The 449,688-nt window shown below is 67.2% G+C and carries 437 protein-coding genes, 6 tRNA genes, 3 other RNA genes and 1 pseudogene (2 of these 447 running past the window's edge); 261 read left to right on the top strand and 186 right to left on the bottom strand.

Translation table 11 applies throughout. From position 1 onward, the window contains the following. The 11 genes from tgt to IFT87_RS02680 all read right to left on the bottom strand — a co-directional run. Nucleotides 1-268: the 5' end (the start) of a tRNA guanosine(34) transglycosylase Tgt gene (gene tgt, locus IFT87_RS02730; RefSeq protein ID WP_192007374.1), read on the bottom strand. It extends 878 nt beyond the left edge of the window; only the first 268 of its 1,146 coding nucleotides appear in the window; the start codon lies at nt 266-268; the stop codon falls past the left edge of the window. After that, on the bottom strand, nt 268-711 hold the full coding sequence (locus IFT87_RS02725) for a calcium-binding protein (protein ID WP_037529892.1): 444 nt from the start codon (nt 709-711) through the stop codon (nt 268-270). The genes tgt and IFT87_RS02725 overlap by 1 nt, the downstream gene beginning before the upstream one ends. A gap of 7 nt (nt 712-718) precedes the next feature. After that, nucleotides 719-1,774: a tRNA preQ1(34) S-adenosylmethionine ribosyltransferase-isomerase QueA gene (gene queA / locus IFT87_RS02720; protein WP_031439971.1), complete on the bottom strand. Its 1,056-nt coding sequence runs from the start codon at nt 1,772-1,774 to the stop codon at nt 719-721. Between the two features lie 7 nt (nt 1,775-1,781). Beyond that, complete coding sequence (locus IFT87_RS02715; RefSeq protein ID WP_031439972.1) at nt 1,782-2,504, bottom strand: peptidylprolyl isomerase; 723 nt, start codon at nt 2,502-2,504, stop codon at nt 1,782-1,784. A 116-nt stretch (nt 2,505-2,620) separates the two neighbouring features. Continuing rightward, the gene (gene coaD / locus IFT87_RS02710; protein ID WP_031439973.1) at nt 2,621-3,142 is read right to left on the bottom strand and encodes a pantetheine-phosphate adenylyltransferase; all 522 of its coding nucleotides are present in this window, start codon (nt 3,140-3,142) and stop codon (nt 2,621-2,623) included. 21 nt (nt 3,143-3,163) lie between these two features. Beyond that, nucleotides 3,164-4,063 (bottom strand): polyprenyl synthetase family protein, encoded by a 900-nt coding sequence (locus IFT87_RS02705; RefSeq protein ID WP_031439974.1) that lies wholly within the window; start codon nt 4,061-4,063, stop codon nt 3,164-3,166. Between the two features lie 7 nt (nt 4,064-4,070). Next, on the bottom strand, nt 4,071-4,310 hold the full coding sequence (locus tag IFT87_RS02700; protein WP_031394986.1) for an exodeoxyribonuclease VII small subunit: 240 nt from the start codon (nt 4,308-4,310) through the stop codon (nt 4,071-4,073). A 96-nt stretch (nt 4,311-4,406) separates the two neighbouring features. Then, nucleotides 4,407-4,604: a hypothetical protein gene (locus IFT87_RS02695; protein WP_031439975.1), complete on the bottom strand. Its 198-nt coding sequence runs from the start codon at nt 4,602-4,604 to the stop codon at nt 4,407-4,409. A gap of 75 nt (nt 4,605-4,679) precedes the next feature. Then, nucleotides 4,680-6,326, bottom strand: coding sequence for a GGDEF domain-containing protein (locus tag IFT87_RS02690; protein ID WP_031439976.1), 1,647 nt, complete (start codon nt 6,324-6,326; stop codon nt 4,680-4,682). Nucleotides 6,327-6,477: 151 nt separating this feature from the next. After that, a complete protein-coding gene (gene clpA, locus IFT87_RS02685; protein WP_031394983.1) occupies nt 6,478-8,796 on the bottom strand; it encodes an ATP-dependent Clp protease ATP-binding subunit ClpA in 2,319 nt (772 codons plus the stop codon). 143 nt (nt 8,797-8,939) lie between these two features. Next, complete coding sequence (locus IFT87_RS02680) at nt 8,940-9,134, bottom strand: DUF1192 domain-containing protein (RefSeq protein ID WP_031394982.1); 195 nt, start codon at nt 9,132-9,134, stop codon at nt 8,940-8,942. A 118-nt stretch (nt 9,135-9,252) separates the two neighbouring features. Between IFT87_RS02680 and IFT87_RS02675 the strand changes: the two genes are divergently transcribed. The 7 genes from IFT87_RS02675 to IFT87_RS02645 all read left to right on the top strand — a co-directional run bounded on the left by IFT87_RS02675 (nt 9,253) and on the right by IFT87_RS02645 (nt 16,024). After that, complete coding sequence (locus IFT87_RS02675) at nt 9,253-10,233, top strand: NAD(P)H-quinone oxidoreductase (protein ID WP_031394981.1); 981 nt, start codon at nt 9,253-9,255, stop codon at nt 10,231-10,233. Between the two features lie 158 nt (nt 10,234-10,391). Continuing rightward, nucleotides 10,392-11,273: a UDP-2,3-diacylglucosamine diphosphatase gene (locus IFT87_RS02670; RefSeq protein WP_031439977.1), complete on the top strand. Its 882-nt coding sequence runs from the start codon at nt 10,392-10,394 to the stop codon at nt 11,271-11,273. Nucleotides 11,274-11,318: 45 nt separating this feature from the next. Continuing rightward, entirely contained in the window at nt 11,319-12,353 is a 1,035-nt protein-coding gene (locus IFT87_RS02665; RefSeq protein ID WP_031439978.1) for a glycosyltransferase family 4 protein, read from the top strand. Nucleotides 12,354-12,464: 111 nt separating this feature from the next. After that, nucleotides 12,465-13,142, top strand: coding sequence for a DUF1013 domain-containing protein (locus IFT87_RS02660; protein WP_081874195.1), 678 nt, complete (start codon nt 12,465-12,467; stop codon nt 13,140-13,142). A gap of 177 nt (nt 13,143-13,319) precedes the next feature. Next, complete coding sequence (locus IFT87_RS02655) at nt 13,320-14,384, top strand: MBL fold metallo-hydrolase (RefSeq protein ID WP_031439980.1); 1,065 nt, start codon at nt 13,320-13,322, stop codon at nt 14,382-14,384. 35 nt (nt 14,385-14,419) lie between these two features. Next, nucleotides 14,420-15,289, top strand: coding sequence for a dienelactone hydrolase family protein (locus IFT87_RS02650; protein WP_031439981.1), 870 nt, complete (start codon nt 14,420-14,422; stop codon nt 15,287-15,289). Between the two features lie 117 nt (nt 15,290-15,406). Beyond that, nucleotides 15,407-16,024 carry a glutathione S-transferase family protein gene (locus IFT87_RS02645; RefSeq protein WP_031439982.1) on the top strand — a complete coding sequence of 206 codons (618 nt, stop codon included), beginning with the start codon at nt 15,407-15,409 and terminating at the stop codon, nt 16,022-16,024. A 210-nt stretch (nt 16,025-16,234) separates the two neighbouring features. Here the strand turns inward: IFT87_RS02645 and IFT87_RS02640 are convergent, their stop codons facing one another. Both IFT87_RS02640 and IFT87_RS02635 read right to left on the bottom strand, forming a co-directional pair. Further along, nucleotides 16,235-17,824: a DEAD/DEAH box helicase gene (locus IFT87_RS02640; RefSeq protein ID WP_031439983.1), complete on the bottom strand. Its 1,590-nt coding sequence runs from the start codon at nt 17,822-17,824 to the stop codon at nt 16,235-16,237. Between the two features lie 130 nt (nt 17,825-17,954). After that, entirely contained in the window at nt 17,955-18,428 is a 474-nt protein-coding gene (locus IFT87_RS02635; RefSeq protein WP_197975094.1) for a hypothetical protein, read from the bottom strand. A gap of 66 nt (nt 18,429-18,494) precedes the next feature. Here IFT87_RS02635 and IFT87_RS02630 point away from each other — a divergent pair, with 66 nt between their 5' ends. Both IFT87_RS02630 and IFT87_RS02625 read left to right on the top strand, forming a co-directional pair. Next, nucleotides 18,495-19,943 carry an FAD-binding oxidoreductase gene (locus IFT87_RS02630; protein WP_192007373.1) on the top strand — a complete coding sequence of 483 codons (1,449 nt, stop codon included), beginning with the start codon at nt 18,495-18,497 and terminating at the stop codon, nt 19,941-19,943. A gap of 64 nt (nt 19,944-20,007) precedes the next feature. Further along, on the top strand, nt 20,008-20,775 hold the full coding sequence (locus tag IFT87_RS02625; protein WP_031394972.1) for a SapC family protein: 768 nt from the start codon (nt 20,008-20,010) through the stop codon (nt 20,773-20,775). Nucleotides 20,776-21,080: 305 nt separating this feature from the next. Here the strand turns inward: IFT87_RS02625 and IFT87_RS02620 are convergent, their stop codons facing one another. After that, entirely contained in the window at nt 21,081-21,959 is an 879-nt protein-coding gene (locus IFT87_RS02620) for an N-formylglutamate amidohydrolase (RefSeq protein ID WP_037529902.1), read from the bottom strand. Nucleotides 21,960-22,056: 97 nt separating this feature from the next. Here IFT87_RS02620 and cpdR point away from each other — a divergent pair, with 97 nt between their 5' ends. After that, nucleotides 22,057-22,434 carry a cell cycle two-component system response regulator CpdR gene (gene cpdR, locus IFT87_RS02615; RefSeq protein WP_031394969.1) on the top strand — a complete coding sequence of 126 codons (378 nt, stop codon included), beginning with the start codon at nt 22,057-22,059 and terminating at the stop codon, nt 22,432-22,434. A 44-nt stretch (nt 22,435-22,478) separates the two neighbouring features. Further along, a tRNA-Val gene (locus IFT87_RS02610) sits at nt 22,479-22,553 on the top strand. Between the two features lie 189 nt (nt 22,554-22,742). On the opposite strand, the gene IFT87_RS02605 is transcribed toward IFT87_RS02610, so the two are convergent. Continuing rightward, a complete protein-coding gene (locus tag IFT87_RS02605) occupies nt 22,743-23,492 on the bottom strand; it encodes a TorF family putative porin (RefSeq protein WP_192007372.1) in 750 nt (249 codons plus the stop codon). Then, entirely contained in the window at nt 23,489-23,938 is a 450-nt protein-coding gene (locus IFT87_RS02600; protein ID WP_236559145.1) for a hypothetical protein, read from the bottom strand. Before IFT87_RS02600 ends, IFT87_RS02605 begins: the two co-directional genes overlap by 4 nt. A gap of 336 nt (nt 23,939-24,274) precedes the next feature. On the opposite strand from IFT87_RS02600, the gene IFT87_RS02595 reads away from it, so the two are divergent. From IFT87_RS02595 to alr, 3 genes are all read left to right on the top strand, one after another. Continuing rightward, entirely contained in the window at nt 24,275-25,459 is a 1,185-nt protein-coding gene (locus IFT87_RS02595; RefSeq protein WP_037529897.1) for an acetyl-CoA C-acyltransferase, read from the top strand. An 81-nt stretch (nt 25,460-25,540) separates the two neighbouring features. Then, nucleotides 25,541-27,610, top strand: a complete 2,070-nt coding sequence (locus IFT87_RS02590) for a TonB-dependent receptor (RefSeq protein WP_192007371.1) — start codon at nt 25,541-25,543, stop codon at nt 27,608-27,610. A gap of 88 nt (nt 27,611-27,698) precedes the next feature. Continuing rightward, nucleotides 27,699-28,742 carry an alanine racemase gene (alr, locus tag IFT87_RS02585; protein ID WP_320481742.1) on the top strand — a complete coding sequence of 348 codons (1,044 nt, stop codon included), beginning with the start codon at nt 27,699-27,701 and terminating at the stop codon, nt 28,740-28,742. Nucleotides 28,743-28,882: 140 nt separating this feature from the next. Here the strand turns inward: alr and IFT87_RS02580 are convergent, their stop codons facing one another. Then, nucleotides 28,883-32,140, bottom strand: coding sequence for a TonB-dependent receptor domain-containing protein (locus IFT87_RS02580; protein WP_192007367.1), 3,258 nt, complete (start codon nt 32,138-32,140; stop codon nt 28,883-28,885). A gap of 469 nt (nt 32,141-32,609) precedes the next feature. Here IFT87_RS02580 and IFT87_RS02575 point away from each other — a divergent pair, with 469 nt between their 5' ends. Next, nucleotides 32,610-35,813, top strand: a complete 3,204-nt coding sequence (locus tag IFT87_RS02575) for a TonB-dependent receptor domain-containing protein (protein ID WP_192007365.1) — start codon at nt 32,610-32,612, stop codon at nt 35,811-35,813. Between the two features lie 89 nt (nt 35,814-35,902). Here the strand turns inward: IFT87_RS02575 and IFT87_RS02570 are convergent, their stop codons facing one another. Beyond that, the gene (locus tag IFT87_RS02570) at nt 35,903-37,090 is read right to left on the bottom strand and encodes an acetyl-CoA C-acetyltransferase (RefSeq protein WP_037529898.1); all 1,188 of its coding nucleotides are present in this window, start codon (nt 37,088-37,090) and stop codon (nt 35,903-35,905) included. 32 nt (nt 37,091-37,122) lie between these two features. Beyond that, entirely contained in the window at nt 37,123-38,118 is a 996-nt protein-coding gene (locus tag IFT87_RS02565; RefSeq protein ID WP_192007364.1) for an alpha/beta fold hydrolase, read from the bottom strand. Between the two features lie 90 nt (nt 38,119-38,208). Between IFT87_RS02565 and phaR the strand changes: the two genes are divergently transcribed. From phaR to IFT87_RS02535, 6 genes are all read left to right on the top strand, one after another. Beyond that, nucleotides 38,209-38,781 carry a polyhydroxyalkanoate synthesis repressor PhaR gene (gene phaR / locus IFT87_RS02560; RefSeq protein ID WP_031439998.1) on the top strand — a complete coding sequence of 191 codons (573 nt, stop codon included), beginning with the start codon at nt 38,209-38,211 and terminating at the stop codon, nt 38,779-38,781. A gap of 1 nt (nt 38,782) precedes the next feature. Continuing rightward, a complete protein-coding gene (locus IFT87_RS02555) occupies nt 38,783-38,968 on the top strand; it encodes a hypothetical protein (protein WP_031439999.1) in 186 nt (61 codons plus the stop codon). Between the two features lie 84 nt (nt 38,969-39,052). After that, nucleotides 39,053-39,913: a sulfurtransferase gene (locus IFT87_RS02550; protein WP_192007361.1), complete on the top strand. Its 861-nt coding sequence runs from the start codon at nt 39,053-39,055 to the stop codon at nt 39,911-39,913. After that, nucleotides 39,910-41,121 (top strand): cystathionine beta-lyase, encoded by a 1,212-nt coding sequence (gene metC, locus IFT87_RS02545; RefSeq protein ID WP_037530281.1) that lies wholly within the window; start codon nt 39,910-39,912, stop codon nt 41,119-41,121. The genes IFT87_RS02550 and metC overlap by 4 nt, the downstream gene beginning before the upstream one ends. Before the next feature lie 42 nt (nt 41,122-41,163). Beyond that, a complete protein-coding gene (gene bluB, locus IFT87_RS02540; protein WP_037530275.1) occupies nt 41,164-41,817 on the top strand; it encodes a 5,6-dimethylbenzimidazole synthase in 654 nt (217 codons plus the stop codon). Nucleotides 41,818-42,039: 222 nt separating this feature from the next. Beyond that, nucleotides 42,040-42,888, top strand: coding sequence for a TorF family putative porin (locus IFT87_RS02535; protein WP_031395899.1), 849 nt, complete (start codon nt 42,040-42,042; stop codon nt 42,886-42,888). Nucleotides 42,889-43,104: 216 nt separating this feature from the next. On the opposite strand, the gene IFT87_RS02530 is transcribed toward IFT87_RS02535, so the two are convergent. From IFT87_RS02530 to IFT87_RS02500, 7 genes are all read right to left on the bottom strand, one after another. Then, entirely contained in the window at nt 43,105-43,518 is a 414-nt protein-coding gene (locus IFT87_RS02530) for a DUF3035 domain-containing protein (RefSeq protein WP_031440002.1), read from the bottom strand. Next, on the bottom strand, nt 43,511-44,014 hold the full coding sequence (lspA, locus tag IFT87_RS02525; RefSeq protein WP_031395901.1) for a signal peptidase II: 504 nt from the start codon (nt 44,012-44,014) through the stop codon (nt 43,511-43,513). The genes IFT87_RS02530 and lspA overlap by 8 nt, the downstream gene beginning before the upstream one ends. Beyond that, nucleotides 44,007-46,934 (bottom strand): isoleucine--tRNA ligase, encoded by a 2,928-nt coding sequence (gene ileS, locus IFT87_RS02520; RefSeq protein WP_192007359.1) that lies wholly within the window; start codon nt 46,932-46,934, stop codon nt 44,007-44,009. Before ileS ends, lspA begins: the two co-directional genes overlap by 8 nt. A 73-nt stretch (nt 46,935-47,007) precedes the next feature. Beyond that, on the bottom strand, nt 47,008-47,931 hold the full coding sequence (locus tag IFT87_RS02515; protein ID WP_192007357.1) for a bifunctional riboflavin kinase/FAD synthetase: 924 nt from the start codon (nt 47,929-47,931) through the stop codon (nt 47,008-47,010). 128 nt (nt 47,932-48,059) lie between these two features. Then, entirely contained in the window at nt 48,060-48,524 is a 465-nt protein-coding gene (locus IFT87_RS02510; RefSeq protein WP_192007355.1) for a dihydrofolate reductase, read from the bottom strand. A gap of 165 nt (nt 48,525-48,689) precedes the next feature. Continuing rightward, nucleotides 48,690-49,208: a hemerythrin domain-containing protein gene (locus IFT87_RS02505; protein WP_031395906.1), complete on the bottom strand. Its 519-nt coding sequence runs from the start codon at nt 49,206-49,208 to the stop codon at nt 48,690-48,692. Nucleotides 49,209-49,295: 87 nt separating this feature from the next. Further along, the gene (locus IFT87_RS02500; RefSeq protein ID WP_192007353.1) at nt 49,296-50,090 is read right to left on the bottom strand and encodes a thymidylate synthase; all 795 of its coding nucleotides are present in this window, start codon (nt 50,088-50,090) and stop codon (nt 49,296-49,298) included. An 85-nt stretch (nt 50,091-50,175) separates the two neighbouring features. Between IFT87_RS02500 and IFT87_RS02495 the strand changes: the two genes are divergently transcribed. Then, the gene (locus IFT87_RS02495) at nt 50,176-50,568 is read left to right on the top strand and encodes a JAB domain-containing protein (RefSeq protein WP_342211119.1); all 393 of its coding nucleotides are present in this window, start codon (nt 50,176-50,178) and stop codon (nt 50,566-50,568) included. 34 nt (nt 50,569-50,602) lie between these two features. Here IFT87_RS02495 and IFT87_RS02490 read toward each other — a convergent pair whose 3' ends face one another. The 3 genes from IFT87_RS02490 to IFT87_RS02480 are packed head-to-tail and all read right to left on the bottom strand — an operon-like array spanning nt 50,603 to nt 55,029. Continuing rightward, nucleotides 50,603-51,322 carry a class I SAM-dependent methyltransferase gene (locus IFT87_RS02490; protein WP_192007351.1) on the bottom strand — a complete coding sequence of 240 codons (720 nt, stop codon included), beginning with the start codon at nt 51,320-51,322 and terminating at the stop codon, nt 50,603-50,605. Nucleotides 51,323-51,324: 2 nt separating this feature from the next. Further along, nucleotides 51,325-52,452: a peptide chain release factor 2 gene (prfB, locus tag IFT87_RS02485; protein WP_031394840.1), complete on the bottom strand. Its 1,128-nt coding sequence runs from the start codon at nt 52,450-52,452 to the stop codon at nt 51,325-51,327. 57 nt (nt 52,453-52,509) lie between these two features. After that, nucleotides 52,510-55,029, bottom strand: a complete 2,520-nt coding sequence (locus IFT87_RS02480) for a penicillin-binding protein 1A (protein ID WP_031440010.1) — start codon at nt 55,027-55,029, stop codon at nt 52,510-52,512. 140 nt (nt 55,030-55,169) lie between these two features. Here IFT87_RS02480 and hrpB point away from each other — a divergent pair, with 140 nt between their 5' ends. Next, nucleotides 55,170-57,626 carry an ATP-dependent helicase HrpB gene (hrpB, locus tag IFT87_RS02475; protein WP_192007717.1) on the top strand — a complete coding sequence of 819 codons (2,457 nt, stop codon included), beginning with the start codon at nt 55,170-55,172 and terminating at the stop codon, nt 57,624-57,626. Between the two features lie 9 nt (nt 57,627-57,635). After that, nucleotides 57,636-57,917, top strand: coding sequence for an ETC complex I subunit (locus IFT87_RS02470; protein ID WP_031440756.1), 282 nt, complete (start codon nt 57,636-57,638; stop codon nt 57,915-57,917). A 57-nt stretch (nt 57,918-57,974) separates the two neighbouring features. Here IFT87_RS02470 and IFT87_RS02465 read toward each other — a convergent pair whose 3' ends face one another. From IFT87_RS02465 to IFT87_RS02450, 4 genes are read right to left on the bottom strand one after another with little or no spacing between them, the layout of a single operon-like run. Then, on the bottom strand, nt 57,975-58,478 hold the full coding sequence (locus IFT87_RS02465) for an NUDIX hydrolase (protein ID WP_197975093.1): 504 nt from the start codon (nt 58,476-58,478) through the stop codon (nt 57,975-57,977). After that, nucleotides 58,475-59,146, bottom strand: coding sequence for a TPM domain-containing protein (locus IFT87_RS02460; protein ID WP_037530049.1), 672 nt, complete (start codon nt 59,144-59,146; stop codon nt 58,475-58,477). Before IFT87_RS02460 ends, IFT87_RS02465 begins: the two co-directional genes overlap by 4 nt. Nucleotide 59,147: 1 nt before the next feature. Continuing rightward, entirely contained in the window at nt 59,148-59,999 is an 852-nt protein-coding gene (locus IFT87_RS02455; RefSeq protein ID WP_056679953.1) for a TPM domain-containing protein, read from the bottom strand. A 16-nt stretch (nt 60,000-60,015) separates the two neighbouring features. Beyond that, nucleotides 60,016-60,615 (bottom strand): LemA family protein, encoded by a 600-nt coding sequence (locus tag IFT87_RS02450; protein ID WP_031394860.1) that lies wholly within the window; start codon nt 60,613-60,615, stop codon nt 60,016-60,018. Nucleotides 60,616-60,719: 104 nt separating this feature from the next. On the opposite strand from IFT87_RS02450, the gene mscL reads away from it, so the two are divergent. Next, nucleotides 60,720-61,190, top strand: a complete 471-nt coding sequence (gene mscL, locus IFT87_RS02445) for a large conductance mechanosensitive channel protein MscL (RefSeq protein WP_031394859.1) — start codon at nt 60,720-60,722, stop codon at nt 61,188-61,190. Nucleotides 61,191-61,225: 35 nt separating this feature from the next. On the opposite strand, the gene IFT87_RS02440 is transcribed toward mscL, so the two are convergent. Continuing rightward, nucleotides 61,226-61,657: an RrF2 family transcriptional regulator gene (locus tag IFT87_RS02440; RefSeq protein ID WP_031394858.1), complete on the bottom strand. Its 432-nt coding sequence runs from the start codon at nt 61,655-61,657 to the stop codon at nt 61,226-61,228. 60 nt (nt 61,658-61,717) lie between these two features. Here IFT87_RS02440 and ssrA point away from each other — a divergent pair. Continuing rightward, nucleotides 61,718-62,073: a transfer-messenger RNA gene (ssrA, locus tag IFT87_RS02435) on the top strand. Nucleotides 62,074-62,140: 67 nt separating this feature from the next. Here ssrA and IFT87_RS02430 read toward each other — a convergent pair. From IFT87_RS02430 to rimP, 11 genes are all read right to left on the bottom strand, one after another. Next, complete coding sequence (locus tag IFT87_RS02430; protein ID WP_192007349.1) at nt 62,141-62,857, bottom strand: hypothetical protein; 717 nt, start codon at nt 62,855-62,857, stop codon at nt 62,141-62,143. A gap of 214 nt (nt 62,858-63,071) precedes the next feature. After that, nucleotides 63,072-65,492: a polyribonucleotide nucleotidyltransferase gene (gene pnp / locus IFT87_RS02425; RefSeq protein ID WP_192007347.1), complete on the bottom strand. Its 2,421-nt coding sequence runs from the start codon at nt 65,490-65,492 to the stop codon at nt 63,072-63,074. A 194-nt stretch (nt 65,493-65,686) separates the two neighbouring features. Next, the gene (gene rpsO / locus IFT87_RS02420) at nt 65,687-65,956 is read right to left on the bottom strand and encodes a 30S ribosomal protein S15 (RefSeq protein WP_031394369.1); all 270 of its coding nucleotides are present in this window, start codon (nt 65,954-65,956) and stop codon (nt 65,687-65,689) included. 20 nt (nt 65,957-65,976) lie between these two features. Beyond that, on the bottom strand, nt 65,977-66,885 hold the full coding sequence (gene truB, locus IFT87_RS02415) for a tRNA pseudouridine(55) synthase TruB (RefSeq protein WP_192007345.1): 909 nt from the start codon (nt 66,883-66,885) through the stop codon (nt 65,977-65,979). A 150-nt stretch (nt 66,886-67,035) separates the two neighbouring features. Beyond that, on the bottom strand, nt 67,036-67,611 hold the full coding sequence (locus tag IFT87_RS02410; RefSeq protein WP_192007343.1) for a thymidine kinase: 576 nt from the start codon (nt 67,609-67,611) through the stop codon (nt 67,036-67,038). A gap of 33 nt (nt 67,612-67,644) precedes the next feature. Then, nucleotides 67,645-68,034, bottom strand: coding sequence for a 30S ribosome-binding factor RbfA (rbfA, locus tag IFT87_RS02405; RefSeq protein WP_031396110.1), 390 nt, complete (start codon nt 68,032-68,034; stop codon nt 67,645-67,647). A gap of 116 nt (nt 68,035-68,150) precedes the next feature. Then, nucleotides 68,151-71,000 carry a translation initiation factor IF-2 gene (infB, locus tag IFT87_RS02400; protein ID WP_192007342.1) on the bottom strand — a complete coding sequence of 950 codons (2,850 nt, stop codon included), beginning with the start codon at nt 70,998-71,000 and terminating at the stop codon, nt 68,151-68,153. Next, on the bottom strand, nt 70,997-71,755 hold the full coding sequence (locus tag IFT87_RS02395; RefSeq protein WP_037529482.1) for a DUF448 domain-containing protein: 759 nt from the start codon (nt 71,753-71,755) through the stop codon (nt 70,997-70,999). Before IFT87_RS02395 ends, infB begins: the two co-directional genes overlap by 4 nt. A gap of 124 nt (nt 71,756-71,879) precedes the next feature. Then, entirely contained in the window at nt 71,880-72,119 is a 240-nt protein-coding gene (locus IFT87_RS02390) for a tautomerase family protein (RefSeq protein WP_031392998.1), read from the bottom strand. After that, nucleotides 72,119-73,849 carry a transcription termination factor NusA gene (gene nusA, locus IFT87_RS02385; protein WP_192007341.1) on the bottom strand — a complete coding sequence of 577 codons (1,731 nt, stop codon included), beginning with the start codon at nt 73,847-73,849 and terminating at the stop codon, nt 72,119-72,121. Before nusA ends, IFT87_RS02390 begins: the two co-directional genes overlap by 1 nt. After that, nucleotides 73,849-74,442 (bottom strand): ribosome maturation protein RimP, encoded by a 594-nt coding sequence (rimP, locus tag IFT87_RS02380; RefSeq protein WP_037529486.1) that lies wholly within the window; start codon nt 74,440-74,442, stop codon nt 73,849-73,851. The genes nusA and rimP overlap by 1 nt, the downstream gene beginning before the upstream one ends. A 179-nt stretch (nt 74,443-74,621) precedes the next feature. On the opposite strand from rimP, the gene IFT87_RS02375 reads away from it, so the two are divergent. Then, complete coding sequence (locus tag IFT87_RS02375) at nt 74,622-75,746, top strand: PQQ-dependent sugar dehydrogenase (RefSeq protein WP_037529539.1); 1,125 nt, start codon at nt 74,622-74,624, stop codon at nt 75,744-75,746. Nucleotides 75,747-75,783: 37 nt separating this feature from the next. Here IFT87_RS02375 and IFT87_RS02370 read toward each other — a convergent pair whose 3' ends face one another. Further along, entirely contained in the window at nt 75,784-76,185 is a 402-nt protein-coding gene (locus tag IFT87_RS02370; protein WP_031440033.1) for a PaaI family thioesterase, read from the bottom strand. Further along, nucleotides 76,179-76,601: a PaaI family thioesterase gene (locus IFT87_RS02365; protein WP_031440034.1), complete on the bottom strand. Its 423-nt coding sequence runs from the start codon at nt 76,599-76,601 to the stop codon at nt 76,179-76,181. The genes IFT87_RS02370 and IFT87_RS02365 overlap by 7 nt, the downstream gene beginning before the upstream one ends. Before the next feature lie 98 nt (nt 76,602-76,699). Between IFT87_RS02365 and IFT87_RS02360 the strand changes: the two genes are divergently transcribed. Beyond that, nucleotides 76,700-77,482, top strand: a complete 783-nt coding sequence (locus IFT87_RS02360; RefSeq protein WP_192007340.1) for a crotonase/enoyl-CoA hydratase family protein — start codon at nt 76,700-76,702, stop codon at nt 77,480-77,482. 3 nt (nt 77,483-77,485) lie between these two features. On the opposite strand, the gene gorA is transcribed toward IFT87_RS02360, so the two are convergent. The 3 genes from gorA to pgi all read right to left on the bottom strand — a co-directional run bounded on the left by gorA (nt 77,486) and on the right by pgi (nt 80,911). Continuing rightward, the gene (gorA, locus tag IFT87_RS02355) at nt 77,486-78,841 is read right to left on the bottom strand and encodes a glutathione-disulfide reductase (RefSeq protein ID WP_031440036.1); all 1,356 of its coding nucleotides are present in this window, start codon (nt 78,839-78,841) and stop codon (nt 77,486-77,488) included. 99 nt (nt 78,842-78,940) lie between these two features. After that, nucleotides 78,941-79,318: a DUF4174 domain-containing protein gene (locus tag IFT87_RS02350; protein WP_031440037.1), complete on the bottom strand. Its 378-nt coding sequence runs from the start codon at nt 79,316-79,318 to the stop codon at nt 78,941-78,943. 102 nt (nt 79,319-79,420) lie between these two features. Next, nucleotides 79,421-80,911 carry a glucose-6-phosphate isomerase gene (gene pgi, locus IFT87_RS02345; RefSeq protein ID WP_037529495.1) on the bottom strand — a complete coding sequence of 497 codons (1,491 nt, stop codon included), beginning with the start codon at nt 80,909-80,911 and terminating at the stop codon, nt 79,421-79,423. 128 nt (nt 80,912-81,039) lie between these two features. Here pgi and lepB point away from each other — a divergent pair, with 128 nt between their 5' ends. From lepB to lgt, 4 genes are all read left to right on the top strand, one after another. After that, a complete protein-coding gene (gene lepB / locus IFT87_RS02340; RefSeq protein WP_446740627.1) occupies nt 81,040-81,888 on the top strand; it encodes a signal peptidase I in 849 nt (282 codons plus the stop codon). Further along, the gene (gene rnc, locus IFT87_RS02335) at nt 81,885-82,547 is read left to right on the top strand and encodes a ribonuclease III (protein WP_031440039.1); all 663 of its coding nucleotides are present in this window, start codon (nt 81,885-81,887) and stop codon (nt 82,545-82,547) included. The genes lepB and rnc overlap by 4 nt, the downstream gene beginning before the upstream one ends. A gap of 243 nt (nt 82,548-82,790) precedes the next feature. Continuing rightward, entirely contained in the window at nt 82,791-83,708 is a 918-nt protein-coding gene (era, locus tag IFT87_RS02330) for a GTPase Era (RefSeq protein WP_031395173.1), read from the top strand. Between the two features lie 261 nt (nt 83,709-83,969). After that, a complete protein-coding gene (lgt, locus tag IFT87_RS02325) occupies nt 83,970-84,812 on the top strand; it encodes a prolipoprotein diacylglyceryl transferase (protein WP_192007338.1) in 843 nt (280 codons plus the stop codon). Here the strand turns inward: lgt and IFT87_RS02320 are convergent, their stop codons facing one another. After that, nucleotides 84,813-85,514, bottom strand: a complete 702-nt coding sequence (locus IFT87_RS02320) for an NAD-dependent deacylase (protein ID WP_192007336.1) — start codon at nt 85,512-85,514, stop codon at nt 84,813-84,815. Nucleotides 85,515-85,719: 205 nt separating this feature from the next. Here IFT87_RS02320 and IFT87_RS02315 point away from each other — a divergent pair, with 205 nt between their 5' ends. The 3 genes from IFT87_RS02315 (at nt 85,720) to IFT87_RS02305 (ending at nt 88,808) form a co-directional block, all read left to right on the top strand. Continuing rightward, entirely contained in the window at nt 85,720-86,469 is a 750-nt protein-coding gene (locus tag IFT87_RS02315) for a hypothetical protein (protein ID WP_031440043.1), read from the top strand. Between the two features lie 207 nt (nt 86,470-86,676). Then, the gene (locus IFT87_RS02310; RefSeq protein WP_037531977.1) at nt 86,677-88,194 is read left to right on the top strand and encodes a fumarate hydratase; all 1,518 of its coding nucleotides are present in this window, start codon (nt 86,677-86,679) and stop codon (nt 88,192-88,194) included. A gap of 71 nt (nt 88,195-88,265) precedes the next feature. Beyond that, a complete protein-coding gene (locus IFT87_RS02305; protein WP_192007334.1) occupies nt 88,266-88,808 on the top strand; it encodes a DUF2501 domain-containing protein in 543 nt (180 codons plus the stop codon). 562 nt (nt 88,809-89,370) lie between these two features. Here IFT87_RS02305 and IFT87_RS02300 read toward each other — a convergent pair. Next, complete coding sequence (locus IFT87_RS02300) at nt 89,371-89,919, bottom strand: hypothetical protein (protein WP_192007332.1); 549 nt, start codon at nt 89,917-89,919, stop codon at nt 89,371-89,373. Between the two features lie 117 nt (nt 89,920-90,036). Here IFT87_RS02300 and IFT87_RS02295 point away from each other — a divergent pair, with 117 nt between their 5' ends. Next, the gene (locus tag IFT87_RS02295) at nt 90,037-90,414 is read left to right on the top strand and encodes a PRC-barrel domain-containing protein (protein WP_192007331.1); all 378 of its coding nucleotides are present in this window, start codon (nt 90,037-90,039) and stop codon (nt 90,412-90,414) included. A 161-nt stretch (nt 90,415-90,575) separates the two neighbouring features. Here the strand turns inward: IFT87_RS02295 and uvrB are convergent, their stop codons facing one another. Next, nucleotides 90,576-92,774: an excinuclease ABC subunit UvrB gene (gene uvrB / locus IFT87_RS02290; protein ID WP_192007330.1), complete on the bottom strand. Its 2,199-nt coding sequence runs from the start codon at nt 92,772-92,774 to the stop codon at nt 90,576-90,578. Nucleotides 92,775-93,080: 306 nt separating this feature from the next. Between uvrB and IFT87_RS02285 the strand changes: the two genes are divergently transcribed. Both IFT87_RS02285 and IFT87_RS02280 read left to right on the top strand, forming a co-directional pair. Next, the gene (locus IFT87_RS02285) at nt 93,081-93,908 is read left to right on the top strand and encodes a ferredoxin--NADP reductase (protein ID WP_037530558.1); all 828 of its coding nucleotides are present in this window, start codon (nt 93,081-93,083) and stop codon (nt 93,906-93,908) included. A gap of 64 nt (nt 93,909-93,972) precedes the next feature. Then, nucleotides 93,973-95,556: an amidase gene (locus IFT87_RS02280; protein ID WP_192007329.1), complete on the top strand. Its 1,584-nt coding sequence runs from the start codon at nt 93,973-93,975 to the stop codon at nt 95,554-95,556. Here IFT87_RS02280 and IFT87_RS02275 read toward each other — a convergent pair. The 4 genes from IFT87_RS02275 to IFT87_RS02260 all read right to left on the bottom strand — a co-directional run bounded on the left by IFT87_RS02275 (nt 95,508) and on the right by IFT87_RS02260 (nt 101,476). Next, nucleotides 95,508-97,034 carry a hypothetical protein gene (locus IFT87_RS02275; RefSeq protein ID WP_249403161.1) on the bottom strand — a complete coding sequence of 509 codons (1,527 nt, stop codon included), beginning with the start codon at nt 97,032-97,034 and terminating at the stop codon, nt 95,508-95,510. The two genes, IFT87_RS02280 and IFT87_RS02275, sit on opposite strands and share 49 nt — an antisense overlap. Continuing rightward, entirely contained in the window at nt 97,034-98,281 is a 1,248-nt protein-coding gene (locus IFT87_RS02270) for a PDZ domain-containing protein (RefSeq protein ID WP_249403160.1), read from the bottom strand. Before IFT87_RS02270 ends, IFT87_RS02275 begins: the two co-directional genes overlap by 1 nt. 268 nt (nt 98,282-98,549) lie before the next feature. Beyond that, nucleotides 98,550-99,263: a hypothetical protein gene (locus tag IFT87_RS02265; RefSeq protein WP_192007327.1), complete on the bottom strand. Its 714-nt coding sequence runs from the start codon at nt 99,261-99,263 to the stop codon at nt 98,550-98,552. A gap of 686 nt (nt 99,264-99,949) precedes the next feature. After that, nucleotides 99,950-101,476: a CpaF family protein gene (locus IFT87_RS02260; protein ID WP_166746812.1), complete on the bottom strand. Its 1,527-nt coding sequence runs from the start codon at nt 101,474-101,476 to the stop codon at nt 99,950-99,952. Between the two features lie 131 nt (nt 101,477-101,607). Between IFT87_RS02260 and IFT87_RS02255 the strand changes: the two genes are divergently transcribed. Both IFT87_RS02255 and IFT87_RS02250 read left to right on the top strand, forming a co-directional pair. Further along, nucleotides 101,608-103,125, top strand: coding sequence for a S1C family serine protease (locus IFT87_RS02255; protein WP_192007325.1), 1,518 nt, complete (start codon nt 101,608-101,610; stop codon nt 103,123-103,125). 79 nt (nt 103,126-103,204) lie between these two features. Continuing rightward, nucleotides 103,205-104,791, top strand: a complete 1,587-nt coding sequence (locus tag IFT87_RS02250; protein ID WP_249403159.1) for a hypothetical protein — start codon at nt 103,205-103,207, stop codon at nt 104,789-104,791. A gap of 27 nt (nt 104,792-104,818) precedes the next feature. Here IFT87_RS02250 and ada read toward each other — a convergent pair whose 3' ends face one another. Both ada and IFT87_RS02240 read right to left on the bottom strand, forming a co-directional pair. Continuing rightward, nucleotides 104,819-105,904 carry a bifunctional DNA-binding transcriptional regulator/O6-methylguanine-DNA methyltransferase Ada gene (gene ada / locus IFT87_RS02245; RefSeq protein WP_192007323.1) on the bottom strand — a complete coding sequence of 362 codons (1,086 nt, stop codon included), beginning with the start codon at nt 105,902-105,904 and terminating at the stop codon, nt 104,819-104,821. 78 nt (nt 105,905-105,982) lie between these two features. Then, nucleotides 105,983-106,660, bottom strand: a complete 678-nt coding sequence (locus tag IFT87_RS02240) for a dienelactone hydrolase family protein (protein WP_192007321.1) — start codon at nt 106,658-106,660, stop codon at nt 105,983-105,985. Between the two features lie 326 nt (nt 106,661-106,986). On the opposite strand from IFT87_RS02240, the gene IFT87_RS02235 reads away from it, so the two are divergent. From IFT87_RS02235 to IFT87_RS02215, 5 genes are all read left to right on the top strand, one after another. After that, nucleotides 106,987-107,556 (top strand): F0F1 ATP synthase subunit delta, encoded by a 570-nt coding sequence (locus IFT87_RS02235; protein WP_037530469.1) that lies wholly within the window; start codon nt 106,987-106,989, stop codon nt 107,554-107,556. A gap of 2 nt (nt 107,557-107,558) precedes the next feature. Then, on the top strand, nt 107,559-109,088 hold the full coding sequence (gene atpA, locus IFT87_RS02230; protein WP_031394432.1) for a F0F1 ATP synthase subunit alpha: 1,530 nt from the start codon (nt 107,559-107,561) through the stop codon (nt 109,086-109,088). A 70-nt stretch (nt 109,089-109,158) separates the two neighbouring features. Continuing rightward, the gene (locus IFT87_RS02225; protein ID WP_031441854.1) at nt 109,159-110,052 is read left to right on the top strand and encodes a F0F1 ATP synthase subunit gamma; all 894 of its coding nucleotides are present in this window, start codon (nt 109,159-109,161) and stop codon (nt 110,050-110,052) included. Between the two features lie 17 nt (nt 110,053-110,069). Next, nucleotides 110,070-111,542, top strand: a complete 1,473-nt coding sequence (gene atpD, locus IFT87_RS02220) for a F0F1 ATP synthase subunit beta (RefSeq protein ID WP_037530472.1) — start codon at nt 110,070-110,072, stop codon at nt 111,540-111,542. A gap of 134 nt (nt 111,543-111,676) precedes the next feature. Further along, nucleotides 111,677-111,931 carry an ATP synthase F1 subunit epsilon gene (locus tag IFT87_RS02215; RefSeq protein WP_037530474.1) on the top strand — a complete coding sequence of 85 codons (255 nt, stop codon included), beginning with the start codon at nt 111,677-111,679 and terminating at the stop codon, nt 111,929-111,931. Nucleotides 111,932-111,937: 6 nt separating this feature from the next. On the opposite strand, the gene IFT87_RS02210 is transcribed toward IFT87_RS02215, so the two are convergent. The 3 genes from IFT87_RS02210 to IFT87_RS02200 form a co-directional block, all read right to left on the bottom strand. Then, entirely contained in the window at nt 111,938-113,026 is a 1,089-nt protein-coding gene (locus IFT87_RS02210) for an acyltransferase family protein (RefSeq protein WP_037530475.1), read from the bottom strand. Nucleotides 113,027-113,072: 46 nt separating this feature from the next. After that, on the bottom strand, nt 113,073-115,244 hold the full coding sequence (locus IFT87_RS02205; protein WP_192007319.1) for a primosomal protein N': 2,172 nt from the start codon (nt 115,242-115,244) through the stop codon (nt 113,073-113,075). A gap of 88 nt (nt 115,245-115,332) precedes the next feature. Further along, entirely contained in the window at nt 115,333-116,739 is a 1,407-nt protein-coding gene (locus IFT87_RS02200) for a sensor domain-containing diguanylate cyclase (protein WP_342211118.1), read from the bottom strand. 140 nt (nt 116,740-116,879) lie between these two features. Between IFT87_RS02200 and IFT87_RS02195 the strand changes: the two genes are divergently transcribed. Next, the gene (locus IFT87_RS02195; protein ID WP_249403158.1) at nt 116,880-117,779 is read left to right on the top strand and encodes a tyrosine recombinase XerC; all 900 of its coding nucleotides are present in this window, start codon (nt 116,880-116,882) and stop codon (nt 117,777-117,779) included. A gap of 7 nt (nt 117,780-117,786) precedes the next feature. Here IFT87_RS02195 and IFT87_RS02190 read toward each other — a convergent pair whose 3' ends face one another. The 4 genes from IFT87_RS02190 to rsmI all read right to left on the bottom strand — a co-directional run bounded on the left by IFT87_RS02190 (nt 117,787) and on the right by rsmI (nt 120,731). Further along, entirely contained in the window at nt 117,787-118,386 is a 600-nt protein-coding gene (locus IFT87_RS02190; RefSeq protein ID WP_037531890.1) for a DedA family protein, read from the bottom strand. A gap of 86 nt (nt 118,387-118,472) precedes the next feature. Continuing rightward, nucleotides 118,473-119,426, bottom strand: a complete 954-nt coding sequence (gshB, locus tag IFT87_RS02185) for a glutathione synthase (RefSeq protein ID WP_166747544.1) — start codon at nt 119,424-119,426, stop codon at nt 118,473-118,475. A gap of 64 nt (nt 119,427-119,490) precedes the next feature. Beyond that, nucleotides 119,491-119,889: a YraN family protein gene (locus IFT87_RS02180; RefSeq protein WP_052149316.1), complete on the bottom strand. Its 399-nt coding sequence runs from the start codon at nt 119,887-119,889 to the stop codon at nt 119,491-119,493. Continuing rightward, complete coding sequence (rsmI, locus tag IFT87_RS02175) at nt 119,886-120,731, bottom strand: 16S rRNA (cytidine(1402)-2'-O)-methyltransferase (RefSeq protein ID WP_249403157.1); 846 nt, start codon at nt 120,729-120,731, stop codon at nt 119,886-119,888. The genes IFT87_RS02180 and rsmI overlap by 4 nt, the downstream gene beginning before the upstream one ends. Nucleotides 120,732-120,741: 10 nt before the next feature. Here rsmI and IFT87_RS02170 point away from each other — a divergent pair, with 10 nt between their 5' ends. Next, entirely contained in the window at nt 120,742-121,956 is a 1,215-nt protein-coding gene (locus IFT87_RS02170; protein WP_037531892.1) for a penicillin-binding protein activator, read from the top strand. Between the two features lie 47 nt (nt 121,957-122,003). Here the strand turns inward: IFT87_RS02170 and hemW are convergent, their stop codons facing one another. Further along, a complete protein-coding gene (gene hemW / locus IFT87_RS02165) occupies nt 122,004-123,176 on the bottom strand; it encodes a radical SAM family heme chaperone HemW (RefSeq protein ID WP_192007317.1) in 1,173 nt (390 codons plus the stop codon). Nucleotides 123,177-123,219: 43 nt separating this feature from the next. Here hemW and IFT87_RS02160 point away from each other — a divergent pair, with 43 nt between their 5' ends. After that, on the top strand, nt 123,220-123,777 hold the full coding sequence (locus IFT87_RS02160; protein WP_037531893.1) for a CAP domain-containing protein: 558 nt from the start codon (nt 123,220-123,222) through the stop codon (nt 123,775-123,777). Nucleotides 123,778-123,826: 49 nt separating this feature from the next. Here IFT87_RS02160 and rdgB read toward each other — a convergent pair whose 3' ends face one another. Both rdgB and rph read right to left on the bottom strand, forming a co-directional pair. After that, a complete protein-coding gene (gene rdgB / locus IFT87_RS02155; protein ID WP_037531894.1) occupies nt 123,827-124,462 on the bottom strand; it encodes an RdgB/HAM1 family non-canonical purine NTP pyrophosphatase in 636 nt (211 codons plus the stop codon). Continuing rightward, on the bottom strand, nt 124,459-125,175 hold the full coding sequence (gene rph, locus IFT87_RS02150) for a ribonuclease PH (protein WP_031441505.1): 717 nt from the start codon (nt 125,173-125,175) through the stop codon (nt 124,459-124,461). Before rph ends, rdgB begins: the two co-directional genes overlap by 4 nt. Nucleotides 125,176-125,377: 202 nt before the next feature. On the opposite strand from rph, the gene hrcA reads away from it, so the two are divergent. From hrcA to IFT87_RS02130, 4 genes are all read left to right on the top strand, one after another. Then, a complete protein-coding gene (gene hrcA / locus IFT87_RS02145) occupies nt 125,378-126,421 on the top strand; it encodes a heat-inducible transcriptional repressor HrcA (RefSeq protein ID WP_192007316.1) in 1,044 nt (347 codons plus the stop codon). 25 nt (nt 126,422-126,446) lie between these two features. Continuing rightward, complete coding sequence (gene grpE / locus IFT87_RS02140) at nt 126,447-126,986, top strand: nucleotide exchange factor GrpE (RefSeq protein WP_031394645.1); 540 nt, start codon at nt 126,447-126,449, stop codon at nt 126,984-126,986. A 137-nt stretch (nt 126,987-127,123) separates the two neighbouring features. Then, complete coding sequence (locus tag IFT87_RS02135) at nt 127,124-128,347, top strand: threonine synthase (protein WP_037531898.1); 1,224 nt, start codon at nt 127,124-127,126, stop codon at nt 128,345-128,347. A 95-nt stretch (nt 128,348-128,442) separates the two neighbouring features. Then, complete coding sequence (locus IFT87_RS02130) at nt 128,443-128,682, top strand: hypothetical protein (RefSeq protein ID WP_031394647.1); 240 nt, start codon at nt 128,443-128,445, stop codon at nt 128,680-128,682. Nucleotides 128,683-128,742: 60 nt separating this feature from the next. Here the strand turns inward: IFT87_RS02130 and IFT87_RS02125 are convergent, their stop codons facing one another. Together IFT87_RS02125 and IFT87_RS02120 are read right to left on the bottom strand one after the other, a co-directional pair. Continuing rightward, nucleotides 128,743-129,225 carry a hypothetical protein gene (locus IFT87_RS02125; protein WP_037531902.1) on the bottom strand — a complete coding sequence of 161 codons (483 nt, stop codon included), beginning with the start codon at nt 129,223-129,225 and terminating at the stop codon, nt 128,743-128,745. After that, on the bottom strand, nt 129,222-129,668 hold the full coding sequence (locus IFT87_RS02120) for a copper chaperone PCu(A)C (RefSeq protein ID WP_031441500.1): 447 nt from the start codon (nt 129,666-129,668) through the stop codon (nt 129,222-129,224). Before IFT87_RS02120 ends, IFT87_RS02125 begins: the two co-directional genes overlap by 4 nt. Nucleotides 129,669-129,824: 156 nt before the next feature. On the opposite strand from IFT87_RS02120, the gene dnaK reads away from it, so the two are divergent. From dnaK to IFT87_RS02105, 3 genes are all read left to right on the top strand, one after another. Beyond that, nucleotides 129,825-131,732: a molecular chaperone DnaK gene (gene dnaK, locus IFT87_RS02115; protein WP_031441499.1), complete on the top strand. Its 1,908-nt coding sequence runs from the start codon at nt 129,825-129,827 to the stop codon at nt 131,730-131,732. A 157-nt stretch (nt 131,733-131,889) separates the two neighbouring features. Further along, complete coding sequence (gene dnaJ / locus IFT87_RS02110; protein ID WP_031394651.1) at nt 131,890-133,026, top strand: molecular chaperone DnaJ; 1,137 nt, start codon at nt 131,890-131,892, stop codon at nt 133,024-133,026. 125 nt (nt 133,027-133,151) lie between these two features. Continuing rightward, nucleotides 133,152-133,529: a hypothetical protein gene (locus tag IFT87_RS02105; protein ID WP_128082302.1), complete on the top strand. Its 378-nt coding sequence runs from the start codon at nt 133,152-133,154 to the stop codon at nt 133,527-133,529. Between the two features lie 382 nt (nt 133,530-133,911). Here IFT87_RS02105 and purB read toward each other — a convergent pair whose 3' ends face one another. Beyond that, nucleotides 133,912-135,210, bottom strand: a complete 1,299-nt coding sequence (purB, locus tag IFT87_RS02100; RefSeq protein ID WP_031441496.1) for an adenylosuccinate lyase — start codon at nt 135,208-135,210, stop codon at nt 133,912-133,914. Nucleotides 135,211-135,443: 233 nt separating this feature from the next. Between purB and IFT87_RS02095 the strand changes: the two genes are divergently transcribed. Next, the gene (locus tag IFT87_RS02095) at nt 135,444-135,881 is read left to right on the top strand and encodes an EF-hand domain-containing protein (protein WP_192007312.1); all 438 of its coding nucleotides are present in this window, start codon (nt 135,444-135,446) and stop codon (nt 135,879-135,881) included. 76 nt (nt 135,882-135,957) lie between these two features. On the opposite strand, the gene radC is transcribed toward IFT87_RS02095, so the two are convergent. Continuing rightward, nucleotides 135,958-136,650, bottom strand: a complete 693-nt coding sequence (gene radC, locus IFT87_RS02090) for a RadC family protein (RefSeq protein WP_031441495.1) — start codon at nt 136,648-136,650, stop codon at nt 135,958-135,960. A 173-nt stretch (nt 136,651-136,823) separates the two neighbouring features. On the opposite strand from radC, the gene IFT87_RS02085 reads away from it, so the two are divergent. The 20 genes from IFT87_RS02085 (at nt 136,824) to alaS (ending at nt 156,872) form a co-directional block, all read left to right on the top strand. Continuing rightward, nucleotides 136,824-139,955 carry an intermembrane phospholipid transport protein YdbH family protein gene (locus IFT87_RS02085; protein ID WP_342211117.1) on the top strand — a complete coding sequence of 1,044 codons (3,132 nt, stop codon included), beginning with the start codon at nt 136,824-136,826 and terminating at the stop codon, nt 139,953-139,955. 47 nt (nt 139,956-140,002) lie between these two features. After that, a complete protein-coding gene (locus IFT87_RS02080; RefSeq protein ID WP_081874129.1) occupies nt 140,003-140,179 on the top strand; it encodes a YnbE family lipoprotein in 177 nt (58 codons plus the stop codon). Between the two features lies 1 nt (nt 140,180). After that, complete coding sequence (locus IFT87_RS02075) at nt 140,181-140,561, top strand: YdbL family protein (protein ID WP_031439562.1); 381 nt, start codon at nt 140,181-140,183, stop codon at nt 140,559-140,561. A gap of 264 nt (nt 140,562-140,825) precedes the next feature. Continuing rightward, the gene (locus IFT87_RS02070) at nt 140,826-141,146 is read left to right on the top strand and encodes an AtpZ/AtpI family protein (protein WP_192007310.1); all 321 of its coding nucleotides are present in this window, start codon (nt 140,826-140,828) and stop codon (nt 141,144-141,146) included. A 70-nt stretch (nt 141,147-141,216) separates the two neighbouring features. Further along, nucleotides 141,217-141,975: a F0F1 ATP synthase subunit A gene (locus IFT87_RS02065; RefSeq protein ID WP_037529996.1), complete on the top strand. Its 759-nt coding sequence runs from the start codon at nt 141,217-141,219 to the stop codon at nt 141,973-141,975. Between the two features lie 43 nt (nt 141,976-142,018). After that, nucleotides 142,019-142,246, top strand: a complete 228-nt coding sequence (locus IFT87_RS02060; RefSeq protein ID WP_031394300.1) for a F0F1 ATP synthase subunit C — start codon at nt 142,019-142,021, stop codon at nt 142,244-142,246. A 55-nt stretch (nt 142,247-142,301) separates the two neighbouring features. After that, on the top strand, nt 142,302-142,796 hold the full coding sequence (locus IFT87_RS02055) for a F0F1 ATP synthase subunit B family protein (RefSeq protein ID WP_056680109.1): 495 nt from the start codon (nt 142,302-142,304) through the stop codon (nt 142,794-142,796). Beyond that, nucleotides 142,789-143,421, top strand: a complete 633-nt coding sequence (locus IFT87_RS02050; RefSeq protein WP_037529993.1) for a F0F1 ATP synthase subunit B family protein — start codon at nt 142,789-142,791, stop codon at nt 143,419-143,421. The genes IFT87_RS02055 and IFT87_RS02050 overlap by 8 nt, the downstream gene beginning before the upstream one ends. A gap of 182 nt (nt 143,422-143,603) precedes the next feature. Continuing rightward, nucleotides 143,604-143,924, top strand: coding sequence for a DMT family transporter (locus IFT87_RS02045; protein ID WP_031394303.1), 321 nt, complete (start codon nt 143,604-143,606; stop codon nt 143,922-143,924). A gap of 314 nt (nt 143,925-144,238) precedes the next feature. Next, a complete protein-coding gene (gene uvrC, locus IFT87_RS02040) occupies nt 144,239-146,164 on the top strand; it encodes an excinuclease ABC subunit UvrC (protein WP_192007308.1) in 1,926 nt (641 codons plus the stop codon). A 116-nt stretch (nt 146,165-146,280) separates the two neighbouring features. Continuing rightward, entirely contained in the window at nt 146,281-147,234 is a 954-nt protein-coding gene (locus tag IFT87_RS02035) for a polysaccharide deacetylase family protein (RefSeq protein ID WP_192007306.1), read from the top strand. Continuing rightward, nucleotides 147,234-148,136, top strand: a complete 903-nt coding sequence (locus tag IFT87_RS02030; RefSeq protein ID WP_037529991.1) for a GNAT family N-acetyltransferase — start codon at nt 147,234-147,236, stop codon at nt 148,134-148,136. Before IFT87_RS02035 ends, IFT87_RS02030 begins: the two co-directional genes overlap by 1 nt. A gap of 79 nt (nt 148,137-148,215) precedes the next feature. Further along, nucleotides 148,216-148,947, top strand: coding sequence for a DNA repair protein RecO (gene recO / locus IFT87_RS02025; protein ID WP_192007304.1), 732 nt, complete (start codon nt 148,216-148,218; stop codon nt 148,945-148,947). 40 nt (nt 148,948-148,987) lie between these two features. After that, nucleotides 148,988-150,034, top strand: a complete 1,047-nt coding sequence (leuB, locus tag IFT87_RS02020; protein ID WP_192007303.1) for a 3-isopropylmalate dehydrogenase — start codon at nt 148,988-148,990, stop codon at nt 150,032-150,034. Then, nucleotides 150,031-151,164 (top strand): glycosyltransferase family 2 protein, encoded by a 1,134-nt coding sequence (locus IFT87_RS02015; protein WP_342211116.1) that lies wholly within the window; start codon nt 150,031-150,033, stop codon nt 151,162-151,164. The genes leuB and IFT87_RS02015 overlap by 4 nt, the downstream gene beginning before the upstream one ends. Before the next feature lie 57 nt (nt 151,165-151,221). Next, nucleotides 151,222-152,427 carry a trans-sulfuration enzyme family protein gene (locus tag IFT87_RS02010; RefSeq protein WP_107932226.1) on the top strand — a complete coding sequence of 402 codons (1,206 nt, stop codon included), beginning with the start codon at nt 151,222-151,224 and terminating at the stop codon, nt 152,425-152,427. Continuing rightward, the gene (gene apaG, locus IFT87_RS02005) at nt 152,424-152,822 is read left to right on the top strand and encodes a Co2+/Mg2+ efflux protein ApaG (protein WP_037528435.1); all 399 of its coding nucleotides are present in this window, start codon (nt 152,424-152,426) and stop codon (nt 152,820-152,822) included. The genes IFT87_RS02010 and apaG overlap by 4 nt, the downstream gene beginning before the upstream one ends. Further along, nucleotides 152,819-153,625, top strand: coding sequence for a LysR family transcriptional regulator (locus IFT87_RS02000; RefSeq protein ID WP_192007302.1), 807 nt, complete (start codon nt 152,819-152,821; stop codon nt 153,623-153,625). Before apaG ends, IFT87_RS02000 begins: the two co-directional genes overlap by 4 nt. A gap of 29 nt (nt 153,626-153,654) precedes the next feature. Continuing rightward, entirely contained in the window at nt 153,655-154,185 is a 531-nt protein-coding gene (locus IFT87_RS01995; protein WP_235516276.1) for a GNAT family N-acetyltransferase, read from the top strand. 44 nt (nt 154,186-154,229) lie between these two features. Continuing rightward, on the top strand, nt 154,230-156,872 hold the full coding sequence (alaS, locus tag IFT87_RS01990; protein WP_192007301.1) for an alanine--tRNA ligase: 2,643 nt from the start codon (nt 154,230-154,232) through the stop codon (nt 156,870-156,872). A gap of 271 nt (nt 156,873-157,143) precedes the next feature. On the opposite strand, the gene IFT87_RS01985 is transcribed toward alaS, so the two are convergent. Beyond that, nucleotides 157,144-158,787, bottom strand: a complete 1,644-nt coding sequence (locus IFT87_RS01985; RefSeq protein ID WP_037528149.1) for a thiamine pyrophosphate-binding protein — start codon at nt 158,785-158,787, stop codon at nt 157,144-157,146. Nucleotides 158,788-158,903: 116 nt separating this feature from the next. On the opposite strand from IFT87_RS01985, the gene IFT87_RS01980 reads away from it, so the two are divergent. Genes IFT87_RS01980 through IFT87_RS01955 form a run of 6 tightly spaced genes read left to right on the top strand, consistent with a single transcriptional unit; the run spans nt 158,904 to nt 163,014 of the window. Continuing rightward, nucleotides 158,904-159,614 carry a CoA transferase subunit A gene (locus IFT87_RS01980; protein ID WP_031440773.1) on the top strand — a complete coding sequence of 237 codons (711 nt, stop codon included), beginning with the start codon at nt 158,904-158,906 and terminating at the stop codon, nt 159,612-159,614. A 14-nt stretch (nt 159,615-159,628) separates the two neighbouring features. After that, on the top strand, nt 159,629-160,510 hold the full coding sequence (locus IFT87_RS01975) for a 5'-nucleotidase, lipoprotein e(P4) family (protein WP_042467132.1): 882 nt from the start codon (nt 159,629-159,631) through the stop codon (nt 160,508-160,510). Continuing rightward, nucleotides 160,510-160,821 carry a DUF5076 domain-containing protein gene (locus IFT87_RS01970; protein WP_192007300.1) on the top strand — a complete coding sequence of 104 codons (312 nt, stop codon included), beginning with the start codon at nt 160,510-160,512 and terminating at the stop codon, nt 160,819-160,821. Before IFT87_RS01975 ends, IFT87_RS01970 begins: the two co-directional genes overlap by 1 nt. Further along, nucleotides 160,821-161,456, top strand: coding sequence for a 3-oxoacid CoA-transferase subunit B (locus IFT87_RS01965; protein WP_031440775.1), 636 nt, complete (start codon nt 160,821-160,823; stop codon nt 161,454-161,456). Before IFT87_RS01970 ends, IFT87_RS01965 begins: the two co-directional genes overlap by 1 nt. Beyond that, nucleotides 161,456-162,139, top strand: a complete 684-nt coding sequence (locus IFT87_RS01960) for a glutathione S-transferase family protein (protein ID WP_031440776.1) — start codon at nt 161,456-161,458, stop codon at nt 162,137-162,139. Before IFT87_RS01965 ends, IFT87_RS01960 begins: the two co-directional genes overlap by 1 nt. After that, entirely contained in the window at nt 162,139-163,014 is an 876-nt protein-coding gene (locus IFT87_RS01955) for an alpha/beta hydrolase (protein ID WP_031440777.1), read from the top strand. The genes IFT87_RS01960 and IFT87_RS01955 overlap by 1 nt, the downstream gene beginning before the upstream one ends. A 145-nt stretch (nt 163,015-163,159) precedes the next feature. On the opposite strand, the gene IFT87_RS01950 is transcribed toward IFT87_RS01955, so the two are convergent. Continuing rightward, nucleotides 163,160-165,280 (bottom strand): M13 family metallopeptidase, encoded by a 2,121-nt coding sequence (locus IFT87_RS01950; RefSeq protein ID WP_056405373.1) that lies wholly within the window; start codon nt 165,278-165,280, stop codon nt 163,160-163,162. 179 nt (nt 165,281-165,459) lie between these two features. Between IFT87_RS01950 and IFT87_RS01945 the strand changes: the two genes are divergently transcribed. After that, on the top strand, nt 165,460-166,833 hold the full coding sequence (locus tag IFT87_RS01945; RefSeq protein WP_037528144.1) for an FAD/NAD(P)-binding protein: 1,374 nt from the start codon (nt 165,460-165,462) through the stop codon (nt 166,831-166,833). Between the two features lie 54 nt (nt 166,834-166,887). Here IFT87_RS01945 and IFT87_RS01940 read toward each other — a convergent pair whose 3' ends face one another. From IFT87_RS01940 to IFT87_RS01920, 5 genes are all read right to left on the bottom strand, one after another. After that, on the bottom strand, nt 166,888-167,757 hold the full coding sequence (locus IFT87_RS01940; protein WP_042467135.1) for an outer membrane protein: 870 nt from the start codon (nt 167,755-167,757) through the stop codon (nt 166,888-166,890). Nucleotides 167,758-167,838: 81 nt separating this feature from the next. Continuing rightward, nucleotides 167,839-168,882, bottom strand: a complete 1,044-nt coding sequence (locus tag IFT87_RS01935) for a ferritin-like domain-containing protein (RefSeq protein ID WP_031440781.1) — start codon at nt 168,880-168,882, stop codon at nt 167,839-167,841. A 51-nt stretch (nt 168,883-168,933) separates the two neighbouring features. Then, nucleotides 168,934-169,953, bottom strand: a complete 1,020-nt coding sequence (locus IFT87_RS01930) for a ferritin-like domain-containing protein (RefSeq protein WP_031440782.1) — start codon at nt 169,951-169,953, stop codon at nt 168,934-168,936. Nucleotides 169,954-170,159: 206 nt separating this feature from the next. After that, nucleotides 170,160-171,035 carry a glutathione-dependent disulfide-bond oxidoreductase gene (gene yghU / locus IFT87_RS01925; protein WP_192007299.1) on the bottom strand — a complete coding sequence of 292 codons (876 nt, stop codon included), beginning with the start codon at nt 171,033-171,035 and terminating at the stop codon, nt 170,160-170,162. Nucleotides 171,036-171,094: 59 nt separating this feature from the next. Next, the gene (locus IFT87_RS01920; protein WP_192007297.1) at nt 171,095-172,093 is read right to left on the bottom strand and encodes an NAD-dependent epimerase/dehydratase family protein; all 999 of its coding nucleotides are present in this window, start codon (nt 172,091-172,093) and stop codon (nt 171,095-171,097) included. A 488-nt stretch (nt 172,094-172,581) separates the two neighbouring features. On the opposite strand from IFT87_RS01920, the gene IFT87_RS01915 reads away from it, so the two are divergent. Together IFT87_RS01915 and IFT87_RS01910 are read left to right on the top strand one after the other, a co-directional pair. Next, nucleotides 172,582-173,388, top strand: coding sequence for a helix-turn-helix domain-containing protein (locus IFT87_RS01915; protein WP_192007296.1), 807 nt, complete (start codon nt 172,582-172,584; stop codon nt 173,386-173,388). A 78-nt stretch (nt 173,389-173,466) separates the two neighbouring features. Next, complete coding sequence (locus IFT87_RS01910) at nt 173,467-174,930, top strand: CYTH and CHAD domain-containing protein (RefSeq protein WP_192007294.1); 1,464 nt, start codon at nt 173,467-173,469, stop codon at nt 174,928-174,930. Between the two features lie 144 nt (nt 174,931-175,074). Here IFT87_RS01910 and IFT87_RS01905 read toward each other — a convergent pair whose 3' ends face one another. Both IFT87_RS01905 and IFT87_RS01900 read right to left on the bottom strand, forming a co-directional pair. Continuing rightward, on the bottom strand, nt 175,075-177,399 hold the full coding sequence (locus IFT87_RS01905) for a putative bifunctional diguanylate cyclase/phosphodiesterase (protein WP_249403156.1): 2,325 nt from the start codon (nt 177,397-177,399) through the stop codon (nt 175,075-175,077). Between the two features lie 209 nt (nt 177,400-177,608). Further along, nucleotides 177,609-179,339 carry a fatty acyl-AMP ligase gene (locus IFT87_RS01900; protein ID WP_037528158.1) on the bottom strand — a complete coding sequence of 577 codons (1,731 nt, stop codon included), beginning with the start codon at nt 179,337-179,339 and terminating at the stop codon, nt 177,609-177,611. Between the two features lie 178 nt (nt 179,340-179,517). On the opposite strand from IFT87_RS01900, the gene IFT87_RS01895 reads away from it, so the two are divergent. The 5 genes and pseudogenes from IFT87_RS01895 to IFT87_RS20815 all read left to right on the top strand — a co-directional run. Then, nucleotides 179,518-180,132, top strand: a complete 615-nt coding sequence (locus tag IFT87_RS01895; protein WP_342211115.1) for a regulatory protein RecX — start codon at nt 179,518-179,520, stop codon at nt 180,130-180,132. Between the two features lie 142 nt (nt 180,133-180,274). Continuing rightward, nucleotides 180,275-180,865, top strand: a complete 591-nt coding sequence (locus IFT87_RS01890) for a cold shock domain-containing protein (RefSeq protein ID WP_426290910.1) — start codon at nt 180,275-180,277, stop codon at nt 180,863-180,865. A gap of 29 nt (nt 180,866-180,894) precedes the next feature. Then, a complete protein-coding gene (locus tag IFT87_RS01885) occupies nt 180,895-181,425 on the top strand; it encodes a DUF192 domain-containing protein (protein WP_037528134.1) in 531 nt (176 codons plus the stop codon). 92 nt (nt 181,426-181,517) lie between these two features. Continuing rightward, complete coding sequence (locus IFT87_RS01880; protein ID WP_192007292.1) at nt 181,518-181,907, top strand: NADH:ubiquinone oxidoreductase subunit NDUFA12; 390 nt, start codon at nt 181,518-181,520, stop codon at nt 181,905-181,907. Then, a pseudogene (locus tag IFT87_RS20815) lies at nt 181,907-182,341 on the top strand (DUF2155 domain-containing protein); the annotation flags it as partial. The gene IFT87_RS01880 and the pseudogene IFT87_RS20815, both read left to right, overlap by 1 nt. 35 nt (nt 182,342-182,376) lie before the next feature. Here IFT87_RS20815 and aat read toward each other — a convergent pair. The 3 genes from aat to IFT87_RS01860 form a co-directional block, all read right to left on the bottom strand. After that, entirely contained in the window at nt 182,377-183,111 is a 735-nt protein-coding gene (gene aat, locus IFT87_RS01870) for a leucyl/phenylalanyl-tRNA--protein transferase (RefSeq protein ID WP_031440792.1), read from the bottom strand. Between the two features lie 10 nt (nt 183,112-183,121). Continuing rightward, a complete protein-coding gene (locus IFT87_RS01865; protein WP_031440793.1) occupies nt 183,122-183,847 on the bottom strand; it encodes a ParA family protein in 726 nt (241 codons plus the stop codon). A gap of 118 nt (nt 183,848-183,965) precedes the next feature. Beyond that, nucleotides 183,966-184,352: a hypothetical protein gene (locus IFT87_RS01860; RefSeq protein ID WP_031395590.1), complete on the bottom strand. Its 387-nt coding sequence runs from the start codon at nt 184,350-184,352 to the stop codon at nt 183,966-183,968. Between the two features lie 233 nt (nt 184,353-184,585). On the opposite strand from IFT87_RS01860, the gene IFT87_RS01855 reads away from it, so the two are divergent. The 21 genes from IFT87_RS01855 (at nt 184,586) to IFT87_RS01755 (ending at nt 208,679) form a co-directional block, all read left to right on the top strand. After that, complete coding sequence (locus tag IFT87_RS01855) at nt 184,586-184,756, top strand: hypothetical protein (protein ID WP_157840482.1); 171 nt, start codon at nt 184,586-184,588, stop codon at nt 184,754-184,756. A 100-nt stretch (nt 184,757-184,856) separates the two neighbouring features. Beyond that, nucleotides 184,857-185,837 (top strand): cysteine synthase A, encoded by a 981-nt coding sequence (locus IFT87_RS01850; protein ID WP_031440794.1) that lies wholly within the window; start codon nt 184,857-184,859, stop codon nt 185,835-185,837. A 41-nt stretch (nt 185,838-185,878) separates the two neighbouring features. Further along, nucleotides 185,879-186,190 (top strand): hypothetical protein, encoded by a 312-nt coding sequence (locus tag IFT87_RS01845; RefSeq protein WP_342211114.1) that lies wholly within the window; start codon nt 185,879-185,881, stop codon nt 186,188-186,190. Nucleotides 186,191-186,603: 413 nt separating this feature from the next. Further along, nucleotides 186,604-187,014 carry an MraZ C-terminal domain-containing protein gene (locus IFT87_RS01840; RefSeq protein WP_320481608.1) on the top strand — a complete coding sequence of 137 codons (411 nt, stop codon included), beginning with the start codon at nt 186,604-186,606 and terminating at the stop codon, nt 187,012-187,014. After that, nucleotides 187,011-187,967, top strand: coding sequence for a 16S rRNA (cytosine(1402)-N(4))-methyltransferase RsmH (gene rsmH, locus IFT87_RS01835; RefSeq protein ID WP_031440796.1), 957 nt, complete (start codon nt 187,011-187,013; stop codon nt 187,965-187,967). Before IFT87_RS01840 ends, rsmH begins: the two co-directional genes overlap by 4 nt. Next, nucleotides 187,964-188,596, top strand: a complete 633-nt coding sequence (locus tag IFT87_RS01830; RefSeq protein WP_031440797.1) for a hypothetical protein — start codon at nt 187,964-187,966, stop codon at nt 188,594-188,596. Before rsmH ends, IFT87_RS01830 begins: the two co-directional genes overlap by 4 nt. Further along, nucleotides 188,593-190,332, top strand: coding sequence for a peptidoglycan D,D-transpeptidase FtsI family protein (locus IFT87_RS01825; RefSeq protein ID WP_037528403.1), 1,740 nt, complete (start codon nt 188,593-188,595; stop codon nt 190,330-190,332). The genes IFT87_RS01830 and IFT87_RS01825 overlap by 4 nt, the downstream gene beginning before the upstream one ends. Before the next feature lie 24 nt (nt 190,333-190,356). Continuing rightward, on the top strand, nt 190,357-191,823 hold the full coding sequence (locus IFT87_RS01820) for a UDP-N-acetylmuramoyl-L-alanyl-D-glutamate--2,6-diaminopimelate ligase (protein ID WP_192007290.1): 1,467 nt from the start codon (nt 190,357-190,359) through the stop codon (nt 191,821-191,823). After that, entirely contained in the window at nt 191,820-193,202 is a 1,383-nt protein-coding gene (locus IFT87_RS01815; RefSeq protein ID WP_192007288.1) for a UDP-N-acetylmuramoyl-tripeptide--D-alanyl-D-alanine ligase, read from the top strand. Before IFT87_RS01820 ends, IFT87_RS01815 begins: the two co-directional genes overlap by 4 nt. Then, a complete protein-coding gene (mraY, locus tag IFT87_RS01810) occupies nt 193,203-194,273 on the top strand; it encodes a phospho-N-acetylmuramoyl-pentapeptide-transferase (protein ID WP_031395401.1) in 1,071 nt (356 codons plus the stop codon). It abuts the gene before it with no gap. Continuing rightward, entirely contained in the window at nt 194,270-195,583 is a 1,314-nt protein-coding gene (gene murD / locus IFT87_RS01805; RefSeq protein ID WP_031439536.1) for a UDP-N-acetylmuramoyl-L-alanine--D-glutamate ligase, read from the top strand. Before mraY ends, murD begins: the two co-directional genes overlap by 4 nt. A 5-nt stretch (nt 195,584-195,588) precedes the next feature. Continuing rightward, nucleotides 195,589-196,821 (top strand): FtsW/RodA/SpoVE family cell cycle protein, encoded by a 1,233-nt coding sequence (locus IFT87_RS01800; protein ID WP_234387761.1) that lies wholly within the window; start codon nt 195,589-195,591, stop codon nt 196,819-196,821. Further along, on the top strand, nt 196,818-197,975 hold the full coding sequence (murG, locus tag IFT87_RS01795; protein WP_192007287.1) for an undecaprenyldiphospho-muramoylpentapeptide beta-N-acetylglucosaminyltransferase: 1,158 nt from the start codon (nt 196,818-196,820) through the stop codon (nt 197,973-197,975). The genes IFT87_RS01800 and murG overlap by 4 nt, the downstream gene beginning before the upstream one ends. Beyond that, complete coding sequence (gene murC / locus IFT87_RS01790) at nt 197,972-199,402, top strand: UDP-N-acetylmuramate--L-alanine ligase (RefSeq protein ID WP_037528407.1); 1,431 nt, start codon at nt 197,972-197,974, stop codon at nt 199,400-199,402. Before murG ends, murC begins: the two co-directional genes overlap by 4 nt. Continuing rightward, nucleotides 199,345-200,340, top strand: coding sequence for a UDP-N-acetylmuramate dehydrogenase (murB, locus tag IFT87_RS01785; protein WP_084215038.1), 996 nt, complete (start codon nt 199,345-199,347; stop codon nt 200,338-200,340). The genes murC and murB overlap by 58 nt, the downstream gene beginning before the upstream one ends. Next, nucleotides 200,337-201,290: a D-alanine--D-alanine ligase gene (locus tag IFT87_RS01780; RefSeq protein ID WP_192007286.1), complete on the top strand. Its 954-nt coding sequence runs from the start codon at nt 200,337-200,339 to the stop codon at nt 201,288-201,290. Before murB ends, IFT87_RS01780 begins: the two co-directional genes overlap by 4 nt. Continuing rightward, nucleotides 201,287-202,234, top strand: coding sequence for a cell division protein FtsQ/DivIB (locus IFT87_RS01775; RefSeq protein ID WP_192007284.1), 948 nt, complete (start codon nt 201,287-201,289; stop codon nt 202,232-202,234). The genes IFT87_RS01780 and IFT87_RS01775 overlap by 4 nt, the downstream gene beginning before the upstream one ends. Before the next feature lies 1 nt (nt 202,235). Further along, a complete protein-coding gene (gene ftsA, locus IFT87_RS01770) occupies nt 202,236-203,498 on the top strand; it encodes a cell division protein FtsA (protein WP_031393123.1) in 1,263 nt (420 codons plus the stop codon). Nucleotides 203,499-203,612: 114 nt separating this feature from the next. Beyond that, on the top strand, nt 203,613-205,211 hold the full coding sequence (gene ftsZ / locus IFT87_RS01765; protein ID WP_037528396.1) for a cell division protein FtsZ: 1,599 nt from the start codon (nt 203,613-203,615) through the stop codon (nt 205,209-205,211). 112 nt (nt 205,212-205,323) lie between these two features. Further along, a complete protein-coding gene (locus IFT87_RS20265) occupies nt 205,324-207,516 on the top strand; it encodes an SPOR domain-containing protein (RefSeq protein WP_192007283.1) in 2,193 nt (730 codons plus the stop codon). Beyond that, nucleotides 207,513-208,679, top strand: coding sequence for a deoxyguanosinetriphosphate triphosphohydrolase (locus IFT87_RS01755; RefSeq protein ID WP_192007281.1), 1,167 nt, complete (start codon nt 207,513-207,515; stop codon nt 208,677-208,679). The genes IFT87_RS20265 and IFT87_RS01755 overlap by 4 nt, the downstream gene beginning before the upstream one ends. A gap of 58 nt (nt 208,680-208,737) precedes the next feature. On the opposite strand, the gene IFT87_RS01750 is transcribed toward IFT87_RS01755, so the two are convergent. Then, the gene (locus IFT87_RS01750; RefSeq protein WP_037531548.1) at nt 208,738-209,031 is read right to left on the bottom strand and encodes a hypothetical protein; all 294 of its coding nucleotides are present in this window, start codon (nt 209,029-209,031) and stop codon (nt 208,738-208,740) included. A gap of 204 nt (nt 209,032-209,235) precedes the next feature. On the opposite strand from IFT87_RS01750, the gene IFT87_RS01745 reads away from it, so the two are divergent. The 10 genes from IFT87_RS01745 (at nt 209,236) to tatC (ending at nt 218,497) form a co-directional block, all read left to right on the top strand. After that, nucleotides 209,236-210,666, top strand: a complete 1,431-nt coding sequence (locus tag IFT87_RS01745) for a DUF1800 domain-containing protein (protein ID WP_192007279.1) — start codon at nt 209,236-209,238, stop codon at nt 210,664-210,666. Nucleotides 210,667-210,669: 3 nt separating this feature from the next. Next, nucleotides 210,670-211,824 carry a DUF1501 domain-containing protein gene (locus IFT87_RS01740; protein WP_192007278.1) on the top strand — a complete coding sequence of 385 codons (1,155 nt, stop codon included), beginning with the start codon at nt 210,670-210,672 and terminating at the stop codon, nt 211,822-211,824. Nucleotides 211,825-211,902: 78 nt separating this feature from the next. Further along, complete coding sequence (gene argS, locus IFT87_RS01735) at nt 211,903-213,627, top strand: arginine--tRNA ligase (protein WP_037530972.1); 1,725 nt, start codon at nt 211,903-211,905, stop codon at nt 213,625-213,627. Continuing rightward, nucleotides 213,627-214,352 carry an SPOR domain-containing protein gene (locus IFT87_RS01730; RefSeq protein ID WP_107045989.1) on the top strand — a complete coding sequence of 242 codons (726 nt, stop codon included), beginning with the start codon at nt 213,627-213,629 and terminating at the stop codon, nt 214,350-214,352. The genes argS and IFT87_RS01730 overlap by 1 nt, the downstream gene beginning before the upstream one ends. A gap of 59 nt (nt 214,353-214,411) precedes the next feature. Next, nucleotides 214,412-215,434 carry a glycoside hydrolase family 3 protein gene (locus IFT87_RS01725; protein WP_192007276.1) on the top strand — a complete coding sequence of 341 codons (1,023 nt, stop codon included), beginning with the start codon at nt 214,412-214,414 and terminating at the stop codon, nt 215,432-215,434. Between the two features lie 43 nt (nt 215,435-215,477). Next, entirely contained in the window at nt 215,478-216,236 is a 759-nt protein-coding gene (locus IFT87_RS01720) for a segregation and condensation protein A (protein ID WP_249403155.1), read from the top strand. Further along, the gene (gene scpB / locus IFT87_RS01715; protein ID WP_166747588.1) at nt 216,233-216,844 is read left to right on the top strand and encodes an SMC-Scp complex subunit ScpB; all 612 of its coding nucleotides are present in this window, start codon (nt 216,233-216,235) and stop codon (nt 216,842-216,844) included. Before IFT87_RS01720 ends, scpB begins: the two co-directional genes overlap by 4 nt. 28 nt (nt 216,845-216,872) lie before the next feature. Beyond that, entirely contained in the window at nt 216,873-217,112 is a 240-nt protein-coding gene (locus tag IFT87_RS01710; protein WP_031394888.1) for a twin-arginine translocase TatA/TatE family subunit, read from the top strand. A 49-nt stretch (nt 217,113-217,161) separates the two neighbouring features. Beyond that, entirely contained in the window at nt 217,162-217,674 is a 513-nt protein-coding gene (gene tatB / locus IFT87_RS01705) for a Sec-independent protein translocase protein TatB (protein WP_084215130.1), read from the top strand. 31 nt (nt 217,675-217,705) lie between these two features. After that, nucleotides 217,706-218,497: a twin-arginine translocase subunit TatC gene (tatC, locus tag IFT87_RS01700; protein WP_031394886.1), complete on the top strand. Its 792-nt coding sequence runs from the start codon at nt 217,706-217,708 to the stop codon at nt 218,495-218,497. 77 nt (nt 218,498-218,574) lie between these two features. Here the strand turns inward: tatC and IFT87_RS01695 are convergent, their stop codons facing one another. From IFT87_RS01695 to IFT87_RS20260, 3 genes are all read right to left on the bottom strand, one after another. Continuing rightward, nucleotides 218,575-218,709, bottom strand: a complete 135-nt coding sequence (locus IFT87_RS01695; RefSeq protein WP_031394885.1) for an entericidin A/B family lipoprotein — start codon at nt 218,707-218,709, stop codon at nt 218,575-218,577. A gap of 272 nt (nt 218,710-218,981) precedes the next feature. Then, nucleotides 218,982-220,523: a histidine kinase dimerization/phosphoacceptor domain -containing protein gene (locus IFT87_RS01690; RefSeq protein WP_052149095.1), complete on the bottom strand. Its 1,542-nt coding sequence runs from the start codon at nt 220,521-220,523 to the stop codon at nt 218,982-218,984. A 140-nt stretch (nt 220,524-220,663) separates the two neighbouring features. After that, on the bottom strand, nt 220,664-220,906 hold the full coding sequence (locus tag IFT87_RS20260; RefSeq protein ID WP_128082163.1) for a NepR family anti-sigma factor: 243 nt from the start codon (nt 220,904-220,906) through the stop codon (nt 220,664-220,666). Between the two features lie 211 nt (nt 220,907-221,117). Here IFT87_RS20260 and IFT87_RS01680 point away from each other — a divergent pair, with 211 nt between their 5' ends. After that, nucleotides 221,118-221,921: a response regulator gene (locus IFT87_RS01680; RefSeq protein WP_037529646.1), complete on the top strand. Its 804-nt coding sequence runs from the start codon at nt 221,118-221,120 to the stop codon at nt 221,919-221,921. A 343-nt stretch (nt 221,922-222,264) separates the two neighbouring features. After that, nucleotides 222,265-222,918 carry a sigma-70 family RNA polymerase sigma factor gene (locus IFT87_RS01675; protein ID WP_031439350.1) on the top strand — a complete coding sequence of 218 codons (654 nt, stop codon included), beginning with the start codon at nt 222,265-222,267 and terminating at the stop codon, nt 222,916-222,918. A gap of 30 nt (nt 222,919-222,948) precedes the next feature. Here IFT87_RS01675 and IFT87_RS01670 read toward each other — a convergent pair whose 3' ends face one another. After that, a complete protein-coding gene (locus IFT87_RS01670; protein WP_037529643.1) occupies nt 222,949-223,131 on the bottom strand; it encodes a hypothetical protein in 183 nt (60 codons plus the stop codon). Nucleotides 223,132-223,279: 148 nt separating this feature from the next. Here IFT87_RS01670 and IFT87_RS01665 point away from each other — a divergent pair, with 148 nt between their 5' ends. The 7 genes from IFT87_RS01665 (at nt 223,280) to IFT87_RS01635 (ending at nt 230,180) form a co-directional block, all read left to right on the top strand. After that, nucleotides 223,280-225,889, top strand: a complete 2,610-nt coding sequence (locus IFT87_RS01665; protein ID WP_192007700.1) for a bifunctional [glutamine synthetase] adenylyltransferase/[glutamine synthetase]-adenylyl-L-tyrosine phosphorylase — start codon at nt 223,280-223,282, stop codon at nt 225,887-225,889. After that, nucleotides 225,882-226,346, top strand: coding sequence for a peroxiredoxin (locus tag IFT87_RS01660; protein WP_192007274.1), 465 nt, complete (start codon nt 225,882-225,884; stop codon nt 226,344-226,346). The genes IFT87_RS01665 and IFT87_RS01660 overlap by 8 nt, the downstream gene beginning before the upstream one ends. A gap of 249 nt (nt 226,347-226,595) precedes the next feature. Continuing rightward, nucleotides 226,596-227,819, top strand: coding sequence for a M23 family metallopeptidase (locus tag IFT87_RS01655; protein WP_192007272.1), 1,224 nt, complete (start codon nt 226,596-226,598; stop codon nt 227,817-227,819). Nucleotides 227,820-227,907: 88 nt separating this feature from the next. Continuing rightward, nucleotides 227,908-228,246 (top strand): iron-sulfur cluster insertion protein ErpA, encoded by a 339-nt coding sequence (gene erpA / locus IFT87_RS01650; protein WP_031394554.1) that lies wholly within the window; start codon nt 227,908-227,910, stop codon nt 228,244-228,246. 6 nt (nt 228,247-228,252) lie between these two features. After that, entirely contained in the window at nt 228,253-229,023 is a 771-nt protein-coding gene (xth, locus tag IFT87_RS01645; RefSeq protein ID WP_166747595.1) for an exodeoxyribonuclease III, read from the top strand. Next, nucleotides 229,020-229,841: a transporter gene (locus IFT87_RS01640; RefSeq protein WP_056405429.1), complete on the top strand. Its 822-nt coding sequence runs from the start codon at nt 229,020-229,022 to the stop codon at nt 229,839-229,841. Before xth ends, IFT87_RS01640 begins: the two co-directional genes overlap by 4 nt. Next, a complete protein-coding gene (locus IFT87_RS01635) occupies nt 229,842-230,180 on the top strand; it encodes a hypothetical protein (protein WP_031395551.1) in 339 nt (112 codons plus the stop codon). It abuts the gene before it with no gap. 2 nt (nt 230,181-230,182) lie between these two features. Here the strand turns inward: IFT87_RS01635 and IFT87_RS01630 are convergent, their stop codons facing one another. After that, on the bottom strand, nt 230,183-231,055 hold the full coding sequence (locus IFT87_RS01630) for a class I SAM-dependent methyltransferase (RefSeq protein ID WP_052148978.1): 873 nt from the start codon (nt 231,053-231,055) through the stop codon (nt 230,183-230,185). A gap of 41 nt (nt 231,056-231,096) precedes the next feature. Here IFT87_RS01630 and IFT87_RS20255 point away from each other — a divergent pair, with 41 nt between their 5' ends. Genes IFT87_RS20255 through IFT87_RS01610 form a run of 4 tightly spaced genes read left to right on the top strand, consistent with a single transcriptional unit; the run spans nt 231,097 to nt 233,366 of the window. Continuing rightward, complete coding sequence (locus IFT87_RS20255) at nt 231,097-231,825, top strand: ComF family protein (RefSeq protein ID WP_249403154.1); 729 nt, start codon at nt 231,097-231,099, stop codon at nt 231,823-231,825. A 31-nt stretch (nt 231,826-231,856) separates the two neighbouring features. Further along, on the top strand, nt 231,857-232,111 hold the full coding sequence (grxC, locus tag IFT87_RS01620; protein WP_031396302.1) for a glutaredoxin 3: 255 nt from the start codon (nt 231,857-231,859) through the stop codon (nt 232,109-232,111). After that, nucleotides 232,111-232,938, top strand: a complete 828-nt coding sequence (locus IFT87_RS01615) for a carbon-nitrogen hydrolase family protein (protein WP_037530197.1) — start codon at nt 232,111-232,113, stop codon at nt 232,936-232,938. Before grxC ends, IFT87_RS01615 begins: the two co-directional genes overlap by 1 nt. Beyond that, the gene (locus IFT87_RS01610) at nt 232,935-233,366 is read left to right on the top strand and encodes a DUF1178 family protein (RefSeq protein ID WP_037530195.1); all 432 of its coding nucleotides are present in this window, start codon (nt 232,935-232,937) and stop codon (nt 233,364-233,366) included. The genes IFT87_RS01615 and IFT87_RS01610 overlap by 4 nt, the downstream gene beginning before the upstream one ends. Nucleotides 233,367-233,384: 18 nt before the next feature. On the opposite strand, the gene IFT87_RS01605 is transcribed toward IFT87_RS01610, so the two are convergent. The 3 genes from IFT87_RS01605 to IFT87_RS01595 form a co-directional block, all read right to left on the bottom strand. Further along, entirely contained in the window at nt 233,385-234,824 is a 1,440-nt protein-coding gene (locus tag IFT87_RS01605) for an oligosaccharide flippase family protein (RefSeq protein ID WP_274602512.1), read from the bottom strand. A gap of 82 nt (nt 234,825-234,906) precedes the next feature. After that, on the bottom strand, nt 234,907-235,839 hold the full coding sequence (locus IFT87_RS01600) for a glycosyltransferase family 2 protein (protein ID WP_192007264.1): 933 nt from the start codon (nt 235,837-235,839) through the stop codon (nt 234,907-234,909). A gap of 236 nt (nt 235,840-236,075) precedes the next feature. After that, nucleotides 236,076-236,771, bottom strand: coding sequence for a hypothetical protein (locus IFT87_RS01595; protein ID WP_037530188.1), 696 nt, complete (start codon nt 236,769-236,771; stop codon nt 236,076-236,078). 241 nt (nt 236,772-237,012) lie between these two features. Between IFT87_RS01595 and IFT87_RS01590 the strand changes: the two genes are divergently transcribed. Then, nucleotides 237,013-237,089, top strand: a tRNA-Arg gene (locus tag IFT87_RS01590). Nucleotides 237,090-237,267: 178 nt separating this feature from the next. On the opposite strand, the gene IFT87_RS01585 is transcribed toward IFT87_RS01590, so the two are convergent. Beyond that, nucleotides 237,268-237,528, bottom strand: a complete 261-nt coding sequence (locus tag IFT87_RS01585; protein WP_031394799.1) for an SWIB/MDM2 domain-containing protein — start codon at nt 237,526-237,528, stop codon at nt 237,268-237,270. Nucleotides 237,529-237,576: 48 nt separating this feature from the next. Beyond that, a complete protein-coding gene (locus IFT87_RS01580) occupies nt 237,577-237,780 on the bottom strand; it encodes a DUF2945 domain-containing protein (protein WP_031394798.1) in 204 nt (67 codons plus the stop codon). Between the two features lie 118 nt (nt 237,781-237,898). Between IFT87_RS01580 and IFT87_RS01575 the strand changes: the two genes are divergently transcribed. From IFT87_RS01575 to IFT87_RS01545, 7 genes are all read left to right on the top strand, one after another. Then, the gene (locus tag IFT87_RS01575; protein WP_031439099.1) at nt 237,899-239,005 is read left to right on the top strand and encodes an S-(hydroxymethyl)glutathione dehydrogenase/class III alcohol dehydrogenase; all 1,107 of its coding nucleotides are present in this window, start codon (nt 237,899-237,901) and stop codon (nt 239,003-239,005) included. A gap of 9 nt (nt 239,006-239,014) precedes the next feature. Next, a complete protein-coding gene (locus IFT87_RS01570; protein WP_031439100.1) occupies nt 239,015-239,398 on the top strand; it encodes a VOC family protein in 384 nt (127 codons plus the stop codon). Beyond that, complete coding sequence (fghA, locus tag IFT87_RS01565; RefSeq protein WP_192007262.1) at nt 239,398-240,237, top strand: S-formylglutathione hydrolase; 840 nt, start codon at nt 239,398-239,400, stop codon at nt 240,235-240,237. Before IFT87_RS01570 ends, fghA begins: the two co-directional genes overlap by 1 nt. A gap of 173 nt (nt 240,238-240,410) precedes the next feature. Beyond that, nucleotides 240,411-241,037, top strand: coding sequence for a GTP cyclohydrolase I FolE (gene folE, locus IFT87_RS01560; RefSeq protein WP_081874053.1), 627 nt, complete (start codon nt 240,411-240,413; stop codon nt 241,035-241,037). Then, nucleotides 241,034-241,807, top strand: coding sequence for an SDR family NAD(P)-dependent oxidoreductase (locus IFT87_RS01555; RefSeq protein ID WP_037530184.1), 774 nt, complete (start codon nt 241,034-241,036; stop codon nt 241,805-241,807). Before folE ends, IFT87_RS01555 begins: the two co-directional genes overlap by 4 nt. Further along, nucleotides 241,800-242,156, top strand: coding sequence for a dihydroneopterin aldolase (locus IFT87_RS01550; RefSeq protein WP_037530181.1), 357 nt, complete (start codon nt 241,800-241,802; stop codon nt 242,154-242,156). Before IFT87_RS01555 ends, IFT87_RS01550 begins: the two co-directional genes overlap by 8 nt. A gap of 105 nt (nt 242,157-242,261) precedes the next feature. Beyond that, on the top strand, nt 242,262-242,939 hold the full coding sequence (locus tag IFT87_RS01545) for a type 1 glutamine amidotransferase domain-containing protein (RefSeq protein WP_084215186.1): 678 nt from the start codon (nt 242,262-242,264) through the stop codon (nt 242,937-242,939). A gap of 42 nt (nt 242,940-242,981) precedes the next feature. Here IFT87_RS01545 and leuA read toward each other — a convergent pair whose 3' ends face one another. From leuA to miaA, 6 genes are all read right to left on the bottom strand, one after another. Beyond that, nucleotides 242,982-244,640, bottom strand: a complete 1,659-nt coding sequence (leuA, locus tag IFT87_RS01540; RefSeq protein WP_192007260.1) for a 2-isopropylmalate synthase — start codon at nt 244,638-244,640, stop codon at nt 242,982-242,984. Between the two features lie 193 nt (nt 244,641-244,833). Further along, nucleotides 244,834-245,439 carry a YceI family protein gene (locus IFT87_RS01535; RefSeq protein WP_056405452.1) on the bottom strand — a complete coding sequence of 202 codons (606 nt, stop codon included), beginning with the start codon at nt 245,437-245,439 and terminating at the stop codon, nt 244,834-244,836. Between the two features lie 491 nt (nt 245,440-245,930). Then, nucleotides 245,931-246,950, bottom strand: a complete 1,020-nt coding sequence (gene ilvC / locus IFT87_RS01530) for a ketol-acid reductoisomerase (protein WP_031439771.1) — start codon at nt 246,948-246,950, stop codon at nt 245,931-245,933. A 106-nt stretch (nt 246,951-247,056) separates the two neighbouring features. After that, nucleotides 247,057-247,572, bottom strand: a complete 516-nt coding sequence (gene ilvN, locus IFT87_RS01525; RefSeq protein WP_031395186.1) for an acetolactate synthase small subunit — start codon at nt 247,570-247,572, stop codon at nt 247,057-247,059. Next, on the bottom strand, nt 247,572-249,320 hold the full coding sequence (locus IFT87_RS01520; protein WP_037530175.1) for an acetolactate synthase 3 large subunit: 1,749 nt from the start codon (nt 249,318-249,320) through the stop codon (nt 247,572-247,574). The genes ilvN and IFT87_RS01520 overlap by 1 nt, the downstream gene beginning before the upstream one ends. A gap of 82 nt (nt 249,321-249,402) precedes the next feature. Beyond that, nucleotides 249,403-250,332, bottom strand: coding sequence for a tRNA (adenosine(37)-N6)-dimethylallyltransferase MiaA (gene miaA, locus IFT87_RS01515; RefSeq protein ID WP_192007258.1), 930 nt, complete (start codon nt 250,330-250,332; stop codon nt 249,403-249,405). Between miaA and serB the strand changes: the two genes are divergently transcribed. Continuing rightward, entirely contained in the window at nt 250,325-251,206 is an 882-nt protein-coding gene (serB, locus tag IFT87_RS01510; RefSeq protein ID WP_037530201.1) for a phosphoserine phosphatase SerB, read from the top strand. The genes miaA and serB overlap by 8 nt on opposite strands. Before the next feature lie 140 nt (nt 251,207-251,346). Then, a complete protein-coding gene (locus IFT87_RS01505; RefSeq protein ID WP_192007256.1) occupies nt 251,347-252,081 on the top strand; it encodes a Crp/Fnr family transcriptional regulator in 735 nt (244 codons plus the stop codon). A 22-nt stretch (nt 252,082-252,103) separates the two neighbouring features. Here IFT87_RS01505 and IFT87_RS01500 read toward each other — a convergent pair whose 3' ends face one another. After that, nucleotides 252,104-253,171 carry an SPOR domain-containing protein gene (locus tag IFT87_RS01500; protein WP_192007254.1) on the bottom strand — a complete coding sequence of 356 codons (1,068 nt, stop codon included), beginning with the start codon at nt 253,169-253,171 and terminating at the stop codon, nt 252,104-252,106. Nucleotides 253,172-253,367: 196 nt separating this feature from the next. Between IFT87_RS01500 and IFT87_RS01495 the strand changes: the two genes are divergently transcribed. Genes IFT87_RS01495 through IFT87_RS01485 form a run of 3 tightly spaced genes read left to right on the top strand, consistent with a single transcriptional unit; the run spans nt 253,368 to nt 255,818 of the window. Next, complete coding sequence (locus IFT87_RS01495) at nt 253,368-254,081, top strand: ParA family protein (protein ID WP_031441008.1); 714 nt, start codon at nt 253,368-253,370, stop codon at nt 254,079-254,081. Next, nucleotides 254,078-254,503: a hypothetical protein gene (locus IFT87_RS01490; protein WP_414712109.1), complete on the top strand. Its 426-nt coding sequence runs from the start codon at nt 254,078-254,080 to the stop codon at nt 254,501-254,503. Before IFT87_RS01495 ends, IFT87_RS01490 begins: the two co-directional genes overlap by 4 nt. Nucleotides 254,504-254,522: 19 nt before the next feature. Then, nucleotides 254,523-255,818, top strand: a complete 1,296-nt coding sequence (locus IFT87_RS01485; RefSeq protein ID WP_192007253.1) for an SPOR domain-containing protein — start codon at nt 254,523-254,525, stop codon at nt 255,816-255,818. 31 nt (nt 255,819-255,849) lie between these two features. Here IFT87_RS01485 and IFT87_RS01480 read toward each other — a convergent pair whose 3' ends face one another. Both IFT87_RS01480 and IFT87_RS01475 read right to left on the bottom strand, forming a co-directional pair. Next, a complete protein-coding gene (locus IFT87_RS01480; RefSeq protein ID WP_192007251.1) occupies nt 255,850-257,067 on the bottom strand; it encodes a dihydroorotase in 1,218 nt (405 codons plus the stop codon). Continuing rightward, nucleotides 257,064-258,050 carry an aspartate carbamoyltransferase catalytic subunit gene (locus IFT87_RS01475; RefSeq protein ID WP_031438980.1) on the bottom strand — a complete coding sequence of 329 codons (987 nt, stop codon included), beginning with the start codon at nt 258,048-258,050 and terminating at the stop codon, nt 257,064-257,066. Before IFT87_RS01475 ends, IFT87_RS01480 begins: the two co-directional genes overlap by 4 nt. 127 nt (nt 258,051-258,177) lie before the next feature. Here IFT87_RS01475 and IFT87_RS01470 point away from each other — a divergent pair, with 127 nt between their 5' ends. Continuing rightward, nucleotides 258,178-259,719 (top strand): hypothetical protein, encoded by a 1,542-nt coding sequence (locus IFT87_RS01470; RefSeq protein ID WP_152555335.1) that lies wholly within the window; start codon nt 258,178-258,180, stop codon nt 259,717-259,719. Here the strand turns inward: IFT87_RS01470 and ruvX are convergent. Together ruvX and IFT87_RS01460 are read right to left on the bottom strand one after the other, a co-directional pair. Beyond that, on the bottom strand, nt 259,716-260,183 hold the full coding sequence (ruvX, locus tag IFT87_RS01465) for a Holliday junction resolvase RuvX (RefSeq protein WP_031438978.1): 468 nt from the start codon (nt 260,181-260,183) through the stop codon (nt 259,716-259,718). The genes IFT87_RS01470 and ruvX overlap by 4 nt on opposite strands. Continuing rightward, on the bottom strand, nt 260,180-261,289 hold the full coding sequence (locus IFT87_RS01460) for a DUF3089 domain-containing protein (RefSeq protein ID WP_031438977.1): 1,110 nt from the start codon (nt 261,287-261,289) through the stop codon (nt 260,180-260,182). Before IFT87_RS01460 ends, ruvX begins: the two co-directional genes overlap by 4 nt. Before the next feature lie 127 nt (nt 261,290-261,416). On the opposite strand from IFT87_RS01460, the gene gatC reads away from it, so the two are divergent. The 4 genes from gatC to gatB are packed head-to-tail and all read left to right on the top strand — an operon-like array spanning nt 261,417 to nt 265,091. Continuing rightward, on the top strand, nt 261,417-261,719 hold the full coding sequence (gene gatC, locus IFT87_RS01455) for an Asp-tRNA(Asn)/Glu-tRNA(Gln) amidotransferase subunit GatC (RefSeq protein ID WP_192007249.1): 303 nt from the start codon (nt 261,417-261,419) through the stop codon (nt 261,717-261,719). Continuing rightward, nucleotides 261,719-263,203: an Asp-tRNA(Asn)/Glu-tRNA(Gln) amidotransferase subunit GatA gene (gene gatA / locus IFT87_RS01450; RefSeq protein ID WP_031438975.1), complete on the top strand. Its 1,485-nt coding sequence runs from the start codon at nt 261,719-261,721 to the stop codon at nt 263,201-263,203. The genes gatC and gatA overlap by 1 nt, the downstream gene beginning before the upstream one ends. Further along, nucleotides 263,197-263,613 carry a hypothetical protein gene (locus IFT87_RS01445; protein ID WP_235188237.1) on the top strand — a complete coding sequence of 139 codons (417 nt, stop codon included), beginning with the start codon at nt 263,197-263,199 and terminating at the stop codon, nt 263,611-263,613. The genes gatA and IFT87_RS01445 overlap by 7 nt, the downstream gene beginning before the upstream one ends. After that, a complete protein-coding gene (gatB, locus tag IFT87_RS01440) occupies nt 263,610-265,091 on the top strand; it encodes an Asp-tRNA(Asn)/Glu-tRNA(Gln) amidotransferase subunit GatB (RefSeq protein WP_037529668.1) in 1,482 nt (493 codons plus the stop codon). The genes IFT87_RS01445 and gatB overlap by 4 nt, the downstream gene beginning before the upstream one ends. A 251-nt stretch (nt 265,092-265,342) precedes the next feature. Here gatB and IFT87_RS01435 read toward each other — a convergent pair whose 3' ends face one another. The 3 genes from IFT87_RS01435 to IFT87_RS01425 are packed head-to-tail and all read right to left on the bottom strand — an operon-like array spanning nt 265,343 to nt 266,448. After that, entirely contained in the window at nt 265,343-266,011 is a 669-nt protein-coding gene (locus IFT87_RS01435) for a retropepsin-like aspartic protease family protein (protein ID WP_235188236.1), read from the bottom strand. Nucleotides 266,012-266,071: 60 nt separating this feature from the next. Then, nucleotides 266,072-266,290 carry a hypothetical protein gene (locus IFT87_RS01430; RefSeq protein ID WP_031438971.1) on the bottom strand — a complete coding sequence of 73 codons (219 nt, stop codon included), beginning with the start codon at nt 266,288-266,290 and terminating at the stop codon, nt 266,072-266,074. A 2-nt stretch (nt 266,291-266,292) separates the two neighbouring features. Next, entirely contained in the window at nt 266,293-266,448 is a 156-nt protein-coding gene (locus IFT87_RS01425; protein ID WP_166747620.1) for a hypothetical protein, read from the bottom strand. Nucleotides 266,449-266,571: 123 nt separating this feature from the next. Between IFT87_RS01425 and IFT87_RS01420 the strand changes: the two genes are divergently transcribed. The 7 genes from IFT87_RS01420 (at nt 266,572) to IFT87_RS01390 (ending at nt 273,785) form a co-directional block, all read left to right on the top strand. Next, nucleotides 266,572-266,656, top strand: a tRNA-Leu gene (locus IFT87_RS01420). Nucleotides 266,657-266,725: 69 nt separating this feature from the next. After that, complete coding sequence (gene tig / locus IFT87_RS01415; protein WP_031438970.1) at nt 266,726-268,369, top strand: trigger factor; 1,644 nt, start codon at nt 266,726-266,728, stop codon at nt 268,367-268,369. Between the two features lie 211 nt (nt 268,370-268,580). Continuing rightward, nucleotides 268,581-269,507: a glycosyltransferase family 2 protein gene (locus IFT87_RS01410; RefSeq protein WP_031438969.1), complete on the top strand. Its 927-nt coding sequence runs from the start codon at nt 268,581-268,583 to the stop codon at nt 269,505-269,507. A 114-nt stretch (nt 269,508-269,621) separates the two neighbouring features. After that, nucleotides 269,622-270,311, top strand: a complete 690-nt coding sequence (locus tag IFT87_RS01405; protein WP_031396413.1) for an ATP-dependent Clp protease proteolytic subunit — start codon at nt 269,622-269,624, stop codon at nt 270,309-270,311. A 108-nt stretch (nt 270,312-270,419) separates the two neighbouring features. Beyond that, nucleotides 270,420-271,685, top strand: coding sequence for an ATP-dependent Clp protease ATP-binding subunit ClpX (clpX, locus tag IFT87_RS01400; RefSeq protein ID WP_031396414.1), 1,266 nt, complete (start codon nt 270,420-270,422; stop codon nt 271,683-271,685). A 206-nt stretch (nt 271,686-271,891) separates the two neighbouring features. Further along, the gene (locus tag IFT87_RS01395) at nt 271,892-273,022 is read left to right on the top strand and encodes a calcium:proton antiporter (RefSeq protein ID WP_197975092.1); all 1,131 of its coding nucleotides are present in this window, start codon (nt 271,892-271,894) and stop codon (nt 273,020-273,022) included. A gap of 127 nt (nt 273,023-273,149) precedes the next feature. After that, nucleotides 273,150-273,785, top strand: coding sequence for a DUF4198 domain-containing protein (locus IFT87_RS01390; protein WP_306286327.1), 636 nt, complete (start codon nt 273,150-273,152; stop codon nt 273,783-273,785). 30 nt (nt 273,786-273,815) lie between these two features. Here IFT87_RS01390 and IFT87_RS20250 read toward each other — a convergent pair whose 3' ends face one another. Both IFT87_RS20250 and IFT87_RS01380 read right to left on the bottom strand, forming a co-directional pair. Continuing rightward, nucleotides 273,816-274,136 carry a hypothetical protein gene (locus IFT87_RS20250; RefSeq protein ID WP_249403153.1) on the bottom strand — a complete coding sequence of 107 codons (321 nt, stop codon included), beginning with the start codon at nt 274,134-274,136 and terminating at the stop codon, nt 273,816-273,818. Continuing rightward, nucleotides 274,133-275,869 carry a M1 family metallopeptidase gene (locus IFT87_RS01380; protein WP_192007248.1) on the bottom strand — a complete coding sequence of 579 codons (1,737 nt, stop codon included), beginning with the start codon at nt 275,867-275,869 and terminating at the stop codon, nt 274,133-274,135. The genes IFT87_RS20250 and IFT87_RS01380 overlap by 4 nt, the downstream gene beginning before the upstream one ends. A gap of 198 nt (nt 275,870-276,067) precedes the next feature. On the opposite strand from IFT87_RS01380, the gene lon reads away from it, so the two are divergent. The 5 genes from lon (at nt 276,068) to ahpF (ending at nt 281,599) form a co-directional block, all read left to right on the top strand. Then, complete coding sequence (lon, locus tag IFT87_RS01375) at nt 276,068-278,461, top strand: endopeptidase La (RefSeq protein WP_037529948.1); 2,394 nt, start codon at nt 276,068-276,070, stop codon at nt 278,459-278,461. A gap of 173 nt (nt 278,462-278,634) precedes the next feature. Beyond that, nucleotides 278,635-278,907, top strand: coding sequence for an HU family DNA-binding protein (locus IFT87_RS01370; protein WP_031438963.1), 273 nt, complete (start codon nt 278,635-278,637; stop codon nt 278,905-278,907). 73 nt (nt 278,908-278,980) lie between these two features. Then, nucleotides 278,981-279,055, top strand: a tRNA-Val gene (locus IFT87_RS01365). A 188-nt stretch (nt 279,056-279,243) separates the two neighbouring features. Continuing rightward, on the top strand, nt 279,244-279,807 hold the full coding sequence (ahpC, locus tag IFT87_RS01360; RefSeq protein ID WP_031396422.1) for an alkyl hydroperoxide reductase subunit C: 564 nt from the start codon (nt 279,244-279,246) through the stop codon (nt 279,805-279,807). A 208-nt stretch (nt 279,808-280,015) separates the two neighbouring features. Beyond that, a complete protein-coding gene (gene ahpF, locus IFT87_RS01355; RefSeq protein ID WP_107932362.1) occupies nt 280,016-281,599 on the top strand; it encodes an alkyl hydroperoxide reductase subunit F in 1,584 nt (527 codons plus the stop codon). A 279-nt stretch (nt 281,600-281,878) separates the two neighbouring features. Here the strand turns inward: ahpF and IFT87_RS01350 are convergent, their stop codons facing one another. Then, on the bottom strand, nt 281,879-282,214 hold the full coding sequence (locus IFT87_RS01350) for a DUF6481 family protein (protein ID WP_031396424.1): 336 nt from the start codon (nt 282,212-282,214) through the stop codon (nt 281,879-281,881). Nucleotides 282,215-282,542: 328 nt separating this feature from the next. Between IFT87_RS01350 and IFT87_RS01345 the strand changes: the two genes are divergently transcribed. Both IFT87_RS01345 and IFT87_RS01340 read left to right on the top strand, forming a co-directional pair. After that, on the top strand, nt 282,543-284,162 hold the full coding sequence (locus IFT87_RS01345) for a hypothetical protein (protein ID WP_037529946.1): 1,620 nt from the start codon (nt 282,543-282,545) through the stop codon (nt 284,160-284,162). 95 nt (nt 284,163-284,257) lie between these two features. Beyond that, nucleotides 284,258-287,074 (top strand): TonB-dependent receptor domain-containing protein, encoded by a 2,817-nt coding sequence (locus IFT87_RS01340; RefSeq protein ID WP_056680319.1) that lies wholly within the window; start codon nt 284,258-284,260, stop codon nt 287,072-287,074. Nucleotides 287,075-287,326: 252 nt separating this feature from the next. Here the strand turns inward: IFT87_RS01340 and IFT87_RS01335 are convergent, their stop codons facing one another. Next, nucleotides 287,327-288,013, bottom strand: a complete 687-nt coding sequence (locus IFT87_RS01335) for a prolyl hydroxylase family protein (protein WP_107046004.1) — start codon at nt 288,011-288,013, stop codon at nt 287,327-287,329. 142 nt (nt 288,014-288,155) lie between these two features. Here IFT87_RS01335 and IFT87_RS01330 point away from each other — a divergent pair, with 142 nt between their 5' ends. From IFT87_RS01330 to IFT87_RS01235, 20 genes are all read left to right on the top strand, one after another. Then, nucleotides 288,156-288,983, top strand: coding sequence for a type II secretion system protein N (locus tag IFT87_RS01330; protein WP_192007247.1), 828 nt, complete (start codon nt 288,156-288,158; stop codon nt 288,981-288,983). 50 nt (nt 288,984-289,033) lie between these two features. Next, nucleotides 289,034-291,277: a type II secretion system secretin GspD gene (gspD, locus tag IFT87_RS01325; protein ID WP_192007245.1), complete on the top strand. Its 2,244-nt coding sequence runs from the start codon at nt 289,034-289,036 to the stop codon at nt 291,275-291,277. Further along, on the top strand, nt 291,274-292,917 hold the full coding sequence (locus tag IFT87_RS01320; protein ID WP_446740625.1) for a GspE/PulE family protein: 1,644 nt from the start codon (nt 291,274-291,276) through the stop codon (nt 292,915-292,917). The genes gspD and IFT87_RS01320 overlap by 4 nt, the downstream gene beginning before the upstream one ends. Nucleotides 292,918-293,037: 120 nt before the next feature. Continuing rightward, nucleotides 293,038-294,264 (top strand): type II secretion system inner membrane protein GspF, encoded by a 1,227-nt coding sequence (gene gspF / locus IFT87_RS01315; RefSeq protein ID WP_056405499.1) that lies wholly within the window; start codon nt 293,038-293,040, stop codon nt 294,262-294,264. Nucleotides 294,265-294,272: 8 nt separating this feature from the next. Then, the gene (gene gspG, locus IFT87_RS01310; protein WP_192007241.1) at nt 294,273-294,746 is read left to right on the top strand and encodes a type II secretion system major pseudopilin GspG; all 474 of its coding nucleotides are present in this window, start codon (nt 294,273-294,275) and stop codon (nt 294,744-294,746) included. Continuing rightward, nucleotides 294,721-295,236 carry a GspH/FimT family pseudopilin gene (locus IFT87_RS01305; RefSeq protein ID WP_192007239.1) on the top strand — a complete coding sequence of 172 codons (516 nt, stop codon included), beginning with the start codon at nt 294,721-294,723 and terminating at the stop codon, nt 295,234-295,236. Before gspG ends, IFT87_RS01305 begins: the two co-directional genes overlap by 26 nt. A gap of 19 nt (nt 295,237-295,255) precedes the next feature. Beyond that, on the top strand, nt 295,256-295,678 hold the full coding sequence (gspI, locus tag IFT87_RS01300; protein ID WP_249403152.1) for a type II secretion system minor pseudopilin GspI: 423 nt from the start codon (nt 295,256-295,258) through the stop codon (nt 295,676-295,678). Further along, complete coding sequence (gene gspJ / locus IFT87_RS01295; protein WP_192007237.1) at nt 295,675-296,388, top strand: type II secretion system minor pseudopilin GspJ; 714 nt, start codon at nt 295,675-295,677, stop codon at nt 296,386-296,388. The genes gspI and gspJ overlap by 4 nt, the downstream gene beginning before the upstream one ends. Then, entirely contained in the window at nt 296,375-297,355 is a 981-nt protein-coding gene (gene gspK, locus IFT87_RS01290; protein ID WP_037532276.1) for a type II secretion system minor pseudopilin GspK, read from the top strand. Before gspJ ends, gspK begins: the two co-directional genes overlap by 14 nt. After that, nucleotides 297,352-298,473: a type II secretion system protein GspL gene (gene gspL / locus IFT87_RS01285; RefSeq protein WP_192007235.1), complete on the top strand. Its 1,122-nt coding sequence runs from the start codon at nt 297,352-297,354 to the stop codon at nt 298,471-298,473. The genes gspK and gspL overlap by 4 nt, the downstream gene beginning before the upstream one ends. Further along, on the top strand, nt 298,470-298,946 hold the full coding sequence (gspM, locus tag IFT87_RS01280) for a type II secretion system protein GspM (RefSeq protein ID WP_037532937.1): 477 nt from the start codon (nt 298,470-298,472) through the stop codon (nt 298,944-298,946). The genes gspL and gspM overlap by 4 nt, the downstream gene beginning before the upstream one ends. Next, nucleotides 298,943-299,707: a type II secretion system protein N gene (gene gspN, locus IFT87_RS01275; RefSeq protein ID WP_052149383.1), complete on the top strand. Its 765-nt coding sequence runs from the start codon at nt 298,943-298,945 to the stop codon at nt 299,705-299,707. Before gspM ends, gspN begins: the two co-directional genes overlap by 4 nt. Before the next feature lie 74 nt (nt 299,708-299,781). Then, a tRNA-His gene (locus IFT87_RS01270) sits at nt 299,782-299,858 on the top strand. A 105-nt stretch (nt 299,859-299,963) separates the two neighbouring features. Further along, a complete protein-coding gene (locus tag IFT87_RS01265; protein WP_192007233.1) occupies nt 299,964-301,013 on the top strand; it encodes a Leu/Phe/Val dehydrogenase in 1,050 nt (349 codons plus the stop codon). 149 nt (nt 301,014-301,162) lie between these two features. Next, entirely contained in the window at nt 301,163-301,888 is a 726-nt protein-coding gene (gene ccmC, locus IFT87_RS01260) for a heme ABC transporter permease CcmC (protein WP_107932387.1), read from the top strand. Between the two features lie 111 nt (nt 301,889-301,999). Beyond that, nucleotides 302,000-302,446: a cytochrome c maturation protein CcmE gene (gene ccmE, locus IFT87_RS01255; protein WP_031395338.1), complete on the top strand. Its 447-nt coding sequence runs from the start codon at nt 302,000-302,002 to the stop codon at nt 302,444-302,446. Then, entirely contained in the window at nt 302,443-304,356 is a 1,914-nt protein-coding gene (locus IFT87_RS01250) for a heme lyase CcmF/NrfE family subunit (protein WP_192007231.1), read from the top strand. The genes ccmE and IFT87_RS01250 overlap by 4 nt, the downstream gene beginning before the upstream one ends. Then, complete coding sequence (locus tag IFT87_RS01245) at nt 304,353-304,880, top strand: redoxin family protein (protein WP_031440727.1); 528 nt, start codon at nt 304,353-304,355, stop codon at nt 304,878-304,880. The genes IFT87_RS01250 and IFT87_RS01245 overlap by 4 nt, the downstream gene beginning before the upstream one ends. Next, nucleotides 304,877-305,311: a cytochrome c-type biogenesis protein gene (locus IFT87_RS01240; protein WP_037532295.1), complete on the top strand. Its 435-nt coding sequence runs from the start codon at nt 304,877-304,879 to the stop codon at nt 305,309-305,311. The genes IFT87_RS01245 and IFT87_RS01240 overlap by 4 nt, the downstream gene beginning before the upstream one ends. Beyond that, nucleotides 305,311-305,949: a tetratricopeptide repeat protein gene (locus IFT87_RS01235; protein WP_037532310.1), complete on the top strand. Its 639-nt coding sequence runs from the start codon at nt 305,311-305,313 to the stop codon at nt 305,947-305,949. Before IFT87_RS01240 ends, IFT87_RS01235 begins: the two co-directional genes overlap by 1 nt. A 78-nt stretch (nt 305,950-306,027) precedes the next feature. Here IFT87_RS01235 and IFT87_RS01230 read toward each other — a convergent pair whose 3' ends face one another. Both IFT87_RS01230 and ald read right to left on the bottom strand, forming a co-directional pair. After that, a complete protein-coding gene (locus IFT87_RS01230; protein WP_031440730.1) occupies nt 306,028-306,246 on the bottom strand; it encodes a DUF3072 domain-containing protein in 219 nt (72 codons plus the stop codon). A gap of 52 nt (nt 306,247-306,298) precedes the next feature. Beyond that, complete coding sequence (gene ald / locus IFT87_RS01225) at nt 306,299-307,405, bottom strand: alanine dehydrogenase (protein WP_192007694.1); 1,107 nt, start codon at nt 307,403-307,405, stop codon at nt 306,299-306,301. Between the two features lie 127 nt (nt 307,406-307,532). On the opposite strand from ald, the gene IFT87_RS01220 reads away from it, so the two are divergent. From IFT87_RS01220 to IFT87_RS01205, 4 genes are all read left to right on the top strand, one after another. Continuing rightward, entirely contained in the window at nt 307,533-307,973 is a 441-nt protein-coding gene (locus tag IFT87_RS01220) for an Lrp/AsnC family transcriptional regulator (RefSeq protein ID WP_037532292.1), read from the top strand. Nucleotides 307,974-308,284: 311 nt separating this feature from the next. Continuing rightward, nucleotides 308,285-310,132, top strand: a complete 1,848-nt coding sequence (locus tag IFT87_RS01215) for a potassium transporter Kup (protein WP_107932838.1) — start codon at nt 308,285-308,287, stop codon at nt 310,130-310,132. Nucleotides 310,133-310,268: 136 nt separating this feature from the next. Next, complete coding sequence (locus tag IFT87_RS01210) at nt 310,269-310,787, top strand: 2'-5' RNA ligase family protein (RefSeq protein ID WP_192007693.1); 519 nt, start codon at nt 310,269-310,271, stop codon at nt 310,785-310,787. Nucleotides 310,788-310,852: 65 nt separating this feature from the next. Further along, nucleotides 310,853-310,929: transfer RNA gene (locus IFT87_RS01205), tRNA-Met, on the top strand. Here the strand turns inward: IFT87_RS01205 and fdhD are convergent. The 3 genes from fdhD to IFT87_RS01190 are packed head-to-tail and all read right to left on the bottom strand — an operon-like array spanning nt 310,908 to nt 314,517. Continuing rightward, nucleotides 310,908-311,720 (bottom strand): formate dehydrogenase accessory sulfurtransferase FdhD, encoded by an 813-nt coding sequence (gene fdhD, locus IFT87_RS01200; protein ID WP_192007229.1) that lies wholly within the window; start codon nt 311,718-311,720, stop codon nt 310,908-310,910. The genes IFT87_RS01205 and fdhD overlap by 22 nt on opposite strands. Then, nucleotides 311,717-312,322 carry a molybdenum cofactor guanylyltransferase gene (mobA, locus tag IFT87_RS01195; protein WP_342211113.1) on the bottom strand — a complete coding sequence of 202 codons (606 nt, stop codon included), beginning with the start codon at nt 312,320-312,322 and terminating at the stop codon, nt 311,717-311,719. Before mobA ends, fdhD begins: the two co-directional genes overlap by 4 nt. After that, nucleotides 312,229-314,517 carry an FdhF/YdeP family oxidoreductase gene (locus tag IFT87_RS01190; protein WP_192007227.1) on the bottom strand — a complete coding sequence of 763 codons (2,289 nt, stop codon included), beginning with the start codon at nt 314,515-314,517 and terminating at the stop codon, nt 312,229-312,231. Before IFT87_RS01190 ends, mobA begins: the two co-directional genes overlap by 94 nt. 125 nt (nt 314,518-314,642) lie before the next feature. On the opposite strand from IFT87_RS01190, the gene trxB reads away from it, so the two are divergent. Then, nucleotides 314,643-315,611: a thioredoxin-disulfide reductase gene (trxB, locus tag IFT87_RS01185; protein WP_037530751.1), complete on the top strand. Its 969-nt coding sequence runs from the start codon at nt 314,643-314,645 to the stop codon at nt 315,609-315,611. A 112-nt stretch (nt 315,612-315,723) separates the two neighbouring features. Here the strand turns inward: trxB and IFT87_RS01180 are convergent, their stop codons facing one another. The 3 genes from IFT87_RS01180 to IFT87_RS01170 are packed head-to-tail and all read right to left on the bottom strand — an operon-like array spanning nt 315,724 to nt 317,479. Further along, nucleotides 315,724-316,539 carry a hydrolase 1, exosortase A system-associated gene (locus IFT87_RS01180; RefSeq protein WP_192007226.1) on the bottom strand — a complete coding sequence of 272 codons (816 nt, stop codon included), beginning with the start codon at nt 316,537-316,539 and terminating at the stop codon, nt 315,724-315,726. After that, nucleotides 316,527-317,189: a hypothetical protein gene (locus tag IFT87_RS01175; protein ID WP_037532900.1), complete on the bottom strand. Its 663-nt coding sequence runs from the start codon at nt 317,187-317,189 to the stop codon at nt 316,527-316,529. The genes IFT87_RS01180 and IFT87_RS01175 overlap by 13 nt, the downstream gene beginning before the upstream one ends. 11 nt (nt 317,190-317,200) lie before the next feature. After that, nucleotides 317,201-317,479: an acyl carrier protein gene (locus IFT87_RS01170; protein WP_031441379.1), complete on the bottom strand. Its 279-nt coding sequence runs from the start codon at nt 317,477-317,479 to the stop codon at nt 317,201-317,203. A gap of 77 nt (nt 317,480-317,556) precedes the next feature. Here IFT87_RS01170 and IFT87_RS01165 point away from each other — a divergent pair, with 77 nt between their 5' ends. The 12 genes from IFT87_RS01165 (at nt 317,557) to IFT87_RS01110 (ending at nt 333,220) form a co-directional block, all read left to right on the top strand. After that, nucleotides 317,557-319,083, top strand: a complete 1,527-nt coding sequence (locus IFT87_RS01165; protein WP_192007225.1) for an acyl-CoA ligase (AMP-forming), exosortase A system-associated — start codon at nt 317,557-317,559, stop codon at nt 319,081-319,083. Next, the gene (locus IFT87_RS01160; protein WP_192007691.1) at nt 319,083-320,324 is read left to right on the top strand and encodes a pyridoxal-dependent decarboxylase, exosortase A system-associated; all 1,242 of its coding nucleotides are present in this window, start codon (nt 319,083-319,085) and stop codon (nt 320,322-320,324) included. Before IFT87_RS01165 ends, IFT87_RS01160 begins: the two co-directional genes overlap by 1 nt. A gap of 128 nt (nt 320,325-320,452) precedes the next feature. Then, complete coding sequence (locus IFT87_RS01155) at nt 320,453-321,097, top strand: XrtA/PEP-CTERM system exopolysaccharide export protein (RefSeq protein WP_031393819.1); 645 nt, start codon at nt 320,453-320,455, stop codon at nt 321,095-321,097. Between the two features lie 11 nt (nt 321,098-321,108). Further along, entirely contained in the window at nt 321,109-322,632 is a 1,524-nt protein-coding gene (locus IFT87_RS01150; RefSeq protein ID WP_192007224.1) for an XrtA system polysaccharide chain length determinant, read from the top strand. A 10-nt stretch (nt 322,633-322,642) separates the two neighbouring features. Continuing rightward, complete coding sequence (locus tag IFT87_RS01145) at nt 322,643-323,674, top strand: AAA family ATPase (protein WP_192007223.1); 1,032 nt, start codon at nt 322,643-322,645, stop codon at nt 323,672-323,674. Next, nucleotides 323,671-325,329: a hypothetical protein gene (locus IFT87_RS01140; protein WP_192007221.1), complete on the top strand. Its 1,659-nt coding sequence runs from the start codon at nt 323,671-323,673 to the stop codon at nt 325,327-325,329. The genes IFT87_RS01145 and IFT87_RS01140 overlap by 4 nt, the downstream gene beginning before the upstream one ends. Nucleotides 325,330-325,341: 12 nt before the next feature. Then, on the top strand, nt 325,342-326,415 hold the full coding sequence (locus tag IFT87_RS01135; RefSeq protein WP_037532541.1) for an ExeA family protein: 1,074 nt from the start codon (nt 325,342-325,344) through the stop codon (nt 326,413-326,415). 43 nt (nt 326,416-326,458) lie between these two features. Beyond that, nucleotides 326,459-327,286, top strand: coding sequence for an XrtA system polysaccharide deacetylase (locus tag IFT87_RS01130; RefSeq protein ID WP_192007689.1), 828 nt, complete (start codon nt 326,459-326,461; stop codon nt 327,284-327,286). Continuing rightward, nucleotides 327,283-328,314, top strand: a complete 1,032-nt coding sequence (locus IFT87_RS01125) for a FemAB family XrtA/PEP-CTERM system-associated protein (protein ID WP_192007219.1) — start codon at nt 327,283-327,285, stop codon at nt 328,312-328,314. The genes IFT87_RS01130 and IFT87_RS01125 overlap by 4 nt, the downstream gene beginning before the upstream one ends. Continuing rightward, nucleotides 328,311-329,831, top strand: coding sequence for a glycosyltransferase (locus IFT87_RS20245; RefSeq protein WP_342211112.1), 1,521 nt, complete (start codon nt 328,311-328,313; stop codon nt 329,829-329,831). The genes IFT87_RS01125 and IFT87_RS20245 overlap by 4 nt, the downstream gene beginning before the upstream one ends. After that, nucleotides 329,828-331,333 (top strand): exosortase A, encoded by a 1,506-nt coding sequence (gene xrtA / locus IFT87_RS01115; RefSeq protein WP_342211111.1) that lies wholly within the window; start codon nt 329,828-329,830, stop codon nt 331,331-331,333. The genes IFT87_RS20245 and xrtA overlap by 4 nt, the downstream gene beginning before the upstream one ends. Further along, nucleotides 331,334-333,220, top strand: a complete 1,887-nt coding sequence (locus IFT87_RS01110; RefSeq protein WP_192007217.1) for an XrtA/PEP-CTERM system amidotransferase — start codon at nt 331,334-331,336, stop codon at nt 333,218-333,220. 73 nt (nt 333,221-333,293) lie between these two features. Here the strand turns inward: IFT87_RS01110 and IFT87_RS01105 are convergent, their stop codons facing one another. The 4 genes from IFT87_RS01105 to IFT87_RS01090 form a co-directional block, all read right to left on the bottom strand. Then, nucleotides 333,294-334,328, bottom strand: a complete 1,035-nt coding sequence (locus tag IFT87_RS01105; protein ID WP_192007215.1) for an alpha/beta hydrolase — start codon at nt 334,326-334,328, stop codon at nt 333,294-333,296. A 72-nt stretch (nt 334,329-334,400) separates the two neighbouring features. Beyond that, the gene (locus IFT87_RS01100) at nt 334,401-334,826 is read right to left on the bottom strand and encodes an MAPEG family protein (RefSeq protein ID WP_192007684.1); all 426 of its coding nucleotides are present in this window, start codon (nt 334,824-334,826) and stop codon (nt 334,401-334,403) included. Between the two features lie 116 nt (nt 334,827-334,942). Continuing rightward, complete coding sequence (locus IFT87_RS01095; RefSeq protein WP_031396469.1) at nt 334,943-336,004, bottom strand: 1,9-bis(guanidino)-5-aza-nonane synthase; 1,062 nt, start codon at nt 336,002-336,004, stop codon at nt 334,943-334,945. 133 nt (nt 336,005-336,137) lie between these two features. Next, nucleotides 336,138-337,373 (bottom strand): type III PLP-dependent enzyme, encoded by a 1,236-nt coding sequence (locus IFT87_RS01090; RefSeq protein ID WP_037531086.1) that lies wholly within the window; start codon nt 337,371-337,373, stop codon nt 336,138-336,140. Nucleotides 337,374-337,510: 137 nt separating this feature from the next. Between IFT87_RS01090 and IFT87_RS01085 the strand changes: the two genes are divergently transcribed. Further along, nucleotides 337,511-338,473, top strand: coding sequence for a threonine ammonia-lyase (locus IFT87_RS01085; protein WP_037531084.1), 963 nt, complete (start codon nt 337,511-337,513; stop codon nt 338,471-338,473). Between the two features lie 2 nt (nt 338,474-338,475). On the opposite strand, the gene IFT87_RS01080 is transcribed toward IFT87_RS01085, so the two are convergent. Further along, nucleotides 338,476-339,075 carry a hypothetical protein gene (locus tag IFT87_RS01080; RefSeq protein ID WP_197975088.1) on the bottom strand — a complete coding sequence of 200 codons (600 nt, stop codon included), beginning with the start codon at nt 339,073-339,075 and terminating at the stop codon, nt 338,476-338,478. A 110-nt stretch (nt 339,076-339,185) separates the two neighbouring features. Here IFT87_RS01080 and IFT87_RS01075 point away from each other — a divergent pair, with 110 nt between their 5' ends. Continuing rightward, complete coding sequence (locus IFT87_RS01075; protein WP_037531082.1) at nt 339,186-339,365, top strand: hypothetical protein; 180 nt, start codon at nt 339,186-339,188, stop codon at nt 339,363-339,365. 143 nt (nt 339,366-339,508) lie between these two features. On the opposite strand, the gene IFT87_RS01070 is transcribed toward IFT87_RS01075, so the two are convergent. Next, nucleotides 339,509-340,165: an alpha/beta hydrolase gene (locus tag IFT87_RS01070; RefSeq protein ID WP_031395613.1), complete on the bottom strand. Its 657-nt coding sequence runs from the start codon at nt 340,163-340,165 to the stop codon at nt 339,509-339,511. A 63-nt stretch (nt 340,166-340,228) separates the two neighbouring features. Between IFT87_RS01070 and IFT87_RS01065 the strand changes: the two genes are divergently transcribed. From IFT87_RS01065 to IFT87_RS01030, 8 genes are all read left to right on the top strand, one after another. Then, nucleotides 340,229-341,275, top strand: coding sequence for a cysteine desulfurase family protein (locus IFT87_RS01065; protein WP_192007213.1), 1,047 nt, complete (start codon nt 340,229-340,231; stop codon nt 341,273-341,275). Beyond that, nucleotides 341,272-342,339, top strand: coding sequence for a cysteine desulfurase family protein (locus IFT87_RS01060; protein WP_192007211.1), 1,068 nt, complete (start codon nt 341,272-341,274; stop codon nt 342,337-342,339). The genes IFT87_RS01065 and IFT87_RS01060 overlap by 4 nt, the downstream gene beginning before the upstream one ends. Nucleotides 342,340-342,352: 13 nt before the next feature. Further along, nucleotides 342,353-342,658, top strand: coding sequence for a 2Fe-2S iron-sulfur cluster-binding protein (locus IFT87_RS01055; protein WP_031441521.1), 306 nt, complete (start codon nt 342,353-342,355; stop codon nt 342,656-342,658). Between the two features lie 139 nt (nt 342,659-342,797). Further along, nucleotides 342,798-343,148: a hypothetical protein gene (locus tag IFT87_RS01050; protein WP_052380984.1), complete on the top strand. Its 351-nt coding sequence runs from the start codon at nt 342,798-342,800 to the stop codon at nt 343,146-343,148. A gap of 83 nt (nt 343,149-343,231) precedes the next feature. Continuing rightward, the gene (locus tag IFT87_RS01045) at nt 343,232-343,468 is read left to right on the top strand and encodes a hypothetical protein (protein ID WP_031441523.1); all 237 of its coding nucleotides are present in this window, start codon (nt 343,232-343,234) and stop codon (nt 343,466-343,468) included. Nucleotides 343,469-343,538: 70 nt separating this feature from the next. Further along, an RNA gene (gene ffs / locus IFT87_RS01040) (signal recognition particle sRNA small type) lies at nt 343,539-343,632 on the top strand. A gap of 381 nt (nt 343,633-344,013) precedes the next feature. Next, nucleotides 344,014-345,717 (top strand): DNA polymerase III subunit gamma/tau, encoded by a 1,704-nt coding sequence (locus IFT87_RS01035; protein WP_192007210.1) that lies wholly within the window; start codon nt 344,014-344,016, stop codon nt 345,715-345,717. Beyond that, nucleotides 345,714-346,037 carry a YbaB/EbfC family nucleoid-associated protein gene (locus IFT87_RS01030; RefSeq protein ID WP_031395321.1) on the top strand — a complete coding sequence of 108 codons (324 nt, stop codon included), beginning with the start codon at nt 345,714-345,716 and terminating at the stop codon, nt 346,035-346,037. Before IFT87_RS01035 ends, IFT87_RS01030 begins: the two co-directional genes overlap by 4 nt. Before the next feature lie 27 nt (nt 346,038-346,064). Here IFT87_RS01030 and mtgA read toward each other — a convergent pair whose 3' ends face one another. The 4 genes from mtgA to IFT87_RS01010 are packed head-to-tail and all read right to left on the bottom strand — an operon-like array spanning nt 346,065 to nt 349,921. Then, on the bottom strand, nt 346,065-346,736 hold the full coding sequence (mtgA, locus tag IFT87_RS01025) for a monofunctional biosynthetic peptidoglycan transglycosylase (RefSeq protein ID WP_192007209.1): 672 nt from the start codon (nt 346,734-346,736) through the stop codon (nt 346,065-346,067). Between the two features lie 9 nt (nt 346,737-346,745). Further along, a complete protein-coding gene (locus IFT87_RS01020; protein WP_037528542.1) occupies nt 346,746-348,014 on the bottom strand; it encodes a flavin monoamine oxidase family protein in 1,269 nt (422 codons plus the stop codon). Nucleotides 348,015-348,018: 4 nt separating this feature from the next. Continuing rightward, nucleotides 348,019-348,921, bottom strand: a complete 903-nt coding sequence (rpoH, locus tag IFT87_RS01015) for an RNA polymerase sigma factor RpoH (RefSeq protein WP_031396358.1) — start codon at nt 348,919-348,921, stop codon at nt 348,019-348,021. 52 nt (nt 348,922-348,973) lie between these two features. Continuing rightward, on the bottom strand, nt 348,974-349,921 hold the full coding sequence (locus IFT87_RS01010) for an RluA family pseudouridine synthase (RefSeq protein WP_031439679.1): 948 nt from the start codon (nt 349,919-349,921) through the stop codon (nt 348,974-348,976). Nucleotides 349,922-349,938: 17 nt separating this feature from the next. Between IFT87_RS01010 and IFT87_RS01005 the strand changes: the two genes are divergently transcribed. From IFT87_RS01005 to IFT87_RS00955, 11 genes are all read left to right on the top strand, one after another. Then, on the top strand, nt 349,939-350,331 hold the full coding sequence (locus tag IFT87_RS01005; protein WP_037528540.1) for a Mov34/MPN/PAD-1 family protein: 393 nt from the start codon (nt 349,939-349,941) through the stop codon (nt 350,329-350,331). 104 nt (nt 350,332-350,435) lie between these two features. Then, the gene (locus IFT87_RS01000; protein WP_037528527.1) at nt 350,436-351,080 is read left to right on the top strand and encodes a histidine phosphotransferase family protein; all 645 of its coding nucleotides are present in this window, start codon (nt 350,436-350,438) and stop codon (nt 351,078-351,080) included. 100 nt (nt 351,081-351,180) lie between these two features. Further along, nucleotides 351,181-353,535, top strand: a complete 2,355-nt coding sequence (locus IFT87_RS00995; protein WP_084215045.1) for a chemotaxis protein CheA — start codon at nt 351,181-351,183, stop codon at nt 353,533-353,535. Continuing rightward, nucleotides 353,535-353,966 carry a chemotaxis protein CheW gene (locus IFT87_RS00990; protein WP_031396353.1) on the top strand — a complete coding sequence of 144 codons (432 nt, stop codon included), beginning with the start codon at nt 353,535-353,537 and terminating at the stop codon, nt 353,964-353,966. The genes IFT87_RS00995 and IFT87_RS00990 overlap by 1 nt, the downstream gene beginning before the upstream one ends. Before the next feature lie 85 nt (nt 353,967-354,051). Beyond that, nucleotides 354,052-354,417 (top strand): response regulator, encoded by a 366-nt coding sequence (locus IFT87_RS00985; RefSeq protein ID WP_031396352.1) that lies wholly within the window; start codon nt 354,052-354,054, stop codon nt 354,415-354,417. 17 nt (nt 354,418-354,434) lie between these two features. Beyond that, complete coding sequence (gene cheB / locus IFT87_RS00980) at nt 354,435-355,574, top strand: chemotaxis-specific protein-glutamate methyltransferase CheB (protein WP_342211110.1); 1,140 nt, start codon at nt 354,435-354,437, stop codon at nt 355,572-355,574. Nucleotides 355,575-355,603: 29 nt separating this feature from the next. Further along, a complete protein-coding gene (locus IFT87_RS00975; RefSeq protein ID WP_235188288.1) occupies nt 355,604-356,482 on the top strand; it encodes a CheR family methyltransferase in 879 nt (292 codons plus the stop codon). A gap of 60 nt (nt 356,483-356,542) precedes the next feature. Continuing rightward, nucleotides 356,543-357,457 (top strand): DMT family transporter, encoded by a 915-nt coding sequence (locus tag IFT87_RS00970; RefSeq protein WP_031439674.1) that lies wholly within the window; start codon nt 356,543-356,545, stop codon nt 357,455-357,457. A 53-nt stretch (nt 357,458-357,510) separates the two neighbouring features. Then, a complete protein-coding gene (locus tag IFT87_RS00965; protein WP_081874152.1) occupies nt 357,511-358,143 on the top strand; it encodes an N-acetylmuramoyl-L-alanine amidase in 633 nt (210 codons plus the stop codon). An 11-nt stretch (nt 358,144-358,154) separates the two neighbouring features. Next, nucleotides 358,155-358,543, top strand: an RNA gene (rnpB, locus tag IFT87_RS00960) — RNase P RNA component class A. 45 nt (nt 358,544-358,588) lie between these two features. Next, on the top strand, nt 358,589-360,556 hold the full coding sequence (locus tag IFT87_RS00955; RefSeq protein ID WP_192007208.1) for a hypothetical protein: 1,968 nt from the start codon (nt 358,589-358,591) through the stop codon (nt 360,554-360,556). Between the two features lie 32 nt (nt 360,557-360,588). On the opposite strand, the gene IFT87_RS00950 is transcribed toward IFT87_RS00955, so the two are convergent. Further along, nucleotides 360,589-361,227 carry a carbonic anhydrase gene (locus tag IFT87_RS00950; RefSeq protein WP_031439672.1) on the bottom strand — a complete coding sequence of 213 codons (639 nt, stop codon included), beginning with the start codon at nt 361,225-361,227 and terminating at the stop codon, nt 360,589-360,591. Beyond that, nucleotides 361,224-362,804 carry a SulP family inorganic anion transporter gene (locus tag IFT87_RS00945; RefSeq protein WP_051916675.1) on the bottom strand — a complete coding sequence of 527 codons (1,581 nt, stop codon included), beginning with the start codon at nt 362,802-362,804 and terminating at the stop codon, nt 361,224-361,226. Before IFT87_RS00945 ends, IFT87_RS00950 begins: the two co-directional genes overlap by 4 nt. A gap of 216 nt (nt 362,805-363,020) precedes the next feature. On the opposite strand from IFT87_RS00945, the gene IFT87_RS00940 reads away from it, so the two are divergent. Beyond that, the gene (locus tag IFT87_RS00940; protein ID WP_031439670.1) at nt 363,021-363,560 is read left to right on the top strand and encodes a J domain-containing protein; all 540 of its coding nucleotides are present in this window, start codon (nt 363,021-363,023) and stop codon (nt 363,558-363,560) included. Then, complete coding sequence (locus IFT87_RS00935) at nt 363,545-363,907, top strand: (2Fe-2S) ferredoxin domain-containing protein (RefSeq protein WP_342211109.1); 363 nt, start codon at nt 363,545-363,547, stop codon at nt 363,905-363,907. The genes IFT87_RS00940 and IFT87_RS00935 overlap by 16 nt, the downstream gene beginning before the upstream one ends. Here the strand turns inward: IFT87_RS00935 and IFT87_RS00930 are convergent. The 9 genes from IFT87_RS00930 to IFT87_RS20670 all read right to left on the bottom strand — a co-directional run bounded on the left by IFT87_RS00930 (nt 363,904) and on the right by IFT87_RS20670 (nt 367,039). Beyond that, the gene (locus IFT87_RS00930; RefSeq protein WP_081874150.1) at nt 363,904-364,311 is read right to left on the bottom strand and encodes a SufE family protein; all 408 of its coding nucleotides are present in this window, start codon (nt 364,309-364,311) and stop codon (nt 363,904-363,906) included. The two genes, IFT87_RS00935 and IFT87_RS00930, sit on opposite strands and share 4 nt — an antisense overlap. 68 nt (nt 364,312-364,379) lie before the next feature. Beyond that, entirely contained in the window at nt 364,380-364,619 is a 240-nt protein-coding gene (locus IFT87_RS00925) for a hypothetical protein (RefSeq protein WP_031396340.1), read from the bottom strand. Nucleotides 364,620-364,631: 12 nt separating this feature from the next. Then, a complete protein-coding gene (locus IFT87_RS00920; RefSeq protein WP_031439668.1) occupies nt 364,632-364,871 on the bottom strand; it encodes a hypothetical protein in 240 nt (79 codons plus the stop codon). A gap of 21 nt (nt 364,872-364,892) precedes the next feature. Next, on the bottom strand, nt 364,893-365,162 hold the full coding sequence (locus IFT87_RS00915) for a hypothetical protein (RefSeq protein ID WP_031396338.1): 270 nt from the start codon (nt 365,160-365,162) through the stop codon (nt 364,893-364,895). A gap of 11 nt (nt 365,163-365,173) precedes the next feature. Continuing rightward, on the bottom strand, nt 365,174-365,476 hold the full coding sequence (locus IFT87_RS00910) for a hypothetical protein (protein WP_031439667.1): 303 nt from the start codon (nt 365,474-365,476) through the stop codon (nt 365,174-365,176). Between the two features lie 27 nt (nt 365,477-365,503). Then, nucleotides 365,504-365,887: an envelope stress response membrane protein PspC gene (gene pspC / locus IFT87_RS00905; protein ID WP_031396336.1), complete on the bottom strand. Its 384-nt coding sequence runs from the start codon at nt 365,885-365,887 to the stop codon at nt 365,504-365,506. A gap of 1 nt (nt 365,888) precedes the next feature. Then, nucleotides 365,889-366,197 (bottom strand): envelope stress response membrane protein PspB, encoded by a 309-nt coding sequence (pspB, locus tag IFT87_RS00900; RefSeq protein WP_037528521.1) that lies wholly within the window; start codon nt 366,195-366,197, stop codon nt 365,889-365,891. A gap of 1 nt (nt 366,198) precedes the next feature. After that, nucleotides 366,199-366,864, bottom strand: coding sequence for a phage shock protein PspA (gene pspA, locus IFT87_RS00895; protein ID WP_031439666.1), 666 nt, complete (start codon nt 366,862-366,864; stop codon nt 366,199-366,201). Nucleotides 366,865-366,904: 40 nt separating this feature from the next. Beyond that, on the bottom strand, nt 366,905-367,039 hold the full coding sequence (locus tag IFT87_RS20670; RefSeq protein WP_260171278.1) for a hypothetical protein: 135 nt from the start codon (nt 367,037-367,039) through the stop codon (nt 366,905-366,907). 174 nt (nt 367,040-367,213) lie between these two features. Here IFT87_RS20670 and pspF point away from each other — a divergent pair, with 174 nt between their 5' ends. Next, the gene (pspF, locus tag IFT87_RS00890; protein ID WP_031439665.1) at nt 367,214-368,275 is read left to right on the top strand and encodes a phage shock protein operon transcriptional activator; all 1,062 of its coding nucleotides are present in this window, start codon (nt 367,214-367,216) and stop codon (nt 368,273-368,275) included. A gap of 104 nt (nt 368,276-368,379) precedes the next feature. Then, nucleotides 368,380-368,994 carry a superoxide dismutase gene (locus IFT87_RS00885; RefSeq protein ID WP_031439664.1) on the top strand — a complete coding sequence of 205 codons (615 nt, stop codon included), beginning with the start codon at nt 368,380-368,382 and terminating at the stop codon, nt 368,992-368,994. A gap of 49 nt (nt 368,995-369,043) precedes the next feature. On the opposite strand, the gene IFT87_RS00880 is transcribed toward IFT87_RS00885, so the two are convergent. From IFT87_RS00880 to IFT87_RS00865, 4 genes are all read right to left on the bottom strand, one after another. Then, entirely contained in the window at nt 369,044-369,655 is a 612-nt protein-coding gene (locus IFT87_RS00880; RefSeq protein WP_268745756.1) for a septation protein A, read from the bottom strand. 46 nt (nt 369,656-369,701) lie between these two features. Then, nucleotides 369,702-370,637, bottom strand: a complete 936-nt coding sequence (ftsY, locus tag IFT87_RS00875) for a signal recognition particle-docking protein FtsY (protein ID WP_031396330.1) — start codon at nt 370,635-370,637, stop codon at nt 369,702-369,704. Then, nucleotides 370,634-371,881 carry a tRNA (N(6)-L-threonylcarbamoyladenosine(37)-C(2))-methylthiotransferase MtaB gene (gene mtaB / locus IFT87_RS00870; RefSeq protein WP_031439662.1) on the bottom strand — a complete coding sequence of 416 codons (1,248 nt, stop codon included), beginning with the start codon at nt 371,879-371,881 and terminating at the stop codon, nt 370,634-370,636. The genes ftsY and mtaB overlap by 4 nt, the downstream gene beginning before the upstream one ends. A 116-nt stretch (nt 371,882-371,997) precedes the next feature. Beyond that, entirely contained in the window at nt 371,998-373,623 is a 1,626-nt protein-coding gene (locus tag IFT87_RS00865; protein WP_042466603.1) for a putative bifunctional diguanylate cyclase/phosphodiesterase, read from the bottom strand. 306 nt (nt 373,624-373,929) lie between these two features. Between IFT87_RS00865 and ffh the strand changes: the two genes are divergently transcribed. The 3 genes from ffh to rimM all read left to right on the top strand — a co-directional run bounded on the left by ffh (nt 373,930) and on the right by rimM (nt 376,724). After that, entirely contained in the window at nt 373,930-375,459 is a 1,530-nt protein-coding gene (gene ffh, locus IFT87_RS00860; RefSeq protein WP_031439661.1) for a signal recognition particle protein, read from the top strand. A gap of 65 nt (nt 375,460-375,524) precedes the next feature. Beyond that, complete coding sequence (rpsP, locus tag IFT87_RS00855) at nt 375,525-375,947, top strand: 30S ribosomal protein S16 (RefSeq protein ID WP_031439660.1); 423 nt, start codon at nt 375,525-375,527, stop codon at nt 375,945-375,947. Between the two features lie 234 nt (nt 375,948-376,181). After that, nucleotides 376,182-376,724: a ribosome maturation factor RimM gene (rimM, locus tag IFT87_RS00850; protein ID WP_037528514.1), complete on the top strand. Its 543-nt coding sequence runs from the start codon at nt 376,182-376,184 to the stop codon at nt 376,722-376,724. 63 nt (nt 376,725-376,787) lie between these two features. On the opposite strand, the gene IFT87_RS00845 is transcribed toward rimM, so the two are convergent. Beyond that, nucleotides 376,788-377,693 carry an NAD(P)/FAD-dependent oxidoreductase gene (locus tag IFT87_RS00845; protein ID WP_037528512.1) on the bottom strand — a complete coding sequence of 302 codons (906 nt, stop codon included), beginning with the start codon at nt 377,691-377,693 and terminating at the stop codon, nt 376,788-376,790. Between the two features lie 363 nt (nt 377,694-378,056). Between IFT87_RS00845 and trmD the strand changes: the two genes are divergently transcribed. Both trmD and rplS read left to right on the top strand, forming a co-directional pair. Continuing rightward, complete coding sequence (gene trmD / locus IFT87_RS00840; protein WP_192007682.1) at nt 378,057-378,782, top strand: tRNA (guanosine(37)-N1)-methyltransferase TrmD; 726 nt, start codon at nt 378,057-378,059, stop codon at nt 378,780-378,782. Nucleotides 378,783-378,784: 2 nt separating this feature from the next. Beyond that, nucleotides 378,785-379,177, top strand: a complete 393-nt coding sequence (gene rplS / locus IFT87_RS00835) for a 50S ribosomal protein L19 (RefSeq protein ID WP_031395442.1) — start codon at nt 378,785-378,787, stop codon at nt 379,175-379,177. A gap of 480 nt (nt 379,178-379,657) precedes the next feature. On the opposite strand, the gene IFT87_RS00830 is transcribed toward rplS, so the two are convergent. After that, complete coding sequence (locus tag IFT87_RS00830) at nt 379,658-380,200, bottom strand: pseudouridine synthase (protein ID WP_192007207.1); 543 nt, start codon at nt 380,198-380,200, stop codon at nt 379,658-379,660. A 313-nt stretch (nt 380,201-380,513) separates the two neighbouring features. Between IFT87_RS00830 and IFT87_RS00825 the strand changes: the two genes are divergently transcribed. Continuing rightward, on the top strand, nt 380,514-381,365 hold the full coding sequence (locus IFT87_RS00825) for a hypothetical protein (RefSeq protein WP_082451685.1): 852 nt from the start codon (nt 380,514-380,516) through the stop codon (nt 381,363-381,365). 80 nt (nt 381,366-381,445) lie between these two features. Here IFT87_RS00825 and rpoD read toward each other — a convergent pair whose 3' ends face one another. The 3 genes from rpoD to IFT87_RS00810 form a co-directional block, all read right to left on the bottom strand. Beyond that, nucleotides 381,446-383,473, bottom strand: coding sequence for an RNA polymerase sigma factor RpoD (gene rpoD / locus IFT87_RS00820; RefSeq protein ID WP_031393714.1), 2,028 nt, complete (start codon nt 383,471-383,473; stop codon nt 381,446-381,448). Further along, on the bottom strand, nt 383,473-385,335 hold the full coding sequence (gene dnaG / locus IFT87_RS00815; RefSeq protein WP_192007205.1) for a DNA primase: 1,863 nt from the start codon (nt 385,333-385,335) through the stop codon (nt 383,473-383,475). The genes rpoD and dnaG overlap by 1 nt, the downstream gene beginning before the upstream one ends. A gap of 229 nt (nt 385,336-385,564) precedes the next feature. Further along, nucleotides 385,565-386,017, bottom strand: coding sequence for a GatB/YqeY domain-containing protein (locus tag IFT87_RS00810; protein WP_031440182.1), 453 nt, complete (start codon nt 386,015-386,017; stop codon nt 385,565-385,567). Nucleotides 386,018-386,157: 140 nt separating this feature from the next. On the opposite strand from IFT87_RS00810, the gene carA reads away from it, so the two are divergent. The 5 genes from carA to IFT87_RS00785 all read left to right on the top strand — a co-directional run bounded on the left by carA (nt 386,158) and on the right by IFT87_RS00785 (nt 392,207). After that, nucleotides 386,158-387,423, top strand: a complete 1,266-nt coding sequence (carA, locus tag IFT87_RS00805; protein ID WP_192007204.1) for a glutamine-hydrolyzing carbamoyl-phosphate synthase small subunit — start codon at nt 386,158-386,160, stop codon at nt 387,421-387,423. Further along, nucleotides 387,420-387,668, top strand: a complete 249-nt coding sequence (locus tag IFT87_RS00800; RefSeq protein ID WP_037532155.1) for a hypothetical protein — start codon at nt 387,420-387,422, stop codon at nt 387,666-387,668. The genes carA and IFT87_RS00800 overlap by 4 nt, the downstream gene beginning before the upstream one ends. Beyond that, complete coding sequence (carB, locus tag IFT87_RS00795; RefSeq protein ID WP_192007202.1) at nt 387,669-391,001, top strand: carbamoyl-phosphate synthase large subunit; 3,333 nt, start codon at nt 387,669-387,671, stop codon at nt 390,999-391,001. A 73-nt stretch (nt 391,002-391,074) separates the two neighbouring features. Continuing rightward, nucleotides 391,075-391,551, top strand: coding sequence for a transcription elongation factor GreA (gene greA / locus IFT87_RS00790; RefSeq protein WP_031394601.1), 477 nt, complete (start codon nt 391,075-391,077; stop codon nt 391,549-391,551). Between the two features lie 5 nt (nt 391,552-391,556). Further along, nucleotides 391,557-392,207, top strand: a complete 651-nt coding sequence (locus tag IFT87_RS00785) for a rhomboid family intramembrane serine protease (RefSeq protein ID WP_031440186.1) — start codon at nt 391,557-391,559, stop codon at nt 392,205-392,207. 312 nt (nt 392,208-392,519) lie between these two features. On the opposite strand, the gene IFT87_RS00780 is transcribed toward IFT87_RS00785, so the two are convergent. The 5 genes from IFT87_RS00780 to IFT87_RS00760 form a co-directional block, all read right to left on the bottom strand. Further along, on the bottom strand, nt 392,520-392,750 hold the full coding sequence (locus IFT87_RS00780) for a DUF4170 domain-containing protein (protein WP_031440187.1): 231 nt from the start codon (nt 392,748-392,750) through the stop codon (nt 392,520-392,522). 80 nt (nt 392,751-392,830) lie between these two features. After that, the gene (locus IFT87_RS00775) at nt 392,831-393,298 is read right to left on the bottom strand and encodes a hypothetical protein (protein ID WP_192007198.1); all 468 of its coding nucleotides are present in this window, start codon (nt 393,296-393,298) and stop codon (nt 392,831-392,833) included. Nucleotides 393,299-393,365: 67 nt separating this feature from the next. Beyond that, on the bottom strand, nt 393,366-393,638 hold the full coding sequence (locus tag IFT87_RS00770) for a hypothetical protein (protein WP_052149343.1): 273 nt from the start codon (nt 393,636-393,638) through the stop codon (nt 393,366-393,368). Further along, nucleotides 393,635-393,988, bottom strand: a complete 354-nt coding sequence (locus tag IFT87_RS00765) for a phage holin family protein (RefSeq protein WP_249403150.1) — start codon at nt 393,986-393,988, stop codon at nt 393,635-393,637. Before IFT87_RS00765 ends, IFT87_RS00770 begins: the two co-directional genes overlap by 4 nt. 4 nt (nt 393,989-393,992) lie before the next feature. Beyond that, the gene (locus tag IFT87_RS00760; RefSeq protein ID WP_037532160.1) at nt 393,993-394,502 is read right to left on the bottom strand and encodes a hypothetical protein; all 510 of its coding nucleotides are present in this window, start codon (nt 394,500-394,502) and stop codon (nt 393,993-393,995) included. Nucleotides 394,503-394,655: 153 nt separating this feature from the next. On the opposite strand from IFT87_RS00760, the gene eno reads away from it, so the two are divergent. Together eno and IFT87_RS00750 are read left to right on the top strand one after the other, a co-directional pair. Further along, nucleotides 394,656-395,936 (top strand): phosphopyruvate hydratase, encoded by a 1,281-nt coding sequence (eno, locus tag IFT87_RS00755; protein WP_031393148.1) that lies wholly within the window; start codon nt 394,656-394,658, stop codon nt 395,934-395,936. Nucleotides 395,937-395,959: 23 nt separating this feature from the next. After that, nucleotides 395,960-396,292: an FtsB family cell division protein gene (locus IFT87_RS00750; protein WP_042466854.1), complete on the top strand. Its 333-nt coding sequence runs from the start codon at nt 395,960-395,962 to the stop codon at nt 396,290-396,292. 42 nt (nt 396,293-396,334) lie between these two features. On the opposite strand, the gene IFT87_RS00745 is transcribed toward IFT87_RS00750, so the two are convergent. After that, entirely contained in the window at nt 396,335-397,159 is an 825-nt protein-coding gene (locus tag IFT87_RS00745; protein ID WP_031440190.1) for an alpha/beta fold hydrolase, read from the bottom strand. A gap of 128 nt (nt 397,160-397,287) precedes the next feature. Here IFT87_RS00745 and IFT87_RS00740 point away from each other — a divergent pair, with 128 nt between their 5' ends. Further along, on the top strand, nt 397,288-399,048 hold the full coding sequence (locus IFT87_RS00740) for a DUF885 domain-containing protein (protein WP_192007197.1): 1,761 nt from the start codon (nt 397,288-397,290) through the stop codon (nt 399,046-399,048). A gap of 14 nt (nt 399,049-399,062) precedes the next feature. Here the strand turns inward: IFT87_RS00740 and IFT87_RS00735 are convergent, their stop codons facing one another. Then, nucleotides 399,063-400,478: an MFS transporter gene (locus IFT87_RS00735; protein WP_192007196.1), complete on the bottom strand. Its 1,416-nt coding sequence runs from the start codon at nt 400,476-400,478 to the stop codon at nt 399,063-399,065. Nucleotides 400,479-400,535: 57 nt separating this feature from the next. Here IFT87_RS00735 and IFT87_RS00730 point away from each other — a divergent pair, with 57 nt between their 5' ends. Next, a complete protein-coding gene (locus IFT87_RS00730) occupies nt 400,536-402,737 on the top strand; it encodes a prolyl oligopeptidase family serine peptidase (protein WP_249403149.1) in 2,202 nt (733 codons plus the stop codon). 160 nt (nt 402,738-402,897) lie between these two features. On the opposite strand, the gene IFT87_RS00725 is transcribed toward IFT87_RS00730, so the two are convergent. The 3 genes from IFT87_RS00725 to IFT87_RS00715 all read right to left on the bottom strand — a co-directional run bounded on the left by IFT87_RS00725 (nt 402,898) and on the right by IFT87_RS00715 (nt 406,205). Beyond that, the gene (locus IFT87_RS00725) at nt 402,898-403,452 is read right to left on the bottom strand and encodes a glycine zipper 2TM domain-containing protein (protein ID WP_031440853.1); all 555 of its coding nucleotides are present in this window, start codon (nt 403,450-403,452) and stop codon (nt 402,898-402,900) included. Nucleotides 403,453-403,521: 69 nt separating this feature from the next. Further along, the gene (locus IFT87_RS00720; protein WP_037530826.1) at nt 403,522-403,812 is read right to left on the bottom strand and encodes a hypothetical protein; all 291 of its coding nucleotides are present in this window, start codon (nt 403,810-403,812) and stop codon (nt 403,522-403,524) included. A 110-nt stretch (nt 403,813-403,922) separates the two neighbouring features. After that, nucleotides 403,923-406,205: an ATP-dependent helicase gene (locus IFT87_RS00715; protein WP_056680943.1), complete on the bottom strand. Its 2,283-nt coding sequence runs from the start codon at nt 406,203-406,205 to the stop codon at nt 403,923-403,925. 110 nt (nt 406,206-406,315) lie between these two features. Here IFT87_RS00715 and IFT87_RS00710 point away from each other — a divergent pair, with 110 nt between their 5' ends. The 4 genes from IFT87_RS00710 (at nt 406,316) to IFT87_RS00695 (ending at nt 410,440) form a co-directional block, all read left to right on the top strand. Next, nucleotides 406,316-406,711, top strand: coding sequence for a GFA family protein (locus tag IFT87_RS00710; RefSeq protein WP_037530697.1), 396 nt, complete (start codon nt 406,316-406,318; stop codon nt 406,709-406,711). 225 nt (nt 406,712-406,936) lie between these two features. After that, the gene (locus IFT87_RS00705; RefSeq protein ID WP_037530699.1) at nt 406,937-407,263 is read left to right on the top strand and encodes a UrcA family protein; all 327 of its coding nucleotides are present in this window, start codon (nt 406,937-406,939) and stop codon (nt 407,261-407,263) included. Nucleotides 407,264-407,484: 221 nt separating this feature from the next. Then, nucleotides 407,485-409,131, top strand: coding sequence for an inorganic phosphate transporter (locus IFT87_RS00700; protein ID WP_192007195.1), 1,647 nt, complete (start codon nt 407,485-407,487; stop codon nt 409,129-409,131). Between the two features lie 49 nt (nt 409,132-409,180). Continuing rightward, nucleotides 409,181-410,440 carry an MFS transporter gene (locus IFT87_RS00695; RefSeq protein WP_037530703.1) on the top strand — a complete coding sequence of 420 codons (1,260 nt, stop codon included), beginning with the start codon at nt 409,181-409,183 and terminating at the stop codon, nt 410,438-410,440. A gap of 49 nt (nt 410,441-410,489) precedes the next feature. Here the strand turns inward: IFT87_RS00695 and rsmD are convergent, their stop codons facing one another. Beyond that, entirely contained in the window at nt 410,490-411,026 is a 537-nt protein-coding gene (gene rsmD, locus IFT87_RS00690; RefSeq protein ID WP_037530705.1) for a 16S rRNA (guanine(966)-N(2))-methyltransferase RsmD, read from the bottom strand. Beyond that, nucleotides 411,026-412,615: a pseudouridine synthase gene (locus tag IFT87_RS00685; RefSeq protein ID WP_192007193.1), complete on the bottom strand. Its 1,590-nt coding sequence runs from the start codon at nt 412,613-412,615 to the stop codon at nt 411,026-411,028. Before IFT87_RS00685 ends, rsmD begins: the two co-directional genes overlap by 1 nt. A 119-nt stretch (nt 412,616-412,734) precedes the next feature. Here IFT87_RS00685 and IFT87_RS00680 point away from each other — a divergent pair, with 119 nt between their 5' ends. Both IFT87_RS00680 and IFT87_RS00675 read left to right on the top strand, forming a co-directional pair. Beyond that, nucleotides 412,735-413,166, top strand: coding sequence for a response regulator (locus tag IFT87_RS00680; protein ID WP_107932863.1), 432 nt, complete (start codon nt 412,735-412,737; stop codon nt 413,164-413,166). An 87-nt stretch (nt 413,167-413,253) separates the two neighbouring features. Next, entirely contained in the window at nt 413,254-414,594 is a 1,341-nt protein-coding gene (locus tag IFT87_RS00675) for an AmpG family muropeptide MFS transporter (protein WP_192007191.1), read from the top strand. A gap of 19 nt (nt 414,595-414,613) precedes the next feature. Here the strand turns inward: IFT87_RS00675 and IFT87_RS00670 are convergent, their stop codons facing one another. From IFT87_RS00670 to IFT87_RS00625, 10 genes are all read right to left on the bottom strand, one after another. After that, nucleotides 414,614-415,066, bottom strand: coding sequence for a DUF6628 family protein (locus tag IFT87_RS00670; RefSeq protein ID WP_192007190.1), 453 nt, complete (start codon nt 415,064-415,066; stop codon nt 414,614-414,616). Nucleotides 415,067-415,134: 68 nt separating this feature from the next. Next, on the bottom strand, nt 415,135-416,454 hold the full coding sequence (locus IFT87_RS00665) for a bifunctional folylpolyglutamate synthase/dihydrofolate synthase (protein WP_192007189.1): 1,320 nt from the start codon (nt 416,452-416,454) through the stop codon (nt 415,135-415,137). A gap of 115 nt (nt 416,455-416,569) precedes the next feature. Then, on the bottom strand, nt 416,570-417,421 hold the full coding sequence (accD, locus tag IFT87_RS00660) for an acetyl-CoA carboxylase, carboxyltransferase subunit beta (protein ID WP_192007187.1): 852 nt from the start codon (nt 417,419-417,421) through the stop codon (nt 416,570-416,572). Continuing rightward, entirely contained in the window at nt 417,418-418,245 is an 828-nt protein-coding gene (gene trpA, locus IFT87_RS00655; RefSeq protein ID WP_192007185.1) for a tryptophan synthase subunit alpha, read from the bottom strand. Before trpA ends, accD begins: the two co-directional genes overlap by 4 nt. After that, a complete protein-coding gene (gene trpB / locus IFT87_RS00650; RefSeq protein WP_037529061.1) occupies nt 418,242-419,495 on the bottom strand; it encodes a tryptophan synthase subunit beta in 1,254 nt (417 codons plus the stop codon). Before trpB ends, trpA begins: the two co-directional genes overlap by 4 nt. 97 nt (nt 419,496-419,592) lie before the next feature. Continuing rightward, a complete protein-coding gene (locus IFT87_RS00645; protein WP_037529059.1) occupies nt 419,593-420,225 on the bottom strand; it encodes a phosphoribosylanthranilate isomerase in 633 nt (210 codons plus the stop codon). Between the two features lie 92 nt (nt 420,226-420,317). After that, complete coding sequence (pyrF, locus tag IFT87_RS00640) at nt 420,318-420,992, bottom strand: orotidine-5'-phosphate decarboxylase (RefSeq protein WP_031441226.1); 675 nt, start codon at nt 420,990-420,992, stop codon at nt 420,318-420,320. Further along, nucleotides 420,992-421,372: a LapA family protein gene (locus tag IFT87_RS00635; RefSeq protein WP_037529057.1), complete on the bottom strand. Its 381-nt coding sequence runs from the start codon at nt 421,370-421,372 to the stop codon at nt 420,992-420,994. The genes pyrF and IFT87_RS00635 overlap by 1 nt, the downstream gene beginning before the upstream one ends. A gap of 110 nt (nt 421,373-421,482) precedes the next feature. Beyond that, nucleotides 421,483-423,771, bottom strand: coding sequence for a patatin-like protein (locus IFT87_RS00630; protein WP_037529055.1), 2,289 nt, complete (start codon nt 423,769-423,771; stop codon nt 421,483-421,485). A 51-nt stretch (nt 423,772-423,822) separates the two neighbouring features. After that, entirely contained in the window at nt 423,823-424,518 is a 696-nt protein-coding gene (locus IFT87_RS00625; RefSeq protein WP_031441229.1) for an endonuclease/exonuclease/phosphatase family protein, read from the bottom strand. Between the two features lie 381 nt (nt 424,519-424,899). On the opposite strand from IFT87_RS00625, the gene IFT87_RS00620 reads away from it, so the two are divergent. Genes IFT87_RS00620 through IFT87_RS00610 form a run of 3 tightly spaced genes read left to right on the top strand, consistent with a single transcriptional unit; the run spans nt 424,900 to nt 427,663 of the window. After that, on the top strand, nt 424,900-426,501 hold the full coding sequence (locus tag IFT87_RS00620; protein ID WP_037529053.1) for a flavin monoamine oxidase family protein: 1,602 nt from the start codon (nt 424,900-424,902) through the stop codon (nt 426,499-426,501). 5 nt (nt 426,502-426,506) lie between these two features. After that, nucleotides 426,507-427,079, top strand: a complete 573-nt coding sequence (locus tag IFT87_RS00615; RefSeq protein ID WP_249403177.1) for a GNAT family N-acetyltransferase — start codon at nt 426,507-426,509, stop codon at nt 427,077-427,079. 35 nt (nt 427,080-427,114) lie between these two features. Further along, a complete protein-coding gene (locus tag IFT87_RS00610) occupies nt 427,115-427,663 on the top strand; it encodes a RidA family protein (protein ID WP_192007183.1) in 549 nt (182 codons plus the stop codon). Nucleotides 427,664-427,679: 16 nt separating this feature from the next. Here IFT87_RS00610 and IFT87_RS00605 read toward each other — a convergent pair whose 3' ends face one another. Further along, a complete protein-coding gene (locus tag IFT87_RS00605; RefSeq protein WP_037529049.1) occupies nt 427,680-428,252 on the bottom strand; it encodes a cytochrome b in 573 nt (190 codons plus the stop codon). Between the two features lie 132 nt (nt 428,253-428,384). On the opposite strand from IFT87_RS00605, the gene IFT87_RS00600 reads away from it, so the two are divergent. Further along, on the top strand, nt 428,385-428,867 hold the full coding sequence (locus IFT87_RS00600) for a potassium channel family protein (protein ID WP_052149048.1): 483 nt from the start codon (nt 428,385-428,387) through the stop codon (nt 428,865-428,867). Between the two features lie 56 nt (nt 428,868-428,923). Continuing rightward, entirely contained in the window at nt 428,924-429,730 is an 807-nt protein-coding gene (locus IFT87_RS00595) for a universal stress protein (RefSeq protein WP_192007181.1), read from the top strand. Between the two features lie 24 nt (nt 429,731-429,754). On the opposite strand, the gene IFT87_RS00590 is transcribed toward IFT87_RS00595, so the two are convergent. Genes IFT87_RS00590 through IFT87_RS00580 form a run of 3 tightly spaced genes read right to left on the bottom strand, consistent with a single transcriptional unit; the run spans nt 429,755 to nt 431,789 of the window. After that, complete coding sequence (locus IFT87_RS00590) at nt 429,755-430,669, bottom strand: hypothetical protein (protein ID WP_037529045.1); 915 nt, start codon at nt 430,667-430,669, stop codon at nt 429,755-429,757. Nucleotides 430,670-430,707: 38 nt separating this feature from the next. Then, entirely contained in the window at nt 430,708-430,920 is a 213-nt protein-coding gene (locus IFT87_RS00585; protein WP_037529043.1) for a hypothetical protein, read from the bottom strand. Then, complete coding sequence (locus tag IFT87_RS00580; protein WP_037529041.1) at nt 430,917-431,789, bottom strand: SDR family oxidoreductase; 873 nt, start codon at nt 431,787-431,789, stop codon at nt 430,917-430,919. The genes IFT87_RS00585 and IFT87_RS00580 overlap by 4 nt, the downstream gene beginning before the upstream one ends. Nucleotides 431,790-431,915: 126 nt before the next feature. On the opposite strand from IFT87_RS00580, the gene IFT87_RS00575 reads away from it, so the two are divergent. Beyond that, entirely contained in the window at nt 431,916-432,350 is a 435-nt protein-coding gene (locus IFT87_RS00575; protein ID WP_037529063.1) for a DUF3291 domain-containing protein, read from the top strand. Nucleotides 432,351-432,367: 17 nt separating this feature from the next. On the opposite strand, the gene IFT87_RS00570 is transcribed toward IFT87_RS00575, so the two are convergent. From IFT87_RS00570 to IFT87_RS00540, 7 genes are all read right to left on the bottom strand, one after another. Then, nucleotides 432,368-433,375: a zinc-dependent alcohol dehydrogenase family protein gene (locus IFT87_RS00570; RefSeq protein ID WP_037529039.1), complete on the bottom strand. Its 1,008-nt coding sequence runs from the start codon at nt 433,373-433,375 to the stop codon at nt 432,368-432,370. Between the two features lie 97 nt (nt 433,376-433,472). Then, the gene (locus IFT87_RS00565; RefSeq protein ID WP_192007179.1) at nt 433,473-434,345 is read right to left on the bottom strand and encodes an exonuclease domain-containing protein; all 873 of its coding nucleotides are present in this window, start codon (nt 434,343-434,345) and stop codon (nt 433,473-433,475) included. A 55-nt stretch (nt 434,346-434,400) separates the two neighbouring features. Continuing rightward, the gene (locus IFT87_RS00560) at nt 434,401-434,661 is read right to left on the bottom strand and encodes a DksA/TraR family C4-type zinc finger protein (protein ID WP_031439716.1); all 261 of its coding nucleotides are present in this window, start codon (nt 434,659-434,661) and stop codon (nt 434,401-434,403) included. 96 nt (nt 434,662-434,757) lie between these two features. Continuing rightward, the gene (locus IFT87_RS00555) at nt 434,758-435,237 is read right to left on the bottom strand and encodes a MarR family winged helix-turn-helix transcriptional regulator (RefSeq protein WP_037530285.1); all 480 of its coding nucleotides are present in this window, start codon (nt 435,235-435,237) and stop codon (nt 434,758-434,760) included. A 98-nt stretch (nt 435,238-435,335) separates the two neighbouring features. Further along, entirely contained in the window at nt 435,336-436,136 is an 801-nt protein-coding gene (locus tag IFT87_RS00550; RefSeq protein ID WP_037530287.1) for an SDR family NAD(P)-dependent oxidoreductase, read from the bottom strand. 14 nt (nt 436,137-436,150) lie between these two features. Further along, entirely contained in the window at nt 436,151-437,329 is a 1,179-nt protein-coding gene (locus tag IFT87_RS00545; RefSeq protein WP_037530290.1) for a zinc-dependent alcohol dehydrogenase, read from the bottom strand. Next, nucleotides 437,329-437,910: an SRPBCC family protein gene (locus tag IFT87_RS00540; protein ID WP_031439712.1), complete on the bottom strand. Its 582-nt coding sequence runs from the start codon at nt 437,908-437,910 to the stop codon at nt 437,329-437,331. The genes IFT87_RS00545 and IFT87_RS00540 overlap by 1 nt, the downstream gene beginning before the upstream one ends. Nucleotides 437,911-438,303: 393 nt before the next feature. Between IFT87_RS00540 and IFT87_RS00535 the strand changes: the two genes are divergently transcribed. Further along, complete coding sequence (locus IFT87_RS00535) at nt 438,304-438,786, top strand: hypothetical protein (RefSeq protein ID WP_249403148.1); 483 nt, start codon at nt 438,304-438,306, stop codon at nt 438,784-438,786. A 95-nt stretch (nt 438,787-438,881) separates the two neighbouring features. Further along, entirely contained in the window at nt 438,882-440,675 is a 1,794-nt protein-coding gene (locus tag IFT87_RS00530) for an autotransporter domain-containing protein (RefSeq protein WP_192007177.1), read from the top strand. 49 nt (nt 440,676-440,724) lie between these two features. On the opposite strand, the gene IFT87_RS00525 is transcribed toward IFT87_RS00530, so the two are convergent. After that, on the bottom strand, nt 440,725-443,091 hold the full coding sequence (locus tag IFT87_RS00525) for a TonB-dependent receptor (RefSeq protein WP_192007174.1): 2,367 nt from the start codon (nt 443,089-443,091) through the stop codon (nt 440,725-440,727). Nucleotides 443,092-443,341: 250 nt separating this feature from the next. Between IFT87_RS00525 and IFT87_RS00520 the strand changes: the two genes are divergently transcribed. The 4 genes from IFT87_RS00520 to IFT87_RS00505 all read left to right on the top strand — a co-directional run. Continuing rightward, nucleotides 443,342-445,792, top strand: a complete 2,451-nt coding sequence (locus tag IFT87_RS00520; RefSeq protein WP_192007172.1) for a TonB-dependent receptor plug domain-containing protein — start codon at nt 443,342-443,344, stop codon at nt 445,790-445,792. Then, nucleotides 445,793-446,965: an endonuclease/exonuclease/phosphatase family protein gene (locus IFT87_RS00515; protein WP_157840540.1), complete on the top strand. Its 1,173-nt coding sequence runs from the start codon at nt 445,793-445,795 to the stop codon at nt 446,963-446,965. A 9-nt stretch (nt 446,966-446,974) separates the two neighbouring features. Next, a complete protein-coding gene (locus tag IFT87_RS00510; RefSeq protein WP_052149211.1) occupies nt 446,975-447,400 on the top strand; it encodes a DUF2946 family protein in 426 nt (141 codons plus the stop codon). A gap of 169 nt (nt 447,401-447,569) precedes the next feature. Further along, nucleotides 447,570-449,688, top strand: partial view of a TonB-dependent receptor family protein gene (locus IFT87_RS00505; RefSeq protein WP_249403147.1) — the 5' portion only. Its footprint extends 245 nt past the window's final position; only the first 2,119 of its 2,364 coding nucleotides appear in the window; it begins with the start codon at nt 447,570-447,572; the stop codon falls past the right edge of the window.

Below are 449,688 nucleotides of genomic sequence, written 5' to 3'. Positions count from 1 at the left end.
AGCCCATGAAGCCGTGAAGCCCGCCCAGTCGCGCGACGCGTTCCGCGCCCGGACGCAGCATGAGATGATAGGTATTGCCAAGGATGATGTCGGCCCCGGCGGCCGCCACGTCGTCGGGCTTCATCGCCTTGACCGTCGCGGCGGTGCCGACCGGCATGAAGGCGGGGGTACGGATCACGCCGCGCTGCATCGCGATCTGGCCCGTGCGTGCTGCGCCATCGGTGGCGGAAATCGTGAAGTCGAAACGTGGGGACACGGGATGATCCATTAACGGCGCTTGCCGCGCGGTGGGGCGTTGGGGGCGAAGCTCCTGATCGTCAGCAGTTCCTCGCGTACGAGTACGCCGTCGCGGTTGCGGTCGAAGCGGAGAAAGAACTGCGCAAATCGGGCCTGAAGTTCGGCAAGGGTGATCGCGTTGTCGCCGTCGCGATCGACTTCGAAGGGGCTGGGCAGGGCGTTGCGATCGCCAAGCCATTTCAGCGACCAGTCGGCATAGGCGATATAGCCGATCTTACCCGTCGTGCTGCCCTCGGCACCCGCAAAGCTCCGCGCGAGGCAAGCGTCGAGTTCGGGCCTGGTCACCCGCGCGTCGCGATCCGCATCGCAGGCGGCGATCAGCATTGCGGCCGGTTCGGCAAAGATCGTTGCGGGCGGTTGCGCGATCCCAGCGGAAGGCACGACCTGCAAGGCCAGAATCAACGGGATCAACATGGGCCGGTCATGGCAGCAGCAGGCTGGCATCGCCATAGCTGTAGAAGCGATACTTGGCCGCAATTGCATGCGCATAGCCGGCCTGCATCCGCTCGCGTCCCATCAGCGCCGATACCAGCATGAACAACGTCGATCGCGGAAGGTGGAAATTGGTCATCAGGCCATCGATCCCCTTGAAGCGGTAGCCCGGCGTGATGAAGATCGCCGTGTCGCCCTCAAACGGGCGGATGATGCCGTCGTCACCGGTCGCGCTCTCGATCAGTCGCAGCGATGTCGTGCCGACCGCGATCACCCGGCCGCCGGCGGCGCGCACCGCATTCAGCTGGTCCGCCGTGGTGGCATCGATCCGGCCCCATTCGGCATGCATCTGGTGATCGTCGGTATCGTCCACCTTCATCGGCAGGAACGTGCCCGCACCGACGTGCAGCGTCAGCGTTGCCTTCCCGATGCCCGCAGCCTCGAGCGCCGCCATCACCGATGGGGTGAAGTGCAGCGCCGCGGTCGGCGCCGCGACCGCGCCGGGCTCGGCGGCGAACATTGTCTGGTAATCCTCGGCGTCGCGCGCGTCCGTCGGGCGCTTCGCCGCGATATAGGGAGGCAAGGGCATTCGCCCCGCGCGATCGAGCAGCAGTTCGATCGGTTCGTCGCCTGCGAATTCGAGCGCGTAGCTGCCGTCTTCTGCCCGGTCGACCGCCCGGGCGACGACGCCGTTGCCAAAATCGATCGGATCCCCATCGCGCAGACGGCGCGCATTTCGAATGAAGGCGCGCCAGCGCCGCGGCCCCTCGCGCTTGTGCAGCGTCGCCCCGATCTTCGCCCCGGACGAGAGCTGCCCGTCCTGCTCGATCCCAGCACGACGCCCTTCGAGCTGCGCCGGAATGACCCGCGTGTCGTTGAACACCAGCAGGTCGCCGCGACGCAGCTGTCCAGCCAGATCCGTGACGCGCAGGTCGCGTGTTGCATCCCCGTCTAAGACCAACAGCCGTGCGGCATCGCGCGGCGTTTCGGGCCGGAGTGCGATACGGTCGGTCGGCAGGTCGAAGTCGAAAAGGTCGACGTTCAACGGATTCTCACTTCTTCGCGGGGGCCTTCTTGGCAAGCTTGGGCTTTGCAACGACCGCCGGTGCTGGCCTCGACTTGCTGCTGCCGGTCCCCGGCAGGGTTACAGGCACGCCCAGTGCCGGTGGCGGGGTAACGGGCGCGGCGACATAGGCCGGTGGGCTGTCCGCAGCGATATAGGCGTGCAGGATACGCGAGGGGTTTGCCGGCGGCTCGCCGCGCTCAATGGCGTCGACATATTGCATGCCGTCGATCACCCGGCCGAACACGGTATATTTCTTGTCGAGGCTGAGGCGCGGCTGAAAGACGATGAAGAACTGGCTGTTCGCGCTGTCTTCCTTTTCCGAACGCGCCGCGGACACCGCGCCGCGAACGTGCGGCAGATAATTGAACTCGGCCTTCACGTCGGGCAGGGGTGAGCCACCGGTACCGTCACCCTTTGGATCGCCGCCCTGTGCCATGAACCCGTCGATCACCCGGTGAAACGCCAGGCCGTCGTAGAAATGCTGCCGGGTCAGGGTTTTGATGCGCTCGACCATCAAAGGGGCGACGTCGGGACGAAGCCAGATCGTGACCCGGCCCCCCGTCGACAGGTCAAGCAGCAGCAGGTTCTGCGTGTCCGTCGTCAACGGCGGGGTAGCGCGTCCGGCAACGGCGGGATCGATGATCTGGGCGGACGCAGGCGCCGCGACGAGGCACCCGAGGATCGCAAACATACCGGCGAAAAAGCGCATCAAATCCCTACTCGCATTGGCCATGAGGCCGGGGCCGACCTTGAAGCCCGCCGCTTAGAACAAATCCGTGCTTGCGCCAAACTGAACATCGTCTGCCGACTGGCGTCCCGCGCGCGTCAACTTCCCTTGCGGCCGATCTGATTGACGCGGGCAATGACCTCTTCACTGACGGCAGGCGGCACGAATTTGGCTATGTCCCCGCCGAAGAGCGCGATTTCCTTGACCAGCTTGCTCGCAATCGGCTGCAGCGCGACATCCGCCATCAGGAACACCGTCTCGACCCGCGGATTGATCTGCTGGTTCATCCCCGCCATCTGATATTCATATTCGAAGTCGGCGACGGCACGCAGACCGCGGACGATGACCTTTGCCCCTTCGCGCTCGGCAAAATCCATCAACAATGAGTCGAACGCGACCACGTGGATCTCGCCGGCCACGCCGTCTACCTCACGCCTCACCATCGCCATGCGTTCCTCGATCGTGAACATCGGCGATTTGGAGGCGTTCGTCGTGACGCCGACGACCAGCCGGTCGACGAGCTTCGCGCCACGCCGGATGATGTCCATATGGCCTAGCGTGATCGGGTCGAACGTACCCGGGTAAACACCGACCCTTACGGTCTCTTGGCTTGCCGTCATGGTCGGTGTCTCCGGAAGAGGTCAGCGGTCGCGATCAAGCACGAAGCGTGCGATCTCGCGGAGCAGATCGGCCTCGCGGCCATAGCTGTGCAGATGCGCGATCGCCTGCTCGACAAGCATGCGGGCCTGTTCACGCGCGCGCTCCGCGCCGAGCAGCGACAGGAATGTCTCCTTGCCCGCACCGGCATCCTTGCGGAGACGTTTGCCCGCCGCCGTCTCATCGCCTTCGGCATCGAGCAGATCGTCAGCAATTTGAAAGGCAAGTCCCAGGTCGTGCGCATAGCCGCGCAGGCCAACCCGGCCCTCGGGCGCAATCCTGCCAAGAATGGCGCCTGCTTCGACGGACGCCAAAATCAGCGCACCGGTCTTCATCTGCTGAAGCCGGGTGACAGTGTTGAGATCAAACCGGGCATTCTCCGCCTCGAGATCCATCATCTGGCCGCCGGCCATGCCAGTCGGGCCGGACGCCTTGGCAAGGTCGAGCACCAGATCGGCGCGCACGAACGGATCGGGGTGCGTTGACGGGTCGGCGAGGATCTCGAACGCCAGCGCGTGAAGGCAGTCACCTGCGAGGATCGCGCATGCTTCGCTGAACATCTTGTGGACGGTCGGCTTGCCACGACGCATGTCGTCGTCGTCCATGGCCGGGAGATCGTCATGGATCAGCGAATAGACATGGATCGCCTCGATGGCCGTGGCCACCCGCGCCGCACAAGCACGGTCGACCCCAAACAGACTGGCGGTCGCGAAAACGAGCAACGGGCGTAGCCGCTTGCCGCCGCCGATCGCGGCATGACGCATCGCGCGATACAGGTCCGCACGCGGATCTTTGGGGATCGCCAGAAGGACGTCGAACTGCGCGTCGATCTCTGCGGAAACCTCCGCGAGCGCTTCTGCCAGCGATTGCGGCAAGGTCGTCATGCGCGGCTCAACCTGCCGCAAAGGGGCGAACCCCAGCCGGCTTACCCTCGGCATCGAGCCGGATCGCTTCGATCCGCGCCTGCGCAGCGTCGAGCCGATCGGCACAACGCTGGCGCAGCTTGTTGCCGCGTTCGTAAAGCTCGATCGCCTGCTGCAGCGGCGTATCGCCACGCTCGAGCTGCCCCACGATCGTCTCCAGCTCTTTCAATGCCTCTTCGAATGAGAGGTCTTCGGTCGGCGTTTCCATGCGTGCTGCTATGGAGCAGGCGCGCGACGGGGGTCAAGGACGCGTCGACGGCGGAGGCTATGCCGTGACCGGCACGCGCCGAGTTTGCCGCGAATTCTAGCGCAACCGGTCGACGGTCCAGGTGTAAAGCACCGATATGCCGATCAGCCCCAGGTCGACGGCAGCCTGCATCCTGTGCGGCGCGGGGTCGGACGGGTCATGCGTGATGAGGCGGATATCCGCCGTCGGTCGCGGCATTACTGCGAGCGTCAGCACCAGCGCTGCGACAGCGAGGCCAGCCTTACGATTACGCATCGTCATTCCCCCGGCGGAAGCTGCATCCTGACGTCGTCAATCCGCTTTGACAAGCCGCGGCACCAGGCACCGCATTCAGGCAGCCGAGACGAGGCTGACCGCGCTTCGCGATCGATCGCGCCCCGCCGCTTTGGCCTCGAACAAGGCGCGGTCGGCGTCGCGGTAGAGCGTCTTCCAGTCGGCGTCGTGCAACAGGGGGCCGGTGCATGTACCGATGCTGGCGGTGACGGTGATATCGTACGGCATCGACTGGCCGCGGACACGGTCGCGGATTGCGCAGGGCGAAACCGATGTCGAGGCATCGACGAGGATAGCAAACTCCTCGCCACCAATTCGCGCGATGAGCGTATCGGTTGGCAGTGCGCTGCGGAGCGCACGGGCGAAGGCCCGCAACACCTCGTCGCCGCCATCATGACCGATCGTCTCGTTGACCCGCTTGAAATGGTCGATGTCGGCGATCAGCAGCGTCTGCTCGCCGGGGCGGCCAATCGCGCGTGCCAGGAAGGCGCGACGATTAAGCAGGCCGGTCAGCGGGTCAGTATCGGCGAGCAGGCGCGCCGCGATCTCCTGTTCCCGCGCAGCGTCGCGTTCGCGGCTCAGCAACAGGATGCGATAGGCAATCGCCGTGCTCGACAGAAGCGCCTCGATCGCCATCGCGATGACCGTCGAATTGTCGACCAGCAGGCTCGGCTCGACCATCCCGAAGCTGCTGGCGATGCGAAGCCCGGACATGACGATCGGTGCACCCCACGCAAGCGCAAACAACCACAGATAATTGCTGCGGACGCGCCACGCGCGCCACAGGATGATCGCCACAACCCCGATGAACCCCAGATATGCGATCGACATGCCGGTATCGAGGACATGGATCGCGCGGGGGGCGAGCATAACCCAGAGCCCCGCCATGCCGACCAGCCCGACCATCACCGCACTGCTGAGCGGCCGTACCCAACCCGAAAACACGGCGCGTTCGAAAAAGCTGCGGGCGAAAAGGAGTGCTGTGCTGGCGGATGCGGCCAGGAACAGTATGTTGAGCCGCTGGCGGTCGTTATTGTCGAGGCCCGTAAAGACTTGGCCCGCAGCACCTGATGACGTCGATACATAGGCCAGAAGGCACAGGACGAGCAGGCAGTAAATTGGCTGGAAGGACTGGCGAAGCGCTCCCCAGAGCGCCAGATTGTAGACGATCAGCGCGATCGCCATGCCGGCAAACGCGCCGTAAAGTGCGCCGCGCACGATCTCGGTCGTCGCCGCCTCGCCATGATCCGCCAGTGCCGGCTGCAGGATGACGCCGCGAAGGTTCGTGGCGCCTTCGACATGCCACAGGAGACGTACCGGTGGCGCGTCATGGCGCGGCAGCGGTTGCGAGAGGACGGCGCCGAGGTTCAGGATCTCATGGGCGGTTTTTGGCGTGACGCCGACATGGCGAATCGCACCATCGGCATAGCGGACATAGAGCGTGATGCGCGTCATCCAGATACTGCCGATACGCACGCTGGTGCCGCGTAGCTGAGCGGCGGGAAGCGGCTGTGACAGGACCCAGAAATCACCCGGGCCGAATCGGCGCTGTGGGGTGGTGCAGTCGAATCGTTCCGGCGTCTTGAACAGGGACGGCGCCGTCATGCCGGGTGCTGCGCGGACGAGACAGGTCGCCAGAGGGAAGGCGGTCGCGGCGGCGGGCGGTGCAGTCACCAGGCTGAGCGTCCACAGCAGCAAGACCATGACCCACCGCATATATGCCCGTATCCCCATGACATGCCTCGTAAAGCGCGTTCGGCAAAGAACGGTAAACGTGGCTGGCTATGGCACAAAAAAACCCGGCGGCAAGCGCTGCCGCCGGGTCTTATAAACACGGCTTGACGCCGTCTCGCTGCTACTTCGCAGAGACGGGTTCAGCCTTCCCCTTCTTCTTGGGCTTTTTCGGCGCTGCACTTTCAATCGCGAACGATAGCGCACCATCCTTCATCTTCACCGTCACCTCGCCGCCATGGACCAGTTTCCCGAACAGCAGCTCCTCGGCAAGTGGCTGCTTGATCTTTTCCTGGATCAAACGGCCCATCGGACGCGCTCCGTAGAGCTTGTCATAGCCCTTCTCGGTGAGCCACGCCTTCGACTCGTCATCGAGCTGGATATGGACGCCGCGGTCCGCCAGCTGAAGCTCGAGCTGAAGAATGAACTTGTCCACGACCCGGGCGACCACAGTCGTCGGCAGATAGCCGAACGGCACGATCGCATCGAGGCGATTGCGGAACTCCGGCGTGAACATCTTCTGCACCGCCTGTTCGTCCTCGCCTTCACGCGTAAGGTTACCGAAGCCCACCGTCTCGCGCGCCATGTCGCTGGCCCCCGCATTGGTCGTCATGATCAGGATGACGTTGCGGAAATCGACCGACTTGCCGTGCTGGTCGGTAAGGCGCCCGTTGTCCATTACCTGCAACAGGATGTTGAACAGGTCTGGATGCGCCTTCTCGATCTCGTCGAGCAGCAGCACGCAATGCGGATTTTGGTCGACCGCATCGGTCAGCAGACCACCCTGATCGAACCCGACATAGCCCGGGGGCGCACCGATCAGACGGCTGACCGAGTGCCGCTCCATATATTCGGACATGTCGAACCGCTGGAGCGGGATGCCCAGGATCGAAGACAGCTGCTTGGCCACCTCCGTCTTGCCGACGCCGGTGGGGCCGGTGAACAGATAGTTGCCGATCGGCTTCTCTGGCTCGCGTAGACCCGCTCGCGCCAGCTTGATCGCCGAACTGAGCTTCTCGATCGCCGCATTCTGCCCGAACACCACGCGCTTTAGATCTGTTTCGAGCGTGGCGAGCGCGAGCTTGTCGTCGGTCGAAACCGATTTCGGCGGGATGCGCGCCATGGTCGCGATGACCTGTTCGATCTCCTTGGGGGTGATCGTCTTCTTGCGCTTGTTCGGCGGCACCAGCATCTGCATCGCACCCACCTCGTCGATCACGTCGATCGCCTTGTCGGGCAGTTTGCGGTCGTTGATGTAGCGCGCGCTGAGCTCCACCGCCGACTTGATCGCGTCGGGGGTGTATTTGACGTTGTGGTGATCCTCGAACGCCGAGCGCAGGCCCGCCAGAATCTTGATCGTGTCCTCGATCGTCGGCTCGTTCACATCAATCTTCTGGAAGCGCCGCAGTAGGGCGCGATCCTTCTCGAAATGATTGCGGAATTCCTTGTACGTCGTTGAGCCGATGCAGCGGATCGTGCCGCCCGAGAGCGCCGGCTTGAGCAGATTTGACGCATCCATCGCACCGCCGCTCGTCGCGCCTGCACCGATGACTGTGTGGATCTCGTCGATGAACAACACCGCGTCCGGCATCTTCTCCAACTCGTTGACGACTGCCTTCAGGCGTTCCTCGAAATCACCACGATACCGGGTGCCTGCCAGCAATGCGCCCATGTCGAGCGAATAGATTACCGCCGGCTTGAGCACGTCGGGGACCTCGCCCTCGACGATCTTGCGCGCGAGGCCTTCCGCAATCGCGGTTTTTCCGACGCCGGGATCGCCGACATAAAGCGGGTTGTTCTTCGACCGGCGGCACAGGATCTGGATCGTGCGATCCACCTCCGGCCCGCGCCCAATCAGGGGATCGACCTTCCCGTTCTTGGCTTTCTCATTCAGGTCGACCGTGAATTGTTTGAGCGCGCTTTCCGTCTTGCCCTTCTCCTGTCCCTTGGTCGGCTTCTCGTCGTCGGCACCCTTGGGCGTCGAAGCTTCGGTCGGCTGCTGTCCGCCCTTGCCGACGCCGTGGCTGATGAAGCTGACCGCATCGAGGCGGCTCATGTCCTGCTGTTGCAGGAAATAGACGGCATAGCTTTCCCGCTCGCTAAACAAGGCAACGAGCACATTGGCACCCGTCACTTCGTCGCGGCCCGAAGACTGGACATGAAGGATGGCGCGCTGGACGACGCGCTGGAAGCCGCTCGTCGGCGAAGGATCGGTCGCGGCATCGACCTTGAGCGCATCGAGCTCGGTGTCGAGATAATGCGCGACCGTGGTTTTCAGTTCGCCCAGATCGACGTTGCAGGCGCCCATGACCTTCGATCCGTGCTCGTCGTCGATCAACGCCAGCAAGAGATGCTCGAGCGTCGCATATTCGTGGCGTCGGGACGATGCAGCCTCGAGTGCCTTGTGCAGGGTGGTCTCGAGGGCGGGTGCAAATGACGGCATTTACATTACTCCTGTCGGGCCACGCAGACGCAGGCCCTTTGGCACTATGTCGGAACGGTAATCGATCGCATCAAGCACTTGACCCCGCCGGCCTGCGTTCCTGCACCGTCCAAATGCGGACCGCCGAGACGAGGTCGAGGACATCACCGTCTAAATAGGTCGTCGGCGCTGGCGCGGTGGCTGATCGCTCGATCTTTTTTCAACTGGCAGCGCGCAATCTCGCCTTGCAGCACGGTGATCCGCGCATCGAGCTCGGCGACCGAGAGCGAGTCGATGTCCTGACGCACGAGCGCATCGAGGAAATCGTCGGGACGAGAGGGGGCGTCATCCGGATCCATTGCGCCTGTAACGTTGACCCGCACCGGAGTGATGTCAATAAGGCACGGGAATCCAATGGGGCGTCTCGATCACATGACTGCAAAAACCGTGACTCCGCGTTACATCGTCCCTGACGTCATGAAGGCAATCGATCCCGAAGCCCCGGGAGGCCCTGAAGTGCTCGTCCTTGTGGAGCGCGCCGTGCCGCATCCCGGAGCCGGCGAGGTCCTCGTCAAGGTTGCGGCGGCGGGCGTCAATCGTCCCGAGGTGATGCAACGGCAGGGTAAATATCCGCCGCCGCCCGGTGCCCCGTCGATCTTGGGCATGGAGATTGCCGGGACGATCGTCGCGGTCGGCGACGGGGTCGGCGAGGAACAGATCGGGCAGCGGGTCTGTGCGTTGATCACGGGCGGTGCCTATGCCGAATATGCGGTTGCGCCGTTCGGCCAGTGCCTCTCCGTGCCCGAAGCGCTGACGATGGTCGAAGCCGCGGCGATGCCCGAGACGTTGTTCACGGTGTGGACCAACCTGTTCGAGCGTGCCTATGCGACCGAAGGCGATACGGTACTCGTCCATGGCGGCACGAGCGGGATCGGCACGATGGCGATCGGCTTGTGTGCCATCTTCGGGATCGACATCATCGTCACCGCGGGCTCGAAGGCGAAATGCCAAGCCGCGCTCAGCCTCGGCGCGACGCACGCGATCGACTACAAGACCGAGGACTTCGTCGAACGGGTCAAGCAGATCACCGGCGGCAAGGGTGTTGCGGCCGTACTCGATATGGTGGGTGGCGACTATGTCGCGCGTAATCTGCAATGTCTGGCCGAAGACGGGCGGCACGTATCGATCGCGGTTCAGGGTGGGGCGAATGCGACAGTGCCGCTGTTCGAGATCATGCGCCGTCGTCTGACCTTGACGGGATCGACGCTGCGCCCGCGTGATACCGCGTTCAAGTCGCTCGTGGCCGATGAACTGGCACGGACGGTCTGGCCGCATGTCGAGGCCGGCAAGCTCAAGCCAGTGATCGATCGCGTCTTTGCCTTTGCCGACGCCCCGGCGGCGCATGCGCGGATGGAGGCGGGCGATCACGTCGGGAAGATCGTGCTGTCCATGACGTGACGCGGACATGCCTGACCAGGCTGTCCCCGAGCCGCCTCTGTATTCGTGACGGAGGCTGTGCGTCGTCCGATGACTTAGAATAGTCACCGGACTGCGACTGCCATGTCATATTGCGCCGCTAGACAGGACCGCAACGAACAGATTTGCGGGGCAGGCCGATGGACATCGTCACGTTTCCAACCGACGCGTTGCCGATAGCCGATGTGGCGGACATCGCGGACTTCATCCATTCGCGACCCGTTGTGCCCGAACGCGTGGTCGACCGGCGGCAATATCGCACGATCTGGATTTCCGACGTCCATCTCGGCACGCGTGGCTGCAACGCGGCGATGCTCAACGACTTTCTCGACCATGTCGACAGCGAGACGATGTTCCTGGTCGGCGACATGATCGATGGCTGGCGATTGAAGAAGAAATTCTACTGGCCGGCGGCGCATAACGACGTGCTGTGGCGGCTGCTCAAGCGCGCGAAGCGCGGTACGCGGGTCGTCTATATTCCGGGCAACCATGACGAGGTGTTCCGGCAATATTCGGGGCTCGACTTCGGTGGGATCTCGATCCGGCGCAAGGCGATCCACGAGACCGCCGACGGCCGCCGCCTGCTGGTTCTGCACGGTGACGAGTTCGACGCTATCACGCTGGCGCATCGCTGGGTCGCGCATATTGGGGATGCGGCGTACACATTGCTCATGGGGCTCAACCGGTGGGTGAATGGCGCGCGCCGACGCCTCGGCATGCCCTATTGGTCGCTCTCGAAACACGCCAAGGCCAAGGTCAAGAACGCGGTCGCCTTCATATCGCATTTCGAAGAAGTCGTCGCGCACGCGGCCGGCGTGCGGGGGGTCGACGGCGTCGTGTGTGGACACATCCATACCGCGGAAATGCGCGATATTGCCGGCGTTGCCTATTATAACGACGGCGACTGGGTCGAAGGCTGCACGGCACTTGTCGAGCATTTCGACGGGCGAATGGAACTGCTTCACTGGGCAGACGAGATCGCCGCACGCGAAATCGACAACGTCGTCACGCTGGCCGCCTGACCCACGTCAATTCGGCTCATGCCGCGATTACCCAAGGAGACCCCGATGCGTATCGCGATCGTCACCGATGCCTGGAGCCCGCAAGTCAACGGCGTGGTTCGCACCCTGCAGTCCGTCCGACGGGAACTCGAAGCGGTGGGTCATCAAGTGCTGATCATATCCCCCGCGCAGTTCGCCTCGATGCCGTGTCCGACCTATCCCGAGATTCGGCTGGCCTTTGCACGGTCGGGCGCGGTCGGACGATTGCTCGAAAGCTTTGGCGCCGATGCGATACACCTCGCGACGGAAGGTCCGGTCTGCCTCGCTGCACGAGCCTGGTGCCTGGCCCGAGATCTGCCGTTCACGACCGCCTATCATACCCAGTTTCCCGATTACATCGCGGCACGGACGGGCGCGAACCCCGCCTGGATATGGCGCTATATTCGCTGGTTCCATCGTCCCGCCGAGTCGATCCTGGTCTCCACGCCGTCCGTCGCGGCAACACTTACCGCACAGGGGCTGCATCAGGTTCGCGAATGGGGGCGAGGCGTCGATTTTGCACAATTCGGGCTGGACGGCGCCCGCGATCCGGAGATGGCGGCGCTGCCCGGCCCGATCCTGCTCTATGTCGGGCGCGTCGCCGTCGAGAAGAATGTCGAGGCCTTCCTGTCGTCCGCGCATCGGGGAACGAAGGTCGTCGTCGGCGACGGACCCGGGCGCGCCACGCTTGCACGTCGCTTCCCCGATGCCGTGTTTCTTGGCCAGCGTGACGGACAAGGGCTGGCGGCGGCCTATCGTACCGCGGACGTCCTCGTCTTTCCCAGCCGGACCGACACCTTCGGGCTGGTCATGATCGAGGCGCTCGCGTGCGGGACTCCCGTTGCAGCCTATCCCGTCGCAGGCCCGATCGACGTACTCGACCCGCGCGTTGGCGTGATGCATGAGGATCTCGACGAAGCGATCGCGGCGGCACTGACCCGCGATCCTGTCGCCTGCGCCGCCTATGCTGCCCGGTACAGCTGGCCCGCAAGTGCGCGCCAGTTTCTGCGTGCCCTTGTTCCGCTTGCCCGTCCACTCGATCGACCGCGCATGGCGGCATGATGCGACGCGACGATCGCGCGCTTGCCTGTTAGTCATGGGCGCACTAAGTCGTGTGTCATGTCAGGCCGCTCCGAAAGGGGCGGCCCTTTCTATTTTTACGGAGTTTCCGCCGTGGCCCAGCCGCTCATGCCCCATGCGACCGCCGCCTGGATGGTCGACAATACTGCGCTCAGTTTCGAACAGATCGCAGACTTTTGCGGTCTGCACATTCTCGAGATCCAGGCGATCGCCGACGACACCACGTCGACCAAGCTGACGGGGCGCGATCCCGTCCGCGCGCATGAGGTCACGCAGGACGAGATCGACAAGGGCGCGGCCGATCCCGATTATCAGCTCAAGATGATCAAGGGTCCCGAGCAGGTCCGCCGGACCAAGGGCCCGCGTTACACGCCGGTGTCCAAGCGCCAGGACAAGCCCGATGGCATTGCCTGGATTATCCGTAATCATCCCGAGATCACCGATGGCGCGATCTCGCTGCTGATCGGCACGACGCGCACGACGATCGCTGCGATCCGTGACCGTAGCCACTGGAACATCGCCAACATCACGCCAAAGGATCCGGTCACGCTCGGCCTGACGTCGCAGCGCGAACTCGACGCCGCGGTTGCCAAGGCCGCCAAGGCGGCAGGTATGGAAGCACCGACCGACACGCGTCTCGAAGGTGATCGTGAGGCGCTGCTCGAGCAGCTTCGTAACGAGCGTACGCAGGCAGCGGCGGACGCGCAGTTCGTCGCAGAGGGCGGTGTCCTGCCGGTCAAGCCGCTGTTCGACGACCCCTTCAAGCGCTGAACGTTCCCGGTCCCCGCGTGGCGCGGTGCGGGGGCGGTACGGGCTATCGGATAGGTTTGCGGTCCTGACGGCGCGGGGATGGCCGGCGGCACAGGGCGTTGAGGGCATGCGGCATGGCTGATGCGCGTGTCGGCCCGGGGACTATCTCTGGCGCCTGGTGGTTGCTACCTGCGGCACATGACGTCGCCGCCGGCTCCACAGGATGAACCGCTAACACACAAGGGGCTGGTCTACCCCTTAGGCCACCGCGAGCCCGAACCCGGTAACGTATTTCGCATCGCTCCCGGCGTTGACTGGGTACGCCTCAAAATTCCCGGTCCGCTGCGCCACGTGAACTGCTGGATGCTCGCCGACGGCGACGGCGACGCGCTCGTTGATACGGGCATGAATACGCCGGAAGCTCGCGACGCGTGGACCGCAATCCTGGCAGGGCCGAAGTCGGGCGTCCGCATCACCCGCGTGATCGGCACGCATTTTCATCCTGATCATATCGGCCTTGCTGGTTGGCTGTGCGAGGCGCACGACGCGGCCCTCGTCATGACCCGGGGCGAATGGTTGACCGCACGAATGCTGGCCGCTGATGCCCGGGATGCCGTTCCTGCCGAAATGCTGGCATTCTGGCGCGGTGCGGGCTGGGACAATACGCAGATCGCGCATGCCAGTGCGAAGGGGTGGGCGGGATTCCGCAAGATCATCACGCCGCTTCCCTTGGGTTACACGCGGATCACCGACGGTGACGTGTTGACGGTAGGCCGCGATGACTGGCAGGTCGTGATCGGGTCGGGCCACAGCCCAGAGCATGCATGCCTTCTCAACGAAGCATCGGGCATCCTGATTGCCGGGGATCAGGTTCTGCCCCGTATCAGCCCGAATATCTCTTTGGGCATCACCGAGCCGCATGCGGATCCGCTGGGCGAATGGTTTGCCGCGATCGCCCGGCTCAAGACATTGCCCGCAGATTTGCTGGTCCTGCCGGGGCATGGCGATCCGTTTACTGGTCTTCATACCAGGCTTGGCGCGATGGATCGTGAGCACCGCGAACGGCTCGACGAACTCGCTGCCTTTCTCGCCGAGCCGCGTCGTGCGGTTGAGTGTTTCGGACGGCTGTTCCGGCGCGCAATCGGCCCCGATCTGCTCGGCATGGCGACGGGTGAAGCGCTCGCGCATCTGCGTCGGCTCGAGGTCGAGGGTCGCGCCGTTCGGGACAGTGTCGATGGCGTGTGGTGGTGGCGCGCAACGTGAGCTAGCATCGGATCAAAGCCGGCAGGAGAGGCCCCATGTGCGACGAGCATACCGCAGACGATAACGAACACTATCTCGCCGCGATGTCGCGGCGCCAGTTCGGCGTGATGACCGGGGCCGCAGGTCTTGCGATGCTGTTGCCCGTGCCGGCCGATGCGAAGCCGATCAGCGGACGCGACGTGTCGATCAAGACGCCCGATGGTCAGGCTGACGCCTATTTCGTCGCGCCGGCCACCGGGGCTTATCCGGGCGTGCTTGTCTGGCCAGACATCATGGGCCTGCGTCCGGCGTTCCGTCAGATGGCCGATCGGCTCGCGCAGTCGGGTTATGCCGTCCTGGTCGTCAATCAATTCTATCGGTCGACCAAGGCACCGTTCCTTAGCCCCGGTGAATCCTACGACCAGCCGGCCGTCCGCGCGCGAATTGCACCCTTTCGTGACGCGCTTACGCCCGAGGCTACGGTCCGTGACGCCAAGTCCTTCACCGCCTTCCTGGATGCGCAACCGCAGGTGGATCACAAGCGTGGTCTGGCGACCACCGGCTATTGCATGGGTGGGCCGATGGTGATCCGCACTGCGGCTGCGGTCTCGGGGCGCATTCGTGCGGGGGCGACGTTTCACGGCGGTGGGTTCGTGACCGACACACCCGATAGCCCGCACCGCCTGATCCCCGCATTAAAAGGCGGCTATCTGATCGCAATAGCGGCGAACGACGATGCGCGCGCGCCGACCGAGAAGGATGTGCTGCGGGCAGCCTTCGCGGCAGCAATGCGTCCGGCGGAAATCGAGGTCTATCCGGAAACGATGCACGGATGGTGCCCGCCCGACAGCAAGGTCTATAATCCGGTGCAGGCGGACCGTGCGTGGGGCCGTATGCTCGCGCTGTTCGCCACGGCGCTGGCGTAGGACACATCGCCGCTTCGTTCGACGGCACAACCCGCTGGGTGCGATCCGCGATCGCATCTTGACGGGACGGCATCGCCATGAGACCATCGTTCACTCTATGTTCTTGAGGGGCGGGCCATGACGTTGACGCTGTATTCGAATCCGATGTCGCGGGGGCGTATTGCTCGCTGGATGCTCGAGGAGACCGGGGTCGCTTACGATACGGTAATGCTCGATTATGCGACGACGATGAAGGCGGCGCCGTATCTTTCGGTCAATCCGATGGGCAAGGTGCCGGCTATCGTCCATGACGGCCACGTCGTTACCGAATGCGGCGCGATCTGCGCCTATCTGGCCGACGCCGTGCCCGAGGCGCAATTGGCGCCGACGGCCGACGAGCGGGCCGACTATTATCGATGGCTATTTTACGCGGCCGGGCCTCTGGAGGCCGCGATTACCAACCGATCGCTCGGCGTGGTCCCGACCGAGACGCAGCAGCGGATGGTCGGTTATGGAAGTTTCGAGGCCGCGATCGCGGGACTTGAGCATGCCGTTGCGGCGCATCCCTATATCGCGGGCGAACGCTTCACGGCAGCCGATGTCTATGTGGGTGCCCAGGTCATATGGGGATTACAGTTCGGCACGATGCCGAAGCTTGCAGCATTCGAGGCCTATGCCGCCCGCCTGACCGGACGCGCGGCCTATCGGCGGGCAGCAGCGCTGGATGATGACGCTATGGCTAAGATGGCGTCATGAGGTTGCGCTATGAGGTCGAATGCCCGATCAGGCGGCCCAGACGCAACCCCCGGCAGCGCCTGTGACCCCATAGCGCGGGCATTCGTCGACTCGGCCACGTACCTCCGCACTCCCAAGGCGATCGCTCCGTGGATCAACGATCAAAACGGCAAGCGCGCTTGTGTCGCTATCGCTCCTATAGTGGGCAAGCCTGAAGCTAAGCTCTCGGCATCACTCGTATCCGCCAATCACGGCATTCAGGAAGCTGGGGAAGGGGCCGTTCCACCCGTCAACCGGCGCGTCGGGCACGGTACTGCGGCGGGTGGCCCGCACGGGATCGACCTTTGGCTCGCGTGCCTGCTCGGGCATGGCGGTCGACGGTGCTGGCGGCACTGTCGGCACCGGGGCCGCGGCAGGACGTTCCGCGACCGGCGCGATGGGCATTGCCGGAGCAACACGGGGAAGCGCAGGCTGTGCGGCTGGGACCGGTTCGTCAATCGGCGTCCGAGCCCAGCGCGATGGTTTCGGCGTGGCAGCGGCCATGGGCGCTGCGATTTCGGCAGCTGCCATCACTTCGTCCTCGACGGCATGGGCAACGACATCGGCACGCGGCACCCGCCGCGTCCGCGACCGCTCGCGCCGCGGTGGCAGCTCTTCATTGCTATCGGACGGCGCGGTAGCCGCCGGAGCCAGCGCTCTCGGCTCGGACAGCTTGAGCCGCTCGATCGTCTGGCCCGTCAGCTTTTCGATATTCTGGATATTCTCGGAATCGTCGGGTGCGACGAAGGTATAAGCGGTGCCCGTCGCGCCCGCACGGCCCGTGCGGCCGATCCGGTGGACATAATCGTCGGGATGCCAAGGCGCGTCATAGTTGAAGACGGTCGACACGCCCTTGATGTCCAGACCACGCGCAGCGACGTCCGAGGCGACGAGGATCGTCACCGCACCGTTCTTGAACAGGTCCAGTTCGGCGAGGCGCTGGGGCTGCTCCATGTCGCCATGGATTTCGCCGGATTTGTAACCCGCCTGCTTCAACACCTTGTTGAGGTCGCGCACGGTCGTCTTGCGATTGCAGAAGATGATCGCGTTGGTGACCTCGTCCTGCGCTAGGATCCGGCGCAGTGTCTCGCGTTTCGCGGTCTGGCTGGCGACCGGGACCAGATACTGCTTGATGTTGAGGTTGGTCGATGCAGGGCGCGAGACCTCGATCGTCTTGGGGTTCGAGAGAAACTTGTCCGCCAACTTCTTGATCGGCGGCGGCATCGTTGCCGAGAATAGCAGCGTCTGGCGCGACTTGGGCAGCTTGGTGCAGATTTCCTCGATGTCGGGGATGAACCCCATGTCGAGCATCCGGTCCGCCTCGTCGATGACCAGCAGCGAACAGCCGTTGAGCATGATCTTGCCGCGGCCGAACAGGTCCATCAGCCGGCCCGGCGTCGCGATCAGGACGTCGACGCCCTTTTCGAGCGCGGCGAGCTGGTCGCCCATCGACACGCCGCCGATAAGCAGCGCCATCGAGAGATGCGAATTGACGCCGTATTTCTCGAAGTTTTCGGCAACCTGCGCGGCCAGTTCGCGGGTCGGCTCAAGGATCAGCGAGCGCGGCATCCTGGCGCGGCTTCGGCCATGGGCAAGAATGTCGATCATCGGCAGCACGAACGACGCGGTCTTGCCGGTGCCCGTCTGGGCGATGCCGATGATGTCACGCATCATCAGAACCGAAGGGATCGCGCCGGCCTGGATCGGCGTCGGCTCGGTATAGCCGGCGTCAGTGACCGCCTTCAGGAGTTCTTCGGAAAGGCCGAGATCGGCAAAGCTCATTTATATGTCCGGGAAAAGGAGGGCGCGCATTATTCCCTCAAGCGCCCCGCCGCTCGCGGATTTCCAGCAAAATGTCAAGGAAAGCGGGTGGCGGCACGACGAAAGTCGCACATCACCCGTACGGTCTTGTCTATTGCTTGAGCTTCAGCGTCTTGAAGTCATCGATTTCGCAGCGCGCGCCGGACCGCATGCGAATCGCGTCGCGATCGCGACATATCAGACCGTCACCGCTCGGCCGCAGGTAGAAGCCCGGATAATAGTCGAGTGGTTTGCAGTCGCCATCAAGCTTCGCGCGCAACCGCGTGCCGTCCTGCATGACGAGATCGACCGAGCCCGGCTGGCCGAGAAAGGCGCCCGCTATCTCCGCGACGGCGACGCATTTGGGCCCCTTGCGCTCCTTCCACTCGCGCGGCTTCGACAAGGGCGCGCTACCGACGGGTTGGGCCGATCGCCTGAACATGCGGGGGACGCGGATGATGATCCGCTCGTGGATCGAGACCTGCGTGATCTCGACGCGCGCGTGCGTCGGCACGGCGGGGTTCGCCACGGCCGCGAGGGGGGCGGTGAGGGCGAGGAGGGAGGCGGGAAGCGCAGGGTGAATCATGATGTCGCTAAGCAGCGTTAACCGCGATCGTTGAACGGGAGGTGAATTGCGCTTAGCGGCGCAGTCATGACGCCCGAACAGATACAGATGCTCGACGCGCTTGCCCCGCAGCTCGAGCGCAAGTCCATCGTCACCGATGCCACAGATATCGCCCCCTGGCTCGAGGACTGGCGCGGCCGGTTCCATGGTGCAGCCCCGCTGATGCTCGCCCCGTCGTCGGTTGCCGAGGTATCGGCGATCGCCCAGGCCGCGCTGGCGTTCCGCGTCCCGCTGGTACCGCAGGGCGGCAACACGTCGATGGTCGGAGGGGCAACGCCGCCCGCCGACGGCCGTGCCGCCCTGCTGTCGCTGCGCCGTCTCAACCGCATCCGGTCGATCGATGCCGAGGCCGGCCTCGCGGTGGTGGAGGCAGGCGCTATCCTCGCCGATCTCGACGACGCTGCGCAGGCGGTCGGCCAGCGCTTCCCGCTGACGCTCGGCGCACGCGGCAGCGCGACGATCGGCGGCCTGGTCTCGACCAATGCCGGCGGCACGCAGGTGCTGCGGTTCGGGACGATGCGCGGGCTGGTTGCAGGCGTCGAGGCGGTGCTGCTCGACGGCAGCGTCCATGACGGCCTGTCCGCGCTGAAGAAGGACAATCGCGGCTACGACATCGATCAGCTGCTCGTCGGATCCGAGGGAACGCTGGCGATCGTCACCGCAGCCACATTGCGGCTGGTGCCAGCCGTGGCCGCACGCGCGGTCGCCTGGGTCGGGGTCTCCGGACCCGACAGCGCGCTCCGGCTGCTGCGCGGCCTGCAGGCGGCGACCGACCGTGTCGAAAGCTTCGAGATCCTGCCGCGTGAAACGCTAGCGGCAGCGGTCGCGCATCTCCCCGGAACGCGTGCGCCGCTCGACGGCGACCATGCCTGGCATGTCCTGATCGAGGCAACCGCACCGTCCATGGACGGCGAAACCCCCGCGGCGCTGCTCGAACGGCTGCTGGGCGCCGCGCTGGAGGCAGGGCAGGCTGAGGATGCCGTGATCGCCGCCAGCGAGGCGCAGGCCGCGGCATTCTGGCGGATCCGTGATTCCCTGTCCGCGGCCGAACGTGCGCTCGGCCCCGCCACCCAGCATGACATCTCGGTCCCGGTCGAGACGATGCCGCGCTTCATGATCGATGCCGCGCGGGCCTGCAACGCGCGGTTTCCCGGTACGCATGCCAGCGGGTTCGGCCATCTGGGCGACGGCAATGTCCATTTTCACGTCCGCGCCCCGCAGGGCACCGATCCCTCGCGCTGGTATGCCGAGGATGCGCCGGTCGTGACGCGCTTCGTCGACGATCTGGTCGTCGCGGCCGGAGGATCGATCTCCGCAGAGCACGGGATCGGCCAGATGAAGATTGGCGAGCTGGAGCGGTTGTCGTCGCCCGCACGGCTGACGATCCTGCGCGCGGTGAAGACCGCATTCGATCCGCACGGGCTGCTGAACCCCGGCAAGCTCGTCACGCTTGCACGGGCAGGCGTCACGCCATAGAGCCTCGCGCCAATCGCCGGCGTCCTGCCGCCCAGATCCTCTGACGAAACACTGGAGATACATGATGGCCAGCGCACCGCAGCTTCCGCTCTTCTACAACGGCCTGGAGCCGCTTTCGAGCGACACGCACGCCGATTACAAGGTCCGCCCGCAGGAGAGCGCGCCGTTCCTCGTCGGCCAGCATGCGATCCCGATCACCGTCGACGAATTCCCGCTGGTGCAGCGTCACATGCCGATCGTCTTCTCGGTCGGCGACGATGCGATCCCGCTGGCGCTGATGGGCCTCAACGAGGGCGTCAACGTCTTCATCGGCGACGACGGCAAGCTGACCGAGAACACCTTCTACGTTCCCGCCTATATCCGCCGCTATCCGTACATGCTCGCGCGGCTGCATCCCGATGCGCAGGAGCTGTCGCTCTGCTTCGATCCGACCTCCGATGCGCTCGGTGCGTTCGACGAGGGCGACGCGCTGTTCGCGGATGGCGCGCCGACCGAGGTCACCAAGTCGATCCTGGCGTTCAATGAATCGTTCGAACAGGCCGGCGCGCGCACGCAGAACTTCATGAAGGAGCTGCGCGAACTCGGCCTGCTGATGGACGGCGAAGTCTCGATCCAGCCCGACGGTGCCGAGCAGCCCTTCGTCTATCGCGGGTTCCAGATGGTCAACGAGGAGAAGCTGATCGACCTGCGCGGCGATGCGCTGCGCAAGATCAGCAAGTCGGGCATGCTGCCGCTGCTGTACGCCCACCTGTTCTCACTTGCGCTGATGCGCGACATCTTTGCGCGCCAGGTTCAGCTCGGCAAGACGCCGCTGCCGCAGCTCGGCGGCTGATCCGTCCGCGCCGACCGATCGCAGCGCGGTCGGTCGGCGCACCAGATACCGCGCGCTCGCGCCGGGATCCCGAGCTGCGATCGTTGCGGCGCAGAATTTTTCGCGTCGGGGTTGAACCAAAATCCCGCTCGCCCATTTTAGACCTGTACGGCACCGTGTCCCCCCCTTTCGCGGCGTCGTACGGCACGCTTCTAGCGTGCCTCCTCCCTGAACCTTGGCCACCTCGTGCTTCGCGCACGGGGTGGTTTTTTTATGTGCCAAGCTGGGGTCCCGCTGCGGGTGATCGGTGTCGCTAGCGCTGGCCCTTATTCGGCCGCTGCGGCCCGGGTGGTGGCCGATGCGCCCATGGCCAGCGCCTCGTTCGTCAAGGCTGTGAGAAGGGCCTTGAGCAGCCGCACCGTCGCATCCACGCCGGTGCCCAGCCCGTCGAACTGGCGATCCAAGTAGAGCAACCGATCGAATTCGAGCTGGATCGCGTGGATCCCCGCGGTGGGACGCGCGTGTCGTTCGAGGATATGCCCCCCGGCATAGGGCGCGTTGCGGGCAAAGGGGAGGCCTGTGTCCGCGATCTCGGTCTCGAGGCGGGCGAGGAAGCGCGGATCGGCGCTGCGGCCGAAACGGTCCCCCAGGACGATCCGGGGCGGGCTGCCGCCCGGTACGCCCGCCGCCGAGAGCGGCGGCATCGAATGGACGTCGAGGAGGATCGCGATCCCGAACCGCGCCTGCGCTGCGGCCAACGCGTCGCGCACCGCGTCATGATAGGGGCGGTGGTCGTTGGCGATCCGGCTGGAGATGTCCGCGTCTGTAAACCGGCGCCGCCAGAGGTCGGGCGCGGCGGCTGCCCGACGCGGCACCAGGCCGAGGCCGCTTCGCAGCTTGGCGGAGGGTTGAGGCTGCGCCATCGGGTTCGCCCCCTCGTCCACGCGGGGATCGCGTTCGGCCTCGCTGCGGTTCAGGTCGATCCAGGCGCGTGCCCGGGTCTGCACGATCATCGTCTCGACCGTCCGTGCCCGGGTGGCAACGATGTCGATATGACGGTCCTCGAGCGCCACGACGGTGTCGAACGGGACGCGTAACGCCTCGCGCAAGGCGGGCGGATAGTCGCGACCGGCATGCGGTACCGACATCACCACCGGGCTGGCAGGCGGCAGGTCGCCGAAGCGCGTGAACGAAGGAGACTGCATGCGGAAAAGCGTAGGGCGCATTGCATGAACGGGCAAACGATCTGGAAATCTTAACTGCTTATGGAGTAACGGACCGCTAAATCACGGGAATATATCGATGTTGCGAATCCTGCTGGCCGAGGATGATCAGGTCATGCGCGAATATCTTACCCGCGCCTTGCAGCGATCGGGGTATGCGGTGACCGCGGTCGACCGTGGCACCGCGGCGATTCCGCTGCTCGAGACCGAGACGTTCGACCTGCTGCTGACCGATATCGTGATGCCCGAGATGGACGGCATCGAGCTGGCGCAGCGTGCCGGCGAGCTCTGCAAGAACCTCCGCGTCATGTTCATCACCGGCTTTGCGGCGGTCACGCTGAAGGCGGGCAAGACGATGCCGCAGGCGCGCGTGCTGTCCAAACCCTTCCATCTCCGCGACCTCGTGGCCGAGGTCGATCGGCTGTTCGAGATGGATAATGCAACAAGCTTCAATTGAGTGCTTGCGCCCCGCGATAAGCGCGGCTAGTGGAGCGCTCCGGCGGGCGTGTAGCTCAGTGGTAGAGCACTGTGTTGACATCGCAGGGGTCGCAAGTTCAATCCTTGCCACGCCCACCATGGAATTGACCCTACCCGGTCTTTCTCGTCTTTGCAGACAGAAAGCCGGGTAGGGATAATTCGAAGCAGAGGATGTCCTCAGGGACTTCCGGGCTTCCCAAACCCCATCATGTCATTTCTGGATCTTCGTGAGCACGGCCCTTTAAGGGGGCCGGACTCGGGAGCGCGGATCACTGCGCTCCTGCGGGATCAGAAGCCCAGCCGCGCGCGGGCGACGATACGGTCGCCGCTGTGTCGCGCATCCGCAAACGGGCCGGTCGCATCGGCGCGTGCGATGTCGGTGCCGATATAATCGACCCCGAGCGTCAGCGACCCCTGCTGGCGTTCCACGCCCAATCGCCAATCGGTATAGCTGCCACCGGGACGCAGCCGCTGTATGCGCAGCGGATCCGTCGTGGTGCCCGAGGAGTGCCCGATACCTGCGAGCAGCGTGTAGGGCGTCCCGGGGATCCCGGCATCGGCATTCGCATAAAGATAGACGTTGCTGCCCCCCAGCGCATCCTGCGACGGGGCGAACTCGATCCCGCCGACCAGACGGGCGGGACCATAGCTGTACCGCGCGGACGCGCCGATCTCGGCATAGTCCATCCCGGTGCGCGCGCCGGCGAACAGATGCCCGGTCGCGGACGTCCGGAGCGTGACCGCGCCCAGATCCCACCCCGTCGCCAGCATGACGTCGACGACCGCGTCGGCGCCCGCGTGGCGGTCGGCGTTGCGGAGCGTCGTCACGCGCGCTGTCGCGTCGATCCTGCCGAGCGAGGCCGCCGCATCCGCGGACAACACCGCGCGGCCCTCGCTCCAACTGAGCCCGCGGCGTGCCTCGTCGGTGGCGACCTCGATCCCGCCGGAGGGCGCGACCTGTGCCCGCACGGACGTTGGGAGAAAGGCTGCCGTGCTGCACAGGGTCAGCGCGAGTGTGTGCGTGAAGGGGCGCGTCATCCTGCGGCCAACGCTCCGTGGATCTGATCAAGTTCGGCGCGGAGTACGTCATGGTCTTCTTGCGCCATGGCGGTCACGTCGTGATGCAGGTCGCGCGTCTTCGCGGCGACCTCGCGTGCGATCGCGGCGCGGCTGCTGCTGCACCATCCCGGCTGGTGGCCCGCCGCTACGCCATCGCGTGCGAAGTTGCGCGTCATCAGCGTTCCCGACGACGCCTTGGCATGGCGGTCGACGATCATGTTGGCGGTCCAGGCACAACGCAGCGTCGAGGATTGTCCGGCTGGTGCGACCGCGCCGATCTGGCGGTGTTCGACGACGACCGCGCCGCGATAACGGACCTCCACGGGGCCGCTGTGATGATCGACCCGCGTGGTGTGTTCGATGGTCGGTGCGGCCATGGTGGCGGCGGTCGCGAGCGCGAGGCCGGCGAGCAACATATGGGTCATGTTCGTCTCCTTTCAGGTCCCGGCTTATGCTGGCCGGTGACGCTTCCAAGTCTGGGCACGGTCGATTGACCATGGCCTGTGAACGCGCGCGTCTGGCGGTTCGTTGCGCGGGTACCGCGTCGGGCCGGGGGTGCGACGTGCTGCGTCCGGCAATTCGGGGCAGCGCGCCACGGCGGCGCGGTGGTGTTGACACGCCATTTGCGGCGGGTATGGCAGGGCGCTCAGAGCGTCGGTTGCAGCGACTTTGGATGATCCGGTATGGTCCGCGCCCGTGCGCGGCAACGCCGGCCCAGGTCCACTGGCGCACGCCGCATGCCGTTTACAGGAACGATCACCATGACCGACGATCCGATCATCATCGCCAGCTATGCCCGTACGCCGATGGGTGGATTCCAGGGGGCCCTGTCAGGGGTCACCGCGACCGAACTCGGCGCGACCGCGGTCAAGGCGGCGGTCGAGCGCGCACGCGTCGACCCGGCGGTGATCGACCGCATCTATATGGGCTGCGTCCTGCCCGCCGGGCTAGGACAAGCGCCCGCGCGGCAGGCGGCGCTCGGCGCGGGGCTGCCCGACTCGGTCGAGGCCACCACGATCAACAAGATGTGCGGATCCGGAATGCAGGCCGCGATCATGGGGTTCGAGGCACTTGCCGCCGGGACCGTCGACGTGGTGGTCGCGGGCGGAATGGAGAGCATGACGAATGCGCCCTTCCTGCTCGCCAAGCATCGCGGCGGCGCGCGGATCGGCCATGACGTCGTCTCCGATTCGATGATGCTGGACGGTCTCGAGGATGCCTATGAAAAGGGCAAGCCGATGGGCGCGTTCGCCGAGGACACGGCGGGGGCCTATCAGTTCACGCGGGCGGATCAGGACGCGTTCGCGCTCGAAAGCCTCGCGCGGGCGAGTGCGGCGGTCACCGGGGGGCATTTCCGCGACGAGGTCGTGCCGGTGACGGTCAAGACGCGCGGCGGTGACGTCGCGGTCGTCGAGGACGAGCAGCCGGGCAAGGCAAAGCCCGAGAAGATCTCGGGCCTGCGCCCCGCCTTTGCCAAGGACGGCACGATCACCGCGGCGACCTCGGCGTCGATCTCGGACGGTGCCGCGGCGCTGGTCCTGACGCGGGCGAGCGTCGCCGCGCGGCTGGGGCTGGCGCAGGAGGCGCGGATCGTCGCGACCGCCGCGCATGCGCACGCCCCCGCGCAGTTCACGACCGCACCCGTCTCGGCGATCCGCAAGGTGCTTGACCGCGCGGGCTGGTCGGTCGGGGACGTCGACCTGTTCGAGGTGAACGAGGCGTTCGCGACGGTGGCGATGATCGCGATGCGCGACCTCGCAATCCCGCGTGACCGGCTGAACGTCAATGGCGGCGCAACCGCGCTCGGCCATCCGATCGGTGCAAGCGGCGCGCGGATCATCGCCACGCTGGTTGCCGCACTCAAGGCGCGCGGTCTGCGCAAGGGCGTGGCGGCGTTGTGCATTGGTGGCGGCGAGGCAACGGCGGTCGCGGTCGAACTCGTCTGACGCAGCCCGCCTTTGCCCTGGCGTCAGGTCTTTGGCGAAAGAGGCTTTTCGCCGGCGGTGCAATGCTGGCATGAGCCCGCGATGACCATTATCGCGCGATCGCGTCGCCTGTCCGCCGTCCTTCTCCTTCCGCTCGCGCTCCTGACGCCAGGCATCGCGCAGAGCGTCGCCCCATCGCCCGTCGCCGAGACGCCGCCGGTGATCGTCGTCACCGGCCGCGGCTTGGCGGATGCACCAGGTGACCGGGCCTATGATATTGTCACGATCGAGCGCGACCGCATCCAGTCGAGCGCGAGCAACCGGCTGGAAACCGTGCTCGCCGATGTCGCGGGGCTGCAGCAGTTCCGCCGCTCGGATTCACGCAGCGCCAACCCGACCAGCCAGGGCATTTCGCTGCGCGGCATCGGTGGCAATGCGTCGAGCCGCGCGCTGCTGCTGTTCGACGGCGTCCCACAGGCTGACCCGTTCGGCGGCTGGGTCGCGTTTCCCGCCTATGCGACGGGCCGGCTCGGCCGGATCCGCGTCACGCGTGGCGGCGGCAGCGGCTATCAGGGGCCGGGCGCACTTGCCGGCACCGTCGAGCTTGAAAGCGCCAGTCCTGGCCAGCTGACCCCGTTCCAGGCGGGCATCGCCTATGGCAGCCGCGATTCGGTCGACGCGCAGGCCTCCGCGGCGCTGGTCCGCGACGGCGGTTTCGCGGTCGTGTCGGGCGCTTATACGCGCGGCGACGGCTTCACGCCGACGGTCGCGGGGTCGCGCGGCGCGGTCGATCGCCCGGCGCCGTATGAACAGGCGTCGGGCGCCGTGCGCACGGTGATCGCCGTCGACGCGACCACCGAGCTGCAGCTGAACGCGAGCGCCTTCACCGACACGCGCGACCGCGGCAGCGATTTCACCGCCAATCGCAGCGAGGGCGCGGATGCCAGCCTGCGACTGGTCGGGCGGGGACGCTGGGGCTATTCGCTGCTCGGTTATCTTCAGACCCGCGCCTTTGCCTCGAGCTTCGGCAGCATCAACGCGGCACGCAGCACGACCACCCAGTCGCTCGACCAGTATAATACGCCCGCGACGGGGCTCGGTGCGCGGTTCGAACTCCTGCCGCCGCTTGGTGAGGCGATCACGCTGCGGCTCGGTGCGGACATTCGCGACGTGAGCGGCAAGACGCAGGAGCTGTTCTTTTTTGCCGGCGGCAATCCGACCCGGCGACGCGAGGCGGGCGGCAGCTCGACCACGTCGGGGCTGTTCGCGGACGGCAGCCTCGTCGCGGGCGATGTGACGTTCAGCCTTGGCGGGCGGATCGACCGCTGGACGATCGACCAGGGGTATCTGTCGGAACGACCGCTTGCCGGGGGGCTGCCGGTCACCGACCTGCGCTATGCCGATCGGGAGGGCACCGAAACGACGGGCCGCGCGGGGATCGCCTATCGTCCCGTCGACGCGGTTACGTTCCGCGTCGCGGGCTATCGCGGTTGGCGGCTGCCGACGCTCAACGAACTCTATCGCCCGTTCCGCGTCGGCAACGACACGACCGCGGCCAATGCGCTGCTGTCGCCAGAGCGGCTGACCGGGGTCGAGGGTGGGGTCACGCTGGCGCCCGCGCCGGGGGTCAGCATCGCCGCGACCTATTTCTACAACAGGCTGAAGGACGCGATCGCCAACGTCACGCTGTCGTCGACCGCCACCAGCGCGTCGCGCGTCCGCCGCAACCTCGACGCGATCCGCGCGCATGGGTTCGAGATCGATGCCGCGTATCGCCCCGGCCCGGTCGGCGTCCAGGCCTCGTGGTCGCACGTCAATTCGACCGTGGACGCCTCGGCCGCCGCGATCGCGCTCGACGGGCTGCGTCCGGCCCAGACGCCGCGCGACCAGGTATCGGCGACGATCGACTGGCGACGCGATGCCGCCGCCGCATCGCTGACGGTGCGCCATGTCGCGCGCCAGTTCGACGACGATCAGAACAGCCGCAGCCTCGATCCCGCGACCACGCTCGACGCCTATGCGGCCTATCCGATTACCCGCGCGCTGGTCGTCGAGGCGCGCGCGGAAAACCTGTTCGATGAAACGGTCGAGGCGGGGATCAGCAGCGGTACGATTGTCGAGCGTGCAACGCCGCGCACGCTCTGGATCGGGCTGCGCTACGCCATGCGGTAACGGACGGATCGGGGCCGGGCGAGGGCGGGGAGACGGGAAGGTCATCGACGATGCCGCGCGAGCGCTCTATCCCGCGCGGGTGATCGATATTCCCGCCCCGCTCCGCCTGCGCCTCGACGGCGACGCTCTTGTCCGCAACTGGCAGACGCTCGACCGCATGAGTGGCCGCGCCGCGTGTGGGGCGGCGGTCAAGGCGAACGGCTATGGTCTGGGCGCGGTCGAGGTCGCGCAGCGTCTCGCGGGGGCGGGGTGTCGCGACTTCTTCGTCTCCAACTGGCGCGAGGCGGTCGAGCTGGCACCGCTCGGCCTCGCGGTGTCCGTCCTGCACGGCGTCCGTGACGAAGACATGGCGGCTGCCCGCGCCGGGGTCGGGCGTCCGGTGCTGAACACGCCCGCACAGGTCGCGCGCTGGAAGGCCGGGGGCGGGGGCGCGTGCGACGTCATGGTCGACACGGGGATGAACCGCCTCGGCGTGTCCGCGCAGGATATCGCCGACGGACTGCTCGACGGACTGACGATCGAGACGCTGATGAGCCATCTCGCCTGCGCCGATGAGGACGCGGCGATGAACGCGCTGCAGCGCGATCGGTTCGCGGCGTTGCAGGGCATGACGGGCGCGCGGCGGATGAGTCTCGCCAATTCCGCAGGGATCGCGCTGGGGCACGATTATGCGTTTGATCTGACACGGCCGGGATTGGCGGTGTATGGCGGGGTGCCGCGAGGGGAACTGGGCGAAGTGATCACGCCGGTGGTTTATCCCGAGGCGGAGATCCTGCAGGTCCGGCGGGTGCGCGCAGGCGACGCGGTCGGGTATAATGCGACATGGACCGCGAAGGCCGACACCGATGTCGCGGTTGTCAATCTTGGATATGCCGACGGGTATTTCCGGGGATTTTCCAATTGCGGCACCGCATGGCATGGCCAGGACCGGCTCGCAGTGATCGGCCGGGTCTCGATGGATCTCGTCGCGATCGACGTGACCTCGGCGACTGCTAGCGAGGGGGACTGGATCGCCTTTGACCCAGCCTTGCCGGATGCGGCCGTCGTGTCGGGAATGTCGCAATATGAACTGCTGACCGCGATGGGCACCAGGTTCCAGCGCGTTTGGGACGCGCCGCGTATATCTGCGTGACGCCCCGCGCGGGCAAGGCGCGGCACTAGGTCACGGCAAGCACCGCATAGGTGTCCGCGGACCGGCGGGTTACAAAAAAAGGGGCGGTGGAAATCACCGCCCCCCAAGGGATAGCGTTTGTCGCGAAAATCGCGATCAGGTCAGAACTTCGCCTGGAACCCGGCGTAGAATTTGCGGCCCAGCGGCTCGAAGATCGCGGTGCCGGCGCCGATGCCCGTCGAGCCCAGTGGCGGGAGGCGGTCGGTCAGGTTGTCGATGCCGAAGTAGAAGTTCGTTTCGCGCGTGACGTTCACGCCGAACTTCACGTCCATGTAGAACACGTCGGGGTAGTAGGGGATGTCGAAATCGTCGAGGTTCTGCGGGACGCGGCCTTGGAACGACTGACGGTTCTCGGCGGCCCCGACCGACTGCTTCGTGATGTAACGCATCTGCAGGTTGCCGAAGACCGAGCCGAAATCAGCGCCAAGGTTCCAGTTGACCTGATCCTTGGGCGTTCCAACTTCGCCGACCGTCGTGTCAGCAAAGCCCGGCTGCGTCGGGTCGGTGAACGAGCTGTTGGTCAGCACGTGCGTGTAGATGATGTGGCTGTTCAGGCGAACATCGCCAAAGGTGTGCGTGTAGTTCAGGTCGACGTCGATACCGCGAACCTGCAGCTTTGCATAGTTGAGCAAGGTCTGCTGAAGGCTGCCCTCGACGATGCGATACTGCTCTTCACCGACAGCACCGGTCTGACCCGCGGGAACGCGAGTGAAGAGCGAGCAGAACTGGTTGCCGGTCGTTGGCGAATCGTAGCAGCTGTTGATGATGCCCTGCGCCGATGGCGCGGTGATCACATTGTTGACCTTGATGTTGTAGTAATCGACCGACAGCGTCAGGCCCGGGATAAACCTGGGCTGGAGCAGCACGCCATAGGTGTAGGAATCCGACTTTTCGACGTCGAGTTGCGGATTGCCGCCGCTGACAATCTCCAGCGTCTGTGCGTAGACATAGTCGTAGGTGGTCGGAATGCCCGCCGCGGCGCAATTGCCGGCCCGGAACTGCGTGCCCCCCGCGACGTTTCGCGCCGAGCACGGATCTGTGACGGTGGCGAAGTTCTGCGATTGCGGCGAGTAGAGATCGGACAGGTTGGGCGCACGGACCGAGCGAGAATAGTTTCCGCGGAAACGGATCCCATCGATCGGCGTATAGGTCGCGTTGCCGCTATATGCGTAAACCGTGCCCGCCGAGCCCTTGTAATCCGACACGCGGCCCGAACCGCTCAGTGTCAGCTCGCGGATGAGCGTGATGTCCTTCAACAGCGGTATGCGGATTTCGCCATACGCTTCCTTGACCTCGAACGAGGTCGGGTCGAACTTTCCGATCGCGTTGTAAAAGGTATAGCCTGACGAGACCAAGGGATCCTGCTCGTAGAAGGCCGTCTCGCGCCGGTATTCGCCGCCGACCGAGAAGCCGATGTCGCCGCCGGGCAGGCTGAACAGCTGGCTCAGATCGCCGGAGACGAAGCCGTTGATGTCAAGCTGCGTGATCTTGCCACTCGAGACCGTGTCCTGAAGGACGTAGTTCTTGGCCGCCTGCGAGATATTCCCGGTGCCGAACGGATTGAGCGGCTGGCAGGCGGCGATATCCGCCGCCTGGACGGCTGCGTTTCCGGCGATGTCGCCGCCGAAGGACGCATCGGCGCGCGCCTGACCCGTACCCGGCAGCTGCGATCCGCAGATGATCTGGCCGTTTGCCGGATTGGTGACGGCGTCGAGGGCAAGCACCATGCGCTGCTGGTTCAGATTGCCCATGACCTTCGTCTTTTCGCGGAACTCGCCATAGTTCCCCGCAAGCTCATAGTGCCAGTCGTCGTTGAACGTGCCCCGGACACCGCCGACAAGACGGTAGGTTTCGCGCCGCGCGGCTTCGGTGCGGACGCCCAGATCGGTGAGGTTCTTGCGCAGGATGAAGCGGAAGGACCCGTTGTTGATCGCGGTGATGTTCGCGGCCGTGAGCGGTGCGTTGGTGGTCGGATTGATACCGCTTGCGAGGATCTGCGCAGCGATGGTGTTGCGCGCATCGGCCGACAGATAGGGGTTGTCAAGTCGCGGCCGCTCGTAAAGAAGGTCCAGCGTTTGGCCGGTGAAGAAGGCCGGTCCCGAGCTCCCCTGTCCGACCGAATCGGTGCGCGAATATTTGGCCTCGATGAACGGGACGAAGGCGTCCGATACCTCGAAATGGCCGATGAGATTGGCGGAATACCGGTTGAGTTCTGGCAGGATCTGAATCAGCTGCCCTTCACGGCGCGTGTCGCCATTGCCGCTCAGATAGGATCCGGCCGGTACCGCGCTGGCGCGGAACGGGTTGGTGGCACTGCCCGTGCCGGCCGTTGCGGCAAGGCCGACACGCGAGCCGGTTTGCTGCGCCAGGGCGCCGGACGACTGGAACAGGAAGTTGCACGAGAAGGGGCGTCCGGCATTGTTGAACGTCGCCGTCGGCGTGTTGTCGCGCCCGCACGCGCCGGTCGGGCTTGCAAAGGCGACAAGACCGCCGGCCGAGATCGTTGCCGACCGGATATCGCGGAAGAACACCGAATCCGGAATGCCGTCATAGTTCAGGTTCGTCTGACCGGTAGCGACGCCCGCGGAGTCGGAATCGGTTGCGATGAAGCCGTTGGCCTGGCGCAGATAGTCGCGCTGCGACGCGTAGAGCGCATTCTGCCGCGAATATTCCAGATTGACCGCGATGTTACCGCGGCCGTCGGCGAAATTCTTGCCCGCCAGGACGCTGCCGAAATAGGACCCGGCATCGCCACGCTCGCTGATCGCACCCTGGCCGCGGACCTGCAGACCCTCGTAATTGTCCTTCAGGATGAAGTTGACGACGCCGGCCAGCGCGTCCGATCCGTAGACGCCCGAATTACCGCCCGTCACAAGATCGACGGACTGGATCAGGTCAGTCGGGATCGTGTTGGTGTCGACCGATACGGCGTTGTTGAGGATGTCGGACCCGACATGCCGGCGACCGTTGACGAGCACGAGCGTGCGCTGCGTTCCAAGGCCGCGCAAGTCGAGCAGGTTGAGGCCGGCCGTGCCGAGGAAGCGGGTCGAGTTCGCCTGGCTATAGGTGCTCTGGAGCTGCGGCAGATCGTTCAGGACGTCGCCGATCGACGTCTTGGCGGTCGTCGTCAGTTCGACCGCACTGATCGTGCTGACGGGAACCGCGGATTCGCCGTTCGGGCTGGCGATGCGCGACCCGGTGACGAGGATCTCGTCGTTCGCGGGCTGTGACGCTTCGCGCTGGGGTGCTTCCGCAACAGGTGCGACCTGATCCGGTGCGGTTTGTGCCAGCGCAGTGCCGGGCAGTGCCGCAAGCGCGCCGACGATCGCCGTCGCGCCCAGAAAGCGAGACAATTTCATAAAACCCCTTTGCGTTGGCATTTATGCCCTATTCGATGGCGAGAGGGTGACGCCATGCGATTGGCCGCGCAATTGGTTTATTGCTGCAGCATGAACGGAAGTCCGAGTTTTCACAAAACTGTAGCGTTCACGCAACAATTCGACACATCCTCTTCCATATTCCATGTTGTGAACTCGAAGAGGCGAGGTGGCGTTATCACCGCAGCGGGGCGATAGCGGCCGCGTCGTTGTCAACGAGGCTCACAGCTTCCGCCGTGCGATCGCAAACCATAGGGTTTAAACCAAAATACACCTAAGCGGCCTTGCAGGGGTTTTTAACAACAAACATAGATTATAAATCGACATATTGTGTCAGATATGTTGCATTCTTACAACGCGTGCGGCGCCAAATGACACTTCCGTCATGTAAGGGTCGATCTTCGTCCGATGTCTCCCTAGAAAATCACGTGTTCACAGGGGGATATAACTAATGCGATGCAATCTGCTCGTTCGCGTATCCGCGCTTGCCGTCTTGGCCGCGGGATTTTGCGGCACCGCCTATTCACAAACCTCGACCACCCCTGAATGCACGCCCGGCCAGGAGCGTCTCGCCGATGGGTCGCTGTGCGCGCCGGTCGCGGGCGAGCCGGCGGTGGGCGCCGATGGCGCAACGCGGCGCGAGTCCGCCCCCGAAGAGATCACCGTCACCGGATCGCGTATCCGGCTGCCGAATGTCGAAGGCACCGTGCCGATCACGGTGATCAACAATCAGTATCTGTCCAATCGCGGCCTGACCAATGCCGCCGATGCGCTGAACGAGACGCCGGGCATTCGCGGCAACATCACGCCCGCGGGCGCGCAGGGTTCGTTTGGCCAAGGCGTCAATTTCATCAACGGACTTGGCCTGGGTTCGAACCGGACGCTGACGCTGATCAACGGCCGCCGCTCGGTATCGTCCAACGTGACGACGATCTTCAACCAGGGCGGCGCGGGGACGCAGGTCGACGTCAACGTCATTCCGACGCTGTTGCTCGACCGTATCGAACAGATCTCAACGGTCGGGGCGACCACCTATGGTTCAGACGCGATTGCCTCGACGGTCAATTTCATTCTCGACACCCGCCTGAAGGGCGTCCGCTACACCGCATTGAGCGGTATCACGGAAGAAGGGGACGCATTCCGTTACAACCTAGCGCTGGCGGGCGGCTTCGACTTTGACGATGGCCGCGGTAACATCACGCTGGCCTATACGCGCGACTATCAAAAGGGCTTGCTGTACAATTCGCGTGGTTTTCTTCGCGACAATATCGGATCGGCCGACAATCCCTCGACAGCGCAGTCCGCGCAGCTCGGCCGCCCTGCTGGTACGACCGCCGCAAATGACGGCCGGGTGAATACGGGAATCGGTTTCAATGATTCCGGAACTGACGGATTTCCCGGATCGATCCTGGTACGCGACCGGACGTTGCCGTTGCTGACCGGTGGAGGTCTGATCACGTCGGCCTTCGCCAACGCGAACGGGACCGGCTCAGTCGCGGCGGCAGTGCAGAATTATCAGTTCGACCGCAGCGGCAATCTCGTGCCCTTCAACCGGGGTATCCGGTTCGTGAGCGTCCAGCAGGGCAGCGGCGGCGACGGGTTCCGCTTCAACGATTATTCGCAGATCACCAGCGATCTGCGGCGCAACGTGTTTAACGGCTTTGCCGGTTACGACTTTTCCGATGCGTTCAAGGTCTTCATCGAGGCAACCTATTTCCAGTCGCGCGGTGACGAACTGGTTCAGCAGCCGACCTTCAACAGCAGCCTGTTCGGCGGTCTCAGCGGCGCGCTGACGTTCACGAGCGCAAGCCCGTTCCTGACGGATCAGGCGCGCGCGCAGCTGACGGCGCTCGGCGTCCAGCGGTTCCAGGTCTCGCGTGCGTCGCTCGATCTGGCTGACCTGACGGGCTTCTCGACCAACAAGCAATATCGTGCCGTCGCCGGCGTCCGCGGCGATTTCAATATTGGTGGTCGTCGTTTCAACTATGAAGCCAGCAGCAACATCGGTCGGGTCGATATTCGCGATACCCGACAGGACATCAACGCCCAGCGGTTCATCAATGCGGTGAACGTCACGCGGAACGCTGCGGGGCAGATCGTGTGCACGGCAACCCCGTTGGTGCAGGCCGCACCTGGCGGTACGCCAGTCGCAGACGCCGCCTGCGTGCCGCTCAACCTGTTGGGTGAAGGTCTTTCGAGCCCGGAGGCACGGTCGTACATCGTATCCGAGAACATCACGAGGAGCCGGCTCGAACAGATCGTTTACAACGTCAATGTCGGCGGCAGCCCGTTCGACCTGTTCGGCAACGAGACCGGCTTGAACCTGGGCTATGAGCATCGCGAGGAGCGCGGCAGCTTCACCCCCAGCACCTTCGAACAACTGGGGCAGGGGCGTGCTGTCGCCATTCTTCCGGTCGCGGGACGATACAATGTCGACGAGGTGTTCGGCGAAGTCATCCTTCCGATCGTCACGGCGCAGAACGGGTTGTCGTTCCTGCATTCGCTTCAGCTGAATGCCAGCGGCCGTCACGTCAACAACACCGTCAATGGCGGTTTCACGGCCTATGCAGGCGGCGTGTCGTTCGCGCCGATCCGGGATATCGCGCTGCGCGGCAATTATACGAAGTCGTTCCGCGCACCTGCCATCACCGAGCTGTTCTCCCCCGTTGCGAACGTGTTCACCACGGTTCCCGACCTGTGTTCGCCTGCCAACATCAATGCCGGTGCCGCGCCCGAAAACCGTGCCCGCAACTGCGCGGCCTTCCTGTCGGCATTCCCGAATGCCACGCCACTGGATGCCGCAGCCGCCACCGTCCCGGGACGCAACGGGGGCAATGTCGGGCTTGCGAATGAAGTGGCGAAGAGCTTCACCTACGGTGTCGTTCTACAGCCGCGTTTCATTCCTAACCTGACGCTGACGGTCGATTATGTGAACATCAAGATCTCGGATCCGATTGCCAGCCTGACGGTCGCGCAGATCGCATCGGCGTGTTTCGACAATTCGACGTTCAACGCCGCCGATCCGGCGAACGGCAATGCGTTCTGCTCACAGATCCGACGCTATGCACAGGGACAAGGCGGCGCATCGGCGAACGGTGGCAACAATGGCGGCCAGGTGGTCAACGACCCCCTAAACCCAGGTGTCGGAAGTGGTTTCGTCAACGGAAACAAGATCAAGTTTGAAGGGATCCAGTCCGAACTCACCTATAATCGTTCGCTGTCGGGTCTGGGCATTCCTGGCTCGGTCGGGATGCGGGGAAATCTTTTCGTCTCGCTCAAGCGCGTCAACGACATCACCGGCGTTGCCCCCGTGCGGACCGACGGAACGCTGGGCGATCCGACGTTTCAAGGCCAGTACAACCTCTCCTATTTTCATGACGACTTCGGCATCTCGACTTCGTTCAACTATACGGGCGAAGCGCTTTTCTCTCGTGTCAGCCGTGGTGCCGATCTTCGCGAAATCGACAAGCTCAAGGATTTCGTGACGGTCAATCCGAGCGTCTACATAAACGCAAGCGATCGTTTCCGGGTTACCTTTGCCGTGACCAACCTGTTCAACAGGGTCGGCGAAGAGTATAACGGCATCATCATCCCGGCGAGCTATAGTGATCTGATCGGTCGTCGATTCGCAGTGAGCGTTGCCGGCAAGTTCTGAGCCGGCTATAATTTGATAAAGGGGGCCGCTCGTCTTACAGAGCGGCCCCCTTTATTCGTTTGAGGCTTATAAGTGCGGCAACGGCAGTCTCACCGTTCGAGGCACATAGCAATCCCCATGCCGCCGCCGATGCACAGCGTGGCAAGACCCTTGCTCGCGTCACGCTTCTGCATTTCGTAGATCAGCGTCGTCAGCACACGCGCGCCGCTGGCGCCGATGGGGTGGCCGATCGCGATCGCGCCGCCATTGACGTTGACCTTGTCGGCATCCCAGCCGAGCTCCTTGCCGACCGACAGAGCCTGGGCGGCAAACGCCTCGTTCGCCTCGATCAGGTCGAGATCGGCGATCGTCCAGCCGGCCTTCTCCAGCGCGCGGCGCGTGGCGGGGACGGGGCCGATGCCCATGATCGACGGGTCGACGCCGGCGGAGGCCCAGCTGCGGATGGTTGCGAGCACCGGACTGCCGCGGCGCTCGGCCTCGTCGCGGCGCATCAGCACCAGCGCGGCGGCGCCGTCGTTGAGGCCGCTCGCGTTCGCCGCGGTGACGGTGCCGTCCTTCTTGAACGCCGGCCGCACGCCCGACACGCTCTCGATCGTCGCGCCCGCGCGGATATATTCGTCGTCGCTGACGATCGCGTCGCCCTTGCGGCCCTTGATCGTTACCACGGCGATCTCGTCCTTGAACCGGCCCGATCCGCGGGCCGCCTCCGCCTTGTTCTGCGAGCTGACCGAGAAGGCGTCCTGTTCGCCGCGCGTCACCTGATATTGCTCGGCGAGATTTTCGGCGGTGATGCCCATGTGATAACCGTTGAACACGTCGGTCAGGCCATCGCTGACCATCGTGTCGACAAGGCTGAGAGTGCCCATCTTCTGCCCGCCGCGGATCGACTGGGCGTGCGCGGACAGCGACATGGATTCCTGCCCACCAGCGACGACGATCGTCGCATCGCCGGTCTGGATCGCCTGGCAGGCAAGCGCGACCGCGCGCAGCCCCGAGCCGCAGACCTGGTTGACGCCCCAGGCGGGGACTTCCTTCGGAACGCCCGCCGCCATCGACGCCTGACGCGCGGGATTCTGCCCCTGCGCTGCGGTCAGCACCTGGCCGAGGATCACTTCGGAGACATCGGCGCCGTCGACACCCGCCTGCGCGAGTGCCGCCTCGATCGCAGTGCGGCCGAGCTCATGCGCGGGGACGGTGGCGAAGGCGCCGAGGAAGCTGCCGACCGGCGTACGCTTGGCGGCGGTGATGACAATGTCGCTGGGGTGGGTGGCGGTCATGACGGGTCCTCTCGTTTCGAGAATGCAATACGCTAGCCGAGCGAATCTATCCAGTTCGCGAGCGGCTCCCAGAGCTGGGCGCGGGCACGGCGGCCGACGATCATGCCGACATGGCCGGCATCGACGTCGCGCCGGTCCGCCAGTCCGATCGCAGTCGCGGCCGGCACGATCCGGTCGTTGCGCGCGACGAACTCGACCGCGGGGCAGGACAGCGCCCGCGGGGCGATCGAGCGACCGGCAATCCGCCACAGACCGCGTCCGGGGAGGTCCAGGGCGATCATGTCCCCGAACAGTCCGGCGGCGGCGGCGGCGGGGAGCGGCGCACCCGCATTCGCCCAGTCCTCCAGCCTGACGAACGCGCGCGCGCCGGGGCTGGTCGGATCGCGGTCGGCAAACCCCTCGTATTTCGCGATCGTCTGCGCGGGCGCGAGCTGCCAGAACCCGCTTTGCAGCACTTCCATCGGCAACAGCCCCGTCTGGCGCGCAAACGGCGCACCGGCGCGCCAAAGTCGCGCCATCTCGGCACGCGCGGTCTCGCCATAGCCGGCGAAATGCCAAGGCGCCGCGATCGTCGCCAGCCCCGCGACCCGCGTCAAGGCGGCAGCGGCGACGGCGAGGGTGCCGCCCAGGCAATAGCCCACCAGGATCGGCGGGGTGGCAAACCCTTGCAGCAGGGGCAGGAGGATGCGCGCGACATGCGCGTCGAGGTCGAGGTCCCGATCCTCGGGCCCCGGCGTTCCCCAGTCGAGCAGGTGCGCATGATAGCCCCGCGTGGCCAGCCACTGCATCAGCGACGTGTCCGCGGAAAGATCGAGGATCGCCGCCGGGTTGATCAGCGAGGGTATAACGATGACCGCCGGCTTGCCCGTAGTGCCACCGCCATAGTCGCGCAGGACCGCCCGGCCGGCCGACGCGCGGATCGGGCGGGGCGGCAAAGGCAGATCCCGGGGCGCGGCCTGATAGCGGTCGAGCCCGGCCAGCGCCCGCGCGCGGCGGTCGGGCGATGCTGCGGTTTCGTTGCGCAACATGGCGAGGAACAGCGGCAATGGCCGTGGACCATGTTGCGGCGCAATGTCAAAGCGCGTAGCGTTTGCCCCGGTCACGTGGAGGGGCTGCATATGAAGAAGCAAAGCACGGTCGACGGGCTTGTCATCATCAAGAAGTACGCCAACAGGCGGCTTTATAATACCGAAACATCATCCTACATCACGCTCGATCATCTCGCGACGATGACTCGCGAGGGCCGTGACTTCAAGGTCGTCGATGCGAAGACCGAAGAGGATATCACGCACAACGTCCTCACCCAGATCATCATGGAGGAGGAAAGCCGCGGCGAGACGATGCTGCCGGTCAATTTCCTGCGCCAGCTGATCTCGATGTATGGCGATTCGATGCAGAAGATGGTGCCCGGCTATCTCGAGGCATCGATGGATAGCTTCCGCCGCAATCAGGAACAGTTCAAGACCGCGGTCGAAGGGGCGTTTGCCCATTCGCCTTTCGCCGACATTGCCAAGCGTAATCTGGCGATGTTCGACGTTGCAGCGCAGGCCTTTGCCCCCGGCAATGCTGCGGCTGCAGCATCCCCCGCACCAGCAGCCGCCAGGCCGGCGGCAACGAAGGACGAGGAGATCGCTGCCCTGCGCACCGAACTCGCCAGTCTTCAGGACAAGGTGGAAAAGCTCGGGAGCTGACATGGCACCGTTGCTGTGGACGGTGAGCGGCGGCTTTGCGGCGCTCGCGATCGCATCGGGTCTGGGCGCCCGCCGTCGCCATCGGCGGCGCGATCCCGACGCGGTCGGCTGGGTCGACTGGCCGACCGTCCAGATGCTTTCGCTCATCGGGCTGGCGGTAACGATCGGGCTGGCGTTCAAGACCTAGCTGGCGGGGCGGCGGCCGAGCCGCGGCCTCGACGTTCGGGCGTGCGCCGGTTACTATTCGCGCCAACCGTCAGGAGGGCAGGTCATGGACACGCTGGTGAGCACCGAATGGTTGGCGAACGCGCTCGAGACCAGCGTCCCGGGCGCTGGCGATCTCAGGGTCGTCGACGCAACCTATGCCGAGGGTCGCGACGCTGCGGCGGACTATGCGGCGGCGCATATTCCCGGCGCGGTGTTCTTGAACCTCGCCGAGCTTCGCGACACCGACAGCGACCTGCCCAACATGCTGCCGTCGCCCGCCAAGTTCGCCAGCCGGATGCAGTCGCTCGGGCTCGGCGACGGCAGCCGCATCGTGCTGTACGACAGCTCGCCTTGGCGCACGGCGGCGCGCGCCTGGTGGATGCTGCGAACCTTTGGTGCGCACAATGTCGCGATCCTCGACGGCGGTCTGGCGAAATGGCAGGCCGAAGGGCGCGAGACGGAGTCGGGCAAGCAGGCGGTGCGGCATCGCCACTTCACCATCTGGGCCGACGACAAGGCTGTTCGCACGAAGGACCAGATGACCGCGAACCTGTCGAGCGGCGCCGAGCACGTCGTCGATGCACGCTCCGCCGCCCGGTTCACCGGTGCCGAGGCGGACCCGCGACCTGGCACCGCATCGGGGCATATCCCCGGATCCAAATCACTGCCCTATGCCACGCTGTTCAACGCGGACGGCACGTGGAAGACGGGCGACGCGCTGCGATCGGCATTCGAGGGCGCGGGCATCGATCTGGCAAGGCCGATCGTGACGACCTGTGGATCGGGAATCACCGCGGCGGTGCTGGCGTTCGGCGCACATCTGCTTGGCAACGAAGCCGCGCTGTACGACGGCAGCTGGTCGGAATGGGGCGGCGATCCGTCGACGCCGAAGGCAATGGGCGCGAAGGCGACAGGAACGCAATGACCGAAACGACAAGGCCGGTCGGCGACGCCACCAAGGTGGTGCTCGCCGGACGTCGCGCGGAATGGACTCGTGGTGTCGGGGAAGGGGCGATCGTCAGTCCGCCGGTCTGGCGGGCGTCGACGATCCTGTATGATTCCGTTGGCCATCTTCGCGACAGCGCGACCCGCGATACGCATCATCGGTTGTTCTACGGTCGCAAGGGCACGCCGACGCAGTGGAGCCTTGCGGATGCGCTGACCACGCTCGAACCCGGGGCGGAAGGCACGTTCCTCTATGGATCGGGGGTCGCGGCGATCGCCGCGGCTTTGCTCTCGGTGTTGTCGCCGGGCGACGAACTGCTGCTGGTCGACAGCGCCTATGACCCGACGCGCGGGATGGCGAACGGCCTGCTCAAGCGGTTCGGCATCACGACCCGCTTCTACGACCCGCTGATCGGTGCGGGCATCGCCGACCTGATCGGCGAGAAGACCCGCGCGATCTTCATGGAAAGTCCCGGCTCGCTCAGTTTCGAGGTGCAGGACATCCCCGCCATTGTCGCGGCCGCGCGCGCGCGCGGCGTGACGACCCTGCTCGACAATACCTGGGCCACGCCGCTGTTCTTTCCGGCGATCGGCCACGGCGTCGATCTGACGATCCTGGCGTGCACCAAATATGTCGTCGGCCATTCGGACGCGATGCTCGGATCGGTGACGGCAGGGCCCGGCCATTTCAAGGCGCTGCGCGAGACGAGCTTTCAGCTGGGGCAGATCGCCAGTCCCGACGATTGCTGGCTCGGCAGTCGCGGGCTGCGAACGATGGCGGTCCGGCTGGCCCAGCATCAATCGAGCGCGCTGGCGATCGCGCAGTGGCTGGAGGCGCGTCCGGAGGTGGCGCAGGTGCTGCATCCGGCCCTGCCTGGCTGCCCGGGGCACGACCTGTTCGTGCGCGATTTCAAGGGATCGAGCGGGCTGTTCTCGTTCGTGCTGGACGGCGGTGACGAGGCGTCGCGGGCCGCGCTGATCGACACGCTCGAGCTGTTCGGGATCGGCTATAGCTGGGGCGGGTTCGAAAGCCTGGCGCTGCCGGTCGATCCGCACCGCTATCGCAGCGTCACCCGCCGCGAGGTCGCCGGGCCGATGATCCGCCTTCAGATCGGGCTCGAGGACCCGGCGGACCTGATCGCCGATCTCGACGCGGGGCTCGCCGCCTTTCGGGCGGTGCGCGGCTAGCGACCTTGCTCGCCGGACTTGATCGGGTACAGCGTGCCAGCCATGCACACAGAACCGCCCGACGCTGGAGGCCCGGTCTTCGATACGGCGTTTCAGGCCAGGCTCGACCTGCTGTTCCGCTGGCGCCGTGACGTCCGCCGGTTCCGGCGCGATCCGCTGCCCGCGGGCGCAGTCGACGCGCTGCTCGCGGTCGCCGACGCCGCGCCGTCGGTTGGGCTCAGCCAGCCCTGGCGGTTCGTCACGATCGACGACTCCGCCCGACGCGACGCGATCCGCGCGGACTTTGCCGCCTGCAACGCCGCCGCGCTGGCCGGGCAAGACGAGACGCGTGCCGCGCTCTACGCCCGGTTGAAGCTCGCCGGGCTCGAGCAGGCGCCCGTTCACATCGCGGTGTTCGTCGAACCCGATCCTAGTCAGGGCCATGGTCTGGGGCGTCAGACCATGCCGGAAAGCGTCGCCTATTCCGCCGTGATCGCGATCCACACATTGTGGCTGGCGGCGCGCGCCCAGGGGATCGGGCTCGGCTGGGTCTCGATCCTAGACCCCGCGCGGATCGCGCACATTGCGGGCGTGCCGGAGGGATGGCGGTTCGTCGGCTATCTCTGCCTCGGTTATCCCGAACGCGAGGCGGACATGCCCGAATTGGCGCGCGAGGGCTGGGAAGCGCCGCGTCGCACGCCGATCCTGCGTCGATAGGCCGGCGCGCACTCGCGCGTTGCAACCGAGACGGTGTGGCCGGTGCGCAACATCCATGGCGTCAACACCGCGCCTGGCGCAATAATCGCTTGTGCAGTGCATCAACGACTGTCATTCATTTGTCACCGCAGGAAAGACCGCGCTCGGAGGCCATGCCTCGATAGATGCGGCGTCCGCGGGTGCAGGCGGGGACATCGAATTTCCAGTTTCGAAAGGGAAACGATGCGCTTCTCCACTATCCTCTTCGGCGGCCTCGCGCTGGCTGCCGCACCCCCTGCGTTCGCGCAGGATACGGCGCCACCCAAGGACGTCACGGTCAGCGGATCGGTCGGACTTGTCAGCGACTATCGCTTTCGCGGCGTGTCGCAGTCGGACGAAAATCTCGCGGTTCAGGGCGGCATCACGATCGCGCACAAGAGCGGCGTCTATATCGGCACCTGGGGATCGAACCTCGCCGGCTGGGGCACGTTCGGCGGCGCCAACATGGAGCTCGACCTGATCGCCGGGTACAAGCTTCCCGTCGGTGGCGGCACGCTCGACGTCGGCGCGACGTGGTACATGTACCCGTCGGGCTTCGACAATACCGACTTCATCGAGCCCTATGCCAAGCTGTCGGGCACCGCCGGCCCGGTCGCGCTGACCGCGGGCGTCGCCTATGCGCCCAAGCAGCAGGCGCTGGGGCCCTGGTATTCGAACGGCACCTCGGCCGCCAATGGGGTCTATGACCGCGTCAACGCCAAGGATTCGAACCTGTACCTGTGGGGCGATGTCAGCAGCGGCATTCCTGATACCGGCCTGACCGTGAAGGCGCATGTCGGCTATTCGAACGGCAACAAGGGGCTCGGGCCATTCGCCACCAGCGTGTCGCCGACCGGCGAATATTTCGACTGGCTGGTGGGTGCCGATTACGTGATTCCGGGCACGCCGCTGACCTTGGGCGTCGCCTATGTCGATACCGACATCAGCAAGGCGGAGTCGGCGTATCTCCAGCCGAGCTTCAGCCGTGGGCAGGACGGCGTCGGTTCGATCGCCAACGGGAAGGTGCTGGCGTCGCTGACCGCCGCATTCTGACGTAACGCGGGCGCTGTCGTCGTCTTGGCGCTTGGCCGGGATGGCGGGAGCGCGCGGTTGCGGCATTTTGCACCGTCGCTTCATGCCCCATCTCGTTACCCCAGCGGAAGCTGAGGTATCCTACGGATCAGGGCGGGCGGGGTGGCCATCGACCGAACACGAAAAAGGGCGGCCCCCCTGCGGGAGCCGCCCTTTTTCGCGTCTTGCAGCAACCGATCAGTTGGCGGTGGCGCGCGCATCCTGGCCGTCGCCTTCGGGGGCGGCAACGATGTCGCGCGTGGTCGAGCCCTTGTCGATCACGGTCGTGCCGGGATCGCCCGCGCTGGACCGGATGCCGGGGTCGGCCGCGCTGGGGCCAGCTTCGCTCAGCACGCCGGCTTCGGCAGGGCTGCGCGCAGCGGTGCCGCCGAACAGCGCGTCGAGCGTCTGGGCGTTCGCGGCGGTATCCTGCGGCCGTGCGGCACCCGGCTGCGGCGGCACCAGCGCGAAATCGGGCGGGATGACCAAAGGAGCCTGGCGGGCGACGGCGAACTCGTCCGGTCGCGCACGATCGAGGCTCTTGCCGGCGCCACAGCCGGACAGCAACGCGACGCTCGCCAGACCGGCAGCCAGGGGCACAAACTTACGCATGGGAATTCTCCACAGGGGGCTTCTCGCGCACGAGCAGCGCCCGGACAAGCAGGACGAGCACGCCGACAGTAATCGCTGCATCCGCGACATTGAAGACCAAAAACGGGCGCCACTCGCCGATATGCAGGTCGGCGAAATCGACGACATAACCGAGCCGGATCCGGTCGAGGATATTGCCGACCGCACCGCCGAGCACGAAGCCCAGCGCGATCTGATCCGCCCTGTTCTTTTCGCGCGTCATCCAGATTGCGACCCCGACCGAGATCGCGCCCGTCAGAAGCACCAGCGCCCAGCGCGTCAGATGGCCATCGGCGGGCAGCAACCCGAGCGAAATGCCGATATTGGGCACGAAGCGCAGGTCAAAGAACGACGTGATCGTCTGCGCATCGCCGAGCGAATCGATCCCGAGCGGACGCGTCACCGCCCATTTGCTGAGCTGGTCGGCGAGGAACAGCGCGATCGCCGCCCCGAAGCCGGCCTTTGGCAGGTTACGCATGCGCCACCACCTCTTCGCACCGGTTGCAGAGCTCGCCGTCGGTGGTCACCTCGGGGAGGTGGCGCCAGCAGCGGCCGCATTTGTGGAAGTCGGTGCGCGTCACGGTGACCGCATCGCCCGGCGTGACCTTGGCGACGATGAACGCCTCGGCCAGCGCGTTGGCGTCGAGCAGCATCGATGGGACGGTGATCTCGGCCTCGAGGCTGGACCGCACGGTCTTCTCGCGGCGCAACGGCTCGATCGCCTCGGTGACGGCGACGCGCAGCGCGCGGATTTCCTGCCACTTGGCGCCGACGACGTCGTCCGCGTCGAGCGATGGGAGCGACGGCCATTCGAGATAATGGACCGAGCTGTCCTCGCTCGGGAAGCGCGACTGCCAGACTTCCTCCGCGGTGAAGCACAGCACCGGCGCGGCGTAGCGGACCAGCGCGTGGAACAGCACGTCGAGGACCGTGCGATACGCGCGGCGCTTCACGTCGCCGGGCGCGTCGCAGTAGAGCGAGTCCTTGCGGATATCGAAGAAGAACGCGGACAGGTCCTCGTTCGCGAAGTCGGTCAGCAGCCGCGTGTAGCGGTTGAACTCATAGCCTTCCGCCGCCTGGCGCAGTTCGGTGTCGATCATGCCCAGGCGGTGGAGCACGTAGCGCTCAAGTTCGGGCATGTCGGACACCGCGACGCGTTCCGACTCGTCGAAGCCCTCGAGCGCGCCGAGCATGTAGCGGAACGTGTTGCGCAGCTTGCGGTAGGAATCCGACGCGGTGGCGAGCACCTCCTTGCCGATCTTCACATCGTCGAAATAGTCGGTCGAGGCGACCCACATGCGCAGGATGTCCGCGCCGCTCTCGCCGATGATCTTCAGCGGATCGACGACGTTGCCGAGGCTCTTCGACATCTTGCGGCCCTGGCCGTCGAGCGCGAAGCCGTGGGTGAGGACCGCATCATAGGGTGCGCGACCGCGCGTGCCGCAGCTTTCGAGCAAGCTCGACTGGAACCAGCCGCGATGCTGGTCCGACCCTTCGAGGTACAGGTTGGCGCGTGTGCCTTCCCCGTAGCGCGCTTCGACCGTGAAGACGTGGGTGCAGCCCGAATCGAACCAGACGTCGAGGATGTCCTTCACGACCTCATAGTTGGCGAGGTCGTAATCGGGGCCGAGCAGCGCCTGGTGGCCGTCGGCGTACCACGCATCCGCGCCGTTCTGGCGGAAGGCTTCGACGATGCGCGCGTTGACGGCGGGGTCGTTGAGGTACTGGCCGGTGGCGCGGTCGACGAACAGCGCGATCGGCACGCCCCAGGCGCGCTGGCGCGAGATGACCCAGTCGGGGCGGCCCTGCACCATCGACGTGATCCGGTTTTCCGAGCGTGCGGGGATCCAGGTGGTCGCGGCGATCGCATCGAGCGCGATCTCGCGGAGGGTTGCGCCGTTGCTCGATCCAGGCCCTTCGACTTCGCTCAGGGCGAACGGTGTGGGTGCGTCGATGGCCCCGGGCGTCGGCGTGCCCTCAACCCCTACCGTGGGTGAGTCCGCATCCCCAACCCCGTTCGTGCTGAGCGAAGTCGAAGCACCCTGGATCCCGACCGACGTCGCCGCATCCATCGGGATGAACCATTGCGGCGTAGCGCGGAAGATCACCTTGGCCTTGGAACGCCACGAATGCGGGTAGCTGTGCTTGAAGTCGTCGCTCGCCGCGAGCAGCGCGCCGGTCGCGCGCAGGTCGGTGCAGATCGGGCCGTCGGCGGCCACGAACTTCTTGTTGATGACGGACCCTTGCCCGCCGAGCCAGGCCCAGTCGGTGCGGTACATGCCCGCACCGTCGACCGCGAAGACGGGGTCGATGCCGTACTGCTTGCAGAGCTCGAAATCGTCCTCGCCGTGATCCGGCGCCATGTGGACGAGCCCGGTGCCCGCGTCGGTGGTGACGAAGCTGCCGGGGAGGAACGGGCGGGGCTTCGCGAAGAACCCGCCGAGGGTGTGCATCGGGTGGCGTGCGGTCGCGCCTTCCAGTTGCGAACCCTTACCGCGCCACTTGATGTTCTCCGACCAAAGATCGAAGCCAATGCGCGTGCGAACGCTATCAAGCAGATGCTCGGCGATCACGACATAGCGATCGTCCGCAAGCACGCAGACATACTCGATCTCGGCTCCATAGCTCAGCGCCTGGTTCACCGGGATCGTCCACGGCGTCGTCGTCCAGATCACCGCATGCGCGCCGACCAGTTCGGGCGCGTTCGGCGCGTCGACGATCTCGAAGGCAACGTCGATCTGCGTCGAGACGATGTCCTCATATTCGACCTCGGCCTCGGCGAGCGCGGTCTTTTCGACCGGCGACCACATCACGGGCTTCGCACCGCGGTACAGCTGGCCACTCTCGGCGAATTTGAGCAGTTCGCCGACGATCGTCGCCTCGGCGTCGTACTTCATCGTGAGGTACGGATCGGCCCAGTCGCCCATCACGCCGAGCCGCTCGAACTCGCCCTTCTGCACGGCGACCCATTTTTCGGCATAGGCGCGGCATTCGGCGCGGAACTGGTCGACGGGGACGTCGTCCTTGTTCAGCTTCTTCGCGCGATACGCTTCCTCGACCTTCCACTCGATCGGCAGGCCGTGACAGTCCCAGCCGGGGACGTAGGGCGCGTCCTTGCCCATCAGCGATTGCGAGCGGACGATGATATCCTTCAGGACCTTGTTCATCGCATGGCCCATGTGGATGTCGCCGTTCGCGTACGGGGGGCCGTCGTGCAGGATGAACCGCTCGCGCCCGAGCCGCTGTTCGCGCAGCCGGTCGTAGATGCCGAGCTTTGCCCAGCGCTCGAGGATCGCCGGCTCCTTGGCGGCGAGACCGGCCTTCATCGGGAAGTCGGTCTTCGGCAGGAAGACGGTGTCGCGATAATCGCGCGCGGCGGGGGCGGGTGCGTCGGTCATAGGTGGGGCGGGCTGTAGCCGAGCCGGGGGCCCGTTGCCATCCCCCCTCCCGCACGCACCAGCAGTGGCGCAGTCAGCCGAGGATGGTGCGCGCGCGGTCGCAGTCGATGTCCATCTGCGCGATCAGCGCGTCGAGGTTGTCGAACTTCGCCTCGGGGCGCAGATAGTCGATCAGCGCGACCTCGATCGTCTGCCCGTACAGGTTCTCGGCAAAATCGAAGAAATGCGGCTCGAGCAGTTCCTTCGGCGGATCGAAGCTCGGGCGGATGCCGAGGTTCGCCGCGCCCTTAAGCACGCGGCCGTCCTCCAGCCGGCCGGTCACCGCGTAAATCCCGTAGGCGGGGCGCAGATAGTTGCCCATGTCTAGATTGGCGGTCGGATAGCCGATCGTGCGGCCGAGCTTGTCGCCATGCTGCACCACGCCCTCGATCGCGAACGGGCGCGTCAGCAGCCGGGTCGCGGTCGCCATGTCGCCGGCACGCAGCGCCTCGCGGATCCGGGTCGAGGACACCGTCTCGCCATCCAGCGCGACCGCGCGGACGGTTTCCGCCCGGAAGCCGTGGACCGGGCCGCGCGCGGCGAGCGTGTGGACCGTGCCGCTCTTGGCATGGCCGAAGGTGAAGTCCTCGCCCGTCACAACGCCGCCGATCCGAAGATTGCGTTCGAGCCGGTCGGCGACGAACTGCTCGGCGGTCAGCGCGGCGAGATCGCCGTCGAAGTGGAACACCACCATCGCATCGGCGTCAGCGTCTGCGAACAGCCGCTCGCGCTGGTCGAGCGTCGTGAGGCGGAAGGGGGGCGTATCGGGGCGGAAATGGCGGACCGGATGCGGATCGAACGTCGCCACCAGCGCGGGGCGACCCTCCGCCTTGGCCCACGCGATCGCGCGCGCGACCACCGCCTGGTGACCGAGATGGAATCCGTCGAAATTACCCAGCGCCACGATCCCGTCCGCCAGATGCGAAGGGATGGATGCGCCACCGTCGAGCCGTTGCATGCACGGGTCAGTACCCAGACGCCGCGGATGACGATAGTCCTTCCGTGTCGTTGTCTCCCGCGCCTCCTTGTTCTTCCGCGGAGGCGGGAGCCGGGTCCGAGCCCCCGCCTCCGCGCGGGGAACGGTCTTTACCGGCGGGTGAGGGTGACGAAGCTGTAGGGTGGACGCTGCTTTTCGCCCGGGTGGTCTTCGCGGGCAATCTCGTGCCAGCCGTCAAACGCGGGGACGATGGCGTCGCCTTCGGGTTCGTCATGGACTTCGGTGAGCTCGATCCGGTCTGCATGGGGGAGCAGTTGCGCATAGATCTGCGCGCCGCCGATCACCGCGACGTCTTCGCCGGCCATCGCGAGTGCCTCGTCGATCGAATGCGCCACTTCCGCGCCGTCGGCGTGCCAGTGACCGCGGGTGAGGACGATGTGGCGGCGGCCGGGAAGGGGGCTTCGGAAGCTCTCGAACGTTTTTCGGCCCATCACCATCGGCTTGCCCATCGTCAACGCCTTGAAGCGCTTGAGATCAGCAGGGAGGCGCCAGGGGAGCTGGCCGTCGCGACCGATGACGCCGTTGCTGGCACGGGCTAGGTAGAAGGTGATCATCGGCGCATCATGCCGGATATGGGGGCGGGGGGCTATGCTTGTATCACCACCCCGGCGAAGGCCGGGGCCCAGTTGGGGGACGTCGGTGGTGAAAGACGGCGCTCCGTTACGACCACCTTTCCACCTGGACCCCGGCCTTCGCCGGGGTGGTAAGAAGCGGGTGGATCAGTTCGGGGCGTGTTCCTTGACGTACGCCTCGGGATCCTTCTCGACGACCTTCACGCCGTTCAGGTGGTTCGCCTCGAACGCCGCGAACCGGACGCCCAGCTCGTGCCGCTCTTCCAGCGTCGCATGCTTGCGGAAATCGGTCAGGCCCTGGCGCTCTTCCTCGGCGAGGTGATCGCTGTTCGCCTTGTTGCATTCGCCGACCGCCTCGAACCACGCGTCCGAGCCGACCGGGTGCTTGTCGACCGCTTCGCCGGTTTCGCGGATGTCGTTGTGATCCTCGATCGCGTCCTCGGTCTCCTCGGCGGCCGAGTCGGCGTCGTTGCCGCCGGTGCCTATCTTCATCAGCCGCGGGTAGAAGAAGCGCTCCTCCGCCTCGGCATGCGCGTCGAGCAGGTTCTTGAGGCGGGTCCACAGTGCCGAAAGCGCCTCGGTGTCCTTGGCGTCGATGCTGTCGATCTGTGCGAACAGCGCGCGCTGCTGGGCGTGTTCGTCGAGGATGAGCTGGGTGATGTCCATGATGGCCTTCCGAATGGGTTCGGACGGTCAACCGCGCGCGCCGTCACGGGTTCCTATTGCGATTCGCTCTCTGTTCGGGCGGCGGGTTCACACCGCGACGGGTGCCTTGATGTGCGGCTGCGCGACGTAATCGTGGAGTACGAAATCCTCATACTCATACGCGTCGATCGAGTCGGGCGTGCGCACGATCTCGAGCCGCGGGAGCGGGCCGGGGGTGCGGCCGAGTTGCAGTCGCGCCTGCTCGAGATGATTCGAATAGAGGTGGCAGTCGCCGCCGGTCCAGATGAACTCGCCGACCTCGAGTCCGCATTGCTGCGCGAGCATGTGCGTCAGCAGTGCGTAGCTGGCGATGTTGAACGGCACGCCGAGGAAGATGTCGCCGGAGCGCTGGTAGAGCTGGAGCGAGAGCTTGCCGTTCGCGACATGCGTCTGGAACAGGCAGTGGCAGGGGGCCAGCGCCATCGCGTGCAGATCGCCCGGGTTCCACGCGCAGACGATCTGGCGGCGCGAGGCGGGGTTGGTCTTGATCTGGTCGACCAGCTCGGCGATCTGATCGATATGGCGACCGTCGCCGGCCACCCAGTCGCGCCATTGCTTGCCATAGATGGGGCCGAGATCGCCGCTCTCGTCCGCCCATTCGTCCCAGATCGCGACCTTGCGGTCCTGCAGCCAGCGGACATTGGTGTCGCCGCGCAGGAACCACAGGAGTTCGACGATGATCGAGCGAAGGTGGAGCTTCTTCGTTGTCAGCACGGGAAAGCCCTGTGCGAGATCGAAGCGCATCTGCGCGCCGAAGACGCTGAGCGTGCCCGTGCCGGTGCGGTCCATCGTCTCGACTCCGGTCGAGAGCACGCGGTCCATGAGGTCTAGATATTGGCGCATCGCGACGGCCTAGCGGTGCGGGACGGATCGCTCAAGCGGATGCAGTTGTGGATGCGACAGGGGCGGCTATGCGGCAGTCGAGGTGGTGCCCACGTTGCCCGCCTCCGGTCTGATCATTGCCGACCTCGCAGCGGCGTGCGCGCTGTTCGCAAGACTTGGGCATGCCGCGACCGAGGCTGTGGCGGTCGCCTATCTTGATCCGAATCGGAGGCTTTTGGGCATGCGGCATGTGGCGGGCGGGCGCGATCAGGTGCGGATCGCAGTGCGCATCATCGTGGCCGATGCGCTGGCGTTCGCGGCGCAGGGGGTGGTGATCGCGCACAATCATCCGAGCGGGGACGTGACCCCGAGTATGCGCGACGTGGCGTTTACCCGTACGCTGGCGGCCGGGTTGCGGACCGTGGAGGTCGTGCTGTTCGATCACGTGGTGATCGCTGGCGACCGGGTGGCGAGCCTGCGCGCGATGGGGGTGGTCTGACGGTCCGGAGCAACAGTTGCTCCACCCGGTGGCGCTATTTCGTCCGGCAGGCGCGGATCGCCTCGGGCGCGGGGCGCGGGCCGGTCGCGCGGAACATGGCCATATAGCCGCCTGCCGACGGCATCTCGTCCCTGTCGACCTGCGTATAGCCGACCGCCGCGAACTCGCATTTGAGCAATGCGGGCGGCGTACCGTGGTTGCGCGTCTCGCGATCGGCATCGACGACGACGACCAGTCCGGCGGGTTTCAGCGAAGGGCGAAGCCGCCACAGGAACTCATAGGGCTGCTCGATCTCGTGATACATGTGCACCATCAGCACGCGGTCGAAACTCGCCGGGGGGAGCTTTGGATCATTGGCTTCGCCGAGTCGCACGCTGACATTGGCGAGGTCCTCACGCGCGACGCGCTCCGCCAGCTGGTCGCGCACGCTCGCGACGATGTCCTCTGCGAGAACGCGACCATCCTTGCCGACGCGGGCGGCGGCGCGGATGGTGTAATAGCCCTCGCCTGCGCCAATATCGGCGACCGTCATGCCCTTGCGGATATCCGCCTTGGTCATGACCTCGCCCGCCTCGTTCAGCCGGTCGCGCGCCTCCTCGTTCGACCAGCGCGCGGAAACGATCGACGCGACCGGCCGGTCGGCGGCGGGGAAGGGGCCCGCATCCTTGGGTTCACGCTGGATCAGCGGTTTGCTGCCATCGCATGCCGCTAGCAGCCAGATCGGGGACAGCAGCAGGGCCAGGACGCGCGTCATCTTCAATCGACGTCCTCCACCTCGACCGCCTCGCCGGTCACACGCTGCGACAGCGCGGCGGCCATGAACGCCTCGAGATCGCCGTCGAGCACGTCCGACGGACTGGTCGAGACCACGCCGGTCCGCAGGTCCTTCACCATCTGGTACGGCTGCAGCACATAGGACCGGATCTGGTGGCCCCAGCCGATATCGGTCTTCGATGCATTCTCGGCATTGGCCGCCTGCTCCCGGATCGCGAGCTCGCGTTCATAGAGCCGCGCGCGGAGCTGGTTATAGGCCTCGGCCTTGTTCTTGTGCTGCGATCGCTGGTTCTGACACTGCACGACGATGCCAGTCGGGACGTGCGTGATGCGCACGGCCGAGTCGGTCGTGTTGATGTGCTGGCCGCCTGCGCCTGATGCGCGATACGTATCGATACGCAGGTCGCTCTCGTTATACTCGACCTCGATATTGTCATCGACGACCGGATAGACCCAGACGCTGGCGAACGACGTGTGACGACGCGCCGCGGAATCATACGGGCTGATCCGCACCAGCCGGTGAACGCCGCTCTCGGTCTTGGCATAGCCATAGGCGTTCTCGCCCTTCAGCAGCAGCGTCGCGGACTTGATCCCCGCCTGCTCGCCCGAATGCTGGTCGACCAGCTCGACCTTCAGCCCGTGGCGTTCGCCCCAGCGCGAATACATCCGGCTGAGCATGCCCGCCCAGTCCTGGCTCTCGGTCCCGCCGGCGCCGGCATTGACCTCGATATAGGTGTCGTTGGCATCGGCCTCGCCCGCAAGCAGCGCCTTGATCTTGTCCTTGTCCGCGCGGGCGGCGAGTTCGGCGAGCGCGGCGACGCCGTCCGCTTCCATCGCGGTGTCGCCCTCGGCCTCGGCCATTTCGATCAGCTCGGACGTGTCGCTGAGCTCGCTTTCGATCGCGCGCGTCGCACTGATCGCCTCGTCGAGACGACGACGCTCGCGCATCACCTCCTGCGCAGCCTTGGGGTCCGACCAGAGCGCCTGATCCTCGACGCGCGCGTTCAGCTCGTCGAGACGACGCAGTGCGCGGTCCCAGTCGAGAAAACGGCGCAACAGCGCCAGCGCGTCCTTGATGGTGTCAACGTGAGCCTGCGCTTCGGCGCGCATGGGTATTCTCCAGTGTTGGGGTCGGCATGAACAGCCAACCCCGGAATATGGGGACGGCTAGTAGATTCCGCCCTGTCTTTGCAAGAAATCGCTGTCGCGCGGAGCCTCTGCCTTAGGGGCGGCGGTCGGCGCGGTGGTGGTGGTGGGAGCGGGGCCCGCACGGCGCGCGGCACGCCGCGGCTCGCTTTCGGGCTTGAACGCTTCCCAGATGACGCCCGGCTTGGGATCGTCGGTGTTCGGCCATGTCCCATAGACCGGGCGGCCACTCCCCCGGTCGATCCGGACCATCCGGATGCCCGCGGGTGCGCGGAATGGCAGCTTGGGCAGATCGGCATAGGCCTTGACCGCGAATTGCTTGAAGATCGGCGCCGCCAGCGTGCCGCCCTGCGCCGCGCTGCCAAGGTTCCGCGGCGTATCGAAGCCGATATACAGCCCGCCGACATATTGCGGGGTTCCGCCGATGAACCAGACGTCGGTCGGGCCATTGTTCGTGCCCGTCTTGCCGAACATTGGCCGATCGAGATCACGCAGCGTCACCGCGGTACCGCGCTGCACCACGCCTTCGGTGATGTGGACCATCTGATAGGCGGTCATCGCGTCGAGCACCTGGCGCTGGCGCGCGACCGGACGCGGCATCGGCTTGCCGTCCCAATCGGGGGCGTTGCACCGGTCGCAGGCCCGCCAGTTCTCGGGCCAGATTACCTTGCCGTGCCGATCCTGGACGAAGTCGATAAGCGACGGCGGCCCGCCCTTGCCGTTGTTCGCGAGGATCGAATAGGCGTTGACCATCCGCCCCACGGTCGTCTCGCCGGCACCCAGCGCGAAGGAGAGATAGGGCGCGTAATCGCCGACGCCCATCTTCTTGATGGTGGCCACGACCTTGGGCATGCCGGTCTGCGCGGCGGCGCGGACCGTCATCAGGTTGCGCGACTGTTCGATGCCCCAACGCATCGTGTGCGGCCCGGCGCCGCGCGAATTGCCGAAGTTGCGGAAGCATTTCTGTCCCAGCCGCGCACCCTGATAGACACAGAACGGCCCGTCGACGATGATCGAGGCGGGCGTCATCCCGTTGTCGAGCGCGGCGGAATAGACGATCGGCTTGATCGTCGATCCAGGCTGGCGCATCGCCTGGGTGGCGCGGTTGAACGCCTGGAGCCGGTCGTCGAAGCCGCCCTGCATCGCAAGCACGCGGCCGCTGGCAGGCTCCTCGACGACGAACGCACCTGAGACCTTGGGGATCGCCCGGAGCGCGAACTCGCCGCCTTCGGGCGCGACCGCGATGATGTCGCCGGTCTTGATCGCCCCGAACGCATTGCCGCCCTTGCCGCGCACCGCCATCTGCGCGGCATATCGTGGCAGCGTGCCGGTCTTGCCGGTGCGGAAGCCGAGGCTCCAGCTATTGCCGTCCTTGCCGGTCACGATCGCCGCCACCCAGTTGCGGTAATCGAGTGCGATGTTGCTGTTGAGCAACGGCTGGAGCCAGTTGTCGTCCTCGATCTCGACATGGCGGATCGGCCCGTTCCAGCCGCGCCCGCTGTCGAAGCGGACCAGACCATCACGCAAGGCCTGCTGCGCCAGATCCTGCAACCGCGTGTCGAACGAGGTCCGCACCCAGAGGCCGCCCGAGTAGACGCTGTAAGGGCCGTCCTTCGCGCTTTCGCCGAACTTGGCCATCAGCTGGCGGCGGACTTCCTCGACGAAATAGCCGCCGACGCTTTCAAACCGGGGCGTGCGTCGCAGCACGACGCCCAGCGGTTCGGCGTTCGCCGCGTCGAATTGCGCGCGGGTGATGAACCCGTTCTCGAGCATCCGGTCGAGCACATAGTTGCGCCGCGTCATTGCGCGGTCGTGATAGCGCACCGGATCGTAATTCGACGGACCCTTGGGCAGGATCGCGAGATAGGCGATCTGTGCGAGATCGAGCTGGTCGAGGTCCTTGTCGAAATAGGCGTGGCTGGCGGCTTCGACGCCGAACGCGTTCCGGCCAAGCGCGATCTGGTTCAGATAGAGTTCGAGAATCTGCGGCTTGGTCAGCGTATCCTCGATCTTATACGCCAGCACCGCTTCGCGCAGCTTGCGCGTCGGCGAATATTCGTTGCCGATCAGAAGGTTCTTGGCGACCTGCTGCGTGATCGTCGATCCGCCGCGGGCGCGTCGGCCGCTGCCGATCTTCGAGACATAGTCGAAGACCGCGCCGGCGAGCCCCGGAAAGTCGACGCCGTGATGCTCGAAGAACGACTTGTCCTCCGCGGCCAGGAACGCATTGATCAGCATCGGCGGATATTCGGCGAAGCTGAGCTCGACGCGACGTTCGCGCGCATAGCTGTGGATCGGTGCCCCATCGATCCCGCGCACATTGGTCGGCAAGGGCGGTTCGTAGGTGCGCAGCGTATCGACCGAGGGAAGGTCGCGGACGACGATCAGCCAGAAGCCGAACAGCGCGATCAGCCCGAGGCCGAACAGCGCGAGCGCCGCCTTGGTCCAGCGGCTCGCCCAGACGCGCGCGATACTGCCGCGCAGTCTGTCGGTGGTCCGGCGGGTCGCCGTCGAAGAGTTTGGGGAAGGATCGGACGCCATATTCGTGCCCCGCGTCTAGCAGGTTCGCGCGTCCTTGCCAGCCGCGTTCGGCGGGGTGGGGGCTGGGCACGACGGTCGCGGTGGTGCGCGACCCCCGGAAAAGCGGTTGCGCCACGACCGATCTGTGGCAGCAGGCGGCGATGACTCCGCCGCCGCTACCGATCCTTGCCGTCCTGCCCGAACTGCTTACCGCGCTGCGTACGCGGTCCTCCGCCGTGCTCGTCGCGCCGCCGGGCGCGGGCAAGACGACCGCGGTCGCGCCTGCGCTGCTCGAGCAAGCCTGGTGCACCGGCGAGATCCTGCTGCTCTCACCCCGGCGCCTCGCCGCGCGCGCCGCGGCGGAACGCATGGCGGCGACGGCGGGCGAGCCGGTCGGGCGGACCTATGGCTATGCGACGCGGATGGACAGCAAGCGATCCGCGGCGACGCGCGTCACGGTCGTCACCGAGGGCATCTTCGTCGCGCGGATCCAGTCCGACCCGGAACTGGCGGGGGTGTCCGCGGTGCTGTTCGACGAGGTGCATGAACGCAGTCTCGATGGCGATTTCGGGCTCGCACTCGCCCTCGACGTGCAGGCGGGCTTCCGTCCCGACCTGCGGCTCGTCGCGATGTCGGCCACGCTCGACGGCGCGCGGTTCGCGGCGGTGATGGACGACGCGCCGGTGATCGAGAGCGAGGGGCGGAGCTATCCGCTGACGCTGCGGCATATCGGTCGCCCGGGGGAGGCGCGGATCGAGGATGGCATGGCGGCGGCGATCCGCCGTGCACTCGTAGAGGAGCAGGGCGGCGTGCTCGCCTTCCTGCCGGGCGTCGCGGAGATCGAACGGACCGCGGACCGGCTCGCGAACCTGCCCGACGACATCGTCGTGCACGAACTTCATGGCAGCCTCGATCCGGCGGCGCAGCGCGCGGCGATCCTTCCCGAACCCGATGGCCGTCGCAAGGTCGTGCTGGCGACCAGCATCGCCGAGACCAGCCTGACGCTCGACGGGATCCGGATCGTCGTCGATTCCGGTCTCGCGCGGCGTCCGCGTTACGATCGCGCGGCGGGCATGACCCGCCTCGTCACCGAACGCGCGAGCCAGGCCGCGGTCACGCAGCGCGCCGGGCGTGCCGCGCGTCTGGGCCCAGGCACCGCCTACCGGTTGTGGGAAGAGCCCGCGACCGCGGGACTGCCGCGATACGATCCGCCCGAAATCCTCGAGGCTGATCTGTCCGCGCTGGTGCTCGCCTGTGCCTTGTGGGGTGTCGCCGACCCCCGTGACCTGCGCTGGATCGATGCGCCGCCCGCTGCGGCGATCGACGAGGCGCTGCGCCGGCTGGCGACGCTCGAGGCGATCGACGAGGACGGTCGTCCGACGGCGCATGGCCGTGCGATCGCAAAGCTGCCGATGCCGCCGCGGCTTTCCCATATGCTGTTGCGCGCCGGAGAGCGGGGGCTGGCCGAGGTCGCCGCGCAGGTCGCGGTGCTGCTCGGCGAGCGTGGCATCGGTGGGCAGGACGTAGATGTCGAAACCCGCTTGCGCCGCTGGAAGACCGAACGCGGCGCGAAGGCGCAGGCCGCGCGCGGGATGGCCGAGCGGTGGGCCCGCCTCGCACCGTCGCGCGGGTCTCTCTCGCCGGCAGACGGGGGCGTCGCCACGTGCATCGCGCTTGGCTATCCCGACCGCGTCGCCCGGCGGCGTGATCCGTCCGGCGAAACCTGGGCATCGGTCGGCGGACGCGGGTTCCGGCTCGATCCGACGTCGCCGCTGGCGCGTGCGGAATGGCTTGCGGTCGCCGATACGCAAGGGTCCGCGGCGGGCGCGCGGATCCTGTCCGCGGCGGTGATCGATCAGCCGACGGTCGAGGCGCTGTTCGCCGATCGGATCGAATCGCGCCGCACGGTCAGCTTCGACCCAGCGACCGGCGGCATCCAGGCGCTCCGCGAACGCCGGCTCGGCGCGATCCGGCTGTCGAGCGGACCCGACAGCGGCGCCGATTCCGACGCGATCCTCGCCGCGCTGCTGGAGGCGGCTTGCGAGCACGGTCTTTCGCTGCTGCCGTGGAGCGACGGCGGGCAGGCGTTGCGCGACCGCGCCGCTTATGCGGGGGTGCCGCTCGACGATGCGGCGTTGCTCGACCGCCTGGACGAATGGCTCGCGCCTCTGCTCGTCGGAAAGCGCCGACTCGATGCGATCGCCCCGGGGGCACTCGTCGAGGCGTTGCGCAACCTCCTCGGCTGGGATGCAATGCAGATGATCAACCGCCTCGCGCCGCCCGATTTCACGAGTCCGGCGGGCAGCACGCACGCGATTGACTATGCCGCCGAGGGAGGGCCGCGCGTCGAACTGCGCGTCCAGGCGCTGTTCGGGCTCGGCGTGCATCCGACCATCGGCGAAGCACGTGTCCCGCTGGTGCTGAGCCTCACGTCACCGGCGGGACGCCCGATCCAGACGACGCGCGATCTGCCCGGTTTCTGGGCGGGAAGCTGGGTCGCGGTCGCCAAGGAAATGCGCGGTCGCTACCCCAAGCATCCCTGGCCCGACGATCCCGCCGCGGCATCGGCGACGCTGCGCACGAAAAAGGCGGATGCAAGGGGCGCAACTTCGCGATAAGGGGAGCCCATGCCAACCGCCCGTATCTTCCAGCGCCCCAAGAACGCCATGCAGTCCGGCAAGCACCGGACCGACAGCTGGCAGCTCGAATTCGAACCCTCGGAGCCCAAGCGCCCCGACCCGCTGACCGGCTGGGCCGGCAGCGGCGACACGCGAGACCAGCTCCGCCTGTTCTTCCCGACCGCCGAGGCCGCGATCGCGCATTGCGAGCGTGAGGGGTTCGGCTACACGGTCGTGCCGGCGCCGCAGAAGACGCTGAAGCTGCAGAGCTACGCGGACAACTTCAAATAAGCGACTACCCGACGCCGTTCCGGCGACGGGGTTGAAAACGGCTCAGCGCGCGCGTCGCTAGAGGATCGATCCCGCGAGGATCAGCAGCATCTTCGCGTCGATCGCGACGCCCGCCTCGCGCTTCGCCGCGACAAAGGCGGGAATGTCGGTGAGTGGTACGCGGTGGACGGTGATGTTCTCGTCACCATCGCCGCCGCCGTCGCCGACCCTGGTCAGCCCGGTCGCACGGACCAGCGTGAAGCATTCGGACGTCATCCCCGGCGACGAATAGAACAGCCCCAGATCCTCGATCGCAGCCGCGCGGTAGCCGGTTTCCTCCTCGAGCTCGCGCCCGGCGGCGACCGCGACGCTCTCGCCCGCGGTCTCGTCACCCACCAACCCGGCGGGCAGTTCGAGGCAGGCGCGGCCCAGCGGTACGCGAAACTGTTCGACCAGGATGACGTTGCCGGCGTCGATCGCGACGATCACGGCCGCGGCGATCTGCCCGCGACGTTCCGCATATTCCCAGGTGCCTTCAGTCTGCACGGTCAGGAACTTGCCCGCCCATACGGTCGTGCTCATAATTCGATCAGCCTGTCGGGAAGTTCGTTGATCGCCGCACCGGTTCGCGGGAAATGCTCGGCGAGTACCGTGCCGATCTGCGCGACGGCATCGGCCATGCCGTCTGCCGGCCGGTCGTCGCGCACCGCGGTGAGCACGGCCGCCATCGCCGCGCCCCAGATCTCGTTCGGCACGCGCGAATGGATGCCCGAGTCCGCGACGATCTCCGCGCGGTGTTCGGCAAGCGACAGGTACAGCAACACGCCGGTCGCGCCGCGCGTGCGCTTTTCCGCGCCCGCCCGGAACAGCATCACTGCACGCCGGCGCACCCTGCGCGATTTCGTTGCGCCTGGCGTCAGCGCGAGCCGTAGCGCGGGGATGGTGAGCAGCAGGCGCATGCCCAGGAACACCAGCGTCATCAGGACGAGCGCGATCGCGAACAACGCGCCCTGTGGTGCCGACTGCGCCCACGGGTCGACGAGCCGCGCATAGATCTGGTCGGCCGCCAGCGGGTGCAGCGCGAGCACCGCAAGGCTCAGCAGCATGGCAAGCACGGACCATTGCAGCGAGACGTCGTGATAGGCGTCGGACTGGCGCGCGACGATCGTGACGATCTCGCCCGTCGTCGTGGTTTCGGCCTGCGTAACGGCGGCGGTGACGCGGCCGTGATCGGCTTCGCTCAATCGCATGTCACCAACTCCCCGATGCGCCGCCGCCGCCGGCAGAGCCGCCGCCGCCGCCGCCAAAACCGCCGCCCATCCAGCCACCGCCGCCGCTGTCGCCGCCACCGCCGCCCCAGCTGCTGCCACCGCCGCCGCCGCGCCGTGACATCTCGTTGGCGATGCTCCACAACACGATCGGCAGTGTCCCGTTGCCGCCGCCACCGCTTGAATAGCGGGTGCCACCGGCACGCCGCGAGATCATCGGAATGACGATCGCGGCGGCCACGATCCCGAAGATGATCAGCCCGATCGGCACGCCGCCACCGTTGCCGGACGGCGCGCGGCGATGCGTCTTGTCATATTCGGCCGCCGCCGCGCCGACTTTCGTGCGGGCCTCTGCGTCGGGCAAAGCGAGCTGGTCCGCGACCGCATTCGTGCCCGCGACGATCCCGCCGGTCATGTCGCCGGCCTTGAAGCGCGGCAGGATCTGCTGGTTGATCACGACGCTCGAAAACGCATCGGTCAGGACCGGTTCCAGCCCATAGCCGACCTCGATCCGCACCTTGCGGTCGTTCGGCGCGACGAGCAGGATCGCACCGTTATTGGCGTCCTTCAGCCCGACCCCCCAGTTCCGCAGCAGGCGATAGCCATAATCCTCGATCGGATAGCCCTGCAGATCGGCGATGGTCGCGACGACCAGCTGGTTGCCGGTCGCTTTTTGGAGATCGTCGAGTCGTTTCGTGAGCGCCGCTTCCTGCTCGGGCGGGATCACGTTTGCCGCGTCGACGACGAAGCCGGTAAATTTCGGGAAAGTCTGGGCGCCTGCGGTGCCGCTGCCGAGCAGCACCGCGAAGAGGAGCGCCGCGAGGACGCGGATCATGCCGCCGGCCCCGCGATCAGCTCGCGTTGCCGAAATTCACCGTCGGCGCCGTCTCGGCCCCCGGCGTGGTCGCGGCAAATGGCACCATCGGCTTTGCGCCATAGAAGATCTTCGCGCCGACCGCGTCGGGGAAGGTGCGGATCTTGGTGTTATAAGCCTGGACCGCGCCGTTATAGTCGCGCCGTGCGATCGTGATGCGGTTCTCGGTGCCTTCGAGCTGGCTCATCAGCGTGGTGTAATTGGCCTGGCTCTTGAGCTCGGGATAGGCTTCCTGCAGTCGCTGCAGCGACAACCCGACGGCACCCTGCACGCGCGAGAATTGCTCGATCTTCGCAGGGTCGGTCAGGTCGTCGCCAGAGACCTGCACCGTGCTCGCCGCGGCGCGCGCCTGCGTCACCTCGACCAGAATGCTCTTTTCCTGCGCGCCGGCCGCCTTGACCGTCGCGACGAGGTTGGGGATCAGATCGGCGCGACGCTGATAGTCGTTTTGCACATCGGCCCAGCGCGCCTTCACATTTTCCTCGGCGGTCGGGATGCTGTTGATCCCGCAGCCGCCAAGCGTCGCCGCGAGCGCAACGACGGCGGATCCGCGAAGAATCTGGGCATAGGACGACATCGGGGCTCTCCTGCTGGTCTGTATCACCCCCATAGGACAGCGGACCGGCTTGGCGAAACCGAAATCGATGGCTAGCGTGCGGGGGACTGGAAAAGGGGGCGCAAATGCTCAAGGAATTCAAAGCGTTCATCATGCGCGGCAACGTGCTTGATCTGGCTATTGCGGTGATCATCGGGGCGGCGTTCAGCAAGATCGTCACCTCGCTGACCGACGACGTGCTGATGCCGGTGATCGGCAAGATTTTCGGCGGGCTCGACTTTTCGAGCTATTTCTGGCGGATGGGGCCTGTCCCCGCAAACTATGCCGGTTCGCTCAGCGACTATGCGGCGCTGAAGAAGGCGGGGGTGCCGTTGCTCGGCTATGGCGCGTTCGCGACGCAGCTCGTCAACTTCGTGATCGTCGCCTTCATCATCTTCATGATCCTGCGCGTCGTGAACCGCGCGGCGGCGCTGATCGAGCGTGAAACCGCGCGGCTTAAGCGTGAGGAAGAAGCGACTCCGGTCGCGCCCGCGCCCGAGCCGGTCGAGATCGCGCTGCTGCGGGAGATCCGCGACGAGCTCAAGGCGCGGGGTTGATCGTCCTGGCCCTCTCCCTGCGGGGGAGGGCGGGATCAGGCTGCGGCCAAATCCTCGGCGTTGGCATCCGCCAGGCTCGTGCCGTCGAGGATCCGCGCAGTCTCGTCGCGGACGCGCATCATCGCAAAGCGGATCGCGCAGTCTGCCTCGCTCTTGCAGTCGAGGCAGGGCCGATAGGCCGTGCGGCTGACGCAGGGCACCAGCGCGAGCGGGCCCTCGATGATCCGGATGATCTCGCCGAGCGAGATCAGGTGGCTGGGGCGCGACAGGCGATAGCCGCCCATCTTGCCGCGATGGCTGTGCAGCAAGCCGGACTCGCGCAGGTCCGCAAGGATCAGCTCGAGAAACTTGCGCGGGACATTGGCCTCCGCCGCGATGCGGGTCATCGGGATCGGTGGACCACCGACCGGGGCGCCGCCAAGGAAGATCATCGCGCGAAGCGCGTAGCGAGAGCGCTGCGTCAACATAATACAGATTTCTATGCACGCGGTTTGTGGCGAGCGAAAGGCCGCAAAGGGCAAAATCACGGGCTTTTAATCGGCCGACCGCCACTCTATATCACAAGCGTCGTCGGGGGAATTCTCCTCTGGTGACTATGGCGATAAACCGTGGCGTGTCATAGACACAGCGGACCCGGGGGCAGTACCCGGCGACTCCACCACCGCCCTCTTCGCAAGAGGGGGACGATGACGGGGTCGAACTAGGATCGACGTGTGTTCAACGACGCTATGTTTCGCTCGGAATGGGACCACCGCAACGGCCCATACACAAGTGCCAACGATAACGAAGCACTCGCAATTGCCGCATAACTGACGGTCTAACGACCTAAGTTATACGGACGAAAGCGCGGTTCGGGCCACACCGGGCAACAGAAGTGGAAACCGGCGGTACGGGGGGCACCGAGCAACAGAAGCTCCCCACTCAAATCCTACTCAAGCGCGTGCCCGCCGTCAGGCGGCGAGTTGGGCGACCAGCTTGTCGAGCTGCGGGCTGAACCCGACGATGCCGATCAGCAGCTGGACGAGGGTCAGCATTGCCGCGCCCCACCAATAGGCCAGGTGCACCCGCCCGCGCAGTTGCGCATCGAACAGCATCGCGGCCCCTAGATAGGCCATGGTCGCGATGAATATCGCCCAGGTCCCGGACGGACCCATGAGCGGCATCGGCAGGATGCGCCCCAGCGCCGGCGACATGATCAGGATCGTCGCGGACAGCATCAGGCGCTTGTGCCAGTCGGACCGGTGTCTCAGCTGGATCGCCCAGCCCGCCAGGATCGCAAAGCCAATGATCTGTAGGTCGAGCGCGAGAAAAAGGCCCGGCGTGAAGAAGGGCGGGACACGGTTTAGCCGGACGGCCATGACCGTCGTCGCGACGCCCACCACGACCATGACCGGGACCAGACACGCGGTTGCGACGCCCAGTCGCCGGTGCATCGCGATCGACCCCCGGTCGACCAGCCAGTTCTGCGCAACGTAGAGGATGATCCAGCCGAAGAAGACGGCAGCGTGCAGATGGACCTGGGCGGGAAGCCCGACGATGTTCCAGTCTGTCCGCTGCAGGTCCAGCCCGAACCCCGCGAAGACGGTGACCGCGATGATCGCAGCCAGCATGAGATAGAAACGCCGCTCGGCGGTGATCGCCGACACGCTGGTCGCCAAGGTTGCCATGATGCCCCCGCATCTCTGCTGCCTTGGCCGAGAATGCGCATGCACGCTGGACCCTGCAAGTCGGTAGCAGCGTGTCCGACCGTCATTCTCGTACAAATTGCCGAGCGCGGATCCCGTGGCATCGCGCCGCCGGCTCCCGCAATCGTGATCGCCCCGAAAAAGGGGACCCGGTTGCCCGGATCCCCTCTCGCTGGTTGCCAGTCGGCAAGATCGCTTAGTCGCGATCGCCCGTCAGGAACGCCGGAGCGAACTCGGGGGCCTTGTCGCCGTCCGAACGCTCGGCGCGGGGAGCGCGCTCGCCGCCCTGGCCACCACCGTCGCGACGCGGGCCACGGCCACCGCCGTTGCCGCCATCACGACCGCCATCACCATCACGACGCGGGCCACGGGGACCACGATCACCGCCGCCGCCTTCGCCGCGCGGGCCACGACCGCCACCGCCGTTACCGGCGTCACGACCACCATCGCCATCGCGACGCGGACCGCGCGGACCACGGTCACCGCCTTCGCGCGGCTCACGGGCAGGACGCGTGTCCTCCAGCTCTTCGCCGGTCGTCTGGTCGACGACGCGCATCGACAGGCGAACCTTGCCGCGCGGATCGATCTCGAGGACCTTGACCTTGACTTCCTGGCCTTCGCTCAGCGCATCGGAGACCTTCTCGACGCGCTCGTTCTTGATTTCGGACACGTGGACGAGACCGTCCTTGCCACCCATGAAGTTCACGAACGCCCCGAAGTCCACCAGGTTGACGACCTTGCCGTCATAGACCTTGCCGACTTCGGCTTCCTCGACGAGGCCCTTGATCCACTTGATCGCGGCTTCGATCTGCGCGGGTTCGGACGACGACACCTTGATCACGCCCTCGTCGTCGATGTCGACCTTGGCGCCGGTCTGCGCGACGATCTCGCGGATCACCTTGCCGCCGGTGCCGATGACTTCACGGATCTTCGACTTCTCGATCGTGAAGGTCTCGATACGCGGTGCGTGGGCCGACAGCTCCTCACGCGTGTGGTCGAGCGCCTTGGCCATTTCGCCCAGGATGTGCGCGCGGCCTTCCTTGGCCTGTGCCAGCGCCTTGCCCATGATCTCTTCGGTGATGCCGGCGATCTTGATGTCCATCTGCATCGTGGTGATGCCCTCGGACGTGCCAGCAACCTTAAAGTCCATGTCGCCGAGGTGATCCTCGTCGCCCAGGATGTCCGACAGAACCGCGAAGTTCTTGCCCTCGAGGATCAGGCCCATTGCGATGCCCGACACCGGACGCTTGAGCGGAACGCCTGCATCCATCATCGACAGCGACCCGCCGCAGACCGTCGCCATCGACGACGAGCCGTTGCTCTCCGTGATGTCCGACAATACGCGGATCGTATACGGGAACTCTTCCTTCGACGGCAGCACCGGGTGCAGCGCGCGCCAGGCGAGCTTGCCGTGGCCGACTTCGCGACGACCCGGCGCACCGAAGCGACCGACTTCACCGACCGAGTAGGGCGGGAAGTTGTAGTGCAGCATGAAGTTTTCGTACGACAGGCCGTTGAGGCCGTCGATCATCTGCTCTGCGTCTCGCGTGCCGAGCGTGGTGGTGCAGATCGACTGAGTCTCGCCGCGCGTGAACAGGGCCGAGCCGTGCGTCCGCGGGAGGAAGTGGACCATCGCTTCGATCGGACGGATCTGCGTGGTGGTGCGGCCGTCGATGCGGGTGCCGTCCTTGAGGATGGCACCGCGGACGATCTCGGCCTCCAGCTTCTTCATCAGCTTGCCGGCCGCCATCTGGTCCTGCGGGGTCGCATCGGCAAAGGCGGTCTTGCCCTTGGCGCGTGCGGCGTTCAGCAGGTCCGAACGCTTGGACTTGTCGGTCACCTTGTAGGCGGCCGCAATGTCCTTGCCGATCAGTTTCTTCAGCTTGTCCTTGGCGGTCGACAGGTCGGCCTGCTCAGCCATTTCCCAAGGATCCTTGGCAGCCTGCTCGGCAAGATCGATGATCAGGTTGGCGGCTTCGCGGCAAGCCTTGTGCGCGAACTGGACCGCGCCGAGCATGATCTCTTCCGAAAGCTCCTTGGCTTCCGACTCGACCATCATCACGGCTTGGCCGGTGGCGGCGACGACGAGGTCGAGATCACCCGCCTTGGCTTCGTCGAGCGTCGGGTTGAGGATGTAGGCGCCATCGACATAGCCGACGCGTGCTGCGCCGATCGGGCCCATGAACGGCACGCCCGAGATCGTCAGCGCCGCCGACGCCGCGACCATCGCGAGGATGTCCGGCTCGTTCTCGCCGTCATACGACAGAACCTGGCAGATCACGTTGATCTCGTTGTAGAAACCCTCTGGGAAGAGGGGGCGGATCGGGCGATCGATGAGACGGCTGGTCAGCGTCTCCTTCTCGGTCGCACCGCGCTCACGCTTGAAGAAGCCGCCGGGGATGCGGCCGCTTGCGGAGAACTTCTCCTGGTAATGGACGGTAAGCGGGAAGAAATCCTGCCCTTCCTTGACGGTCCGTGCAGCCGTCACGGCGCACAGAACGACGGTCTCGCCGAGGGTGGCGAGCACGGCGCCGTTTGCCTGACGGGCCACACGGCCGGTCTCGAGCGTCAGCGTCTTGCCGCCCCACTGGGCGCTTACGGTTTTGGTATCGAACATTTCGTTTCCTTCACTCCGGCGGCCAGATGCCGACCGGGGCCTATGTGCGAGCTAAGCCGGCTCGCGGCGGTGTGGAGCGAGTTGTCGCTCCTTGCCAGTCCACCGAATTGCGTCCTGGCGTTTGCCTCCGCGCGCGATGGCGCGGAATCAAAGTCGTATATACAAAAACGGCCCCCCGAAGGGAGCCGTTCGTTTTACTTGCGGAGACCGAGCTTCGCGATCAGATCCAGATAGCGCTGGCCGTCCTTGTGACGGAGATAGTCCAGCAGCGACCGGCGCTTGTTGACCATCATCAGGAGACCACGACGCGAGTGGTTGTCCTTCTTGTGGCCCTTGAAGTGCTCGGTCAGGTTCTTGATCCGCTCGGTCAGGATCGCGACCTGGACTTCGGGCGAACCCGTGTCGCCGTCCTGGCGTGCGTGGATCTTGACCAGCTCGGTCTTGCGTTCAGCAGTAATCGTCATGAATTCTCAGTCCTTCGACATCACAGATTGAAACCGCGAACGACCCGGACGTCTCCGTCCTCGACCTCGACCAGCGCGACCGGGACAGCGTCCAGCTCGGCGAAGTATTGGCCATCGTCTGCGGCGATCCCGGCCAAGATACGCCCCTGTCGGAGCGCCCCTGCCTGGTCGGGGGTGAGGGAGAGAGCCGGGATGTCGTCCAGCGCCACCCTCAAGGGCAGTAGTACATCTTCAAGCGCGGAGGCCTTAGCGAGTTCGTCCAGTTTGTCCAGCGATATCGCCGATAAGAGGTCGAACGGGCCGGCCTTTACGCGGCGTAGCATGGTGACGTGGCCGACGGTTCCGAGCGCCAGCGCGATGTCGCGCGCGAGGGAACGGATATAGGTGCCCTTGGAGACATGCGCGGTGAGGGTGACTGCCTCCAGTCCCGCCCCGACCCCGTCATGCAAAAGACGGGTGGGGTGGGGGGTGAGTGCGTGGATCGTCACGTTCCGGCTGGCGAGCACCACGTCCTGCCCAGCGCGGGCAAGGTCGTAGGCGCGCTCGCCATCAATCTTGAGTGCGGAATAGGCGGGGGGCACCTGCGCGATCGGGCCGGTGAACTGCGCCAGCACCGCCTGGACCGCTGCCATCGTCGGGCGCACGTTGGAGGTGGCGATGCTTACGCCCTCGGCGTCGAGCGTGTCGGTCTGGACCCCGAACATGATGGTGAAATCATAGATCTTGTCGCTGTCGAGCATCCGCCCGGCGAGCTTGGTCGCTTCGCCGACCGCGATCGGCAGCACGCCGGTCGCGAGCGGATCGAGCGTGCCGCCGTGGCCGACCTTGAACTTGCCATAGCCGCCGTTGCGCAGCGCGCGCTTCACCGCGGACACGCCCTGCGTCGAGCCCAATCCCAGCGGCTTGTCGAGAATGATCCAGCCATGCATGTCGTAGGATCCTTGAATATCGGGGCAGGGCGAGCCCCACCCACTCCGTCATCCTGACGAAAGTCAGGACCCAGAGCCACGAGAGACGGTGTTTGGTACTCTGGGTCCTGACTTTCGTCAGGATGACGGGAAGGGGCGAAGGGAAGGGAGCTACCCCAAAGCCTCGGTAAAATGCCGGCGGCACAGTGCGACATAGCGGTCGTTGCCGCCGATCTCGGTCTGCTGCCCCTCGGCGATCGCGCGGCCGTTCGCGTCGACGCGCAGGTTCATCGTCGCCTTGCGCCCGCACATGCACACCGACTTGATCTCGACCAGCGAGTCCGCCAGCGCGAGCAGTCGCGCGGAGCCGGGGAACAGCGCGCCCTGGAAATCGGTGCGCAAGCCGTAGGCGAGCACCGGGATGCCGGTGACGTCGCAGATCTGCGCCAGCTGGTCGACCTGGGATGCGGTGAGGAACTGTGCCTCGTCCACCAGCACGCAGGAGATCGCATCCTCGGCGTGCTGCCGGGCGATGCACGCGCCGATATCCGTATCCGCGTCGAACGCGATCGCCAGTGCCTCGAGCCCGATCCGCGACGTGATCGTGCCCGCCGCAAAGCGATCGTCGATCGCGGCGGTGAACAGCATCGTCCGCATCCCACGCTCGCGGTAGTTGAAGTCCGCCTGAAGCAGGTTGGCCGACTTGCCCGCGTTCATCGACGCATAATAGAAATACAGCTTGGCCATCGGCTCAACCCAAAGACGCGTCGCGCGGTGGCGTCAATCCTCGGACAGGTCGCGCGCGATATGCGGATCGCGCAATAGCGTGTCGATATGCGTGCCCTCGTCGAAGCTCTCGTCGGCGACGAACTTCAGCTTGGCGGCATAGCGCGTCTGCACGCGAGTCGCGACTTCGCGCTGGAGATAGGCGGTGTTCGTCCGCAGCGCCTTCAGCACTTTTTCCTCGTCCTTGCCGAGCAGCGGCTTCACGAAGACGGTGGCGTGGCGCAGGTCGGGGGACATGCGGACCTCGGTGATCGTGACGAGGTGCTTTTCGAGCACCGGATCATGCACGTCGCCGCGTGCGAGGATGTCGCTGAGCGCGTGACGCGCCTGTTCGCCCACGCGCAGCGCGCGGACGGTTTTGATCTCTGGGGTATCGGTCTTCATTCTTCTAACTCCCTCGCCCCTCCGGGGAGAGGTGGGGGTGAGGGGCGGCCGCAAGCGTTACCGCCCGGTACTGCCCCTCACCCAACCCTCTCCCCGAGGGGGAGAGGGCTTCAGTATTACAGCGTGCGGTCGCGCATCTCGACTTCGAACGTCTCGAGGACGTCGCCGGCCTTGATGTCGACGAAGTTCGACGTGAACGTCACGCCACACTCCAGCCCGGCGCGGACTTCGGCGACATCATCCTTGAAGCGACGCAGCGATGCGATTTCGCCCTGGTAGATGATGACGTCGTTGCGCGTGATACGTGCCTTGAGCGCCTTGCGGATATTGCCCTCGGTAACGAGCAGACCCGCCGCCTTGCCATGCTTGCCCGCCGAGAAGACCTCGCGGATATCGGCACGACCGACGACCGTCTCGAACGCTTCCGGCCCAAGCTCGCCGGCCATGCCCGCCCGGATCTCGTCGATCAGGTCGTAGATCACGTCATAATATTTGAACGCGACCTTCTGGCGCTCGGCGATCTCGCGTGCCTTGGCATTCGGACGAACGTTGAAGCCGATGATCGGTGCACCCGATGCCGCCGCCAACGTGACGTCGGATTCGGTGATGCCACCGACGCCCGAGCTCAGCACGCGCGCCTTGATCAGATCGGTGGAGATCTTGTTGATCGCCCCGACGATCGCCTCGACGGTACCCTGCGTATCGGCCTTCACGACCAGCGGATATTCGATCGCCTGCTTTTCCTTCAGCGCCGAGAACATGCTCTCGAGGCTGGCCGGAACCGATGCCGTCCGCTTGTCGGTCTTCACGCTGCGACGATATTCCGCGACTTCGCGGGCCCGTGCCTCGTTCTCGACGACCTGGAACGGATCGCCTGCTGACGGCACGCCCGACAGACCGAGGACCTCGACCGGCATCGCCGGACCCGCTTCCTTGATCTGCTTGCCCTTGTCGTCGACCAGCGCACGAACCTTGCCGCTCTCGCCGCCGACCACGAAGATGTCGCCCACCTTGAGCGTACCACGATTGACGAGGATCGTCGCAACCGGACCACGACCCTTGTCGAGCTTGGCCTCGATCACCGTACCCTCGGCCGCGCGATCCGGATTGGCGCGCAGTTCGAGCAGTTCGGCCTGGAGCTGGATCTTCTCGATCAGCGTGTCGAGACCGATCTTCTTGGTCGCGGAGACTTCGACGTCCTGGACGTCGCCGCCCATGTCCTCGACCACGATCTCCTCGCTCAGCAGGCGCTCGCGCACCTTCTGGGCATTGGCGCCTTCCTTGTCGATCTTGTTGATCGCGACGATCATCGGCACGCCAGCCGCCTTGGTGTGGGCGATCGCCTCCACCGTCTGCGGCATCAGGCCGTCGTCCGCCGCCACCACCAGGATGACGATGTCGGTGACGTCCGCGCCGCGCGCACGCATCTGCGTGAACGCTTCATGGCCCGGCGTGTCGAGGAAGGTGATCTTCGACTTGTCCTTCAGCGTGACCTGATACGCGCCGATATGCTGGGTGATGCCACCCGCTTCGCCGCGCACCACGTCGGTGCCGCGCAAGGCATCGAGCAGCGACGTCTTGCCGTGATCGACGTGACCCATGATCGTGACGACCGGGGCACGCGGACGCAGAGTCTCCTCGGCATCGTCGATCGTGTCGTTCGCCAGATCCTGGTCGACATCGCTGACGCGCGTCAGGTTGTGACCGAATTCGGTGACGAGCAGTTCGGCCGTATCCTGGTCGATCGTCTGCGTCATCGTGACGGGCATGCCCATCTTGAACAGCGCCTTGACGAGGTCTGCACCCTTCTCGGCCATACGGATGGCGAGTTCCTGCACGGTGATCGCCTCGGGGACGACCACGTCGCGGACCTGCTTGGCCTGCGGCTCGCGCGGACCACCGGTGCCACGACGCTCCTTCTCACGCGCACGCTTGAGTGCGGCGAGCGAGCGGGCGCGGGCGCCATCCCCATCGCCGAGGGCGCGGTTGACGGTCAGCTTGCCCGAGGTGCGACGATCGTCGCCCTTGCGGTCACGCTGCTGCGGCCGTGCCGGGGGTGCGTCGCGACGGACGCCACCAGCCGGCGCGTTGGCACCGGTTGCACCAGGGCGCGCTGCGGTCGTGCCGGCATTGGCCGTCGTCGCCGGCGCTGCAGGCGCAGGTGCCGGGACGGGCTTCGGCGGCGGCGGAGGACGCTCGGGACGGGCGACTGGCGAGAACCGGCGGGGTGCCGGCATCGACGGATCGCGCGACAATTCGAGAATCGGCGGCGGGGCCGGCGGTGCGACAGGCGCGGGCGCCGGCTTGGGAGCCGGTGCTGGCGCCGCTACCGGAGCTGGCGTCGGAGTCGGCGCGGGTGCCGGGGCCGCAGCGGGGGCAGGGGCCACCGCAACGGGGGCTTCAACCGGCGCGGCAGCAGGCGTCGGCGCTACGATCGGCGCTGCTTCGACGACGGGTGCCGGTGCAGGTGCGGGTGCAGGCGCCTCGACGGGCTTCGGCGCAGGTGCAGCCTTGGCTTCCGCCTCGGCACGCGCGCGTTCGGCGATGCGGTTGCGCTCGTCCTCGGCGGCCTTGGCGCGCTCGGCTTCCTGACGGCGACGCCCCTCTTCGAGCGTGTTCATCCGCTGCTCTTCCGCCTCGCGGAGAAGCTTGGCCTGCCGCTCCTGCGGCGACAGGTTGCTCGGTGCCTGCTGGCGTACCGGTGCGGGGGCGGGCTGCGGCGCACGCGCCTGCGGAGCCGGTGCGGGGGCCGCAACCGGCGCGGGCGCGGCAACCGGCGCATCGGCGATCGGACCGTCGGGCTCGCCCGGACGGCGCAGGACGCGCGCACGCTTGGTTTCCACGATCACCGTATTCGATCGGCCGTGGCTGAAGCTCTGCTTCACCTGGCCGGTCTCGACCGTGCGCTTCACACCCAAAGGTGCGCGCATGCCAAGTTTCGGCTTCTCGTTGTCCGTGTCGCTCACTCAAATTCCTCAGTCATGTCCACGGCCGGGCTGTGTCCGGTCGATCCGGACGCCCCTGTTATGGGTGACGTCCCGTTTTGTTGAGACGCCGATGCGCCCTGCGAGGCCGTTTCGCAAGACACGGGAGAAGGTTCGGGGCCGATAAAATGCAGCCAACGGTCGAGCGCTTCGCTCACCCGCTTTGCTGCAGCGCGGTCAGTCAGGCCAATGTGTACCACATTCTCCCGCCCCAGCGCCAATGCCAATATGGTACGTGACGCAGGCAGTGCCAACCCCCGCAGGCCCGAGCCTTCGACATCGTTGCCGATGCGCCACGCCTGGTCGAGCTTGCGGTTGCCGTCCTCGGCCGCGTCGGACGCATGATACAGCGCCTTCAGCTTGCCCTGGCGCGCATTCTGCTCGATCCGGTCCGAACCGATCAGCACGGTGCCCGAGCGCGATTCGAGCCCGAGCCGGTCGAGTGCGTTGCGCTCAAGCGCGGCTTCGATCACCGCGGGAAGCTCGGGTGCGATGGTAAATTCGCCAGTCTTGAACGCCCGAGCGAGCGCGCCCTTGAGCTTGCCCTTCTTGATCGCCGCTTCGAGTTCGATTCGCGTCACCCCGATCCACGCGCCACGGCCAGGAGCCTTGGCGCGCACGTCGGGATGAATCTGGCCATCGGGGGCCAGCGCGAGTCGTACGAGATGTGGCCGAACATCGCGCTCGCCCGATAGGATGCACTTGCGAATGGGGGCGTCTTCATCCCCCTCGCGCATGCGGGATGGGTTGGGCTCGCGCCCACTTGCACCCTTGTTCTTAGCCGAGGACGGGCGCCCACCCTTCGGTCCTCTCCCGCTTGCGGGAGGGGAGGAAGGAAGGTCGTCGGTAGCGCCTAGCGCCTCATCGGGAGGGTTCCGCATGTGCGTCCTCCTGCGCCGGAGTCGTCTTCGGGGCGTCGCGGTCGACCAGCAGCTGGCCGCCCGCGCCGTAATTCTCGGTCGACACCTCTTCGATCACGATCTGCACCGCAGCCGGGTTCTTTCCCAGCCGCTCGACGAGCGACTGGGTGACGTCGGCGACGATGCCGGCCTTCTGGTCCTTGGTGGCGGACCCCGAAATGCGGATGCTGACAAACGGCATCAGGCCTTGTCGTCCTCGCTCTTCGCGTCGGTCGTGTCCGTAGCGTCATCCGCTACGACGGCATCCGCCGCGCCGTCATCTGCCGCGGTGTCCTCGACCGCAGTGTCCTCGGCCGAAGCCGCTTCCACCGGAGCCTCTTCCGTGTCCGCCTCGGGGGCTTCGTCCTCGAACCAGTGCGCGCGCGCGGCCATGATGATCTCGTTGCCCTGTTCGTCGCTGAGACCATATTCGGCGAGGATGCCGCCCTTGGGCTCGGGACGCTTGGGCGCATCGTCGTTGCGACGGCGCGGTTCGGCGCGCTTCTTCTCGACCAGCTCGTCGGTCGCAAGATCCGCAAGATCGTCGAGCGTCTTGATGCCCGCCTTGCCGAGCGTGACGAGCATCGCCTCGTTCAGATACGGCATGTCGATCAGCGCGTCCTCTACGCCGAGCGCGGTACGCTCTTCGCGGCTGGCCGCGTCGCGACGCTCGAGCGCCTCGGTCGCGCGGTTCTGCAACTCGCCCGCCAGATCCTCGTCGAAGCCCTCGATGCCGGCGATCTCCTCGACCTCGACATAGGCGACCTCCTCGAGGCTGGTGAACCCTTCGGCGACCAGCAGCTGCGCGAGCGTCTCGTCGACGTCGAGCTCCTTCTCGAACATTGCCGAACGCTCGACAAAGTCCTTCTGGCGCTTCTCGGAGGCATCGGCCTCGGTGAGGATGTCGATCGCCTTGCCAGTCAGCTGCGACGCGAGGCGGACGTTCTGGCCACGACGGCCGATCGCCAGCGAAAGCTGGTCATCGGGAACGACGACCTCGATGCGCTCTTCCTCCTCGTCGATCACGACGCGGCTGACCGAAGCCGGCTGCAGTGCGTTGACGACGAAGGTCGCGATGTCGGGCGACCAGGGGATGATGTCGATCTTCTCGCCCTGCATTTCCTGCACGACGGCCTGAACTCGCGACCCCTTCATGCCGACGCAGGCGCCGACCGGATCGATCGACGAATCATGGCTGATGACGCCGATCTTGGCGCGCGACCCGGGATCGCGGGCCGCAGCCTTGATCTCGATGATGCCGTCGTAGATTTCGGGGACTTCCTGCGCGAACAGCTTCTTCATGAAGTCGGGGTGCGCTCGGCTGAGGAAGATCTGCGGCCCGCGGTTCTCGCGGCGGACGTTCAGGATCAGCGAGCGGATGCGGTCGTTGACGCGCACGACTTCGCGCGGGATCTGCGCGTCGCGGCGGATGACGCCTTCCGCGCGGCCCAGGTCGACGACGACATGGCCGAACTCGACGCGCTTGACGACGCCGGTGATGATCTCGCCCGCGCGGTCCTTATATTCTTCGAACTGGCGCTCGCGCTCGGCGTCGCGGACCTTTTGGAAGATGACCTGCTTGGCGGCCTGCGCGGCGATACGGCCGAACTCGATCGGGGGCAGCGGGTCGACGATGAAGTCGCCGAGCGCCGCGTCCTTCTGGAGCTTCTGCGCGCCCTTGACGTCGACCTGCTTGAAATAGTCGTCGACCGCCTCGACCACTTCGACGACGCGCCACAAGCGCAGATCGCCGGTGTTCGGGTCGAGCTTGGCGCGGATGTCGTTCTCGGCGCCGTAGCGCGAGCGGGCGGCGCGCTGGATCGCGTCCTCCATCGCCTCGATCACGATCGCCTTGTCGATCATTTTCTCCGACGCGACCGAATTCGCGATCGCGATCAGTTCCGCGCGGTTTGCGGTGACTGCCGTGGCCATCAATGCTGTCCTTCTTCGGTCTCGACGCCGCGAGCATCAGGCTCATCGGACGTATCTTGATAGAAAACCTCGTCCGCGCCTTCGGTCGAAAGCGGCGCGGTCGCGGCGATGAGTCGGTCGGTCATGACGAGCTTGGCGTCGGCCACCTGGGCGAAGTCGATCGTCATGATCTTGTGCTTGTTCACGTCGACGGTGATCTTGGTGCCCTCGACGCCCATCAGGTTGCCCGAGATCTGCTTGCGATCCTCGAACGGCTCGACGAGGCGGATGCGCGCCTCCTGGCCTTCCCAATCGGCAAAGTCCTGGAGCCGGGTCAGCGGGCGGTCGATACCGGGGCTCGACACCTCGAGACGATAGGCGTCCTCGCCGACCGGGTCCTTGCCTTCGGCTTCGAGCGCATCGAACTTGTCCGAGATGCGGCGCGACAGCTCGGCGCAATCCTCGATCACGAGCTGGCGGGTGTCGGGCCGCTCGGCCATCACCTGCAGCGTCGGATCGGACTTGCCGCCCTGCATGCGCACGCGCACGAGGCTGAGGCCGAGCGCCTTGGCTTCGGGTTCGATCAATTCGGTCAACAGGGCGATATTCGCCATCGCAATTCCAAACAGGGCCAAAGCACAGGTGATCAGCGCCGCGGAGCGAACCCCGCAGCCTCTTCATCTGGCGATGTAGAGAAAGTAGGATCTCCATACCCGCGATGGCAACGCTTCGCAAGCGGGAGCAACCTTCGTTCGTCACGCCGCGTTGGCGCAGGGATTTCCGGGAGAAGATCATGATCCGTCGCACATTGGCCGCCACCGGCCTGATATCCGCCACTTTGCTCGCCGCCGCTGCCTGTTCCGCACAGCCCGCGCCGGGGGAAAAGCCGTTCGGCGAAACGGTCGTCGCCGATTTCGAGTCACCCTGGGCGATGACGGTGCTGCCCGACGGGCGGATGCTGGTGACGGAGAAGGCCGGTGAAATGCTCCTCGTTTCGGCCGATGGGAAGCAGCGTCAGACGGTCGCGACGATCACGGTCGATTCGGCAGGGCAGGGCGGGTTGATGGACGTCGTCCTCGCGCCCGACTTCGCGACGAGCAAGCGCGTGTATTTCAGCTATTCCTCGGCGGGTGCGGGCGGCAAGGGGGTAGTCCTCGCGCGAGGTCGGTTGCGGCCTAACGGTGGTGGGGGCGAGCGGCTCGGCGAGATCGAGGTGATCTTCAGTGCGCGGCCGTTCGTCGAGGGCAATGGCCATTATTCGGGCCGCATCGCGTTTTCGCCAGACGGCAAAGATCTGTTCTTCACCAATGGCGACCGCCAGAAATTTACCCCGGCGCAGGATCCCAAGGTCACGCTCGGCAAGGTGTTGCGCCTGACGCTCGACGGCAAGCCCGCGCCCGGCAATCCGCTCGCGGGCAAGGGCTTTGCACCCGAGATCTGGAGCTACGGCCACCGCAACCTGCTCGGCATCGCATTCGACGCGCAGGGCAATCTCTGGGAGCAGGAGATGGGGCCGAAGGGCGGCGACGAGGTCAATCTGATCACGCCCGGCCAGAATTACGGCTGGCCCAACGCGTCGAACGGCAGCCATTATGACGGGCGCGACATTCCCGACCACAAGCCCGGCGACGGCTATGCGGCGCCCAAGGTCTCGTGGAACCCGGTGATCTCACCCGGCGGGCTGATGATCTATTCTGGCAGCATGTTCCCGCAGTGGAAGGGCGATGCGTTCATCGGCGGGCTGTCGTCGAAATCACTCGTCCGCGTCGACCTGAACGGCACCAATGCCGCCAAGGGCGACCAGTGGGACATGGGGGCGCGTATCCGCGAGGTGGAACAGGGTCCCGACGGCGCGATCTGGGTGCTGGAGGACGGTGGCGAATCGCAGGGACGGCTGATCAAGCTGACGGCGCGGTAAAACCCTGCTGCCTCCCGCCTGCGGGCGGGGGGCGGGGTCAGTCGCGGACGATCAGGTAATTCATCCTCGCGGCCGCGATCGGCTTGTCGCGGTCGTCCTGCCAGGCGGTCGCCTCGACATTGGCGACGCGCGTGCCGAGCCGGGTGACTACGCCCGCCGCGCGCGTCGGCTTGTCGCGGCCGCCCCGCATGAAATCGACGGTGACGGTTACGGGCTTGATCCGCACGCTGGCGTCCTCGGGCCCCTCGGTCTCGATCGCATGGTAGAGCGCGGCGATCGCCGCGACCTCGAGCAACCCCGAGATCGCGCCGCCGTGGAGGAATCCCGGGCGGCCGATCACGTCGTCGCCGAACGGCATCAGCAGCACCGGCCGACCCTCCGCGTCGCGTTCGATCTCGACGCCCAGCGTTGCGGCATAGGGTGGCAGCGTGCTCACCATGATCCGAGCACCATGAACGTGCCCGCGACATGGGCAAGCGGATCGGCGGGATCGCCGTCATGCGCCTGGCCGCGGACGAACGCGATCGACCGGGTGATCCGGTAGCATTCGCCGCGTCCGATCACCGTCTTGCCGGGCGTCGCCGGGCGCAGATAATCGACGCGCAGGTCGAGCGTCGCATGCGGCACGAACGCCGCGCGGCGGATCCAGATCGCGATGCTGGCGGCCATGTCCATCATCGTGATGATCGGCCCCGACGCGATCACGCCGCTGGCCGGATCGCCGATCAGCTTTTCGTCATAGGGCAGCGCAAGCTCCGCCCAGTCCGCGCCATGCGCATGATAGCGCATCCCGAGCGCGGCGCCGTGCCCGCCGAACCCGTGTCGTGTAAACCGCTCTGCGTCGAAGCCATCCATACCCCGACCTCTACACGCCAGCGACCGCCACGCAACATTGCCGCACATGCGGGGCGGGGCTAGCATCGGGCGCAACGAGATCAGGAGAGAGGATCGCCATGAACGACCGGGTCACCATCGCCGTCGCGGACGGGATCGCCGATGTCCGCCTCAACCGCGCGGACAAGATGAACGCGATCGACCCGGCGATGTTCGAGGGGATCGCCGCAGCGATCGACCGGCTGGCGGGGATGGCCGAGGTGCGCGTCGTCGTGCTGTCGGGCGAGGGTCGTGCGTTCTGCGCGGGGCTCGACATGGCGTCGATGGCGGGCGGCGGGTCGGGGCTGTCACTCGACGATCGGACGTATGGCGATGCGAATCTGGTGCAGCAGGTCGCCTGGGGCTGGCGGACGTTGCCGATGCCGGTGATCGCCGCGGTCCACGGCGTCGCGTTCGGTGGCGGGTTCCAGATCATGTCGGGCGCCGACATCCGCATCGCCCACCCGCACGCGCGGTTCGCGATCCGCGAGACGCATTGGGGGCTGGTACCCGACATGGCGGGGATAGCGCTCTGGCGGACGCTGGCGCGCGACGACGTGCTGCGTGAGCTGACCTATACCGCGCGGGAGTTCGACGGGGCGGAGGCGCTGCACCACGGCTTCGTCACGCGGCTGGACGAGGATCCCCGCGCCGCCGCGATGACGATGGCCCGCGAGATCACCGCGAAGAATCCGCAGGCGATCCGGGGCTCGAAGGCACTCTATGGCATAGCCGCGGATGCCGACGCCGCGGCGATCCTGCGCGCCGAAAGCGACGCGCAGGGACGGGTCATGCGCAAGCCCAACCAGGTCGAACAGGTCCGCGCCAATCTCGAAAAGCGCGCGGCGGTGTTCGTCGACTAGGCGCTATTTCATCAGGACGAGCTCTTCCGCCATCGTCGGATGCAGCGCGACGGTCGCGTCGAAATCGGCCTTGCTGAGCCCCGCCTTCACCGCCACCGCGGCGGACTGGAGGATCTCGGGGCAGTCGGGGCCGATCATGTGGATGCCGACGACGCGGTCGGTCTCGCCGTCGCAGATCATCTTGTAGAGCGAGCGCTCGTTGCGCCCCGCCAGTACGTTCTTCATCGGCCGGAAGTCCGAAGTGTAGACCTTCACCGACCCCAGTGCCTGCTTGGCCTGCGATTCGGTCATGCCGACGCCGGCCATCGGCGGGTGGCTGAACACCGCGGCGGGGACGTTGGCGTAATCGACGCGGGTCGGCTTGTTGCCGAAGAACGTGTCGGCGAACGCCTGCCCCTCGCGGATCGCGACCGGGGTCAGCTGGATGCGGTTGGTGACGTCGCCGACCGCGAAGATGCTGTCGCAGCTCGACCGGTTGTCCTCGTCGACGACGACCGCGCCGGCCGCGTCGAGTTCGACGCCGGCCGTCTCGAGCCCGAGGCCCTTGGTGTTCGGCACGCGGCCTGTCGCGAACAGGACGAGATCGACGACGATCGGCTCGTGCCCGCTGGTATGCACGGTCAGGCAACCGTCCTCGCCCTTGTCGATTCCCTGGAACGCCGCGTTGAAGCGAAAGTCGATGCCCTTGCTCATCGAGATCTGGAGCAGCCGGTCGCGGATCGATTCGTCATAGCCGCGCAGGATCACGTCGGTGCGGTTGATCAGCGTGACGTGCGCGCCGAACTGATGGAAGATGCCGGCGAATTCGTTGGCGATATAGCCCGCACCCGCGATCAGCACGCGCTTCGGCACATCGTCGAGATGGAACACCTCGTTCGAGGTGATGCCGTGCTCGGCACCGGGGCAGTCCGGCACCAGCGGGTGCGCGCCGACCGCGATCAGGATCTTCGCCGCGGTCTTCTTGCTGCCGTCGGCGAGCGTGACTTCGTTGGGGCCAGAGACGACCGCGCGCTGGTGGATGATGTCGACATGGTTGTTCTCGAGCGTCTGGGTGTAGGCGCCGTTGATCCGGTCGACCTCCTCCATCACGTTGTCGCGCAGCGTGGGCCAGCTGAACGCGCAATCGTCGGGCACCTGCCAGCCGAAGCGCTTGGCGTCCTTCAGATCCTCGGCGAAATGCGCACCGTAGATCAGCAGCTTCTTCGGCACGCAGCCGCGGATGACGCAGGTGCCGCCGACGCGATATTCCTCGGCGACCGCGACGCGCGCGCCATGCGCGGCGGCAACGCGCGATGCACGCGTGCCGCCCGAGCCGGCGCCGATGACGAAGAGGTCATAGTCGAATTGGGTATCGGTCACGGGCTATCCTTGTACGTCGCGCTGCGGCTTTGGATGCCATCTGGGGCAGGGGGGATGCGCGGACAAGACCGGTGCGGCGATCAGGGTGATCGGCTGGCTCTATCGCCGACCCGCCCTGCGCATCGGCATCGCGTCGATCGTCCGCTCGAGCACGGCGGCGGCGAAGGGGTGTGCGCTGCGCAGTTTCTCGCCGCCATCCTTGCCGATGAGGATCGCGGTGAAGGTGGCGGGGAGGCGAAATTTGCGGCGCAGCGCGGGGGCGCTGTCCCCGGCACCGCGGACCTGATCGCCGACGATTTCGACGACGGTGAGGTCGCGCTCGTCGCGTTTGGCAGTCCAATTGTCGAGGATGCGGCGCTGCTCGGCGAGTTCCGGGTCCTGCGAGGAGGGGGCCGCGACGATCAACACGCGGCGATCCCATCGTATTTGCGCAAGGGTGGGAGAGGCGGCGAGCGCTACGGCGAGGAGGATGGGCATGAAGATGTAACGCGGGAGGTTCGCTCGCGCTCCCTGTTCTACCACCCCGGCGAAGGCCGGGGAAGTGCAGGTGTAAGAGAAGCGGAGGGCGCGAGGCCCGGCTTACCCGAACGCGCGCTTGATCAGGTCGTCGGTCGAAGGATCGAACGTCTGCCCGCCCTTCTCCGCCGCCTTCGCCATTTCCTTGCCCAGCTCGACCCCGAACTGGTCGAACGAGTTGATCCCCAGCAGCACGCCGTTCACGAACACGCGGTGCTCGTAGAACGCGATCAGCGCGCCGAGCGTGCGCGCGTCGAGATCGTCGAGCAGCAACGTCGACGACGGCCGGTCGCCCAAATAGCTGCGCGCCGGATCCTCGACCTGCTTGCCCGCCATCAACGCCGCACCCTGCGCAAAGGCGTTGAGCAACAGCGCCTTGTGATGCTCCTCGGGCAGCGTGTCGCCGGCCTCGATCGACGCGACGAACTCGACCGGCACCAAGTGCGTGCCCTGGTGGAGCAGCTGGAACACCGCATGCTGCGCCTCGGTGCCGACCCCGCCCCAGGTGATCGCCGCCGACGGCCGCCCGAGCGGCTGGCCGTCCGCGGTCACCGACTTGCCGTTCGACTCCATCTCCAGCTGCTGGAGATAGCTCGGCAGGAGCCGCAACCGCTCGTCATAGGCAAAGGTCGCGCGCGTCTCGGCATGGCGGATCTGCGTGTAATAGAGGTCGGCAAACGCCGCGAGCGCCGGCGCATTCTCGTGCAGCGCGGCGAGGCGGAAGTGGCGATCCATCTCGGCCGCCCCCTCGAGCAGCTCCTCGAACCGGTCCCAGCCGAGCGCGATCGCGGCCGGGAAACCGATCGTCGACCAGAGCGAGTAGCGCCCGCCGACGCTCTCGGCGAACGGCAGGATCCGCGTCTCGTCGACGCCCCATTCCATCGCCTTTTCGGGCGCGGCGGTCAGCGCGATCACGCGGCCGTAAGGATCCTCGACATTATGCTCGTTCATCCACTGAAGCACCGCTTCGGCGTTCATCAGCGTTTCGGTCGTGGTGAAGGTCTTCGACGCGACCACCAGCAACGTCGCGGCCGGATCGAAGCGCTCGAACACGTCCTCCAGCGCGACGCCGTCGACATTGGCAACGATCCCGACATCATAACGCTTGTCGTCGCGCCCGAGCGAGTCGACCAGCAATTGCGGCCCCAGCGCGGACCCGCCGATGCCGACATGCAGGATATGCCGCACGGGACCGAGCGCATCCGCCTCGATCGCGTCGATCAGCGTGCGCATCCGTGAATGGCTGGCCTGTGCGATCGCGACGCTCTCGGGCTTGCCCTCACCGCGCTCGGCGGTGTGCTCGACCGCGCGGCCTTCGGTGACGTTGACGATCTCGCCCGCGAACATCGCCTGGCGCTTGCCCGACAGGTCCTGCGCCTTGGCCATCTCCTCGAACGCGCTGACCATGTCCGTGGTCAGGTGCGTCTTCGACCAGTCGAAGTGGATGCCTGCGACGTCGAGGCTCAGCTTGGACAACCGCTCAGAGTCGGCGGCGAACAGGTCGGTGAGTTTGGCGGCGGGCAGGGCTTCGAGTTTGGACCAGTCGGCGGTCATGCAAAGTCTCCGATTTGGAATTCGTGCGCACCGATACGGCGACGCGAGCAAGAACACCATAACGTCCCGGGAGGCGATTGGGTCTCCGGGGGTGTCCGGATCGTATCCGGACATGGCGGATGCTGCATATGCTTGACGGCGCGCGCCGGTTGAGCAAACCCGCGGCCATGGCGAAAGACGCGAAGACCAAACCGGCCCGATCCGAAACTGCAGAGACGTTCCGCTTCCTGCTGAAGCTGGCGGTGGTCGTATTGATCCTGCGCAGCTTCATCTTCGCGCCGTTCAGCATTCCATCCGAATCGATGCTGCCCCGGCTGCTGATCGGTGATTATCTGTTCGTGTCGAAGTGGAGCTACGGCTATTCGCGCTGGTCGCTGCCGGGTGGCGTGCCGTTGATCCCCGGACGGATTTTCGCCAGCACGCCGACGCGCGGCGATGTCGTCGTCTTCCGCGCGCCCGAAGTGCTCGACCATGACGTCATCAAGCGCGTGATCGGCCTGCCCGGCGAGACCGTCCAGATGCGGCAGGGGACGCTGTACCTGAACGGCACCGCGATCCCCAGGGCGCGGACCGCCGACTTCACGATCCCGCTGACCGCCAATTTCGATGCGGAGAAATGCGGCGCGCCGTTCGTCGATGTCGCCGACGGCGTCCAGATTTGCCGCTATCCGCGCTACCGCGAGACGCTGCCCGGCGGCCGCAGCTATACCGTGCTCGACCAGGCGCAGCTGCCCGATCGCGACGACACGGGCGTCTATACGGTACCCGCCGGCCATATCTTCGTGATGGGCGACAACCGCGACGACAGCGGGGACAGCCGGTTCCCCGCACCAAGCGGGATGGGCTATGTCCCGCTCGAGAATGTCGAGGGCAAGGCGGTCGTCAGCTTCTTCTCGACCGACGGCAATGCCGAATGGCTTAAACCCTGGACCTGGGTCAGCGCCGCGCGCTGGGAGCGGATCGGGGAAGGCTTTTGAGCGATCTCGGCGACTGGCTGGCGGGCGTGTTCGGTCGCCGGCCGCGCGATCTGGCACCCTATGAGCGCGCATTGACGCATGGCAGCCAGGCGAAGGCGAACTACGAGCGGCTGGAATTTCTCGGCGACCGCGTCCTGGGGCTGATCGTCGCCGAATGGTTGTACGAGCTGTTCGCGACCGATCCCGAGGGGTCGCTGTCGAAACGGCTGAACGCGCTCGTCACGGGCCCGGTCTGTGCCGAGGTCGCGCGCGAACTGGGGGTGCGCGCGCATCTGAAGCTCGGCAAGCAGGCGCGCGACGATGGCGCCAGCGACAGCGACAATGTGCTGGGCGACGTGATGGAGGCACTGATCGGCGCCTGGTACCAGGAGGCCGGGCTCGACGCCGCGCGTGCGTTCGTCCGCGGCGCATGGGGTGACCGCGTCCAGGCCGGTGCCAAGGCGCCGCAGCACCCCAAGTCCGCGCTTCAGGAATGGGCAGCCGCGCATAACCGCAAGCCGCCAGAATATACGATCGTCGAGCGTACCGGCCCCGGCCACGCGCCCAAATTCACGATGCTGGTCTCGATCGGCAAACTCGCCGAGGCGACGGCGACCGGTTCGAGCAAGCAGGAGGCCGAAACCGCGGCGGCAAAGGCGTTGCTGGAGAAGCTGGGCTAAGAAGGCTTTTGTTCGAGCGGAGGCGCGGAGGACGCGGAGGGGGGCAGCGATTGGAACTCCGGTCCTGCCCCGAACGACTTCGAGTTGATCGACGGCGCATGATCGCAGACGGCGCGAGCCCCATCCACACCATCTCTGCGCCTCCGCGCCTCCGCGTGAACCAAACTGCCTTGTCGCGACGCGATGACGGATAGCCGTTTTCCCTGTACAGGTGCCCGCAACACCAGTTCGAAAAGAGCATATGTGACTGAAACGAATACCAAGCCCGACCCGAAGCATTGCGGCCTAGTCGCCATCGTCGGCGCCCCGAACGCGGGCAAGTCGACGCTCGTCAACGCGCTCGTCGGCCAGAAGGTCGCGATCGTCAGCCCCAAGGCGCAGACCACGCGCGCCAAGCTGATGGGCGTCGCGATCGAAGGCGACACGCAGATCCTGCTCGTCGACACGCCCGGTATCTTCGAGCCCAAGCGCCGGTTCGACCGCGCGATGGTCGCCGCCGCCTGGGGCGGCGCGGAAGGCTCGGACATCATCGCGCTGGTGGTCGACGCCAAGGGCGGGATCGGCGGCAAGGTCACGACGATCGTCGAGTCGCTGGTCGGCCGACCTGAGCCGATCTGGCTGATCCTCAACAAGGTCGATCTCGCCGACAAGACCAAGCTGCTGATCCACGCGGAAAAGCTGAACGCGCTGCTTCCCTTCGCCGAGACGTTCTTCATCAGTGCAGGCACCGGCGACGGCCTTGCGCACTTCAAGACCCAGCTCGCCAAGGCGATGCCCGAAGGTCCGTGGCATTATCCCGAAGACCAGGTGTCCGACTCGACCGAACGCGCGCTCGCTTCCGAGGTGACTCGCGAGCAGCTCTATCTCCAGTTGCACGCTGAACTGCCCTATGCGAGCACGATCGAGACCGAGCAGTATATCGAGCGCCAGGACGGGTCGTTGGAGATCCACCAGCAGATCCTTGTCGAACGCCCGACGCAGCGCGCGATCGTGCTCGGCAAGGGCGGTGTGCGGATCAAGGAAATCGGCGCCCGCTCGCGCATCGAACTCGCCTCGATCACGGGCAAGCCGGTGCATCTGTATTTGCACGTGAAGGTGAAGCCGGGCTGGGATGAAGACCGCGAAGTGTACCGCGATATCGGGCTAGACTGGGTCGACTGACCCGCGACCACAACCGCCACACTCCACCCCGGCGGAGGCCGGGGCCCAGTTGGGGGGCGGTGGTCACCACGGAGAGCGCTCCGTTACTCAGGCCTTCCCAACTGGGCCCCGGCCTCCGCCGGGGTGGTAGCGTTCGGGCGGATGACAGAGTTCGGCTCGGCAATGCGTCACGCCCACGCCCATTGTACCAAACCCGCGACCTCCTGAAATCTATTGATGCTACCGTAAACCTCACCGGCTGACCCGGACGAGGACCACGCGATGCTAACCCTGATCGATGCGACGTCCGCGATCCGCTACGACCAGTTGCATCTGTCCCCGGTGGCGCTGGATTTCGGCCTGTTCCAGCTCCGATGGTACGCGCTCAGCTATATCGCGATGATCGCGCTGGGCTGGTGGTATCTGCGGAGGATGCTCCGCCGGTCCGGTGCGCCGATGGCGGCGGGGCATGTCGACGATCTCGTCTTCTACCTGGCGCTTGGCATCATCATCGGCGGTCGCCTCGGCTATTGCATATTCTACCGCCCCGAGATCTGGCGCGCACCGCTCGACGTGCTGAAGCTCTGGCAGGGCGGCATGTCGCTGCATGGCGGGTTCCTGGGGGTGATCGTCAGCCTGGTCCTGTTCACGCGGCGCCACCGGCTGTCGCTGCTCCGGGTGTGCGATTACGTGGCGTGTGCGACCCCGTTCGGCCTCGTGCTGGTGCGGATCGCCAATTTCGTGAACGGGGAGTTGTGGGGTCGGCCAAGCTCGCTTCCCTGGGCGGTGATCTTTCCCGGCACGCAGGACGGCATACCCCGCCACCCGAGCCAGCTCTACGAAGCCGCGCTGGAGGGCGGACTCAGCATGATCGTGCTGGTCTATCTGTTCTGGCGCACCGACGCGCGGCTTCGCCCCGGACACCTGCTCGGGGTGGGGTTGATCCTGTACGGTACCGCGCGGTTCCTGCTCGAATTCGTCCGCCAGCCCGATGCCGGGCTCGACCATCTGTGGTGGGGGCTGACGATGGGGCAGACGCTGAGCGTGCCGATGATCGGCGCGGGCATCTGGTTTTACGTCCGGTCGCTCAAGCGCGCGCGCGTCGCGGCCGTCCTTACCCCTTGACTATCGCCCCAGGACCTCATCGACCCAGGCCGGTACCAGCATTCCGGCCGCGCCGATCCGCGTCTCCTCGAAAAACACGCTCCCCATCGAGGGGTCGAGGTTCAGCTCCAAGGTAGCGGCGCCGTGATAGGCCGCGGTCTGCACAAAGCCGGCCGCCGGATAGACCGCCCCCGACGTCCCGATCGACACGAACAGATCGGCCTGCGCCAGCGCCGCCTCGATCCGCTCCATCTGGTACGGCATCTCGCCAAAGAACACGATGTCGGGCCGCAGCGCCGCCGACCCGCAGGCGCCGCATATCGCCCCCTCCGGCAAGCTGCCGGCCCAGGGTTCGCGCGCGCCGCAAACGGCACATAGCGCGGACAGCAGTTCGCCATGCATGTGCAGCATCCGCGTCGCGCCCGCCCGCTCATGCAGGTCGTCGACATTCTGCGTGACGATCAGCAATCCGCCGCCCCATGCTTCGTCCAGCCGCGCCAGCGCACGGTGCGCGGCATTGGGCTCGACCGTCGCCAGCGCCGCCCGACGGAGATCGTAGAAGCGGTGCACCAGCTCCGGATCCGCGGCGAGGGCCTCGGGGGTGCAGACATCCTCGACCCGGTGACCTTCCCATAGGCCGCCCGGGCCGCGGAACGTCGCGATGCCGCTTTCGGCGGAGATGCCCGCGCCCGTCAGAATGACGATGTTTCGTAGATCCTGCATCGTCACCCTCTACGTATGGCGCTGTCGCCGGGATAGTCGAAGTCGCGCCGATATCTCGCGTCTCCGAGCATCGGGTCGGCGGGATGCGCCCGGTTGCTCGTTTACGGCGTTGAACCGAACCGACCATGTCTTTGTGGCCGGCCGCACACCGTTCGCCGATGCCGTCATGGCACCGCGCGCCATGATATTCGAAGGATCCAATGCGATGGTGACCAAAAAACTGATGCTGTTGAGCGGCGTGATCGCGGTCCTCGGCGGCTGTGGCGACACGACATCGACCGGCACCAACACTGCCACCGTCAATACCAGCGCGGCGGCAAGCGCAGCGTCCGACGTTACCCGCGTTCGCGGCGTGATCACCGCGGTCGGCGCCGACGCGCTGACCGTCCAGACCTATGACGGCAAGTCGGTCAGCGTGCCGCTCGATGCAAAGACCAAGGTCGCCTGGGTGGTGAAGTCCGATCTGTCGACGCTGAAGGACGGGGACTTCATCGGCACGGCTACGACCGGTCCCGATGACGCACTGCGCGCGGTCGAGCTCGTCATCTTCCCCGAGGCGATGCGCGGGACCGGCGAGGGCCATTATCCCTGGGACGTTCCCGGCGTGGTCGCGGCTGCCGGCGGCGGCGCGGCCGATGGGCAGAGCGCGATGACCAACGGCACCGTCGACGGGCAGACCGCGATGACCAATGGCACGGTCGATCAGCAGAGCGGGATGACCAACGGCACGGTGACCGGCGGGGCGGGCAAGCCCGGCGAAACCAAGCTCAGCATCTCGTACAAGGGCGGCAAGGCGCAGGTCGTCGTGCCCGTCGGCACGCCGATCGTCCGGTTCGAGCCGGCCGAGCGATCGGTCCTTGCAAAGGGCCAGAAGCTGTTCGCGATCACCTTGGCCGGCGCGTCGGGGGCGAGGTCCGTCGCGGTCGGCAAGGATGGCCTGACGCCGCCGATGTAAGACTGCTGCACGTAATCACAGCCTGAGGGGCTGGAGTGGTGATGTGTCCACTCCAGCCCCTTTTGTTTGGAGAACCTTACACGTCGGATCTCGTGCAGGCGCGGACGTCGTGGCGGGTCGCGCGGCGATCCCCCGACCGACCCTATCTTCATAAATCACCCGATCGCCGCTAAGACGCCTGCAAACCCGTATCCGTAAAGGCGCTGCATGACCGTCATCACCGAAGCCGACCTGATCGAAAGCGTCGCCGACGCGCTCCAGTTCATCAGCTACTACCATCCGATGGACTACATCCGTGCGCTGGGCGTCGCGTACGAAGCCGAGCAGAGCCCCGCCGCCAAGGATGCGATCGCGCAGATCCTGACGAACAGCCGGATGTGCGCAGAAGGCCACCGCCCGATCTGCCAGGATACCGGCATCGTCACGATCTTCGTGAAATGGGGCCAGGACTGCCGTCTCGATTCGACCCGCTCCTTGCAGGAGGTGATCGATGAAGGCGTCCGCAAGGCGTATCTCAACCCCGAGAACAAGCTGCGCGCCTCGATCCTCGCCGATCCCGCCTTCACGCGCCGCAACACCAAGGACAACACGCCCAGCGTGATGCATGTCGAGATGGTGCCCGGCAACACCGTCTCGATCGACGTCGCTGCCAAGGGCGGCGGCAGTGAGAACAAGTCGAAGTTCAAGATGATGAACCCGAGCGATTCGATCGTCGACTGGGTGCTCGAGATGATCCCGCAGATGGGCGCGGGCTGGTGCCCGCCGGGGATGCTCGGCATCGGCATCGGCGGCACCGCGGAAAAGTCGATGATCCTCGCCAAGCAGTCGCTGATGGGCGCGATCGACATGGCGCAGCTGAAGGAACGCGGTCCGAAGAACGACATCGAGGCGCTGCGGATCGAGATCTACGACAAGGTCAACGCGCTCGGCATCGGCGCGCAAGGGCTGGGCGGGCTCTCCACCATCCTCGACGTCAAGATTTTCGACTGGCCGACGCATGCCGCGTCGAAGCCGGTCGCGATGATCCCGAACTGCGCCGCCACGCGCCATGCGCATTTCGTGCTCGACGGGTCGGGGCCGGTGTATCTGGAGGCACCGAAGCTCGAGGAATGGCCTGACGTCAACTGGACGCCCGACAAGGCCGCGATCCGGGTCGACCTCGACACGCTGACTCCCGAGGTCGTGCAGACGTGGAAGCATGGCGACCGGCTGCTGCTGAACGGCAAGATGCTGACCGGGCGCGACGCCGCGCACAAGCGGATCGCCGACATGCTGGCCAGGGGCGAGGAGCTGCCCGTCGATTTCCGTGGTCGCGTGATCTATTATGTCGGGCCGGTCGATCCGGTCGGCGACGAGGTGGTCGGGCCCGCGGGCCCCACCACAGCGACGCGGATGGACAAGTTCACGCGCATGATGCTCGACCAGGGCCTGCTCGCGATGGTCGGCAAGGCCGAGCGCGGCGGCGATGCGACCAAGGCGATCGCCGAGGCCAAGTCGGCCTATTTGATGGCGGTCGGCGGTGCGGCCTATCTCGTCGCGCGCGCGATCAAGGGATCGAAGGTCGTCGGCTTCGAGGATCTGGGTATGGAAGCGATCTACGAATTCGAGGTCGCCGATTTCCCGGTGACCGTCGCGGTCGATTCGGCGGGAGAGAACGTCCACCAGCTGGCGCCGCTCGTCTGGCGCGAGAAGATCGCACGGGAGGGGCTGCTCGCGCCGGCGTGACCGCTCGTCCTGATGACGTGGAACGGGGAGGGCGGCCCTTCCGTTGAGCTTGCGAACCAGAGGAGTTTCGTATGTTCAAGCCCGCCAACCCCGTCGTCGCGATCGCGGTCGCAACATTGATGACGACGAGTGCCGTTGCCCAGAGCGGGGCACCTGCGCCCGCGCCCCGTACGTCCAGCGGGGGCCTCGGCAGCTTGGGCGACAGTCTTGTCGGGCTCGGCGGCGGACTGGGTGGCGGATTGGGCGGCCTGCTTGGCGGTGGCGCGTCGGGCATCGGTTCGATCGGTGCGGGCAATGCGGCAGGTCTGCTAGGCTACTGCCTCAAGAACAACCTGCTCGGTCAGGGCGGCGCACTTGGCGCGTTAACCGGGCGGCAAACGGCGCCCCAGTCCCGGACGCAGGCTCCTGTGACGGGCCAGGCGGCGGGCGCGCAGTCGATCTTTCAGCGGTTGACCGGGCGGCAGGGCGTGCAGACGTCGCCCGGCTTTGCAGCGGGACAGGCGGGGGAGCTTCAGGCGCCGAACGGTCAGGGGTTGTCGCTCGACAATCTCGGCGGACAGGTGAAGACGAAGATGTGCAGCCTCGTGCTCAACCGGGCCAAGGCGTTTCTGTAACCGGCGCGTGCGCTAGGGCGGCTAGCCGTCGCCCGTCCCGTCATCCTGACGAAAGTCACGATCCAGGATAATTAGGGGCAACCTGCGTGGCTCTGGATCCTGACTTTCGTCAGGATGACGGCGTGGGTGGAGCTAGGGCGGTTCATCTCGCCGATGCGGGGCGACGCCCGCATTCCCAAACCAAAAGCACCCAGAAATGAAAAGAGGTTGCCGGGGCGTCTCACGACGACCCGACAACCTCCTGACATGGTCAGCGGCCGGAGAGCTCCAGCCCGGAGGACCATGCGTACCACCTCATCCTGTGCCATGTGCGTTGATTGGAGGGCGATACCTCCCGCACATGCCGTCGGATATCAGTAGCGCGTCCCCCGAACGAACCGAACCGAACTCACTGCTGAACCATGAGACATCGGATCACCTCCTTTCGCTTGTTGAAAAAACGCGGCCAAGCCTGACCGCAACCGCAATGTGTGCCGGGCGCCCTGTTGATACAAGTCTTGTTTTGCAGAAGATTTCGCGCAATCTTCAAAGGCTGTGCGACACGCTGGGCGAATGCCCGCCCTTACCCGCGACAATCCTCGGTCACGCGTTCGATCTCCGCCCATGAGGGGATGACGAGCGCCGGTTGGCCCTGCTGGTCGATCACGAACCGACCGCGGCTGAACCCCATCGCCTCGAGCAGCGGATCGCTGGCCGGCAGCGTCGCCGTCACGGTGCCGGGCGTATTGCCGGGCTGGACCGACAGCGCGCGCGTGACGCTCGACGTGCGGATCGTCATCGGCGTGGCCGCCGCCGCAGTACGCGACAGATGGATTTGCCGCGTGCTGGTATCGCACTGCAGTGTCAGCGCGGGCAGCGCCGCCTGCGTTCCGAAGCTCGCCACCGATCCGCGCGGATCGCGGCGATAGGTCCAGGTTCCCGGCGTATAGGGCCAGTCGCGCCAATCCGCCGCGAGCGGGGCGGGGCGTGGGGCGGGGGCGGGCGCCTCCACGCGCGGTGGCGGCGGCGGCGGTTCGGCGCGCGGCGGCGCGACGCAACCGGCGATCAGCGTCAGCGTGGCGAGGCCGGCGGCGATGGGCCAGCCGGCGGCGATAGGGGTGTGGGCGCGCATAACCCGCTATGCGGCACGCCCGGCGGCCGCTCAAGGCGCGAGGACGGCGATCGCGTGGGAACCGGCGCACGCTGCTACCGGTTCAGCGACGGAACACTGTAAATCAGGAGACGATCCATGTCCGATACCGCTGCCCAGACCCCCACCCAGTTGCTCGTCCAGGCCAATATTTCGGGGACGATGAAGGTCGAGAGCCGCGATGGCGACGCGGTCGGGACGGTTTATGCGTTCATGGTGCACAAGGGTACCGGGCGCGCGACGCATGCCGTGCTGAGCCTCGGTGGGTTCCTGGGCATGGGCAAGAGCTTCTACCCGCTGCCGTTCGCGTTGCTTCAGTTCGACGCGGTGCGTGATCTGTATGTGGTGACGATCGACAAGCGCGTGCTCGAGGGCGGCCCGAGCTGGTCGAACAACGCACCGGTCTTCGACCAGGCCTATGCCGACCGGGTAGCGAGCTATTACGGGTCGAGCAGCGAGGATCTCGTCGTCGGGTAACGCTGATGCGGGGAAGGGGCGGTTTGTGTGGCTCTGGATCCTGACTTTCGTCAGGATGACGGAGTGCTTTAAATCCGCCGTCCCTCTCCCCTGTCATCCTGACGAAAGTCAGGATCCAGAGTTATCGGCCCCAACCCTCACGACCAAAGCCATGAGCGGGCTCAGCGAGACCGAGAGCCACCCATCCGCATTTTCTGGCTCTTCCCGAAGCGCGTTTTCCGCGTGCCTGGCTTACCCTCGTTCGAACGGCCCATGACCGGCGCCTTCTGCTGGTCAACCGGCAGGCCGAGCTCCTCGTTCTCCAGCTGCCGGATCTCGTCTCGCAGCCGCCCGGCGGTCTCGAATTCCAGATCCGACGCGGCCTTGCGCATCTGCTTTTCCAGATCCTCGATATACGCACGCAGGTTGTGGCCGACCATGTGCGGGCGGTCTTCGTCGATCGGGACCGTCACCTGATCCTGGCTTGCAACATGCGCGATGATGTCGCCGATGTTGCGGCGGATCGTCGTCGGCGTGATGCCATGTTCGGTGTTGTACGCAACCTGCTTCTCGCGGCGCCGCGCCGTCTCGTTCATCGCGCGCTCCATAGAGCCCGTGACGCGGTCGGCGTACAGGATCACGCGGCCGTCGACGTTACGCGCCGCACGACCGATCGTCTGGATCAGCGATGTTTCGGACCGAAGGAAGCCCTCCTTGTCCGCATCGAGGATCGCGACCAGCCCGCATTCGGGAATGTCCAACCCCTCGCGCAATAGGTTGATGCCGATCAGCACGTCGTACACGCCCAGCCGCAGGTCGCGGATCAGCTCGATACGCTCGAGCGTCTCGACGTCGCTGTGCATGTAGCGGACCTTGATCCCCGCCTCGTGCATATACTCGGTCAGATCCTCCGCCATCCGCTTCGTCAGCGTGGTGACGAGCGTACGGTATCCAAGCGCGGTGGTCTTCCCGACCTCGACGATCAGGTCCTGCACCTGCTCCTCGACCGGCTTGATCTCGATGGGCGGATCGATCAGCCCGGTCGGGCGGATGACCTGTTCGGCGAACACGCCGCCGGTCTGCTCCATTTCCCAGCTGCCCGGCGTCGCCGAGACATAGGTCGTTGGCGGGCGCATCGCGTCCCATTCGTTGAACCTCAGCGGCCGGTTGTCGATCGCCGAGGGAAGGCGGAAGCCATATTCGGCCAGCGTCAGCTTGCGACGGTGATCGCCGCGCGACATGCCGTTGATCTGGCCGATCGTGACGTGGCTCTCATCGACGAACAGCAGCGCATTGTCGGGCAGATATTCGAACAAAGTGGGCGGCGGCTCGCCCGGCATGCGGCCGGTGAGGAAGCGGCTGTAATTCTCGATCCCCGCGCAGCTGCCGGTCGCCGCGATCATCTCGAGATCGAAGTTCGTGCGCTGCTCGAGCCGCTGCGCCTCGAGCAGCTTGCCCTCGAGCACCAGTTCCTTCAGCCGCTCGGCCAGCTCGTGCTTGATCGCCTCGCCCGCCTGTTTCAGCGTCGGGCCGGGCGTCACGTAATGCGAGTTCGCATAGACGCGCACCGAGTTGAGCGACGCGACCTTCTTGCCGGTCAGCGGGTCGAACTCGGTGATCTCCTCGATATCGTCGCCAAAGAACGAGATGCGCCACGCGCTGTCTTCGTAATGCGACGGGAAGATCTCGAGCGTGTCGCCCTTCACACGGAAATTGCCGCGCTGGAACGCCGCGTCGTTGCGCTTGTACTGGAGCGCGACGAGCTTGCGCACGATCTCGCGCTGGTCGACCGTCGTGCCCTTTTTCAAGTCGAAGATCATCGCCGAATAGGTCTCGACCGAGCCGATGCCGTACAGGCACGAGACCGACGCGACGATGATCACATCGTCGCGTTCGAGCAGCGCGCGAGTCGCCGAATGCCGCATCCGGTCGATCGACTCGTTGGTCGAGGATTCTTTCTCGATATACGTGTCCGACCGCGCGACATACGCCTCGGGTTGGTAATAATCGTAATAGCTGACGAAATATTCGACGGCGTTGTCAGGGAAGAACGACTTCATCTCGCCGTAGAGCTGCGCCGCGAGGATCTTGTTCGGCGCGAGGATCAGCGCAGGCCGCTGCACGCGTTCGATCACGCTCGCCATCGTGAAGGTCTTGCCCGAACCGGTGACGCCGAGCAGCACCTGATCCTTCTCGCCCTCGCCGATCGCCGAGACGAGTTCGGCGATCGCGGTCGGCTGGTCGCCCGCAGGCGCATAGTCGCTGACGAGCTTGAACCGCTTGCCGCCCTCGACCTTTGCAGGGCGCGCGGTCGGGCGGTGCGGGACGAAGGTGTCGCCGGTTTCGGGTTCGGCGAGGCTGGTGCGGATCTGGATGGCCATCGAGGGGGAATATGGGGAACAGGTGGCACGACGACAACGCCGCCATTGGCGGCATTCGTCAATCCGCAAACCACCCGCCATCCCCGCGCAGGCGGGGATCTATAGCCTAGGCCGTCAGCATTTTAAGGGAGAGCGTTGTCAGTATGGATTCCCGCCTGCGCGGGAATGACGGACGTTCTAATGCGGCGAGCATTGTGCGGCCCCAAGCTTTGCTAATGTTGACCCACCGCACGCGCATCCATAATGCGACCGTTTCGCAAGCCATCGACCCGCCGGCGCGACTCCGCGCGGCCAAGGAATAGACGCATGACCGCCGAAACCCTCGAAACCCGCGCGCCCGTGCTCATCCCGGAGACCCCCGCGTTCCTCAACGCCAAGGTTCTGTGGGTGCGCCACTGGAACGAGCATCTGTTCAGTTTCGCGATCGAGCGCCCGTCGACCTTCCGCTTCCGCTCGGGCGAATTCGTGATGATCGGCCTTCCGCAGGAGGGCGGCAAGCCGATCATGCGCGCCTATTCGATCGCGAGCCCGCATTATTCGGAAGAGCTCGAATTCCTGTCGATCAAGGTCGAGGACGGTCCGCTGACGTCGAAGCTCCAGCTGATCCAGCCGGGTGACGAGGTGTATCTGGGCAAGAAGCCGACCGGCACTTTGGTGCTCGACGCGCTGCTCCCGGGCAAGCGGCTGTTCATGTTCTCGACCGGCACCGGCCTTGCCCCCTTCCTCAGCCTGATGCGCGATCCCGATGTCTATTCGGCGTATGAGCAGGTCATCGTCGTGCACAGCGTGCGCCGCGTCAGCGACCTTGCCTATCACGACGAGATGGTCGCCTTGCTCGCCGAGGATCCGCTGATCGCCGAGGAGGCGGCCACGCAGTTCCACTACATCCCGACCGTCACGCGCGAGCCGTTCCGCACCACGCGGCGGATCGGTGCGCTGATCGAGGACGCGTCGCTGTTCGGCCATCCGGTGCGCGGCGACCAGAAGCTGAACCCCGAGACCGACCGCGCGATGCTGTGCGGATCGACCGAGATGATCAAGGAGTTCGCGGTGATGCTCGAGGCGCAGGGCTTTGAAGAGGGCGCGAATTCCAAGCCCGGTACGTTCGTGATCGAGCGCGCCTTCGTCGGCTGACCCGCCAGGGCGCTTGGCGCGCCGTCCGATCCCCGATAGCGTCCAGGCCAAAGGGGGACTGAAAATGCGCCAGATTATCACGGGTATCCTGCTTGCCACCGCCGCCATGCCAACGGCGGCGGTGGCAAAGACCGTCGCGGTCGAGGAACGCTCGATCGATCAGCTTCAGGCGAGCATGACGGCGGGGATGGCAAGCAGTGTCGATCTGGTCCGGGCGTATCTCGCGCGGATCGCGGCGATGGACCGCAAGGGGCCGACGCTGCGCAGCGTGATCGCGCTCAATCCCGACGCGCTGGCCCAGGCCAAGGCGCTCGACGCGGAGCGTCGGGCAGGGCGGGTGCGCGGACCGCTGCACGGCGTGCCGGTGCTGATCAAGGACAATGTCGAGACCGCCGACGCGATGCCGACCACCGCGGGCAGCCTGGCGCTCAAGGACAATATGACGCGCCGCGACGCGCCGGTGGTCGCGCAGCTGCGCGCGGCGGGGGCGGTGATCCTCGGCAAGACCAACCTCAGCGAATGGGCGAACATCCGCTCGACCCGGTCGATGAGCGGGTGGAGTGCGGTCGGCGGGCTGGTCCGCAATCCCTATGCGCTCGATCGGACCGCATGCGGATCGTCGAGCGGGTCGGGCGCGGCGATCGCGGCGAGCTTTGCTGCGGCCGCGATCGGCACCGAAACCGATGGCTCGGTCGTGTGCCCGTCATCGATCAACGGGCTGGTCGGGCTGAAGCCAACGATCGGGCTGGTCAGTCGCACGCATGTCGTGCCGATCAGCCATAGCCAGGACACGCCCGGGCCGATGGCGCGCAGCGTGCGCGACGTGGCGACGATGTTCTCGGCGATGATCGCAGCGGATCCGGCGGATGCCGCGACCGCGGGGGCAGGCGCGTACAAGCGCGACTATGCCGCCGCCCTGTCGACCAGCGCACTCTCGGGGTTGCGGATCGGGGTCGTCCGGCCCGAGATGACCGCGGACGTCGCGGCGCGCTACGAGGTCGCGCTGGGCGTGCTCAAGGCGGCGGGCGCGGTGCTCGTCGAGGTCAAGCAGCCCAAGCTCGACGGGATCGGCGAGGCGGAGCTGCTGGTACTCCAGACCGAGCTGAAGGCGGATCTCGACACCTATCTGGCGACCACCCCCGCAGCGGTGCGGACCCGGACGCTCGACCAGGTGATCGCGTTCAACCGCGCCAATGCAGCAGCGGAGATGCCGTTCTTCGCGCAGGAGACGTTCGAGGCGGCGGCCAAGACCAAGGGGCTCGACGACCCGGCCTACAAGGCAGCACGCGCGAAATCACTGCGGCTGGCGGGCACGGAGGGGGTCGACGCGATGCTGAAGACCGCGCGGGCGACGGTGCTGGTCGAGCCGACCTATGGTCCCGCCTGGCTCAGCGAGCCGGTGTATGGCGACCAATATGGCGGGCCGAGCGCGAGCGAACTGCCCGCGGTCGCCGGCTATCCGAACCTGACCGTGCCGATGGGGCTGGTCCGCGGACTGCCGGTCGGGCTGTCGTTCGTCGCGACGCGCTACGGCGACGGCACGGTGCTGAACGCAGGCTATGCCTATGAACAGCGGGCCAAGGCGCGGACCGCGCCGCGTTACCTGCCGTCGGCGGCGGTGGGCACGGGGCTCGACGGAGCCCGCTGACCGGGGGCGATGAACATGCGGTCGTTGCGCAGATAGACGGCGCTGCGATCCTTCAACCTGCGCGTGGTGAAGACGAGGCGATAGTCGCTCGCGAGCGTCGCCTTCAGTGCGCGCAGGCTGCCGACGTTCCAGATCGACAGGCGGCGCGTCGAGGTGACGATCACCGGCGGACGGTTGGCGAGGATGCGGCGGACCTCGGCCGCCTCGTCGATCCCGGTCGCACCCTGTTCGGTCGACAGGCTGAGCAGGTTGGGAAAGGCGTAGGGCGTCGGCACGCAGGTCCGCGCGAGCAGATAGGTGACGGTGTCGCCGCGGAACACATAGGGGCATTCGTCGCCACTGTTCGCGCGGACGATGCGGGCCAGCGCATAGGCGCCGGGGGCGTCGTCGCGGCGGACGATGCGTTCGACCGCGAGGATCGTGAAGGGGACGATCAGCGCGATGGCGAGCAGCTTGGCATGGCGTGACAGCGCGGGCGCGGCGGCGATCGCCAGCGGGGCGACCAGCGGCAGGCCGTAATGATCGAAGAAGGTGCCGATCGCGAGGAAGCCGAGCGACGCCGCGATCAGCCAGCCAAAGGCGAGCCGCGCGACCGCACGGTCGATCCCGAGATGCGCGCGGCGATGCCAGGTGATCGCGGCGGCGGCGATCAGCGGGAGCAGCTGGACGAGGATGCCGAGCAGCCGCATCACCACCTGCTCGAGCGGATAGCCGGGGCGCAGGAAGATCGAGGTGACGTTGGCGAACCAGAAGGTCGCGAACAGGTCGTGCGCGGTGTACCAGCCGAGCGCGGCGAGCGACGGCGCGAGCCCGACGGCGATCCAAAGCAGCGCCGCGCCCAGCGTCGCTGAGACCGGCGCGCCGGTGCGGCGGTGGAACCAGAGATGCGCCAGCCCGAAGAACGCGCCCTCGAAGGCGGGCGTGTATTTCATCTGGATAGCGATCCCTGCGAGCAGGCAGGCCAGCGCGCCGCCACGCACGATCGCGCGGCGGTCGTTCGCCGCTGCGAGTGCGGGCAGGCGGAAGGTCAGCAGCGCGGCGATGGCGATCGGCAGATTGTAGAAGACCGGCGCCTGCCCGCCGCCGCCGCTGAGCAGCGACAGCCCGGCCAGATAGGTCGCTCCCGCCGCCAGCGCACCACGCCGCGTCGCGCCGATCCGCATCGCGCCGTGATGAACGAGGACCGCAGTCAGCCAGGCGCAGCCGGTCGCGACGAGCTGATAGGCGAGGATCCCGTCGCCGGGGAGCAGGCGGATCGCCGCGAACAGCAGGAACAGCCCGATCGGCTTGCGATCCCAGATGTCGACAAAGGGGATCGCGCCGTGCAGCATCCGGTCGCCGACCAGCAGGTAATATTGCTCGTCGACGGCAATCACCGGATTGCCGAAATCCCAGGCGCGGATCGCCAGCGCGATCAGCAGCAGGATCAGCGCGGGGGTCCAGCGGGATCCGGACGGTGCGGTCATGGCCGATGTCATCAGTAAAAATTCCTGAGCGTCAGCGCGCGCGTCGTCCCGTCGCACAGCCCGAGTCGGACGACGCTGCCGGGCGGGCGGATGGTCCAGTCCGCCAGCGGGCTGGTTGAATAGTCGCGGGGGATGGGCTGGCCGTCGATCGAACAGATCAGGTCGCCCACCTGCCACCCGCTCGCCTCGGCCGGGCCGCCGCGCATCACGTGCAGAACCTTCAGCCGGTTGCTTTCGACCCCCATCAGCAGGCCGCTGGTCGACCGGATCGGGCGGGGATCGGCGACGTCACCGCGGTGCAGGACCATCCGCGCTGCGCTCGGGTCGAGCAGCACGCGATAATGCTGGAGAAACCCCGAGCCGAGCCGCCCGGCGGCGCCGATCGACTGCGAAAAGCCCGCCTCGGGTTCGATCCGCACCTCGGTGTCGCGCGCGACGAGCGTGCCGACGCGGATCTCGGGGGCGATCGCGAGGCCGCTAATGACCGAGCCGCCGAGCCCATAGGCGATCGCGGTGGTGGTCGGCAGCCCCGGCGGCGCGGCACGGCGCCAGCCCGCCGCGGTCACGGTGATCGCCGATCCGTCGCCGGTATCGACGACGATCGGCGCCAGCGCGTGCGTGCCGATCCGGATCGCGCTTTCATAGACGCGTCGATCGGACGAGATCGTCAGCGGCGCGGTCTCGCCCGCAAAGGGCAGCCGCCCGGTCGGGATCAGCCGGAAGCGGCGCGCGGCATAATCGATGTCGAGCGCGTGCGCGGCGAGCAGGTCGCGCCCGACCAGCAGGTCGACCGCGGTCGCGCTGCCGGTCGCGAGCGCGGGGAGGGCGGCAACACTGACGCCGCCGCCGCTGCGCGTCAGGCCGCCGAGCGTGATCGACCGCGTCGGCATCCAGCGCAGCGCGACCGACCCGCCGATCGCGCTCGCCCGCCCGCCGGGCTTCAGCGCGCGGCGGACGACCGCGGGGGAGGTGTCTGCGAGCAACGTATAACTGACGCCGGTGTCGAGGATCGCGGTGATGCTGCGCCCGTCGATCTGCATCGCGAACCGGATCTGGTTGCCCGGCGTCAGGTCGAACGGCACCCAGCGTGTCTCGGTATCGGCGGCGAGCCGGGCGACGCCCTGGTCGCGGTCGGCGGGGGAGGTGCTTGGGGTAGAGCTCGCCTGGATGGGCGCGGCCGCGGCCTGCGATGCCGGCTGCCGCGTCGTGATGCTTAGGGCCGCCAACAGCGGGACGATGGCGAGGGTAAGCATACGCATGTGCAACCGTCCCTAGCGCGTTGGCGGGGCCTTACAAGCTAGGCACGCGGACGGTGGGGCAGATGGATTTGAAGGGAAGGAAAGCGGACTCACGGCTTTCGCGGCTGCGTTGTGGGAGACCCACCGCCGAACGAGCCCGCCAATGCATCAACTTTTTGCATCGGTGAGCGCCTACGTTTCCTGCCATTCCTTGGCTGATGCGAAATCTTTGATCGTTTACGTGGGGGTGTAGGCTTAGGATCGTTAGCGGCACCCGTATATCGACGGGTTAGGGCCAGACTAGTCTTATCCAAGCTACTTTTTGACCAAGCTTGCCTTCACCGATCAGCGTTAGAAAATAGGCTTGAGAATGAAGGTCGGACAGTTTGGAAATAGCTCCTAACCGGACGGGCAATGTTGCAAGGATAAGGAACCGTTTGCCGTCGAAGGCGACGACCCGCGACCGCTCTGCCAAGCCTTTGGCGTTCCATACCCCAATCCAAGTGTAGCTGTCCCTATGAACGTTGTCATCGGCTGCGACGAAACTGTATCCAACGATATCGGGGGTCACGGCAGGCCGCGCCGGGACAAAACCATCCACATAACCGCTCCTTCCGATGCCAGCGTTGGAAATGCCTGCAATACCGCTCTTCCCTTGGATGCTGGTCCATGAAAACCAGCATCCCGATGTTCGCGAGTGCACTGTGCCAGGAGAGAGGTCAAAGTCGGTGAAGCGTGGGTCATCCGAGCGCAGCATCACCGCCGAGCTATAGCGAAGCTGATCCACGCGTGCCTCACCGGGATGTGGCCAGCCGGGATGTGCCCGATAGCTGCCCCCCAGCATCTCGACTGTTAGGGGAGCGGCGGTGATCGCAACAGATTCCCCAAGGTGACCCGAGCACACCGGCTTTGGCATGATCGCGGTGGTGGAATCGGAGGTTTGTGCGGTCGCAGAGGCCCCGATCAGCCCGGCAACGATTATCAGTATAGCGCGAACAAGCATCGCAGTAGCCTAACACGCGTAGGCTCGTGCGCTAGAGGGTGTCACTCGCTCACTTACCATTGCTGTTTGAATGCAGAACTTTTGATTTTTTCATCAGGAATGTCCGGGACGGAAAGGGACGCGGAAATGAAGCCTACGGCACTAACCGCGAATTACGCCTTTGATTTCAACGTGTGGCTTGCTTCCCATTGAGGGCGAAGGAGCCGCATCACATATCCGCTTCCCGTCTATAACGACTGTCACCGCGCCCTGCATTTTGAGCTCAACCGAAACGTTGTGAAGGGCCTCAAACGCAACCTGCCAGCCGTCACGATCGGCTCCCGGTTGAAAGCATAGTACAAAGGCAGATAAATTCGGTCCGGCCCAAGACGCTGTAGCATTGGCAATCACCCCCGGATCATCGAGCTCGCCTTTCCGGCCTATTCGAGCCAAAAACGGACCGGATATAGGGTCGTATTCAGCCGGGGGCGCAGGCGGCACCGATCTTTGGTCAAAATTTGGAAGTCGGGCGTCCGAGGGCACGCTTGATAGGAACAACCAAGCCGTGGCGATCGCGGCAACGCATCTTTTGGTTCGTACCATACCAGAGATGATAGATTTGATCCGAATGTCCGCAAATAGGCGTGAGCAGAATGGGAAGTTTTAGCACGGTCTCGACCACCTGCCGTTAGTGCAGTCGACGGGGGTCAGAGGCACGCCTCCAGATAGGCCTGGTCGAATCCGAACTGCTTGGCCTTGTCGAGCGTGTAGGGGCGCAGGCCCATCGAGCGGTATTCGCCGAGGATCTTGCCGTCCGCGCTCTCGTCGAGATATTCGAACTTGAACAGCTCCTGCGTGACGATCACGGGGCCCTCCATGCCGATCACTTCGGTGATGTTGGTGACGCGGCGCGAGCCGTCGCGCAGGCGCTTTACCTGGATGATCAGCTCGACCGAATCGGCGATCTGACGCGAGATCGCCTCCTTGGGTACCTTGATGTCTGACATCATCACCATGTTCTCCATGCGCGCGAGCGCCTCGCGCGGGGAGTTGGCGTGGAGCGTGCACATCGAGCCGTCGTGACCGGTGTTCATCGCCGCGAGCATGTCGAAACACTCGGAGCCACGGATTTCGCCCAGGATGATTCGGTCGGGGCGCATACGCAGCGCGTTCTTGACGAGATCGCGGATGCTGATCTCGCCCTGGCCCTCCAGATTGGCGGGGCGGGTTTCGAGCGGCAGCCAGTGCGGCTGCTGCAGGCGAAGCTCGGCGGCGTCCTCGATCGTCAGCACGCGCTCGCCCGGGTCGATCATCTTCGACAGCGCGTTGAGCATCGTCGTCTTACCCGAGCCGGTACCGCCCGAAATGACGACGTTGAACCGCGAGGCACCGGCGATCTTCAGCGCGGTCGCCATCTTGGGGCTCATGCTGCCGAACCCGGCCATCATGTCGAGCGTGATCGGCTTGGCCGAAAACTTACGAATCGAGATCGCGGTGCCGCGCAAGCTCAGCGGCGGCACGATCACGTTGACGCGGCTGCCGTCCTTGAGGCGGGCGTCGGCGAGCGGTGTGGTCTGGTCGACGCGGCGGCCGACCGAGTTCACGATCCGCTGCGCGATCTGGAACAGATGCTCCTCGTCGCGGAACTGGATGGGGGCGAGCTCAAGCTTGCCCTTGCGCTCGACATAGGTCTGTTCGGGGCCGTTCACCATGATGTCGGTGATGTTCGGATCCGCGAGCAATTCCTCGAGCGGCCCGAGCCCGAGCAGCTCGTCGACCAGCACCTTTTCCAGCGCGAACTGTTCGCGGCGGTTGAGCGTCAGTTTCAGCTCGGCGAGCACCTCGCCGATGATCGGGCGGAATTCCTCGGCCAGCTCGTCCTTGCCGAGCGTTGCCGCAGCCTCGGGATCGACGCGTTCGAGCAGGCGGGGAAGCACCTGTTCCTTGATCTTGTGGATCGACTGTTCGAAGCCCTCGACCTTGCTCGCGCCCGCATCGCCCGACGCGGCCTGGCGATCGGCGAGTCGCTGCATCGCGTCGACCTGACCGATCGGCACGCCGCCCTCGGTCTCGCCGGGCATCGGCAGGAGGGTGTCGAGCGCAGGGAATTGCGCGCCGCCCTCGGGATCGGGTCGCGGGGCGGGGCCGCCGCCCTGCATCGGTCGCGCGACGCCGAACGCGGGCCGCGCTGCCGTTCCGCCACTCATCCCACTGCGTCGTCCGAACGCGCTCATGCACCAGTCCCTCGATCGTTAATGCCGGGGTTACCGGCGAAGCCTTGCCAATTCGCTAACCAATCGGTCGGCGACCGCGCGGCGTCCGGAAACGGGTTCTGCCGCGGCGCGCGGGCGGATAAGGGAGGCGCATGCTGATCCGCCTGCTATCCCTGCTCGTCCTTCCGCTCGCCGCGCTCATCGGCATCGCCGCCCCCGCCAGCGCTGACGACATCAGCGCGACCGGGCGAGGGGTCGTGCGAGTCGTCACGATCGCGGTCGTCGACGACCAGGTCGTCGGCTTCGGCCATGGCAGCGGCTTTGCGGTCGCGCCCAACCGGATCGTCACCAACGCGCATGTCGTCGAGCTGGCGGAACGCTATCCCGACAATGTCGTGGTCGGCGTGGTGCCGACCGAGGGCGACAAATCCTATCAGGGCAAGGTGATCGCCTATGACGTGCAGCGCGATCTGGCGCTGATCGAGTTCACCGGCGCGCGCCTTCCGCAGACCGCGCTGTATACGGGACCGATCGATGAGGGCGGGGCGGTGGTGTCGCTGGGCTTTCCCGGCAATGTCGACCTCGCCACCGCGCGCTCGGCCGCGGACTATATCCGGCCGACCAGCCCGGTGCGGTCGGAGGGCGTGTTCTCGGGCCGACGCAGTCTGAGCGATGTCGAGGTGCTGTTGCACACCGCCAATATCGCGCGCGGCAATTCGGGCGGGCCGCTGCTCGACCGGTGCGGGCGGGTGATCGGCGTCAATTCGGCGATCACGCGCGGCGAGGAGGGTGATTCGACGTTCGGTTTCGCGATCGCGGATACCGAGCTCGCCGCGTTCCTGCGCGAGGCGAAGCAGCCCTATAGCGCGGTCGGAACGCCGTGCACCTCGATCGAGGAGCGGCTGCGGCAGGACAGCGACGCAGACGTGCGCGCGGCGGCCGATGCGGCGGCGGCGCGGCGTGATGTGGCGACGCAGGCGGCGCTATCGCGCGAACGCGCGCTGGAACAGGCGCGTATCGAGGCGGAGCGCCGGCGCGAGAACGTCATGGCGATCGCGGGGCTGCTGCTGGTCGCAGGCGCGCTCGGGATCGGGGCGGCGGGGCTGCTCGAATCGCGCGGCCGGCGGCGTGCGGCGATTTGGACGGCAGCAGGCGGTGGCGTCGCGGTAGTCGCGGCGGTCGTCGTGTTCGTGGCCAGGCCGTCGGGCGCGGTCGACCTTCCCGCGGCGTCGGTCGCGCGCTCGGGGCCGGTGGTCGAGGACAAGGCGCTCGGCCGGCTCATGTGCCGGCTGATCCCCGAACGGAGCCGGATCACGATCTCGTCGAGCGAAGACGTGCCGCTCAGCTGGGGCGCGGGTGGCTGCGTCAACGGCAAGACCCAATATGTCGCGGGCAATGGCCGGTGGGAACGCGTGCTGGTGCCCGAGGCAGAGCAGACGGTGTCGCTACTATCGTTCGACCCGGCGACGCGCACCTACGCCAATACGCGCTATCTGATGTCGGCGGCGGGGATGACCGCGGCGCGGGCGGCGCGTGGCGACACGCCGGGGCAGTGCACGACCGATCCGGCGGCGATCACGCGGGTGGTCGGCCAGCAGTCTGCAGTCCGGGCCACGTTGCCGCCGCTGCCCAACGAGAAGCTCGTCTATTCCTGCACGTCGGCAGACTGATCGAGTCTCGTTTACCCCCTCGGCACGCGTCGATCCGCATGGCAGGATGGCGGTGTTGAGGGGGATGGCGATGCGGGTAATGCACAGAGTTAGGCATGGGGTGGCGTGGAGCGTCACGATCATGGCGGGACTGGTCGGTGCCTGGACGCCGGCAGCGGCGAAATGGGCGCGCGCGACCTCCGATCATTTCGAGATCTATGCCGACATGCCGCCCGCCGCGCTCACGACGATGGCGACCCGGCTCGAGCAGTTCGACGGGGCGATCCGGCATCTCCACCGCACGCCGGAGGGCACCGGCGCGAAGGGCGCGAACCGCGTCACCGTCTATGTCGCGAACGACGTCGCTGCGATCCGCCGATTGTCGGGTGATCGCGGCATCGCTGGATTCTACCTGCCGCGCGCAAGCGGGTCGGTCGCCTTCACCCCGCGGATCGACGAGGGCGGGGACGGCAGCCGTTCGACGCGCGGCGGCGGAATTCCGCAGATCGTCCTGTTCCACGAATATGCGCATCACTTCCTGCTGGGCAATTACGCCGCCGCCTATCCGGCGTGGTTTTCCGAGGGCTATGCCGAGTTCGTCTCGACCGCCGCGTTCGAGAAGGAGTATGTCCAGCTCGGCGGCGCGGCGCAGCACCGGGCGTACAGCCTGCTCGCGGCCAAGCCGGTGCCCGCGGCGACCCTGTTCGCGACCGGGCAGAAGCTGACCGACGAGCAGCGCGGGGTGATGTACGGGCGCGGATGGCTGCTGACGCATTACCTGATGTTCGACGCGGCGCGCGGCCGGCAGCTCCAGCAGTATCTGACCGCGCTGAACGCGGGAACGCCGAGCGTAACCGCGGCCACCGCGGCGTTCGGCGACCTGCGCGCGCTCGACAAGGCGCTCGATGCGTATCTTCGCCAGTCGCGCATCCCGGGGCTGCGGATCGCGTACGATAAGCTGCCCGTCGCGCCGGTGGTCGTGACGCCGTTGTCGCCGGGCGCCGCTGCAATGGTCGAGCTGCGGATGCAGTCGGAGCGCGGCGTCAACCGTGCCACCGCCGCACCGATCTTCGCGCGCGCCGCCCGGATCGCGGCGGCCTATCCCGACGATGCGCTGGCGCAGGGCTGGCTTGCCGAGATGGCGTATGATGCGGGGCAGGACGATGCGGCGCTGGCTGCTGCCGACCGCGCGCTCGCCGCCGATCCGACGTCGCGCCAGGCGATGCTGTACAAGGCGCAGGTGTTGATGCGGCGCGCCGCTGCGGCGACAGTCCGCGATGCCGCAGCATGGGGTGCGGCGCGGCGCTGGATCGTCACGGCCAATCGCCAGGCGCCCGACGATGCCGAGGCGCTGTCGCTCTATTATGACAGCTTCGCCGCGGCGGGCGAGGCTCCCAGCGCGGCCGCGATCCTGGGGATCGGTCGCGCGCTCGAGCTGGTGCCGCAGGACCCGGCGCTGCGGTTCAAGGTCGCGGCGCAGGCGATCATGGATGGTCAGACCGATGCCGCCAGACGCGCGCTGCGCCCGCTCGCCTATGATCCGCACCAGTCGGCGGACAACCCGGCGGCGCGGCTGATCGCGATCCTCGATACCGGCGTGACGGGGCCCGCGGCGATGCTCGCGCTTGCGAAAGCACGGGGGGAGACGGTGGCGGCGACGCCGTCTGGGCCGACACCGGCGAATTAGCGGCGAGGGCGCGGACCCCGACCCTCGTCACGATGTCGACGGTCGGGGATCGCCTGAATGTGCGGGCGACAGGGCGGGTTCGCGCGGCGCCTCTTTCGCCAGCAGCGCACGTTTGCGGTCGAGCCCATAGGCGTAGCCGCCGAGTGTCCCGTCGGTGCGAAGCGCGCGGTGGCAGGGGATGAGGATGGCGATCGGGTTGGCGCCGCACGCGCTGCCGACCGCACGGACCGCGGCCGGGGTGCCGGCGGCGGCGGCGAGCTGCGTGTAGGTGCGCGTCTCGCCCGCGGGGATGCGAGCGAGTGCCTGCCAGACCGCCTCCTGGAACGCGGTGCCGCGGACGTCGAGCGGAAGGTCGTGCTGGCGGTCGGGTGATTCGACGCTGGCGACGACGCGCGCCGCGAGATCGGCGAGTGCCGCGTCGCCGGGCGTGACGATCGCGCGGGGGAAGCGCGCGACGAGGTCGGCCGCGTCCTCGTCGAACGCCACGCGGCACAGCCCCGTATCGGTCGCGGCGATCAGTAGCGGCCCGAGGCTGGTCGCGACGACCGTCCAGCGGATCCGGACCCCGTCGCCGCCGCGCGCCCAGACGCTCGGCGGCATCCCCATGCGCGACGCGGCGCCGGCATAGAAGCGACTCGGTGCGGCATAGCCCGCATCGTAGATCGCGGCGGCGACGTGGGCCTCCCGGGTCAGCGCGTCGGCGGCGCGTGCGCTGCGCAGGCCGCGGGCATAGGCGGCCGGCGTGACCCCGGTCGCGCGCTTGAACAGCCGGTGGAAATGATGCGGCGCATAGCCCGCCTGCGCCGCGAGCTGGTCGAGCGAGAGGCGGTCGTCCGTGGCTTCGAGCAGCGCGACGGCGGCGGCGACCGCGATCCGGTCACGGCCCACGGAGTCCGGGGTACAGCGAAGGCAGGCCCGGAACCCGGCCGCACGGGCGCTGGCCGGGTCATCATGGAAGACGACATTCTCGCGTCTGGGGTGGCGGGCCGGGCAGCTCGGCTTGCAATAGATGCCGGTCGTCTTCACCGCTACGATGAACCGACCGTCCCACGCCCGGTCCCGGTTGGCAAAGGCGGTCCAGGCGGTGTCCGGATCTGGGGCGATGTGCGTCATGGACAGCGTGTAGCGCGTCGGTCGGGGTGCTGCATCCCGCGGCTTGCGGTCAAACCGGGGAGCAGACGCCCGCGCTTCTCAGCCGCCATTCGCGTGGAACAGCGCAAGCGTGCGCGCCTTCGCAAGATCGGCGCTCGGCTCGTGATAACCCTTGCGGCGATCCGAGTTGAAGCCGTGGCCCGCCTCGTAGACATGGACCGTTGCGTTCGGCCAGTCCTTGGCGATCACCTGCTCGACGCCCTCCATCGGGATGCCGTGATCATGGCGACCGAAATGGAGGATGACGGGAACCTTGGGCTCTTCGTCCGCCGCCGCCGGGATCATGCTGCCATAATAGCCGCTCGCGGCGGCCACCCCGGTGAGGCGGGTCGCTGCGAACCACGCGACCGAACCCCCATAGCAATAGCCGACGACGAACACCGGCCCGGCGGGGGCGAGCGAGTCGATGCAGGTCTGGACGTCGGTCAGCGACAGTTCGAACGGATGAAGCTGCCGCGCAAGCTCGATCCCGCGGGCGAGGCCGTCACCCGAATAGTCCGCCTCGAAGCCTGGATGCTCCCGGTCGAACAGGGCGGGTGCCAGCACTTCATAGCCATCGGCGGCATAGTCGTCGCACAGATCGCGGATATGGTCGGTGACGCCGAAGATCTCCTGCACGAGGACGAGGCCGCCGCGACGGTCTCCCGTCGGCTGCGCATGATAGACCGCGATCGTCGCGCCGTCGGACATCGTCATGCTTTCCATCGTGCCGGTCATTCCGATTCCTCGTCGTGTGATCCTGTTCCGACCATTATCGTCATTCCCGCAGAGGCGGGAACCCATAGTGGCAGGCCGTGCGATGAATGCGCTGGGTCCGGAAGATATGGATCCCCGCCTGCGCGGGGATGACGAAGAGGGTAAGGTGGGCCTTCCAACCATCTGCCGATGACAAAACAGTCACAAACCAGTCGTCTCGGCCGCCCGCCCGGCTTGCCATTGGTGGAACCCGATGCTACCCGCGCCGCGTCCCGGTAGAGGTGCTTTCGCGCCCTCTTCCCTTGTGGGACGGCGACATTCGGTTTCAGACGAGGATTGACAGGTCCGTGGAGACACTTCCCGGTAACGGCGGCGGCGCTATCCAGGCGAGCTTAGGTGGGCGTTATGCGCTCGCCCTGTTCGAACTGGCGCGTGACGCCAAGACGATCGACGCGGTCGAGCAGAGCCTGTCGACCGTGCGCGACGCGCTGGCGCAGTCCGACACGCTCCGCGACCTCACGACGAGCCCGATGGTATCGCGCGGGGCGGCGGTGAAGGCGATCTCCGCCGTCGCCGACGAACTCGGCGTCGATGCGACCACGAAGAATTTCCTGGGCGTGCTGGCCGAGAACCACCGGCTCGGCGCGCTGGTCAAGATCATCAAGGCGTATCGCACGCTTGCTGCGCAGCATCGCGGCGAGATCGCAGCCGAAGTGACATCAGCGCATCCGCTGTCCGAAGAGCAGGTGATCGAGCTGAAGCATCAGCTCCGCCAGCGGGTCGGCCGTGAAGTTTCCGTCGACCTCAACGTCGACCCATCGCTGCTGGGCGGACTTGTCGTCCGCGTCGGCAGCCAGATGATCGATTCGTCGATCCGCACCCGTTTGAACACGCTCGCGCAGGCGATGAAAGGCTGACCATGGATATCCGCGCCGCAGAAATCTCGAAGATCATCAAGGATCAGATCGCCAATTTCGGTACCGAGGCCCAGGTCAGCGAGACCGGCCAAGTGCTGAGCGTCGGCGACGGCATCGCGCGCATCTTCGGCCTCGACAACGTTCAGGCCGGCGAGATGGTCGAATTCTCGAACGGCGTGCAGGGCATGGCGCTCAACCTCGAGGCCGACAATGTCGGCGTCGTGATCTTCGGGTCTGACTCGGAGATCAAGGAAGGCGACATCGTCAAGCGCACCGGCACGATCGTCGACGTGCCGATCGGCAAGGAGCTGCTCGGCCGCGTGGTCGACGGTCTCGGCAACCCGATCGACGGCAAGGGCCCGATCCACACGACCGAGCGCAGCCGCGTCGAGGTCAAGGCGCCGGGCATCATCCCGCGCCAGTCGGTCAGCGAGCCGGTCCAGACCGGTCTCAAGGCGATCGACGCACTCGTTCCCGTCGGCCGTGGCCAGCGCGAGCTGATCATCGGCGATCGCCAGACCGGCAAGTCGGCGGTCGCGATCGACGCGTTCATCAACCAGAAGACCGCGAACGCGGGCGACGACGAGTCGAAGAAGCTGTATTGCGTCTATGTCGCGATCGGCCAGAAGCGCTCGACCGTTGCGCAGCTCGTCAAGACGCTCGAAGAGAATGGCGCGATGGAATATTCCATCGTCGTTGCAGCCACCGCGTCGGACCCCGCACCGCTCCAGTATCTCGCGCCCTATACCGGCGTCGCGATGGGCGAGTATTTCCGCGATCGCGGCATGCACGCGCTGATCTGCTACGACGATCTGTCGAAGCAGGCCGTCGCCTACCGCCAGATGTCGCTGCTGCTGCGTCGTCCGCCGGGCCGTGAAGCCTATCCCGGCGACGTGTTCTATCTCCACAGCCGTCTGCTCGAGCGTGCGGCCAAGATGTCGGACGCGAACGGCGGCGGCTCGCTGACCGCGCTGCCGATCATCGAGACCCAGGCGGGCGACGTTTCGGCGTACATCCCGACCAACGTGATCTCGATCACCGACGGCCAGATCTTCCTCGAAACCGACCTGTTCTTCTCGGGCGTGCGCCCGGCGATCAACGTCGGTCTCTCGGTCAGCCGCGTCGGCTCGGCCGCACAGACCAAGGCGATGAAGAAGGTGTCGGGCTCGATCAAGCTCGAGCTCGCGCAGTATCGCGAGATGGCGGCGTTCGCGCAGTTCGGGTCGGATCTCGATGCGTCGACGCAGAAGCTGCTCAACCGCGGTGCGCGTCTGACCGAGCTGCTCAAGCAGGCGCAGTTCTCGCCGCTGCCGTTCGAGGAGCAGACCGTTTCGATCTTCGCCGGCACCAGCGGTTTCCTCGACAAGGTGCCCGTCGCCGACGTGACCCGTTACGAGCAGGCACTGCTGGCCGACATGCGCGCGAACCATGCCGATGTGCTCAAGCTGATCCGCGATACCCGCGATCTGGGTAACGAGGCGAAGGACAAGCTGAAGGCAGCGCTCGAGGCGTTCGCCAAGACGTTTGCATAAGTAGAACATGCCCCCGCTGATGCGGGGGCAGGCTGGGCCTCCGCCGTCGCGGGGGAACAAAGGGACGTAGATGGCGAGCCTCAAGGCACTCAAGATCCGTATCGGCTCGGTGAAGTCGACGCAGAAGATCACCAAGGCGATGAAGATGGTCGCCGCTGCGAAACTGCGCCGTGCGCAGGACGCAGCGGTCGCCGGCCGGCCCTATGCCGAGCGGCTCGAAGCGGTGATGGCGAGCCTTGCCGGGCGCGTCGGCATCGCGCCGGGCGCATCGCCGCTGCTGGCCGGGACCGGCAGGGACCAGGTCCATCTGATCGTCATCGCGACGTCGGAGCGTGGTCTGGCGGGTGCGTTCAACACCAACATCGTCCGCGCGGCACGCCGCAAGGCCGAGGAGTTGATCGCGGCCGGCAAGACCGTGAAGTTCTATGTCGCCGGCAAGAAGGGGCGCGTGATCAAGCGTTTCTTCCCGAACGACATTCTCGCCGATCACGAGATGGGCGGGATCAAGAAGCTCGCGTTCAGCGACGCGCAGGCGATCTCCGAAGACCTGATCAAGCGCTTCGGCGAGGGTCAGTTCGACGTCGCGCATCTGTTCTACGCCAAGTTCGTCTCGGCGCTGGTCCAGGTGCCGACCGGCATCCAGATCGTTCCCGTGCCGCTCTCGACCATCCCCGGCGCAGAGGCAAAACCCAACGCACCGGCGGAAGCCGTGGTCGAGTATGAGCCCGACGAGGAAGCGATCCTCGCCGACCTGCTGCCGCGCAACGTCGCGATCCAGATCTTCCGCGCGCTGCTCGAAAACGCGGCGTCGGAGCAGGGCAGCCGCATGAACGCGATGGACAACGCCACGCGCAACGCGGGCGACATGATCACGCGCCTCTCGATCCAGTATAACCGTACACGCCAAGCCGCGATCACGACCGAGCTGGTCGAAATCATCTCGGGCGCCGAAGCGCTCAAGTAAGCCCAAGGAAGCAGATAATGGCAACCGCCCCAGAGACCATCGCCCCAGTGGCGGCAACGAACAACACGGGTCGCATCTCGCAGGTGATCGGCGCGGTCGTCGACGTGCATTTCCCCGACAACCTGCCCGCGATTCTGTCGGCGCTCGAAACCGATAACAACGGCAACCGGCTCGTCCTCGAAGTCGCGCAGCATCTCGGCGAGAACACCGTCCGCACGATCGCGATGGACGCGACCGAGGGTCTGACCCGCGGCCAGACCGTCACCGACACCGGCTCGCAGATCCGCGTGCCCGTCGGCCCGAAGACGCTTGGCCGCATCCTCAACGTCATCGGCGAGCCGATCGACGAGCGTGGCCCCGTCGGCGCAGAGCAGACCGCCCCGATCCACGCATCGGCACCGCTGTTCGTCGACCAGTCGACCGAGAGCGCGATCCTGGTCACCGGCATCAAGGTCATCGATCTGCTCGCACCCTATGCAAAGGGCGGCAAGATCGGCCTGTTCGGCGGCGCCGGCGTCGGCAAGACAGTGCTGATCCAGGAACTGATCAACAACATCGCCAAGGGCCACGGCGGCACCTCGGTGTTCGCGGGCGTCGGCGAGCGCACCCGCGAGGGTAACGATCTGTACCACGAGTTCCTCGACGCGGGCGTCATCGCCAAGGATGCCGACGGCAATCCGCAGTCGGAAGGCTCGAAGGTGGCACTCGTGTTCGGCCAGATGAACGAGCCGCCAGGCGCACGCGCACGCGTCGCGCTGTCGGGTCTGACGATCGCCGAATATTTCCGCGACGTCGAAGGCCAGGACGTGCTGTTCTTCGTCGACAACATCTTCCGCTTCACGCAGGCGGGCGCAGAGGTTTCGGCACTGCTCGGCCGCATTCCGTCGGCCGTGGGCTATCAGCCGACGCTGTCGACCGACATGGGCGCGCTGCAGGAGCGCATCACCTCGACCAACAAGGGGTCGATCACCTCGGTGCAGGCCGTGTACGTTCCCGCGGACGATCTTACCGATCCGGCACCGGCAACGTCGTTCGCGCATCTCGATGCGACGACCAACCTCAACCGTGCGATCTCGGAGCTGGGCATCTACCCGGCAGTCGATCCGCTCGACTCGACCTCGCGTCTGCTCGAGCCACGCGTCGTCGGCCAAGAGCATTACGACACCGCCCGTGCGGTTCAGTCGACGCTGCAGAAGTACAAGTCGCTGCAGGATATCATCGCGATTCTCGGCATGGACGAGCTGTCCGAGGAGGATAAGCTCACCGTGCAGCGTGCGCGCAAGATCCAGAAGTTCCTGAGCCAGCCGTTCCACGTCGCCGAGGTCTTCACCGGCATCAGCGGCAAGTTCGTCCAGCTCGAGGACACTGTCCGTTCGTTCAAGGCGGTGGTCGAGGGTGAGTATGATCACCTGCCCGAGAGCGCCTTCTACATGGTCGGCGGCATCGACGAAGCGGTCGCCAAGGCCGAGAAGATGGCTGCGGAGGCGTAAGCCAACCTGACTCCCCCTCCCGCAAGCGGGAGGGGGCTGGGGGGTGGGCACCCGCTCTCCACGTCGCGCGAGGCCGATAGCGCGAGCCCACCCCCGGCCCCTCCCGCATGCGGGAGGGGAGTGAGAAGATAGACATGCTGCATTTCGAACTCGTCACGCCAGAAAAGCTCGTCCGGTCGGAGGAGGTCTATATGGTCGTCGTCCCCGGCACCGAAGGCGATTTCGGCGTGCTGGAAGGCCATGCGCCGTTCATGTCGACCGTCCGCGACGGGAGCGTGCAGGTGCATCGGACGCAGAACGGCACGCCTGAGACGATCGCGATCCGCGGTGGTTTCGCCGAGGTCAACGCCAAGGGCCTGACCATCCTCGCCGAGCAGGCGGGCGAGTAAACCGCCTCAGGCGAGCGCCGCGTCGGTAGCGACCGGCGCCGCCGCTGGGGCCTTGCGCTGCCGGGCAAGGATCCGCAGCAGCGGCCGTTCGATCCAGCGGTGGACGATGAGCCCCGCGACCGTCGACAGCATCACGAAGAGCGCGACGAAGACACTCGCCGGACAGTCCGGCAACACCCCGCCGATGCGCCACAGCAGCGCGATCAGGCAGGGGTGGACGAGGTAGGTCGAATAGGAGGCGTCGCCGATCCGCGCGACGATCCGGTCGAACCGGCCGCCACCCGGCGTGTCGATCACCCCGAGCAGGACGAGCGCCCAGGGCAGCCCCCAGGTCCAGCTGCGTGCGAGACCGGAGGTGCCGGCGACCGCCGCCTGGACATCGCCCGAGACCGCAGGACCTAGCCCGAAGGCGATGCCGATGGCGAGCAGCGCGATCCCCGAGACCATGGCGATGGCCGCGACCGGTGTGGCGATCCCGCGTCGCCAGGCGATCCAGACGAGCAGGCCAAACGCGAATTCCAGCTGCATCGGGTTGAAGAGCAACCGCACCGGCGCCCAGCCGGGCTGGACGATGCAGCCGATCAGCGCAACGGTGAACGTCGCGACCAGCAGCCACCGGGTCCTGTGGTGGCGGGCGGTCATCGCGAGCGCGACGAGCGCGTAGAAGGCGAATTCGAACCCCAGCGTCCAGCCGACATAGAGCGAAGGCTGATGATAACTAGCGCCATCAAGCAGCGGGAGGACGGTGATCGACATCAGCATCGCCTCGACCGGCTGCGGCTCGGTCGCGACGAGGATATAGGCGATGCTGGCGAGCGCGAAGAGCGGGACGATGCGGCGCCAGCGCTGGACGAGAAAGCCCCAGGGATCGCGTGGTGTGGTCGCGAGCGACTGTGCCATGACGAAGCCGCTGATGACGAAGAAGAGATCGACGCCGCTGATGCCGACCACGGCGAGATTGGGCACCGACGGGATGAACGCGCCGGTGATCCGGACCGGACCCGCATCGACCAGGTTCGCTGCATGCGCGGCAACGACGATCGTCGCAGCGAGCGCGCGCAGCCATTGGACCGGGGTGACACGCTGCGCCGACATCCAGCCTGGATAGCGTGCTAGCGGTTAAGCGTCGGTTGCTGCCGGATCAGAGAAAATTATAGGGATCGACGTCGACGGTGACGCGTACCTTGGACGGCCAGTCGAGCGTGCCGAGCCATGCACGGATGACGTCCTGTACGTCGAGCGCGCGCTTCGCGTGGACGAGCAGGCGGTAGCGGTGCCGGCCGCGCAGCATTGCGAGCGGTGCGGGCGCGGGGCCGTAGACATGCATCCCCTCGACCTGCGGCGCGCTTCGCCCGACGAGATTGGCGGTGTCGTGCGCACAACGCTGATCCTCCGAAGACACGACGATCGCGGCATAACGGCCAAAGGGCGGCGCGCCCGCATCCTTGCGCGCCTCGGTTTCCGCCGCATAAAACGCGTCGGCGTCGCCGGTGATCAGCGCCTGCATCACCTGCGCGGCGGGGCTGTGCGTCTGGATGAAGACATGGCCGGGCTTCTCGCCACGACCGGCACGCCCCGACACCTGGCGAATCTGCTGGAAAGTGCGTTCGGCCGCGCGCAGGTCGCCGCCGTCGAGCCCCAGATCCGCATCGACCACGCCGACCAGCGTCAGATTGGGGAAGTGATAGCCCTTGGTCACCAGCTGCGTGCCGACGACGATGTCGATATCGCCCGCCTCCATCCGGTCGACGAATTCGGCTGCCTTGGCGGGCGACCAGATGGTGTCGGAGGTGACGACCGCGGTCTTCGCCTCGGGAAACAGCGCGGCGACCTCGTCCGCGATCCGCTCGACACCGGGACCGCAGGCGACGAGCGTATCCTCGCCCTGGCATTCGGGACAGACGCGCGGCGTCGGCTCGGCATGGCCGCAATGATGGCAGGCAAGACGCCGCGTCAGCCGGTGCTCGACCATCCACGCGGTGCAGTTCGGACACTGGAACCGGTGCCCGCAGGTGCGGCACAGCGTCAACGGCGCATAGCCGCGGCGGTTGAGGAACAGCAGCGCCTGTTCGCGCTTCTCCAGGGTCGCCTGCATCGCCTGGACCAGCCGCGGGGCGAGCCAGCGACCGCGCTCGGGCGGCTCCCTGATCAGGTCGATCGGCTCGATCGTTGGCATTTCCGCCACGCCGAACCGGCCGGGCAGCTTCAGCTCGGCATAGCGGCCGGTCGCGACCTGCTGGCGGGTCTCGATCGCGGGCGTAGCGGAGGCGAGGATGACCGGGCATCCCTCAAACTTGCCGCGCATCACCGCGACGTCGCGCGCATGATAATGCACGCCTTCCTCCTGCTTGAAGCTGGTCTCGTGCGCCTCGTCGACGACGATCAGGCCGAGATCGCGATAGGGCAGGAACAGCGCGGAGCGTGCACCGACCGTCACCAGCGCCTCGCCGCTCGCGATCGCACGCCAGGCGCGGCGTCGTTGGGTGGACCGCAGCCCCGAATGCCACGCGATCGGCTCGCAGCCGAAGCGGTCGTGGAAGCGCTTGAGGAAGGGCTCGGTCAATGCGATCTCGGGCAGCAGCACCAGAGTCTGGCGGCCGTCGCGGATCGCCTGCGCGACCGCCTCGAAATAGACCTCTGTCTTGCCCGAACCGGTCACGCCGTCGAGCAATGTCGGCGTGAAGATGTGGTCGGCGACGCCTTTGACGAGCGAGTCCGCCGCTGCGCGCTGATCGGGCGACAGCACGGGGACGTGATGCAGCGGGTCGGGGACAGGGTAAGGGCTGTCGATATCCACCTCGACCGCCTCGATCCCGCCGACCTTGACGAGGCCGCGAATGACCGCGTCGCTCACCTCGGCGAGCTGCGCCAGTTCACGGATCAGGCCCTGGCGATCGCCGATCCGTTCGAGCGCCTGTTCGCGTTGCGGCGTCAGGCGCGGGGGGATCGTGCCGGTCGCGCGATATTCGGTCGCGGTGCGCGCGCCCTCGAGCGCGGAAGTCGAGGCGAGCGACATCCGCAGCACCGAGGCGGGGGGCGCCAGATAATAATCGGCGGTCCATTCGATCAGCCGGCGAAGCGCCGCACCGAGCGGCGGTACGTCCGCACCCGCGAGCAGATTGCGCAGGCGGTTGTCGCCGACCTCCGCATCGGACGGCATCCGCTCCGCCTCCCATACCACGCCGAGCAGCTGGCGCGGGCCGAGCGGCGCGACGACGATCGAGCCGGGCGCGACGTCCATGCCCGCGGGCACGCGGTAGTCGAGCGGCCCGAGGGCGGCGTTGAGGATCAGGACACGGGCGCGCGACGACATGGCCGACGCATATGGGGGCAGATCGACTCGACGGAAACCTTTTAGCGGCGTGTGGTCGTCGTCGCGGCGCGCATCGCGGTGAACCCGATCAGGCGGCGCGGCGCCGTTCGCCGATCCGTTCGCGTTTGGCGCGGTAGAGGACGATGTCGACGCGGTGGACGAAATCGCGGACCGTCTGGCAATCGGGTTCGAGCGCGGCGATGCCGACGGTGCCCGCGCTGATCATTGCCAGGCCGTCGACCGAGACCGGCACCTGCAACGCCTCCTGCAGCCGACTGACAATCTCTTCGGGCGCACTGACCAGCGCGGGGTCGTCGACGATCACTGCGAATTCGTCACCGCCAAGCCGCGCGGCGAGGCTGCCGCGAAGCCATGGCGCCTGCAGGATCTGGCCAACGCCGCGCAGCACGTCGTCGCCCGCGTTGTGGCCGAGCGTGTCGTTGATCGCCTTGAACCCGTCGAGATCGACCAGCGCGAGCAGCAACGGCGATGCCGCTGTACGCGCGCGCGTGATTGCCGCGTCGAGCGCCCGGTCAAACGCGGCCCGGTTGGCGAGGCCGGTGAGCGCATCGGTTTCGGCCGTGCGTCGCAGCGTGAGTTCGAGCGCGTGACGCTCTGTCACGTCCTGGAAGATGCCGACGATCGCGACGGGACCGTCCACGTTGCGCTGGGCCTCATGTTCCAGCTCGCCCTGCACGCGCACGCGTCGTGAATTGCCCAGCGCAGTGGTGAAGTCGAGTTCGAGATCGATCGGGACGCCGGTGCGGATGACGTCGGTGAGCGCCTGCGCGATCTGTTCGCGGGCATGGGGGGGATAGTGATCGATCGCCTTCGACGGGTCGGGTTGCGCGCCCAGCGGCAGCTCGTGGATCCGGAAGACGCCGTCGGACCATTCGAGCGGACCGTCGGGCCACAGCACCCGCCACGATCCGATCGCCGCCATCCGCTCGGCTTGGCGGAAGATGCGGTCCTGGCGAGCGAGAACGGACGACTGGCGATCCGCGGTCACCGCGATCGCGAGCGCCTGGAGCGCTGCGGTCCGCGCGGCGATCGCCGCCTCGGCAAGCGTGGCGAGATGCACGAGTGCTTTCCGCCCTGCCGCGTTCAGGCTGCGCGGATGGGTGTCGAGCACGCACAGCGCGCCGATCGGATGACGTCGTCCGTCGTCGTCGATCGCATGGATCGGGGCACCGGCATAGAATCGCACCCCGTCGGATGCGGCAACCAGGGGGTTGGCAGCGAATCGCGAATCACCCGACAAATCCTCCATGACCAGCGGCGCCGAGCCCTGAATGGTGACGTTGCACATGGTCACGTCGCGCGCGATCTCGCCGCGTTCGCCGTCATTGGCCGCCTTGATCCACAACCGGTCGCGATCGATCAGCGTCATCATCGCGCTGGGGCAGTCGAGCATTTCGGCTGCCAGCGCGACGAGCGCGTCGAATTCGCGCTCCGGTTCGGTATCGAGAAGCGCGAGCGCGTTGAGCGTCGCCACCCGGCGTTCCTCATCGGCCGAGGCAAAACGCGATGGTGATCCGGGCATTTCGCGAGGGGCGGACTCGGGGAGCGACATGTCTTCGAATAGGCCTGCGTTAGTTAATTTTCTTTGTCGTTCAAACGCTCTAGCATGCCGGAATGACCTCACCCGACACGCTTCCCCCGTCGATGCTCTGGGCGACGCATCTGGCGCGGGACCGGATGCGGTCGGTGCACACGGTGCGCGCCTATCGCGCGGTCGCCGAGCGGTTGACGGCGTTCCTCGTCGGGCATTGGGCGGGGGCGGTCGACCGCGCGGCGCTGGGCCGGACGAGCACGGCGGATCTGCGCGCCTATCTGGCCTATCGACGCGGGCAGGGGCTGGGGAATGCGTCGGCGGCGCGCGAGCTGTCCGCGGTGCGCGGTTTCCTCGCCTGGGCGAATGCGGATGCCGAACCGCCGCGGCTGAAGGGGCCGCGGGTCCAGCGCGGCGTGCCGCGGCCGATCTCGCCAGCCGAGGCGGTGGCGCTGGCCGGGGAGGTCGCCGACGACGCTGCCGAGCCGTGGATCGGCGCGCGCGACTGGGCGGTGCTGATGCTGCTGTACGGCGCGGGGCTGCGAATTGGCGAGGCGCTCCTGCTGACGCCGGCGATCCTGCCGCTCGGCGAGGCGCTGTCGGTAACCGGCAAGCGCGCCAAGACGCGGATCGTGCCGCTGTTGCCGCAGGTCCGGACCGCGATCGAGGCCTATGTCGCGTCGTGCCCTTGGGCGCTGGTGCCGGGGGAGCCGCTGTTCCGGGGCGCGAAGGGTGGCCCGCTCGCCCCCGCGATCGTGCGCCGCGCGGTCCGCGGGGCCCGCGAGCGGCTCGGGCTTGGCGAGCGGACGACCCCGCACGCGCTGCGCCACAGTTTTGCGACGCATCTGCTGGGACGCGGGGCGGACCTGCGCGCGTTGCAGGAGCTGCTCGGCCATGCGAGCCTCAGCTCGACGCAGATCTATACGCAGGTCGATGCGGCGCATCTGATGGACGTGTACCGCAACGCGCATCCGCGGGCGTAGCGCAGGGTCAGCCTTTCGGCTTCCATGTCAGCACGCGCCAGCCATAGGCGAGTGCGATGATGACGAACGTCGCGACCGACACCGGGCCGATATAGCGGTCGAGCTGCTGGAAGCGCGAGCCGAGCAGGATGCCTGCATAGGCGAGCACGGTGTTCCAGATCGCGCTGCCCGCAGCGGTCCAGATCACGAACTTCCACAACGGCATGTACGTCATGCCGGCCGGGAGCGAGATGATCGTCCGGAAGGTCGGCATGAAGCGGAAGACGAATATCACCCAGCCGCCGCGCTTCACGAAGAACCGGTGGACCTTCTCGATATCCGACCATTCGATCGTCAGCCAGCGGCCATGCCGCTCGACGAACGGACGGAAGCGCTCGTAGCCGATGTTCCGGCCGATATAATACCAGAAGTAATTGCCCGCGACCGACCCGATCGTACCCGCGACGATCAGCGGCACGACCGCCATATGGCCGCGCGCGACGGCAATGCCGCCGAGCCCCATGATCACCTCGGACGGCACGGGCGGGACGATATTCTCGAGCGCCATCAGCAAAAAGATGCCGAAATAGCCGCCCCAGGCGATCAGGTTGATGATAAATTCGGTCATGGCTAACCGATACTTCCGGGAGGCCGCATGTGTTCCCTCGACAGCGCGGTCGCACCATCCCGGCCTGAACCGGGATGGTGGTTTTCCTACCGCGCCGCGACCTTCGCCTCGATCGCGTCCCAGATCATCGCGGAGACGTCAGTGCCGTCGAATCGTTCGATCGCGACGATGCCGGTGGGCGAGGTCACGTTGATCTCGGTCAGCCACTTGCCGCCGATCACGTCGATGCCGACGAACAGCAGCCCGCGCTTCCTGAGTTCAGGCCCGAGGACCGCGCAGATCTCGCGCTCGGTCGGGGTCAGCTCGGTCTTTTCCGCCGAGCCGCCGACCGCGAGGTTGGAGCGGATCTCGCCCTCGCCCGGCAGGCGGTTGATCGCGCCGGCGACTTCGCCGTCGACCAGCACGATGCGCTTGTCGCCCTTGGCCACGTCGGGAAGGAACGCCTGGACCATGTGCGGCTCGCGCCACGTCATGTTGAACACCTCGATCAGCGCGGACAGGTTGGCACCGTCCGATTCGACCTTGAAGATCGCCTTGCCGCCATTGCCGTGCAGCGGCTTGATCACGATCGCGCCGTGCTCGGCCAGGAAGGCGCGCGCCTCGTCGAGGCTGCGCGTGACGAGCGTCGGCGGCATGAACTGCGGATAGTCGAGCACGAACACCTTTTCGGGTGCGTTGCGGACCTGTGCCGGGTCGTTGACGACCAGCGTCTTGCCGGCGATCCGCTCGAGCAGATGCGTCGCGGTGATGTAGCCGAGATCGAAGGGCGGGTCCTGCCGCATGAGCACGACGTCGGCCTCGTCGCCGAGATCGAGGTTTACCGGCTCGCCGACGCTGAAATGATCGCCGGTCACGCGCTGCACGGTGACGGGGTGCGCCTTCGCCCAGACCCGGCCGTCGCGGTAGTTGAGATCCTCCGCGGCATAATGGAACAGCCGGTGCCCGCGCTTTTGTGCGGAGAGCATCAGCGCGAAGGTCGAATCGCCCGCGATATTGATGCTGTCGAGCGGGTCCATCTGGACGGCGACGGTGAGGCTCATGCGTCTTCCTTCTATGCGGTCGAGCGCATGTAGGTGCGCGCGGGCCGCAAGTCACCCGACCCGCTCAGCCGATCCATGCATTCTCGATATGGCGGGGGCGCGTGCCGGGCGCGAGCAGGATGACGTCGACGCGGATGTCGTCGCCGGGCCCGGCATAGCGCGGCATCAAAAACTCTGCCGCCGCGGCGACCCGCGCGAGCCGCCGCTCGTCGATCGCGAAGTCGAGTTCGGCGGCGGTCGCGCGCGTCTTCACCTCGACGAACGCGACCAGCGTCCCCTTGCGCGCGACGATGTCGACCTCGCCCGCAGGCGTCCGCACGCGGCGGTCGAGGATGCTCCAGCCCTTTAGTCGCAGCCACCAGCCGGCCAGCCGCTCCCCGCGCCGCCCCGCAGCTTCCGCGACCTGTCGATCGGCGGTGCTCGCCGTCCGCCTGCGGGAGGGGCGCGGGGCGGGGAGGGTCACCCCTTCGCCTTCAATTCGAGCGCGCGGGCGTAGAGCGTCTTGCGGTCGAGCCCGAGTACCTTCGCAACCTCGCTCGCGGCCTGGCCGGTGGAGAGGCGGGTGAGGGCATCGGCCAGCGCCGTGTCGGCATCCGCCGCGCTGGCCGGGGGGGCGTCGCCGGGGGGGGCGATGACGATGACGATCTCGCCACGCGGCGGGGCGTCGGCGTAGCGAGTGGCGAGGTTCGTCAGCGTGCCGGTCACCGCCTCCTCGAACCGCTTGGTGATCTCACGTGTGACCGCCGCCTCACGGTCGCCGAGTCCTTCGGCGAGCGCGGCAAGGCTGGCACCGAGACGCGGACCCGATTCGTAGAGCACCAGCGTCGCGCGGATCGTCGCGATCTCGGCGATCGCCTCCGACCGGGCATGCGCCTTGGACGGCAGGAAGCCGACGAACAGGAAGCGATCGGTCGGCAGGCCCGCCAGCGTGAGCGCGGCGACCGCGGCGCAGGGGCCGGGGATCGTCACCACGAGATGCCCCGCCGCGCGCGCGTCGCGCACCAGCTTGAATCCGGGATCGGAAATCAGCGGCGTGCCCGCGTCGGACACCAGCGCCACCGCCTCGGTCGCCATCCGCGCGATCAGCGCGGGGCGGACGCCCTCGGCGCTGTGATCATGATAGGGGACCATCGGCGTCTTGGTCCCGACATGGCGGAGCAGACCGGCGGTGACGCGGCTGTCCTCGACCGCGACGACGTCGGCACGCGCGAGGATATCGGCGGCACGCGGCGACAGATCACCGAGATTGCCGATCGGCGTCGCGACGATGTAAAGGCCGGGGTTCAGTGGAGTTTCAGGGTTCATGGGGATTGTCATGGCAGACGCAGCGACGATAGGGCAATCGGCCCGGCACCGGATGCGCGCGTTTGGGCGCTCGGCGGCACTCACGATGGCCTGCCTGCTGGGCGCGTGCCAGACGATCGTCCCGCGCGGTCCCGTCGAGCCGTCGCAGCAGCGCCCGACCACCCGTCCTGCCGACACGCCCACGATCGGGGTCGAGACCGGCATCCCGCGCGATGCCGAGCGCAACCGCGTCGCGCTGCTCGTGCCGCTGTCGGGAAGCAATGCGGGGGTCGGCACGTCGATCGCCAATGCGACGATGATGGCGCTGCTCGACACGCAGAACCAGCGCGTGCGGATCACCAATTACGATACCGCGACGGGTGCCGCGGCTGCGGCCCAGCGCGCGATCGCAGAGGGTGCGCAGCTGATCCTGGGGCCGCTGTTGTCCGAGGACGTGCGCACGGTCGCGCCGATCGCGCGCGCGGCGGGCGTGCCGGTGCTGAGCTTCTCGAACGATCTCGGGGTGGCCGGCAACGGCGCCTATCTGATGGGCTATGTGCCGACCCAGTCGATTTCGCGCGTCGTCGATTTCGCGCGCGAGCGCGGCGTGTCGAACTTTGCCGGGCTGGTCCCGAACGGACTGTATGGCGAGCGCGCCTCGACTGCATTCCTCCGCGCGGTCGAGGGGGCGGGCGGCCAGGTCGTGTCGCTCCAGACCTATGGCCGGACGGCCGGTGGCGTGTCGGGCGCGGTCACGCGGCTCGCCGCAAAGGCACCCTATGATGCCGTGCTGATCGCCGACAGCGGTTCGACCGCGGCGTCGGCGGCGGCGCTGGTGAAGCGCGGCGCGGGCGCATCGACCCGGATCCTCGGCACCGAGCTGTGGAATTCCGAATCGAGCGTCGCCGCCAAGCCGGCGTTGAACGGCGCCTGGTATGCGAGCGTGTCGGATACGTTGTACCGGCAATATGCCGCCAAATACCGCGCACGCTTCGGCAGCGGACCGTACCGCCTGTCGAGCCTCGGCTATGATTCGGTGCTGCTGACGGTGCGGATCGCGCGAGACTGGAAGCCGGGGACGGCGTTCCCCGTGTCGCGGCTGCGCGATGGCGACGGCTTTTCGGGCATCGACGGTGCGTTTCGCTTCGGCCGCGACAATGTCGCCGAGCGCGCGCTGGAGGTGAAGGAAATCCGCGGCGGCACGACGAGCGTGGTGTCGCCGGCGCCGACCGGCTTCGGGAAATAAGCCAGCGCCTTACCGGCCTTCCCGCCTGCGCGGGGAGGCCGGCAGGGTTACGCCGTCACGATCTCGGGCAGGATCGCGTCGAGCAGCAGCGCCCCCGCTTCGGTGACGCGCAGCCGGCCCGGTGAGCGGGCGACGAGGCCGAGATCCTCGAGCCGTGCGACGGCGGCGAGATCCACCGGCACCACGCCGGCGTTGAGCTGCGTGATCCGGTCGAGATCGACTCCCTCGGCCAGGCGCAGCCCCATCAGCAGCGCCTCGGTCGCGCGCGTCGAGGGGGTGAGGGGCTCCTCGACCTCCATCCCGTGGCCGTTGCGCTCGATCGCCGCGAGCCAGTTTTCGGGCTTCTTGCGGCGCACTGTCGCCAGGCCGTCGCGGCGACCATGCGCCCCTGGGCCGATCCCGGCATAATCCTGGTAGCGCCAATAGGCGAGATTGTGGCGGCTCTCCGACCCCGGCCGCGCGTGGTTCGAGGTTTCATAGGCGGGGAGCCCGGCGGCTTTGGTGTCGGCGCGTGTCGCCTCGAACAGGTCCGCCGCGCTGTCGCCGTCGGGAATGACGATGCGGCCTGCCAGCGCCTCCGTCGCGAACCGCGTGCCGGGCTCGATCGTCAGCTGATAGAGCGACAGATGCTCGGTCCCGAAGCTCAGCGCGCGCGCGAGTTCGGCGCGCCAGTCGGTAAGACGCTGGCCGGGGAGCGCATAGATCAGGTCGAAACTCACGCGCGGAAAGACGCTCTGCGCGGTTGCCAGCGCGGCCTGCCCCTCGTTCACGTCATGCGCGCGGCCGAGGAATTTCAGCGCCTGATCGTCGAGCGACTGCAATCCCAGCGACACGCGGTTGACGCCTGCGCTCGCGAGGTCGGCAAAGCGCGCGGCCTCGACCGAGGAGGGGTTGGCCTCGAGCGTGATCTCGATCCCCTCGGCAAATCCCCAGGCGCGTTCGGCGGCGTCGAGGATCGCGGCGACCGTTGCGGGTGGCATCAGCGAGGGCGTGCCGCCGCCGAAGAAGATCGACTGGAGCTTGCGTCCCGGCAGCACCGACGCTTCGTGCGCGAGGTCGGTGAGCAGCGCCGCGCGCCATGCCGCCTGATCGACGCCCTCGCGGACATGGCTGTTGAAGTCGCAATAGGGGCATTTCGACACGCAGAACGGCCAATGGACGTAGAGCGCGAGGTCCCCCGAAGGCGGCGGGGCGGGGCTTGGCGTTTCGATCGGGGGCATTATCTCGCGCATATGGTCGCACGGAGCGACAGAAGGAAGCGCAATGACGGTTCGGTTGGGTCTGGCAGTTGCGGCGGCGTTGTTCGCCGGCGCTTGCGCGCAGGGGCCAGAACGCGTCGTGGAGCGGCGCGAGACGCAGGCGCCGGCACCGCGCGGGCCTGCGCTACTCAAGGCGGCGATGATGGACGGGCACAATACCGCGCGGGCGGCCGTGGGTGTCCCGCCGCTGGTGTGGAGCGATACGCTCGCGACCACCGCGCGCGCCTATGCCGAGGAAATGGCCAATACGCGCAAATTTGCGCATGCGCATCAGGTTCAGGGGCCGGGCCGCGAGGGCGAGAATCTGTGGACCGGCACGCGCTATGCCTATGCCTATCCCGAGATGATCGGCCACTGGGTCGCCGAACGGAAGGATTTCGTCAACGGCGTGACGCCCGCGTTCAGCCGGACCGGCAAATATGAGGATGTCGCGCACTACACGCAGATCGTCTGGCGCAATTCGACCGCGGTCGGATGCGCGATGGCGAGCAACGAACGCGACGATTATCTGGTGTGCCGCTATTCGCCGCCGGGCAATGTGGTGGGCGAGCGTAGCTACTAGGCACCCGAGATCGCCGGACCGTCACCGGGGGTGACGGTCCGGCGGCGTTTCAGAACACGGCGGCCTTCAGCAGTTCGAACGCGACGTTCCTGTGGCTGATCGCGTTCTTCGTCTCGTGCGGCAGCTCCGCATAGGTCTGGTCATGGCCCAGCGGCACGAACATCGGGTCATAGCCGAAGCCGACCTTGCCGCGCGGCGGCCAGACCAGCGTGCCCTCGGCGCGGCCTTCGAACCATTCGACATGCCCGTCGGGCCAGGCGAGCGCGAGCACGCTGACGAAATGCGCGCCGCGGGTCGCGTCGGGACCCTTGGCGGCGAGCGCGTCCTCGACCTTCTGCATCGCCATCGACCAGTCGCGACCGGTCGGCGTCTCCGCCCAGTCGGCGGTGTACACGCCCGGATCGCCACCCAGCGCATCGACGCACAGCCCGCTGTCGTCGGCGAGCGCGGGATAGCCCGACAGATCGGCGGCGGAGCGTGCCTTCAGCTCGGCATTGGCGAAGAAGGTCGTCCCGGTCTCGACCGGCTCGGGCAGATCGAGATCCGCCGCCGACACGACGTCGAACCCGCGCCCTGCGAGCAGGTCGGCGATCTCGCGCACCTTGCCCTTGTTGTGGCTTGCGATGACGAGCTTGCCGGGCTGGAGCTTGCGGATCGCCTGGGGGGCGCTGCCTTCGCCGCTCACTTGGCGACCGCCTTGGCCTGTGCCGCGAAGATGTCCGCGCAGCCGATGCGGGCGAGCCGCAACAGGCGGAGCAGCGCCTCCTCGTCATAGGTCGCGCCCTCGGCCGTTGCCTGCGCCTCAGCGATGTTGCCGTTTTCGAGCAGGACGAAATTCGCATCCGCATCCGCACCCGAATCCTCGATATAGTCGAGGTCGAGCACGGGGTTGCCCTGATAGATGCCGCAGCTGATCGCGGCGACCTTCTGCGTCAGCGGGTCGGCGGTCAGCTTGCCGCTGTCCAGCAGTCCGTCGATCGCGAGCCGCAGCGCGACCCAGGCGCCCGAGATCGAGGCAGTGCGCGTGCCGCCGTCGGCCTGAAGCACGTCGCAGTCCAGAACGATCTGGCGCTCGCCGAGCAGCTTCAGGTCGGTGACGGCGCGGAGCGAACGGCCGATCAGGCGCTGAATCTCCTGCGTGCGGCCCGACTGCTTGCCCTTGGCTGCCTCGCGGTTGTTGCGCGTGTTGGTCGAGCGCGGGAGCATGCCGTATTCGGCGGTCACCCAGCCTTCGCCCTTGCCGCGCAGGAACGGCGGGACCTTTTCCTCGATGCTGGCGGTGACGAGCACCTTCGTGTCGCCGAAGCCGATCAGGACGGAGCCTTCGGCGTGCTTGGTGAAGCGGGGTTCGATCGTGATGCTGCGCATCTGGTCTGGGGCACGGCCGGATGGGCGCATGATGTAATCCTAAACTTCTTCCGTTCGTCCTGAGTAGCTGCTGAGCTCGTCGAAGCGGCGTATCGAAGGATCGGCCCGCTTGGGGCACATCCTTCGTTACGGGGCTTCGACTTCGCTCAGTCCCTACTCAGGACGAACGGGTGGTGGGCAATAAGCGCTGCCTAGCCTTTCGCATTCCGGCTCGCCAGCCTAGATCAGCCGCATGGCCACGCCCCCCGTCACCGAACTGACCGACCGCGCGCGCGATATTTTTCGTGCGGTCGTCGACAGCTATCTCGCCAGCGGCACGCCGGTGGGGTCGAAGACGATCGCGCAGTTGACCGGGCTCAGCCTGTCGCCCGCCTCGATTCGCGGGGTGATGGGGGAGCTCGAAGGGCTGGGGCTGCTCGCCAGTCCGCATACGAGCGCGGGGCGGATGCCGACCGATCGCGGCCTGCGGCTGTTCGTCGACGGGATGATGCAGGCGATGGAGCCGTCGTTCGAGGAGCGCCAGACGATCGAGGCGCGCGCCGGCGTCGGTGGTCCGGTCGAGGAGGCGCTCGCCGCCACCACGCTTGCATTGTCGGGGCTGTCGGCGTGCGCGGGGTTGGTGATGGTGCCGAAGCGCGAGATGACGCTGCGCCAGATCGCGTTCGTCGCGCTGTCGCCCGATCAGGCGCTCGCGGTGCTGGTCAGCGAGGATGGCTCGGTCGAGAACCGCGTGATCGCGCTGCCCAAGGGGATGTCGCCATCGACCTTGGTCGAGGCGGGCAATTACATGTCGGCGAAGCTCGGCGGGTTGACGCTGGCCGAGGCGCGGCTGCGGATCGAGCGCGAGCTGGCGGACGGGCAGGCGGCGCTCGACGGTGCGGCGCGGATGCTGGTCGAGGGCGGGATCGCGGTGTGGAGCGAGGATGCGGATCGCCGCCCGGTGCTGATCGTCCGCGGGCAGGGGCGGTTGATCGATGCCGCCGCCGCCGCCGATCTCGACCGGGTCCGCGACCTGCTCGACGATCTTGAGGGAAAACAGGAGGTCGCATCGCTGCTCGACAGCGCGCGGGCGGGCGATTCGACGCGGATCTTCATCGGCGCGGAGACCAAATTATTCGCCCTGTCCGGCTCGTCGGTGATCGCGCGACCGTTCCGCGGATTGGACGGGCGAGTGGTCGGCGTGGTGGGCGTGATCGGCCCCACGCGGTTGAACTATGCGCGCGTCGTGCCCATGGTGGATTTCACGGCTGCAACGCTCGCCCGGTTGATGGGTTGAGCCGGCCCAACTTATAGGGAAAACAATGTCCGATATCGATCAGAACACGCCTGCCGACCTGCGCGAGGAGACCGCCGAAGCCGCACCCGAAGTGGCCTCGAACGATCGCGTCGCCGAGCTGGAGAACCAGCTCGCCGAGGCCAAGCAGAATGTCCTCTATGCGCAGGCCGAGGTGCAGAATGTCCGCCGCCGCGCCGAGAAGGAAGCGCAGGACGCGCGCGCCTATGCCGCCACCGCGTTCGCGCGCGACGTGCTGTCGGTTGCCGACAACCTCGCCCGCGGCCTGTCGGCGATCCCGGCGGACCTGCGTGCGGACGACAAGATGAAGGGCCTCGTCACCGGGCTCGAGGCCACCGGTCGCGAGCTGGAGAGCGTGTTCCAGCGCCACGGCATCACGAAGATCGCGGCCGAGGGCCAGATGCTCGACCCGAACAAGCATCAGGCGATGCTGGAGATCCCGAGCGACCAGCCGGCCGGGACGATCGTCCAGGAAATGCAGGCGGGCTACATGATCAAGGATCGCCTGCTGCGGCCTGCGATGGTGGGCGTCGCCAAGGCGGGGTGAGCCTGTCGGTCTGGTGTTCTCCCGCGAAGGCGGGAGGCCAGGGTTTCAAACGCTGTCGCCTGTGACCCTGGGCCCCCGCCTTCGCGGGGGAACGGCAGGAGGCGGCGCTCAACTTTCTGCCTCGCCGGGATGACGCCATGAACGAGAATCTGACCACCGATCGCGAGACGTTCGTCACGCATCTCGAATGTTCGATCACCGGCGAACGCTATGAGGCGGACCAGCTTCATGGCCTTTCGCGTGCGGGCAGGCCATTGCTCGTCCGCTACGACCTCGACGCGGTGCGGGCGACAATCTCGCGGGACACGATCGAGGCGCGTCCCACCGATCTATGGCGGTGGCGCGAGCTGCTGCCCGTGCGGCAGACGTCCAATATCGTCAGCCTTGGCGAGATCGAGACGCCGCTGGTGCCGATCCCGAAGTCCGGTGGCCCCAACGTCCTCGTGAAGGACGAAGGGCGGCTGCCGACCGGCAGCTTCAAGGCGCGCGGGCTCGTCATGGCGGTGGCGATGGCGAAGGAGCTTGGCGTCACCAGGATCGCGATGCCGACCAACGGCAATGCGGGCGCGGCGCTGGCCGCCTACGCCACGCGTTGCGGGATCGAGACGATCGTGCTCTGTCCCGACGACACGCCCGAGATCAACGTCCGCGAGATTGCGATGCAGGGCGCGCGCGTTTGGCGCGTCAACGGGCTGATCGACGATTGCGGTGCGATCGTCGGCAAGGGCGCCGCCGAGGGGCGCTGGTTTGATTTCTCGACGCTGAAGGAGCCCTATCGGATCGAGGGCAAGAAGACGATGGGGCTAGAACTGGCCGCGCAGTTCGGCTGGAAGCTGCCCGATGCGATCTTCTACCCGACCGGTGGCGGCACCGGCCTGATTGGCATGTGGAAGGCGTTCGACGAGCTCGAACAGCTTGGCTGGATCGGCTCCGAACGACCCAAGATGTTTGCGGTGCAGGCGAGCGGCTGCGCGCCGATCGTCCGCGCGTTCGAGGCGGGTGAGGAGCATGCCGAGCGCTGGGAGGATGCGAGCACCGTCGCGGCGGGCATTCGCGTCCCCAAGGCGGTCGGCGACTTCCTGATCCTGCGCGCGGTCCGCGAGAGCGGCGGGCAGGCGATGGCGGTCGGCGATCCCGCGATCCTCAAGGCGGTCGAGGCTGCCGCGAAGCAGGACGGGCTGCTGCTGTGCCCAGAGGGCGGCGCGACGCTCGCGGCCTACACCCATGCGCTGAACACCGGTCTGGTCGACGAAGACGACCGCGTCGTACTTTTTAATTGTGCGACCGGACTGAAATATCCGATGCCCGAAGCGCCGCAAGCGCTTGATAGAACACAAGCTATCGATTTCGACGCATTGTAGGTGGCGAATCGCCACCGGCTGGGCTCGCTTTCCGGTGGTTGATATTAATCCATGTTATCTGCAACGGGGCGCCCTTCATCACGAAAAGGGCGGAAATGCAGAAGATTCTTCAGGTCGTGTGTGTCGTGCTGGTCGCGGCGGCGGTCATGTTCGGCGGGCGCTGGTACATGTATGTCGCGCGCGGCGAGACCCCGTATGACGAGGTCGGCATCGCGCTGAACGGCTATGCGCCCGCGCCGCTGCGCGCCTGGGGCTGTCACAAGATGCAGGAGCGGTTCTTCGGGCAGTTGCCGCCTTATGGCTGTGCGGGACCGGATGGGCGCAGCTGGCTCTGATATCGTCCTAGCCCACGTCATCCCAGCGTTCGCTGGGGTGACGGTTTGGGGAGTGGCGGACTAGGCCGACACCTGCGGCTTGAACGGAAGCAGCGTCTCGTACTGCGCGAGCGGCGGGGCGCCTGCGACCGTCGCGCCGGCACGCAGCAGGAAGGCGTGGCGGACGATCTCGCCCTGCTGCTCTATACCGTAGCGGTGCAGCGCGACGCCGGGACGCAGCGCATAGTCGTAGCGGCACCACGGATGCCGTACGAGCGGGAGAAAGATACCGCGCTGGTGCTGCCAGATATGCGTCATCTCGTGGATGAACAGCCCTTGCAACGTCAGATGGGCGTGCGCGAAATCGTCGCACCACAGATCGCCCTTGGGGTGGAAATGGATGCACCCGCGCGGCGCCATCACCGTGTCGCGCGGCTGGAAGAAGGCCCATTTGCTGCGCGCCAGGCGCACCGGCGCATAGTCGATCGCATCGCCGAAGACCGACGCCGCGAGCCGCGTCTCGGCCGGGGTCAGCGCTCGCGTCGACCGATCGCGAACGCTCACTTGGTTCCGGTGTCGCCGGCGCCGACGACGGCCGCGTTCTGCAGGATTCTGGTGCCGTCGGCGAAGGTGAGGGTGAAGGTGATGGTGCGTTCACCGGGCTTGATGCCGGGATTTACGTCGAACAGCATCACGTGACGGCCGCCCGGCGCGAACACGACATCGGTCTTGGCCGGGATCTCGACGCGCGCGATCGGTTTCATCGACGACACGCCGCCGGCCGACATGCTCTCGTGCATCTCGCTCCGGATCGCGACATCGGTGGTGACGTTGATCAGCGTCGCATCGGCCGGCCCGCCATGGATCGTGAAATAGCCTGCTGCCGGTCCACCCTTGACCGCAGCGAGCCGGACCCACGCCTTCTCGACGGACAGCTGTTGCGGCTGTGCACAGGCCGCCACCCCGACCAGGGCCGTCACGGCAAAAATACCACGCATCGTCATCATCGCCACTTCATACCCCTCTTGCGATCTCTACGAGCCGTACAATCTTGCGGCAAGCGCGAGCCAACCTATATCGCGCCCATCAATCGAAAGGTTCCACTGCCGTAACGGGGTGGAGCCCGAGACTTTTTTACGATGTGTGAGGGGCTATTTAAACTCATGGCTAAAGTAATCGGTATCGATCTCGGCACGACCAACAGCTGCGTTTCCGTCATGGAAGGTGGCAAGCCCAAGGTCATCGAGAATTCCGAAGGCGCGCGCACCACGCCGTCGATCGTCGCATTCGCCAAGGACGGCGAGCGACTGGTCGGCCAGCCGGCCAAGCGCCAGGCAGTGACCAACGGCGACAATACCATCTTTGCGGTGAAGCGCCTGATCGGCCGTCGTTTCGACGATCCGATCACCAAGAAGGACACCGAGCTGGTCCCGTACAAGATTTCGCGCGGGCCGAACGGCGACGCATGGGTCTCGGCCGGCGGCAAGGACTATTCGCCGTCGCAGATCTCGGCGTTCACGCTGCAGAAGATGAAGGAAACCGCTGAGTCGTATCTCGGCGAGACGGTCACGCAGGCAGTCATCACCGTTCCCGCATACTTCAACGACGCACAGCGCCAGGCGACCAAGGACGCCGGCCAGATCGCCGGCCTTGAAGTGCTGCGCATCATCAACGAGCCGACCGCAGCGGCGCTGGCCTACGGCCTCGACAAGCAGGACGGCAAGACGATCGCGGTCTATGATCTTGGCGGCGGCACGTTCGACATCTCGATCCTCGAGATTGGCGACGGCGTGTTCGAGGTGAAGGCGACCAACGGCGACACCTTCCTCGGCGGTGAGGATTTCGACAACAAGATCGTCCAGTTCCTCGCCGACGAGTTCAAGAAGGCGGAGGGCATCGACCTCGCCAAGGACAAGCTGGCGCTGCAGCGTCTGAAGGAAGCGGCCGAGAAGGCGAAGATCGAGCTCAGCTCGGCGCAGTCGACCGAGGTCAACCTGCCCTTCATCACCGCGGACCAGAACGGCCCGAAGCATCTGGTGAAGTCGATCACGCGCGCCGATCTGGAGCGGATGGTCGAGGACCTGGTCAAGCGGACGCTCGACCCCTGCAAGAAGGCACTCGCTGACGCCGGTCTGAAGGCCGACGACATCTCCGAGGTCGTGCTGGTCGGCGGCATGACGCGCATGCCGCGAGTCCGTGAAGTCGTGAAGCAATTCTTCGGCAAGGAGCCGCACACCGGCGTCAACCCGGACGAGGTCGTCGCGATGGGCGCCGCGATCCAGGCCGGCGTGCTGCAGGGCGACGTCAAGGACGTGCTGCTGCTCGACGTGACGCCGCTGTCGCTGGGCATCGAGACGCTGGGTGGCGTGTTCACCCGGATGATCGATCGCAACACGACGATCCCGACCAAGAAGTCGCAGACCTATTCGACGGCGGACGACAACCAGGGCGCGGTGACGATCCGCGTGTTCCAGGGCGAGCGCGAGATGGCGGCCGACAACAAGATGCTCGGCAATTTCGATCTCGTCGGCATCCCGCCGGCACCGCGCGGCGTGCCGCAGATCGAGGTCACGTTCGACATCGACGCCAACGGTCTCGTCAGCGTCTCGGCCAAGGACAAGGGCACCGGCAAGGAGCAGCAGATCCGCATCCAGGCATCGGGTGGCCTTTCGGACAGCGACATCGACCAGATGGTCCGCGATGCTGAGACCTTCGCCGAGGAGGACAAGAAGCGTCGTGCGGGCGCCGAGGCGAAGAACAACGCCGAGAGCCTGATCCACACGACCGAGCGTCAGCTTGCCGATAATGGCGACAAGGTGGACGATGCGCTCAAGACCGAGATCCAGGCCGCGATAGACGCGACCAAGGCCGCGGTCGAAGGCGGCGATGCCGATGCGATGACCGAGAAGAGCACCGCGCTCGCCCAGGTCGCGATGAAGCTCGGCCAGGCGATCTACGAGAAGCAGGCTCAGGCGGATGCCTCGCCGTCGGCTGATGGCGATGCGGCGAAGAAGGACGACGACGTCGTCGACGCCGAATTCTCGGAAGTCGACGAGAACCCGAAGGCGTAACTGAAACTCCCTCTCCCCAGGGTCCCATGAAAGTAATATTTTCATGGGTGCCCGGTCGGGGAGAGGGCCGGGGTGAGGGGCAGTTCCGCGCGCTGTCGTCCGGAACGGCCCCTCACCCAACCCTCTCCCCGGAGGGGAGAGGGCTAAGAGGGCCGTTATGAGTACCCAGACAGACTATTACGAACTGCTCGAAATCGAGCGGACCGCGGATGCGGGGACGATCAAGTCGTCCTACCGCAAGCTCGCGATGAAATATCACCCGGACAAGAATGCCGGTTGCAAGGATTCGGAGGCCCAGTTCAAGGCGGTCAGCGAGGCGTATGACTGCCTCAAGGATCCCCAGAAGCGTGCGGCCTATGATCGCTTCGGCCATGCCGCGTTCCAGAATGGCGGCGGCGGCGGTCATGGCGGCGGCGCGCAGGATTTCGGCGGCTTCAGCGACATTTTCGAGAGCGTTTTCGGCGAATTCATGGGCGGCGCGCAGCGCGGCGGCGGTGGCCGATCGTCGGCACGTCGCGGCGCGGATTTGCGGTACGACATGGAAGTCAGCTTGGAAGAGGCGTTCCACGGCAAGGCGACCGAGATCACCGTCGACGTCTCGGCCGTGTGCGACACGTGCGACGGGTCGGGCGCTAAGGCCGGTACGCGTGCCAAGACCTGCCAGCATTGCGGCGGTCACGGCAAGGTCCGCGCACAGCAGGGCTTCTTTGTGGTTGAGCGCGCCTGCCCGGTCTGCAACGGCGCGGGTCAGGTGATCGCCGATCCATGCCCCGATTGCCGCGGCGAGGGCCGGGTCGAGAAGACCAAGACGCTCAGCATCAACGTGCCGCCCGGTGTCGATGAAGGCACGCGGATCCGGATGACGGGCGAGGGCGAGGCCGGCGCGCGCGGTGCACCGGCGGGCGATCTCTATATCTTCCTCCACGTCACCAAGCATAATCTGTTCGAGCGCGAGGGTACGACGCTGTTCGCGCGCGCACCGATCAGCTTCACGGTCGCGGCACTCGGCGGATCGCTGTCGATCCCCGGCCTCGACGGGCGCACGCACGAAGTGAAGATCCCGGCGGGTATCCAGTCGGGCAAGCAGCTGCGTCAGCGCGGTGCCGGCATGCCGGTATTGCAGGGCCGCGGTCATGGCGATCTGGTCGTGCAGATCGACGTCGAGACCCCGACCCGCCTGTCGAACCGGCAGAAGGAACTGCTTGAAATGTTCCGCGAGACCGAGACCGGCGACGAATGCCCCGACAGCCAAGGGTTCTTCGCCAAGCTGAAGGGCGTCTTCGCCGCGGAATAGGCCGCGCTGCTTGGCGCGCGTGACAGGGGGATAGTGTGGCGGCAATCGGTGTGACGTTTCTCGCTTGCTGGCTGCTGATGCTCGCGGTGCCCACGATCCCCCTGTCTCGGTTCCTCCGCATGCTTTTGGTCGAGGCGCCGGTCAGGCGGGTGGCGCGGCTGACGCGCGGCGACGTCGCGGTCGGTCTGGTGCTGATTGCGGCAGCGTGCGTCATGATGTTCGCCGATGACGGCGACAGGGTCCGGGTTGCCATGATGGGCGCGCCCGACATCGCGATCTGGCTGGCATCGTTCGAAGTGTCGGCGTATCTGGACGTGTCGATTGGGTTGATCGGCGCGGTGTCGAGCCTGCGGATCCGGAGTTTGCCGGCGCGGCTGGCGTCGGTTTTACGACGTGGGCGGCCGGTGGGTGCAAACCGCCGTGCGATACGCGTGCGCAAACCCGACGCGCTTAGTTGCGCCAACGATGACGATCATCGACCGCGCCTTGCCTTTGCAGCCTGAAAAGCGGGAGCCTGCGACCCTAGCCGCGCCCCTCCTTGGAGGGGCGGGCGGGCCGATGGATCAGAGGGTGGAAATGACCACCCCGACCACCAGCGCTTGAGCCGCGATCGCCAGCATCGAGCTGGTCACGGTTTCGAACATGCGCATGGGTAGGTCTCCGATGCCGGAGTAGTATCCGGCATCAGTGATATGGCGATAGTTGCGAGTTGTCGCAATTTTGTAACATGAAATCGTAATTGCGTTGCGTGCACTTGGTGGGCTCAGCCTCTCCCCGCCCGTCATCCTGACGAAAGTCAGGATCCAGAGTAACGCGGTGCGGCGCTGCTTGGCTCTGGATCCTGACTTTCGTCAGGATGACGAGGGGGTAGTCGAACTTCCGCCGTTAGGCCGCGCCGAACACTCGGGCGAAGATCGTGTCGACGTGCTTGAGGTGATAGCCAAGGTCGAACTTGTCCTCGAGCTCGGCATCGCTCAGCGTCACTTCGGGATCGGCCTTGAGCAGGTCGAGCAGCGAGAGTGCGCCGTCCGAATCCCACACCTTCATCGCGTTGCGCTGGACGAGGCGATAGGCGTCCTCGCGGCTCACCCCGGCCTGCGTCAGCGCGAGGAGGACGCGCTGCGAATGGACGAGCCCGCCCATCTTGTTGAGATTCTTCTCCATCCGCGCCGGATAGACGACCAGCTTGTCCATCACCCCGGTCAGCCGCGCGAGCGCGAAGTCGAGCGTGATCGTCGCGTCGGGCCCGATGTACCGCTCCACCGACGAGTGCGAGATGTCGCGCTCATGCCACAGCGCGACATTCTCGAGCGCGGGCGTGACATAGCCGCGGACCATGCGCGCGAGACCGGTCAGGTTCTCGGTCAGGACCGGGTTGCGCTTGTGCGGCATCGCCGAGGAGCCCTTCTGGCCGGGCGAGAAATACTCTTCCGCCTCGAGCACTTCGGTGCGCTGGAGGTGGCGGATCTCGGTCGCGAGCCGCTCGATCGAGCTGGCGATCACGCCGAGTGTCGCGAAGAACATCGCGTGGCGATCGCGCGGGATGACCTGGGTCGAGACGGGCTCGACCGACAGGCCGAGCTTGCCCGCGACATAGTCCTCGACGAACGGGTCGATGTTGGCAAACGTGCCCACCGCGCCCGAGATCGCGCAGGTCGCGACGTCGGCGCGCGCCGCCACCAGCCTTGCGCGGTTGCGCGCGAACTCGGCATGCGCCTGCGCCATCTTGAGGCCGAAGGTGACGGGCTCGGCGTGGATGCCGTGGCTGCGGCCGATCGTCGGCGTCATCTTGTGCTCGCGCGCGCGGCGTTCGAGCACGACCAGCAGCGCGTCGAGGTCGGCGATCAGGATATCGCTCGCCTTGGCCAGCTGGACCGCGAGGCAGGTGTCGAGGACGTCGGACGAGGTCATGCCCTGATGCATGAAGCGCGCCTCGGGGCCGACATGCTCGGCGACGTTGGTCAGGAAAGCGATGACGTCATGCTTGGTCTCGCGCTCGATCTCGTCGATCCGGTCGACCTCGAACGCGCCCTTTTCCCAGATCGCGGCCGCGGCCTCTTTCGGCACGACGCCGAGTTCGGCGAGCGCGTCGGTGGCGTGCGCCTCGATTTCGAACCAGATCTTGAAACGCGCTTCGGGCGTCCAGATCGCGACCATGTCGGGGCGGGAATAGCGGGGGACCATCGGGATTTCCTGTGGCTGGGGAGAGGAGGCGCGACGCGCGCCCCGGCGGGACCTACGGCGGCGATCGGTCGCGCGGTAGCAGGCCGGACGGCAAGGTTCAAACCCAACCCCGGGGGATCGGGCGATGCCGACGGAACCCTGTGCGGCAGTCATGCATTGATACCGCCTACTATCCGAACGAACGACCTTCGCGACTGGAAAGTCGCCACCTAGGTCGCAGCAGGAGAGAAGACATGCTGAAATTCACTCTACTTATCGGTGCGATCGCGCTCGCGACGCCGACATCCGCGCAGACCATGACCGGCGGCACGCCCAACTCACCGGCGCAGCCCATGGCGCAGACGGAATCTTCGCCGCAGTCGCCGTCATCTTCGACGATGCAGGGCAATCCTGCGGGAGCGACTGCGCAGCAGCCCGTCACGGGGGCGCAAGTGGCACAGGTCGTCGATGCGGAATTCCCGGGATATGACAAGAATGGCGACAATCTGCTGAGCACGTCCGAATTTGGCGCCTGGATGGTCGCGCTGAAGACGCAGTCGGACCCGACGACGGTCGCGGTCGCGCCCGAGACGCGCAAATGGGTCGACGGTGCGTTTGCGCAGGCGGATGCCGACAAGAACAAGATGCTGACCAAGACCGAGCTGACCAGGTTCCTGACCCAGGCCGGCTGAACCAAACGCGCGGGAGGACCCTCGCGACATCAAGGCCGCCGGCTGACCCCGGCGGCTTTTTTGCGTCACGCGCTCCTTAAATCAGCCCTTGCGCGCGAAGGCTTACATGGCCGGCAGTGCCGATGACGATGTGGTCGTGCACCGCGACCCCCAGCCGCTTGCCCGCCTCCGCGATCGTGCGGGTGATCTCGATGTCTGCGCGACTGGGGGAGGGGTCGCCGCTGGGATGATTGTGGACGAGGATGATCGAGGCCGAGCCGAGATCGATCGCGCGGCGGATCACCTCGCGGACATAAACCGCGGCCTGGTCGATCGAGCCCTCGCTCATCACCTCGTCGCGGATCAGCATGTTGCGCGTGTTGAGATGCAGGACGCGGAACCGCTCGATGACGTGATGCGCCATGTCCGCGCGCAGATAGTCGAGCAGCGCCTGCCAGTTGGCGAGCACCGGCCGCTCCCCGACGCGTGCCTGCAACAGGCGAAGCGCGGCGGCGTGCGCGATCTTGACCGCGGCGGTCGAAATCTCGCCCATGCCATCGACGCGCGCGAGCGCCGCCGGATCCGCGGTCAGCACCCCGCCAATGCCCCCGAATTCGCGCATCAGCGCCTTGGCGAGCGCCTTGGTGTCGGCACGGGGAATCGCGACGGCGAGGAGATATTCGATCAGCTCGTGATCGAGCAGCGCCTCTCCGCCACCCTCGAACAGCCGCTTGCGCAGCCGCGCCCGGTGCCCCTTGCGCTCGTCGACTATATCGTCTGCCCCCGCCATGGCCGGATGCTAGCACATCCAGCCGCAATTGCATGACGCCCCCGCTACCGCCTATGCAGGCCGGGAAAGCGTGACGGAGTAAGCGGTTGACCGAGACGAGCGAGACAGGGCCCGACCCTCGCCGTCACGCGCCGGCTCGCCGTCGCGGCGGGCTCGCGCGGATTCAGCGAATCGTGCTGGTCGTAGCACTCCTGCTGCTCGCCCTGCTCATCGGGGTCTGGGTACTCCGCAAGCAGATCGCGACGGGCTTCATCGATCGCGAACTCGCGCGGGCCGAGGTGCCTGCGCGCTACGAGATCGCCGATCTGGCGCTTGGCGGGCAAAGGCTGACCAATGTCGTGCTCGGCGATCCGGCCGATCCCGATCTGGTCGCAGACTGGGTCGAGACGCGGACCGGGATCGGGCTGTCGGGACCGTATCTGGAGGCGGTGCGCGCGGGGCGGGTGCGGCTGCGCGGGCGGCTGGTCGGTGGACGGTTGTCGCTGGGGGCGATCGACCGCCTCCTGCCTGCACCCTCGGGCAAGCCGTTCGCGCTGCCCGCGCTCGACGCGACCGTCGACGATGCGCGGATGCGGCTGGAGACGCCTTACGGGCTGGTCGGGTTGAAACTCACCGGGACGGGGAAGCTCGATAACGGTTTCCGGGGCTCGCTTGCTGCGGTCAGCGATCGGCTGAACGTTGGCGGCTGTACGGGCGACCGCCTTACCGCGACGGTCCGCGTGCGGATCGATGCGGCGAAACCGATCCTGAAGGGTCCGGTGCGGCTGGGGCGGCTGGGGCGGCTGGCGTGCGGCGATTCGCGGGCGGACAGCGTCGTCGCGACGCTCGACCTGACGCTCGGTGCGGCGCTCGATCGCTGGCAGGGGCGGGCCGCGCTGGCGACCGGACCGGCCGTCCTGCCCGGAGCGACGTTCGCCTCGGCCAAGGGCGACGTCGACTTCGCCGGCACCCGTGCGGGAACCTCGGGCAAGGCGGATATCGCAGCGGATACCGTGCGGACGGCCGAGGGCCGCGCACGCCGCGTGGCGATCGCAGGATCCTACCGTCTTGGTGAGGTTATCGCGTTCGAGGGCCGCGTTAGCGCGGCGGGTGCCGCGATCGCCCCGCGCCGGCTTGCCGGGGTGGAGGCGTTGCAGGGATCGGCGGCTGGGTCGCCCGTCGCGCCCCTCATGGACGCAGCGGTGCAGGCCGTAACGCGGGCCGCAAAGGGCTTTGCCGCCGATGCGGTGATCGCCGTTCAGCAGCGCGGCGGGCGCGGTAAGGCCGTACTGTCACGCCTCGCGCTTGCATCGGCGAGCGGCGCGAGGATCTCGATCGATGGCGGGGAGGGGCTCCGGTTCGCATGGCCTGGACGCGGTGCGTCTGGCGGAGGCGTCACGCTCGATACGACTCTTGCGACGCAGGGTGGCGGGTTGCCGCAGGCGCGCATCGCGCTAGCCCAGGCCCGGCCGGGTGCGCCGGTCCGCGGCGTCGCGACGGTCGCGCCTTATGTCGTGGACGGCGCGCGGCTGGCGGTGACCCCGGTGCGGTTCAGCGCAACGCCCGGCGGGGCGACCGCGATCACGACGCGGGTGACACTCGACGGTCCGATCGGCAGCGGCGGCAAGGACCGGGTCGAAGGCCTGTCGATGCCGATCGCTGCCAGCTGGGACGGGAAGACGCGGCTCGTCGTCAACACTGGCTGCACGCCGCTCGCGGTCCAGCGGCTGGCGGTGTCGGGGCTGGTGCTCGACCCTGCGCGGCTGTCGCTGTGTCCGATCGACGGAGCGCTGGTGCAGATCGATCGCGGGCGTCTGCGCGGGGGTGCGCGGATCGCCGCGGCCGGGCTGTCGGGGCGGCTGGGGCGGACGCCGCTGACGCTGAACGCGAGCGGCGCGACGCTGCGGCTGGCCGACCGGGGCTTTGCGATCGACGGCGTGCAGACCCGGATCGGCGCGCCCGAGCGGGTCACGCGGCTCGACTTCGCGACGATCACCGGGCGGATGACGACGCAGGGAATCGCCGGCGCGTTCACCGGCGGGGCAGGGCAGATCGGCAATGTGCCGCTGCTGCTGAACGAGGCGGCGGGCGACTGGACGCTGATCGGCGGTGCGCTGGCGCTCGACGGCACGATGGGCGTCAGCGACGCCGCCGCCACCGCGCGGTTCAAGCCGGTTGCGGCGCGCGGCGTGACGCTGTCGCTGATCGGCGGCACGATCACCGCGGCCGGAACGCTGTTCGAACCGGTCAGCAGCACCAAGGTCGCCGACGTCACGCTGGTCCATGCCCTCGGCACGGGCATCGGCCGCGCTGACCTGCTGGTGCCTGGGATCGTGTTCGCCAAGGACGCGCTGCAACCCGAGGCGCTGACGCCATTGACGTTCGGCGTGATCGCCGACGTCAACGGATCGGTCAGCGGCGACGGGCACATCGCGTGGACCCCCGACGGCGTGACGAGCACCGGGGTGTTCCGAACCGCCGGCACCGACCTTGCCGCCGCGTTCGGCCCGGTGACCGGGATTGCGACCGAGATCCGCTTCACCGACCTGCTCAACCTGCAAAGCGCGCCGGGGCAGGTCGCGACGATCCGCACGCTCAACCCCGGCATCCCGGTCAGCGACGGGACGATCCGCTATCAGACCCTGCCGGGTGCGCGCGTGCAGGTCGAGGGCGGGGCGTGGCCGTTTGCGGGCGGATCGCTGACGCTCGACCCGACGCTGCTCGATTTCTCCGCGCAGAGCGAGCGGCGGATGACGTTCCACATCGCCAACATGGCCGCCGACCAGTTCCTGCAGCAGTTCGATTTCAAGAATCTCGACGCGACCGGCATATTCGACGGCGTGCTGCCGATGATCTTCGACGAGACGGGCGGTCGGATCGAGGGCGGCGACCTGCGCGTCCGGCCGGGCGGCGGGACGCTCGCCTATGTCGGCGATCTCAGCCAGAAGGATCTCGGCATCTGGGCGAACATCGCGTTCCAGGCGCTCAAGTCGTTACGCTACCAGTCGCTCCGCGTCGGCATGAACGGGCCGCTCGCGGGCGAGATGGTGACCGACGTGCGCTTTGCCGGGATCAGCCAGGGCGAGGGGGCGAAGTCGAACTTCATCGTCCGCCGGCTGCAGAAGCTGCCCTTCGTGTTCAACATCCGGATCAAGGCGCCGTTTCGCGGGCTGCTCGATTCGGCGCAGAGCTTCTATGATCCGAAGCGGCTGATCGAACGCAACCTGCCCGCGCTGATCCAGCAGCAGTCCGCGCCGCCATCCCCCGGGCCTGCCGTTCCCGCAGCCCCATCCATTCAGCCCGCCGAAAGCAGGATCGTGCCATGACCGAAACAGGATTGAACAAGCTGGAGCAAAGACCGATCTTGCACAGGATGAGGACGATCGTCTTTCTGGTCACGACCGCCGCCGCCCTGCCGGGCTGCATCAACGTGTCGGCGCCGGACAAGCCGATCGAGATCAACCTCAACATCAATGTGACGCAGGAAGTGGTCTATCGTCTCGATGGCGAGGCGAAATCGCTGATCCAGCAGAATCCGGGGATATTCTGAGATGAAGATCAAGGCTTTGACGATGATCGCGGCGGTGGCTGTGCTTGGCGGCCTGTCGGTTGCCGCGTCGGCGCAGCGTGACCCCGCCTATGCCGCGGCGCGCGCGGGCGGCGAGGTCGGCGAGCAGCCCGACGGCTATCTCGGGCTGGTCGGCGCGGCGAGCGGCGATTTGCGCGCGCTGGTCAACAGCATCAACATCCAGCGCAAGTCGGCCTATACCGCCAAGGCGCAGGCGAGCGGCGCGACGGTCGAGCAGCTGGCGTTCACCAGCGGTTGCAACCTGATCGCGGGGACCAATCCGGGCGAGAAGTACAAGACGCCGGGTGGTGTGTGGAAGACGCGCACCGCCGCCGCGCCGGAGCGTGATTCGCGCTGCGTCTGAGCATGCCGTCCTGATGCCCTCCGTCATCCTGGGCTCGACCTAGGATCCAGAGCTGTACACGGTCCGCCTGCAGCTCTGGATCCTGACTTTCGTCAGGATGACGGATGGGACAGGGCGTAACGCGCCCCGCAGTCACCACATTGATGACGATACTGTCACACCGGTTGACTTGGCCCCCCCCCTTTTCTAAACGGACCGCGCCTTGGCGGGATCGCTCGTCGCTGCGTATATCTCCCCGGTGTCGTATCAGGTGGAGAGCATGTCGTGGCGGAGATCGAACCCGGACAGGACCCCTACGGTGTTGAAGATCCGCGACTTTCCGCGCTCGATGAGCGATTGAGGGAGGTCAAGGCTCGGGAGGCGCTGAAAAAGGGGCAGGGAGGGCCGGATGCCGAGCGGGGTTACTCGCAGGGCAATCGGGTCATCTCCGCCCTGATCGGGAGTCTCGTCGGCAGTGCGCTGATCGGATGGTTGATAGACCATTGGGTCGGCACTGGGCCTTGGGGTCTGATCGTGTTGCTGTTCCTCGGAATTGCGGTTGCGTTCAGGCAAATCATTCGAATTTCAGGCGAACGCCCGGAGTAGCCGGGCGTTTGTCGTTTCAAGACGGCAGGGATTCCACGTGGCGGCAGAACAGGGCGGCAAGATCGATCCGATGCACCAGTTCCTGATCGAGCCGGCGTTCGGCTCGCACTGGATCGTAGGTGGTTACGACCTGTCCTTCACCAATTCCGCGATGTGGATGGTGGTGACTTTGGTCGCACTTTGGGCCTTCATGATCGGCGGGATGAAGCGCGAGCTCGTTCCCGGTCGCTGGCAGGCCGCGGTCGAGGGCTTTACGGGCTTCATCTCGGGCATGCTCGAGCAGAATGTCGGGCCCGGCGGCAAGCGCTTCATTCCTTACGTCTTCTCGCTGTTCATGTTCATCCTGTTCGCGAACATCATCGGCCTGCTGCCGTTCGGTATCGTGCCGGGCGTTCACCCGTTCACCGTGACCAGCCACATGACCGTCACCGGCGTGCTGGCGCTGATCAGCTTTGCGATCGTCCTGATCGTCGGCTTCGGCAAGCACGGCTTCCACTTCTTCTCGCTGTTCGTGCCGAGCGGCACGCCCGCGCTGATGATCCCGTTGATCTTCGTCGTTGAGCTGATGTCGTTCCTGGTGCGTCCGTTCTCGCTGGGTCTGCGACTGTTCGTGGCGATGACCGCGGGGCATATCCTGCTGAAGGTGCTGGCGGCTTTCGTGATCAACGGCATCAACCTGGGCGGCGTCTATATCGGTCTGGTGACCGCGCCGAGCATGCTGCTGATGATCGGCATCACGCTGCTCGAGCTGCTGGTCGCCGCGATCCAGGCCTATGTGTTCGCGCTGCTGACGTCGGTCTATCTGAACGACGCCGTGAACCTTCACTAAGTTTTCTTTCGAACCACTACTGATTTTCCAAGGGAGTTTTAACATGGACGTCAACGCAGCAAAGATGATCGGTGCCGGCCTCGCAGCGATCGGCATGGGCCTCGCCGCACTCGGCGTGGGTAACGTCTTCGCCCAGTTCCTCGCCGGCGCACTGCGCAACCCGGGCGCTGCCGACAGCCAGCAGGGCCGTCTGTTCATCGGCTTCGCAGCCGCCGAGCTTCTCGGTCTGCTCGCATTCGTCACGATGATCATCCTGGTGTTCGTCGCCTAACATGCGCTGATCTGGCCGGGCGATATCCCGTCCGGCCGTATCACGAAGGACTGCCATGCCCCAGATTGCCCAGATAGCCGCCACCTACGCTTCACAGATCTTCTGGCTGCTCCTCACCTTCGGGATCCTGTATTTCGGGATCGGCAAGGGGATGGTGCCTAAGATCGTGTCGACCGTGGACGCGCGTGAAGGCCGAATCGCGGGCGATCTGGCAGCGGCAGTCGCTGCACGGGCGCAGGCCGATACGGTCCAGGCGACCTGGCAGGCCGAAATGGATGCGGCGCGCGTCGCGGCACAGGCCGAGACCGCGGCCGCAGCCAAGCGGGCGGCAATGGCCTTCGAGCAGCAGGTCCATGCGGCCGATGCCGACATCGCCGAGCGTCTGGGTCATCACGATCTCGCCGTGGCGAATGCGAAGGCGCAGGCCCTCGCCAATCTTCAGAATGTCGCAGCCGAAGCGGCACAGCAACTGGCCGACAAGGTTGCCGGACTTCAGGTGAGCCTGGACTCGGCGAGCGATGCGGTACGCAGGACGATGGCTCATGGCTAATACCCCCGCCGCCAACCCGGACGCACCGGCCAAGGTGATCTCGGCCGAGGGCATGGCGCCCGAAGGCTCGATCGACAATCAGGGGTTGCAGGGTCACACCGTCGCGCCCGGTACCGTCGAGCATGTCGTCGACCCGACTGCGCTCGGCGTCAACTCGACCGGCTGGGTTGCGATCGCGATGATCATCGTGCTGGCGCTGATGGTGTGGAAGAAGGTCCCCGGCATGATCGGGCGGTCGCTCGACGCCAAGATCGCCGGGATCCGCACGCAACTCGACGAGGCCAAGGCGCTGCGCGCCGAGGCCGAGGCGATCCGTGCGGAGTATGAGGCCAAGGCCAAGACTGCGCATCTCGAAGCCGAAGCGATGAAGGCGCATGCGCATACCGAAGCCGCGGCGATCATCGCCAAGGCCAAGGCGGGTGCCGAGGATTTGATGACGCGTCGCGCCAAGATGGCCGAGGATAAGATTGCCGCCGCAGAGCGCGCCGCGATCGCCGAGGTCCGTGCGCGGGCCGCCGACGCCGCTGCCAAGGCAGCCGGTATTTTGATCGCCGAGCATCACGATGCCGCCGCCGACCGCGCGATGGTCGATCGGTCGATCTCGGGGCTTGGCCGCCTGAACTAATCGTCTGCTCCCCCGCGAAAGCGGGGGGCAGGTTCTCACGACACAGCGCCGGCAACCCTGGACCCCCGCTTCCGCGGGGAACGGTCGTTCGCTCGGCGCCTTTTTCGTTTTTTACAGGCGGCCGTCTCTTCCCGGGTTTCCGGCGGCTGCGTCTCCAATCTGAGCCCGTTGGAGATACTCTTATGTCCTGGCTCATCCTCGGCGTTGCCGTGATCACCGAAATCACCTGGGCGCTCAGCCTCAAATGGGCGGCGACCGTTGCCACGTGGCAGGCGTCTTCGGTTCCGATCGTGCTGAGCTTCGTCAACATGGGCCTGCTCGCGCTCGCCATGCGTGGGCTGCCGGCGGGTACGGCGTATGCGATCTGGACCGGCGCTGGGGCGATCGGCGTGATCATCGGTGGCGTGATCCTGTTTGGCGACAAGGTCAGCGGCGTGCAGGCGTGTTTCATGGCGCTGACCGTCATCGGGATCGTTGGGACCAAGGTGTTTGCGCAAGCCTGATCGTCTGCCGTTGCCCGCAGGGCATGAAGAAGACTGCTCACGCGAAAGCGCGATGGCGCGAAAAGAAGGAAAATTAGTTCGCGCAGAGGCGCAGAGAGCGCGGAGGCGTGGCGCTTGGGATGGATCTTCCGACTGCCACACGGGCCATGAGCCTCCGGCGGTTCGAGGACAGATGCCAACCCTAATCGCTTCTTCTCTCTGCGTCCTCTGCGCCTCTGCGCGAAAATTCTCTACTCTTCGCGCCATCGCGCCTTCGCGTGACCATCAAGTCCTCGGCTGGCATAACCCCCTTCGACTCCCTAGATTCCCCAGCGATGTCCTCCCCCAATTCCCCCGACCGTTTCAACGAAGACAAATCCACCTTCGCCGTCCGCGGCGGCGGCGAGGCGCCCGATCTTGCGGCGGGCGTCGCGGCGATCCGCAACGTGCTCGACACGCTGCCGATCCGCCCCGGCGTCTACCGGATGCAGGATGCGCGCGGCGACGTGCTCTATGTCGGCAAGGCGCGGGCACTCAGGAACCGGGTCGCCAACTATGTCCAGGTCGAACGCCTGACCAAGCGGCTGCAGCGGATGGTGTCGCAGACCCGGTCGATGACGATCGTCACGACCAACAACGAGGCCGAGGCGCTGCTGCTCGAATCGCAGCTGATCAAGCGCTATCGCCCCGCCTACAACGTGCTGCTACGCGACGATAAGAGCTTCCCCTTCATCCTGCTGCGCGACGATCACGACTTTCCGCGCGTCCAGAAGCACCGCGGCGCCCGGCGTGCGAAGGGCAATTACTACGGCCCGTTCGCCAGCGCAGGGTCGGTCAACAACACGCTCAACGCGCTCCAGAAGCTGTTCCTGTTGCGCAGCTGCACCGACAGCTTCTTCAAGACCCGCGACCGTCCGTGCCTGCTCTACCAGATCAAGCGCTGCTCCGCGCCGTGCGTCGGCCGGATCGACGAGGGTGCGTACAAGGAGCTGGTCGACGACGCGAAGAGCTTCCTCGCGGGCAAGTCGACCGGCGTGCAGGCCAAGCTCGGCGCGCAGATGCAGGCCGCCGCCGAGAATATGGACTTCGAACTCGCCGCGCTGCTGCGCGACCGGTTGAAGGCGCTGACGTTCATCCAGGGCACGCAGGCGATCAATGCCGAGGGCGTGGGCGACGCGGACATCTTCGCGATGGCGTGCAAGGATGGGCTGATCGGCATCCAGGCCTTCTTCATCCGCGGCGGCCAGAACTGGGGGCATCGCAGCTTCTTCCCGCAGCACACCAACGACGTGCCCGAGGACGAGGTGCTGACCAGTTTCCTCGGCCAGTTCTACGAGGACGTGCCGCCCGCACGCCAGATCCTGCTCGACCGCGAGCTTCCCGAGGGCGCGCTGCTGGTCGAGGCGCTGGGCGAGCGCGCAGGCTACAAGGTTGCGGTGCAGGTGCCGCAGCGCGGCGATCGCCGTCGCTTGATGGATCAGGCCAAGCGCAATGCGGTCGAGGCGATCGAGCGGCGTCAGGCCGAGTCGACGACTCAGGCCAAGCTGCTGCGCGAGGTCGCCGACCTGTTCGACCTGGCCGAGCCGCCGCAGCGGATCGAGATCTACGACAACAGCCATATCCAGGGCACTGCCGCGACCGGCGCGATGGTGGTCGCCGGCCCCGAAGGCTTCCGCAAGGGCCAGTATCGCAAGTTCAACATCAAGAACAAGGACACCATCCCGGGCGACGATTTCGGGATGATGCGCGAGGTGTTCACCCGGCGCTTCGCGCGGGCGCAGGCCGAGGATCCCGATCGCGACTCGGGCGAATGGCCCGACCTGGTGCTGATCGACGGCGGCAAGGGGCAGCTCAATACGGTGAAGGCCGCGCTCGAGGAAATCGGCGTCGAGGACGTGTGCCTCGTCGGGATCGCCAAGGGGCCGCAGCATGGCCGTGACGGGCGCGAGGTATTCCACATGCTCGACGGCCGCGAATTCCAGCTGCCCGTCAACGCGCCGGTGCTGTTCTACCTTCAGCGGCTGCGCGACGAGGTCCACCGCTTCGCGATCGGCGTCCACCGCGACAAGCGTAGCAAGGCGATCGGCGCGAGCCCGCTCGACGAGGTCCCGGGCATCGGCCCCGCGCGCAAGAAGGCGCTGCTGATGCATTTCGGCACCGGCCGCGCGGTTCGAAATGCCAGCCTGCAGGATCTGCAGCAGGCGCCGGGCGTGTCCGCAGCGGTCGCACAGCAGGTGTACGACTTTTACCACTCAAGATAATTCAGTTTAATAATGTTGATCAATCTTCGGCTGAGGCCGATAGATTGCGGAGGTCGGGGCACGCCTGTCTCGTAGGCGGAAACCTTATCTTCACCACGGGACACTAGGCCAGTGACGTGACCACGGCAGTTTTCCTGACGATCGACACCGAATTTGCCTGGCGGCACCACCGCGAGGGGCTTTGTAGCGATGCGATCTACCACCGGTCGGTCGAGCCCGCGGGGGTCGGAATCAGCTATCAGCTCGACAAGCTGGCGCGGTACGGGCTGAAGGCCTGTTTCTTCGTCGACCCGATGCCCGCGCTGACCTTCGGGATCGAGCCGGTCCGGCGGATGGTCGCGACGATCCTCGACGCGGGGCAGGAGGTTCAGCTGCATCTCCATCCCGCCTGGACCGCCGCGATCGCGCGGGACCGCGGCGCGAATCACGCAAAATTCGACCTGTCCGACTATCCGCTGGCCGAGCAATATGCGCTGATCCTGCGCGCCACCGAACTGCTGATCGACGCGGGTGCGCCCGACCCGATCGCGTTTCGTGCGGGCAGCTATGCCGCGAACGACGATACGCTCACCGCGCTCGCTGCGCTCGGTTTCGCCTATGACAGCAGCCATAACGGTGCGGCGGCGTGCGATGCGAGCAGGATCTCGCTGTCGCCGCGTCAGATCGCGCCGGTCGATGCGCAGGGCCTGATCGAGATCCCGGTGACCGTCATCGAGGATCGACCGGGTCAGTTGCGCACGCTGCAGCTCTGCGCCCTGTCCGCGAACGAGAGCCGCGATGCGCTTGAACACGCCGCGGCCCGGGGGCATGTCGCTGCGACGATCGTCAGCCATGGTTTCGAGTTGGCGAATCGGCAGGGCACGCGCGCGAACGCGGTCCATGTCCGCCGGTTCGAGGCGCTGTGCGCGACGCTGGCGGAGCTGCGCACGGATTTGCCGACCCGGCATTTCCGCGATCGCCCGCCGCTGGTCCTTGGCCGGCACGACCGGCCGCTGGCGCGCGATCCGATCCGGCGGGGCCTGCGCCAGGCCGAGCAGCTCTGGTCGAACTGGGTCGAAGAACGCGCCTGATGACCGCGGTCAGCGTCCGCCTGAAGTTCCAGCTCGGCGCCCGCACGCTGGCGACGATCCCGCGCCGGCTGGTGCGCGTCGCGCTGTCGCTCGACGATGTGCTGGCGGGCGATGTACCGATCCTGCCCGCGCTGCCGACACAGGCCGATGGCTATGTGATCACCTCGTTGCCCGCGGACCGGATGGACGCGCTCGAGACGCGTGGTCTGCTGACCGTCGTCCGGCAGCGTTATGTCCGGTATCACGCCGACCTGCGGATCGGCGAGGCGGCATGGCTCGCGACGCTGTCGGGCAGTGCGCGGTCGGGGCTGAAGCGCAAGACGAAGCGGCTGGCAGCGTTGTCGGGCGGGGCGCTCGACATCCGTGGCTATAGAACCCCCGCCGAGATTGCGGTGTTTCACCCGCTGGCGCGGACGGTGTCGGCGACGACCTATCAGGAGCGGCTGCTGGGATCGGGGCTGCCCGATGGCGAGGCGGCGCTGCAGGGTTTCAAGGCGCTCGCCGCGGCGGACCGGGTGCGGGCCTGGCTGCTGTTCGTCGAGGGCCGGCCGATCGCCTATCTCTGCTGTACCGCGCAGGGCGGGACGCTGCGCTATGACCATGTCGGGCATGACCCCGCCGAGAACGCGCTGTCGCCGGGCGCTGTGTTGCAGGTCGAGGCGATGCGGCAGCTGTTCGACGACCGCTTTGCCTGGTTCGATTTCACCGAGGGGGAGGGGCAGCACAAGCGGCAGTTCGCGACGGCGGGGACGGCGTGCGTCGATCTGCTGCTGTTGCGGCCGACGCTGGCGAACCGCGCGACGGTGGCCGCGCTGGGGGCGTTCGATGGTGCGGCGGGCTGGGCGAAGCGGGCGTTGTCGCATCCGCGAGTCGCGCGCATGGCGCGCGGGATCCGGCGCTGAGCGCGCCTGGCCGGCGGATCTGGAACAAGCGGAGTTTTCGAGGCTCCCGTTCGTCACGACGCACGCGTAAGAGTGGGCGATGCATCTTCGTGCGTCCGCCATCGTCGTCGCCGTTCGCCAGCATGGCGAGCATGGCGCGATCGTGCGGGCGTTGACGCGCGAGGACGGCGTGCAGCCGGGCTATGTGCGCGGCGGGCGGTCGCGGGCGATGCGGCCGGTGCTGCTCGCGGCGAACGTGATCCAGGGCGAATGGCGCGCGCGGACCGGCGACCAGCTCGCCGCCCTGACCGCCGAGCTGATCCACAGCCGCGCGACGCTGCACGGCGAGCCGCTCGCGGCGGGGGCGCTCGAATGGGCGACGGCGCTCGCCGCGGTCGCGTTGCCGGAAGCGCAGCCCTATCCGCATATCCACGACGCGCTTGACGGCGTCCTCGGCGCGATCGAGGCGGCGCCGTCGGCGCGCGGCTGGGCCGGGGCGCTGGTGCGGTACGAACTGCTGCTGCTCGCGGAACTGGGATTCGGTCTCGATCTCGGCCAGTGCGTCGCGAGTGGTGCGGTCGACGACCTCGCATTCGTCAGCCCGCGGAGCGGGGCGGCGGTGTCGCGCGGTGCGGCGCAGGGCTATGAAGCCAAGCTGTTGCCGCTGCCCGCGTTTCTCACCGCTGGTGGCGAGGCGGGGTGGCCGGACATCTTCGACGGGCTGCGCCTGACCGAGCATTTTTTGACGCGCGATGTCCTGGTCGAACGCCGCGCCGAACCGCTCGCCGCGCGGGCTCGCCTCGTCGATCGGCTCAAAAGGGCGGTTGCGTGAGCGCGGCTTGCCCGGCAAGGGCGGCGGCGGAGGAACGCACATGCCCTTGATCGCGATACTGGCCGGCGACGGCATCGGACCCGAAGTGACTGCCGAGGCACGTCGCGTGCTCGACCGGCTCGACCTCGATCTGAGCTTCGACGAGGCGCTGGTCGGTGGTGCGGCGTACAAGGCGGCGGGGCATCCGCTGCCGCCCGAGACGCTGGCGCTCGCGCGGCGCGCGGACGCCGTGCTGTTCGGTGCGGTCGGCGACCCCGATTGCGATCGGCTCGAGCGGCATCTGCGACCAGAACAGGCGATCCTGGGCCTGCGCAAGGAACTGGGGCTGTTCGCCAATTTGCGTCCGGCCAAGCTGTTCGCGGGGCTGGAGGATGCGTCGTCGCTGCGCCCGGAGATCGCGCGGACGATCGACATGGTGATCGTCCGCGAGCTGACCGGCGACGTGTATTTCGGCGCCAAGGGCATCCGGACGACCGCCGAGGGCCTGCGCGAAGGCCATGACGAGATGCGCTATGACGAGGCGGAGATCGCCCGGATCGCGCGCGTCGGATTTGAGACCGCCCGCACCCGCAAGAGCAAGCTGCTGTCGGTCGACAAGGCCAATGTCTTGGAGACGTCGCAATTGTGGCGCGACGTCGTGATCGAGGTGTCAGCGGACTATCCCGACGTCGCGCTCAGCCACATGTATGTCGACAACGCGGCGATGCAGCTCGTGCGCGACCCCGGCCAGTTCGACGTCGTCGTCACCGGCAATCTGTTCGGCGACATCCTGTCCGATCAGGCGTCGATGTGCGCAGGGTCGATCGGCATGCTGCCGTCCGCCGCGCTCGATGGTCGGGGCCATGGTCTGTACGAACCGATCCATGGCAGCGCGCCCGACATTGCCGGGCAGGGCAAGGCGAACCCCTGTGCCGCGATCCTGTCCGCAGCGATGATGTTGCGGCATTCGCTCGACAAGGCCGAGGCGGCCGACCGGATCGAGGCGGCGGTGGCTGCGGCGATCCTGGGCGGCGCGCGGACCCCTGACCTCGGCGGCACGCTGACGACGCGCGCGATGGGCGACGCGGTGATTGCATCGCTCGGGTGAGTCCGGTCGAGCTGGACGCGGTGCGGGGCGCGGGGCCGGACACGCTCGAGATCGCGGTCGTCATCCCGACGTTCAACGAGAAGGCGAACGTCGCCGCGCTGATCGCCAAGCTCGACCAGGCGCTGGCGGGGCGGCGCTGGGAGGCGATCTTCGTCGACGACGACAGCCCGGACGGCACCGCCGAGGCTGCGCGCGTGCTCGGGCGGAGCGACACGCGCGTCCGCGTGATCCAGCGGATCGGCCGGCGCGGGCTGTCCTCGGCCTGTATCGAGGGGCTGTGCGCGACCGCCGCGCCCGTCGTCGCGGTGATCGACGGCGATCTGCAGCATGACGAGACGCTGTTGCCAAAGATGCTCGACCTCCTTCAGGCGGGCGATCACGACGTCGTGATCGGATCGCGCTTCGTCAGTGGCGGCGGGACCGGCGACTGGGATCGCGACCGCGTCGCCAAGTCCGCGCTCGCCACGCGGCTGTCGCGGCGCGTGCTCAAGGCGGATCTGAGCGATCCGATGAGCGGCTTTTTCGCGATCCGTACCGACGTCGCACGTGCGCTTGCGCCCAGACTGTCGGCGATCGGGTTCAAGATCCTGCTCGACCTGCTGACCGCCGCGCCCGAGCCGCTGCGGTTCGCCGAGCTGCCCTATACCTTCCGCTGCCGGACCGAGGGTGAGAGCAAGCTCGATCACGTCGTCGCGCTGGAATATCTGATCGCGCTGTACGACCGGATGTTCGGGCGGTTCGTGCCGGTGCGGTTCGCGATGTTCTCGGCGATCGGCGTGCTCGGCATCGGCGTGCATATGACGGTGCTCAGCGCGCTGTTCCTAGGGATCGGGACGTCATTCCTGATCGGGCAGATCGGCGCAACGCTGGCCGCGCTGACGATGAACTTCTTCCTGAACAACGCGCTGACCTATCGCGACCGGCGGCTGAAGGGGTGGCGGCAGCTCGCCGATGGCTGGGTATCGTTCGCGCTCATCTGTTCGGTCGGGGCGATCGCCAATGTCGGGATCGCGGCGTTCATGCACGACGTGCGCAACGACGCCTGGGCGGTGTCGGCGATGATCGGCGTGCTGGTCGGCGCGGTGTGGAATTATGCGCTGTCATCCAGGTTTACCTGGGGGCGCTACTAGCGCACGCGACCCTCCGCAGGGGTTGTCATCACCGCCCGCCCCCGGCAAAGCGTCGCCATGAAGCGCAAGACCGGCCAAGATCGTTCGATCACCCAGAACTGGCGTCCGCAGACGCAGGCCATCCGCGGCGGCACCGCCCGCAGCGAATATGGCGAAACGTCGGAGGCCCTCTTCCTTACCTCGGGCTATTGCTACGACAAGGCCGGTGACGCGGCGGCGCGCTTTGCCGGCGAGCAGGACGGGATGACCTATTCCCGGCTGCAGAATCCGACGGTGCAGATGCTCGAGGAGCGGATCGCGCTGCTCGAGGGGGCCGAGGCGTGCCGGTCGATGGCGACGGGCATGGCCGCGATGACCGCGGCGCTTTTGTGCCAGTTGCAGAGCGGCGATCACCTGGTCGGCGGCCGCGCGGCGTTCGGATCGTGCCGCTGGCTGACCGATACGCTGCTGCCCAAGTTCGGGATCGCGACGACGATCGTCGACGCGCGCGACCCGCAGGCGTTTCTCGACGCGGTGCGGCCCGAGACCAAGGTCTTCTTCTTCGAGACGCCCGCCAATCCGACGATGGACATCGTCGACCTGAAGGCGGTGTGCGGCATCGCGCGCGAGCGCGGGATCACGACGGTCGTCGACAATGCGTTCGCGACGCCGGCGTTGCAGCGGCCGATGGAGTTCGGTGCGGACGTCATCGCGTACAGCGCGACCAAGATGATGGACGGGCAGGGCCGCGTGCTCGCCGGCGCGGTGTGCGGGACCGAGGATTTCATCACCAACACGCTGCTGCCCTTCACGCGCAACACCGGGCCGACGCTGTCGCCGTTCAACGCGTGGGTGGTGCTCAAGGGGCTCGAGACGCTCGACCTGCGTATCCGCCGCCAGTCGGAAAATGCGCAGAAGGTCGGCGCGTTTCTGGAAGCGCGCGTGCCGCGCATCCTGCATCCGGGCCTCGCCAGCCATCCGCAGCACGAGCTCGCGATGCGTCAGATGGACGCGTGCGGCCCGATCTTCGCGTTCGAGGTCGAAGGGCGCGAACAGGCGCATGGCCTGCTCGACGCGCTGGAGCTGGTCGATATCTCGAACAATATCGGCGACTCGCGGTCGCTGATGACGCATCCGGCCTCGACCACGCACGCCAGCGTCTCGCCCGACAAGCAGGCGGAGATGGGCGTGACCGAGGGGCTGTTGCGGCTCAATGTCGGGCTCGAGGACGTGCGCGACGTGATCGATGATCTCGACCGGGCACTGGGCAAGGTCGGGCTGTGAAGGCGCTGTTCCCCAGTGCGGCGACGACGCGCGGGGTGACGGTGCGCGTCTCGGTCAGCTATCTGCCCGAACAGTCCGAACCGCAGCGCGGGCGCTGGTTCTGGGCCTATCATATCCGGCTGGAAAATGACGGGCCCGGCGTGGTCCAGCTGCTGACGCGACACTGGATCATCACTGACGGGCATGGCGCACGCCACACCGTCGAGGGCGAGGGTGTCGTCGGCGAACAGCCGCTGATCGAGCAGGGTGCGAGCTTCGACTATGTCTCGGGCTGTCCGCTTGCGACGCCGACGGGGGCGATGCGCGGATCCTATCGGATGGTGGACGATACCGGTGCGGTGTTCGAGGTGGCGATACCGCATTTCTCGCTCAGTGCGCCGGCGGTGATTTTGTGAAGCGTACGCACCTTCCGCTTAACGGGCTGCGCGTGCTCGATGCGGCGGCGCGCCACCTGTCGTTCACGCGTGCCGCCGACGAGCTCGCGGTCACCCCCGCCGCGGTCGGGCAGCAGATCCGCGCGCTCGAGGATACGCTGGGCGTCGTGCTGTTCCGGCGTACTACGCGCGGGCTCGAGCTGACGCCCGAGGCCGAGGCGGGACTCGGGCCGTTGCGCAACGGCTTCCTCCAGTTCGAGGAAGCGGTCCGCGCGATGCAGGCGGGGCAGACGTCCAAGTCGCTGACGATCGCCGCGCCGCGCGACCTGACCGAGAAATGGCTGATGCCGCGGCTCGCCGAGATCGCGGCCGCCGATCCCGATTTGCGCTTCGTCCTGATCACCGCGGACGAGACGGTCGACTTTACCGAGGCCAATCTGGACCTTGCGATCCGCTGGGGCGATGGCCCGGGCGAGAATGAGGGCGAGGCGCTCGAATCCGAAGGGCTCGTCACGATCGCGGCGACCGGCAGCGCGTCCGAGGCGATCATCGCCTGGCCCGGCGCACCCGCGCTCGACCCGGCGGCGGGGGATGCCACGGCACTGGTCCGCGTCGGTGATGCCGGGCTGGCGATCGATGCGGCGGCGGCGGGGCTCGGGCGGGCGACCGTGCCCGAACTGCTGGCGCGGCGCGGGCTCGAGGCGGGGGTGGTCCGGATCATCGGCGACGCGCAGCCGTCGCGTGGCGGCTATTGGCTCGTCGCGCCGCTGCCGCAGTGGCGCCAGAAGAAAGTGCGCGCGCTCGTCGATGCGCTGATCGCTTGAGGCGTCGCGCGCTGCCCCATCCGGTACTGGTGACCCCGCGGCTCCGGCTGCGTCGGCTCGTCCAGGCAGACGCAGTCGCCTTGCACCCGACACTCGCCGACGCGGACCTGATGACCTATTCGGCGGATGGTCCGCTAACGTCGATCGAGGCGACGCGGCTCTATCTGGTCGAGGATGCCGCTGACGTAAACTGGCGCGCCTGGGCGATCACGCGGCACGGCGACGACCGGGCGATCGGCTGGGTCTCGGGCGGGCGGATGCGCGGGCAGGGGGTGACCGAGATCGGCTTCATCCTCGCGCGCGCGCACTGGGGCCGCGGTCTGGCGAGCGAGGCGGTGTCGGCGGTGCTGGACCAGCTGTTCGCCGAGGGGCAGCACCGCGTGTTTGCCGATGCCGACAGCGAGAACCGCGCGTCGATCCTGCTGCTCGAACGGCTGGGGTTCCGGCGCGAACGGCTGCTGCGCGGCGAATGGGAGACGCATATGGGGCTGCGCGACAGCCTGATCTACGGGCTTCACGCCGATGACTGGCTGGCGGCGGCCCTGCCACAATCCGCGTAACGCGGTCACTTGAGCGAACCCGGTTGCTCGCCTAAGTCGGCGGCATGACATCGACGAACGACATCCGCCGCGGCTTCCTCGACTATTTTGGTTCGCAGGGACACCAGATCGTGCCCTCTGCGCCGCTCGTGCCGCAGAACGACCCGACGCTGATGTTCGTCAATGCGGGGATGGTGCCGTTCAAGAACGTCTTCACCGGCCTCGAATCGCGCCCCTACACGACCGCCACCTCGTCGCAGAAGTGCGTCCGCGCGGGCGGCAAGCACAATGATCTCGACAATGTCGGCTATACCGCGCGGCATCACACCTTCTTCGAAATGCTCGGCAATTTCTCGTTCGGGGATTATTTCAAGGAACAGGCGATCACGCATGCGTGGACGCTGCTGACGAAGGACTGGGGCCTGTCGCCCGACCGGCTGACCGCGACCGTCTATCACACCGACGACGAGGCGTTCGATCTCTGGAAGAAGATCGCGGGCCTCCCTGAGCACCGCATCATCCGCATCCCGACCAAGGACAATTTCTGGTCGATGGGCGACAACGGGCCGTGCGGGCCATGCTCGGAGATCTTCTACGACCACGGCGATCACATCCCCGGCGGCCCTCCCGGCACCCCCGACGAGGACGGCGATCGCTTCGTCGAGATCTGGAACCTCGTGTTCATGCAATATGAGCAGGAAAATGCCGAGATCGTCGGCAACCTGCCCAAGCCCTCGATCGACACCGGCATGGGGCTCGAGCGGATCGCCGCGGTGATGCAGGGCGTCACCGACAATTACGACACCGACACGTTCAAGGCGCTGATCGCGGCCTCGGGCGCGCTGACGCATACCGCGACCGACGGCGCGAACACCGCGAGCCACCGCGTGATCGCGGATCACCTGCGCACCGCAGGCTTCCTGGTCGCGGACGGCGTGCTGCCCGCGAACGAAGGCCGTGGCTATGTGCTGCGCCGGATCATGCGCCGCGCGATGCGTCACGCGCATATCCTCGGCGCGAAGGAGCCGTTGATGCACCGGCTGGTGCCGTCGCTCGTCACCGAGATGGGCGCGGCCTATCCCGAGCTGTTCCGGGCGCAGTCGCTGATCGAGGCGACGCTGCAGCAGGAGGAGACGCGGTTCCGGCAGACGCTCGATAAGGGGCTGAAGCTGCTCGACGAGGCGACCGCGGACATGACCGAGGGTACGCTCGCGGGTGACGTCGCGTTCAAGCTCTACGACACCTATGGCTTCCCCTACGACCTGACCGAGGACGCGCTGCGCGAACGCGGGCTCGCGGTCGACCGCGAAGGCTTCGACACCGCGATGGCCGAGCAGAAGCGCGCCGCGCGGGCTGCGTGGAAGGGTTCGGGCGCCAAGGCCTCTGACGATATCTGGTTCGATATCGTCGAGCAGAGCGGCGGCACCGAATTCCTCGGCTATGCCTCGGACACCGGCGAGGGCGAGGTCGTCGCGCTCGTCAAGGACGGCGCGCGCGTCGACCATGCGACGACGGGTGATACGGTGTCGATCGTCGTCAACCAGACGCCCTTCTATGGCGAGAGCGGCGGGCAGGTCGGCGATGCCGGGCACATCTCGACCGACACCGGGCTGCGCGCAAACGTCACCGAGACGTCGAAGCAGCTCGGCCGCGTGTTCGTCCATCATGCGATGATCGAGTCGGGCGGGATCAAGGTCGGCGATACGGTCAAGCTGCAGATCGACGTCGCGCGTCGTGCGCAGATCCGTGCCAACCACTCCGCAACGCATCTGCTGCATGAAGCGCTGCGCGAACGGCTCGGCAAGCATGTCGCGCAGAAGGGGAGCCTGGTCGCGCCCGATCGCCTGCGCTTCGACTTCTCACAGCCGGTCGCGATGACGCCCGCCGACATCGCTCAGGTCGAGGCCGATGTGAACGCGCAGGTCCGCGGCAATGGCGCGGTGACGACGCTGCTGATGACCCCCGACGACGCGATCGCGATGGGTGCGATGGCGCTGTTCGGCGAGAAATATGGCGACGAGGTCCGCGTCGTGTCGATGGGCTCGACCGACGAGGGCACCTATTCGATCGAACTGTGTGGCGGCACGCACGTAACCGCGCTCGGCGATATCGGGTTGTTCAAGGTCGTCGGCGAAGGCGCGGTGTCGAGCGGCGTGCGTCGCGTCGAGGCGCTGACCGGCGAGGCCGCGCGTGCCTATCTGACCGGGCGCGACGATCGCCTGCGTGAGGCGGCAGCGGCGTTGAAATCGACCCCCGACGAGGTGCCTGCGCGCGTCGCGGCGCTGATCGAGGATCGCCGGCGTCTCGAGCGTGAGCTGGCCGATGCGAAGAAGGCGCTGGCGCTCGGCGGCGGTGGTTCCGGTGAGGCGGCGGGACCCGAGCAGGTCGGCGGCGTGGCCTTTATCGGACAGGTGCTCAATGATTTCGAGGCGAAGGGCCTGCGCGGCGCGGTCGACGAGGCCAAGCAGCGGCTGGGGTCGGGGATCGCGATGCTCGTCGCGATCAACGACGGCCGCGCCTCGGTCGCGGTCGGCGTGACCGCGGATCTGGTCGCGAGCCACAATGCGGTCGACCTGCTGAGGATCGCGGTAGCCGCGCTCGGCGGTCAGGGGGGCGGTGGCCGTCCCGACATGGCGCAGGGCGGTGGGCCGGATGGCGACAAGGCGGCGGAGGCTGTAGCTGCGGTGCGGGCGAAGCTGGCGGGCTGAGGGGCTGCTGCTCCGTGTCGTTCCCCCGCGGACGCGGGGGCCCAGCTAAGTTCCGGTAGCGTGCGCTACCTTGGACCCCCGCCTTCGCGGGGGAACGGTGCGAGTGAATGCCAGCACTAGCATCAAAACCACCCCGGCGAAGGCCGGGGCCCAGTTGGGAAGGCCGAGGTAACAAAGGACCGTCCGTAGTTACTGCTGTCCCCCAACTGGGCCCCGGCCTTCGCCGGGGTGGGGCGTGAGGTGTGCCGGCCGCGTCCTAACCCAATAAGGATCACGCCGCCCCGCGCACCGCCGCCAGCGTCGTCCCGGCGGTAATCGCCTCGATATCCGTGACCAAGTGCAGCATCCGCACCCCGGACCGCGACATCGCCCGGTCGAGCGCCGCGGCGAAATCCTCGGTCTTGGTGACCGTCTCCGCCCAGCACCCATAGGCCCGGCCCAGCGCGGCAAAGTCCGGATTGCGCAGCGCCGTTCCCGACACCCGCCCCGGATATTCGCGTTCCTGATGCATCCGGATCGTGCCGTAGCCGCCATTGTCGACGACCAGCACCAGCATGTCCGCGCGCTGCGCGACCGCGGTGGCGAGTTCCTGCCCGTTCATCAGGAAGCACCCGTCACCCGCCAGCGCGACGACCGTCCGCTCGGGATGCCGCAGGGACGCGGCGACCGCGGCGGGTACGCCGTAACCCATCGCTCCGGCGGTCGGGGCAAGCTGCGTTCCCGGCCCGGCATAGGCCCAGTAGCGATGCCACCAGCCCGAATAATTCCCCGCGCCGTTGCAGATGATCGCATCCGCGGGCAGCCGCTCTCGCATCGCCGCGACGCACGGCCCCAGGTCCATGAGCAGATCGCGCGGCGCCGGCGTCGACCAGGCGCGCCACTCAGCATGCGCCTCCTGACCCGCGGTCCGCGGCGGTAGGTCGACCGCGAGCAGCGCCTCTGCGAATTCGGCCATCCCCGCGCACACCGCGACGTCGGCGTGATAGGTGCGGTTCAGCTCATTGGGATCGGGGTGGACATGGACGATGCGCTGCCCCGGATGATCGGGCGTCACCAGCGCATAGCCATCGGTCGTGGCCTCGCCCAGCCGAGGGCCGACGACGAGCAGCAGATCCGCCGTCTTTACCCGCTCGACCAGCTTGGGGTTGGGCCCATAACCAAGATTGCCCGCCCAGACCGGGCAGGCGTTCGGGATCGCATCCTGCCGCCGGAACGCTGCGGCGACGGGAATGCCGTTGCGATCCGCCCAGGTCGAGAACGCCCCCGATGCAGCCGCATCCCAGCCCGCGCCGCCGACGATCGCCACCGGCCGCTCGGCGGTCGTCAGCAGATCCGCGAGCAGGTCCATCATGTCCGCGTCGCACGCCTGCGCGACGCGCTCGACCCGCGGTCGGTCGACCGCCTCGACCACGTCCAGCAGCATGTCTTCTGGGAGTGCGAGCACCACCGGCCCGGGGCGGCCCGACATCGCGGTCGCATACGCGCGCGCGACATATTCGGGGATCCGCCGGGCATCGTCGATCCGCGCCGCCCATTTGGCGATGGGCGCGAACATCGCCTGAAAATCAATCTCCTGGAACGCCTCGCGGTCACGCGTGCCGCGGTCGATATCGCCGACGAACAGGATCATCGGCTGGGAGTCCTGCATCGCGACATGCACGCCGATCGATGCGTTGGTCGCACCGGGCCCGCGCGTGACGAAGGCGATACCGGGGCGGTGCGTCAGCGTGCCGTCCGCGCACGCCATGAACGCCACGCCGCCTTCCTGCCGGCACACCACCGTCTCGATGGCGGGCGTGTCGTGCAGCGCGTCGAGCACCGCGAGGAAGCTTTCGCCGGGCACGGTGAAAATACGGTCGCAGCCTTGTGCGACGAGTTGGTCGACGAGAATTTGGCCGCCGGTACGCTGGGTCATGACAATCTCCTGCCGCCACCGTAGCCCGGCAATCGTCACCAAGTCGAGAACGCCCGCCCGACATTGCCGTCCACTGCCCGGCGCATTATGCCGCGGTAAAGACGATAGGAGGATGCATGGCGAACAAGCGCTACACCGACGCGGCGGCGGCACTCGAGGGTGTGCTGTTCGACGGGATGACGATCTGCGCGGGCGGGTTCGGGCTGTGCGGCATCCCCGAGCGGCTGATCGACGCGATCGAGGCGTCGGGCGTCAAGGACCTGACGATCGCGAGCAACAATGCCGGGATCGACGGGCAGGGTCTCGGCAAGCTGCTCCGTTCGCGCCAGGTGAAGAAGATGATCTCGTCCTATGTCGGCGAGAACAAGGAATTCGAGCGGCAATATCTGAGCGGCGAGCTCGAGGTCGAATTCTGCCCGCAGGGGACGCTTGCCGAGCGCTGCCGCGCGGGCGGCGCGGGCATCCCCGGCTTCTACACCAAGACCGGCGTCGGCACCCTGGTGGCGGAGGGCAAGGAGGTGAAGAGCTTCGACGGGCAGGATTATATCCTCGAACGGGGCATCCGTGCGGACCTGAGCATCATCAAGGGCTGGAAGGCGGACGAGAGCGGCAACCTGATCTTCCGCAAGACCGCGCGCAACTTCAACCAGCCGATGGCCACCGCGGGCAAGATCTGCGTCGCCGAGGTCGAGGAGATCGTTCCCGTTGGCAGCCTCGATCCCGATACTATCCACCTGCCGGGGATCTATGTGAAGCGGATGATCGTCGGTGCGCCCTACGACAAGAAGATCGAATTCCGCACCGTCCGCGAGCGGGTCTCCGCGTGAAACCAGGCCCGATAATGTGCCGCAAACGCAGCCATTTTTCCTGGACCGCTGCGCTCGCAGGGGCACTGGTTCTGCAAGGGTGCGTCAGCGTGACCTCGCCGACCGCGATCGTCTCCGCACCGGTGACCGTCGACGGCGTCCCGGCGGGCATGCAGTATCTCTACGCCTCGGGCGAGGCCGCCGCCGCCAGCATCCAGGCATGGAACGCGCTTGTCGGCTATGTCCGTGCGCAGCGCACGCCGACATCGGTCGTCCTCGCGCCAGGCGCGACGCTCGCCGCGCCGCGCTGGACCGCATGCGGCAGCAAGCCCAAGGCCGTGGTGTTCGACGTCGACGAGACCGTGCTGCTCAATCTCGGCTTCGAATATGATGCGTCCACGGGGCGGCCCTGGTCCGAACCGCGCTGGCAGGAGTGGGAGCGCACCGGCATCAAGCAGGTCGCGCCCGTTCCCGGCGCGCTTGCCGCACTGACGCAGTTGCGCGCGATGGGCGTGACGGTGGTCTTCAACTCCAACCGCGCCGCCGCCAATGCCGCACAGACGCAGGCGGCGATCGAAGCCGCGGGCCTTGGCCCCGCCCGCCACGGCGAGACCTTGTTCCTCGCCGGCGACGACGCGACCGGATCAAAGAAGGACGGCCGCCGCGCGACGATCGCCGCGCGCTATTGCGTCGTCGCGATGGGCGGCGACCAGCTCGGCGATTTCAGCGACCTGTTCAACGCAGGCCAGACCCCCGCCGCGCGGCGTGCGGTGGTGCAGTCGCCCGCGATCACGGCGAAATGGGGGGCAGGGTGGTTCGTGCTGCCGAACCCCGTCTACGGCACCGCGCTGAAAGGTAGCCGTGACGAGGTCTTTCCGCCCGCGATCCACTGGGCGCCGACACAGGGAATCCACTGATGACCGACCACCCCAACGCGATCAAGCTCGATCCCGGCGCCGCGTTGACGGACGAATCGGTCGAGGTCGCGCGGATCTGGATCACCAACAATGCGGGCAGCAACGTGCTGATCGACGCGGGCATCCTCGAGGATCCGACGGTGTTCGGCTACCTCCTCGCCGACACGATCCGTCACGCCGCCCGCGCCTATGCGGGCACCTGGGGCATCGCCGACGATGCCGCGCTGCAGGCGATCGTCGACGGCGTCAGCGCCGAACTGCGCGACCAGGTCACGACCATCACCACCATCCAGGAAGGAACGCTCAACTGATGCCGTGGGATCGCAACCAGATGGCGGCGCGGGCCGCACAGGAACTCAAGGACGGCTATTACGTCAATCTCGGCATCGGCATCCCGACGCTCGTCGCGAACAACATTCCCGACGGCATGACGGTCACGCTCCAGTCGGAGAACGGGATGCTCGGGATCGGGCCGTTCCCCTATGCGGGCGAGGAAGATGCCGACCTGATCAACGCGGGCAAGCAGACGATCAGCGAACTGCCCTCGTCGGTCTATTTCAGCTCGTCCGACAGCTTTGCGATGATCCGCGGCGGGCATATCGACCTGACCGTGCTCGGCGCGATGGAGGTCAGCGAAGACGGCGACATCGCCAACTGGATGATCCCGGGCAAGATGATCAAGGGCATGGGCGGCGCCATGGATCTGGTCGCGGGCGTCAAGCAGATCATCGTCGTCATGGATCACACCGCCAAGGACGGGACGCCTAAGTTCATCCCGTCCTGCTCGCTGCCGCTGACCGGCAAGAACGTGGTCGACATGATCGTCACCGACCTGGCGGTGTTCCAGCGTAGCGACCATGATGCGCCGTTCAGGCTGGTCGAACTCGCGCCCGGCGTGACCGCGGACGAGGTCGCGGCCAAGACCACCGCGCGCTATACCGCCTGATGGGCTATACGCTCGTCACCGCGAACCGGAATTATTCCAGCTGGTCGCTTCGGCCGTGGGTGTTGATGCGGGCGCTGGGGATCGCGTTCGAGGATCGGATCGAACCCTTCCTCGCGCCCGAGAATTACGATGCGTTCCGGCTGTTCTCGCCGACCGGGCAGGTGCCGGTGCTGATCGATGGCGAGCGGACGGTGTGGGATTCGCTGGGTATCGCGCTCTACCTCGCCGAGCGGCACGACGGCGTCTGGCCGTCCGATGGCGATGCGCGCGCCTGGGCGGTCTGCGCGGCGGCAGAGATGCATGGCGGGTTCGCGGCATTGCGCAACGAGCGGACGATGAACGTCGGCGTCCGCGTCGATCCGGTCCGCGGCAGTGACGCGCTCGACCGCAACGTCGCGCGCGTCACCGAACTCTGGGCGGAAGGTCTCGACCGGTTCGGCGGGCCCTGGCTCGCAGGCGCCGACTTTACCGCCGTCGACGCCTTCTTTGCGCCTGTCGCGTTTCGCGTCCGCACCTACGGGATCGATGTCGGTCCGCAGGGCCTTGCATGGGTCGAGCGGATCATCGCGCATCCGGCGATGCGCGAATGGGAAGACGCCGCGCTCGGCGAGACGTGGCGCGAGGCCGGGCACGAGGCCGAACTGGCGGCCAGCGGATCGATTACCGCAGATTTCCGCCGCTGATGCGCCGCGTTGCCATTGTCATCGCGCTGGTCGTGATCCTGATTGCGGGCACGGCGTTCACTGCGGGGCCCGGCACGCTCAGCGTGCTCGATGGGGTAATGGGCGGCGGCCGCGGCACTGCGCGGGTGCGGGAGGGCGTTCCGTTCGGCACGCATGGCCAGAAACTCGACGTGTGGCGGCCATCGGGCGGCGCGAAGACGGGGCTGCCGGTGCTGATCTTCTGGTATGGCGGCGGCTGGGTGCACGGGTCGCGTAGCGCCTATGCGTTTGCCGCGCGCGCCTATGCGAAGGCGGGCTACGTCGTCGTCATGCCCGATTACCGCAAGGTTCCCGACGTCCGCTTCCCCGCCTTCCTGCAGGATGGCGCCGAGGCGGTGAAGTGGACGCGCGATCATATCGAGGCGTCGGGCGGCGACCCGAACCGGATCGCCGTCGCCGGTCACTCCGCGGGGGCGTATACGGTCGCGATGCTGACGCTCGACCCGCGCTGGTTGCGTGCCGAAGGTGTCGATCCGCGGATCATCAAGGCCGCGGTCGGGTTGTGCGGGCCCTATGACTTCTACCCGTTCACCGCCAGGCGCGCGATCGATGCGATGCAGGGGGCGGCGGATCCGGTGATGACCCAGCCGATCCACTTCGCGCGACGCGATGCGCCGCCAATGCTGCTCGTGTCGGCGGGCGACGACACGCAGGTGAAGGCGCACAACGCCGACAACCTGACGGCAAAGCTCACCGCGCTCGATGCACCGGTGCGGCATGTCGACTATCCGGGGCTCAGCCACGAGGATGTGGCGATGGCGCTGTCCAAGCCGTTCCGCGGCAAGGCGCCGGTACTCTCGGACAGCGTGGCATTCCTGAACCAGGCGATGCGCTGACCGCGTCCCGGCCGTCGACGGTCGGGGGGCGAGGATGACGACGGACGAGCAGGAACACCGCCACCCTCGTTGACAGGACGGAGCCCCGCCGCCCCGACCTTGGCCCGCCGCCGGATTTTTTGTGTCCGGCGGCGGGCTTGCGGCCTTACCAGATCCGGACGCGGTCCGCGGGCGCGAGATATTGCGCGTCCCCGGGCTTCACGTCGAACGCCTTGTACCAGGCGTCGACGTTGCGCAGCGGGTTGATCGCACGGATCTGCCCCGGCGAATGGGGATCGCTGACGAGCTGCTGGCGCAGCGCCTCGGTGCGGAACAGCGTGCGCCAGACCTGACCCCAGCCGAGGAAGAAGCGCTGGTCGCCACTATAGCCGTCGAGCACCGGCGCAGGCTTGCCGCCGAGCGAGGTGTGATAGGCGTCAAGCGAGATCAGCACGCCCCCGAGATCGCCGATATTCTCGCCCATCGAGGCGCGGCCGTTGATCTTCACGCCGGGCAGGCCTTCGAAGGTATAGGCCTCGTACTGCGCGCCGAGCTTGACCGCCTGTGCCTCGAACTTGGCGGCATCCTGCGCGGTCCACCAGTCGCGCAGCACGCCCTTGCCGTCGGACTTGCGACCCTGGTCGTCGAAGCCGTGGCTGATCTCGTGCCCGATCACGCCGCCGATGCCGCCGTAATTGACCGCGGGATCGGCATCCGGATCGAAGAACGGCGGCTGGAGGATCGCTGCGGGGAAGACGATCTCGTTCTTCACCGAGTTGTAATAGGCGTTCACGGTCTGCGGGGTCATGCCCCATTCGGCCTTGTCGACCGGGCCGCCCATGCGGTTGCGGCGATAGTCCCATTCGAACCGCCCGGCGCGCTCGACATTGCCGATCAGGTCGCCCGGGGTGATCTGCAGCGCGCTATAGTCACGCCATTTGTCGGGATAGCCGACCTTCACGCTGAAATTGGCGAGCTTGGCCTGCGCCTCCTGCTTGGTCGCGGCACCCATCCAGGGCAGACCGTCGATCCGCCCGCGCAGTGCGATCCGCAGGTTGCCGACGAGTTCGTCCATCTTGGTCTTCGAAGCCGGCGGGAAATAGAGCGCGACGTAATCGCGGCCGATCGCCTCGCCCAGCGCGCGTTCGGTAACGCCGATCCCGCGCTTCCAGCGATCGCGCTGCTGCGGCTGGCCGTTGAGGAATTTCGAGCGGAAGTCGAAATTGGCGTCGACGAACCGCTTCGACAGCAGGGGCGCGATGTCGTCGGCGGTGCGGAACGCCTGCCAGGCCTTCAGCGTGTCGAGGTCGGTGGTGGCGAAGACCTCGGCGATCTTCGGAAAGGCGGTGTTCTGCGCGACGATCGCGCGGTTGGCCTTGTCGATGCCCGCGGCAGTCCAGAACTTGGCCCAGGGGAAGCCCGGCGCCTGCGCCTGAAGCTGCGCGAGCGTCATCGGGTTGTAGGTCTTGTCGCGGTCGCGGCTCTGCGCGCGGGTCCAGTGCGCCTGCGCGATCCGCGTCTCCATCGCGACGATCTTTGCCGCGGCGGCCTGCGCGTTCGGCCAGTTCGCCATGCCGAGCATCTGCGCGACATAGGCCTGGTAGCGCACGACCTGCGGCGCGAATTTCGGATCAAGATACAGGTCGCGGTCGCCGAGCCCCAGGCCCGACTGGCGCAGATACAGCGCATAGACGTCGGGCTGCTTCGCGTCGTCGTTGACGCCGGGACCGAAGAAGCTGGCGCCGAACCCGCCCATCGACTTGCCCATCAGAACCGCGACATCGTCCTTCGTCGTCGCGGCCTTGACCGGGGCGAGCCGCTGCAACAGCGGTGCAGCGTCAGCGCGTTCGATCGCGGCTTCGTCCATGAAGCCTTGGTAGAGCGTCGCGACCTTGGCGCGATCGGGGTTGGCGGCGTCGCCGGGCTTATAGCCCTCGACCAGCGTGCGCATGCGTGCCTCGGACAGGTCGCGCAGTACCGCGAAGGCGCCGTAGGACGAGCGGTCCGCCGGGATCTGCGTTCTCTTGACCCAGCTGCCGTTCACATAGTCGAACCAGTCGTTGCCGGGCTTCACGCTCTTGTCCATGCCGGCAAGGTCGAAGCCCCAGCGGCCATAGCGCGTCGCGGCCGCCGCATCGGCTGCGGGCGTGCCCGATGCCGCGTCCTGCGGCAGGATCGATTCGAGCGTACACGCCTCGTCGATACAGGCGTGAAGGTCCTGCGCGGTGGCGGGCGTGGCGGCGGCGATGGCGATCAGCGAGACAAGAACGGCGAACTTCGATTTCACAGGGCGATCTCCGGGGGAGGGCCAGACCGGGACCGGCAGGCCATGGACGAGAAAGTGCAACAGCGCTGTCGTTTGTGCAATCCTTCTATGTTCCCCGTGCGTTGCGCGTGCCGGCTGTGCGTCGGGGCGCTTTGCGCCTATCGAGCGGGCACGATGATTTTGCGGCAAATGGGGGCAGGATGACACGTATCGCGGGACCGGACGATCATGTCGTCATCGTCGGGGGCGGTTTTTCGGGCACGTTGCTGGCGATCAACCTGATGCGGCACGGCGGACCGCGCGCGACTTTGGTCGAGCGGCGCCAGCGCCAGCTCGCACGCGGCGTCGCGTATAGCGCGGCGCATCCGAGCCACCTGCTCAACGTGCGCGCGGGCAACATGAGCGCGCTCCCCGACGATCCCGACCATTTCGTCCGCTGGCTCGAAGCGCGCGGCGACGGCGACCGCAAGACGTTCGTGCCGCGCACGACCTACGGCCTGTATCTGCGCGAGATGCTCGACGCGACGATCGCGCAATCGGCGGGACGGCTGGTGCTTGCGCAAGGCGAGGTCTGCGCGATCGACTTCGCCAGCACCGACAGGCTTGCGGTGACGATGGCGGATGGCAGCGCGATTGCCGCGGACAGTGCGGTGCTCGCGCTCGGCAACCTGCCGCCGCACACGCCGCCGGGGCTCAACCCCGACGACCTTCCGCCCGGACGCTATAGCGCGGATCCCTGGGCGTCGGACATTGGCGAGGGGCTCGGGCCGGACGACACGGTCGTGCTGGTCGGGACCGGGTTGACCGCGATCGACGCCGCGCTGCTGCTCGATGCCGGCGGGTTTTCGGGACAGATCCTGGCGGTGTCGCGGCGCGGGCTCTCACCGCGGCGGCATGTCGATGGCGCGCCGCCCGCGCGGGTCCTCGACAAGCCGCAGGGGGATTTGTCGGCGATCGTCCGGCACGTCCGCGATCGTGCCAAGGCGGATGGCTGGCGCGCGGCGGTCGACGAGCTTCGCCCCGTGACCCAGATGCTCTGGGCGGCCGCCCCGACATCGCAGCGCGCACGGTTCCTGCGGCACGCGCGACCCTATTGGGACGTCCACCGGCATCGGCTGGCGCCGGAGGTCGCGGACCGGGTCGATGCGTTGGTCTCGACCGGGCGGCTCCGGTTCACAGCGGGGAAGATCGTGTCCGCCGCGGCAGCCGGTGATGCTGTGGATCTAAATTGGCGACCCCGCGGCACGGACCAGGCGGTCGTCACGCGGGCGGCGCGGATCGTGAACTGTACCGGGCCGCAGGGTGATCTGATGCGATCGAGCGAGCCGCTGATCCGGCATTTGATCGCGGACGGGGCGATCCGGCCCGATCCGCTTCGTCTCGGGGTCGACGTCGATGCCCAGTCACAGGCGATCGGCCGCGACGGGCATGCCGAACAGCGGCTTCACTGTATCGGGCCGATGACCCGCGGCGGATTGTGGGAGGTCGTCGCGGTTCCCGATATCCGGCAGCAAAGCTGGGATCTGGCCAGGCGCCTGTCGAATGCGCAATGGGTCGGGGGCGAGGGGCTCTAGGCTCGCCGGACGCTATGCGCTGCCAGCATCACGCGATGCTGGCAGCGCATGGGCTCAGAACCGGAACGCCGCCGTGGCGCGCAGGCTGTGCCAGCGGAACTTCTCGTCGCTGCGGCGGAAATCGGTGCCGCTGGTGTTTGGCGCGATCAGGAACGGGTTGTTCGCCAGCAGAACCGGGCTGCCGGCCAGTGCCGTGCCCGCCGTCACGCGAACGCGCGCATCGTCATCCTGATACTGGTGGAACATGTATTCCATGCCGATCGAGATGTTCTTGGTCAGCTTCTGCTCGATGCCGCCGCCGCCGAGAATGCCCCACTGGTTCTTCGAGCCAGTCGCCGAAAACGCGTTCGCCGTGTTTGTCGTGAAGAACAGATTGTCGATCTTGGCATAGCCCGCACCGAACGTGCCGTAGAACAGCGTGGTGTTGGCCGCATAGCCCAGGCGGCCGCGGGCGGACGCTTCCCACTTCAGCTTGCGCGCCATCGTGTAGCTCGCAGGCGTGGTCGAGAAGCCCGACGTGCTGTCGGTGATGTCGCTCGTGCCGAATTCGCCGACGACACCGACGACGATGTTGCCGCGCTGAACGTCGAGGCCTGCACGACCATAATAGGCCCAGCCATCGTCGTCGTTACGGCAGCCGGAAGCCGCGGCACCGGTACGCGCCGAGCCGTTGCAGAAGCCCGGCGAGAAGGCGTTGGCGCCGGTGATGGTGTTGACGCTGTCGTTGAAAGCGCCGTCGCCGTTGCGGTCGAACAGGATCGACGAGCCGACGTCATTGCCCTGCACGTCATACCCACCGGCCGCACCGATATAGACGCCCGAGAACGGACGATCCGCGGTGGTTTCCTGCGCGGCGGCCGGAACGGCAAAAACGCCCGCGACGGCGAGGCCGGCGAGCGTGGTCAGTTTCATGGAATGCTTCATGGTCGTTCCCCAAACGAGGGGCCGCGACGCGCCCGATGTGCGCCGCGGCCCAGGTTGTCCTGTTTCAGTTCGTGACGACGATCACGCGTTGGCGCCGCTGGTGCGCAGTGCATCGGTGCGGTTGTTGGTGCCGTTGGGGAAGAAGCCCCCGCCGATCTTTGCGGTGTTGGTCAGATAGGCGATGTTGTGCACCTGTGCGACCGACCGGCTGAACGCCAGGCCGTTGGCGTCGGTCGGGACGATGTTCGACACGGTTGGATCCATGCCGGTGATGCCCTGATCGATGTCGCCGATGATGCCCGTCGTGGCGTTGGTGACGGTGCCGTCCAGGCTGTCGCGCGCGTCGCTGATCTGGTTTGCGGCGGTACGCAGCGACGGCGTCTGCAGTCCCTTGCGATACAGGATCGTGCGGATCAGGCCGGCGTGATACGCCTCTGCCGCGAGGATGCCGGCGGCCGCCTCGAGATAGGTCTTGTTGCCGATCAGCGTTGCGCCGCCCTTATACGCCGAGACGCCGACATCCTCGAAGATGAACGCGCCGAGCAGGAAGCTGTTGTCGTCGGCATACGGATCGAACACGCCCGTATCCGGTACGACACGTGCCGCACGTGCGGCCAAGGTGAAGGCGCCCGGCGCAGCCGCGGTGCCGGCAGAGATGTCCAGTGCAGGCTGTGCGACCGCGGCGGTGCCGAGTGCCCGGCGCAGAAAGGCGACGTGCGCGACTTCGTCGATGGCGATTTCGCGCGCATATTCACGGACGATCGCGTCCTGGAACGGCACCTGTCGACCACCCGTCACGCCCCCCTGAGTCCCGGTACCGGTCAGCAGGCTGGCGTTGAGGCCAACGCCGAACGTCGCGAATGCGTAGAACTGCGCCTCGAGATATTCGAGGTTGAGCGCGAAGTTCAGCACGTCGGCATCGGTGATGGCGGATCCCGTCGCGGGTGTCGGCGTGGGCGTCGGCGACGGCGCCAGATCGGCATCGTCGTTACCGCAGGCCGCGAGCAGCGAGGCACCGCCGACGGCGAGCGCACTGCCACCGGCAAAGCGCAGGAAGCCGCGGCGTTCGTTGCGCCGGGCGGCGATGGCGTCGAATATTTCGAGCTTGGTATTGAGGTCGGTCATTGGGTTAATCCCCTGAATAGCAAAGAAAGCTGACGGCAGAGCTGAAGCGGTTCAGGCTGCTGCGGTGCTCGTCTTGATGTTGCCGTTCATGCCTGCCGGGAAGAACCCGCCCGCGGCCACTGCGCCACTGTTCAGGTACACGATGTTGAGCACCTGGCTCACCGAGCGGCTATAGGCGACACCGTCGGCGTCCAGCGGCACGATGTTCGACACGGTCACCGCCGCCTGGGTGGCGGACAGGTTGATCGGCGTCGCGCTGTAGGACGAGATCCCCTGATCGATATCGTTCGCGCCGAAGATCGTCGTGTTGGCACCACCACCGTCGAGGCTGTCGCGCGCGCGCGAAATGGCATCGGCGGAGGTGCGCAACGACGGCACGTCGATACCCTTGCCGTACAGCGTCGTGCGGACGATCGCGGCATGATAGGCCTCGACCGCGAGCAGGCCGGCCGCGGCATCGAGGAACGTCTTGTTCGTGAGCAAGGGGGCGGCACCCTTGTAGGCGGTGACGCCGACGTCCTCGAAGATGAACGCGCCGAGCAGGAACGCCTCGTCAGAGGCATAGGGATCGAAAGCGGTGCCGGCAGGCACGAGCCCGGCGGCCTGCGCGGCGACCGAGAAGGCGCTGGTCGGCGAAACGCTGACGTCGATCACCGGCTGCGACACCGTCGAGCTGCCGAGCGCAGTGCGAAGGAACCTGACATGCGCGATCTCGTCCTGTGCGATTTCGCGTGCATATTGCTCGACGATGGGATCGGTGAACGCGACCTTGCGGCCGCCACGAACCGCACCCTGCGTACCGCTGCCGGTCAGCAGAGCATTGTCGAGTCCTGTGCCATAGGCTGCATAGGAGTAGAATTGCGCCTCGAGATATTCGAGGTTGAGCGCGAAGTTCAGGACGTCGGCGTCGGTTACCGACTGTGCCGCGGCTGCGCTCGAGAGGGACAGAGCGGTCGCTCCGGCTGCCGTCATCGCAGCCGCACCAAGTGCATTTTTGAAGAACTCACGCCGGTCGTTGCGCCGTTCGACACGGGCATCGAGAGCATCGATCAGATGGGTTGATTGGGTCATTGGCTTCATCTCCCTGAACCAGGCACGTCGGCACACGGTCGGCCTCGATCGCCTCTGGCGGGCGATCCTGTGTGCACAACGGTTCAAGGAACGGGAGTTGGGAGATAAAGTTGCAACTAAATGGATTACTTGGGCAAACTTCTCCAAATACACTAATCGCGCGCAATGTTTTCAGTAATGCTGCACCACAGCATTTATAGCGCCATTCATGATGGCGGGCTTAACTTGTCCTGTGCACGGGTCGCAAAATCCGTGGCGTCATGGCGTTCGTGGAGCTGGCTTGCAGGATCGCCCATGACGCGGTTGACCATGCGGCCACGCTGGACCGCGGGGCGTGCGCCGATCGCATCCGCCCAGCGCTTCACGTTCGGATAGTCCTGGACCTGAAGGAACTCACCGGCGTCGTAGAGCTGGCCCTGGACCAGCGCCCCGTACCAAGGCCAGGCGGCCATGTCGGCGATCGTATAGGCGGCACCGGCCAGATACGCGCTGTCGGCAAGACGCCGGTCGAGCACGTCGAGTTGGCGCTTGGCCTCCATCGCGAACCGGTCGATCGCATACTCGATCTTGACCGGCGCATAGGCGTAGAAATGGCCGAAGCCGCCGCCGACGAACGGGCCGCTGCCGACCTGCCAGAACAGCCAGGACAAGCAGGTCGCGCGCGCTGCCGGTTCGGTCGGTAGGAACGCGCCGAATTTCTCCGCGAGATGCATCAGGATCGCGCCGGATTCGAAGATCGGCAGCGGCGTCGTGCCGCTGCGATCCATGAGCGCCGGGATCTTGGAATTGGGATTGATCTCGACAAAGCCGCTGCCGAACTGGTCGCCTTCGTTGATCCGGATCAGCCAGGCGTCATATTCGGCGCCGGCATGGCCGAGCGCGAGCAGCTCCTCGAGCATGATCGTGACCTTCACCCCGTTCGGCGTGCCGAGCGAATAGAGCTGCAGCGGGTGGCGCCCGACCGGCAGCTCCTTGTCATGCGTCGATCCGGCAACCGGCCGGTTGATCGCGGCGAACCGGCCGCCATTGTCGCGGTTCCAGGTCCAGATTGCCGGGGGGGTATAGGTCGGGGCGTCGGTCATCGGGCTGCTCCGTGCATCAAAAGGGTGGGCTCGGGGTTCGGTCTCGACCATCCTAACGCCTAGACGCCGTGATAGTCGCGATACCATCGGATGAAGCGTGGCACGCCCTCGGTGATGCTGGTGGTGGGGGCGAAGCCGAGATCGTTGCCGATCGCGCTGACATCGGCGCAGGTGCGCACGACATCGCCCGCCTGCATCGGCAGGTCCTGGCGGATCGCCCTGCGACCGATCGCCTGCTCGAGCACGTCGATGACCTCGCCGAGCTGTTCGGCGCGACTGTTGCCGATATTGTAGACGCGGTGCGGCCCCATGCTGCCGCCGGGCTTCGCCTGGCCGTCATCCGCAGGCGGCGCATCGAGCGCGGCGACGATGCCGGCGACGATGTCGTCGATATAGGTGAAGTCGCGCTCCATCCGGCCTGCATTGAACACCGGAATGGGCTCGCCGGCGAGGATCGCCTTGGTGAAGATCCACATCATCATGTCGGGACGACCCCAGGGGCCGTAGACGGTGAAGAAGCGCAGCCCGGTCTGCGGCAGGCGATAGAGATGCGCGTAGCTCTCGCTCATCAGCTCGTTCGACTTCTTCGTCGCGGCATAGAGCGACAGCGGGCGGTCGGTGCGATCCTCGACGCGGAAGGGCACGCTGTCATTGCCGCCATAGACCGACGAGGACGAGGCGTAGACCAGGTGCCGGACTTGCCGCGCGCGCGCGAGTTCGAGGATGTTGAGATGCCCGACCAGATTGGCCCGGGCATAGGCCATCGGATTCTCGATCGAGTAGCGGACGCCGGCCTGCGCACCGAGATGGACGATCCGGTCGATGTCGAGGCCTGCCACCGCCGCGTCGAGCGCGGGCGTATCCGCGAAATCGAGCTTGGCGAAGGTGAAGGCCGCGCCGTGCCGGTCACGCAGATAGGCGAGCCGCGCCGCCTTGAGCGCGGGGTCGTAATAGGCGTTGCATTCGTCGATGCCGAACACCGTCTCGCCACGTGCCAGCAACGCGTCCGCGACATGCATGCCGATGAAGCCGGCGGCGCCGGTTACGATCACTGTCATCGCTGTTCTTTCCTGATGGGTTCGGCGGCACCGAGAAGCGATGCCGATACCAGTGTCAACCCCATCAATCCCGCATCCCTGCTGTGCCGCGCGAGGCGGCGCGAGCGCGACGTCCATCATCGGGACGGCGGCGGCGGTGGCCGGTCTTCAATGTCGAGACCCGGCGAAGAACGGGCAAAGTATTGAAGCCAATCAATACTAAGCCAGATTATAGGACAACTAGAATTTCGCTGCAAAGCAGTATAGCCATAGGCCGCAAGCGCGCGGATACTTCCGTACAGAAACGAGTGGGTGGTATGAACGTAGATCAAGTTTTTGGTGGAACACACTCTCCGGGTGTATCGCCGGAAAAATTTGCGATGCCACCGGGAATGCGGATGCGGTATGACTTGCCCCAGGCAAGCCTTGCCGAATGCCTGACCGGATATGCGATCTATTCGGCCAGTGATCGCAATCCGCTCGTCAACTGGTATCTACCTGCACCAGTTATGATTTCTATTCTGGCGGATGCGGGGCCGATCACCGTGGCGATCGGCAACCACCGGTTCGGGCCGCTCGAGCGCGCCAGTCTCTACGGCCCGACCAGCCGCGCGTTTCGCACCGTCACGCATGGCGGCGTCGCGGTCGGGATCGGAATCAGCGCGATCGGCTGGTCCCGGATGACGTCGCGGCTGGCGGGTGATTTCCGCAACCGCATCGTGCCGCTCGAGACGCTGCTCGGTCCGGAAGTGTCGCGCCGGCTGACGACGGGGCTCGACGCGCTGTCCGACGATGCGATGATCAAGCCGTTCCTAGACGACGTGCTGGAACCGCTGTTCCAGCGCCGGCACCCGCAGGAGGAACTGATCCGTGCATTCGCCGCGCTGACGGTGACCGACGGGGTGATCGAGATGCAGGATGTCGCCGACCGGCTGGGGATCGAGACGCACGCGCTCAGGCGGCTCGCCACCCGCCATTTCGGTATGCTGCCCAAGATGCTGTTGCGGCGCGCGCGCTTCCTGCGGTCGTTCATCCGGCTGATCCGGCCCGATGGCCATGTCGATTATTCGGCGATCGACAGCAGCTATTTCGACGCGTCCCATTTCCTGCGCGACGCGACAACGTTCCTCGGCACGACGCCGCGGCGTTTCCTCGCATCGGAGACGTTGTTCCTGAAATCCAGCCTGCGTGCCCGCGCGGCGGTGATCGGTACACCGACGCAGGCGCTGCACATCCCGACGCCCCCGGTCAGTGTCAGCAGCATCATCCGCACCGTCCATGACGGCCGTGGCCGCCGCGACGAGCTGCCAAGCTAGCCGCAGCGGGCACATCCGGTTGGCCCTTCAATCGCCGATATGCGTTATGTCGAGGGGGGACGCAGATCGGATACGCGGATGATGCAGGAAGTTGAATTGAAGCTCGTCCTGACGGCGGACGCCGCGGACCAGGTCGCGCGCGAACTGCCGTCGGATGAGGCGACCCGTACCACGATGCTCGAGGCGATCTATTTGGACACGCCCGAGCAAACGCTACGGAAGCACGGCGCGTCGCTGCGGATCCGGCGCGCGGGCGATACGCGGATCCAGACGATCAAGATCGACCCGGCAAAGGGCGCCGGGCTGTTTTCACGCCCCGAATGGGAACGGCCGGTCATGGACGATCGTCCGCGTCTCGACGACACCACGCCGGTCTTCGCGCTGCTCGACGGGACGACCGAACGGCTCGCGCCGGCCTTCACCGTGTCGGTGGAACGACGCAGCTGGGAGATCAGCGAGAACGGGGCGGAGATCGAGCTCGTGCTGGACCGCGGGATGGTCCGGGTTGGCGAGCGGCAGTCGCCGGTCTGCGAAGTCGAGATCGAACTCAAGCGCGGCGACCCGACCGCGCTGTTCACGCTGGCCCGCCGGATCGCGGATATGGTGCCGCTGCGGCTCGGCGTCGTGACCAAGTCCGAGCGCGGTTACGGCCTGACCGGGCCGGTGCGTCGCGCCTTCAAGGCCGAGCCGGTATCGCTCGATGGCGACGCGACGACGATAGAGGCGCTCCGGATGGTTATTGGCGCCTGCCTGCGGCATTATCGGCTGAACGAGACGATCCTGCTCGAGACGCGCGCGCCGGAAGCGCTGCACCAGGCGCGTGTCGCGTTGCGGCGGACGCGCGCCGCGCTCGGGCTCTTCAAGCGCGTGCTGGGACGCGAGCAGACGGCCCATTTCCGGTCCGAGCTGCGCTGGCTGGCGCAGACGCTGGGGCAGGCGCGCGATCTCGACGTGCTGGCGGACATGGCGGCGGCGAAGCTGGGCGCGGGGGACGTCTTTGACCGGATCGAGGCGGCGCGCGGTCTGGCCTATGACGAGGTCGATGTGGCGCTGGAGTCGTCGCGCGTGCGGGCGGTGATGCTCGATCTGACGCAGTGGCTTGCGGTCGGCGACTGGTCGACGGCGGACGCGACGCGGGAGGTGCGCGAGGCGCCCGCCCGCGAATTTGCAGCGGCGGCGCTCCGCAAGCGACGCAAGGCGCTCAAGATTGGCGCGCCATCGCTCGCGCTGCTGACGGACGACGAACGCCATGCGATCCGCAAGGACGCCAAGACGCTGCGCTATGCGACGGAATTCTTCGCGGACCTGTTCGCCGATACGGCGCAGCAAAAGCGGCAGGCCAAGTTCGTCTCGACGCTCGAAACGCTGCAGGACCGGCTCGGCACGCTGAACGACGCGGCAACGGTGCCCGCGATCCTCGCCCGGCTGGGGATGGAGGATAATGAAGCGGCGCTGGTCGACGATCGCAAACACGCCAAGCGGCTCGACCGCGCTGCCGCGGCGCACTCGGCGCTGCTCGACCGGAAAGCCTTCTGGCGCTGATCGGGTGCACGACCGGCGCAGGTCGATGCAGATCAGCCTGTGCGCGCTGGTCGTCGTCGTCGGGGGTGTCTGGCCCGGGCGATCCTGCTGCCGCCGCCGCTGCAAAGCTATGCCGGGATGCTCGGCTGACGCGTCATTGCGACATCAGGCCGCGGCCGAATCAGTCCAGTCGCGCTCCGCCAGCGTGCGGGTTTCGGTGACGGGGAGCGCGCGGCCGAACAGATCGCCTTGCGCGTGCGTACAGCCGAGTGCCGCGACAAGCTGGCGCTCGTCCTGCGTCTCCACGCCTTCGGCGATGGTCGCGATGTCGAGGCTTTGCGCGAGCGCGACCACCGCGCGGATGATCGCCAGCGCCTCACGGCCGCCGCGCGCTGCGGCACGGACAAAGCTGCCGTCGATCTTGATCGAGGAAAAGCGGGTGCGGCTGAGATAGCCCAGCGACGAGTGGCCAATGCCGAAATCATCGAGGCTCAGGCGTACGCCAAGGTCGAGGATACGCGCGAGGGTCGTCGTCGCGCCACGATCCTCGCGCAGGAAGACGCCCTCGGTAACCTCGAGCTCGAGCCGGTCGGCTGACAGTCCGCTGTCGGCGAGCACGGTCGCGACGGTCGTGACGAAACCGTCATTCTGCAGCTGGACCGGCGATACGTTGACGGCGATGCGCAGACCCTCCGGCCAACTCGCGGCTTCGGCGCAGGCGGTGCGCAGGACCCAGGCGCCGATCTGCGCGATGATCCGTGCGTCTTCGGCGAGCGGGATGAAGCGGGACGGCGGGACCATGCCGAACTCCGGGCTTTCCCAGCGCAGCAGCGCCTCGAAGCCGCGCAGCATGCCGCCCTGCGTGTCGATGATCGGCTGATAGGCGAGGGACATCTCACCCCGATCGAGTGCGCCGCGCAGCGCGATCTCAAGCACCCGCCGCTCCTCCGCCTGGACGTAAAGCGCGGGTTCGTAGACGCGAAACACACCGCGACCGGCATCCTTGGCGCGATAGAGCGCCAGATCGGCGGACCGGATCAGCATCTCCGACGTGCGCCCGTCGCGCGGCCCGAAGGCAAGCCCGATGCTGGCGCCGATATGCAGCGTATAGTGATCGACGTCGTAGGGCCGCGACAATGCGGTGATGATGCGTCCGGCGAGCTCCTCGACCGCGCCCGTATCGCTGGCGTCGCGGACGACGAGCGCGAACTCGTCGCCGCCAAGCCGCCCGCAGGATTCGTTCGCGCTCATCATGTGGCCGAGCCGTTCCGCGACCTGGCACAGCAGCCGGTCGCCGACCGGGTGGCCGAGCGTGTCGTTGACCGCCTTGAACCGGTCGAGATCGAGCATCATGAACGCGCAGCGTCCGCCACAGGCCTCCGCCGCGATCATCGCGTCGGACAGCGTCTCGGTGATCAGCCGACGGTTGGGCAGCCCGGTCAACGTGTCGAACCGCGCCATGCGGTTGATCTTGTCCGCGGAGGCGCGCTGGTCCGTGACATCCGCGCCGACGCCGCGGAAACCGCAGAATATTCCGCGGTCGTCGTATCGCGGCGCGGCGGCCAGCTGCCACCAGCGCTCCTGTTCGGTAAAGCGGATCGGCAGTCTCAGGTTGACGAAGCTGTCCCGGTTGCGCAGCTTTTCGGCAAGCGCGCGCAGGCCTGCCGCGAACGTGCCGCTGTCCCAGGATGGTCCGGCGAGCAGCTGGAGGATCGGCATGCCGTCGATATCTGCTGGCGCGCGACCGCACGCCCGCGCGAAACGGGCGCTGGGCCGGATCACGCGTCGTGTCGCGTCGGTCTCCCACAGCCATTCGGCAGCGCTCTCCTCAAATTCGAGCAGGAGCACGCTGATCGTCTCGTCGCGTTCGTCGAGCACCGCCTGCGCATTGTGGATCGTGACCAGCGCGCGCGTCCGGCTGAGGCAGGCGGTCATCAGCAACAGCGTGAAGGCGAGCACCCCCCCGGCGATCGCAACCGCGTGCATCAGCATGAGCTGGACGAACGATACGAAACCGAGCGTGCCGATGAACATGAGCGTGGCGAGCGGCAGCGGCGCCATCGCGAAGGCTGCCCCCGTCATCACGATCATCAGCGTGAGCCCGAGCCCGATGCTGGTCGCGACCGGGACCTGCGGGCAGAAGAAAACCGGGATGACCGACCAGGCCAAAGCGAGGCTGCCCCCCTCCCACAAGGTTGCCCGGATATCCGTCCTGCCGCCATGCCCGGCAGCGCGCGAGGGAGCGAGGCGGCGGCGGATGGTCACCCACACGGTCCCCGCGATCAGGAGCGTCGACCATGACGCGACCTGCCAGAACGGCATCCGGGGATAGAGCAATGCGGAACAGACGGCGGTCGCGAGCAGGTTGGCGGCGAGGGCGAACCAGGCGAGTTGCCGGCCGGCGTCGAGCTGCGCCGCGCGAAGCCGGCCCCATTCCCTGGGATCGCACCCTTCCGACAGCGCGAGCAGCGCGCGCATGTCGATGGGCATGTGATGCGTCGACATTCGTGTACGCGCCGGCATGGTTGGCGGGGGCGTATCGGATCCGGAAGGCGACTGTCTGTTCACACCGCCGGGCTTAATGCACGTTGGTTATCGCAACGTTCCCATCCCCTGCGTTGTGAAAAATAACCGGGTTGGGGGCAGGAGCCGCGACCGTCCCGCCGCACTGGCGGGACGGTGCGGCGGGGCAGGCAACGTCAGGCAGCGATGTCATAGGGCTTGATGTCGCCGCTCAGGTACAGGTTGCGCGCCTTGGCGCGGCTGAGCTTGCCCGACGAGGTGCGCGGCAGCGTGCGGGGAGGGATCAATTCGATCACGCAGTTCATCCCCGTCACCGAACGCACGCGTTCGCGGATCTCGTCGCGAAGGCGCAGGCGTTCACCCTCGTCGGAGCTGCGGCACTGGACAAGGACGGCGGGGGTTTCCTCGCCTCCCGGGGTTGTGATCGCGAACGCGGCGATGTCGCCCGCCTTGAACCCGGGCAGCTGCTCGACCGCCCATTCGATGTCCTGCGGCCAGTGGTTCTTGCCGTTGACGATGATCATGTCCTTCGCCCGGCCTACGATGTAGATATAGCCATCCGACATATAGCCCATATCGCCGGTATCGAGCCAGCCGTCGGACATGCACGCCGCGGTGGCGGCGTCGTCGCGGAAATAGCCGACCATCACCGACTTGCCCTTGCACCAGACCTTGCCGATCGCGCGCTCGGGGAGGGGGGTGCCGTCCTCTTCGCGGATCTCGATCGTCATGTCGCGCACCGGCTTGCCGCAATTGACGATCGCCCGGTAACGCTGCGGACGGTCTTCGCCGCGCGCGCCGCCCGACAACTGGGTTTCCTCGACCAGCTCGACGCGGATCCCTTCGCCCGGCGGCATCAGCGATACCGCCAGCGTCGCCTCGGCAAGGCCGTAGCTGGGCAGGAAGGCGGAGGCCTGGAACCCGGCATCGGCGAAGGCATCGACGAACGACTGCATCACGTCGGGACGGATCATGTCGGCGCCATTGCCCGCGACGCGCCAGCGCGACAGGTCGAACCGGTCGCTCGCCTTGGTCTGCGACGACATGCGGCGCGCGCAGATGTCATAGCCGAAGGTCGGCGAATAGCTGAGCGTCGTGCCGGTGTTGCGGCTGATGAGATCGAGCCAAGCGAGCGGACGGCGCGCGAAATCCTCGGTCTTGAGGTAATCTGTCGAGACCTGGTTGGCGATCGGCGACAGGAAACAGCCGACCAGCCCCATGTCGTGATACCAGGGCAGCCAGGACACGCAGCGATCGGTGTCGCAGACTTCCATGCCGTGGCTGTGCGCGGCGAGATTGTTCAGCAACGCCTCGTGCGTGATGACGACGCCGTGCGGGAAGCGCGTCGAGCCGCTCGAATATTGCAGATAGGCGATGTCGTCCGGACGGGCCTCGGGCAGCGTGGCGGCGGGGGCTTCGCGGGTCGCGAATTCGGACCAGTCGATCCCGTGCGTGCCCGCCAGACGCGCCGCCTCGCTCGCCATCTGCGCGAGTTCGGGCGGGAAGATCAGCATCTTGGGATCGCAGCTCGAAAGCTGGACGCGGAGCTGTTCGATATAGGAATCGCGGCCGCCGAACGACGTCGGCAGGGGCAGCGGCACCGGCCAGGCGCCCGCATAGACGACACCGAAGAACAGCGCGGCGAATTCGGGGCCGGTTTCCGCGACCAGCGCGATGCGGTCGGCAGGGGCGACGCCGGCGGCGATCAGGCGGTCGGCCATCGCCAGCGCGTCCCGGCGCAGCGTCGCATAGGGATAGGGCTGGCTGAGCGTACCGCGCGCGTCATGGAAGTTGAGGCCGCGCTGCCCCGTCGCCGCATAGTCCAGCGCCTCGCCAAGTGTCGCGAAGTCGGCAAAGCGGCGCGGTAGCGTGTCCGCGGTGGGGGTCGCCGTGCGCTGCGCCGGCATCGGATCGGCCGACGGTGCGACCGCAGGCTTTACCAGCCCGTTCGTCGCCGTCGTCTGAAAGGTGTCGATCGTCATGTGCGTCCTGTCTTCCACGTCGCGGCCTGTCCGGGGACATCCGCCGCTTGAGACCGTGCAAAGGCCAGCCATGCACGGTCGTGGCGTTCAAAATCCTATCCCAGTGTGGCACAATGATGGCGTGACCCAGGATCGCCGCCGAGAAAGACAGGAGAAACGCCCGCCAAAACCGCTGGATGCCGCGGGACTGGAGGGGTTGGCGCTGCGCTATGTCGAGCGATTCGCGACCACGCGCGGCCGCCTGAGCGATTATCTGCGGCGCAAGGTACGCGAGCGCGGCTGGGTCGAGGCGCCCGAAACCGGTCCGGCGGTGCCGCCCGCCGATCCCGAAGGGCTGGCGCAGAGGCTCGCGGATCTTGGCTATATCGACGATCGCGGCTTCGCCGAGGCGCGGGCGGCAGCGATGCAGCGCCGCGGCCTGGGTGCCCGGCGCGTCGCGGGGGCGTTTCGCGAGGCGGGGATCGACGAGGCCGATGCCGATGCGCTCGCGCCTGAAATCGCGGCGCGCGACGTCGATGCGGCGCTGGCCTATGCGAAGCGCAAGCGGCTGGGTCCCTATGCCCGGTCGGACGATAGCGACGGGGGCGGGGCAGAGAATCGTGCGCTGCGGCAAAAGCAGCTCAGCGCGATGGTGCGCGCCGGCCACGGTTTCGATCTGGCACGCAAAATTCTTGCCGCGTCCCCGTCTGAAACAATCGATGCGACAGATTTTGAGTGAAGACGCATTGCAGGTTGTTGCGGCTGCGACGAAGCGTGCTAGCAAGGTGCAGGGGTGCGTAACGATGCGTAGTGAAGCGCAATATGATGGGGACAGGCCGGCCGCGGTACCGGACGCGGTAGCGGCTGTCGGACCGCGCGCAGTGCCGGACATCGATCAAGGCGTCGATCAGCCCGCTGCACAAGCGACTGCACAGGCTATCGCGGAGCCGTCCGTGCTCGGCGGGGTGATCAAATGGTTCGATGTGACGCGCGGTTTCGGCTTCGCGGTCGCTGACGATACGGCGATCGGCGATATCCTGATCCATTTCTCGGTGCTCCAGCCGCATGGCCGGCGCAGCCTGCCAGAGGGCGCGCGGGTCGACGTGGTCGCGGTGCAGCGCGGGCGTGGGTTCCAGGCGCGCGAAGTCCTTTCGATCGATCTGAGCGGCGCGGTCGAGGAGACGGCGGCACGACCGGGCACGGCGGCGCCGGTCGACCGGATCGATCCGGTCGCGCTGATCGATGCAGCCGGCCCGTTCGAACCCGTCGTCGTCAAGTGGTTCAACCGGCTCAAGGGCTATGGTTTCCTGGTGCGGGCAAGCGACGACAGTGACGTGTTCATCCATATGGAAACGCTGCGGCGGGCGGGGATCGACGTCGTCGAGCCGGATCAGCCGTTGCAGGCCCGAATCGTGACCGGTCGCAAGGGGCCGCTGGCCGTCACGGTGGAGCGATCCGCGCCGGCGTGGTAACCGGCCCGCCGCAACCGGGGATATATGTAATGAGTAAAACCGTCTTCGCCGCGCTTCTGGCGCTTGGCCTCTGCGCGTGTTCGAACGGCGATGCCCGTGCGGGCGACGCCGCCGGCACTGACGCTGCGGCCGGCACGAACGCCGGTGCTGCGCCGGGTCAGGCCGCCGCGACGCTGGCCGTGACGATCCACAGCGCGAACGGCGCGCATGTGTTCACCGTCGAGAGCGCCAAGACCGAGGCGGAGCAGGCCCGTGGGCTGATGTACCGGACCGATCTCAAGCCGAATCGGGGCATGCTGTTCTGGCCCTATCCGACCGACGGCAGCGGGCCGCGCGAGGCGAGTTTCTGGATGAAGAACACGCCGAGCCCGCTCGACATCATCTATATCCGCGCCGACCGGACGATCGCGCGGATCGCCGAGAACACGATCCCCTTCTCCGAAACGCCGATCCCGTCGGGCGAACCCGTCGGCGCGGTCCTCGAGATCATGGGCGGGCGTGCCGGGGAACTCGGCATCGCCGAGGGCGACCGCGTCGAATGGCCGGGCGCGCCGGGCTGAACCGCCATATCCGCCGCAAAGTGCCGTCCCGCCATGGCGCAGGCACTGCGTTCGAGGTTGATGGCGCGGCGTGCACCCGCTAAGCGGCGGCTATGGGATTTCTCGCATCGACCTTCACGTGGTGGAACGGCGCCACGCTCGGCACCAAATTCGGGCTTCGCGGCAAGACGCGGATGGGCGAGGACGCGCTCGGCAACGTCTATTATGAAGGCGGCAAGGACACCGTGGGCAATCCGCGCCGCTGGGTGATCTATCAGGGTGCGACCGACGCCAGCCGGGTACCGCCCGCCTGGTTCAGCTGGCTGCATCATCAGGTCGCCGACGTGCCTGATCGTGCCCTGCCGCCGGTCCGCCCCTGGCAGAAGCCCGCCCTGCCGAATCTGACGGGTACCGCACTCGCCTATCGCCCGACGGGCGCGATGGAAAAGGGTGGCCAGCGCGCTGCGGCGACCGGCGATTACGAAGCGTGGGTGCCTGAGTGATGCAGCGCCGGATCGCTGCGGCGATCCTGGTCGTGGTTCTCGCGGTCGGTGGCTGGTTCGGCTATCGCGCCTGGACGAACCGCAAGGCCGATACGACCGTCGTGGTCCCGCAGGATCTGCCGGGCGGCGATCAGGCCGGTGACGGGTCGGTCGAGACGATCGACACGGGCAGCGCGGCGCTCGCCAATGGCGGGACGCCGATGGCAGAGCGCGTCGCGGTGATCGGCCTGCTCAACAAGCGTAACGGGGTGACGCGCGACGTCACGTTGAAGCCAGGACAGGCGACCCGGATGGGCGACGTCGTCCTGCGCCTGCGGGCCTGCGAGCAGACCGCGCCTTGGGAGCCCGAACAGCTGACGGGGGCCTTTGTCCAGGTGATCGTCCGCGGCGTCGACAAGAAATGGCGGCGGACATTTTCGGGCTGGTTGTACAAGGAGCGCCCCGCGCTGAACGCGGTGCAGCATCCGATCTACGACGTCTGGACCAAGAGCTGCGCGATGACCTTCCCCGCGACCGGGCCGGATACGACATCGTCGGGCGCACCTGCGGCGGCGCGGTCGAGTGCGAAGAAATCCCCGGTGGCGGCCAATGATGCAGCCGCACCGGACGAGCCGGTCGAGCCGACCACCCCGTCGAGCGCCGCGGCGAGCAACGCGATATAATCGGCACGCTCGATCTCGATTGCGCCGAGCGATTCGAGATGCGAAGTCTGGAACTGGCAATCAAGCAGATCGAAGCCGCCGGCCTTCAGCCGCGCGACGAGATGCGCCAGCGCGACCTTCGACGCGTCGGTCGCGCGGCTGACCATGCTTTCGCCGAAAAAGGCCCGCCCGAGCGCCAGCCCGTATAGCCCGCCGACCAGCCGGTCGCCGTCCCAGCATTCGACCGAATGCGCAAAGCCCATCAGATGCAGTGTGTGGAAGACCCGCTCGATCCCCGCATTGATCCACGTCTCGGGCCGGCCCTCAACGCTTTCGGCGCAGAGCGCGAGGATCTGGCCGAACGCAGTGTCGACGGTGACGCGGAAGCGGTCCGCGACGATGGTCTTGCGCAGCGAGCGTGAGAGCCGGAACCCGTCGAGCGGCAGGACCGCGCGCTGGCGCGGCTCGACCCAGTAGACGTCGATCGCGTCGCGGCTGTCGGCCATCGGGAAGACGCCGGCCGCATAGCCGCCAAGCACGAGGCGCGGATCGAGAATATCCATCGGTCGCGCCTTAGCCCGCTGCCGACCCCGCCGCCAGCCGGTGTTCGATCGTCCGCCACAGCTGATCGAACGCCGCCGCGGCGGTCGAGCGCGGTGCGAAGGCCCCGACCGCCGCGCGTTGTACGGTCATCGCCTCGATCACACTGCTCATTGGAATGACCGGCCAGTCGGGGTTGGCGGCCAGCGCGTCGGCATGCAGGCGCCGCCGGCGATCGACCATCGCATGGACGGGCAGCACGGGCACCTTGCCGCCGAGATGGCGGATCACCTCCTCATAGGCGCGCTGCGACAGCGGCGAGGGGATGACGGGGACGACGATCAGATCGGCGGCGCGCATCACCTGATCGGCGGTTTCGGTAAGACCCGGCGGGCAGTCGAGCAGGACGCGATCATAATCGGTCAGCGCGCCGATCAACTTGCCGAGCCGCTTTTTCTTGTCGAGCGTGTGAAACAGCTGGTCGAGACCGCGGAGCGAGGCGTCGGCGGTAATCAGGTCGAGCTTCGCGACCGGCGTCGGCTGGGCGCGCTTGGCGACGCTGATATCGCGGGAGAACATCGCCTGGGCCTGATCCCGCCCGGCGGTACCGTGCAGCAGGAAACTGCTCGCGGCCTGCGGGTCGAGGTCCCAGAGGATCGTGCGGCGTGCCGACCGGGTTGCCGAACACCAGGCGAGATTGACCGCCAGCGTGGTCTTCCCGACGCCGCCCTTCAGGCTGTAGATCGCGATGGTTGCCATGACGGCCAGCGTGCCGTCGTGCGACGCCGATGGCAAGGCATCGCGGCATAACAACGCCCCGGGCGACGCTGGCGGTCGTCCGGGGCGCGGGATCATCCGGCCGTGGCCGGCTGAAGGATCAGGTGTGGCAGGTCTGGCCGGGCTTGCCCGGCTGGGTCAGCTCGATCGACTTCTCGGTGCCCGTCATCGACCAGCCGCCGTCGGCGACCAGTGGCTCACCCTCGGCAGGCGCCTTGAGCGTCGTGGCCGGACCGCCTTCCTTGAGACGAACCACGGCCTGCTTGCCCCCCTGGAAGAAGGTCACATAGGCCAGGCTGTTGTCCTTGCAGCGCATCGTCTGCTCCGACTTGATCGACGGCGGCAGCTCGACCGGTGCCGCATTGGCGAGCTGGTTCGCCATCGGATCGGGATTGCTGTCGACCACCTCGGGTGCAGCCGGTTTGGAGTTGCAGGCAGCCAGCGCGAGCAGCGCGGCGACGGCGGTGAGGGGGAGCGTCTTCTTCATATCTTCGGGGCTTCGCGCATGCAGCAAATCGCGTCAAGCCGTAGCGGCCGCGATGCGCGCGCGGCGGGACGGGTCATCCCCGGGATGCGCCGGTTCGTCGCATCGGCGATGGCGCCCGGCAGTGTTGCGCCACCACATTCGACCGGTAGCGGCGGGGGAATAAAGGCACCGGGGTCGTCCGATGTCACGCATCTGCCACTATATTTCACGGAACCGTTGTAAGAGGACGTTGCATGCCGGGCCAAATTCCTGTCGCCGAGCGCCTGTCGGCGATATCGACGCTCATCACCCAGGCGCTCTGCCTGGCCGACGAGGGGGGTGAATTGCTGCTCGGCGCCAAATTGTCCGACGCGCTGGATTGCGTTCAGGCCCGCATCGAAGCGGTGAGGAGCGACGCGGCGTGAAAGGGGCGGCCTGACGGGGCTTGGTGCGCCGGCTTGTCCGGTGGATAGTTTTAGCGCGCTTGTGGCGGACCGGGAGTGGCGCCATCTACAGGCGATGCAGATGAGATCCGACACGCTGACCGCCCCCGATACGCTTGCCCTGATCGGGAATACGCCGCTGGTGCGACTGAAGGGCCCGAGCGACGCGACGGGGTGCGATATCTTCGGCAAGTGCGAATTCACCAATCCGGGCGCCTCGATCAAGGATCGCGCTGCGCTGTTCATCGTCGAGGATGCCGAGGCACGCGGCCTGCTCCAGCCGGGCGGGACGATTGTCGAGGGGACCGCGGGCAATACCGGGATCGGCCTGGCGCTGGTCGCCAATGCCAAGGGCTACAAGACGATCATCGTGATGCCCGAGACGCAAAGTCGCGAGAAGATGGACACGCTGCGCGCGCTGGGTGCCGAACTCGTGCTCGTGCCCGCCGCCGCCTTTTCCAACCCGTGTCATTTCGTGCACACGTCGCGGCGCATCGCCGAGGAGACGCCGGGCGCGATCTGGGCGAACCAGTTCGACAACACCGCCAATCGCCACGCGCACATCATCGGTACCGCCGAAGAGTTGTGGCGGCAGATGGACGAGCGGATCGATGGCTTCACCTGCGCGGCGGGGACGGGCGGGACGATCGCTGGCGTCGGCCTGGGTCTGAAGGCGAAGGACGAGGCGATCTGCATCGCGCTGACCGATCCGCACGGCGCTGCGCTGTATAACTATTATGCGCATGGCGAGCTGAAGTCCGAAGGGTCCTCGGTTGCGGAAGGCATCGGGCAGGGGCGGATCACCGCCAATCTCGACGGCGCGCCGATCGATACGCAGTTCCGGATCTCGGATGCGGAAGGCTATGCCTGGACCCGGCAGTTGCTCGACGAGGAGGGGCTGTGCCTCGGCCTGTCGTCGGGGATCAACGTCGCGGGCGCAGTCGCGCTGGCGCGGCAACTCGGACCGGGCAAGCGGATCGCGACGATCCTGTGCGATACGGGGTTCCGCTACCTCTCGACGCTGTACAATCCCGAATGGCGCGCGGCGAAGGGCCTGATGTGAGCGAGGGCGGCGGCGCGCCGCGGGATGGTGAAATTCGACAAGTGCGCGATGATCGGGTAGATGCGCGCGACAAGATGCAGACGCAACGCGCACCTTCGCAAACCATGCAGCGGATCAAGGTCGGCATGATCGGGCTCGCCGCAGTGGTGATCTTCATCGGGCTCGCCAGCGCGATCATCGGGTCGGCGACGCGCGAACTACCCGTGGTCGCCGCCGGCTCGGCGCAGGCCGATGTCGTCGCGAACATGGCCGTGTCGAATACGACCGCCGCCGCCGATGGCTCTGACGAGCCACTCGCGGAAATGGGCCTCGCACCCAGCGTCAACGCACAGGCACCCGCTACTCCGAACTGATCCGGGCTTTCCGTCGCTGCCGCGCCGGGGAAATCACGGGACCACGCTGACACGCAGCGCGTCCGCATGCCAGGGTCGACTCGATCTTGCCGTAGATCAATGTGCGCACCGGGCCGTCCCGGCAGGGCACATGGTCCCGGATCAAGGGCAATACAGCGCTTGATTCCCGGAAATCCCCAAATATCCCGTTGCGTCCCCGTTCCGCTGTGATAGACGGAGATTAACACAGGGGCACGTTCACCGTTCGCGATTGCGCGGCCGGGCCGCGGCGAAGGCTGCGGTTCGAGGCGGGAAGACGTGCGCGCCATTCGCGGGATATTGGCGTGTCGGATCGAGGGCGATATCAAGGAGATGGCATCGGCCTTGTCGACGACAAGGGCCGGGTAGCCATCCCTTCCGCTCTTCGGACGATCTTGTCGGCAAATGCCCCCAAGGCGAACGGCAAGGACGGCGGAACCATCATCATCGGCGCACACCAGAAGAACCGCTGCCTGGTCGCCTATGATCCGGGTTATGTCGCGCTGCTCGCCGAAAAGCTCGACCGCCGCGAGGCCGAGAATACCCGTGAAGACGGCGAATATGACTATAACATCAAACGTCGCGCGGCGTCGGGCGAGGCCGTGCCGTTCGATGGCTCGGGCCGCTTCATCATGCCCGCCTTCCCGCGCTTCTATGCCGGGATAAAGGGGCACGCATTCTTCTACGGCGTCCTCGACTATATCGAGATCTGGGATCCCGCGGCGCTGGTAGCGACCGACGACATGCCCCCCGTCGTCAAGGAGATGGCGCGCTTCTACATGGCCGAAAAGGGGATTTCGCTGTGAGCGAGACGATCCCCGCCGCCCCGCACATTCCGGTCCTGCTCGACGAGGTGATCGCCGCGCTCGCCCCTGCCCCCGGCGAGACGATCGTCGACGGGACGTTCGGCGCGGGCGGCTATACGCGGGCGCTGCTGTCGCGCGGCGCCTGCGTCATCGCCTTTGACCGCGACCCCGACGCGATTGCCGCCGGACAGGACTGGGCCGATGGCGAGGAGCGGCTGACGCTGGTTGCCGCCGACTTTTCCGCGATGGTCGCCGAACTCGAGGCACGCGACGCGTTGCCCGTCGACGGCATCACGCTCGACATCGGCGTCTCGTCGATGCAGCTCGACCAGGCCGAGCGCGGCTTTTCGTTCCAGTCGGACGGGCCGCTCGACATGCGGATGGCGCAGGCGGGCATGACCGCCGCCGATTTCGTGAACGAGGCCGACGAGGACGAGATCGCCGACGTCCTCTATCATTTTGGCGACGAGCCCAAGTCACGTCGCGTCGCGCGGGCGATCGTTGCCGCGCGGCCGATGACGCGCACCGGCGAGCTCGCGCATGTCGTCCGTCGCGCGCTGGGGTACAAGGCACACGACAAGAAGGACCCCGCGACGCGCGCGTTCCAGGCGATCCGGATCCATATTAACCGCGAACTCGGCGAGCTCGCCGATGGCCTGCTGGCGGCGGAGCGTGCGCTCAAGCCCGGCGGACGGCTCGCCATCGTGACCTTCCACAGCCTGGAGGATCGCATGGTGAAGCGGTTCCTGCGCACGCGGTCGGGTAGTGCGCCTTCAGGTTCCCGTCATCTTCCACAGGCAAAAACCGTGGTAGAACCGAGTTTTACCGATGTCGGCCGCCCCGTGCGCGCCGGCGAGGACGAGCTGGCGCGCAATCCGCGCGCACGCTCTGCGACTTTACGAACGGCGCGGCGGACCTCCGCGCAACCTTGGACGGAAGAGGTGACGACATGACGGCGGCGTATCGGTTGAAGGGTGTGGGCTGGTTCGGTGGCTGCGTTGCCGTCGTACTCGGCTTTTACCTCGTTTCGCTGCAGGTGGCCGCCGAGCGTAAGAAGCTTGAGACCGTCAACGGCCAGATCCGGTCGGCCGAGCGCGATATCCGCGCGCTCGAGACCGAGTTTGACACGCGCGCGAACCTCGCGCAGCTCGAGCGCTGGAACGGCGATACGCTGGCGCTGTCCGCGCCGACCGCCGGGCAGTTCGTGGCAAGCGAATCGGCCCTCGCCAGCCTCGACGTGAATCAGATTGGCGGGCCTGCGGGCGCCACCGTCCAGACCGCGCAGCTGCTCGTGCCGTCGCTGCCGGTTGCTGCCGCCGCCGCGGCGCCGCAGGCGGTCGACGTCGCCGTGCAGGCCGTCGCTGCCGCAGCGCCGCTCAAGCCCGTCACTGTCCGCGCCACCGTCCAGACCGCCCGTGCCACCGACACGGCGATCGTCCGCGCGGCCGCTCCCGAGCGCCTCGCCGCGGTCGCCAAGGTCCGTCCGCAGGCAGTCGCGATGCTCGACCGCAAGCTGCTGTCCGACAACACGCTGGGTTCGATCCTGAGCGGCGCCCGGGCCGAGGCAGGGCGTCTGCGTTGACCACCCTCGTCGCCCGGCCGGTTTCCGAGCGGCGTACCGCAACGCAGCGCCACGCGCTGGTCGCGACCGCGCACACGCGCCTGATGATGTTGATGTTCCTGTTCGGGGCCGCGGTGCTGGTCGTGATCGGCCGGCTCGGCGTGCTCGCGATCCAGTCGTCGCTGAGCGATCCCGGCGCCCGCGCCGCGGCGATCGCGGCGCGCGGCGATATCGTCGACCGTAACGGGGCACCGCTGGCCAGGACGATCGACGCGTGGACGATCGCGGTGCATCCTAAGAAGATGATCGGCGATCCGACCGAGATCGCCGCGCGGCTGGCGGCTCTGATGCCAGATCGCGGCAACCAGGCCTTTTTCTACGGTCTGCTGACCAAGGATGTGAATTTCAGCTACCTGCAACGCCGCGCGTCGCCTGCGCTGGTCGAGCAGGTCAACGCGATCGGCGAACCTGCGATCGTGTTCGCGCGCGAGACGCAGCGCCTGTATCCGCAATCGACCATGGCCGCGCATGCGCTGGGGTTCCTGTCGACCGACGGTCACGGCATGTCGGGGATGGAGCGCGTCCTCGACGAGCGGCTTACCAACCCCGCGCTGAACGGCGCGCCGGTCGCGCTATCGATCGACACGCGCGTCCAGGCGGCGATGGAAAGCGAGCTCGCGCGTGCGGTCGCGTCGTTCCAGGCCAAGAGCGCGGCCGGCATCGTCCTCGACGTCGACACCGGCGAAGTGATCGCGATGACGTCGATGCCGGTCTTCAACCCCAACCGGGTCGGCATGGCGGGCACCGAGCAACTGCGCAACATGGGTACGCAGAGCGTGTACGAGCTGGGGTCGGTGTTCAAGCCGATCGCGATGGCGGCGGCGATCGATTCGGGCACCGTCACGTCGATGGCGCGGCGCTTCGACGCGACCGTCCCGCTGCGCGTTGGCGGCTACACGATCCACGACGATCCGGGCGATGAAGAGAAGCGCTGGCTGAACATCCCCGAGACGCTGATCTATTCGTCGAACATCGCGACCGCGCGGATCGCCGACCAGATCGGTGCGGCCGGTATGCAGAACATGTTCCGCAAGCTCGGCTTCGACACCAAGCCTGATATCGAACTGCGCGAGAAGGGCCGGCCGATCTGGCCGACCTTCTGGGCGCGCACGACATTGATGACGTCGGCCTATGGCCACGGGATCGCGGTGACGCCGCTGCACCTCGCCAACGCCTATGCGACGTTGGTGAATGGCGGGATCTGGCGCCCGACGACGCTGCTGAAGATCGATCCGGCGCATATCCCCGCCGGGCGACGCGTGATCAGCACGACGACGAGCGCGCGGATGCGGCAGCTGCTGCGGCTGGTCGTGCAATATGGCACGGGCCGCAAGGGCGAGGCGCCCGGCTACCGCGTCGGCGGCAAGACCGGTACGGCCGAGATCGCGCAGGCGGGGGGCTATAACAAGCACACCAACGTCTCGACCTTTGCCGCTGCCTTCCCGATGGACGCGCCGCGTTACGTCGTCGTGGTGACGCTCGATTCCGCCAAGGGTAACAAGGAATCTTACGGTTTCACCACTGCGGCCTGGACCGCGGCGCCGGTGGTATCGCGCGTGATCAGCCGGACCGGATCGATGCTCGGCGTCATTCCCGATGCGAACCGCGACATTGACGAAAGCGACTTGTTGCCGCTGTTGTGGCATGCGCCGGGCACGCCGGCCTTTGGCGCAAAGCCGACGTCCGGTGCGGAATGAGGGGCGATACATGAGGATCGGTGCATGAAACTGGCAACGCTGATCGGTAAGGGCCCCGTCAGCGATGGCGGGGCATCAGTGCACGGATCTGCACCGCGCGAGGCGTATGACGGCAACGTCACGGGCTTCGCGATCGACCATCGCAAGGTCGCACCGGGGACGATCTTCGGGGCGTTCGAGGGCGCCCGCGTCAATGGCGAGGACTATATCGCCGACGCGATCCGCGCGGGCGCGATCGGCATCGTCGCGCGGCCGGGCCTCGCGGTCGAGGGTGTAGCGTACATCGCCGACGAGACCCCACGCGAACGGTTCGCGCAGCTCGCGGCAGCATTCTTTGCACCCTTTCCCGCGACGACGGTCGCGATTACGGGCACCAACGGCAAGACGAGCTGTGTCGAGATGACCCGCCAATTGTGGCGGATGGCCGGCCATCACGCCGCGTCGATCGGTACGCTGGGCGTCACGACCGCCGACGAACGCGTCACCACCGGCCTCACGACGCCCGACGTCGTCACCTTCCTGTCGAACGTCGCCGGGCTCGAGCGCGAAGGCGTGACGCATCTCGCCTTCGAGGCATCGAGCCACGGGCTGACCCAGTATCGCACCGAGGGACTGCCCGTATCGGCGGCCGCCTTCACCAATCTCAGCCGCGACCATCTCGATTATCACGGCGACATGGCGGCCTATTTCACCGCCAAGATCCGGCTGTTTTCGGAAGTACTGCGCCCGGATGGGGCGGCGGTGGTGTGGGCCGACGATCCGCAGGCGGCGCGCGTCATCGACCTCGCGCGGGAGCGGGGCAATCGGCTCGTGACCGTCGGCACGCGCGGTGATACGCTGCGACTGGTCGATCGCGATCCGACATTGCTGGGGCAGGGGCTGACGATCGAGGCGGGGGGCCAGACCTACCGCGTGACGCTGCCGCTGATCGGCGGGTATCAGGCCGCCAATGCGCTGGTGTCGGCGGGACTGGTGATCGCGACCGGTGGCGATATCGCGACGACCATCGCCAATCTGGCGCGGTTGCAGCCCGTGCGCGGGCGGCTCGAGCGTGCGGTCATCGCGCGCTCGGGCGCGCCGGTCTATGTCGATTATGCGCATACCCCGGACGCGCTGGAGGCGGCGATCGCCGCGCTCAAGCCGCATGCGGGCGGGCGGCTGATCGTCGTGTTCGGCGCGGGCGGCGACCGCGATACCGGCAAGCGTGAGACGATGGGGCAGGTCGCGATGCATTACGCCGACCGCGTGATCGTCACCGACGACAATCCGCGCACCGAGGATCCCGCCGCGATCCGCCGCGACGTGCTGAAGGGCGCGCCCGGCGCGATTGAGATCGGCGACCGGCGCGCGGCGATCCAGGCGGCGATCGACGAGGCGGGCAGCGACGACATCGTGCTGATCGCGGGCAAGGGCCACGAACAGGGCCAGATCGTCGGCGACATGGTGTTGCCGTTTGACGATGTCGGCGTCGCGCGCGAGTGTGCGGCATGAGCACTGCGGTGCCCCTGTGGACGTCCGCCGAGATCGCTGCGGCGACCGGCGGGGTCGCCTCGGCCGAGTTTGCCGTGACGGGCGTCGCGTTCGATTCGCGCGAGGTTGGTCCGGGCGACCTGTTCGTCGCGATGAAGGGCGAGGCGAGCGACGGCCATCTGTATCTCGACCAGGCGTTCGCGCAGGGTGCCGCGGGGGCGATCGTCTCCGAACCCTGCGCGCATCCGCATGTGCTGGTCGCCGACAGCTTCACGGCGTTGCAGATGCTCGGGCGCGCGAGCCGGGCGCGCAGCGGCGCGACGATCATTGGCGTCACCGGATCGGTCGGCAAGACGAGCGCGAAGGAGGCGCTGTTCGCGGCGCTCGATCGCGGCGCACCGGGGGCGGTGCATCGTTCGGTCAAGAGCTACAACAACCATACCGGCGTCCCGCTGAGCCTCGCGCGGATGCCGCGCGACGCGCGTTTCGGCGTGTTCGAGATGGGGATGAACCATGCTGGTGAGCTGGCCGAGCTGACGCAGATCGTCCGTCCGCATATCGCGGTCGTCACCGCGATCGCGCCGGCGCATACCGAATTCTTCCGCGACGAAAGCGCGATCGCCGACGCCAAGGGCGAGATCTTCGCCGGGCTCGAGCCGGACGGCGTCGCGATCATCCCCTTCGACAGCCCGCATCGCGACCGGCTGACCGCGGCGGCGACGCCGCATGCGGCGCGGATCGTGACCTTCGGAATCGCGAAGGGTGCCGATGTCCGCGCGATCGAGACGGTCCGGCTGGCGACCGGCGCGACGTTCGTCACGGTCCAGCAGGACGGCCGTGAGCTGAGCTTCACGATGGCGCAGCCGGGGATGCACTGGGTTTCAAACGCGCTGGCGGTGATCGCGTGCGTCGAGGCGGCGGGCGCGGATCTCGGGCTGGCGGGACTGGCGCTCGCCGAACTCGGCGGGCTGCAGGGACGCGGTGCGCGGTTCATGACGACGCTCGCGGACGGGCAGGCGCTCGTGATCGACGAAAGCTATAATGCGAACCCCGCGTCGATGCGCGCGACGCTGGCCGTGCTGGCCAAGGAGCCGGGGCGGCATGTCGCGCTGCTCGGCGAGATGCGCGAGCTGGGCGAGGCGTCGGCCGACTATCATGCCGGGCTTGCCGAGCCGATTGTCGCGGCAAACGTCGAAATGGCGCTGCTGGTCGGTGAAGCGATGGCGCCGCTTGCGCGAGCGCTTGAGGGTAAAGTCGAAACCGTCCATGTGGGCGACGCTGCGGCCGCGCTGACGTCGTTACGGACGATCCTGGCGCCGGGCGATGCGGTTCTCATCAAGGGATCGAACGGTGTAGGGCTCGCGCGGGTCGTGACGAGTCTCGGGGGCGGGAAGACGTAAATGCTGTACTGGATCGCCGCACATCTGGGTTTCCCGGGAATATTGAACCTGCTCCGCTATCAATCGACGCGGACGGGCGGGGCGGTCGCGACTGCGCTGATCATCGGCCTGATTATCGGGCCACGCTTCATCGGCTGGCTGCGCGTGCGTCAGGGCAAGGGGCAGCCGATCCGCGCCGACGGCCCGCAGACGCATCTCGCCAAGCGCGGCACGCCGACGATGGGTGGGTTGATGATCCTCACCAGCATGACGCTGGCGATCCTGCTCTGGATGGACCTCAGCAACCCCTATGTCTGGTCGTGCCTGTTCGTGACGCTGGGCTTTGGCACGATCGGGTTCATGGATGACTATGACAAGGTGCGGAAGGCGAGCACCGCGGGCATTTCCGGTCGCACGCGGCTGTTGCTCGAATTCGCGATTGCCGGGATCGCCGCGACGATCATCATGTCGCAGAACGGGCCGCATCTCTACCTGCCGTTCACGTCGCGCATGTATATCGATCTCGGCTGGTTCTTCCCCGTCTTCGCCGCCTTCACGATCGTGTCGTTCGGCAATGCCGTGAACCTGACCGACGGGCTCGACGGGCTGGCGACGATGCCGGTGATCATCGCAAGCGTCGCGTTCATGGTGATCGTCTATCTCGCGGGCAATGTGAAGTTCGCCGACTATCTGGGCATCCCGCACGTGCCCGGCGCGGGCGAGCTCGCCATTTTCTGCGGCGCGGTCGTCGGGGGCGGTCTGGCGTTCCTGTGGTTCAACGCGCCGCCCGCGGCGGTGTTCATGGGCGACACCGGCAGCCTCGCGCTCGGCGGCGCGCTCGGCACCATTGCGGTCGTCGCGCATCACGAGATCGTGCTCGGGATCATCGGCGGGCTGTTCGTCGCCGAGGCGATGAGCGTGATCATCCAGGTGTTCTTTTACAAACGGACCGGCAAGCGGGTGTTCCGGATGGCGCCGATCCACCATCATTTCGAACAGCTCGGCTGGAGCGAGCCGACCGTCGTGATCCGCTTCTGGATCATCGCGCTGGTCCTGGCGCTGGTCGGCCTGTCGACGTTGAAGCTGCGGTGATCGTCGCTGAGGCCTGGCGCGGAAAACGCTGTGCGGTGCTGGGGCTGGCGCGATCGGGTGCGGCGACCGTCCAGGCGCTGGTCACTGGCGGCGCGGGCGTGGTCGCGTGGGACGACGACGAAAAGAAGCGCGCGGTTCTGGCCGAGAGCATTCAAGACCTGTCGGTCACCCTCGATGACGTCGATCTTCGGTTTGATCCGTTGGACGATCTGGCGGGGTTCGACGCACTGATCGTGTCGCCAGGGGTGCCGCTCAACACGCATCCGCTCGCCGCGGCCGCGCGTGCGGCGGGCGTTCCCGTCATCGGCGACATCGAACTCTTTGCGCAGGCCCGCGCCGACCTGCCGTCGCACAAGGTCGTCGGGATCACGGGCACGAACGGCAAGTCGACCACCACCGCGCTCGTGCATCATATCCTGCGGACGGCGGGCGTGCCGACGCTGATGGGGGGCAATATCGGGCTGCCGATTCTGGGGCAGGATCCGTTGCCCGAGGGCGGCGTCTATGTGCTCGAGCTGTCGAGCTATCAGATCGACCTGACTCAGACGCTCGACTGCGACGTCGCGGTGCTGCTCAACATTACCCCCGACCATCTCGATCGCTATGACGGCTTTGCCGGCTATGCGGCGTCGAAGGCGCGGCTGTTCGCGATGCAGACGGTGCCGCATCTCGCGATCGTCGACCACGGCGCAGAGGCGGAGCATCGTCTACTGGGTGACGCTCCCGCTGACCTTACGATCCAGTTCATCGACCGGATCGACATCGGCGACCAGGGCGGCTGGCCGTCGCTGCAGGGGCCGCACAATGCGCTAAACGCGCGTGCCGCCGTGGGGGTCGCGCGCGCGCTGGGTGTGAGCGAGGTCGATATCGATCGCGGGCTGGTCAGCTTTACCGGCCTGCCGCACCGCATGCAGCAGATCGCCTCCTATGACGGCGTCGCCTATGTCGACGACAGCAAGGCGACCAATCCGGAGAGCGCGGCGCCCGCGCTGGCGGCATTTGAGCGGGTCCACTGGATCGTCGGCGGGCGCGCGAAGGGGGATGACCTCGATGCGTGCAGGCCCGGCTTCGGCCATGTCGTGCACGCCTATACGATCGGCGAGGCCGGGCCGCGGTTCGCCGAGATCCTGGCCGGGTCGATGCCGGTCGACCATGTCGGCACGCTCGACGCGGCCGTCCGCAGCGCGGCGGCCAATGCCCGGCCCGGCGACACGATCCTGTTGTCCCCGGCCTGTGCGAGCTTCGACCAGTTCGCCGATTACGAAGCGCGCGGCGCGGCCTTCCGCGCGACGGTCGAGTCGCTGGCATGAGCGATATGCGGACACCGATGATGAGCGCAGGGCAGAAGACCGGGATCGTCGCGAAGATGAAGCGGCGCGGCGGGCGTGGCGATCAGTCGCCGCTTGGCACGTGGTTCTGGGATATCGACCGGATGCTGCTGCTGCTGACGCTGTTCCTGATCGCGATCGGGCTGATCGCGGTGGCTGCGGCGTCGCCCGCGACCGCAGTCCGCTATTCGGGCGAGCATCACAAGCTGACGCCGCTCTATTATTTCTGGCGTCAGCTGATGTGGGTCGGCGTCTCGATGCCGGTGCTGTTCGGGGTGTCGATGATGCCCGTCGCAATGGCGCGGCGCATGGCGCTGACCGCGGCGGCGGTGCTGCTGCTGATCCTCGCGGTGACGCCGTTCGTCGGATCCGAGGTCAACGGCGCGCGTCGCTGGATCGGCTATGGCTTTGCGCAGTTCCAGCCGTCCGAGTTTCTGAAGCCGGTCTTCATCGTCACTGTCGCCTGGCTCCTGTCGCTGCGCGCGAAGGATCCCGAACTGCCGACCGTGCTGATCACGGGCGGGCTGACCGGCACGATCGCAGTCATGCTTATGCTGCAACCCGATTTCGGCCAGACGATCATCTACTGCACCGTGTGGATGGCGTTGCTGATGATCGCGGGAACGCCGATGCGCGTGATGGCAGGCCTCGTCGGCTGCGTGCCGGTCGGGTTGGTCGCTGCCTATATGTTCTACGGCACGGCGCGGTCGCGGATCGACGCGTTCCTGTTCCCGGGGATCGAGGGCGAGGGCGCGTCGGATCACTTCCAGACCAATGCCGCGCACAACACGCTGACCGCGGGCGGCTGGACCGGCACGGGGCCCGGCGGCGGCATCGCCAAGTTCGGGCTGCCCGAGGCGCATACCGATTACATCTTCTCGGTGATCGGCGAGGAGTTCGGGCTGATCGCCTGTTCGGTGATCGCGGTGATCTTCCTTGCGATCGTCGTGCGCGTGTTCGTCAAGCTGCTGGACGAACAGGATGAATTCAAGCTCCTGGCCTCGGCCGGGCTGGCGACGCAGTTCGGTGCACAGGCGCTGGTCAGCATGGCGGTGAACACCGGGCTCGCACCGTCCAAGGGCATGACGCTGCCGTTCATCAGCTATGGGGGGTCGTCGATGATCGCCTTGTCGGTCGGCATGGGGTTGCTGCTGGCGTTTACCCGGCGCAATCCGTTTCTCACGCGGAGCCCCTATGTCGTCCGCTGGAGTGGTGAATGACTGTGAATCAACGTCCCCGGCATTTCGTGCTCGCGGCAGGCGGGACCGGCGGACACATGGTGCCCGCGGCGGTGCTTGCTGCTGAGCTGACGAGGCGCGGTCACCGCGTCGCGCTGGTCAGCGACGAGCGCGGCGTGCGCTTCCCTGGATTGTTCGAGGGAATCCAGACGCATGTCCTGCCCGCCGGACGCTTCACCGGCGGACCGCTGGGCTGGGCCAAGGCAACGCGATCGATGTGGCGCGGGCGAATGATGGCACGCGAACTCTATCGCACGTTCAAGCCGGCGGCGGTGATCGGCTTTGGCGGCTATCCCGCGCTGCCCGCTCTGCTGGCGGCGTTCGCGAATCGGATCCCGACCGCGGTGCACGAGCAGAATGCGGTGCTGGGGCGGGTGAACCGGCTCGTGGCGCGCCGCGTCGACGCGATCGCGACCTCGTCCGAACCGACCGAACGGCTCGCCTCCGGGCTTCTCGCCAAGACTCATCTCGTCGGCAATCCGGTGCGCGAGGCGGTGCTCGCATTGCGTGCCAGGCCCTATCCGCTGCTCGAGGAGGATGGCATCTTCCGCGTTCTCGTGACCGGTGGCAGCCAGGGCGCGAGCATCCTGTCTCAGGTCGTCCCCGATGGTCTGGCAATGCTGCCGGTGACGTTCCGGCGGCGGCTACAGGTCACGCACCAGGCGCGGATCGAGGATATCGATGCGGTGCGCGCGCAATATGCCGAGCATCACATCCCGGCCGAGCTCGCTACCTATCTGCCCGACATGCCCGAACAGCTTGCCTGGGCGCATCTGGTGATCGCGCGCGCGGGCGCCTCGACGATCGCGGAGCTGACCGCGGCGGGGCGGCCGGCGATCCTGGTGCCGCTGCCGGGCGCAACCGACGATCACCAGACCGTCAACGCCCGCGAGATCACCCGCGCCGGCGGCGCACGGACGATCCGGCAGGGCGATTTCACCGCGGTCGAACTCGCCAAGCAGATGCAGAAGCTCGGGCTCGATCCCGCCGCGCTGCAGAACGCGGCGGGACGCGCGCGCAGTTGCGGCAGGCCCAATGCGGCAAGCGATCTGGCCGACCTGGTCGAAAGCCTCGATGCGCCGGTGTCGCGACTGCCGGTCGGGCGCCCATCCAAGCCAAAGGTACAATTTGCATGAAGGGTGTAGCGACCGATATCGGGACGATCCATTTCGTCGGGATCGGCGGGATCGGCATGTCGGGCATCGCCGAGGTGATGAAGAATCTCGGCTACCGCGTGCAGGGGTCCGACGTGGCCGAGGGCTATGTCGTGCAGGGCCTGCGCGACAAGGGCATTCCGGTCGCGATCGGCCATGCTGCGGAGAATATAGGTGACGCGGCGGTGGTGGTCGTCTCGACCGCGATCGTTCGGTCTAACCCCGAAGTCGAGGCGGCGCTCAACGCGCGCGTGCCCGTGGTGCGGCGTGCGGAGATGCTGGCCGAGCTGATGCGGCTGAAGTCGACCGTCGCGGTTGCCGGCACGCACGGCAAGACCACGACGACGTCGATGGTCGCCGCGCTGCTCGATGCGGGCGGGGTCGATCCGACCGTGATCAATGGCGGCATCATCAACAGCTACGGATCGAACGCGCGACTGGGTGCGAGCGACTGGATGGTGGTCGAGGCGGACGAGAGCGACGGCAGCTTCCTGCGGCTCGACGGGACGATCGCGGTCGTCACCAACATCGATCCCGAGCATCTCGATCATTACGGATCGTTCGACGCGGTGAAGGATGCGTTCGTCGAGTTTGTCGAGAACGTGCCCTTCTATGGCGCGGCCTTGTTGTGCCTCGATCATCCCGAGGTGCAGGGGATCCTGCCGCGCGTGCGCGATCGGCGGATCGTGACCTACGGCTTCTCGGCGCAGGCGGATGTCCGCGGCGTCGAGGTGACGCCGATCCCGGGCGGCAATCGCTTCGATTGCGTGGTGCGGACTCGCGACGGTGCGACGCGGACGATTGCGGGGATCGAGATGCCGATGCCCGGGCGGCACAATGTCCAGAACGCGCTGGCCGCGATCGGCGTCGCGCTGGAACTGGGGATCGAGGATGCAACGATCCAGCAGGGCTTTGCCAAGTTTGGCGGCGTGAAGCGGCGCTTCACCAAGGTGGGCGAGGTTCCGGTCGAGGGTGGCGGTGTCGCGATCATCGACGATTACGGGCATCACCCGGTCGAGATCCGCGCGGTGCTGGCCGCCGCGCGCGAGGGCGCGAAGGGGCGCGTGATCGCGGTCGTGCAGCCGCATCGCTATTCACGGCTCGGCAATCTGATGGAGGATTTCCAGACCGCGTTCAACGACGCGGACCGGGTGCTGGTGACGCCGGTCTATGCGGCGGGCGAGACGCCGGTCGAGGGCGTCGACGCGGCGGCTCTGGTCGAGGGGCTGAAGCGGCGCGGCCACCGGTTTGCGGGCGTGGTCGCGGATGCGAATGCACTGGCGGCCGAGCTGGCGGCGACGATCGAGGCAGATGACATGGTCGTCTGCCTCGGCGCGGGCGACATCACGAAATGGGCGGCCGGGCTGGCCGATGCGATCGCGGTCGAGCGTTCGAAGGTGCCGGCGTGAACGCTGCGACACCTTGCGTCCCCGCGAATGCGGCGACCCAGACTGGGTTCCCGCCTTCGCGGGAGACCATCAGGGGGAGCGTCGAGGCCGGTGGGTCGCTTGCGGACTTCATCTGGTTTCGTACCGGCGGGCCTGCCGAATGGCTTGTGCGGCCGGCAGATGTCGAGGATCTGGCCGGGTTGTTAAAGACCCTCGATCCGTCGACGCCGGTCCTGCCGGTCGGCGTCGGCTCCAACCTGATCGTCCGCGACGGCGGTGTGCCGGGGGTCGTGGTGCGTCTGCCCAAGGCGATGGCAAAGGTGTCGGTTGAGGACGGTCGAGTTCGCGCCGGGGCGGGGGCGATGGGGATCACGGTCGCCAGCGCCGCGCGCGATGCAGGGATCGCCGGGCTCGAATTCCTGCGCGGGATCCCGGGGACCGTCGGCGGCGCGGTGCGGATGAACGCGGGGGCCTATGGGCGCGACGTCAGCGATATCCTGATCGAGGCGACCGTCGTCACGCGCGACGGCGCGGTCGAGACATGGCCCGCGGCGCGGTTCGGTTATGTGTACCGGCATTCGGACCTGCCCGCGGGCGCGGTCGTGGTCGAGGCGGTGTTCTCCGGCACGCCCGGCGAACCGGCTGTCATCGGGGCTGAGATGGACCGGATCGCCGCGGAGCGCGAGGCGTCGCAGCCGTTGCGGTCGCGCACCGGCGGATCGACGTTCAAGAATCCCGAGGGGCACAAGGCCTGGGCGCTGATCGACGCGGCCGGGTGCCGAGGGCTGACGCGCGGCGACGCGCAGGTCAGCGAGAAGCACTGCAATTTCCTGCTGAACCTCGGGTCCGCGTCGAGCGCGGAGATCGAGGCGCTGGGTGAAGAGGTACGGACCAAGGTGAAGGCGCATACTGGGGTGACGTTGGAATGGGAAATCCAGCGGGTCGGGGTGGCGAAATGAGCGGTCCCCTTCACATCGCCGTCCTCATGGGCGGCTGGTCGGCGGAGCGTGAGGTTTCGCTGATGTCGGGCAATGGCTGCGCCGATGCGCTCGAATCGCTTGGCCACCGCGTCACGCGAATCGACATGGGGCGCGACGTCGCCGCCCGGCTGGCCGACGCCAGACCCGATCTCGTGTTCAACGCGCTGCACGGGACGCCCGGCGAGGATGGCTCGGTGCAGGGGCTGCTCGACCTGATGGGGCTGCGCTACACGCATTCGGGTCTTGCGACCTCGGTGATCGCGATCGACAAGGTGCTGACCAAGCTGCTGCTCGTCCCGGCCGGTGTACCGATGCCGGGCGGACGGATCGTCCGCTCGGTGGACCTGTTCGAGGGGGATCCGATGGCACGCCCCTATGTGCTAAAGCCCGTCAACGAGGGGTCGTCGGTCGGCGTGGCGATCGTCACCGACAGCGGCAATTACGGCAATCCGATCGCGCGCGACGCGGTGGGGCCGTGGATCGACTTCGACGAGCTGCTCGCCGAGCCCTATATCCGCGGGCGCGAGCTGACGACCGCGGTGCTCGGCGGTCGCGCGCTCGGCGTCACCGAACTCAAGCCCAAGAGCGGCTGGTATGATTACGACGCGAAATATACCGACGGGATGACCGAGCATGTCTGCCCGGCGGACATTCCCGACGAGATCGCCGACGCCTGCAAGAGCTTGGCGCTCGAGGCGCACCGGCTGCTCGGCTGCAACGGCGCATCGCGCTCCGATTTTCGCTGGGACGACGAGCGCGGGGTCGACGGGCTGTTCCTGCTCGAGGTCAACACGCAGCCGGGCATGACCCCGCTCAGCCTCGTTCCCGAACAGGCGCGGCACATCGGCATGAGCTATGCCGAGCTCGTCCAGGCGATCGTCGACGAGGCGCTGTCGGATCATCCGCTCGCGCCGGGCGGGGCGCCATGAGCCGGACGATCAAGCGCGGCCCGCCCCCCAAGCGGCCCGCCCCGCGGCGCAAGGTCGCGGTCAAGAAGGTGTCGGTGCTCGACCGGCTGGTCGGGATGCTCCCGGTCAGCGAGGAGACGCTGAAGAAGATCGCGACCTGGTCGATACTGGGCGCGGGCGGCGCGGTCGTGATCGCGGCGGCGACCTGGATCGGCATCCCCGGCATGATCGGCGGCGCGATGGCCGAAGGCGCCGGGCGCGCGGGGTTCAAGGTCGACCAGATCGAGGTCACCGGGCTGAAGCGGATGGACCGGATGTCGGTCTATGCGGTCGCGCTCGATCAGCAGAGCCGCGCGATGCCGCTCGTCGATCTCGAGGCGGTGCGCCACAAATTGCTGCGCTATGGCTGGATCGCGGACGCGCATGTGTCGCGGCGGCTGCCCGATACTTTGCTGGTCGACATCGTCGAGCGCACGCCCGCGGCGGTGTGGCAGGACAATGGCAATCTGACTCTGATCGACGCGTCGGGCGTGCTGCTCGAACCGGTGCAGCCGGATGCGATCCCGAACCTGCCGCTGGTGATCGGACCCGGCGCGGACCGGCAGGAAGCGTCCTACCAGGCGCTGCTCGCCGCCGCCCCCGCGCTCAAGCCGCGGGTGAAGGCGGCGACCTGGGTCGGCAACCGGCGCTGGGACCTGACCTTCGAAAGCGGCGAGACGCTGGCATTGCCCGAGGACGGGGCGCCGCGTGCGCTGGTGAAGTTTGCCGAGCTCGATGGGGCACGGCCGCTGCTCGGCCGCGGCTGGATCCGCTTCGACATGCGCGACCCGACCAAGCTGGTCGCGCGCAAGCCGGGTGCGAGCCTGGCGCACAGCGTCGACGTGCCCGCGCCGGTATCCAGCGAGCCACAGACGACTATACCGTCGCAGACGGCGGACGCGAACGTAACGGGCGGGGAGGGATGACATGGCGAAGGTGGCACCGGAAGGGCTGATCACGGCGCTCGATATCGGGTCGTCGAAGGTTTCGGCGATGATCGCGCAAAAGGGGGATGGCGGCGAGCTGATCGTGCTCGGCACCGGGCAGCGCGAGAGCCGCGGCGTCAAGCGCGGCTATATCGCCGACATGGCGACGACCGAGGCGGCGGTACGCGAAGCGGTCGAGCAGGCCGAACGGATCGCCGGGATCAACATCGAGAATGTCTGGGTTGGTTTCTCGGCCGGCGGACTGGTGTCCGACGTCGCCGAGGTCGAGTTCGAACTGGGCGGCCACCGCGTCGAGCAGCAGGATATCGACGCGCTGCTCGCAGCAGGTCGCAATTCCATCGATCCGCAGGGGCGGATGGTGCTGCACGCGCAGCCTGCGCTCTACACGCTCGACGGGCTGACGGGCGTAAAGACGCCGCTCGGGCTGCATGCCGACCGGCTTGGCGTGCATATCCATGTCGTGGCCGCAGACGGTTCGCCGGTGCGCAATCTCGATCTGTGCGTGCGTTCGGCGCATCTCGAAGTGAAGTCGATCATCGCCTCGCCGGTCGCGACGGGGCTTGCGTGCCTGAGCGACGAGGAGCGCGAGCTTGGTGTCGCGCTGGTCGAGATGGGGGCGGGGATCACCAATGTCTCGCTGTTCGCGGGCGGCATGCTCGTCGGGCTGACCTCGATCCCGATCGGCGCGCAGGACATCACCGACGACATCGCCAGCGCGTTCGGCACGCGGCGGCAGAATGCCGAGCGGATGAAGTGCTTCCATGGATCCGCCAATGCCTCCCCGCGCGACAATCACGACATGATACCGGTCATGCCGATCTCGGCCGAGGACGGCGCGGGCGAGGGCGCGCAGATCACCAAGGCGCAGTTGATCAGCGTCATCCGCCAGCGGCTCGAACATCAGATGGGCGAGGTGCGCAATGCGCTGAGCACGCTCAAGTTCGAGGGGCCGGTGGGGCGCCAGGTCGTGCTGACAGGCGGCGGCGCGGAGCTGAAGGGCATTGCCGATTATGCGCAACAGGCGCTCGGGCGGTCGGTCCGGATCGGCCGACCGCGCGGATTGACCGCTCTGCCCGAGGCGCATGGCGGACCGGCATTTGCGACGTTAGCGGGGTTGGCCTTCTATGCGGCGACCGATCCGATCGACCTGCGCGGTATTGCACCGCAGCGGACGATCGTTCACCGGCCGAAGGGAATCGGCATGGTCCGCAAGTTGATTCAGGCGGCACGCGCGAATTATTGAGAGTTTCGAAACGGCTGACGCTATTTCGGCTGGAACAGCCGGTAGCGTTGGTGCACACAGGTTAATCAGGGGCCCGGCCGTAGCGTATCACCGGGATGGGCGGAGAAGCAGGCGATGAGCATCGAATTTCTGAGTCCCGAAGTGGACGAGCTGGCCCCCCGCATCGCGGTGATCGGGGTCGGTGGCGCGGGCGGTAACGCGATCGCGAACATGATGAGGGCCGACGTCCAGGGCGTCGACTTCCTCGTCGCCAATACCGACGCGCAGGCGCTCAAGCAGTCGACCGCGCCGCAGCGGATCCAGCTGGGCACCAAGATCACGCAGGGCCTCGGTGCCGGCTCGCGTCCCGAGATCGGCCGCGCGGCCGCCGAGGAGACGATCGACCAGCTCGCCAAGATGCTCGAAGGCGCGCACATGTGCTTCATCACCGCCGGCATGGGCGGCGGCACCGGCACGGGTGCCGCCCCGGTCATCGCCAAGGCGGCGCGCGACATGGGCATCCTGACCGTCGGCGTGGTCACCAAGCCGTTCGCGTTCGAGGGCAATCGTCGCGCCAAGTCGGCCGATGGCGGCATCGAGGAACTGCAGAAGTACGTCGATACGCTGATCGTCATTCCGAACCAGAATCTGTTCCTGATCGCCAACGCGAACACGACCTTCAAGGAAGCGTTCTCGATGGCGGACGAGGTGCTGCAGCAGGGCGTGCGCAGCATCACCGACCTGATGGTCATGCCTGGCCTCATCAACCTCGACTTTGCCGACGTCCGTTCGGTGATGCAGGAGATGGGCAAGGCGATGATGGGCACCGGCGAGGCGAGCGGCGACAACCGCGCGCTCGAGGCTGCGCAGAAGGCGATCTCCAACCCGCTGCTCGACGGCGTCAGCATGCAGGGTGCCAAGGGCGTGATCATCTCGATCACCGGCGGCGACGACATGCGCCTGCTCGAAGTCGACGAAGCCGCGAATCACATTCGCGACCTGGTCGATCCCGATGCCAACATCATCTGGGGTTCGGCGTTCAACCAGGAGCTGGAAGGCAAGATCCGCGTCTCGGTCGTCGCGACCGGGATCGATGCGGACGCCAAGCCCGCCGTCGCGCCCGAGCCGACGCGTTCGTTCAGCTTCGGCATGGGCCGGAAGAACGACGAATCGACGTCGTTCCGTCCGAGCGAGCCCGCGGCACCGACCGGCACGGGCGACGAGCCGCTCGACCTGTCGAGCGCGGACGCGGTACAGTCCGGCACCACCGACGAGGAACTCGTCCTGGGTCAGGACAAGATGGTCCCAGCCGCACCGGCCGCACCGCAGTCCTATGCCCCTGCGCCGACACAGTCTGCGCCCGCACCCGCCCCGGTGCAGCCGCCGGTCCAGGCTCAGCCTGCGCCGCAGCCGACCGCGCGCACGCCACAGGCGCCTGCCTATCAGGCTCCGCCGCGCTCCTACGCGGACGATCGTTATGCCGCTCCCACGCCCGCGGCCCCGGCGCCGATGCCGGCTGCGGACGAGGGTGGTGCACGCCGTCGCTGGCTCGCCCCGGGTGCGGAAGCTGCGCCCGAGGCTGCCACACCGGCGACGCCGCGCGTCAAGCTCGGTGGTACGCTGTTCGAGCGCATGTCGAATGCGGCGCGCGGCGCGGCCAAGGAAGACGGCGAGGCGGCCTCGACCGATCCGCTCGACATTCCGCGCTTCCTGCACCGCCAGAACAACCAGTAACGGCCTGCACAAAGGGGCGCGCCGGTTCGTCGCCGGCGCGCCCCGTCCTGGCGCGTAGCGCGCCGCGACATGTTGCCCGTTCCCGCGCGCTCGGGTCTAGCTACGGGCACCCATGATCTTCCCGACCCATCATCTCCTGACCGCCGCGCTCGCGCTGGTTCTGGTCACCGCCCCGAGCGGCGCGCGGGCGCAGGAAGTCGTCCAGCCCCTGCCCGGAACGACCGACGCGGATCGCCTCGGCGATACGATGCGGCAGCTCGCGTCAAACCCCCGCAACGTCGATGCACTGGTCCGCGCGGGGGATCTGTCGATCGGGCTCGGTGATCTGAGCGGTGCCGCGGCACTGTTCGCGCGCGCCGAGAAGGTCGATCCGCGCAACGGCCGGGTGAAGGCCGGCATGGCCTCGATCCTGGTCCGCTCCGAGCGACCGGGCGAGGCGCTGCGCTATTTCGCGCAGGCCGAGGCGTTCGGGCTCCAGCCGCGCTATTATGCCGCGGATCGTGGGCTGGCCTATGACCTGATCGGCGAACAGGATCGGGCCCAGCGCGACTATCGTGTCGCGTTGCGCGATGCCCCCGATGACGAGACTGTCCGGCGTTACGCCCTGTCACTCGGCATATCCGGCAAGCGTGATCTGGCGCTGCAGCAGCTCGACCCGCTGGTCCTCAAGAAGGACCGCGGGGCGTGGCGCGCGCGTGCGTTCATCCTGGCGATGAACAACGACGTGCGCGGCGCAGAGACGATCGTCACGACGATGATGCCCGGGGCTGCGGCCCGCGGTCTGCAGCCCTTTTTCCAGCGTCTGCCATTGCTTGCCCCGGCAGATCGCGCCTTTGCAGTACATTTCGGCGAAGTGCATGCGACGCCGCAGCGGATCGCCGATGCGCGGATGACGCCGGTCCTGCCGCAACTGGGTGCCGATCCGACCGCGCCGGTGATGCTCGCGGCGGCCGAGCCGCAGCCCGCACCCCAGCCGACGGGCCGTGCCAAGGCGGCCGCCGATCGATCGGCTACCCGCCGCGACAAGACCGCACGGTCGGGTCGCGTCGAAGTCGCTGCTGTGACGCCGACCCCTACGACCACGCCGACTCCGTCGCCAACGCCTTCGCCCGTCCGCCCGACTGCAACCGCGCAAGCGTCCGCGCCGATGGTCATGGTCCAGCCGCTGCCCAAGCCGCCGGTGGTGCTGGCATCGACACAGCCGGTCCAGCGGCCGACCGGTCCTGCAGCGACCACGACGCTCCCCCCGTCCGCGCCGACATCGACCTTCGTCCAGCCCTTGCCGGCCCGGACGACGTCGGTCGCGGCGGTGGACGCGAACCGGGTGTCGCAGGCAAGCTTGGCGGCGTCTTCGCCGACCCGCGCGCCCGATACGCCCGGTGCGCTGCCCTCTGCGATCGTCGCGCAGATGGCGGCGTTGCCGACCGCTCCGGCGACGACCGCTGGAACGACGCCGCCGATGATTCCGCGGACCACGACGGCCCCGGTCACGGTGTCGTCGGCTGTCCCGACCACGCCAGCGGCGGCGGGTGTCGCCGCTACAACGCTTCCGGCGACGCCCGCCGCCGTCGCGCCCGGCATCGCGGTGCCCCCGACGCAGGTCGCGGTCTCCGCCACGCCTGCTGCGACCGGGCGGACCATCCCCGTCAGCGAGGATTCGATCCTCGCACGGATCATTGCCGGGCTGTCGATCCCGGCATCCGAACTCGGCGTCGCGCCGATCGCTCGGGCTGCACCCGTGATGCCGGCAACGGCCTCCGGGGCCGGCGCGGGCGACGACGCCGGCGCACGCGCCCTCGCCGACGCCAAGGCCAAGGCGGAGCGCGATACCGCCGCCCAGGAGGCGGCGCTGGCTGCGACCCGGCTCGCGGATGCGAAGGCGGCACGCGCGAAGCTGGCGGCGGACAAGAAGATCGCCGACCGCAAGGCGATCGCCGACAAGAAGATTGCCGCCGAGAAGAAGGCCGCCGCCGAGAAGAAGGCGATCGCCGACAAGGCAGCGGCAGAAGAGAAGCGGATCGCGCGCGCCAACCCCGAACGCATCTGGGTCCAGGTGTCGACCGGCGCGACCGAGGGTGACCTGCCCAAGGCGTGGAAGGGTGTGAAGGCGAAGGCGCCGACGGTCGTCGGAACGCGCGGCGGCTGGACGGCGCCGTGGGGCGCAACGAACCGCGTGCTGGCGGGGCCGTTCAAGACCGCCGCGGAGGCGCGGACCTTCGTCAATGCGCTCGCCAAGGAGGGCGTCTCGACCTTCTCCTTCACCAGCGATGCCGGTCAGGTCGTCACGAAGTTGCCCGCCAAGTGAGCGCGCGTGCGCCCTGGGCTTCGGACCCGGCGCGAAGCAAAGGTCGGCTTCACGAGGAACAGAACGGGACCGTCCGCGGCCCGCGCGACGCGTTCCAGCGTGATCGCGACCGGATCATCCACTCGATCAGCTTTCGCCGGCTGCGCCACAAGACACAGGTCTTCATGGCGCCCGACGGCGATCATTTCCGCGTCAGGCTGACCCATAGTCTCGAGGTCGCGCAGATCGGCCGTGCGGTCGCGCGCACGCTCGCGCTCAACGAGGATCTGACGGAGGCGCTGTGCCTGGCGCATGACATCGGCCATCCGCCGTTCGGTCATGCCGGCGAGGATGCGCTCAAGATCGCGCTGACCGGGCAGGGCGGGTTCGACCATAATGGCCACACGCTGCGGACGCTCACCGAGATCGAGCGTCCCTATCCGCGCTGGAACGGGCTGAACCTGACCTGGGAAACGCTCGAAGGGCTGGCCAAGCATAATGGCCCCGTCCGCCATCCCGGCTGGGCGCTGCGCGTGGCGGACTCGGCCTTCGATCTTGCGCTGACGAGCTTCTCGTCGCTCGAGGCGCAGGTCGCGGCAATCGCCGACGACATCGCCTATGACAATCACGACATTGACGACGGGCTGCGCGCGGGATTGCTGACGCTCGACCAACTGATGGCGGTCCCGCTGATTGCGCGCGGCTGGGACGATACCTGCGCACGCTTCCCCGATGTCGAGCCGAAGCGGCTGATGGGTGAACTGGTGCGCTCGCAGATCGGCACGATGGCCAACGACCTGATCGCCGAGACACGCCGCCGGATTGCGGCAAGCGGTGTCACCAGCGTCGAGGACGTGCGCGACGCGGGTGAATGCCTGGTGGGGTTCTCCGACTCGATGCGCGAGGAAGAGCGCGATCTGAAGCGGTTCATGTACGCGAACCTGTATCATCATCCGCGCCAGATTGCCGCGGCGGATGCCGCATACGGGATCGTGACTGGGCTGTTCGCGATCTATCGCGACGATCCCGGCACGATCCCCGAGGAATGGCGCGACCGCCTGCCCGAGGCGGATCCGGATCGCAGCCGGCACATCGCCGACTTCATCGCCGGCATGACCGATCGCTATGCCATCTCGCGCTACCGCGAGCTGGTCGGGCCGATCGATCTGCCCGAGGGGTTCTGAAGCCCGGCCGATTTCGCGGGATCAATGTCCACGCGAAATCGGCTGAGCCGCCAGTGTCTTAGCGTGCGACGGCGGCGATACCGCCGGCCGCGCCCGATGCTTCGGTCGTCGCGAAGGCGACCGGCACGCCGCCCGCCGTACCCGACACGCGGTCGCCGCGCACGATCAGGTGAAACGCCTGGCCCGACGGGAATCGGCGGCCGTTGATGACCTGGCGGCCGTTCTCGACGCTGCTGGTGTAGACATAGGTGCTGCCTTCATACTCGAAGGACTGCTTGGCTTCCTTGGCCATGCCGATCGTCGAGGTGAGGGCGGCCGCCGCGGCGGCGAGGACGTATACGGTCTTGCGCATGATATGTGCTCCGCAGTGAAAGATCGTACCGGGCGCAATCGGGTGGTCACCCAGCTTTGATGCCCTGGAGATATTGCGGTGCAGCATAAGCAGCAATTGCAAAGGAGTCCGTCGCACTTGCACGGCGTGCACGGCAACCATTCGCCGCGATTGGCATAATCCTGCGACACTCCCGGGCTAGGACCAGACTGCAGGAGATGACGGATGACCCAGGCGAGCATCGCATTGAACCGGTTCGGAATTGGTGCGCGACCCGACGAGGTGGTCGGTAACGGCAGGGACTGGCTATCGGCGCAGATGCCGGCGTTTGCGATCCGCCCGCCGGCGATTGCCGCCGCCCCTGACAGCGCGCGTGTTGCCGCCGATCTTGCCAGCTATCAACAGGCGCAGCGCGCGGCTCGCGCGGCCGCACCGCCGCCGGATGCCATGCGCACCGCGTCGGCGACACCGCCGGTGCGCAGCGACGCGGTGCGGGCCGCACGGCAGGCGATGGGGAAGCAGGCGCGGGACGATTATGGCGCTGCGGTTGCCGCCCGCGCGATCGCCGCGCTCACCACGCAGACCCCGTTCGTCGAGCGGCTCGTGCATTTCTGGGCGAATCACTTTGCGGTGTCGGCCGACCGGCTGACGGTGGTCGGGCTGGCGGGGACGCTCGAGTTCGAGGCGATCCGGCCACATGTGCTGGGCCGGTTCGGCGACATGCTGGCGGCGGTCGAACGGCACCCGGCAATGCTGCTCTATCTCGACCAAGCGGTATCGGTCGGACCGAACAGCGCGCTCGGCATGCGGGTCGCGGCGCGGGGCGGGCGCAAGGTCGGGCTGAACGAAAACCTCGCGCGCGAGATCCTCGAACTGCACACGCTGGGGGTGCGCACCGGCTATGGTCAGGACGACGTCACCGAACTCGCGCGAGCGATGACGGGGTGGACGGTAGCGGGCCTCGGGCGTGGCGACGGACGGGATCAGGGCCCGGCGGGGCGGTTCCGGTTCGCGGCGGCGGTCCACGAACCTGGCGTGCGGACCGTGCTCGGCAAACGCTATGGCGAGGATGGCGAGGACCAGGCGCGGGCTGTTTTGCGCGACCTGGCGGTGAACCCGGCGACCGCGACGCATGTCGCGACCAAGCTTGCCCGGCATTTCGCCGGTGACGTGCCGCCGCCGGCGATGGTCGCGCGCTTGCGGGCCGCCTTCCTCGAGACGGGCGGCGACCTGCCGAGCGTGTACCGCGCGCTGATCGCATCGCCCGAGGCCTGGATCGAGACGCCGGTGAAATTTAATACGCCCTGGGAATGGTCGATCGCGGCGATGCGCGCGCTGGGCATGACGACCGTTCAGCCGGGCGCGATCGCCGGCCTGCTGACTCAGCTCGGCCAGCCGGTGTGGAAGCCCGGACAGCCGGCCGGCTATGATGATATCGCCGCGAGTTGGGCGGGGCCGGATGCGGTGATGCGCCGGGTCGAGGCGGCGGAGCGGTTCGCGTCGCGCGCGGGCGGGGCGATCGATGCCCGCAGACTGGCGGCGACGCTGTTCCCCGGATCGGTGAGCGCCGCCACGACCGAGGCGCTGGCGCGCGCCGAAAGCCCCGGGCAGGCGCTCGCGCTGCTGCTCGTCGCACCCGAATCGATGCGGAGATAAGCCATGCTCGATCGTCGCCACGTCATCACTTCCGCCATGCTCGGCGGCCTCGCCGGCGCCTTTGCACCGCGCATGGCCTTTGCCCGCGCCGCCACCGCCAGGCGGTTCGTCTTCATCATCCAGCGTGGCGCGGCCGACGGGCTGGGGACGATCGGTGCGATCGGCGACCCGGCCTTCGCGGGCGTCCGCGGCGATCTCGCCGCCGACGTCGCGTCGGGCACCAGGCTCGACGGCCTGTTCGCATTGCATCCCGCGCTGGCGACGACCGCTGGCCTCTATGCGCGCAAGGAGGCGGTGTTCGCGCATGCGATCGCGTCCCCCTATCGCGACCGATCGCATTTCGATGGGCAGAACGTCCTCGAGACGGGCGGCGCCACCGCCTATCAGGTCAAGGACGGCTGGCTCAATCGCCTGCTCGACCTGCTGCCCGCGGACTCCGCGCGCGGCATCGCGGTCGCCGCGACCGTGCCGATGGCGCTGCGCGGCCGGCGGGAGGTCGCCTCCTATGCGCCGTCGAACCTGCCCGATGCGTCCGACGACCTGCTCCAGCGCGTCGCGATGCTGTATCAGGGCGACGCACAGCTTCATGGCCTGTGGAGCGAGGCGATGGCGACGCGGAGCCTGACCAGCGATCTCGCGCAGGCGAACGGCCAGAATGCGGCGGCGACGGGTACGCTCGCCGCGCGCCTGATCGCGCCGGCGAACGGCGCCCGCATCGCGATGATCGAGACCGGCGGCTGGGACACGCATGCCGGCCAGCGCGGGCGCCTAGCCGCACTGCTGAAGGGCCTCGATGCGATGATCGGCGCGTTGCAGACGGGGCTCGGTCCGCTTTGGGCGGAGACGATGGTCCTTGTCGCGACCGAGTTCGGGCGGACCGTCGCGGTCAACGGGACCGGCGGCACCGATCACGGGACGGGCGCGTCGGCGATGGTGCTGGGCGGCGTGGTCGCGGGCGGGCGCGTGATCGCCGACTGGCCGGGGCTGGGGGCAGGGGCGCTTTACGAGGGGCGGGACCTCAGGCCGACGATGGCGCTCGACGCGTTCATCGGCGGTGCGGTCGCGGCGCATTTCGGCGTCGAGCCCGGCCGCGCGATGGCGACGCTGTTTCCGGCCAGCGCCGGGACCCTGGCGATCGAAGGGCTGGTCCGCACCTGACCGGGCCGGTGCGGGATGAATTGAGCCCGGCCCTGCTTTGGGCTAGAGCCCCCGCTTCCTTACGATACCGGAATTGTCATGACGCTCTATACCCGCTTCGCCGCGCATATCGATGCGGCGCTCGACACGCTGACCGAGGCGGGATTGTTGCCGGCCGGGCTCGACCGCAAGAACGTGACGGTCGAGCCGCCGCGCGATGCAAGCCACGGCGATCTCGCGACCAACGCGGCGATGGTGCTGGCCAAGCCCGCCAAGACCAACCCGCGCGTGCTGGCGGATGCGCTGGTCGTCGAACTCGGCAAGATCGAGTCCGTCGACAGCGCGAGCGTGGCGGGACCGGGCTTCATCAACATGAAGCTGACCGACGATGCCTGGCGCGGCGAGCTGGCCGCGGTGCCGGTCGCAGGCGCCGATTACGGGCGCTCTACGCTGGGCGACGGGATCACCGTCAACATCGAATATGTGTCGGCGAACCCGACCGGACCGATGCACATGGGGCATTGCCGGGGCGCAGTGGTCGGCGACGCGCTGGCCAGCCTGCTCGAATTTGCCGGGCACCGGGTGATCCGCGAATATTATGTCAATGATGCCGGTGGGCAGGTCGATGTGCTCGCGCGCTCGGTCCATCTGCGGTACCGCGAGGCGCTGGGCGAGACCGTGACGATCCCCGAGGGCCTGTATCCCGGCGATTACCTCGTGCCGATCGGCCAGGCGCTGGCGAGCGAATATGGCGACCGGTTCGTCGGCGCGCCCGAAAGCGACTGGCTGGCGATGTTCCGGACGCGTGCGGTCGCGGCGATGATGGTGATGATCCGCGCCGATCTCGCGCTGCTCGGGATCGAGCATGAGGTGTTCTCCTCCGAGGCGGAGCTGCAGGCGCTCGGCAAGCCCGAGGCGGCGGAGGCCGAATTGCGGTCGCGCGATCTGGTCTATGACGGCGTGCTCGAGGCGCCCAAGGGCGAGATGGCGGACGACTGGGAGCCGGTCGAGCTGCCGCTGTTCCGCTCGACGCAGTTCGGCGACGACCAGGATCGGCCGATCAAGAAGTCGAACGGGTCCTGGACCTATTTCGGTGCCGACCTCGCCTATCATTTCCAGAAGAGCCAGACCGCCGACCAGTTGATCGACATCTGGGGCGCGGATCACGGTGGCACGGTCAAGCGGATCGTCGCGGGCGTGGCCGCGCTGACCGGCGGCAAGACTCGGTTCGACGTCAAGCTGGTCCAGATGGTCCGGCTGCTGCGCAATGGCGAGCCGGTGAAGATGTCGAAGCGGTCGGGCAATTTCGTCACGCTCGCCGATGTCGTGAACGAGGTCGGCAAGGATGTCGTGCGCTTCACGATGCTGACGCGGCGGTCGGATGCGCAGATGGACTTCGACTTCGCCAAGGTGGTCGAGGCGTCGAAGGACAATCCGGTCTTCTACGTCCAATATGCGCATGCACGGATCGCGTCGCTGCACCGGCGCGCGGACGAGGCGGGAATCGCCGCGATCGAGGCGGACCTGTCCCGGCTTGATACGGACGAGCTTGCGCTGATGAAGCTCGCCAGCCAGTTCCCGCGAATCGTCGAAACCGCCGCCACGGCGCGCGAGCCGCACCGGATCGCGTTCTATCTCTACGACTTGGCCGCCGCGTTCCATGCGCTGTGGAATGTCGGCAACGATCGGCCCGAGCGGCGCTTCCTGGTGGTCGAGGATCCCGGCGCCACGGCGGCACGGCTTTTCTTGGCGGACGCAATCGGGCAGATCATCCGCAACGGCCTTGCCATCATGGGCGTCGAGGCGGTTTCGGAGTTGAACTGATGGCCGACGAGATGAACCTGCGCGAGGAAGATCGACTGCCCTGGCTGGAGACGATCGAGTCGGACGATCGTGACGGCCCGCCGATCGCGCGTGTCGTCGCGCTGGTCGTGCTGGGGCTGGGTCTGCTCGCGGCGATCATCTTCGGGGTCTACACGCTGCAGAACCGCGTGCCGTCGGGCGACGGCCAGCTGATCGCCGCGCCAGCGACGCCGTACAAGGTCAAGCCCGACGCGGTCGGCGGCCTCAAGGTCAATGGCGAAGGCGACAGCGCGATCGCCACCAGCGCGGGCAAGGGTGCTGGCAATGGTGCGATCGACCTGACGGGCGTGCCCGAGGCGCCGGTCGCCGGACGCCGTGCGGTGGCGACGTCGACGGGGGCGGACGATCCTGCCGGCCGCAACGCGGTGGCGCAGGTGCCTGCATCGGGCGGCCGGCTGGTCGCGGCCCCGCCGCTTCAGGCGCGGCCGGCAGCGGCGGGCCCCGTCGCGAGTGGATCGCTCGTTCAGCTCGGTGCCTTTCCGAGTGCTGCGGTGGCCAATTCGGCATGGACCAACTTCGCCAAGCGCTTCAGCTATCTCGCGCCGCTGAACAAGTTCGTCGAGCCGGTCGCACGCGGTGGCAACACGCTGTACCGGTTGCGCGTCGATGCGGGCAGCGCGAACCAGGCCGCCGATATCTGCGGACGGTTGCGCGTCGCCGGCGAAACCTGCTTCGTCGCCAGCTGATCGTCGCGCTGCGGCAGGTTGAACGTGACGACGCGGGGGCGGTTCGCTAGGCGAGGCGCATGAAGCCCGTCATCTTCGGCCTGTCCGGGCCCGTGCTCACCCCGCAGGAACGCGCATTCTTTGCCGAGTGCGTACCGGCCGGATATATCCTGTTCAAACGCAACGTCGTCGACCGCGCCCAGCTGCGCGCGCTGACGGATTCGCTGCGCGCGCTGGCGGGGCGCGACGACCTGGCGATCCTGATTGATCAGGAGGGCGGACGCGTCGCCCGGATGGGGCCGCCCGAATGGCCGAGTTTTCCGGCCGGACCCGTGTTCGACGCGGCCTATGACCGCGCGCCGATGACGGCGATCCAGGCAGCGCGCGCGAACGCCCAGGCGCTCGGGGTGATGCTGAGCGAGGTGGGGATCACTGTCGACTGCCTGCCGCTGCTCGACGTCGCGCAACCCGACACGACCGAGGCGGTCGCCTCGCGCGCGTTCGGGTCCGATCCGATGCGCGTCGCAGCGCTCGGGCGTGCCACGCTGGAGGGGCTGGCCGCGGGTGGTGTCGTCGGGGTCGTCAAGCACATGCCCGGCCATGGCCGCGCGCGCGTCGACACGCATCATCACCTGCCCACCGTCACCGCCACCGATGCCGAGCTCGAGGTCGATCTCGAACCCTTCCGCACGCTAAACCAGGCGCCGATGGGCATGACGTCGCATATCGTCTTTGACGCGTGGGACGCGGATCGCCCGGCGACACTGTCACCGGTCGTGATCGATCGGATCATCCGCGACCGCATCGGGTTCGACGGGCTGCTGATGACCGACGACATCGACATGAAGGCGCTGTCGGGCACCGCGGGCGACAAGGCGGCGGGCGCGATCGCGGCAGGATGTGACCTGGTCCTCGACTGCTGGGCGCGCATGGACGAGATGGTCGAGATTTCCGGCCGGCTGGGTCCGATCTCCGCGGTGGGGCGGGCGCGTCTCGACCGCGCGATGGCGTCGGTGGGCCCCGCACAGGGACGGTTCGACGACCTGATCGCGACCCGCGATGCGCTGCTGGACCGGGCCATGCAGGACCCGGCCGGAGACTGATCGCCTCGCGCGACGGCACGAGCGGGCTGCGACGGATGCGCGGATGCTGTACGCAGCGCGGATGGACGATGCACAGCTGACGCTGGATCTGGATGGATGGGAGGGACCGCTCGACCTGCTGCTGTCGCTCGCGCGCACGCAGCGGGTCGATCTGCGGACGATCTCGATCCTGTCGCTGGTCGAGCAGTATCTCGCTTATGTCGATGATGCGCACACGCTCAAACTCGAACTCGCCGCGGATTATCTCGTGATGGCGGCGTGGCTGGCCTATCTGAAATCGGCATTGCTGTTGCCCCGAGACCCGTCGGTCGAGCCCGATCCGGACGACCTCGCACGGCGTCTCCAGCACCGGCTCGAGCGGCTCGATGCGATGCGCGAAGCGGGGGCGCGGTTGATGGCGTGCGATAGGACGGGGCGCGACGTCTTCGTGCGCGGCGCACCCGAGGGGCTGCGGACCGTCCGCAAGGCGGTCTGGACGGCGGAGATCTTCGACCTGATCGCGGCATACGGACGGGTATCGGGGCGCACCCGGCCGGTGATGCACGTGGTTGCGGATCGTGCGGTCATGACGCTCGAGGCGGCGCTCGAGCGCGTGTCGATGATGGTCGGCGAGCGGCTCGACTGGAGCAGGATTGAGGCGTTCCTGCCTGCATCCGCGGTCGCGCCCGGCGCGGAGCGGTTTCGTCGGTCGGCCCTGGCGTCGAGTTTCGTTGCGGCGCTCGAACTGGCGCGGCAGGGGCGCGTCGAGCTGCGGCAGGCGGCGCCCTTTGCCCCGCTCTATCTGCGCGCCACGCCGGCATGACGCGGCCCGATGCGCTCGTCCGCGCAGTCGAGGCGGTGCTGTTCGCCGCCGACGCGCCGCTGACACTTGATGCGATCCGCGCGCATGTCGGGGCGATCGCGACGGCGCGCGACGTCCGGGCCGCGATCGAGGTGCTGGTCGAGGACTATACGGGGCGCGGCTTCAATATCGTCCGGCGCGGGGATCGGTGGCAGTTCCAGACCGCGCCCGACCTTGCCCATGTGCTGCGTCGCGAGTCCGAAGAGCCGCGGCGGCTGAGCCGGGCGGGGATCGAGACGCTGGCGATCATCGCCTATCACGAGCCCGTCACCCGCGCCGAGATCGAGGCGATCCGCGGCGTGCAGATTTCCAAAGGTGTGCTCGACGTACTGATGGAGGCGGACTGGGTCCGGCCCGCGGGGCGGCGCGAGGTCCCGGGGCGGCCGCTGCTCTATGCCACGACGGCCGCGTTCCTGGTGCATTTCGGGCTGAAGACCCGTCGCGACCTGCCGGGGATCGACGATCTGCGTGCTGCGGGGCTGCTCGATCCGGTCGATGTCGACGTCGAGGACCGTACAGATCGCGGCAGCCATGAAAGCACTGTGGCAAAGCGTGACGATGACGCCTAGATAGAGGCAGGTTTTCAGGAGAATTGTCATGGGCGGATTCAGCCCGATCCATCTGCTCGTTCTTGCGGTCGTCGCGATCCTCCTTCTGGGCGGCGGTCGGTTTTCCAGCCTGATGGGCGACGTTGCCAAGGGCGTTAAGAACTTCAAGAAGGGCATGGCCGAGCCTGACGACGAGACGCCGGCCAAGCCATCCGCGCGTATCGAAGCTCAGAAGACCGCCGATCCGGCCTTCGATCGCGACGGCAATCGCGTCCGCGAAGACCGCTGAGCCGCGCTTGACGTTCCCAGACTCGACGGGTCCAGATAGGCGCGCCTGAATGTTCGATATCGCTCCGTCCGAATTCCTGCTCGTGGCGTTCGTTGCGCTCGTCGTGATCGGTCCGAAGGACCTGCCCAAGGCGATGCGCGTCGTCGGCTATTGGGTCGGCAAGGCGCGCGGCGTCGCGCGCCAATTCCGGTCGGGCTTCGACTCGATGGTCCGCGAGGCGGAGCTCGAGGAAATGGAAAAGCGCTGGGCGTCGGAAAATGAGCGGATCATGCGTGAGCACCCGCCGACCGACACCGCGCAGATCGTCCATTCGCCCGAACCCGACATCCATCACGATCTGCCGTCGTCCGAACCCGTGATGGTCGAGAAGCCCGTCGTGCTCCCGGCATCCGGGTCCTCGGGCGATAAGCCGGCGCCGGCCGGCCTCGATATCGAAGCGCCGGCCCCGGATCACCGGGACAGCGTCGACGTGACACCCGGGCAGGATCGACACGAACACGCCGTACCGGCTGCCACGCCGTCCGACGCGCGGACGGCCAAGTCCGACGTAGCGTCGTCGTGACCGACTTCCAGACTGCCGAGAGCATAGCGTCATGAGTGAGATCGACGAGAGCCGGGCCCCCTTGCTCGACCATCTGATCGAGTTGCGGCGGCGGCTGCTCTATTGCATCGCCGCGCTGGTCGTGACATTCGCCGTGGCAATGTATTTCGCCGAGGATATCTTCGGCTTCCTCGTCCACCCGCTGCTCGCGGCGGGGCAGGATACAGTGATCTACACCGAAGTGTTCGAGGCGTTCTTCGTCCAGGTGAAGGTCGCGTTCTTCGCGGCGATGATGCTGTCCTTCCCGGTCATCGCCAACCAGCTTTGGCAGTTCGTCGCCCCCGGCCTGTACAAGAAGGAGAAGAACGCGCTCCTGCCGTTCATCCTCGCCACCCCCGTCCTGTTCCTCACAGGCGCGGCCATGGCCTATTATGTCGCGATCCCGATGGCGCTCCACTTCCTGCTGGGGTTCGACGGCGTGGTCGGCGGCGTGAAGCGCGAGGCGCTGCCGGCGATCGGCAACTACCTGTCGTTCACGATGCAGTTCCTGTTCGGCTTCGGGATCGCTTTCCTGCTGCCCGTGCTGTTGATGCTGCTCGAGCGCGCCGGGATCGTCACGCGCAAGCAGCTCGTCGGCGCGCGGCGCTACGCCATCGTTGCGGCGTTCGCGATTGCTGCGGTCCTGACGCCCCCGGATATCGGGTCGCAGCTGCTGCTCGCGATCCCGCTGACGATCCTCTATGAATTCGCGCTGATCGGTATCTGGTTCACGGAGCGCAGCCGGGCGAAGGCCAAGGCGCAGGATGAGACGTCGGACTCCACCGATATCGCCGAAACGCACTGAGCGAACGGCGCCAGACGTAAAAACGGGGCCCGGTGCAGCTGCACCGGGCCCCGTTTTCGTATCTCAAGCGCAAAGGCTTACTTGGCGTCGCTCGCGGTCTTCGCCACGGTGCGGCCGGCCGAGCTCACGTCCTTGCCGGCGCCTTCGACCGTGTTGCATGCCGACACGATGAGCGCGCTGGCCACAACGGCCAATCCAACCAACTTACGCATAATACTTCCTCCTAGAAGGGCTTGAATGCCACCGAGGGGAGAAATGTACGGGCGCGGGTTTCGTTCCGTTGGTGCAACCAGGCACGCGTCTGATTTGGAATGATAAAGGCCCGGAAGCGTCACCGGGGGGGGGGAGGGTGATGCTTCCGGGCCTGTCACTTGGATAGCGAGAGCGGGGGGGCATAAAGTCGCTATCCGAACTATAGAACGGCGTTCGGGAAAGGTGGTTCCTGCCGTTTTCAAGTTTTTTTCGACGAGGTGTTTCGTCGCGCTCAATCGCGCCCGATGACGGCAAAGGCGATCTCATACGCGCCGACCAGTGGGTCATGATGGAGCGCCGAGCGCAACTGGCGCGAAAGGCCTTCCATTACACGGCCATAGCGCGTTGCTGCCTCGCGCAGCGCGTCGCTCTCGATCAGCGCCCGCGAGACGACGCGGAGCACTGCGCGGTCGGGCGTGGCGCCGGGCTGGATCGACACGCGGATCTGTGCCGAAGGATCGCAGGTCATCGCCAGCTCGATCGTCTCGGTCGCGAGGAACGCGACCGCGACGGCGACGTCCTGATTGACGAGGAACGGGGCGACGTCGAGCGTGATGCCGAGACCGTGCGAGCGATCGGGGGCGGTGGCGCGAATGTTGGCGGACAGTTCGCCCAGCATCGTGCGCATGTTGAGCCCGCGATTTTCCTCGAGCTCGGCAAAGTGGTTGCGGTGCACGACCGCCAGCGCGTCGACCCGGCGCTGGATCGACGAATAGGCCTCGGTCGCATCGGCGCTGCGTGCGCTGCGGGCGTGGAAGTTGATCAGGCTGGAGATCACCTGGAGATTGTTCTTCACCCGGTGATGCACTTCGCGCGTCAGCTTGGTCTGTCGCACGAGCCCAGCCGCCAGGCCCGCTTCGTGCGCCGCCACGGTCCGGCTGATGACCTGGAACGTATCGCCGAGCTCGCGGATCTCCTGCGCGGGCATGGTGCGGACGGTGCCGGTATCAATGACCTCACCTGGCGTGAACGCGGCGACCGCGGCGCGCAATTGCCGCAAGGGACGGATCAGCAGGCGGTCGACAACGAACCAGCCGATCCCCGCCGCCGCCGCCCACATCAGTAGCGGCAGCAGCAGCGCGATGATCAGCGACGAGGTAATCGGTGCGCTGCGGATGCTGGTGCGCAGCGCAAGGCCCGCGACGCCAAGGTCCGTACGCATCGTCTCCAGCCGGTCGAGCGGTGCCTCGTCGTCGATCGATTCGAGGAGCAGCGCGTCCTGTCCGAGCATCAGCGCACTGTTGAATTCCAGGGTCTGGTTGGACGGCCGGCCGATCCGTTCGAGAAAGGGCTGCGGGAAATAGGCGCGTGCCGACGTCTCGCCGCCGGGGCCGGTGATCGCGAGGACCAGGCCGCGGTTCGGGACGATCGCGGCGGCAACGGGATTGCTGGTCGAATCCAGCGCGACGGCTTCAGGCAGCGCGCGCCCGCACAACACGCGGCCGGCGCGGTCGGTGATGACAAATCGCGTACCCGAGGAGGCCTGCTGCGCGAACACGCCCTGTGCGCGGGCGCAGCTCGGCGCGTCGGCAGGGTCGAAGCCCAGCGCGTTCACCGCGACGCGCAACGCGGTCATGTCACCGATCAGTTCGATGGCGACCGATCGTGCGCTTTCTGCCGCAGCGACCCGCAACCTTGCACGGGCTTCCGCATCGGCGACACGCGTCGTCTGGAGCGTAGCGAAGATCGCAATCAGCGCGAGCGGCAGAAGCGCTGCACTGAGGATCAGGAAAAGCTTGGCCCCGGTGGGAAGCCGCCCGATCGCGGTGGCGATCTGCGACGGTGGACGAGACGCCGTCGCATTGGCGTCAACAGAACTGGTGTCGGTCGGGGTCTTCGTGGAGCCCGGGGCGGCAGGTGACGGGGTGCCGGATTTGCTCACGGAACCGGTTGGCGAGGCCATGCGGCCCGCCCTCAGTCCAGCTTGCCGAGCAGCGCCAGAAACTCGTCAGGAACGGCTTCCTCGACGGTCTGCTGATAGACCGACCGCAATGCCGTTCCCATCTGCCGATCGCGGGCCGTGTCGCGCGGCTTGCCGGTGCCCTTGCCAGCGGGAGTGCCGGCGGGAGTTTCGTTCTGCGTGTCGTGGCCCAAACTCAAAATTTCCCCCTGCACGACGCACGTAAGATGATGTTTACCATAGGCCGCGGGCGGCACATGACACAGCTAGACCTGCGTCATACACTCGCGGTGATTGTCCGTGAAACCAAATAGCCTCTCGTTAGTTCCCTGTTGGAGCGAAAAATCGATATTGTCGTGGGCGTCGGGCCAAAAGGTTCCGAGGGTCTGGCAATCGGTCGGTCGCGTCATATTCTAGTATCGTCGTCCTCACCGGGCCGGCGTAACGATCAGGGAGTTACCAATACCCATGTCGCTTGGACAGCAACTCGCACCGCATCTTCCCTTTCTGCGGCGCTACGGCCGGGCCCTGACCGGCAGCCAGAGTCATGGCGACAAATATGTTCGCGCGACGCTCGAGGCGATCGTCGCGGCACCTGATGAATTTCCGAAGGATGTCGATCCGCGTCTCGGTCTCTATCGGATGTTCCAGGCGATCTGGTCGTCGGCGAATTATGATGAGATGGGCGACGAGGGTGTCGGCGACACCAACGGCCATGCCGCAGTTGCCCGCGCACGTATGTCGCGGATGACTCCGCTCTCGCGTCAGGCGCTGCTGCTGACCGCAATGGAGGGTTTCACGCCCGAGGACGCGGCCTATCTGATCGACGTCGATGCGAACGAGGTCGAAGAGCTCGTCGCCGCAGCACTGGCGGAAATCGAAGGTCAGACCCGCGCGCGTGTTCTGATCATCGAGGACGAGCCGATCATCGCGATGGATATCGAGACGATCGTGCGCGACCTGGGTCACGACGTGACCGGTGTCGCGGTGACTCGCGACGAGGCCGTGGCCCTTGCGATGGAAGAGCGTCCGGGTCTCGTGCTCGCTGATATTCAGCTGGCGGACGACAGTTCGGGTATCGACGCGGTCAAGGACATCCTTGCCGAATTCGAGGTTCCCGTGATCTTCATCACCGCGTTCCCCGAACGTCTCCTGACCGGTGAACGTCCCGAGCCCACCTTCCTGATCACCAAGCCGTTCCAGCGTTCGACAGTGAAGGCGGCAATCAGCCAGGCACTGTTCTTCGATCAGACGACCGTTCCGGGCGCCTGATGCGCCGCTAGACTTGGGCCGGGGTTGCCGTCGACGATATCGTCAGCAACCCCGGCATCAAGTTTTGATAGTTACGGACCCAAAACGGCGTTCGGGGGTTTCAGTCTCATGGTTGACCCAAAAGAGCAGATCCACGTCGCCGGCGAAGACGCCCGCGCCGGCGCAACACCGCATATGACCCGCTATATCCTTGTGATATCACTGGTCCTGGTTATCGCCATTTTTGCATTTCTCGTCATTCGATAGCATATGCGTGGCGTGGCGGACCGGTTAATGCCGATCCGTATGCTCAAGATCGCCGTCCTCTGGGCGGCGGTCGTCATTCGGGAACGATCGGAATTTCATGGTACAGCCCGCCCAGCGTGACGACGAAGTCGACGGCGCCGAGCCTCAGGTCGCGCCCGTTGAGCACGTCTCGCTTTCCGATGCCGAGTTCAAGGTCCAGCTTGCCCAGGTGATCCCGCATCTACGTGCGTTCGGGCGTTCGCTGTCGGGCAGCCGCGACCTTGCGGATGACCTGGTGCAGGAGACGCTGCTGAAGGCGTGGGCCGCACGGCTGCGCTTCCAGGCCGGTACGAACATGCGCGCCTGGACGTTCATCATCCTGCGCAACCTCTATCTGTCACAGATGCGTCGCGCCCGCTTCAAGGGCGAGTGGGACGATCTGGTGGCGGATCGCATCCTTGCGGCACCTGCTAGCCAGGACCGGCATGTCGAGCTGGGCGATATGCAGCGCGCGTTGATGCACCTGCCGCAGCCGCAACGCGAGGCGTTGATTCTCGTCGGCGCGGGCGGGTTTGCGTATGAAGAGGCGGCGGAAATCTGCAACGTGGCGGTCGGGACGATCAAGAGCCGCGTCGCGCGTGGCCGTGTCGCGCTTGAAACCATTCTCACGGATGGGTCGCTGCCGTCGCGCCGCGATCATGAGACTGACACGACCAAGACGGCACTCGACTCGATCATGGGCGATGTCGAAGAACTGAGCCGCGGGCGGTGAAATAGACGCCCGCCGCGGCTGGCGTTTGGATCAGTGTCGTCGCGGCGACATGGTGTCGAGTTCACGCAGCAAAGACATAAACTCGTCGGGCATTCCGGAGTCGCGATCGAACGCACCGCGAAGCGACTGTCCGATCGCATCCGTCTTGCGAGGCGCGCGAACGACCAGATGATCGGTCTGGTCACGGCGAATAGTCGGGTGCAGATGGGTCATGCAGGGTCAACGAGCTTCAAGGCTTTTTGTTGCTACCCCGGCTTGACTTTATAAAACAATTGTGGGGTGTGGCTTGGATAACGCGCATCGGGCGTCGGAGATCATCGCCGCGACGCAGCGCGCGCGACGCTGGTCCCCCTTCCTCGCCATGCTCCTCGACCGCGAGCCTGTCCTTGCCAGGGAGCTGGCAGAGGGACGGCTGGATCCCATCCCGGTGCCGCTCGACCCCGACATGCCGGTTGCACGACGCCTCCGCCTCGAACGGCGTGCGCTCGCGCTGAGGGTCGCGATCGGTGACCTGGCCGGCGTGTTCGATCTCACCGCCGTGACGCAGCAGCTCACCGGGTTTGCCGACCACGCACTCGACACCGCGATCCGCACCGCGATCGAAGAGCGCACGCCCGGCGCCGAAGCGCGTGGGTTCGCCGCGATCGCGCTTGGCAAACAGGGGAGTGGCGAACTCAATTATTCGTCGGATATCGATCCGATCCTGATCTACGATCCGGACACGCTGCCGCTGCGCCCGCGCGAGGAACCCGAAGCCGCCGCCGTGCGGATCGGCAAGCGCGTCGTTGAACTGCTTCAGGCACGTGACGGCGACGGCTATGTGCTGCGCGTCGACCTCCGCCTGCGGCCGTCTCCCGAGATCACGCCGATCGCGCTGCCGATCGATGCGGCGATCAGCTATTACGAGGCGCAGGCGCTCCCCTGGGAGCGTGCCGCCTTCATCCGCGCGCGCGCCGCAGCGGGCGATATCGCGCTTGGCAGGCAGTTCCTCGACACGGTCCGCCCGTTCGTCTGGCGGCGCGCGCTCGATTTCGGCGCGATCGGCGAGATTCGCGGCATCTCGCGACGGATCCGCGATCATCATGCGCAGGGTCAGGCCTTCGGGCCGGGTTACGACCTGAAGCGCGGCCGCGGCGGGATTCGCGAAGCCGAATTCTTTGCGCAGATCCATCAGTTGATCCATGGTGGTCGCGATCCAGCGCTGCGCGCGCCGGCCACCCGCGTCGCGCTTGCGCGGCTGGCGGAGGCGGGGTGGATCGGCGGAGATGAGGCGCGCGCGCTGATCGAAAGCTACACGCTGCTGCGGACGATCGAGCACCGGGTGCAGATGATCGACGACCGGCAGACGCATGCCTTGCCGACCGGCGATGCGCTCGAGCGGGTGGCGTGGCTGCACGGGCTCGACGGCAGCGCCGCGTTGTTGGCGCTGCTCGCCCCGCATGTGGCGGCGACCGGGCGGATCTACGACGCGCTCGACGATGGCGCGGCATCCGGGCTTTCGCATGATCCGACGCGGCTCGACGCCGAGCTGGCAGAGGCGGGGTTTGCCGAACCCGAACCCGCGCGCCAGCGGATCGCCGCGTGGCGGGCAGGGGCCTATCCCGCGCTGCGTAGCAGTGCCGCGCAGGCGGCGCTCGAGGCGGTCCTGCCGACGCTGGTCCCGGCGCTCGCCGCCGCGCCCGAGCCGCAGGCCGCGATGCTGAGACTCGATTCGATGCTCGAGCGTCTGCCGAGCGCGATCAACGTATTCCGACTGCTCGAAGCACGACCGGCGCTCGCCACGCTCCTCGCGGCGATCCTCAGCCACGCGCCGACGCTGGCGGAGGAACTGGCGCGGCGCCCCGCGCTGCTCGACGGGTTGATCGATGCGACGGCGCTCGCCCCGGTCGCGGCGGTCGACGCGCTGATCGACCGGATGCGCGCGGGCGAGGCGGGGCTCGATTATCAGGGGCGGCTCGATCACGTCCGGCGCGTGGTCGGCGAACTGCGCTTTGCGCTGGGTGCGCAGATCGTTGCGGGGACGTCGGATCCGCTCGACGTCGCGGCGGGCTATGCGCGCGTGGCAGAGGCGGCGATCGCGGTACTGGCGGAGGCGACGATTCGCAGCTTTGCCGACGTCCATGGCCGGGTGCCGGGCAGCGAACTCGTGATCCTGGCGCTCGGCCGGATGGGCGGGGCGATGCTGACGCATGCGTCCGATCTCGACCTCGTCTACCTCTTCACCGGCGATTTCACTGCCGAGTCGGATGGCGCCAAACCGCTTGGCGCGACGCTCTACTACAACCGGCTGGCGCAGCGGGTGACTGCGGCCTTGTCGGTCGCGACCGCGGCCGGGCCGCTCTATCAGATTGATACGCGGCTGCGGCCATCGGGCGCGCAGGGGCCGCTGGTCGTGACGCTCGACAGCTTCGCACGCTATCAGCATGAGGAGGCCTGGACGTGGGAGCATATGGCGCTGACCAGGGCGCGGCCGGTCTTCGGATCCGCGCCCGCCCGGACGGCGCTGTCGGCGGTGATCGCCGATGTCCTGACCGGCGCGCGGACCGAGCGCGACGTGGTCGGCGATGCGACGCGGATGCGCGCCGACATGGCCGCGCACAAGCCTGCCAAGGGGCCGCTTGACGCGAAGCTCCTGCCGGGTGGTCTGGTCGATCTGGAATTCGCGACGCATGTCGTCCAGCTCGTCGAGCGCAGCGGCTTCGATGCCAATCTGGGGCGTGCGATCGGGCAGCTCGTCGCCGAAGGGCGGATGCCCGCGACGATGCTCGCCGCGCATGATATCCTGACGCGCCTGCTCGTGACGCTGCGGCTCGTCGCGCCCGACGCGGCGCCGCCCTGCCCGCCGACCCAGGCGTTGATCGCGCGCGCGCTCGGGCTGCACGACTGGCCTGCGGTTCTTGCGGGCCTCGCCGAGGTCCGGCAACAGGTGACCGCGTTCTGGCACGAACTGACAGGAGAGCAGGATGGATGACGGTGCGATGATCCCGGACGTCTCGGTGACGATGCCCGATGGCACGGCCGTTGCGCTGACGACGCTGGCGCGCCCGCTGGTCGTCTATTTCTATCCCAAGGACGATACCGCCGGCTGCACGCGCGAGGCGCAAGACTTTTCCGCGCTCGAGTCGGCCTTCGCTGAGATCGGGGTCGGCGTGCTCGGCGTGTCGAAGGACACGCCCGCCGCGCATGCCAAGTTCAGCGCCAAGCACGGTCTGACGGTTTCGCTGGCGACCGACGTCGATGGCGCGGTCTGCGAGGGCTTCGGGGTCTGGGTCGAGAAGGCGATGTACGGCCGCAAATATATGGGGATCGAGCGCGCGACCTTCCTGTTCCACGCGGACGGCCGACTGGCGACATCGTGGCGCAAGGTCCGGGTCCCCGGCCATGCCGAGGCCGTTCTTGCTGCCGCCAAGGCGCTGACCCCGCAATAAAGACCGTTCCACGGGGCAGGGCGCGGCGTCCCCTGGCGGGGCGATTCCTTTTTACCGGTACCATTTGGTTTCAACGGCTCAACGCACGCGCGTCCCGGTCCACCCCAAGTTAGCGGCGCGGCTCTTGCCGAAGTGGATCAAATCGGCACACATCCTCACTTGTCTGAGACGCGGAGGGGCTGCGGTTCAGGACAGAGTCTTGGCGCCGGGCCCGTTTGCGATCCGGCTCCTGTTTTTTGTCGGGGACCAATGGTCGATATCACCGTTTCCGCTGCAGCCTTAGCCAACCGCGCAGCCTTTCGTATCAAGACGCTCTTCGCCGCGCGGGACCTGACGGTTCACGACGGCCACTCGGTCCGCCGGGTTCGCCTGGGCAGCCGCAAGCAGGCGGCGATGGCGGCACTCAGCGCCGTGACGCTCGGCTTTTCCGGCTATGGTGCCGCGCAGGCAGCCTATGGCGCCGCAGCCGCGGCCGGCGTCGTTGCCGCACCCGATTCCGAACTCCAGGTCGCGCAGATGGAGCGCCGCATCGGTCAGATGCAGGCGCGCGTCGCGACCATTCGCGAGACCGCCGCAGCGCATGCCGCCCGCGTCGAACAGCGCCAGCAACTGATCACCGCCGCCCTGACCGGCAAGGGCGACACCAAGGCGATGGCGCTGGCGACGCTGGCAATCGACCCCGCGCCCGACGCGCTGGCCGCCGATGTCGTCAAGCCGCTGGTCAAGGTCGAGGGCCGCCAGCGCGTTCTCGCCGACGCGGCGCAGACGGTTCTCGATCAGCGCTATGCCGACACCACCGACACCGTGCGCAAGCTCGGCCTGCGTCCCGAACGCGTCGCCGCCGCGGCCAAGCGTACCCATGCGAGCAAGCAGGCCGCCATGGGCGGACCGCTGGTCGCTGCCGACAGCCCCGAGGCGCTGGCCGATGTCCGCGCCGACGCCCAGTTCCGCACGCTGTTCCAGACCTGGAAGAAGCTCGACACGCTGCAGCAGGGGGTGATCGCGATCCCTTCGGTCCAGCCGGTCCATCTGCTGTCGTTCACCAGCAATTTCGGCATCCGCTCGGATCCGTTCCGCGGAACCGCCGCGATGCATGCCGGCGTCGACATTCCGGGTCCGGTCGGCACGCCGATCTATGCCACGGCTGACGGCATCGTCTCGCATGCCGGTCGTCAGGGCGGCTATGGCAATCTCGTCGAGCTCAATCACGGCAAGGGCATCGCGACCCGGTACGGCCATCTCTCGAAGATCCTCGTCGGCGACAATGCCCGCGTGACGCGCGGCCAGCTGATCGCGCTGATGGGCTCGACCGGTCGCTCGACCGGCCCGCATCTTCATTATGAAGTCCGGATCGACGGTCATGCCGTGAACCCGATCCCGTTCCTCACCACCGCCGACTACCTTCTCGCGGCACAGGATCGCTCGGTCGGTGCGATCCCGGTCTCGACCGACGGACCGGCAGCGCAAGACTGAGCCGCACGGTTTGCTATCAAGCCCGGTCCGCGGTCCTGCGCGGCAGGGCGAGGTTGCCGCGGATAGCGGGACCGCCTATCTCGGGACCATGGCAACTCTGGCTCCCGACATCATCCTGACCCCCTCCGCCGCGGCGCGCGTCGCCGCTATTGCTGCCCGACAGGGCAAGCCGGCGATCCTGCGCCTTTCGGTCGATGGCGGTGGCTGTTCGGGGTTCCAGTACAAGTTCGGTTTCGCCGATGCGGCCGAGGCGGATGACGTGGTCGCCGAACGCGACGGCGTCCGGCTGGTCGTCGACAGCGTCAGCATCGATCTCGTCCGCGGTTGCGCGGTCGACTATGTCGAGTCGCTCGCCGGCGCGGCGTTCCGCGTGGAGAATCCCAATGCAGCCTCGGGCTGCGGTTGCGGCTCGAGCTTTTCGGTCTGACGCCCGGTGAAGATCGTCACGTACAATATCAACGGGATCAAGGCCCGTCTCCCGCGGCTGCTCGAATATCTTGCCGAAGAGCAGCCCGAGATCGTCTGTCTGCAGGAACTCAAGACCAGCGACGAAACGTTCCCGGCCGCGGAGATCGAGGCGGCGGGGTACGGTGTTGTCTGGCATGGGCAAAAGGCCTGGAACGGCGTGGCGATCCTCGCCAAGGGCCAGACCCCCAGACTCCGGCAGCGCGGCCTCGAAGGCGAGCCCGAGGACGAGCACAGCCGCTATATCGAGGCAGAGGTCGACGGACTGACGATCGCCGCGCTGTATCTGCCCAATGGCAATCCGCAGCCCGGCCCGAAATTCGACTATAAGCTGCGCTGGATGACGCGGCTTGCGGCGCGCGCGCGCGTGCTGCTGGCCGAGGAGGTGCCTGCCATCCTCGCGGGCGATTACAACGTGATCGCGAATGACGACGACACGTTTTCGGTGTCGCGGATGCAGGACGATGCGTTGATGCAGCCCGAAAGCCGGAGCGCCTATCGTGCGCTGCTCGGGCAGGGCTGGACCGATGCCCTTCGAACGCAGTTCCCCAAGGGAGGCGTGTGGACCTTCTGGGACTATCAGGCGGGCGCGTGGCAGCGCGACGCGGGCTTCCGCATCGATCATCTGCTGCTCAGCCCGCAGGCGGCCGACCGGATGATCGATGCCGGTGTCGACAAGGCCTATCGCGGCCGCGAAAAGGCGAGCGATCATGCCCCGACCTGGGTCCGCCTGCGATGAACGCATTGGCGGGGCGGCCTGCGACACGGCTTGCCACGGGTGTGCTGGCGACGCTGCTGCTGGCCTGTTCGACCCAGGTTCGCGCGCAGGAGCGGGACTATTGCCCTGAACGCCCGGGGATCGACACGCCCGCCTGCACCATGGAAAAAGGCCGCGTCTCGGTCGAAACCGCGCTCGCCGACTGGACGCGCGACGACGGGGCGGGCTCGCGCGAGGACAATGTCCTGATCGCCGATACGCTGGTCCGGGTCGGGGTCAGCGACACGGTCGAGGCACGGGTGGGATGGACGCCGTTCGGCCATGACCGGACGCGCGACGCAACGGGGATCGACGTCGCGGACCGTATCGGCGACGTGTCACTGAGCATGAAGGCCAGCCTGAGCCATCCCGACGGCAAGGGCCTGTCGATCGCCGTCCTGCCGTTCGTGACGCTTCCCGTCGGCCGTTCGCCGGTCGGTGATGGCGACTGGGGCAGCGGGTTGCTGCTGCCGGTGACATTCGAAATGTCCGACACGGTGTCGCTCGACCTGACACCCGAAGTCGATGCCGCGGTCGACGATGACGGGCATGGCCGGCACCTGGCCTATAGCAGCGCGGTCGGCCTCGCCTTCACGCTCGACAAGGCGGTGACGCTGAATGCCGAGTTGCAGGCACTGCGCGACGATGACCCGTCCGGCCGCAGCACCCAGGCACTGGCTGCGCTGTCGCTCGCCTGGATGGCCCGCGACGATCTTCAGTTTGACATTTTCGGGGCGGCAGGCTTGACCCATGATACCCCCGACGCGCGGCTTTATGCGGGGGTGGCGCGGAGGTTCTAGATGATCGCGGTGCTGATCGGACTGCAGGCCGTCGCCGGCCCCCCGCTGCCGCGCGAACTTCGCCCCCCGGTCGCTCGGGCGGCGACCCCCTGTCCCGTGACGCCTCCCGGTGGCGAGATCGTCGTCTGTGCCCGGCCGACCGACCAGCGTCTTGCACGGCTCCCCACGCCGCCCGTCAGTTCACCCGATGCACCGATGACGTTCCGGCTGCCGGGCGGCGGGACGGGCAATGTGCACGCGGTCCAGAGCACGCTGCCGGGGGCAACCGGATCCGGGGCGGTGGTCACGCTGCGTATCCCGTTCGGTCCGGGTCGCCGAGCGGCCGACCCCGCCCGTTAGGCTCAGGTCGGGTCGCGGGGTCGGGTCCGCAGCGCATCACTGAGCGAGGCGGTGCCGCTGCCGCGTCGCGCCGGCTTGGGCTGTGACGGGGCAGGCGACCAGCCGGTAAGGAAGATGATCTCGAACCGTTCGGCGGTCCGCCCGTCCGCGTCGGCGAGCTCGGCAAAGGCCTGTGCGAGCCCCGCCAGCGCCTGCCGGCCGAGCGCACTACGCCCCGCGAGCACGTTCGTCGCCGCCATCCCGCGAAGATCGCCGAGCAGTCGCCCGACATCGCGGTAGCCGACGTTCAGCGTCTCGATGTCCGCCACCGGCAGCGTAAAGCCCGCGCGCATCAGCAGATCGCCCGCCGAACGGACGTCGATCTGCGGATGCAGCCGCGCGGCGGGTCGCTCCGCCTCCGCCACCCGCAACGCCTGGCGGAGTGCCGGCAGGCTCCCCGCCCCGACGAACGCGCCGAGGAACAGTCCATCCGGGCGCAGCACGCGGCGGATCAGCGACAGCGCGCCAGGCAGATCGTTGACCTGGTCGAGCACGCCCGCGCTGACGACAAGGTCGAACGATGCGTCGGCAAAGGGCAGCCGGTCCTCGTCGGCTTGAACGCCGCCCGCGTGCGCGGCAAAGCCGTGGCCCGCATCGCAGCGTACGACCCGTGCGCCCGGGGGCGCTACGAACGCGCCGTCGAAACAGCCAAGATCGAGAATGTTGGCAAAGTCCCGCGTCACCGCATCGAGCCGCTCGGCGATCCCGTCGAGCATCGTCGCGCGCACGAAATCCGCGTCGGCATAGGCGGCACGCGCGCGGTCGCGGCGCTGGCGGCGGGCGACCCGGTCGAAGATTTCCGGGGCGCTGCCTTGGCTGGGGTCTGGGATCTGCACGCCGCGCTTGTGCCGTCTGCATGCTTTGACGACAAGGGCGGATGCGGTTGCTCGATCCGATTGGTGCGGTGATCCGGCTGGCGCTGCCGCCGCGCTGCCCCGGCTGCGGCAGTCCGGTGGCGGCGGACCATCGGTTCTGCGCAAGCTGCTGGAACGGCCTGCACTTTCTCGGTCCGCCCTGGTGTGCCGCGTGCAACCTGCCCTTTGCCCATGATCGCGGCGACGGCGCATTGTGCGCCGCGTGCCTCATCCAGCCGCCGCGTCACGCGGGCGTTCGCGCCGCGGTCGCCTATGGACCGGTGGCGCGTGGCCTGGCGCTGCGGTTGAAATATGGCGGCCGAACCGCGTTCGCCGCGACGATGGCGCGTGCCATGCACCGGCTCATGCCCGAGCAGGCGGCGCTGATCGTGCCCGTGCCGCTGCACCGCTGGCGGCTCTGGTCGCGCGGGTTCAACCAGGCGGCGCTCATCGCGACGACGCTCGCGAGCCTGTCGGCCGTGCCCGCCGACCTGAATGTCCTCGTCCGGACGCGGCAAACGACCGTGCTGCGCGGGCTCGGCAGGCGTCAGCGCGGCAGGGCGGTGGCGGGCGCCTTCGCCGTCGCGGCGGGCGGGCGCGACCGGCTGCGCGGCAGGGCGGTCGTGCTGATCGACGACATCTATGCGAGCGGGGCGACGAGCGCGGCGTGCACGGGCGCGCTGCTCGCGGCGGGGGCGGAATCGGTGACGATCCTGTGCTGGGCACGTGTTCTGGACGACACCGATTATTGACAAGCGCACGGTCAGACCACACCTGAAAATAATGGCTAAAGTTGAAATCTACATCAAACAATTCTGCCCCTATTGCACGCGGGCGATGAAGCTCCTTGCCGCCAAGGGCGTCGAACCGGAAACGTTCGACGTGACGATGGGCGGGCCGAAGAAGAAGGAGATGGTCGAGCGCTCGGGTGGTCGCATGACCATGCCGCAGGTGTTCATCGACGGGAAGCATATCGGCGGGTCGGACGACCTTGCCGCGCTCGATGCCCGGGGTGGGCTCGACCCGCTCCTGGCCTGATGCCCCGCATCGCGCTTCTGCAGATGACCAGCGGGATCGATCCCGCGGTCAATGCTGCAACGCTGATCGCTGCGATCCGGTCGGCGGCAGGGCAGGGCGCGGTGATGCTGTTCACGCCCGAAATGTCGGGTCTGATCGACCGCGATCGCGCGCGGGCCGCCGCGTCGATCGTGGCCGAGGCCGACGATCCTGTGCTCGCGCGCGTCTGCGCCGCTGCGGCCGAGGCGGGGATCTGGGTGCATCTCGGCTCGCTCGCCGTCCGCCGGGCAGACGGGCGGTTTGCCAATCGCGGGTTCGTGATCGATCCGGCGGGCACGATCCGCGCGCGCTACGACAAGCTCCATCTCTTCGATGTCGATCTGCCGACGGGAGAAAGCTGGCGTGAATCCGCGGCCTATGCCGCGGGGGATGCAGCGATCGTCACGCAGACCCCGATCGGCATGCTGGGCGCATCAATCTGTTATGACCTGCGATTTCCCGATCTGTACCGCGCGTTGAGCGATGCCGGTGCGACGGTCCTTTCGGTTCCGGCGGCGTTCACCAGGCCGACGGGGGCCGCGCATTGGCATGTCCTGCTCCGCGCCCGGGCGATCGAATCGGCCTCCTACGTCGTCGCCGCGGCGCAGACCGGCGTCCACGCCGATGGTCGCGCGACCTATGGCCATTCGCTGGTCATCGATCCCTGGGGCACGGTCGTGCTCGACATGGGTGAGGCGGCGGGTCTCGGCTATGCGGATATCAGCCCCGACAGCGTGACGGACGTCCGCGCGCGGATCCCGGCGCTCGAGCATCGGCGTCCGATTCCCGGCGTGGCCGTGATCCGGTGATCGTCTTCGACCTGAAATGCGGCACCGGGCATGTGTTCGAGGCGTGGTTCGGCTCGAGCGCGGCCTATGAGGCGCAGCGCGCAGCCCGTCAGGTCGAATGCCCGCTATGCGGCGATGCGGAGGTGGCGAAGGCGGTGATGGCGCCGGCCGTCTCGGGCAAGGGCAACCGCGTACCCGAGGGGCCGACGCCTGCGCGGATGAAGGCGATGATGACGATGCTGGCATCGAAACAGGCCGAACTGCTCGCGTCATCGCGGTGGGTCGGCGGCGCCTTTGCGGATCGCGCACGCGCGATGCATCTCGGCGACGAGGCCCCCGCACCGATCCACGGCCAGGCGAGCCTCGCCGAGGCCAAGGCGCTGGTCGAGGACGGCGTCGCCGTGCTGCCGCTGCCCCTCCCGGTCACGCCACCCGATACGATCAACTAAAGATGGGGTCGCCCGCCCTTACCCCGTAACGCGCGCGAGCACTGGTTTCAGCGCGGACTTGATCTCGAAGAACAACGGATGCTTCAGCAGCCGCAGCGCGATGCCCCACAGGGCGATGCCGATGCCGACGGCCAGGACGATCGGGACTAGCGGCGTCGTCGCGGCCCAGCCATGCCAGGCCATGACGATGATCGCCGGCGCAATCGCGACGCTGGTGGCGATCCCGCTGCGCAGATAGATGGCGAACATGTCGCGGTACTGGCTGTCCGTGATCCGGCGGATATGCGGCATGTAGAGCACGCAGGCAAAAATCGCATCGATGACCTTCGCCAGCGCGGCGGCCTCGATGCTGATGAAGCAGGCTGCCGAAAATACGACGAAGCCGACGATGCTGCGCACGAACTCGAAGCGTGCCTGACGGCCGGTTTCGTCGGCGATGATGAACAGATCCCACGCCATCGCGATGGCGGTGTTGAACACGCCGACGACGCACAGGATCGACAGGCACATCGCGATCGAGACCCATTTCGCGCCATAGATGAGCAGCACGAACGGCCCCGACAGCACGCCAAGCCCCAGGAATGTCGGCCACATCAGCGCGGTGAACAGGGCAAGCGCGTTCTGATAGCGCGGCCCGATCGGCAAGCCGGCACGGATCCCCGCGGCAAAGTCGACGAACATGATGCGGCAGATCACCAGGAACACGCTGTCCCACAACATGCTGAAAATGTTGCCGGACCTGGAATATAAGCCAAGCGCGGCCAACCCCAGCAAGCGGCCGAGCGCCATATCCTGCAACCGCGAAAAGACCCGGGAAATGCCCAGCGTGGCGAGCACGTTGATGCTGAACCGATGCACGTCGCGCCAGTTGTCGAACCCGACCCTGACCCTGGCATGATGCGGCGCGAGGCCGATCGCCATCGCGGTGCTGATCAAGGCGGCGATGATCTGCCCATAGGCAAAGCTCATATAGCTCTGGCCCGCGACCGCGAAGGCCACGGTGGCGATCGTGCCCGACGCCGTCGCCAGCATCTTGATGATCGACACGGCTTTGAAATCGCCGTCACGCTCGAGCAACGTCAGGGGCATGAAGCCGGCGGCCGTAATGATCGGGATTATCGCCAGACAGAACAACACGGGCCGGACGGCAGGCTCGTTGAAGACCGCACCGCTGACCAGGCCGAACCCGGCAATGATGAAGGCCAGAACGATCGCGACGCCGAGATTGATGCTGAAGACGGTCGACGACAATTCTGCCGTGAGATTCTTCTCGCGGATGAGATAATTGTTCAATCCGAGCGACTGAATGATCGAGATCAGTCCGCTGGCCGCAAAGGCGACGGCGAAGATGCCGACCTCGTACGGGGTGAGGATGCGTGCCAATACGACTGAGCTGACCAGCTGCAGTATGAAATATATTGCCTGCGAACCGGCCATCCATCCAATTGACTTGCGCATACGCATCGTCTCGGGCTCACTCTGTCACTGTCGTTGCGAAGTATAAGGCGGGGGTCGTGCGCGCACGCAATTAGCGGCGGCGCTAGCGGATCAGTCGTGCGACCTTCCTGATCACGCGCCCGGCATATTGCTGTGCGATGAAGGGATGTCCAACGAACAGCCGGATGGCCTGGACGCGCTTGCCCGACTGCACTGCGCGGCGAAATCCGTTCAAGGTCTCGAGCCGGCCAAGCGCCTGCCTGCGATCGTGCAAAAGCGCGACCAGCTTGCCGTCGTCGGCAACATCGGAGCGTGTCGCCAGCGATGCGCTCATCGCGATCTGCGCCGTATAATCGACGGTCGTCTGGCTTTTGCCCGATGTGCGCAGCGTCCAGACATAGCCGGGTTGCGGGGTGATGACGAACTTCGCCCCGCACAGCATGGCGTCGAAATACATCTTGAAGTCTTCACCATGGCGGATGGCCGGATCATAGCGAATGGCTTGGTCTTCGAGAAACTGACGGCGGAACATCGGTTTGAGCAAACCATAGTCCATGTCCTGGTTGAACGGCCGGGCTGCCGCAACGAAGGCATAACGGTCAATCTCGGTGGCGGACCGGATCGCCTGGATTTGCGGTGGGCTTAACGCCGCCTGGGCCTCGTCCAGAAATCGCACGTTGTCCGCAACCATATCGGCGGCAAACGCATCGGCCACGTCGAGGAGGTGCCGCAACCGGCCGGGTTCGAAGGCGTCATCGGCATCGAGTACCGCGATCCAGGGCGCCCGAGCCGCCGCAAATCCCGCATTTCGCGCCGCCGATGGGCCGCCGTTCCGGTCGAGCCGGACCACCGAGAGGTTTGCGACATGACCATAGCGCGCCGTCACGGCTGCGTGCGTGTCATCAGGACAATGATCGTCGACGACGATCACTTCGAGCGCGACGTCGGTCTGGGACAGGGCAGAGTCGATCGCCTTGCCGATGAACTGCGCCGCACGATAAGCCGGGATCACGACGCAGATCTCAGGCATATTCATCTGAACTGCGCTCGTCGGCGAAACGCTATCTGGCATCTTCGAAGTCCTGGATTGAGCCGCCAAATGCGTACTTTACGGGCCTTAAGCGGACGTCCGCTCGAATTGCAAGACACCGCAGGCAGCTAACCAAGGTCAAGACGGGACAGGTCAAATCCACGCCGCGTCACGGAAAATCGCGCGATTGGCGACAGGCGTCGGTGTCCCGGCGTCAGCGACGTGGAGCGGTTCGGTCGTCGCTAAGCAACCTCAAGCGCATCGTGCGGCATCATGCCCCTTGTCACATGCGGCACGATCATACGGCCGAAAATGCCCCATATGGCGAGGATGAGCGTCAGACTTATCAGTTCGCCGCCATCTTCGAAGAGCGTGCTGATCGTCTGGAAATGCGCGGCGCCGATCAGCATCTCATGAACCTTGTCGACGACCACGGCGAAGAATGCAGTGACGCAGAAGCCGAAGAGCAGCATGAGAGCGGGAGCCACGCGATCGCGGGCAAGCCTGGCCACGCCCAACAGGGTCAGCGCCAGGGGAATGCCGCTCAAGATTGCCTGTGCGAGAATTTCGCCATGAGGCCCGATCACGGCATACTGCGACAGCACCGCGCCGAAATGCTCGTGAAGCCGCAGCGAGTCGTCGGCGAGTACCACCAGAAACAGGAGCGCGTAGGCCGCGTAGAAAAGCTCCTTCCCGTGGAGAAACGCATAAAGCGCGAGGCCGATGATCGTCAGTTCCTTGAGATATCCCCAGATCTCCATCAGCGATCCGTCGACGGACGAGTAGAGCAGCTGACCATAGAGCATGCTCTCCGTCACATTCGCGTGCTCGACATAGGCCCAGCGCAGGAACATCCCGAGTATGACAAGGTCGATCGCTAAAATGACTCCCAGGCCGATCAGCATGGGTCTTGCAGCCGTGGCGATCATCGTTTTCATCACGGCCCCATTTGCCTCCGTCACAAAACTGTAATGCGTTTGTTAACAGTTGCATAGGTGGTTTGGATGATGCGCCTTTTCGACGGCCTAGCCTGTTTGGGCAGGGCACAGGTTCGCGCTTCAGCGTTCGCCCGCCTTTCAGCCGCGCAGATCTAGCGTCTGGCTGTCATAATCGCCTGCGTCGGCGGACGCGCGCAGTCTGGACCGACGGGAATGGGGCTAGTATGGACGTCGCGTGCGTGGCCCCGTAGCTCAGCCGGATAGAGCACCAGATTCCTAATCTGGGGGCCAGTGGTTCAAATCCACTCGGGGTCACCACCACCGACATTATCAAGCGATCCGCCTCCTGCGGGCATCGCGACACGCGTCAGGAATGTAGCTTGGCCGGCGACAGGGGGGTGCCGTCTGGCGCGGCCCGGTCGCAGCGTTGGGGAGCAATCAGGCGACGTTGACCCCTCCGCGGAGGTGGCAACGTCGCCTGGCGTCCCGGTCAGGCTTAGGCCTTGACGTGCTGCGAGATGTACTTGTTCATCTCGAACATGGTGCACTTGTCACGGCCGAAGACCTTCTTCAGCTTCTCGTCGGCGAGGATCTCGCGCTTGTTCTCAGGGTTCTGCAGATTGTGGGCCTTGATATAGACCCAGACCTTGCTGATCACTTCGCTGCGCGGGAGCTTGTCGTTGCCGACGATCTCGCCGAGCTCGGGAGAGGGCTGGACGGGGGCGTGGATGCCGCCGGTCTTGGGAGCTGTAGCCATAAGCATTCCTTCCTGTTCGCATGCGTGCGTTAGGCACTGCACGCGTGGTCACGCCTTGTTGAGCGCGCCCGCCTTGTGCGCTGCCTTGCCGCCATTGTCACTCTTTACGATGAATTGCGGCTCGTCCTTGGACGCGCGGACGGTGTGGCCCTTGATCGTCGTGTCGCTGGTCTGCTTCTTTTCGACCGTGCCGTGCGCGGTGCCGCCGGGGGATTTCCAGGTGACCTCGTCGCCCTTTTTCGGATCCTTCATCACACCATCTCCTTGATATTCAACGATCAAGCGCAGAGGTGCGGGTTTTGTTGCATGATCCGCGGTTGCAGACCCAGGGGCTGCGGTTCATCTGATGCGCCACCAAGGAGACCCATGCATGAAGACCCGCGCCGCCGTAGCCTTCGAGGCGAAAAAACCGCTCGAGATCGTCGAGCTCGACCTCGAGGGACCCAAATCCGGCGAAGTTCTGGTCGAAATCATGGCCACAGGCATCTGTCACACCGATGCCTACACGCTCGACGGACTTGATTCGGAAGGCCTTTTCCCGAGCGTGCTGGGGCATGAAGGGGCGGGCATCGTCCGCGAGATCGGCGCGGGCGTCACCAGCGTCGCGGTCGGCGATCATGTCATCCCGCTCTACACGCCCGAATGCCGCCAGTGTAAGTCGTGCCTGAGCCAGAAGACCAACCTGTGCACCGCGATCCGCGCGACGCAAGGGAAGGGGTTGATGCCCGACGGCACGACGCGGTTCAGCTACAAGGGCCAGCCGATCTTCCATTACATGGGCTGCTCGACCTTCTCGAACTTCACCGTGCTGCCCGAGATCGCACTGGCCAAGATCCGCCCCGACGCGCCGTTCGACACCTCCTGCTATGTCGGTTGCGGCGTGACGACGGGCGTCGGCGCGGTCGTCCACACCGCGAAGGTCCAGCCCGGCGATACGGTCGTGGTGTTCGGGCTCGGCGGGATCGGGCTGAATGTGATCCAGGGCGCGCGACTGGCGGGTGCAGGGATGATCGTCGGCGTCGACATCAATCCCGACCGCGAGGAATGGGGTCGCCGCTTCGGCATGACGCATTTCGCCAACCCGAAGGATGTGGGCGACATCGTCCAGCATATCGTCGCTTTGACCGACGGCGGCGCGGATTACACGTTCGACGCGACCGGCAACACGACCGTCATGCGCCAGGCGCTCGAGGCCTGCCATCGCGGCTGGGGCACGTCGATCGTGATCGGCGTGGCCGAGGCGGGCAAGGAGATCAGCACGCGGCCGTTCCAGCTCGTCACCGGACGCAACTGGCGCGGGACCGCGTTCGGCGGTGCGCGTGGACGTACGGACACGCCCAAGATCGTCGACTGGTATATGGACGGCAAGATCGAGATCGACCCGATGATCACGCACCGCCTGACGCTCGACGAGATCAACAAGGGGTTCGACCTGATGCACGCCGGCGAGAGCATCCGCTCCGTCGTGATCTACTGAGGGGGAAATATGTTCAGCCACATCATGTTGGGTGCCAATGATATCGCGGCGTCGAAGGCGTTCTACGACGCCGCACTGGGCGCACTCGGCGTGCCCGAAGGCGTAATCGATGAATGGGGCCGGATCGTGTACGCGCACGCCGGCGGCCGCTTCCTCGTCACGCCGCCGATCGACGGGCAGCCGGCCACGCACGGCAATGGCAGCACGATGGGGTTCGTCGCGGCCTCGCCCGAGGCGGCGGACGCCTGGCATGCCGCGGGGCTCGCGCATGGCGGCACCGCCTGCGAGGATCCGCCCGGCGTCCGGCACGGCACCGCTGGGCGCACCCTGTATCTGGCGTATCTGCGCGACCCGTCGGGCAACAAGCTCTGCGCCGCTCACCGGGTCGCGTGATGGAGACGCTATCGACCAGCACGGCGTTTGGCGGCACGCAGGGCGTGTATCGCCACGCGTCGACCGCGACCGGCACCGACATGACCTTTGCGGTCTATGTCCCGCCGCACGCGCCGGATGCGCGCTTGCCGGTGCTGTGGTTCCTGTCGGGGCTGACCTGCACGCATGCCAACGTCATGGACAAGGGCGAGTATCGCCGCGCCTGCGCCGAGCACGGCGTGATCCTGATCGCGCCCGACACGAGTCCGCGCGGCGAGGGGGTTCCCGACGACGACGCCTATGATTTCGGCCAGGGCGCGGGTTTCTACGTCGATGCGACCGAGCAGCCCTGGGCGGCGAACTTCAACATGAAGCGCTATGTCGAGGACGAACTCCCCGCGCTGATCGCGGCGGAGTTTCCGATGGCGGACATGACGCGGCAGGGGATCACCGGGCACTCGATGGGCGGGCACGGCGCGCTGACGATCGTGCTGCGCAATCCCGACCGGTTCCGCAGCGTGTCGGCCTTCGCGCCGATCGTCGCGCCGCTGCACTGCCCCTGGGGTGAAAAGGCGCTCACGGGCTATCTGGGGCCGGACCGTGCCGACTGGCGTGCGTACGACGCCTGTGCGCTGATCGCCGATGGCGCGCGGGTCGCCGATATCCTCGTCGATCAGGGGGAGGCCGACGGGTTCCTCGACGATCAGCTGAAGCCGGCGCTGCTGGCGGAGGCGTGCGCGGCGGCGGGGATCGAGCTGACGTTGCGGATGCAGCCGGGATACGACCATAGCTATAATTTCATATCGACCTTCATGTCGGATCATGTCGCCTGGCATGCGGAACGGCTGCGGCGCGCCTGACACGCCGTAACGCAAGCGATATGATGTGGCCCTTGTGTTCGGGTCGCGGACGGCCGCATGGCGCGCGGCGGGCGGGAGTCCGCTGCGATATTGTCGATATTATGATACCTCGGTCGGGCTTTCGTACCGAGGACCTTGCACGCCGGCCTGCGGCGGAATGATGGAGCGCTGTGATGATCGCCGAAACGCCTTTTGCCGATGCCGAGCCAGCCGTCGGCCCGGATGGCAAGCTGATCGTTCCGCAGGAGGTCGAGGCGGCGATCCGGACGCTGATCCGCTGGACCGGCGACGATCCGACCCGCGAAGGGCTGGTCGACACCCCGCGCCGGGTCGCGCGCGCCTGGAAGGAATATTGCGCGGGCTATGGCGACGATCCGGCGCGGCATCTCGAACGCGTGTTCGAGGAGGTCGGCGGCTATGACGAGATCGTCCTGCTGAAGGATATCCCGTTCCAGTCGCACTGCGAGCATCACATGGCACCGATCATCGGCAAGGCGCACATCGCCTATCTGCCGCGCAACCATGTCGTCGGCATCTCGAAGCTGGCGCGCGTGCTGCACGGCTTTGCCCGCCGGTTGCAGGTGCAGGAGCGGCTGACCGCGGAGGTGGCCGACTGCATCTGGGAGCAGCTGAAGCCGCAGGGTGTCGCGGTCGTGATCGAGGCGACCCATGCCTGCATGGCGGCGCGCGGCGTGCGGACGCCGGGGGTGACGATGGTCACCAGCCGGATGATGGGCGTGTTCCGCGAGGACGAGCGCAGCCGCAAGGAGGTGCTGTCGCTGATGGGCGCGCGCGCATGATCCGAACCGTCCTGGTCACCGGCGGGGCGAAGCGCTTGGGCGCCGCGATCGTCCGGCGGCTGGCGGCGGACGGGCATGCGGTGGTCGTGCATCAGGGGCACTCGCCCGAGGAGGCCGATGCGCTGGTCGACGAGATCGTCGCGACCGGCGGCCGCGCGGCGGCGGTCGAGGGCGATCTGAGCGATCTGCACGGGGTCGGCGATCTGTTCGCCGCGGCGCGGGGCGCGATCGGCGGTCCGATCGACGGGCTGGTCAACTGCGCATCGAAGTTCGCGTTCGATCGACCGCCCGCGGTCGACCCGGTGCTGTTCGCCGAGCTCGCTGCGATCAACTGCGGTGCGCCGGTGCTGCTCGCCTCGGCGCTGGCGTCGCAGGAGGATGTCCGTGACGGCGCGATCGTCAATCTGCTCGACCAGAAGGTCGCCAACCTCAATCCCGATTTCTTCTCCTATAGCTGCGGCAAGATCGCGCTGGAGGGGGCGACGGTGATGCTGGCGCAGGCGCTGGGGCCCCGGATCAGCGTCAACGCGGTGTCGCCGGGGCTGACCCTGCCGAGCGGCGACCAGACCGACGCGGAATTCGAGGCAGTGGCGAGCGACAACCTGCTCCAGCGCCCGGTCGGGGCGAAGGCGGTCGCAGATGCAGTCGCGTGGCTGCTGGGTGCGAAGGGCGTAACCGGACAGAATCTGTTCGTCGATTGCGGGCAGCGGTTTCTGGCGCGCGACAGCGACGTGATGTTCGACCGGCATCATGGGGAGCGCAATGGCTGAGTTCACGACGATCCTCGACGGGCTCGAGGTGATGATGCGGCTGGGCATTTATCCGCACGAGGTGGCGCCGCAGCGCGTGGTCGTCTCGGTCGAGATGACGGTCGTGTATCCGGGGCCGCTCGGCGAGGACGCGATCGGCGAGGTGCTCGATTACGATTTCGTCCGCGCCGGGATCCTGGCGATGGTGGCGGAGCGTCCGTTCGCGTTGCAGGAGACGCTGTGCGAGGCGATTGCGGCGCTGTGCCTGGGCGACGCGCGGGTGAGGCGGGTCGAGGTCGAGACGATGAAGACCGACATCTACCCCGATGCCGCGATCGGGTGCCGGATCGTGCGCGAACGCGTGATCTAGTGGAGGCGATAGTCCCACGACCGGGCGCATTTGGTGCCCGTGAGCGGCGCCAATCCTGGAGCCGGCTCGTTCCCTGCCCATAACCCCCTCATTCGGAGACTTATGGTGAACATTCTCGTCGTCCTCACCTCGCATGCCGATCTCGGCGATACCGGCCGCAAGACCGGCTTCTGGCTCGAAGAGCTTGCCGCCCCCTATTACGTGTTCAAGGATGCCGGCGCGACCATCACGCTCGCCTCGCCGGCCGGCGGCCAGCCGCCGCTCGATCCGAGCAGCGCGAAGCCCGATGCGCAGACCGATGCGACGCGCCGGTTCGAGGGCGACGCGGAGGCCAGCGCGGCGCTCGCCGACACGCGGAAACTGTCCGAGATGAAGATCGCCGACTTCGACGCGGTGTTCTATCCAGGCGGTCACGGCCCGCTCTGGGATCTGGCCAACGACAAGGCGTCGATCGCGCTGATCGAGACGGCCATCGGCGCGGACAAGCCCGTCGCGCTGGTCTGTCACGCGCCCGGCGTGTTGCGCGACGTGAAGGCGGCCGATGGCTCGCCGCTGGTCAAGGGGAAGACGGTCACCGGCTTCACCAACAGCGAAGAGGCCGCCGTCGGGCTCAGCGATATCGTGCCGTTCCTCGTCGAGGACATGCTCGCGCAGCAGGGTGGCAAATATTCGAAGACCGCCGACTGGGGCGTGCATGTCGTCGAGGACGGCTTGCTGATCACCGGGCAGAACCCCGCCTCGTCGGAAAAGGCGGCACAGACGCTGCTGGCGAAGCTCGGCTGAGAAAACGGCCACCGGCTTGACCGGTGGCCGCGCTTCCGGGTGTCAGGCGCGATTGGCGGCGCTGAGGACGGCACGGACCGAGGCGGTGGCGATGTCGGTGTCCATGCCGACACCGAACACCGTCTTGCCCGCCGCGGTCCGGCATTCGACATAGGCCGCCGCCTGCGCGTCCGCACCATGGCCGATCGCGTGCTCGTTATAGTCCACAACGTCGAGCGTCGGCCCGGTCGACTCCGCGATCGCCGCGATCACGCCCGAGATCAGTCCGTTACCGCGGCCTGAGATAGACCGTTCCTCGCCATCGATCGCGACGCGGCCGATGAAGACGCGCTGCCCTGCTGTACCGCTTTCCTCATAGTCGCGCAGCTCCACGCGGTCGTCGGCGTGCGGCAAATAGGTCCGCTCGAACAGCTGCCAGATATCCGCCGCATTCAGTTCGCGGCTCGTCTCGTCGGCATAGGCCTGCACATGGCGGCTGAAATCGGCCTGGAGACGCTTGGGGAGCTTCAGCCCCTTGTCCTGCTCGATCACCCAGGCGACGCCGCCCTTGCCCGACTGCGAGTTGACGCGGATCACCGCCTCGTAGCTGCGGCCCAGGTCGGCGGGGTCGATCGGGAGATAGGGGACCTCCCACAACGTATCGTTCTTCGCCTCCTGCGCAGCGAATCCCTTCTTGATCGCATCCTGATGGCTGCCCGAAAACGCGGTGAAGACGAGGTCGCCGGCGTAGGGCGTGCGCGGGTGGACTGGGATGTGGGTGCAGTAATTCACGGTGTTCACGACCGCGTCGATGTCCGACAGGTCGAGCTTCGGATCCACCCCCTGCGTGTACATGTTGAGCGCGACGGTCACGAGATCGCAATTGCCGGTGCGCTCGCCATTGCCGAGCAGGCAGCCCTCGACCCGGTCCGCGCCCGCCATCATGCCCAGCTCGGCGGCGGCGACGCCGGTGCCGCGGTCGTTGTGCGTGTGCAGGCTGATCGCGACTGAATCGCGGTTGCGGATGTGGCGGCCGAACCATTCGATCTGGTCGGCATAGATGTTCGGCGTCGCGCACTCGACGGTGGCGGGCAGGTTGAAGATGATCGGATTGTCGGGCGTCGGCATCAGGACGTCCTTCACCGCCTCGCAGACCTCGAGGCTGAACTCGAGTTCGGCGGTCGAGAAGGTCTCTGGGCTGTATTCGAACTGCCAGCGGACATCCGGCTGTTTCGCGGCCTCGTCGCGCAGCACCTTGGCGCCGTCGATCGCGATCTGCTTCACCTGCGCGCGGTCCATCCCGAACACGATCTTGCGCCATGCGGGCGATACGGCATTGTAGAGGTGGACGATCGCGGTCTTCGCGCCGACGAGGCTGGCAAAGCTCGTCTCGATCAGGTCGCGGCGCGACTGCGTCAGCACCTGGATCGACACGTCGTCGGGGATCAGGCCGGTCTTCACGAGACCAGAGATGAAATCGAACTCGGTCGCGCCCGCACTCGGGAAACCGACCTCGATTTCCTTCAGCCCGACCTTGCAGAGCAGGTCGAAGAAGCGAGTCTTCTTCTCGGCATCCATCGGGTCGATCAGCGCCTGGTTGCCGTCGCGAAGATCGGTCGACAGCCAGCGCGGCGGCGTGACGATCGTCTTCGACGGCCATTGGCGGTCGGGCAGGTCGATTTGCGGGAAGGGTCGGTATTTGGTCGATGGGTCGCGCAGCATGGCTCGTGTCTCTCGTGATCGGGAGCGTTCGGGTCAGCCCTTAGGCGCGAGGCGCGGGGGCTGGCCACCACGCAAACGATCGGCGCGCCTAAGGGCGCGTAAGTCGAAGCAGCAGAAGGCGACGGTGAGACATTGCGTCTTCCCTATCGCGCGGACACGGTAAATGTCCAGCGCGATAGGGTCGGCGTACGTATTATTGCGCAGCAAACGCCGCGTTGATCGTCAGGTCGACTTTGTCCGACACGACGGGGGCATAGGCGCCGATGTTGAAATCGCTGCGCTTGATCGAGGTCGTCGCGCGGAAGCCGAAGTTCAGCTTCTTGTTCATTGGGTTCGCGCCCGCACCGACGAACGTCGCCTGCAGCACGACCGGCTTGGTGACGCCCTTGAGCGTGAGATCACCGGTGATGGTCGCCTTGTCGCCGGTCGCAACGACCTTGGTCGAGACGAACTTGGCGGTCGGGTAGGTCGCGGCGTCGAAGAAGTCCTTCGACTTCAGATGGCCCGCGAAGGGTGCGGACGTGACCGACAGCTGGTCGATCGCGAAATTGACCTCGACCTTGGTCGCGTTCGGCTTGGCCGGATCGATCGTAATGCTGCCACCCGACGCGCCGAGCTGCCCCTCGAGCATCGAGAAGCCCATATGGTTGAGCTGCCACGTCACCTGCGTGTGGTTGGCATCGACCGCATAGGTGCCAGCGGCGACGCGCGCCTTGACGGGGGCGCCGGGGACGGCGGCAGTCTGCGCCAATACGGGAGCGGCGGTGAGGGCGAGGATGGTGGCTAGGGCTAGGCGCATGCGGGGTCTCCTGTTGAACGCGCGATGCTGGCCGAGCGAAGGGAGCGCGTCAAATGACGTTATGCCAACGCTGTGTTTCGAATTTGGGTCGGTGGGGGGTGGGGAAGGCACGCCCGCTGTTGTTCCCCCGCGGACGCGGGGGCCCAGCTGAACCACGGATACTGCCCGTGACCCTGGACCCCCGGTTTCGCGGGAAACGGGGACTGGGGGAGGGGCGCGCTTACTCCAAGTGCCACCACCCCGGCGAAGGCTGGGGTCCAGCTGGGGGACAGTGGTAACGCAAGACGGCGCTCCGTTACTCCGGCCTTCCCAACTGGGCCCCGGCCTGCGCCGGGGTGGGGTGGGGTGGGGTGGGGGGGCAAGCAGCGGCCCCTTATCGGTAGCCAAATACCCCCCGTTCGCCCTGAGCGCAGTCGAAGGGCCTGCCCCAAGCGGGGTGCTTCGACGTCGCTCAGCACGAACGAGCGTAGGGAAGGCGGCGAATACCGGCCTTAGTTCTTCGCCTTATCCACCAGCGCGTTCTTCCCGATCCACGGCATCATGCCGCGCAGCTCACTGCCGATCTTCTCGATCGGATGCGCCAGCGCCTGCTTGCGCGCCGCCTTCAGTTCGGGCTGGCCGGCGCGGTTGTCGAGGATGAAGTTCTTCACGAAACGGCCCGACTGGATGTCGGCCAGCACGCGCTTCATCTCGGCCTTGGTCTCCGACGTGATGATCCGCGGACCCGTGGTGATGTCGCCATATTCGGCGGTGTTCGAGATCGAATAGCGCATGTTGGCGATGCCGCCCTCATAGAGCAGGTCGACGATCAGCTTGGTCTCGTGCAGGCACTCGAAATAGGCCATTTCGGGGGCGTAGCCGGCTTCGGTCAGAGTCTCGAACCCGGCCTGGATCAGGTGGGTGATGCCGCCGCAGAGCACGGCCTGCTCGCCGAACAGATCGGTCTCGCATTCCTCGCGGAAATTGGTCTCGATGATGCCCGAGCGACCGCCGCCGACGCCCGATGCATAGGCGAGCGCGATGTCGTGCGCGTTGCCCGACTTGTCCTGGTCGATCGCGATCAGGCAGGGGACGCCGCCGCCGCGGACATATTCGCTGCGCACGGTGTGGCCAGGGCCCTTGGGTGCGATCATGATGACGTCGAGATCGGCGCGCGGCTCGATCAGGCCGAAATGGACGTTCAGGCCGTGCGCGAACGCGATCGTTGCACCCTGCTTCAGATTGTCGTGCAGGTCGGTCGCGTAGATCGCGGCCTGATGCTCGTCGGGGGCGAGGATCATGACGATGTCGGCCCAGGCGGCCGCCTCGGCGTTCGACTTGACCGCGAAACCCGCCTCGATCGCCTTCTTGGCGGTCGGCGAGCCCTCGCGCAGCGCGATCGCGACGTCCTTGACGCCCGAATCGCGCAGGTTCTGCGCGTGCGCATGGCCCTGCGAGCCGTAACCGACGATCGCGATCTTCTTGTCGGTGATCAGGTTCAGGTCGGCGTCGCGATCGTAATAGACACGCATTATATTGTTCCTTCTTTCGTCATTCCGGCGAACGCCGGAACCCAGGGTTCCAGGCGGCGCCGTTCGTGGTTCTGGGTCCTGACGTTCGTCAGGATGACAGGTAAATTCAGGCCGGCTCTTTGCCGCGGGCGATCGCGACGATACCGGTGCGGGCGACTTCGATCAGGCCGACTTCGCCCATGAGTTCGACGAACTTGTCGATCTTGTCGATCCCGCCGGTCACCTCGAACACGAAGCTCGACGTCGTCGCATCGACGACGCGGGCGCGATAGACGTCAGCCAGGCGCAGCGCCTCGATCCGGTGGTCGCCGGTGCCGCGCACCTTGACCAGCGCCAGCTCGCGTTCGACATGCGCGCCCTGCGCGGTCAGGTCGGTGACCTTGTGGACGGGGACGAGCCGGTCGAGCTGTGCGAGGATCTGCTCCATCGTCGCCGGCGACGCGCTGGTGACGATCGTGATGCGGCTGACCGCCTTGTCGGCGGTGATCTCCGACACGGTCAGGCTCTCGATATTATAGCCGCGCGCGGTGAACAGGCCGGCGATCCGGGCAAGGATGCCCGGCTCGTTGTCGACGATCACGGCGAGCGTGTGCCGCTCGGCCTTTTCCTGAGAAATATGCATCAAACCAGCGCCTTCGCTTCGTCGTCCATCGTGCCCGACACTTCGTTCGCCTGAAGGATCATGTCGGTATGCGCCGCACCGCTCGGGATCATCGGGAAGCAGTTCGTCAGCTGCGACACGCGGCAATCGACGATCACCGGGCCGTCATGGGCCAGCATCTCCGCAATCCCGCTGTCGAGCTGGTCGCGCGTCTCGATCAGGATGCCCTTCCAGCCATAAGCCTCGCCCAACCGGACGAAATCGGGCAGCGAATCCGAATAGCTCTCGGCATAGCGGCTCTCATAGGTGAGCTCCTGCCACTGGCGGACCATGCCCATATACTGGTTGTTGAGGATGAAGATCTTCACCGGCAACCGGTATTGGGTGGCGGTCGCCAGCTCCTGGATGTTCATCTGGATCGACGCTTCGCCGGCGATGTCGATCACCAGCGCGTTCGGATTGCCGAGCTGCGCGCCGATCGCGGCGGGCAGGCCGTAGCCCATCGTGCCGAGACCGCCGCTGGTCAGCCATTTGTTCGGCTTTTCGAAGCCGAAATGCTGTGCTGCCCACATCTGGTGCTGGCCAACCTCGGTCGTGATGATCGGGTTGCGTGCCTTGGTCGCGTCGAACAGCGCCCGGATCGCGCGCTGCGGCATGATCTCGTTCGGGTCGTTCTCGGGGAAGTCGAGGCACTTGACCGCACGCCAGCCGGCGATCCGCCGCTGCCAGTCGGTGGTGTCGGGCTTGGGATGCTGACGGCTCTTCCAGATCCGCACCATGTCCTCGAGCGCATGGCCGACATCCGCGATGATCCCGAGATCGACGCGCACCGTCTTGTTTACCGACGAGCGATCGATGTCGATATGCACCTTGCGCGAATTCGGGCTGAACGCGTCGAGCCGTCCGGTCACGCGGTCGTCGAACCGGCTGCCGAGCGCGACGACGAGGTCGGCCTGGTTCATCGCCATGTTGGCCTCGTACGTGCCATGCATCCCGAGCATGCCAAGCCACTGCTCACCGCTCGCAGGATAGGCGCCGAGGCCCATCAGCGTCGACGTCACCGGCGCGCCGGTGATGCGGACCAGCTCACACAGCAGCTGGCTCGCGGCCGGGCCGGAATTGATGATACCGCCGCCGGTATACAGGATCGGGCGTTCGGCCGCGGCGAGCATGTCCACCAGCTGCTCGATCTGCGACTGGTCTGCCTTCACCTGCGGGCGATAGGTCTTGTGCTGGATCGGGCCGGGCTTCGCATAGCGCGCGGTGGCGACCTGCACGTCCTTGGGGATGTCGACGACCACCGGCCCCGGACGACCCGAGGTGGCGATGTGGAACGCCTCGTGGATCACGCCGCCGAGCTTGGCGGGGTCCTTCACGAGATAATTATGCTTCGAACAATGGCGCGTGATGCCGACGGTATCGGCCTCCTGGAACGCGTCGGTGCCGATCAGCGCGGTCGGCACCTGACCGGTGATCACGACCATCGGGATCGAATCCATCAGCGCATCGGTGATCCCGGTGACCGCATTGGTTGCGCCGGGGCCGGAGGTGACGAGCACCACGCCGGGCTTGCCGGTCGAGCGGGCATAGCCCTCCGCCGCATGCGTCGCGGCCTGTTCATGGCGCACCAGGATGTGCTTGATCCGGCCGCTGCGAAACAGCGCGTCGTAGATCGGCAGCACGGCACCGCCCGGATAGCCGAACACGACCTCCACGCCGAGATCGCACAGCGCCTCGATCAGGATATCGGCTCCACTCTTCTCGGTCATCACGTCAAAATCCTTTCGAATGCGCCGCCTTTAGCGCCTCGTGGAGGGGGCGGCTACCGATATAAAAGATGCGTGTCAAACATCATTTTCGCAATATAGTTTCAAATTGCTGCAAGCGCGTTGAAAAATCGAGCGCAGCGGTGCGCGTCCAGGCGGCCGGCGGTTGGTGGCGAAGCCAGGTATATTGCCGCTTGGCATAGCGCCGCGTGGCGAGCGATCCGGCCGCGATCGCGTCGGTTTTCGACATCTCTCCGCGAACGAGCGCGGCGATCTCGGGAACGCCGATCGCGCGGCGGATCGGCGCGTCCTGCGGGATGTCGGTGCGGGCGAGGAGTGCGGTGACTTCCGCTTGGCTGGTCTCGGCCATCTCGGCGAAGCGCTGGTCGATGCGCGCGTTCAGCCAGTCGCGGTCGGGGATCAGGATCAGCGCGCGGACATCGAGACGGTCGCCGATCCCACCCACCCGTTCGGTCTGCCAGTCGGCGAGCGTGCGGCCTGTGCCGCGGACCACCTCCAGCGCGCGCGCGACGCGCGTGGTGTCGGCGGCGTTGAGCCGCGCGGCGGCGCGCGGGTCGAGCAAAGCGAGCGCGGCATGCGCCTCGGCGACGGGAAGCGCGCGGACCTGCTCGCGCAGATCGGGGTCGATCGCGGGGACGGGGGCAATGCCGTCGAGCAGCGTGCGGATATAGAGCCCGGTGCCGCCGACCAGGATCGGCAGTCTGCGCTCGGCGAGCGTGGTGTCGATTGCGCGCGTCGCTTCGGCGGCCCAGCGCGCGGCGGAATAGGTCGCGTCGGCGGCGTCGACATGGCCGAACAGGCGGTGCGAGACGCTCGCTTCCTCTTCGGCCGACGGACGCGCGGTGAGCATGCGCAGATCGGCATAGACCTGCGCGGAATCGGCATTGATGACGACGCCGTCGTGGGCGTCGGCAATGGATAGCGCGAGCGCGGACTTGCCGCTCGCGGTCGGCCCTGCGATGAGCGCGACCTTCGGGAGATTATTGATGTTCACGGCAACGCTTATAGCCTCGGGCACGCTGACCGCAGGCGATATTTCGACCGCGATGGACCGGCTCCGCGATGCGGGCTGCGCGCCGGGTGCGAGCGGCTGGATCGACGAAGGCGACGCCGCCGACCTGATCTTCGGCATGGCACCCGACGCGGCGCGGACCGCGCTCGAGGGGGCGTTCGGCAAGACCGATGTGGTCGTGCAGTCGAGCCTGACCCGGACCAAGACGCTGCTGATCGCGGACATGGATTCGACGATGATCACCGTCGAGTGCATCGACGAGCTCGCCGACTATGCGGGAATAAAGCCGCAGATCGCCGAGATCACCGAGCGCGCGATGCGCGGCGAACTGGACTTCGAGGCGGCACTCGATGCGCGCGTCGCGCTGCTTGAGGGGCTGGCTGAGAGCGACATCGAACGCTGCCTCGCCGAACGGGTAACGATCATGCCGGGTGCGCAGGCGCTGGTACGGACGATGCGCGCGCGCGGCGCGAAGGCGGTGCTCGTGTCGGGCGGCTTCACGCGCTTTGCCGAGCCGGTGGCGCGGACGATCGGGTTCGACGTCGCGATCGCGAACGTGCTGGAGATTGCGGACGGTACGCTGACGGGGCGGGTCGCTCGGCCGATCGTCGGGTCGCATACCAAGCTGGCGACGCTGCACGCCGCGCTAGCCGAGCACGGGATCACGGTCGAAGAGTCGCTCGCGGTCGGCGACGGCGCGAACGACCTCGCGATGATCAAGGCAGCGGGGCTGGGCGTCGCCTATCATGCCAAACCGATCGTCGCGGCAGCCGCGGCGGCACGGATCGACCATGGCGATCTGACCGCGCTGCTCTATGCCCAGGGCCTGCCGCGCGCCGCCTGGGTGACCGAATGAGCGCCGTCAAGCGCGTTTCCAGCCACCGAGTCCCTCTTTGGTAATCCAGGTTAAGCCACTGCGCCATATCCCGGCTTGCTAAGCTGTATCCAAAAATTAGGGGTCGATGCCAAAGACTTGCGATTGATTGGCTGAGACGAATGGATGCTGGCTGGGACTATGAGCGCTTCAAGGCGTTCACCTGTGCGGATGACGACGACATTGATACCTTCCGCCGGCTCGCCGGGCCAACGATCGGTTTGAAGCGTGGCGAGATCCTGCGGATGCAGGGGGAACCTGACCCACAGGTCTATATACTGTTGAGCGGCTGGGTTGCGTGCAGCATCATCGTCGGCGAGAGCGCGCGGCAGATCGTCAAGGTTCATCTGCCCGGCGATCTGGTCGGGATGCCGAGCCTTGCCGCCCCGACCGCGTGCGACACGATCGAAGCGGTCTCGGCGGCGAAGCTCAGCGTGATCGAGACCGCAGCGATCGGGCAGGTCTTCAGCAGCAACCCGCGGCTCGCGGCGTTGCTGTTCCTCGTCTCGCAGCAGGAGCGTGTCGTGTTGATGGAGCGGCTGGCGTCGATCGGGCGGACCAGCGCGGCGAGTCGGATCGCCGCGCTGATCCTCGAACTGCGCACCCGGCTGCGGCGCAACGACCCGACGATCGAGAATGTCGTGCCGGTGCCGCTGACGCAGGAGGATATCGGCGACATGACCGGGCTGACCCCGGTCTATGTCAACCGGACGCTGCGCCAGCTGCGGACCTCGGGGATCGCGACGTGGCGGCGCGGGGTCATCACGATCGACGACCGCGACGCGCTGGCGGTCCTCGCCGCGTTGCCGCAGAGTCCGGAACGCGACACGAGCTGGATCCCGAGCCGGCGCGGCTGAACGCCGGGCGTGTCGGGATGCGTCAGGGGGCGACGATGACGCAGGGCTGGCCTGACGCGGCGCAGGCGCGCGTCGCGTCCGCCCGGCTGGCGAACCCGCCCGCCTGCAGCCGCGTCACCGGTCCCGCCGTGACATAGCTGGGCTGCGCTCCGCCCAGCCTGCCCTTGACCTTGCCCCACAGCGTCTCGGCATTGCCGCGATCGCGGAACGCGCCAAGCTGGATCCGCCATTTCCCCGACCCGGCCACCGGCTTCGCTGCTGGCTTCGGCACGGGCTTCGGCGCCGGCTTGGGCGCGGACGCGAGCCGGGGCGGGGTGACCGGTGCGGGTCTGGTCGCGGCTTGCGAGGCAGCACGCTCCGGCGCAGCGCGCGGGGGCACCGGCGCGGGGGACACGGATGAGGCGGGGACCGTGGTGCGCGCGACCGGCGTCACCGGCCGGGGAGCGGGCTGGGGAGCGGGCCTGGCAGGGCCAGTGGCCGAGATCGGCGGCGGCGACGCAGGCGACAGTCCCGACCGCGCAATTTTTTCCTGCGCGGCATAGCGCTCGGCGAGCGCCGTGCCGCGCTGGCGGTCTTCGGGGGAGATATACTGGTCCATCTGCGCCAGCGTCTGCGAGGCCGACTGCAATCCCGACGTGCTCGCGCGCGACATCAGCGCATAGGCGCGCGGATAATCGCGCGGGACCGCGTCGCCGTTGAACAACATCGTCCCGAGCACGAGTTGCGTCCGCGGTTCGCCGCGCGCCACCGACTTTTCGAGCCAGGGCAGCGCGTCCGCCTTCTTGTTGGCCTGGAACAGCGCGAGGCCGTAATTGTCCTGCGCCTGGACATGACCCTGCAGCGCCGCCTTGCGGAACCAGCTTTCGGCGAGCGCGGGGTCGAGCGTGACGCCGCGGCCGAGCTTATAGGCCTGGGCGAGATTGAACTGCGCATCGGCGTCGCCCGCGATCGCGAGCGGACGCCACTGGTCGATCGCGGTCGCATAGTCGCCGCGGCTCCAGGCATCGACGCCGGCCTTCACGTCCGCCGCGGCCGGCACCGCGCCCAGCGCCGCTACCGTCGCCGCCGCGCCCAGAATCAGGTTGCGCATCGAGTACCTCGTTAAAGCCAAATGATGATCGTCATGTCGCGATAGCCCGGCGAAGGCAAAGATCGGGTTAAGCCGTGCGGCGGTCAGGTGCGGGGGCGCGGCACGTCGTCGTAACGGCTTGGGAACCACGCGTTAACCGCTTCTTATCCGCTGGCATGGCATCGCGTGCCTTGGTTGACGAGACGTAAGGGGGCTTATGCGCGTTCTGGCGATGGCATCGCAGAAAGGCGGGTCGGGAAAGACGACTCTGTCCGGGCATCTCGCGGTCCAGGCGGAGCGCGCCGGGCAGGGGCCGGTCGTGCTGATCGATATCGATCCGCAAGCGTCGCTGACCGACTGGTGGAACGAGCGCGAGGCGGAGGCGCCGGCGCTGGCGCAGACCACGGTCGCGCGGCTCGCCGCCGATCTCGAAATTCTTCGCCAGCAGGGGTTCAAGCTGGCGGTGATCGACACGCCGCCGTCGATCACGGTCGCGATCCAGACGGTGATCCAGATCGCCGAGCTGATCGTCGTCCCGACCCGACCGAGCCCGCATGACCTGCGCGCGGTCGGCGCAACCGTCGATCTGTGCGATCGCGCGGGCAAGCCGCTGATCTTCGTCGTCAATGCCGCGACCCCCAAGGCGCGGATCACGGCCGAGGCGATCGTCGCGCTCTCTCAGCACGGCACCGTCGCCCCGATGACGATCCACCAGCGCACCGATTTCGCCGCCTCGATGATCGACGGCCGCACGGTCATGGAGGTCGATCCCAAGGGCAAGTCCGCGGCGGAGATCGAAGCGCTCTGGACCTATGTCACCGACCGGCTCGAAAAGAATTTCCGGCGCACGGTGTTCAGCGTGCCCAACGCAGGCGCGGGGTTCGGGCAGCGCGGGCCCGCGCCAGGCTTCGGCCGGCGGGTGGTCGGATGAGCGCGATGCCCGCCCGCCCGCCCGTCCAGTCGCATCCCGAATCGGCCGACGTGCCGAAGCCGCTGGGCTCGCTGTCGGCGTCGCTGCTGGCGCGCAAGGGCGACGCCCGCCCGGCGATGCGGCCGCTCGCGCTGGGTACCGCCACGGCCGAACCCGTCGAGGATGATGCTGCTTCGGCATCGGTGACGCTCGCGACAGCACGCAGGATCGCCCGCGAGAGCGCAGCCAGAACGCGCAACGGCAAGGCCGCCTTCACGCTTCGCCTCGACAGCGATCGTCATGTCCGGCTTCGACTCGCGAGTGCAATGACGCGGCATTCGTCGCAACACCTCGTGACGCTCGCGCTCGATGCCTTTCTTCAAAATCTGCCCGAGGTCGACGCGCTCGTTGCGCAGCTTCCCGTGACCAGGGCCCCGAAATGAACCGGTGGGATCATAGCCGATGACGACACGAATCCTTCTTTCGATGGGGCTGTCGGCCCTTGTACTGGGCGGCACGATGGTCGGGTGCAGTGCGGGCGAGACCGGCCGCGGCCTGGCGTCGGCGAGCAATCGCAAGGCCGATCTCGAAGCCAAGGCGGGCGCGGTGAACGCGCACCGTGCAGAGGTCGCGCTGGCCCGGCACGATGGCGGCGCCGCGGTCTATTTTGCCGAGGCGGCGGTGGCGATGATGCCGCAATCGGCGGCGTATCGGCTGCTGCTCGCGCAGGGCTATCTCCAGGTGGGGCGGTTCACGTCGGCGCGGCAGGGGTTTGCCGATGTGCTGGCGCTGTCGCCGGCGGACGGGAAGGCGGCGCTCAACCTGGCGCTGACGCAGATCGCCGGTGGCGACACGCAGGGCGCGCGGCAGACGCTCGAACGCAACGCATCGATCATACCGCCGAGCGATCGTGGCCTCGCGCTGGCGCTGGCGGGTGATGCAGGCGGCGCGATCGGGCTGCTGACCGAGGTTGCGCGCTCGTCCGAAAGCAATGCGAAGGCCCGGCAGAACCTAGCGCTCGCGCTCGCGCTGGCGGGCCAGTGGCAGGCCGCGCGGGTCGTCGCGGCCGCCGATCTTGCGCCGACCGAGGTCGATGCAAGGCTCGAACAATGGGCCCGTTTCGCTCAGCCGACGACGTCATATGATCAGGTCGCCGGCCTGCTCGGCGTGCGCGCGGTCGCCGATGCCGGCCAGCCCGCCGCACTCGCGCTCAACCGCGCACCGCTCATGCCGACGGTCTCGCCGATCGAGGCGCTGGCCGCGGTCGAACGCAGCGCGCGGCCCGTCGCTCTGGCCGAAGCGGGATCGACTCCAGCCCCGTCGCGGATCACCTTCGCCGCGCCGCGCGAGGTCGTTCAGGCACTGCCCGGCGGCACGCCGACGATGCTCGCCAGCCGCAGCGAGGGCGCCGTGCTCGCCGCGCGTGCGCAACGCGGCGTGCGCGCGATCTCGGCAGGGACGGGCGACTGGTATGTCCAGATCGGCGCCTATGACAATGCCGGCGTCGCGAGGGCCGCCTGGAGCCAGGCCACGCGTCGCTTCGACGGCTTCTCCGGCCGCCAGCCCAACGGCATGGCGTTCAGGACGAACGGCGAGGCCTATTACCGCCTGTCGGTCGGCGGGTTCGGCCGCGACGAGGCCAATCAGGTGTGCCGGCGCTACCGCGCGACCGGTGGCGCCTGTTTCGTGCGACAGGGCGCCGGCGACCAGATGGCGCTTTGGCTGCGTGGCGGCGGCGTTGAGGTCGCGACCCGCTGAATGACAGGCGGGCTCCGACGCACGATGCCCGTCAGATCTCGCGGCCGCCTTTCCAGACGCGCAGTACCTTGCCCTGCACCGGCAGGCCGTCGAACGGCGTGTTGTTCGCGCTGGCGGCGAACGCGTCGCCGGTGATCTGCCACGGCGCCTGAGCGTCGAACAGCAGCAGATCGGCGGGCTTGCCGACCTCGAGCGTCCCGGTGTCGAGCCCGAGCACCGCGGCCGGGTTGCGGCTCAGCAGCGCGAACAGCCCCGACAGCGTGACCCGTTCGTCGCGCACCAGCATCAGCGCGAGCGGCAGCAGCGTCTCGGCCCCCGCCATCCCGGCGCTCGAATCGGCGAAGGGCAGGCGCTTTTCCTCGGGCCCGCGCGGATCATGCGCGGAGCAGATCACGTCGATCGTGCCGTCGGCGACCGCCGCCAGCGCCGCCTGGCGATCTGATTCGCTCCTGAGTGGCGGCGAGAGATGCGCGAAGCTGCGGAAGTCGCTGACCGCGATGTCGGACAAATGGAGATGCGCGGGCGTGATGCCGCAGGTCACCGCCACACCACGACGCTTGGCGGCACGGATCAGGTCGAAGCCTGCGGCGGTCGTCACCTGGCGGATGTGAAGCCGCGCACCGGTGTCCTCGGCCAGCATCAGGTCGCGCGCGATCGCCAGCGCCTCGGCGATCGCGGGGGCGGCGGGCAGGCCAAGCCGGGTCGCGGTTTCGCCTGCGGTCGCCACGGCGCCCGCGGTCAGTCCGCCATCCTCGGCATGCGTGACGACCGCGATGTCGAGGTCGCGCGCATAGGCGAGCACGCGGTGCATGACGCCACTGTCGGCGATCCAGCCCTTGCCGGTGCCGACCGCGCGCGCACCCGCCGACAGGCAGACTGCCATCTCGGCAAGGTCATGACCGGCGAGCGCCTGAGTCGCGGCGGCGATCGGGTGGATCCACAGGTCGGGCTTGCCGATCAGCGCAGCGCGCTGGACGATGCCGGGATCGTCGAGCACGGGCGACTGGTCGGGCATCAGCCCGACGCGGACGATGCCGCCCGCGCGGAACGCGGCCCGGTCAATCTTCGCCACGCCCAGATCGACGATGCCGGGGGCGAGGGTCTTGCCCGCGCAGTCGATCGTCTGCGCATCGGCGGGGATCTCGACCAGCCCGGTCGCCACGACGACGCCGTCGCGGATCAGGAGATTGCCCTTGGTGACGCCGCCGACCGGGCAGACGAGCGTCGCATTGGTGAGCGCGAGGATCATGCCCAGCCCTCCACGCCGCGCGCCCGGCGGGTCAGTACATCGAGGCACGCCATGCGCACCGCAACGCCCATCTCGACCTGCTCGGTGATCGCCGATCGGGCATGGTCGGCGACCGCCGAATCGATCTCGACGCCGCGGTTCATCGGCCCGGGGTGCATCACCAGCGCATCGGGCGCCGCGCGCGCGAGCCGGTCGAGCGTCAGGCCGTAGCGCATCCGGTATTCGCGCGTGGAGGGCACGTACGCGCCGTCCATCCGCTCGTTCTGCAGGCGCAGCATCATAACCACGTCGGCGCCCTCCAGCGCGGCATCGAAATCGGTGAACGGGGTGACCCCCATCTTGTGGATCGCCGCAGGCATCAGCGTCGAGGGTGCGCAGACCCGGACCTCGGCGGCGAGCGCGGTGAGTGCGAGGATGTTCGAGCGTGCGACGCGGCTGTGCAGCACGTCGCCGCAGATCACGACGCGCTGCCCCGCGATCGATCCGCGCCGGCGGCGGATCGTCAGCGCGTCGAGCAGCGCCTGGGTCGGATGTTCGTGGCGGCCGTCGCCTGCGTTCAGGACGGGGCAGTCGACCTTGTCGGCGATCAGCCGCACCGCACCGCTCGCCATGTGGCGGATGACGATGACGTCGGCGCGCATCGCGTTCAGCGTCATCGCGGTGTCGATCAGCGTCTCGCCCTTCTTAACGCTCGACTGCGCGGCGTGCATGTTGACGACGTCGGCGCCGAGCCGCTTGCCCGCGATCTCGAACGACAGCAGCGTGCGCGTGCTGTTCTCGAAGAACGCGTTGATCTGCGTGAGCCCGGCGAGCCGCTTGTCGGGGGTCGCGTGGGTGCGGTTCGCCTCGACCCAGGTTTCCGCCTCGTCGAGCAGGAACGCGATCTCGTGCGGCTGGAGCCCGTCGATCCCGGTCAAGTGCCGGTGCGGGAAGACGGCGCCGCCCTCGATGAGGGTGGCGGGGCGGTGATCTGAACGTTGCATCAAGCGCGCTGGGTAGTGGGCTGCGGCGGCGGGGGCAAGGTTCGTTGCTCGACGCGGGGTGGTTAACCCGGTTTTAGGGGCGGCCTGCGATCAGGAACACATGGTGGGGACTGATAACGAGACTGACGTGACCACGCAGCGCGCGCGGTGGTGGGAGCACGGCTGGTTTATGGTCGCGCTCGTCGTCGCGGCGGCGGTGCCGTTGTTGTGGCCCGCGCTGCCGCCGCTGGGCGATCTGCCGGGGCATATGGGGCGGTGGCACATCGCGATGGCGCTGGGGGATTCGCCCGATTTAACGCGCTATTATACGTTTCACTGGGCACTGATACCCAATCTGGGGATGGACCTGGTGGTGCCTGCGCTCGCCCGTATCTTCGGATTCGAGCCCGCGACGAAGCTGGCGGTGATCGCGATTCCGGTGGTGACGGTCATCGGCCTGTTATGGACCGCGCGCGAGGCGCACGGGCGCGTGCCGCCGACCGCGATCCTTGTGGTGCCGCTCGTTTATGCCTGGCCGTTCCAGTTCGGGTTCGTCAATTTCGCGCTGTCGCAGGCGCTGGCCTTTTGCGCGCTGGCCGTCTGGATCCGCTGGGGGCGCGCGGGGCGGTTTGCGGTGCGCGCGGTGGCATTCGTTGCGATCGCTCCCGTGCTGTGGGTGGCGCACAGCTTCGGCTGGGGGATGTTCGGGTTGATGGCGGCGGCCGCCGAACTCGCGCGGTTGCGGGCGGCGGGGCGGGGCTGGGGCGCAGCGCTCGGCGGGACCATCACCCAGTGCCTGCCGCTCGCGGGGCCGCTGGGTATCATGGCCTTCCAAGCGGGGCTTGGGTCCGGGCACGGGGAAGCCGGGCTCGGTGCGTCGGACTGGTTCAACATGCCCGCCAAGGTCGGGTGGATCCTGTCGATCTTCAGGGACCGGTGGCAGGCGTTCGACCTTCTGTCGCTGATCCCGCCCGTCCTTGTCCTCTATGCCGCAGCGCGCAGCCGTGATTGGCGGTTTTCGCGGATCCTCGGCTGGCCTGCGCTGGCGTGTCTGGCGGCGTTCGCTTTACTGCCAAGGTTGTTGATGGGGGGCGCCTATGTCGACATGCGGATCGCGCCCGCCATGGTGATGCTCGCGCTGATCGCGATCGCGCCGCCGGTGACCGGGAAGACGACACGAACGACCGCGTGGCTGGCGGTGCTGTTCGTCGTTGTCCGACTGGGCGGCACGACATTGAGTTTTGTCGAGCGCTCTGCCGAGCAGCAAAGCGAGCTTTCCGCCATTGCTGCAATCCCGCGCGGCGCGGCGGTTCTTTCGCTGGTCGCACGGCCCTGTTTTGGCGCATGGACCGATCTGCGGCGCGATCACCTGCCCGGGCTGGCGATCGTCCGGCGCGACGTCTTCACCAACGTTCAGTGGGTGATCGAGGGCCAGCAACTGCTGAGCATCCGGCATCAGGCCGCCGCCCCCTATCTCGCCGATCCGAGTCAGAGCGTTTTTCCTGCCCAATGTTCCGATATCGGGTCCAACTTCAGCGCAGCGATCGCCGGCTTCCCGCGCGCGGCGTTCACGCATGTCTGGACGATCGGGTATCCACCGGGGGCTGCGCAGGCCGCGGACTTGCGCGTCGTGTGGACCAACGGGACGTCGACTTTGTACCGCGTGGCGGGGCGCCGCGTCGTCCGCTAGATCTGCGCGGTCACCAGCGCGTCGATCGCGCCCTGGAGGATGTACGCCGCCGCCATCTTGTCCACCAGCTCGGCGCGCTTGGCGCGGCTGGCGTCCTGTTCGATCAGCGTGCGCGTGACCGCGACGGTCGACCAGCGTTCGTCCTGGAGCAGGATCGGCAGCCCCATGTCCTTCAGGTTCTGCGCGAACGCCCGCGTCGATTGCGAGCGCGGACTTTCGCTGCCGTCGAGGTTGATCGGCAGGCCGATGACGAGCCCGACGACCTTCTGCGCCGTGATCATCTCGGCAAGCGCGGCCTTGTCCTTCTGGAACTTGGTGCGGCGGATCAGCAAGGCGGGGCTCGCGAACGACCAACCGGCATCGCACAGCGCGGTGCCGATCGTCTTGGTGCCGACGTCGAGGCCGATCAGCCGTCCGCCATTCGGGAGCGCATCGCGAAACTGCGCGGGGGAGACCGTGATCATCGCGTGAACGCCGCAAGACGGCGGTTGGCGTCCGCGCGCACATTCGCCCAGAACAGCGGATAGTCGTACACGTGGTAGTTGTTCCCGGGGAGCACGTAAGGCCCGAGATCGGGGCCCTCGCCGATCAGCAGGATACCCCGGTTGCCGCAGCGCGCGGGCACGTTGCCGACCGACAGCGTCGCGCTCGACAGGTCGGCGGACGGGACCAGCGTGCCGAGATTGGCGGTCGCGGGCGCGCTCGCATCGGCGGTGCCGGTCAGCGGGTTGGTGCAGATCATCGGCGTGCCCTTGCGCGGCTGCCCGTCGAACCCCGTGGTCCGGTCATAGGTCTCGACGACCAGCGACGGATCGGCGGGCTCGGAAAAGCTTTCCCATGACAGGATGCAGCCGGTCTGGTCGGCGCTGCGGCATTCGGCCAGGCCCATCCGCGGCAGGTCGGTGACGCGCGAGACCGGCCAGCCGACGACATAGGCGGCGACGATCCGCGCCTTCAGTTTCGGGTCGGTCGCGATCCGGTCACGCAGCAGTCGGGTGAGGTGGAGCGCGCCCTGGCTGTGTCCGGCGAGGATGATCGGGCGGGTCGGGCCGGCTTCCTTGAGGAACCGGTCGAACGCGGCGGTGACGTCGCCGTATGCGAGCGCGAGCGCGCGTTCGCTGTCGGCCTCGCTGGTCAGGAACGCGCCGAAGGTCGCCTGGCGATAGCGCGGCGCCCAGATGTCGCCCGCGCCGTTGAACGCGCTCGCCTGGCCGCGCAGGAACAGTTCGGCTCGGGCATTGGTCTCGGGATCGTCGATCGGCGCGTTCCAGTGGTCGCGGCTGATGTACGAGGTCGGGTGGATGAAGAAGATCGCCGCGCCCGTTCCCGGGGTCCCGGGCGCATAGCCTTCGGGTGTCCAGAGCGCGGGATTGCCGGGGCGATCGGGGCGCGCGAGCCACAGGATCTTGCGCGCATAGATGTTCGCGGGCGCCTTGCGCTGCGCCTGGAACGTCTCGCTCGGGACCATCGCGATCCGCATCAGCTCGGTCCCGAACAGGCGATAGGCGAGCAGCGCGGCGATCGCGAGGACGATCATCGCGGTAACGAAATAGAGAAACTTGCGGGCCAAGCGGGACCTTCCGTGCAGGCGGTGCCGTCCCCGTGCCGCATGCGCGGCGCGGTTGCAACGGGTGCGTTTCCGCGGGGGAACACGAAGGGTGTTGCGCGCTCGCGCCGCGCGGTGCTAGCCGAGCGCCATGTCCGTAGATACTGCAACCGTGAAGCGGATCGCGAGCCTTGCGCGCATCGCGATCACCGACGAGGACGCCGCGCGTATCGCGCCCGAACTCGGAAACATCCTTGGCTGGATCGAGATGCTGGGCGAGGTCGATACGACCGGCGTCGAGCCGATGACCGCCGTCATCCCCAACACGCTGCGGCTGCGCGACGACGTCGTCAACGCTGATCCGCTGACCGGCGGCAATATCCGCGAGCAGGTCCTGGCCAACGCCCTCGTGGCAGAGCACGGCTTCTTCGCCGTGCCCAAGGTGATCGAATAATGACCGACCTTACCGATCTCGGCATCGCCGGCATCCGCGACGGCGTGCGCGACGGCAGCTTTTCGGCGCGCAACGTCGCCGACGCGTTCATCGTCAAGGTGAGCCAGGCCAAGGCGCTCAACGCGTTCCTGGTCGAGACGCCCGACCATGCGATCGCCGCCGCCACCGCCGCCGATACCGCGCGCGCCGCCGGCGAGACGCTCAAGCCGCTGGCCGGCGTCCCGATCGGCATGAAGGACCTGTTCTGCACCAAGGGCGTCACGACGACCGCGGCGAGCCATATCCTCGAAGGCTTCACGCCGACCTATGAGTCGACCGTCTCGCAGAATCTGTGGGATGCGGGCGCGGGGATGCTCGGCAAGCTGAACATGGACCAGTTCGCGATGGGGTCGTCGAACGAGACCTCCGCGTTCGGTAACGTGATCTCACCCTGGAAGCGCAACGACGGCGGCAACGCCGCGCTCGCACCCGGCGGGTCGTCGGGCGGCTCCTCGTCGGCGGTCGCCGCACGGCTTTGCCCCGGCGCGACCGGCACCGACACTGGCGGTTCGATCCGCCAGCCCGCCGCCTTTACCGGCATCAGCGGCATCAAGCCGACCTATGGCCGCTGCTCGCGCTGGGGGACGATCGCGTTCGCCTCGTCGCTTGACCAGGCTGGGCCGATGGCGCGCGACGTGCGCGACTGCGCGATCCTGCTCGAGGCGATGGCCGGGTTCGATGCGAAGGACGGCACCTCGCTCCAGCTCGACGTGCCGAAATGGGAAGCGGGTCTGTCGGCCAGCCTCGCCGGCCTGCGCGTCGGTATCCCCAAGGAATACCGCGTCGACGGCATGCCCGAGGAGATCGAGGCGCTCTGGCAGAAGGGCATCGACTGGCTGAAGGACGCCGGCGCGACGATCGTCGAGGTTTCGCTCCCGCACACCAAATATGCGTTGCCCGCCTATTACATCATCGCGCCAGCCGAGGCGTCGTCGAACCTCGCGCGCTATGACGGCGTGCGCTACGGCATCCGCGACCTGCCCGCGGGCTCGGGGCTGCAGGACATGTACGCCGCGACCCGCGCCGACGGCTTCGGTCCCGAGGTGAAGCGCCGCATCATGATCGGCACCTATGTGCTGTCGGCCGGCTACTACGACGCGTACTATACGCAGGCGCAGAAGATCCGGACGCTGATCGCGCGCGATTTCGAAAAGGCGTGGGAGACGTGCGACGTCCTGCTCACCCCGACCGCCCCATCGGCGGCGTTCGCGCTTGGTGAAAAGTCGTCCGATCCGATCGCAATGTATCTGAACGACGTCTTCACCGTGCCGTCGTCGCTCGCGGGTCTGCCCGCGATGTCGGTGCCGGGTGGTCTCGACAAGCAGGGGCTGCCGCTTGGGCTTCAGATCATCGGCAAGCCGCTCGACGAGCAGGGCGTGCTGAACGCCGGGCTCGCGATCGAGCAGCGGGCGGGGTTCACTGCCCGGCCCGAGGCGTGGTGGTAACCGATCGCGCCTTCGTCACGCGCAACGTCGCCGTGCTGCGCGAAGCGCAGAACGCGCTCAACGTCGCGTTCGGGGCGATCCTCAGCGCCTATGTCGGCGTGTCGCTGACCGAGATCGACAACCGGCCGTTCGATCACGCCGTGCTCGCGCGCTTCTTTCTCGGGCTCGCGGTGTTCATCCTGTGCCTTTGCGTTGGCAACAGCGTGATTTTGCGCGGCGATTACCGGCTGGGCGCGGTGTTCCTGGTGCTGGCCGGCGGTGCCGCCGCGGCCGCGCATCACGAGGCGCTGGTGCTCGGTTTCGAGGGCGCGATCCTGCGTATTCTTTCGGCATGCTGGGTGGTCGGCCTGCTCGGCAGCAACGCGGCACTGACCGCGATCAACTATATTCATCATCGGAACCGGATATGAGCGACTATCGCATTCAGGGCGACACGGGCGAGTGGGAGGTCGTGATCGGCCTCGAAGTCCACGCGCAGGTGACGTCGAACGCCAAGCTGTTCTCGGGCGCGGCGACCGCGTTCGGGGCCGAGCCCAACACACAGGTCAGCCTCGTCGACGCGGCGATGCCCGGCATGCTGCCGGTGCCGAACCGCGAGTGCATCCGCCAGGCGGTGCGCACCGGCATGGCGATCGAGGCGCAGATCAACAAATGGTCGCGGTTCGACCGGAAGAATTACTTCTACGCCGATCTGCCGCAGGGCTATCAGATCAGCCAGCTCTATCATCCGATCGTCGGCGAAGGCGCGATCGACATCAGCCTCGACGAGAAGAACCCTGACGCCGCGGGTAAGCGGATCGGCGTCGAGCGCATCCATGTCGAGCAGGATGCGGGCAAGCTGATGCACGACCAGCATCCGACCCAGTCCTATGTCGATCTCAATCGCTCGGGCGTCGCGCTGATGGAGATCGTGTCGAAGCCCGATCTCGCATCGCCGGCCGAGACGGGCGCGTATCTGCGCAAGTTACGGTCGATCCTGCGCTATGTCGGATCGTGCGACGGCAACATGGAAGAGGGCTCGATGCGCGCCGACGTCAATGTCAGCGTGCGCAAGCCCGGCGACGAGCTCGGCACGCGGACCGAGACGAAGAACGTTAATTCGGTGCGCTTCGTGATGGCGGTGGTCGAGCAGGAGGCCAGGCGCCAGGTGGAGGTGCTCGAGGCCGGTGGCAAGATCGTGCAGGAGACGCGGCTCTACGATCCCGATCGCAACGAGACGCGGTCGATGCGGTCGAAGGAAGACGCGCATGATTACCGCTACTTCCCCGATCCCGACCTGTTGCCGCTGGTGCTCGACGATGCGTTCCTCGAGGAATGCCGGGCGTCGCTGCCCGAACTGCCTGATGCGAAGCGCGCGCGGTATGAGGCGCTCGGGATCACCGCCTATCAGGCGACGGTGCTGACCGCCGAGGTCGAGGCGGCGCGCTGGTTCGACGCGCTGCTCGATGCGGGCGTGAAGCCGGCGGCGGCGGCGAACTGGACGACGTCGGAGCTGTTCGGTGCGCTCAACCGGACGGGCAGGGACATCGCCAACTCGCCGGTGTCGCCGGCGCAGGCAGCCGAACTGCTCGGGCTGATCGCCGATGGTACGCTGTCGGGCAGCCTTGCCAAGCAGGTGTTCGAGGTGATGCTCGAGACCGGCGACGGCGCGGCCAAGGTCGTCGAGGATCGCGGGCTGAAGCAGACCAGCGACACCGGCGCGATCGAGAAGGTCATCGCCGAGGTGATGGCCGCGAACGCGGACAAGGTCGCGGATTACCGCGGCGGCAAGGACAAGCTGTTCGGGTTCTTCGTCGGCCAGACGATGAAGGCGATGGGCGGCAAGGCGAACCCGGCGGTGGTGAACGAAGTGCTGAAGAGCGCGCTCGGGGACTCGGTGGCGCCGTAAGCCCTGTTCTCCCGGTCTCTGTTCTCCCGCGAAGGCGGGAGTCCAGGGTAACCGCGCGCGACGCTGCTGGACTCTTGGGCCCCCGCCTCCGCGGGGGAACGAGGAACTTGTGAGTAACTTCCCCCTCGGCACCACCCCGGCGAAGGCCGGGGTCCAGTTGGCAAACGTCGCTGATCAGGCGCTGCGTTCCGTTACCTCGACCTCCCAACTGAACCCCGGCCTTCGCCGGGGTGGAGGCTCTCAGCTCCGCGTTACGTCTCCACCTTCTGCGGATGATGCGGCACCAGGATCAGCACATTCTCCTCGACCCGCCACGATGCGAGTCGCGACAGGAAGTTCATCCCCAGCACGTTGGTGTCGCCGAACGCGGGCGACACCACCACCTGAAGGTCGCGGGCGACGATTGCGCCGAGCTTCAGTTCGCCGATCCGGCCCGACTGCGCGGGAATCGCACCATTGGCGGTCTGGAGCACGATCGGCACCACGCTCGTTCGCGCATCGATCCCGGCCGCGTCGGCCGTCTTCGTCGAAATCGCGGTGATCGTCGCACCGCTGTCGATCAGCAACCGGCGCTCGACCCCGTCGATCCGCGCCCGCGCCCAGAAATGCCCGTCGGGGGACATTCGGATCCGCACCTCGCCACCGACAACCGTCTGGTCCTCGATCCGCAGCAACTTGGCGATCTTGCCGAGATAGGGATCGAACTGGCTGCGCTGGCCGATCGCGACGAACAGCAGACCGACCAGCGCCAGCGTCATGACGAGATTGACGACCGTCCGCAGGATCGGGATCCGCTGCGCGAGGACGAAGACCAGCACCGCGACACCGAGCGCCACGTACAGCGTCTGATGCTGGGCCAGGTCGGGGAGCAGCCCGAAAAGCGGGGTGCTGGCGGGCGTGGAAATGGGCGGTTCCTGCAAGAAGGGGGTGGACAGCCTGTGCTATCCACCCCCGCATTTATGGTTGCTGACCGGTGCGGCTTATTGCGCGTCCGAATCCTGGTTCTTGATCACGCCGCCGGTTCCGCCGACGCCGTCGGGCATGCCCGTCTTGGTGAACGTCTCGGGCTCGTCGCCGCCTTCGCCGCGTTCAACCGCGTCGGAGCGCGACTGCACCGCCTGCTCGATGTCGCTGCGCGTGTCCGCGTCACGGTCCTCGGGGCGGGTTTCGGGATTGGTGCCCGCATGGGGATCGGCCATGATCAGAACTCTGGCTGGATGGGGGCGGGATCGGTCGAGGGCGCGCCCGGATCGGGAACGTCGATGTCCGGCGCGGGCGGATTGAACTCGGGCGGCGGCGTCGTCGGCTCGGCAGGCGACGAGGGCGTCGGGAATTCTGCAGGGGGTTGGGTAGCCATGATGCTCTCTCCTTCTTCCGCATCAACGCGCACGATCGTATCGAGTTGCTCACCGACTTACCTTGCGTGCTTGCCCCGGGATACAACGTTGGTATAGACGCGCCCGCTACGGCGATGTCCTGTGCGGGCGTGGCGGAACTGGTAGACGCAGCAGGTTTAGGTCCTGCCATCGCAAGATGTGGGGGTTCGAGTCCCTTCGCCCGCACCACTCCGCCGCACTGGCGGGGCGACCGCCAGATGAATTTTTCCCGAATGCTCTTTTAGACAAAGGCCGGACATGCAGACTGTCGAGACGTTGAACGAGGGCCTCAAGCGCGCCTACACCCTCACCATCACTGCGAAGGATATCGATTCGAAGGTCGATGTCGAGCTGAAGCGCCTCGCGCCGCAGATGAAGATGCCGGGCTTCCGTCCGGGCAAGGTGCCGGCAAACCTCATCCGCAAGATGCACGGCCCCGCGCTGACGCAGGACGCGCTGAACGCCGCGATCCAGGAAGGCGTGCAGAGCCTTGTCGCCGAAAAGCAGCTGCGTCCCGCGATGCAGCCCTCGGTCGAGCTGGAAGACGGCTATGACCTCGGCAAGGACGCGGTCGTCAAGGTCGAGATGGAGGTCCTGCCGCAGGTCCCCGCACCCGCGATCGACGGCCTGAAGCTCGAGCGCCTGACCGTGCCCGTCGCCGACGAGGCGGTCACCGAGCAGCTCCAGAAGTTCGCCGACCAGCAGAAGAAGTGGGACGACGCCGCTGACGATTATGCCGCGGCGATGGGCGATCTCGTCACCGTCGATTTCGTCGGCAAGACCGCCGATGGCGTCGCGTTCGACGGCGGCACCGGCACCGACATGGGCGTCGAGCTCGGTGCAGGACGTCTGATCCCCGGCTTCGAGGATCAGCTCGTCGGAGTGAAGACCGGCGAGGAGAAGGTCCTGAACGTGACCTTCCCCGAGGAGTATCAGGAGAAGTCGCTCGCGGGTCAGCCGGCCACGTTCGACATCACCGTCAAGTCGGTCAAGACTGCGGGCGAGAGCAAGATCGACGAGGATCTTGCCAAGTCGCTGGGTCTCGAGAGCCTCGAGCAGCTTTCGGGCCTGCTCAAGGGTCAGATCGAGCAGGAGCATAACGGGCTCACGCGCACGCACATGAAGCGCAAGCTGCTCGACCAGCTCGCCGAGGGTCATGACTTCGAGGTTCCGCCGTCGATGGTGGAAGCCGAGTTCAACCAGATCTGGTCGCAGCTCCAGCACGAAGCCACGCACGAAGCCGATCCCGAGGCCGCGATGGCCGAGATGGAAGGCGAGCGCGACGATTACCGCAAGATCGCCGAGCGTCGCGTGCGCCTCGGCCTGCTCCTGTCCGAGATCGGCCAGGCGAACGGCGTCGAGGTGTCCAACCAGGAAATGCAGCGTCTGCTCGCCCAGGCGGCCCAGCAGTATCCCGCCGAGCAGCGCCAGCAGTTCATGCAGTATGTCCAGTCCGAGCCGATGGCCGCTGCCCAGCTGCGCGCCCCGCTGTACGAGGACAAGGTCGTCGACTTCCTGTTCGAGAAGGCCGAGATCACCGACCGCGAAGCCACCCGCGAGGAGCTGGAAGCTGCGATCGAGAGCGAGGACGGTTTCGCCAGCGGCACGCACGTGCATGACCATGACAACCACAAGCCGAAGAAGAAGGCTGCCGCCAAGAAGAAGGCAGCACCTGCCGACGACGCAGCGGTGACCGACGAGGCGCCCGCTTCGGACGCCGCGGACGAGGCCAAGCCTGCCAAGAAGGCTCCCGCCAAGAAGAAGGCGGCTCCGGTCGAGGCTGAGACGGCGGTAACGGAATCGTCGCCGGTCGCGGCTGAAAATGCCGAGGGCACCGAAGCTGCCGACGCGCCGGCCAAGAAGCCGCGCGCCAAGAAGGCTGCGACCAAGACCGAGGCGTAAGCCGATCGGAGTGCCTCTTCGCTGAGGCACTCCCCCCGTTTTCGGGCCACTTCCCCGGCGGAGGCCGGGGTCCAGTTGGAAAGGTTGCTGTGACGGCGCGCAAAGCTTCGTTATGGACCTTCCCCAACTGGGCCCCTGCCGCCGCCGGGGATTTGCGTTGATTGGAAGACGCGTTGATCGTTACGCCGTCTTCGACTGTACAGGGCAGGGCATGACCGAACCGAGAATTGCCGTCCTGCTGCCCTGCTACAACGAAGAGGCCGCGATCGCGCAGACGGTAGCGGGGTTCCGCGCCGCGCTGCCCGGCGCGACGATCTACGTCTACGACAACAACAGCGCCGACCGGACGGTCGCGGTCGCCCGTGCAGCCGGTGCCGTCGTCCGGACCGAACGGATCCAGGGCAAGGGCGCGGTCGTCCGGCGGATGTTCGCGGACATCGATGCCGATATCTATGTGATGGCGGACGGTGACGCGACCTATGACGCGGCGTCCGCGCCGGCTTTGGTCGCGCGCGTGCTCGACGAGCAGCTCGACATGATCGTCGGATCGCGGATCAGCCAGGTCCAGGAAAGCTATCGCCGCGGGCACCGGTTCGGCAACGCGCTGCTCACCGGCATGCTCGCGCGGCTGTTCGGGCGCAGCTTCACCGATATCCTGTCGGGCTACCGCGTCTTCTCGCGGCGGTTCGTGAAGAGCTTCCCGTCGCTGTCGGCGGGGTTCGAGATCGAAACCGAGATCAGCGTCCACGCGCTCGAACTCAAGATGCCGATCGGCGAGGTCGAGACGCCCTATTTCGCGCGGCCCGAGGGGTCCGAATCGAAGCTGAGCACCTATGCCGACGGCTGGCGGATCCTGCGGACGATCATGACGCTGTACCGGATCGAGCGGCCCTTGTGGTTCTTCGGCGCGATCGGCGGGGCGTTCGCGCTGCTCGCGCTGTTGCTCGGCATCCCGCTGGTGCTGACCTATCTCGAAATCCATCAGGTGCCGCGCTTCCCGACCGCGATCCTGATCACCGGGCTCGGGATCTTTGCCGCGCTGAACGTCTTTACGGGGCTGATCCTCGACACGGTCGTCCGCGGACGCCGCGAGGTTCGGCGGCTGGCCTACCTGGCCTACCCCGCGCCTGGCGTCTGACTCCCTCTCCCCGAGGGACGGGGGGTAGGTGGTTCTCCTGACGGGTAGCAGGGCTTGAACTCCCCCGTGCGAGCGCCGATGTTGGCGGTTCACTGGGGCATAAGAGAGATTTCCATGCACAATCCGTTCGAGACCGGCGATTTCGCGAGCCCGTTGGCCAGCGCCGGGCTCGGCCTGCAGCAGACGCAAGCAGGCCTTGTTCCCATCGTTATTGAGCAGTCGAACCGCGGTGAGCGCTCGTTCGACATCTTCTCGCGCCTGCTCCGCGAGCGCATCATCTTCGTGACGGGCGGCGTCGAGGACGGCATGGCCTCGCTGATCACCGCTCAGCTCCTCTTCCTCGAGTCCGAGAACCCGAAGAAGGACATCTTCATGTACATCAACTCGCCGGGCGGTGTCGTCACGGCGGGCATGGCGATCCATGACACGATGCGGTATATCCGTCCGCGCGTCGGCACGGTGTGCATCGGCCAGGCCGCCTCGATGGGCAGCTTCCTGCTCGCGAGCGGTGAACCCGGCATGCGCGTCGCGATGACCAACGCGCGTATCATGATCCATCAGCCATCGGGCGGTGCACAGGGCATGGCGAGCGACATCGAGATCCAGGCGCGCGAGATCCTGCGCATCCGCAAGCGGATGAACGAGCTCTATTCGCAGTATACCGGTCAGCCGATCGAGGAGATCGAGCGTCGCATGGACCGCGACACCTTCCTCGAAGCGAACGAGGCGAAGGATTTCGGTCTGGTCGACGAGGTTTTCGACAAGCGTCCCGCCCCCGCGGACGACGCGGCGAAGCCTGCATAAGGCGAATCGTAAGCCTGGCGGGTTTATTTGATTGTAGGATATCCGGGGTGCGTTACGATGACCGCCCCGGAAACGGCACGCGCACCGACATGCGCGAGAGGTGATTGAATGACGAAGTTGAGCGGTGGCGACTCGAAGAGCACCCTCTATTGCTCGTTCTGCGGCAAGTCGCAGCACGAGGTGCGCAAGCTGATCGCCGGGCCGACGGTCTTCATCTGCGACGAGTGCGTCGAACTATGCAACGACATCATCCGTGAGGAAACGAAGTCGGCTTTGGTGTCCAAGAAGGACGGCGGCGTGCCGACTCCGCAGGAGATCTGCGACGTCCTCGACGATTATGTGATCGGCCAGAAGCGCGCCAAGCGCGTCCTGTCGGTGGCGGTGCACAATCACTACAAGCGGCTCAACCACGGCGCCAAGGGTGCCGATGTCGAGCTGTCAAAGTCGAACATCCTGCTCGTCGGGCCGACGGGTTGCGGCAAGACGCTGCTCGCGCAGACGCTCGCCCGCATCCTCGACGTGCCGTTCACGATGGCCGACGCGACGACGCTGACCGAGGCCGGCTATGTCGGCGAGGACGTCGAGAACATCATCCTCAAGCTGCTCCAGGCCTCCGACTACAATGTCGAGCGGGCGCAGCGCGGGATCGTCTATATCGACGAGATCGACAAGATCAGCCGCAAGGCGGAGAACCCCTCGATCACGCGCGATGTGTCGGGCGAGGGCGTTCAGCAGGCGCTGCTCAAGCTTATGGAAGGCACGACGGCGAGCGTTCCTCCGCAGGGCGGTCGCAAGCATCCGCAGCAGGAATTCCTGCAGGTGGACACAACCAACATCCTGTTCATCTGCGGCGGTGCATTTTCGGGTCTCGAAAAGATCATCGGCGATCGCCTTCAGGGCAAGTCGATCGGCTTCGGCGCCTATGTCGCCGGACCGGACGAGCGCAAGACCGGCGAGACGCTGAAGTCGGTCGAGCCAGAGGATCTGCTCAAGTTTGGGCTCATCCCCGAGTTCGTCGGTCGTCTGCCGGTAATCGCAACGCTCGAGGATCTCGACGTCGACGCGCTGGTGAAGATCCTGAAGGAGCCGAAGAACGCGCTGGTCAAGCAGTACCAGAAGCTGTTCGAGATGGAGGACGTCGCGCTCGGCTTTACCGACGACGCGCTCGTCTCGGTCGCCAAGAAGGGCATCGAGCGCAAGACCGGTGCACGCGGGCTTCGCTCGATCCTCGAGAGCATCCTGCTCGACACGATGTTCGACCTGCCCGGCATGGACGGCGTCGACGAGGTGATGATCGACAAGGACGTGATCGAGGGCCGCAAGGAACCGATCCGCGTCTATGCCGAGAAGAAGAAGGCCGGCGACGCGGCCTGATCCGCGGCGATACCGGTGAGGAAGGGGCGTCGAGCGATCGGCGCCCTTTTTTTTGTTCCGGGAAGGCGCTTCATTGTCCGTCATCCTGACAAACGTGAGGATGACGGGGCGTGCGTTCGCGGCCGCGTGGGCGGTGGATCGTCAGCGGGACGGACCCTTATCGGGGCGTCGGGCATTCGTTGTCTTAGTGCAACGAGGGAGACCGCATGACGATCGAGGTGGCTGAACAACCGAAGGTAACGGTGGTGGAGACGATGCCGGACCGGCTGGCATTGCCGGTCTGGACGCTGATCGCACCCGGCCTGGGGCTCGTCGCGGTGCTCTTCGGCCTCGCCAAGATGGGGTCGATCGGGACGGCGGCGGCGATCGTGGTACTGATCGCCAGCGTCCTTGCCGCGGTCCATCATGCCGAGGTCATCGCGCACAAGGTCGGCGAACCGTTCGGCACGCTCGTGCTGGCGATCGCGGTGACGGTGATCGAAGTGTCGCTGATCGTGTCGCTGATGCTGTCGGATGCCGGCGACGCCGCGGCGCTCGCGCGCGACACGGTGTTCGCCGCGATCATGATCATCCTCAACTTTATCATCGGGCTCTGCCTACTCGCGGGCGCGGTGCGGCATCACGAACAGCGTTTCACGTTGAAGGGGATGAGCGCCGCGCTGGGCGTGCTGGCGGCGATGTCGGTTCTCTCGCTGATCCTGCCCAACTACACCTCGTCGACGACCGGGCCGACCTATGCGCCGTCGCAGCTGGTGTTCGTCGCGATCGTCTCGCTGGTGCTCTACGGTACGTTCGTGCTGGTCCAGACGGTCCGTCACCGCGACTATTTCCTGCCCTCCGCCGAGGACCTCGAGACGCACGCACATGCCGCGCCGCCATCGCAGCGCGCGACGGGGATCGCGTTCGGCATGCTGCTCGCCGCACTGGTGTCGGTCGTCCTGCTTGCCAAGACGCTGTCGCCGACGATCGAGGCCGCCGTGCTCGGCGCAGGCCTGCCGCTCGCCGTCGTCGGGGTGGTGATCGCCGCGCTGGTGCTCGCACCCGAGAGCCTCGCCGCGTACAAGGCGGCGCGGCGCAACCGGTTGCAGACCAGCCTCAATCTTGCATTGGGCTCTGCGCTGGCGACGATCGGGCTGACGATCCCGAGCGTCGCGATCGTCTCGCTCGTGCTCGACCTGCCGCTTGCACTGGGGATCGACGCCAAGGGGATGACGCTGCTCGCGCTGTCGCTGTTCGTGGCGACGCTGTCGCTCGGCACCGGACGCACGACCGTGCTGCAGGGCGTCCTCCACCTCGTGATCTTCGCCGCCTATCTGTTCACGACGGTCGTGCCCTAGGGGCGCTTATCCGTTACCCACTCCGTCATCCTGACGTTCTTCAAAATGACGGCTGGGGTGGTATCCGCGAGTGACTTGCATTAGCATAACCTCAGCGGGTTTTGACCCAATAAGCGGGAGAGCGGATGTGAAGACGGCATGGATGGGCGCGGCGATGCTCGCGCTGATGGCAGCAGGCGCGGCGGATGCGCATGAAATCTGGGTCGAGCGCGACGGGGCAGGACCCGCGCGCATCTATCTCGGCGAGCCCGCCGAACCGCTGCCCGCGGGCGGCGATCCCGAATTCGCCAATCTGAAGACGCCGCGAATCGTCGCGCCGGCCGCGACTGCGCTGGTTCGCAAGGCCGGGTTCCTCGAGGCGCAGCTGCCCGCGGGCGACGTGCATGTCTGGGACGACGACGTGTTCGCGCCTTGGGGCGATCCGGGGAAGCGCGAGGGCATCATCTATTATGCGCGCGCCGGTCGTGCCGATCCGCGCACCAAATTACCGTTCGAGATCGCACCCGCGACCGCGAACGGGGCGCGCTTCGTCCTGACGCGCGAGGGGAAGCCGGTCGCGGGCGCGAAGGTCACGCTGATCTCGCCGACGCGCGTCTCGGCCGAACTGGTCACCGACGCCGCGGGTGCGATCACACCGCCGCTCGTCGAGAAGGGCCGCTACCTCCTGTCCGCCGCTGCCAAGGATATGACCGAGCACAGCCTGCCGCGCGGGCCGGTGACGACGCTCCACCGGATCACGACGACCAGCTTCACGCTCCCCTGAGACTGCGGGCCAGCTTCGTCGCCGGCCGCGTCAGCGCGCGCGTTGCCGGGCGGCGAGCGCGAGGCCGGCGGCGATCTGGACAACGGCATAGAGACGGCGGCGGCCCGGCCGGTCGACGAACGGCTGGACCAGCGCCTCGGTGCCGAGCGCGTCGTCCTTCCACAGATCGACGTGGCGCCGCGGCTGGAGCAGCCCGAGCAGTCCGTCGCCGACCATGAAGATCGCCGCCATCTCCGCGGCGCGGGCGGGCCACGGGTTCACCTGCGCACGCAGGAGCCCAGGGTCGGGCGCGGCGACGGTCGCGGCTGCTGGGCCCCCGCTTTCGCGAGGGACCGGGGATGCGTCGGTCATTGCGGTTTCGCCTTCGCTGCCTGTGCGGATTTCCACGCGGCAACCTCCTCGAGCGCGATGCTCCGCCGCAGGACCAGCGCATCGGGGTCGATCACGACATGCGCGCCCTTCGGCACGGCGAGCGTCGCGGTGCCCGTGGTCATCGGCAGCGTCCGCGTCTTGCCGTCGACCTGCACCTCGACCGGTAGCGGGAAGCGGCCATTGCCCGGCACCTTCCACGCCAGCGTCAGCGTGGTGCCGGTACGTGTCTCGATCAGCTCGGGCAGCGCCGCCTGGCGAAGGTACACGTCGAAGAACCAGCCATAATCCTTGCCGGTGACGCGGCGGACGATCGCCTCATACTCCTTGGTCGAGCCGAAGCGGGGGGTGAAGTTGCCGGGCTTCGGATCGGGGCGGCCATAGACCGCGCGGCGCGTCACGTCGAAAAAGGCGGTGTCGCCGATCAGGTTGCGCAGCGTGTGCAGCATCCACGACCCCTTGTTGTAGATGTCCTGCCCGGCGCCGCCCTTGTCGAGCTCGTACACCTCCTCCTCGGTGGTGATCCGCTGCTGGGTCATCGGCATGCGGTTCATGATCGCCCCGCGCTCACCCTGCAGCATCGTCGCATAGCGCGCGCGCCCCTCGCGCCACTGGCCGTAGAGCGGCTGCATATAGGTGCCATAGCCCTCGTGCAGCCAGTAATCGTCCCAGTTGGCCGCGGTCAGCTGGTTGCCGAACCATTCATGCGCGAATTCATGCTGGAACAGCCAGTCGAACCCCTCCGGCGCCTTGGCATAGTCGTTGCCGTACGCATTGATCGTCTGGTGCTCCATGCCCTTGTGCGGGGTCTCGACGACGCCCAGCTTCTCGTCGCCGAACGGGTAGGGGCCGATCATGCTCTCGAAAAAGTCGAGTGTCGGGGCGAATTCTGCAAACAGCTTCTCCGCCTGCGGCTTCTCGCCGGGCAGATACCAGTAGAACATCGGAATGCTGTTGCCGAAGCGGCTCTTATAGGTGCCGCGGACCTCCTCATACGGCCCGACGTTGAGCGCGATGCCGTAGGTGTTGGGGTGCTTGGCGCGCCAGTTCCAGGTGGTGCGGCCGTCGGCGAACGTGTCGACGCCGACCAGCACGCCGTTCGACGGCGCCTTCATCCCCTTGGGCACGGTGATGTGGAGATCGACCAGCGCAGGCTCGCCGGTCGGAAAATCGAGGCACGGCCAGAACAGGTCGCAGCCATAGCCCTCCGCCGTGGTCGCGAACCAGGTGCGCCCGTCGGGGGTCTTCGACCAGACCATGCCGTCGTCCCACGGCGCCTTTACCGCGACATGCGGCGTGCCCCCATAGGTGATCGTCGCGGTCACCTTCCCGCCCGCCGGCACCGGCCGGGGCAGCGTGATCGTCAGCCGCCCCTCCGGATTGGTCCAGGCGGAGGCGGGTAGTGCGACGCCGTCAATCGCGATGGCGCTCACCGGCAGGTTGCGGTCGAGATCAATCGGCAGCCGCGCCACGGCCGCGCGCGCGGTAAATTGGAGCGTTGCCACGCCGTTCAGCCGCTGCGCATCGGGCAGCACCTCAAAGGCGAGGTCGGCATGGTCGAACTGCAGCGCGGTCTGTTCGGGGGTGAGCACACCCCCCGAACGCTGCGTCTGCGCGGTGATAGCGGGTTCCCCCTTGCGCGGCAGCTGCGCGGAGGCCGGGGGAATGGCGAGCAGCGCGGTGCAGCTGGCGGCGAGGAGGAGGCGCGGGATCATGCGGCGCGTTGTTGCGCGGCGGTCGGATCGATACAAGAGCGATAGGCGCACCCGTGATAGGACGGCACGGTGTGACGGAGTCCCGGACCGCGTGTGGGGGCGCTTCGGCGATTACGTAGCCCGGCGATTGATGGATCCGCCATCCTCACCATATAATGAGCTGACGCCGACCTTGTTCGGTCCGGTACCGGAGCTTGCATGACCCACTATCCCGTTCTTCCGTTGCGCGACATCGTCGTGTTTCCGCACATGATCGTTCCGCTGTTCGTCGGCCGCGAGAAATCGGTCGCGGCGCTCGAGGCGGCGATGGCGGCAGAAAAGGAGATCTTCCTGGTCGCGCAGCTCGACCCGGCCGAGGATGATCCCGCGCGCGACGATCTCTATACGATGGGCGTGACCGCGACCGTCCTCCAGCTGCTGAAACTGCCCGACGGCACGGTACGCGTGCTGGTCGAGGGCAAGGTCCGCGCGACGCTCGAGACGCTCGACGAGAGCGGTGACTTCCTCACCGCCGAAGTCGCGACGGTGGCCGACACCGAGGTCGAGGGGCCCGAGATCGCGGCGTTGATGCGCTCGGTCGTCGACCAGTTCGAGAATTACGCCAAGCTCAACCGCAAGCTGCCCGCCGAGACCGCGACCCAGCTGTCCGAGATCACTGAGGCCGCCCGGCTGTCCGATGCCGTAGTCGCCAACATCCAGATCAAGGTCGCCGACAAGCAGGCGATGCTGATGCAGACCGACCCCGCCAAGCGCCTCGAAATGGCGTTTGCGGCGATGGAGGGCGAGCTCGGCGTCTTGCAGGTCGAGAAGAAGATCAAGAGCCGCGTCAAGCGCCAGATGGAAAAGACGCAGCGCGAATATTACCTCAACGAGCAGTTGAAGGCGATCCAGCGCGAGCTCGGTAACGAGGGTGACGAGGGCGAAGGCGACGAGATCGCCGAGCTGACTCAGAAGATCGCGACGCTCAAGATGAGCAAGGAAGCGCGCTCCAAGGCGACCGCCGAGCTCAAGAAGCTGAAGACGATGGCGCCGATGAGCGCCGAGGCGACCGTCGTGCGCAACTATCTCGACGTGCTGCTGGGGCTCCCCTGGGGCAAGAAGTCGAAGATCAAGAAGGACATCTCGGCGGCCCAGGCGGTGCTCGACGAGGATCATTATGCGCTCGAGAAGGTCAAGGACCGGATCATCGAATATCTCGCGGTGCAGGCGCGCACCAACAAGCTGAAGGGGCCGATCCTGTGCCTCGTCGGCCCTCCGGGCGTCGGCAAGACCTCGCTCGGCAAGTCGATCGCAAAGGCGACGGGTCGCGAGTTCATCCGCCAGTCCCTGGGCGGCGTGCGCGACGAGGCCGAGATTCGCGGTCATCGCCGCACCTATATCGGCTCGCTGCCGGGCAAGATCGTCACCAACCTGAAGAAGGCGGGGGCGTCGAACCCGCTGTTCCTGCTCGACGAGATCGACAAGCTCGGCCAGGATTTCCGCGGTGATCCCGCGTCGGCGCTGCTCGAGGTGCTCGACCCCGAGCAGAACGGCAAGTTCCAGGATCATTATCTCGAGATCGACCTCGATCTGTCGGACGTGATGTTCGTGACGACCGCGAACACGCTCAACCTCCCCCAGGCGCTGCTCGACCGGATGGAGATCATCCGCCTCGAGGGCTATACCGAGGATGAGAAGGTCGAGATTGCCGAGCGGCACCTGATCGCGAAGCAGATCGAAGCGCACGGCCTCAAGGACGGCGAGTTCGTCCTGACGCAGGAGGGGCTGCGCACGCTGATTCAGCAGTACACCCGCGAGGCGGGCGTGCGGACGCTCGAGCGCGAGATCGCCAAGCTCGCGCGCAAGGCGCTGCGCCGGATCCTCGAGGGCAAGGCGACGAGCGTGACGATCACGCCCGACAACATCGCCGAGTTCGCGGGCGTGCAGAAATATCGCCACGGCCTGTCCGAGACCGAGAACCAGATCGGCGCGGTCACCGGGCTCGCCTGGACCGAGGTCGGCGGCGAATTGCTGACGATCGAGAGCGTCACCGTGTCGGGCAAGGGCGCGGCGAAGCTGACGGGGACGCTCGGCGACGTGATGAAGGAGTCGATCGAGACCGCGTTCAGCTACGTCAAGGCGCGTGCGCCGAGCTATGGCATCAAGCCGTCGCTGTTCAACCGCAAGGACATCCACATCCATCTGCCCGAAGGCGCGACGCCCAAGGACGGGCCGTCGGCGGGTGTCGGGATCGTCACGTCGATCGTCTCGACGATGACGGGCGTGCCGGTCCGGCGCGAGGTGGCGATGACCGGCGAGGTGACGCTGCGCGGCCGCGTGCTGCCGATCGGCGGGCTGAAGGAGAAGCTGCTCGCGGCACTGCGTGGCGGCATCACCACCGTGCTGATCCCGCAAGAAAACGAGAAGGACCTCGCGGACATTCCGGCGAACATCAAGGAGGGGCTGAAGATCATCCCCGTTGCCCATGTCGACGAGGTGTTGCGGCTTGCCCTGACCGAACCGCTCGAGGCGATCGAGTGGACCGATGCGGACGAACTGGCGGCCTTGCCGCCCGCGCCGATCCCGCCGGTCGGGGGTGGTCTTCACCACTGAGCGCATCCGGCGCGGTATTTCGCCGCGTCACGATGGCCGTTACCGAACCGCGCGGTTAGAGCGTCGCGCGGCGGTTTCGTTTGACAGCAGACGATACCGCCGCGTTACTGCCTGGAAATTGGCGCCGCGATTCCATCGCTGCCGATTCGGTATTTGTTTGGGGGATTAACTGTATGAACAAGCAGGAACTGATCGCGACGGTCGCGGACACGTCGGGGCTGGTCAAGGGCGATGCGGTCAAGGCCGTCGAAGCCGTTTTCGACGCGATTTCGGCCGCGCTGAAAAAGGGCGAGGAAGTCCGGCTGGTCGGGTTCGGCACCTTCTCGGTCTCGAAGCGCAAGGCTTCGACGGGACGCAACCCGCGCACCGGCGAGCCGATGACGATCAAGGCGTCGACCCAGCCCAAGTTCAAGGCGGGCAAGGGGCTGAAGGATTCGGTCAACTGATCGACCGATCATGACCGACAGGGCTGGACAGCGCGGCATACCGCGCTTAAAGGCCCGCTTCCGAACCAGTTTCGGGCGCGTAGCTCAGCGGTAGAGCACACCCTTCACACGGGTGGGGTCACAGGTTCAATCCCTGTCGCGCCCACCAGATTTACGCCGGTCCTCTCCATTGCGAGCGGGCCGGCGTTTCTGTTTTCGGGGTTCTTTCAGTGCCTTAGTCGATCTTTGGCGCTTCTGTGATCGACTGCGTGAATGTACTAGATCGGCATTCTGCATTTCACGCTGCGCCGCAGCATCCCATATATGATGCGTCGCACAATTCTAAGGAGCTACCCCATGTCGATCATCGGCACCCAGCTGAAGCCGTTCACCACCCAGGCCTATCGCCAGGGCAAGTTCATCGAGGTGTCGGACGCCGACGTCACGGGCAAGTGGGCGGTCTTCTTCTTCTACCCGGCCGATTTCACGTTCGTCTGCCCGACCGAGCTCGAGGATCTGGCCGACAATTATGCCGCGTTCCAGAAGATGGGCGTCGAGGTCTACAGCGTGTCGACCGACACCCATTTCTCGCACAAGGCCTGGCACGACACGTCGCCGGCGATCGGCAAGATCGATTACACGATGCTGGGCGATCCGTCGGGCACCATCACGCGCAACTTCGACGTGATGCGCGAAGGCCAGGGCCTGGCCGATCGCGGCACCTTCGTCGTCGATCCGCAGGGTGTGATCCAGCTGATGGAGATCACCTCGGAAGGCGTCGGCCGCAACGCGATGGAGCTGCTGCGCAAGGTCAAGGCCGCACAGTATATCGCAGCGCACCCCGGCGAGGTCTGCCCCGCCAAGTGGGAAGAGGGTGAGACCACGCTCGCCCCGTCGCTCGATCTCGTCGGCAAGATCTGAGCCACTGACGGAGCCGGTCGCCCGGCTTCGTCACCAAAGGGGGAGGGGTTCGCTCCTTCCCCGGCCTGCCGGACTTCGGTCTGGCAGCCACCCTGCCGCATGACGCCCTGATGTCGTGCGGCACGGTGGACTCCGGACCCGGTCCGGGGTGACGATTTTCGCGACGGCAGCCCGCCGCGCGTCCCTTTCACCAGACAGGAGAGCGTCCGTGCTCGATGTGAACCTTACTGCGCAGCTCAAGACCTATCTGGCGAACATCGTCCAGCCGATCGAACTCGTCGCCTCGCTCGACGACGGCGCCAAGTCGCGCGAGCTCGAGGGCCTGCTGACCGAGATCGCGGCACTGTCCGATTCGGTGACGATGGTCCGCAAGGATGACGACAAGCGCCGCCCGTCCTTCATGATCCGCCGCGCCGGGACCGATATCGGCGTGCGCTTCGCCGGCATCCCGATGGGGCATGAGTTCACTTCGCTGGTGCTCGCACTGCTGCAGGTCGGCGGGCATCCGTCGAAGCTGACGCAGGAAGTGATCGAGCAGGTCCGCGGGCTCGACGGCGATTTCGCGTTCGAGACCTATTTCTCGCTCAGCTGCCAGAACTGCCCCGAGGTGGTGCAGGCGCTGAACCTGATGAGCGTGATCAACCCGCGGATCAGCCATGTCGCGATCGAGGGCGGCGTGTTCCAGGACGAGGTCACGAACCGCAACATCCTGTCGGTGCCGGCGATCTTCCTCAACGGCGAGCCGTTCGCGCAAGGCCGGATGAGCGTCGAGCAGGTCGTCGCGAAGCTCGACACGGGCAGCACCGCGCGCGCGGCCGAGAAGATCGCGGGCAAGGATCCGTTCGACGTGCTCGTCGTCGGTGGCGGCCCCGCCGGCGCGGCAGCGGCGATCTATGCCGCGCGCAAGGGCATCCGCACCGGAATAGCGGCCGAGCGCTTCGGCGGTCAGGTGCTCGACACCATGTCGATCGAGAACTTCATCTCGGTCGCGCATACCGAGGGGCCCAAGCTCGTCGCGCACATGGAGCAGCATGTCGCCGAATATGGCGTCGACGTGATGAACCTGCAGACCGCGAGCAAGCTGATCCCCGCGACTCAGGTCGGTGGTCTGCACGAGGTGCAGCTCGCGAGCGGCGCGTCGCTGAAGGCGCGGACCGTGATCCTGTCGACCGGTGCGCGCTGGCGCCAGATGAACGTGCCGGGCGAGGAAGCGTATCGCAACAAGGGCGTGACCTATTGCCCGCATTGTGACGGCCCGCTGTTCAAGGGCAAGCGCGTCGCGGTTATCGGCGGCGGCAATAGCGGCGTCGAGGCGGCAATCGACCTGGCGGGCCTCGTCGCGCATGTCACGCTGATCGAATTCGACAGCGATCTGCGCGCCGACGCGGTGCTCCAGCGCAAGCTCGCCAGCCTGCCCAACGTCAAGGTCGTCACCTCGGCGATGACCACCGAGGTGCTCGGCGACGGCAAGCAGGTGACGGGGCTCAGCTACAAGGATCGCAACCACGATACGCTGCATCAGGTCGAGCTCGAGGGGATCTTCGTGCAGATCGGACTGGTGCCCAACACCGAATGGCTGACCGACACGGTCGCGCTGACGATGCGCGGCGAGATCGAGGTCGATCACCGCGGCGAGACGTCGATCCCCGGCGTGTTCGCGGGCGGCGACGTGACGACCGTGCCGTTCAAGCAGATCGTGATCGCGATGGGCGAAGGCTCGAAGGCGGCACTGGCGGCGTTCGACTACATGATCCGGCTCGCGCCCGAAGAGCAGGACGCACTCGCAGCCTGAGGGGCGGGGGGCTTCTCCCCCGTCCGTCATCCCGGACCCAGGGTCACGCGCGTCGGCGTTCGTGGCTCTGGATCCTGACTTTCGTCAGGATGACGATATGTGTGGGGCAAACGTCACCCGCCGTCGTCATCCTGGACTTGATCCAGGATCCAGAGTTGCGGGCGGTGGCGCGTGTGGCTCTGGGTCCTGAGGTTCGTCAGGATCACGGTGTGGCGAGGCAGCGGCCGAAAATCTCGCCAGCACAAATGAAAAAGGCCGGGGAAATCCCCGGCCGTTTCCTCACTTCTTCTTGGCTTTGCGCGCCGCATATTTGGCGTCGCGGAGCGCCTTCTTGTCGGCGTCGGACATTTGCGACTTGGCTTCTGCCTCGAGCGCACGGGCTGCAGCTTCGGCAGCGGCGGCCTTCTTGGCGGCCTTGGCCTCCTCTTCGGCGTCGCGCTTGGCCTGGCGCTTGGCGCGCTCGGCCTCCTCCTTGGCGGCGCGGGCGGCGGCGCGCTCGGCGGCGACCGCCGGATCGATCGCAGGCTTGGCGCGCAGTTTCTCGAGCGCCTTCAGCTTCGCGTCGTTCGCAGAGGCGGTACGTTCCTGAAAACCGGGGTCCTTGAAAGAGGCCATACTCGTCGAAAATTCCTGTAATCGCGGTGAAATCCGCGGGATTGCCCGGATAAGGGCCTTGCTAGCGTCCGTGCCCCTTAAATCATTGTGCCGCGCAGCGAAAGCGGGGTGATGCACCCCGGGCCCCCGCGATACCGTCCGTCGTCGTCCCGCCCCGGCTCGGCGCGTACCTCGCGGCCCTGGTGTCACATTGCTGAAACACCGCCGTCACTCAGCCGTCATCGAAACCGCATCTCGCTGTCATCTACGCCGCCTAACCGCCGTTGAGAGATCGGCAGGGGGACCCGAGTCGATCCACGCAATCAATGATCGACCGGGAGTTCCGTGAATGACCAGCTTCAAGCGCATCGGCCTTATCCTGCTGACGAGCACCGCCTGTGCGGCGCTGTCGGCATGCGGAGGCGCGGACAGCGTCGCGTCGCCGGGTGCGGGCACCATCGTGATCCCGCCGGCAACGCCGACCCCGACGCCGACCCCCACGCCGACGCCGACGCCCAGCGCGATCACCGCGGCACAGTTCGCCGCCCCGACCACGGTCAACACCATCACGATCACGCCTGACGAGCAGCTCGCGGTCGTCAACGCCGGCACGAACAACAATGTCAGCGGCGTCAGCACCGGCCTGAACGGCCTGTATCCGACCTCGGCGACGTCGCTCACCACGCCGATGGATCCGTCGACGCTCAACAGCTTCTTCACCAGCACGAACTTCGTCGGCGCGCTCAACGGCCCGACCGACACCGCGTTCCAGGGCTGGACCTGCAACTCGACCTCGGCCGAATTCGGCGGCTCGGGCGCACGCTGCACCGCGGTGCCTTCGGTCGGCGCGGTCACCGCGACGAGCGTCTGCCCGACCGGCACGACCGATGACGGCCTGGTCGCGACGTTCCGCGCCTGCCGTCTGCCGACCGTGATCAGCGGCACGCTGACGCTGCCGAAGATCGCCGGCGTCTTCTACCGCCTGCGCGGCCAGACCGAGATCGGCACCGATGTCGGCACGACCGGCGCGGACAATGGCGCGATCCTCAACATCGAGGCCGGCGTCGTGATCGCCGCGGATTCGAGCGAGACGACCAACGACCTGCTGATCGTCAACCGCGGGTCGAAGATCAACGCGGTCGGCACCGCCACCGCGCCGATCGTCTTCACCTCGCAGCAGAACCTGGCGTCGAACGGCGTCAGCGACGCGACGCAGGGCCAGTGGGGCGGGATCGTCATGCTCGGCCGCGCACCGGTCGCGGTCTGCGCCACCGGCACCGGCCCGAACAATGCCGCCGGCAGCAGCACGACCTGCCAGCAGGCGATCGAGGGTGTCACCGGGCGCTTCTATGGTGGCCCGACGGCCGCCGACAGCAGCGGCACGATGCAGTACGTCCAGATCCGCTACAGCGGCATCGCGATCAGCGACGGCAACGAGCTCCAGGGCCTGACGCTCGGCGGTACCGGCTCGGGCACCACGCTCAACCACATCCAGAGCCACAATTCGGCGGATGACGGCATCGAGATCTTCGGTGGCACGAGCAACCTGAAGTATATCGCGATCACCGGCGCGGACGATGACGGCTTCGATATCGACAATGGCTATCGCGGCTTCATCCAGTTCATGATCGCCGCCCAGCGCACGCTCGGTGCGACCGCCGACTCCTTCTCGACCGAGATCGATTCGAACAATGCCGAGGACCTGCTGCCGCGCACGTTCGGCCGCTACGCCAACTTCACCTTCATCCAGACGGCGCTGGCCCCGGCCGCGATCCGCCTGCGTGGCGGTGCGGACATGACCTTCGTCAACGGCGTGGTGAAGACCCCGGCCAACGTCGCCTGCGTCAACATGATCGCGGGCGAACAGACGACGGGCGGCCGCACGACGGTCCGGCCGGCGGATGCCGCGCTGCAGGACGTCGGACCGCCGTCGTTCAGCTCGGTCTACTTCGCCTGCCAGGGCCGCTGAGGCGGGCGCCAATTGAATGCGCCGTGATGCCGGGGCGGTCCTTGGGGGACCGTCCCGGCATTCGCCTATGACTTTACGAATCGGGATTACAGGCCATGTCCAAGCGCCGCGCCTACGGAACACTGCTCCTCCTCACCTCGACGCTGGTCGCGCCCGCCGCGCTCGCGCAGACCGCGCCCGCGCCGGCCGCACCGCCGCGGCCCGCCGCAACGCCGCAGGCCGAGGCGGACCAGACCAATGCCGCGACGCCGGGCACGACGGCCCAAGAGCAGACCACACAGCAGGCCACACCGCAGGCCGCCCCCGAAGCCGGCGTCGAGGTTTCGAGCCCCGGCTATGACGCCGCGGCGGGCGAGGACATCGTCGTTGTCGGGCGCAACATCCCGAACACCGTGCGCGCCACCGCACAGATCGTCTCGGTGCTGTCGAGCGCGGACATTGCGCGGACGGGCGAAGGCGACATCGCCGGCGCACTGACGCGCGTCACCGGCCTCAGCGTCGTCGGCGGCGGCTTCGTCTATGTCCGCGGTCTCGGCGATCGCTATTCGTCGTCGCTGCTCAACGGTTCGCCCTTGCCGAGCCCCGAGCCGCTCCGGCGTTCGGTTCCGCTCGACATCTTCCCGACCGCGATCGTCGGCTCGGCGCTGGTCCAGAAGACCTATTCGGTGAACTATCCCGGCGAATTCGGTGGCGGCGTGATCAACCTCACGACCAAGGCGATCCCCGAGAAGAACTTCCTGAGCATCGGCGGGTCGATCTCCGCCGACACCGTGACGACCAGCGAGCTCGGCTATACCTATTATGGCGGCGATGCGGACTGGATCGGCTTCGACGACGGCGCGCGCAAGGTGCCCGCCTTCATCAAGAACGCGCCCGGCGGCACCGGGATCATCCCGACCGACCAGGTCGCGCAGCTGACCAATGCGAACACGACGCTGCTCCAGCGCAACAACCAGCTGCCGGCCAACTGGTCGGGCGAGCTGAGCGGCGGATCGGTGTTCGACTTCGGCTCCGACCGGCTGGGCATCATTGCATCGCTGAGCGCGAGCAACACGTTCCGCACGCGTTCGTCGACTCAGCAGGATTCGGTGTCGACCGACGGCACGCTGCGCAATGATTTCCAGACGCTGCTGACCGACAACCGGATCGTCACCAACGCGCTGATCGGGCTGGGGTACGAATTCGGCCCGAACACGATCCGCTCGACCACCGTCTATATCCACGACACGCTGAAGCAGGCGCGCGGATCGTCGGCGACCGTCTACAACAATTCGAGCGGGCTGCGTTTCCAGCAGAACACCAACTGGTTCGAACGCCAGCTGTTCGAGAGCCAGCTGGTCGGCGAATTCAAGCTGACCGACGCGCTGAAATTCGACGCGCGCGGCGCCTATGCCAATTCGAAGCGCAACGCGCCGTACGAGCGGCAGTTCGACTATCTGTGCTCGGCAACCACCACGACCGGCCTGCCGATCAGCGTCGAGGCGCCCAACGGCTCGGACGGCGCGCAGTGCAACGGCGCCTATCAGGTGACCCAGCGCTTCACGCCGTTCGCCTCGATCATCTTCAGTGAACTGAACGAGGATCTGTACACCGGGCAGGGCGACCTGTCGTACAAGCTCGACACCGAGCGGCCGATGACGCTGTCGACCGGCTATTTCTATTCGGACACGAAGCGCAATTCGACGCGCCTCCAGTTCAACTATCAGACCGCCGCGGGCGGCGGCACCGCGCCGGGCTATCCCTACAACCTGCTGCGTCCCGACTATCTGCTCGGGATCGATTCGCTCAACGCGAACCAGATCCAGCTGCAGTTCAGCACGCCGCTCGGCGCCTATGCCTATGACGCGTCGCTGCGCATCCATGCGGGCTATGTCCAGGCCGAGGCCGAGGCGACCGACGGCGTCCGCGCGACGATCGGCGTCCGCTACGAGACCGCCGAGGAGCAGGTGACGCCGATCGGCACGACGACGACGCGGCTGAAGAACGATTATTTCCTGCCCGCCGCGACGCTCACCTACAACTTCGCGAACAACATGCAGCTGCGTGCGAGCGCGTCGAAGACGATCTCTCGCCCGCAGTTCCGCGAGCTCGCGCCGCAGCAGTTCCGCGATCCCGAATCGGATCGGCTGTTCTTCGGTAACCCGCTGCTGAAGGACTCGGAGCTCTACAATCTCGAGGGCCGCTACGAGTGGTTCTTCGCGCGCGACCAGCGCTTCACGCTCGGCGGCTTCTACAAGGAGATCAAGAACCCGGTCGAGCAGGTCGGCTTCTACACCGGCGCGGACGACCGGCTGCAGACCGGCTTCACCAACCTGCCCGAGGCGACGCTCTATGGCGCGGAGGTCGAACTCCAGAAATATTTCGACCTCGATTTCCTCAACTCGGACTTCTTCGCGACGCGCCGCGCGCTGTTCATTGCCAACTACACCTATTCGAAGTCGTCGATCACCGCGGACAATAGCTGCGTCCCGAACGTGCTCAACCAGACGCTCGGCGGGTGCCAGGCGGGCTTCGGTCCGGCCTCGCTCCAGTTCCGCGACGGCGCGTCGCTGACCGGCCAGTCGGATCATCTGGTCAACGTCCAGGTCGGGCTCGAGGATACGGCGTCGCTGTCGGCAATCACTCTGCTGTTCAACTATGCAAGCAATCGCGTGACCAACCGCGGCCCGTCGAACCTCAGCGGCGTCGGCTTCCAGCCCGACATCATCGAAAAGCCCGGCATCCGCCTCGACCTGGTCGCACGGCAGGGCTTCGAACTCGTCGGTGGCAAATGGGAACTCAAGGCCGAAGCGCGCAACCTGACCGGCACGCGGTTCCAGGAAGGCCAGACCTTCGACAATGGCGCGCAGGTGTTCATCAACCGCTACAATCTCGGCCGGGTGTTCACGCTGGGGCTGAGCACGACGTTCTGAAGCTGGGTGGCGGCGGGGCTGGGCCGGGGGGGCTAGCACCGCCCCGTCATCCCGGCGGACGCCGGGACCCAGGGTCACAGGCGGCGCGCTGCGTGGCTCTGGGTCCCGGGTCGAGCCCGGGATGACGATGTTGGGGTAGCGTGGCGTACACCGCCTCCGTCATCCCGGCGAACGCCGGGACCCAGGGTCACGGGCGGCACGTTGCGTGGCTCCGCATCCCGGGTCGAGCCCGGGATACCGGGGTAGGGGTAGCTACCCCCAGGGGCGCTCGCGGTACCATTTCGTGATGACGTATTTGACGCCGCTGCGGACCTTCATGCCGTGGTGGAGCGTCGCGGGGTTGGGCGTTCCGTCGGGCCGGCGGTTGTTCCAGGCGAGCAGCTTGCCCGTCTCGGGCTGGACGATCTTGTCGATCGCCTTGAACCGCGTCGCGCCGCCCGCCTCTGGCTGGTTGAGATAGACCATCACGGTCCAGGTACGATTGCCCGCAACGCTGCAATAGCGGTCATAGTCGACACCGGTCGGCTCGAAATAATCGGTATGGCCCTTGAACTCCTGCCCCACCGCATAACGCTGCCCCTGGAGCGGTTCGCCATAGATGCCATCGAGCCCGGTCAGCGCGGCGATCCGCGCCTCGACATCGATCACCACCGGATCGGCGGGGTCGAGGTCGCCCGTCTCGCTCGTCCGGTAGCTCGCATCGCCGTTCGAATCGGAAATCGTCGACGGGCGGCGGACGGCGTCGATCCGCTCGAGCAGCGCGGCGCACAGCGCGGGCGGCAGGAAGCCGCGGTTGAGGAACAGCGTCAGCTTGGGGCTCGGCACGCGCTGGACGCCGGGGGCTGCGGTCAGCCGCGCGACGACCGGCTCGGCGGGCAGGCCGCTGCCGAGCGAGACCGGAGAGGGGGCGGGCGGCGTGTCGGTGGAGGGGGTGACCATGATGCTGTTTTGCCGGGCAATCCGTGCTTGCGCCAGCGCGCCATAAATCTATCGCCAGATTGACGCGTAACTGTAACATGGCATGCCTAGCGCCATTGGGGGCGCCAATGGCGGCGGCACCGCGTCGGGAGGGGGTTCGCTCATGCGATTGACGATCGACGCACGGGCGCGCCGTATCCTGCGGCGGCTGCCCGTGATCACGGTATATTCCGCCGCCGAGCTCGCGCTGATGGCGGGGCTGGCGGTGCAATGCGCGCGGCTGATCTGGGTAGCGGTGCCGCCGGTGACGCCGCTCGGCGCGTGGCGCCCGGCAGCGATCGCACCCGCGGGGGCGAATGGCGACATCCTGCGCAGCTTCGATCCGTTCTTCCGGCTGGGCGCGCCCGCCGGCGCCGGACCCGCGACGGTCACCGCGTTGCAGCTGACGCTGTTCGGGACGCGGATCGACGATGCGACGGGGCGGAGCTCGGCGATCATCGCGGGTGCGGACAATGTCCAGACCAGCATCGTCGTCGGCGAAGAGATCCAGCCCGGCGTACGGCTGAAGGCGGTCGCGTTCGACCATGTCACGATCGATCGCGGCGGCGTCGACGAGGACCTGTTCCTCGACCAGTCCGACGCGGTCGCGCCGGTATCCCCGACCGGCGCAGTGCCGGGTGCGGCGCCACCGCCGGGCGGCGCGGGCATCGCGATCGGCCAGTTGCGCAGCGAGATCGGTTTCATCCCGCGGATCGACGGCGGCCGCGTCAGCGGGCTGACGGTCCGGTCGCAGGGCTCGGGCAACGCCTTCCGCCAGGCGGGGCTGCGCGACGGCGACATCGTCACCTCGATCGGCGGGCGTCCCGTCACCGGGCCGGGTGATCTCGACCGCATCGCCGCCGATTTCGCGCAGGGCGGCAACGTGCCCATCACCGTCGAACGCGGCAAGGACACGCTGCCGCTCGCCATCACGATCGCGCCCCCGCAATGATCTCCGGCATGACTTTCGCTTCCCTTCCCCTTTCCAAGACCAAGGCTGCAATGAAGAATCTGGTTTTCGCCTCGGTCCTTGCTCCGGTGCTGGCGCTGACGCTGGCGGCGGAAGCGCGCGCGCAGACGACGCTCAACGTCCGCGACGCCGATATTCGCGCGTTCATCGCCGATGCCGCCAAGGTCACGGGGCGCACCTTCATCATCGACAACCGGGTGTCGGGCAAGGTGACCGTCGTCACCGACCGGCCGCTCAGCCGGTCCGAATATTTCGAGGTGTTCCTCTCCACGCTGCGCGCCAACGGGCTGGTCGCGGTGCCGACCTCGAACGGGGCGTTCCGCGTGCAGCCGCTCGACAATGCCGCGTCGCAGCCGAGCCGGATCGGCGTCGCGGGGGCGGCGCGCAACAGCTATGTCACCGAGATCATCCGCCTGCGCGCGACCGACGCGGCGAGCGCGGTCGATACCGTCCGCCCGCTGGTCAGCGCGCAGGGGTCGGTCACCGCGAACCGCGGGGGCAACAGCCTGGTGGTGGTCGATTTCGCCGACAATATCCGCCGCATCCGCGAGGTCATTCGCCGGGTCGATACCGACACCTCGTCGACGCGCGTCGTCGCGCTCAAGAATGCGAGCGCGCGCGACATCGCGACCGCGCTGCAGGGCCTGATCGGCACCGGCGGGGCCCCGGGCGGCGCGCAGGGCGGCGGCGCGGGATCGGGGCCGACCGCATCGGTGGTCGCGGTCGAGGGATCGAACGCGGTCGCGCTGCGCGGTGATCCGACCACGGTCGCGCGACTGGCGCAGGTCGCCGCCGACCTCGACCAGAAGGCGCGCAACGGCACCGAGATCAAGGTCGTGTTCCTTGAAAACGCCGATGCCGAGCAATTGCTGCCGGTGCTGCAGGAACTGGTCGGCCAGACCCCGACCCAGCCGAGCAGCCAGCCGCTGTCGCGCTCCAATTTCGGCGCGAACAGCAGCAGTGGCAGCAATGGCGGCGGATCGGGCTTTGGCGGGACGCAGCAGGCGCAGGTCAGCCAGCCGGTCCAGGCGAGCGGCGGATCATCGGGATCGGGCTCTGGCCAGCCCGCGATCACCGCCGCGGGGGGCCGCACCGCCGCGGTCATCACGCGCTTCATCGGCGCGAACGCGATCGTCATCGCCGCGCCCGCCGAGATCCAGCGTCAGCTCGCCGAGGTGGTCCGCCAGCTCGATACGCGCCGCGAACAGGTGCTGGTCGAGGCGATCGTGGCCGAGGTCTCGGACACGACCGCGCGGACGCTGGGTGCGCAGTTCATCGTCGGCGATCCCAGCGGTGGTGCGTTCGGCGCGTCGACCTTCTCCAATTCCGCGCCGAACATCCTGCAGATCGCAGGCGCGATCGGCGCGACGCAACTCAACACCTCGACCACGACGACGACGAACACCGACGGCAGCACGACGGTGACGAAGAACACCAGCAGCGCCGCCGACACGCTCCAGCAATCGGCGATCAGCTCGATCCTCGCTGCGACCGGCGGGTTCGGTGGCTTTGGCGGCAAGATCGGCAGCACCTTTTTCGGCGCGATCATCAACGCGGTGAAGAGCGACACGACGTCCAACCTGCTCCAGGTCCCGCACCTCGTCACGCTCGACAATCAGGAGGCGCACAGCCTGGTCGGGCAGGAGATTCCGATCACCACGGGCCAGGCGCTGTCGAACAATTTCGACAACGCGTTCCGCACCACGCAGCGCCAGAATGTCGGCATCGAGCTGACCGTGCGGCCGCAGGTGAATTCGAGCGGGACGGTGAAGCTCAACCTGCGGCTCGAGGTCAGTTCGATCGCCGGGCCGGTGTCGAGCGACAATAGCGACCTGATCCTCAACAAGCGCGAGGTCGAGACGGTGCGGACCGTCGACGACGGGCAGATCGCGGTGATCAGCGGCCTGCTCGACGACAACGAGCGCCGGACGATCGAGAAGATCCCGCTGCTCGGCGACCTGCCGGTGCTCGGGCACCTGTTCACCTCGAAGGCGAAGCAGCGGTCGAAGACCAATCTGATGATCTTCATCCGGCCGACGATTCTGCGCACCGCGGGCGACAGCCGGCGGATCACCGAACAGCGTTACGGCTATCTGCGGTTGCAGCAGGGGCTCGCCGAGCCCGAGCGCGAGCCGTCGATCGATCAGCTGGTGCGCGATTACATGGGCGCGGCGCCGCCGATCCCGTCCGCGCCGATCCCCGGCAGCATCGAGGATCCGCGGATCGCGGTACCGGTGCGCAGCACGAGCACGGTCTTCCGGCCGGTGAAGAAATGATCATCCGCGAGGGGCATGAACTGGGCGCCCTTAGCCCCTCCCCTTCAGGGGAGGGGTTGGGGGTGGGGCCTGTCCCAGCAATCGCGGCGCTTGTGGCATCGCCCCACCCCAACCCCTCCCCTGAAGGGGAGGGGCTTGTGGTCGCGCTCCCCCAGATCACCATCCCCTATGCCTTCGCACGCAAGTTCGGGGTCGTCGTCGACCACACCGACCCCGATTCGCCGCTCACGATCGCGATGCGCGCAGGTGCGGACCCCAAGGTGCTGCTCGAACTGCGCCGCTATCTCGGCCGGCCGTTCGCGATCGGCACGGTCGAGGCGCCCGCGTTCGACCGGCTGCTGTCCAACGTCTATGCGATGGACGGCCAGGCCAACGCGCTCGCCGCGGTCGGGATGAGCGACGAGCTCGATCTGCTCGCCGGCGACATGCCGACTGCGGAGGATCTGCTCGACACCGCCGACGATGCGCCCGCGATCCGGCTGATCAACGGGATCATCGCCGACGCCGCACGCAACGGCGTGTCTGACATCCATATCGAGCCGTACGAGACCGGGCTCGTCGTACGGATGCGCATCGACGGCGTGCTGCGCGAGACGTTGCGCATGCCGCCCAACGTCGCGCCGGTCGTCGTCAGCCGGATCAAGGTGATGGCGCGGCTCGACATCGCCGAGCGGCGCGTGCCGCAGGATGGGCGCATGGGGCTGACGCTGGGCGGCAAGCTCCTCGACGTCCGCGTCTCGACGCTGCCGAGCCGGGCGGGCGAACGCGTCGTGCTGCGTATCCTCGACAAGGAAAACGCCGGCATCGACCTCGAGGCGCTGGGCCTGCCGCCCGCTCTGTTCGCGCTGCTCAACGAGGCGCTGAGCGAGCCGAACGGGATCATCCTCGTCACCGGGCCGACCGGCTCGGGCAAGACCACGTCGCTTTATGCCGCGCTGCGCCTGCTCAACGACGGCAGCCGCAACATCCTGACGGTCGAGGATCCGGTCGAGTACGCGGTCGATGGCGTCGGCCAGACCCAGGTCAACCCGAAGGTCGGGCTGACCTTTGCGGCGGGGCTGCGCGCGATCCTGCGTCAGGATCCCGACGTGGTGATGGTCGGCGAAATCCGCGACCGCGAGACCGCCGAGATCGCGGTGCAGGCGTCGCTGACCGGGCATCTCGTGCTGTCGACCGTCCATACCAACGACGCGATCGGCGCGATCACGCGAATGCGCGACATGAAGGTCGAAAGCTTCCTGCTCGCCTCGACGCTCCGCGCGGTGATCGCGCAGCGGTTGGTGCGGCGGCTGTGCCCGACCTGTCGCAAGGCGGTGCCCGCGTCGGATACCGTCGCGCCGTTGCTCGGCATTACGCCGGACGTGGTGGTCTACGTCGCGCAAGGGTGCGACGACTGCAACCAGACGGGCTACAAGGGCCGGATCGGCGTGTTCGAGGCGGTCCGCATCGACGACACGATCCGTCGGCTGATCAACACCGACGGCGCCGAATCCGACATCACCGCGCATGCCTTTGCCAAGTCGCCGAACCTGGCGCAGTCGGCGCGCGAGCTGGTGCTGTCGGGACAGACCACGGCGGAGGAAGCGGTCCGCGTCTCGCGCCGCGACACGACCGAAGTCGTCGAGGTGGCGGCGGCATGACGCCCCTCTGGCCTTCCGTTCGTTTCGAGCGCAGTCGAGAAACGCCTGTCCGCGCGCGCGGCAACGGTTTCTCGACTTCGCTCGAAACGAACGGAAGCGTTAAGCAACCGGGCAACCCGCATGGCTGATTTCGACTATGTCGCGATCGATACCAAGGGCGCCGAGCGCCGCGGCCATATCGCCGCGGCGGACATCGACCTCGCGCGCGCGACGCTCGACGCGCGCAAATTCTACGTCGTCAAGATCAGCCCGGGCGCGCCGCCCCAGGCGACCAAGGGACGGCCACTGTTCGGGCTACAGCTCGGCAAACCCAAGATGTCGGGCAAGAATCTGACGCTGTTCACGCGCCAGCTCGCCACGCTCAACCGCGTGTCGCCGCTCGAGGAATCACTGCGCACGATCACCCGCCAGACCGAGCAGGACAGCGTCCGCGCGATCGTCCAGCACGTCCATGCGGGCGTCGTCGAGGGCCGGCGGCTGGCGGATGCGATGGCGCGCGAGCCCAAGAGTTTTCCGCCGCTCTACCGTGCGATGGTCGCGGCGGGCGAGAGTTCGGGGTCGCTGCCGACGATCCTCGACCGGCTCGCGGCTTTGCTCGAACGCCAGGCGGAGATCCGCGGCAAGCTGATCACCGCGCTCGCCTATCCGTCGATCCTCGCGCTCGTCGCGATGGGGGTGGTCACCGCGCTGATGATGTTCGTCGTGCCGCAGGTGGTCGAACAGTTCGACACGGTCGGGCAGGAGCTGCCGCTGCTGACGCGGATGGTGATGGCGTTCTCGGCGTTCCTCGTTGGATACTGGTGGGTGATCGCGCTCGTCCTGCTGCTGTCGGGGCTGATCCTGTGGCGCGCGCTGAAGGATCCGGGCTTCCGGCTCGCCTTCGACAGCTGGCTGCTCAGGATCCCGATGCTCGGGCGGCTGCTGCGCGACCTGCATGCAGCGCGGATGGCGCGGACGCTGGGGACGATGGTTGCGAGCCGCCTGCCGCTGCTCGACGGGCTCAACCTGACCGCGAGCACGATCCACAACCGTCGGCTGCGGCTCGCGTCGGACCAGATCGTCGAAGCGATCCGCGGCGGCGGCAGCTTGTCCGCGGCGATGCGGCGCGCGGGCGTGTTCCCGCCGCTGCTGACCTATCTCGCCGCGTCGGGCGAGGCGGCGGGGCGGCTCGACGAGATGCTCGAACGCGCCGCCGACTATCTTGAGCGCGAGTTCGACCGCTTCACCGCCACCGCTCTGTCGCTGCTCGAACCGCTGATCATCGTCGTGATGGGCGGCATCGTCGCGACGATCGTGCTATCCATCCTGCTCCCGATCCTCCAGCTCAACACGCTGGCAGGCCAATGAGGTTTTGTATGCGTCCGGAAGAGAAGAAGAAGCGTCGTGAAGCGGGTTTCACGCCCCTGAGGCGTTCCGCCGAAAACGGCTTCACGCTCGTCGAGCTGATGGTGGTGATCGTGATCATCGGCCTGCTGGCGACGATCGTCGCGCTCAACGTGCTGCCCTCGGGCGATACCGCGCGGATCCAGAAGGCGAAGGCGGATATCGCGCAGATCGAGGGCGGGCTGGAGCTCTACAAGCTGCAGAACATGACCTTCCCCAACACGTCGCAGGGGCTGAACGCACTCGTCACCGCGCCCGCCGGGCTGACCGATCCGTCGCGCTACCAGCGTGGCGGCTATCTGAAGAAGCTGCCGAACGATCCCTGGGGTCGCCCGTATCTCTATGCCTCGCCGGGCACGCATGGCGAGGCCGACGTCTGGACCTTCGGCGCCGATGGCAAGGAAGGCGGCGAGGGGATCGATGCCGATATTGGCAGCTGGCAGTAGGTCCCGGCGTCACGCCGACCGCGGTTTTACGCCCGCGAGGCGTTACGCCGAACACGGCTTCACGCTGGTAGAGCTGATGGTCGTGGTGACGATCATCGGGCTCGCATCGGCGGTGGCGGTCTTCGTGATGCCCGACCCGCGCGGCCGCGTGTTCGACGAGGCGACGCGGTTCGCGGCGCGGACGCGTGCGGCGCATGATTCGGCGATCGTCGAGGCACGTCCGGTCAGCGTCTGGATCACCGGCGGCGGCTATGGCTTCGACCAGCGGCTCGCGGGCGGCTGGACGCCGATCAGCGAGAAACCGATGCGCGTCGAACGCTGGAACGACGGCACGCGCGCGGTGATCGGCGACATGAGCGGCCGCGTCCGCGTGACCTTCGACCCGACCGGGCTGGTCGACCGGCCCGCCGTCGTGACCCTCAGTCGCGGCGGGGCGAACGCGACCGTCACGATCGACGCCGATGGCACCGTGCGCGCCGATGCGCGCTGATCCTCATACGTGCGCGCCGATGCGCGCTGAATTGCCCTGCGCGACGATGCGCGTCGAAACCGATCGCGGGTTCACGCTGATCGAGATCATGGTCGCGCTGGCGGTGTTCAGCCTCGCGGCGATGGCGCTCGTCCGGCTGGAGAGCGCGACGATCCGCGGCGCGTCGATCCTCGACGACACGCTGGTCGCGCAGATGGTCGCGCGCAACGTCGCGATCGACGCGGTGACGCAGGCGCAGCCGCCGACCGCCGGAACCGTGACCGGCGCCGAGACCAATGGTGGCCGCCGCTGGGCCTGGACGCGCTCGGTGCGCGCGATGGGCGGATCGTCCGTCTTGCGGATCGACGTGGCGGTCGCGGATCGCGGCGGCGCGGTGCTCGGCCGCCTGACGATGATCCGCCCCGCCCCGCGCCAGAGCGCGACGACGGTGACGACGTCATGACCGCGCGACGCACGGTGCGCTCCGCCGAACACGGCTTCACGCCCGTGAGGCGCTCCGCCGAACACGGCTTCACCCTCGTGAGGCGTTCCGCCGAACACGGCTTCACTTTGGTCGAGGTGATGGTCTCGCTGCTGATCTTCGGGATGATCGCGGCGGCGGGGGTGGCGATCCTGTCGTTCAGCGTGAAGGCGCAGAGTGCGACGGGGACGAAGCTCGACGATCTCGGCGCGCTGACGCGGACGATGTCGATCCTGTCCGCGGATCTCGGCCAGGCGGCGCTGCGGGGCACGCGCGACGAATCCGGCGCGCCCTTGCCCGCCTTTGTCGGCGAGAGCGGGTCGGACGTCGCACCGATGCTCCGCCTCGTCCGCGGTGGCTGGACCAATATCGACGGCGCAGCGCGGTCGAGCACGCAGAAGGTCGCCTACCGCGTCGCGGACGGCGCGCTGCAGCGGATCGCCTATCCGATGGTCGACGGCGCGCCGCCGCTGCCGCCCGCCGTGCTGCTGCCCAATGTCCGCCAGGTCCGGCTGCGCTACCGGCTCGGCGGCGCGTGGAGCGACCGCTGGGACGGTGTGCAGGGCGTGCCCTTGCCCGAGGCGATGGAGCTGAGCGTCCAGCGCACCGACGGCCTGGTCTATCGCCAGCTGTTCCTCGTCGGATCGGGCTATGCGCCGCCCGCGCGGGAGGTCCAGAATGAAGCCCCCTGAACACGAGCGGGGCGCCGCGCTGCTGACCGTGCTCATGCTCGTCGCGATCGTCGCGGTGATGGCGGGGGCGGCGCTCGAGAAGCTGCGGCTGTCGACGCGGCTGGCGGGCAATGCCGCGGCGGGCGAGCAGGCGCGCGCCTATGCGCTGGCCGCCGAGACGCTCGCGCTGACGCGGATCGACGCGATGCTCGGGCCCAATGTGAAACGCGTGACGTTGCAGGGCGACTGGAGCGGCAAGCCGTTCGGCATGCCGCTGCCCGGCGGCGGCTTTGCGACCGCGCGCGTGCGGGACGGGGGGAACTGCTTCAATCTCAACAGCCTGGTGAGCGGGCGCGCCGGCGCCTATGTCACCGACCCGCTGATGCGGCCGCAATTCGTCCGGTTGATGCGGCTGCTCGACATCCCCGCGCAGGTCGGTGAACAGATCGCCGCGGGCGCCGCCGACTGGATCGACAGCGACCAGGACCAGCAAGCGATGGGCGCGGAGGACGGCGCCTATCTGAACCGCGAGACGCCCTATCGCACCGCGGGAACGCTGATGACCGACCCGAGCGAACTCCGCGCGGTGGTCGGCATGACGCCGCAAATCTATGCGACGCTCAGGCCGTGGATCTGTACGCTGCCGGTCGCGCAGGCGGCGCCGATCAACGTCAACACGCTGCTCCCCGAACAGGCGCCGATCCTGGCGATGCTGTTTCCCGACACGATGTCGATCGCGGGCGCGCGCCAGATGATCCTGCAACGCCCGCCGCAAGGGGTCGCGACCACCGACGTGTTCTTCAAGAGCGCGGCGTTGCAGGGCAATTCTAATGCGGACGGCGAACGGGGGACGGCAGTGGTGTCGAAATGGTTCACGCTCGATATCGACGTGACGGTGGGGACGACGGTTTTGCAGGAACAGGCACTGATGGACGCGACCACGCTTCCCGCGCGGCTCGTATCGCGGCAATGGGGCGAGCCATCATGACCACGCTCCTGTTCCTTCCCTCCGGCGCGACCGGCTTTCGCTGGATGCGGATCGCCGACCAGCGCATCGTCGCGCAGGGCGAGGGGATCCCGACCGCGGAGGATCGCGGCGACCTGAACGCGGACCACGGCGTCATCGCGGTGGCGCCGGCGGAGGCGGTGACCTTGCACTGGGCCGAACTGCCGTCGCGCAGCGCCGCACAGGCGACCGCCGCCGCCCGGCTGCTCGCGGCGGAGGCGAGCGCGGCGCCGCTCGGTGAACTCCATGTCGCGGTCGGTGACGAGGGGCAGGGCGACCGGCCGATTGGCGTGGTCGGGATCGAGGCGATGCAGGGCTGGCTGCGGATGCTCGCGGCGGCCGGCGTCGATCCGGTCGCGATGCTCCCCGCGCCGATGCTGCTGCCGCGCCCCGACGAGGGCTATGTCCGCGCCGAGCTTGCCGGCGACACGGTCGTGCGCGGAACGTCGACCGGATTTGCCGACGAACCGGGGCTGACCGCGCTGGTGATGGGCGACACGCCGCCCGTGGCCGTCGAGCCCGACGCGCTCGAGGCGGCGCTGGCGGCGGCGGTCGCGACATGGCCGCTAGACCTGCGGCAGGGGATGTTCGCGCGACGCCGGCGATTCGCGCTCGACTGGGCGCTGATCCGGCGGCTGGCGGTGCTGTCGGGGCTGATCCTCGCGGTGACGCTGGCGATCACGCTGGTCCGGATCGCGAAATACAGCTTCGGCGCGGACATGATCGAGGCGCAGACCGAACAGGTCGCCCGCTCCGGTCTGCCACGCGGCGAGACGGTGAACGATGCCGGGCGCCAGCTTGGCGAACGGCTGTCGCGCGTGCGCGGGCCGGGGCTGGGCTTCAGCACGACCACCGCCACGATCTTTGCCGTGGTCCAGGCGACGCCGGGCAGCGAGATCACCGCGCTCGACTTCCAGCCGAACGGGACTGTCCGGCTGGGCGTCGCGGTCGAGCGCGAGGCGCTGGCGACCGATCTCAGGAGTGCGCTCGAGCGTGCCGGCTTTGCGGTTCAGGCGGGCGTCTTCCAGGCGGCGGCAGGGCGCGTGTCGGGCGAATTCACGATCACGGCGGGCCGTGCAGGCGGGAGCGAGGGCGCATGACCGGGTTGCGGCACTGGTTCGAAGGGCGATCGCTGCGCGAGAAGCGGCTGTTGCTGGTGATGGCGGCGCTTGCGGTGCTGACCCTGCTCTGGGGCGCGGTGATCCGCCCGGTCGGCGACGGCCTGTCGAGCGCGCGCGAACGCCATGCCAACGCCGTGACCCGGCTCGGCGAGACGCAGGCGATGGTCGCGCTGCTCCGCGACGCGCAGCGATCGCGGCCCACGCCGCTGACCGGATCGCTCGATGCGATCGTGCGGACCCAGGCGGACCTCGCGGGGTTCGCGATCACCAGTCTCGACCAGGAGGGCGCGGACCGGGTGCGGATCGTGATGCCGTCGGCGCGGCCGGGCGCGCTGACCGCATGGCTCGCGCGGCTCGAGCGCGCGGGCATCCTGGTCGACGCGCTGACCATGACCGACAAGGGTGACCGTACGGTGAGCGTGACGATGACGTTGAAGGCGCGCGCCGCATGAGCGACAGCGCACGCTTCGTGGGCGTCGGCGCACGCCGCGTCACGCGGATCCGGTTGCGGACCGGCCCGACCGCGATGTTCGGCGGCATGCTGCTGCTCGCACTGATCGTGTTCCTGCCGATGCGCGCCGCGCTCGGCTGGGTCGGGATCGAGGATGCGGGCCTCGTCGCGCGCCGCGTGACGGGCACGATCTGGGGGGCGACGCTGACCGATGCGCGGTTCGGCGAGGTGTCGCTAGGCAACCTCCATGCCCGGCTCGCGCCCTTGCCGCTGCTGGCGGGTCGCGCGCGGATCGTGCTGGCCGGCCCCGAAACCGACCCTCGACCGCTGCGCGGATCGGCGAGCGTCAGCCGTCACGGGTTCGGCGTCGATGATCTGACCGCGACGATCCCGACCGGCACCGTGTTCGCGCCGGTGCCGGTCACCACGCTCGATCTCGACGGCGTGACCGTGCGGTTTGCCGACGGCCAGTGCGAGCGTGCCGAGGGGCGGGTGCGCGCGACGCTGGGCGGCGAGGTGGCGGGGATCACGCTGCCGCAGTCGGTCAGCGGTACGCCCAAATGCGAGGGCGACGCGCTCATCGTGCCGCTCGCCAGCCAGGCGGGGACCGAGGGAATCACGCTGCGGATCGACGGCACGGGCCGCTACCGCGCGGTGCTGACGCTGCAACCGACCGACCCGATCGTCCAGCAGCGGCTCGAATCGATCGGCTTCGTGCGCGGGGCGGGCGGCTATAGCCAGGCGATCGAAGGCAGTTTTTGACGACATTCGACGCCGCGCATGATCGCGGCGCTTGACGGACACGGACAGCCCGCTTAGGGGCACGGGCCTTCGCGGCGATCGTAGTTCAATTGGTTAGAGCGTCGGCTTGTGATGCCGGATGTTGCGGGTTCAAGTCCCGTCGGTCGCCCCATTATTTTCCCAACTGCTTGGCCTTGCGCCGCTTTGTGCTGGTAAAACCGGCCGGAAAATAATATTTCAGGTTTAAGCAATTTTCTTCTTCCTGATGGAGCCGGCGATGACAGCGGTTTGGGACCTTCCCGATTTCGACGACCATGAGGGCGTTCACGTCTTCACCGATCCGGTTTCGGGTCTCCGCGCCGTCATCGCGCTGCATTCGACCAAGCTCGGCCCCGCGGCTGGCGGCACCCGCTTCTGGCATTATGCGGACAATGGCCGCGCGGTGACCGACGCGCTGCGCCTGTCGCGCGGCATGAGCTTCAAGAACGCGATGGCCGGGCTTGAGCTGGGCGGCGGCAAGGGCGTGGTCCTCGCGGCCAAGCCCGGCGACGTGATCACCACCGAACAGCTCGAGGCGTTCGGCCGCGCGGTCGAATCGCTCGGCGGCCGCTATGTGACCGCCGAAGACGTCGGCATGTCCGAAGAGCGCATGAAGGTGATCGCGACCCAGACGCGCTACGTATCGGGCCTGCCGGTCGCGAGCGGTGCGGCGGGCGGCGATCCGGGGCCGTACACGGCGCTCGGCATCTATCTGGGCGTCAAGGCGGCGGCGCAGCGCGGGCTCGGCGCGACCGACATGAAGGGCGTACGCGTCGCGATCCAGGGCGTCGGCTCGGTCGGCGGCGGGCTCGCCCGGCTGCTCGCGAAGGACGGCGCGGTGCTGACGCTCGCGGACGTCGACGAGGGCCGCGCGCAGGCGCTGGCGGGTGAACTCGGCGCGACCGCAGTCCCCGCCGAGGCGATCCTGACGACCGACACCGACATCTTCAGCCCGAACGCGCTGGGCGCGATCCTGACCGAAATGTCGATCGCCGCGCTCAAGGCAAAGGTCGTCGCGGGCGGCGCGAACAACCAGCTCAGCGTCCGCGAGGACGGTGCGCGACTGCACGCACGCGGCATCCTCTATGCGCCGGATTACGTGATCAACGCGGGCGGCATCATCAATGTCGGGCTCGAATATCTCGGCCAGGGCGACGAAGCCGAAGTGAAGGCGCGGATCGCACGCATCCCCGAGCGGCTGATCCAGGTCTGGGACGAGAGCGACCGCAGCGGCGAACCGTCGTCCGACGTCGCCGATTCGATCGCAAAGCGCCTGATCGGCCGTTAAATCCTTCTCCCCTCCGGGGAGAAGGTGGCGCAAAGCGCCGGATGAGGGGGCGTGGCGCGCGCGACCACATACCCCTCATCCGCCCGCCCTCTCCCACGTGGGGAGGGGGGCTTTAAGTCCGTGACGACTTGCCATAGTGGTAACACCCAGTGGCCACCCTGCACGCCCTTGCCAATCCCGCGCGCTTCCTGAAGATCGCCAGGCCGCTGACGCCTGCTTTGTTCTGGGCGGGCGTCGCGCTGATCGCGCTGGGCTGCTGGGCGGGACTGACGCAGACCCCGCCCGACTATCTGCAGGGCGAGACGGTGCGGATCCTCTACATCCATGTTCCCGCCGCCTGGCTCGGCATGGGCGGCTGGAGCGGGATCGCGATCTCCAGCATCATGCTGCTCGTCTGGCGTCATCCGCTGGCCGGCATCGCCGCACGCGCGATCGCGCTGCCTGGTGCGGTGTTCGCGGCTTTGTGCCTGATGACCGGCTCGATCTGGGGACGGCCGACCTGGGGGACGTGGTGGCAATGGGACGGGCGGCTGACCTCGATGCTGCTGCTGTTCTTCGTCTATCTCGGTTATATGGCGCTGGCGAAAGCCGATGCGGACCGCGGCGGCGACGGTCGCGTGCCTGCACTCTACGGCCTGGCCGGATCGGTGCTGCTGCCGATCATCCGCTATTCGGTGATCTGGTGGAACACGTTGCATCAGGGGCCGAGCATCGGGCTGACCAAGTCGACGATCGACGGCGCGATCCTCTGGCCGCTGCCGATCATGCTCGCGGGCTTCACCTTCGTCTTTGCGGGAATCGTGCTGATGCGGATGCGGACCCTGCTCGCCACCGCCAAGGCCGAGGCGCGGATGCGTCGGATGGCCAGAGCGTGAAGGTGCGCGCATGACCGCCTGGCCGTTCGTGATTGCCGCCTATGCCGTGACGCTGGGCGGCGGCGCCGTCGTCGCACTGCTCAGCTATCTGGCGATGCGGAAGGCGGAGCGATGAAGGCCAAGCATCAGCGGCTCACCCTCGCGCTGCTCGCGCTCGGCGCGGTCGTCGTCGCGGGGCTGCTCGCTCTGTCCGCGCTGAAGGACCAGGCGTCGTTCTTCTACGCGCCCTCCGACGTGAAGCGCGACGGGCTGCCGCTCGGCCGCGCGGTCCGGCTTGGCGGCATGGTCGCGGACGGATCGGTCAAGCGCGCCGCGGACGGGGTCACCGTCCACTTCACCGTCACCGACGGTGCCGCGACCACGCCCGTCGTCTTCGCCGGAATCGTCCCGAACCTGTTCCGCGAGAAATCGGGGGTCGTCGCCGAGGGGCAGTTCCAGCCCGACGGCCGCTTCGTCGCGTCCAACCTGCTCGCCAAGCACGACGAGAAATACATGCCCCCCGAAATGGCGGGCAAGATGCACGAGACCAAGACGCTCGCACCGGACCGCGGTTCATGATCGCCGAAGCCGGACTCGCGGCGCTCTGGCTCGCCGGCGCGCTGGCGGCGCTGCAACTCGCGATGGCGGTGATCGGGATCGCGCGCGGCCGCGACGACGTTGCCGCGGCGGTGCGGCCGGTGGCGATCGTCCAGGGCGTCCTCGCCGCGCTGGCGATGGCGCTGCTGATCAACCTGTTCCTCAACTCCGACATGTCGGTAAAGCTGGTCGTCGAGAACAGCCATTCGGCGAAACCCTGGCTCTACAAGTTCGCCGGCGCCTGGGGCAATCACGAGGGGTCGATGCTGCTCTGGGTGACGATCCTGGGGCTGGCGGGCGGCGCGGTCGCGATCTTCGAACGGTCGCTGCCCGAACGCACTTTGGTCGCGACACTCGGCGCGCAGGCGACGATCGCGCTCGGTTTCTACGCGTTCCTGCTCTTCTCCTCCAATCCGTTCGCGCGGCTGACCCCGGCGGCACCCGACGGGCTGGGGCTCAACCCGCTGCTCCAGGACCCCGGCTTGGCGTTCCACCCGCCGACGCTCTACACCGGCTATGTCGGGCTTTCGGTCGCCTTCTCGTTCGCGGTCGGTGCGCTGGTCACGCGTGACGTCGGACCGGGCTTCGCCAAAGCGATGCGCCCTTGGGTGCTGATCGCGTGGATCTTCCTGACGCTCGGCATCACTGCTGGCAGCTACTGGGCCTATTACGAGCTCGGCTGGGGCGGCTGGTGGTTCTGGGATCCGGTCGAGAATGCGTCGCTGATGCCGTGGCTCGCGGCGACCGCGCTGCTCCATTCGGTGACGGTGCTGGCGACGCGCGACGGGCTGCGTGCGTGGACGATCATGCTCGCGGTGGTCGCCTTCTCGATGTCGATGATCGGCACGTTCCTGGTGCGCTCGGGCATCCTGACCAGCGTCCACGCCTTTGCGGTCGATCCGGAGCGCGGCGCGTTCATCCTCGCGCTGCTCGCCATCTATATCGGCGGCGCGCTCGCTCTGTTCGCCGCGCGGATCGGGACCGTGCGCGCGGGCACGACCTTCGATCCGGTCAGCCGCGAGGGCGGGCTGGTCGCGAACAATCTGCTGCTGTCGGTGATCCTCGGCATCGTCCTGATCGGCACGCTCTACCCGATCGTCGCGGCGAGCTTCGGCGTGCAATTGTCGGTGGGGCCGCCCTTCTTCAACAAGGCGGCGGGGCCGATCGCGCTGGCGCTGGTCGCGGTGATGGCGGTCGGGCCGCTGCTGCGCTGGCGTCGTGACGAGGCGAGGGCGGTCGTCGGCCGCGTCGCGCTGCCGATCGCGGCCACCGTGGTGGCGGCAGTCGCGCTGCTGTTCGTCTGGCCGGGCGTGCTGCCCTGGGCAGGGCTCAGCCTCGCCGCAGGCCTCGCCGTGGCGAGCGTTGCGCCCCTCTGGAAGCGCAATCTCCGGCGCACGCCGATGTTCACCTATGGCATGGTCCTCGCGCATCTTGGCATCGCGGTCAGCCTGGCAGGCATGGCGTCGGACAGCGCGTTCACCAGGGAAACGCTGGTCGCGGTGCGCGCAGGCCAATCGGCGCGTGTGGGGCCTTATAGCGTCACGCTCGACGGGATCTCGCCGGTGATCGGCGAGAACTGGTCCGCGCTCGAGGCGCAGCTGACCGCGACGCGCGGCGATGACAGCACGCGGCTCCACCCGCAGCTTCGCTTCTTCGCCAATCCGCCGACCAGCACGAACGAATCGGCGATCCTGACCGCGCTCGACGGCCAGCTCTATACCGTGCTCGGCCAGCCCGACGGGCAGGGGCGGTGGCAGCTGCGGCTGTGGTGGAAGCCGTTCGTGACGCTGATCTGGTTCGGCGGCGTGCTGATCGCGCTGGGCGGCGCGCTGTCGCTGGTCGGGCGGCTGCGTCGCGAACGGCGCAGCGCAGTCCGGGCGGCCTGGGCATGAAGCGGTTCGCGCTCTGGGCGCCGCTGGCGATCTTCGCCTTGCTGTTCGCGGTGGTGGCGAGCGGGCTGTTCCGGCCGGCGGACAAGGTCGTGCGCTCGGCGATGGTCGGCAAGCCGCTGCCCGATTTCGCGCTGCCCGCGATGGTGCCGGGCAAGCCGGGGCTGACCAGCGCCTCGTTCAAGGGCGGTCAGCCGCGGCTGCTCAACGTGTTCGCCAGCTGGTGCGTGCCCTGCATCGCCGAGGCGCCACACCTGATGCGGCTGAAGACGATGGGCATCCCGATCGACGCGATCGCGATCCGCGACACGACGCCCGCGATCGCCGGCTTCCTGCGCCGCAACGGCGATCCCTATGCGCGGATCGGCAGCGACACCGCGAGCCGGGTCCAGCTCGCGCTCGGCTCGTCGGGCGTGCCCGAAACCTTCGTGGTCGACGGCCGCGGGATCGTCGTCAAGCAGATCATCGGCGACATCCGCGAGGACAATATCGGCGAGATCGTCCAGGCCGTCAGGGAAGCCCGATGAGCGGGCGGTCAAGCCTTGCGCTGGCGGCAGGCGCGACGGTCGCGGCGCTGCTGTTCTGCACCGCGCCCGCCGCCGCGCAGCCCGTCACGCCGCCCGCGCATTACGCCAATGTCCAGCTCGCCGACCCTGCCAAGGAAGCCTCCGCCAAGGCGCTGATGGAGACGCTGCGCTGCCTCGTCTGCCAGGGCCAGTCGATCGCCGACAGCGATGCCGAGATGGCCGCCGACATGCGCGCGCTGGTCCGCGAACGGATCGCGCGCGGCGAGACGCCCGCTTCGGTCCGTGACTGGCTGGTGTCGCGCTATGGCGACTATGTGACCTATGACCCGCCGCTGTCGGGGCTGACCTGGCCGCTGTGGCTGGCGCCGATCGCGCTGCTGGCGATCGGCCTGTGGATCGCGCGGTCGAGTTTCCGCCGGAGGACGCGCTGATGGGCTGGCTCTGGCTCGGGATCATCGCGGTCGGGGCGTTCGCGCTGCTGGCGGTGCTGAGGGTCGACCGGCTGCTCTGGTCGATGGTCGCCGCCGCGCTGATGCTCGGCGCGGCGGGCTATGCGCTGCAGGGCGAGCCTGAGCTTGCCGGGCATCCGGTCGTCACGGGCACGACGATCACGCCCGATGACGGGTCGATGATCGAGCTGCGCGACAAGATGCTCGAACGCTATACCGGTGCCGCCGCCTATCTGGTCGCGGCGGATGCGATGACGCGGATCGGCGAGCGCCGCGCCGCGGTGAAGGTCCTGCTCGGCGGGATCCGCGTCGCGCCGAAAAGCCTCGTCCTGTGGACCGGGCTTGCCAATGCGCTGGCCGCGCATGACGGCGATCAGGTCTCGCCGCCGGCGCTGTTCGCGTTCCAGCAGGCGATGCGGATCGCACCGCGCCACCCGGCGCCGCCCTTCTTCCTCGGCCTCGCCTATGTCCGGTCGGGCAATTTCGCGGCGGGACGACCCTATTGGGCCCGCGCGCTCGCGCTGACCCCGAAAAGCGTGTCCTATCACGACGAGATCGCGGTCCGCCTCGCGCTGCTCGATCAGGTCATGGCCGCACAGGACGCCCCACCGGCGAGCTGATCACTGACGCAAAACGGGACCCGGATCGTCCGGCGCGATGCCGGGGATCCTGGGTCCCGTTCCGTGCCGCAAAAGGGCTTACTGGCCGCGGCCGGTCTTGCCCTGGAGCTCGTCGATCTTGAGCGAGGCATCGGCCTTCGACAGCGATTCGTCGAATTCCTCATGCGCCTCTTCGGACAGCGTCTTCAGATAGCTGGCCTGTGCGCCGGTCATCTTCTCGTCGCCGGTCGTCCAGTCGTGCGGATCCTTCTCGGCGTTCGAAAAGGGCTCGGACTTGGGGTTCGGTGTGTCGGACATGCGTGAAATTCCTTCCGCCTGTCCAACCCCCGTGTTCCGCATCCGTTCCCGCTTAATTCGACCAAGCTTCGTAAGGTAAACCCAGATCATCCGCGACCGCCTTGTACGCGATCTTGCCCTTGTAGACGTTGAGCCCGTTGGCGAGATGCGGGTCAGCCTTCATCGCGGCCTCCGCACCCAGATTGGCGAGCTTCAGTGCGAACGGCAGCGTCGCGTTGTTCAGCGCGAAGGCCGAGGTGCGCGCGACCGCGCCGGGCATGTTGGCGACGCAGTAATGGATCACGCCGTCGACCTCGAACACCGGATCCTCATGCGTCGTCGCATGGCTCGTCTCGAAGCAGCCGCCCTGGTCGATCGCGATGTCGACCAGCACCGAACCGCGCTTCATCGTTTTCAGCATCTCGCGCGTGACGAGCTTGGGGGCTGCCGCGCCCGGCACGAGCACCGCGCCGATGACGAGATGCGCATTCTTCACCGCCGCCGCGATCGCGGCCTTCGAGGCATAGGCGGTCTTGATCTGGCTCGAGAAGAACATGTCGAGCTCGGCAAGGCGATCGTTCGAAATGTCGTAGATCGTCACGTCGGCGCGCATGCCGACCGCCATCTGCGCGGCGTTGACGCCTGACACGCCGCCGCCGAGGATCGCGACCTTGGCAGGCGCGACACCGGGGACGCCGCCGAGCAGGACGCCGCGACCGCCCTGTTCCTTCTCGAGATAATGCGCGCCGACCTGCACGGACATGCGGCCCGCGACCTCGGACATCGGCTTCAGCAGCGGCAGGCCGCGGCGATGGTCGGTGACGGTTTCGTACGCGATGCAGGTCGCGCCCGACTTCATCAGCCCCTCGGCCTGCGGCTTGTCCGCGGCGAGGTGGAGATAGGTGAAGAGCAGGTGGCGCGGTTCGAGCATCGCGATCTCGACCGGCTGCGGCTCCTTGACCTTCACGATCATGTCGGCGGCGGCGAACACCGCGGCGGCGGTCGGCAGGATCGTCGCGCCCGCGTCGACATAATCCTGGTCCTCGAAGTCGATGCCCGACCCGGCCTGGGTCTCGACGACGACCTCATGGCCCGCGGCGACCAGCTCGGCGACCGACGGCGGGGTCAGGCCGACGCGATATTCGTGATTCTTGATTTCCTTGGCAACACCGACGCGCATCATTTCCACTCCATTATCTTTGACCGCAGTGTAGCGCGCATCGACCGGGAAGGGTTCGCAAAGCCGTCCCGCTGCCTTATCGGATTTGGGAAAATATTGCATCGACGAACGACAAAGCGGGAAATTTGTGAGTATCACGATCGAGCGCAGGATCCTGGACCTGCTGGCCGCCAATTCCGACCTGACCAGTGCCGAGCTGGGCGAGGCGGTAGGCCTGTCGCCGAGCGCGGCGCACCGCCGCGTTTCGCAGCTGCGCGAGAGCGGCGCGATCACCGGCTACCGCGCGGTCCTGTCGCGCGCGGCCCGCGGCGATCCGAGCATCGTCCTAGTCAACGTCACGCTCCGCGACCAGCGCAAGGAGACGATGGCGGCATTCGAGGCGGAGATCGTGCGATGCCCGCAGGTCGTGCAATGCTTCCTGATGAGCGGCGAGGCGGATTACATGCTGCATGTCGAGCTCCGCCGCGGCGAGACGTTCGAGAGGATCCACCGCGAGACGCTGTCGCAACTGCCCGGCGTCACGCGGCTGGCGTCGCATTTCGTGATTCGCGAAGTCGTCACGCGCTGACGTTTTCCTGCGTATGCAGGACTCCAGGGCCAAGCACGGCAATGCCCGTTACCGATAGCGTCCTGCCTCAAACAGGCGAAGCGGCATGATCAGCCCCGGTTAATCCACGTTGCCGGCGGTCCCGTTGCCGCTCTCCAACCCCCATGCTAAATGCGCCAGCTTGGGGCACAGGGTGAAATCGGAATTTCGATGATGATTGCTGCACTTCCGGGTCGATTCACCGTCCAGTGAGCGTCGATCCCACAGCCGCGGCCTCGACCGTGCCCCCCGCCGGTCTCGATCCGGATACCGGCCACCATCATGCGGACGGCATGCTGAAACTCGCCTTTGGCGCGATCGGCATCGTCTTCGGCGATATCGGCACGAGCCCGCTCTACGCATTCCGCGAGACCTTTGCGGGGCACCATAAGCTCGCGCTCGATTCGGCGCACATCATGGGCGTCATCAGCCTGATGTTCTGGTCGATGATGATCGTCGTGACGGTGAAATACGTCATCATCATCATGCGCGCGGACAACAAGGGCGAGGGCGGCAGTCTCGCGCTGCTCGCGCTCGTCTCCGGCAAGACCAAGACGCGGCGCTGGAGCAAGGGGATCATCCTGCTCGGCGTCTTCGCGACCGCGCTGTTCTACGGCGACAGCATGATCACGCCGGCAGTCTCTGTGCTGTCCGCGGTCGAGGGGCTCGCGGTCGCCGCGCCGAGCTTTGCCGGGCTCGTCCTGCCGATCGTGATCGCGATCCTGATCGCGCTGTTCTGGGTCCAGAAGAGCGGCACCGCGCGAATCGGCATGGTGTTCGGGCCGATCATGCTGGTGTATTTCAGCGTCATCGCGGTGCTCGGCATCCTCAGCATCATCCAGACGCCGGGCGTGCTCTGGGCCTTTTCCCCGCATTATGCGGTCGAGTTCTTCCTGATCGATCCGACCCGCGCCTTCCTCGCGCTCGGCTCGGTGGTGCTCGCGGTCACCGGCGCGGAGGCGCTCTATGCGGACATGGGGCATTTCGGCCGCCGGCCGATCGGCATCTCCTGGCTGTTCTTCGTCCTGCCCGCGCTGATCCTCAATTACATGGGGCAGGGCGCGCTGCTGTTCCGCGACGGCCAGGCGGCGCTGGTCAGCCCGTTCTACAATCTCGCGCCCGAAAGCCTCCAGCTGCCGCTCGTCCTCCTCGCGACGATGGCCGCGGTGATCGCGTCGCAGGCGGTGATCTCGGGCGCGTTCTCGGTCACGCAGCAGGCGATCCAGCTCGGCTTCATCCCGCGGCTGCGGATCGAGCATACCAGTGCCGCGACCGCGGGCCAGATCTACATCCCGCTGGTCAACGGTGCGCTGATGGTGATGGTGATCCTGCTGGTGCTGTTCTTCCGCACCTCGTCGAACCTGACCAGCGCCTATGGCATCGCGGTGACGGGGGCGATGCTGATCGACACCTGCCTGCTCGGCGTGGTGCTGTTCCGGCTGTGGAACTGGCCGAAGATCGCCGCGATCCCGTTGCTCGCGATCTTCTTCCTTGTCGACGGCGCCTATCTGGCGGCGAACCTGACCAAGGTGCCCGATGGCGGCTGGTTCCCGCTGCTGATCGGCCTCATCATCTTCACCTTCCTGACGACCTGGTCGAAGGGGCGGCAGCTGATGATCGACCGGATGCGCGAGGCGGCGATGCCGATCAAGGTGTTCATCGGCTCGGCGGCGAACTCCGCGTCGCGCGTGCCAGGGACCGCGGTGTTCATGACCTCGACCTCCGACGGCGTGCCGCACGCGCTGCTCCACAACCTCAAGCACAACAAGGTGCTGCACGAGCGCGTCATCCTTTTGACCGTCAAGATCGTCGGCCAGCCCTATTGGCCCGCGCACGACCGTGCGGTGCGCGACGAGCTTGGCGACGGCTTCCACCGTCTGATCCTGCGCTATGGCTTCATGGAGGATGCCGACGTCCCCGCCGCGCTGCGCCAGGTGCACAGCTGTGGCGCGGACTTCAAGATGATGGACACGAGCTTCTTCCTCTCGCGGCAGACGCTGCTCGCCTCGGACAAGCCGGGGATGATGCTCTGGCGCGAAAAGCTGTTCGCATGGATGCTGCGCAACGCCGAAAGCGCGATGGAATTCTTCCGCCTGCCGACCAACCGCGTCGTCGAGCTCGGCAGCCAGATCGAGATTTGATCTCAGTCGGTCGGCACCCCGCACCTCCCCGGCGAAGGCCGGGGCCCAGTTGGGAAACGTCGATGGCGGACGTCACACGAAGTTACATCAACCTTTCCAACTGGACCCCGGCCTGCGCCGGGGAGGTATCTGCATGATGGCAAGCACGACCGAAGTCGCCCCGATCATCGTCACCGCGCTGTTCGGCCGCCAGGACACCGCGTTCTTCGACGCGATGCGGCGCGAGCATTTCCCGCCCGAGCGCAACCAGCTCGATTCGCACCTGACGCTGTTCCACCACCTGCCGCCCTCCGGGCTCGACGAGCTGAAGCACCGGCTGAACCAGGAAACGCGCGGGCTGCCGGCGCCGCGGGCGCGGATCGGCGGGCTGATGTCGCTGGGGCGTGGTGTCGCCTACCGGATCGAATCGCCCGAACTGGTCGGGATCCGCGTGCGGCTGGCCGATGCGTTTACGGGAATGCTGACGCCGCAGGACGCGGGCGGCTGGCGTCCGCACGTCACGATCCAGAACAAGGTCAACCCGTCGGTCGCCAAGCTGCTGCTCGGCAATCTGCAGCGCGACTTCGCGGCACGGGACGTCGAAATCGCCGGGCTCGGCGCCTGGTGGTATCGCGGCGGCCCCTGGGAAGCGATTTCGCGTCACATGTTTGCTTGACCGCCTCGAATCCGCTTCCTATAGGCCGCGCCTCGCAGGGAAGAATGCTTCCCCGCAGACGGTACGGCGAAGTAGCTCAGTTGGTTAGAGCACGGGAATCATAATCCTGGGGTCGGGGGTTCAAGTCCCTCCTTCGCTACCATTTTCAAACACACCGAACGGGTCGTTGACGACCAGGATCGCGTCGCTGCGGGCGAGCGCCAGCAGCGTCAGGCCGTGCGTGCGCGCGTGATCGATCGCCAGACTCGTCGGCGCGGAGATCCCCACCAGCATCGCCACGCCCGCGACCAGCGCCTTGTCGACCATCTCGAAGCTGATCCGCGAGGTGACGAGGATGAAGGCGGGCGGCTCGGTCGACCGGATCGCCAGCCCGCCGACGAGCTTGTCGAGCGCATTGTGGCGCCCGACATCCTCATAGGCGGCCAGCACGGCTCCCGACCGGTCGCAGGCGGCGGCGGCATGGATCGCCCCCGTCGCGGCGTTGAGCGGCTGGTGCGCGCGCAGCCCCGCCAGCGCGGCGAAGATCGCGGTGACGGGCACGTCGGGGCGGGGCGGGGTGCCCGCCACCGGCTTGCGCAGCTGTTCGAGCCCGGAGATGCCGCACAGCCCGCAGGACGTGTCGCTGGTCCGGTGGCGGACGCGGTCGTGGATCCGCCCCCTGCACCGCTCCGACAGGCCGACACGGACGATCCAGCCCGCCTCCGCCTCGAACACGTCGATGTCGCGCACGTCGTCGGCGCTGTCGGCGAGCCGCTCGGTCAGCAGGAAGCCGGTGGTGAAGGCGGGCAGGTCCGCCGGCGTCATCATCATCACCGCATAGCCAAGCCCGTCGACCTCGATCGCGACGGGCACCTCGATCGCGATCGCGCGCGTGCCCGCCGCGACGGCGTCGGGGCGCAGGATAGTGATCGCTTCGGTACGGGCAGTCGTCACAGCGCAGCCATGTCCTCGGGGGTGTTGATGTTGGGGATGACCCCGTGAGCAGGGATCGGCAAGGCGCCGATCGCCTCCGCCCAGCCGCGTACCGACCGGCGCGGCGACGATTCGATATGCGCGATCAGCGCGGCAGCGGACGCGGTCTCCCAATGCCCCAGCACGGGCGCATCGGGGCAGAAGGCGGGCGCGCGGCGGCCCAGCGCCGCGAGCAGCCCGTCGGGCAGCGCTGGCACGTCGCAGGCGATCGTGAGGACCGAGGTATAGCCCAGACCCGCCGCATGGTACAGCGCCCCCGCTATGCCCCCCAGCGGCCCCAGATCGGGCCCCGGCAGGTCGCGGATCAGGCCATCCCGCCCCGCGACCACCGCGTCATCGACATGCGGCCCGAGCAGCGCACAGGCGTGGTCGGCCAAGCGGCGCCCGGCGAGCAGCGCCTGCGCCTTGTCCGACCCGAACCGCGACGATCGCCCGCCCGCCAGGACGACGCCGAGGATCCGCGGCGTGCTCAGCGCGTCTTCTCGATCCGCACCGGCACCGACTTGGCGGCCGGCACATGGCTTTCGCGCGCATGGTGCGCGACCGGCATCAGCAGGTTGCACTCGGGGTAATAGGCCCCGACGCACCCTTCCGGAATCGAATATTCGACGACGCGCAGCTTGTTGAAGCGGCGGTCGCCATTGTCGCCCGCATCGCCGACCAGATCGACGTCGTCACCATCGGTCAGCCCCATGCGCAGCATGTCGCTGCGGTTCATGAAGACGATGTCGCGCGTGCCCTTCACGCCGCGGAACCGGTCATGATAGCCATAGACGGTGGTGTTGAACTGATCGTTCGACCGCAGCGTCATCAGCCGGAACCGCCCCTCGCTCTCCTCGAAGCCGGTGACGTTGAGCGAGTGGGGGACGTTGATCTCCGCCTTGCCGCTCTCGGTCAGCCATTCGCGGTGCGCCGCCGGCACGCCCTTCCAGAAGCCGCCGGGGGTGAACATCTTGGCGTTGAAGTCGGAGAACATGTCCGGATAGGTCTCGGCGATCGCATCGCGGATCCGCGCATAGTCGCGCACCCACGCATCCCAGTCGAGCTTCGGATTGGGCGCCAGCGTCGCCTTGGCGATACCCGCGAGGATCGCAGGCTCGGACAGCAACGTCTCCGCAGCCGGCGTCGCCTTGCCCTTCGAGCCATAGATCTGGCTGAACGAATCCTCGACCGAGACGCTCTGCGGCCCGGTACCCTGCATGTCCGTCTCGATCCGGCCGAGGCAGGGGAGCAGATAGCAGGTCTTGCCGGGCAGCAGGTGCGAACGGTTGAGCTTGGTGGCGATGTGCACCGTCAGGTCGATCCCGCGCCACGCCGGCTCCATCCGCGCATGGTCGGGGATCGCGCGGACGAAATTGCCGCCCAGCCCGATGAACGCCTGCGCCTCGCCGTCGAGCACCGCCTCGCACGACGCGACCGTGTCCCAGCCGAGCTCGCGCGGCGGCTCGAAGCCATATTGCTCGGCGAGTTTGTCGAGCGGGGCGAGCTCGGGCTTTTCGGTGATCCCGACGGTACGCTGCCCCTGGACGTTCGAATGGCCGCGGACGGGGCCCATGCCCGCGCCGGGCTTGCCGATATTCCCGCGCAGCAGCATCAGGTTGACGAGCATGTGGACGTTGTCGATGCCGCCGACATGCTGGGTCAGCCCCATGCCGTACACAGCGATCACCGCCTTCGACTTCGCATAGACCTTGGCGGCCGATTCGATCTCGACGCGCGACAGCCCGCTCTCATGCTCGATCGTCGCCCAGTCGGTGCCGCGTGCGACATCCGCGAACGCCTCGAACCCGGTGGTATGCTCGGCGAGGAAGGCGTGGTCGAGGATCCTCAGCGTGTTCAGCTCACGCGCGCGATCGTCCGCCTCGATCAGATATTTGCACATCCCCATCAGTGCGCCGACGTCGCCGCCGGTCTTTACCTGATGATATTGCGAGGCGATCGGCGTCGATTTGCCGGTGACCATCTCCAGCGGATTCTGCGGATCCTGGAATTTCTCCAGACCGCGCTCCTTCAGCGGATTGAACACGACGATCTCGACGCCGCGCTTGGCACAGTCGCGCAGCGGATGGAGGAACCGCGGGCTGTTCACGCCCGGATTCTGCCCGAAATAGAAGATCGCGTCGCACTTCTCGTAATCCGAAAGGTGGATCGTCCCGACTGCGGAGCCGATCGCCGACTTCAGCCCGACCGAGGTCGTCTCGTGACACATGTTCGAACTGTCGGGCAGGTTCTGGCTGCCGTACATCCGCGCCATGAGGCTGTACATGTACGAGGTCTCGAGGCTCGCGCGACCCGAGGCGTAGAAGATCACCTTTGTCGGGTCATAGGTCTTGAGCTTCGCACCGATCCCGGCGAACGCCTCGTCCCAGCTGCACGCGGCATATTTGTCGGTGGTCGCGTCATATTTCAGCGGATGCGTCAGGCGGCCGGCCTGTTCGAGATCGAAATCCTTCCAGCCGAGCAGCTCGGTGACCGTATGCTCCTGAAAGAAGGCCGGCGTCACGCGGTAGGATGTCAGCTCCCACGCAGTCGCCTTGGCGCCATTCTCGCAGAATTCGGCGGTATGCGGATGCGCGGGCTTGCCCCAGGCGCAGCTGACGCACGCAAAGCCCTCGGGCTTGTTCTGCCGCGTGAGTTCGCGCAGCGCTTCGGGGCCGATCTTCTCGCGCGCGGATATCTCCACGAGCGATTTCATCGACCCCCAGCCGCCGGCGGGTGCGGTATAGTCTTCGATCTCGATGGTCCGGTCGTCGCTCATACGTCTCTCCGCTTTTGCCTTCCAACGAAGCGGGGCGGCAAACGATGCACGCCGATTGCGGTGGCGATGGTTCAAATCGCATGTTCCATCGCCTAGATGGGATCCGAAACTCCAAGGATATCACGATGACGACGCACACGACCCGCATGCTCATTCTCGGTTCCGGGCCTGCCGGGCTGTCGGCCGCGATCTATGGCGCGCGCGCCGGGATGGCGCCGATCGTCGTCCAGGGGATCCAGCCCGGCGGCCAGCTGACCACCACCACCGATGTCGAGAATTATCCCGGCTTCAAGGACGTCATCCAGGGCCCGTGGCTGATGGAGCAGATGCAGGCGCAGGCCGAACATGTCGGCACGCGGATGATGTGGGACACGATCGTCAAGGTCGACGTCAGCAGCCGCCCGTTCCGCCTGATCGGCGACAGCGGCGACGTGTATGAGGGCGAGACGCTCGTCATCGCGACGGGCGCGCAGGCCAAGTGGCTCGGCATCGACAGCGAGGAGCCGATGAAGGGCAAGGGCGTCAGCGCCTGCGCAACCTGCGACGGCTTCTTCTACCGCGGCAAGAAGGTGGCCGTCATCGGCGGCGGCAACACCGCGGTCGAGGAGGCGCTGTACCTCACCAACCATTCGCCCGACGTGACGCTCATCCACCGCCGCGATTCGCTGCGCTCGGAGAAGATCCTCCAGGAGCGGCTGTTCGCGCACAAGGGCGTGACCGTGCTGTGGAACAAGGAAGTCCGCGAATTCGTCGACGGCGGCGGCAATGCCGGGCTCGTCGCGCTTGAACTCGAGGACACGGTGACGGGCGAACGCTCGCGCCTCGCGGTCGATGGCGGCTTCGTCGCGATCGGCCACCACCCCGCGACCGAGCTGTTCCGCGGGCATATCGATCTCGATTCGGACGGCTATATCTCGGTCGAGACCGGCTCGACGCGCACCAGCGTCGAGGGCGTGTTCGCGTGCGGCGACGTTGCCGACAAGGTCTACCGCCAGGCGGTGACCGCGGCAGGCACGGGCTGCATGGCCGCTCTCGACGCCGAACGGTTCCTGGCGGCGGCGGAATTCGCGGAACTGGCCGAAGCCGCGGAGTAAGCGCGGGGGGCGTGCGTCGGATTCACGCCCCTCATACCCTCCGTCATCCTGACGAAAGTCAGGATCCAGAGCCAAAGACGGAATCGCCCGTAACCCTGAGTCCTGACGTTCGTCAGGATGACGAGTGGGGGGAACTGGCGGCGCCTGCATCGTCCGTGCCGTCGATCACGTCCCTGAGCGCCGCCTCCAACGCACCGGCATTCGCGGTCCCGGCGAAGCTGTGCGAACCGGTAGCCAGTCGCACGATCCGCGCCGCGCCGCGGTAGCGTGCCGCAAACACCTGCGCGGTCGCATCCCCGGTCGCGAGCAGAATGACGACGCGATCCGCCCAGCCGTCGATCGCGCCGCAGACCCGGCTCGCAAGGTCGCCCTCGACCTCCCCCGACCCGCGCCACAGCCTCACCAGACCCCGGACCAGCTTGCGCAGATTGATCCCGCCGCGGAGCAGGCTGAGCCACGCGGCCGGATCACGCAGCCGCGCCGCATAGCGCGCGCGGATCGCGGCGGCAGGGGGCAGGTCGTCGGTCGGCGCGATCACCCAGGGGTTGGCGAGGAGTAGCCGGTCGATCCCCGCCGCCCCGCCGAACAGCGCGAGCGCGCTCGCGGCGTCGCAATTGCCGAACCCCACCAGCCGCGTGACGTGCGGCGCAGCGGCGCGGAACGCGGCGGCGGCGGCGACCAGATCGGCCTGCGCCGACAGAAAGCCGCCATTCTCGCCGCTCGAATCGCCGATGCCGCGGCGGTCATAGCGGAACACCGGCGTGCCCCCCGCCGCCAGCCGCCGCGCGAGCATCGCCATGCCGCGGTGCGCGCCGCTGCGGATCTCGTTGCCGCCCGACACGATCAGCACCCCCGTCGCGCCCGCCGCGTCGTCGAGCGTCGCGACCAGCGTCTCGCCCTCGCAGGGCACTGCGATCAATCGCCGCATGTCGCGATCCACCCGGCCACATCGGCGGCGAGCGCCTGCGCGAATGCCGCATCGCTGCCCGGTTCCGACCGCCGCCACAGCGGCGCCCCGGCATAGCGCGCATCCGCCGGACGCGGATCGCTCTCGAGTCGCACCGTTCGCGACGCGGCATATGGCACCGCGTCCTGCAGATCCGCGAGCAGCGCCTCGGACAGGCTGTTGCCCGCGTAACCCTCCGCGTCGGGCATCGTCGACGCGGCACGGATCCGGTTCAGGTCGCGCAACAGATCATCGCCCGCCTGCGGCGCGAGCCGCCATCGCCCGGCAAGACTGGCGTCGCAATCGACGAGCGCACCACTCCGAATCGTGACCGCGTAAACCGGCACGTCGAGCGTCCCGACAAGCGCAGCAAAGGCCTGGCGCAGGTCGGGCAACCGCAGGTCGCGCGTCTCGACCACACTCTCGCCGGTACCGGGCAGATCAGGCAGGATGCTGCCGATCCCGCGCCCGGCCAGCGCGCGCAGCATCGCGACGAGGAACGCGCGCGTGCGGTTCGCCTCCTCGAACAGCGGCAGTACCGCAACGACCAGCGGTCCGGCATCGGGGCCGAAGCGCAGCATCGCCTCGCGCCCGCCGGCCCAGTCATAGTGATCGAAGCGGGGGCCGGTCATCCCGGCCGAGGCTAGACCAGCGCCTTCCGCGCCGCAAACTGGACGAGCGCGCCGAACGTCTCGAGCATCTCGCCGTCGATCTCGTCATCCTCGATCAGGATGCCGAGCCGGTCCTCGAGCTCGGTCAGCACGCTCGCCACCGCCATCGAATCGAGTTCGGGGAGCGCGCCGAACAACGGCGTGTCGTCGGTGAATGCCGCGACTCGCTCGGCGCTGAGGCCAAGGATGTCGGCAAGGACGGCGCGGACCGTCGTTTCAACCTGGGAAGTACCTTCGAAGATCACGAGCATCGCCTGAACCGTTGCGAACCGGGCCCCGCTAGCCTGTGGGGGTGAATTCGGCAACGGCTTGGCGCTATGGAGGACCCATGACCTCGCCCGACCCCGTCCCGTTTCCGATCGATCACCTTACGTCGCACGGCGCAGCCGACGACGTTGCGCTGATCGACCGCGCAGGGACGATGACGTTCCGCGACCTCGAAACCGCGGTCGGCACGCTCGCCGGCTGGCTGGCGGGGCAGGGTCTTGCAGAGGGCGCGCGCGTCGCGACCTGGCTGCCCAAGACGCGGGTCGCCTGCGTGATGCCGCTCGCGGCGGCGCGCGCGGGGCTGGTCCATGTTCCGGTCAACCCGCTGCTGCGGCGCGCACAGGTGGCGCATATCCTGGCCGACAGCGGTGCTGTGCTGCTGGTGACGCAGGGCGCGCGCGCGGCGACGCTCGAGCCGGGCGACGTGCCCGCGGACTGCGCAATCGTCGACGAGACCGCGCTCGATCTGCAAGGCGAGGGCGGCCCGGGCCCGTCCGATGCCGATCCGGCGACGCTCGCCGCGATCCTCTACACCTCGGGCTCGACCGGGCGGCCCAAGGGGGTGATGCTGAGCCACGCCAATCTGTCGCTCGGCGCCGTGTCGGTCGCGCACTATCTGAAGCTCACGCGCGACGACCGGGTGCTGGGCGTGCTCCCGCTGTCGTTCGATTACGGCCAGAACCAGCTCTTCTCGACCTGGGCGGCGGGCGCGGCGGTCGCGCCGATCGACTATATGGTGGCGCGCGACGTCGTGAAGGCGGTCGAGCGGGTCGGCGCGACGACGCTGGCGGGGGTACCGCCGCTCTGGGTGCAGTTGCTTGAGGCGGACTGGCCGGCGGAGACCGCGGCGCGGCTGCGGCGGCTGACCAATTCGGGCGGCGCGCTGACCCCGCGGCTCGTCGCAGGGCTGCGTGCGCGGTTCGCCGGCGCGGATATCTACGCGATGTACGGGCTGACCGAGGCGTTCCGCTCGACCTATCTCGACCCGTCGCTGATCGACGCGCACCCCGACGCGATGGGGCGTGCGATCCCGTTCGCGCAGGTGTCGGTGATCCGGCCCGACGGCACCCGCGCCGCGCCGGGCGAGCCGGGCGAGCTGGTGCATGCCGGGCCGCTGGTCGCGCAGGGCTATTGGCGCGATGCCGAGCGGACCGCGCAGCGCTTCCGCCCCGCGCCCGACGGCAACGGCATGGCGGTCTGGTCGGGCGACACGGTGGTCGAGGGCGCGGACGGGCTGCTCCGCTTCGTCGGCCGCGACGACGAGATGATCAAGAGTGCGGGCAACCGGATCAGCCCGCTCGAGGTCGAGGAGGCGGTACTCGCCGGCAACCAAGCCCGCGAGGCGGTTGCGGTCGGGGTGGCGGATCCGCGGCTGGGGCAGGCGATCGTCGTGATGCTCGCGGGCGACGCGGCGGACGAGCCCGCGCTCAGGACCCGGTTGCGCACCGCGCTGCCGAGCTTCATGCAGCCCGCCGGCTATCTGTGGCGCGACGCGCTGCCGCGCAACGCCAACGGCAAGCTCGACCGGTCCGCGATCGCGGCCGAGGTCCGGGCATGGTCGACCGCCAACGAACAGGGACAGGCATGATGAAGCCGATGGGGGCGTTGCCGCCCGAATTTGCGCACCAGTCGGGCGCGCTGACGATCGGCGGGCGGTCCGCGGAGGCCTGGGTCGCACAGGCCGGCGACACGCCGCTGTTCGTCTATGACAGCGCCATCGTCGCGGCGCGGATCGCGCGGTTCCGCGCGGCGATGCCCGCGATCGACCTCCACTACGCGATCAAGGCGAACCCGCATTCGGCCCTGCTCGCGGCAATCGCACCGCTGGTCGACGGGCTCGACGTCGCGTCGGCGGGCGAGCTCGGCATGGCGCTGGCGGTCAAGCCGGCACACGCGATCAGCTTTGCCGGTCCCGGCAAACGCGACGACGAACTGACGGCAGCGATCCGCGCCGGCGCGACGTTGAACGTCGAATCTGAGGGCGAGGCCACGCGCGGCTTCGCGATCGGCGCGCGGCTCGGCATCGCGCCGCGGATGGCGGTGCGCGTGAACCCCGATATCGAACTGCGCGGATCGGGGATGCGGATGGGCGGCCGCGCCTCGCCCTTCGGGGTCGATGCGGAGCGTGCGGCGGCGCTGGTGCGCGACATCGTCGCGGCGGGCGCGGACTGGCGCGGATTCCACATCTATGCGGGCAGTCAGGCGCTCGACGCGGGCGCGATCATCGAGACGCAGGCGGCCACGCTCGACCTCGCCGCGCGGCTCGCCGACGCGGGGGGCGTCGCGCCGCCGCTGGTCAATCTGGGCGGCGGGTTCGGCGTGCCCTATTTCGCCAACGACGTCGCGCTCGACGTCGAGCGGGTCGGTGCGGCGCTGTACGCGGCACTCGAGACCCGCGCGGCGGTGCTGCGCGACACCCGGTTCGCGATCGAGCTCGGGCGGTGGCTGGTCGCCGAGGCCGGCGTGTACCTGACCCGCGTGATCGACGTGAAGCACAGCCAGGGCGAAGTCTTCGTCGTGGTCGATGGCGGGCTCAATCATCAGCTCGCGGCGAGCGGCAATTTCGGCACCGTCGTCCGGCGCAACTATCCGATCGCGGTCGCCGCGCGAATGGGGGAGGCGGCCGCCGCGGACGCGGTGTCGGTCGTGGGACCGCTGTGCACCCCGCTCGACCGGCTCGGCGACCGGGTCGCGCTGCCGCCGGTCGGGCCCGGGGACCTGATCGCGATCTTCATGGCGGGCGCATACGGCGCCAGCGCGAGCCCGGCGGCGTTTCTCGGGCATCCACCCGCGCTCGAGATCGTTACTTCAGTCCAACCCCAGCCATGAGCGTGGCGGCGGGCGGGGTTGCGGAGCGCTCCTAAACGCTATCTTCACCTGTTTCCCTGCATAGCCCGTGCGAGTTTAACCGGCCATCGGACACCCGTTGCCGGGATGGCGCCAGGAGATCAGTGCCCATGCGTTCCGGACCCGTTTCCCGTTCCCTGTTCACGCTGGGGCTCGCCGCGTCGTCGCTGGCCGCCTGCAGCAGCACCGGCGGTCCGCCCGAACTGCCGCCCGCGGCCTATGTCGCGAACAAGGAACTGCCGGGCGAGGAATATGTGATCGGCCCGCTCGATCAGCTCAACATCTTCGTCTGGCGCAATCCCGAACTGTCGTCGAAGGTCCAGGTCCGCCCCGACGGCCGGATCACGACGCCCTTGGTCAACGACATGTCCGCGGTCGGCAAGACGCCCGCACAGCTCGCCGACGACATGAAGAAGGCGCTCGGCGAATATGTCAAAAACCCGATCGTCTCGGTCATCGTCGAGAATTTCAGCGGCACCTACAGCCAGCAGGTCCGCATCGTCGGCGCGACCGAAAAGCCCGCCTCGATCCCCTATCGCGCCAATATGACGCTGCTCGACGCGATGATCGCGGTCGGCGGGCTCAGCCAGTATGCGGCGGGCAACAAGGCGCGGCTGGTGCGCTACGACCGGGCGAGCGGCAAGCAGAGCGAGTTCTCGCTGCAGATCTCGAACCTGTTGAAAAAGGGCGATTCGTCCGCCAATGTCAGGCTTGAGCCCGGTGACGTCATCATCATCCCCGAATCGATGTTCTGAGGCGTGGCGGTATGAACGGCATCTATGACGAGGCGCGGGTCGCGCTGCACGCGATCTGGACGCGGCGCTGGCTCGCGCTCGCGATCGCGTGGGGCGTGTGCGTCCTCGGCTGGCTGTTCGTATCGCAGATCCCGAGCCGGTATGAATCGCGCGCGCGCGTCTTCGTCCAGATGCAGAACCTGCTGCCCGCGAGCATGGACCAGCCGTCGGCCTCGAGCCGCACCGACATCGACACGATCCGCCAGACGCTGACCTCCGCGGTCAATCTGGAGAAGGTCGTGCGCGGCACCGACCTTGCCAACACGGTCGCCAGCGACCGCGACGTCGCCGACCGCGTCGCCAGCCTCGCCCAGTCGATCAAGGTGACGTCGGCGCAGGACAATCTGTTCGAGATCGCGACGACCGCGGCGAGTCCGAAGCTGGCGCGGACGATCACGCAGAAGCTGATCGACATCTTCGTCGAGGGCAATCTGGCAGGCGACCGGACGAGTACCAGCCAGAGCCTCAGCTTTCTCGACAAGCAACTGGCACAGCGGCAGAAGCAGCTGCAGGACGCGGAGGCCAAGCGCGCCGACTTCCAGAACCGCTATCTCGGGGCGCTGCCCGGCACCGGGTCGGTCGCCGACCGGATCGGCGCCGCGCGGTCGCAGATGGCGCAGGTCGATGGCGATCTCGCCGCGGCGCAATCGGGGCTGGCGGCGGTGCAGGGGCAGATGGCTGGCGTCGCGCGGACGATCGCTGGCAGCGGCGGCGTCGCCGGTGCGGCCGGACCCGCACGCGCCCGGCTTGCGGCGATCCAGGGGCAGCTCGCCGATGCCCGTGCGAGGGGCTATACCGAAAGCCATCCCGACGTCGTCGCGCTGCGCGCGCAGCTCGCCCAGGCAACCGCGGCGGCGCGCGGCGAACCGCTGTCGGGCGGCAGCGGCGCGGGTTCGTCGCCCAATCCGCTCTATGTCTCGCTGCAGGCGATGATGGCGGACAAGCAGGCGGCGGTCGCATCGCTCAGGATCCGTCGCGCGCAGCTGCAGGGCGATCTCGACCAGCTCAACGCCAAGCTGTCCGAGGATCCGACCGTCGCCGCCGAACAGGGCGCGATCGACCGCGATTATCAGGTGCTGAAGGACCAGTATGACCAGCTGCTGACCCAGCGCGAACAGATCGCGCTCCGCGGCCAGGCGCAGTCGCAGACCGATCGCGTCAAGTTCAGCGTCATCGACCCGCCGACCACGCCGCAAAAGCCGAGCGCCCCGAACCGGATGCTGTTGCTGACCGGCGTGCTGATCGCCGGTCTCGGTGCCGGGATCGGCGGCGCGTTCCTGCTCGGCCAGCTCCGTGGCACGTTCGCGACGAGCACCCGGCTCGAACGCGTCGCGGGGATGCCGGTGATCGGGTCGATCGGCGAAGTCGTGACGCGCACTCAGTCCGAGTTGCGCGCCAAGCAATTCCGGATGTTCCTCGGCGGCACGGCAGCGCTCGGCGGCGCCTATGTGCTGCTGCTGGGCGTCGAGATTCTGCAGCGTGGCCTGGCGGCCTGAGGACGTGACCATGCGTAGCAAGATCCCCGAATCGCACGAAGCCAGCGGCGAGCCGCCACGCGCGCCGTCGCTGCTCGAACGCGCCGCCACGGTCTATGACTTCAACCAGCACGTGCGGGCCCGGCCGTCGGTGCCGCCGGTCGAACCGGCACGCGCGCCTGAGCCTGCCGCCGAGCCCGTTGCCGCGTTCGAAGCCGACGCGCCGGACTCCGACGATGCGACCTTCCTCGCAATCCCGCCCGAGCTTCGCGCGCCGATCGGGCAGGAATTGCCCGACGAGTTCCACCTGCCGTTCGTCGCCAGTGACACGGCGATGATCGATCGCGGGATGCTGGCGGCGAACGGCATGATGGTGCCCGGCGCGCCGGTCGGTCCGCTGGCGGAGGAGTTCCGCCTCATCAAGCGGCAGCTGCTGATCACGCGCGCGCAGATCGAGGCCAGCGCGGTGCCCGACAAGGCGCGCACGATCCTCGTCTGCTCGGCACGCCCGAACGACGGCAAGACCTTCTGCGCGATCAACCTCGCACTCTCGATCGCGGCGGAACGCGATACCGAGGTGCTGCTGGTCGACGCCGATGTCGCCAAGCCCGACGTGCTGCGACAGCTCGGGCTGGATGATGGTCCCGGCCTGCTCGATGCTCTGGCCGATACGAGCATCGACGTCGAGACGCTGGTGATCCGCACCGACGTGCCGCATCTCTCGATCCTGCCCGCGGGCGACCGGACGACGATGGATACCGAGCTGCTCGCGAGCGCGCGGACCCGTGCGGTGCTCGCGCGGCTGCTCGCGGCGGATCCGCGGCGCATCGTGATCTTCGATTCGCCGCCCGCGCTCGCCGCGTCGCCCGCGGGCGTGCTCGCGATGCTGGTCGGGCAGGTCATGCTCGTCGTCCGCGCCGATCACACGCCCGAGAGCGAGGTCCGCGCCGCGGTCAACCGGCTCGACAGCTGCGAGCATATCCAGCTGGTGCTCAACGCGGTGTCGTTCGTCCCCGGCGGCGCGCGGTTCGGCAGCTATTACGAGCAAGGCGGCGCGCGGTGAGCGATGTCCGACTGATCCTCGGCGGCGCGGCGGCGCTGTTCGTCGCGGCGCCCGCGCTCGCCCAGTCGGTCTCCGATACGGCGTCAGGAAGCGGGCAGGGCGCACGGCGCGTCGTCGTCCGGCCCTATATCGAGGCGACGCAGATCCTCACCGCCGATCTCGGCGGCGGCGACGTGCTCACCTACACCTCGCTCGCAGCAGGCGTCGATGCGGCGGTGTCGACCGCGCGGATCAACGGGCAGGTCAGCTACCGCTACGAACGCCGCTTTGCCTATGACGACGATATCGGCGACACCGACATCCATTCGGGCCTCGCGCGGGTCGAGGCGCAACTGACGCGCAACGTCTCGCTGGAAGCGGGCGGGATCGCCACGCGCTCGCGCTCGGACATCCGCGGCGCCGCGCCCGGCGTACTGGTCGGCAATGTCTCGAACATCGCGCAGGTCTATGCCGTCTATGGCGGCCCGAATTTCGCCGCGCAGGCGGGCGACGTCGCGGTCAACGCCAACTACCGGCTGGGCTATACCAAGGTCGAGACCCCGACCTTCGGCACCGCCGCGACCGGTGGCCAGCGGCTCGATTATTACGATGATTCGATCGGCCACACCGCGACGGCCAGCGCGGGCTTCCGGCCGGGCACGCTGCTGCCGGTCGGGCTGACCGCGAGCGCGGGGTTCGACCGCGAGACCGCGGGCCAGCTCAGCCAGCGCTACCAGGGCTATTTCGGCCGCGGCGACGCGGTGCTGCCGGTGTCGCCCTATGTCGCGCTGACCGCGGGCCTCGGCTATGAACGGATCGAGACGAGCCAGAAGGATGCGCTGGTCGATGCCGCGGGCGTCCCCGTGCTCGACCGCGACGGCCGGTTCCGGACCGCGCCGGGATCGCCGCGCCGCATCGCCTATCGCACCGACGGGCTCTATTACGACGCGGGCGTGATCTGGCGGCCGAACCGGCGGACCTCGGTCGAGGCGCGGATCGGCGAACGCTATGGCTCGCTCAGCTTTACCGGCACCGCGACCTACCAGGCGTCGAAGGACGTCGGCGTCGCGGTCAACGTCTATGACGGCGTGCAGACCTTCGGCCGCCAGCTGCGCACCGGCCTCGCCAACCTGCCGACGAGCTTCCTCGCGCCCAACCAGGGTTTCGCGCAGCAGTTCAACGGCTGCGTGTTCGGCGCGACCGGCGCGGCGCCGGGCGGGTGCCTCGACGACGTGTTCCAGTCGATCTCCACCTCGAGCTACCGTGCGCGCGGGATCGACGCGGTGCTCGTCGCGACGCGCGGGCGGACGACGTTTGGCGGCGGGATCGGCTATGCTAATCGCCGGCTGTTCGCACCACGCGGCGCGCCCGGCCTCGTCGTCACGGGCCTTGAGGACGAGAGCTATTACGGCCAGCTCTATTTCGCGCGGTCGCTGTCTTCGGTATCGGGGCTCAATGCGACCGCGTTCGTGAACTATTTCGACAGCCAGCTCGGCGGTGGTTTCGTCACCGCGGGCGATGGCGGGGTCTGGTCCTATGGCGCGACCGGTACCTATTACCGTAATTTCGGACGGCTCGGCACGACCGCGTCGCTCGGGTTATACAGCTTCAAGGTCGGCGACTTCGACAGCGACTGGTCCGCACAGGCGCTGCTCGGTGCACGGTATCAGTTCTAGGATATTTGGCAGATGTACGACGAACATTACGGACTGACGGGACGCCCGTTCCAGCTCACCCCCGACCCCCGATTCTGGTTCGAATCGGGGACGCATCGCAAGGCGATGGCGTATCTCGGCTATGGTCTGGCGCAGGGCGAGGGCTTCATCGTCATGACCGGCGATATCGGCGCGGGCAAGACCACGCTGGTCGGGCATCTGATGGACACGATCGACCATCAGAGCCTGAACGCGATCCGGCTGGTGTCGACCGCGATCGAGGCGAGCGACCTGCTGCGGATCGTCGCGACCGCGCTCGGTGTCGACCCGGCGGGGCTCGAAAAGGCACAGCTGCTCACCGCGATCGAACGCGGGCTGCACGCCGTCGCGCGGACCGGCAAGCGCACGCTGCTGATCGTCGACGAGGCGCAGGCGCTGCCCGTGTCCGCGCTCGAGGAACTGCGGATGCTGTCCAACTTCCAGACCGCCGGCCATGCGCTGCTGCAGATCCTGCTGCTCGGCCAGCCCGAATTCCGCGACCGGCTCCACGGCTCCGACGGGCTCGAACAGCTCCGCCAGCGGGTGATCGCGATCCACCATCTCGATCCGATGGAGCCGCATGAGGTCGCCGACTATATCGCGCACCGCCTGTCGGTGGTCGGGTGGGAGGGCAATCCGGCGTTCACCGACGACGCGGTTGCCGCGTTGTTCGACGGGTCGGACGGCATCCCCCGCCGCCTCAACATGCTGGCGGGACGCGTCATGCTCTATGCCGCGATCGAGGATCTGCGTGTCATCGACGGCGCCGTCGTCCGCGCCGTGCAGAGCGACCTGACCGCGGACCTGCCGACACTTGCGACGACGCCCACGCCCGAGCCTGCCCCCGAACCCACGGCAAAGCCCCGCGCCACGCCCGATCCCGCCACCGACCCCGCCACCGACCCTGCGGTCCTCGACCGGCTCGCGATGCTCGAGGCGCGCGTCGAGCAGCAGGACCAGGCGCTGCGCCGTGTCCTGACCTTGCTCGTCGAGTGGGTCGAGGGCGACGAGCCTAGGCCCGATTACAAGCCGATCCGCGGCGCGTCGCACTGGCACGACGCGGCGTGATCCGGTGACGACGGCGGTAACGGCCGGCCCGATCCGCAACGGCATGTCGGTCGATGTCGAGGACTGGTTCCAGGTAGGCGCGTTCGAGACGGTGATCGACAAGGCGGACTGGGACGGCCTCCAGCCGCGCGTCGAGGCGAACACCGATGCGGTGCTCGCGCTGTTCGCCGAAAGCGGCGTGCACGCGACCTTCTTCACGCTCGGCTGGGTCGCGCACCGCTATCCCGCACTGATCCGCCGGATCGTCGATGCCGGGCACGAGATCGCGAGCCATGGCTGGGATCACCAGCGCGTCTTCACCATGGATGCAGGCCTGTTCCGCGCCGACCTCGCGCGCGCGCGCGCGGCGATCGAGGATGCGGCGGGGCAGCGTGTCACCGGCTACCGCGCGCCGAGCTTCTCGATCGACCAGCGCACGCCCTGGGCACACGCCGTGCTGGCCGAAGCGGGCTATGCCTATTCGTCGAGCGTCGCACCGCTCGCGCACGACCATTATGGATGGCGCGACGCACCGCGCTTCGCCTTCCGCCCGCTGCCCGACAGCGCATTGGTCGAAGTGCCCGTCACCGTCGCGCAGTTCGGTACGCGCCGCGTCGCCACGGGGGGCGGCTTCTTCCGGCTGCTGCCCGCCGCGCTGATGGATTTCGCGGTCCGCCAGGTGAACGCCGCCGACCACCCGGCGATGTTCTATTTCCACCCCTGGGAGATCGATCCCGCCCAGCCGCGCGTCGCGGCGGCACCCTTGCGCTCGAAGATCCGGCAATATTCGCGGCTTGGCGCGATGGCGGGCAAGTTGCGCGGACTGCTCGGCCGGCATGACTGGGGCCGCGTCGATGCCGCGGTCGCGGTCGAGGCGGGTCGGCTGCGGTGACCACGGCCACCGTGCGCGAGGCAGATCTCGCCGACGCGGACGAGTGCGCGCGGATCGCGGCGTTCGTCGATGCGACGGCGGCGGCGACGCCGTTCCACCTGCCCGCGTGGAGCATCGCGGTCGCGCGCGGTTGCGGCCAGCGCGCACGCTATCTGGTCGCGGAGCGGGGCGGCACGATCACCGGCGTGCTGCCGCTGACCGAGATGCGATCGCCGCTGTTCGGGCGCGCGCTCGTCTCGGCGGGGTTCGCGGTCGATGGCGGCGTGCTCGGCGATGTCGCGGTCGAGCCGCTCGCCGCGGCGGCCTGGGATCTGGCGCAGCGGCTCGGCTGCCCGTCGGTCGAGCTTCGCGGTGGCGCGGTGCCCGCGGGGTGGGACAGCGACGCGGACAGCTATCTGGGGTTCGCGCGCGATCTGGCGGCGGATAACGATGCGGAGCTCCTCGCCATCCCGCGCAAGCAGCGCGCCGAGGTGCGGCGCGCGCTCGGCCTCGATCTCGCCATCGCGACCGGCCGCGACCGCGCAATGCTCGCCGAGCATTACCGCGTCTATGCCGAATCGGTGCGCAATCTGGGGACGCCGGTCTTTCCCGCGCGGCTCTTCCGCTCGGTCGTCGAGACGATGGACGCCGACATACTGACCGTCCGCCACCGCGGCCGCGCGGTCGCGAGCGTGCTCAGCCTCTATCACCGCGGGACCGTCTATCCCTATTGGGGCGGCGGGACCGAGGCGGCGCGCGGCCTGCGCGCGAACGACCGGATGTATTTCGCGCTGATGGCGCATGCCCGCGCGCGCGGCTGCACGCGGTTCGACTTCGGACGGTCGAAGACCGGCACCGGCGCGGCCGCGTTCAAGAAGAATTGGGGCTTCACGCCCATGCCGCGGCTCTACGCCAAGCGCAGCGACGGGCCCGCGCGCGAGGTCAATCCGCTCAACCCCAGATATGCGCTGATGGTGCGCAGCTGGAAGAAGATGCCGCTCTGGGCGGCCAATCTCGCCGGGCCGTGGATCTCCCGGGGTCTGGGGTGAGCGACCTGCTGTTCCTGGCGCACCGGGTGCCGTTCCCGCCCGATCGCGGCGACAAGATCCGCAGCTTCCACGTCCTCCGCTATCTCAGCACACGCATGCGCGTTCATCTCGTCGCGTTTGCCGACGACCCGGCGGACCTCGATCCACCCGCCGCCTTCACGGACATGCTGGCGAGCTGCACGATCCTGCCACGCGGCAAGTCGCAGGCGCGCGCCGGACTCGAGGCGCTGGCCACCGGCAAGCCCGTCTCGCTGACGGCGTTCGCTTCTCCCCCCATGCAGGCCGCGGTCGACCGCATCCTGCCACGCGTCGACGGCATCTACTGTTTCTCGGGCCAGATGGCGCAGTACCTCCCCGATGACGGGCCACCCGTGGTCATGGATTTCGTCGACATGGACTCCGCCAAGTTCGCAGGCTTCGCGGACGACTCCCGCGGCCCGATGCGCTGGATGATGCGCCGCGAGGCACGGCTGTTAGGGGCCTTCGAGCGGGAGATCGCGGCGAGGGTCTCCGCAAGCCTGTTCGTCAGCGAAGCCGAAGCCGCCCTGTTCCGCACCGGCGGCGCCACCGGACGCATCCTCGCGGTCGAGAACGGCATCGACTCGGTCACGTTCGATCCGGCTGCGCAGGCTGAGAAGGCAGGGCAGGCAGGGCAGGCTGGGCAGGCGGCACCCCCATCCCACCACCCCGGCGAAGGCCGGGGCCCAGGTGGAAAGGTCGCAGTGACAACGGACAGTCCGTCGCCATCAACGTCCCCCAACTGGACCCCGGCCTCCGCCGGGGAGGTGAAAGGCAGGGCGACCGACCCGGCTGCGCATGGCGGGCAGGCCGCAACCCCATCCCACCACCCCGGCGAAGGCCGGGGCCCAGTTGGAAAGGCCGCGATAACAGCGGACAGTCCGTCGCCATCAACGTCGCCCAACTGGACCCCGACCTCCGCCGGGGAGGTGAAGAGTGGGCTGGTCATCGGCAGCGCGCATGCAGACCCGCTGATCGTCTTCACCGGCCAGATGGACTACCGCCCCAATATCGAGGCCGTAACGTGGTTCGCCCGCGACATCCTCCCCCGGATCCGCACGCGCCACCCGACAGCCCGGTTCGCGATCGTCGGCCGCACCCCGACCCCGGCGGTGCAGGCGCTGGCAGGCGACGCGGTGATCGTCACCGGCGCGGTCGACGACGTGCGCGGATGGCTCGCCGCGGCCGATGTCTGCGTCGCCCCGCTGAAGCTCGCCCGCGGCATCCAGAACAAGGTGCTGGAGGCGATGGCGATGGCGCGGCCGGTCGTCGCCTCGGCGGCGGCGGCGGAGGGCATCGACCACGCCGGCACGATCCGCGTCGCGGCGGACGCGCAAGACTTCGCCGCGCAGGTCCTCGCGCTGCTCGACGCCCCCGCCGACGCGGCAGAGCTGGGCCGGGCGGCGCGCGCGCAGGTGCTGCGACGCTATGGCTGGGACGCACGGCTCGCACCGCTCGATGCGCTGTTCGGAGTCGATGGCAGCCGGTCCCCATCGTGATCGATCGCCCCGCGACGTCCTGGCCCCGGCATCTGCTCGCGCTCGGCATCGCGGCGATCCTGCTGCTCGCGCTGTTCCGCCGCGACGTCGCCGATCTGACGACGATCTGGTGGACCAGCACGACCTTCGGCCACTGTCTGTTCATCGCCCCGGTGATCGCCTGGCTGGTGTGGCAGCGGCGTGGCGCGCTCGCGCAGCTGAGGCCGGTCGGCTGGTGGCCGGGGCTAGCGCTGGTCGCGGTCGGCGGGGCAGGGTGGCTGATGGGCGACGCGGCCTCGGTCAATCTCGCGCGGCAACTGGGGCTGGTACTGATGCTGCAGGGCGCGGTCGTCGCGATCCTCGGCCCCAATGTCGCGCGCGGATTGCTGTTTCCGCTCGGCTATGCGCTGTTCCTCGTGCCCTTCGGCGAGGGGATCGAGCCGCCCTTGCAGGCGGTGACCGTCGCGATCGTCATGCCGCTGCTGCATCTGGTCGGCGTGCCCGCGATCGTCGACGGCGTGCTGATCCATGCCGGCCGCTATTATTTCGAGGTGGCGGAGGCGTGCTCGGGCGCCAAGTTCGTGATCGCGATGGTCGCGTTCGGGGTGCTCGTCGCCAATGTCTGTTTCGTGTCGTGGCGGCGCCGCGCGGTGTTCCTTGTCGTGTCAGTGGTCGTGCCGGTCGTCGCCAACGGGTTTCGTGCGTTCGGGACGATCTGGGCGGCCGAGCTGACCTCGGTCGAGGCGGCGACGGGGCTCGACCACATCGTCTATGGCTGGCTGTTCTTCGCGCTCGTGATGGCGGCGGTGCTGGCGATCGGCTGGCGCTGGTTCGACCGCGCGCCCGACGATCCCGCCTTCGATCCGACGCGTCTGCAAACGACGCCGCGCTATCGCGGCGATCTCGCCGTCATCACGCTGCTCGTGCTGGCGGTCGCATCGGCGTTTCCGGCGTGGAGCACGGCCATCGCCGGGCGGCGGCAGGCGCTGCCCGCGCAGATCGCGCTGCCCGACGTGCCGGGCTGGCACCGCGTCGATGTCAGCGTGCGCGCGGCGTGGATGCCCTGGTATCCGGGCGCGGACCATTATCTGTTCGGCCGCTATGCCGACGCCTCGGGCGCGACCGTCGACATGGCGGTCGCGGTATTCGGGCGGCAGGGCGACGGGCACGAGCTGATTGCGTTCGGCACGGGTGTGCTGCGCGAGGAGGATCGCTGGGTCCGCGTCGCGGACCTGCCCCCGGTCGCGGACGCCGCGGGTGCACGCGGTTCGGCGATGCGGATTACCGCGCCGGGACCCGTGGAGCGCATCGTCGCGACGTGGTACCGGGTCGGCGATGCTACCACCGATGACGGGATGATCGTGAAGATCGAGACGATGAAGGCGCGGCTGTTCGGCGGACCGCAGCGCGCGGTTGCGGTGCATCTGTCGGTCGAGGGTGGCGATCCGCGACCGATGGCGCGCTTCCTTGCCGCGCTCGGACCGGTCGGCACGGTCGCCGATCACGCCGCGGGCCTGCGCTGAATGTGCGGGATTGCCGGGATCTTTCACCCGGGCACGCCAAAGCCGGTCGATCCGAACCGCATCCAGGCGATGATCGCCGCGCTCGCGCATCGTGGTCCCGATGGCGACGGCATCTGGACCGCGCCGGGCGTCGGGCTGGGGCATCGCCGGCTGTCGATCATCGACCTCGAAGGCTCGCCGCAGCCGATGTCCGACGGCGACCTGACGATCAGCTACAATGGCGAGATCTACAATTTCGCCGAGCTTCGCGCCGACCTGATCGCGGCCGGCGCGCGCTTCCGCACCGCGGGTGATACCGAGGTGCTGCTCCACGGCTGGCGCGCCTGGGGGCCGTCGATGCTCGACCGGCTGAACGGCATGTTCGCCTTCGCGATCCACGATGCGGGCGCCCGCGCGCTGTTCCTCGCGCGCGACCGGCTGGGGGTGAAGCCGCTTCATTATGTCGAGCTGGCGGACGGGTCGGTCGCCTTCGCCTCCGAGCTGAAGGGCCTGCTCGCCAACCCGCTGGTGCGGCGCGCGCCCGATCTGTCCGCGGTCGAGGATTACATGGCGCTCGGCTACGTCCCCGACGACGCCTGCCTGGTCGCAGGGGTTAAGAAGCTCGCCGCGGGGCATTTCCTGCTGATCGAGCGCGGGCGCGGCATGCCCGCGCCGCGCCGCTGGTGGGACGTCGACTTCTCCAACCGCGCGACCGGCTCCACCAAGGCGCTGGGCGAGGAACTGGTCGATCGGATGCGCGCGGGCGTGCGGTCGCGGATGGTCGCCGACGTGCCGCTCGGCGCGTTCCTGTCGGGCGGGGTCGACAGCTCGGCGGTGGTCGCGCTGATGGCGGAGGCGAGTCCGCGCGCGGTCCGGACCTGCACGATCGGTTTCGACGAGGCGGGGCATGACGAGCGCACCCATGCGACGACGATCGCACGCCGCTTCGCGACCGATCATGCCGAGCGGGTCGTCGATCCCGACGATGTCGCGCTGATCGACACGCTGGTCGCCGCGTTCGACGAACCGTTCGCAGACGGATCCGCGCTCGCCACCTATCAGGTCTGCGCACTGGCCCGCGAGCGGGTGACGGTCGCGCTGTCGGGCGACGGCGCAGACGAGGCGCTGGCGGGCTATCGCCGCTACCGCTTCCAGGCCGCGGAGGAGCGCGTGCGCGGCCTGCTCCCCGCGCATCTCAGGACGCAGATATTCGGCGTACTCGGCCGGCATTACCCCAAGGCCGACTGGGCACCGCGACCGTTCCGCGCCAAATCGACCCTGCTCGCGCTCGCGGCAGGCGGCGGCGAGGCCTATGCCCGCTCGGTCGGCGTCACGACGCCAGAGGTGCGCGCGCGGCTGTTCTCGGGCGCCGCGCAGGCGGCGCTGGGCGGCTACCGCGCGGAGGAACGCTATGTCGCGACGATGGCCAATGCGCCCGCGCGCGACGCGATCGACCGCGCGCAATATGCCGATCTCAAGCACTGGCTGCCCGGCGACATCCTGACCAAGGTCGACCGCACCAGCATGGCGGTCGGGCTTGAGGCGCGCGAACCGTTGCTCGACCACCGGCTGGTCGAGTTCTGCGCGACATTGCCCGTCGGCATGCGGCTGCGTCACGGCGAGGGCAAATGGCTGATGAAGAAGGCGATGGAGCCTTATCTGCCGAAGGAGATCCTCTATCGCCCGAAAATGGGCTTCGTGACGCCGATCAGCGCGTGGTTCCGCGGCGCGCTGGCGGGCGAGGCGAGCGCGCTCGGATCATCGCGGATGCTCGCCGAGACGGGCTGGTTCGACATGGCCGCGATCACCGCGCTCGCCGAGGCGCATCGCGGCGGACGTGCCGAGCATGGCCGCACGCTGTGGCAGCTGATGATGCTCGAACGGTCGCTGAAGCGGGTGTTCGGCTAGGCCCGGCGCCAGCGTTCGCGGCCTGCCCTTCGACTTCGCTCAGGGCGAACGGAGGGGGCACACACACCCGCCGTCAGAGCGGCGCTTCGGGCCCGATCGCCTCGCGCATCCAGCGGTCGAACAACTGCGGCCAGAGCGAACCCGGCGAACTCGCGGGCAGGCGCGTGCCGAAGCCGTGGCGCCCACGCCGCAGGATATGCGCCTCGACCGGAATGTCGACGCGGCGCGCGGCGGCGAGCATGTCGAGGCTGTTGGCGACCGGCACCGTGTCGTCATCCTCGGCATGGACCAGGAACAGCGGCGCGTCGCCGCTGCGCAGATTGCGGTCGATCGCATAGCGCGCCTGCATCGCCGGATCGGGATTGGGGCCGAGCAGCTGCGCCCGCGAGCCGCCATGGCTGCGCCCCGGATCCATGTTCGACACCGCGTACATCAGCCCGGCAAAGGCGGGCCGCGCCGACAGCCGGTCCGCGGCATCGACCGGGCGATAGACCTCGAGCCCATGATGGATCTCGAGCGACCCGGCGAGATGCCCGCCCGCCGAGAAGCCGAGCACGCCCAGCGTCTCGGGGTTGATCGCATAGCGCCGCGCATTGGCGCGGATCAGCCGCATCGCGCGCTGCACGTCGGACAGCGGCACGTTGGCGCGGTCCGCCCAGCCTTCGCCCGGCAGCCGGTAGCTGAGCACGAACACCGTGATACCGAAGCCGTTCAGCACCCGTGCGACGTCGATCCCCTCGTTGCGCAGCGAGGTGATCGAGTAGCCGCCGCCGGGGCAGACCAGCACCGCACGGCCATCGGGGCGGGCGGCGCGGAACACGCCGACCTCGGGCTGGACGACGCCGCGCATCTGCACGTCGCGGTAGCCGCCCGGGCGTCCGGTGATCATCGGGCGCGGGCGCGGCAGCGGGGTCGGCGCGCCGGCGGGGATGCCGGGCCACAGCGCGAACCGCTCGGCGGGCGGCCAGATCGGATCGCCGGCGAGCCGCGCGCCTCGATTGGCGCTCCCGTTCGTCGCGGACTGGCCGGCGGCGTCGGAGAGCAGGGCGGCGGGGGCGATCCCGGCCGCGAGCGGCAGGGCGAGCAAGGTTCGGCGGTCGAAGGTCATGGCGCGGTAGCTAGCCGATCCCGATCGCGCAGGGGAAGGGGCGATCGACACGCATCGCCGGCAATGGTCCCGTCAGAATACTGCTATCGCCGCGTGCAACGTGAGCGCGATCAGCGCGAGGCTCGACAGCAGGAACAGGATGAACCGCGTCTGCACCCGGTTGGTCGTCGCCTGCGCGATGCTGTGCGCGACCCGCAAGCCGACATAGGCCCAGGCGATCCACGCGTTGACCCCGTCGCCGGTATGGCTGAGCGCAAGCACCGCACACACCGCGTAGAACAGCGTCGGCTGTTCCATCAGATGGTTGTAGTTGTGCGCCTTCCACTGCGCACTGGCGGGCAGCGAGCGGTCCGCATCGGCGGCGCGGGTGCCGACGAGCTGGCTGAGATCGACCCCCGCCGCCTTCATCGCGGGCAGGCGGGTCGCCAGCATCCAGAGCAGCATCACCAGCGTCCAGGCGATCAGCGCGACCATCGGCCGCAGGATCTCGCTGTGGATCAGGTCGTCATGCATGAAAAAGCCTCCCCCGGTTCCCCGGAGGAGGCTGCATTAATCGCGCACCGGGAGCAATCGCAGAATCCTCCCCCTTGCGGGGAAGGATCAGCGCGCCCGTCTCAGGCCTTGTCGAAGCTCGCGCCCCACTTGCGGACCGGACGGTCCTTCCACAGGCCACGATGATACGCGTCCGACGCGAGCAGCGGCATGACCGAACCCGCTTCGGCGAACACCATCTGCTCGATGCCGGTGTTGACCTTGCCCCACGACGCCGCCTCCTGCAGCGTCGACGACGAGCACGCACCGTCGCGCACGTCGGCGACCGTGATCTGCACTGCGTACTTGTGGACCTGGACGTCGTCGTGGCCGAGGATCTCGGCGCACACCACGGTGTCCTGGATGAAGTTCTTCGGCACGCCGCCACCGATCATCAGCAGGCCGGTGGTGCCCGCCTTGATCTTGATCTCGGTCAGCTCGCGGAAATCCGCGATCGCGTCGAGGACCATGTACGGCTTGCCCGCCTTCGCGGCATCGACCTGGTGCTTGACCAGACCGAAGCCGGCCGAGCTGTCGACGAACGCCGGGCAGAAGATCGGCACGTCATGCTCATAGGCGAGCTTGACGAGGCTGTTCTCCTTCTTGCCGTGCTCGACGAGGTACTTGCCCATCTCGCGGATGAACTCGCGGCTCGAATAAGGGCGGGGTTCCAGCGTCTCGGCGATCTCGAAGATCGTGTGGTCGACGTGCTGGAGCTCTTCCTCGTCGATATAGGTGTCGTAGATCCGGTCGATCATCAGCGAGCGCAGCACGTCGTCGTGCGGCACTTCCAAGGCCTGATAATGCTTGTGGCCGAGGCCCTCGAAGAAATCCATGTCGACGATCGTCGCGCCGGTCGCGACGATGCCGTCGATCATGTTGTTGCGCAGCAGCTCGGCATAGAGGTCCATGCAACCGCCGGCGCTCGTCGAGCCCGCGATCACGAGGAAGATCGTGCAGTCCTTGTCGGCGAGCATCTGGTTGTAGATGTCGGTCGCGCGGCCGAGGTCGCGGCTGGTGAACGACATCTTCTTCATCGCGTCGACGATCGGCCGCGCGTCGAAGCTTGTGATGTCGATATGCTCGACGGTGGTGGACAGGAGCTCAGCCTTGCGCTGCGCGTCGATGCGGGTGTCTTCGGTCATGGTCATCATCCTCAAACGTCGTCATCCCCGCGCAGGCGGGGATCCATAAACTCGGGGGCTAGGTCGAGCCGCGCCGATAGCGTTTATGGATTCCCGCCTGCGCGGGAATGACGGTAGAAATAATAGCTAGTGGTTACAGCGTGACGACGTTGGACGCGAGGTCCTGGTACCGTTCGTCGTACAGCGAGACCATCGGCTCGTCGGTGACGATCACCGTCTCGTCCGATCCGAACCCGTTGAACGCGGTCCGCATCGCCGAGCCGTACGCGCCGAGCATGCCGATCTCGATATAGTCGCCGGCCTGGATGTCGGCGGGCAGCAGGAACGGCCCGGCCATGTGATCCATGTCGTCGCACGTCGGACCATAGAAGCTGAACTCCATGTCCTTGGCACGGCTGTCCGGCTCGCGGAGCAGCTCGACCGGGAAGCGCCAGCCGATATGCGCCGCATCGAACAGCGCACCATAAGCGCCGTCGTTGATGTACAGCTCGGTCCCGCGGCGCTTTTCGACGCGCACGATGATCGACGAATATTCCGCGCACAGCGCCCGGCCGGGCTCGCACCACAGCTCGGACGAATAGCTGACGGGCAGCGATTCGAACGCACGGTGGATCGTCTCGAAGAAGCGCTCGAGCGGAGGAGGCTCCATCCCCGGATAGGAGGACGGGAAGCCGCCGCCGACGTCGATCACGTCGACCGTGACCGCCGCCTCGACGATCGCCGCGCGGACGCGCTCCATCGCGTTCGAATAGGCTTCCGGCGTCATCGCCTGGCTGCCGACATGGAAGCAGATGCCCAGTGCGTCCGCCGCCTGGCGGGCCGCGAACAGCAGTTCCTTGGCTTCATGCGGTGCGGCACCGAACTTCGACGCGAGGCTGAGCTTCGAATGCTCGGACGACACGCGCAGCCGGACGCACAGCGTCAGGTCGGTGGCTTCGCGGGTGGCGCGCACGACCTTGTCCAGCTCTTCCAGGCTGTCGAGGCTGAAGGTGCGGACGCCGTGCGTGAAATACGCCTCGGCGATCGCTTCCTCGGCCTTGACCGGGTGCATGAAGCACAGGGTCGCCTCGGGCAGCGTCCGCGCGACCAGGCGCACTTCTGCGATCGACGCCACGTCGTAATGCGTGATGCCATTGTCCCACAGGATCTGCAGGAGTTCGGGAGATGGATTCGCCTTCACCGCATACATCGAGCGACCCGGGAACTTCTCGACGAAGAACCGAGCGGCGCGCGCAGCAGCGTGCGGACGAACGAGCGTGACCGGATTGACCGGGCGCCCCTTAGCGATGTCGATGCCGCCCCCGATGAAGGGAGTGTCGGCGGTCGAATGGGCTTTCGCTAACCCCAGCGCGATATGATGCTTGACCAATTCAAGGGACCTCCAATGTCCTGAGACAAATTACGAAAACACTGCCTTGCGGTTGGAAGTCCCATGGGGCAGCGGAAGCGCGATTTAGGGGCGCACGCCCCCCATGTAAATAGCATCTGCACCACAGGAGACGACGTGTGACGATTTTGCGACAGCCGACACGGGCCGGGGTCCGTGACGCGGCAGAGAAGATCGCGCGCATCCTGCCGCCGACGCCGCTGTTCGTGGCCGAAATCCGGGGGATAGCGGTCGCGTTCAAGGCGGAATCGCTGCAACCGGTCGGCGCGTTCAAGATTCGCGGCGCCTGGCATCGGCTGACCGCGATTCCCGAGGCCACGCGGGCGCGCGGCGTCGTCGCCTTCTCTTCGGGCAATCATGCGCAGGGTGTGGCCTGGGCGGCGCGGCGACTCGGCATCGCCGCGACGATCGTCATGCCGTCGGACGCGCCGCGCACGAAGCGCGATGCGACGCTGGCGCTCGGCGCGGAGGTCGTCGCCTATGACCGCGCGACCGAAAGCCGCGAGGCGATCGCCGCACGGCTCGCCAAGGCACGCGGCGCGACTTTGGTGCCGAGCTTCGACGATCCGTGGATCATCGAGGGGCAGGGCAGCGCGGGGATCGAGGCGCATGCGCAGATGGCGGCGCTGGGGCTGGGTTCACCGTCCCGCATCGTCGTCCCGTGTGGTGGCGGCGGGCTTGCGGCGGGGGTCGCGCTCGCGGTCAAGGACGCGGCGATCACGGTGGTCGAGCCCGAGGGGTGGGACGACATGCGGCGGTCGCTCGAAGCGTCGTGGATCGAGCCGGTCGGGCCGAACCCGCCGCCGACCGCGTGCGATTCGCTCCAGACGCAGCGCGTGTCGCCGCTGACCTTCGACGTCCTGTCGCGCCGCGATGCGACCGGCGTCGCGGTCAGCGAGGCGGAGACCGCGGCGGCGCAGCGCTGGGCGGCGGAACGGTTGCGGCTGGTGATCGAACCCGGCGGCGCGGTCGCGCTCGCGGCGTTACTGGCGGGCAAGGTGCATCCCGAGCCCGGGCTGCTCGTCATCCTGTCAGGCGGCAATGTCGACCGCGCCGCCTATGCGGCGGTGCTGGCGGGCTGATCTCAGCCGGTCGCGGGCGGCAGCGTGCGGACCGCGGGCTTCGCGCAGGCATAGGCCTGTTTGTAGCCGCGGTTCCAGCAGGCGACGAAGCCGTCGAGGATATTGAGGTTCATCGGCCAGGCATAGGCGCGCGGCTTGCCGTCGACGCCGACCGGGGCATAGCCCGCCGGCCGGGGGAGTGCGGCGAGCTTGGCGCGGGCGGTATCGAGGCCCGCCAGATCTCGGCGCAGAAAGGCGATGCTGCCGTCGACATACAGGTTCCAGCCGAACCCCATATCCTCAGGCAGCGGTTTGCGCGCGGCCTCGAACAGCGCGATCGCGGGCGCGGTCTGGCCGGCATTGGCGCGCAACTGTCCCTCGTGCCAGTTGAGCAGGCCCGCCGTACGCGGATCGCCCGCATGGCTCGCTCGCCACGCCGCGATCGCATCCGCCGCGACCAGATCGCATCCCGCCGCGGCGAGTGGTCGCCAGCCGCTGGTCGGTGTCTGGTCGAACGCGCGTTCGTCGAGCGCGAGCATCGCCGCCTCGTCATAGCGGCAATTCGCGGGGGCAGGGGGCGTGGGTGCGGCCTGCGCGACGAGCAGGGCGATCAGGATCGGCATGGCGGCTCCCAGGTCCGGAAGGGACGGGGGCCATGCTATTTTCGCGGACGATCAAGTCAATGCGGCACGTCCGGTTTCCCTATCGGCGCGGCTCGGCGTAACGCTGGCGCATGACCGCCGCCCTGACCGCCATCGCCGCCGCCGCGCCCGCCATCGCCATGCTCGGCATGTTCGCCTGCCTGATCGCCGGCATCACGCTGATCGTGAAGAACCACGACCGCCGCAAGGGCATACTCATGCTCGTAATGGCCGGGGTACTGCTCGCCAACGTAGCAATCTGGACCCTCTAACCCCTCTCCCCCCGGGGGAGAGGGAGGGGCCCGCCGCGCAGCGGTGGGAGGGTGAGGGCACGTTGTGAAGCGCAACGCTCGCAGCGTGCCCTCATCCGGCGCTAACGCGCCACCTTCTCCCCCGAGGGGAGAAGGGCTTAGGCTCACCGGATCGGCGAATTCGGATCCAGCCGCATGTCGAGATACTTGTCCACCGACCCCATCAGCTCGGGCATCTCGTGCTCGAAAAAGTGGTTCGCCTTCGGGATCGTGTCGTGATGGATGGTGATGTGCTTCTGCGTGCGCAGCTTGTCGACCAGCTTCTGCGTCGCACCCGGCGTCGCGACCTCGTCGCCCTCGCCCTGGATGATGATGCCGCTCGACGGGCAGGGTGCCAGGAACGTGAAGTCGTACAGATTGGCAGGCGGCGCGATCGAGATGAAGCCGCGGATCTCGGGGCGACGCATCAGCAGCTGCATGCCGATCCACGCACCGAAGCTGACGCCCGCGATCCAGGTCGTCTGCGCCTCGGGATGGAAGCTCTGCACCCAGTCGAGCGCGCTCGCCGCATCGGAGAGCTCGCCGACGCCGTTGTCGAACACGCCCTGGCTCTTGCCGACACCGCGGAAGTTGAACCGCAGCGTCGCAAAGCCGCGCCGCTGGAAGGTCTTGTAGAGCTGCTGCACGATCGCGTTGTTCATCGTGCCGCCCGCCGACGGGTGCGGGTGGAGGATCATCGCAACGGGCGCGCGCGGACGCGGACCCGGCGCAAAACGACCTTCGAGACGGCCTTCGGGACCGGGAAAAATGACTTCTGGCATGGGCACTCGCGAGCTGGGATACGCACTCGGGTGGAGTGCCGGACGATGCGCGCTATATAGGTAATGCACCCCTTTTCGCAATTGGAACCGACCCTGTCCCGTAACGAACCCCGCATCTACCTCGATCACGCCGCCACGACGCCGATGCGTCCGGAGGCCGTCGCGGCGGTGATGGAGGGCATGGCGCGCTGGGCGAACCCGTCCTCGCCGCATGCCGAGGGGCGCGCGGCACGGGCAGCGCTGGAGGATGCGCGGCGCCGGATCGCGCAGGCGCTCGACTGGCCGCACCACGTGATCCTGACCAGCGGCGCGAGCGAATCCGCAAGCCTCGCGCTGCGCGGCCGGCCGGGCATCGGCGTGGCCGCGGTCGAGCATGACGCGGTCCTGCGCGCGGCGGACCGCCCGGTCATGCTCGACGTCGATGCGGGCGGCATCGTCAGGACCGAGGGGCGGGACTGGACCGCGCTCCAGTCCGCCAACAGCGAAACCGGCGTCCTCCAGCCCGCGACCGCCACCCCCCGCATCGCCGATTGCGCGCAGACCGCCGGCAAGCTCCCGCTCCCCGACGCGGACCTCATCATCGTCTCCGCGCACAAGCTCGGCGGCCCGCCCGGGATCGGCGCGCTGCTCGTCCGCGACCTCGGCCTGCTCGATCCGACCGGCGGGCAGGAGCGCGGCTATCGCGGCGGGACCGAGAATCTCCCCGGCGCGCTCGGCTTCGCCGCCGCACTCGAAGCCCCGCGCGACTGGTTCGCGCCGCTCGCCGAGCTGCGCGCCGAACTTGACGCCGCGATCCTCGCACATGGCGGCGAGATCGTCGCGCAGGCCAGCCCCCGCATCCCGACCATCGCCTCCTACCGGATGCCCGGCGTCGGCGCGGCGGCGCAGCTGATCCGCCTCGACATGGCCGGGTTCGCGGTCTCGGCGGGCAGCGCCTGTTCGTCGGGCAGCATGCGGCCGAGCCATGTCCTCGCCGCGATGGGCTATCCCGCCGACGCCGCCGCGCAGGTCGTCCGCGTCAGCTTCGGCTGGACCACCACCGCCGACGACGTCGCGCGCTTCGCCGAGGCCTGGACGCGCATCGCCCGCGACATCAGGGCGGCCGCATGAGCTATCTCGATTACCAGGCGACCACCCCGCTCGCGCCCGAGGCGCTCGCCGCGATGCTCCCCTGGCTCGAATCGCAGCATGCCAACCCGCATTCGCCCCACCGCGAAGGCCGCCGCGCGAAGGCCGCGGTCGAGCTGGCGCGCGATCAGGTCGCGGCGCTGCTCCCCCCCGGTGGCCGCATCGCCTTCACCAGCGGCGCGACCGAGGCGCTGAACTGGGCGATCAAGGGCACCGCCGGGCCGATCACGACGCTCGCCACCGAACACGCCGCCGTCCTCGACACCGCGGCGGCGGAAGCAGCGCAGGGGCGCGACGTGACGATCCTGCCGGTCGGCGCAGACGGGATCGTCGACAGCGTCCCATCCGGCGCAGGCGTCGTCGCCGCGATGCTCGTCAACAACGAGATCGGCGTGATCCAGCCGATCGCCGCGCTTGCCGAGGCCGCGCACGCCGCCGGCGCGCTGATGCTGGTCGACGCGGTCCAGGGCTATGGCCGCGTAGCAATCCCCGACACCGTCGACCTGATCGCAATCTCCGCGCACAAGATCCACGGTCCCAAGGGCATCGGCGCGCTGTGGATCCGCGACGGCGTCACGCTCGCTCCGCTCATGCACGGCGGCGGGCAGGAAGCGCCCGGCCGTTCGGGCACGCTGTCGCCCGCCCTGTGCGCCGGCTTCGGCGTCGCCGCGCAACTGATGGCCGACCGCAGGGACCAGGACGCCGCGCATGTCGAGCGCCTCTGGGCGCTCGCCCGCGACCGGCTCGGCCCCGGCTGGACGATCAACGGCGCCACCGACCCGCGCTATCACGGCAATCTCAACGTGCGGCGCGAGGGGCTCGACGTGAACCGGCTGATGTCCGACCTGCGCGACATCGCCTTTTCCGCAGGCTCGGCCTGTGCGAGCGGGTCGGGGCGGTCGAGCCATGTGCTCCGCGCGATCGGGCTGAGCGAGACCCAGGCCCGGTCGAGCATCCGCCTCGGCTTCGGCCGCTACACCACCGAAACAGACCTCGCCGCCGCGATCGACGCGATCGCGGCCGCGGCGGAAGGGCAATGGCCATGATCGTCCGCTTCCCATGATTGTCCACTTCATCGCCCGCGACGGCAGCATGCGCAGCGTCGCCGCCACCCCCGGCGACCGGCTGCTCGACGCCGCCCAGGCGGACGGCCAGCCGCTCGAGGGCACGTGCGAGGGCCAGCTTGCCTGCGCGACCTGCCATGTCATCGTCGACGCCGCCGATGTCGCCCGGTTGCCGCCGGCGAGCGCGGACGAGGAGGACATGCTCGATCTCGCCCCCGGCGCGACCCGGACCAGCCGGCTCGCCTGCCAGATCCGCCTGACCGAGGCGCTCGACGGACTGACGGTGCGCATCCCCGGCTGACCGACCAAGCGAACCTTACAGAATGACAACGGCCGGTTCAGCGTCGAGCCACGGCGGTTCGGCGATCAAGCCCCCACCGCCCCAGTATACGGGGCATTGATACAGCCCCGCTGCCCGGGGCTCGAGTGGAGTAGCTCTCATGAGGATCATCGCTTTCTTCGCCGCTGGCGCCCTGGCCGCCGGTACCCTGGTCGCAGCGGCCCCCGCGGACGCACAGCGTTACGGCTGGGACGGGCCGCGCGGCGGCGGGCATCATGACCGCGGCTGGCATGGCCCGCGCCATCGCTATGACGGCTATCGGGATGGCGGTTACCGGGGCGGCTACCGGGGCGGGTACCGGGATGGATATCGCGGCGGCTATCGCGGGCACCACGGCGGCTATCGCGCGCATTACGGCTATGGCGGGCCGCGTGGCTATGGCCGCTCGCGCGTCGTGTGCCGGATCCAGCGCGGCTATTACGGCCCGGTTCGCCGCTGTTTCCGTCGTTGATACGGAACCGTAATGAGGCGGCGCGAGTTTGCTAACATAGGTTATGGGATTCACGCGAATCCAGACCGCTCAGGAGACTTTCCATGAAGTTGTTTACCCTCGCCGCCGCCGGTCTCGTTGCGCTCACCGGCCTCGCGCCCGTCGGCTTCGCCGCCGAGGCATCCGCACAGCGCACCGTCGTCCATGAGCGGACCGTCGTCCGTCACAACGACAACCGTCCCGGCGTCCGTCATCGTACGCGCACGCGTCAGGTCTGCCGCAACGTGGTCCGCAACCATCATCGCCAGCGCGTCTGCCGCACGGTTCGCGTCAACCGCTAAGAACGGGCCTTCCCCAGGATCAGGCCGTAAAGCGGCTTGATCATCCCGTCCGACCCCGCCATATGCGCAGCGGGAGTCGGGCGGACGGGGTCGTCGCCAACTTGGTCAGATCCGGAAGGAAGCAGCCACAACGATTTCGCCCCGGGTCGTCCCGGCTCCCACCGCGAACATTTGCAAGCAAATGTGAGCGCGGCCAGCGGCGCACAGCGCCGTCTGACGACACGGCGTCGCCGTGGCGCCCCTACCTTCGCCGCCAAACCCCTGATCCCAAACAGCTTTCGCAAAGACGTTCCCGAAACGTTCCATTTCGCTGTAAATCTGCCCGCGTTTGTGGTACGCCGCACCATGGCCCAGATCGTTCCCAGTTCCGGCCCTCGATACGCCGTCCCGAACGGCCGCATCCCGACCTCGCGCTGCACCGCGACGACGCCCGATGTCGACCCGACGCCCAATGTTGAATCGCGCTATCGTCTCAACATTCGCAACATTCGCGGTCCCGGCCATGCCCTTCGACACCGGACCCGACAGCCGCTATGACGACCGCAATGTCAGATTCCTTCGACCTGGGCGAACCGCCGCAGCCGGCTGCTAAGGCGGATGTCGCGTACCGCGTGCTCGCGCGCAAATACCGCCCGCAGACCTTTTCCGAGCTTATCGGGCAGGACGCGATGGTCCAGACGCTCGGCAACGCGATCAAGCGCGACCGGCTGGCGCATGCCTTTCTGATGACCGGCGTGCGCGGGGTCGGCAAGACGTCGACCGCGCGCCTGATCGCCAAGGCGCTCAATTGCATCGGTCCGGACGGGCAGGGTGGTCCGACGATCGACCCGTGCGGCGTCTGCGAACCCTGCCGCGCGATCGCCGAGGGCCGCCATATCGACGTGATCGAGATGGACGCCGCGAGCCATACCGGCGTCGACGACGTCCGCGAGATCATCGACGCGTCGCGCTATTCGGCGGTCACCGCGCGCTTCAAGATCTACATCATCGACGAAGTCCACATGCTGTCGAAGAACGCGTTCAACGCGCTTCTGAAAACGCTGGAGGAACCGCCCGCGCATGTGAAGTTCCTGTTCGCGACGACCGAAGTGAACAAGGTGCCGGTGACGGTCCTGTCGCGCTGCCAGCGCTTCGACCTGCGCCGCATCTCGGCGGAACAGCTCGCCAGGCACTTCGCCTGGGTGTCGACCGAAGAGGGCGTCGTCGCCGAGCCCGAGGCGCTGATGCTGATCGCACGCGCCGCGGAAGGGTCCGCGCGCGACGGCCTGTCGATCCTCGACCAGGCGATCGCGCATGCCGGGCTCGAAGGTGGCGGCGTCACCGCGGACGCGGTGCGGCAGATGCTCGGCCTGTCCGATCGCGGCGCGGTGCGCGACCTGCTCGGACTGATCCTGGCGGGCGACGGGGCGGGGGCGCTCGCCTCGCTGCGGCGGCAATATGACTATGGCGTCGATCCGCTGTCGGTGCTCCGGTCACTGCTCGAAACCGTTCACGGCATCACGCTGACCAAGGTCGGGACGCCGGCCGACGCCGCGCAGCCCGCGGAAGAGCGCACCGCGCGCGAGGAGTGGGCCGCCAATCTGTCCTACCCCGCGCTGCATCGCCTCTGGCAGCTGTTCCTCAAGGGCCATGACGAGGTCGCCAAGGCAGTCCTGCCGATCGAGGCGGCGGAGATGGCGCTGCTGCGGACGATATACGCATCGACGCTGCCCGATCCCGGCGAACTCGCGCGGCAGCTCGCCGGCGCTCCGGCACCCGCTGCGCCCGCCGCCGCGTCGACGCAGGCACCGGCGCCGGCTCCCGCATCCTCCGGCGAAGCGCCGCCCTGGGCCGGGGCGGGGGCGTCCGCTCCGCCGGCACCCGTCGACACCGGACCGATCCTGCCGCCGACCTTCGCGGCTCTGGTCGATCTGCTCGACGATTCGGGCGGGCTGGCGATCGCCGCGCGGCTGCGTCACGGCGCGCGGATCGTCTCCTATGCGCCGCCCGAATTCGCGCTCTCCGGCAGCCGGCCGGTCTCGGCCGACACGCTGGCCGAGCTCGGCACGCTGCTGAAGTCGGTCACGCGGACTGCCTGGAAGGTGTCGATCGTCGACGCGCCGGGCGAACCGACGCTGCGCGAGGCGCAGGACGCCGCCGACGAGGCGGTGAAGCAGGCCATACTCGAATCCCCCATCATGAAGGCCGCGGTGGCAGCGTTTCCCGACGCCAAGCTTGAATCGTGGCCGGGTCAAAGGAGCAACGCATGAAGAATATCGACGAAATCCTTGCCATGGCGCAGAACGTCCAGACCGAACTCGAAAAGGCGCAGGCCAATCTTGACACGATCGAGGTCGAGGGCGCGTCGGGCGGCGGGCTGGTCAAGGTCAAGGCGTCCGCCAAGGGCCGGATCATCGGCATCGCGATCGACGATTCGCTGATGCAGGTCGGCGAGAAGCAGATGCTCGAGGATCTGCTGACCGCCGCGTTCAACGATGCCCGCGCCAAGGCCGATGCGGTGTCGGGCACCGAAATGTCCAAGATGACCAGCGGCCTGCAGCTCCCGCCGGGCTTCAAGCTGCCGTTCTGATCTGCCGGGTGCGGCGGCTGCCGGTCCCTAGCGGAGGCAGCCGTCGAGCCCCTGGGTGCGGACCGTCGAGACGCGGCGCGACAGCGTGTTGCCGTGGCGGCGGACGAAACCGCGCGGCGCGATCGCCGCCCGCTTCTTCGGCAGCGGCAGCACCGCCGCGATCCGTCCCGCCTCGGTCGCCGACAGCCGCGACGCATCATGGTTGAAATACCGGATCGCCCCGGCATTGGCGCCATAGGTGCCGATCCCGGTCTCGGCGATGTTGAGATACACCTCCATGATCCGCCGCTTCGGCCACAGCGTCTCGATCAGGACGGTGAAATACGCCTCGAACGCCTTACGGACATAGCCGCCGCCCTGGAACAGGAACGCGTTTTTCGCGGTCTGCTGGCTGATCGTCGACCCGCCACGGATCCGCCCACCCTGCGCATTGCGCGCCGCCGCCCCGGCAATCGCCTTGAAGTCGAAGCCGCTGTGCGAACAGAACCCCGAATCCTCGCCCGCAATCGCGGCGCGCGCCATGTCGGGATCCATCTCCGACAACGGCATCCAGTCCGCCGTCACCGTATGCCCCGACAGTAGGTCGCCCATCATCGTGAAGGTGAAGGGCGGCGGAACGACCCGGTACAGGCCGACCCAGGCGACCGTCACGACGACGAAGACGAACGCGAATTTGGCGAGGATGCGGATAAGGCCCATCGCCGCTCCTTATGCGATCACCGCGCCCCCGCCAATGATCGCCCGCGCCGCCGCGACGCCGGTTTCATATGCGCCGTGCGCCGTAGAGAAATCCTCACGGTGACAGGCCTCGCCGGCGAAGAAGATCCGGCCGTCGACCGGCGCGGCAAGCACCGCACGCTGGCCAGCGCACCCGATCCGCGCATGGCTGTAGCTACCACCGATCCACGGCTCTCGGCGCCAGCGCGTCGCGGCGAGCGGCGTGAAGCGACGGCGCCAGTCGCTGCCGAGCAGGGCAACGAGTTCGTCGATCGCGAACGCCGCGGCATCGCCATCCTCCAGCATCTCCGCGCAGTCGCCGCCGAAGAAGCTTTCGACGATCGGCCAGCCGAACGGCGACAGGCGGTGGCTGGCGGTGCACGCAGCATAGGGGTTGCCGACGAGATGCGCATTCGCCGGCCATTCCGGTCGATCGACATGCAGGAACACCTTGTCGGCTAAACCGAGCGGGAGGTCGGTGGCGGCGGCATGCTTGTCAGGCAAGGGCGGGTCGAACCTGATCTGTGACTTGGCCAGCACGGTGGTGGGCACGCAGACGATGACATGATCCGCAGCGATCGTCCCGGACGGCGTGTCGAGCCTGATCCGCCGACCGCCATGGTTGATACGGGTGACCGGCGTAGTGAGACGGATCGGCAGACCGACAGCGTGACTGGCGACAAGCGTGCCATAGCCTTGCTTGACGGTCCAATTATCGTCCGAAGCCGCATTTTCATACGCAGCCCAGTCATGGAGCGACACCTGCGACAGGCTGGCGCCATTCGCATAGCCTGAGATCGCGTCGATCCTCGGCCGCCACGGATCGTTCACACCGACAAGCTCGGACAGGGCGCGGTCGGGACCGTCGACTGCCGCCAATGCGCGGGCGTTCCATTCCTGATAGGCGGTAGACGAAGACGCCTGCTCTTCGGGCGAAAAACTGAGGTTACGCCATTGCGTGCGCCAGTTCGCGTCCGACCGGTCGACGCTGAAACCCGAAAGCTCCGCAATCGCGGTCCATGGGTTGCGCTGCGCAGAGTGGAGCCACCCGCAACCGGCATCGACATTAGACCCCGCAGGGACAGGATTCGCCTCTGCCTCACTGCTCTCGCGGCTCAATAACGCGTCTATTGAAAGACTATGCGCCCGACCACCAAGGCGGTCGCTCGCCTCGACCAGCAACACATCATGCGCGGCGTCATGCAGCGTCCGCGCCGCCGCAATACCGGCCGCACCGCCGCCGATGACGACGGTGCGCACGGCGTCAAGCGGCGAGCAGGCGCTTTTCGCCGGCAATGCGCATCATAGCCTTTTGCAGCTTCTCGAACGCGCGAACTTCGATCTGGCGGACTCGCTCGCGCGAGACGCCATAGACCTGAGACAATTCCTCGAGTGTCTTAGGATCGTCCGTCAAGCGGCGTTCGGTCAGGATATGCTGTTCACGATCGTTGAGGTCGTCCATCGCGGAAACCAGCATCGAGTGGCGGACGTCGGCCTCCTGTGCGTCGGCAACGATCTTGTCCTGGAGCGGTGCGTCATCCTGCAGCCAATCCTGCCACTGACCTTCGCCGTCCTCGCGCATCGGGACGTTGAGCGAGGTGTCACCACCCATCGCCATGCGGCGGTTCATGCTGACGACGTCGGTCTCGGCGACACCGAGATCGGTGGCGATCTTCGTCACGTGCTCAGGGCGCAGATCACCGTCCTCGAATGCATCGAGGCGGCTCTTCATCCGGCGCAGATTGAAGAACAGCTTTTTTTGCGCTGCGGTGGTCCCCATCTTCACGAGCGACCAGCTGCGCAGGATATATTCCTGAATCGACGCGCGGATCCACCACATCGCATAAGTCGCGAGGCGGAAGCCGCGCTCCGGCTCGAATTTCTTCACGCCCTGCATCAGGCCGATATTGCCCTCAGAGATCAACTCGGAGGTGGGCAGGCCGTAGCCACGATAACCCATGGCGATCTTCGCCACGAGACGGAGATGCGACGTCACGAGCTGCGCCGCAGCATCGGTGTCGCCATGCTCCTGGAACCGCTTGGCGAGCATATATTCCTGCTCGGGTTGCAGGATGGGAAATTTCTTGATCTCGGCGAGATAGCGATTGAGACCCGCCTCGCTGCCGAGCGCAGGTATCGTCGCTGGAACGTTGGAGCGGGCTGCCATGGTAGTCTTCCCTTTCTGCGAAACCATACCGCACTGCGGCAGGGTCCGATATCTATACGTGAAGCTCGCTGAACAGTTCCTGCATGTCCGCAGGCATCCTGCTTTCGAACGCCAAAGCGTTACTATTTATAGGATGGATGAACCCGAGATACGCGGCGTGCAAGGCCTGACGGCGGAAACCAAGCGTTTCGAGCAGCGTCTTCTGACCGGGCCGGTTTCTACCGTAGACCGGGTCGCCGAGCAAGGCGTGCCCGATCGAGGCCATGTGGACGCGCACCTGATGCGTGCGACCCGTTTCGAGCCGACACTCGACCAGCGCGGCATCGCGAAGCGGTTGCAGTGTCGTGAAATGCGTGACGGCGCGTTTGCCGCCTTGGACGATCGCGATCTTCTTCCGGTTTTGCGGACTGCGCGCCAGCGGGGCATCGACGGTTCCTGAGGAAGGGCGCGGGATCCCGCCGACGATCGCGCGGTAGCGGCGGTCGATGCTGTGATCGTGGAACTGCTTGGCCAGTCCCTCGTGCGCGCGGTCGCTCTTCGCGGCGATCATCAACCCGGAGGTATCCTTGTCGATCCGGTGGACGATGCCCGGACGCGCGACCCCACCGATCCCCGACAAATTCCCTGCGCAATGGTGAAGCAGCGCGTTGACGAGCGTGCCGTCGAAATTGCCTGCTGCAGGATGCACGACCAGACCCGCCTGTTTGTCGACGACGATCAGATGCTCGTCTTCATAGGCGATGACGAGCGGGATGTCCTGCGCCTCGTTATGCAGCGGCGTCGGTGGCGGCACGGCGATCGCGAAGGTCTGACCGGCGGACGCCTTTTTCGAAGAATCGCGCCAGGCTTGACCCGCCTGCGATACCGCACCGGCGGCGATCAACGTCTTCAACCGTTCGCGTGACATCGTCGGAACGGCATCCGCGAGCGCGCGGTCCAGACGCCATCCATCGGCCGCCGCGGCGATTCTCGCTTCAATCGTGGCAACCCCCCGGTCCATGCGGTAGCGATGTGGCGATGAGCGTTACGATTTCAAGCAGCGTCCTCGATCGGATCCTGGCATGGGCGGCGGCATCGCCGGCGGAGGAGGTTTGTGGAGTGCTGTTCGGTACGCCGGATGCCATCGCGACGGCAGAGCCTTGCGAGAATGTCGCGGACCATCCCGCCCACAGCTTCGAAATCGATCCTGCAGCGCTGCTGGCCGCGCATCGTCGCGCGCGCCACGGCGGCCCCGCGGTCATCGGCCATTACCACTCGCATCCCACGGGCAAACCCGTGCCGTCGCCGCGCGACGCCGCGCAGGCGATGGGCGACGGAGCGATCTGGCTGATCATTGGCGGCAGGCAAGCCCGCGCTTGGCGCTCTCACGCCCCCAACGCATTTGCCGAGGTTGCCATTGTGCTGAATTGACGTGATCCGTCGAGCATCGAGTGTGAAGCGCCGCCTATGCGCCTTGCCGCTTGCCAGCTAATCGTGGCGAGGTCAGAACGGCACATGTTTTCGAGAGGATATTCATGACTGTCAGCCCGGTCGATTTTGCCAGCCTGTTGTGTTCGCGGCTGTGTCACGACCTGCTGTCGCCGGTCGGCGCGCTCAACAACGGGCTCGAACTGCTGGCAGACGAAACCGATCCGGCAATGCGTGCGCGGTGCATGGAGCTGCTGGCGGACAGCGCACGCGCATCGGCGAGCAAGCTGAAATTCTTTCGCCTGGCCTTCGGTGCTGCGGGGGGCTTCGGCGAGGAGGTCGCAACCCGCGAGGCCAAGTCCGCGATCGAAGGGCTCATCGCCGAGAACAAGCGGATCGAGCTCGCCTGGCTCGTGGACGAGGAAACGATGCCCAAGGCGGCGATCAAGGTCCTGCTCAATTTGGTGCTGATCGGCAGCGAATCGCTGGTGCGTGGCGGCCGGATGGAGATTGGCGGCGAGGACAATGCCGGCCATCTCGAGGTGGTCGTGAAGGTCGAGGGGCCGCGGCTCGTCCTGGACCCCGAAATTCGTCGGACGCTGGTCGACGGTCCTGGCGATACGGCGGTAACGCCGCGCGCGGCCGCCGCTTATATGGTGCACACGCTCGTCGCCGAGAGCGGGGGCAGCATGCAGATCTTTGAACCGTCCGACGGCGTCATGATCTTCGGTGCGGTGTTCAACGCGCGATAACTTGGCTGGATACGGTGGTGCGGTGGGGGAGGAGCGATCCTAACGCAGCCTTAACCCCTGTTCGTCATGACGGGCCCGACGCACGCGTTCCGGGGCCCGCATGGACGATCTTCTACAGGAATTCATAGCCGAGACGCGCGAGACGCTGGAGGCGCTGTCGGGCGAGATTGTCGCCTGGGAGGCGGCGCCGACGGATCGCGCGCGGCTCGACGCAATCTTCCGCTTCGTTCACACGGTGAAGGGCAGCTGCGGGTTTCTCGACATCCCCCGGCTGGCCCGGCTGAGCCATGCCGCTGAAGACGTGCTTGCGGCGGTTCGGGACAACAAGCGCGTGCCCGACACCGCGCTGGTGAATGCCGTGCTCGCGATCGTCGACCGGATCGGCGAGATCGTCGAGGCGATCGATGCCGGCGCGGCGCTGGATGATGCAAGCGAGGAACTGCTGATCACGGCGCTGGCGGAGGACGCCACGCCGGCGGCCGTGCCCGTGCATGTCGCAACCGTGCGGGCCAGCAGCCGCAGTGTCCGTCTGAACGTCGATCTGCTCGACCGGATGATGAGCGGCATGTCCGACATGGTGCTCGCGCGCAACGAACTGGCGCGGCGATTGCGAGATAACGTCAGCGATCCGCATGTTGATGCTGCGCTCGAACGGCTCTCGCTGACCGTCGCCGACATGCGAGACACGGTGACGCGGACCCGGATGCAGAAGATCGATGCGCTGTTCTCGGCGCTGCCGCGCATGGTCCGCGATACCAGCGCGGAACTGGGCAAGGCGGTCAACCTGGTGATCGAGGGCTCTGACGTCGAGCTCGACCGCGAGCTGATCGAGCTGATTCGCGATCCGCTGGCACATATCATCCGCAACGCCGTCGATCACGGGATCGAGTCGCCGGCCGACCGTCTGGCCGCGGGCAAGCCCGCGACGGGGCGACTCGTCGTGTCCGCACGCCAGTCGGGCAACCAGATCCTCATCGAGATCAGCGACGACGGACGTGGCATCGACGTTGCGCGGATCGTCAGCAAGGCCAAGGACCAGGCCCTGCGTACCGAAGCGCAGATCGGCGCGATGGATGAGGACGCAAAACTCGATCTCGTGTTCGAAGCGGGACTGTCGAGCCGCGACACGGTCACGACAGTCTCTGGACGCGGCGTCGGTATGGATGTCGTGCGCGCCAATATCGAGCATATCGGCGGGCGCATCGCGCTGTGCAACATGCCCGGCCGCGGGCTTCGGATCGTCATTCACGTGCCGCTGACGCTGTCGATCCTGTCGACGATCATCGTCAGCGTGGGGACGCAGCGTTTCGCGCTGGCGCGGCAGTCGATCGAGGAGATCGTCAGGGTCCGTGGAACGCAGGTGCGGATCGACACGATCGGAGATGCATCGGCCGTCGCGGTCAGGGGACGGCGGATGCCGCTGGTCTCGTTGGCCGCGCTGTTCGGGCTGGGCGACCATGACCCGGGCACGCTCGTGATCGTGTCGACCCGCGAAGGCGACTATGCGCTCGGCGTCGACGATGTGCTCGACGCGGAGGAACTGGTCGTCAAACCTGCCTCGCCGCACGTGATGGCGACCGGCGTCTATGCCGGCCAGACGCTGCCCGACAGCGGCCTGCCGATGCTGCTGCTCGACGGAGGGGGGATCGCGCATGTCGCGGGGCTGCGGTTTTCCGCCCTCGCGGTCGCGCACGACGAGGCGGCGGCGGACAGCGTGGCCGGCGTACAGGCGCTGCTGTTCGACGATCTGGACGGAAAGCGCCGCGTGATCGCGCTGGCGGTGATCGACCGGGTCGAACCGGTGGCGACGTCGGCGATCAGCTTTACGGCGGGCGCGTTGCGTCTCGCGATCGGCGGGGCGATCGTGCCGTTGCATTCGGTCGGCACGATTGGCGACCGCGAAGAAGTCGCGGTACTCCGTCTGACCGATGGCGATAGCGAGATGGCCTATGCGATCGCGGAGGCGATCGAGATCGTCGAATTGCCGCCCGAAATGGCCCCGGCGCATGGCGGCGGGCCGATCGCGGGCGTCGTGATCATCGGCGGTGAGCAGGTCGAGCTGATCGATCCGCACGCGTTGTTCGCGGGCGAGCCGGTCCGGCGCGCCTCGCGCCCGGTCTGCCTGTTGCAGAGCGACAGCAGCGGGTGGATGGAGACGTTCCTCAAACCCGCGCTCGAGGCGTCGGGCTATCGGTGTGTGACACGCCTCGCCGCGGGCGAGACGCCTGCGGTCGCGCTGGCGATGGAGGATGGACCGGTCGAGGCGGTCGCCGCACCGATCGTCACGCTGCGCCGCAATCGGGAGGGCTCGGGTGCGCAGGACCACAGCATCTATCGCTATGACCGTCCGGCCCTGATCGAGGAACTCGCGCGGCGGGTCGCGGCGCAGGCCGGCGCGCTACAAGGGGATACAGCACCGTATATTCGCGCCGTGACGAGTGGGGGAGCGCGCTGATGGAATTGTTTCTGATAGCGCATATCGCCGGGCGCGGCGTCGCGATTCCGGCAGAACAGGTCGGCTCGGTCGTCGATATCGGCGATGTCGTCGCGGTGCCGCAGGCTGAGGCGGCGATCCGCGGGCTGACCGCGCTTCGCAGTCGGGTCGTGACGGTGATCGATACCGGCACTGCACTGGGGCTCGCGCCGACGCCCGAAACCGCCAGGCGGGCAGTCATCACGCAGGTCGACGGGCATGACTATGCGATCCTGGTCGACTCGCTCGAGGATGTCGCGCCGTTCGAGCGGCTGCCGCTGTCGTCGGGGCTCGCGCTCAACCACGGCTGGGCGGCGGCGGCGTCGGGGCTGGTCGATCGCGATGGCGAGCCGATGCTGGTGCTCGACTTGGCCGCGGTGGTGCCGTCGTCCTTGCCCGCGCTCGTCGCCTGAACGGCGGCCAACTCGCGCGCGCTTAACCCGGTGCTTACGCTTTGCCGGCTAAGGCGGGCGCCATGATCACCCCGGAAGGCTTTCCATGAAGACCTGTCTTGTCGTTGATGATTCGAAGGTGATCCGCAAGGTCGCGCGTCACATCCTCGAAACGCTTGATTTTACCGTTCGCGAGGCATGTGACGGCCAGGAGGCGCTCCAGTGCTGTCTGGAGTCGGTTCCGGACGTCATCCTCCTCGACTGGAACATGCCCGTCATGAGCGGCATGGATTTCCTGCGGGCGTTGCGCGACAGCGATATCACGCAGCGTCCCAAGGTCGTCTTCTGCACGACCGAGAACGGCATGGCCTATATCCGCGCCGCGATCGAGGCGGGCGCCGACGAATATGTCATGAAGCCGTTCGACCGCGAAACCCTCGCATCGAAGTTGCAAATCGTCGGCATGGCCTGAGCGGGTCTTACGACACCGTGGCCGCCTCGCTGCCCCTTCCACCGCTGCCGCGGTCGCCTTCGTCCGCCGCCGCGCGCGTCCTGATCGTCGATGATTCGGTCGTCGCCCGCGCGGTGATGGCACGGCTGATCGACGCGAGCGCGCAGTTTACCGTCGTCGGTGCGGTCGCCAATGCGGGAGCCGCACTCAAGTTCCTGCGCTCTGCCGAGGTCGATTTCATCCTGCTCGATATCGAAATGCCGGGGGTCGATGGGCTGACCGCGCTGCCGGACCTGATTGCCGCGGGACAGGGTGCCAAGATCCTGATCGTCTCCTCCTCCGCCGATGAGGGCGGTGCGGCCGCGGTCCAGGCGCTCGCGCTCGGGGCGGCGGAAACGTTGGTGAAGCCGGGCGCCAGCGGCATGTCTGGCCGCTTTGCAACCGCACTGGTCGAAAAGCTCGAACGCCTGTGCGAAGCCCCGGCCGCGATCGTGCCTACCCGCGCGTCGGGACTGAGAAGCGCGCGCAACGTCACGGCCGCGGTTGAGCCGCTGTGCGGCCGGGGTGCTGCGGATCAGGGCCGTTCCGTCGCGGCCGGCGACGCCTATGACATCGTCGCGATCGGTGCATCGACCGGCGGGATCCACGCGCTGAGCCAGTTGCTGCGTGAGTTGCCCGCCACGTTCCAGCTGCCGATCCTGATCACGCAACATTTGCCCGCGTCGTTCATGCCGTATTTCGCGGCACAACTCACGGTCCTGTCCGGCCGGCCGTGCGACGTCGCGACCGACCGCCTGCGGATCCGCCCCGGCCGCCTGTTCATCGCCCCCGGCGACGCCCACATGACCTGCGTGCGGCTGAGCGACGGCGGTGCCGCGATCCGCCTCAGGCAGGGCGTCGTCAGCAGCGGTTGCCTGCCCTCGGTCGATCCGATGCTGGGATCGGTCGCCCAAGTCTTTGGCGCGCGCGCGCTGGCTATCATGCTGAGCGGCATGGGCCGCGACGGTGCGGAGGGGGCGCGACAGGTCCATGACGCCGGCGGCAGCGTGGTGGCTCAGGATCAGACGACGTCGGTCGTCTGGGGCATGCCGGGCGCAGTCGTGTCGTCGGGTGTTGCTGCGGCGATACTGCCCCCCGAGGCGATCGGGCGGCTCATCGCGTCGCAGCGTCGTCCATGATGGGCGCGTCAGCGTTGCGCGGGCGGAGCATGCCGACCACGGCCCCGTCATCCTCACCGGCCCCGGCGGCCTCCCAGGCGACGATCGACGTGCTGACCGCGCTGCTGGAAGCGCGGACGGGGCAGCAGATCGCGGCCTATCGCTCCTGGCGCCTCGATACAGCGCTCAAGCCGCTGTTGCGTGAACGCCAGCTCGGCAGCCTTGACGAGCTGGTTGCGCAGTTGCTGGCCGGAAAGGATCGGGAGATCGGCGAGCATATCGTCGATGCGCTACTAAACCAGGAAACGTCCTTCTACCGCGACGCGCAGGTCTTCGAGCACCTCGTTGCGGCGATCGCGGATGCCGAGGCAGCCGGTCATCGTATCCGGATCTGGTGCGCGGGATGTTCGACCGGGCAGGAGCCGCTGTCACTGGCGATGTTGTTCGCCGAGCGGCACGAGACGACCGGTGCGCCGGTTCCGGACATCATCGCGACCGACGTGTCGGGCGCCGCAATCGCCCGCGCACGGTCGGGGCGTTTCACGCAGTTCGAAATTCAGCGTGGGTTGCCGATCCGTCGGATGATGCGGTGGTTCGACGGTGTCGGCGCGGACTGGGTCGCCAAGCCAGAGCTGGTAAAGCTTGTCACGTTCCGGCGCGTGAATCTCGTGTCCGATGCGGCGCCCGCAGGACGTTTCGACCTGGTCCTGTGCCGCAATGTCCTGTTGTACCTGACGGCGGAGACGAAATTGCGGGTGTTCTCGACGATCGCACGGGCGTTGCGGCCCGGCGGCCTGTTCGTCATGGGCGCGGGGGAGACGGTGAGCGGGCAGACCCCGTTGTTCGAACCCAGCCAGCGCTATCGCGGCTTCTACGAAACGCCGTCGTCAACCACTGGCGATCTGCGGCTTCGCTCGTCCGCGCCGTGATCCCGAGATAGAGTGCCGCTGCGGTTTACATCGCGGCCCGATCCCGGCAAGCGTTGGGGGATGACGATCCAGGCCGCACCTCCAGCGACGCATCGGTTCGGCCTGCGCGACTTTGCGATCGTCGTCGTGATGAACGTGCTGTGGGGGCTCAACATCATCGCCGTGAAGATGGCGGTGACGGAGATCGCGCCGATGACGGCCGGGTTCCTGCGTCAGGTCATCGTGTTCGCAGTCTGCGCGAGCTGGTTCCGGCTGGTGCCGGGACGGACCGCGACGCTGGCACTGCTCGGACTGTTGTCGGGCGGCATCTTCTATCTGGTGATCAATCTGTCGCTGTCGGTCGCGACGAATATCGGCGCCTTGGCGATCGCCGGCCAGCTTGGCGTCCCGTTCGCGCTGCTGCTCGCGATCGTCGTTTTTCGCGAACGGATCCACTGGCCCCGGATGCTGGGGATAGGCCTGTCGATCCTGGGAGTGGTGCTGCTGGTCTTCGATCCGTCGGCAGCGCGCGAGGGCGCCGGTCTTGCGCTGACCGCGCTGGCAAGCCTGATCTGGGCGATCACCTCGCTGATCCAGCGGCGGCTCGTCGGCGTGCCGGTCCTGACGATCTATGCCTGGGTCGGGCTGATGGGGAGCCTGGTAATGGCGGTCGTGGCGATGATCACCGAGCCCGTAGCGATGCGCGCGATCCCTGACCTGCCGCTCCGCACGGTCGGCTGGGTGGCGTTTTCCGCGATCGGATCGACGGTGATCGGCCAGGGCTCGATGTCGTGGCTGTTGCAGCGTCATTCGGTTAGCGTTGTCACGCCGATGACGCTCGCCGCACCAATTATCTCTGTGTTCGCCGCGGCCTATTACTTCGGCAACCCGTTGACGCTATTGATGCTTGCAGGCGGAGGCGTTGCGATGCTCGGCGTCGCGATCGTCACGATCCGGACCGCACGCGCGGACCGGCTGGAGGGGAAGCTGGCTTGACGATCATCGAGACGCCGTCACCGAATTTCGACGACCGAACGCTGCCTGTCAGCATGATCGTATTGCACTATACCGGCATGCAGGACGGCCCGTCCGCGATTGCCCGCCTGCGCGATCCGGACGCGAAGGTGTCGGCGCATTATTTGATCGAGGAGGACGGTACCGTCCTGCGGATGGTCGCCGAGGACAAGCGCGCCTGGCACGCGGGACGATCGCACTGGCGCGGGATCGAGGACGTCAATTCGGCGAGCATCGGCATCGAGATCGTCAATCCTGGGCATGAGTTCGGCTATCGCCCGTTCCCGCCGGAACAGATCGCCGCGCTGCTGCCGTTGGTGGCGCAGATCAAGGACCGCCACGAGATCACGCGGGGTAACATCGTCGGTCATTCCGACATCGCGCCGACGCGCAAGCGCGATCCCGGCGAGTTGTTCCCGTGGCACGAACTGGCGCGACGCCGGCTTGCGCTGCCGCGGCCGACCAAGAATCTGATGGATCCCGGCTGGACGGAGGGCGGCTTCTGCCTCGCGCTCGAACGGTTCGGCTATGACGTGGAGAACCGGATGGCGGCGATCATGGCGTTCCAGCGCCGGTTTCGCCCCGAGCTTGTAGACGGCGAGATCGATGCGGAATGCCGGTGCATCCTGCTCGCTTTGCTGCTTCCCAAACCGATGGGCGACGACTAGGGATCGGCGCGCCAGAGGGTCGGGCGACCGCGGGGATGTTGTAATGGCATCCGCGAGGAAAGTCCGGGCTCCGCGGAACGACGGTGCCGGGTAACGCCCGGCGGGGGTGACCCCAGGGACAGTGCCACAGAGAGCAGACGGCCAACCCTCGGCGCAAGTCGGGGCGGTCAGAGTGAAAGGGTGCGGTAAGAGCGCACCGCGCGCCTGGTAACAGGGGCGGCACGGCAAACCCCACCGGGAGCAAGATCGAATAGGGGTGGCACATGGGCTTCGTTCCGGCTCGTCACCCGGGTTGATTGCTTGAGGCGGCGGGCAACCGTCGTCCTAGAGGAATGGTCGCCCAACTTTCGACCGAAGGGTCGGAAATGGACAGAACCCGGCTTACAGACCCTCTGGCATCCTCGCCCGATCGCATGCAGACTGCCCGAAAGACGTGGGGGATGTGATGCGTATCGACCGGGCAGGACTGATGGGTGCAGGCATCGTGATGGCGGCGATCGCTGCGCAGGTCGCGGCACAGGGGCCCGCAACCACGGTGCAGCAGGATTTCGAAGCGGCCGCGGCGCTGGATGCGAAGGGCGACAGTACCGCTGCGCTTGCGGCCTGGACGACGCTTGAAGCACGAACCAAGCCGGGATCGCGGAGCCGGGGCATTGCGCTGATCCGCAAGAGTGCGGCACTGTTCAAGCTCGATCGCGCAGACGATGCGGTGACCGCGGCACGCGACGGCCTCGCGCTGTTGCCTGCGAAGGACCCGACGCTCGCCGAGGATCGGTGGCGGGCCTATTTTGATCTGGGCCTCATTGCGCAGAATGCGCTCGATTATGCGGGGGCGAGCGTTTCGTTTGCGAGCGCCGCCGCTGCGGCGGACGGAGCGTCGCTGAAGGTCGCGGCGCTGTTGTCCCTAGCTGACACGACGACGTTCACCGATCCCGCCGCCGCGGATGCAGCCCTTGCGAAGGTCGATGCGCTCGTCCGGACGGCGCCTGCCGATGCGGATGTAAAGGCTCTGATCGCGCGGCGGCGCGCGATCCTGGCGCTGAACCGGGGGCAGTATGAACAGGCGCGGACGCAAGCGGTTGAGGCGGTCAAATTTTATGGCGGGATGACGTCGCAGACAGATTCGCGCGACGTTTCCGCGCGGTCAGATGCGGCGATCGCGTCACTGTTGGCGGGTAAGAGCGAAGAGGCCCGCCGGTACATGGCGATGACCGGCGCGGGCCGGTTGAGCAAGGGGGAGTTTGATCCGGCGGTACAGATGGAGGTACCCGCCTGCGGTGGCGAGGCCGATCTGAGGCCTGCGGACATGGCGGTCGTCGAATTCACGATCGACAATGACGGCGTGGTACGCGGCGTCTCGCCCATCTATGCCGCAGGCGGTGGCGCGGTGGCGCTCGAATTTGCGCGTGCCGTCCGCGACTGGTCATGGACGCCCGAGCAGACCAAGTCCTTTCCCGCGTTCTTCCGCTATAATATCCGCGTCGAGATGCGCTGCTCGACCGCGTTCGAGCGGCCGTCGATCACCAAGTTTCTCGACGCGGACATGGCGGCCTGGCTCGAGTCCAAGGGGTTTTCGATACCGGTACGCGAACGTGGCGCGGATGCCGCCGCCATCGTCGGGCAACGTGCCGCACTCGCGGCGGCGGAGGGCAAGTCGGGGCCGACATCGCTCGCCACGCTGCCACCCTTGTACCAGCTCGTCGGCAATGCGGTCGTGGGTCGTGAGGAGGCGCATGAGCTGGCGCAGCGGGCGTTCGCTATTGCTCAGGCAAACGGCGCCCCGCCGATCGCGCTGCTCCCGCTCGACATCCGTGTGCGTGAGACCGAAAGTGCCGATAGCTGGAAGCAGGGTGCCTATGCCCGCGCTATCACGCCGCTGCTGTCGAAGCCCGGTTATGCGCAGGATCCGCAAGCGCGATCGGCGCTGCAACTGCTCATAGCGGACTCGACCAGAAGCCGAAGCCGGCGTGTGGCGCCGTTACAGGCGGTCGCGGACGACAAGGGTTTGGCAGCGAACGACCCGATGCGTGTCGGTGCGCTGATCCGGCTGGCGTCGCTACAGCAGCAGGCGGGGGATCCGGTGGCGGCACGTGCCACGTTCGACCGGTCGGGGCTGGCGGCCAGCCAGTGCGCGATCCTCGATGCCCCGCCCCGATTCCTTTCGGCCGGCGGCACGTTCCCGGATGAGGCCCGCATCTGGGGATTTGAAGGCTGGACCCGGACACAGTTCGATGTGGGGCCGGACGGCAAGGTGCTGAACGAGCGCGCCGTGCTCAGCTATCCGCCGTTCGTTTTCACCAAGGCCGGCACACAGACCGTCGCGGGCGCCCGATATACGAAGACGTTTCGCCCCGATGGCGGTGTCGGCTGCGGCGGGCTTTCCCAGAATGTCCGGTTCAAGATGCCGGGATGATTCTGCCCTCCCCGTAGGGGGAGGGACTGACGTCACACCAGCACCTTCTCCGGCCGGCCGATCTCGTCGAGAACCGTATCGGCGGCGATCTCCATCAGCGGTTTGATGTGGCCGTCGCGCATGTCGTACACCCAGCCGTGGAGCGCCAGTTCTTGGCCCTTGGCGAATGCATCCTGCACCGTCTTGGTACGCGCGAGGCGAACGAGCTGGTCGCGGACGTTGACCTCGACGAACCGGTTGACCTTCGCTTCCTGGGTCGGCTGCGCATCGATCTCGTCGCGGTGATCGCGCAGTACTTCGCGCGCTGTGTCGAGCCACTCGTCCACGGGGCCGTCCAGCCCGCCTTGCAGCGTACCCATGATGCCGCCGCAACCGTGATGGCCGCATACGATGACATGCTTCACCTTCAGCACGTCGACCGCATATTGCAGCACCGACATCAGGTTCAGGTCGTGATCGTTGACGAGGTTGGCGATGTTGCGGTGGATGAACATCCCGCCCGGCTGAGTCATCGTCATCTGTTCGGGGCTGACGCGGCTGTCCGAGCAGCCGATCCAAAGGAATTCCGGCTTCTGGCCGACCGTCTGACGGCTGAAGAAGTCGGGATTTTCGTCGGTATGCTCTGCAACCCAGGCCTTGTTGGCGAGCAGCAATTGTTTGTAGCGTCTCATGTGTACAGAACCTCGCTCGATGGCGCGTTGATCAACGCGGCACGCTTGCCGGCGATATCGCCGCGCAGGCTGACGGTGATGCCGCGATATTCCGCGCCTTTGATGAACGCGTTGATGATGTCGATATTGTCGAGGTCGACATAACTGGTCGACGACAGGTCGATCAGCACCTGCGTATTATCGGGCACGCGGTTCAGCGACTTCTGCAATTCATATTTGTGGATGAAATACAGGTTGCGGCGCGCACGGACGAGGCAGTCGTCGCCATCGCAGGCAAAGGTGATCGCGGTACGGAAGTTGCGTGCAATGACGAATACGAAGCCGACAACGATGCCAATCACGATGCCCTCGAGCAAATCGGTGAACAGGATCGCGCCGACTGTGACGACGAAGGGGATGAACTGCGTCCAGCCCTGCTTGTAGCGTTCCAGAAACAGCTTCGGCTTGGTCAGCTTGTAACCGGTCGCGATCAGCACCGCGGCAAGCGCGGAGAGCGGGATCAGGTTAAGCAGCGACGGGATCAGTGCAACGCTTATCAGCAGCCAGAAACCGTGGAGCATGGTCGAAAGCTTGCTCTCCGCCTTGGCGTCGACATTGGCCGACGATCGGACGATCACCGACGTGACGGGAAGCCCGCCGATCATTCCCGACAGGATGTTACCCCCGCCCTGCGCGAGCAACTCCCAGTTCTTGTCGGTGGAGCGACGGCGCGGATCGATCTCGTCGACCGCTTTCACGCTGAGCAGCGACTCCAAGCTCGCGACGATTGCGAGCGTGACCGCAGTCGTCCAGACGATGCCCATGCTGATACCGGAAAAGTCCGGGAGCGTGAACAGCGTGGGAAATTCGGAAAGCTTCTGCGTGACGGGTACCTGGACGAGATGTGTCGCCTGGAGCTGCCAATCAGGCTTGACCGCGCCCAGCAGCGCGTTGCCGAGCACGCCGATCAGGACGACGACGAGCGGGCCGGGGACAAACCGGAGCGGGCCATTCTTCGGTTTCGCGCCGTCCCACCAGAACAGGAATGCCAGGCTGATCCCGGCAATCAGGATCGCACCGGGGGTCACGCTCGCGCTCAGGCTGTCGATGATTCGCGAGAAGGTGTTGACGCCGTTGGCGGTGGAGAATTCGAAGATCCCCTCGGCCTCGCGGTCGAAGCCGACCGCGTGCGGAATCTGCTTGAGGATAAGGATCAGGCCGATCGCGGCCAGCATCCCGGTGATCACCGAGGAGGGCACGAATTCGCTGAGGATACCCGCGCGCGTTAGCGAAAAGCCGATCTGAAGCACGCCCGCCAGCACGACGGCCATCAGGAACATCTGGTAGCTCGGCATGCTTTCGATCGCCGCGAGGACGATCACGGTCAAGCCTGCAGCCGGTCCGCTGACCGACAAGGGAGATTTTGAGAAGAGCCCGACGGCGATGCCGCCGACGATCCCGGCGATGACACCCGCGAACAGTGGCGCACCTGACGCTAGCGCAACGCCCAGACACAGGGGCAGGGCGACAAGGGCAACCACGATCGACGCGGGAAGATCGGCCCGCCACGTGCTTAGCTTCGGAATGAGAGTTTGCACCAGGGCTCCTGTCGCCGCGACGTCGGCCGGGATGCGCCCGGAGCAGACGCTTTACCCTATGCCAGATGACAATTTATTCATGTTCATTAGGCGATGAACGCCTCCTGACTCAAGGCGCAATGTCGGTTCCGGCCGCAGGTGCGGGCGCGTGGCTTCCTCGTTTGGCGGTGCGGTACGCGGTTGCGTTGTCGGTGGGGACGCCTATCTCGGACGGCTATGGCGCGAAGCACGACACGAACACCCGATTGGGGATTTCCGCGGTGGCGCGGCTATGGCTCGAGCAGCGAGGCGGTGACGGTTCGATTGTGCGACCGGCACGGCTGCAACGAACCCGGCAATTGCCCGGCGCCGAAATCGCCCAACAGCCCGGACCGCTGGTATTTCTGCATGACGCATGCGGGCGAGTATAATCGCGGCTGGAATTATTTCGAAGGTCTGAGCGCCGAGGAAGCCGCCGAGCGCGAGGCGGCGGAGACGCGTACCGCGGACGGCTATGCGGATCCGAAGCATTATGCCTGGGCGGGGTCGGGCGACGGCAGCCGGTCGCGCGACGAGATGCGCGCGCTTGAAGTGCTGCAGCTCGAACCCGATGCGACGTTCGAGGATGTCCGTGCCGCGTGGCGGCGGATGGCCAAGGCCAATCATCCTGATGTGCGTCCGGGCGACAAGGATGCCGCGACGCGGTTCCAAGGCGTGCAGGCCGCCTATGAGGTTCTTCGCGCCGCGGAGGATGCACGGACGTGGAAGCCGGCGTGATCCGCGTGCTGGCAAGCCGCTGGCAGGGCAGCGTGCTGGTCTGCGGCAAATGTTCGAAGAAGCTCGAAGGCGGGTTCGGCGACAAGCGCCGTACATCGCTTGCCAAGCTGTTGCGCGCTGCCCTCGGGCTGAAGAAGGGCCGCAAGGCCGACCGCGGCGTGGTCGAAGTCAAATGTCTTGGGGTATGCCCCAAGAATGCGGTCGTGATGATCGATGCGGCCAAGCCGGATCTGTGGATGCTGGTCCCCGCCGGCGCCGACGTTGGCGAGATCGTAACGACGCTGCGCGGGGGTGATGCCGCTCCGCCGTCCCCTTCCCGGGTGGAAGACGGCCTCAAAGCCGCCTAGCTGGCGTAGCGTTCGGCGGTCTCGCGGATCAACGCGATCATGTTCGGAATTCCCTGCGTCCGGTTCGAACTGAGTTGCTTGCCGAGATCGAACGGCGCCAGTTCCGCACCGATGTCGGTCGCGACGATCGCCGCCGGCGGTTGGTCCTGCACCGCTTGAAGGACGAGCGCGATGATCCCCTTTGTGATCGCGGCGTTCGAGTCCGCGAGGAAATGGAGCCGGCCGTCGTCGGTCTTCATCGGATAGACCCACACGGATGCCGAGCAGCCGCGAACCAGCGTCGCATCGGTCTTCAGCGCATCGGGCATTGGTTCGAGATCGCGTCCGAGGTCGATCAGAAGGCGGTAGCGGTCGTCGGGTTCGAGGAAGTCATATTCCTCATGGATATCGGCTAGCTTGGGCATGGCGTCGCGGTACTCCCGCGTCATCTCGCCCGCAACCGCTGCGCGTGCGGCAGGACACGATTGCCGCGCTACAGGTCGACCCCGGCGGCGATCGCCTCCAGCTTCTTGATGCGTTCCTTCAGGTCTGCGATCTCGATGCGCGCGCCAGTCGACACCGCCACGGGCAGGCCGGTGTCGTGCGCTTGGTCGATCTCCAGGCGCCTGATCGACAGCCAGCCGCGCCAGCCGGCGAGTCCCGCGGTGACGATCATCGCGAGCGCCACCAGGCCGGTCAGCGCGAGCGTGATATAGACGTTCGGTTCGGTCATGTCCGCCTCCTCCTAGCGGTCGCGGAGCCGCTCGATCTCTCGGTCGAGATCGACGCTCTTGTGGTTGTCGGTGATGACGCGTTCGAGCACCTGGATGCGCTCCTTCATTTGGCGCACCTCGTCGCGCAGACGCAGCGTGTCGGCGGTGTCAGCCGGGGCGGAAAGCGATCCTTGGGCTTGGTACCGCGCCCGGAGCACGCGGGAGACCGCCACGATCAAAACGATACAGACGACCATCGTGAAGGGATTCATCGGTCAGCTCCTGAATACGGATTAGTTTAGGGGGCGCTCGTCGCGGAGCAGGTCGATCTCGTCCGCCAGGCCGATCCCGCGGTCGGTGACGATCCGTTCCAGCACCCTCACGCGCTGTTCGAGACGTTCATTCTGTGCCGCATATTGTGCGGACTTTTCAGCGACGAGCTGTGCATCGATTTCCATCCGGCGCTGCCGATAGGCGAACCAGGGCTTCACGAAGACGCCGCCGAAGATCGCGAGCAGGCCGCAGGATATGCCGAGGATGGGGATGAGCAGGGGGCTGATCATGGCGGCGTCCTCTATCGCGGCTGGAGGCGGAGAGCCTCGATCTCGCGGGCGGTACGCTCCGCGGGATCGGTGGCGATGCGCTCAAGAACGGCAATCCGCTCTTCGAGACGGGAGACCTGGCCGGTCAGGCGCTCGTTCTCACCGGACAGTAGCTCCAGCTTGCGGGCGTCGTTCGGGTCGACCCGGTGCGTCTTTCCGCTCCACTCATCCGCCAGCGCATAGCCGTGCTTTGCGCGGATCCAGTTGTTGATCACCCATCCCATCGTCGTGATCGCGATGATCGCGACGACGAAGCCCGGTCCACCCCAATTCATCGTCATTCTCCCCGTCTACGCCGCGTCTCAGCGCAGGCTGTCGATCTCTGCCGCGAGGCTGCTGCTGCTGCGGCTGGTATAGTGCGTCTCGATGTCGGCGAGACGACGATCGATGTCGCGGAACTTGCTGCGGACCTCTGCGGTCGAGCGCTTCGGGTTCGAGCGGACGCCTTGCCAGAACTTCGCGTCGTCGGGTGTTTCGTACAGACCGAACGGCTTTGGCTGTCCCATCCACGCGACCAGCCAATAGGCGATCAGTGTCCAGGGAAAGCCCCCGGCCAGCGTCAGCAGGACGACCGAGACGCGGACGATGAGTACATCGATCCCGGTATAGTCGGCGATCCCCGCGCAGACGCCCTTCCATTTGGCGTTCTGCTTGTCGAGGTAGAATTGGGTGCGGCTGGCGGACATTTCAGTTCCTCCGATCCATGTTGCGTTCAAAGCGGGTGTCGATCGGGCGGTCAGCCTGGCGATCGGACAGATAGGACGACTGGCTGGTGCCGAGCCCAGGCTTCCAGTCGGGATTGTCGGCGGCGATGATCCGCTCGACCGTCAGCACCCGGTCCTCGAGCCGGCGGGCGAGGAGCTGCATCTCGTCGAGCAGTCGTTCGTCCTCATCGGTGATCTTGGGTGCGGTCTTCCACTTGGTGACATAATGCAGGATCAGCCAGGGCAGCCCGACGAGCGCGCCGAGAATGGCGACGAGTCCTTCGAAATCCATTTCAGTCGTCCTTCTTCAGGCGGGCCTTGAGCGCGGCGAGCTGGGCATCGACCTTGTCGTTGCTGCGCAGCTCGGCAATCTCTTCCTCAAGCGTCTTGACGACACCGAGCCCCATCGCGTCGGCGCGACCCTCGGCCTCGTCGACACGTCGGTCGAGAATGTCGAAGCGGCTGAACGCCTCGTGCGTCTTCGGGCCGTTGTACATCTCGCGAAGCCGGGTGCGGTTGTTCGCGCTTTCCAGCCGCGTCTGAACTGCGTTCTGCTTGGTCCGCGCCTCGCGCAGCTTGGTCTGCAGCTTGGCGATGTCCGCCTCGGAGGCACTAAGCGCGTCCTCGAGGACGCCGACTTCCGCCTTGAGCTGCTCGGCCATGTCGGACGCCTTCTGGCGTTCGACCAGCGCAGCCTTGGCAAGATCCTCGCGGTCCTTGCTCAGCGCGAGCTCGGCCTTCTCGGTCCAGTTTTCCTGGAGCTGTTCCAGCTTGGCGATATGGCGGCGCATCTCCTTCTGGTCCGCGATGGTGCGCGCGGCGGAGGCGCGGACCTCGACCAGCGTTTCCTCCATCTCCAGGATGATCATCCGGATCATCTTGGCCGGATCTTCCGCCTTCTCGATGAGGTCGGCGAAGTTGGCGGCGACGATGTCGCGGGTGCGGGAAAAAATGCCCATGTAAATTCTACTCCAGGGATCTTCGTGCGGCGGACGAACCTTATGCCACGATTGCGGTGTGTCGCGTAGCGGGCGCCTGATGCGCGGGCGCCACCGCCGCGAGAATGAAGGTGGCGCTGACGACGAAGGTGCAGGCGAGCGTTGCGACGGTGCGGACGATGTCGGTCTTGATCATGATGAGTCCCCTTTGAGGCGATGGTTGGTTCCGCCTTTGGGCGGGTTGTCCAAAGCTTTGCATCAGTCGTGCCAGTTTTAGAAAAGCCCGGAAATCATGCGGTTGTGCCGGCTGAGCGTCGAGCGCGCAGATTGTTCCTTGCTATGCGTTGGGAATTTCCGCCACACTTTGGCAATGGAGAGAACAACGCAGGTCATCGGCCAGTCCGGCGCGTTCATGGGAGCGCTCGAACGTGCGTCGCGCGCGGCGGCGCTCGACCGACCGGTGCTCGTGATCGGGGAACGCGGCACGGGCAAGGAACTGGTCGCCGAGCGACTCCACCGGCTGAGCCCGCGTTGGGACCAGCCGCTCGTGATCATGAACTGCGCCGCGCTGCCCGAGACGCTGATCGAGGCAGAATTGTTCGGACATGAGGCCGGCGCCTTCACCGGTGCGACCAAGGCACGGGTCGGGCGGTTCGAGGAGGCAGATGGTGGAACCCTGTTCCTCGACGAGCTGGGCACGCTGTCGATGGCGGCGCAGGACCGGTTGCTGCGCGCCGTCGAATATGGCGAGATCACGCGGATCGGCTCGTCGCGGCCGCTGCGCGTCGACGTCCGGATCGTGGCTGCGACCAACGAGCATCTGCCCGACAAGGTGATGCGGCATGAATTTCGCGCCGACCTTCTCGATCGGTTGTCATTCGAGGTCGTCACGCTGCCCCCGCTGCGTGCGCGGGCGGGTGACGTGATGGTGCTGGCGGACCATTTCGGTCGACGAATGGCGTCCGAGCTCGGGCGCGAGCGGTGGGAGGGGTTCGGACCCTCCGCACGCACTGCTCTCGCGGACTATGACTGGCCGGGCAATGTCCGCGAGCTGCGTAACGTCGTCGAACGCGCGGTCTATCGCTGGGAGCATGAGGGGCCGATCGATGCGATCGAGATCGATCCGTTCCAGTCGCCGCACAGGCCAGGCGCTGCGGATCGCAAGCCAATCCAGCCGCCGGCCGCGGTGGCGCCGTCTGCCGGCGGGACTGGTAACGCGGCAGAGGATGACGCCGACGATCCGGTCGTCGCGTGCGAGGACGGGCCGTCGGATTTCAAGTCGCGCGTGTCCCGGTTCGAGCGTGACCTGCTGTCGCGCGCGCTGGCCGAGCATCGCTTCAACCAGCGCGCTACCGCCGAGGCGCTCGGGCTCAGCTATGATCAGTTGCGACATGCCCTCAAGCGGCACGAGCTGTTGCACGCCAGCGGCTGATCGACGTCCGGTCCGCTTGTGTAACGACCGTCCGGGGACCATTTGGGGGCCGCGGGCGTTTGACGTCCGACCCCATTCACCCATTGTCTTTGAGGAGACTCCTGATGGCTTTCGAACTTCCCCCGCTGCCTTACGCCTATGACGCGCTCGAGCCCGTGATCGATCAGGAAACGATGAAGTTTCATCACGACAAGCATCATGCGGCATACACGGCCAAGCTGAACGAGGGCGTCGAGAAGGACTCCGCGCTCGCGGGCAAGTCGATCGAGGATATCCTCGGCATGATCTCGTCGCAGCCACCGCTCGTGCGCAACAATGGCGGCGGTTTCTGGAACCACGACTTTTTCTGGAAGACGATGGCAGCCAAGACGGGGCAGGCGCCGTCGGGCAGGCTCGCCGAAGCGATCGATCGCGACTTCGGTAGCCTCGACAAGCTCAAGGACGAGTTCAACACCAAGGGTGCAGGGCAGTTCGGATCGGGCTGGGCATGGCTGATCGCCGATGACAGCGGCAAGCTGAAGGTGACGAGCACGCCGAACCAGGACAACCCGCTGATGGACGATGCCAAGGAGCCCGGTACGCCGCTGCTCGGCAACGACGTCTGGGAGCACGCCTATTACCTGACGTACAAGAATGATCGTCCGGGCTATCTGAAGGCGTGGTGGGATATCGTGAACTGGGACGTCGTCGGCGAGCGTTACGCGAAGGTCGCTGGCTGAGCCGATCCCGTTACCGTCATCCCGGGTTGGCCGGGATGACGGAAAAGGATTACCCTTCGGGCGGCAGGTCGGTGACGGCCTTGTCGCCCGTTTGCAATCCATGCTTGAGCAGCATCGGGATGTTGGCAAAGGCGAAGATCAACGTCATCGGGATCGCGCCCCAGAGCTTGAAGCCGACCCAGAAATCCCACGTGGTGTTCCGCCAGACGACTTCGTTCAACACTGCCATGAACACGAAGAACACGGTCCAGTTGCGCGTGAGCTTGCGCCAGCCCTCGGCGGTCAGTCCTGGATAGGCGGTGCCGAGCAGCGACTGAAGCAGCGGGCGCCCGGTCACCAGCCCGAAGGTCAGGATGGCGGCGAACATCGCGTAGATGATCGTGGGCTTCATCTGGATAAAGCGCTGGTCATGGAAATAGATCGTCAGGCCGCCGAACACGACGATCAGGGCACCCGACATCCACAGCATCGGCGAGATATGGCCCGCCTTTACCTTCGAGACGATCATCGCGACGATCGTCGCGACGATGAACGCGGTCGTCGCGGTGACCACGCGCGCGATCGGTGCGCCGGGGGTGAGGAAGTTCACCGCGAAGAAGATCGCCAGCGGACCATAATCGATCGCCATGCGCAGGCCGGGAGACAGGGGGGGCTTGGTCACTATTGTATCCAGGAATTGCGGTAAGACCGGAGAGCGGGGCGGCGTGTTATTTTCGGACGCTTTCGACGCCCGCGATGATCCGGCTGACCTCGTTTGCGTCGAACGGGCGCAGGTCCGTCATGCCTTCGCCGATACCGATCGCGTGGATCGGCAGGCCGTATTTCTCCGCCGCTGCGACCAGCACGCCGCCGCGCGCGGTGCCGTCAAGCTTGGTCATCACGACGCCGGTCACGCCCGCCACCTCCTTGAAGACTTCAATCTGCTGGAGCGCATTCTGCCCCGTCGTCGCATCGAGGACGAGGACGATGTCGTGCGGGCTCTCGGGATTGATACGGCCGAGCACGCGACGGATTTTGGCGAGCTCGTCCATCAGTTCGCGCTTGTTCTGCAGACGGCCGGCGGTGTCGACGATCAGCACGTCGATCCCCGTCTCGGTCGCCTTCTTTACCGCATCCCAGACGACGCCCGCTGCGTCGCCGCCTTCCGGTCCGGTGACGATCGGCACGCCGACGCGCTCGGCCCAGGTGCGCAACTGGCCGATCGCAGCGGCGCGGAACGTGTCGCCCGCCGCCAGCATGACGCCGTAATCCTGTTCCATCAGGAGATGCGCGAGCTTGGCGATGGTGGTGGTCTTGCCCGACCCGTTGACGCCGATCACCAGGATAACCTGCGGGCGCGGGAAGGCGTCGATCTCGAGCGGCTTGGCGACCTTGGCGAGGACCTTTTCGACCTCTTCCGCGACGATGACGCGGATGCCGAGCTCTTCCATGTTGCGCTCGAAACTGCCCTCGGCAAGACGATGGCGGATGCGGCCGGCGGTTTCGGGACCGAGGTCCGATGCGATCAGCGCCTCCTCGATCTCATCGAGCGTCGCATCGTCGAGCCGCGCGCCGCTGAGGCCCGCGAGATTGCCGACGAGCCGGTCCGAGGTACGCTTGAAGCCGCCGATGAGTTTGTCGTGCCAGCTTGGGGTGGTGCTCATAGGGATTCCCGTGTTGCGCTCAGGCGCTCGCCCAGAACGCCGGTGATCGTGATTCGAAGGATGTCGCCGGGTGCCGCAGGCGCGTCCAGCAGGACTTCCGCGAAATTTCCGACATGGCCGCGGTCGCCCGGACGTTCGACCAGCAGGTGCTGCGTCGTCCCAACCAGCTTCTGCAACCATGCCGCGCGAACAGCCTGGCCCGTCTCGCGGAGGATCGCGGCGCGTCGGCGGCGGATCTCGGGCTCGACCTGCGGCATCCGGGCGGCGGGTGTGCCGGCCCGCGGTGAATAGGGGAAGATGTGCGAATGGACGATGTCGCAGTCAGCGATCAGCGCATGCGTGTTCTGGAACATCGCCTCGTCCTCGGTCGGAAACCCGGCGATCAGGTCCGCGCCGATCGCGATGTCGGGACGGGCGGTCTTGAGCCGCTGGACGAGCGCCACGCTCTCGGCGCGCGAATGACGTCGTTTCATCCGCTTCAACACCATGTCGTCGCCCGCCTGGAGCGAGAGGTGGACGTGCGGCATGATCCGGGGCTCGGTCGTCAGAAGCGCGAAGAGCCGGTCGTCGATCTCGATGCCGTCGAGCGACGACAGACGGAGCCGCTCGAGCCGCGGCACCGCGTGCAGAATGCGCTCGACAAGCTGGCCGAGCGTGGGGGCGCCGGGAAGGTCGGGGCCATAGCTGGTCAGGTCGACGCCCGTCAGCACGATCTCGCGGTGTCCCGCATCGACCAGCCCGGCGACCCGGTCGACGACCGCGCCCGCGGGGACGGAGCGGCTTGGTCCGCGTCCGAAGGGAATCGCGCAGAAGGTGCAGCGATGATCGCAGCCGTTCTGGACTTCCACAAAGGCGCGGGCATGCGACGAAAAGCTAGCAACCAGATGCGGCGCGGTTTCGCGAACCTGCATGATGTCGCTGACGACCACCGGTGCGAGCGTGGCCCATGCGGCTGGGGAGAGCTTGTCGGCATTGCCGATCACGCGATCGACCTCGGGCATCGCCGCGAAGGCACCCGGGTCGATCTGCGCTGCGCATCCGGTGACGACAATCTGCGCATCCGGGCGATCGCGCCGGGCCCGGCGGATCGCAACCCGCGTCGCCTTTACTGCCGCGTTGGTGACGGCACAGCTGTTGACCACCACCACGTCCCGCCCGGCGACGAGCGCGCGGATGGTCTCGCTTTCGGCGATGTTGAGACGGCAGCCGAGGCTGACGACCTCTGGCAGCGGGGCAGACGGCATGATGCGCGATCTAGGAGGGGCGGGGGGCAAAGTCCACGGCTTGCAGCGCCGGGCTGGAGTAAGGATGGCCGCTGGGCAGTCGGGACGTCCGTGGTCAGGCCGGAGCGGGTCCGCGATCAGCCCGCGAGTCGTGGCGCAATGCCGCGGACCGGCGGGAAGTCGCCATCGGGCTGGTGTGCGAGCAGGCGCTGTTCGGCGAGCAGTCGACGCAGTTGCGCGGCGTTCATGGGGCGACCGTAGAGATAGCCCTGTCCCTTGGCACAGCCGAGCGCGCGCAGCCGCTCCTCGACCGCGGCATCCTCGATGCCCTCGGCGGTGACCGGCAGGTTCAGGCTGTCGCCAAGCCGGACGATCGTGTTGACGATCGCCATGCTCTCCGCATTGTCGAGGATCGACGCGACGAAGCTGTGGTCGATCTTGATGCGATCGAACGGGAGCGCGCGCAGATGCGCAAGGCTCGAAAAGCCGGTGCCGAAATCGTCGAGCGCCAGCCGGATGCCCTGATTCTTCAGGCTGCCGACGATCGACTGGGCAAGCGCCAGATTGTCGAACAGCGCGCTTTCGGTGACCTCGATCTCGAGCCGGCTGGCGGGAAAGCCCGTCTCGACCAGCGTTTTGATGATCTTTTGCGCCAGCCATGCGTCGCGCAGCTGTACCGGGGAAATGTTGATCGACAGCGTCAGCGCCGAATCCCAGTCGCGTGCCGCAGTACAGGCTTGGCGCATGAGCGACAGTGACAGGTCGCCAATGACGCCGATCTCCTCGGCGATCGGGATGAAGACGTCCGGGGGGATCATCCCGCGTGTTGGATGGTCCCAGCGCGCCAGAACCTCGAACCCGGTGGTAAGCCCCGTGGCGAGATCCACCTGCTGTTCGAAATAAGGAATGATGTCCTGCGCGGCGACCGCGAGGCGAAGTCCGGACTCGAGCTCGCCACGCACCTGCAGCGACTGCTCCATCGCGGTGTTGAACCAGACGTGGCGATTGCGGCCCGCCGTCTTGGCCGCGTGGAGGGCGATGTCCGCGTTGCGCAACAGCGCGTCGATCGAGGCACAGTCCGCGTCAGAACGCGCGACACCGATCGACACGGTGGCGTGAATGTCGACGCCGTTCGCACGGAAGGGCCGCGCGAAGCCGGTGACGAGACGCTCCGCGATCCGATCGGCTACCCCTTGATGCGCCGGATCGAAGACGAAGGCGCAGGCGAACTCGTCCGCACCCAAGCGTGCCAGAAGGCTTGATGTGGGGGCGATGGCCGCGATCGTTTCCGCGACATGGACGAGCACCTGGTCGCCGACGGCATAGCCGTGCATGTCGTTGACGCTCTTGAAGAAGTCGACGTCGATCGTGAGCATCGCCACCACCTTGCCCCGGCGTCTCGCGCTGCCGAACAGGGTCGCGCCATCTTCGGACAGACTGCGGCGATTGAGGAATCCGGTCAGCGAATCCCGCTGTGCCAGAACGCGGGCGCGATGACCCGCATCGGTCGCCTCGTTGAGCTCGGCAGTGAGCGTGCGATAGCGCAGGCAGCCAAAGAGCAACAGCGCGACGTTGAGCAGCACGGCGACAACCAGACCTTGGTCGATACCGGAACTGCGTCCCGTCAGACGGGCAAAGATGCCGACCAGAACGGCGCCGCCCGTACCGACGAGCATCAACGCTGCAGCCCCGGTCACGGCGCCGGTGACGAATTCCCGGTTGATGGTGCGGGGCGAACGGGTCGCCGCCGGCGGTGCGGTCATGGGCTGGATCGCCTGTGAGGTCGGGGCGGACACACATATGACATAGCATAAGTGTAGGACCGGTTAAGAGCGTCGATCCGTCCAATATGCCGGGGAGGGACTTTGACGCTGGACGCCGTCGCAGCGCATCGACGGACGGGTCGCTTGCGTCGGCGGCCCGGGTCGCGTAAGCAGCACGCCACGTTCCGTTACGGGGCACATGTGACGAGCATCCAAGGATGCACGCTGGCCGGCGAGGTTTCGCCCGCCGGCGCTTTTGCGTTGGGCGTCGTCATGTGTCCGGTAATGGTGATTGGGAGTGTCTCGATGTTCGAAAGCCTGAGCGATCGTCTTGGCGGCGTCTTCGACCGCCTTCGCGGCCGGGGTGCGCTGACCGAAGCGGACGTGCGCGCGGCGATGCGCGAGGTTCGTGTAGCGCTGCTCGAAGCCGACGTCGCGCTGCCCGTTGCGCGCGACTTTGTCGATAAGGCGACCGAGAAGGCGATCGGCCAGAACGTCCTGCGCTCGGTCACGCCGGGGCAGCAGGTCGTCAAGATCGTCAGCGATGCGCTGGTCGAGATGCTGGGCGCGGATGCGTCCGAGCTCGATCTGGGCGTCACGCCGCCCGCGATCATCATGATGGTCGGGCTTCAGGGCTCGGGCAAGACGACCACCACCGCCAAGATTGCCAAGCGGCTGTCGGCAGGGCCGGGTGGGCGCGATCGCAAGAAGGTGCTGATGGCGTCGCTCGACGTCAATCGCCCGAACGCGCAGGAACAGCTCGCGACGCTCGGCACGCAGATTTCGGTCGCGACCTTGCCGATCGTCACCGGCCAGCAGCCGGTCGATATCGCACGGCGCGCGATGCAGGCGGCCAAGCTGCAGGGCTTCGACGTCCTGATGCTCGATACCGCGGGTCGCCTCCATGTCGATCAGGCGCTGATGGACGAGATGAAGGCGGTCGCCGACGTCGCGAACCCGGCCGAGATCCTTCTCGTCGTCGATTCGCTGACGGGTCAGGATGCGGTCAACGTCGCGCAGAACTTCTCCGATCAGGTGCCGCTGACGGGGATCGTGCTGACCCGGATGGACGGCGATGCGCGCGGCGGTGCGGCGCTGTCGATGCGTGCGGTTACCGGCAAGCCGATCAAGTTTGCGGGTACCGGCGAGAAGCTCGATGCGCTCGAGGCGTTCCATCCCGAGCGGGTCGCCGGGCGGATCCTCGGCATGGGCGACGTCGTCAGCCTCGTCGAGCGCGCCGCGGAGTCGATCCAGGCCGAAGACGCCGAGCGGATGGCGGCCAAGATGGCCAAGGGTCAGTTCGACATGAACGACCTGCGGGCTCAGCTGGCGCAGATGCAGCGGATGGGCGGGCTCGGCGCGTTGGCGGGGATGATCCCCGGCATGAAGAAGGCGCAGGGCGCGGTCGCTTCGGTCGGCGGCGAGAAAGTTCTCGTCCACATGGATGCGATGATCGGATCGATGACCATCAAGGAGCGCGCCAAGCCCGAGCTGATCAACGCCAAGCGCAAGATCCGCATCGCCAAGGGCTCCGGCACCACGGTGCAGGAGGTCAACAAGCTGCTCAAGATGCACCTCGAAATGTCGACCGCCATGAAGAAGATCAAGAAGATGGGCGGCATGAAGGGCATGATGGCGATGCTCGGCAAGGGCGGCATGGGTGGCGGTCTTGGCGGCATCGGTAACGCGATCGGCGGGCCGCAGATGGGCGACATGCTCAACAAGGCCGGCGCAGGTGGGCTCCCTGGGGGCAATTCCGGGGGTGGCCTGCCGGGTCTGGGCGGGAAGATGCCACAGCTGCCTGCGGGCTTCGACGATTTTCTGAAGAAGAAATAACCTCTTACTCAACCCATTACCCCGGCGTTTGCCGGGCGAAATATTAGAAAACGAAGGAAAATATCATGGCAATTAACATTCGTCTCGCACGTGGCGGCTCCAAGAAGCGTCCTTATTACAAGATCGTCGTTGCCGATGCGCGCAGCCCGCGTGATGGCCGCTTCATCGAGAAGATCGGCAACTACAACCCGCTCCTCGCCAAGGACAACGAGCAGCGCGTGCAGCTCGACGCCGATCGCGCAAAGCATTGGCTGAGCGTCGGCGCACAGCCGACCGACCGCGTCGCCCGCTTCCTTGACGCAGCAGGCGTTCTTGAGCGTTCGGCCCGCAACAACCCGAACAAGGGCAAGCCCGGCGAGAAGGCCACCGAGCGCGCTGAAGAGCGTGCGACCAAGGCGGCCGAAGCTGCCGAGGCCGAAGCGGCTGCAAAGGCGGCACCTGCTGCCGACGCGGATGCTCCTGCCGAGACCGAAGAAGCCGCTTCGTAAGATCGTCTTCCACGTCATCCCAGCGAAGGCTGGGATCCAGCGCCAGAGACGGCAGCGTCCTTGGCTCTGGATCCTGGGTCTAGCGCAGGATGACGGTTTGGAGTGGGCCACGCCCGCACCCGAATGGCGGTTCATGCGTTCTTTGTCGGTCCATCACCCACAAGGAGCGCATGATGACCCCCGATCCAGATCCAAGAACAGCCCCCGCACCCGAGGACATCGAAGATGCCAGCAATGAAGGCGTCTCCGCCGAAGACCCCGCAGAAGGCGCCGACGATAGCCCCGGACCCGACACCGGCTCCGCGCAAGGGTAGCGTCACCCTCGCCGTCGTGATCGGCGCGCACGGTATCGGCGGCGAAGTGCGGCTGAAGGTCTTTGCCGAGACCATGTCGGGCTATAAGAGTTTCAACGACGGTACGCTGACGCTCAAGTCGGCGCGCCCTGGCAACAACGGCACGATCGCTCGCTTTGCCGAGGTCGCCGATCGGAACGCTGCCGAAGCGATGCGCGGGACCGAATTGACGGTGCCGCGATCGTCGTTGCCACCGCTCGAGGATGGCGAATATTACCACACCGACCTGATCGGGCTCCCCGTCGTCTCTACCGATGGTGAGGCGATCGGACGCGTTGTCGCAATCGATAATTTCGGTGCGGGCGACGTGATCGAGATCGAACGGCCGACTGCAAAGCGGTTCATGGTGCCGATGCGCGTTGAGGCGGTTCCAGAGTGGGATGCGGAACGACTCGTAGTCGAGGCGTCTTTCGCTACCGAATAGTTCCTTCGAGCTTAGCTCTTTCACGAACGCGGGGGCCCCGCCTTCGCGGTGAGGCATCCAAAGTCAGCGCCGGATCGGGCGCTGCTCCGACAGCATGTTGCGGATGGTCGTTGCGGCCACTCCGGCTTCGCCCATCGCGTGGCTGATCTGGTCGAGCCCCTTCACCACGTCGCCCGCCGCGAACAGCCCGGGGATCGAGGTGCGCTGATGGTCGTCGACCTCTAGGCAGCCTTCGTCCGTCGCGCGCGCGCCGGCGGCGACGGCGAGTTCCGAGCGGATCACCGAGCCTAACGCCGGATAGACGCTGTCGAACGACAGCCGCCCGTCGACCGTGTCGAGCGAGAACCGGTTGTCTTCGATCGCGTAGTTGCCGCAAGGGCCGCCGACGCGGACGATGCCGGCGTCGTCCAACGCGGCCTCGCACGTCGCGTCGAGATCATGGCCGCCGTCCGGGGCGATCAGCGTCACGTCGGCGGTGTAGCCGCGCAGGAACAGCGCCTCGCGCATGCCGTGGTCGCCGGTGCCGATCACGCCGACGCGCTTGTCGGTGACCTCATAGCCGTCGCAGATCGGGCAGTAGCGGAGAAGCCCGGCCTCCAGGGCCTCGTCATGGAGCGCGTCTGGCATGGCGGGGCGGTTGTTGACGACGCCTGTTGCCAGCAGGACGCTGCGGGCGCGGGCGCGGCGGTCGCCGAGGCGGACGGTGAAGCCGTCGTTGTCGACCTCGATCGCATCGACCCGCGCGGCCTCGCGTACCGCCCCATAGGTCTCCGCCTGTGCCAGCATCCGGGCGAGGAGGTCGGTGCCGCGGATGCCTTCGGGGTAGCCGGCGTGGTTGTGCGTGCAGGGGATCAGCGCGGCGCGGCTGCTGCCGCAGTCGAACAGCCGGATCGAGAGGTGGAACCGCGCGAGATAGATCGCGGCGGTGAGGCCTGCGGGGCCGGCGCCGATGATGATGCAATCGTCCATCCCGCTATAAGCGCGGCGCGGCAATTCCGTTCCGGTGGCGAAACGCTCGATCGCTATCGCAAGCCGGGCGCGGGAGTGATAGCGGCGTGCGGCATGAGCTATTGTCGTTGGTCGGAAGGCGATCTCCACGCCTATGCGTCGCACACCGCGGACGGGGTGCGCCGGTACGTCGCGCAGGTCGCCGAGCCTGCCGTCGAACGGTGCGGGGTGGAGGCGGAGTATGTCGAGGACAGCGCCGACGCGTTCCTTGCGCGTCTGAAATGGCTGAAGGCGCGGGGGTGTGACTTTCCCGCCGACGTCGTCCCCCAGATCCTCGCCGCGGCGCAGGAGGAGGCGCGGCTGGCACGGCTGGCGGCGGGCGAGCTGCCCTGGGCGGCGACGATCGTGACGCTGTACCCCGAGATGTTCCCCGGGCCGCTCGGCACGTCGCTGGCCGGGCGGGCGCTGGGGGAGGGGCGGTGGTCATGCGAGCCCGTCCAGCTGCGCGACTTCGCGACCGACAAGCATCGCTCGGTCGACGACACGCCGGCGGGTGGCGGCGCGGGGATGGTGCTGCGCGCGGACGTGGTCGCCGCGGCGATCGACAGTGTCGCGGACGGGCGGCCGGTGCTGGCGATGACGCCGCGCGGCAGGCCGCTGACACAGGAGCGCGTCCGTGAGCTCGCAGCAGGCCCCGGCGTCACCGTGCTGTGCGGACGGTTCGAGGGGTTCGACGAGCGCCTGTTCGAGGCGCGCGACATCGAGGAGGTGTCGATCGGCGACTATATCCTGTCGGGCGGCGAGATGGGCGCGCTGGTGCTGCTCGATGCTTGCATTCGGCTGCTGCCCGGCGTAATGGGCGCGGCTTCTAGTGGGGATGACGAGAGCTTCGAAACGGGGCTTCTCGAATATCCGCATTATACCCGACCTCAGATATGGGAAGGGCGCACGATCCCGCAGGTGCTGCGATCGGGGGATCATGCGAAGATCGACGCATGGCGCAAACGCCGCGCGGAGATCGATACACGGTCACGGCGACCGGACCTTTGGGAGCGCCATGAGGGCGCTCGGGTCCAGTCGCCCTCTGGCGCGCGGCGACACGAGGACTGACTATGAACCTGTTGCAGACGATCGAAGCCGAGAACATCGCGAAATTCCTGGCCAACAAGACGATCCCCGATTTCCGCCCCGGCGATACGCTGAAGGTCGGCGTGAAGGTCGTCGAAGGCGAGCGCACGCGTATTCAGAACTATGAGGGCGTGTGCATCGCGCGCTCGAACAAGGGCATGGGCAGCAACTTCACCGTGCGCAAGATGAGCTTCGGCGAGGGCGTCGAGCGCGTCTTCCCGCTCTACTCGCCGAACGTCGATTCGATCGAAGTCGTCCGCAAGGGCGCCGTGCGTCGCGCCAAGCTGTATTACCTGCGTGGCCGCACCGGCAAGGCAGCGCGTATCGCCGAGCGTCGCGACATGCGCCCCGCCAAGGGCACCGCAGCCGCCGAGTAATCGGGTCCTGCGAGACGCGATCGAGGGCGCGGGGGCGATGGTCCCCGCGCCCTTTTTCGTGCCCGTCGTCCGGCATCCGGCGAGAGCAGGGGCGGGGGCGGGGGCCGCGAATGTTGCGAATGTTGAGACGATAGCGCGTTTTTTCGCGCGGGGGTGTCGACCCCCTGTCGGGCATGACCCGGCGGCCGCGGAGGCGGGGGTGCGAGTCGAGGCTGGATCAGACCAGGCCATGCCGGCAGGCTGCACTTTTTGCGGCATTTTGGCCAGCAGCGTTCCTTACAGCGGGCCGGGCGATGACGCGCGCCATGGAGGGCAGCACTTGTGACCCTGGGTCCTGACTTTCGTCAGGATGACGGTGTGGGTGGGGTGGCAGTCTTTTTGGCCCTGGGTCCTGACGTTCGTCAGGATGACGGTGTGGGTGGGGTGGTGGCCTGTATGGATCGTGGGCCGTGGTGTTGAGGCGGGCGGCGCGGGGCCGGGTCAGGCGTCGCGCCAGCGGCCGGGGGCGAGATCCGCCAGGGTCCAGTCGCCGATGCTCCAGCGGACGAGCCGCAGCGTCGGGTGGCCGATCGCCGCGGTCATCCGGCGGACCTGGCGGTTGCGGCCTTCGCGGATCGTGATCCTCAGCCAGCAATCGGGGATGCTCGCACGCACGCGGATCGGCGGCACGCGCGGCCAGAGGTCGGGTGCGTCGATCCGTTCGACCTCGGCGGGGCGGGTGGGGCCGTCCTTCAGCACGACGCCGTCGCGCAAGGCATCGAGCGCGGCCTCGCCCGCCTCGCCCTCGACCTGCACGAGATAGGTCTTGGCCAGCTTGAACTTCGGATCCGCGATCCGCGCCTGAAGGCGACCGTCGTCGGTCAGCAGCAACAGCCCCTCGCTGTCCCGATCCAGCCGCCCCGCCGGATAGACGCCGGGCACGTCGACGAACTGCGACAGCGTCGCGCGCGGCGTCGGCGACTTCTCGTCGGTGAACTGGCTGAGGACGTCGTAGGGTTTGTTGAAGAGGATCAGGCGGGGCATGGCGGCGGCTTTAGAGGGATTGCCGGTGCGGTTCGACCGTAATTCCTCCCCCGCAAGGGGGAGGTGGCTGGCATTTGCCAGACGGAGGGGGCGGTAAGGGATGGCCTCTGTTCCGTATCCTCCCCCTCCGACGCCTTCGGCGCCACCTCCCCCTGGCGGGGGAGGATTGAGGGATCGCGATTAATATATGAAGCAAGCCTCGTCCGTATTTCTATTTGTCGTTTCGCTTAAGGCAGGTAAACTTTCCAACCTTCGTCAATGATCGATCGAAGACACTGAACACGCATAATCTATACAAGGGTCAGGATCGCGAATGAAAGTCAGGCCTGATCCGTTGGATATGCCGGAGTGGCAAGCGCTGAACCGAGAATCATCGTTGGTAAGTCATCTGATTGGCTCGGGTGCTACTGCCTTAGGTCGCGCGAGCTATGGGAGTGGGTTCGGCGAATATTACACGGCATTTTTCGCCTTATCCGTCGGTATCGAGAGGCTCGCTAAGCTTATACTGATTGCGGACTTCGCGATGACAAGTCGTGGAAAGCTACCACCGCCGAACGTTGTTAGAAAGTTCGGGCATAAAATCGATAATTTGATAAAAAATGTAAGCGAAATATCGGTGCGCCGGGCCATATCGCTTCCGTCCATTAGTCCTAACGACCCGATTTGCGCCGCCGTGATCGAATGCCTTGATGCTTTTGCGGACGCCTCAAGGGGGCGGTATGCGAACTTTCAAGCTATCGGTAATCCCCACTTTGAACCGCACAGCGAGCCTGTGACTAAATGGTGGAACGATGTTGTTGAGCTGATATTGGACAAGCATTACCGCGGCAAACGCGCTGAAGTAGGCGTAAAAGATAGAGCAAAAATCATCAGTGAGTTGATTGGCGGGGTGACGCTTGTCAGGTTCACCGACGAGAGTGGCCGCGCGATGTCTGACGTTGAAACTGCATCAGAGCGGACCGGGCAAACGAAATGGGCGCAACGGTATGGTCGATTTTACACGCTCGCAGTTGTTCGGTGGATGTCCTGCATTTTCTCAGGGCTAGTACGAGAAGCGAGCTACCGTGAGGGTATTGATGTCCTCTTTGGGCATGATGAATTTTTCAATTCATACATGGTCGACGATAGCTTTTTGCTTGATCGCAAGGTCTGGCCATTACGCTAACCAGTTAGAAACGGTCGCCAAAAAAATGGCCGCGGTGTTTCCACCGCGGCCCGTTCGTTCGATCAGAAATTCCGCAACCCTTACTGGTCGAGGAAGCTCCGCATTTTCCGGCTGCGGCTCGGATGCTTGAGCTTGCGCAGTGCCTTTGCCTCGATCTGGCGGATGCGCTCGCGGGTCACGCTGAACTGCTGGCCGACTTCCTCGAGCGTGTGATCGGTGTTCATACCGATGCCGAAGCGCATGCGCAGCACGCGTTCCTCACGCGGGGTGAGGCTCGCCAGCACGCGCGTGACGGTTTCCTTGAGGTTGGCCTGGATCGCGGCATCGACGGGGATGATCGCGTTCTTGTCCTCGATGAAGTCGCCGAGATGCGAATCCTCCTCGTCGCCGATCGGCGTCTCGAGGCTGATCGGCTCCTTGGCGATCTTCATCACCTTGCGGACCTTCTCGAGCGGCATGGAGAGGCGCTCGGCCATCTCCTCGGGCGTGGGCTCGCGGCCCTGCTCGTGAAGGAACTGGCGGCTGGTGCGGACCAGCTTGTTGATCGTCTCGATCATGTGGACCGGGATGCGGATCGTGCGCGCCTGATCGGCGATCGAGCGGGTGATCGCCTGGCGGATCCACCAGGTCGCATAGGTGCTGAACTTGTAGCCGCGGCGATACTCGAACTTGTCGACCGCCTTCATCAGGCCGATATTGCCCTCCTGGATGAGATCCAGGAACTGAAGACCGCGGTTCGTGTATTTCTTGGCGATCGAGATCACGAGACGCAGGTTCGCCTCGACCATTTCCTTCTTGGCAATACGCGCCTCGCGCTCGCCCTTCTGGACCATGTTGACGATCCGGCGGAACTCGGTGAGCGCCATGCCGGTCTGCTGCGTGATGTCGGCGATCTCGGCGCGGATGCGCTCGACCGCCTCGCTCTCGTTGGCGACGAACGCGGTCCACTTCTTGTCGACCTTGTTGACCGTCGCCAGCCAGTTCTCGTCGATCTCGTGACCGATATAGCGATCGAGGAAGTCCTTGCGCGGCACCTTGTGGCGCTCGGCGAGGCGCAGCATCTGGCCGCCCAGCGCGGTCAGGCGACGGTTATAGGCATAGAGCTGATCGACGAGATATTCGATCTTGGCGTTGTGGAACTGGACGCTCTCGACCTCGGCCGTCAGCTCCTCGCGCAGCTTCTGGTACTTGCGCTCGTCGGCTGCGGAGAAATCGCCGCCGATGCCCATCGCGTCGACGCGGGCTTGCTGGATCTTGCTGAACTTCTTGTAGAGCGCGGTGATGTTGGCGAAGCGCTCGAGCGCGATCGGCTTGAGCTGTTCCTCCATCTGCGCGAGGCTGAGGGTGTTGTCCTCCTCCTCGTCGTCGGACGCGCGCGGGGCGCGGCGCTCGCCGTCCTCGTCCTCGTCGGCGGACGGCTCTTCGGGCTCGGCCTCTTCCTTGAACGAGGGGCCGGCGTTCTTCTCGCTGATCTCGCCGTCGTCGGCCTCGCCGTCCTCGGCCATCGCCTCGGGCGCGGGGTCCTTCGAGAGCATCGCGTCGAGATCCATGATCTCGCGCAGCTGCATCGTGCCCTCGTTGAGCGCGGTCGACCAGTCGATGATCGCGTTGAAGGTGATCGGCGATTCGCACAGACCCAGGATCATCGTGTCGCGACCCGCCTCGATCCGCTTGGCGATCGCGATCTCGCCCTCGCGGCTGAGCAGCTCGACCGCGCCCATCTCGCGAAGATACATGCGGACCGGATCGTCGGTGCGATCGACGGTCTCCTTCTTCTTCTCGATCGCGGGGCCTGTGTCGGCTTCGGCGTCGGCGGCCTCGGGCTCGTCGTCGTCGTCCTTGGCGGGCTCGGCCTCGCCTTCCTCGCCGGCTTCGTCGTTGTCGACGATGTTGATGCCCATCTCGCTCAGCGCGGCGCTGATGTCCTCGATCTGGTCGGACGACATCTCGCCCTGCGGCAAGGCCTCGTTGAGCTGATCATAGGTGATGTAGCCACGCTTCTTGGCGCGCGCGATGACCTTCTTGATCGACGCATCGTTCATGTCGATCAGTGGCGCATCGCCGGTGTCGTTCGTCTCGGCGGGTTCCGCCATGTTCGCCTTAGCCATCAATCGCCCTCGGTACCCAACGCTCGGGCGTCTTCGTTCGACTGTACAAGATTTGCAAGTCGGACTTCCAACGCCTGTTTCTCTCTTACCATTGCCACTTGTCGTTCGAACGCATCTTCGGTGAAGTGCGTCTGCATCGCCGCGGTCGCCTGTTTGAGCGCCGCATCGACCTCGGGACGCGCGACCATGATCGCGATCGCCTCGTCTAGGTCGGCGCGGACGCGGGCGGGATCGGCCGTGGTCTGCGTGAACGAGTAGGGCATCGTATCGGCTCGCAACAGGTCACTCGCGACTGAATTGAAACCGGACCTCGCCAATATGGTGAGCAAGCGGCCGCTATCAAGCTTCTGGTCCTCAAGTGCAACATCGACGACCGCCTCGAACAGCCGGCCGAGTGCGCCGTCGATGAGCTGGAGCGGCCCCAGCACCTCCATGTGGCGGGCGATCTCGACCGGATGGCGGATCAGCCCGGCGAGCACCGCCTTCGCGAGCACGCGGTCAATTCCGGTGGCGAGGAAGGCCTTTGCGTCCTCGGTGACCGGCGCGGAAGGCGGCTTCCACCCGCCCTTGGGGCGTTCGCCGCGGGGGACGAACGGCGCGCGGACGGGTTTGAAATGCTTGTAGAAGCGGTCCTTGAACTCGGACTGGTATTCCTGCTTCACCGAGGCGTCGCCGATGCCCTCCGCAAGCTCGTGGAGGCGGCGCTTGAGGCCGGCGCGCTGTTCGGGGGTGTCGAGCGCCTCGGCGGCGACTTCGGACGCCCAGAGGCGGTCGACGAGCGGTTCGGGGGCCTTCAACAGCGCCTCGAACGCGCCGGGGCCGCCCGAGCGGACGAGATCGTCGGGGTCCTGGCCCTGCGGGAGCGTGACGAAGGCGAGGCTGCGGCCGGGGGCGAGCAGGGGGAGCGCGCGGTGTGCGGCGCGCAGGGCTGCCTTCTGGCCGGCAGAGTCGCCGTCGAAGCAGAGGAGGGGGACGTCGACCATCCGCCACAGCCGTTCGAGCTGTGCTTCGGTCAGCGCGGTGCCGAGCGGGGCGACCGCTTCGCCAAACCCGGCCTGGGCGAGCGCGATGACGTCCATATAGCCCTCGACCACCAGCACGCGGCTCGATTTCCGCGACGCGGGGGCGGCGCGGTCGAGATTGTAGAGCGTGCGGCCCTTGTCGAAGAGCGGGGTGTCGGGGGAGTTGAGATATTTGGGCTCGCCGCCGTCGAGCACGCGCCCGCCGAACGCGATCGTCCGGCCGCGCGGATCGCGGATCGGGATCATCAGCCGGCCGCGGAACCGGTCATAGGGATCCTTGCCCTCGACGTTGATCAGCATGCCCGATTCGACGAGCATCGGGTCGCCGTAGGTTTTCAGCGCGGCTTTCAGCTTGCCGCGGCTGTCGGGGGCGAACCCCATGCCGAACGCGCGGGCGGTCTCCGGCGTGATGCCGCGGCGGTCGAGCAGCGCGCGCGCATCGTTGCCCGCGAGGCCGTTCAGCTGCTCGACGAACCAGTCGGCGGCGTCGGACATCACCTCGTGCAGGCCCTTGGCGCGTTCGGCCTTGGCGGCGGACTGGCGGTCCATCGCGGGCATGTCGAGCCCGGCGGCCTGGGCGAGTTCCTTGACCGCGTCCATGAACGGCAGGCCGCGCTGGTCGGTCATCCACTTGATCGCGTCGCCATGCGCGGAACAGCCGAAGCAGTGGTAGAAGCCCTTGTCGTCGTTGACGTAGAAGCTGGGCGTCTTCTCGTTATGGAACGGGCAGCAGCCCTTGTGCTCACGCCCGGCCTTGGTGAGCTTGGTGGTCTTGCCGATCAGCGCCGACAGCGACGTACGGCCGCGCAGCTCGTCCAGAAATTGCGGGGTCAGGGCCATGCGCGCGAGTATAGCTCGGTATCACTGTTGGGGTGATACCTGCAATCCGAAGAGGAGAAGAAGCAGGGTTTGTTCGCGCGGAGGCGCGGAGGGGGTGCGTCCGGGGCTAATGCTGCGCGTCAGCGCAAATGTCGATCCAGCCTGCCGCTTCGCGGCGATAGTGGTGTTCGCCCGCTCCCGGCGAGCGCAACACCTCCGCGCCTCCGCGCCTCCGCGCGAACAAATCTTCTTAAGACAGCGCCGCCTTAACCAGCCCGCTCGCCTTGCTCATGTCCAGTTCGCTCGCATGGCGGGCTTTCAGTTCGGCCATGACGCGGCCCATGTCCTTCATGCCGGTCGCGCCGAGCTCGTCCTTGATCTTGAGGATCGCGGCCGTCGTTTCCGCCTCGTTCATCTGCGCGGGCAGGAATCGTTCGATCACCGCAACCTCGGCGGCCTCGGCGTCGGCGAGTTCCTGGCGGCCGCCGTTCGAAAACATTTCGATCGACTCGCGACGCTGCTTGACCATCTTCTGGAGCACTTCGATCACCAGCGCGTCGTCGCTTTCGGGCGCCTTGCCGGTCCGCGCCTCGATGTCGCGGTTCTTGATTGCGGCCTGGATCAACGAGATGGCGTTTCGGCTCTCCTTGTCGCCGGCCTTCATCGCGGTGAGCTGCGCGGCCTTGATGTCGTCGCGAATCATATACGGGTCTTTCAGGCGGTTCGGGATAGCCGGACGCGATAGCGCGTCGAGCCAAGGTTTAACAGATTGACGCTGCGGCACGCCGGCCTTAGCGGACACCACTTAGCGACATCGTCAACGTAAAGAGAGTGCCCAGCCTGATGGCCGACGCCCAGCCTACACCCATGTCTTCGGCAAAGCCCGCCGGCGCGACCGGCGTGCTCGTGCTTGCCAATGGCGACGTGATCTGGGGGCGCGGGTTCGGCGCCGAGGGCGAGGCGGTCGGCGAGGTGTGCTTCCACACCGCGATGACCGGGTACCAGGAGGTGCTGACCGATCCGTCCTTCGCCGGGCAGATGATCTGCTTCACCTTTCCGCATATCGGCAATGTCGGTGCGAACCCCGACGATATCGAGGCGGACGGCCCGCATGCGCTCGGCATCATCGTCCGCGAGGACGTGACGCAGCCGTCCAGCTTCCGCGCCGTCGAGGGCCTCGACGGCTGGATGAAGCGGCATGCGCGGATCGGCCTGTCGGGGATCGACACGCGCGCGCTGACGCGGCGGATCCGCGTCGGCGGCGCGCCCAACGGCGTGATCGCGCATTCGGCGAGCGGCGAGTTCGACGTCGCCGCGCTGCTGGCGATGGCGCGGGGCTGGCCGGGGCTCGAGGGCATGGACCTCGCCAAGGGCGTGTCGACCGAGATGCATTATGGCTGGGGCGATCAGGCGCCGGGCGGCACGTGGCGGCTTGGGTTCGGCTATGGGGAGAGCGGTGCTTCGACTGCGCTCAGCACGAACGGGGAAGGGGATGCGTCGCCCCAATCGTTCGCGCCGGGCGAAGGCGATGCCCCCGTCGCGAGCAAGGCCCGCCCGCATGTCGTCGCGATCGACTACGGCTCGAAGCGCAACATCTTCCGCAACCTCGTCGCGGCGGGTGCGAAGGTGTCCGTCGTGCCCGCTACCGCGACCTATGACGAGGTTATGGCGCTCGCCCCCGACGGCATCTTCCTGTCGAACGGCCCCGGCGATCCCGCCGCGACCGCCGAATATGCCGTGCCGGTGATCCGCCAGCTGCTCGAGACAGGCAAGCCGCTGTTCGGCATTTGTCTCGGCCACCAGCTGCTCGGCCTCGCGGTCGGCGCGACCACGACCAAGATGTTCCAGGGCCACCGCGGCGCCAACCATCCGGTCAAGCGCCTGTCCGACGGCGCGGTCGAGATCACCAGCATGAACCACGGCTTCTCGGTCGAGCGCGACAGCCTGCCGGCGAACGTCCGCGAGACGCATGTGTCGCTGTTCGACGGGTCGAATGCGGGGCTCGAGCTGACCGACAAGCCGGCGTTTTCGGTGCAGTATCACCCCGAGGCGAGCCCGGGGCCGCAGGACAGTCTGTATCTGTTCGAGCGGTTTGTGGGAATGCTATGAAGCTGCTGCTGTTCCTTGCGAGCCTGGTCGTCAGCCAGTCGGCTTGCGCGCAGAAGGAACAGAGCGATGAACAAATCGCCCAGACGTGTCAGATCTCACTCGAAAGCTATCATGCAACGCGCGCATTGGTGAGAGCCGGCCCGGTCGGCAAGCTCACCAAAGCGGGCAGATGTTACCTTTCTAGGAATACAGACCGCCGCATCATGCTCGGGTATATTTCCGAGCCGCCAACGGAATCGAAGTAAATGCCAAAACGCACCGACATCACCTCGATCCTCGTCATCGGCGCAGGACCCATCGTCATCGGCCAGGCGTGCGAGTTCGATTATTCGGGCACGCAGGCGATCAAGGCGTTGAAGGAGGAGGGTTACCGGATCGTCCTCGTCAATTCGAACCCCGCGACGATCATGACCGATCCCGAGCTGGCCGACGCGACCTATGTCGAGCCGATCACGCCCGCGATCGTCGCCAAGATCATCGAGAAGGAACGGCCTGACGCGATCCTGCCGACGATGGGCGGGCAGACCGCGCTTAACACCGCGCTCGCGCTGTTCCATGACGGTACGCTCGAGAAGTTCGGCGTGACGATGATCGGTGCGGATGCCGATGCGATCGACATGGCGGAGGACCGGTTGAAGTTCCGCGACGCGATGGACCGGATCGGGCTGGAAAGCGCGCGCTCGGCGATCGCACATACTGTCGAGGAAGCGCTCGAAGGGCTTGAAAAGACGGGGCTTCCGTCGATCATCCGGCCGAGCTTCACGATGGGCGGATCGGGCGGCGGCATCGCGTATAACCGCGAGGAGTTCATCGCGATCGTCCGCAACGGGCTCGACCTGTCGCCGACCACCGAGGTGCTGATCGAGGAATCGCTGCTCGGCTGGAAAGAGTACGAGATGGAGGTGGTGCGCGACCGCAAGGACAACGCGATCATCATCTGCTCGATCGAGAATGTCGATCCGATGGGCGTCCATACCGGCGATTCGATCACGGTCGCGCCGGCGCTGACGCTGACCGACAAGGAATACCAGATCATGCGCAACGCATCGATCGCGGTGCTGCGGGAAATCGGTGTCGAAACAGGCGGTTCGAACGTCCAGTTCGCAGTCAATCCGAAGGACGGCCGGCTGGTCGTCATCGAGATGAACCCGCGCGTGTCGCGCTCGTCGGCGCTGGCGTCGAAGGCGACGGGCTTCCCGATCGCCAAGGTCGCGGCCAAGCTCGCGGTCGGCTACACGCTCGACGAGATCGAGAACGACATCACCGGCGCGACGCCCGCGAGCTTCGAGCCGACGATCGACTATGTCGTCACCAAGATCCCGCGCTTTGCGTTCGAGAAGTTCAAGGGCGCGTCGAGCACGCTCGGCACCGCGATGAAGTCGGTCGGCGAGGTGATGGCGATCGGCCGCAACATCCATGAATCGATGCAGAAGGCGCTGCGCGGGCTCGAGACCGGGCTGTCGGGCTTCAACCAGGTCGACCATCTGGTCGGCGCGCCGCGCGCGGAGATCGAGGCGGCACTGGCCGTCGCGACCCCCGACCGGCTGCTGGTCGCCGCGCAGGCGTTGCGCGAGGGCTTCACCGTCGCCGAGGTGCACGCGATCGCAAAGTATGATCCGTGGTTCCTCGAGCGGATCGCCGAGATCATCGCGGCCGAGGCCGAGGTGATGAAGGACGGGCTGCCGATCGACGCGGCGGGGATGCGGCGTCTGAAGAGCATGGGCTTCAGCGACAAGAGGCTCGCCTGGCTCGCGCTGCAATCCGCCAATCTGCGCGGCATGAACCGCGGGATCGCGCGCGGGTCGGGGCTGATCCACGAGGTCGTCAAGGCGATGACCGGCGGCGTGACCGAGGAGGAGGTGCGCCAGCATCGCCTGAAGCTCGGCGTGCGGCCGGTGTTCAAGCGGATCGATACCTGCGCGGCCGAATTCGACGCCAAGACGCCGTATATGTATTCGACCTACGAGGCGCCGAGCTTTGGCGAGCCCGAGAACGAGTCCGCGCCGACCGACCGGAAGAAGATCGTCATTCTCGGCGGCGGGCCGAACCGGATCGGGCAGGGGATCGAGTTCGATTATTGCTGCTGCCATGCGTGCTTCGCACTCGCCGATGCGGGCTATGAGACGATCATGGTCAACTGCAATCCGGAGACCGTGTCGACCGATTACGACACCAGCGACCGGCTGTATTTCGAGCCGCTGACCGCCGAGGACGTGCTCGAGATCCTGCATGTCGAGGCGTCGAAGGGCGAGCTGGTCGGCGTGATCGTGCAGTTTGGCGGGCAGACCCCGCTGAACCTCGCGCGCGCACTGGAAGCCGCCGGGATCCCGATCCTGGGGACGACGCCCGACGCGATCGATCTGGCGGAGGACCGCGAGCGGTTCGCCGCGCTGATCACCAAGCTGGGGCTTCGGCAGCCCGCCAATGGCCTTGCGCGCAGCCGCGACGAGGCGGTCGCGGCGGCCGAGCGGATCGGCTATCCGGTGCTGATGCGACCGAGCTATGTGCTTGGCGGGCGGGCGATGGAGATCGTCGACACGCTGGGGCAGCTCGAGCACTATATCGCGACCGCGGTGCAGGTGTCGGGCGACTCGCCGGTGCTGATCGACCAGTATCTGCGCGATGCGATCGAGGTCGATGTCGACGCGATCTGCGACGGGACCGATGTCGTCGTCGCGGGCGTGCTGCAGCATATCGAGGAGGCGGGCGTCCATTCGGGCGACAGCGCCTGCTCGATCCCGCCGTACTCGCTGTCGGCGGAAATCGTCGCCGAGATCGAGCGGCAGACGGTCGCGCTCGCGCATGCGCTGTCGGTCGTGGGCCTCATGAACATCCAGTTCGCGGTGAAGGACGGGCTGGTCTACCTCATCGAGGTCAATCCGCGCGCGTCGCGGACCGTGCCGTTCGTCGCCAAGGCGATCGGTGCGCCGATCGCCAAGATCGCCGCGCGCGTGATGGCGGGCGAGCAGCTGAAGGACCTGCCCAAGATCGACCGGCATATCGATTATTATGCGGTGAAGGAGGCGGTGTTCCCTTTCAACAAGTTCCCCGGCGTCGATCCCGTGCTGTCACCCGAAATGAAGTCGACCGGCGAAGTCATGGGAATCGATCCCGATTTCACGATCGCGTTTGCGAAAGCACAGCTCGGCGCGGGGACGATCCTGCCGACCAAGGGCAGCGTCTTCGTCAGCGTGAAGGACAGCGACAAGGCGATGATCGTCGAGGCGGTCAAGGCGCTGGTCGACACCGGCTTCTCGATCGTCGCGACCGGGGGCACCGCGGAACATCTCGCCCGCGCCGGCCTGCCGGTGGAAACGGTCAACAAGGTCGCGCAGGGCCGGCCGCATATCGTCGACCGGATCAAGGACGGCGACATCGCGCTGATCTTCAACACGACCGAGGGGTGGCAGAGCCTGAAGGACTCGCAGCCGATCCGCGCGTCCGCGCTCGGCCAGCGGATTCCCTACTTCACGACCGCCCCCGCCTCGCTCGAGGCAGCCAAGGCGATCGCGAAGCTTTCGACGCACAGCCTTGAAGTACGGCCCTTGCAATCCTATTATTCGCAGTCGCACAACTGATCCCGACATGAGAGCGTGATGTGTGAGCGGGCCGCGTAACGGCTTGCGTTGGGTAATGAATTGGGGACGAGATATGGCGACCGTCGAAAAGATGCCAATGCTGCAAGAGGGCTATGAGACGCTGTCGGCGGATCTGAAGCGCCTCAAGGCCGAACGTCCGACGATCGTCGATGCGATCGAGGAAGCGCGGGCGCATGGCGACCTGTCGGAGAACGCCGAATATCACGCCGCCAAGGAGCGTCAGGGCCAGGTCGAGGCATCGATCTCGGACATTGAGGACAAGCTGAGCCGCGCGCAGATCATCGACCCCAAGGAGCTTTCGGGCGACAAGGTCGTGTTCGGCGCGACCGTCACTTTGCTCGACGAGAACGACAAGCCGGTGAAGTACCAGATCGTCGGCCAGACCGAGGCGAACGCCAAGACCGGCCGGATCTCGTACAACTCGCCGCTGGGCCGCGGGCTGATCGGGCGCAAGCTCGACGAAGAGGTCGAGGTCACGGTGCCCGCCGGCGAGCGCTATTACGTCGTCTCCAAGATCGAGTTCATCTAGGCATCATGACATTTTTCGAGACGCGGGCGACGGCGATCATCACGATCGTGACGGTCGTGATCTCGGGGCTTTTGCTGGTGACCGGCGCGCTGCCCTATTGGGTGGTGAATGCGGGCTTCATCCCGCTCCGGCTGACCGAGCTCGGCATGGCGGGCGGTCACGACTTCGCGATCCCCGCCTGGGCGACGCCGCTGACCGCGGCGCTGCTGCATGGCGGCTGGGCGCATCTCGCGCTCAACCTCGTCATGCTGGTCTATTGCGGACAGTTCGTCGAGCGCGCGATCGGCACTGCGCAGATCGTCGTCCTCTACATCGTCGGCGCGTATTTCGCGGCCGCCGGGCAATGGGTGCTCGATCCGCGATCGATTGCGCCGATGGTCGGCGCCAGCGGCGCGATCTCGGCGGTCGTGGGCGCCTATGCGCTACTCTATGGTGAGCGACGCGCGCGCGCGATCGGACCGGTGCCGGCGGGGGTCGTACACGTGCTCTGGCTGGCCGCGGCGTGGATCGGTATCCAGCTGATGATGGGGGTCGCGGGGTTCGGCGCGTCGGTCGGGGCCAATGGCTCGATCGCGGTCGGCGCGCATATCGGCGGGTTTCTGGCGGGACTGGTGCTCGCGCGGCCGTTGTTGTTGTGGCGGTACCGGACGGCTTGATTGCCGGGTGCGGGTCGTTCACGTGTTGCAGTCGTATTAAACACGCCCGTCATCCTGACGAAAGTCAGGATCCAGGGTTGCGGGGCGTGTCGCCTGTGGCTCTGGATCCTGACTTTCGTCAGGATGACGGGGGTGGGGATGAGCCGGTAGGCAGGTGACGCCGGATGGCGTCTGCGGCTCTGGGTCCCGACTTTCGTCGGGATGACGGATTAGGGGTTGCCGTCCTTAGCCAGCCATAAGGCGTAGAGGCGGTGTGCGGTCGAGCACCGGGTGCCGACCGCGGTCCGGGCCGCCTCGTTGCCGCGCGGCGTCTTACGCCGTCGGGTTCGTCGTCAGGTTCGGTTCGAGCATGCGGTGGAGATGCACGACGACGAACTTCATCTCGGCATCGTCGACCGTGCGCTGCGCTGCAGCACGCCAGGCCTTTTCGGCGCTGGCATAGTCGGGGAATACACCGACGAATTCGATCTTGCTGAGGTCGTTAAAATCCAGGGTGCGCGGGTCGCTGACGCGGCCGCCGAATACGAGATGAAGCTTGCTCATGCGCTGCTGTCCTTGGAATGGGGGTTGCAGACGCCCTAGCGTGTTCGACCCGCGCTTTGAACCCTTTGCGGACCGGTCCTTTAGCCGGGGGTCTTTTGCGATACGGCCTTCGCACCTGCGGTACCCGCGGTCGTCAGCGCCTTGACGATTCCCTCGACGAGACCCTTGGCCTGGCCACGGGCATTGTCCTTGGTGAGGCCGAGCCCGCCGAGCTCCGACTGGCCGGCCGCCTTGGCGGCGGCGGTGGCGGCGATCGCGGTCTCGCCGAGACGCTTGCCGAGCGGCGCGAGCAACGACTTCTCACGCGCGGAGCGCGGGATCAGCACACCCGCGAGCGCACCGACGACCAGACCGCCGACGAGAATGCCGAGCGGGTTGGATTCGAGGCTGTTGACGGTGCGACGTGCGGTTTCCTTCGACGCGTCGAGCGCCTCGGCAGCCTTGTCGCCGGCGTCGTGATAGACCTTGGCGGCGGTGTCGCGAACGGTATCGAGACCCTCGCGCAGGCGATGTTCGGCGTTTTCGATCTTGGTGTGGGCGTCGGTCATGGGACGGTCCTTCTGATTTCCGGCGGCGCCATCGGGACGCGGCCGGGACAATATGGTTGGGGCGCGATCAGCGCCCGCGGCGAAACAGTCCGACGATACGGTGGCGGGCGAGAAACAGTCCCGCCACAGCCGCGGCGCCCGCGGCGGGACCGGGGTTGCGGCGTACCGTCTCGACACTGGCATTGAGCGCGGCGGTGCCGACATCGGCGACGTCGCGGCTGGCGTTGAGCGCCAGCCGACGCGGATTGAGGCGGTCCTGCAACTGCCCGATCGTCATCATGACGCGCTGGCGGGCGAGGGCCGCTTCGATCTCTGCGGCGGCGACTTTGGCGGATGTCATGTGGCGGGCTCGCTTTCGGGCTTGAGCTTCGACTTGCCGACCATCGCGAGCGCGCCGGCAATCGCCAACACGACTAGGACGACGATGGCCGTCGCCCATCCTGGCCCCACCAGCGTCGCCAGCGTCAAGATCGCACCGACCAGAAGTGCGATCAACGCGGCCAGCGCCAACACCCCGGCAATGGCGAAGAACATCGCAGCCGATTTGTACGCCGTCGCCGTCTCGCCGAACTTTGCCTTGTACACAGCGATTTCCGCGGTCGCGAGCGCACGCGTCTCGCCGGCCAGACGGCCGACGACCGCGGTCAGGCTTTCCTCACCATCGAGCGCAAAGGGCATGGGATCCGCCAAGACCTCAGTCCTTCGGGTTTGCATCGATGCCCGACTGGACCAGTCGTGCCACGACGAAGCCGAGGGCCGCGGCCGCACCGACCGCAACGGCGGGCGACTTGCGGACGAGCGCGGTGACGTCGTCGACCAGCGCGTCGATGTCCTTGGCACGGACCTGCTCGGCGAAGCCCGAGACGCTGTCCGCGGCGCTGCGGGCATAGCCGCCATATTGCGCGCCGAGCTTGTCATCGACCTGCGCCGCAGCGTCGGTCAGCAACTGTGCGACCTGCTCGAGCGCGGTGCCGGCGCGGGCCTTGCCGTCCTCGGCGAACAGGCGCGCCTTGTCGGCGGCCTGCTGGCCATATTTGCTGGCATTGTCCTTGATCACCTGCTTGGCCTCGGTCGCCTTGGTGCCGGTGGTGTCAGCGGCGTCGTCGAGCCGCGTGACGCCGCCCTTCAGCGGCTCTGCGGTGGTGGCAGTGCCGGCGGCGGCGACATCGCCTGTGGTCATCGGCTGTGCGTCGGTATCGGCCATGGTCGTCCCTTTCGAAATGCTACGCCCTCAACACCGGTGCGCAGGCACGGTTCCCCTAGTCGGCCCGATTGCCCGATATGACGCGAGGCGGTAGAGGCAGCGCGAACGTCCCGGGCGATCGACCAGCTTGGGGATTTGTAGGAGCATCGTTACGTGACCGCAATCATCGACATTCACGCCCGCCAGATCCTCGATAGCCGGGGCAATCCGACGATCGAGGTCGACGTCCTGCTCGAGGATGGCAGCTTCGGCCGCGCCGCGGTGCCGTCGGGCGCCTCGACCGGTGCGCACGAGGCGGTCGAGAAGCGTGACGGCGACGCCACGCGCTGGGGCGGCAAGGGCGTCGACAGCGCGGTCGACGCGGTCAATGACGAGATCACCGACACGGTGCTGGGCATGGACGCGGAGGACCAGTCGGACCTCGACCGCGCGATGATCGAGCTCGACGGCACCGAGAACAAGGCGCGTCTGGGCGCGAACGCGATCCTGGGCGTCAGCCTGGCCGCGGCCAAGGCGGCCGCCGAAGCACGCGGCCTGCCGCTCTACCGCTATGTCGGCGGCGTCCAGGCGCATCTGCTGCCGGTGCCGATGATGAACATCATCAACGGCGGCGAGCATGCCGACAACCCGATCGATTTCCAGGAATTCATGATCGTGCCGGTCGGTGCGTCGAACATCCTCGAGGCGGTGCGCTGCGGCTCGGAGATCTTCCACACGCTGAAGAAGGGCCTGAGCGCGAAGGGCCTGTCGACCAGCGTCGGCGACGAGGGCGGTTTCGCGCCGAACATCGGCAGCACGACCGAGGCGCTCGACTTCATCATGTCGAGCATCGAGAAGGCCGGCTACAAGCCCGGCGAGGACGTGATGCTCGCGCTCGATTGCGCCGCGACCGAGTTCTACAAGAACGGCAAGTATGACATTTCGGGCGAGGGGAAGATCCTCGAGAGCGCCGAGATGGCCGAGTATCTTGCCGACCTGACGCGCCGCTATCCGATCTTCTCGATCGAGGACGGCATGGGCGAGGACGACTGGGAGGGCTGGAAGACGCTCACCGACCTGATCGGCGACAAGGTCCAGCTGGTCGGCGACGATCTGTTCGTGACCAACCCGAAGCGGCTGAAGCGCGGGATCGAGGGCGGCTATGCCAATTCGCTGCTGGTGAAGGTCAACCAGATCGGCACGCTGACCGAGACGCTGGAAGCCGTGTCGATGGCACAGCGCGCCAAGTACACCGCGGTGATGTCGCATCGCTCGGGCGAGACCGAGGATTCGACGATCGCCGACCTCGCGGTCGCGACCAATTGCGGGCAGATCAAGACGGGCAGCCTTGCGCGGTCGGACCGGCTCGCCAAGTACAACCAGCTGATCCGGATCGAGGAAGAGCTGGGCGACGCGGCGCGCTATGCGGGTCGCGACATCCTGATCGGCGGCTGATAGGCTAAGACCCGGAGGACCCCATGGCGCGCACGACCAGCACGACGAAGAGCACCAAGTTGCGGCGGACGATGCGCAAGGCCGCCTGGCCTGCGCTGGGGCTGACGCTGATGGCGTTCTTCGGCGCCTATGCCGTGCTCGGGCCGAACGGGATGTTCGCGTACGGTGATTACAAGCGGCAGCTGGCGAAGCGGGAGCGCGACTATGCCGTGCTCGACCGCAAGCGCGAGGTGCTCAAGAACCGGGTGGCGCTGCTCAACCCGGACCATGCCAATCCGGACATGGTCGACGAGATGGTCCGCAAGGAGCTGAACGTCGCGCACCCGGACGAGGTGATCGTGCCGCTGGGGAACTGACTTACGATCCTCCCCCTTGCGGGGGAGGATTGATAGGCGGGGTTACCGGCCGAGGAAGCGCAGCAGATCCTGCGTGAAGCGGTCGCTCTCGGTGAGCGTCAGCCCGTGCGGGGCGCCGTCATATTCGACCAGCTGCGAACCCGCGATGCCCTTGGCCGCGGCGCGGCCGGTGGCGTCGATCGGGACGGTCTTGTCGGCGGTGCCGTGGACGATCAGCGTCGGCACGCGGAAGGCGGCGAGGTCGGTACGGAAGTCGGTATGGCCGAACGACTCGGCGCAGGCGAGCGTCGGGCGCAGCCCCGCCTGCATCGCCAGACCCCAGACCCAGTCGACCATCTCGTCGCTGACCGGCGAGGTGATGAACCCGACGCCCAGGAACTGCTGCAGGAAGGTGCGGAAGAAGGCGGGGCGATCCTCTTGGATCCCGTTGCCGATGCCGGCGAGTGTTGCCTCGGGCACGCCGTGGGGATTGTCGTCGGTCTTGAGCATATAGGGCACGACCGAGGCGATCAGCCCGGCGGCGATCACGCCCTTGCCGTCGTGGCGGCTCATGTAGCGCGCGACCTCGCCGCCGCCCATCGAGAAGCCGACCAGCGTCGCGTCCTCGGTCGCGCCGGTCGCGGCCATGACGTCGGCGAGATCGTCGGTCAGCGTGTCATAGTCATAGCCCGACCAGGGCTGGCCCGACCGGCCGAAGCCGCGGCGGTCATAGGCGATCGCGCGGAAGCCCGCTTCGGCCAGCGCCATCGCCTGCGCATCCCAGCTGTCGGCATTTAATGGCCAGCCATGGGTGAGGATCACGGGCCGCCCGCTGCCCCAGTCCTTGACGTAAATGTCTGTACCGTCGCGGGTTTTAATGAAGGGCATGTCAATCTCCGGGGTTGTCGCCAAAGTCCTCACGTCAACGGTCCGGGCTATTGGCCGTTCCAACTCTGGCGTCCGCGCGATTCCGCTGGCAGCATTGCGGGCACGCTACGGCGTGAGGGGGGAGATTGATGCGGACGAGGTTCCCGGCGAGGACGGCGGCGCTGCTGCTGGCGCTGGGCAGCTGTACGCCCGACGATCCGCAGACGCGGGACCGCGTCGCCGCCACGCCCGTCACCGCCCCCGTCGCTGCGATCGCGCCCGATGCGTGGACCGCGTTCCGCGACCGGTTCGTCGCCACGTGGTTCGCGCTCGACCCGGCCTTTGCGGTCTATCAGGGGCGGCATGAGCATGATGGCGGGCTGCCCGACTGGAGCGCGCAAGGGCTGGGTCGGCACACGGCGTTCCTGCACCGGTCGATCGCGGCGGCGGGGCGGTTCGAGGCGGCGGCGCTCAGCCCCGACCAGCGGTTCGAGCGCGACTATCTAGTGATGGTCGCGCGCGACAAGCTGTTCTGGCTCGAGGCGGCGGACGCGCCGCATCGCAACCCGGCCTGGTATGTCGCGGGCGGGCTCGATCCCAATGTCTATGTCGTGCGTGCCTATGCCGACCCGGTCCGGCGGATGCGCGCGCTGATCGCGCTGCTGCGCCGGATCCCGGCGGCGACGCTGCAGATCCGCGCGAACCTCGCGACGCCAATGCCGATCAGCCATATCGACTATGCCGCCAACGCGTTCCGCGGCTTTGCGTCCTATTACATGGACGATTCGGTCAAGGCGTTCGCCGGGGTCGCGGACGAGGGGCTGCAGCGCGAGCTCGCCGATGCGGCGATGACCGCGTCGGAGGCGATGCGCGACCTGGCGCTCTGGGTCGAGGCGCAGCGCCCGACCGCGACACGGTCGTTCGCGCTGGGGCCCGCGCTGTTCGCGAAGATGCTGCGCGAGACCGAGGGGGTCGACATGCCGATCGCGACGCTCGAGGCGGCGGGGCGGGCCGACCTGGCGCGCGACCAACGTGCGCTCGCCGCGGCCTGTGCCCGGTTCGCGCCCGGGCTGACGGTCCGCGACTGTCTGGCGCAGTTGAATGCGGACAAGCCGGTCGACGGACCGGTCGCCGAGGCGCGCCGCCAGATCCCGATGCTGCGCGCGTTCATCCTGCGGCGCGACCTGCTGACGCTGGCCGGCAACGAACAGGCGCTGGTCGAGGAGAGCCCGCCCTATAGCCGGCAGAATCTCGCCTATATCGATCCGCCGGGCCCGTTCGATCGCGGCGTGCCGTCGGTCTATTACATCTCGCCGCCCGATCCGCGCTGGACGCCAGCGGTGCGGGATGCGTTCGTGCCGGGCAAGGCGGACCTGCTCTTCACCTCGATCCACGAGGCGATGCCCGGGCATTTCGTCCATTTCCTCCACGCCAATCGCGTGCCGTCGCTGATCGGGCGGGTGTTCGTCGGCTATGGCTATGCCGAGGGCTGGGCGCATTATGCCGAGGAGATGATGTGGGAGGCGGGGCTGGGCGGCGGCCGCGCGGACATCCATATCGGTCAATTGTCGAACGCGCTGCTGCGTGACTGCCGGTTTCTCGCCGCGATCGGGATGCATGCGCGCGGCATGACCCAGGCGGAGGCGTTCACGCTGTTCGTCGACCAATGTTACCAGGACGAGGGCAATGCGCGGCAACAGGCGCTGCGCGGCACCTATGATCCGGCCTATCTCAACTACACGATGGGCAAGCTGATGATCCGCCGGCTGCGCGAGGACTGGACCGCGGGGCGGGGCGGACGGCGCGCATGGAAGGCGTTCCACGACCGGCTGCTGCGCTATGGCGGGCCGCCGATCCCGCTGGTCCGGCAGGCGATGCTGGGCGAGGCGAGGCCGATCGCGGCGTTCTGAACGGGAGGCGGCGGCTAGCGCGCCTGTGCGGCCGGCTGGACGTCGCGCGTCTCGTCGATCGGTGGGTTGCGGATCGAGGGGCGCAGGCGCGACACGCTGCACAGGCCCGCGACGAGCGCCATGCCGGCGGCGACCAGCGGCGGCGTCGTGCCCGCGCCGACCCCGATGGCGAGCAGCGCGGCGACGACAGTGGCGCCGGTGGTCTGGCCGACCAGCCGGACCGTCGAGATCAGGCCCCCGGCGGCGGCGGCGCGCTCGCGCGGGGCCGAGCCGATGATCAGGCGCGCGTTCGGCGCCATGAACATCCCGAACCCCGAGCCGCACAGCGCCATCCGCCAGGCGATGGCGAAATAGCTCGGATCGGCGGGCATGAACGCGAGCAGCAAAAGCGCGGCGATCGAGACGGCCATGCCGATGCCGCCGAGCAGCCCGGCGGGATAGCGATCGGACAGCCATCCGGACAGCGGCGCCACGACCATGTTGGCGAGCGGCCATGGCGCGATCGCGGCACCGACCTCGGCGGCGGAAAAGCCGTAAGCCTGGGTCAGCCGGAACGGCGTCGACAACAGCAGCGTCATCTGCGCGATGAACGCGGTGTAGGCGCCGATCGCGGACAGCGCGAGGACGGGGCGGGCGAGCAGGTCGATCGGCAGGATCGGCTTGGTCTCGCCGCGTTCGCGCCGGACGAAGATCCAGCCGATCGCCACCCCGGTCAGCACGATCGCCGCCGAGACCACCGGGCTGTCGCCGTGTACCGCGGTCTCCGACCCGCCGATGACGAGCCCGATCATCGCCGCGCACATGACCGCGCCGAGCACGTCGAACGGTTCGGATCGCGGCCCGGGATCGGGCAGGGCGCGCCCGAGGATCAGGCTGAGGATCGCGAACGGCACCGCGCTGGCAAAGACCCAGGGCCAGGGCGCGACCGCGAGCACCAGCCCGCCCAGCGTCGGCGCGAGCGCGGCCGAACTCGATACCACCACCGAATTGATCCCGAGGCCGCGGCCGAGCTGCCTGGCGGGATAGATCGAGCGGATCAGCGCGGACGAGACGCTGAGCGCGGCCGCCGCGCCGAGCGCCTGGGCGGCGCGGACGACGAGCAGGAAGGGCAGGCTCTTGGCGAAGAAGCAGAGCAGGGTCGCGACGGTGAAGACGAGCTGGCCATATTGATACATGCGCTTCAGCCCGATCCGGTCGCCGAGCCCCGAAAAGGGGAGCAGCGCCATCGCCAGGATCAGCTGATAGACGGTGACGACGGTCACCACCGCGCTGCTGTCGACGCCGAGGTCGCGCGCGATCGTCGGCAGCGCGACATTGGCGACGCCGCCGTCGATGATGGTCAGCGCGGTACCCGCCGAGATGGCGGCGATCGCGAGGAAGCGGCGGGGCTTGGGAAGGCCATCCAGGGCCGTTGTCTGGTCGGACTGCATTGCGGACCGCGATAGACACCGTCATGAATGACGCCAAGCTATTCGGGGAAATGGACGATGCGGGTTCTTACGGCTGCGCTTGCGGCGACGATATTGGCGGGCGGCGCCGGCCTTGCGGCGGGCAGTGCGCTCGCCCAAGTCGCACCGATGACGAACACAAAGCCTGCCCCGACCCCGACCCCGACCCCGACCCCGACCCCGACCCCGACCCCGACCCCGACCCCGGCCGCGGACACCGCCGCCGACCCCTATATCTGGCTCGAGGACAAGGATGGCGCCAAGCCGCTCGCTTGGGTCGAGGCGGAGAATGCCAAGACGCTGCCCCGGTTGCAGAACGATCCGCGCTACAAGAGCTTCTATGCCGAGGCGCTGGCGATCGCGGCGGCGAAGGACCGGATCCCGATGCCCGACCAGCGCTTTGGCCGGATCTACAATTTCTGGCGCGATGCCGATCATCCGCAGGGCATCTGGCGCTGGACGAGCGAGGCGGGCTACGCGCAGGCCAATCCTGCCTGGACGACCGCGCTTGATCTCGATGCACTGAGCAAGGCCGAGGGCAAGAAATGGGTGTGGAAGGGCGCGTCCTGCCTCCAGCCCGACGAGCGGCTGTGCCTCGTTTCGCTGTCCGAGGGCGGCGAGGATGCGGTGTCCTACCGCGAATTCGATCTGCAGACCGGGCAGTTCGTCGCGAACGGCTTTGCGCTGTCGACGTCGAAGCAGGGCGCGAGCTGGGTCGACAAGGACACATTGCTGGTCGCGCGCGACTGGGGTGCGGGGTCGATGACCGCGTCGGGCTATCCGTTCGTCGTCAAGGAGGTGAAACGCGGCCAGCCGCTGAGCGCCGCGCGCGAGATCTTCCGCGGCGAGGCGTCGGACCAACTCGGCACCTATGCCAGCGTGATGACCGACGGGCAGGGCAACCGGATCACGATGATCCAGCGGCGCCCGACCTTCTTCGGCGGCGACAAGCACGTCGTCACGCCGGCCGGGCTCGTGAAGCTCGACGTTCCCGATCGCGTCTTTCCCTCAGGCATGGTCGACGGGCAGGTGATCTTCTCGACCAGCGAGGCGTGGGGGCAGATCCCCGCCGGCGCGATCGCCTCGGCGCCGCTCGCCGAGGTGCGTAAGGGCCGGTTCACGCCGACCCTGGTCTTCGCGCCGACCGATCGCCAGTCGGTCGACGGCGTGTCGGTGACGCGCGATCACGTGGTCGCCAGCGTCTATGACAATGTCCGCGGGCGGGCGATGGTGTTCACGCACGGCAAGGCGGGCTGGACGTCGCGCGCGGTCGCGCTGCCCGACAATGCCTCGGTCGATGTCGCGAGCACGACCGATCGCAGCAATGCGACGTTCGTGCAGGTGACGGGGTTCCTCGCGCCGACGACCTTGTGGACGCTCGATGCGGGGCCTGGCGGCGTGGCCAAGCAGATCAAGGCGCTGCCCGCGAAGTTCGATGCATCGCGCGACGTCGTCGAGCAGTTCGAGGCGGTGTCGACCGACGGGACGAAGATCCCCTATTTCATCGTCCACCGGAAGGACGTGCCGCTCGACGGGACGACGCCGACGATCATGACCGCCTATGGCGGGTTCGAATCGTCGATGACGCCCTATTATTCGGGGGTGATGGGCAAATTGTGGCTCGAGCGCGGTGGCAGCTTCGTGCTCGCCAATATCCGCGGCGGCGGCGAATTCGGGCCGAAATGGCATGATGCGGGACGCAAGACCAAGCGGCAGATCATCTATGACGATTTCGCCGCGGTCGGGCAGGACCTGATCGCGCGCAAGCTGACCAGTCCCGCGACGCTCGGCATCTATGGCGGGTCGAATGGCGGGCTGCTGATGGGGGTCGAGTTCAACCAGCATCCCGATCTGTGGAAGGCGGTGACGATCCAGGTGCCGCTGCTCGACATGATCCGCTATGAACAGATCGCCGCGGGCGCGTCCTGGGTCGACGAATATGGGTCGGTGAAGATCCCCGCGGAGAAGGCGTTTCTCGAGACGATCTCGCCCTATCAGAACATCAAGCGCGGCGGGGCTTACCCTGAGCCCTATATCTGGACGACGACCAAGGACGACCGGGTCGGGCCGCAGCATGCGCGCAAGTTCGCCGCGCGGCTGAAGGAATATGGCCTGCCGTATCTGTTCTACGAGGATACCGCGGGCGGGCATTCGGGCGATGCGGACATCGAGCAGGGGGCGCGGATGCAGGCGCTGCAGATGACTTATTTCACGCAGAAGCTGATGGGGCCGGCGAAGTAGGGGAACCCAGGACCCGTCATCCTGGACTTGATCCAGGATCCAGAGCCGAAAACGATGTCGCTCGTGGCCCTGGATCCTGACTTTCGTCAGGATGACGGGAGTTCGGGGGAGGGGGCGCGAACGGCGGCGGGCGTGATGGACGCCCGGTCGCCGCACCCGATCAGCGGCAGCGGATCTGGCTGTTGTTCTGCTCGACCGCGCGGCCGGCGAGGCCACCCGCGGCGGCGCCCAGCAGCGAGCCGACGATCCGCGAGCGGCCGCCGTCGATCACGTTGCCGAGGATGCCGCCACCGGCTGCGCCGATGATCAGCCCGGTCGTGCCGTCGTTGCGCTTGCAGTAATAGCGGCCGTCCTGCCCCGCATAGACGCGGTCGTTGGCGGACAGGGTGCGCTCCTGATAATTCGGGCCGACGCGATAGTCGCGGGCCGGGTCGTAATTGCCCTCGTCGCGTTCGTCGGGATAGCCGCCCTCATACCGGTCGGGCGCCTGACGATAGCCGCCCTGCGGCGCCGGCGGAACATAGCTGCCGCCACGATTGCCGCGCAGCGACTGGTAGCGATCGAATTCCTCGCGGAAGATCTGCAACTCGCTGTCGAGGCGCGCCTGGGCGGCGGCGAAACGGGCGTTGTCGGCACTGGTCTGCGCGACGGCGGGGGCGGCGGCGGACAGGCAGGTCGCGGCGATCATCGTCGCGAGGCCGAGAGAGCGCTTCATGATCGAAATCCTTTCACGGTAGGGTGTCCCGGTAACGGGTGGCGACATCGCGCCGCCACCCGCCTTTCGTCAACGACAGATCTGGACGCGACGATGGTTGCGCCATTCGGTGCGGCAACGGCGATTGTTGTTCCAGTTGCGACGATCATTGTCGCGGCCACGGAAGCGGCGGCCGTCGTGGCGGCCGCGATGGTCGTTGCGGCGATAGTCGCGACGATCGGCGCGGTGATCACCGCGGTGGTCGTTGTCGCGATACTGCTGGCTATGGCCCCGATCGCGCTGGGCTTCGGCGGGCGCGGCCACGCCGAGGCCGAGCGTGGCGAAGGCGAGCCCGGCGGCGATGAGATGCGTAAACTTCATGACGTGTCCTCTTGCCCGAGATCGGGCTGGACGGACGATACGATCCTGGTTCGGCATCGTTCCTGAACGGGATTGTCGGCTCCCGTACAGGTTGGCGCCGACCGGTCGTCCTACGGCGCGATCGTCACGAAGCTGTCCATGACGCGCTTGCGGCCGGCCTGTTCGAAGTCGATCTCGAGCTTGTTGCCCTCGATCTCGGCGATCGCGCCATAGCCGAACTTCTGGTGGAACACGCGCTGGCCGAGCGAGAGGTCGTCGCGACCCTTGTTGCCGAGGCTGATCGCGCTGGACCGGCTTTCGACGACGCGGGCGGGCTTGGTCGAGAAGCCGCCGCCGGGCGTGGCCGCGCGCTGCCAGCCGGGGCCGCGGCCGGTGCCGCGTGCGACGTCGGCGAAGGGATCGGCGCGGTCGGACCAGTTCGCCTGCCAGAGGCTCGCGCCGCCCGACATGGTCGTCTCGGTGTCGGTATGCTCGTCGGGCAGTTCGGCGACGAAACGCGAGGGAATCGACGAATTCCACTGGCCGTAGATGCGGCGATTGGCGGCGTGGAGGATGACGGCCAGGCGCCGCGCGCGCGTGATCGCGACATAGGCGAGGCGGCGTTCCTCCTCGAGGCTCTTGACGCCGCCCTCGTCGAGCGAACGCTGCGACGGGAAAAGTCCTTCCTCCCAGCCGACGCAGAAGACGGTGTCGTATTCGAGGCCCTTGGCGGCGTGGATGGTCATGATCGTGACCTGCGGATCCTGCGCGCCGCCCTCATTGTCCATGACGAGCGAGACATGTTCGAGGAATGCGCCGAGCGAGTCGTACTCCTCCATCGCGCGGACGAGTTCGCTCAGATTCTCGAGCCGGCCGGTCGCCTCGACCGATTTCTCGGCCTGGTACATCGCGGTGTAGCCGCTCTCGTCAAGCAGCTGCCGTGCGAGTTCGGCGTGGGGCAGGCTGGTCGCCATGTCGCGCCAGCGCGCGATGTCGCCGACGAGGCGGCCGAGCGACTTCTTGGCGGCCCCGGTCAGTTCGTCGGTGTCGAGGATGCGGGCGGCGGCCGTCGTGAGCGGGGTGCCGGTGGCGCGCGCGAGCTGGTGGATGCGCGCGACCGCCTTGTCGCCGAGGCCGCGCTTGGGGACGTTGACGATGCGTTCGAAGGCGAGGTCGTCCGCGGGCTGGTTGACGACGCGGAGGTACGCCAGCGCGTCGCGGATCTCGGCGCGTTCGTAGAAGCGGAAGCCGCCGACGATCTTGTACGGCATGCCGATCGCGATGAAGCGATCCTCGAACTCGCGCGTCTGGTGCTGCGCGCGGACGAGGATCGCGACCTCGTCGAGGCTCTTGCCCGTGCGGCGGACGCTCTCGATTTCCTCGCCGACGCGGCGCGCTTCCTCGGGGCCGTCCCAGACGCCGATGACCTTGACCTTCTCGCCGACGTCGAGCTCGGTCCAGAGCTGCTTGCCGAGGCGGCCGCCATTGTTGGCGATCACGCCCGAGGCGGCGCCGAGGATATGCGGCGTGCTGCGGTAATTCTGTTCGAGGCGGATGACCTTCGCGCCGGGAAAATCGCGTTCGAACTTCAGGATGTTCTCGACCTGCGCGCCGCGCCACGAATAGATCGACTGGTCGTCGTCGCCGACGCAGGCAATGTTCTTGCGCTCCTGCGCGAGCAGACGCAGCCAGAGATATTGCGACGAGTTGGTGTCCTGATACTCGTCGACCATGATGTATTTGAAGCGCTGCTGATACTGGGCGAGCACGTCGCGGTGCGTCTTCAGGATGACGAGCATGTGGAGCAGCAGGTCGCCGAAATCGCACGCGTTGAGCGCGCGCAGCCGGGTCTGATATTGCTCGTACAGCTCGCCGCCGCGGCCATTGGCGTAGCGCTCGCTCTCGCCCGCATCGATATCGGCGGGGACGAGGCCCTTGTTCTTCCACTGGTCGATCAGCCCGGCGAGGCTGCGCGTTGGGAAACGCTTCTCGTCGATATCGGCGGCGAGGATGAGCTGCTTGAGCAACCGCAGCTGGTCGTCGGTGTCGAGGATCGTGAAATTGGACTGCAGCCCGACGAGCTCGGCATGGCGGCGCAGCATCTTGGCGGCGATCGCGTGGAAGGTGCCGAGCCACGGCATCCCCTCGACCGCGTCGCCGACGAGGCGCCCGACGCGCTCGCGCATCTCGCGTGCGGCCTTGTTGGTGAAGGTGACGCTGAGGATCTCCGACGGCCACGCCTTCTTGGTGAAGATCAGATGTGCGAGGCGCGCGGTCAGCGCCGCGGTCTTGCCGGTGCCCGCGCCGGCGATGATCAGGACGGGGCCGTCGGTGGTCAGCACCGCCTCGCGCTGGGGATCGTTGAGGCCGCGGAGATAGGGCGGCTGGCGGTTTGCGTCGGACGGATGGGCGATCTGGTTCACCGGTGAACAGGTAGGGAACGGGGCGCGATCGGGCAAGCGGCTAAGGCTTGCACGACTCAGCGATGTGTGGAACAAATCAAGAATATCAACAGGAGGCGTGCATGTTGTCGGGACGATGCCACTGCGGAGCGATCCACTATGTCGCGACGGGCGAGGCGGCGCATCATGCGCTGTGCCACTGTGAGGATTGCCGCCGAAGCGCAGGCGCGCCGATGGTCGGCTGGATCGCGTTCAAGACCGAGCAGGTGAAGATCTCGGGCGATCCGGTGACCTATGCGTCGTCCGAGCACGGGCGGCGGCTGTTCTGCGGAACGTGCGGGACGGGGCTGTTCTACACCAACCCGGTCGCGCTGCCGGGGATCATCGACATCCAGTCGTGCACGCTCGACGATCCCGAGTCGGTCGCACCGGGCGCGCAAATCCAGGTCGCGGAGCGGCTGGCGTGGATGGCGGACCTGACGAGCCTGCCCGAATTCGCGCGCTATCCGGGGATGTGAGCGCGCGTTCGGTCGCCACCGAGGTGCGGGGTGCTCGAAATCGCGGGGCGACCGACGAACCGTCGCCAAACCGTCGCGGGAGCGTAACGATCCGGGCGTAGGGCGTGCGCAGCGACGAGGGTCTTCGTCGGAGAGGCCGCGCAGAGACGGTCCTCCCGACGGTCAGGCTTAGTCGCGCGCAGGCCGGCGTGCCTGCGGACCGCAGGACCAGCAAAGGACGTCACCATGAAGATCCTCCACAGCGTCGCTTCGGCGGCGATCGCTTCCGCGTGCCTTTTTGCGACCGGCGCTGCCGCCGATCCGGTGCGCGACCCCGTCACGATCCGTGTCTCGCATGCCGGGCTAGACCTGGCCAGCGACGCCGGGCGGCGTGTGCTTGCGCGTCGCGTGCAGTCGGCGGTCAACCGGACCTGCGCCCCGCGGACCGGCGGGCTGAATGCCTTTGCCGAGTCGCGCCGGTGCCGCACGGAAATGATGCAGGACGCCACGGTCCAGACCGCCGCGTTGCTGACGCGCAACGGGACGCAGCTGGCAAGCCTCGCGGGGCGCTAGCGTCGTCGCGCTCGATCCGATGCGCGATTGAAGGAGGACCGCTCTGTCAAAGGCGCGGCGGTCCTCCCCCGCCGTCAGGCTGTGCCTGCCCCCCCCGGCGGGGGAGGATCATGGGCGGTCGCGCGCTGCGCGGGGTTCGTCACTGTGTCATTCTGGTATCGCCGCGCGGCGATGCATCGCGTTGTCATAAAGTTGTAATCGTTAGGGCCGACTGCGCGATCATGGCTACTTCCCCATTAACGGTCGACGCGATCGACCGCGCACCGCGCAGCGGACCGCGGCTCGATCATGATCTGCATCCGGCCGGGCGCTGGATCTTTCTGGCAGTATTGCTGGGGGGGCTGGCCTATGCGGGGTTCAGCATTGCCACCGATACCGCGCAGGTTGGCGAGACGCTCGCGGTCGGTGCGTTCGCGTTCCTCGGGCTCGCGCTGCTGATCGCGCTCGGGTTCGAATTCGTCAACGGCTTCCACGACACCGCCAATGCGGTCGCGACGGTCATCTACACGCATTCGATGCCCGCGCCGCTCGCGGTCGTCTGGTCGGGCTTCTTCAACTTCGTCGGCGTGATGACGTCGTCGGGCGCGGTGGCCTATTCGATCATCACGCTGCTGCCGGTCGACCTGATCCTCAACGTCGGCAGCGCGGGCGGGTTCGCGATGATCTTCGCGCTGCTGCTCGCGGCGATCCTGTGGAACCTCGCGACCTGGGCGGTCGGGCTGCCCAATTCGTCGAGCCATGCACTGATCGGCTCGATCCTCGGCGTCGGGCTCGCCAACCAGCTGATCAACGGCGGCGCGGACGGCACGTCGGGCGTCGACATGGCGCAGGTGACCAAGGTGCTCTCCGCGCTCGCGTTCAGCCCGGTGGTCGGCTTTGTCGGCGCGCTGCTGATGTTGCTGGTGATGAAGGCCTTCTCGACCGATCGCAAGCTGTTCGAGGCGCCCGAGAGCAATACGCCGCCGCCGCGCGGGATCCGTGCGCTGCTGATCGGCACCTGCACCGCGGTCAGCTTCGCACATGGCAGCAATGACGGCCAGAAGGGGATGGGGCTGATCATGCTCATCCTGATCGGCTGCGCACCGACCGCCTATGCGCTGAACCGGACGATGCCCGAAAGCGCGACGCCGGCGTTCGTCCAGAGCGCGCGCGCAGCGTCGTCGGCCTTTGCCGCACATGCCGACGGCACGCCTTCGACGGTCGAGGCCGCCCGCGCGCGCGTCACCACCGCGCTGAAATCCAAGCAGGTCGCCGAGCCCGTCGTCTATGGCGCGCTCGCCACGCTGTCGAACGACGTCACCCGCCGGATCGAGGGCTATGGCTCGCTCGGCAAGGTCCCCGCGGCGGCGACGTCGAACCTGCGCAACGACATGTACCTCGTGCTCGACACGACCAAGCTGGTCGCGGCGGACAAGACCGCGCAGGCGCGCTTCACCGCGCAGGAGATCACGACGCTGAAAACCTATGGCGGCGGGCTCGAGCAGGGGACGCGCTACATCCCGATCTGGGTGAAGGTCACGGTCGCGCTCGCGCTCGGGCTCGGCACGATGGTCGGGTGGAAGCGGATCGTCGTCACCGTCGGCGAACGGATCGGCAAGTCGCATCTGACCTATGGCATGGGTGCGTCGGCGGAGCTGGTCGCGGCGGCGACGATCCTGATGGCGGACCGGTTCGGCCTGCCCGTGTCGACGACGCATATCCTGTCGTCGGGGATCGCCGGTTCGAGCGTCGCCAATGGCGGCGGACTGCAGCGGCGGACACTGGTGAACATGGGGCTGGCGTGGATCATGACGCTGCCGGTCGCGATGCTGTTGTCGGGCGGGCTGTACTGGATGCTGCTCGGGGTTGCGCACGCGTTGGGCCGCTAAAGCCGAGCGCGCGATTGACGGGGCGGCGGCGGGCGGCGATGCACGCGGCATGAGCACGCTTAGGTCCAGCCGCCGCATCCTCGCCGCCAGCCTGGTCGGCACCGCGGTCGAATTCTACGACTTCTACATCTACGCGACCGCGGCGGCGCTCGTGTTCGGGCCGCTGTTCTTCGCGGGCCAGTCGGCGTCGGCGCAGCTGCTGCTGAGCTATGCGACGTTTGGGCTGGCGTTCGTCGCGCGGCCGGTGGGCGCGGTGCTGTTCGGGCATTTCGGCGACCGGGTCGGACGCAAGTCGACCCTGGTCGCCTCGCTGCTGCTGATGGGTGGATCGACCGTCGCGATCGCGTTCCTGCCGACCTATGCGCAGGTCGGCTGGTGGGCGCCGACCCTGCTCTGCCTGATGCGGCTGGGGCAGGGGCTGGGGCTGGGCGGCGAATGGGGTGGGGCCGCGCTGCTCGCGGTCGAGAATGCGCCGCCGCACCGTCGCAACACGTTCGGGATGTTCCCGCCGCTCGGCGCGCCGGTCGGGTTTCTCGCCGCCAACGGCCTGTTCCTGATCATCGGCCTGGTCCTCGACGAGGCGCAGTTTCTTGCCTGGGGCTGGCGGATCCCGTTCCTGGTCAGTGCGGTGCTAGTCGGACTGGGGCTGTGGGTGCGGCTGAAGCTGACCGAGACGCCCGCGTTTCTCGAAGCCGAGAAGACCGAGGCGATTCCGCGCGTGCCGATCGCCGAACTGCTGACGCGGCATTTGCGCGCGACGCTGGCGGGGACGTTCGGGGTGATCGCGTGTTTCGCGCTCTTCTATCTCGCGACCGCGTTCGCGCTCGGCTACGGCACGAAGACGCTCGGCTATTCGCGCGAGGCGTTTCTCGGCGTCGAGCTGGTCGCGATCTGGTTCCTGGCGGCAGGGGTGATCCTCGCGAGCGTGCTGGCGGATCGCTATTCGGCGGCGCGGATGCTTAGCGTCGGGTTTGCGGGCTGTATCGTCGTAGGCGCGCTGATGGGGCCGATGCTGGGATCGGGATCGCTGGTCACGGTGTCGCTCTGGCTGTCGGGCGCGCTGTTCGTGATGGGGTTCGCCTATGGCCCGCTCGGCGGGTGGCTGCCGAGCCTGTTTCCGGCGGGCGTGCGCTATACCGGCGTGTCGATGACGTTCAACCTTGGCGGCGTGCTCGGCGGGGCGCTCGCGCCGATCGTGGCGGAGGCGCTGGCGCCGCGCGGGCTCGGGCTGGTCGGGGTGTATCTGATGGCCGCGGGAGTGCTGAGCCTTGGCGGGCTGCTGATCGTCGGGCGCCGCGCCGCCGCCTAGGACGGGGTCTCCCGCTTGCGCGGGAGACCGTCACGTCAGGCGGGGAACGTCAGGCGGGGCGCAGCAGCGTCAGCCGCGCCTTGCCGTGGACGCGCGTGGCGTCGACCTCGAAGCCCGGCAGTTGGACGACCTCCGCCTTCGCGGTCTCGAGGCTGATCCACGTCGCCGGGCTGGTCCAGCCGAGCCGGGCGAGCTTGTCGAGCGCGACGAGGCCTGCCCCGGTGTCATAGGGCGGATCCATCAGGATGATGTCGAGCGGCGCGGGCGCGGGGCCCATCGCCATCACCGAGGTCGCGCGGACGTCGCCGCGAATGCCGAGCTTGGCGAGATTGGCCTTCAGCGCATCGAGCGCGGGCTTGTCCTGCTCGACGAACAGGCACGACCCCGCGCCGCGCGACAAGGCCTCGATCCCGAGCGCGCCCGAGCCCGCGAAGAGATCGGCGACCGCGAGCCCTTCGAAACTGCCGACCCGGCTGGTCAGCATCGAGAACAGCGCCTCGCGCATGCGATCGGCGGTCGGGCGGGTCGCGTCACCCTTGGGCGCGACGATCTGGCGACCGCGATACTGGCCTGCGATGATCCGCATCAGCGTTTACCTCCGCGTGGTGCGCGGGGCGGATGACCGCGCCCCCCTGATGGTCCCTTGCCGGGCGCGGGCGGACGGCTGCCGCGTTCGGGGCGCGGTGCGGCGTCGCGCGGCGGGCTAGGATCCGCACCGGGGCGACCGGCGGCACTGCGCGCGGCACGCTTGTCGAGACCGGTCCGCGCGCGGGAATCGTCCGTCTGAGGGCGGAAGCCGCGTTGCTGGTCCTGGCGCTGGTCCTGGCGCTGGGGCGAGTCGGGACGGCGCGGGGCCGTCGTGCCCCCGCTACCACCGCCGCCGACGCGGGTCGGGGCGGCGCGGTCGCGGGGCGGCTTGGCGGCGCGGAAATGCTTGATCTTGGGGCTGGTGCTCAGCTCCTCGCCGCGGTCCGCGCGCTCCTGGCGATAGGTCGGGCGACCGGTGCCGGCGCCGGTCGGCTGGGCGTGATGCGTCGCGGCCGCACGATTGCCGCCGCGCGCATCGGGCTTGGCCCAGGGATCGGTGACGTCGCCGCGGACCATGGCCGCGGTCGGACGGATGCGCTCGGGCCGGGCCGGGCGGGCGGGCCGTGCGGCACGATCGACCGGCGCTGCGCCGCTCGAGAAGCCGGAGCTTGCCGGCGCCGCATAGGGGCTGCGCGCGGGCTGGCGCGGTGCCGCTGTCGCGGGCCGGGCCGAGGGGGCGGGGCGGGGCGCATTGGCGCCGCGCTGGGGCGACTTGGCGCCGATCCCCGCACCCGCGCCGGCGCTGGCGCTGATGCCGATGTTCGGACGCGCGCCGGGGCCCTCGGGCTTGCCGCGCGCGAGCTCCTTCTGGAAGGCGACGACGTCGTGTTGGAGCACTTCGCCGATCTGGCCGGGGGCGAGATCACCGAGCACGAACGGGCCGTAGCGGGTGCGGATCAGGCGCGAAACCTGAAGACCCAGATGTTCGAGCACACGGCGGACTTCGCGATTCTTGCCCTCGGTCAGGATCATCTCGATCCAGACGTTCGCGCCGGTGCGGCGTTCGATATTGGCGTTGATCGAGCCGTAGCGGACGCCCTCGATCTCGATCCCCTCGATCAGCTCCTCGAGCTGTGGCTGGGTGATGTTGCCATAGGCGCGGGCGCGATAGGCGCGCTCGACGCCGGTCGCGGGGAGTTCGAGCTGGCGCTTGAGGCCACCGTCAGTGGTCATCAGCAACAGCCCCTCGGTGTTGAGATCGAGCCGGCCGACGGGAACGAGTCGCGGCAGTTCGCGCGGCAGGCGGTCGTAGATCGTCGTCCTGCCCGCCGGATCGCGCTCGGTGACGAGCAGCCCGGTCGGCTTGTGATACAGGAAAAGCCGTGCCGCGCTGGGCGCCTCGACCGGATCGCCGTCGACGGTGACGCCGGCAAGGTTGCGCAGGATCGTCGCGGGCGTGTCGAGCGTGGTGCCGTTGAGCGCGACGCGCCCCTCGGCGATCATCCGTTCGATGTCGCGGCGCGACGCGACGCCCGCGCGGGCAAGCAGTTTGGCGATGCGGTCGCCCTTGATGGGGGCTGCGGGGGCTGTTGCGGGCGCGTCGTTCGACGGGCTGGCAGTCGGGTTATCGTCTTTTGAAGTCGTCATGGCGCGGCTGATACTATGGATCGGGGTGCAGCGCGAAAATATTTGCGACCCTTCGTGGTGCGGTGCGTTATGTCGCATGGGCGTAACGACCATTCGTTGCGCGAAGGGGCGTGATGTCGATGCTGTTCGGAAAGAAGAAGCGGCTGATCATCCGCTTGCTGGTTGTCGAGGACGAACCGCTGGTCGCGTTCGACACCGAATATTTCCTGACCGAATCAAAATTCACCGTGGTCGCGACGGTCGACCGGGTCAGCGATGCACTGGCGGTGATCGAAAGCGAGTCCGCGATCGACCTAATCCTCGCCGATGTCAGCCTGAGCGACGGATCGGGGCTCGACGTCGCGCGGGCCGCGCTCGAGCGCGGGGTGCCGGTGCTGTTCGTCACCGGCAATTGCCCGGTCGAGGCGACGACGCTGGCCGCGGGCTGTCTCTCCAAACCCTATTCGCAGCGCGACCTGCTCGCCGCGATCGCGGCGATCGAGGCGCGGATGGCGGGGAGTGAGCCGAAGAAGCTGCCTTCGGGCCTGCGACTGTTCAGCGCGCCCGTCTGACGGCACGCGTTTAGCTTCGTCGCGACCAAGGCGCAGCGGCGACGTCTTCCGCCTTCCCTCGCGTCGACAGCCCGCTATGGTCGCGCCATGTCCAGTACAGCCGTTCCGCGTCGATCCCTGCTCGCCACCATGGCCCCCTATCTGCGGCCCCGGCCGATCGCGGCGCTGCTGCTCGGGATATCGAGCGGCTTTCCGCTCGCGCTGCTGCTGGGGACGATGGGCTATTGGCTGTCGAAGGTCGGGATCGACAAGAAGACGATCGGCTTCGCGATCGGCCTGACGACCCCGTACACGCTGAAATTCCTCTGGGCGCCGTTCATCGACCGGTTCCAGATCCCGGTGCTGACGGCTTGGGTCGGACAGCGTCGCGCGTGGCTGTTCTTCGTCCAGGCGCTGCTGTTCGGCTCGGTCTGGATGCTGGGGCTCAGCGCGCCGCAGGAGCATCTCGGGGTGTTCGCCTTCTGGGCGATCGTGACCGCGTTCCTCGGCGCGACGCAGGATATCGTGATCGACGCCTACCGGATCGAGATCCTGCCCGAAGACGAATTGCCGCACGGGACCGCGAACAACCAGTTCGGCTACCGGCTCGGCAATCTGGCGGCAGGGGTCGGCACGATCGCGATCGCCTCGTCCGAAGGGCTCGGGCTCGGCTGGGCTATGGGCTATGGGCTGACCGCGTTCTGCGTCATTCCCGGCGCGCTCGCGGCGCTCTGGGCAGGCCGCGGACTGCATGACCGGGTGCTGGCATCACAGGATCAGGCGTCGCGCGGGCGCTGGCTCGAGGATACGATCATCGGGCCGTTCCGCGAGTTCTTCCAGCGTCGCGGCGCGGTGCTGATCCTGCTGTTCGTGCTGATCTACAAGCTGGGCGATGCGATGGGGCAGGGCATGCTGAACCCGATGATCGTCGAACTGGGGTTCAGCGACACCGAATTCATCGCGATCAACAAGCTGGTCGGGTTCTGGGGGCTGATCGTCGGGACCGCGCTGGGCGCGCCGTTCATGGCGTGGCTGGGCCTCGGCCGCGCGCTGTTCGCGTCGGGCATGCTGATGATGCTCAGCAACTTCATGTTCGTGATCCTCGCCTGGCACGGCCATTCGAACACCTGGCTGACGATCGCGGTGGCGACCGAGCAGGTGACGAGCGGGATCGGGCTGACGGTGTTCGTCACCTATCTCTCGGGCCTGTCCAACCTCGCCTATACCGCGACGCAGTTCGCGCTGTTGTCGTCGTTCGCGGCGGTCGGGCGGACGTGGCTGGCGGCGCCCGCAGGCTATGCCGCCAACGCGCTGGGCTGGCCGGGCTTCTGGATGCTGACGATGGTCGTCGCGGTGCCGGGGCTCGTCCTGTTGTGGATCCTGAGGCGTCAGGGGTTCGTCGTCGAAAGCGTGCGGCGCGACCCGGCGATCTCGGCCGGGGCGGACTGACGCCGGCGCGTGACCCGGCTCAGCCCGTAACCGGGCGCCCCTCGTCCGCGAAGGCGGCGGCGACCGCGGCGGCGCTGGTGAGGACGCCGTCGACGCGGCGGACGCCGAGCAGGTCGGTCATCAGCAGCCGCGCGGTGTCGGGTGCGGTCTCGACCCGCGCGAGGATCGAAAGCAACGCCGCCTCCGCGGGCGTCATCCGCGCGCAGCAGCACGGCGCGATCGCGATCGTCCCCGCCGCGCTGCCCGCGAGATCGGCCATCAGTGCGCGCATCAGGATCAGCGGCCGGCGGAAACCCTGTCCGAAGGCGGTGAACAGCGTGTGCGCGGCGCGTGCGTCGCCAAGCCCGTTCGCACCCATCCGCCGCATCGCGAACAGCGCGATTCGCGCATTCTCGCAGGGCGGCAGCGGATGCGGCAGCATCGTCGTCATGCTGGCGAGCGTCGTGCCGGCAAAGCGGTTGGCATCGGTCATATACGCGACTCCGTGGTTACAAGACCAAGGTTGCGCGTTCGTTATTGATAGTCAATAGCAATAAGGGGTCAGTGCGGCAGCTCGTTGTTTGCCGCGAGCACTTCGCCCGCGAGGTAGAGCGAACCGGCGATCAGCACGAACTGCGGCGTGTCACCCTGCGCGGCAATGCGGTCGAGCGCCTCGGCGGGGCTGGCGGCGGTCTCCGCGCTGCACCCGGAGCGTCGGGCGATCGCCGCCAGCGCGTCGGGGGCGTGGTGCGCATGACCCGGGACGGGGAGCGCGACGACGTGGCCGACCTGCGGGCCGAGAATGTCGAGCACCGCGTCAGCATCCTTGTTCGCGAGCATGCCGAGCACGAGCGTCGCGGGACGCCCTGCCGCCAGCGTCCGCAGCACGCGCGCGACCGGCTGTGCGGCATTGGGATTGTGCGCGCCGTCGAGCCAAAGGTCGCTGCCCGCGGGCAGTCGCGCGTGGAGCGGGCCGTCGGACAGGCGCTGCATCCGCGCGGGCCAATGCGCGGCGTCCGCGGCGGCGCGCATCACCGCGTCGGGGATGGCGAGCGCCGACTGATGCCGCAGCATCGCGATCGCGAGCGCGAGGTTGCGCGACTGGTGCAGACCGACCAGCCGCGGGCGGTTGGTGACGAGCGTGCCGTCCGCATCGGTGTAGCGCATCGTCGTGCGCGTCGTCCCGCTCGTCCAGGCGGTGCCGCGCGCGAGGACGGGGGCGCCCGCCGCCTCGGCGATTCCGGCGATCCGGGCGCGCAGCGGTCGGGCATAATCCATCGTCACGAGCGGCACGCCACGCTTGGCGATGCCCGCCTTCTCGCCCGCGATCGCCAGCAGCGTGTCGCCGAGAAACGCCTGATGGTCGATCCCGAGCGCGGCGATGCCGGTGACGACGGGGTTCGGAATGACGTTGGTCGCGTCGAGCCGGCCGCCCAGCCCGACCTCGACGATCGTCGCCGCGGCGGGCGTGCGCGCGAAGGCGAGGAACGCGGCGGCGGTGGTGACCTCGAAGAAGCTCGCCTGCAGGTCCGCGGCGTGGTCGAGCACCTCGGACAGTAGCGCGGCGAGCGCATCGTCGTCGATCAGCCGCCCGGCGAGACGGATGCGTTCGTTGAAGCGGACGAGGTGCGGGCTCGAATAGACATGGACGGCGAGCCCCGCCGCCTCGATCGCGGCGCGCAGGAACGCGCAGGTCGATCCCTTGCCGTTGGTCCCGGCGACATGGAACACCGGCGGCAGCGACAGATGCGGATCGCCGAGCCGCGACAGCAAGGCGGTGATGCGCTCGAGGCCGAGGATGTCGGCGCCGGGGGACAGCGCGGTCAGCCGGTCGAGCTGCGCCTGGACGGCGGGGGAGGAGGAGGTGGCGTGGTCGGGCATTCTTCTAATTCCCTCTCCCCTCGGGGAGAGGGCTTGGGGTGAGGGGCGGTTCCGGGCGCAGCAGTGCTGGGCTGCCCTCACCCCGACCCTCTCCCCCAAGGGGAGAGGGCGTAGGTTACGCCGCTTCGCGGGCGCTCAGATAGCCGATGACGGTGCCGAGCTGTTCGCGCAGGTCTTTCCGGTGGACAACCATGTCGATCATCCCGTGTTCGAGATAATATTCCGACGTCTGGAAATCCTCGGGCAGCTTCTCGCGGATCGTGCTCTCGATCACGCGGCGGCCGGTGAAGGCGAGCGTCGCCTTGGGCTCGGCGATCTGGACGTCGCCGAGCATCGCATAGGCCGCCATCACGCCGCCCGAGGTCGGATCGGTCAGCACGACGATATAGGGCAGGCCGGCGTCGTGGAGCATCTGGATCGCGACGGTGCTGCGCGGCATCTGCATCAGGCTGAGAATGCCCTCCTGCATGCGCGCGCCGCCGCTGGCGGTGAAGATCACATAGGGCACGCGATCCTCGATCGCGGCCTCGACGCCGCGGACGAACGCTTCGCCGACCGCGAGGCCCATCGATCCGCCCATAAAGCTGAAATCCTGCACGCCGACGACGACGCGGTGGCCGTCGATCGCACCGCGGGCATTGACGAGCGCGTCACGCTCGCTGTTGTCGGTCCGCGCGGCCTTGAGGCGATCGGTATAGCGCTTCTGGTCGCGGAACTTGAGCGGATCCTCGGGCACCGGCGGCGCGGGCAGCTCGCTGCAGCTGCCTTCGTCGAACAGCTGTGCGAACCGGATCTTCGGCCCGATGCGGTCGTGATGGTCGCATTTCGGGCAGACGTGGAGATTTTCCTCCAGCTCCTTGGTGAAGACCATCTGCCCGCAGCCCTTGCACTTGTGCCAGAGGTTTTCGGGCGTCTCGCGCTTGGCGACGAACGGCAGGACGTTGCGGACGCTGTTGAGCCAGCTCATGCCCCGATCTCCATGCGAATTTCCTTTCGGGCCGACGCGACGGCATCGGCGAGAGACGTGATATAGGCGCGGACGGGCTCCGCCGCAGCGGTGCCGTGCTGCGCGACCAGCTCGACGATCGCCGAGCCGACCACGACGCCGTCGGCGACGCGCGCGACGTTGGCCGCCTGTTCGGGGGTGCGGATGCCGAAGCCGACCGCGACCGGGATGTCGGTCTGCGATTGCAGCCGCGCGACCGCGTCCTCGATCGAGGATTGCTGCGCCTGTTGCAGCCCGGTGATGCCCGCGACCGAGACGTAATAGAGGAACCCGCTCGCGCCATCGAGCACGGTCGGCAGCCGGGCCGCGTCGGTGGTCGGGGTGGCGAGCCGGATCAGGTCGATCCCGGCGGCGCGCAGCTGGGGCCCAAGCGCATCATCCTCCTCGGGCGGCACGTCGACGCAGATCACGCCGTCGACGCCCGCAGCCGCCGCGGCCTGCGCGAACCAGTCCGCACCGCGCCGCAGCATCGGGTTGCCGTATCCCATCAGCACCAGCGGCGTCTCGGGATGGCGCGCGCGGAAGGCGGTGGCGATCGCGAGAATGTCCGCGGTGCGCGTCCCCTGCGCGAGGCTGCGGATGTTGGCGGCCTGGATCGCGGGGCCATCGGCCATCGGGTCGGTGAACGGCATGCCGAGCTCGATCGCATCGGCGCCGCCCGCGACGAGCGCGTCGAGGATCGCAGGCGTCGCGGCGGTCGAGGGATCGCCCGCGGTGACGAACGCGACGAGCGCGGCGCGGTTCTCGGCCGCGGTGCGCGCGAAGGTGGCGGCGAGGCGGCTCAAATCGCCACCCCGAGCGCTTCGGCGACGGTGAAGATGTCCTTGTCGCCGCGGCCGCACAGATTGGCGAGGATGATCTGGTCCTGCCGCATCGTGCGCGCCTTCTTGGTCACGGTCGCGATCGCGTGGCTCGGTTCGAGCGCGGGGATGATGCCCTCGGTCCGGCAGAGCAGCTGGAACGCGTCGAGCGCCTCCTGGTCGGTCGCGCTGTCATAGTCGACGCGGCCGACGTCGCGCAGCCAGGCATGCTCGGGGCCGATGCCGGGATAGTCGAGCCCCGCCGAGATCGAATGCGCCTCGGTGATCTGGCCGTCCTCGTCCTGCAGCAGATAGGTCTTGTTGCCGTGGAGCACGCCGGGGAAGCCGCCCGCGAGGCTCGCCGCATGCTGCTTGTCGAGCCCGTGGCCCGCCGCCTCGACGCCGAGCATCGCGACATCGGCATCGTCGAGGAACGGGTGGAACAGCCCGATCGCGTTCGATCCGCCACCGATCGCGGCGACGAGCAGGTCGGGCAGGCGGCCGACGCGGTCGAGCATCTGCGCGCGCGCCTCGGTGCCGATCACGCTCTGAAAATCGCGGACCATCTCGGGATAGGGGTGCGGGCCGGCCGCGGTGCCGATGATGTAGAAGGTGTCGTGGACGTTGGCGACCCAGTCGCGCATCCCCTCGTTCATCGCGTCCTTCAGCGTGTGTGCGCCGCTGGTCACGGGGCGGACCTCGGCGCCGAGCAGCTTCATGCGGAACACGTTGGGCGCCTGACGCTCGACGTCCTTGGCGCCCATGTAGATCACGCAAGGGAGGCCGAAGCGCGCGCAGACGGTCGCGGTCGCGACGCCGTGCTGGCCCGCGCCCGTCTCGGCGATGATCCGCGTCTTGCCCATCCGGATCGCAAGCAGGATCTGGCCGATGCAGTTGTTGATCTTGTGCGCGCCGGTGTGGTTGAGCTCGTCGCGCTTGAACCAGATCTGCGCACCCATCTTTTCGCCGTTGGGGCCAGGCTCGGCGGATTCACGCAGCGCCTCGGTCAGGCGTTCGGCGTAGTAGAGCGGGCTCGGGCGGCCAACATAATGTTCGAGCAGGTCGTCGAACTGCGCCTTGAACGCAGGGTCGGCCTTGGCGGCGCGATACGCCTCGTCGAGTTCGAGGACGAGCGGCATCAGCGTCTCGGCGACGTAACGGCCGCCGAAATCGCCGAAATGGCCGCGTTCGTCGGGCTGGGCGCGGTAGGAATTGGGAGCAGGGGTAGCGTTCATGCGGAGCGCTTTAGCACCTCGGTACAATGCGCCAAGCCCCTGTATCCCCGCGAAGGCGGGGACCCAGTCTGGGCACCCGCCTTCGCGGGTGAACAGTTCAGGTTGCGACCGCCTTCAGGAAAGCCGCGATCCTCGCTTCGTCCTTCGTGCCGGGTTCGCTCTCCACCCCTGACGACACGTCGACCAGCTCGGCGCCGGTCCGCCGGATCGCCTCGGCGACATTCGCCGGGTCGAGCCCGCCCGACAGCGCCCAGCGCAGCGGATGCCGGAACCCGTCGAGCAGGTCCCAGTCGAAGCGCAACCCCATCCCGCCCGGCAGCGCGGCCGAATCGGGCGTCTTGGCGTCGTAGAGGATGCGATCCGCGACACCGACGAACGCGTGCGCGCCGTCGAGATCGCCGCGCGTGCGCACTGCGACGGCGACCCATAGCTCGATCCCGAACCGCGCGCGGATCGCGGCGGCGCGTGCGGGCGTGACCTTGTGGAGCTGCAGCACGTCGAGCGCCGCGGATGCGATCGCCTGTTCGAGCATCTCGTCCTCGGGATCGACGAACACGCCGACCTTGGCGACATGGCCGGGCACGCGCGCGGCGAGTTCAGCGGCCCTGTCGAAGGTCACGTGGCGCGGCGAGGCGGGGAAGAAGACGAAGCCGACATGGCTCGCCCCGTGCCGAATCGCGGCGTCGAGCGTCGCGGGGGTCGAGAGGCCGCAGATCTTGGCGGTAGTCATGGTGTTCCTTAGATCCCGGCGGCCTGTGAATTCCCACATTCTCTGTCAGGATGACGGGGGTAGATCGTCGGGATGACGGTGGACGGTGAGGGTCAGAGCGTCGCGGCGATCGCGCGGGCGGCGGTGTCGGGGTCTTCTGCCTGGGTGATCGGGCGACCGACCACGAGGATCGAGGCGCCGGCGTCGAGTGCCGCGCGCGGGGTGACGACGCGCTTCTGGTCGCCGACATGGCCGTCGGGCAGGCGGACACCGGGCACGACGAAGAACCCCTTGGGCCAGATCGCCTTGGCCGCGGCGACTTCGGCGCCCGAGCAGACGATGCCGTCGACCCCGGAGTCGCGCGCCAGTTCGGTCAGCCGTGCGACATGGTCGTGCGCGCTGCCGGTGATCCCGGTGGCGGTAAGATCGGACGCATCGAGGCTGGTGAGCATCGTCACCGCGATGACCTTGGTTCCTACCGGCGCGGCGGCCTTCGCATCCTCGAGCATCGCGCGGCCGCCGCTGGCATGAACGGTCAGGATCGCCGGGGCGAGCCCGCCGAGCGCCTGCACCGCCTTGGCGACGGTATTGGGAATGTCGTGCAGCTTGAGATCGAGGAAGATCGGCAGCTCGAACTCGGCCATCGCATGCACGCCGGGCTGGCCGTGCGCGCAGAAGAATTCGAGGCCGAGCTTGATCCCGCCGACATGGTGGCGGACGCGACCGGCGATCGCCTTGGCGCGGGCGAGATCGGGGGTGTCGATCGCGACATAGATCGGGCTGCTCATCATGCGACTCCCGGCGGGACCGCGGTCGGCGCGGCGGCGGGCGGGATGGTCGGCGCGATGGCCGGTTCCTCGGAATAGGACGGGGTCGGGTAGGACGGTGTCGGATAGGCCACCGGCGGCACGGCCTGCGCGGCGCGCAGATCGAGGATCGTCCGCTCCGCGGTCGCGAGCCGCTGACGCAGGCGCCAGCGCATCGCGAGATTGTAGAGCAAGGTCGGCAGGAACCCGATCAGGAACGTGACCAGCAACAGCATCGGCAGATTCACGTCGGCGATCAGGCCGCCCCAGAGCCGGATCGGCACGGTCGCCCAGTTGGCGATGGTGAAGACTGCGGCGATGAACGCCAGCAGGCACCAGAACAGGATCTTCAGGAACTGCATGACTTATCCCCTTGCATCCGCCCGGGGGTAAAGCCGCCGTCCGCTTTTGGCCAGCCTTGCGCCAACTTAACCCCGTTCCGGACCGGGCCGGCGGTCACGGACGGTGCGTTTCAGCCGATCTCGCGGCGCAGATCCGCGAACAGGCCGGGCACCGCGGTCAGCCGTTCCTCCTCCTCGTCGAGGATGGCGAGGAACGCGGCGCGCTTGATCGCGGCGACGCGCCCCGGCTTCATCCGCACCGACGGGGGCAACGTCGAGACGGTGATGTCGATCATCCGTTCGGCACCGTGCAGCCGGCCCCAGAGATAGTCGTTCTCCCGGTAGGCGCGGCTGAAGAACGCACCGAAGCTGTTGAACTGGATCCCCTTCAGCGTCGCCTCCGCCCCGCCCGAGCGAATCGCGACCGCGTCGTCGGGGGCGATCCGGTCGACCTTGATGGGATCGAATTCGTCGAGCCCCTCGCCCTGCAACAGCGGCAGCGTCGCGGTGTCGAAATAGGGGAAGCCGAGATAGGCGAGCAGCATCGAGCGGCGCACCGGCCGGTCGAGCGCGACGAACGCCTCCGCGAGCCGCACATCGGTCTCGGCGTCGCGGCGGTTGAGGTCGAGCGAGGCGGCCAGAGCGTCGAGCAGCGGCATCGCGTCGTCGCGCAGCGTGCGGACCGCGCGGCGCAGCGCGGCATGCGCATCGGTCCGCTGGCATTCGAGATAGTCCGACAGCGACGCATAGATCGCGTCGCGGATCGGCGCGAGCGCGACCTCCTCGACCTCGGCCTCGAGCACCGTCAGGCGGCGTGCCATCAGGCGCAATCGGCGGATCCGGAAGCCGAGATCGAAGCGTCGCAGGAACGCGATCGTCGCAGGGCTCGCGCCGCCGCCATGCGCCGCGCCGATCTCCTCGGCGCCGCTCGCCGTCACTGCGGTCGCGATCGCCGCGCGGATCCGGTCCCAGCGCTGCGGCCCGGGTTCGCCGCCGGCATGGAACAGCAGCGAGGTCAGCGTCTCGACCACGCCTGCGACCTTCAGATGGCCATAGGCGGCATAGCCATAGCCTGCGCTGGCCGCCGCGGCCTTCTGCGCACGCGCGCGCCAGTTGGCGAGCCGCGCCGCGGTCGGGCTGTTGAGGAACAGCGTGTGCCCGAATAGCTGTTCGACCTCCCCCTCGACATCGGGGCGGATCGCATCGATGATCGCGCGCATTCGGTCGATCTGCGCCGAGCGCGCGGCGATCGCGTCGAGATTGTCGCGGATCGGCTGCTGGCGGGGCAATTCGCTGATCGCGCCGATGATCGTCTGGAAGAAGCCGGGCGTGCCATTCTGTGGCGGGAGGCGGAACTTCATCCCCGGCGACGGATCGATATAGACGAAGCGGCGGTCGATCTGGCGACGCGCGGGGCGTTCCTTCAGCGCGTCGATCGCGGGGCGGAACGGTGCGTTGGCGAGCACCGACCCGTCGATCAGCACGACCTGATCCGCGCCATTGGTCGCCGACTGGCGGGGCAGGATACGCCTGAGGAAGGCATCGCGCGACGCCCAGGACGTCTTGCGATCGGCGAGCACGCCATCGAGCTCGGCGACCATGAACGGCGGGAACGCACCCGGAAAGCTCGACGTCGCGCGTGCGGCAAAGGCGAGTTCGGGGATGCCCGCCAGGCTGTCGGTCGGCGTGCCGTGATCGGAAAAGTCGACGACGACGCGGTGCTCGGTCTCGACCACCTCGGGCGGCGAATTGAGTTTGAGACGTTCGGGATGGCCGGTGAAATCGGTCACCGTCACGAACAGGTCGAGCGGCTGGCCCGGCGGCAACAGCCGCGGCCCGCGCTCGCTGGCGGCCATCGCGTCGAACGCGTCGAGCAGCAGCCCGGTAAAGGTCGCACCGCCGAACGGGGGCTCGAACCAGCGCGAGCGGACGAAATGCGACAGCTTGGCCTTCACCTCCTCGCGCGTCGTGTCGTCGAGCGTCTGGACCTTGTCCGCGCTGCGCCCCGCCGCCATCCAGGCGAGCGGCAGCGCCCAGGCCTTCGAGAAGCGCGAATGCGGCGCGGCATGGGGATCGATCAGCGCCTCGACATCGGCCGAGCTCAGCCAGAGATCGGTGAGCGGATCGAGGCTCTGCCCGGTCGCGATCGCCTGGGCGAGGAAGATGCCGTTGATCCCGCCCGCGCTGGCGCCGGCGATGATGTCGGCGAGCACGCGGACCTTGAGCGCCCCCTGCGCCTCGATCTCGTCGAGCAGGTCGCGGTAGACCGCCTGGCTGCCGGTCCCGCGGTCACCACCGGCATGATGGCCGTGGCTGGCGCGGACGAGATGCCAGATCTCCTTGGTGATGCCGTGCATGTAGACGGCCAGGCTGATCCCGCCATAGCAGACCAGGGCGAGGCGCAGTTCCTTCTCGCGCACCTGCTCAGCCCCCGACCGGGCAGCGATAAGAGCTGACGGGAACGGTCCGCGTCATGCGGGTTCCAGCGTCGCCCAGATCGGCAGATGATCCGACGCCTTGCGCGCGGCGGCGCTGCTGTGCACGCCGCAGCTAGCGATGCGCAGGTCGCGCGACGCCATGATCCGGTCGAGCCGGGCGATCGCGCGGCGCGAATGGAAGCTCGCGCCGGTATCGGCGAACGCGAAGTCGCGGCCGAAGTCGCGCAGGCAGCCCGAGCCCGCGCTCCATTCGTTGAGGTCGCCCATCAGCACGGTGGGGTGGCGGGTCGCGCAGGCGTCGACATGCGCGAGCACGGCTGCGGCCTGACGCCGTCGCCACAGCCCCGACAGGTCGAGATGCATGCCGACGACGCGGATCATCCCGCCCGTGGTCCGCACGTCGGCCATCACTGCGCCGCGCGGCTCGAGCGAGGGGAGGTGGATCGCCTCGCTGTCGACGATCACCGCGGACTTGCGCACCAGCACGACATTGCCGTGCCACCCCATGCTGAGCGCGCTGAGGCTGACGGGGATCGGCTTCCAGTCGCTATGCTCCTCGAGCAGGTGATAGGGCAGCACGCAGGCGCGCGTGCCGAACCGGCGATCCGCCTCCTGCAGCGCGATGACGTCGGCGTCGATCTCGCGCAGCACCTCGACCACGCGTTCGGGGTTCCGGCGGCGGTCGAGACCGATGCCCTTGTGGATATTATAGCTGGCGACCTTGATCATGTGCGCGGGCTTAACGCGGGATGGCGGGTGCGGGTTGCCGCGGGCTCGGCCGATTGCCCCGGCCTGCGCCGTGCATGATGGATTAACCGGCACCGCACGGCGGCGGAGCGATGGATTGGAATACCGCAATCTCCTTGCGCGTAACAATAGCACTGGGACGCGCGCGAAACAGGACAAAAACTGCTTGCGCGATCGATTCAATTGGAGTGTCATGGGGTCATAACAAAACGCAGGGACGAACGATAACGAGCTGGTGCGGGCAACGCGCCGGTCGCCGGGGGAGTGTGCCGCGGATCCGAGCCAACAGGACGGACGACGCGAAGGTGAGCGACTTTCCAGGGGACGCGCGGTCGAGGCCGCGCAAACGGGGCGGACTCACAGATGATCACGCGGCGATCGATCCTACAGCATATCGGCATGGCGGGCGGCGCGGCCGCGACCTTCGGGGCGATGGAGGCGCTGGGGATCGCGGGTAATGTCGCGGCGGCGGCGCCGATGCCCGATCTGCCCGCGGGCTTTGGCAAGGGGCGGTCGGTGATCGTGCTGGGGGCTGGCATCGCCGGGCTGGTCGCCGCCTATGAACTGCAGCAGGCGGGGTTCGACGTCACCGTGCTCGAGGCGCGCGACCGGGTCGGCGGGCGCAACTGGACGGTGCGCGACGGCGACCGGATCGTGATGGACGGCGAGGCGGACCAGGTCGCGCGCTTTTCCGACGGCGCCTATTTCAATGCCGGGCCGGCGCGGCTGCCGAGCTTCCACCACCGCATCCTCGGCTATTGCGGCAAGCTCGGCGTCCCGCTCGAGGTCGAGATCAATTCGAGCCGCAGCGCGTTCCTGATGGGGCAGAAGGGCGACAAGGTGCGGATGCGCACCGCGATCAACGACACGCGCGGGCATGTCGCCGAACTGCTGATGAAGGCGGTCAATCAGGGCGCGCTCGACCAGAGCCTGAGCGCGGCGGACAAGCAGGCGTTGCTGCCGTTTCTCAAGACCTATGGCGATCTCGACGCGACGGGGCATTTCGCAGGGACGTTGCGATCGGGGTTCCAGGCGTTTCCCGATGCAGGCGTCGGCGTCTTCGCGCGACCGCCCGCGCCGATGCCGCTCGACCGGCTGCTCGCCAACGAACAGCTGCCGGCGATGCTGTTCGAGGACAATGTCTATATGCAGGCGACGATGTTCCAGCCGGTCGGCGGGATGGACCGGATCCCGGCGGGGTTCGAGCGCGCGCTGAGGCGCAAGGTGGTGCGCGGCGCGGACGTGACGCGGATCCGCAACCGCCCCGATGGCGTCGAGATCGCCTGGCGCGATACCAAGACGGGCGCGGGCCGGATCGCGCGCGCCGATTTCTCGGTCTGCACGATTCCCTTTCCGGTGCTCGCCAAGGTCGACTGCGACTTCGCCAAGCCCGTCGCGCAGGCGATTGCGGGCGTGGTGTACGACCATTCGAACAAGGTCGCGTTCGATTCGCCGCGCTTCTGGGAACAGGACCAGATCTATGGCGGCATCTCGTTCGTCGGCGGCGAGACGTCGCTGATCTGGTATCCGAGTGCCGGGCTGTTCAGTCCGCGCGGGATGCTGCTGGCCTGCTATACCTCGGGGGAGCGGGCGGAAGGCTTTGCGAAGCTGCCGATCGCCGACCAGGTCGAGCGTGCGCGCGCGGCGGTCGAGCGGCTGCACCCGGGGCATGGCAAAGATCTGGTCAACGGCGTCGCGGTCAACTGGAACAAGGTCCCGTACAGCCTGGGGCCATGGCCGAACTGGTTCGTCGGGATGGCGGGACATCAGGAGGGTGATATCGATACCGAAGGCTATCGTCTGTTGTGCCAGCCCGCGGGCCGCACCGTCTTTGCCAGCGCCGCGCTGAGCCAGACGCCGGGATGGCAGGAGGGCGCGGTCCAGTCCGCGCATCACGCGATCGCCGCGATCGCGGGGCTTCAGCGTGCCGATCTGGGTGCGCGGCCGGACCGGGTGGCGGCGTGATCGGCATGATAATGAGCGGCACGACGACGGGCGGGGTGACGATCCGGGCGGCACGGCGGGAGGATGTCCCCGCGCTGGAGCAGCTGATCGCGACGTCGGCGGCAACTTTGGGGCAGGGCTTCTACGCGCCCGACGCGCTGGCGAGTGCGATCCGGACGATCTTCGGGGTCGATACCGATCTGGTCGACGACGGCAGCTATCTGGTCGCGGAGATCGACGGCGCGCTGGCGGGGTGCGGGGGGTGGAGCCGCTTCGCCACGCTGTTCGGCGGCGACCGCTATGCCGACCGGTCCGCCGCGCTGCTGGTACCGGGGCAGGATGCGGCGCGGATCCGCGCGATGTTCACCGCCCCCGGCTTTGCGCGGCGCGGGGTGGGATCGGCGATCATGGCGGCGAGCGAGGCGGCCGCGCGGAAGGCGGGGTTCGACAAGCTTGCGCTGATGGCGACGCTGTCGGGGGTCCCCTTCTACGAAAGCCACGGCTTCGTCGCGGAGCCCGGGATCACCGTCGACGCGGACGGGATCGCGGTTCCGTTCGTGCCGATGACCAAGGCGCTTCACACGCCCGACGCGTTCTGACGCGCGGGACCACCGAATTTTTGGGAGAGACGACCATGCCAGTGCGACCGATCGTGAACCGCGTCTCGCGCAGACTGACCCTTGCGGGTCTGGGGGCGAGCATCGCCTTGGCGGCGATGCTTGCGACGCCGGCAACCGGGCAGATCGTCCGCCACGCCAATCCGGGGCCGGGGCCGTCGCTGATCCTGCAGAGCGTGACGATCCCCGCCGGTGCGGAAACGCTGGTGCTGTCGGGACAGCTCGCCGCGCCGATCGATCCGACGAAACCGGTCACCGGCGTCGAGTCGTTCGGCGACACCAGGACGCAGACGGTCAGCATCTTCACGAAGATCAAGGCGATCCTGGCCGAGCATGGCTATACGATGGCCGATGTCTACAAGCTGACGGTGTTCGTCACCGCCGACCCGAAGCGCGGCGACGGCAAGATGGACTTTGCCGGCATGAACGACGGCTTCAAGCAGTTCTTCGGGAGCGCGGACAACCCTAATACGGTCGCGCGGTCGACGGTGCAGGTCGCAGCGCTCGCAGGCCCCAATTACCTCGTCGAGATCGAGGCAACCGCGGCACGGATGCCGCGTCGCTGAGGCGGCGGGGCGGTGGTCAGGCGTCGCCCCGCGCGCCCGACGGCAGCATCCGGTTGCCGATACGGTCGACGAACTGATGCTTCAGCGCGGCGCCGACATGCAGGACGAGCAGCGCGCAGGTCAGCCAGACGAGCAGGCCGTGCGCCTCCTCGAAACCCTCATGCGCGCCGCGCGGCAGGCCGGGGATGAACGGCCAGCTCAAGCCGCCGATGAGCGAGGTGGTGCTGCTGGTCAGCGCGGGCTTGCCCGTCGACAGATACATCCACCCGGTCGCGGGCAGGCCGATCAGGATGATGTAGAACAGCGCGTGGTTGGCGCGGGCGAGCACGCGTTCCCACGTCTGCAGTGCAGCAGGGAAGGGCGGCGGCGGATTGGCGATCCGCCAGATCAGCCGGGCGATGCTGAGCAGCAGGACCGTGAAGCCGAGCGTCTTGTGCCAGTCGAACCAGCCGGCGCGCAGGTCGCCACGCGGCATGTCGGCAAAGGTCCAGCCGACATAGAGCTGGATGAAGACCAGCGCAGCGATGATCCAGTGGAACGCGATCGCGCCCAAATTGTAGCGCCGTGCGCCATCGCGTCGTGCCGTCATCTGCTGTCTCCCCGGTCGCCCGGTTCTACGCCGCGCGGCCATCGGCGTACAGTGGTCATCCCGCCTGCACCGGGGCTGGTCTAGGTAGATACCCGCATGGGAAACCGCAGGCGGCCGCCCTAGGCTCGGCCGATGAACCTCTTCGTCCAGCTCGCGGTGGCGACGGGCATGGTGCTGGCCACCATCCTGGTCCATCTTGCCGGGCTGGCCGGGCTGTTGCTGGTGATCCGGCGGCAGGGGCGCAGGACCGGGGTGCGGCGGCGCTGGCATGACGTGATCGGGATCATCGGCGCCGCGACCGCGCTGTTCGTGGTCCACGGGATCGAGATCTGGGCCTATGCGCTGCTGTACAGCGGGACGGGCGCACTCGCCGATTTCGGCACCGCGCTGTATTTCTCGACCGCGACCTATACGACGATCGGGTATGGCGACGTGCTGCTCGGGGAATCGTGGCGGATCGTCGGCGCGATCGAGGGCGCCAATGGCGTGATCCTGCTCGGCTGGTCGACCGCCTTCTTCGTCGCGATGGTCGCGCGCATCACGATCGTCGAGCGCGAATTCACCGAGCGGCCAGCGACCCCGCGCCCCGCGGCGGATCCGTATAAACCGCAATAACGCGTGCGCGCCGGGCAGCCTAGCAATAGCGCTGTATCCAACCCGAAAGGCGTCCGATGAAAAACATATTGGTGCTGGCGCATGACGACGAGGGCCAGGAGGCCCGGCTCCAGGCCGCGCTCGATCTCGGGCGTGCGCTGACGGGGCATATCACCTGTCTCGACGTGACCTATATCCCGCCGATCCTGGGCAACGACTATAGCGAGGCGGGCTATGCGATGGCGGCGGTGCTGGCGGACGAAACGACGCGCGAGCGTGCCAACAAGGTGACGCTAGAGGCTCGGTTCGCGCGCGAGGATGTCGCGTGGGACTGGGTCGATGCGACCGGGGAGGCGGCGGCGTGCATCGTCCGTGCCGCGGCGCTCGCCGACGTCATCGTCCTCAACCGCCGGCTCGACAACCCGTCGGTGATCGACATGCGCCGCACCGCGAGCGAGCTGATCGTCAAGTCGGGCAAGCCGGTGCTTGCGGTGCCGGGCGAGTCCCGGGGGATCGATCTGGCGACCGCACTGGTCGCATGGGACGGGTCGCCCTGCGCCGCGGCGGCGCTGCGCGCGGCGGTGCCGATGCTCAGGCTCGCCGACCAGGTCACGCTGTTCTCGGTCGACGACGGGGCGATGGCGTCGCCGATCGAGGACGCCGCCACCTATCTGTCGCGCTACGACATCCACCCCGTCATCCGCCGGATCGAGGTCCAGCCCGGCGGCGCGCCCAAACAGCTGCTCGCCGCCGCCGCGAGCGGGCAATATGGCTATGTCGTGATGGGCGGGTTCGGGCATCTGCGCTTTACCGAGGCGCTGTTCGGCGAGGTGACGCGGACCATGCTGACCAGCAGCCTGATCCCCGTCTTCCTCGCGCACTGACGCCCAATCGTCGGGGGCCGGCGGTCAGAGCGCCCCGGTCAGCAGCAGCTTGCGGACGTCGTCCTGCACCTGGTTGGCGGCGCCCAGCCGCTCGATCAGCTGCGCAGGGCGGCTGCCGCGCAGGCCTGCGACGGTCAGTTCGCCGTCGCGGACATAGGTATAGACCCCGCTGACCGCGAACGCCGCGACATGGCCGATATGCGCCTTCTGCCCGTCGATCGTGGCCGTGAAGCGGTCCGAGACGAAGAAGCAGCGGCGGGTCATCGGCGTCTCGAAGGCGAATTCGAGGATCGCGACCTGTTCACGCTCCGGCGGCACGGTGTGCGCGACGTCGGGCGCGGGCGGCGCCGGGTCCGCATTATCGTAGCGCTCGGGCAGATGCAGCCGCAGCTTCAGCACCGCCGGGTCGGCGGCGAGCGTCTCGGCGAACTGCGTCATGAAGTCCGCAAACCCGGCGGCATCGGTGTCGCCGATCCCGAAATGAACGTGAAGCCGATCAATGCTCTCCCCGCCATTGGGCACCGGGTTGGCGATCCGGTCGACCAGCGTCCGTGACCCCTGCGGCAGTGCATAGGCGACGGTCGCGGCGAACATGTTCTGTTCGTCGGCGAACAGGATCGGGCAGGCGGCGTTGAAAATCTCCTGCTCCGCGGCGCTGGCAAAGCCGATCTCGACCCCGCCATCGAGCACATAGTCGTCGAACGACGCGATCCCGTCGATCGCCGGCCAGAGATGCGCATCCTGCGCGCGATCGAGATGCATCTGGACGTACCAGCCGAGCCCGGGAATGCGCGAGCAGAGCGGTCCGTGCACGTCGCGCCAATAGGTCGCGAAGACCTCGTGCGGGACCTGCGGTCGGCGCAGCACCGTCGTGAAGGTGTTGATCGCGATCCGCGAATCGCGCGCGGAATAGTCGGTCGTGACGCTGGGGTCTGACATGGAAGAATCTTTGTTCTGGAGAAATCGGGGGAGCAGCGTCAGCGCTCGCGGAGATCGGGGACGCTGTAGACAGAGGGTTCGTCGTCGGCGGTGCCGCGCGCGAAGACGGCGATGTCGCCCGGCATCACCTCCTGCCGGGCCCACCGGTCCCATCCGATATGGATGAAATCCGGCGGGCCGAAGATGCGCAGCGCGGCGCTGTATTCGTCGCCGCGAAACCCGACAAAGTGCAGCGCGGGGCGGGCGCTCACAGCATCGGCATGCCGCCCGTCACCGGCAGCAGCGCGCCCGACATGTAGCTGCCCTCGTCGGAGGCGAGCAGGACATAGGCCGGGGCGAGCTCGCCCGGCTGACCCGCGCGGCCAAGCGGCGTGTTCTGGCCGAGCGTCTCGAGCTCGTCGCCGCCCTTGGCGATCGGCTGGATCGGCGTCCAGACGGGGCCGGGCGCGACGCAGTTCACGCGGATGCCCTTGGGCGCGAGCAGGTTGGACAGTCCGATCGTCAGGCTCGCGATCGCGCCCTTGGTGGTCGAATAGACGATCATGTTCTCGGTCGCGATCTTCGCCTGCACGCTGGTCGAATTCACGATCGCGGCGCCCGGCTTCATGTGCGGCACCGCGGCCTTGGCGAGGCGGATCATCGCGAAGACATTGGCGGAGAAGGCATCCTGCATCTCGTCGTCGTCGATATCGTCGAGCGTTTCGTTCATCGTCTGCGCGGCGGCGTTGTTGACGAGGATGTCGAGCTTGCCGAGATCCGCGACGGTGCGCTCGACCAAAGCCGCGCAGTGATCGCGGTCGCGAATGTCGCCTGGCAGCAGGATGCAGCGGCGTCCGGCCTTCTCGACCCAGGCCTTGGTCTCGTCGGCATCGGCCTGTTCCTCGGCGAGATAGGAGATCGCGACGTCGGCGCCTTCGCGCGCATAGGCGATCGCGACCGCGCGACCGATCCCCGAATCGCCGCCGGTGATCAGCGCGACGCGGTCTTTCAGCAGCCCCTTGCCGACATAGCTGTCCTCGCCGTGATCGGGCTTGTTGCGCATCGCGGTCTCGAGACCGGGGCTCGTCTGCTGCGGTTCGTTCGGAAAGGACGTGGGGGCGCTGCTGCGGGGATCGCTCATAATCTCGTGTCCTGGGTGTAGTTTAGGGGGGATATGCGGGTCGAACGAACCAGCACGCGCATCGCTCCGCCGCGCAGGGCCGATCGCGCAGTTGCTGGGCAATGCGGGCAGGCGTAGGTGTCGCGCATGGCCTTTGTCAGCATCACCCGGCTTCGGTTGCGCGCGCTGCGGTTCGTGCCGCTGTTCGCGCTCGATGCGCTCAGGACCACTGCGCAGGTGCGGCGTGCCGACGGGTATCTCACCGGGGCCATCCTGCGCGACCGTGCGCTGACCTTCTGGACGATGACGGTCTGGCGCGATGCCGCGGACATGAAGCGCTATATCGTCGATGGGTCGCATCTGAAGGCGATGCCGAAGTTGATGCACTGGTGTGACGAGGCCAGCATCGCCCACTGGACGAGCGAGACCGCCGATCTGCCCGGCTGGGCCGAGGCGGATCGGCGGATGCGCGGGGAGGGGCGGCCGTCCAAGGTCCGGTATCCGAGCGCAGGTCATGCCGCGCTCGACTACCGTCCGCCGCGGCTGACCGGCGCGGCAGCGATCCCGCCGCGCCGGGGGTAATTACCCAATCGTTGCGCTTACCATTCGATGCCGATCTTGCCGAAATGCGCGCCGCTCTGCTGGAGGGCGAACGCCTCGGCGAGCTGGTTGAGCGGGAAGCGGCGGTCGACCACCGGCTTGATCCCGGTCGCGTCGATCGCGCGGACGAAGTCCTGCTGTTCCTGACGGCTGCCGACGATCAGGCCCTGGAGCCGTGCCTGCTTGCCCATCAGAGCGGCGGTCGGAACCTCGCCGCTGTTGCCCGTCAGCACGCCGATCAGCGAGATGTGCCCGCCGACACGGACCGCGGTGATCGACTGCGCCAGTGTGCCCGGGCCGCCAACCTCGACGACATGATCGACGCCGCGCCCGCCGGTCCAGTCGACGACGTTGCGTCCCCAATCGGCCTCGTCGCGATAGTTGAGCGTGAAGTCGGCCCCGAGCGCGCGCGCACGGTCGAGCTTCTCATCCGATGACGAGGTGATCGCGACCCGCGCACCCATCGCCTTGGCGATCTGCAATGCCCAGATCGAGACACCGCCGGTGCCGAGGAGCAGCACGGTGTCGCCCGCCTTCAGCTTGCCGTCGACGACGAGCGCACGCCACGCGGTCAGCCCGGCGGTGGTGATCGTCGCCGCCTCGACCGCGTCATAGCCCTTGGGCGTGTGCGTGAACGCGGTCGCAGGGAGGACGACATACGCCTGGGCGAAGCCGTCGATGCCGTCGCCGGGCGTCCGCGAGAAATCGCCGATCGTCGGCGTGCCGGTCTGCCAGTCAGGGAAGAAGCACGACACGACCTGATCGCCGACCGCGAATTCGGTCACGCCGTCGCCGATGCTCTCGACCACGCCGGCGCCGTCGGACAGCGGGATGCGGCCATCCTCGGTCGGCATCCGGCCGGTGACGACGCCCAGATCATGGTAGTTGAGCGAACTGCCGTGCAGCGCGACACGGATCATTCCCGCGCCCGGCACGCCCGGATCCGCACGGTCTTCGCTCTGTAGCGTGTCGAGCCCCGCGGGCGATCGCAGCGTCATGGCCTTCATCGTCAAACTCCTGATGTTCGCGCCCCCAACGGCCGAGCCGGGCAAACAGCCGCATGCGATGTCCGAAGCTTTACCCGATCCCCGGCACGTCCCGACGTCAGACCCGGTGGAGCAGCGCGTCCAGATCGGCTTCGCCCAGGATGCGGATCGCGCCACCGTCGCGGCGATAGGCCTCCGCCTTCAGCCGGGCGGGATGCGTGCGCAGCGCGCGCGCCTGTAGGTCGGGGCCGGCGACGAGCAGGATCGTCGTGGTCGCGCCGACGGAGGTCATCACCCGCGCGCCGAGCGCGGCGACACGGTGCGCGAGCGGCCCGTCGCGCGGCTGGCCGAGCAGCGCGATCCGTTCGCCGCGCAGGGGCCCGTCGAGCGCCGCGGCGGGGGCGGGGCCGGCGACGCGCGGCGGGGCGAGCCAGTCGGCGAGCGTAAGCCCGGTATGGTCGATCGCCTTGACGATCACCCAGCCCGCGGCGCGCGCATCGCTCAGCGCGTCATGGTGGCGATGCTCGATCCCGAGATAGCGCGCGAGCTGCCCGAGCTTGTGGTTCGCCAGATCGGGCCAGGCGCGCTTGGCGACTCGCACGCTGTCGAGCCAGGTCGTCTCGATCGCCGGGCGATCATGCACGCGGCAGGCGGCGGCGAGCGCCCCCTTGTCGAAATAGGAATGCGCGACCGTGGTCCGCCCCGACAGATGCGCGGTCACCGTCGCATGGATGTCGGCAAAGCTCGGCTGGCCGACGACATGATGCGCGGCGATGCCGTGGATCCGCGTGTTGAACGCGTGGAACTCGTCGCGCGGATCGACCAGCGTCTCATAGGCGAAGACCTCGGCACCGTTCCGGAAGCCGACGATCCCGACCTGGCAGATGCTGCTGACGCGCGCGCAGGCGGTCTCGACGTCGATCACGACGAAATCGGGCGCGGTCTCGTCAAGGTCATGGGCCAGCGGTTGCAGCGCGGTCGTCGTCAGCATGGCGTCACCTCTAGCGCCGACCCAAGCGGCACGCGATCCCCCAACACCCTCCGCATCAGCGAAGCTGGCTGTCCTTGCTGCCACGGCGGTTGAACAGCGAGGCCGCGGGCCGATCGCGACCGCTCTGGCAGGCGATGCACGTCCGTACACCCGGCACGGCCTGGCGCCGCCCTTCCGGAATGTCGTCGCCACAGGCGATGCACTGTTCCTCGCTCTCGCCGACCGGCATCCGCGCACGCGCCGCCATCACCGCATCCATCACGGTATCGTCGATCTGATCCTGCACCGCGCCATCGCGCGTCCAGCCGCCTGCCATGCTTCGTCTCCGTTCGTGCCCCGATCGTGTCAGGTTCCTGACCTATATGGGAAAGCATCGGCGGCATTGCACGTCGGCGGGTCCGGCGGCGGGGGGCTAGCGTCCTGCGGTATCCGGATCGCCGAGCGCGCGGCGCAGCGCGGTGACCTCGGCGTTGAGTGCGCGTAGCCGGTCGGGCGTCATCCCGCTGCGATCGACGATCATCGGCCCGAGGCACCCGGTACCCGCCCAGCAGGTTTGGCCCGCCGGGGTGAGCCGGACATGCATCTGCCGCTCATCCGCCGGGTTGCGCAGCCGCGTGACCAGCCCCGCCGCCTCCAGCCGTTTGGCGAGCGGCGTGATCGTGCTCGGTTCGAGCGCGAGCCGTTCGGCGATCGCGCCGATCGTCCGGCCATCCTCCGCCTCGTGCAGCGTCTGGAGCACGAGGAACTGTGGATAGGTGATGCCGAGCTGGTCGAGCATCGGCTTGTACGCGCGGTTGATCGCGATCGTTGCGGCGTAAAGCGAAAAGCAGAGCTGCTCGTCGAGCGGGAGGGGCGGGGGGACGGTATCGGATGATGGCGGTTGATCGGGCACGAAGGGGCTCCTGGCTGAACCGCCGACTTACCATGCCGATCTTTATCGTGGCAAACGACGCGGCAGACCGAAGCCCGCCGCGTCGCCTCATGCCGCGATCAGTCCTTCGCGCTGCCGGGTTCGGCCATCTTGCGATGCTGCTCGGCGAGGACCGAGCCGGGGACGACATTGGCGATCACGCCCTGCAGCTTGGTCATCCAGCCCGAGAAGACCGAGCCCTTGCCCGCCATCAGCGCGTCCCAGCCATCGCGCGCGACATCGGCAGGCGAGCGCTTGTTCGGATCGGTGCCGACATCGGTGTCGTTCATGTCGGCGCGGTCGAAGAATTCGGTGTCGACCGGCCCCGGCATCAGCGTGGTCAGCGTGACGCCGTCCGCATCCTTGATCTCGTTGCGGAGCGCTTCGGTGAAGCTGTCGATGAACGCCTTCGACCCGTTATACACCGCCTGGAACGCGCCGGGGATATAGCCCGCAACCGACCCGGTCACGAGCAGCTTGCCGTCGTTGCGCGCGACCATCGCGGGCAGCACCTTCTGTACCAGATACAGCGTGCCCATGATGTTGGTGTCGATCACCGCGCGCCAGTCGGCGACGCTCTGATCGAGGAAACCGTGTCCCAGCCCGCGGCCGGCATTGGCGCACAATATGTCGATCTGGCGCCCGTTGGTCGCCGCGAGCAGCGCGTCGACGCCGTCGGTGGTCGACAGGTCGGCCTCGAGCGCCGTTACCGTGGTCCCGAACTGGCGAAAGTCGGCCGCCGCCGCCTCGATCAGCGCCTCGTCCGCGACGACGAGGATGTCATAGCCGTCCTGCGCCGCAATCGTCGCGAGTTCGAAGCCGATGCCCGTCGAGGCGCCGGTGATGACGGCGAATTTGCCGTGTGGTGATGCTGTAGCCATGGGTCGATATCCTCTCAGTTGAAGCCGGGCTTGAGCACGACCTTGGTCACTTCGTTCTGGTCGTCGTGGAACATCTTGTAGCCCTGCGGCGCCTCCTCGAGATCCATGCGGTGCGAGATGAGGAAGGTCGTGTCGATCTTCTCCTCGAGGATCGCGTTGAGCAGTGCGGGCATGTAATGCTGGACGTGCGTCTGGCCGGTCTTGAGCGTCAGCCCCTTCTCCATGAACGCGCCGAGCGGGAATTTGTCGACGAGCCCGCCATAGACCGCGGGCATCGAGACGCGGCCGCCCTTGCGGCAGGCGATGATGGCCTGGCGGATCGCGTGTGCGCGGTCGGTGCCGAGGAAGGTCGACTTCTTGATCTGGTCGATGACGTTGTCGACGAAGAAGCCGTGCGCCTCCAGTCCGACGCTGTCGATCACCGCATCGGGACCGATCCCGCCGGTCATCGCCATCAGCGCCTCATAGACCGCGCTTTCCTCGAAGTTGATCGTCTCCGCGCCGAACCGCTTGGCGAGGGCGAGGCGCTTGGGGAAATGGTCGATCGCGATGACGCGCTCGGCGCCCATCAGGAACGCCGACTGGACCGCGAACAGCCCGACCGGACCGCAGCCCCAGACCGCGACGGTATCGCCGGGCTCAATCTGCGCATTCTCCGCCGCCTGCCAGCCGGTCGGCAGGATGTCGGACAGGAACAGCACCTTGTCGTCCTCGATCCCGTCGGGGATCACGATCGGGCCGACATCGCTGAACGGCACGCGGACATATTCCGCCTGGCCGCCCGCATAGCCGCCGGTCATGTGGCTATAGCCGAACAGCCCGCTCATCGGCTGGCCGTACAGCTCCTGCGCGATGTCCTGATTGTCCGCGGGCAGGCCGTTGTCGCACGCGGAATATTGATGCTTGCCGCAGTGATAGCAGCTGCCGCACGCGATCGTGAACGGCACGACGACGCGCTGCCCCTTCTTCAGCGTCGATTTGGGGCCGGTCTCGACGACCTCGCCCATGAATTCATGGCCGAGAATGTCGCCCGCCTGCATCGTCGGGATATAGCCGTCATAGAGATGCAGGTCGGAGCCACAGATCGCGGTCGACGTCACCTTGATGATGCAGTCGCGCGGGTTGAGGATCTCGGGGTCGTCGACCGTGTCGACGCGGACGTCGTGGCGGCCATGCCATGCCAATGCGCGCATCAGGCGAACTCCTCGTCATGCTGTTTGCGGGTGAAGGCGGCGGTCGCGATCTCGCCCGTCTCCATCAGTTGCTTGAACCGGCGCAGGTCGCGGCGCGCCTGGATCGCGGGTTCGCGCTGAAACATCTTGGCGACGATCTTGCCGACGATGCCGGCGGGCGGATCATAGACGATCGTCGCGGTGACGACGGTGCCGCGCGCGCCGGCGTCGCGGAACTCGACCCGGCCGCTGTTCGCGACATCGGCGCCCGGTTCGGACGTCCAGGCGATCACCCGGTCGGGCGTCTCGTCGGTCACGACCGCGTCCCATTCGACCGTGCGGCCCGCGGGCGCCTTGACCACCCAGTGCGACCGCGTGGCGTCGATCGGGGTGATCGACACGACATTCTCCATGAAGCGCGGCAGGTTGGTGAAGTCGCGGAAATAGGCGAACAGCTCGGCCGCCGGGCGATTGATCGTCACCGTGCGGCCGACGATGCTGTCCCCGGTCGTGGTCGGCAGGCCCTCGGCGGCGATCGGGTCGCCCTTCTTCCAAGTCGTCGGGGGCGCGTCGTCGGTATGGTCGGTAGGGGACTGCGACATGTCCGTTCTCCTGTCCGGGGCGGGTGGCCCGCGAACCTGTTCGTGCTGCAAACTCCTCCCCCAACGCGTCAGATTCGCGGGCGGCGGCGGAGGGCAGCAGGCGGTTCGTCGCACTCCAGCGACAGTTCGTCGTCGGCCGCCTGAGAAGTTGATGTCGCTCAGTGAATTTCTCGGGGCGGGACGGCGCGGAAGCCCGCCGCATAAAAATCTACCGGCCGGTACAGAAGGCGATTGACGATTGGGCCGATCGGTTTGTATACCGCTCGGTATCGAAGGTTGCTCCGACGTCGGAACGACACTGTCACCACGACCGCACCCGCGCTGCCCCATGCCGTGCCGATGGACCCTCCATCGACGCAGGTCCGGTGCTGCCCGATCCGAAAGGGGATATTCATGGCCTATCTCGACCTCGACACGCATTTCGCCGCACCCTGTGGCACACGCAACACCGCGCGGGTTGCAGCCGCCGCGCCGGTAAATCCGGCCGCGAACCTCGCCGCGGATCTGGCCGCCGATCTGGTGGTCGATCTTTCTGGTGACGCCGCCGACGAGACGGCGGGGTTTTCCGCGCTCGAATGGAGCGTCATCGCGCTCGCCAAGCGCGACACGCTGCGCAGTCTCGCCAGCCCCGGCGCAGTGTCGCGCGCGATGGGCGGGCTGTTCGGGCTGGGCAGCCGGTCGCAGCTCGCCGATCCGCGGCTCGAGGCGCTGCGGCGGATGGCGGTCTATGCGTGGCGGCGCGGCTTCGCGCTGCCGATGACCGAGATCCGCGCCTTCCTCGCCGCGGGGTTCGTCGAGGCGCAGATCGAGACGCTGGTCGTCAGCGTCACCGGGATGCGCGTCGGCGCGACGACGCGCGCACAGCTCGACGGCTGACACCCCGCGCGAGACGGCTTGACGTCACAATGTGACAGATCCACGACAGTGCCAGAGCAGGGGGCAACGACCCCTTGCCGCACAGGAGAGGATCTATGAAAACGACGTCCGCCGTCGCGGCGCTGCTGGGCACGACCCTGGCGATCGCATCCCCCGCGCAGGCCCAGACCGCGAGTGGCGCGACCGCCGCCGCCGCACCGGTCAACCGCATGGTCGTGTTCGGCGACAGCCTGGCCGACGGGGGCTATTATCTGACGCTCGACCCGCGGCTGCCGCGCGACGCGGGCAGCTTCACGACCAATCCCGATCCGGTCGCGCCCGAAGTGCTCGCGGCGCGGCTCGGGCTGCCGCTGACCCCGGTCTATGGCCAGGGCGGCACCAACTATGCGGTCGGCGGCGCGCGCGTGACCGCGGCGAACGCGCTGTCGATTCCGATCACGACTCAGATCACCAACTTCCTCGGCGCGGGCGGCACGTTCGGGCCGCGCGGCCTCGTCTATGTGCAGGGCGGCGGCAACGACTATTTCGCGTTCCTGGCCGGGGGCGGCGCGAACCCGGAGATCCTGACCACCGCCGCGACTCAGCTCGCCACGCAGGTCAGCCGGCTGCAGGCCGCGGGCGCGCAGCGGATCGTGACGATGGCGGTGCAGACCGGCGGCGCGGCGGGGCTCGCTTTGTTCAACCGGACCTATGCGACAGCGCTGGCGGCGGCGAACGTCAACGCGCTGTATTTCGATACCGACCGGCTGTTCAACGAACTGGTGACGAGCCCGGCGACCTATGGCTACACCAACATCACCGGGGTCGCGTGCACCGTGCCCTCGTCGCTCGCCTGTACGCGCGCGACGCTCGTCACGCCGAATGCCAACGAGACCTATATCCTCGCCGACAGCGTCCACCCCGCGGGCATCACGCAGCGGATCCAGGGGCAGGCGATCGCCAGCCTCGTCCAGGCGCCCGAGCAGATCGCGGGGCTCGGCTATGCCGCGCAGGCGATGTTCCGCGCGCAACGTGATCTGCTCGAGGGGCCCGAACGCGGCGGGTCGCAGCGTGACGGTCGCGCGCTGTCGGTGTTCGGCGGGGCGGCCTATCATTATTACGCCAGCGGCAACTCGGCGCAGCGCGTCGGCATCACCGAGCGGGGCTTCAGCGGGACGCTGGGTGCGGACCTCGCGATCGGCGCGGCCTCGGGCGTCGGGATCGCGGGCGCCTATTCGGACGGGACGGGCGATTTCCAGAACGGCGCGGGACGCTACAAGCCGCGCGCCTGGTCCGCGAGCGGCTATGCGCGCGGCGAGCTGGGGCCGGTCCGGCTGCTGGCGGACGGGACCTATGGCGAGATCGACTATCGCCAGATCCGGCGCAGCGTGCAGCTCGGGCCGACGATCCGCACGCATGACGGCGAGACCGACGGCAATTACGTCGCGGGCCGGATCACGGGCGCGCTCGACCTGGTCCGCACCGGCGGTCTCGCCTTCGGGCCCGATCTGGCGGTGCAATATGACCGCGTCCGGCTCGCAGGCTATGCCGAGGCGGGCGGGCTGTCGACCGCGGCGGCGTTCGGCCGTCAGCAGATCGAGAGCCTGACCGGTCGGTTCGGCGCGGTCGTGCGGTCGCTGCCGGGCGAGCCGGTCCGCGTCTTCGTGCGGGCAGGCTATGAGCGCGAGTTCGACGACGATCCCCGCACCCTGACGATGACCCCGACCGGCGCGCCGATCCGCTTCACCAGCAGCGTCGAACGCGCCGATCGCAATTACATGAGCTATGCGATGGGGGTCGACGGACAGGTCGCCGGCGCGCTGTCGCTGCGCGCGGGCGTCGCGGGCTATGCGCTGCGCGACGACCGCGACAGCGTGACCGCGTTCGCCGGGCTGTCCGCGGCGTTCTGAACGCGGGCGTGCCGGACCGGGGCGTACGCGTCCCGATCCGGCCCGTGCGTCAGAACCCCTTCTTCAGCGACACGAACACCTGGCGCGGTGCACCGGCCAGCAGCGTCTGGTTGTCGCCGCTGGCGGTGAAGCCGTTCGAGCCGATCGTCGAGATATAGCCCTTGTCGGTCAGGTTGGTGACGCTGCCCTCGATCGACACGCCGTGAAGCGGGCCGTCCCCCTCGAAGCGGTAGCCGATGCTGGCATCGACGAGCACGCGGCCCGGCACCGACTGGTCGTTCAGATAGGTGAAGTAGCGCTTGCTCATATAGTCCGCGCCGACGCGTGCGGTGACGCCCGACTGTTCGAACACGATCTCGCCCTTGACCATGTGCTCGGGGCTGTCGACCGCGGTCTTGCCGTCGGTCGCGACCAGCACGGCGCCGCGCGCGTCGAGCACGTCGTCGGCATATTGCGAGTTGTTGTACGAATAGCTCGCGAACAGCGACAGCGGCGTGAACACCCGGTAAGTCAGCGCGACCTCCGCGCCATAGGTGCGGACGCTGCCGACATTGTTGAGCGTCGCCGGGTTGCCGATGATCCCCGCGCCATTGGCAAAGCCGAGCAGCCGGTTCGAGAAGTCGATATAATAGCCGACCGCTGAGGCCTGGACCGGGCCCTGGCGGAAGCGCAGCCCGCCTTCCGCGGTCTTCGAGCGTTCGGGCTTCAGCCGGTCGCGGATCGCGTTGAACCCGGCCTGCGTGGTCGAGAACGGCCCGGTTGTCGCCGACGAGACATAGGCGCGGACGTTTTCCTTATAGTCCGCGAACAGCTCGGTGCCCGGCGCGAGCTTGAACAGCAGCCCGGCCTGGGGCTGGAACCAGTCCTTGGCGGAGATCCGCCCGACCGCGAGCGGCGAGGTCGTCGCGGGCAGCATGATCGCACGGTTGGTGACGGTGAAACCCTTCCACCCGGCATTGAGGGTCAGCCGATCGTCGGCGAGGCGGAGCGTGTCGCCGACATGATACTGGATCGTGTCGGTGGTGTATTTGCCGTCCCATTGCGTCGCATAGGGATTGTCCTGGAACTTCAGTACGTCGCGGTTCGGCGTCGCGGTATCGGTCATGCTGTAGAAGCGGCGTGCCTGGGTGAAGCTGTTGCTTTCATACCAGCCGCCGAGCTCGAGCGTGTTCGCGCCGGTTTCATAGGCGAGGTTGCTGAGTGCCCCGCCGCGCTTGATCGCATATTCGGTGGTGCGGAAGCCGAGCGGGCTGGCGGCGGCGATCGGCGTGCCATCGGCATTGGCGGCGCCGGCCGGGGTCGGCGAATAGGGCGTGATCCACGATCCCTGACCCTTGTTGTCGTGATAATAGCCGGTGGTCCTGAGCGTCAGGCCGGGGGTGAGGTTGGCGTCGAACGTGACCCCGCCCAGATAATCGCGACGGACGCCCGCGGCGTCGAAATAGACGTCGTCGACCGTGCCGATCCCGGCGGGAAACGCGGTGCCGACGCCCGCCCAGGGCTGTGCCGCGCCGGCCGCGGCTGCCGCCTGGTTCTGCGCGACCTTCGCGATCTGCAGCGCGAGCGGATAATTGTCGGCGATGTTGTCATTGCCCAGCCCGCGGCGGCGGATGATGTCGTAGCTCAGATCCTGGTAATCCTGCTCGCGCCGGTCGGAGAAGTTGAGGAACGTCGACAGGCTGCCGAGGCTGCCCAGATCCTTGACGATCTTGCCGTTCGCCTGGTGCTGGCGCTGGACGCCCGCGCCCTTCCACTTGTCGGTGGTGAGAAAGCCGTAGCTCAGATAGCCCTTCAGCCCGCCGCCGAGATCGCCGCTGTCGATCCGCGCGAAGCCGCGATAGGTGTCGTTCGAGCCATAGGTGCCGCCGCCGGTGACGTTCAGCGTGTCGCGCGGTCTGTCGCTGAAGAATTCGATCGTACCGCCGAGATTGCTGGTCGAGGCGGTGCCGAGCGCGCCCGCCCCCTGCGCCACGTCGGTCCGCGCGACGTTTTCCGAAATGATCGCGCGGCTGATGTGCAGGCCGTTGACGTTGCCATAGCTCATGTCGCCGAGCGGCACGCCGTCGAGCGTGAAGCCGAGCTGGTTCTGGTTGAACCCGCGCAGCGAGATCCGGACCGCCCATTCATAGGCGCCGAACGGATCGGCGGCCTGGAAATTGACGCCCGGCAGCTTCTCGATCGCCTTCAAGGGGCTCGACCCCGGCGTCAGCCGCGAGAGATCAGCGGCGGTCACGCTCTGCACCTGGCGGCTCTCGCCAAAGCCGAGCACGACGATCTCGTCACCCGGCGGCGCGTCGGCGGCGGGCGTCGCGACCGGCAGCGTCGCAGGGTCGCCTGCGGTCTGCGCGGCCGCCGGCGCCGTGACTGCGATCGCGACCGTGGCGACGCCCGTGAGCAAGGTGGAGAGATAGGTCATGAAGCGTCCCCTTGGCCGCGACCGCGCAGCCTCGGGGGGATCCATTAACCAGATCCGTGACGCCCCCGCGTCGTTACGGTGACGGTTCGATGTCGCCGCCGCGATGCCCCGTTGCAGCCCGCGCATCCGGTCGCGCATTCTTTTCACTTATCGCCCAGTCGCTTGGGACCTATCGGGCCGGGTGAATGCGTTGTGCATCTTCGTGCACGCGAAAGATCGTCACAGAACGATCGCCAACAGGGACTTCGACATGACTGCCTATCGTACCGCGCTGGCGCTGGCCGCCTCGACTCTCGCTTTCGTGGCCGCGCAGGCCGACGCGCAAGTCGCGCCCGCGCCTGCGGAGGCCGTGCAGGATGCACCCGCCGCCGTGGGGCCCAACGGCGCAGCGCCGGCCGCGCAGGACGAGATCATCGTCACGGGGACGCGCGCGGTCGGCCGGTCGCGGCTCGACAGCGTGTCGCCGGTCGACGTGCTGAGCGGCGCGTCGCTCCAGCGCCAGGGCACGACCGAGCTCGGCGCCGCGCTGTCGGCGATCGCCCCGTCGATCGACTTCCCGCGCGCCTCCGCGGTCGACGGCACCGATGCGATCCGTCCGGCGACGCTGCGCGGCCTGTCGCCCGACCAGACGCTGGTGCTGATCAACGGCGTGCGCGGGCATACCGCGGCGCTGCTCAACATCGGCGGTTCGGTCGGCCGCGGCTCGGCGGCGGTCGATCTGAACACCATCCCGACCGTCGCGCTTGACCGGATCGAGGTGCTGCGCGACGGTGCATCGGCGCAATATGGGTCGGATGCGATCGCGGGCGTCGTCAACCTGCGGCTGCGCGAAGCCCGCTCGGGCGGCGGCGCGACGGTCAATTACGGCTTCTACAACACCGACATCGATACCGCGCGCGGCAGCCGCAGCACGACCGGCGAGCATGCCGTGACCGTCTCGGGCTGGCAGGGGCTGGGCTTTGGCGAGGACGGGTTCCTGACGCTGTCGGGTGAATATCTGAACCGCCAGGCGACCAACCGCGCCGATTTCGATCCGCGCGTGACCCCGACCCGCGTCACCGGACGCTTCGGCGATCCGCAGGTCGAGCAATATAGCGTCTTCGCCAATGCCGGCACGACGCTGACGGGCAGCTGGGGCCTCTATGGCTGGTTCGGCTATCAGGACCGCGACACGCGCAGCGCGGCCTTCCCGCGGCTGGCGAGCGCGACGACCGCGCTGGCCGGCTATCCCGACGGTTTCCTGCCGCTGATCAACACCAAGTCGCGCGACATCAATTCGGCGGTCGGACTCAAGGGCGAGGTCGCGGATTGGAGCGTCGACCTGAACGTCAGCTATGGCCGCAACAAGATCGGCTTCCGCACGCTCAATTCCGCCAACTATGCCTATGGCGGCGCGACGCCGCAGGACTTTTCCGACGGCGCGCTGATCTATGGCCAGCTGGTCGCCGGGCTCGACGTCAACCGCAAGCTCGACGTGCTGCAGGGGCTCAACGTCGCCTTCGGGCTCGAGGCGCGGCGCGAGAGCTTCGAGATCCAGGCGGGCGAACGTGCCTCCTACACTACGCCCGTGACGGGCGCGGTCGCGGGCGCGGCGGTGGGCGCGCAGGGCTTTGGCGGCTTCTCGACCGACAATGTCGTCGACCGCAATCGCCGCAACTTCAGCGCCTATCTCGATCTCGAGGCGCAGGTGACCGACGCGCTGCTGATCGGGCTGGCGGGGCGCGGCGAGGATTATTCGGACTTCGGTTCGACCGGGACGGGCAAGATCTCCGCACGCTATGACGTCGCACCCTGGATCGCGGTGCGCGGAACGGCCTCGACCGGCTTCCGCGCGCCGGCGTTGCAGCAGCAATATTTCACCTCGATCTCGACCGTGATCCAGAATGGCGCGCCGATCCAGACCGGCACCTTCCCCTCGGTCAGCTCGGTTGCGGCGCGGCTCGGCGGGCTGCCGCTCGAGCCCGAGAAATCGACCAACCTGTCGCTCGGCACGGTGCTGCGGTTCGGCGGGTTCGACCTGACCGTCGACGCCTATCGCATCCATATCCGCAACCAGATCGGGCTGTCGGAGAACATCACCACGTCGACGAGCCAGTCCCCCGAAGTCAATGCGCAGATCGCCGGGCTGCTCGCCGGATCGGGGGCGACCGCGGCGCGGTTCTTCATCAACGGGCTGGCCTCGACCACCAGGGGCATCGACGCGGTCGCGCATTACCGCGTGCGGACCGTGGCGGCGGGCAATTTCGACCTGACGGTGGCGGGCAACATCAACGACGGCAAGGTGACCCGCGTCCCGACCTCGACCTCGACGCTCGACCCCGCACCGACGCTGTTCGCGCGCAGCCGGATCCTGACGCTGGAGGACGGCACGCCGGGCGAGAAGGTCACCGGCTCGATCGACTGGTCGCTCGACCAGCTCGGCGCGCTCGCCCGCGTCACCTATTATGGCGACGTCAACCAGCCCGGGACGACGCCCGCCGCGGACGTGCACAGCGGCAAGCACGTCATCACCGATGTCGAACTGCGCTATCAGGCGACCAAGGGCGCGCAGCTCGGGCTGGGCGTCAGCAACCTGTTCGACGTCTATCCCGATGCGACCGTCACGGCGAACAACACGACCGGCGTGATCGGCTTCCCCTATTATTCGCCGTTCGGCTTCAACGGCCGCTATCTCTACGCCCGCGCCGGGCTGAGCTGGTAGGTGATTCCAGGCCGCATCCTGCTGGGGGTCGCGCTCACGCTCGGCCTCGCAGGGTGCGGCAGCTTGCCGCGGTTCCGGACGCTGCCCTGTGGCGGCGTCGACGCCGGGGAGGGCGGCGGGCCGCCTGCGATCCAGATCGCGGCATCGGGCGAACGCAGCACGACGATCGACGTGCTGACCTATAATATCGAGGGGCTGCAATGGCCCGCGCGGTCGGGGCGCGGGCGCGATCTCGCGGCGATCGGGCGGATCCTGCGCGATCTGCGCGTGGCCGGGACCGCGCCCGACGTGGTGCTGTTCCAGGAGGTCTTCTCGCGCGCGGCGGTGCGCGGGGTGGTCGCCACGGGCTATCCATCGCTCGCGAGCGGACCGTCGCGGACGCGGCGCAGCGTCTATTCGCAGGACGACCGGCTGCCCGGGCGTGCCAAGCTGGCCAAGGGCGAGCTCGGCGTGCGGCTGATGAGCTCGGGACTGGTGATCGCCAGCCGCTTCGCGATCACCGGCGTTGCGCGTGATCCCTATTCGCGGCGGGCCTGTGCGGGGTTCGACTGTCTGTCGAACAAGGGCGTCGTGCTGGCGACGCTCGCGGTGCCCGGCGTTCCCGAAGGAATAGACATCGCCAACACGCACATGAACGCGCGCAAGGCGTCGAAGGTCGCGCCCGCGCGGCACCGCGCCGCGCACCGCGCGCAGACCCGCGAGCTCGAGGCGTTTCTCGCCGCGCGCCGCACCCCTTCGCGGCCGATGATCCTGGGCGGCGACTTCAACATGCGCCGCTCGCCCGCGCGGTTCGACGATTTCCGGCTGCATCACCCGTTCGGGCTGGTGCACGAATATTGCCAGGCGCGCGCGGCCTGTGCGGTGTCGCTGTCCTGGGACGGCGACGCGCCGTGGCTCGACACGCAGGATCTCCAGTTCTTCGCGCAGGGCACGCGCGTCCGGATCGTGCCGATCGAAGTCCGCGCGATGTTCGACGGCGCGCCGGGCAGCCCGAAGCTGTCCGATCATGACGGGCTGCTCGTCCGCTACCGGCTCAGCTGGACAGGCGCCGCGCCGCCCGGCGGCGTCTGCGCGCGGATCGCCGAGCCGCGGGAAGCAGGGAGTCCAGCGGCGGGACAGGCGGATGGCCCGACCCGCGCGACGACCGGCGACAGATCCGTGCCGACTCGCTAGGACAGGCGCGTGACACCGCTTCGCCGCCTGCTCCGCGATCATCCTGCGCTTGCCGCATGGCTGGTCGTGGTCGCGCTGGCGATGAAGATCCTCGTCCCCGGCGGGTTTATGCCGGTGGTGGCGAACGGCGTGCTCACGATCCAGTTATGTGCCGGGGCGGGGCCTTCCCCCCTCGCGACGGCGACGTCGCAGACGACGCATGCGGCGATGCCGGGGATGACGCATGACCCGGATAAGACTCAGCATGCGGGCCGCGACATGCCCTGCGCCTTTTCCGGCCTGACGACGGCGGGGCTGGCCGCGGCCGATCCGGTGCTGCTCGCGCTGGCGATCGCGTTCGTCGTCGCCACCGTCTTCCGCGTCGCGCCCCCCGTCGTCGCCCGCGCCCCCGAGTTTCTGCGTCCCCCCTTAAGAGGTCCCCCGGTCCGCGGTTGAGCGGTTGCCGGCGCGACGCCCTGAAAGGGCCGCGCGGTGACCCGATGCGATGCCGACCCTGTCCGCCGGAGCGCGGGCGGGTGGCGGCTGCCCGCGACCCCTATACGGCCCGGTCCCGACGGGACCCGGCCGCGTCCGACCAGGAATTCCCATGTCCCGATGCCATCTCATGGCGGCGATCTCCGCGATCGCCTGTGCCGCGCCGATCGCGGCTGCGCCTCTACCTTCCACCCAGGATGCCGATATCGCAGCCCGGCGTGCGGCGCTGCTCCGCGATCGTGCCGCGATCGATGCCGAACTGCGCCGCCTCGACGAACCGACGGGCCCGGCGGAGGCGCCGCGTCGTACCGCCGCCGTGGCGATCGACGGCGACGACATCATCGTCACCGGCAACGCGCTGTCGCTGACGACGCGCGTGACCGGGCAGACCGTCACGACGATCGACGACGCCGCGTTCCGCAATACCCCCGCGACGACGATCGCCGACATCGTCAAACTGTCGCCCGGCGTCGTCGTCATCCAGGGCAACGGCCCGCGCGACGTCGGCGTGTCGATCCGCGGCTCGAACGCGCGCAACAGTTTCGGCGCGCGCAACATCCAGGTGTTCGAGGATGACTTTCCCGTCACCCAGCCCGACGGGCTGGCCCGGTTCGACCTGACCGATCCGCATGCTTACGGCGCGGTCGACGTGGTGCGCGGGCCATCCTCCGCACGCTATGGCAATTACGCGATCGGCGGCGCGGTCAATTTCCGCACCCGACGCGGCCGCGACATCGACGGCGCCGAAATCGGGATCGACACGGGCAGCGACGGCTATGCCAATGTCTATGCGACGATCGGCGATGCCGGTGCGGATTTCGACTATGCGCTGTTCGGCAGTTTCGTGCGCGCGAACGGGTCGACCGGGCATACGGGGTATGAGACGGGCACGATCAACGCGCTGGCGACCTATGCCATTTCGGACCGCGACCGGCTGACCGCGAAGATCATCTACAACGAGGGCGAATTCGCGCTCTCGACGCGGCTCTCGCTCGATCAGTATCGCGCCAATCCTTATCAGCGCGGCTGCGCGACACGGGTCGGCGCGGCGCCGGGCTGCGGCACGATCTCGGTGCTCGCCAACGGCGTCAACGGCGTGCGGATCGCGCAGACCGCGGCCGAGGCCGACCTCGCGCGCAACGATCGCCGGACGATCATCGGCACCCGCTATGAGCATGACCTGAGCACGACCGCGACGTGGCGGACGCAGGCGACGTTCGACAGCCGCGTCGTCAACCAGCCGACCAGCGCGACGCCGTTCAAGGGGACGCTCGACAGCTACAACATCACCAGCGACGTCACGCACCGCGGCACTGTGTTCGGGATGGCGGCGACGAGCTTTGTCGGCGTCTTCTACAATTATCTCGATAACCAGAGCTACAGCTTCAACAAGACGCCCGCGGGCCGCGACGGCATCGGCGCGCCGACGCAGACGGTGTTCGGCGACGTCCGCAACCTGGGCGCCCGCGCACGCGAGGAGCTGAGCCTGACGTCGCGGCTCCAGTTCATCGCCGGCATCGGCGCGGAGCGATCGATCATCGGCGTGACGCAGACCGGCTATGCCTATCCGCTCGGTGCGAACCCGGTGCTGAGCGTGATCCCCGCCGAGCGCCATTTCTGGAACGTCGCGCCCGAGGCTTCGCTCGTCTGGCAGGCGATCGACGCGGTCCGCCTGCACGCGCGCGTCGGCACCGGCTATGGCATCCCGCAGGCCGGCGCGCTGTTCGTGACCGCGGCGGGGGTGCCGGGCAACAACGTAACGCTGAAGACCCAGCGCAACACCGGGATCGACCTCGGCGCCGAAGTCGCGCTCGGCACCAATCTGAAGGCGGAGGTGACGGGCTATTACGAATGGTTCCGCAACGAACAGGTCAGCCAGTCGGCGGGCGTCAACCTGCTCGCCTATACCACCAACGCGCCGCGCTCGGTCCACCGCGGCGTCGAGCTCGGGCTCAGCTGGACGCCGCTGCCCGCGGTCCTGCCGGGTGCGCGGATCGATGCGAGCTACAGCTATAACGACCACCACTATACAGCGTTCGTCGAGCGGCTGACCTCGGGCGCGGCGTCGGCGACGTTCGACCGCGCGGGCAACCGCATCCCCGGCGTCATCCCGACCTTCGTCAACGTCCGGCTCGGCTATGACCAGCCGGGTGGCGCGGTGGCGGGGCTGGGCGGGTTCGTCGAGCTGACCCACCGCGATCGCTATGCGATCGACAACGGCAATTTGCTGAGTGTGGCGGGCTATACGC

Origin of the sequence: Sphingomonas sp. CFBP 8765, assembly GCF_014841445.1 — a bacterium.
Classification (GTDB): Bacteria; Pseudomonadota; Alphaproteobacteria; order Sphingomonadales; family Sphingomonadaceae; genus Sphingomonas; species Sphingomonas aerolata.
This window is presented reverse-complemented; position numbering and strand designations above follow the sequence as displayed.

What these genes read in the sequence shown, in the direction of transcription:
- IFT87_RS02725 (WP_037529892.1), bottom strand. Translation starts at nt 711, where the DNA reads ATGTTGATCCCGTTGATTCTGGCCTTGCAGGTCGTGCCTTCCGCTGGG.
- IFT87_RS02715 (WP_031439972.1), bottom strand. Translation starts at nt 2,504, where the DNA reads ATGCGCTTTTTCGCCGGTATGTTTGCGATCCTCGGGTGCCTCGTCGCG.
- coaD (WP_031439973.1), bottom strand. Translation starts at nt 3,142, where the DNA reads ATGACGGCAAGCCAAGAGACCGTAAGGGTCGGTGTTTACCCGGGTACG.
- IFT87_RS02705 (WP_031439974.1), bottom strand. Translation starts at nt 4,063, where the DNA reads ATGACGACCTTGCCGCAATCGCTGGCAGAAGCGCTCGCGGAGGTTTCC.
- IFT87_RS02700 (WP_031394986.1), bottom strand. Translation starts at nt 4,310, where the DNA reads ATGGAAACGCCGACCGAAGACCTCTCATTCGAAGAGGCATTGAAAGAG.
- IFT87_RS02695 (WP_031439975.1), bottom strand. Translation starts at nt 4,604, where the DNA reads ATGCGTAATCGTAAGGCTGGCCTCGCTGTCGCAGCGCTGGTGCTGACG.
- IFT87_RS02690 (WP_031439976.1), bottom strand. Translation starts at nt 6,326, where the DNA reads ATGGTCTTGCTGCTGTGGACGCTCAGCCTGGTGACTGCACCGCCCGCC.
- clpA (WP_031394983.1), bottom strand. Translation starts at nt 8,796, where the DNA reads ATGCCGTCATTTGCACCCGCCCTCGAGACCACCCTGCACAAGGCACTC.
- IFT87_RS02680 (WP_031394982.1), bottom strand. Translation starts at nt 9,134, where the DNA reads ATGGATCCGGATGACGCCCCCTCTCGTCCCGACGATTTCCTCGATGCG.
- IFT87_RS02675 (WP_031394981.1), top strand. Translation starts at nt 9,253, where the DNA reads ATGAAGGCAATCGATCCCGAAGCCCCGGGAGGCCCTGAAGTGCTCGTC.
- IFT87_RS02670 (WP_031439977.1), top strand. Translation starts at nt 10,392, where the DNA reads ATGGACATCGTCACGTTTCCAACCGACGCGTTGCCGATAGCCGATGTG.
- IFT87_RS02665 (WP_031439978.1), top strand. Translation starts at nt 11,319, where the DNA reads ATGCGTATCGCGATCGTCACCGATGCCTGGAGCCCGCAAGTCAACGGC.
- IFT87_RS02655 (WP_031439980.1), top strand. Translation starts at nt 13,320, where the DNA reads ATGACGTCGCCGCCGGCTCCACAGGATGAACCGCTAACACACAAGGGG.
- IFT87_RS02650 (WP_031439981.1), top strand. Translation starts at nt 14,420, where the DNA reads ATGTGCGACGAGCATACCGCAGACGATAACGAACACTATCTCGCCGCG.
- IFT87_RS02645 (WP_031439982.1), top strand. Translation starts at nt 15,407, where the DNA reads ATGACGTTGACGCTGTATTCGAATCCGATGTCGCGGGGGCGTATTGCT.
- IFT87_RS02640 (WP_031439983.1), bottom strand. Translation starts at nt 17,824, where the DNA reads ATGAGCTTTGCCGATCTCGGCCTTTCCGAAGAACTCCTGAAGGCGGTC.
- IFT87_RS02635 (WP_197975094.1), bottom strand. Translation starts at nt 18,428, where the DNA reads ATGATTCACCCTGCGCTTCCCGCCTCCCTCCTCGCCCTCACCGCCCCC.
- IFT87_RS02630 (WP_192007373.1), top strand. Translation starts at nt 18,495, where the DNA reads ATGACGCCCGAACAGATACAGATGCTCGACGCGCTTGCCCCGCAGCTC.
- IFT87_RS02625 (WP_031394972.1), top strand. Translation starts at nt 20,008, where the DNA reads ATGGCCAGCGCACCGCAGCTTCCGCTCTTCTACAACGGCCTGGAGCCG.
- IFT87_RS02620 (WP_037529902.1), bottom strand. Translation starts at nt 21,959, where the DNA reads ATGCAGTCTCCTTCGTTCACGCGCTTCGGCGACCTGCCGCCTGCCAGC.
- cpdR (WP_031394969.1), top strand. Translation starts at nt 22,057, where the DNA reads ATGTTGCGAATCCTGCTGGCCGAGGATGATCAGGTCATGCGCGAATAT.
- IFT87_RS02605 (WP_192007372.1), bottom strand. Translation starts at nt 23,492, where the DNA reads ATGACGCGCCCCTTCACGCACACACTCGCGCTGACCCTGTGCAGCACG.
- IFT87_RS02600 (WP_236559145.1), bottom strand. Translation starts at nt 23,938, where the DNA reads ATGACCCATATGTTGCTCGCCGGCCTCGCGCTCGCGACCGCCGCCACC.
- IFT87_RS02595 (WP_037529897.1), top strand. Translation starts at nt 24,275, where the DNA reads ATGACCGACGATCCGATCATCATCGCCAGCTATGCCCGTACGCCGATG.
- IFT87_RS02590 (WP_192007371.1), top strand. Translation starts at nt 25,541, where the DNA reads ATGACCATTATCGCGCGATCGCGTCGCCTGTCCGCCGTCCTTCTCCTT.
- IFT87_RS02580 (WP_192007367.1), bottom strand. Translation starts at nt 32,140, where the DNA reads ATGAAATTGTCTCGCTTTCTGGGCGCGACGGCGATCGTCGGCGCGCTT.
- IFT87_RS02575 (WP_192007365.1), top strand. Translation starts at nt 32,610, where the DNA reads ATGCGATGCAATCTGCTCGTTCGCGTATCCGCGCTTGCCGTCTTGGCC.
- IFT87_RS02570 (WP_037529898.1), bottom strand. Translation starts at nt 37,090, where the DNA reads ATGACCGCCACCCACCCCAGCGACATTGTCATCACCGCCGCCAAGCGT.
- IFT87_RS02565 (WP_192007364.1), bottom strand. Translation starts at nt 38,118, where the DNA reads ATGTTGCGCAACGAAACCGCAGCATCGCCCGACCGCCGCGCGCGGGCG.
- phaR (WP_031439998.1), top strand. Translation starts at nt 38,209, where the DNA reads ATGAAGAAGCAAAGCACGGTCGACGGGCTTGTCATCATCAAGAAGTAC.
- IFT87_RS02555 (WP_031439999.1), top strand. Translation starts at nt 38,783, where the DNA reads ATGGCACCGTTGCTGTGGACGGTGAGCGGCGGCTTTGCGGCGCTCGCG.
- IFT87_RS02550 (WP_192007361.1), top strand. Translation starts at nt 39,053, where the DNA reads ATGGACACGCTGGTGAGCACCGAATGGTTGGCGAACGCGCTCGAGACC.
- metC (WP_037530281.1), top strand. Translation starts at nt 39,910, where the DNA reads ATGACCGAAACGACAAGGCCGGTCGGCGACGCCACCAAGGTGGTGCTC.
- bluB (WP_037530275.1), top strand. Translation starts at nt 41,164, where the DNA reads ATGCACACAGAACCGCCCGACGCTGGAGGCCCGGTCTTCGATACGGCG.
- IFT87_RS02535 (WP_031395899.1), top strand. Translation starts at nt 42,040, where the DNA reads ATGCGCTTCTCCACTATCCTCTTCGGCGGCCTCGCGCTGGCTGCCGCA.
- IFT87_RS02530 (WP_031440002.1), bottom strand. Translation starts at nt 43,518, where the DNA reads ATGCGTAAGTTTGTGCCCCTGGCTGCCGGTCTGGCGAGCGTCGCGTTG.
- lspA (WP_031395901.1), bottom strand. Translation starts at nt 44,014, where the DNA reads ATGCGTAACCTGCCAAAGGCCGGCTTCGGGGCGGCGATCGCGCTGTTC.
- ileS (WP_192007359.1), bottom strand. Translation starts at nt 46,934, where the DNA reads ATGACCGACGCACCCGCCCCCGCCGCGCGCGATTATCGCGACACCGTC.
- IFT87_RS02515 (WP_192007357.1), bottom strand. Translation starts at nt 47,931, where the DNA reads ATGCAACGGCTCGACGGTGGCGCATCCATCCCTTCGCATCTGGCGGAC.
- IFT87_RS02510 (WP_192007355.1), bottom strand. Translation starts at nt 48,524, where the DNA reads ATGATCACCTTCTACCTAGCCCGTGCCAGCAACGGCGTCATCGGTCGC.
- IFT87_RS02505 (WP_031395906.1), bottom strand. Translation starts at nt 49,208, where the DNA reads ATGGACATCACCCAGCTCATCCTCGACGAACACGCCCAGCAGCGCGCG.
- IFT87_RS02500 (WP_192007353.1), bottom strand. Translation starts at nt 50,090, where the DNA reads ATGCGCCAATATCTAGACCTCATGGACCGCGTGCTCTCGACCGGAGTC.
- IFT87_RS02490 (WP_192007351.1), bottom strand. Translation starts at nt 51,322, where the DNA reads ATGACGCGCGTCCTGGCCCTGCTGCTGTCCCCGATCTGGCTGCTAGCG.
- prfB (WP_031394840.1), bottom strand. Translation starts at nt 52,452, where the DNA reads ATGCGCGCCGAAGCGCAGGCTCACGTTGACACCATCAAGGACGCGCTG.
- IFT87_RS02480 (WP_031440010.1), bottom strand. Translation starts at nt 55,029, where the DNA reads ATGGCGTCCGATCCTTCCCCAAACTCTTCGACGGCGACCCGCCGGACC.
- hrpB (WP_192007717.1), top strand. Translation starts at nt 55,170, where the DNA reads ATGACTCCGCCGCCGCTACCGATCCTTGCCGTCCTGCCCGAACTGCTT.
- IFT87_RS02470 (WP_031440756.1), top strand. Translation starts at nt 57,636, where the DNA reads ATGCCAACCGCCCGTATCTTCCAGCGCCCCAAGAACGCCATGCAGTCC.
- IFT87_RS02465 (WP_197975093.1), bottom strand. Translation starts at nt 58,478, where the DNA reads ATGAGCACGACCGTATGGGCGGGCAAGTTCCTGACCGTGCAGACTGAA.
- IFT87_RS02460 (WP_037530049.1), bottom strand. Translation starts at nt 59,146, where the DNA reads ATGCGATTGAGCGAAGCCGATCACGGCCGCGTCACCGCCGCCGTTACG.
- IFT87_RS02455 (WP_056679953.1), bottom strand. Translation starts at nt 59,999, where the DNA reads ATGATCCGCGTCCTCGCGGCGCTCCTCTTCGCGGTGCTGCTCGGCAGC.
- IFT87_RS02450 (WP_031394860.1), bottom strand. Translation starts at nt 60,615, where the DNA reads ATGTCGTCCTATGCCCAGATTCTTCGCGGATCCGCCGTCGTTGCGCTC.
- mscL (WP_031394859.1), top strand. Translation starts at nt 60,720, where the DNA reads ATGCTCAAGGAATTCAAAGCGTTCATCATGCGCGGCAACGTGCTTGAT.
- IFT87_RS02440 (WP_031394858.1), bottom strand. Translation starts at nt 61,657, where the DNA reads ATGTTGACGCAGCGCTCTCGCTACGCGCTTCGCGCGATGATCTTCCTT.
- IFT87_RS02430 (WP_192007349.1), bottom strand. Translation starts at nt 62,857, where the DNA reads ATGGCAACCTTGGCGACCAGCGTGTCGGCGATCACCGCCGAGCGGCGT.
- pnp (WP_192007347.1), bottom strand. Translation starts at nt 65,492, where the DNA reads ATGTTCGATACCAAAACCGTAAGCGCCCAGTGGGGCGGCAAGACGCTG.
- rpsO (WP_031394369.1), bottom strand. Translation starts at nt 65,956, where the DNA reads ATGACGATTACTGCTGAACGCAAGACCGAGCTGGTCAAGATCCACGCA.
- truB (WP_192007345.1), bottom strand. Translation starts at nt 66,885, where the DNA reads ATGCATGGCTGGATCATTCTCGACAAGCCGCTGGGATTGGGCTCGACG.
- IFT87_RS02410 (WP_192007343.1), bottom strand. Translation starts at nt 67,611, where the DNA reads ATGGCCAAGCTGTATTTCTATTATGCGTCGATGAACGCGGGCAAGTCG.
- rbfA (WP_031396110.1), bottom strand. Translation starts at nt 68,034, where the DNA reads ATGAAGACCGATACCCCAGAGATCAAAACCGTCCGCGCGCTGCGCGTG.
- IFT87_RS02395 (WP_037529482.1), bottom strand. Translation starts at nt 71,755, where the DNA reads ATGCGCGAGGGGGATGAAGACGCCCCCATTCGCAAGTGCATCCTATCG.
- IFT87_RS02390 (WP_031392998.1), bottom strand. Translation starts at nt 72,119, where the DNA reads ATGCCGTTTGTCAGCATCCGCATTTCGGGGTCCGCCACCAAGGACCAG.
- nusA (WP_192007341.1), bottom strand. Translation starts at nt 73,849, where the DNA reads ATGGCCACGGCAGTCACCGCAAACCGCGCGGAACTGATCGCGATCGCG.
- rimP (WP_037529486.1), bottom strand. Translation starts at nt 74,442, where the DNA reads ATGGCGAATATCGCCCTGTTGACCGAATTGATCGAACCCGAAGCCAAG.
- IFT87_RS02375 (WP_037529539.1), top strand. Translation starts at nt 74,622, where the DNA reads ATGATCCGTCGCACATTGGCCGCCACCGGCCTGATATCCGCCACTTTG.
- IFT87_RS02370 (WP_031440033.1), bottom strand. Translation starts at nt 76,185, where the DNA reads ATGGTGAGCACGCTGCCACCCTATGCCGCAACGCTGGGCGTCGAGATC.
- IFT87_RS02365 (WP_031440034.1), bottom strand. Translation starts at nt 76,601, where the DNA reads ATGGATGGCTTCGACGCAGAGCGGTTTACACGACACGGGTTCGGCGGG.
- IFT87_RS02360 (WP_192007340.1), top strand. Translation starts at nt 76,700, where the DNA reads ATGAACGACCGGGTCACCATCGCCGTCGCGGACGGGATCGCCGATGTC.
- IFT87_RS02350 (WP_031440037.1), bottom strand. Translation starts at nt 79,318, where the DNA reads ATGCCCATCCTCCTCGCCGTAGCGCTCGCCGCCTCTCCCACCCTTGCG.
- pgi (WP_037529495.1), bottom strand. Translation starts at nt 80,911, where the DNA reads ATGACCGCCGACTGGTCCAAACTCGAAGCCCTGCCCGCCGCCAAACTC.
- lepB (WP_446740627.1), top strand. Translation starts at nt 81,040, where the DNA reads ATGCTTGACGGCGCGCGCCGGTTGAGCAAACCCGCGGCCATGGCGAAA.
- lgt (WP_192007338.1), top strand. Translation starts at nt 83,970, where the DNA reads ATGCTAACCCTGATCGATGCGACGTCCGCGATCCGCTACGACCAGTTG.
- IFT87_RS02320 (WP_192007336.1), bottom strand. Translation starts at nt 85,514, where the DNA reads ATGCAGGATCTACGAAACATCGTCATTCTGACGGGCGCGGGCATCTCC.
- IFT87_RS02315 (WP_031440043.1), top strand. Translation starts at nt 85,720, where the DNA reads ATGGTGACCAAAAAACTGATGCTGTTGAGCGGCGTGATCGCGGTCCTC.
- IFT87_RS02310 (WP_037531977.1), top strand. Translation starts at nt 86,677, where the DNA reads ATGACCGTCATCACCGAAGCCGACCTGATCGAAAGCGTCGCCGACGCG.
- IFT87_RS02305 (WP_192007334.1), top strand. Translation starts at nt 88,266, where the DNA reads ATGTTCAAGCCCGCCAACCCCGTCGTCGCGATCGCGGTCGCAACATTG.
- IFT87_RS02300 (WP_192007332.1), bottom strand. Translation starts at nt 89,919, where the DNA reads ATGCGCGCCCACACCCCTATCGCCGCCGGCTGGCCCATCGCCGCCGGC.
- IFT87_RS02295 (WP_192007331.1), top strand. Translation starts at nt 90,037, where the DNA reads ATGTCCGATACCGCTGCCCAGACCCCCACCCAGTTGCTCGTCCAGGCC.
- uvrB (WP_192007330.1), bottom strand. Translation starts at nt 92,774, where the DNA reads ATGGCCATCCAGATCCGCACCAGCCTCGCCGAACCCGAAACCGGCGAC.
- IFT87_RS02285 (WP_037530558.1), top strand. Translation starts at nt 93,081, where the DNA reads ATGACCGCCGAAACCCTCGAAACCCGCGCGCCCGTGCTCATCCCGGAG.
- IFT87_RS02280 (WP_192007329.1), top strand. Translation starts at nt 93,973, where the DNA reads ATGCGCCAGATTATCACGGGTATCCTGCTTGCCACCGCCGCCATGCCA.
- IFT87_RS02275 (WP_249403161.1), bottom strand. Translation starts at nt 97,034, where the DNA reads ATGACATCGGCCATGACCGCACCGTCCGGATCCCGCTGGACCCCCGCG.
- IFT87_RS02270 (WP_249403160.1), bottom strand. Translation starts at nt 98,281, where the DNA reads ATGCGTATGCTTACCCTCGCCATCGTCCCGCTGTTGGCGGCCCTAAGC.
- IFT87_RS02265 (WP_192007327.1), bottom strand. Translation starts at nt 99,263, where the DNA reads ATGCTTGTTCGCGCTATACTGATAATCGTTGCCGGGCTGATCGGGGCC.
- IFT87_RS02260 (WP_166746812.1), bottom strand. Translation starts at nt 101,476, where the DNA reads ATGAGCGCGTTCGGACGACGCAGTGGGATGAGTGGCGGAACGGCAGCG.
- IFT87_RS02255 (WP_192007325.1), top strand. Translation starts at nt 101,608, where the DNA reads ATGCTGATCCGCCTGCTATCCCTGCTCGTCCTTCCGCTCGCCGCGCTC.
- IFT87_RS02250 (WP_249403159.1), top strand. Translation starts at nt 103,205, where the DNA reads ATGCACAGAGTTAGGCATGGGGTGGCGTGGAGCGTCACGATCATGGCG.
- ada (WP_192007323.1), bottom strand. Translation starts at nt 105,904, where the DNA reads ATGACGCACATCGCCCCAGATCCGGACACCGCCTGGACCGCCTTTGCC.
- IFT87_RS02240 (WP_192007321.1), bottom strand. Translation starts at nt 106,660, where the DNA reads ATGACCGGCACGATGGAAAGCATGACGATGTCCGACGGCGCGACGATC.
- atpA (WP_031394432.1), top strand. Translation starts at nt 107,559, where the DNA reads ATGGATATCCGCGCCGCAGAAATCTCGAAGATCATCAAGGATCAGATC.
- IFT87_RS02225 (WP_031441854.1), top strand. Translation starts at nt 109,159, where the DNA reads ATGGCGAGCCTCAAGGCACTCAAGATCCGTATCGGCTCGGTGAAGTCG.
- atpD (WP_037530472.1), top strand. Translation starts at nt 110,070, where the DNA reads ATGGCAACCGCCCCAGAGACCATCGCCCCAGTGGCGGCAACGAACAAC.
- IFT87_RS02215 (WP_037530474.1), top strand. Translation starts at nt 111,677, where the DNA reads ATGCTGCATTTCGAACTCGTCACGCCAGAAAAGCTCGTCCGGTCGGAG.
- IFT87_RS02210 (WP_037530475.1), bottom strand. Translation starts at nt 113,026, where the DNA reads ATGTCGGCGCAGCGTGTCACCCCGGTCCAATGGCTGCGCGCGCTCGCT.
- IFT87_RS02205 (WP_192007319.1), bottom strand. Translation starts at nt 115,244, where the DNA reads ATGTCGTCGCGCGCCCGTGTCCTGATCCTCAACGCCGCCCTCGGGCCG.
- IFT87_RS02195 (WP_249403158.1), top strand. Translation starts at nt 116,880, where the DNA reads ATGACCTCACCCGACACGCTTCCCCCGTCGATGCTCTGGGCGACGCAT.
- IFT87_RS02190 (WP_037531890.1), bottom strand. Translation starts at nt 118,386, where the DNA reads ATGACCGAATTTATCATCAACCTGATCGCCTGGGGCGGCTATTTCGGC.
- gshB (WP_166747544.1), bottom strand. Translation starts at nt 119,426, where the DNA reads ATGAGCCTCACCGTCGCCGTCCAGATGGACCCGCTCGACAGCATCAAT.
- rsmI (WP_249403157.1), bottom strand. Translation starts at nt 120,731, where the DNA reads ATGAACCCTGAAACTCCACTGAACCCCGGCCTTTACATCGTCGCGACG.
- IFT87_RS02170 (WP_037531892.1), top strand. Translation starts at nt 120,742, where the DNA reads ATGGCAGACGCAGCGACGATAGGGCAATCGGCCCGGCACCGGATGCGC.
- hemW (WP_192007317.1), bottom strand. Translation starts at nt 123,176, where the DNA reads ATGCCCCCGATCGAAACGCCAAGCCCCGCCCCGCCGCCTTCGGGGGAC.
- IFT87_RS02160 (WP_037531893.1), top strand. Translation starts at nt 123,220, where the DNA reads ATGACGGTTCGGTTGGGTCTGGCAGTTGCGGCGGCGTTGTTCGCCGGC.
- rph (WP_031441505.1), bottom strand. Translation starts at nt 125,175, where the DNA reads ATGCGCCCATCCGGCCGTGCCCCAGACCAGATGCGCAGCATCACGATC.
- hrcA (WP_192007316.1), top strand. Translation starts at nt 125,378, where the DNA reads ATGGCCACGCCCCCCGTCACCGAACTGACCGACCGCGCGCGCGATATT.
- grpE (WP_031394645.1), top strand. Translation starts at nt 126,447, where the DNA reads ATGTCCGATATCGATCAGAACACGCCTGCCGACCTGCGCGAGGAGACC.
- IFT87_RS02135 (WP_037531898.1), top strand. Translation starts at nt 127,124, where the DNA reads ATGAACGAGAATCTGACCACCGATCGCGAGACGTTCGTCACGCATCTC.
- IFT87_RS02130 (WP_031394647.1), top strand. Translation starts at nt 128,443, where the DNA reads ATGCAGAAGATTCTTCAGGTCGTGTGTGTCGTGCTGGTCGCGGCGGCG.
- IFT87_RS02120 (WP_031441500.1), bottom strand. Translation starts at nt 129,668, where the DNA reads ATGATGACGATGCGTGGTATTTTTGCCGTGACGGCCCTGGTCGGGGTG.
- dnaK (WP_031441499.1), top strand. Translation starts at nt 129,825, where the DNA reads ATGGCTAAAGTAATCGGTATCGATCTCGGCACGACCAACAGCTGCGTT.
- dnaJ (WP_031394651.1), top strand. Translation starts at nt 131,890, where the DNA reads ATGAGTACCCAGACAGACTATTACGAACTGCTCGAAATCGAGCGGACC.
- purB (WP_031441496.1), bottom strand. Translation starts at nt 135,210, where the DNA reads ATGGTCCCCCGCTATTCCCGCCCCGACATGGTCGCGATCTGGACGCCC.
- IFT87_RS02095 (WP_192007312.1), top strand. Translation starts at nt 135,444, where the DNA reads ATGCTGAAATTCACTCTACTTATCGGTGCGATCGCGCTCGCGACGCCG.
- radC (WP_031441495.1), bottom strand. Translation starts at nt 136,650, where the DNA reads ATGGCGGGGGCAGACGATATAGTCGACGAGCGCAAGGGGCACCGGGCG.
- IFT87_RS02080 (WP_081874129.1), top strand. Translation starts at nt 140,003, where the DNA reads ATGAGGACGATCGTCTTTCTGGTCACGACCGCCGCCGCCCTGCCGGGC.
- IFT87_RS02075 (WP_031439562.1), top strand. Translation starts at nt 140,181, where the DNA reads ATGAAGATCAAGGCTTTGACGATGATCGCGGCGGTGGCTGTGCTTGGC.
- IFT87_RS02065 (WP_037529996.1), top strand. Translation starts at nt 141,217, where the DNA reads ATGCACCAGTTCCTGATCGAGCCGGCGTTCGGCTCGCACTGGATCGTA.
- IFT87_RS02060 (WP_031394300.1), top strand. Translation starts at nt 142,019, where the DNA reads ATGGACGTCAACGCAGCAAAGATGATCGGTGCCGGCCTCGCAGCGATC.
- IFT87_RS02055 (WP_056680109.1), top strand. Translation starts at nt 142,302, where the DNA reads ATGCCCCAGATTGCCCAGATAGCCGCCACCTACGCTTCACAGATCTTC.
- IFT87_RS02050 (WP_037529993.1), top strand. Translation starts at nt 142,789, where the DNA reads ATGGCTAATACCCCCGCCGCCAACCCGGACGCACCGGCCAAGGTGATC.
- IFT87_RS02045 (WP_031394303.1), top strand. Translation starts at nt 143,604, where the DNA reads ATGTCCTGGCTCATCCTCGGCGTTGCCGTGATCACCGAAATCACCTGG.
- uvrC (WP_192007308.1), top strand. Translation starts at nt 144,239, where the DNA reads ATGTCCTCCCCCAATTCCCCCGACCGTTTCAACGAAGACAAATCCACC.
- IFT87_RS02030 (WP_037529991.1), top strand. Translation starts at nt 147,234, where the DNA reads ATGACCGCGGTCAGCGTCCGCCTGAAGTTCCAGCTCGGCGCCCGCACG.
- recO (WP_192007304.1), top strand. Translation starts at nt 148,216, where the DNA reads ATGCATCTTCGTGCGTCCGCCATCGTCGTCGCCGTTCGCCAGCATGGC.
- leuB (WP_192007303.1), top strand. Translation starts at nt 148,988, where the DNA reads ATGCCCTTGATCGCGATACTGGCCGGCGACGGCATCGGACCCGAAGTG.
- IFT87_RS02010 (WP_107932226.1), top strand. Translation starts at nt 151,222, where the DNA reads ATGAAGCGCAAGACCGGCCAAGATCGTTCGATCACCCAGAACTGGCGT.
- alaS (WP_192007301.1), top strand. Translation starts at nt 154,230, where the DNA reads ATGACATCGACGAACGACATCCGCCGCGGCTTCCTCGACTATTTTGGT.
- IFT87_RS01985 (WP_037528149.1), bottom strand. Translation starts at nt 158,787, where the DNA reads ATGACCCAGCGTACCGGCGGCCAAATTCTCGTCGACCAACTCGTCGCA.
- IFT87_RS01980 (WP_031440773.1), top strand. Translation starts at nt 158,904, where the DNA reads ATGGCGAACAAGCGCTACACCGACGCGGCGGCGGCACTCGAGGGTGTG.
- IFT87_RS01975 (WP_042467132.1), top strand. Translation starts at nt 159,629, where the DNA reads ATGTGCCGCAAACGCAGCCATTTTTCCTGGACCGCTGCGCTCGCAGGG.
- IFT87_RS01970 (WP_192007300.1), top strand. Translation starts at nt 160,510, where the DNA reads ATGACCGACCACCCCAACGCGATCAAGCTCGATCCCGGCGCCGCGTTG.
- IFT87_RS01965 (WP_031440775.1), top strand. Translation starts at nt 160,821, where the DNA reads ATGCCGTGGGATCGCAACCAGATGGCGGCGCGGGCCGCACAGGAACTC.
- IFT87_RS01960 (WP_031440776.1), top strand. Translation starts at nt 161,456, where the DNA reads ATGGGCTATACGCTCGTCACCGCGAACCGGAATTATTCCAGCTGGTCG.
- IFT87_RS01955 (WP_031440777.1), top strand. Translation starts at nt 162,139, where the DNA reads ATGCGCCGCGTTGCCATTGTCATCGCGCTGGTCGTGATCCTGATTGCG.
- IFT87_RS01945 (WP_037528144.1), top strand. Translation starts at nt 165,460, where the DNA reads ATGACACGTATCGCGGGACCGGACGATCATGTCGTCATCGTCGGGGGC.
- IFT87_RS01940 (WP_042467135.1), bottom strand. Translation starts at nt 167,757, where the DNA reads ATGAAGCATTCCATGAAACTGACCACGCTCGCCGGCCTCGCCGTCGCG.
- IFT87_RS01935 (WP_031440781.1), bottom strand. Translation starts at nt 168,882, where the DNA reads ATGACCGACCTCAATACCAAGCTCGAAATATTCGACGCCATCGCCGCC.
- IFT87_RS01930 (WP_031440782.1), bottom strand. Translation starts at nt 169,953, where the DNA reads ATGACCCAATCAACCCATCTGATCGATGCTCTCGATGCCCGTGTCGAA.
- yghU (WP_192007299.1), bottom strand. Translation starts at nt 171,035, where the DNA reads ATGACCGACGCCCCGACCTATACCCCCCCGGCAATCTGGACCTGGAAC.
- IFT87_RS01920 (WP_192007297.1), bottom strand. Translation starts at nt 172,093, where the DNA reads ATGACAGTGATCGTAACCGGCGCCGCCGGCTTCATCGGCATGCATGTC.
- IFT87_RS01915 (WP_192007296.1), top strand. Translation starts at nt 172,582, where the DNA reads ATGATTTCTATTCTGGCGGATGCGGGGCCGATCACCGTGGCGATCGGC.
- IFT87_RS01910 (WP_192007294.1), top strand. Translation starts at nt 173,467, where the DNA reads ATGATGCAGGAAGTTGAATTGAAGCTCGTCCTGACGGCGGACGCCGCG.
- IFT87_RS01905 (WP_249403156.1), bottom strand. Translation starts at nt 177,399, where the DNA reads ATGCCCATCGACATGCGCGCGCTGCTCGCGCTGTCGGAAGGGTGCGAT.
- IFT87_RS01900 (WP_037528158.1), bottom strand. Translation starts at nt 179,339, where the DNA reads ATGCCGGCGCAGCGCACGGCGACCCCCACCGCGGACACGCTACCGCGC.
- IFT87_RS01885 (WP_037528134.1), top strand. Translation starts at nt 180,895, where the DNA reads ATGAGTAAAACCGTCTTCGCCGCGCTTCTGGCGCTTGGCCTCTGCGCG.
- IFT87_RS01880 (WP_192007292.1), top strand. Translation starts at nt 181,518, where the DNA reads ATGGGATTTCTCGCATCGACCTTCACGTGGTGGAACGGCGCCACGCTC.
- aat (WP_031440792.1), bottom strand. Translation starts at nt 183,111, where the DNA reads ATGGATATTCTCGATCCGCGCCTCGTGCTTGGCGGCTATGCGGCCGGC.
- IFT87_RS01865 (WP_031440793.1), bottom strand. Translation starts at nt 183,847, where the DNA reads ATGGCAACCATCGCGATCTACAGCCTGAAGGGCGGCGTCGGGAAGACC.
- IFT87_RS01860 (WP_031395590.1), bottom strand. Translation starts at nt 184,352, where the DNA reads ATGAAGAAGACGCTCCCCCTCACCGCCGTCGCCGCGCTGCTCGCGCTG.
- IFT87_RS01855 (WP_157840482.1), top strand. Translation starts at nt 184,586, where the DNA reads ATGCCGGGCCAAATTCCTGTCGCCGAGCGCCTGTCGGCGATATCGACG.
- IFT87_RS01850 (WP_031440794.1), top strand. Translation starts at nt 184,857, where the DNA reads ATGAGATCCGACACGCTGACCGCCCCCGATACGCTTGCCCTGATCGGG.
- IFT87_RS01830 (WP_031440797.1), top strand. Translation starts at nt 187,964, where the DNA reads ATGACGGCGGCGTATCGGTTGAAGGGTGTGGGCTGGTTCGGTGGCTGC.
- IFT87_RS01820 (WP_192007290.1), top strand. Translation starts at nt 190,357, where the DNA reads ATGAAACTGGCAACGCTGATCGGTAAGGGCCCCGTCAGCGATGGCGGG.
- IFT87_RS01815 (WP_192007288.1), top strand. Translation starts at nt 191,820, where the DNA reads ATGAGCACTGCGGTGCCCCTGTGGACGTCCGCCGAGATCGCTGCGGCG.
- mraY (WP_031395401.1), top strand. Translation starts at nt 193,203, where the DNA reads ATGCTGTACTGGATCGCCGCACATCTGGGTTTCCCGGGAATATTGAAC.
- IFT87_RS01800 (WP_234387761.1), top strand. Translation starts at nt 195,589, where the DNA reads ATGCGGACACCGATGATGAGCGCAGGGCAGAAGACCGGGATCGTCGCG.
- murG (WP_192007287.1), top strand. Translation starts at nt 196,818, where the DNA reads ATGACTGTGAATCAACGTCCCCGGCATTTCGTGCTCGCGGCAGGCGGG.
- murC (WP_037528407.1), top strand. Translation starts at nt 197,972, where the DNA reads ATGAAGGGTGTAGCGACCGATATCGGGACGATCCATTTCGTCGGGATC.
- murB (WP_084215038.1), top strand. Translation starts at nt 199,345, where the DNA reads ATGGGCGGCCGGGCTGGCCGATGCGATCGCGGTCGAGCGTTCGAAGGT.
- IFT87_RS01780 (WP_192007286.1), top strand. Translation starts at nt 200,337, where the DNA reads ATGAGCGGTCCCCTTCACATCGCCGTCCTCATGGGCGGCTGGTCGGCG.
- IFT87_RS01775 (WP_192007284.1), top strand. Translation starts at nt 201,287, where the DNA reads ATGAGCCGGACGATCAAGCGCGGCCCGCCCCCCAAGCGGCCCGCCCCG.
- ftsA (WP_031393123.1), top strand. Translation starts at nt 202,236, where the DNA reads ATGGCGAAGGTGGCACCGGAAGGGCTGATCACGGCGCTCGATATCGGG.
- ftsZ (WP_037528396.1), top strand. Translation starts at nt 203,613, where the DNA reads ATGAGCATCGAATTTCTGAGTCCCGAAGTGGACGAGCTGGCCCCCCGC.
- IFT87_RS20265 (WP_192007283.1), top strand. Translation starts at nt 205,324, where the DNA reads ATGATCTTCCCGACCCATCATCTCCTGACCGCCGCGCTCGCGCTGGTT.
- IFT87_RS01750 (WP_037531548.1), bottom strand. Translation starts at nt 209,031, where the DNA reads ATGCGCAAGACCGTATACGTCCTCGCCGCCGCGGCGGCCGCCCTCACC.
- IFT87_RS01745 (WP_192007279.1), top strand. Translation starts at nt 209,236, where the DNA reads ATGACCCAGGCGAGCATCGCATTGAACCGGTTCGGAATTGGTGCGCGA.
- IFT87_RS01740 (WP_192007278.1), top strand. Translation starts at nt 210,670, where the DNA reads ATGCTCGATCGTCGCCACGTCATCACTTCCGCCATGCTCGGCGGCCTC.
- argS (WP_037530972.1), top strand. Translation starts at nt 211,903, where the DNA reads ATGACGCTCTATACCCGCTTCGCCGCGCATATCGATGCGGCGCTCGAC.
- IFT87_RS01730 (WP_107045989.1), top strand. Translation starts at nt 213,627, where the DNA reads ATGGCCGACGAGATGAACCTGCGCGAGGAAGATCGACTGCCCTGGCTG.
- IFT87_RS01725 (WP_192007276.1), top strand. Translation starts at nt 214,412, where the DNA reads ATGAAGCCCGTCATCTTCGGCCTGTCCGGGCCCGTGCTCACCCCGCAG.
- IFT87_RS01720 (WP_249403155.1), top strand. Translation starts at nt 215,478, where the DNA reads ATGCTGTACGCAGCGCGGATGGACGATGCACAGCTGACGCTGGATCTG.
- scpB (WP_166747588.1), top strand. Translation starts at nt 216,233, where the DNA reads ATGACGCGGCCCGATGCGCTCGTCCGCGCAGTCGAGGCGGTGCTGTTC.
- IFT87_RS01710 (WP_031394888.1), top strand. Translation starts at nt 216,873, where the DNA reads ATGGGCGGATTCAGCCCGATCCATCTGCTCGTTCTTGCGGTCGTCGCG.
- tatB (WP_084215130.1), top strand. Translation starts at nt 217,162, where the DNA reads ATGTTCGATATCGCTCCGTCCGAATTCCTGCTCGTGGCGTTCGTTGCG.
- tatC (WP_031394886.1), top strand. Translation starts at nt 217,706, where the DNA reads ATGAGTGAGATCGACGAGAGCCGGGCCCCCTTGCTCGACCATCTGATC.
- IFT87_RS01695 (WP_031394885.1), bottom strand. Translation starts at nt 218,709, where the DNA reads ATGCGTAAGTTGGTTGGATTGGCCGTTGTGGCCAGCGCGCTCATCGTG.
- IFT87_RS01680 (WP_037529646.1), top strand. Translation starts at nt 221,118, where the DNA reads ATGTCGCTTGGACAGCAACTCGCACCGCATCTTCCCTTTCTGCGGCGC.
- IFT87_RS01675 (WP_031439350.1), top strand. Translation starts at nt 222,265, where the DNA reads ATGGTACAGCCCGCCCAGCGTGACGACGAAGTCGACGGCGCCGAGCCT.
- IFT87_RS01670 (WP_037529643.1), bottom strand. Translation starts at nt 223,131, where the DNA reads ATGACCCATCTGCACCCGACTATTCGCCGTGACCAGACCGATCATCTG.
- IFT87_RS01665 (WP_192007700.1), top strand. Translation starts at nt 223,280, where the DNA reads ATGCTCCTCGACCGCGAGCCTGTCCTTGCCAGGGAGCTGGCAGAGGGA.
- IFT87_RS01660 (WP_192007274.1), top strand. Translation starts at nt 225,882, where the DNA reads ATGGATGACGGTGCGATGATCCCGGACGTCTCGGTGACGATGCCCGAT.
- IFT87_RS01655 (WP_192007272.1), top strand. Translation starts at nt 226,596, where the DNA reads ATGGTCGATATCACCGTTTCCGCTGCAGCCTTAGCCAACCGCGCAGCC.
- erpA (WP_031394554.1), top strand. Translation starts at nt 227,908, where the DNA reads ATGGCAACTCTGGCTCCCGACATCATCCTGACCCCCTCCGCCGCGGCG.
- IFT87_RS01640 (WP_056405429.1), top strand. Translation starts at nt 229,020, where the DNA reads ATGAACGCATTGGCGGGGCGGCCTGCGACACGGCTTGCCACGGGTGTG.
- IFT87_RS01635 (WP_031395551.1), top strand. Translation starts at nt 229,842, where the DNA reads ATGATCGCGGTGCTGATCGGACTGCAGGCCGTCGCCGGCCCCCCGCTG.
- IFT87_RS20255 (WP_249403154.1), top strand. Translation starts at nt 231,097, where the DNA reads ATGCGGTTGCTCGATCCGATTGGTGCGGTGATCCGGCTGGCGCTGCCG.
- grxC (WP_031396302.1), top strand. Translation starts at nt 231,857, where the DNA reads ATGGCTAAAGTTGAAATCTACATCAAACAATTCTGCCCCTATTGCACG.
- IFT87_RS01615 (WP_037530197.1), top strand. Translation starts at nt 232,111, where the DNA reads ATGCCCCGCATCGCGCTTCTGCAGATGACCAGCGGGATCGATCCCGCG.
- IFT87_RS01605 (WP_274602512.1), bottom strand. Translation starts at nt 234,824, where the DNA reads ATGCGCAAGTCAATTGGATGGATGGCCGGTTCGCAGGCAATATATTTC.
- IFT87_RS01600 (WP_192007264.1), bottom strand. Translation starts at nt 235,839, where the DNA reads ATGAATATGCCTGAGATCTGCGTCGTGATCCCGGCTTATCGTGCGGCG.
- IFT87_RS01595 (WP_037530188.1), bottom strand. Translation starts at nt 236,771, where the DNA reads ATGAAAACGATGATCGCCACGGCTGCAAGACCCATGCTGATCGGCCTG.
- IFT87_RS01585 (WP_031394799.1), bottom strand. Translation starts at nt 237,528, where the DNA reads ATGGCTACAGCTCCCAAGACCGGCGGCATCCACGCCCCCGTCCAGCCC.
- IFT87_RS01580 (WP_031394798.1), bottom strand. Translation starts at nt 237,780, where the DNA reads ATGAAGGATCCGAAAAAGGGCGACGAGGTCACCTGGAAATCCCCCGGC.
- IFT87_RS01575 (WP_031439099.1), top strand. Translation starts at nt 237,899, where the DNA reads ATGAAGACCCGCGCCGCCGTAGCCTTCGAGGCGAAAAAACCGCTCGAG.
- IFT87_RS01570 (WP_031439100.1), top strand. Translation starts at nt 239,015, where the DNA reads ATGTTCAGCCACATCATGTTGGGTGCCAATGATATCGCGGCGTCGAAG.
- fghA (WP_192007262.1), top strand. Translation starts at nt 239,398, where the DNA reads ATGGAGACGCTATCGACCAGCACGGCGTTTGGCGGCACGCAGGGCGTG.
- folE (WP_081874053.1), top strand. Translation starts at nt 240,411, where the DNA reads ATGATCGCCGAAACGCCTTTTGCCGATGCCGAGCCAGCCGTCGGCCCG.
- IFT87_RS01555 (WP_037530184.1), top strand. Translation starts at nt 241,034, where the DNA reads ATGATCCGAACCGTCCTGGTCACCGGCGGGGCGAAGCGCTTGGGCGCC.
- IFT87_RS01550 (WP_037530181.1), top strand. Translation starts at nt 241,800, where the DNA reads ATGGCTGAGTTCACGACGATCCTCGACGGGCTCGAGGTGATGATGCGG.
- leuA (WP_192007260.1), bottom strand. Translation starts at nt 244,640, where the DNA reads ATGCTGCGCGACCCATCGACCAAATACCGACCCTTCCCGCAAATCGAC.
- IFT87_RS01535 (WP_056405452.1), bottom strand. Translation starts at nt 245,439, where the DNA reads ATGCGCCTAGCCCTAGCCACCATCCTCGCCCTCACCGCCGCTCCCGTA.
- ilvC (WP_031439771.1), bottom strand. Translation starts at nt 246,950, where the DNA reads ATGCGTGTCTATTACGATCGCGACGCCGACCTGAACCTGATCACCGAC.
- ilvN (WP_031395186.1), bottom strand. Translation starts at nt 247,572, where the DNA reads ATGCATATTTCTCAGGAAAAGGCCGAGCGGCACACGCTCGCCGTGATC.
- IFT87_RS01520 (WP_037530175.1), bottom strand. Translation starts at nt 249,320, where the DNA reads ATGACCGAGAAGAGTGGAGCCGATATCCTGATCGAGGCGCTGTGCGAT.
- serB (WP_037530201.1), top strand. Translation starts at nt 250,325, where the DNA reads ATGTTCACGGCAACGCTTATAGCCTCGGGCACGCTGACCGCAGGCGAT.
- IFT87_RS01505 (WP_192007256.1), top strand. Translation starts at nt 251,347, where the DNA reads ATGGATGCTGGCTGGGACTATGAGCGCTTCAAGGCGTTCACCTGTGCG.
- IFT87_RS01500 (WP_192007254.1), bottom strand. Translation starts at nt 253,171, where the DNA reads ATGCGCAACCTGATTCTGGGCGCGGCGGCGACGGTAGCGGCGCTGGGC.
- IFT87_RS01495 (WP_031441008.1), top strand. Translation starts at nt 253,368, where the DNA reads ATGCGCGTTCTGGCGATGGCATCGCAGAAAGGCGGGTCGGGAAAGACG.
- IFT87_RS01490 (WP_414712109.1), top strand. Translation starts at nt 254,078, where the DNA reads ATGAGCGCGATGCCCGCCCGCCCGCCCGTCCAGTCGCATCCCGAATCG.
- IFT87_RS01485 (WP_192007253.1), top strand. Translation starts at nt 254,523, where the DNA reads ATGACGACACGAATCCTTCTTTCGATGGGGCTGTCGGCCCTTGTACTG.
- IFT87_RS01480 (WP_192007251.1), bottom strand. Translation starts at nt 257,067, where the DNA reads ATGATCCTCGCGCTCACCAATGCGACGCTCGTCTGCCCGGTCGGCGGC.
- IFT87_RS01475 (WP_031438980.1), bottom strand. Translation starts at nt 258,050, where the DNA reads ATGCAACGTTCAGATCACCGCCCCGCCACCCTCATCGAGGGCGGCGCC.
- ruvX (WP_031438978.1), bottom strand. Translation starts at nt 260,183, where the DNA reads ATGATCACGGTCTCCCCCGCGCAGTTTCGCGATGCGCTCCCGAATGGC.
- gatC (WP_192007249.1), top strand. Translation starts at nt 261,417, where the DNA reads ATGTCCGTAGATACTGCAACCGTGAAGCGGATCGCGAGCCTTGCGCGC.
- gatA (WP_031438975.1), top strand. Translation starts at nt 261,719, where the DNA reads ATGACCGACCTTACCGATCTCGGCATCGCCGGCATCCGCGACGGCGTG.
- gatB (WP_037529668.1), top strand. Translation starts at nt 263,610, where the DNA reads ATGAGCGACTATCGCATTCAGGGCGACACGGGCGAGTGGGAGGTCGTG.
- IFT87_RS01430 (WP_031438971.1), bottom strand. Translation starts at nt 266,290, where the DNA reads ATGGCCGATCCCCATGCGGGCACCAATCCCGAAACCCGCCCCGAGGAC.
- IFT87_RS01425 (WP_166747620.1), bottom strand. Translation starts at nt 266,448, where the DNA reads ATGGCTACCCAACCCCCTGCAGAATTCCCGACGCCCTCGTCGCCTGCC.
- tig (WP_031438970.1), top strand. Translation starts at nt 266,726, where the DNA reads ATGCAGACTGTCGAGACGTTGAACGAGGGCCTCAAGCGCGCCTACACC.
- IFT87_RS01410 (WP_031438969.1), top strand. Translation starts at nt 268,581, where the DNA reads ATGACCGAACCGAGAATTGCCGTCCTGCTGCCCTGCTACAACGAAGAG.
- IFT87_RS01405 (WP_031396413.1), top strand. Translation starts at nt 269,622, where the DNA reads ATGCACAATCCGTTCGAGACCGGCGATTTCGCGAGCCCGTTGGCCAGC.
- clpX (WP_031396414.1), top strand. Translation starts at nt 270,420, where the DNA reads ATGACGAAGTTGAGCGGTGGCGACTCGAAGAGCACCCTCTATTGCTCG.
- IFT87_RS01395 (WP_197975092.1), top strand. Translation starts at nt 271,892, where the DNA reads ATGACGATCGAGGTGGCTGAACAACCGAAGGTAACGGTGGTGGAGACG.
- IFT87_RS20250 (WP_249403153.1), bottom strand. Translation starts at nt 274,136, where the DNA reads ATGACCGACGCATCCCCGGTCCCTCGCGAAAGCGGGGGCCCAGCAGCC.
- IFT87_RS01380 (WP_192007248.1), bottom strand. Translation starts at nt 275,869, where the DNA reads ATGATCCCGCGCCTCCTCCTCGCCGCCAGCTGCACCGCGCTGCTCGCC.
- lon (WP_037529948.1), top strand. Translation starts at nt 276,068, where the DNA reads ATGACCCACTATCCCGTTCTTCCGTTGCGCGACATCGTCGTGTTTCCG.
- IFT87_RS01370 (WP_031438963.1), top strand. Translation starts at nt 278,635, where the DNA reads ATGAACAAGCAGGAACTGATCGCGACGGTCGCGGACACGTCGGGGCTG.
- ahpC (WP_031396422.1), top strand. Translation starts at nt 279,244, where the DNA reads ATGTCGATCATCGGCACCCAGCTGAAGCCGTTCACCACCCAGGCCTAT.
- IFT87_RS01350 (WP_031396424.1), bottom strand. Translation starts at nt 282,214, where the DNA reads ATGGCCTCTTTCAAGGACCCCGGTTTTCAGGAACGTACCGCCTCTGCG.
- IFT87_RS01345 (WP_037529946.1), top strand. Translation starts at nt 282,543, where the DNA reads ATGACCAGCTTCAAGCGCATCGGCCTTATCCTGCTGACGAGCACCGCC.
- IFT87_RS01340 (WP_056680319.1), top strand. Translation starts at nt 284,258, where the DNA reads ATGTCCAAGCGCCGCGCCTACGGAACACTGCTCCTCCTCACCTCGACG.
- IFT87_RS01335 (WP_107046004.1), bottom strand. Translation starts at nt 288,013, where the DNA reads ATGGTCACCCCCTCCACCGACACGCCGCCCGCCCCCTCTCCGGTCTCG.
- IFT87_RS01330 (WP_192007247.1), top strand. Translation starts at nt 288,156, where the DNA reads ATGCGATTGACGATCGACGCACGGGCGCGCCGTATCCTGCGGCGGCTG.
- gspD (WP_192007245.1), top strand. Translation starts at nt 289,034, where the DNA reads ATGAAGAATCTGGTTTTCGCCTCGGTCCTTGCTCCGGTGCTGGCGCTG.
- IFT87_RS01320 (WP_446740625.1), top strand. Translation starts at nt 291,274, where the DNA reads ATGATCATCCGCGAGGGGCATGAACTGGGCGCCCTTAGCCCCTCCCCT.
- gspF (WP_056405499.1), top strand. Translation starts at nt 293,038, where the DNA reads ATGGCTGATTTCGACTATGTCGCGATCGATACCAAGGGCGCCGAGCGC.
- gspG (WP_192007241.1), top strand. Translation starts at nt 294,273, where the DNA reads ATGCGTCCGGAAGAGAAGAAGAAGCGTCGTGAAGCGGGTTTCACGCCC.
- IFT87_RS01305 (WP_192007239.1), top strand. Translation starts at nt 294,721, where the DNA reads ATGCCGATATTGGCAGCTGGCAGTAGGTCCCGGCGTCACGCCGACCGC.
- gspI (WP_249403152.1), top strand. Translation starts at nt 295,256, where the DNA reads ATGCGCGCTGAATTGCCCTGCGCGACGATGCGCGTCGAAACCGATCGC.
- gspJ (WP_192007237.1), top strand. Translation starts at nt 295,675, where the DNA reads ATGACCGCGCGACGCACGGTGCGCTCCGCCGAACACGGCTTCACGCCC.
- gspK (WP_037532276.1), top strand. Translation starts at nt 296,375, where the DNA reads ATGAAGCCCCCTGAACACGAGCGGGGCGCCGCGCTGCTGACCGTGCTC.
- gspL (WP_192007235.1), top strand. Translation starts at nt 297,352, where the DNA reads ATGACCACGCTCCTGTTCCTTCCCTCCGGCGCGACCGGCTTTCGCTGG.
- gspM (WP_037532937.1), top strand. Translation starts at nt 298,470, where the DNA reads ATGACCGGGTTGCGGCACTGGTTCGAAGGGCGATCGCTGCGCGAGAAG.
- gspN (WP_052149383.1), top strand. Translation starts at nt 298,943, where the DNA reads ATGAGCGACAGCGCACGCTTCGTGGGCGTCGGCGCACGCCGCGTCACG.
- IFT87_RS01265 (WP_192007233.1), top strand. Translation starts at nt 299,964, where the DNA reads ATGACAGCGGTTTGGGACCTTCCCGATTTCGACGACCATGAGGGCGTT.
- ccmE (WP_031395338.1), top strand. Translation starts at nt 302,000, where the DNA reads ATGAAGGCCAAGCATCAGCGGCTCACCCTCGCGCTGCTCGCGCTCGGC.
- IFT87_RS01250 (WP_192007231.1), top strand. Translation starts at nt 302,443, where the DNA reads ATGATCGCCGAAGCCGGACTCGCGGCGCTCTGGCTCGCCGGCGCGCTG.
- IFT87_RS01245 (WP_031440727.1), top strand. Translation starts at nt 304,353, where the DNA reads ATGAAGCGGTTCGCGCTCTGGGCGCCGCTGGCGATCTTCGCCTTGCTG.
- IFT87_RS01240 (WP_037532295.1), top strand. Translation starts at nt 304,877, where the DNA reads ATGAGCGGGCGGTCAAGCCTTGCGCTGGCGGCAGGCGCGACGGTCGCG.
- IFT87_RS01235 (WP_037532310.1), top strand. Translation starts at nt 305,311, where the DNA reads ATGGGCTGGCTCTGGCTCGGGATCATCGCGGTCGGGGCGTTCGCGCTG.
- IFT87_RS01230 (WP_031440730.1), bottom strand. Translation starts at nt 306,246, where the DNA reads ATGTCCGACACACCGAACCCCAAGTCCGAGCCCTTTTCGAACGCCGAG.
- ald (WP_192007694.1), bottom strand. Translation starts at nt 307,405, where the DNA reads ATGCGCGTCGGTGTTGCCAAGGAAATCAAGAATCACGAATATCGCGTC.
- IFT87_RS01215 (WP_107932838.1), top strand. Translation starts at nt 308,285, where the DNA reads ATGCTGAAACTCGCCTTTGGCGCGATCGGCATCGTCTTCGGCGATATC.
- IFT87_RS01210 (WP_192007693.1), top strand. Translation starts at nt 310,269, where the DNA reads ATGGCAAGCACGACCGAAGTCGCCCCGATCATCGTCACCGCGCTGTTC.
- IFT87_RS01190 (WP_192007227.1), bottom strand. Translation starts at nt 314,517, where the DNA reads ATGAGCGACGACCGGACCATCGAGATCGAAGACTATACCGCACCCGCC.
- trxB (WP_037530751.1), top strand. Translation starts at nt 314,643, where the DNA reads ATGACGACGCACACGACCCGCATGCTCATTCTCGGTTCCGGGCCTGCC.
- IFT87_RS01180 (WP_192007226.1), bottom strand. Translation starts at nt 316,539, where the DNA reads ATGCGGCGATTGATCGCAGTGCCCTGCGAGGGCGAGACGCTGGTCGCG.
- IFT87_RS01175 (WP_037532900.1), bottom strand. Translation starts at nt 317,189, where the DNA reads ATGACCGGCCCCCGCTTCGATCACTATGACTGGGCCGGCGGGCGCGAG.
- IFT87_RS01170 (WP_031441379.1), bottom strand. Translation starts at nt 317,479, where the DNA reads ATGCTCGTGATCTTCGAAGGTACTTCCCAGGTTGAAACGACGGTCCGC.
- IFT87_RS01165 (WP_192007225.1), top strand. Translation starts at nt 317,557, where the DNA reads ATGACCTCGCCCGACCCCGTCCCGTTTCCGATCGATCACCTTACGTCG.
- IFT87_RS01160 (WP_192007691.1), top strand. Translation starts at nt 319,083, where the DNA reads ATGAAGCCGATGGGGGCGTTGCCGCCCGAATTTGCGCACCAGTCGGGC.
- IFT87_RS01155 (WP_031393819.1), top strand. Translation starts at nt 320,453, where the DNA reads ATGCGTTCCGGACCCGTTTCCCGTTCCCTGTTCACGCTGGGGCTCGCC.
- IFT87_RS01150 (WP_192007224.1), top strand. Translation starts at nt 321,109, where the DNA reads ATGAACGGCATCTATGACGAGGCGCGGGTCGCGCTGCACGCGATCTGG.
- IFT87_RS01145 (WP_192007223.1), top strand. Translation starts at nt 322,643, where the DNA reads ATGCGTAGCAAGATCCCCGAATCGCACGAAGCCAGCGGCGAGCCGCCA.
- IFT87_RS01135 (WP_037532541.1), top strand. Translation starts at nt 325,342, where the DNA reads ATGTACGACGAACATTACGGACTGACGGGACGCCCGTTCCAGCTCACC.
- IFT87_RS01130 (WP_192007689.1), top strand. Translation starts at nt 326,459, where the DNA reads ATGTCGGTCGATGTCGAGGACTGGTTCCAGGTAGGCGCGTTCGAGACG.
- IFT87_RS01110 (WP_192007217.1), top strand. Translation starts at nt 331,334, where the DNA reads ATGTGCGGGATTGCCGGGATCTTTCACCCGGGCACGCCAAAGCCGGTC.
- IFT87_RS01105 (WP_192007215.1), bottom strand. Translation starts at nt 334,328, where the DNA reads ATGACCTTCGACCGCCGAACCTTGCTCGCCCTGCCGCTCGCGGCCGGG.
- IFT87_RS01095 (WP_031396469.1), bottom strand. Translation starts at nt 336,004, where the DNA reads ATGACCGAAGACACCCGCATCGACGCGCAGCGCAAGGCTGAGCTCCTG.
- IFT87_RS01080 (WP_197975088.1), bottom strand. Translation starts at nt 339,075, where the DNA reads ATGCCGATCCTGATCGCCCTGCTCGTCGCGCAGGCCGCACCCACGCCC.
- IFT87_RS01075 (WP_037531082.1), top strand. Translation starts at nt 339,186, where the DNA reads ATGACCGCCGCCCTGACCGCCATCGCCGCCGCCGCGCCCGCCATCGCC.
- IFT87_RS01070 (WP_031395613.1), bottom strand. Translation starts at nt 340,165, where the DNA reads ATGCCAGAAGTCATTTTTCCCGGTCCCGAAGGCCGTCTCGAAGGTCGT.
- IFT87_RS01065 (WP_192007213.1), top strand. Translation starts at nt 340,229, where the DNA reads ATGCACCCCTTTTCGCAATTGGAACCGACCCTGTCCCGTAACGAACCC.
- IFT87_RS01060 (WP_192007211.1), top strand. Translation starts at nt 341,272, where the DNA reads ATGAGCTATCTCGATTACCAGGCGACCACCCCGCTCGCGCCCGAGGCG.
- IFT87_RS01055 (WP_031441521.1), top strand. Translation starts at nt 342,353, where the DNA reads ATGATTGTCCACTTCATCGCCCGCGACGGCAGCATGCGCAGCGTCGCC.
- IFT87_RS01050 (WP_052380984.1), top strand. Translation starts at nt 342,798, where the DNA reads ATGAGGATCATCGCTTTCTTCGCCGCTGGCGCCCTGGCCGCCGGTACC.
- IFT87_RS01045 (WP_031441523.1), top strand. Translation starts at nt 343,232, where the DNA reads ATGAAGTTGTTTACCCTCGCCGCCGCCGGTCTCGTTGCGCTCACCGGC.
- IFT87_RS01035 (WP_192007210.1), top strand. Translation starts at nt 344,014, where the DNA reads ATGTCAGATTCCTTCGACCTGGGCGAACCGCCGCAGCCGGCTGCTAAG.
- IFT87_RS01030 (WP_031395321.1), top strand. Translation starts at nt 345,714, where the DNA reads ATGAAGAATATCGACGAAATCCTTGCCATGGCGCAGAACGTCCAGACC.
- mtgA (WP_192007209.1), bottom strand. Translation starts at nt 346,736, where the DNA reads ATGGGCCTTATCCGCATCCTCGCCAAATTCGCGTTCGTCTTCGTCGTC.
- rpoH (WP_031396358.1), bottom strand. Translation starts at nt 348,921, where the DNA reads ATGGCAGCCCGCTCCAACGTTCCAGCGACGATACCTGCGCTCGGCAGC.
- IFT87_RS01010 (WP_031439679.1), bottom strand. Translation starts at nt 349,921, where the DNA reads ATGGACCGGGGGGTTGCCACGATTGAAGCGAGAATCGCCGCGGCGGCC.
- IFT87_RS01005 (WP_037528540.1), top strand. Translation starts at nt 349,939, where the DNA reads ATGAGCGTTACGATTTCAAGCAGCGTCCTCGATCGGATCCTGGCATGG.
- IFT87_RS01000 (WP_037528527.1), top strand. Translation starts at nt 350,436, where the DNA reads ATGACTGTCAGCCCGGTCGATTTTGCCAGCCTGTTGTGTTCGCGGCTG.
- IFT87_RS00995 (WP_084215045.1), top strand. Translation starts at nt 351,181, where the DNA reads ATGGACGATCTTCTACAGGAATTCATAGCCGAGACGCGCGAGACGCTG.
- IFT87_RS00990 (WP_031396353.1), top strand. Translation starts at nt 353,535, where the DNA reads ATGGAATTGTTTCTGATAGCGCATATCGCCGGGCGCGGCGTCGCGATT.
- IFT87_RS00985 (WP_031396352.1), top strand. Translation starts at nt 354,052, where the DNA reads ATGAAGACCTGTCTTGTCGTTGATGATTCGAAGGTGATCCGCAAGGTC.
- IFT87_RS00975 (WP_235188288.1), top strand. Translation starts at nt 355,604, where the DNA reads ATGCCGACCACGGCCCCGTCATCCTCACCGGCCCCGGCGGCCTCCCAG.
- IFT87_RS00970 (WP_031439674.1), top strand. Translation starts at nt 356,543, where the DNA reads ATGACGATCCAGGCCGCACCTCCAGCGACGCATCGGTTCGGCCTGCGC.
- IFT87_RS00965 (WP_081874152.1), top strand. Translation starts at nt 357,511, where the DNA reads ATGATCGTATTGCACTATACCGGCATGCAGGACGGCCCGTCCGCGATT.
- IFT87_RS00955 (WP_192007208.1), top strand. Translation starts at nt 358,589, where the DNA reads ATGCGTATCGACCGGGCAGGACTGATGGGTGCAGGCATCGTGATGGCG.
- IFT87_RS00950 (WP_031439672.1), bottom strand. Translation starts at nt 361,227, where the DNA reads ATGAGACGCTACAAACAATTGCTGCTCGCCAACAAGGCCTGGGTTGCA.
- IFT87_RS00940 (WP_031439670.1), top strand. Translation starts at nt 363,021, where the DNA reads ATGGCGCGAAGCACGACACGAACACCCGATTGGGGATTTCCGCGGTGG.
- IFT87_RS00930 (WP_081874150.1), bottom strand. Translation starts at nt 364,311, where the DNA reads ATGCCCAAGCTAGCCGATATCCATGAGGAATATGACTTCCTCGAACCC.
- IFT87_RS00925 (WP_031396340.1), bottom strand. Translation starts at nt 364,619, where the DNA reads ATGACCGAACCGAACGTCTATATCACGCTCGCGCTGACCGGCCTGGTG.
- IFT87_RS00920 (WP_031439668.1), bottom strand. Translation starts at nt 364,871, where the DNA reads ATGAATCCCTTCACGATGGTCGTCTGTATCGTTTTGATCGTGGCGGTC.
- IFT87_RS00915 (WP_031396338.1), bottom strand. Translation starts at nt 365,162, where the DNA reads ATGATCAGCCCCCTGCTCATCCCCATCCTCGGCATATCCTGCGGCCTG.
- IFT87_RS00910 (WP_031439667.1), bottom strand. Translation starts at nt 365,476, where the DNA reads ATGAATTGGGGTGGACCGGGCTTCGTCGTCGCGATCATCGCGATCACG.
- pspC (WP_031396336.1), bottom strand. Translation starts at nt 365,887, where the DNA reads ATGTCCGCCAGCCGCACCCAATTCTACCTCGACAAGCAGAACGCCAAA.
- pspB (WP_037528521.1), bottom strand. Translation starts at nt 366,197, where the DNA reads ATGGATTTCGAAGGACTCGTCGCCATTCTCGGCGCGCTCGTCGGGCTG.
- pspA (WP_031439666.1), bottom strand. Translation starts at nt 366,864, where the DNA reads ATGGGCATTTTTTCCCGCACCCGCGACATCGTCGCCGCCAACTTCGCC.
- IFT87_RS20670 (WP_260171278.1), bottom strand. Translation starts at nt 367,039, where the DNA reads ATGATCAAGACCGACATCGTCCGCACCGTCGCAACGCTCGCCTGCACC.
- pspF (WP_031439665.1), top strand. Translation starts at nt 367,214, where the DNA reads ATGGAGAGAACAACGCAGGTCATCGGCCAGTCCGGCGCGTTCATGGGA.
- IFT87_RS00885 (WP_031439664.1), top strand. Translation starts at nt 368,380, where the DNA reads ATGGCTTTCGAACTTCCCCCGCTGCCTTACGCCTATGACGCGCTCGAG.
- ftsY (WP_031396330.1), bottom strand. Translation starts at nt 370,637, where the DNA reads ATGAGCACCACCCCAAGCTGGCACGACAAACTCATCGGCGGCTTCAAG.
- mtaB (WP_031439662.1), bottom strand. Translation starts at nt 371,881, where the DNA reads ATGCCGTCTGCCCCGCTGCCAGAGGTCGTCAGCCTCGGCTGCCGTCTC.
- IFT87_RS00865 (WP_042466603.1), bottom strand. Translation starts at nt 373,623, where the DNA reads ATGACCGCACCGCCGGCGGCGACCCGTTCGCCCCGCACCATCAACCGG.
- ffh (WP_031439661.1), top strand. Translation starts at nt 373,930, where the DNA reads ATGTTCGAAAGCCTGAGCGATCGTCTTGGCGGCGTCTTCGACCGCCTT.
- rpsP (WP_031439660.1), top strand. Translation starts at nt 375,525, where the DNA reads ATGGCAATTAACATTCGTCTCGCACGTGGCGGCTCCAAGAAGCGTCCT.
- rimM (WP_037528514.1), top strand. Translation starts at nt 376,182, where the DNA reads ATGAAGGCGTCTCCGCCGAAGACCCCGCAGAAGGCGCCGACGATAGCC.
- IFT87_RS00845 (WP_037528512.1), bottom strand. Translation starts at nt 377,693, where the DNA reads ATGGACGATTGCATCATCATCGGCGCCGGCCCCGCAGGCCTCACCGCC.
- rplS (WP_031395442.1), top strand. Translation starts at nt 378,785, where the DNA reads ATGAACCTGTTGCAGACGATCGAAGCCGAGAACATCGCGAAATTCCTG.
- IFT87_RS00830 (WP_192007207.1), bottom strand. Translation starts at nt 380,200, where the DNA reads ATGCCCCGCCTGATCCTCTTCAACAAACCCTACGACGTCCTCAGCCAG.
- IFT87_RS00825 (WP_082451685.1), top strand. Translation starts at nt 380,514, where the DNA reads ATGAAAGTCAGGCCTGATCCGTTGGATATGCCGGAGTGGCAAGCGCTG.
- rpoD (WP_031393714.1), bottom strand. Translation starts at nt 383,473, where the DNA reads ATGGCTAAGGCGAACATGGCGGAACCCGCCGAGACGAACGACACCGGC.
- dnaG (WP_192007205.1), bottom strand. Translation starts at nt 385,335, where the DNA reads ATGGCCCTGACCCCGCAATTTCTGGACGAGCTGCGCGGCCGTACGTCG.
- IFT87_RS00810 (WP_031440182.1), bottom strand. Translation starts at nt 386,017, where the DNA reads ATGATTCGCGACGACATCAAGGCCGCGCAGCTCACCGCGATGAAGGCC.
- carA (WP_192007204.1), top strand. Translation starts at nt 386,158, where the DNA reads ATGGCCGACGCCCAGCCTACACCCATGTCTTCGGCAAAGCCCGCCGGC.
- IFT87_RS00800 (WP_037532155.1), top strand. Translation starts at nt 387,420, where the DNA reads ATGAAGCTGCTGCTGTTCCTTGCGAGCCTGGTCGTCAGCCAGTCGGCT.
- carB (WP_192007202.1), top strand. Translation starts at nt 387,669, where the DNA reads ATGCCAAAACGCACCGACATCACCTCGATCCTCGTCATCGGCGCAGGA.
- greA (WP_031394601.1), top strand. Translation starts at nt 391,075, where the DNA reads ATGGCGACCGTCGAAAAGATGCCAATGCTGCAAGAGGGCTATGAGACG.
- IFT87_RS00785 (WP_031440186.1), top strand. Translation starts at nt 391,557, where the DNA reads ATGACATTTTTCGAGACGCGGGCGACGGCGATCATCACGATCGTGACG.
- IFT87_RS00780 (WP_031440187.1), bottom strand. Translation starts at nt 392,750, where the DNA reads ATGAGCAAGCTTCATCTCGTATTCGGCGGCCGCGTCAGCGACCCGCGC.
- IFT87_RS00775 (WP_192007198.1), bottom strand. Translation starts at nt 393,298, where the DNA reads ATGACCGACGCCCACACCAAGATCGAAAACGCCGAACATCGCCTGCGC.
- IFT87_RS00770 (WP_052149343.1), bottom strand. Translation starts at nt 393,638, where the DNA reads ATGACATCCGCCAAAGTCGCCGCCGCAGAGATCGAAGCGGCCCTCGCC.
- IFT87_RS00760 (WP_037532160.1), bottom strand. Translation starts at nt 394,502, where the DNA reads ATGGCCGATACCGACGCACAGCCGATGACCACAGGCGATGTCGCCGCC.
- IFT87_RS00750 (WP_042466854.1), top strand. Translation starts at nt 395,960, where the DNA reads ATGGCGCGCACGACCAGCACGACGAAGAGCACCAAGTTGCGGCGGACG.
- IFT87_RS00745 (WP_031440190.1), bottom strand. Translation starts at nt 397,159, where the DNA reads ATGCCCTTCATTAAAACCCGCGACGGTACAGACATTTACGTCAAGGAC.
- IFT87_RS00740 (WP_192007197.1), top strand. Translation starts at nt 397,288, where the DNA reads ATGCGGACGAGGTTCCCGGCGAGGACGGCGGCGCTGCTGCTGGCGCTG.
- IFT87_RS00735 (WP_192007196.1), bottom strand. Translation starts at nt 400,478, where the DNA reads ATGCAGTCCGACCAGACAACGGCCCTGGATGGCCTTCCCAAGCCCCGC.
- IFT87_RS00730 (WP_249403149.1), top strand. Translation starts at nt 400,536, where the DNA reads ATGCGGGTTCTTACGGCTGCGCTTGCGGCGACGATATTGGCGGGCGGC.
- IFT87_RS00725 (WP_031440853.1), bottom strand. Translation starts at nt 403,452, where the DNA reads ATGAAGCGCTCTCTCGGCCTCGCGACGATGATCGCCGCGACCTGCCTG.
- IFT87_RS00720 (WP_037530826.1), bottom strand. Translation starts at nt 403,812, where the DNA reads ATGAAGTTTACGCATCTCATCGCCGCCGGGCTCGCCTTCGCCACGCTC.
- IFT87_RS00710 (WP_037530697.1), top strand. Translation starts at nt 406,316, where the DNA reads ATGTTGTCGGGACGATGCCACTGCGGAGCGATCCACTATGTCGCGACG.
- IFT87_RS00705 (WP_037530699.1), top strand. Translation starts at nt 406,937, where the DNA reads ATGAAGATCCTCCACAGCGTCGCTTCGGCGGCGATCGCTTCCGCGTGC.
- IFT87_RS00700 (WP_192007195.1), top strand. Translation starts at nt 407,485, where the DNA reads ATGGCTACTTCCCCATTAACGGTCGACGCGATCGACCGCGCACCGCGC.
- IFT87_RS00695 (WP_037530703.1), top strand. Translation starts at nt 409,181, where the DNA reads ATGAGCACGCTTAGGTCCAGCCGCCGCATCCTCGCCGCCAGCCTGGTC.
- rsmD (WP_037530705.1), bottom strand. Translation starts at nt 411,026, where the DNA reads ATGCGGATCATCGCAGGCCAGTATCGCGGTCGCCAGATCGTCGCGCCC.
- IFT87_RS00685 (WP_192007193.1), bottom strand. Translation starts at nt 412,615, where the DNA reads ATGACGACTTCAAAAGACGATAACCCGACTGCCAGCCCGTCGAACGAC.
- IFT87_RS00680 (WP_107932863.1), top strand. Translation starts at nt 412,735, where the DNA reads ATGCTGTTCGGAAAGAAGAAGCGGCTGATCATCCGCTTGCTGGTTGTC.
- IFT87_RS00675 (WP_192007191.1), top strand. Translation starts at nt 413,254, where the DNA reads ATGTCCAGTACAGCCGTTCCGCGTCGATCCCTGCTCGCCACCATGGCC.
- IFT87_RS00670 (WP_192007190.1), bottom strand. Translation starts at nt 415,066, where the DNA reads ATGACCGATGCCAACCGCTTTGCCGGCACGACGCTCGCCAGCATGACG.
- IFT87_RS00665 (WP_192007189.1), bottom strand. Translation starts at nt 416,454, where the DNA reads ATGCCCGACCACGCCACCTCCTCCTCCCCCGCCGTCCAGGCGCAGCTC.
- accD (WP_192007187.1), bottom strand. Translation starts at nt 417,421, where the DNA reads ATGAGCTGGCTCAACAGCGTCCGCAACGTCCTGCCGTTCGTCGCCAAG.
- trpB (WP_037529061.1), bottom strand. Translation starts at nt 419,495, where the DNA reads ATGAACGCTACCCCTGCTCCCAATTCCTACCGCGCCCAGCCCGACGAA.
- IFT87_RS00645 (WP_037529059.1), bottom strand. Translation starts at nt 420,225, where the DNA reads ATGACTACCGCCAAGATCTGCGGCCTCTCGACCCCCGCGACGCTCGAC.
- pyrF (WP_031441226.1), bottom strand. Translation starts at nt 420,992, where the DNA reads ATGAGCAGCCCGATCTATGTCGCGATCGACACCCCCGATCTCGCCCGC.
- IFT87_RS00635 (WP_037529057.1), bottom strand. Translation starts at nt 421,372, where the DNA reads ATGCAGTTCCTGAAGATCCTGTTCTGGTGCCTGCTGGCGTTCATCGCC.
- IFT87_RS00625 (WP_031441229.1), bottom strand. Translation starts at nt 424,518, where the DNA reads ATGATCAAGGTCGCCAGCTATAATATCCACAAGGGCATCGGTCTCGAC.
- IFT87_RS00620 (WP_037529053.1), top strand. Translation starts at nt 424,900, where the DNA reads ATGATCACGCGGCGATCGATCCTACAGCATATCGGCATGGCGGGCGGC.
- IFT87_RS00615 (WP_249403177.1), top strand. Translation starts at nt 426,507, where the DNA reads ATGATAATGAGCGGCACGACGACGGGCGGGGTGACGATCCGGGCGGCA.
- IFT87_RS00610 (WP_192007183.1), top strand. Translation starts at nt 427,115, where the DNA reads ATGCCAGTGCGACCGATCGTGAACCGCGTCTCGCGCAGACTGACCCTT.
- IFT87_RS00605 (WP_037529049.1), bottom strand. Translation starts at nt 428,252, where the DNA reads ATGACGGCACGACGCGATGGCGCACGGCGCTACAATTTGGGCGCGATC.
- IFT87_RS00600 (WP_052149048.1), top strand. Translation starts at nt 428,385, where the DNA reads ATGAACCTCTTCGTCCAGCTCGCGGTGGCGACGGGCATGGTGCTGGCC.
- IFT87_RS00595 (WP_192007181.1), top strand. Translation starts at nt 428,924, where the DNA reads ATGAAAAACATATTGGTGCTGGCGCATGACGACGAGGGCCAGGAGGCC.
- IFT87_RS00590 (WP_037529045.1), bottom strand. Translation starts at nt 430,669, where the DNA reads ATGTCAGACCCCAGCGTCACGACCGACTATTCCGCGCGCGATTCGCGG.
- IFT87_RS00580 (WP_037529041.1), bottom strand. Translation starts at nt 431,789, where the DNA reads ATGAGCGATCCCCGCAGCAGCGCCCCCACGTCCTTTCCGAACGAACCG.
- IFT87_RS00575 (WP_037529063.1), top strand. Translation starts at nt 431,916, where the DNA reads ATGGCCTTTGTCAGCATCACCCGGCTTCGGTTGCGCGCGCTGCGGTTC.
- IFT87_RS00570 (WP_037529039.1), bottom strand. Translation starts at nt 433,375, where the DNA reads ATGAAGGCCATGACGCTGCGATCGCCCGCGGGGCTCGACACGCTACAG.
- IFT87_RS00565 (WP_192007179.1), bottom strand. Translation starts at nt 434,345, where the DNA reads ATGCTGACGACGACCGCGCTGCAACCGCTGGCCCATGACCTTGACGAG.
- IFT87_RS00560 (WP_031439716.1), bottom strand. Translation starts at nt 434,661, where the DNA reads ATGGCAGGCGGCTGGACGCGCGATGGCGCGGTGCAGGATCAGATCGAC.
- IFT87_RS00550 (WP_037530287.1), bottom strand. Translation starts at nt 436,136, where the DNA reads ATGGCTACAGCATCACCACACGGCAAATTCGCCGTCATCACCGGCGCC.
- IFT87_RS00545 (WP_037530290.1), bottom strand. Translation starts at nt 437,329, where the DNA reads ATGCGCGCATTGGCATGGCATGGCCGCCACGACGTCCGCGTCGACACG.
- IFT87_RS00540 (WP_031439712.1), bottom strand. Translation starts at nt 437,910, where the DNA reads ATGTCGCAGTCCCCTACCGACCATACCGACGACGCGCCCCCGACGACT.
- IFT87_RS00535 (WP_249403148.1), top strand. Translation starts at nt 438,304, where the DNA reads ATGGCCTATCTCGACCTCGACACGCATTTCGCCGCACCCTGTGGCACA.
- IFT87_RS00530 (WP_192007177.1), top strand. Translation starts at nt 438,882, where the DNA reads ATGAAAACGACGTCCGCCGTCGCGGCGCTGCTGGGCACGACCCTGGCG.
- IFT87_RS00525 (WP_192007174.1), bottom strand. Translation starts at nt 443,091, where the DNA reads ATGACCTATCTCTCCACCTTGCTCACGGGCGTCGCCACGGTCGCGATC.
- IFT87_RS00520 (WP_192007172.1), top strand. Translation starts at nt 443,342, where the DNA reads ATGACTGCCTATCGTACCGCGCTGGCGCTGGCCGCCTCGACTCTCGCT.